The sequence below is a fragment of the Paenibacillus sp. 19GGS1-52 genome, assembly GCF_022369515.1.
Lineage (GTDB): Bacteria > Bacillota > Bacilli > Paenibacillales > Paenibacillaceae > Paenibacillus_AQ.
In genome coordinates, this window is record NZ_CP059724.1 from 4,151,997 (window position 1) to 4,613,369 (window position 461,373).

General features: G+C 45.9%; 424 protein-coding genes, 1 tRNA gene, 7 pseudogenes, 1 riboswitch and 1 other annotated feature (2 of these 434 running past the window's edge). Of the genes and pseudogenes, 106 read left to right on the plus strand and 326 right to left on the minus strand.

Annotation, left to right across the window (positions count from 1 at the left end; translation table 11 throughout):
• Together H1230_RS19410 and H1230_RS19415 are read right to left on the minus strand one after the other, a co-directional pair.
• Positions 1 to 1,118, minus strand: the 5' portion of a protein-coding gene (locus H1230_RS19410) for a carboxylesterase/lipase family protein (protein ID WP_239711561.1). Its footprint begins 433 nt before the window's first position; the window shows 1,118 of its 1,551 coding nt (coding positions 1-1,118); its start codon is at positions 1,116 to 1,118; its stop codon lies off the left edge, out of view.
• A 73-nt stretch (positions 1,119 to 1,191) separates the two neighbouring features.
• Positions 1,192 to 3,006 (minus strand): family 43 glycosylhydrolase, encoded by a 1,815-nt coding sequence (locus H1230_RS19415; protein ID WP_239711562.1) that lies wholly within the window; start codon positions 3,004 to 3,006, stop codon positions 1,192 to 1,194.
• A 183-nt stretch (positions 3,007 to 3,189) separates the two neighbouring features.
• Between H1230_RS19415 and H1230_RS19420 the strand changes: the two genes are divergently transcribed.
• Positions 3,190 to 3,981 carry a helix-turn-helix transcriptional regulator gene (locus H1230_RS19420; RefSeq protein ID WP_239711563.1) on the plus strand — a complete coding sequence of 264 codons (792 nt, stop codon included), beginning with the start codon at positions 3,190 to 3,192 and terminating at the stop codon, positions 3,979 to 3,981.
• A gap of 115 nt (positions 3,982 to 4,096) precedes the next feature.
• On the opposite strand, the gene H1230_RS19425 is transcribed toward H1230_RS19420, so the two are convergent.
• The 11 genes from H1230_RS19425 to H1230_RS19475 form a co-directional block, all read right to left on the minus strand.
• The gene (locus H1230_RS19425) at positions 4,097 to 5,611 is read right to left on the minus strand and encodes a glycoside hydrolase family 43 protein (RefSeq protein ID WP_239711564.1); all 1,515 of its coding nucleotides are present in this window, start codon (positions 5,609 to 5,611) and stop codon (positions 4,097 to 4,099) included.
• Positions 5,612 to 5,638: 27 nt separating this feature from the next.
• The gene (locus H1230_RS19430; protein WP_239711565.1) at positions 5,639 to 7,066 is read right to left on the minus strand and encodes a glycoside hydrolase family 43 protein; all 1,428 of its coding nucleotides are present in this window, start codon (positions 7,064 to 7,066) and stop codon (positions 5,639 to 5,641) included.
• Between the two features lie 45 nt (positions 7,067 to 7,111).
• On the minus strand, positions 7,112 to 8,128 hold the full coding sequence (locus H1230_RS19435; RefSeq protein WP_239717412.1) for an endo-1,4-beta-xylanase: 1,017 nt from the start codon (positions 8,126 to 8,128) through the stop codon (positions 7,112 to 7,114).
• A 98-nt stretch (positions 8,129 to 8,226) separates the two neighbouring features.
• Positions 8,227 to 9,744 (minus strand): response regulator transcription factor, encoded by a 1,518-nt coding sequence (locus H1230_RS19440; protein ID WP_239711566.1) that lies wholly within the window; start codon positions 9,742 to 9,744, stop codon positions 8,227 to 8,229.
• On the minus strand, positions 9,737 to 11,545 hold the full coding sequence (locus tag H1230_RS19445) for a cache domain-containing sensor histidine kinase (protein ID WP_239711567.1): 1,809 nt from the start codon (positions 11,543 to 11,545) through the stop codon (positions 9,737 to 9,739). The genes H1230_RS19440 and H1230_RS19445 overlap by 8 nt, the downstream gene beginning before the upstream one ends.
• Positions 11,546 to 11,566: 21 nt before the next feature.
• The gene (locus H1230_RS19450) at positions 11,567 to 13,093 is read right to left on the minus strand and encodes a response regulator transcription factor (RefSeq protein ID WP_239711568.1); all 1,527 of its coding nucleotides are present in this window, start codon (positions 13,091 to 13,093) and stop codon (positions 11,567 to 11,569) included.
• 129 nt (positions 13,094 to 13,222) lie between these two features.
• Positions 13,223 to 14,134, minus strand: a complete 912-nt coding sequence (locus H1230_RS19455) for a carbohydrate ABC transporter permease (protein ID WP_239711569.1) — start codon at positions 14,132 to 14,134, stop codon at positions 13,223 to 13,225.
• 14 nt (positions 14,135 to 14,148) lie between these two features.
• Positions 14,149 to 15,135: an ABC transporter permease gene (locus tag H1230_RS19460; protein ID WP_239711570.1), complete on the minus strand. Its 987-nt coding sequence runs from the start codon at positions 15,133 to 15,135 to the stop codon at positions 14,149 to 14,151.
• 99 nt (positions 15,136 to 15,234) lie between these two features.
• The gene (locus H1230_RS19465) at positions 15,235 to 16,902 is read right to left on the minus strand and encodes a type 2 periplasmic-binding domain-containing protein (RefSeq protein WP_239711571.1); all 1,668 of its coding nucleotides are present in this window, start codon (positions 16,900 to 16,902) and stop codon (positions 15,235 to 15,237) included.
• A 354-nt stretch (positions 16,903 to 17,256) separates the two neighbouring features.
• Positions 17,257 to 19,503 (minus strand): glycoside hydrolase family 95 protein, encoded by a 2,247-nt coding sequence (locus H1230_RS19470; RefSeq protein WP_239711572.1) that lies wholly within the window; start codon positions 19,501 to 19,503, stop codon positions 17,257 to 17,259.
• Positions 19,504 to 19,651: 148 nt separating this feature from the next.
• Positions 19,652 to 21,079 carry a family 43 glycosylhydrolase gene (locus H1230_RS19475; RefSeq protein ID WP_239711573.1) on the minus strand — a complete coding sequence of 476 codons (1,428 nt, stop codon included), beginning with the start codon at positions 21,077 to 21,079 and terminating at the stop codon, positions 19,652 to 19,654.
• A 290-nt stretch (positions 21,080 to 21,369) separates the two neighbouring features.
• Here H1230_RS19475 and H1230_RS19480 point away from each other — a divergent pair, with 290 nt between their 5' ends.
• From H1230_RS19480 to H1230_RS19495, 4 genes are all read left to right on the plus strand, one after another.
• Positions 21,370 to 22,476, plus strand: a complete 1,107-nt coding sequence (locus tag H1230_RS19480; RefSeq protein WP_239711574.1) for a family 8 glycosyl hydrolase — start codon at positions 21,370 to 21,372, stop codon at positions 22,474 to 22,476.
• A 645-nt stretch (positions 22,477 to 23,121) separates the two neighbouring features.
• Complete coding sequence (locus H1230_RS19485) at positions 23,122 to 24,261, plus strand: VanZ family protein (RefSeq protein ID WP_239711575.1); 1,140 nt, start codon at positions 23,122 to 23,124, stop codon at positions 24,259 to 24,261.
• A 13-nt stretch (positions 24,262 to 24,274) separates the two neighbouring features.
• The gene (locus tag H1230_RS19490; protein WP_239711576.1) at positions 24,275 to 25,747 is read left to right on the plus strand and encodes an amidase family protein; all 1,473 of its coding nucleotides are present in this window, start codon (positions 24,275 to 24,277) and stop codon (positions 25,745 to 25,747) included.
• Positions 25,748 to 25,825: 78 nt separating this feature from the next.
• Positions 25,826 to 27,271: a serine hydrolase domain-containing protein gene (locus H1230_RS19495; RefSeq protein WP_239711577.1), complete on the plus strand. Its 1,446-nt coding sequence runs from the start codon at positions 25,826 to 25,828 to the stop codon at positions 27,269 to 27,271.
• Between the two features lie 85 nt (positions 27,272 to 27,356).
• Here H1230_RS19495 and H1230_RS19500 read toward each other — a convergent pair whose 3' ends face one another.
• On the minus strand, positions 27,357 to 28,112 hold the full coding sequence (locus tag H1230_RS19500) for an exodeoxyribonuclease III (RefSeq protein WP_239711578.1): 756 nt from the start codon (positions 28,110 to 28,112) through the stop codon (positions 27,357 to 27,359).
• 136 nt (positions 28,113 to 28,248) lie between these two features.
• On the opposite strand from H1230_RS19500, the gene H1230_RS19505 reads away from it, so the two are divergent.
• On the plus strand, positions 28,249 to 29,412 hold the full coding sequence (locus tag H1230_RS19505; protein ID WP_239711579.1) for an MFS transporter: 1,164 nt from the start codon (positions 28,249 to 28,251) through the stop codon (positions 29,410 to 29,412).
• Positions 29,413 to 29,511: 99 nt separating this feature from the next.
• Positions 29,512 to 29,799 carry a hypothetical protein gene (locus H1230_RS19510; RefSeq protein ID WP_239711580.1) on the plus strand — a complete coding sequence of 96 codons (288 nt, stop codon included), beginning with the start codon at positions 29,512 to 29,514 and terminating at the stop codon, positions 29,797 to 29,799.
• Between the two features lie 220 nt (positions 29,800 to 30,019).
• Here the strand turns inward: H1230_RS19510 and H1230_RS19515 are convergent, their stop codons facing one another.
• Entirely contained in the window at positions 30,020 to 30,445 is a 426-nt protein-coding gene (locus H1230_RS19515; RefSeq protein WP_239711581.1) for a hypothetical protein, read from the minus strand.
• Between the two features lie 147 nt (positions 30,446 to 30,592).
• Between H1230_RS19515 and H1230_RS19520 the strand changes: the two genes are divergently transcribed.
• Positions 30,593 to 31,255, plus strand: a complete 663-nt coding sequence (locus H1230_RS19520) for a DNA alkylation repair protein (RefSeq protein ID WP_239711582.1) — start codon at positions 30,593 to 30,595, stop codon at positions 31,253 to 31,255.
• A gap of 11 nt (positions 31,256 to 31,266) precedes the next feature.
• Here the strand turns inward: H1230_RS19520 and H1230_RS19525 are convergent, their stop codons facing one another.
• Positions 31,267 to 32,118 carry a helix-turn-helix transcriptional regulator gene (locus tag H1230_RS19525; protein ID WP_239711583.1) on the minus strand — a complete coding sequence of 284 codons (852 nt, stop codon included), beginning with the start codon at positions 32,116 to 32,118 and terminating at the stop codon, positions 31,267 to 31,269.
• 544 nt (positions 32,119 to 32,662) lie between these two features.
• Here H1230_RS19525 and fabF point away from each other — a divergent pair.
• A complete protein-coding gene (gene fabF / locus H1230_RS19530; protein WP_239711584.1) occupies positions 32,663 to 33,898 on the plus strand; it encodes a beta-ketoacyl-ACP synthase II in 1,236 nt (411 codons plus the stop codon).
• Positions 33,899 to 33,954: 56 nt separating this feature from the next.
• Here fabF and H1230_RS19535 read toward each other — a convergent pair whose 3' ends face one another.
• The 4 genes from H1230_RS19535 to H1230_RS19550 all read right to left on the minus strand — a co-directional run bounded on the left by H1230_RS19535 (position 33,955) and on the right by H1230_RS19550 (position 38,191).
• Entirely contained in the window at positions 33,955 to 34,224 is a 270-nt protein-coding gene (locus tag H1230_RS19535) for a NifU N-terminal domain-containing protein (RefSeq protein ID WP_239711585.1), read from the minus strand.
• A gap of 43 nt (positions 34,225 to 34,267) precedes the next feature.
• Positions 34,268 to 35,725, minus strand: coding sequence for an arabinan endo-1,5-alpha-L-arabinosidase AbnB (abnB, locus tag H1230_RS19540; protein ID WP_275591259.1), 1,458 nt, complete (start codon positions 35,723 to 35,725; stop codon positions 34,268 to 34,270).
• A gap of 269 nt (positions 35,726 to 35,994) precedes the next feature.
• Complete coding sequence (locus H1230_RS19545; protein WP_239711586.1) at positions 35,995 to 37,062, minus strand: ABC transporter ATP-binding protein; 1,068 nt, start codon at positions 37,060 to 37,062, stop codon at positions 35,995 to 35,997.
• A gap of 160 nt (positions 37,063 to 37,222) precedes the next feature.
• A complete protein-coding gene (locus H1230_RS19550) occupies positions 37,223 to 38,191 on the minus strand; it encodes a phosphotransferase family protein (protein ID WP_239711587.1) in 969 nt (322 codons plus the stop codon).
• Positions 38,192 to 38,268: 77 nt separating this feature from the next.
• Here H1230_RS19550 and fabV point away from each other — a divergent pair, with 77 nt between their 5' ends.
• Positions 38,269 to 39,459 (plus strand): enoyl-ACP reductase FabV, encoded by a 1,191-nt coding sequence (gene fabV / locus H1230_RS19555; RefSeq protein ID WP_239717413.1) that lies wholly within the window; start codon positions 38,269 to 38,271, stop codon positions 39,457 to 39,459.
• A gap of 85 nt (positions 39,460 to 39,544) precedes the next feature.
• Here the strand turns inward: fabV and H1230_RS19560 are convergent, their stop codons facing one another.
• The 5 genes from H1230_RS19560 to H1230_RS19580 all read right to left on the minus strand — a co-directional run bounded on the left by H1230_RS19560 (position 39,545) and on the right by H1230_RS19580 (position 44,617).
• Positions 39,545 to 40,525 carry a phosphotransferase family protein gene (locus H1230_RS19560; protein ID WP_239711588.1) on the minus strand — a complete coding sequence of 327 codons (981 nt, stop codon included), beginning with the start codon at positions 40,523 to 40,525 and terminating at the stop codon, positions 39,545 to 39,547.
• Positions 40,526 to 40,627: 102 nt separating this feature from the next.
• Entirely contained in the window at positions 40,628 to 41,596 is a 969-nt protein-coding gene (locus H1230_RS19565; RefSeq protein ID WP_239711589.1) for a sugar phosphate isomerase/epimerase family protein, read from the minus strand.
• 42 nt (positions 41,597 to 41,638) lie between these two features.
• Positions 41,639 to 42,703, minus strand: coding sequence for a Gfo/Idh/MocA family protein (locus H1230_RS19570; RefSeq protein ID WP_239711590.1), 1,065 nt, complete (start codon positions 42,701 to 42,703; stop codon positions 41,639 to 41,641).
• Between the two features lie 47 nt (positions 42,704 to 42,750).
• Positions 42,751 to 43,857 (minus strand): Gfo/Idh/MocA family protein, encoded by a 1,107-nt coding sequence (locus H1230_RS19575; RefSeq protein WP_239711591.1) that lies wholly within the window; start codon positions 43,855 to 43,857, stop codon positions 42,751 to 42,753.
• The gene (locus H1230_RS19580; RefSeq protein ID WP_239711592.1) at positions 43,850 to 44,617 is read right to left on the minus strand and encodes a sugar phosphate isomerase/epimerase family protein; all 768 of its coding nucleotides are present in this window, start codon (positions 44,615 to 44,617) and stop codon (positions 43,850 to 43,852) included. The genes H1230_RS19575 and H1230_RS19580 overlap by 8 nt, the downstream gene beginning before the upstream one ends.
• 313 nt (positions 44,618 to 44,930) lie before the next feature.
• On the opposite strand from H1230_RS19580, the gene H1230_RS19585 reads away from it, so the two are divergent.
• Positions 44,931 to 45,749, plus strand: a complete 819-nt coding sequence (locus H1230_RS19585; protein ID WP_239711593.1) for a helix-turn-helix domain-containing protein — start codon at positions 44,931 to 44,933, stop codon at positions 45,747 to 45,749.
• Here H1230_RS19585 and H1230_RS19590 read toward each other — a convergent pair.
• The gene (locus H1230_RS19590) at positions 45,708 to 45,980 is read right to left on the minus strand and encodes a hypothetical protein (protein ID WP_239711594.1); all 273 of its coding nucleotides are present in this window, start codon (positions 45,978 to 45,980) and stop codon (positions 45,708 to 45,710) included. The two genes, H1230_RS19585 and H1230_RS19590, sit on opposite strands and share 42 nt — an antisense overlap.
• A gap of 202 nt (positions 45,981 to 46,182) precedes the next feature.
• On the opposite strand from H1230_RS19590, the gene H1230_RS19595 reads away from it, so the two are divergent.
• Positions 46,183 to 46,863 carry a TIGR00266 family protein gene (locus H1230_RS19595; protein ID WP_239711595.1) on the plus strand — a complete coding sequence of 227 codons (681 nt, stop codon included), beginning with the start codon at positions 46,183 to 46,185 and terminating at the stop codon, positions 46,861 to 46,863.
• Between the two features lie 343 nt (positions 46,864 to 47,206).
• Here the strand turns inward: H1230_RS19595 and fur are convergent, their stop codons facing one another.
• A complete protein-coding gene (fur, locus tag H1230_RS19600; protein WP_239711596.1) occupies positions 47,207 to 47,680 on the minus strand; it encodes a ferric iron uptake transcriptional regulator in 474 nt (157 codons plus the stop codon).
• 296 nt (positions 47,681 to 47,976) lie between these two features.
• Between fur and H1230_RS19605 the strand changes: the two genes are divergently transcribed.
• Positions 47,977 to 48,570 carry a hypothetical protein gene (locus tag H1230_RS19605; protein WP_239711597.1) on the plus strand — a complete coding sequence of 198 codons (594 nt, stop codon included), beginning with the start codon at positions 47,977 to 47,979 and terminating at the stop codon, positions 48,568 to 48,570.
• Between the two features lie 106 nt (positions 48,571 to 48,676).
• Complete coding sequence (locus H1230_RS19610; RefSeq protein ID WP_239711598.1) at positions 48,677 to 49,354, plus strand: S-layer homology domain-containing protein; 678 nt, start codon at positions 48,677 to 48,679, stop codon at positions 49,352 to 49,354.
• 85 nt (positions 49,355 to 49,439) lie between these two features.
• Here the strand turns inward: H1230_RS19610 and H1230_RS19615 are convergent, their stop codons facing one another.
• The 4 genes and pseudogenes from H1230_RS19615 to H1230_RS19630 all read right to left on the minus strand — a co-directional run bounded on the left by H1230_RS19615 (position 49,440) and on the right by H1230_RS19630 (position 53,500).
• Positions 49,440 to 50,192, minus strand: a complete 753-nt coding sequence (locus tag H1230_RS19615) for an amino acid ABC transporter ATP-binding protein (protein WP_239711599.1) — start codon at positions 50,190 to 50,192, stop codon at positions 49,440 to 49,442.
• Positions 50,193 to 50,207: 15 nt separating this feature from the next.
• The gene (locus H1230_RS19620) at positions 50,208 to 50,876 is read right to left on the minus strand and encodes an amino acid ABC transporter permease (protein ID WP_154117415.1); all 669 of its coding nucleotides are present in this window, start codon (positions 50,874 to 50,876) and stop codon (positions 50,208 to 50,210) included.
• A gap of 35 nt (positions 50,877 to 50,911) precedes the next feature.
• Positions 50,912 to 51,746: pseudogene (locus H1230_RS19625) on the minus strand (amino acid ABC transporter substrate-binding protein).
• A 233-nt stretch (positions 51,747 to 51,979) separates the two neighbouring features.
• The gene (locus tag H1230_RS19630) at positions 51,980 to 53,500 is read right to left on the minus strand and encodes a DHA2 family efflux MFS transporter permease subunit (protein ID WP_239711600.1); all 1,521 of its coding nucleotides are present in this window, start codon (positions 53,498 to 53,500) and stop codon (positions 51,980 to 51,982) included.
• A 192-nt stretch (positions 53,501 to 53,692) separates the two neighbouring features.
• Between H1230_RS19630 and H1230_RS19635 the strand changes: the two genes are divergently transcribed.
• The 9 genes from H1230_RS19635 (at position 53,693) to H1230_RS19675 (ending at position 62,105) form a co-directional block, all read left to right on the plus strand.
• Positions 53,693 to 54,340 carry a TetR/AcrR family transcriptional regulator gene (locus H1230_RS19635; protein ID WP_239711601.1) on the plus strand — a complete coding sequence of 216 codons (648 nt, stop codon included), beginning with the start codon at positions 53,693 to 53,695 and terminating at the stop codon, positions 54,338 to 54,340.
• A 121-nt stretch (positions 54,341 to 54,461) separates the two neighbouring features.
• A riboswitch (TPP riboswitch) is annotated at positions 54,462 to 54,566 on the plus strand.
• Between the two features lie 180 nt (positions 54,567 to 54,746).
• Positions 54,747 to 55,529, plus strand: coding sequence for an ABC transporter ATP-binding protein (locus H1230_RS19640; RefSeq protein ID WP_239711602.1), 783 nt, complete (start codon positions 54,747 to 54,749; stop codon positions 55,527 to 55,529).
• The gene (locus tag H1230_RS19645; RefSeq protein WP_239711603.1) at positions 55,510 to 56,286 is read left to right on the plus strand and encodes an ABC transporter permease; all 777 of its coding nucleotides are present in this window, start codon (positions 55,510 to 55,512) and stop codon (positions 56,284 to 56,286) included. The genes H1230_RS19640 and H1230_RS19645 overlap by 20 nt, the downstream gene beginning before the upstream one ends.
• Positions 56,283 to 57,320: an ABC transporter substrate-binding protein gene (locus H1230_RS19650; RefSeq protein WP_239711604.1), complete on the plus strand. Its 1,038-nt coding sequence runs from the start codon at positions 56,283 to 56,285 to the stop codon at positions 57,318 to 57,320. The genes H1230_RS19645 and H1230_RS19650 overlap by 4 nt, the downstream gene beginning before the upstream one ends.
• A gap of 35 nt (positions 57,321 to 57,355) precedes the next feature.
• On the plus strand, positions 57,356 to 58,147 hold the full coding sequence (thiM, locus tag H1230_RS19655; protein WP_239711605.1) for a hydroxyethylthiazole kinase: 792 nt from the start codon (positions 57,356 to 57,358) through the stop codon (positions 58,145 to 58,147).
• 16 nt (positions 58,148 to 58,163) lie between these two features.
• The gene (gene thiD / locus H1230_RS19660) at positions 58,164 to 58,988 is read left to right on the plus strand and encodes a bifunctional hydroxymethylpyrimidine kinase/phosphomethylpyrimidine kinase (protein WP_239711606.1); all 825 of its coding nucleotides are present in this window, start codon (positions 58,164 to 58,166) and stop codon (positions 58,986 to 58,988) included.
• Positions 58,975 to 59,631, plus strand: coding sequence for a thiamine phosphate synthase (gene thiE, locus H1230_RS19665; protein WP_239711607.1), 657 nt, complete (start codon positions 58,975 to 58,977; stop codon positions 59,629 to 59,631). Before thiD ends, thiE begins: the two co-directional genes overlap by 14 nt.
• 176 nt (positions 59,632 to 59,807) lie before the next feature.
• The gene (locus H1230_RS19670) at positions 59,808 to 60,239 is read left to right on the plus strand and encodes a MarR family winged helix-turn-helix transcriptional regulator (protein ID WP_239711608.1); all 432 of its coding nucleotides are present in this window, start codon (positions 59,808 to 59,810) and stop codon (positions 60,237 to 60,239) included.
• Positions 60,240 to 60,263: 24 nt separating this feature from the next.
• Complete coding sequence (locus H1230_RS19675) at positions 60,264 to 62,105, plus strand: ABC transporter ATP-binding protein (protein ID WP_239711609.1); 1,842 nt, start codon at positions 60,264 to 60,266, stop codon at positions 62,103 to 62,105.
• Positions 62,106 to 62,109: 4 nt separating this feature from the next.
• On the opposite strand, the gene H1230_RS19680 is transcribed toward H1230_RS19675, so the two are convergent.
• The 3 genes from H1230_RS19680 to H1230_RS19690 form a co-directional block, all read right to left on the minus strand.
• A complete protein-coding gene (locus H1230_RS19680; RefSeq protein WP_239711610.1) occupies positions 62,110 to 62,802 on the minus strand; it encodes a pseudouridine synthase in 693 nt (230 codons plus the stop codon).
• 91 nt (positions 62,803 to 62,893) lie between these two features.
• On the minus strand, positions 62,894 to 63,061 hold the full coding sequence (locus H1230_RS19685; protein WP_154117426.1) for a DUF3934 family protein: 168 nt from the start codon (positions 63,059 to 63,061) through the stop codon (positions 62,894 to 62,896).
• A 66-nt stretch (positions 63,062 to 63,127) separates the two neighbouring features.
• Positions 63,128 to 64,024 (minus strand): hypothetical protein, encoded by an 897-nt coding sequence (locus H1230_RS19690; RefSeq protein WP_239711611.1) that lies wholly within the window; start codon positions 64,022 to 64,024, stop codon positions 63,128 to 63,130.
• A 277-nt stretch (positions 64,025 to 64,301) separates the two neighbouring features.
• Here H1230_RS19690 and H1230_RS19695 point away from each other — a divergent pair, with 277 nt between their 5' ends.
• Entirely contained in the window at positions 64,302 to 64,613 is a 312-nt protein-coding gene (locus H1230_RS19695; RefSeq protein WP_239711612.1) for a hypothetical protein, read from the plus strand.
• A gap of 84 nt (positions 64,614 to 64,697) precedes the next feature.
• Here the strand turns inward: H1230_RS19695 and asd are convergent, their stop codons facing one another.
• The 6 genes from asd to H1230_RS19725 all read right to left on the minus strand — a co-directional run bounded on the left by asd (position 64,698) and on the right by H1230_RS19725 (position 74,003).
• Positions 64,698 to 65,783 carry an aspartate-semialdehyde dehydrogenase gene (gene asd, locus H1230_RS19700; RefSeq protein ID WP_239717415.1) on the minus strand — a complete coding sequence of 362 codons (1,086 nt, stop codon included), beginning with the start codon at positions 65,781 to 65,783 and terminating at the stop codon, positions 64,698 to 64,700.
• Between the two features lie 213 nt (positions 65,784 to 65,996).
• Complete coding sequence (locus H1230_RS19705) at positions 65,997 to 67,214, minus strand: VWA domain-containing protein (protein ID WP_239717416.1); 1,218 nt, start codon at positions 67,212 to 67,214, stop codon at positions 65,997 to 65,999.
• Positions 67,215 to 67,216: 2 nt separating this feature from the next.
• Positions 67,217 to 69,556: a DUF5682 family protein gene (locus tag H1230_RS19710; protein WP_239711613.1), complete on the minus strand. Its 2,340-nt coding sequence runs from the start codon at positions 69,554 to 69,556 to the stop codon at positions 67,217 to 67,219.
• Positions 69,553 to 70,656, minus strand: a complete 1,104-nt coding sequence (locus H1230_RS19715; RefSeq protein ID WP_239711614.1) for an AAA family ATPase — start codon at positions 70,654 to 70,656, stop codon at positions 69,553 to 69,555. The genes H1230_RS19710 and H1230_RS19715 overlap by 4 nt, the downstream gene beginning before the upstream one ends.
• Positions 70,657 to 72,534, minus strand: a complete 1,878-nt coding sequence (locus tag H1230_RS19720; RefSeq protein ID WP_239711615.1) for a HEAT repeat domain-containing protein — start codon at positions 72,532 to 72,534, stop codon at positions 70,657 to 70,659.
• Positions 72,535 to 72,563: 29 nt separating this feature from the next.
• Complete coding sequence (locus tag H1230_RS19725) at positions 72,564 to 74,003, minus strand: SWIM zinc finger family protein (protein ID WP_239711616.1); 1,440 nt, start codon at positions 74,001 to 74,003, stop codon at positions 72,564 to 72,566.
• Positions 74,004 to 74,231: 228 nt separating this feature from the next.
• Between H1230_RS19725 and H1230_RS19730 the strand changes: the two genes are divergently transcribed.
• The 3 genes from H1230_RS19730 to H1230_RS19740 all read left to right on the plus strand — a co-directional run bounded on the left by H1230_RS19730 (position 74,232) and on the right by H1230_RS19740 (position 76,965).
• Positions 74,232 to 74,654, plus strand: a complete 423-nt coding sequence (locus tag H1230_RS19730; RefSeq protein ID WP_239711617.1) for a GNAT family N-acetyltransferase — start codon at positions 74,232 to 74,234, stop codon at positions 74,652 to 74,654.
• Positions 74,655 to 74,899: 245 nt separating this feature from the next.
• A complete protein-coding gene (locus H1230_RS19735) occupies positions 74,900 to 75,799 on the plus strand; it encodes a helix-turn-helix domain-containing protein (RefSeq protein ID WP_239711618.1) in 900 nt (299 codons plus the stop codon).
• Positions 75,800 to 75,951: 152 nt separating this feature from the next.
• On the plus strand, positions 75,952 to 76,965 hold the full coding sequence (locus H1230_RS19740; RefSeq protein ID WP_239711619.1) for a phosphotransferase enzyme family protein: 1,014 nt from the start codon (positions 75,952 to 75,954) through the stop codon (positions 76,963 to 76,965).
• 303 nt (positions 76,966 to 77,268) lie between these two features.
• Here H1230_RS19740 and H1230_RS19745 read toward each other — a convergent pair whose 3' ends face one another.
• From H1230_RS19745 to psiE, 4 genes are all read right to left on the minus strand, one after another.
• Positions 77,269 to 77,871 carry a response regulator transcription factor gene (locus H1230_RS19745; protein WP_154117429.1) on the minus strand — a complete coding sequence of 201 codons (603 nt, stop codon included), beginning with the start codon at positions 77,869 to 77,871 and terminating at the stop codon, positions 77,269 to 77,271.
• Positions 77,868 to 79,007, minus strand: a complete 1,140-nt coding sequence (locus H1230_RS19750) for a sensor histidine kinase (protein ID WP_239711620.1) — start codon at positions 79,005 to 79,007, stop codon at positions 77,868 to 77,870. Before H1230_RS19750 ends, H1230_RS19745 begins: the two co-directional genes overlap by 4 nt.
• Positions 79,008 to 79,158: 151 nt before the next feature.
• Complete coding sequence (desA, locus tag H1230_RS19755; RefSeq protein WP_239711621.1) at positions 79,159 to 80,205, minus strand: Delta(5) desaturase DesA; 1,047 nt, start codon at positions 80,203 to 80,205, stop codon at positions 79,159 to 79,161.
• Between the two features lie 279 nt (positions 80,206 to 80,484).
• Complete coding sequence (gene psiE / locus H1230_RS19760) at positions 80,485 to 80,970, minus strand: phosphate-starvation-inducible protein PsiE (RefSeq protein WP_481857083.1); 486 nt, start codon at positions 80,968 to 80,970, stop codon at positions 80,485 to 80,487.
• 105 nt (positions 80,971 to 81,075) lie between these two features.
• On the opposite strand from psiE, the gene H1230_RS19765 reads away from it, so the two are divergent.
• Positions 81,076 to 81,288, plus strand: a complete 213-nt coding sequence (locus tag H1230_RS19765) for a hypothetical protein (protein WP_239711622.1) — start codon at positions 81,076 to 81,078, stop codon at positions 81,286 to 81,288.
• A 94-nt stretch (positions 81,289 to 81,382) separates the two neighbouring features.
• Positions 81,383 to 82,282, plus strand: a complete 900-nt coding sequence (locus tag H1230_RS19770) for a manganese catalase family protein (protein WP_239711623.1) — start codon at positions 81,383 to 81,385, stop codon at positions 82,280 to 82,282.
• An 86-nt stretch (positions 82,283 to 82,368) separates the two neighbouring features.
• On the opposite strand, the gene H1230_RS19775 is transcribed toward H1230_RS19770, so the two are convergent.
• The 3 genes from H1230_RS19775 to H1230_RS19785 form a co-directional block, all read right to left on the minus strand.
• Positions 82,369 to 82,527 (minus strand): hypothetical protein, encoded by a 159-nt coding sequence (locus tag H1230_RS19775; protein ID WP_239711624.1) that lies wholly within the window; start codon positions 82,525 to 82,527, stop codon positions 82,369 to 82,371.
• Positions 82,528 to 82,728: 201 nt separating this feature from the next.
• Positions 82,729 to 83,730, minus strand: a complete 1,002-nt coding sequence (locus H1230_RS19780) for an aldo/keto reductase (protein WP_239711625.1) — start codon at positions 83,728 to 83,730, stop codon at positions 82,729 to 82,731.
• 156 nt (positions 83,731 to 83,886) lie between these two features.
• Complete coding sequence (locus tag H1230_RS19785; RefSeq protein WP_239711626.1) at positions 83,887 to 84,462, minus strand: hypothetical protein; 576 nt, start codon at positions 84,460 to 84,462, stop codon at positions 83,887 to 83,889.
• Positions 84,463 to 84,596: 134 nt separating this feature from the next.
• Between H1230_RS19785 and H1230_RS19790 the strand changes: the two genes are divergently transcribed.
• Positions 84,597 to 85,271, plus strand: coding sequence for a tetratricopeptide repeat protein (locus H1230_RS19790; protein ID WP_239711627.1), 675 nt, complete (start codon positions 84,597 to 84,599; stop codon positions 85,269 to 85,271).
• A gap of 413 nt (positions 85,272 to 85,684) precedes the next feature.
• On the opposite strand, the gene H1230_RS19795 is transcribed toward H1230_RS19790, so the two are convergent.
• The 6 genes from H1230_RS19795 to rpiA form a co-directional block, all read right to left on the minus strand.
• Positions 85,685 to 88,846: an MMPL family transporter gene (locus H1230_RS19795; RefSeq protein ID WP_239711628.1), complete on the minus strand. Its 3,162-nt coding sequence runs from the start codon at positions 88,844 to 88,846 to the stop codon at positions 85,685 to 85,687.
• The gene (locus H1230_RS19800) at positions 88,843 to 89,295 is read right to left on the minus strand and encodes a MarR family winged helix-turn-helix transcriptional regulator (protein ID WP_239711629.1); all 453 of its coding nucleotides are present in this window, start codon (positions 89,293 to 89,295) and stop codon (positions 88,843 to 88,845) included. The genes H1230_RS19795 and H1230_RS19800 overlap by 4 nt, the downstream gene beginning before the upstream one ends.
• 281 nt (positions 89,296 to 89,576) lie before the next feature.
• Positions 89,577 to 90,545, minus strand: a complete 969-nt coding sequence (locus H1230_RS19805; RefSeq protein ID WP_239711630.1) for an aldo/keto reductase — start codon at positions 90,543 to 90,545, stop codon at positions 89,577 to 89,579.
• 50 nt (positions 90,546 to 90,595) lie between these two features.
• Positions 90,596 to 91,036: a GNAT family N-acetyltransferase gene (locus tag H1230_RS19810; RefSeq protein ID WP_239711631.1), complete on the minus strand. Its 441-nt coding sequence runs from the start codon at positions 91,034 to 91,036 to the stop codon at positions 90,596 to 90,598.
• Between the two features lie 33 nt (positions 91,037 to 91,069).
• A complete protein-coding gene (locus tag H1230_RS19815) occupies positions 91,070 to 91,525 on the minus strand; it encodes a VanZ family protein (protein WP_239711632.1) in 456 nt (151 codons plus the stop codon).
• 15 nt (positions 91,526 to 91,540) lie between these two features.
• Positions 91,541 to 92,227: a ribose-5-phosphate isomerase RpiA gene (gene rpiA / locus H1230_RS19820; protein ID WP_239711633.1), complete on the minus strand. Its 687-nt coding sequence runs from the start codon at positions 92,225 to 92,227 to the stop codon at positions 91,541 to 91,543.
• A 79-nt stretch (positions 92,228 to 92,306) separates the two neighbouring features.
• On the opposite strand from rpiA, the gene H1230_RS19825 reads away from it, so the two are divergent.
• The gene (locus H1230_RS19825; protein ID WP_239711634.1) at positions 92,307 to 92,504 is read left to right on the plus strand and encodes a hypothetical protein; all 198 of its coding nucleotides are present in this window, start codon (positions 92,307 to 92,309) and stop codon (positions 92,502 to 92,504) included.
• A gap of 11 nt (positions 92,505 to 92,515) precedes the next feature.
• Here H1230_RS19825 and H1230_RS19830 read toward each other — a convergent pair whose 3' ends face one another.
• Positions 92,516 to 92,998, minus strand: coding sequence for a GNAT family N-acetyltransferase (locus H1230_RS19830; RefSeq protein ID WP_239711635.1), 483 nt, complete (start codon positions 92,996 to 92,998; stop codon positions 92,516 to 92,518).
• Positions 92,985 to 93,434: a hypothetical protein gene (locus H1230_RS19835; RefSeq protein WP_239711636.1), complete on the minus strand. Its 450-nt coding sequence runs from the start codon at positions 93,432 to 93,434 to the stop codon at positions 92,985 to 92,987. The genes H1230_RS19830 and H1230_RS19835 overlap by 14 nt, the downstream gene beginning before the upstream one ends.
• A gap of 257 nt (positions 93,435 to 93,691) precedes the next feature.
• Here H1230_RS19835 and fsa point away from each other — a divergent pair, with 257 nt between their 5' ends.
• The 3 genes from fsa to H1230_RS19850 all read left to right on the plus strand — a co-directional run bounded on the left by fsa (position 93,692) and on the right by H1230_RS19850 (position 96,163).
• Entirely contained in the window at positions 93,692 to 94,339 is a 648-nt protein-coding gene (gene fsa, locus H1230_RS19840) for a fructose-6-phosphate aldolase (RefSeq protein ID WP_154117447.1), read from the plus strand.
• A 153-nt stretch (positions 94,340 to 94,492) separates the two neighbouring features.
• Positions 94,493 to 94,936 carry a MarR family winged helix-turn-helix transcriptional regulator gene (locus H1230_RS19845; RefSeq protein ID WP_239711637.1) on the plus strand — a complete coding sequence of 148 codons (444 nt, stop codon included), beginning with the start codon at positions 94,493 to 94,495 and terminating at the stop codon, positions 94,934 to 94,936.
• Positions 94,937 to 94,990: 54 nt separating this feature from the next.
• On the plus strand, positions 94,991 to 96,163 hold the full coding sequence (locus H1230_RS19850) for an MFS transporter (RefSeq protein ID WP_239717419.1): 1,173 nt from the start codon (positions 94,991 to 94,993) through the stop codon (positions 96,161 to 96,163).
• A gap of 36 nt (positions 96,164 to 96,199) precedes the next feature.
• Here the strand turns inward: H1230_RS19850 and helD are convergent, their stop codons facing one another.
• Complete coding sequence (gene helD / locus H1230_RS19855) at positions 96,200 to 98,557, minus strand: RNA polymerase recycling motor HelD (protein WP_239711638.1); 2,358 nt, start codon at positions 98,555 to 98,557, stop codon at positions 96,200 to 96,202.
• 503 nt (positions 98,558 to 99,060) lie between these two features.
• On the minus strand, positions 99,061 to 100,116 hold the full coding sequence (locus H1230_RS19860; RefSeq protein ID WP_239711639.1) for an FUSC family protein: 1,056 nt from the start codon (positions 100,114 to 100,116) through the stop codon (positions 99,061 to 99,063).
• 144 nt (positions 100,117 to 100,260) lie between these two features.
• Between H1230_RS19860 and H1230_RS19865 the strand changes: the two genes are divergently transcribed.
• Positions 100,261 to 100,761: a hypothetical protein gene (locus H1230_RS19865; protein WP_239711640.1), complete on the plus strand. Its 501-nt coding sequence runs from the start codon at positions 100,261 to 100,263 to the stop codon at positions 100,759 to 100,761.
• Positions 100,762 to 100,844: 83 nt separating this feature from the next.
• Here H1230_RS19865 and H1230_RS19870 read toward each other — a convergent pair whose 3' ends face one another.
• A complete protein-coding gene (locus H1230_RS19870; RefSeq protein WP_239711641.1) occupies positions 100,845 to 101,513 on the minus strand; it encodes a phosphatase PAP2 family protein in 669 nt (222 codons plus the stop codon).
• Between the two features lie 110 nt (positions 101,514 to 101,623).
• Here H1230_RS19870 and hfq point away from each other — a divergent pair, with 110 nt between their 5' ends.
• Entirely contained in the window at positions 101,624 to 101,845 is a 222-nt protein-coding gene (gene hfq / locus H1230_RS19875; RefSeq protein WP_239711642.1) for an RNA chaperone Hfq, read from the plus strand.
• A 110-nt stretch (positions 101,846 to 101,955) separates the two neighbouring features.
• On the opposite strand, the gene H1230_RS19880 is transcribed toward hfq, so the two are convergent.
• On the minus strand, positions 101,956 to 103,074 hold the full coding sequence (locus tag H1230_RS19880; RefSeq protein WP_239711643.1) for a lactonase family protein: 1,119 nt from the start codon (positions 103,072 to 103,074) through the stop codon (positions 101,956 to 101,958).
• A gap of 183 nt (positions 103,075 to 103,257) precedes the next feature.
• On the opposite strand from H1230_RS19880, the gene H1230_RS19885 reads away from it, so the two are divergent.
• Entirely contained in the window at positions 103,258 to 103,596 is a 339-nt protein-coding gene (locus tag H1230_RS19885) for a hypothetical protein (protein ID WP_239711644.1), read from the plus strand.
• Between the two features lie 303 nt (positions 103,597 to 103,899).
• Positions 103,900 to 105,069, plus strand: coding sequence for a peptidylprolyl isomerase (locus H1230_RS19890; RefSeq protein WP_239711645.1), 1,170 nt, complete (start codon positions 103,900 to 103,902; stop codon positions 105,067 to 105,069).
• Positions 105,070 to 105,134: 65 nt separating this feature from the next.
• Here the strand turns inward: H1230_RS19890 and H1230_RS19895 are convergent, their stop codons facing one another.
• Positions 105,135 to 105,734 (minus strand): nitroreductase family protein, encoded by a 600-nt coding sequence (locus H1230_RS19895; protein WP_239711646.1) that lies wholly within the window; start codon positions 105,732 to 105,734, stop codon positions 105,135 to 105,137.
• 223 nt (positions 105,735 to 105,957) lie between these two features.
• On the opposite strand from H1230_RS19895, the gene H1230_RS19900 reads away from it, so the two are divergent.
• Positions 105,958 to 107,343, plus strand: a complete 1,386-nt coding sequence (locus H1230_RS19900) for a metallophosphoesterase (RefSeq protein ID WP_239711647.1) — start codon at positions 105,958 to 105,960, stop codon at positions 107,341 to 107,343.
• 117 nt (positions 107,344 to 107,460) lie between these two features.
• Here the strand turns inward: H1230_RS19900 and H1230_RS19905 are convergent, their stop codons facing one another.
• The 7 genes from H1230_RS19905 to chvE all read right to left on the minus strand — a co-directional run bounded on the left by H1230_RS19905 (position 107,461) and on the right by chvE (position 115,016).
• Positions 107,461 to 108,978: a copper amine oxidase N-terminal domain-containing protein gene (locus H1230_RS19905; protein WP_239711648.1), complete on the minus strand. Its 1,518-nt coding sequence runs from the start codon at positions 108,976 to 108,978 to the stop codon at positions 107,461 to 107,463.
• Between the two features lie 93 nt (positions 108,979 to 109,071).
• Positions 109,072 to 109,740, minus strand: coding sequence for a TraX family protein (locus H1230_RS19910; protein ID WP_239711649.1), 669 nt, complete (start codon positions 109,738 to 109,740; stop codon positions 109,072 to 109,074).
• A 162-nt stretch (positions 109,741 to 109,902) separates the two neighbouring features.
• The gene (locus H1230_RS19915) at positions 109,903 to 110,493 is read right to left on the minus strand and encodes an NAD(P)H-dependent oxidoreductase (protein WP_239711650.1); all 591 of its coding nucleotides are present in this window, start codon (positions 110,491 to 110,493) and stop codon (positions 109,903 to 109,905) included.
• An 80-nt stretch (positions 110,494 to 110,573) separates the two neighbouring features.
• Entirely contained in the window at positions 110,574 to 110,996 is a 423-nt protein-coding gene (locus H1230_RS19920) for a MarR family winged helix-turn-helix transcriptional regulator (RefSeq protein WP_239711651.1), read from the minus strand.
• A gap of 128 nt (positions 110,997 to 111,124) precedes the next feature.
• Complete coding sequence (gene mmsB / locus H1230_RS19925; RefSeq protein WP_239711652.1) at positions 111,125 to 112,288, minus strand: multiple monosaccharide ABC transporter permease; 1,164 nt, start codon at positions 112,286 to 112,288, stop codon at positions 111,125 to 111,127.
• A gap of 6 nt (positions 112,289 to 112,294) precedes the next feature.
• Positions 112,295 to 113,824: a multiple monosaccharide ABC transporter ATP-binding protein gene (mmsA, locus tag H1230_RS19930; RefSeq protein WP_239711653.1), complete on the minus strand. Its 1,530-nt coding sequence runs from the start codon at positions 113,822 to 113,824 to the stop codon at positions 112,295 to 112,297.
• 103 nt (positions 113,825 to 113,927) lie between these two features.
• Positions 113,928 to 115,016, minus strand: coding sequence for a multiple monosaccharide ABC transporter substrate-binding protein (chvE, locus tag H1230_RS19935; RefSeq protein ID WP_239711654.1), 1,089 nt, complete (start codon positions 115,014 to 115,016; stop codon positions 113,928 to 113,930).
• Between the two features lie 1,013 nt (positions 115,017 to 116,029).
• Here chvE and H1230_RS19940 point away from each other — a divergent pair.
• On the plus strand, positions 116,030 to 117,388 hold the full coding sequence (locus H1230_RS19940; RefSeq protein ID WP_239711655.1) for an IS4 family transposase: 1,359 nt from the start codon (positions 116,030 to 116,032) through the stop codon (positions 117,386 to 117,388).
• A 401-nt stretch (positions 117,389 to 117,789) separates the two neighbouring features.
• Here H1230_RS19940 and ltrA read toward each other — a convergent pair whose 3' ends face one another.
• Positions 117,790 to 119,082 carry a group II intron reverse transcriptase/maturase gene (ltrA, locus tag H1230_RS19945; protein WP_239711656.1) on the minus strand — a complete coding sequence of 431 codons (1,293 nt, stop codon included), beginning with the start codon at positions 119,080 to 119,082 and terminating at the stop codon, positions 117,790 to 117,792.
• 368 nt (positions 119,083 to 119,450) lie between these two features.
• Here ltrA and H1230_RS19950 point away from each other — a divergent pair, with 368 nt between their 5' ends.
• Complete coding sequence (locus H1230_RS19950; protein ID WP_239711657.1) at positions 119,451 to 119,597, plus strand: hypothetical protein; 147 nt, start codon at positions 119,451 to 119,453, stop codon at positions 119,595 to 119,597.
• A 232-nt stretch (positions 119,598 to 119,829) separates the two neighbouring features.
• Complete coding sequence (locus H1230_RS19955; RefSeq protein ID WP_239711658.1) at positions 119,830 to 120,078, plus strand: DUF3951 domain-containing protein; 249 nt, start codon at positions 119,830 to 119,832, stop codon at positions 120,076 to 120,078.
• Positions 120,079 to 120,284: 206 nt separating this feature from the next.
• Here the strand turns inward: H1230_RS19955 and H1230_RS19960 are convergent, their stop codons facing one another.
• The 11 genes and pseudogenes from H1230_RS19960 to H1230_RS20010 form a co-directional block, all read right to left on the minus strand.
• The gene (locus tag H1230_RS19960) at positions 120,285 to 120,875 is read right to left on the minus strand and encodes a chloramphenicol phosphotransferase CPT family protein (protein ID WP_239711659.1); all 591 of its coding nucleotides are present in this window, start codon (positions 120,873 to 120,875) and stop codon (positions 120,285 to 120,287) included.
• A gap of 195 nt (positions 120,876 to 121,070) precedes the next feature.
• Positions 121,071 to 121,817, minus strand: coding sequence for a tetratricopeptide repeat protein (locus H1230_RS19965; RefSeq protein WP_239711660.1), 747 nt, complete (start codon positions 121,815 to 121,817; stop codon positions 121,071 to 121,073).
• A gap of 100 nt (positions 121,818 to 121,917) precedes the next feature.
• Complete coding sequence (locus tag H1230_RS19970; RefSeq protein ID WP_239711661.1) at positions 121,918 to 122,331, minus strand: hypothetical protein; 414 nt, start codon at positions 122,329 to 122,331, stop codon at positions 121,918 to 121,920.
• 142 nt (positions 122,332 to 122,473) lie between these two features.
• Positions 122,474 to 122,737, minus strand: coding sequence for a hypothetical protein (locus H1230_RS19975; RefSeq protein WP_239711662.1), 264 nt, complete (start codon positions 122,735 to 122,737; stop codon positions 122,474 to 122,476).
• A gap of 254 nt (positions 122,738 to 122,991) precedes the next feature.
• A complete protein-coding gene (locus H1230_RS19980) occupies positions 122,992 to 123,981 on the minus strand; it encodes a phosphotransferase enzyme family protein (RefSeq protein WP_239711663.1) in 990 nt (329 codons plus the stop codon).
• A gap of 199 nt (positions 123,982 to 124,180) precedes the next feature.
• A complete protein-coding gene (locus tag H1230_RS19985) occupies positions 124,181 to 124,531 on the minus strand; it encodes a hypothetical protein (RefSeq protein WP_094869142.1) in 351 nt (116 codons plus the stop codon).
• A 266-nt stretch (positions 124,532 to 124,797) separates the two neighbouring features.
• On the minus strand, positions 124,798 to 125,256 hold the full coding sequence (locus tag H1230_RS19990) for a hypothetical protein (protein ID WP_239711664.1): 459 nt from the start codon (positions 125,254 to 125,256) through the stop codon (positions 124,798 to 124,800).
• Positions 125,257 to 125,433: 177 nt separating this feature from the next.
• Positions 125,434 to 125,799, minus strand: a complete 366-nt coding sequence (locus H1230_RS19995) for a hypothetical protein (RefSeq protein ID WP_239711665.1) — start codon at positions 125,797 to 125,799, stop codon at positions 125,434 to 125,436.
• A 498-nt stretch (positions 125,800 to 126,297) separates the two neighbouring features.
• Positions 126,298 to 127,446, minus strand: a complete 1,149-nt coding sequence (locus tag H1230_RS20000; protein ID WP_239711666.1) for a YARHG domain-containing protein — start codon at positions 127,444 to 127,446, stop codon at positions 126,298 to 126,300.
• A 237-nt stretch (positions 127,447 to 127,683) separates the two neighbouring features.
• Positions 127,684 to 129,245, minus strand: a pseudogene (locus H1230_RS20005) (IS3 family transposase).
• 873 nt (positions 129,246 to 130,118) lie between these two features.
• Positions 130,119 to 132,308, minus strand: a complete 2,190-nt coding sequence (locus H1230_RS20010) for a serine hydrolase domain-containing protein (protein WP_239711667.1) — start codon at positions 132,306 to 132,308, stop codon at positions 130,119 to 130,121.
• A gap of 265 nt (positions 132,309 to 132,573) precedes the next feature.
• On the opposite strand from H1230_RS20010, the gene H1230_RS20015 reads away from it, so the two are divergent.
• Both H1230_RS20015 and map (H1230_RS20020) read left to right on the plus strand, forming a co-directional pair.
• Positions 132,574 to 133,158, plus strand: a complete 585-nt coding sequence (locus H1230_RS20015; RefSeq protein ID WP_239711668.1) for a TetR/AcrR family transcriptional regulator — start codon at positions 132,574 to 132,576, stop codon at positions 133,156 to 133,158.
• 7 nt (positions 133,159 to 133,165) lie between these two features.
• Positions 133,166 to 133,912: a type I methionyl aminopeptidase gene (gene map / locus H1230_RS20020; protein ID WP_239711669.1), complete on the plus strand. Its 747-nt coding sequence runs from the start codon at positions 133,166 to 133,168 to the stop codon at positions 133,910 to 133,912.
• 222 nt (positions 133,913 to 134,134) lie between these two features.
• Here map (H1230_RS20020) and H1230_RS20025 read toward each other — a convergent pair whose 3' ends face one another.
• From H1230_RS20025 to H1230_RS20130, 22 genes are all read right to left on the minus strand, one after another.
• A complete protein-coding gene (locus H1230_RS20025) occupies positions 134,135 to 134,689 on the minus strand; it encodes a hypothetical protein (RefSeq protein WP_239711670.1) in 555 nt (184 codons plus the stop codon).
• Positions 134,690 to 134,768: 79 nt separating this feature from the next.
• Positions 134,769 to 135,227 carry an NUDIX hydrolase gene (locus tag H1230_RS20030; protein ID WP_239711671.1) on the minus strand — a complete coding sequence of 153 codons (459 nt, stop codon included), beginning with the start codon at positions 135,225 to 135,227 and terminating at the stop codon, positions 134,769 to 134,771.
• Between the two features lie 20 nt (positions 135,228 to 135,247).
• On the minus strand, positions 135,248 to 136,012 hold the full coding sequence (locus H1230_RS20035; protein ID WP_239711672.1) for a WecB/TagA/CpsF family glycosyltransferase: 765 nt from the start codon (positions 136,010 to 136,012) through the stop codon (positions 135,248 to 135,250).
• Positions 136,013 to 136,176: 164 nt separating this feature from the next.
• Positions 136,177 to 136,500, minus strand: a complete 324-nt coding sequence (locus H1230_RS20040) for an SRPBCC domain-containing protein (protein WP_239711673.1) — start codon at positions 136,498 to 136,500, stop codon at positions 136,177 to 136,179.
• A 21-nt stretch (positions 136,501 to 136,521) separates the two neighbouring features.
• Positions 136,522 to 136,989 carry a putative immunity protein gene (locus H1230_RS20045; protein WP_239711674.1) on the minus strand — a complete coding sequence of 156 codons (468 nt, stop codon included), beginning with the start codon at positions 136,987 to 136,989 and terminating at the stop codon, positions 136,522 to 136,524.
• Between the two features lie 192 nt (positions 136,990 to 137,181).
• Positions 137,182 to 138,408 carry a response regulator gene (locus H1230_RS20050; protein ID WP_239711675.1) on the minus strand — a complete coding sequence of 409 codons (1,227 nt, stop codon included), beginning with the start codon at positions 138,406 to 138,408 and terminating at the stop codon, positions 137,182 to 137,184.
• 40 nt (positions 138,409 to 138,448) lie between these two features.
• The gene (locus H1230_RS20055; protein ID WP_239711676.1) at positions 138,449 to 140,329 is read right to left on the minus strand and encodes a cache domain-containing sensor histidine kinase; all 1,881 of its coding nucleotides are present in this window, start codon (positions 140,327 to 140,329) and stop codon (positions 138,449 to 138,451) included.
• A complete protein-coding gene (locus H1230_RS20060) occupies positions 140,319 to 141,335 on the minus strand; it encodes a substrate-binding domain-containing protein (RefSeq protein ID WP_239711677.1) in 1,017 nt (338 codons plus the stop codon). Before H1230_RS20060 ends, H1230_RS20055 begins: the two co-directional genes overlap by 11 nt.
• 51 nt (positions 141,336 to 141,386) lie before the next feature.
• Positions 141,387 to 143,192 carry an LTA synthase family protein gene (locus H1230_RS20065; RefSeq protein ID WP_239711678.1) on the minus strand — a complete coding sequence of 602 codons (1,806 nt, stop codon included), beginning with the start codon at positions 143,190 to 143,192 and terminating at the stop codon, positions 141,387 to 141,389.
• A gap of 132 nt (positions 143,193 to 143,324) precedes the next feature.
• Positions 143,325 to 144,314, minus strand: a complete 990-nt coding sequence (locus H1230_RS20070) for an aldose 1-epimerase (protein WP_239711679.1) — start codon at positions 144,312 to 144,314, stop codon at positions 143,325 to 143,327.
• Between the two features lie 85 nt (positions 144,315 to 144,399).
• Entirely contained in the window at positions 144,400 to 145,113 is a 714-nt protein-coding gene (locus H1230_RS20075; RefSeq protein ID WP_239711680.1) for an MgtC/SapB family protein, read from the minus strand.
• A 224-nt stretch (positions 145,114 to 145,337) separates the two neighbouring features.
• Positions 145,338 to 146,021, minus strand: a complete 684-nt coding sequence (locus H1230_RS20080) for an SDR family oxidoreductase (protein ID WP_481857182.1) — start codon at positions 146,019 to 146,021, stop codon at positions 145,338 to 145,340.
• A 171-nt stretch (positions 146,022 to 146,192) separates the two neighbouring features.
• Complete coding sequence (locus H1230_RS20085) at positions 146,193 to 147,227, minus strand: glycoside hydrolase family 88/105 protein (RefSeq protein ID WP_239711681.1); 1,035 nt, start codon at positions 147,225 to 147,227, stop codon at positions 146,193 to 146,195.
• 39 nt (positions 147,228 to 147,266) lie between these two features.
• On the minus strand, positions 147,267 to 148,379 hold the full coding sequence (locus tag H1230_RS20090; protein WP_239711682.1) for a rhamnogalacturonan acetylesterase: 1,113 nt from the start codon (positions 148,377 to 148,379) through the stop codon (positions 147,267 to 147,269).
• A gap of 25 nt (positions 148,380 to 148,404) precedes the next feature.
• The gene (locus tag H1230_RS20095) at positions 148,405 to 149,244 is read right to left on the minus strand and encodes a carbohydrate ABC transporter permease (RefSeq protein WP_239711683.1); all 840 of its coding nucleotides are present in this window, start codon (positions 149,242 to 149,244) and stop codon (positions 148,405 to 148,407) included.
• 3 nt (positions 149,245 to 149,247) lie between these two features.
• Positions 149,248 to 150,165, minus strand: coding sequence for a carbohydrate ABC transporter permease (locus H1230_RS20100; protein WP_239711684.1), 918 nt, complete (start codon positions 150,163 to 150,165; stop codon positions 149,248 to 149,250).
• A gap of 91 nt (positions 150,166 to 150,256) precedes the next feature.
• Positions 150,257 to 151,582 carry an ABC transporter substrate-binding protein gene (locus H1230_RS20105; protein ID WP_481857084.1) on the minus strand — a complete coding sequence of 442 codons (1,326 nt, stop codon included), beginning with the start codon at positions 151,580 to 151,582 and terminating at the stop codon, positions 150,257 to 150,259.
• Between the two features lie 129 nt (positions 151,583 to 151,711).
• Entirely contained in the window at positions 151,712 to 153,277 is a 1,566-nt protein-coding gene (locus tag H1230_RS20110) for a response regulator transcription factor (protein ID WP_239711685.1), read from the minus strand.
• A complete protein-coding gene (locus H1230_RS20115) occupies positions 153,270 to 155,045 on the minus strand; it encodes a sensor histidine kinase (RefSeq protein WP_239711686.1) in 1,776 nt (591 codons plus the stop codon). The genes H1230_RS20110 and H1230_RS20115 overlap by 8 nt, the downstream gene beginning before the upstream one ends.
• Before the next feature lie 179 nt (positions 155,046 to 155,224).
• Positions 155,225 to 156,019, minus strand: a complete 795-nt coding sequence (locus tag H1230_RS20120) for an ABC transporter ATP-binding protein (protein WP_239711687.1) — start codon at positions 156,017 to 156,019, stop codon at positions 155,225 to 155,227.
• Complete coding sequence (locus H1230_RS20125) at positions 156,003 to 156,932, minus strand: ABC transporter permease (RefSeq protein ID WP_239711688.1); 930 nt, start codon at positions 156,930 to 156,932, stop codon at positions 156,003 to 156,005. Before H1230_RS20125 ends, H1230_RS20120 begins: the two co-directional genes overlap by 17 nt.
• A gap of 64 nt (positions 156,933 to 156,996) precedes the next feature.
• Positions 156,997 to 158,067 carry an ABC transporter substrate-binding protein gene (locus tag H1230_RS20130; protein ID WP_239711689.1) on the minus strand — a complete coding sequence of 357 codons (1,071 nt, stop codon included), beginning with the start codon at positions 158,065 to 158,067 and terminating at the stop codon, positions 156,997 to 156,999.
• Between the two features lie 324 nt (positions 158,068 to 158,391).
• Here H1230_RS20130 and H1230_RS20135 point away from each other — a divergent pair, with 324 nt between their 5' ends.
• On the plus strand, positions 158,392 to 159,318 hold the full coding sequence (locus H1230_RS20135; RefSeq protein ID WP_239711690.1) for a C40 family peptidase: 927 nt from the start codon (positions 158,392 to 158,394) through the stop codon (positions 159,316 to 159,318).
• A 63-nt stretch (positions 159,319 to 159,381) separates the two neighbouring features.
• Here the strand turns inward: H1230_RS20135 and H1230_RS20140 are convergent, their stop codons facing one another.
• The 6 genes from H1230_RS20140 to H1230_RS20165 all read right to left on the minus strand — a co-directional run bounded on the left by H1230_RS20140 (position 159,382) and on the right by H1230_RS20165 (position 167,943).
• Positions 159,382 to 162,090, minus strand: a complete 2,709-nt coding sequence (locus H1230_RS20140; RefSeq protein ID WP_239711691.1) for a calcium-translocating P-type ATPase, SERCA-type — start codon at positions 162,088 to 162,090, stop codon at positions 159,382 to 159,384.
• A gap of 140 nt (positions 162,091 to 162,230) precedes the next feature.
• A complete protein-coding gene (locus tag H1230_RS20145; protein ID WP_239711692.1) occupies positions 162,231 to 162,599 on the minus strand; it encodes a DUF2500 domain-containing protein in 369 nt (122 codons plus the stop codon).
• Between the two features lie 193 nt (positions 162,600 to 162,792).
• On the minus strand, positions 162,793 to 163,083 hold the full coding sequence (locus H1230_RS20150) for a stage VI sporulation protein F (protein WP_154117483.1): 291 nt from the start codon (positions 163,081 to 163,083) through the stop codon (positions 162,793 to 162,795).
• A gap of 67 nt (positions 163,084 to 163,150) precedes the next feature.
• Positions 163,151 to 165,202: an ATP-dependent DNA helicase RecG gene (recG, locus tag H1230_RS20155; protein ID WP_239711693.1), complete on the minus strand. Its 2,052-nt coding sequence runs from the start codon at positions 165,200 to 165,202 to the stop codon at positions 163,151 to 163,153.
• A gap of 12 nt (positions 165,203 to 165,214) precedes the next feature.
• On the minus strand, positions 165,215 to 166,075 hold the full coding sequence (locus H1230_RS20160; protein ID WP_239711694.1) for a DegV family protein: 861 nt from the start codon (positions 166,073 to 166,075) through the stop codon (positions 165,215 to 165,217).
• Positions 166,076 to 166,158: 83 nt separating this feature from the next.
• Positions 166,159 to 167,943 carry a DAK2 domain-containing protein gene (locus tag H1230_RS20165; protein ID WP_239711695.1) on the minus strand — a complete coding sequence of 595 codons (1,785 nt, stop codon included), beginning with the start codon at positions 167,941 to 167,943 and terminating at the stop codon, positions 166,159 to 166,161.
• Positions 167,944 to 168,134: 191 nt separating this feature from the next.
• Here H1230_RS20165 and rpmB point away from each other — a divergent pair, with 191 nt between their 5' ends.
• Positions 168,135 to 168,323: a 50S ribosomal protein L28 gene (gene rpmB / locus H1230_RS20170; protein WP_154117487.1), complete on the plus strand. Its 189-nt coding sequence runs from the start codon at positions 168,135 to 168,137 to the stop codon at positions 168,321 to 168,323.
• An 84-nt stretch (positions 168,324 to 168,407) separates the two neighbouring features.
• On the opposite strand, the gene spoVM is transcribed toward rpmB, so the two are convergent.
• The 20 genes from spoVM to H1230_RS20270 all read right to left on the minus strand — a co-directional run bounded on the left by spoVM (position 168,408) and on the right by H1230_RS20270 (position 192,638).
• A complete protein-coding gene (gene spoVM, locus H1230_RS20175; protein WP_020431362.1) occupies positions 168,408 to 168,488 on the minus strand; it encodes a stage V sporulation protein SpoVM in 81 nt (26 codons plus the stop codon).
• 190 nt (positions 168,489 to 168,678) lie between these two features.
• On the minus strand, positions 168,679 to 169,344 hold the full coding sequence (rpe, locus tag H1230_RS20180) for a ribulose-phosphate 3-epimerase (protein ID WP_239711696.1): 666 nt from the start codon (positions 169,342 to 169,344) through the stop codon (positions 168,679 to 168,681).
• 4 nt (positions 169,345 to 169,348) lie between these two features.
• On the minus strand, positions 169,349 to 170,254 hold the full coding sequence (rsgA, locus tag H1230_RS20185; protein WP_239711697.1) for a ribosome small subunit-dependent GTPase A: 906 nt from the start codon (positions 170,252 to 170,254) through the stop codon (positions 169,349 to 169,351).
• A gap of 147 nt (positions 170,255 to 170,401) precedes the next feature.
• Complete coding sequence (pknB, locus tag H1230_RS20190; RefSeq protein ID WP_239711698.1) at positions 170,402 to 172,573, minus strand: Stk1 family PASTA domain-containing Ser/Thr kinase; 2,172 nt, start codon at positions 172,571 to 172,573, stop codon at positions 170,402 to 170,404.
• A complete protein-coding gene (locus H1230_RS20195) occupies positions 172,570 to 173,346 on the minus strand; it encodes a Stp1/IreP family PP2C-type Ser/Thr phosphatase (protein WP_239711699.1) in 777 nt (258 codons plus the stop codon). Before H1230_RS20195 ends, pknB begins: the two co-directional genes overlap by 4 nt.
• Positions 173,347 to 173,352: 6 nt before the next feature.
• Positions 173,353 to 174,393, minus strand: coding sequence for a dual-specificity RNA methyltransferase RlmN (rlmN, locus tag H1230_RS20200; protein WP_239711700.1), 1,041 nt, complete (start codon positions 174,391 to 174,393; stop codon positions 173,353 to 173,355).
• A 151-nt stretch (positions 174,394 to 174,544) separates the two neighbouring features.
• Positions 174,545 to 175,969 carry a 16S rRNA (cytosine(967)-C(5))-methyltransferase RsmB gene (rsmB, locus tag H1230_RS20205; protein ID WP_239711701.1) on the minus strand — a complete coding sequence of 475 codons (1,425 nt, stop codon included), beginning with the start codon at positions 175,967 to 175,969 and terminating at the stop codon, positions 174,545 to 174,547.
• Positions 175,966 to 176,904, minus strand: a complete 939-nt coding sequence (gene fmt / locus H1230_RS20210; RefSeq protein ID WP_239711702.1) for a methionyl-tRNA formyltransferase — start codon at positions 176,902 to 176,904, stop codon at positions 175,966 to 175,968. Before fmt ends, rsmB begins: the two co-directional genes overlap by 4 nt.
• Before the next feature lie 5 nt (positions 176,905 to 176,909).
• A complete protein-coding gene (def, locus tag H1230_RS20215; RefSeq protein WP_239711703.1) occupies positions 176,910 to 177,395 on the minus strand; it encodes a peptide deformylase in 486 nt (161 codons plus the stop codon).
• Between the two features lie 54 nt (positions 177,396 to 177,449).
• Positions 177,450 to 179,981, minus strand: coding sequence for a primosomal protein N' (gene priA / locus H1230_RS20220; protein ID WP_239711704.1), 2,532 nt, complete (start codon positions 179,979 to 179,981; stop codon positions 177,450 to 177,452).
• Positions 179,981 to 181,213 carry a bifunctional phosphopantothenoylcysteine decarboxylase/phosphopantothenate--cysteine ligase CoaBC gene (gene coaBC, locus H1230_RS20225; protein WP_239711705.1) on the minus strand — a complete coding sequence of 411 codons (1,233 nt, stop codon included), beginning with the start codon at positions 181,211 to 181,213 and terminating at the stop codon, positions 179,981 to 179,983. Before coaBC ends, priA begins: the two co-directional genes overlap by 1 nt.
• A 318-nt stretch (positions 181,214 to 181,531) precedes the next feature.
• Positions 181,532 to 181,750: a DNA-directed RNA polymerase subunit omega gene (rpoZ, locus tag H1230_RS20230; protein WP_239711706.1), complete on the minus strand. Its 219-nt coding sequence runs from the start codon at positions 181,748 to 181,750 to the stop codon at positions 181,532 to 181,534.
• A gap of 23 nt (positions 181,751 to 181,773) precedes the next feature.
• Positions 181,774 to 182,343: a guanylate kinase gene (gene gmk / locus H1230_RS20235; protein WP_239711707.1), complete on the minus strand. Its 570-nt coding sequence runs from the start codon at positions 182,341 to 182,343 to the stop codon at positions 181,774 to 181,776.
• A 19-nt stretch (positions 182,344 to 182,362) separates the two neighbouring features.
• Positions 182,363 to 182,623: an extracellular matrix/biofilm regulator RemA gene (remA, locus tag H1230_RS20240; protein ID WP_006209218.1), complete on the minus strand. Its 261-nt coding sequence runs from the start codon at positions 182,621 to 182,623 to the stop codon at positions 182,363 to 182,365.
• Positions 182,624 to 182,672: 49 nt separating this feature from the next.
• Complete coding sequence (locus H1230_RS20245; RefSeq protein ID WP_239717423.1) at positions 182,673 to 183,569, minus strand: YicC/YloC family endoribonuclease; 897 nt, start codon at positions 183,567 to 183,569, stop codon at positions 182,673 to 182,675.
• 38 nt (positions 183,570 to 183,607) lie between these two features.
• On the minus strand, positions 183,608 to 185,479 hold the full coding sequence (locus tag H1230_RS20250; RefSeq protein ID WP_239711708.1) for a bifunctional homocysteine S-methyltransferase/methylenetetrahydrofolate reductase: 1,872 nt from the start codon (positions 185,477 to 185,479) through the stop codon (positions 183,608 to 183,610).
• Between the two features lie 113 nt (positions 185,480 to 185,592).
• Complete coding sequence (locus H1230_RS20255; RefSeq protein ID WP_239711709.1) at positions 185,593 to 187,308, minus strand: methyl-accepting chemotaxis protein; 1,716 nt, start codon at positions 187,306 to 187,308, stop codon at positions 185,593 to 185,595.
• Positions 187,305 to 188,615: an ABC transporter substrate-binding protein gene (locus tag H1230_RS20260; protein ID WP_239711710.1), complete on the minus strand. Its 1,311-nt coding sequence runs from the start codon at positions 188,613 to 188,615 to the stop codon at positions 187,305 to 187,307. The genes H1230_RS20255 and H1230_RS20260 overlap by 4 nt, the downstream gene beginning before the upstream one ends.
• A 286-nt stretch (positions 188,616 to 188,901) precedes the next feature.
• Positions 188,902 to 189,738, minus strand: a complete 837-nt coding sequence (gene dapF, locus H1230_RS20265) for a diaminopimelate epimerase (RefSeq protein ID WP_239711711.1) — start codon at positions 189,736 to 189,738, stop codon at positions 188,902 to 188,904.
• 86 nt (positions 189,739 to 189,824) lie between these two features.
• Complete coding sequence (locus tag H1230_RS20270) at positions 189,825 to 192,638, minus strand: calcium-translocating P-type ATPase, SERCA-type (RefSeq protein WP_239711712.1); 2,814 nt, start codon at positions 192,636 to 192,638, stop codon at positions 189,825 to 189,827.
• A gap of 194 nt (positions 192,639 to 192,832) precedes the next feature.
• Between H1230_RS20270 and H1230_RS20275 the strand changes: the two genes are divergently transcribed.
• The gene (locus H1230_RS20275; protein WP_239711713.1) at positions 192,833 to 194,716 is read left to right on the plus strand and encodes an Rqc2 family fibronectin-binding protein; all 1,884 of its coding nucleotides are present in this window, start codon (positions 192,833 to 192,835) and stop codon (positions 194,714 to 194,716) included.
• Positions 194,717 to 194,790: 74 nt separating this feature from the next.
• On the opposite strand, the gene H1230_RS20280 is transcribed toward H1230_RS20275, so the two are convergent.
• The 16 genes from H1230_RS20280 to H1230_RS20355 form a co-directional block, all read right to left on the minus strand.
• The gene (locus H1230_RS20280; protein ID WP_239711714.1) at positions 194,791 to 195,642 is read right to left on the minus strand and encodes a PHP domain-containing protein; all 852 of its coding nucleotides are present in this window, start codon (positions 195,640 to 195,642) and stop codon (positions 194,791 to 194,793) included.
• A gap of 21 nt (positions 195,643 to 195,663) precedes the next feature.
• Positions 195,664 to 196,233, minus strand: a complete 570-nt coding sequence (locus H1230_RS20285; protein WP_239711715.1) for a GNAT family N-acetyltransferase — start codon at positions 196,231 to 196,233, stop codon at positions 195,664 to 195,666.
• Positions 196,230 to 197,132 carry a selenium metabolism-associated LysR family transcriptional regulator gene (locus H1230_RS20290; RefSeq protein ID WP_239711716.1) on the minus strand — a complete coding sequence of 301 codons (903 nt, stop codon included), beginning with the start codon at positions 197,130 to 197,132 and terminating at the stop codon, positions 196,230 to 196,232. Before H1230_RS20290 ends, H1230_RS20285 begins: the two co-directional genes overlap by 4 nt.
• A 94-nt stretch (positions 197,133 to 197,226) precedes the next feature.
• Positions 197,227 to 197,664 (minus strand): hypothetical protein, encoded by a 438-nt coding sequence (locus H1230_RS20295; protein ID WP_239711717.1) that lies wholly within the window; start codon positions 197,662 to 197,664, stop codon positions 197,227 to 197,229.
• A 149-nt stretch (positions 197,665 to 197,813) separates the two neighbouring features.
• A complete protein-coding gene (locus H1230_RS20300) occupies positions 197,814 to 199,379 on the minus strand; it encodes an amino acid permease (RefSeq protein WP_239711718.1) in 1,566 nt (521 codons plus the stop codon).
• Between the two features lie 186 nt (positions 199,380 to 199,565).
• The gene (eutC, locus tag H1230_RS20305) at positions 199,566 to 200,276 is read right to left on the minus strand and encodes an ethanolamine ammonia-lyase subunit EutC (protein ID WP_239711719.1); all 711 of its coding nucleotides are present in this window, start codon (positions 200,274 to 200,276) and stop codon (positions 199,566 to 199,568) included.
• Between the two features lie 16 nt (positions 200,277 to 200,292).
• Positions 200,293 to 201,648, minus strand: a complete 1,356-nt coding sequence (locus H1230_RS20310) for an ethanolamine ammonia-lyase subunit EutB (protein ID WP_239711720.1) — start codon at positions 201,646 to 201,648, stop codon at positions 200,293 to 200,295.
• Positions 201,648 to 203,153, minus strand: coding sequence for an ethanolamine ammonia-lyase reactivating factor EutA (locus H1230_RS20315; protein WP_345773442.1), 1,506 nt, complete (start codon positions 203,151 to 203,153; stop codon positions 201,648 to 201,650). The genes H1230_RS20310 and H1230_RS20315 overlap by 1 nt, the downstream gene beginning before the upstream one ends.
• 312 nt (positions 203,154 to 203,465) lie before the next feature.
• On the minus strand, positions 203,466 to 204,461 hold the full coding sequence (locus H1230_RS20320) for a GGDEF domain-containing protein (RefSeq protein WP_239711721.1): 996 nt from the start codon (positions 204,459 to 204,461) through the stop codon (positions 203,466 to 203,468).
• A gap of 39 nt (positions 204,462 to 204,500) precedes the next feature.
• Complete coding sequence (locus H1230_RS20325; RefSeq protein WP_239711722.1) at positions 204,501 to 205,364, minus strand: EAL domain-containing protein; 864 nt, start codon at positions 205,362 to 205,364, stop codon at positions 204,501 to 204,503.
• 276 nt (positions 205,365 to 205,640) lie between these two features.
• Positions 205,641 to 205,904, minus strand: a complete 264-nt coding sequence (locus H1230_RS20330) for a YlbG family protein (RefSeq protein ID WP_154117515.1) — start codon at positions 205,902 to 205,904, stop codon at positions 205,641 to 205,643.
• Positions 205,905 to 205,944: 40 nt separating this feature from the next.
• A complete protein-coding gene (locus tag H1230_RS20335; RefSeq protein WP_239711723.1) occupies positions 205,945 to 206,382 on the minus strand; it encodes a YlbF/YmcA family competence regulator in 438 nt (145 codons plus the stop codon).
• Between the two features lie 74 nt (positions 206,383 to 206,456).
• Positions 206,457 to 208,337 (minus strand): helicase-associated domain-containing protein, encoded by a 1,881-nt coding sequence (locus H1230_RS20340; protein WP_239711724.1) that lies wholly within the window; start codon positions 208,335 to 208,337, stop codon positions 206,457 to 206,459.
• Positions 208,334 to 210,064 (minus strand): DNA repair helicase XPB, encoded by a 1,731-nt coding sequence (locus tag H1230_RS20345; protein WP_239711725.1) that lies wholly within the window; start codon positions 210,062 to 210,064, stop codon positions 208,334 to 208,336. Before H1230_RS20345 ends, H1230_RS20340 begins: the two co-directional genes overlap by 4 nt.
• Before the next feature lie 125 nt (positions 210,065 to 210,189).
• On the minus strand, positions 210,190 to 210,621 hold the full coding sequence (locus tag H1230_RS20350) for a CBS domain-containing protein (RefSeq protein WP_239711726.1): 432 nt from the start codon (positions 210,619 to 210,621) through the stop codon (positions 210,190 to 210,192).
• Positions 210,622 to 210,690: 69 nt separating this feature from the next.
• Complete coding sequence (locus H1230_RS20355; protein WP_239711727.1) at positions 210,691 to 211,863, minus strand: M20 family metallopeptidase; 1,173 nt, start codon at positions 211,861 to 211,863, stop codon at positions 210,691 to 210,693.
• A 240-nt stretch (positions 211,864 to 212,103) separates the two neighbouring features.
• Between H1230_RS20355 and H1230_RS20360 the strand changes: the two genes are divergently transcribed.
• Both H1230_RS20360 and ftsW read left to right on the plus strand, forming a co-directional pair.
• Positions 212,104 to 212,451, plus strand: coding sequence for a YugN family protein (locus H1230_RS20360; protein ID WP_239711728.1), 348 nt, complete (start codon positions 212,104 to 212,106; stop codon positions 212,449 to 212,451).
• The gene (gene ftsW, locus H1230_RS20365) at positions 212,448 to 213,692 is read left to right on the plus strand and encodes a putative lipid II flippase FtsW (RefSeq protein ID WP_239711729.1); all 1,245 of its coding nucleotides are present in this window, start codon (positions 212,448 to 212,450) and stop codon (positions 213,690 to 213,692) included. The genes H1230_RS20360 and ftsW overlap by 4 nt, the downstream gene beginning before the upstream one ends.
• A 122-nt stretch (positions 213,693 to 213,814) precedes the next feature.
• Here the strand turns inward: ftsW and H1230_RS20370 are convergent, their stop codons facing one another.
• Positions 213,815 to 214,180, minus strand: coding sequence for an Asp23/Gls24 family envelope stress response protein (locus H1230_RS20370; protein ID WP_019911482.1), 366 nt, complete (start codon positions 214,178 to 214,180; stop codon positions 213,815 to 213,817).
• Between the two features lie 154 nt (positions 214,181 to 214,334).
• Here H1230_RS20370 and cax point away from each other — a divergent pair, with 154 nt between their 5' ends.
• Complete coding sequence (cax, locus tag H1230_RS20375) at positions 214,335 to 215,405, plus strand: calcium/proton exchanger (RefSeq protein WP_239711730.1); 1,071 nt, start codon at positions 214,335 to 214,337, stop codon at positions 215,403 to 215,405.
• Positions 215,406 to 215,494: 89 nt separating this feature from the next.
• Here cax and H1230_RS20380 read toward each other — a convergent pair whose 3' ends face one another.
• The 5 genes from H1230_RS20380 to H1230_RS20400 all read right to left on the minus strand — a co-directional run bounded on the left by H1230_RS20380 (position 215,495) and on the right by H1230_RS20400 (position 220,513).
• Positions 215,495 to 215,794, minus strand: a complete 300-nt coding sequence (locus H1230_RS20380; RefSeq protein ID WP_239711731.1) for an Fpa/YlaN family protein — start codon at positions 215,792 to 215,794, stop codon at positions 215,495 to 215,497.
• Positions 215,795 to 215,989: 195 nt separating this feature from the next.
• Positions 215,990 to 216,235 (minus strand): HPr family phosphocarrier protein, encoded by a 246-nt coding sequence (locus tag H1230_RS20385; protein ID WP_154117525.1) that lies wholly within the window; start codon positions 216,233 to 216,235, stop codon positions 215,990 to 215,992.
• Positions 216,236 to 216,340: 105 nt separating this feature from the next.
• On the minus strand, positions 216,341 to 217,456 hold the full coding sequence (locus H1230_RS20390) for an aminopeptidase (RefSeq protein WP_239711732.1): 1,116 nt from the start codon (positions 217,454 to 217,456) through the stop codon (positions 216,341 to 216,343).
• Between the two features lie 95 nt (positions 217,457 to 217,551).
• Positions 217,552 to 218,295, minus strand: a complete 744-nt coding sequence (locus tag H1230_RS20395) for a hypothetical protein (RefSeq protein WP_239711733.1) — start codon at positions 218,293 to 218,295, stop codon at positions 217,552 to 217,554.
• 235 nt (positions 218,296 to 218,530) lie between these two features.
• Complete coding sequence (locus H1230_RS20400; RefSeq protein ID WP_239711734.1) at positions 218,531 to 220,513, minus strand: sensor domain-containing diguanylate cyclase; 1,983 nt, start codon at positions 220,511 to 220,513, stop codon at positions 218,531 to 218,533.
• Positions 220,514 to 220,912: 399 nt separating this feature from the next.
• Here H1230_RS20400 and rpsD point away from each other — a divergent pair, with 399 nt between their 5' ends.
• Positions 220,913 to 221,512, plus strand: coding sequence for a 30S ribosomal protein S4 (gene rpsD, locus H1230_RS20405; protein WP_154117529.1), 600 nt, complete (start codon positions 220,913 to 220,915; stop codon positions 221,510 to 221,512).
• Positions 221,513 to 221,677: 165 nt separating this feature from the next.
• Here the strand turns inward: rpsD and tyrS are convergent, their stop codons facing one another.
• A complete protein-coding gene (gene tyrS / locus H1230_RS20410; protein ID WP_154117530.1) occupies positions 221,678 to 222,931 on the minus strand; it encodes a tyrosine--tRNA ligase in 1,254 nt (417 codons plus the stop codon).
• A 62-nt stretch (positions 222,932 to 222,993) separates the two neighbouring features.
• Positions 222,994 to 223,254 (minus strand) — a binding site (T-box leader).
• 140 nt (positions 223,255 to 223,394) lie between these two features.
• Here tyrS and H1230_RS20415 point away from each other — a divergent pair.
• Positions 223,395 to 226,349, plus strand: coding sequence for a transglycosylase domain-containing protein (locus tag H1230_RS20415; RefSeq protein WP_239711735.1), 2,955 nt, complete (start codon positions 223,395 to 223,397; stop codon positions 226,347 to 226,349).
• Positions 226,350 to 226,491: 142 nt separating this feature from the next.
• Here H1230_RS20415 and acsA read toward each other — a convergent pair.
• Positions 226,492 to 228,215: pseudogene (acsA, locus tag H1230_RS20420) on the minus strand (acetate--CoA ligase).
• 163 nt (positions 228,216 to 228,378) lie between these two features.
• Between acsA and H1230_RS20425 the strand changes: the two are divergent.
• A complete protein-coding gene (locus H1230_RS20425; RefSeq protein WP_239711736.1) occupies positions 228,379 to 229,011 on the plus strand; it encodes a GNAT family N-acetyltransferase in 633 nt (210 codons plus the stop codon).
• An 18-nt stretch (positions 229,012 to 229,029) separates the two neighbouring features.
• On the opposite strand, the gene H1230_RS20430 is transcribed toward H1230_RS20425, so the two are convergent.
• The 3 genes from H1230_RS20430 to H1230_RS20440 form a co-directional block, all read right to left on the minus strand.
• Positions 229,030 to 229,725, minus strand: a complete 696-nt coding sequence (locus H1230_RS20430) for a 5'-methylthioadenosine/adenosylhomocysteine nucleosidase (protein ID WP_239711737.1) — start codon at positions 229,723 to 229,725, stop codon at positions 229,030 to 229,032.
• 89 nt (positions 229,726 to 229,814) lie between these two features.
• Positions 229,815 to 230,825 (minus strand): catabolite control protein A, encoded by a 1,011-nt coding sequence (gene ccpA / locus H1230_RS20435; protein ID WP_239711738.1) that lies wholly within the window; start codon positions 230,823 to 230,825, stop codon positions 229,815 to 229,817.
• Positions 230,826 to 231,109: 284 nt separating this feature from the next.
• Positions 231,110 to 231,559, minus strand: a complete 450-nt coding sequence (locus tag H1230_RS20440) for a hypothetical protein (protein WP_239711739.1) — start codon at positions 231,557 to 231,559, stop codon at positions 231,110 to 231,112.
• A 208-nt stretch (positions 231,560 to 231,767) separates the two neighbouring features.
• Between H1230_RS20440 and H1230_RS20445 the strand changes: the two genes are divergently transcribed.
• Positions 231,768 to 232,292, plus strand: coding sequence for a type 1 glutamine amidotransferase domain-containing protein (locus tag H1230_RS20445; RefSeq protein WP_154117537.1), 525 nt, complete (start codon positions 231,768 to 231,770; stop codon positions 232,290 to 232,292).
• A gap of 380 nt (positions 232,293 to 232,672) precedes the next feature.
• Here H1230_RS20445 and H1230_RS20450 read toward each other — a convergent pair whose 3' ends face one another.
• From H1230_RS20450 to aroA, 8 genes are all read right to left on the minus strand, one after another.
• The gene (locus tag H1230_RS20450) at positions 232,673 to 233,563 is read right to left on the minus strand and encodes an alpha/beta hydrolase family protein (protein ID WP_239711740.1); all 891 of its coding nucleotides are present in this window, start codon (positions 233,561 to 233,563) and stop codon (positions 232,673 to 232,675) included.
• Positions 233,564 to 233,596: 33 nt separating this feature from the next.
• A complete protein-coding gene (locus H1230_RS20455) occupies positions 233,597 to 234,472 on the minus strand; it encodes a GyrI-like domain-containing protein (RefSeq protein ID WP_239711741.1) in 876 nt (291 codons plus the stop codon).
• A gap of 401 nt (positions 234,473 to 234,873) precedes the next feature.
• Positions 234,874 to 235,098: a sigma factor gene (locus H1230_RS20460; RefSeq protein ID WP_239711742.1), complete on the minus strand. Its 225-nt coding sequence runs from the start codon at positions 235,096 to 235,098 to the stop codon at positions 234,874 to 234,876.
• Positions 235,099 to 235,293: 195 nt separating this feature from the next.
• Entirely contained in the window at positions 235,294 to 237,060 is a 1,767-nt protein-coding gene (gene ptsP, locus H1230_RS20465; RefSeq protein ID WP_239711743.1) for a phosphoenolpyruvate--protein phosphotransferase, read from the minus strand.
• Entirely contained in the window at positions 237,057 to 238,943 is a 1,887-nt protein-coding gene (locus H1230_RS20470) for a glucose PTS transporter subunit IIA (RefSeq protein ID WP_239711744.1), read from the minus strand. The genes ptsP and H1230_RS20470 overlap by 4 nt, the downstream gene beginning before the upstream one ends.
• Positions 238,944 to 239,373: 430 nt before the next feature.
• Positions 239,374 to 240,048, minus strand: a complete 675-nt coding sequence (locus tag H1230_RS20475; protein WP_239711745.1) for an endonuclease domain-containing protein — start codon at positions 240,046 to 240,048, stop codon at positions 239,374 to 239,376.
• 209 nt (positions 240,049 to 240,257) lie between these two features.
• The gene (locus H1230_RS20480) at positions 240,258 to 240,692 is read right to left on the minus strand and encodes a CoA-binding protein (protein ID WP_239711746.1); all 435 of its coding nucleotides are present in this window, start codon (positions 240,690 to 240,692) and stop codon (positions 240,258 to 240,260) included.
• 36 nt (positions 240,693 to 240,728) lie between these two features.
• Positions 240,729 to 242,021 (minus strand): 3-phosphoshikimate 1-carboxyvinyltransferase, encoded by a 1,293-nt coding sequence (aroA, locus tag H1230_RS20485; protein WP_239711747.1) that lies wholly within the window; start codon positions 242,019 to 242,021, stop codon positions 240,729 to 240,731.
• Between the two features lie 151 nt (positions 242,022 to 242,172).
• Between aroA and H1230_RS20490 the strand changes: the two genes are divergently transcribed.
• Positions 242,173 to 242,484, plus strand: a complete 312-nt coding sequence (locus H1230_RS20490; protein ID WP_239711748.1) for a rhodanese-like domain-containing protein — start codon at positions 242,173 to 242,175, stop codon at positions 242,482 to 242,484.
• A gap of 26 nt (positions 242,485 to 242,510) precedes the next feature.
• Here H1230_RS20490 and H1230_RS20495 read toward each other — a convergent pair whose 3' ends face one another.
• The 4 genes from H1230_RS20495 to H1230_RS20510 all read right to left on the minus strand — a co-directional run bounded on the left by H1230_RS20495 (position 242,511) and on the right by H1230_RS20510 (position 247,262).
• Complete coding sequence (locus H1230_RS20495; RefSeq protein WP_239711749.1) at positions 242,511 to 243,059, minus strand: shikimate kinase; 549 nt, start codon at positions 243,057 to 243,059, stop codon at positions 242,511 to 242,513.
• A gap of 225 nt (positions 243,060 to 243,284) precedes the next feature.
• Entirely contained in the window at positions 243,285 to 244,697 is a 1,413-nt protein-coding gene (gene gndA, locus H1230_RS20500; protein ID WP_239711750.1) for an NADP-dependent phosphogluconate dehydrogenase, read from the minus strand.
• 364 nt (positions 244,698 to 245,061) lie between these two features.
• Positions 245,062 to 245,658: a hypothetical protein gene (locus H1230_RS20505; protein ID WP_239711751.1), complete on the minus strand. Its 597-nt coding sequence runs from the start codon at positions 245,656 to 245,658 to the stop codon at positions 245,062 to 245,064.
• Between the two features lie 317 nt (positions 245,659 to 245,975).
• Entirely contained in the window at positions 245,976 to 247,262 is a 1,287-nt protein-coding gene (locus H1230_RS20510) for an MFS transporter (RefSeq protein WP_239711752.1), read from the minus strand.
• 90 nt (positions 247,263 to 247,352) lie between these two features.
• Here H1230_RS20510 and H1230_RS20515 point away from each other — a divergent pair, with 90 nt between their 5' ends.
• Positions 247,353 to 248,828 (plus strand): aminotransferase class I/II-fold pyridoxal phosphate-dependent enzyme, encoded by a 1,476-nt coding sequence (locus H1230_RS20515; RefSeq protein WP_239711753.1) that lies wholly within the window; start codon positions 247,353 to 247,355, stop codon positions 248,826 to 248,828.
• Positions 248,829 to 249,042: 214 nt separating this feature from the next.
• On the opposite strand, the gene H1230_RS20520 is transcribed toward H1230_RS20515, so the two are convergent.
• Together H1230_RS20520 and H1230_RS20525 are read right to left on the minus strand one after the other, a co-directional pair.
• Positions 249,043 to 249,366 carry a DUF1292 domain-containing protein gene (locus tag H1230_RS20520; RefSeq protein ID WP_154117550.1) on the minus strand — a complete coding sequence of 108 codons (324 nt, stop codon included), beginning with the start codon at positions 249,364 to 249,366 and terminating at the stop codon, positions 249,043 to 249,045.
• Positions 249,367 to 249,456: 90 nt separating this feature from the next.
• Positions 249,457 to 250,008, minus strand: a complete 552-nt coding sequence (locus tag H1230_RS20525; RefSeq protein ID WP_239717426.1) for a copper amine oxidase N-terminal domain-containing protein — start codon at positions 250,006 to 250,008, stop codon at positions 249,457 to 249,459.
• 206 nt (positions 250,009 to 250,214) lie between these two features.
• Here H1230_RS20525 and H1230_RS20530 point away from each other — a divergent pair, with 206 nt between their 5' ends.
• Positions 250,215 to 251,426, plus strand: a complete 1,212-nt coding sequence (locus H1230_RS20530) for an MFS transporter (RefSeq protein WP_239717428.1) — start codon at positions 250,215 to 250,217, stop codon at positions 251,424 to 251,426.
• A gap of 76 nt (positions 251,427 to 251,502) precedes the next feature.
• Here H1230_RS20530 and H1230_RS20535 read toward each other — a convergent pair whose 3' ends face one another.
• The 5 genes from H1230_RS20535 to H1230_RS20555 form a co-directional block, all read right to left on the minus strand.
• The gene (locus H1230_RS20535) at positions 251,503 to 251,742 is read right to left on the minus strand and encodes a DUF3892 domain-containing protein (RefSeq protein ID WP_239711754.1); all 240 of its coding nucleotides are present in this window, start codon (positions 251,740 to 251,742) and stop codon (positions 251,503 to 251,505) included.
• A 90-nt stretch (positions 251,743 to 251,832) separates the two neighbouring features.
• Complete coding sequence (locus H1230_RS20540) at positions 251,833 to 252,276, minus strand: GNAT family N-acetyltransferase (RefSeq protein ID WP_239711755.1); 444 nt, start codon at positions 252,274 to 252,276, stop codon at positions 251,833 to 251,835.
• Between the two features lie 85 nt (positions 252,277 to 252,361).
• Complete coding sequence (locus tag H1230_RS20545; RefSeq protein ID WP_239711756.1) at positions 252,362 to 252,580, minus strand: hypothetical protein; 219 nt, start codon at positions 252,578 to 252,580, stop codon at positions 252,362 to 252,364.
• 73 nt (positions 252,581 to 252,653) lie between these two features.
• On the minus strand, positions 252,654 to 253,700 hold the full coding sequence (locus tag H1230_RS20550; RefSeq protein WP_239717430.1) for a site-2 protease family protein: 1,047 nt from the start codon (positions 253,698 to 253,700) through the stop codon (positions 252,654 to 252,656).
• 210 nt (positions 253,701 to 253,910) lie between these two features.
• The gene (locus H1230_RS20555; protein WP_239711757.1) at positions 253,911 to 254,876 is read right to left on the minus strand and encodes an aldo/keto reductase; all 966 of its coding nucleotides are present in this window, start codon (positions 254,874 to 254,876) and stop codon (positions 253,911 to 253,913) included.
• 165 nt (positions 254,877 to 255,041) lie between these two features.
• Here H1230_RS20555 and H1230_RS20560 point away from each other — a divergent pair, with 165 nt between their 5' ends.
• On the plus strand, positions 255,042 to 256,151 hold the full coding sequence (locus tag H1230_RS20560; protein WP_239711758.1) for an SDR family oxidoreductase: 1,110 nt from the start codon (positions 255,042 to 255,044) through the stop codon (positions 256,149 to 256,151).
• A 125-nt stretch (positions 256,152 to 256,276) separates the two neighbouring features.
• Here H1230_RS20560 and H1230_RS20565 read toward each other — a convergent pair whose 3' ends face one another.
• Entirely contained in the window at positions 256,277 to 256,657 is a 381-nt protein-coding gene (locus H1230_RS20565) for a winged helix-turn-helix transcriptional regulator (RefSeq protein ID WP_239711759.1), read from the minus strand.
• 148 nt (positions 256,658 to 256,805) lie between these two features.
• Here H1230_RS20565 and H1230_RS20570 point away from each other — a divergent pair, with 148 nt between their 5' ends.
• Genes H1230_RS20570 through H1230_RS20585 form a run of 4 tightly spaced genes read left to right on the plus strand, consistent with a single transcriptional unit; the run spans position 256,806 to position 259,359 of the window.
• Positions 256,806 to 257,546 carry a hypothetical protein gene (locus H1230_RS20570; RefSeq protein WP_239711760.1) on the plus strand — a complete coding sequence of 247 codons (741 nt, stop codon included), beginning with the start codon at positions 256,806 to 256,808 and terminating at the stop codon, positions 257,544 to 257,546.
• A gap of 2 nt (positions 257,547 to 257,548) precedes the next feature.
• Positions 257,549 to 257,926 (plus strand): GntR family transcriptional regulator, encoded by a 378-nt coding sequence (locus tag H1230_RS20575; RefSeq protein ID WP_239711761.1) that lies wholly within the window; start codon positions 257,549 to 257,551, stop codon positions 257,924 to 257,926.
• 1 nt (position 257,927) lies between these two features.
• Complete coding sequence (locus H1230_RS20580) at positions 257,928 to 258,617, plus strand: ATP-binding cassette domain-containing protein (RefSeq protein ID WP_239711762.1); 690 nt, start codon at positions 257,928 to 257,930, stop codon at positions 258,615 to 258,617.
• 31 nt (positions 258,618 to 258,648) lie between these two features.
• Complete coding sequence (locus tag H1230_RS20585; RefSeq protein WP_239711763.1) at positions 258,649 to 259,359, plus strand: DUF4386 domain-containing protein; 711 nt, start codon at positions 258,649 to 258,651, stop codon at positions 259,357 to 259,359.
• Between the two features lie 64 nt (positions 259,360 to 259,423).
• Here the strand turns inward: H1230_RS20585 and H1230_RS20590 are convergent, their stop codons facing one another.
• The gene (locus H1230_RS20590; protein ID WP_239717432.1) at positions 259,424 to 260,431 is read right to left on the minus strand and encodes an NADP-dependent oxidoreductase; all 1,008 of its coding nucleotides are present in this window, start codon (positions 260,429 to 260,431) and stop codon (positions 259,424 to 259,426) included.
• Between the two features lie 146 nt (positions 260,432 to 260,577).
• On the opposite strand from H1230_RS20590, the gene H1230_RS20595 reads away from it, so the two are divergent.
• On the plus strand, positions 260,578 to 261,450 hold the full coding sequence (locus H1230_RS20595; protein ID WP_239711764.1) for a GNAT family N-acetyltransferase: 873 nt from the start codon (positions 260,578 to 260,580) through the stop codon (positions 261,448 to 261,450).
• A 55-nt stretch (positions 261,451 to 261,505) separates the two neighbouring features.
• Here H1230_RS20595 and H1230_RS20600 read toward each other — a convergent pair whose 3' ends face one another.
• Positions 261,506 to 262,312: a class I SAM-dependent methyltransferase gene (locus H1230_RS20600; protein ID WP_239711765.1), complete on the minus strand. Its 807-nt coding sequence runs from the start codon at positions 262,310 to 262,312 to the stop codon at positions 261,506 to 261,508.
• A 158-nt stretch (positions 262,313 to 262,470) separates the two neighbouring features.
• Here H1230_RS20600 and H1230_RS20605 point away from each other — a divergent pair.
• Positions 262,471 to 262,542, plus strand: a tRNA-Val gene (locus H1230_RS20605).
• 119 nt (positions 262,543 to 262,661) lie between these two features.
• On the opposite strand, the gene H1230_RS20610 is transcribed toward H1230_RS20605, so the two are convergent.
• From H1230_RS20610 to H1230_RS20640, 7 genes and pseudogenes are all read right to left on the minus strand, one after another.
• A complete protein-coding gene (locus H1230_RS20610; protein ID WP_239711766.1) occupies positions 262,662 to 262,898 on the minus strand; it encodes a hypothetical protein in 237 nt (78 codons plus the stop codon).
• A pseudogene (locus tag H1230_RS20615) lies at positions 262,867 to 263,325 on the minus strand (ArpU family phage packaging/lysis transcriptional regulator); the annotation flags it as partial. The gene H1230_RS20610 and the pseudogene H1230_RS20615, both read right to left, overlap by 32 nt.
• 505 nt (positions 263,326 to 263,830) lie before the next feature.
• Positions 263,831 to 264,007, minus strand: coding sequence for a nucleoside triphosphate pyrophosphohydrolase family protein (locus tag H1230_RS20620; protein ID WP_239711767.1), 177 nt, complete (start codon positions 264,005 to 264,007; stop codon positions 263,831 to 263,833).
• Positions 264,008 to 264,055: 48 nt separating this feature from the next.
• Positions 264,056 to 264,196: a nucleoside triphosphate pyrophosphohydrolase family protein gene (locus tag H1230_RS20625; protein WP_239711768.1), complete on the minus strand. Its 141-nt coding sequence runs from the start codon at positions 264,194 to 264,196 to the stop codon at positions 264,056 to 264,058.
• Between the two features lie 149 nt (positions 264,197 to 264,345).
• The gene (locus H1230_RS20630; RefSeq protein WP_239711769.1) at positions 264,346 to 264,588 is read right to left on the minus strand and encodes a hypothetical protein; all 243 of its coding nucleotides are present in this window, start codon (positions 264,586 to 264,588) and stop codon (positions 264,346 to 264,348) included.
• 77 nt (positions 264,589 to 264,665) lie between these two features.
• Complete coding sequence (locus tag H1230_RS20635; RefSeq protein ID WP_239711770.1) at positions 264,666 to 264,998, minus strand: hypothetical protein; 333 nt, start codon at positions 264,996 to 264,998, stop codon at positions 264,666 to 264,668.
• 61 nt (positions 264,999 to 265,059) lie between these two features.
• The gene (locus H1230_RS20640; RefSeq protein WP_239711771.1) at positions 265,060 to 265,221 is read right to left on the minus strand and encodes a hypothetical protein; all 162 of its coding nucleotides are present in this window, start codon (positions 265,219 to 265,221) and stop codon (positions 265,060 to 265,062) included.
• 87 nt (positions 265,222 to 265,308) lie between these two features.
• Between H1230_RS20640 and H1230_RS20645 the strand changes: the two genes are divergently transcribed.
• Complete coding sequence (locus H1230_RS20645) at positions 265,309 to 265,515, plus strand: hypothetical protein (RefSeq protein ID WP_239711772.1); 207 nt, start codon at positions 265,309 to 265,311, stop codon at positions 265,513 to 265,515.
• Here H1230_RS20645 and H1230_RS20650 read toward each other — a convergent pair.
• Together H1230_RS20650 and H1230_RS20655 are read right to left on the minus strand one after the other, a co-directional pair.
• Positions 265,512 to 265,739, minus strand: a complete 228-nt coding sequence (locus H1230_RS20650; protein WP_239711773.1) for a hypothetical protein — start codon at positions 265,737 to 265,739, stop codon at positions 265,512 to 265,514. The two genes, H1230_RS20645 and H1230_RS20650, sit on opposite strands and share 4 nt — an antisense overlap.
• 73 nt (positions 265,740 to 265,812) lie before the next feature.
• Positions 265,813 to 266,130, minus strand: a complete 318-nt coding sequence (locus H1230_RS20655; protein ID WP_239711774.1) for a hypothetical protein — start codon at positions 266,128 to 266,130, stop codon at positions 265,813 to 265,815.
• Between the two features lie 357 nt (positions 266,131 to 266,487).
• On the opposite strand from H1230_RS20655, the gene H1230_RS20660 reads away from it, so the two are divergent.
• Entirely contained in the window at positions 266,488 to 266,724 is a 237-nt protein-coding gene (locus H1230_RS20660) for a DUF2642 domain-containing protein (protein WP_239717437.1), read from the plus strand.
• A 444-nt stretch (positions 266,725 to 267,168) separates the two neighbouring features.
• Here H1230_RS20660 and H1230_RS20665 read toward each other — a convergent pair whose 3' ends face one another.
• Complete coding sequence (locus H1230_RS20665; protein ID WP_239711775.1) at positions 267,169 to 267,462, minus strand: phage portal protein; 294 nt, start codon at positions 267,460 to 267,462, stop codon at positions 267,169 to 267,171.
• Between the two features lie 199 nt (positions 267,463 to 267,661).
• Here H1230_RS20665 and H1230_RS20670 point away from each other — a divergent pair, with 199 nt between their 5' ends.
• Together H1230_RS20670 and H1230_RS20675 are read left to right on the plus strand one after the other, a co-directional pair.
• Entirely contained in the window at positions 267,662 to 267,853 is a 192-nt protein-coding gene (locus H1230_RS20670) for a hypothetical protein (protein WP_239711776.1), read from the plus strand.
• Between the two features lie 177 nt (positions 267,854 to 268,030).
• Entirely contained in the window at positions 268,031 to 268,672 is a 642-nt protein-coding gene (locus H1230_RS20675; RefSeq protein WP_239711777.1) for a hypothetical protein, read from the plus strand.
• Positions 268,673 to 268,760: 88 nt separating this feature from the next.
• Here the strand turns inward: H1230_RS20675 and H1230_RS20680 are convergent, their stop codons facing one another.
• The 4 genes from H1230_RS20680 to H1230_RS20695 form a co-directional block, all read right to left on the minus strand.
• Positions 268,761 to 269,009 carry a hypothetical protein gene (locus H1230_RS20680; protein WP_239711778.1) on the minus strand — a complete coding sequence of 83 codons (249 nt, stop codon included), beginning with the start codon at positions 269,007 to 269,009 and terminating at the stop codon, positions 268,761 to 268,763.
• Between the two features lie 29 nt (positions 269,010 to 269,038).
• On the minus strand, positions 269,039 to 269,911 hold the full coding sequence (locus tag H1230_RS20685) for a P-loop NTPase family protein (protein ID WP_239711779.1): 873 nt from the start codon (positions 269,909 to 269,911) through the stop codon (positions 269,039 to 269,041).
• A gap of 121 nt (positions 269,912 to 270,032) precedes the next feature.
• Complete coding sequence (locus H1230_RS20690) at positions 270,033 to 270,221, minus strand: hypothetical protein (RefSeq protein WP_239711780.1); 189 nt, start codon at positions 270,219 to 270,221, stop codon at positions 270,033 to 270,035.
• A 132-nt stretch (positions 270,222 to 270,353) separates the two neighbouring features.
• The gene (locus tag H1230_RS20695) at positions 270,354 to 270,593 is read right to left on the minus strand and encodes a hypothetical protein (RefSeq protein ID WP_239711781.1); all 240 of its coding nucleotides are present in this window, start codon (positions 270,591 to 270,593) and stop codon (positions 270,354 to 270,356) included.
• Positions 270,594 to 271,095: 502 nt separating this feature from the next.
• On the opposite strand from H1230_RS20695, the gene H1230_RS20700 reads away from it, so the two are divergent.
• Positions 271,096 to 271,314 carry a hypothetical protein gene (locus H1230_RS20700; protein WP_239711782.1) on the plus strand — a complete coding sequence of 73 codons (219 nt, stop codon included), beginning with the start codon at positions 271,096 to 271,098 and terminating at the stop codon, positions 271,312 to 271,314.
• Positions 271,315 to 271,354: 40 nt separating this feature from the next.
• Here H1230_RS20700 and H1230_RS20705 read toward each other — a convergent pair whose 3' ends face one another.
• The 4 genes from H1230_RS20705 to H1230_RS20720 form a co-directional block, all read right to left on the minus strand.
• Positions 271,355 to 271,573, minus strand: a complete 219-nt coding sequence (locus H1230_RS20705; RefSeq protein WP_239711783.1) for a YolD-like family protein — start codon at positions 271,571 to 271,573, stop codon at positions 271,355 to 271,357.
• Positions 271,570 to 271,767 (minus strand): hypothetical protein, encoded by a 198-nt coding sequence (locus H1230_RS20710; RefSeq protein ID WP_239711784.1) that lies wholly within the window; start codon positions 271,765 to 271,767, stop codon positions 271,570 to 271,572. Before H1230_RS20710 ends, H1230_RS20705 begins: the two co-directional genes overlap by 4 nt.
• Positions 271,768 to 271,940: 173 nt before the next feature.
• Entirely contained in the window at positions 271,941 to 272,390 is a 450-nt protein-coding gene (locus H1230_RS20715; protein WP_239711785.1) for a hypothetical protein, read from the minus strand.
• Between the two features lie 206 nt (positions 272,391 to 272,596).
• The gene (locus tag H1230_RS20720; protein WP_239711786.1) at positions 272,597 to 272,698 is read right to left on the minus strand and encodes a YjcZ family sporulation protein; all 102 of its coding nucleotides are present in this window, start codon (positions 272,696 to 272,698) and stop codon (positions 272,597 to 272,599) included.
• A gap of 737 nt (positions 272,699 to 273,435) precedes the next feature.
• On the opposite strand from H1230_RS20720, the gene H1230_RS20725 reads away from it, so the two are divergent.
• Positions 273,436 to 273,729, plus strand: a complete 294-nt coding sequence (locus tag H1230_RS20725; protein ID WP_239711787.1) for a phosphatidylinositol kinase — start codon at positions 273,436 to 273,438, stop codon at positions 273,727 to 273,729.
• Positions 273,730 to 273,877: 148 nt separating this feature from the next.
• On the opposite strand, the gene H1230_RS20730 is transcribed toward H1230_RS20725, so the two are convergent.
• From H1230_RS20730 to H1230_RS20755, 6 genes and pseudogenes are all read right to left on the minus strand, one after another.
• On the minus strand, positions 273,878 to 274,090 hold the full coding sequence (locus H1230_RS20730) for a hypothetical protein (RefSeq protein WP_239711788.1): 213 nt from the start codon (positions 274,088 to 274,090) through the stop codon (positions 273,878 to 273,880).
• Positions 274,091 to 274,229: 139 nt separating this feature from the next.
• Positions 274,230 to 274,334: pseudogene (locus H1230_RS20735) on the minus strand (YjcZ family sporulation protein); the annotation flags it as partial.
• A 660-nt stretch (positions 274,335 to 274,994) separates the two neighbouring features.
• The gene (locus H1230_RS20740) at positions 274,995 to 275,837 is read right to left on the minus strand and encodes an oxidoreductase (protein WP_239711789.1); all 843 of its coding nucleotides are present in this window, start codon (positions 275,835 to 275,837) and stop codon (positions 274,995 to 274,997) included.
• 68 nt (positions 275,838 to 275,905) lie between these two features.
• Positions 275,906 to 276,277 carry a MerR family transcriptional regulator gene (locus tag H1230_RS20745; protein ID WP_239717439.1) on the minus strand — a complete coding sequence of 124 codons (372 nt, stop codon included), beginning with the start codon at positions 276,275 to 276,277 and terminating at the stop codon, positions 275,906 to 275,908.
• 304 nt (positions 276,278 to 276,581) lie between these two features.
• Entirely contained in the window at positions 276,582 to 276,848 is a 267-nt protein-coding gene (locus H1230_RS20750; protein ID WP_239711790.1) for a hypothetical protein, read from the minus strand.
• A 173-nt stretch (positions 276,849 to 277,021) separates the two neighbouring features.
• Complete coding sequence (locus H1230_RS20755; RefSeq protein WP_239711791.1) at positions 277,022 to 283,759, minus strand: choice-of-anchor I family protein; 6,738 nt, start codon at positions 283,757 to 283,759, stop codon at positions 277,022 to 277,024.
• Positions 283,760 to 283,972: 213 nt separating this feature from the next.
• On the opposite strand from H1230_RS20755, the gene H1230_RS20760 reads away from it, so the two are divergent.
• Positions 283,973 to 285,028, plus strand: a complete 1,056-nt coding sequence (locus H1230_RS20760; RefSeq protein WP_239711792.1) for a LacI family DNA-binding transcriptional regulator — start codon at positions 283,973 to 283,975, stop codon at positions 285,026 to 285,028.
• A gap of 109 nt (positions 285,029 to 285,137) precedes the next feature.
• Positions 285,138 to 287,573, plus strand: coding sequence for a glycoside hydrolase family 94 protein (locus tag H1230_RS20765; RefSeq protein ID WP_239711793.1), 2,436 nt, complete (start codon positions 285,138 to 285,140; stop codon positions 287,571 to 287,573).
• A gap of 112 nt (positions 287,574 to 287,685) precedes the next feature.
• On the opposite strand, the gene H1230_RS20770 is transcribed toward H1230_RS20765, so the two are convergent.
• Positions 287,686 to 289,614, minus strand: coding sequence for a glycoside hydrolase family 127 protein (locus H1230_RS20770; protein WP_239711794.1), 1,929 nt, complete (start codon positions 289,612 to 289,614; stop codon positions 287,686 to 287,688).
• A gap of 138 nt (positions 289,615 to 289,752) precedes the next feature.
• Here H1230_RS20770 and H1230_RS20775 point away from each other — a divergent pair, with 138 nt between their 5' ends.
• The 6 genes from H1230_RS20775 (at position 289,753) to H1230_RS20800 (ending at position 294,667) form a co-directional block, all read left to right on the plus strand.
• Entirely contained in the window at positions 289,753 to 290,625 is an 873-nt protein-coding gene (locus tag H1230_RS20775; RefSeq protein WP_239711795.1) for a helix-turn-helix transcriptional regulator, read from the plus strand.
• Positions 290,626 to 290,704: 79 nt separating this feature from the next.
• The gene (locus H1230_RS20780; RefSeq protein ID WP_239711796.1) at positions 290,705 to 291,223 is read left to right on the plus strand and encodes a DUF3231 family protein; all 519 of its coding nucleotides are present in this window, start codon (positions 290,705 to 290,707) and stop codon (positions 291,221 to 291,223) included.
• 123 nt (positions 291,224 to 291,346) lie between these two features.
• On the plus strand, positions 291,347 to 291,928 hold the full coding sequence (locus tag H1230_RS20785; RefSeq protein ID WP_239711797.1) for a YitT family protein: 582 nt from the start codon (positions 291,347 to 291,349) through the stop codon (positions 291,926 to 291,928).
• A gap of 85 nt (positions 291,929 to 292,013) precedes the next feature.
• Positions 292,014 to 293,276 carry a DNA polymerase IV gene (locus tag H1230_RS20790; protein ID WP_239711798.1) on the plus strand — a complete coding sequence of 421 codons (1,263 nt, stop codon included), beginning with the start codon at positions 292,014 to 292,016 and terminating at the stop codon, positions 293,274 to 293,276.
• 166 nt (positions 293,277 to 293,442) lie between these two features.
• Positions 293,443 to 294,135 (plus strand): threonine/serine exporter family protein, encoded by a 693-nt coding sequence (locus H1230_RS20795; RefSeq protein WP_239711799.1) that lies wholly within the window; start codon positions 293,443 to 293,445, stop codon positions 294,133 to 294,135.
• A 109-nt stretch (positions 294,136 to 294,244) separates the two neighbouring features.
• Positions 294,245 to 294,667, plus strand: coding sequence for a threonine/serine exporter family protein (locus tag H1230_RS20800; RefSeq protein ID WP_239711800.1), 423 nt, complete (start codon positions 294,245 to 294,247; stop codon positions 294,665 to 294,667).
• 206 nt (positions 294,668 to 294,873) lie between these two features.
• On the opposite strand, the gene H1230_RS20805 is transcribed toward H1230_RS20800, so the two are convergent.
• The 5 genes from H1230_RS20805 to H1230_RS20825 all read right to left on the minus strand — a co-directional run bounded on the left by H1230_RS20805 (position 294,874) and on the right by H1230_RS20825 (position 299,155).
• Positions 294,874 to 295,731 carry a DegV family protein gene (locus H1230_RS20805; RefSeq protein ID WP_239711801.1) on the minus strand — a complete coding sequence of 286 codons (858 nt, stop codon included), beginning with the start codon at positions 295,729 to 295,731 and terminating at the stop codon, positions 294,874 to 294,876.
• 213 nt (positions 295,732 to 295,944) lie between these two features.
• Positions 295,945 to 296,457: a GNAT family N-acetyltransferase gene (locus tag H1230_RS20810; protein ID WP_239711802.1), complete on the minus strand. Its 513-nt coding sequence runs from the start codon at positions 296,455 to 296,457 to the stop codon at positions 295,945 to 295,947.
• 8 nt (positions 296,458 to 296,465) lie between these two features.
• Positions 296,466 to 298,484, minus strand: coding sequence for a Na+/H+ antiporter (locus H1230_RS20815; RefSeq protein WP_239711803.1), 2,019 nt, complete (start codon positions 298,482 to 298,484; stop codon positions 296,466 to 296,468).
• 40 nt (positions 298,485 to 298,524) lie between these two features.
• Complete coding sequence (locus H1230_RS20820) at positions 298,525 to 298,953, minus strand: hypothetical protein (RefSeq protein WP_239711804.1); 429 nt, start codon at positions 298,951 to 298,953, stop codon at positions 298,525 to 298,527.
• Positions 298,954 to 298,957: 4 nt separating this feature from the next.
• On the minus strand, positions 298,958 to 299,155 hold the full coding sequence (locus H1230_RS20825; RefSeq protein ID WP_239711805.1) for a helix-turn-helix transcriptional regulator: 198 nt from the start codon (positions 299,153 to 299,155) through the stop codon (positions 298,958 to 298,960).
• 248 nt (positions 299,156 to 299,403) lie between these two features.
• Here H1230_RS20825 and H1230_RS20830 point away from each other — a divergent pair, with 248 nt between their 5' ends.
• On the plus strand, positions 299,404 to 300,159 hold the full coding sequence (locus tag H1230_RS20830; RefSeq protein WP_239711806.1) for an MBL fold metallo-hydrolase: 756 nt from the start codon (positions 299,404 to 299,406) through the stop codon (positions 300,157 to 300,159).
• A gap of 108 nt (positions 300,160 to 300,267) precedes the next feature.
• Here H1230_RS20830 and H1230_RS20835 read toward each other — a convergent pair whose 3' ends face one another.
• Complete coding sequence (locus H1230_RS20835) at positions 300,268 to 301,137, minus strand: VOC family protein (RefSeq protein WP_239711807.1); 870 nt, start codon at positions 301,135 to 301,137, stop codon at positions 300,268 to 300,270.
• 423 nt (positions 301,138 to 301,560) lie between these two features.
• On the opposite strand from H1230_RS20835, the gene H1230_RS20840 reads away from it, so the two are divergent.
• The 3 genes and pseudogenes from H1230_RS20840 to H1230_RS20850 form a co-directional block, all read left to right on the plus strand.
• On the plus strand, positions 301,561 to 302,793 hold the full coding sequence (locus H1230_RS20840; protein WP_239711808.1) for an MFS transporter: 1,233 nt from the start codon (positions 301,561 to 301,563) through the stop codon (positions 302,791 to 302,793).
• Positions 302,794 to 302,856: 63 nt separating this feature from the next.
• Positions 302,857 to 307,026: a bifunctional nitrate reductase/sulfite reductase flavoprotein subunit alpha gene (locus H1230_RS20845; RefSeq protein WP_239711809.1), complete on the plus strand. Its 4,170-nt coding sequence runs from the start codon at positions 302,857 to 302,859 to the stop codon at positions 307,024 to 307,026.
• Positions 307,027 to 307,208: 182 nt separating this feature from the next.
• Positions 307,209 to 307,520, plus strand: a pseudogene (locus H1230_RS20850) (MFS transporter); the annotation flags it as partial.
• Here H1230_RS20850 and H1230_RS20855 read toward each other — a convergent pair.
• The 13 genes from H1230_RS20855 to H1230_RS20915 all read right to left on the minus strand — a co-directional run bounded on the left by H1230_RS20855 (position 307,512) and on the right by H1230_RS20915 (position 315,144).
• Positions 307,512 to 307,838, minus strand: coding sequence for a low molecular weight protein tyrosine phosphatase family protein (locus H1230_RS20855; protein ID WP_239717441.1), 327 nt, complete (start codon positions 307,836 to 307,838; stop codon positions 307,512 to 307,514). The pseudogene H1230_RS20850 and the gene H1230_RS20855 overlap by 9 nt on opposite strands.
• Positions 307,839 to 307,950: 112 nt before the next feature.
• Positions 307,951 to 308,124: a hypothetical protein gene (locus tag H1230_RS20860; protein ID WP_239711810.1), complete on the minus strand. Its 174-nt coding sequence runs from the start codon at positions 308,122 to 308,124 to the stop codon at positions 307,951 to 307,953.
• Positions 308,125 to 308,256: 132 nt separating this feature from the next.
• Positions 308,257 to 309,057: a class I SAM-dependent methyltransferase gene (locus tag H1230_RS20865; protein ID WP_239711811.1), complete on the minus strand. Its 801-nt coding sequence runs from the start codon at positions 309,055 to 309,057 to the stop codon at positions 308,257 to 308,259.
• Between the two features lie 43 nt (positions 309,058 to 309,100).
• Complete coding sequence (locus tag H1230_RS20870) at positions 309,101 to 309,832, minus strand: metallophosphoesterase family protein (RefSeq protein ID WP_239711812.1); 732 nt, start codon at positions 309,830 to 309,832, stop codon at positions 309,101 to 309,103.
• Positions 309,833 to 309,888: 56 nt separating this feature from the next.
• The gene (locus H1230_RS20875; RefSeq protein WP_239711813.1) at positions 309,889 to 310,071 is read right to left on the minus strand and encodes a hypothetical protein; all 183 of its coding nucleotides are present in this window, start codon (positions 310,069 to 310,071) and stop codon (positions 309,889 to 309,891) included.
• Between the two features lie 160 nt (positions 310,072 to 310,231).
• Complete coding sequence (locus H1230_RS20880; protein ID WP_239711814.1) at positions 310,232 to 310,654, minus strand: Rrf2 family transcriptional regulator; 423 nt, start codon at positions 310,652 to 310,654, stop codon at positions 310,232 to 310,234.
• 167 nt (positions 310,655 to 310,821) lie between these two features.
• Positions 310,822 to 311,631 (minus strand): hypothetical protein, encoded by an 810-nt coding sequence (locus H1230_RS20885; RefSeq protein ID WP_239711815.1) that lies wholly within the window; start codon positions 311,629 to 311,631, stop codon positions 310,822 to 310,824.
• A 55-nt stretch (positions 311,632 to 311,686) separates the two neighbouring features.
• Positions 311,687 to 312,223 (minus strand): DJ-1/PfpI family protein, encoded by a 537-nt coding sequence (locus H1230_RS20890; RefSeq protein WP_239711816.1) that lies wholly within the window; start codon positions 312,221 to 312,223, stop codon positions 311,687 to 311,689.
• The gene (locus H1230_RS20895; protein ID WP_239711817.1) at positions 312,220 to 312,540 is read right to left on the minus strand and encodes a carboxymuconolactone decarboxylase family protein; all 321 of its coding nucleotides are present in this window, start codon (positions 312,538 to 312,540) and stop codon (positions 312,220 to 312,222) included. The genes H1230_RS20890 and H1230_RS20895 overlap by 4 nt, the downstream gene beginning before the upstream one ends.
• Before the next feature lie 13 nt (positions 312,541 to 312,553).
• The gene (gene map, locus H1230_RS20900; RefSeq protein ID WP_239711818.1) at positions 312,554 to 313,300 is read right to left on the minus strand and encodes a type I methionyl aminopeptidase; all 747 of its coding nucleotides are present in this window, start codon (positions 313,298 to 313,300) and stop codon (positions 312,554 to 312,556) included.
• Between the two features lie 92 nt (positions 313,301 to 313,392).
• Positions 313,393 to 313,974: a YhfM domain-containing protein gene (locus H1230_RS20905; RefSeq protein WP_239711819.1), complete on the minus strand. Its 582-nt coding sequence runs from the start codon at positions 313,972 to 313,974 to the stop codon at positions 313,393 to 313,395.
• 99 nt (positions 313,975 to 314,073) lie between these two features.
• The gene (locus tag H1230_RS20910) at positions 314,074 to 314,373 is read right to left on the minus strand and encodes a nucleotide pyrophosphohydrolase (protein WP_239711820.1); all 300 of its coding nucleotides are present in this window, start codon (positions 314,371 to 314,373) and stop codon (positions 314,074 to 314,076) included.
• A 141-nt stretch (positions 314,374 to 314,514) separates the two neighbouring features.
• Positions 314,515 to 315,144, minus strand: coding sequence for an SGNH/GDSL hydrolase family protein (locus tag H1230_RS20915; RefSeq protein ID WP_239711821.1), 630 nt, complete (start codon positions 315,142 to 315,144; stop codon positions 314,515 to 314,517).
• A gap of 260 nt (positions 315,145 to 315,404) precedes the next feature.
• Here H1230_RS20915 and H1230_RS20920 point away from each other — a divergent pair, with 260 nt between their 5' ends.
• Positions 315,405 to 316,022, plus strand: a complete 618-nt coding sequence (locus tag H1230_RS20920; protein WP_239711822.1) for a nitroreductase family protein — start codon at positions 315,405 to 315,407, stop codon at positions 316,020 to 316,022.
• A 75-nt stretch (positions 316,023 to 316,097) separates the two neighbouring features.
• Here H1230_RS20920 and H1230_RS20925 read toward each other — a convergent pair whose 3' ends face one another.
• The 4 genes from H1230_RS20925 to H1230_RS20940 all read right to left on the minus strand — a co-directional run bounded on the left by H1230_RS20925 (position 316,098) and on the right by H1230_RS20940 (position 321,318).
• Positions 316,098 to 318,308 (minus strand): alpha-galactosidase, encoded by a 2,211-nt coding sequence (locus H1230_RS20925; protein ID WP_239711823.1) that lies wholly within the window; start codon positions 318,306 to 318,308, stop codon positions 316,098 to 316,100.
• Positions 318,309 to 318,435: 127 nt separating this feature from the next.
• The gene (locus H1230_RS20930; protein ID WP_239711824.1) at positions 318,436 to 319,068 is read right to left on the minus strand and encodes a hypothetical protein; all 633 of its coding nucleotides are present in this window, start codon (positions 319,066 to 319,068) and stop codon (positions 318,436 to 318,438) included.
• Positions 319,069 to 319,697: 629 nt separating this feature from the next.
• Complete coding sequence (locus H1230_RS20935; RefSeq protein WP_239711825.1) at positions 319,698 to 320,399, minus strand: SAM-dependent methyltransferase; 702 nt, start codon at positions 320,397 to 320,399, stop codon at positions 319,698 to 319,700.
• 25 nt (positions 320,400 to 320,424) lie between these two features.
• Positions 320,425 to 321,318 carry a LysR family transcriptional regulator gene (locus H1230_RS20940; protein ID WP_239711826.1) on the minus strand — a complete coding sequence of 298 codons (894 nt, stop codon included), beginning with the start codon at positions 321,316 to 321,318 and terminating at the stop codon, positions 320,425 to 320,427.
• Between the two features lie 127 nt (positions 321,319 to 321,445).
• On the opposite strand from H1230_RS20940, the gene H1230_RS20945 reads away from it, so the two are divergent.
• Positions 321,446 to 322,186, plus strand: a complete 741-nt coding sequence (locus H1230_RS20945) for an SDR family NAD(P)-dependent oxidoreductase (RefSeq protein WP_239711827.1) — start codon at positions 321,446 to 321,448, stop codon at positions 322,184 to 322,186.
• Positions 322,187 to 322,249: 63 nt separating this feature from the next.
• Here the strand turns inward: H1230_RS20945 and H1230_RS20950 are convergent, their stop codons facing one another.
• Both H1230_RS20950 and H1230_RS20955 read right to left on the minus strand, forming a co-directional pair.
• On the minus strand, positions 322,250 to 325,594 hold the full coding sequence (locus H1230_RS20950; protein WP_481857183.1) for a X2-like carbohydrate binding domain-containing protein: 3,345 nt from the start codon (positions 325,592 to 325,594) through the stop codon (positions 322,250 to 322,252).
• A 231-nt stretch (positions 325,595 to 325,825) separates the two neighbouring features.
• Positions 325,826 to 327,070, minus strand: coding sequence for a purple acid phosphatase family protein (locus tag H1230_RS20955; RefSeq protein WP_239711828.1), 1,245 nt, complete (start codon positions 327,068 to 327,070; stop codon positions 325,826 to 325,828).
• 217 nt (positions 327,071 to 327,287) lie between these two features.
• Here H1230_RS20955 and H1230_RS20960 point away from each other — a divergent pair, with 217 nt between their 5' ends.
• Genes H1230_RS20960 through H1230_RS20970 form a run of 3 tightly spaced genes read left to right on the plus strand, consistent with a single transcriptional unit; the run spans position 327,288 to position 330,593 of the window.
• A complete protein-coding gene (locus H1230_RS20960; RefSeq protein WP_239711829.1) occupies positions 327,288 to 328,001 on the plus strand; it encodes a polyphosphate polymerase domain-containing protein in 714 nt (237 codons plus the stop codon).
• Between the two features lies 1 nt (position 328,002).
• A complete protein-coding gene (locus H1230_RS20965) occupies positions 328,003 to 328,752 on the plus strand; it encodes a DUF4956 domain-containing protein (protein WP_481857085.1) in 750 nt (249 codons plus the stop codon).
• A 53-nt stretch (positions 328,753 to 328,805) separates the two neighbouring features.
• The gene (locus H1230_RS20970) at positions 328,806 to 330,593 is read left to right on the plus strand and encodes a CotH kinase family protein (RefSeq protein ID WP_239711830.1); all 1,788 of its coding nucleotides are present in this window, start codon (positions 328,806 to 328,808) and stop codon (positions 330,591 to 330,593) included.
• 107 nt (positions 330,594 to 330,700) lie between these two features.
• Here H1230_RS20970 and H1230_RS20975 read toward each other — a convergent pair whose 3' ends face one another.
• From H1230_RS20975 to H1230_RS21045, 15 genes are all read right to left on the minus strand, one after another.
• On the minus strand, positions 330,701 to 332,113 hold the full coding sequence (locus H1230_RS20975; RefSeq protein ID WP_239711831.1) for a GGDEF domain-containing protein: 1,413 nt from the start codon (positions 332,111 to 332,113) through the stop codon (positions 330,701 to 330,703).
• Positions 332,114 to 332,357: 244 nt separating this feature from the next.
• Positions 332,358 to 332,990 (minus strand): YcnI family copper-binding membrane protein, encoded by a 633-nt coding sequence (locus H1230_RS20980; protein WP_239711832.1) that lies wholly within the window; start codon positions 332,988 to 332,990, stop codon positions 332,358 to 332,360.
• Positions 332,991 to 333,022: 32 nt separating this feature from the next.
• Positions 333,023 to 333,691, minus strand: a complete 669-nt coding sequence (locus H1230_RS20985; protein ID WP_239717447.1) for a response regulator — start codon at positions 333,689 to 333,691, stop codon at positions 333,023 to 333,025.
• The gene (locus H1230_RS20990) at positions 333,691 to 334,506 is read right to left on the minus strand and encodes a sensor histidine kinase (RefSeq protein WP_239711833.1); all 816 of its coding nucleotides are present in this window, start codon (positions 334,504 to 334,506) and stop codon (positions 333,691 to 333,693) included. Before H1230_RS20990 ends, H1230_RS20985 begins: the two co-directional genes overlap by 1 nt.
• Before the next feature lie 212 nt (positions 334,507 to 334,718).
• Positions 334,719 to 335,651 (minus strand): hypothetical protein, encoded by a 933-nt coding sequence (locus H1230_RS20995; RefSeq protein ID WP_239711834.1) that lies wholly within the window; start codon positions 335,649 to 335,651, stop codon positions 334,719 to 334,721.
• Positions 335,652 to 335,672: 21 nt separating this feature from the next.
• The gene (gene cysK / locus H1230_RS21000) at positions 335,673 to 336,593 is read right to left on the minus strand and encodes a cysteine synthase A (protein WP_239711835.1); all 921 of its coding nucleotides are present in this window, start codon (positions 336,591 to 336,593) and stop codon (positions 335,673 to 335,675) included.
• Positions 336,594 to 336,752: 159 nt separating this feature from the next.
• Positions 336,753 to 340,622 carry a galactose-binding domain-containing protein gene (locus H1230_RS21005; protein WP_239711836.1) on the minus strand — a complete coding sequence of 1,290 codons (3,870 nt, stop codon included), beginning with the start codon at positions 340,620 to 340,622 and terminating at the stop codon, positions 336,753 to 336,755.
• Positions 340,623 to 341,142: 520 nt separating this feature from the next.
• The gene (locus tag H1230_RS21010; protein WP_239711837.1) at positions 341,143 to 342,702 is read right to left on the minus strand and encodes an IS1182 family transposase; all 1,560 of its coding nucleotides are present in this window, start codon (positions 342,700 to 342,702) and stop codon (positions 341,143 to 341,145) included.
• A gap of 501 nt (positions 342,703 to 343,203) precedes the next feature.
• Complete coding sequence (locus H1230_RS21015) at positions 343,204 to 343,947, minus strand: HAD family hydrolase (protein ID WP_239711838.1); 744 nt, start codon at positions 343,945 to 343,947, stop codon at positions 343,204 to 343,206.
• Between the two features lie 92 nt (positions 343,948 to 344,039).
• On the minus strand, positions 344,040 to 345,731 hold the full coding sequence (locus tag H1230_RS21020) for a methyl-accepting chemotaxis protein (protein WP_239711839.1): 1,692 nt from the start codon (positions 345,729 to 345,731) through the stop codon (positions 344,040 to 344,042).
• Positions 345,732 to 345,949: 218 nt separating this feature from the next.
• Entirely contained in the window at positions 345,950 to 346,378 is a 429-nt protein-coding gene (locus H1230_RS21025) for a DMT family transporter (RefSeq protein ID WP_239711840.1), read from the minus strand.
• A gap of 13 nt (positions 346,379 to 346,391) precedes the next feature.
• On the minus strand, positions 346,392 to 347,090 hold the full coding sequence (locus tag H1230_RS21030) for a Crp/Fnr family transcriptional regulator (RefSeq protein WP_239711841.1): 699 nt from the start codon (positions 347,088 to 347,090) through the stop codon (positions 346,392 to 346,394).
• 182 nt (positions 347,091 to 347,272) lie between these two features.
• Positions 347,273 to 347,644 carry a hypothetical protein gene (locus tag H1230_RS21035; RefSeq protein ID WP_239711842.1) on the minus strand — a complete coding sequence of 124 codons (372 nt, stop codon included), beginning with the start codon at positions 347,642 to 347,644 and terminating at the stop codon, positions 347,273 to 347,275.
• A 35-nt stretch (positions 347,645 to 347,679) separates the two neighbouring features.
• Positions 347,680 to 348,594 carry a copper amine oxidase N-terminal domain-containing protein gene (locus tag H1230_RS21040; RefSeq protein WP_239711843.1) on the minus strand — a complete coding sequence of 305 codons (915 nt, stop codon included), beginning with the start codon at positions 348,592 to 348,594 and terminating at the stop codon, positions 347,680 to 347,682.
• A gap of 21 nt (positions 348,595 to 348,615) precedes the next feature.
• Positions 348,616 to 350,109, minus strand: a complete 1,494-nt coding sequence (locus tag H1230_RS21045) for a DUF4153 domain-containing protein (RefSeq protein ID WP_239711844.1) — start codon at positions 350,107 to 350,109, stop codon at positions 348,616 to 348,618.
• Positions 350,110 to 350,222: 113 nt separating this feature from the next.
• Here H1230_RS21045 and H1230_RS21050 point away from each other — a divergent pair, with 113 nt between their 5' ends.
• Positions 350,223 to 351,899 (plus strand): ABC transporter substrate-binding protein, encoded by a 1,677-nt coding sequence (locus H1230_RS21050; RefSeq protein WP_239711845.1) that lies wholly within the window; start codon positions 350,223 to 350,225, stop codon positions 351,897 to 351,899.
• Here H1230_RS21050 and H1230_RS21055 read toward each other — a convergent pair.
• The 10 genes from H1230_RS21055 to H1230_RS21100 form a co-directional block, all read right to left on the minus strand.
• A complete protein-coding gene (locus H1230_RS21055; RefSeq protein WP_239711846.1) occupies positions 351,894 to 352,385 on the minus strand; it encodes a DinB family protein in 492 nt (163 codons plus the stop codon). The two genes, H1230_RS21050 and H1230_RS21055, sit on opposite strands and share 6 nt — an antisense overlap.
• 90 nt (positions 352,386 to 352,475) lie before the next feature.
• Positions 352,476 to 355,559, minus strand: coding sequence for a beta-galactosidase, LacZ type (lacZ, locus tag H1230_RS21060; protein WP_239711847.1), 3,084 nt, complete (start codon positions 355,557 to 355,559; stop codon positions 352,476 to 352,478).
• 396 nt (positions 355,560 to 355,955) lie between these two features.
• The gene (locus H1230_RS21065; RefSeq protein WP_239711848.1) at positions 355,956 to 356,780 is read right to left on the minus strand and encodes a carbohydrate ABC transporter permease; all 825 of its coding nucleotides are present in this window, start codon (positions 356,778 to 356,780) and stop codon (positions 355,956 to 355,958) included.
• A complete protein-coding gene (locus H1230_RS21070; protein ID WP_239711849.1) occupies positions 356,773 to 357,669 on the minus strand; it encodes a carbohydrate ABC transporter permease in 897 nt (298 codons plus the stop codon). Before H1230_RS21070 ends, H1230_RS21065 begins: the two co-directional genes overlap by 8 nt.
• Before the next feature lie 95 nt (positions 357,670 to 357,764).
• The gene (locus tag H1230_RS21075; RefSeq protein ID WP_239711850.1) at positions 357,765 to 359,066 is read right to left on the minus strand and encodes an ABC transporter substrate-binding protein; all 1,302 of its coding nucleotides are present in this window, start codon (positions 359,064 to 359,066) and stop codon (positions 357,765 to 357,767) included.
• 183 nt (positions 359,067 to 359,249) lie between these two features.
• Positions 359,250 to 361,025, minus strand: a complete 1,776-nt coding sequence (locus tag H1230_RS21080) for a sensor histidine kinase (RefSeq protein ID WP_239711851.1) — start codon at positions 361,023 to 361,025, stop codon at positions 359,250 to 359,252.
• A 9-nt stretch (positions 361,026 to 361,034) separates the two neighbouring features.
• Positions 361,035 to 362,588 (minus strand): response regulator transcription factor, encoded by a 1,554-nt coding sequence (locus H1230_RS21085; RefSeq protein WP_239711852.1) that lies wholly within the window; start codon positions 362,586 to 362,588, stop codon positions 361,035 to 361,037.
• Positions 362,589 to 362,810: 222 nt separating this feature from the next.
• The gene (locus tag H1230_RS21090; RefSeq protein WP_239711853.1) at positions 362,811 to 363,290 is read right to left on the minus strand and encodes a PepSY-associated TM helix domain-containing protein; all 480 of its coding nucleotides are present in this window, start codon (positions 363,288 to 363,290) and stop codon (positions 362,811 to 362,813) included.
• A 109-nt stretch (positions 363,291 to 363,399) separates the two neighbouring features.
• Complete coding sequence (locus H1230_RS21095) at positions 363,400 to 363,765, minus strand: MMPL family transporter (protein ID WP_275591261.1); 366 nt, start codon at positions 363,763 to 363,765, stop codon at positions 363,400 to 363,402.
• A 15-nt stretch (positions 363,766 to 363,780) separates the two neighbouring features.
• Positions 363,781 to 364,224, minus strand: a complete 444-nt coding sequence (locus H1230_RS21100) for a GNAT family N-acetyltransferase (RefSeq protein WP_239711855.1) — start codon at positions 364,222 to 364,224, stop codon at positions 363,781 to 363,783.
• 710 nt (positions 364,225 to 364,934) lie between these two features.
• Here H1230_RS21100 and H1230_RS31430 point away from each other — a divergent pair.
• Together H1230_RS31430 and H1230_RS21110 are read left to right on the plus strand one after the other, a co-directional pair.
• Positions 364,935 to 366,854, plus strand: coding sequence for an AAA family ATPase (locus H1230_RS31430; RefSeq protein ID WP_275590919.1), 1,920 nt, complete (start codon positions 364,935 to 364,937; stop codon positions 366,852 to 366,854).
• A gap of 9 nt (positions 366,855 to 366,863) precedes the next feature.
• A complete protein-coding gene (locus tag H1230_RS21110) occupies positions 366,864 to 368,168 on the plus strand; it encodes an McrC family protein (RefSeq protein WP_239711856.1) in 1,305 nt (434 codons plus the stop codon).
• A gap of 49 nt (positions 368,169 to 368,217) precedes the next feature.
• On the opposite strand, the gene H1230_RS21115 is transcribed toward H1230_RS21110, so the two are convergent.
• From H1230_RS21115 to H1230_RS21125, 3 genes are all read right to left on the minus strand, one after another.
• Positions 368,218 to 369,636, minus strand: a complete 1,419-nt coding sequence (locus H1230_RS21115) for an NAD-dependent malic enzyme (RefSeq protein WP_239711857.1) — start codon at positions 369,634 to 369,636, stop codon at positions 368,218 to 368,220.
• Between the two features lie 75 nt (positions 369,637 to 369,711).
• Positions 369,712 to 370,422 (minus strand): hypothetical protein, encoded by a 711-nt coding sequence (locus H1230_RS21120; protein ID WP_239711858.1) that lies wholly within the window; start codon positions 370,420 to 370,422, stop codon positions 369,712 to 369,714.
• Position 370,423: 1 nt separating this feature from the next.
• Positions 370,424 to 371,020: a TetR/AcrR family transcriptional regulator gene (locus H1230_RS21125; RefSeq protein WP_239711859.1), complete on the minus strand. Its 597-nt coding sequence runs from the start codon at positions 371,018 to 371,020 to the stop codon at positions 370,424 to 370,426.
• Positions 371,021 to 371,143: 123 nt separating this feature from the next.
• Between H1230_RS21125 and H1230_RS21130 the strand changes: the two genes are divergently transcribed.
• Entirely contained in the window at positions 371,144 to 372,139 is a 996-nt protein-coding gene (locus H1230_RS21130; RefSeq protein ID WP_239711860.1) for an acrylyl-CoA reductase family protein, read from the plus strand.
• Positions 372,140 to 372,196: 57 nt separating this feature from the next.
• On the opposite strand, the gene H1230_RS21135 is transcribed toward H1230_RS21130, so the two are convergent.
• Both H1230_RS21135 and H1230_RS21140 read right to left on the minus strand, forming a co-directional pair.
• Positions 372,197 to 372,922 carry a cupin domain-containing protein gene (locus tag H1230_RS21135; RefSeq protein WP_239717449.1) on the minus strand — a complete coding sequence of 242 codons (726 nt, stop codon included), beginning with the start codon at positions 372,920 to 372,922 and terminating at the stop codon, positions 372,197 to 372,199.
• 122 nt (positions 372,923 to 373,044) lie between these two features.
• A complete protein-coding gene (locus tag H1230_RS21140) occupies positions 373,045 to 374,628 on the minus strand; it encodes a sensor domain-containing diguanylate cyclase (protein WP_239711861.1) in 1,584 nt (527 codons plus the stop codon).
• Between the two features lie 356 nt (positions 374,629 to 374,984).
• Here H1230_RS21140 and H1230_RS21145 point away from each other — a divergent pair, with 356 nt between their 5' ends.
• Both H1230_RS21145 and H1230_RS21150 read left to right on the plus strand, forming a co-directional pair.
• Positions 374,985 to 375,836 (plus strand): alpha/beta fold hydrolase, encoded by an 852-nt coding sequence (locus H1230_RS21145; RefSeq protein WP_239711862.1) that lies wholly within the window; start codon positions 374,985 to 374,987, stop codon positions 375,834 to 375,836.
• Positions 375,837 to 375,987: 151 nt separating this feature from the next.
• On the plus strand, positions 375,988 to 376,257 hold the full coding sequence (locus H1230_RS21150) for an excalibur calcium-binding domain-containing protein (RefSeq protein ID WP_239711863.1): 270 nt from the start codon (positions 375,988 to 375,990) through the stop codon (positions 376,255 to 376,257).
• 2 nt (positions 376,258 to 376,259) lie between these two features.
• Here the strand turns inward: H1230_RS21150 and H1230_RS21155 are convergent, their stop codons facing one another.
• From H1230_RS21155 to H1230_RS21165, 3 genes are read right to left on the minus strand one after another with little or no spacing between them, the layout of a single operon-like run.
• Entirely contained in the window at positions 376,260 to 376,796 is a 537-nt protein-coding gene (locus H1230_RS21155) for a YfiT family bacillithiol transferase (protein ID WP_239711864.1), read from the minus strand.
• Complete coding sequence (locus tag H1230_RS21160) at positions 376,796 to 377,590, minus strand: SDR family NAD(P)-dependent oxidoreductase (protein ID WP_239711865.1); 795 nt, start codon at positions 377,588 to 377,590, stop codon at positions 376,796 to 376,798. Before H1230_RS21160 ends, H1230_RS21155 begins: the two co-directional genes overlap by 1 nt.
• Positions 377,591 to 377,624: 34 nt before the next feature.
• The gene (locus tag H1230_RS21165) at positions 377,625 to 378,119 is read right to left on the minus strand and encodes an HAD family hydrolase (protein WP_239711866.1); all 495 of its coding nucleotides are present in this window, start codon (positions 378,117 to 378,119) and stop codon (positions 377,625 to 377,627) included.
• Between the two features lie 254 nt (positions 378,120 to 378,373).
• Between H1230_RS21165 and H1230_RS21170 the strand changes: the two genes are divergently transcribed.
• On the plus strand, positions 378,374 to 378,688 hold the full coding sequence (locus tag H1230_RS21170; RefSeq protein ID WP_239711867.1) for a hypothetical protein: 315 nt from the start codon (positions 378,374 to 378,376) through the stop codon (positions 378,686 to 378,688).
• Between the two features lie 273 nt (positions 378,689 to 378,961).
• Here the strand turns inward: H1230_RS21170 and H1230_RS21175 are convergent, their stop codons facing one another.
• From H1230_RS21175 to H1230_RS21195, 5 genes are all read right to left on the minus strand, one after another.
• Positions 378,962 to 382,597 carry an S-layer homology domain-containing protein gene (locus H1230_RS21175; protein WP_239711868.1) on the minus strand — a complete coding sequence of 1,212 codons (3,636 nt, stop codon included), beginning with the start codon at positions 382,595 to 382,597 and terminating at the stop codon, positions 378,962 to 378,964.
• A gap of 287 nt (positions 382,598 to 382,884) precedes the next feature.
• The gene (locus tag H1230_RS21180; protein ID WP_239711869.1) at positions 382,885 to 384,516 is read right to left on the minus strand and encodes a glycoside hydrolase family 9 protein; all 1,632 of its coding nucleotides are present in this window, start codon (positions 384,514 to 384,516) and stop codon (positions 382,885 to 382,887) included.
• Positions 384,517 to 384,552: 36 nt separating this feature from the next.
• Positions 384,553 to 385,296 carry a GTP pyrophosphokinase gene (locus H1230_RS21185; RefSeq protein WP_239711870.1) on the minus strand — a complete coding sequence of 248 codons (744 nt, stop codon included), beginning with the start codon at positions 385,294 to 385,296 and terminating at the stop codon, positions 384,553 to 384,555.
• A gap of 165 nt (positions 385,297 to 385,461) precedes the next feature.
• Positions 385,462 to 386,496, minus strand: coding sequence for an HD-GYP domain-containing protein (locus H1230_RS21190; RefSeq protein ID WP_239711871.1), 1,035 nt, complete (start codon positions 386,494 to 386,496; stop codon positions 385,462 to 385,464).
• Between the two features lie 155 nt (positions 386,497 to 386,651).
• Positions 386,652 to 387,125, minus strand: coding sequence for a hypothetical protein (locus H1230_RS21195; RefSeq protein ID WP_239711872.1), 474 nt, complete (start codon positions 387,123 to 387,125; stop codon positions 386,652 to 386,654).
• A 72-nt stretch (positions 387,126 to 387,197) separates the two neighbouring features.
• Between H1230_RS21195 and H1230_RS21200 the strand changes: the two genes are divergently transcribed.
• Positions 387,198 to 387,503 carry a Dabb family protein gene (locus H1230_RS21200; protein ID WP_239711873.1) on the plus strand — a complete coding sequence of 102 codons (306 nt, stop codon included), beginning with the start codon at positions 387,198 to 387,200 and terminating at the stop codon, positions 387,501 to 387,503.
• A 6-nt stretch (positions 387,504 to 387,509) separates the two neighbouring features.
• Here H1230_RS21200 and lepB read toward each other — a convergent pair whose 3' ends face one another.
• Genes lepB through H1230_RS21245 form a run of 9 tightly spaced genes read right to left on the minus strand, consistent with a single transcriptional unit; the run spans position 387,510 to position 395,924 of the window.
• Positions 387,510 to 388,007, minus strand: a complete 498-nt coding sequence (gene lepB, locus H1230_RS21205) for a signal peptidase I (RefSeq protein ID WP_239711874.1) — start codon at positions 388,005 to 388,007, stop codon at positions 387,510 to 387,512.
• Between the two features lie 47 nt (positions 388,008 to 388,054).
• On the minus strand, positions 388,055 to 388,456 hold the full coding sequence (locus tag H1230_RS21210) for a DUF4265 domain-containing protein (RefSeq protein ID WP_239711875.1): 402 nt from the start codon (positions 388,454 to 388,456) through the stop codon (positions 388,055 to 388,057).
• Positions 388,457 to 388,508: 52 nt separating this feature from the next.
• Entirely contained in the window at positions 388,509 to 389,366 is an 858-nt protein-coding gene (locus H1230_RS21215) for an SDR family oxidoreductase (protein WP_239711876.1), read from the minus strand.
• 39 nt (positions 389,367 to 389,405) lie between these two features.
• Complete coding sequence (locus H1230_RS21220; protein ID WP_239711877.1) at positions 389,406 to 390,557, minus strand: GNAT family N-acetyltransferase; 1,152 nt, start codon at positions 390,555 to 390,557, stop codon at positions 389,406 to 389,408.
• Positions 390,545 to 391,858, minus strand: coding sequence for a F390 synthetase-related protein (locus H1230_RS21225; RefSeq protein WP_239711878.1), 1,314 nt, complete (start codon positions 391,856 to 391,858; stop codon positions 390,545 to 390,547). Before H1230_RS21225 ends, H1230_RS21220 begins: the two co-directional genes overlap by 13 nt.
• The gene (locus H1230_RS21230; RefSeq protein ID WP_239711879.1) at positions 391,858 to 392,712 is read right to left on the minus strand and encodes an MBL fold metallo-hydrolase; all 855 of its coding nucleotides are present in this window, start codon (positions 392,710 to 392,712) and stop codon (positions 391,858 to 391,860) included. Before H1230_RS21230 ends, H1230_RS21225 begins: the two co-directional genes overlap by 1 nt.
• Positions 392,709 to 393,701: an NAD-dependent epimerase/dehydratase family protein gene (locus H1230_RS21235; protein WP_239711880.1), complete on the minus strand. Its 993-nt coding sequence runs from the start codon at positions 393,699 to 393,701 to the stop codon at positions 392,709 to 392,711. The genes H1230_RS21230 and H1230_RS21235 overlap by 4 nt, the downstream gene beginning before the upstream one ends.
• Positions 393,698 to 394,936 carry an ATP-grasp domain-containing protein gene (locus tag H1230_RS21240; RefSeq protein ID WP_239711881.1) on the minus strand — a complete coding sequence of 413 codons (1,239 nt, stop codon included), beginning with the start codon at positions 394,934 to 394,936 and terminating at the stop codon, positions 393,698 to 393,700. The genes H1230_RS21235 and H1230_RS21240 overlap by 4 nt, the downstream gene beginning before the upstream one ends.
• Entirely contained in the window at positions 394,926 to 395,924 is a 999-nt protein-coding gene (locus H1230_RS21245; protein ID WP_239717451.1) for a beta-ketoacyl-ACP synthase III, read from the minus strand. Before H1230_RS21245 ends, H1230_RS21240 begins: the two co-directional genes overlap by 11 nt.
• A gap of 289 nt (positions 395,925 to 396,213) precedes the next feature.
• Here H1230_RS21245 and H1230_RS21250 point away from each other — a divergent pair, with 289 nt between their 5' ends.
• Positions 396,214 to 397,026, plus strand: coding sequence for a hypothetical protein (locus tag H1230_RS21250; protein ID WP_239711882.1), 813 nt, complete (start codon positions 396,214 to 396,216; stop codon positions 397,024 to 397,026).
• Between the two features lie 27 nt (positions 397,027 to 397,053).
• Here H1230_RS21250 and H1230_RS21255 read toward each other — a convergent pair whose 3' ends face one another.
• From H1230_RS21255 to H1230_RS21350, 20 genes are all read right to left on the minus strand, one after another.
• Positions 397,054 to 397,845, minus strand: a complete 792-nt coding sequence (locus H1230_RS21255; RefSeq protein ID WP_239717453.1) for a lipid II flippase Amj family protein — start codon at positions 397,843 to 397,845, stop codon at positions 397,054 to 397,056.
• Between the two features lie 42 nt (positions 397,846 to 397,887).
• Positions 397,888 to 398,289, minus strand: coding sequence for a ribosomal maturation YjgA family protein (locus H1230_RS21260; protein ID WP_275590924.1), 402 nt, complete (start codon positions 398,287 to 398,289; stop codon positions 397,888 to 397,890).
• Positions 398,290 to 398,373: 84 nt separating this feature from the next.
• Positions 398,374 to 398,943, minus strand: coding sequence for a histidine phosphatase family protein (locus H1230_RS21265; protein ID WP_239711883.1), 570 nt, complete (start codon positions 398,941 to 398,943; stop codon positions 398,374 to 398,376).
• Positions 398,944 to 399,064: 121 nt separating this feature from the next.
• On the minus strand, positions 399,065 to 399,538 hold the full coding sequence (locus H1230_RS21270; RefSeq protein ID WP_239711884.1) for an NUDIX domain-containing protein: 474 nt from the start codon (positions 399,536 to 399,538) through the stop codon (positions 399,065 to 399,067).
• Positions 399,539 to 399,605: 67 nt separating this feature from the next.
• Positions 399,606 to 400,055, minus strand: coding sequence for a DUF4362 domain-containing protein (locus H1230_RS21275; protein ID WP_239711885.1), 450 nt, complete (start codon positions 400,053 to 400,055; stop codon positions 399,606 to 399,608).
• 691 nt (positions 400,056 to 400,746) lie between these two features.
• On the minus strand, positions 400,747 to 401,316 hold the full coding sequence (locus H1230_RS21280) for a putative ABC transporter permease (RefSeq protein ID WP_239711886.1): 570 nt from the start codon (positions 401,314 to 401,316) through the stop codon (positions 400,747 to 400,749).
• A 383-nt stretch (positions 401,317 to 401,699) separates the two neighbouring features.
• A complete protein-coding gene (locus H1230_RS21285) occupies positions 401,700 to 401,882 on the minus strand; it encodes a hypothetical protein (RefSeq protein WP_239711887.1) in 183 nt (60 codons plus the stop codon).
• Between the two features lie 162 nt (positions 401,883 to 402,044).
• Complete coding sequence (locus H1230_RS21290) at positions 402,045 to 402,224, minus strand: hypothetical protein (RefSeq protein ID WP_239711888.1); 180 nt, start codon at positions 402,222 to 402,224, stop codon at positions 402,045 to 402,047.
• 87 nt (positions 402,225 to 402,311) lie between these two features.
• Positions 402,312 to 402,845: a hypothetical protein gene (locus H1230_RS21295; protein ID WP_239711889.1), complete on the minus strand. Its 534-nt coding sequence runs from the start codon at positions 402,843 to 402,845 to the stop codon at positions 402,312 to 402,314.
• 87 nt (positions 402,846 to 402,932) lie between these two features.
• Positions 402,933 to 403,619 carry an LrgB family protein gene (locus H1230_RS21300; RefSeq protein ID WP_239711890.1) on the minus strand — a complete coding sequence of 229 codons (687 nt, stop codon included), beginning with the start codon at positions 403,617 to 403,619 and terminating at the stop codon, positions 402,933 to 402,935.
• Positions 403,619 to 404,017, minus strand: a complete 399-nt coding sequence (locus H1230_RS21305) for a CidA/LrgA family holin-like protein (protein WP_239711891.1) — start codon at positions 404,015 to 404,017, stop codon at positions 403,619 to 403,621. The genes H1230_RS21300 and H1230_RS21305 overlap by 1 nt, the downstream gene beginning before the upstream one ends.
• Before the next feature lie 139 nt (positions 404,018 to 404,156).
• The gene (locus H1230_RS21310; RefSeq protein ID WP_239711892.1) at positions 404,157 to 405,014 is read right to left on the minus strand and encodes a protein phosphatase 2C domain-containing protein; all 858 of its coding nucleotides are present in this window, start codon (positions 405,012 to 405,014) and stop codon (positions 404,157 to 404,159) included.
• Positions 405,015 to 405,109: 95 nt separating this feature from the next.
• Positions 405,110 to 405,784 (minus strand): NAD(P)H-dependent oxidoreductase, encoded by a 675-nt coding sequence (locus H1230_RS21315; RefSeq protein ID WP_239711893.1) that lies wholly within the window; start codon positions 405,782 to 405,784, stop codon positions 405,110 to 405,112.
• 355 nt (positions 405,785 to 406,139) lie between these two features.
• Positions 406,140 to 406,517: a YkvA family protein gene (locus H1230_RS21320; protein WP_239711894.1), complete on the minus strand. Its 378-nt coding sequence runs from the start codon at positions 406,515 to 406,517 to the stop codon at positions 406,140 to 406,142.
• A gap of 112 nt (positions 406,518 to 406,629) precedes the next feature.
• A complete protein-coding gene (gene rhaA, locus H1230_RS21325; RefSeq protein ID WP_239711895.1) occupies positions 406,630 to 407,886 on the minus strand; it encodes an L-rhamnose isomerase in 1,257 nt (418 codons plus the stop codon).
• A 79-nt stretch (positions 407,887 to 407,965) separates the two neighbouring features.
• Positions 407,966 to 408,691 (minus strand): LutC/YkgG family protein, encoded by a 726-nt coding sequence (locus H1230_RS21330; protein WP_239711896.1) that lies wholly within the window; start codon positions 408,689 to 408,691, stop codon positions 407,966 to 407,968.
• Positions 408,684 to 410,237, minus strand: a complete 1,554-nt coding sequence (locus H1230_RS21335) for a LutB/LldF family L-lactate oxidation iron-sulfur protein (protein ID WP_239711897.1) — start codon at positions 410,235 to 410,237, stop codon at positions 408,684 to 408,686. Before H1230_RS21335 ends, H1230_RS21330 begins: the two co-directional genes overlap by 8 nt.
• On the minus strand, positions 410,234 to 410,962 hold the full coding sequence (locus H1230_RS21340; protein WP_239711898.1) for a (Fe-S)-binding protein: 729 nt from the start codon (positions 410,960 to 410,962) through the stop codon (positions 410,234 to 410,236). Before H1230_RS21340 ends, H1230_RS21335 begins: the two co-directional genes overlap by 4 nt.
• 20 nt (positions 410,963 to 410,982) lie before the next feature.
• Positions 410,983 to 411,741 (minus strand): DeoR/GlpR family DNA-binding transcription regulator, encoded by a 759-nt coding sequence (locus H1230_RS21345; RefSeq protein WP_239711899.1) that lies wholly within the window; start codon positions 411,739 to 411,741, stop codon positions 410,983 to 410,985.
• Positions 411,742 to 411,780: 39 nt separating this feature from the next.
• Positions 411,781 to 413,850, minus strand: a complete 2,070-nt coding sequence (locus tag H1230_RS21350; RefSeq protein ID WP_239711900.1) for a bifunctional aldolase/short-chain dehydrogenase — start codon at positions 413,848 to 413,850, stop codon at positions 411,781 to 411,783.
• A 229-nt stretch (positions 413,851 to 414,079) separates the two neighbouring features.
• Here H1230_RS21350 and H1230_RS21355 point away from each other — a divergent pair, with 229 nt between their 5' ends.
• The gene (locus tag H1230_RS21355) at positions 414,080 to 415,294 is read left to right on the plus strand and encodes a chromate transporter (protein ID WP_239711901.1); all 1,215 of its coding nucleotides are present in this window, start codon (positions 414,080 to 414,082) and stop codon (positions 415,292 to 415,294) included.
• A gap of 55 nt (positions 415,295 to 415,349) precedes the next feature.
• On the opposite strand, the gene H1230_RS21360 is transcribed toward H1230_RS21355, so the two are convergent.
• The gene (locus H1230_RS21360; protein WP_239711902.1) at positions 415,350 to 415,637 is read right to left on the minus strand and encodes a CcdC protein domain-containing protein; all 288 of its coding nucleotides are present in this window, start codon (positions 415,635 to 415,637) and stop codon (positions 415,350 to 415,352) included.
• A gap of 239 nt (positions 415,638 to 415,876) precedes the next feature.
• Positions 415,877 to 416,047 carry a hypothetical protein gene (locus tag H1230_RS21365; protein ID WP_239711903.1) on the minus strand — a complete coding sequence of 57 codons (171 nt, stop codon included), beginning with the start codon at positions 416,045 to 416,047 and terminating at the stop codon, positions 415,877 to 415,879.
• Here H1230_RS21365 and H1230_RS21370 point away from each other — a divergent pair.
• From H1230_RS21370 to H1230_RS21385, 4 genes are all read left to right on the plus strand, one after another.
• A complete protein-coding gene (locus H1230_RS21370) occupies positions 416,046 to 416,306 on the plus strand; it encodes a hypothetical protein (protein ID WP_239711904.1) in 261 nt (86 codons plus the stop codon). The two genes, H1230_RS21365 and H1230_RS21370, sit on opposite strands and share 2 nt — an antisense overlap.
• A gap of 156 nt (positions 416,307 to 416,462) precedes the next feature.
• Positions 416,463 to 417,248 carry a sugar phosphate isomerase/epimerase family protein gene (locus H1230_RS21375; RefSeq protein ID WP_239711905.1) on the plus strand — a complete coding sequence of 262 codons (786 nt, stop codon included), beginning with the start codon at positions 416,463 to 416,465 and terminating at the stop codon, positions 417,246 to 417,248.
• Between the two features lie 310 nt (positions 417,249 to 417,558).
• Positions 417,559 to 418,326, plus strand: a complete 768-nt coding sequence (locus H1230_RS21380) for an SGNH/GDSL hydrolase family protein (RefSeq protein ID WP_239711906.1) — start codon at positions 417,559 to 417,561, stop codon at positions 418,324 to 418,326.
• Between the two features lie 140 nt (positions 418,327 to 418,466).
• Positions 418,467 to 419,918, plus strand: a complete 1,452-nt coding sequence (locus tag H1230_RS21385; protein WP_239717458.1) for an IS1182 family transposase — start codon at positions 418,467 to 418,469, stop codon at positions 419,916 to 419,918.
• Between the two features lie 157 nt (positions 419,919 to 420,075).
• Here the strand turns inward: H1230_RS21385 and H1230_RS21390 are convergent, their stop codons facing one another.
• Positions 420,076 to 420,870, minus strand: a complete 795-nt coding sequence (locus H1230_RS21390) for a helix-turn-helix transcriptional regulator (RefSeq protein ID WP_239711907.1) — start codon at positions 420,868 to 420,870, stop codon at positions 420,076 to 420,078.
• Between the two features lie 133 nt (positions 420,871 to 421,003).
• On the opposite strand from H1230_RS21390, the gene H1230_RS21395 reads away from it, so the two are divergent.
• Positions 421,004 to 422,350 (plus strand): glycoside hydrolase family 30 protein, encoded by a 1,347-nt coding sequence (locus tag H1230_RS21395; RefSeq protein WP_239711908.1) that lies wholly within the window; start codon positions 421,004 to 421,006, stop codon positions 422,348 to 422,350.
• Positions 422,351 to 422,441: 91 nt separating this feature from the next.
• Here H1230_RS21395 and H1230_RS21400 read toward each other — a convergent pair whose 3' ends face one another.
• Both H1230_RS21400 and H1230_RS21405 read right to left on the minus strand, forming a co-directional pair.
• The gene (locus tag H1230_RS21400; protein WP_239711909.1) at positions 422,442 to 423,557 is read right to left on the minus strand and encodes a citrate synthase/methylcitrate synthase; all 1,116 of its coding nucleotides are present in this window, start codon (positions 423,555 to 423,557) and stop codon (positions 422,442 to 422,444) included.
• A 205-nt stretch (positions 423,558 to 423,762) separates the two neighbouring features.
• A complete protein-coding gene (locus tag H1230_RS21405) occupies positions 423,763 to 426,513 on the minus strand; it encodes an alpha-L-rhamnosidase (RefSeq protein ID WP_239711910.1) in 2,751 nt (916 codons plus the stop codon).
• Positions 426,514 to 426,689: 176 nt separating this feature from the next.
• On the opposite strand from H1230_RS21405, the gene H1230_RS21410 reads away from it, so the two are divergent.
• A complete protein-coding gene (locus tag H1230_RS21410) occupies positions 426,690 to 427,520 on the plus strand; it encodes an AraC family transcriptional regulator (protein WP_239711911.1) in 831 nt (276 codons plus the stop codon).
• A 94-nt stretch (positions 427,521 to 427,614) separates the two neighbouring features.
• Here H1230_RS21410 and H1230_RS21415 read toward each other — a convergent pair whose 3' ends face one another.
• The 18 genes from H1230_RS21415 to nifH all read right to left on the minus strand — a co-directional run bounded on the left by H1230_RS21415 (position 427,615) and on the right by nifH (position 448,306).
• The gene (locus H1230_RS21415; RefSeq protein WP_239711912.1) at positions 427,615 to 430,119 is read right to left on the minus strand and encodes a beta-mannosidase; all 2,505 of its coding nucleotides are present in this window, start codon (positions 430,117 to 430,119) and stop codon (positions 427,615 to 427,617) included.
• 12 nt (positions 430,120 to 430,131) lie between these two features.
• Positions 430,132 to 431,697: a response regulator transcription factor gene (locus H1230_RS21420; RefSeq protein ID WP_239711913.1), complete on the minus strand. Its 1,566-nt coding sequence runs from the start codon at positions 431,695 to 431,697 to the stop codon at positions 430,132 to 430,134.
• A gap of 1 nt (position 431,698) precedes the next feature.
• Entirely contained in the window at positions 431,699 to 433,489 is a 1,791-nt protein-coding gene (locus H1230_RS21425; protein ID WP_345773368.1) for a sensor histidine kinase, read from the minus strand.
• Between the two features lie 38 nt (positions 433,490 to 433,527).
• A complete protein-coding gene (locus H1230_RS21430; protein ID WP_239711914.1) occupies positions 433,528 to 434,355 on the minus strand; it encodes a carbohydrate ABC transporter permease in 828 nt (275 codons plus the stop codon).
• A 20-nt stretch (positions 434,356 to 434,375) separates the two neighbouring features.
• The gene (locus H1230_RS21435; protein ID WP_239711915.1) at positions 434,376 to 435,251 is read right to left on the minus strand and encodes a carbohydrate ABC transporter permease; all 876 of its coding nucleotides are present in this window, start codon (positions 435,249 to 435,251) and stop codon (positions 434,376 to 434,378) included.
• A gap of 62 nt (positions 435,252 to 435,313) precedes the next feature.
• Positions 435,314 to 436,627: an extracellular solute-binding protein gene (locus tag H1230_RS21440; protein ID WP_239711916.1), complete on the minus strand. Its 1,314-nt coding sequence runs from the start codon at positions 436,625 to 436,627 to the stop codon at positions 435,314 to 435,316.
• Between the two features lie 450 nt (positions 436,628 to 437,077).
• Positions 437,078 to 438,073, minus strand: a complete 996-nt coding sequence (locus H1230_RS21445) for a leucine-rich repeat domain-containing protein (protein WP_239711917.1) — start codon at positions 438,071 to 438,073, stop codon at positions 437,078 to 437,080.
• A gap of 46 nt (positions 438,074 to 438,119) precedes the next feature.
• Positions 438,120 to 438,641, minus strand: coding sequence for a TlpA family protein disulfide reductase (locus tag H1230_RS21450; RefSeq protein WP_239711918.1), 522 nt, complete (start codon positions 438,639 to 438,641; stop codon positions 438,120 to 438,122).
• Positions 438,638 to 439,357, minus strand: coding sequence for an ABC transporter ATP-binding protein (locus H1230_RS21455; RefSeq protein ID WP_239711919.1), 720 nt, complete (start codon positions 439,355 to 439,357; stop codon positions 438,638 to 438,640). The genes H1230_RS21450 and H1230_RS21455 overlap by 4 nt, the downstream gene beginning before the upstream one ends.
• Complete coding sequence (locus tag H1230_RS21460) at positions 439,350 to 440,171, minus strand: ABC transporter permease (protein WP_239711920.1); 822 nt, start codon at positions 440,169 to 440,171, stop codon at positions 439,350 to 439,352. The genes H1230_RS21455 and H1230_RS21460 overlap by 8 nt, the downstream gene beginning before the upstream one ends.
• Positions 440,172 to 440,196: 25 nt before the next feature.
• Positions 440,197 to 440,760, minus strand: coding sequence for a nitrous oxide reductase accessory protein NosL (locus tag H1230_RS21465; protein WP_239711921.1), 564 nt, complete (start codon positions 440,758 to 440,760; stop codon positions 440,197 to 440,199).
• Positions 440,757 to 442,124: a right-handed parallel beta-helix repeat-containing protein gene (locus H1230_RS21470; protein ID WP_239711922.1), complete on the minus strand. Its 1,368-nt coding sequence runs from the start codon at positions 442,122 to 442,124 to the stop codon at positions 440,757 to 440,759. Before H1230_RS21470 ends, H1230_RS21465 begins: the two co-directional genes overlap by 4 nt.
• 276 nt (positions 442,125 to 442,400) lie before the next feature.
• Positions 442,401 to 443,447, minus strand: coding sequence for an aromatic ring-hydroxylating oxygenase subunit alpha (locus H1230_RS21475; protein ID WP_239711923.1), 1,047 nt, complete (start codon positions 443,445 to 443,447; stop codon positions 442,401 to 442,403).
• A 193-nt stretch (positions 443,448 to 443,640) separates the two neighbouring features.
• Positions 443,641 to 444,078: a hypothetical protein gene (locus H1230_RS21480; protein WP_239711924.1), complete on the minus strand. Its 438-nt coding sequence runs from the start codon at positions 444,076 to 444,078 to the stop codon at positions 443,641 to 443,643.
• The gene (gene anfK / locus H1230_RS21485) at positions 444,057 to 445,445 is read right to left on the minus strand and encodes a Fe-only nitrogenase subunit beta (protein WP_239711925.1); all 1,389 of its coding nucleotides are present in this window, start codon (positions 445,443 to 445,445) and stop codon (positions 444,057 to 444,059) included. Before anfK ends, H1230_RS21480 begins: the two co-directional genes overlap by 22 nt.
• Before the next feature lie 24 nt (positions 445,446 to 445,469).
• On the minus strand, positions 445,470 to 445,820 hold the full coding sequence (anfG, locus tag H1230_RS21490; protein ID WP_239711926.1) for a Fe-only nitrogenase subunit delta: 351 nt from the start codon (positions 445,818 to 445,820) through the stop codon (positions 445,470 to 445,472).
• A gap of 21 nt (positions 445,821 to 445,841) precedes the next feature.
• The gene (gene anfD, locus H1230_RS21495; RefSeq protein ID WP_239711927.1) at positions 445,842 to 447,401 is read right to left on the minus strand and encodes a nitrogenase iron-iron protein, alpha chain; all 1,560 of its coding nucleotides are present in this window, start codon (positions 447,399 to 447,401) and stop codon (positions 445,842 to 445,844) included.
• A gap of 77 nt (positions 447,402 to 447,478) precedes the next feature.
• Entirely contained in the window at positions 447,479 to 448,306 is an 828-nt protein-coding gene (gene nifH / locus H1230_RS21500; RefSeq protein WP_239711928.1) for a nitrogenase iron protein, read from the minus strand.
• 443 nt (positions 448,307 to 448,749) lie between these two features.
• On the opposite strand from nifH, the gene H1230_RS21505 reads away from it, so the two are divergent.
• Positions 448,750 to 448,983 (plus strand): ferredoxin, encoded by a 234-nt coding sequence (locus tag H1230_RS21505; protein ID WP_239711929.1) that lies wholly within the window; start codon positions 448,750 to 448,752, stop codon positions 448,981 to 448,983.
• Positions 448,984 to 449,105: 122 nt separating this feature from the next.
• Here the strand turns inward: H1230_RS21505 and H1230_RS21510 are convergent, their stop codons facing one another.
• The 3 genes and pseudogenes from H1230_RS21510 to H1230_RS21520 all read right to left on the minus strand — a co-directional run bounded on the left by H1230_RS21510 (position 449,106) and on the right by H1230_RS21520 (position 451,801).
• Positions 449,106 to 449,633: a hypothetical protein gene (locus H1230_RS21510; protein WP_239711930.1), complete on the minus strand. Its 528-nt coding sequence runs from the start codon at positions 449,631 to 449,633 to the stop codon at positions 449,106 to 449,108.
• Between the two features lie 112 nt (positions 449,634 to 449,745).
• Positions 449,746 to 450,454 (minus strand): annotated as a pseudogene (locus H1230_RS21515) (protein phosphatase 2C domain-containing protein).
• Between the two features lie 579 nt (positions 450,455 to 451,033).
• Positions 451,034 to 451,801 (minus strand): nucleotidyltransferase domain-containing protein, encoded by a 768-nt coding sequence (locus tag H1230_RS21520; protein WP_239711931.1) that lies wholly within the window; start codon positions 451,799 to 451,801, stop codon positions 451,034 to 451,036.
• 463 nt (positions 451,802 to 452,264) lie between these two features.
• Between H1230_RS21520 and H1230_RS21525 the strand changes: the two genes are divergently transcribed.
• Positions 452,265 to 453,785, plus strand: a complete 1,521-nt coding sequence (locus tag H1230_RS21525; protein ID WP_239711932.1) for a WG repeat-containing protein — start codon at positions 452,265 to 452,267, stop codon at positions 453,783 to 453,785.
• A 692-nt stretch (positions 453,786 to 454,477) separates the two neighbouring features.
• Here the strand turns inward: H1230_RS21525 and H1230_RS21530 are convergent.
• The 5 genes from H1230_RS21530 to H1230_RS21550 form a co-directional block, all read right to left on the minus strand.
• Positions 454,478 to 454,750: a hypothetical protein gene (locus H1230_RS21530; RefSeq protein WP_239711933.1), complete on the minus strand. Its 273-nt coding sequence runs from the start codon at positions 454,748 to 454,750 to the stop codon at positions 454,478 to 454,480.
• Between the two features lie 4 nt (positions 454,751 to 454,754).
• On the minus strand, positions 454,755 to 455,141 hold the full coding sequence (locus H1230_RS21535) for a NifB/NifX family molybdenum-iron cluster-binding protein (RefSeq protein ID WP_239717463.1): 387 nt from the start codon (positions 455,139 to 455,141) through the stop codon (positions 454,755 to 454,757).
• Positions 455,142 to 455,143: 2 nt separating this feature from the next.
• A complete protein-coding gene (nifN, locus tag H1230_RS21540; RefSeq protein ID WP_239711934.1) occupies positions 455,144 to 456,457 on the minus strand; it encodes a nitrogenase iron-molybdenum cofactor biosynthesis protein NifN in 1,314 nt (437 codons plus the stop codon).
• Positions 456,444 to 457,811: a nitrogenase component 1 gene (locus H1230_RS21545; protein ID WP_239711935.1), complete on the minus strand. Its 1,368-nt coding sequence runs from the start codon at positions 457,809 to 457,811 to the stop codon at positions 456,444 to 456,446. The genes nifN and H1230_RS21545 overlap by 14 nt, the downstream gene beginning before the upstream one ends.
• A gap of 398 nt (positions 457,812 to 458,209) precedes the next feature.
• The gene (locus H1230_RS21550; protein WP_239711936.1) at positions 458,210 to 458,608 is read right to left on the minus strand and encodes a response regulator; all 399 of its coding nucleotides are present in this window, start codon (positions 458,606 to 458,608) and stop codon (positions 458,210 to 458,212) included.
• A gap of 139 nt (positions 458,609 to 458,747) precedes the next feature.
• On the opposite strand from H1230_RS21550, the gene H1230_RS21555 reads away from it, so the two are divergent.
• Positions 458,748 to 459,662 (plus strand): helix-turn-helix domain-containing protein, encoded by a 915-nt coding sequence (locus tag H1230_RS21555; RefSeq protein WP_239711937.1) that lies wholly within the window; start codon positions 458,748 to 458,750, stop codon positions 459,660 to 459,662.
• Positions 459,663 to 459,726: 64 nt separating this feature from the next.
• Here H1230_RS21555 and H1230_RS21560 read toward each other — a convergent pair whose 3' ends face one another.
• On the minus strand, positions 459,727 to 461,034 hold the full coding sequence (locus H1230_RS21560) for an APC family permease (protein ID WP_239711938.1): 1,308 nt from the start codon (positions 461,032 to 461,034) through the stop codon (positions 459,727 to 459,729).
• 113 nt (positions 461,035 to 461,147) lie between these two features.
• Positions 461,148 to 461,373 carry the 3' end of a hypothetical protein gene (locus H1230_RS21565; RefSeq protein ID WP_239711939.1) on the minus strand. Its footprint extends 674 nt past the window's final position, so 226 of the gene's 900 nt are visible here — the last part of the coding sequence; the start codon falls outside the window, past its right edge; the stop codon is at positions 461,148 to 461,150.

The window sequence follows — 461,373 nt, forward strand, 5'->3', positions numbered from 1 at the left end:
ATATTGCTCACCGAGGCCGTCCGGATCATCTCCTCCAGATTTCCTGTATCAACCGCGCATAGTTCAAGGTACTCTTCTGCTTCTCCGCCGAACATTTCAAAGGCCATAGCCCGGAATTCCTCCACGCTGCCGGCACCTGGAACACCGAAAAATTCGGATGAGGTAGCTCCCAGCATGACCGGCACTTTGTGGTGGCGCCCCTTCAGAAAAAGGGCATAAGGATCGCCGGGACAATATAACTGGTCCATAACCGTGCCCCAGAAGCTGCCGTACTCCAGCATTTTATCGCGGATATAGACCGCATCCAGCTTACGAGCCTCTTCCAGAGTCGACACTTCCATAAATTCAAAGAAGGCTGTCCCCTGCTCTTCCGCCTCCTTCAAGGTCCGGTGCTGCGGAGGTACCGGGTTATCCGGGTACAGCGGAGTAAAGATCCCGCTCATAATCACGGCCCGCTGAAACAGCCCTTCATTCTGCGGCGAGGTAAGCTGGCTCAGCACACTTCCGCCGCCAGCCGATTGTCCCCCAATTGTAATCTGGTCAGGGTCTCCTCCAAAAGCAGCGATATTGCGTTTGACCCACTGTGTACCCGCCTGTTGATCCAGATGTCCGAAATTCGCAGGAGCACCGGGAGATTCCACAGTAATCTCGGGATGACTCAGGAAGCCAAACACGTTCAGGCGGTAATTCACGGTCACTACGACAATCCCCCGGCGGGCAATGCGTTCGCCGTCAAACTCCATTTCAGCGGTATGGCCGACCTGAAGTCCTCCACCAAAATACCATACGAAGACAGGAAGCTTCTCATCAGCGCAGACGGCCGGTGTCCAGACATTCAGGTAAAGACAGTCCTCATCCATCGGAAGATCCGGATCCACTGACCATTCACGTGTATAAATATTATTTACATCGATAACGGTTGGGGCCTGCATGGAAATTGGGGCAAAATCATACGCTTTCAATTCCCCTTTCCAGTTCTGCGCAGGCTGGGGTGCACGCCAGCGGTTCTCCCCCACAGGCGGAGCCGCAAACGGAATTCCCTTGAAGCTGGTAATTCGCGGATCAGCCGCCGGAAGTCCCTTAACGAAACCATTTTCAACACTTGCTACTCTCAACATACAGTTACTCCTCTCTGAATATCAGCGCTTAAGAACACAGGAATCTGCTTGCCCGGTTTAAGCAAACAGCGGTTTATCTCACGGTTACTTCTATAGATACCTTTCTTAGCTCCCGGCCCAGATCTTTATCTTCTGTAAGATCCAGAACCGGAACACCGTCAATATCAAAGTGCACGCGGCGCAGACCGGAACTTCTGGGTCCATCTATTCCAGGTCTTGCATGGTAAGCGTTCCAAATGACCCCATCCTCATCTGTGACATAGGAATTGTGGCCGGGTCCATATTCGCCAGGCACACTTCTGGAGGTCAGCAGCGGATAATTGCCTTTGGTCCAGCTGCGGGTGTCCAGCAAATCCGCATCCTTACCGGCAGTCAAGAGGCCTACAACATAAGTGGCATCCACTGCTGCGCTGGCAAAGGTTACAAATAACCGGTCATCGGTATAAAGGGCGAACGGCCCTTCATCTACAAACGTATGATTATTGGCCCAGCCATAATCGGGTTTGGTCAGAAGCACTGGATCACTGGTCAGCTTCCAAGGCTCCTTCGGGTCCATTGTGGCGATATAGATCCAGGCTCCGAGATCAGCAGGCACGAACTGGCGCTCCGACCACGCGGCATAATGTTTCCCGCCCCAGTGAATCACAGTCATATCCAAGGAAATAGTCTTGCCCGCTTCACACAGATATGTACCGTCCTTCTTCACTACACGCACAGGCATTGACCAGTCAGCAGCACACATCGGATTCCCGCCTGTCCGCAGCTTCATGGTATGGGATTCTTCGCAGAGAAATTCACCCGGTGTTGCCGCATGAAAGATATAAAGCTCCTCTTCAATGATATGAAGTTCCGGGGCCCACAGCAGTCCGCCGATCTGCTCATAGGTATTCGAATCCAGAATCAATACCTCCCCGGCATCGACCAGCCCTGGGATGGTATCTGCTTCCCGCATATACAGCGTGTGATTGTGGTCCGCATCATTGGTGGAAATGAAATAATACTTTCCTTTCCATTTCGCAATACAGGGATCCGCCCGGTCATACGCTATCGGGAACGGGTAATGATCCTGATGGACCTCACCGGATATTTTATAGGTCCCCGCCTTATCCCAATCAATTTCATCTGTATTCCACACCACCTTTTTCAGCGCTTTGGTGCCGTCACTATACAGAGCTGTAGCCCGGATCTCTTCCAAATCCTCTTCGGATGCAGCGCTCACGCGTTCGGGGACTTTTATTGCAATATTGTTCGGAACCGTAAGCTTACAATAGAGCTTGCGGGCTATTTCCCGGGATACGGAGATATAGTTACGCGGCAGGATCCCCTCAATGTCAGCAAACACTGTATCCAGGGTAAAAGGCTGTGCCGGTTCCGGTGCAGAGAGCTCCTTCAAACTCATGATATCGGGAATAACATTCTGATAACCATTCCCCAGCTCATCGATCCAGCGGATCACGTAGCTGTTCCGGTCAGTATCATACTCGCAGATGACATCGCTTACAAATGTTTCTGCCCCAAGCTCCAGCAGTCCAACTTCGCGGTATTGCAGCAGATCACTGGAGAAGAACAGCAGCACCTTCCCCTTACTCTCTGCATCGGCTTCACCCTCTGCCTCCGTTCGCACTGCGATCACCCCGAAATTGCCCTCGGCAGTGTGGAACAGATACGGATTCTTCAAGCTCTTAGCACGGAGTGTACCATCCTCGTTCTCAGTCGCCTTGGCGAATAGAACCCCTGAATTATGGTTTAATTCCTGAAAAAGAAGCCCGTCGCTACAATAAGCCAAATGCATGCTGTGCGCCAGTCTCGGAGCATATTCCATATCCTCCTGTGGTAACCGGGTATAGCAGAGGATATAATTCCGATCTTCGTTTTGATGCGGTGTCATTAACAAGCAGCCTCCTATCATTATTGATAATTTCTAATGATCAAAAAAATATTTTCTCAATAATTTATTTCAAAAATTTACCCAAATGTCCTTATTTTATAATATAATTATAGAAAAGTATTGAGTTCCAAACAATGATATATCCGATCCATTAATTGATGTATCCAAAGAAAGGAGAAGCCGATGCCCAAGATTCACTATGTTGAATTTGATGCTACTCATTCTGACGATTTTGTCTTCAATATACCCGAGGGCCATGATGCCTGGCTTCTGGTACTCACACAAACTGCGGCGTTGTTTGAAGTGAACGGAGAATTGAAAGAGTATCCGGCCCACTCCGCTGTCCTGTATCCGCCAAAGCACCACATCTATTACCGTGCCTGTTCCAAAAGATACATTAACGACTGGGTCCGTTTTGATGCGGACGAGTCTTATATTACAGAAAACGTCTTACCTATCGGGGTTCCCTTTTCGCTCCCGGATCCCAGCTATTGCCATCAGCTGTTTCAACTGCTGACCTTTGAGCATACATTTCAGAATGACTACCGGGAGCTTTCCATCGACTATCTGTTTAGAATAATCTTCAATAAGCTCTGCGAAGCCTCCGAGGATAAGCTGAGTCCCCAATATTATAATCTTCTGAACTTGCGCAAAGCTCTTTACAATAATCCCGGCCATCCCTGGACCGTTCCAGCCATGGCAGAGTATCTGCACATAAGCGCAGGCTATCTACAAACCATATATAAATCCACCTTCGGAATCTCCTGTATGGAGGATGTCATTCATTGCCGGATCCGGCTGGCCAAAGAAAAACTTGGCTACGGTCCGCATAAAATTTCCGAGATCGCCACGATTTGCGGTTATGCCAATGTGGAGCATTTCTGCAGACAGTTTCGTCAGCTTACCGGCTACTCCCCCCGAGCTTACCGGGAAACACTCTCCTCCAAAGAACAAAACGTCCAGACAGAATTATAAGGACCTGCAAGGCAGCAGAGTTTAATTACAATGCAAAGGGCGGTCCTTACAGGGCCGCCCTTTGCATTGTACTTTGTAGCATGATCAGCGGCGCTATACCTCTGTAAGCCTTGTGCTAACTCCGCCTATGATAATGGAAATAATCAAAATCGGCATAACCGCCGGACTGCTTGGTCGCGTAGTTGAACAATCCGATTCTATACCCCATAAAATGATCCAGCGTATATTTCATATGCAGCGTCCGGCCGATTGGCTTCCACACTGTCCCGTCTTCCGAATAGAAGAACTGTGCCTGGTCAAGACTATCCTCAAAATTGAAGTCAATTTTGAGATAAACCCGTTCACCGGTGAACATGATGCTCTCCACCGTCTCCTCGCTGCCGTCACCGCCGTTGATGCACATAGTAACGCTGAACTCTCCCTGCTCTCCCGCAGCAACACCTACAGTACCGAACCCATTCTGCAGCGCCACCAGGCCTGCCCGGTCACCGGGCTTCATACCTGAAACCTCCAGCACTGTCTCCGCGCTGCAGGCTGGGCCTTCCGTACGCTGCGTCAGCGTATTGCGTGCAAATAGGATGCTGTCTGTGAATTGACCGGTGCGGAGCCGCAGATGGCCCGGACGTTCTGTCACAGACCATAGCCCATGGTCAGGATTATGGTTCCACTGCCAGTTCAGGGCCAACCGGTTGGTCTCATAGTCGAACTCATCGCTGATTACCAGAGGCTTAGGTTCCGCAGCTGGAAGCTTTGTCTGCACAACTTGAGGTACTGAACCATTCATCCCGATGATCGGCCAATCGTTCTCCCAGCTCACAGGAAGTACGCAGGGGATCCGTCCGACAGCATCATGATCCTGGAACAGCACGGCATACCAATCCTGATCCAGGGTATCGACAATGCCGCCTTGCGCCACACCCTTATTATGATAGCCCAGATCATCGTCCAGCATAATTTTCCGTTCATAGGGACCCGGAAGCCCGCGTGAGCGATAGCCTATTTGACGCCTGCGCATATTTCCGGTTCTCGGCCATTCAATGAAGAATAAATAATAATAGCCATTCAGCTTGTACGCATGACAGCCTTCGATCCGCAGGCCGATGTCTTCTCGTTCGCCTTCGATCAGCAGCTGATCGGTTCCGCCCGGCTTCACCGCTGTCAGATCTTCCGTCAGCTCCTTAATATGGATATCACCGTTCCCGTAGATCACATAGTTGCGGTTATCGTCATCCAACAGCAGTCCCGGATCATGATAAAGGCCGGGGATTACCGAACGCTCCCATGTCCCATGCTCAATATCCTCTGTCCGGTAGACATAGAACCGGTCCATGTCATTGGATGAGAAGCAAACGTAGAAGATTCCTTCCTTATAGCGGAGGGATGCCGCCCAAGAGCCGCTTCCGTAAATACCTTTGCCGTCCTGCAGTCGGTGGGCCTCGTTATCCTCTAAGGTATCATATACATAATTCACTATTTCCCAATCCATTAAATTAACGGATTTCATAATCGGACAGCCCGGCATGAAGTGCATGCTGGTGCTGACCATATAGAACACAGGCCCAACCCGGATGACGTCCACATCCGGCACATCTGCCCACATGATAGGATTGGTTATGATCGCAGTACTCACAGTATTGCCCTCCCTGTATGAATGCCTCTACTCCATGAACTGCCATGATACAAACTTGAATAAGGGTATTCCTATTTGTCCTCTAAACACCAGATACAGGTCGTGGATTCCTCCAATTCCGTGAACCTCCGTCTTTAACTCCACCTTATTCTCCGGCCCGTTCGCAGCAGGAACAAGCAGTTCGCCAATGAGTGGACCTGCCGGTTCATCCAGATGCAGTTCAATCGTACCGCCGCCATCAAGGCTTATGACAGAGGCACAGAATGCTTCAGCACCTTGACTTCCGAAATCAACTCCAGCTACCCCGATCCAGTCCCCATTGTCAATATCCGTTACAAGCCTTTCTCCCGCGACCGTCTCTAATTCCGTCTTTACACCTGCGCTCCATCCTATCGTCGCCGCCTGTACACGCTGATACGGGGTTAAAGGTTTGATTTGCTGCACACCTGTATAGTCAGCTTCAACCTCCTGAATAGAACCGTCCTCGTTATGGAAGAGGCGGCCCAGATGCGTCGAACGATAGCCGTTCGCGATTCCCTGTGCCTTGGACAAGGTTTGTGCGTGATAAGCGATGTACCAATCCTCATGAAATTGGAAAATCGCATGATGGTTATTACCAGATACTCCGAAAAAATGTCCCGGATTTTTTAATATCGTCTTACGATATGTCCAGGGGCCTATTGGGTTGCCACTCGTCATATAGGCAATCTCACCTGCCGGAGGATTGCCTTCCGGACGTTCCCCATCATAGAAATTTGAACAATAGGTATAATAGTAGACGCCTTCCCGTTTATGTATGCCAGCATCCTCGAACATGAACGGGGCGGGCACAACCTCAGCCGTACCTACTACGCTGGTCATGTCTTCTCCGAGTTGCATCACCCGTGCTGTACCCGGCTCTGCGTATTCTCCTTCCGGTACCCCGCCTCCGAAATAGATGTAACTCTTGCCGTCATCATCCACCAGAACCGCCGGGTCAAAAAGCCAGGTTACCTCCTCAACTCCCGGAGTTGAACGCAAAATGAGTGCCTCGCCAATGGGGTCAACCCATGGACCCACCGGGCTGTCACTACTCAGAACGCCGATACCGCTGGCGTTATTGGCGAAGTACAGGAAGAATTTATCCTTGCCTCCGATCACCTTATGGACGGCTGCAGGCGCCCAGGACTGGGTAGCCCACTTGGCTGCCCCATCCGGCCCTGCTGCCGCAATTTCGCCATGGTCGGTCCAGTTGACTAAATCACTAGAGGAGATTACCGCAATCTTATTGATACTGCTGAAAGTGTTCTCTTTTACCACACCGCTTCCGTCATACTCCAGCGCATCATGGGTCATGTACAAATAGACCCGGTCTCCGAATACCAGGGCATACGGATCGGCCCCATATCGATTCGCAACCAACGGATTACCGTTAGGCTGAACCTTTCCTATGGCTAGATTCAATTGAAATGTCATGATATGTCCTCCAATTTTGAATTTATCGAACTACATCAAGGGTTATCATTTCGAGGCAGCCAGATCGACAAGCCGTCCGAACGAAGCTTTGGGCTGCTGTTGTACGTCAAACAGAAACGGCCAGTTTTTACGCCCGCGAACCGGGAAATCATCCAGCCAGGTATAGTCATCAGCTGCACCCCAGAATGTAACAGAATCAATAACCTTTCTGTATTCCAGCAGAACGGCAAAAATCTCCGCATAACGTTCTTCCTGAAGCTTCAGCATCTCAACTGTTGGCGCTTTCAAATCAGCTCGTTTGTCTTCGAACCGGAACATGGAAAGATCCAGCTCAGTAATGTGGATTCTAAGACCAAGAGAAGCATATAGCTCTATTGCACTGCGGATTTCGTCGATGGTTGGGCCATAGATGTTCCAATGGGCCTGCATGCCTATCCCGTGAATAGGTGTATTCTGGTCAAGTAAACCACGGACCAGCTTGAAGATTTTGTCGCGTTTGACAGGATCGGTCTCGTTATAGTCGTTGTAGAACAGCAAAGCGTCCGGGTCTGCCTGATGAGCCATTTCAAATGCCTCACGGAGATAGTCCTCTCCGAGAATTTCCAACCATTTCGTATTCCTCAAGTATTGGTCGGATTTATCCTCAATGGCTTCATTGACCACATCCCAGGCATAAGCCTGCCCGCGGTATCGCCCCACTACAGTATTAATATGGGTTTGCAGACGGCCGAGAAGTTGCTCCCTGGTGCACGGCTCACCCTCTGAATTGCGGAACATCCAATCCCCTGTCTGATTATGCCAGAGAAGTGTATGGCCCCGGACCGCGATGTGATTGGCCTGTGCGAACTCAAAGATACGGTCGGCTGCATCAAAGGTATAGATTCCTTCTTGCGGCTGGACCTCCTCCGGTTTCATCACATTTTCAGCTGTAATGCTGTTGAATTGCTTAGCAATGAAAGAAGCATGAGCAGATAAGGTGCCCATGCTGAGCGCAGCGCCAATCTTGAAGGCATCTCGGAATACTTCATGCAGTGCGGGCAACCCGCTGCTTGCCTGTGTCATCATCTATAACCTCCTATAGTGGATGTAGTCCGGGTAGTTAAGTCTATAATATCAATTTTGTATGCGTTTACCATTACCAAATTAAATAAGGATACCTCTCATTTTTCAGCTCTAGCCTGGTTGCGATAAGCGATCGGTTTCAATGTGGTCCGCTTCTCAAACTCTCTTAAAAAATGATGGTAATGCACATAACCCACATTCTCTGCAATCTTCCTGACGGTCTCTCCCGTTTCAATCAACCGCTTCTTGGCTTGATCGATGCGCAAATTATGAATATATTCAAGTATGCTGATCCCATTCTTTTTAATAAACGCCTGGCCCAGGTATACCGGATTGATATAAAAGTGCTCCGCAATCTCTTTTACGGTTAAAGGCTTGGAATAATTGTCCTTCAAAAAACATTCCACCTGTATATGTGGATGCTCGGATCCGCGTTCCTTATGCTGCTTGATGTATTCCATACATGAGTTCAACAAATCCTTAAGGATGCCCTCCAGCACTACAAGGGATTTTGGTTTGGTTTTAAAAAATTCAAAAGAATCACTCCACTGCTCAGCCTTCCCTCCGAACTCCTTCACTAGCTCCATACTTTTCAGCATGATATCGATGCCGGTCATCCTTACAACCTCAGGAGCAGTTCTATTCAATTCAAACATTCTGAACATTTCCTTCAATTGGTCCCAGGCCTTCTGCTCCTGTAATCTTTCAACTGCACCCATCAGTTCCTCAGTCAGATCTGCGGAAGGAAGATTATAGCTAAGCTGGCTCTCGGCATCCTTGGTTGTGTCAATAGGTCCACTTGCTTCCGAATAAAAAAGGTGGCGGGCGGCAGCCCCTGCAGCCACCATATAGGATACGGGCAGCTCCCGTAGAGACTTAACACCCGGCCCGATGCTCACAGAACCTTTCACGCTGTTACGTGACAACTCGTTGTATACCTCCCTAGCCAGCTCTGATGTTGATGCTGAGTTCTCCACGACAAGTCCCGCCTGATCACCGGGCAAATCAATGAACAAAGCACCCGCTGCCCCAGCGAGCTTCCGGCAGATTTCCGTGATACTGCTTTTGGCGCCATCCACATGTATATATGTCCATCCCAAAACTGCCTCGTCCAGATAATCCATTTGTTCGGCAATCTCCTCTTCCGGCTCCGCCCACTGCCCTTCAAGCATACGTGCGATCGCAACGGGAAGAAGCTGGTTCGCCAGCATGTTCTGCTGCATCTTGTGCTTGACACGTAATTCCAGCTCGTCCGTAATGTCAGCAAGCGCCTTTTCCCATTCCGCCTCAATGACAGGCTTCAGCAAGTAGTGCTTCACACCGTAACGGATTGCAGTCCGTGCGTATTCAAACTCGCCATAACCGCTGAGGACGATAAAGAGGGGCTGTTCTCGATCCAACTGGCGTACGCGCTTGATTAGTTCCAATCCATCGATGCCGGGCATGCGGATATCGGTAATGACAAGGTCTGGCGAGCATTCATCAATCATAGTGAACGCTTCTTCCCCGTTCTCACACGCTCCGCAGATTTCAAAACCCAGTTCCCCCCAATCAGTCAACGTTCTTAATCCCTCTAACGCAATCGTTTCATCGTCAGCTAAAACCACTTTAAACATGGGATTCCTCCAACTTTGGGTCCACCGCCAAGTCTATGGGAATTTGAATGGTGACAGCCGTCTGTTCATACTCGGTACTCTCAATGGTAAACCGGGCTCTGCTGTCATAATACATCATCAGTCGTCTATAGACGTTTCGAAGCCCGATATTACTATCGGATTCTTGTTCCGATTTCAGGTGAGATTCGATCCACTTCAGCTTCTCCTTATCGATTCCCTTACCGTTGTCAGTTACAACAATGATCAGAGATACGTCGTTCATGGAAGCAGACACGTGAATCCTTCTTGCACCTTTAACCCACTGCAGACCATGCTTGCAGGAATTCTCCACCAGTACCTGAACGCTCATTTTCGGAATCCGGCACTTCAGCACGGCGGGGTCGATATCAATGTCGTAAGTGAATCGGCTCTGAAAACGGAATTTTTCAATCTGCAGATACATTTCAATAAAAGATATTTCTTCCTCGACGGTGATCAGATCATCCTTCCAGCTTAGCAGTCTCCGCAGAATAAGAGCCAGATTTCGGATCACATCGGTGACCTCTTCATACTTGTATTTCTTGCAAATGACCAATATAGCGTTCAGTGTATTAAAGAGGAAATGCGGGTCTACCTGACTTTCCAGATAGTTCAATTCGGCTCTTACCCGCTCAAGCTCAAGATCCTTTTTCTGGATTTCCAGCTTATATACATCATTGATCAAATTGCGGATTTTCCCCGTCATCAGATTGAAGCTTCGGATCAAACCGCCGATCTCGTCCTTCCCCTCATACATATCAATGTTCTCAAACTGCTCGTATTTGACCAGCTTCATATGTTTGTAGAGCAGCCTTACCCTCAGATTATAAGATTGCAAAATAACAATCATTAGTAGGGTAGGAATAATTATCGTCAGCACAGCAAAAATCAGTGAAATCCGAAGCGCATGGCTCATCTCATGATTGACCACTCTGCCTTCCGGAGTTCCGATCAGCTTCCAGCCATTCGTATATCCTGCACTGCCCAAAGTACGAATAATCTGTTTGGACGACTGGCTGTCTTCCGTGTCTACATTCAACAAGGCGTTTGTATCGAGTGAGTAGTAGGAATGATCCGATTCCAGCACAACACGGTTCTGCTCATCCAGAAGCTTGAACTGTAAATAGTCGCGTTCTTTCTGGAACAGTTCCTGCACATTGTTCAACCGCAGATCAATTCGTAGATATTTATGGTAGGGCTGTCCCGTAGCGTTATCCAATTTGCGGATCAGGCTGACAAACACTTCCTGCTGAGGCGGATTGAGTGGGTTCGTACCCTGATACGCGGTTAACAGTACCTTGTCTGCGCCACCAGTAATTTTGCGATACCATTCACTCTCCTTGTCACTGTCGGACAAAACAAAGTAACTGTTGCCATTCTGGATAGTCGGATTCGTAGTATACACGCCCATCCAGTAAATATAGGAATGTAGATTGCTGTATTGCCGCAACTTATCCCTCAGAATATTATTGTAGGCTTCATAATAAGCCTCATTATCCGGATAAGTATAATCCATTATTTCATTGAAGGGACGGTCCGCGGCAACCGTATTGCTTATCGCCACACATTCATTCACGATTTGCATGAAATCATAGACCACCCGGTCTACAGAAATCTCAAGATTCTCTCTTTCACGGGCATCCACATTGCGGCTGATCTGAACATAAAAGAGGGCGTTAATGCTGAGTATCGGAACAAGAACACATAGCAAATAAATAAACAGAAATTTGTATTTGAGCGGGATATCATTGACGAAGGCTGATGGTTTCCTTTTGCCTTTCATGCTGCTCACCTCCCCCTTGAATTAGCCCTTCTTGTACACCGAAGGCGAGACGCCATTCAGCGCTTTAAACTTGGCCGCGAACAAATCTGCATCCGAGTATCCCACACGTTCCGAGATATCCGAAATGCACATATTCGTCTGGCGCAGCAGTTTCTTGGCTTTTTCAATTCGGAATTCATGAAGAAATTCGTTAAAAGAAATGCCGTAACGTTTCTTGATTCGTTGTCCCAGATAAGCAGAATTCACATGCAAATGCTTCGCGATGTCCTGCAGCTTCAGCTTCTCCTGATAATGCGCCCGGACATAATCAATCGCCGCCGTAACGAGCAGGTCCTCTTGATTGTTGTCCGCTGAGGCGAACCATTCAGCCACTTCGTTCAGATCCTCCGCCGTCTGCCGTTCAAACAGCGGCAAGCAGCAAGCAGTTACCCGAGGGGGAAACCATTTATCCGCCCATACTGCGGATTCTCCTCCTCTGGCGTCGATTTCGCGTAGCAATTCAACTTTGATGTTGCTCAGGAAAGCATCGATCCATGCACTTGAAGTACTATTCGCCGAGAAAATTTTAAATATATCGCTCAGTTGGGAGCTTGATGGGTCAAGCTGCCCTTCGGTAACCGATTGGAGCAGCGATCTCTTCAGCCCTGCAGCAAGCAGCGCCATTCCATCCTTGTCTTGCTGCTGGAAGAAACTAATCCCGCGGGTATTCAAATCCGACCGGCATAGTTCAGCGGCAAGCGCTTCGTGATAGGCAGCATTCAGAAATGAAGTTCCCTGATGCTCAAGGCTTGCCGAGAAAAGAACTAGACCGTTATATTGAGTCCGCATTTCATTTATCCAGCTTGCCAGCATCACCGGTTCAAGCTCTGGGCCTTCTGGCGGGGAAACCAGTAAATAGCCATGCTTATGGCTTCCGGCCATAAAAGGATACGCGGTTATATTGCGGAACGCTTCCTTGACGTTCATGGAATAGACTTGACTTCGCAAATGTAAGCTGTCGGGCGAATCGCCCTGAACCAATACACAGCATATCCGGGAGCCGGGGTGTATATCCAGCGCCTTAAGTGCCTCTTTCACTTCCTCTGAAGTATTCTCACGCATGAGAAGACGGGATACGGCTTCTGCCTGTATGAAGGCGGAAACCAATTCCTGCCGTGAAGCATGCTTGCGCTCAGCGCGTATTTGTTCGGCTACAGTTAGCAGAGCCTCTGTTAATTCTCTTTCATCCAAGGGTTTGGTCAAATAATTGGACACACCGTATCTAAGGGCTTCCTTGGCATACTCAAAGTCTGCATAACCACTAAAAATGATAAATTTTGGTTGGAAATCGCTTTCAGCAAATTTCTTAATGAGTTCAAGGCCATCGATCACTGGCATACGTACATCAGTTATAACCAAATCAGGCCTTGTGCTATGAATAAGCTGCAGCGCATCTTCACCATCCATTGCCTCGCCGCACACTTCAAAGTCCAGCTCCTCCCATTCCACCAGGATTCGAAGTCCTTCAAGCATCAGCGGCTCATCGTCGGCAAACAGTACCTTAAGCATCGGCATCACCATCTTTATTTCTAAATTTTGAATTCGGAAAGCTAAGCCTTGTTGAACAGGAGAAACCGCTTCGGTCGCTGCCGAAACGGTTTTCATTAACATACAATCATTTAGATATTATAAATTCAGTTATTCTTTAACACTACCCAAGTTTAATCCTACCACGAAGTACTTCTGCAAGAAAGGATATACGAACAAAATCGGCACTGCGGTAACGATAGTGATGGCTGCACGGATGGAAGCCGGTGTCACCAGGGCCTGAATCTGATTGTGCTGATTGCCTGCCAGCGAAGATGGATCGTTGTTCGTGCTCATGGTGGAACCGAGCAGCTTCATCATTTCATATTGCAGTGTGCTGAGCTTGATATCCGAGGAGGCATACAGGAATGTATCGAACCAAGAGTTCCATGCGCCTACGGCGATGAACAAAGCAACGGTTGCCAGCACGGGTGTACACAGCGGAAAGATGATTTTCCAGAAGATTCTGAATTCTCCTGCCCCGTCGATCTTTGCTGACTCCGTAAGACTGCCTGGAAGGGACCGGATATACGTCCGCATGATAATCAGGTTGAACGCGCTGACCATGCTTGGAAGTATATAGACCATAAAGCTATGAAGCAGACCTAACTCTTTAATAAGGAAGTAATTCGGAATCAGTCCGGCATTGAAATACATGGTCAGGATGAACAACATGCCAATTTTTTTACGGAAAATATATTGCTGCTGCGCCATTGTATATGCCAGCATGGTGGTCAGGAAAACGCCTAATACCGTCGAGATCACCGTGCGGGCCACAGAGATAAAAGCGGCATGGTAGATCGTCCCTGTAATAAAGACGGCTCTGTAGTTCTCCATAGTCCAGGCACGGGGCCAGAAATAAATTCCACCGGCAAGTGTGTCACTGCCATCATTTAAAGAAACAGCCAGCGTGTGGAGGAATGGATAGAGCGTGATGGCAACCACAAAGAGCATAAATATCGTGTTGATCGTATGAAATACAATCGGCTCAATGCGGCCTGAACTTTTCGTCACAGATTTCATATGGGTTTCCTCCTCTATACTAATCGCTCTTCGCCGAGGCGTTTTGCGATATAATTTGCGATGAATACGAGAATGACACTGACGATGGTTTTGAAGATCCCTGCCGCCGTAGCCAGAGAATAATTCCCCATAGAAATACCATACTTCACTACAAAGATATCAATGGTTTGCGACCAGTCCACAGTAAGCCCGTTACCAAGCAAATATTGAAGTTCAAAGCCGGCATCCAGAATATGTCCGATGTTCATAATCAACAAAATAACGAATGTGGCTTTAATCCCCGGAAGAGTGACATAGCGCATCTTCTGAAGACGCTTGGCGCCGTCAATGGACGCTGCCTCATACAGAGAAGGATCGATCGAGGTAATGGCTGCCAGATAAATGATGGTGCCCCAGCCCACCTCTTTCCACACGTTCGAAGCCCCGATAATGCCCCAGAAATATTTCCCTTCACTGAGCCACATAATCGGTTCTTTAATAAAGTGAAGCTTCATTAAGATGATATTGACAATTCCGTCATCAATCGACAGCGAAGTGGCAACGATGCCCGCTGCGATAACCCAGGACAAGAAGTGCGGCAAATACGAAATAGACTGAACGATACGCTTGAAAAACTTGATTTTGATCTCATTTAGCAGCAAAGCCAAGCCGATAGCCGTAGTAGTACCAAGTACAAGGTTTATGAAACTCATGGCAATCGTATTGCGCAGTACCATTAAAAAGGTATCATCCTCAAACAGAAATTTGAACTGCTGCAAGCCTACCCACTCTTGCTTGCCGAAGGGGAGCGCCGGGCGGTAGTTCTGAAAGGCCATTACCCAGCCCCAAATGGGAGCATAGTTAAAGATAATTAAATAAATGGCAATCGGTACGGACATGAAAATAAGCTGCTTCTGCATTTTCAGCGTCTTCCAGCTAAGACTCACACCGATTTCCGGATCGACTCTGCGTTTTCTGGTCTTCTGTATTTTGACCGGTTTGTCCAGTACGGTATCAGACATGTAGTGTTCCCCTCCTGTAAGATCATTCTCTCCATACTATCCGGATTAATGAAGAGCGGGAAATACGATTTCCCGCTCTATCCTTTGTCTTGAAATCGACTACTTCACACTCCAGTTTTTGATGCGCAACTGGATTCCTTCATTTATCCGGTCTTCATAAGCCTTGATGTCCAGCTTATGAATGTGGTCGACATAATCTTGCCAGACCCCATCAAATTCAGCCGGACTGGCCATAATGGCCTTCGGCAAATATTTGACTTCAAGGTCATTCAGCTTGGACTGCGCAAGCTTGGCTGCCGAACCGTCCTTAAGAACGATGGAGTAAGCAGGGAAGTAGATATTATTTTCTTTCGGTTCCTTGAAGAATTCGGACCATGTTTTCTTGTTATACGCTTTCAGGATTTTCTGATCAGAAGGTTTCAGACTGTCGAAGAATTCCTGCGGTTGAGTTCCGGCATCCGCTGCATTCCCGTCGCTGTAGGTACCTTGAATTTTCGGCATATAACCAAACATAGTCGTGATTTTGTTAGCCAACTGCCAGCTTGTTTGATCTGCGTTCGTCCGCTCTTCCGGCGTCCGGTAGAACGTGCCGTCTTCCTTCACTTCATAGTCTTCGCCTTTGGTTCCCCATTGGAGAGTTTTCTGCCAATCTTCTGTAATCATCTGATCCAAGAATTTGATAATCCGGACAGGGTCCTTGGCATTGATCGAAATACCTAATCCGCGGTTGGTGCCGACCGCTCCGCGGTCACGATACCATTCCTCCGCGCCCGGATAGAGCAGAGGGAAGCCGATATACGTATTTTCTCTTTTGCCTTGAGAGATCAAAGAGGTTTCTCCATCTTGGAAGTTCCAGTGCTGGTCAAACATACCGATGACCTTGCCGCTTGCGATTTTGGCCAGGTACTGGTCATAGTTCTGTACGAAAGCTTCTTTATCCATCAAACCTTGAGCGTTAATTACATTAAGCTTCTTATAATAGGTCTTGGAAATGTCCTTATCGGCAAAAATCTGCGCTTTGTTGTTGTCTACAACAACGCCCCCGTCATTCGGATGGCCCGCCAAGTGCTCAGGAGCGTTCTGAAGCGGGAATACACGCCAGTCGAAGTTGAGCGATTCAAATCCGATCATATCCGGGTGCTTCTCTTTATATTTGGCAATGATATCGAAATACTCATCAAGAGTCTTCGGTGTCGGATATCCCATTTCCTCAAGCACAGACTTTTGAAGCCAGAAGCCTGGTCCCTGGTAAGTCGGTTCGGTAATTTTACCTTGATATACACCATAGCTTGGCAAAACGTAGATATGTCCGTCGGTCTCATCCTTGATCTGATTCCAGACCCCGGCATAATGCTTCTTCAGGTTGGGAGCGTACTTCTCAATCAAATCTTCAAGCGGAATGTACGCCTTGGCATTGAGTAATTTGTCATCGCCCGACATAATGTCCGGGTAGTCTCCTCCGGCAATCATAACCCCCAGCTTCTGCTGCAGGTCGCCCACCAGAAGCTCCGTATTGAAGCTGACGCCGGTTTTTTCTTTAATCAGTTTGAGAATCTTGTTGTCCTCCGTAGGCGTCTGCCCGGGACTAGCCAAAAATACCGAGAATGTTGCCGGAGCATTGTCGTCTCCATTTGCGACTGGACTAGCCGTTGCCCCATTAGCTGAATTGCCGTTTGAATTGTTCGAGCTGCAGCCTGACAGAGCCAGTGCAACCGTGAATACACCGACCGCCAGCGCTCTGGCGGAACGTTTTACCTTTTTATGCATTTTGTTATGCCTCCCCTTTTTTGGCCTAATCACTTCGTATGTTCAATCACCTAGTGACAATTTAATTATATCTTTCAAGAATACGCTTACAATTCATAAATTATAGGTCTTCCCCCCTAAAAATACGATAATATGAAAACGCTTGCTATTGATATGACCCATGGACTTACTTACGTTCAAGGCTTATCCATACCAGATTCCAGAAAATGAGTTTCTGAGGGGGAGTCTAAACGCAATGCAGGACAATTTCAAGAAACATGGATTGTACAGCGGAATAGGGCTGGCGTCAATACGCCACCCCCTGCCAATACAAACTTATAGAACTGACAAATTGGACACCTTCCTGTTCATTCTTTAACGGGTGAACGTATAGGAGCTTCCGGCTTCTCCGTTGAACGAAACGGAATCAAGACCAGGACCTCCCAGCCGGCATGGACCGGAAACCGCGCAATTCACAACCGCTTCAGTAATTAGTCCCTCCGCCCACGCGAAATCGAGGGTATATCCTCCCCTCGCCCGCAGGCCCTTGACGCTGCCCGCGCTCCAGCTTTGCGGTAGCGCGGGCAGCAGCTTGATTCCCTCGGCATGGCTCTGGATCAGCATCTCGGCAATCCCCGCCGCTCCTCCAAAATTGCCGTCAATCTGGAACGGCGGGTGGTTGTCAAACAGGTTGGGCAGCGTGGAATGCTCCAGCAAAGCGCGGACATTCGCATAGGCCTTGCCCTCATCCTGTAATCTGGCCCAGAAATTGATGATCCAGGCCCGGCTCCAGCCGGTGTGGCCTCCGCCGCTGACCAGCCTGCGTTCCAGCGTCGTCCGGGCGGCTTCAGCCAGTTCCGGCGTATGCTCCACGGTGAAGGAGTCGCCGGGGTACAGCGCAAACAGATGGGAGATGTGACGATGCCCCGGCTCCACCTCTTCATAATCCTCCATCCATTCTTGAATCTGGCCGTATTTCCCGATTTTCGGCCTTGGAAGCCTTGCCAGAGCAGCTACGAGCTCTTCACGGAACGCCTCGTCCCTGCCGATAATCTCCGCACTGCGGATACATGCCCTGAAGAGCGCTTCAATAATCTGAAAATCCATTGAAGCCCCGGCGCAGAGCACACCCGATTCGCCGCCCGGCAGCTTATAGGTGTTCTCAGGGGAGACGGATGGGCAGGTAATCAGCCGGCCTTCTTCGTCTTCCACCAAATAATCTAATAGGAACTGAGCCGCCTCTTTCATCGTCTCATATGCCTGCGCCAGAAAATAGCGATCCTGGCTGAACCGATAATGTTCCCATAGATGCAGGCATAGCCAGGCGGCACCTAGCGGCCAGAAAGAAGCAGGCAAGTAGGTATCCTGCGGAGCCGTGTCTGCCCAGATATCCGTATTGTGGTGCGCTGTAAACCCTCCGCAGCCGTACATAACCCTGGCTGTGACCCGCCCCGGCTCCCGCATCCGCTCGATCAAATGAAACAGCGGCTCATGGCATTCGGCCAGATTGCAGATTTCGGCTGGCCAGTAGTTCATTTGCGCATTGATGTTAATCGTGAATTTGCTGTCCCATGCAGGAGTGAAGCTGTCATTCCAGATGCCCTGCAGATTCGCAGGCAAGGAGCCTGGGCGGCTGGAAGATATGAGCAAATAGCGGCCATACTGAAAATAGGTCGCTATCATACCATTGTCCTCCTCCCCCTTCTGAATCCGCTTCAGTCGCTCGTCGGTCGGCAATTCGCTCTGATGCAGGTTCTCCGGCAGTGTCAGCGCAACCCGCCCATACAGTCCGCGGTAATCCGTGATATGCCGGGCCAGCAGCTCTTCATAGGAAACACAGGATAGTTCTTCTAGCCGTCTTTTGGCGTGAAGCTCCGGATCGGGATTGCGGAACGTAGTTCCCGCAGCAAGCAGCAGCGTAACCGAGCTTGCTCTATCCACAAGCAAATACTCGCCGACGGTCTGACATTTGCCGTCTTCCGTGACCGCCCTCAAGACAGCAGCAAAGGAGCTACCCCCATGGCCGCCGCAATCGCCGCTCATCGCCAGCCCGTTGTTCTGCCACTTTTCAGTTTTCTCCAGATATCTCCAACTGTGACGGTTAAACCGCGCTTTCAGGGAAACCCCGTTCTTATGATCGGAGGAAATCCGGATGACAATCGCCTGATCCGGGAAACTTGCCAGCAGCTCACGGGTATATCGGACCTCACCGATCCGGTACTTGATCCGGGATACACCGCTCTCCAAATCAAGCTCTCTTCTGTAGTCTTCGGCAGGCTGGCCGTGACCTCCAAAGGACAACAGCAGTTCTCCCAGTGGCAAATAATGCCGCTGCGCTTCAGGAGTTCCCGCCATCGACATCGCTGCCAGCTCCTCCGCTTCCCGCAACTTCCCTTCCAGAATCAGACTGCGGAGCTTAGGCAAGTGAGGCAGGGCATCTTCGTTGTTGCGGTCGCGCGGGCCGCCGTACCATACTGAATCCTCATTGAGCTGCAGCTTCTCTTCGGCTGTACCGCCAAAAATCATGGCACCGAGCCGCCCATTCCCAATCGGCAACGCCTCATTCCATTCCCGCGCCGGTTGGCTGTACCACAACTGCTGCTTGTGTTCCACGCTTGTCATGACTGCTTCGCTCCTCGGCCATTAAATTTTCCAGGAATTCAAGTCCTCTTCTCTGACAGCTACTGGATCGTCCTGATAAGAAACGACGCACCTGAGTATATCCGAGCGCTGCTTTCTTTTATACAACGCTATCAAATTTTGCTCCCGGTCATTCCAAAGTAAAAGAGGCCAAACTGGCACCGCCAGTGCCGGTATACGTAAAATAAAGTGCTTGTACACCATCCGGAATAACCAGTGCAGTGGAGTATTCCTCCCAGACATTCGCGAAGTTTACCGGTATCCGTCCGAGAGCCGGTCCATCCCACGACGTTTTCACTTCAAAGATGCCCTGGCAATATCCGCGCACCTTGATCTTGACTTTCTTGACTCCCTCGCAAGTAAAATATTTAAACCCGGCGGTAGCCGAATCCGTCATATTGGCAATATAGCCAATTTCCTCTTCGCCATCCATGCCGTCCTGAGTAATCTTTGGAAACCGGCTGTCCATCCATGCTCCGATACGACCGAAGCCTCCGGTGTACATCTCCTGATCTTTGCAGAACAAATGACAGGCCAGGTATGCCGGATATTCTCCCCGGCCTTCAAGCGGCCCTCCGTTTGGACCGCAGGAAGTCATCTCCACCTGGGGGATCGTGCCATCCCCGCGGAATTCAATCCTCTCGATGCAGCCCTGCCGGGAGAATGCCATCCCATTGGTATGCCGGTGATAGAAAATGTACCATTCCCCGTTGATTTCAACAATGCTGCCATGGTTATTGCCGCCATAATACATCGGCTGTCCCGCCGGCTTGTACGAATCGATATGAAGATCACAATTGCTAACAATGACTCCCTGGTACTTGAAGTCTTTGGTCGGATGCTTACTGGTCGCATAGCACAGCTCATGCATGGAGATCGAGGAATAGATAAGGTAGTAGATATCTCCCCTTTTGCGGATGGAAGGTGCTTCAAAGAACTCGTAATCTTCGAATCCGCTCCCCTTGCTGTATGACTGGCTCGGCGCAACAAATACAGGCTCTTCGACAATCGTGAGCATATCCGGGCCAAGCACCATTGCCATTGCGCCGTGTCTGGATGGGTCTCCATATGCGCAGAATCCGGTGTAGAGGTAGGTATTCTCACCTTCGGTCAGCACGCCCGGATCAAACTGCGGCTCGTCGCCTTTCCGCTCTCCCAGGCGCGTTCCATCGGCATATCTCACATAGCCGTAGAATTCATATTTACCGCCTGGAGTATCGCAGACAGCCACCGAAACAACGGGAACCTTGTCCAGTACATAGTAGAGATAGTACCGCCCATCCGGTCCCACAGTGACATCAGGAGCATACAGGCACATGCTTCCTTCAAGATTAAGCGGATCATCTGTAGTCCGGTAGATTACACCCTCATACCGCCAGTCGGCCAGATTCTCCTCCGGCGCAGACCAGCAGACATAGTCATTTAAGCAAAAGGCGTGTCCGTTAAAACGGTCATGCGATCCATACACATACACTCTGCCTTCGAATACATATGGTTCACCGTCAGGTACATATTCCCAAGACGGGAGATACGGATTTAATCCTTGTTTTTTTGTCATTGCAATTTCATCCTTCTCATTTATAAATTTTGTCTTTTTTATGGTTCTTGCTGTAGGACTTTGGTTTCACGGTTTGCCCCTTACAGTATAGTGAAGCGGTTTGAACGAAGTCCATGACATATAAACACCTAACATTGATCTATTCTGATATTCCGGGAAATCTTGTGGGAATCATTTTTATGGGCGGAGTACATGTACTAATCACCAATGATTTTCAAGGAAAATGCTTTAATTTCTATACCTCCGCATATGTTATGCTTTGAAAAAAACATATCCAATGGAGGATTGTTATGAGAAACCTGTTCAGAGAGAACGGAGTGTCGGAAGAGGCGATCCGGGAGAAGCTTGACGACACATGGAACGAATTGTTCAACGGAGCACCTGATGTCCGGATCTACCATCCCATGGATGACGATAAGGGATATATCGTGGATACCGGCAATACAGATGTGCGTACAGAGGGAATGTCCTATGGAATGATGATGGCTGTTCAGATGGATAAGAAGGAAGAGTTCGACCGGCTGTGGAAGTTCGCCAAGGTATATATGCAGCATACAGAGGGCCGTTACAAGGATTATTTTGCCTGGCACTGTAAAATGGATGGAACTCCGCTGTCGCCCGGTCCGGCGCCGGACGGGGAAGAATTCTTTGCAATGGCCCTGTTTTTCGCCTCAACTCGCTGGGGTGACAGCGCCGAACCGTTCAACTATTCCGAGCAGGCCAGAATTATTCTCCGTGCTTGTGTTCATAAAGGGGAAGACGGGGAAGGCGATCCGATGTGGGACCCGACGACCAAGCTGATCAAATTTGTTCCTGAAACCCCTTTCAGCGATCCCTCCTATCATCTGCCGCATTTCTATGAATTATTTGCCCTGCAGGCAGATGAACAGGATAGAGCTTTCTGGAAAGAAGCCACATCTAGAAGCAGAGCCTATTTACAAAAAGCATGTCATCCGGCTACCGGTCTTTCCCCCGAATATGCGAATTATGACGGAACTCCAACTGAACCCCAGCCGCATGGGGACTTCCGCCACTTCTTCAGTGATGCTTACCGGGTGGCGGCCAACATCGGGCTTGATTATGAATGGTTCCGCAATGACCCTTGGCAGGTGGGACAGTCCAACAGGATTCAGGCCTTTTTCCGGGACATTGATATAGCCGATTACCGGCGCTACACCATTGACGGTCAGCCTTTTGAGGAGCCATCCCTGCATCCGATCGGCCTTCTGGCAACGCTGGCCATGGCCTCGCTCGCTGCCGATGGCCCGAATGCCGGGCACTTCGTCCAGCTGTTTTGGAGTACGCCGCTTCGCACCGGTGAGCGCCGGTATTACGACAACTGCCTATACTTTTTCAGCTTGCTGGCTCTTAGCGGGAACTACCGTATCTATATATAATAGAAACAATAAATCGCTCTAAACAGGATGAATGGTTTCATAGCCTTCCTTCCTCTAAGGAGCGATTTCTCTATTTGGCATGAACCAAAGTTCTCATAAACCATTCCGTGCCTTTCTTTGATTCCGTTCTCATGTGCACATTTCGCTTCGCTTAGCTGGCGCTATGGCCTGAGCAGCTTCAGGTCTTCCTTGAGTTTTTGATATAATTCAGAAAGCGTTTCGCATGCCCTGAACTCTCCGGATTGGCTTCAAAGGAAGCTCCTGTTCTATACGCCCCCTAAGAGCGGCAATCTCCTGCTTGTCGATCGATTTCAACAGATAGTCCACCACTCCCGCGCAAAAGTGCTTTCCGTACATATTTTCGTTAGCCCCAAATACGTATTCATTTCTGATGCAATTTGATGATAATCGGTTCACATTTTGTATCCATCGGTTGTCATAAAGAAAGTGGTTAATTGGGGTTGTATGCCAAGAACGTGTCGTAAAGGCCAGCTGATCTAATTTGTAACTAATGTTAACTATACCCAGCCTGCCAACCTACTGTATGATTATAGGGACATGGAAGTTGGGTATACAACTACGTAAGCTTTGTTTTTGTGAGTATCTATCTAATTTCTACAAAATAAATATTTCGGAGTGTGAAAAATGTTTCACTCGTATCTCTTTCCAATTTCTTATGCATTTTTAACTTTCCCGCTTGCGGCTCTGCTCTTCACATTGCCTTTTCTGATTGTGCAATACCGGAGGCACGGCTATATCAACAAGGTTAGAGCTCTGATGTTATATTTGCTGCTGCTCTATCTAATGAATGCTTTCTATCTGGTCATGCTGCCACTTCCCGCTAACCGGCATAATTCCCCGCCCTCTTTTGGCGAGATCCAGCATATTCCGTTCTATTTCATTCAGGATATACTGAAGCACTCCAATTTTTCAGTAGATCAACCGGCAACCTACCTCTCTATTTTAAGTGAGCCTACCTTTCTCCAGATTATATTTAATATGGTGTTGATGGTGCCTTTCGGGATGTTTCTTAGCTACTATTTCCGTACACGCTGGGTGGTGTGCATTCTCTTGTCTTTTGGAATCTCCTTGTTTTTCGAGATCACGCAAATTACTGGCATTTACGGTTACTTTGATTATCCCTACCGTGTATTTGATGTCGATGATCTGATCACCAATACCCTCGGCGGTATCATTGGGTTTCAAATTGCCAGCTGGATATCCGGCTTGCTTCCACGTATTGAGCACTTGGATTCAAAAGTAGATCTGTCTGCTAAAAGGATTACTTATACGCGAAGAGGCCTTGCTTTTCTACTCGATAGCTGCGTATGGATAGCTGGATTCTTCCTGCTCTCAACCCTGCCTATTAAGGGGGCCTTCTGGATCGCAACGGGGATTTATTTCATGCTGATTCCTTATCTGACCAACGGGCGGACGCTTGGCAAATGGATCGTGCGCATTCAACTTACTGGCAGAAGTCCACGCATCTCATTAGGGAGTCTTATCGTCAGGTACGGTTTGCTATATTGGGTGTTGCTCGGGCTGCATATACTTCTATTCGAGCCCTATGTAATTGACAATCTCTCTGCTGTATTGACTCTGATCCTGCAAATCCTCGTGCTGATTATCGATTCTTTATTCTTAATCCATCTGCTTTCACGAGTATTCACCAAAAATAATCAACTGCTTTACGAACGCTTAAGCCGGACCTCACATGCCATTTCGTGGCCGAAGCAGCAACAGAACACGGATTCCGGGACAGCAGCTAAACCAATTGACGGGTAAGGGAGAATTTCATATGGATAGCCAGGAATGGATTATAGAAGCGGATATTAACAGTATGCAAACGGCTATGCAGAATGGTTTATTAACCTCTGAACGTTTGGTTTCACTTTATTTAGCGCGTATTGAAAAGTACGACCAGACCATAAATTCCGTCTTGGAGCTAAATTCGGAGGCTATCGATATAGCCAGAGCGTTGGATAAAGAACGACAGGAACAGGGACCCCGCACCAAGCTGCATGGAATCCCTCTGCTGCTTAAGGACAATATAGATACCGGTGATCTTCTGCACACAAGTGCTGGCTCCATCACGTTAGCAGATTCTTGTGCCTCCGAGGATGCCTTTATTGCTGCCAAATTGCGAGCTGCTGGAGCTATTATCTTAGGAAAGGCAAATATGACCGAGTGGGCCAACTTTATGTCTCCTACGATGTGGGCCGGTTATAGCTCGCGCGGTGGACTTGTACTGAATCCTTATGGACCAGGCGAATTATTCGTAGGGGGTTCAAGCTCTGGAAGTGCCGCCTCTGTAGCCGCCAATCTGATTGCCGCTGCTATTGGCACTGAAACCTCGGGTTCAATCATCGGCCCAGCCAGCCAGAACGGTATCGTCAGCATCAAACCTACAGTTGGCCTGCTCAGTCGCTCTGGAATTATTCCGAGTACAATCTCTCAGGATACGGCAGGACCGATGGCCAGAACAGTTACAGATGCGGTGATTCTGCTGGGAGCTATGACTGGAATCGATGACAAGGATCAAGCTACGGCTACCAGCCAGGATCACGCTCATCAGGATTATACTGTTTTTCTGGATGCGGACTATTTAAGTGGTGCCAGGATAGGTATACCCAGAGCCTATTATACTGAACTCGACCCCGCAGGTCTCGAAATTATGGAAGCTGCTATAGCTGTGCTGAAGGAAAAAGGGGCTCTTATTATCGATCCTATCGAACTTCCCTGTGAGAAGCAGGAATGGTCATCCACTGTATTGCAATATGAATTTAAGAAAGTTCTCAATTCTTATTTATCGCAACTTGACACCACCGTTCCAGTTCATTCTTTACGAGAAGTGATACATTTCAATAACCAGCAGAGTGAACAAGCTCTGAAATACGGCCAGGGTACGCTTGAATGGCTGGAAGAATCCAGCGATTCTATTTCCGAACAAGAGTATTTGGCGCAACTACAGCTAAACCAGGAACAAGCCCGCAATCAAGGAATCGATTACGCACTGAAAAGCTACAGACTAGATGCGCTTATGTTCGCTGGCTTTCATGGAAGCGACATCGCGGCAAAAGCGGGCTACCCGCTTATCACCGTGCCAGCTGGGTATGCAACCACAGGTATAATTGCACCCGGTGGTTACATCACCAAAGGACCGGTTGGGGTTACTTTCTCTGGGACTGCTTTTAGTGAACCTACCCTTATCAAGATCGCCTATGGATTCGAACAGGCTACGAAACAACGCTTTCCACCTACATTAACTTAAATTATTTTTTACATAGTGTACAAGGCACAAGTTGTTATAAAATGGATATTGTGAGATTCTTCTTAAGGGGATGATATTATGACAACTGTAAGCGCTAATCTTCAGGTACCAAGAAGCCAACCGGAAGAACAAGGTATTTCATCATCAGCAATATCCAATTTTCTAAACACGGTACAGAGTAATCATTTGGGGCTGCACAGCTTCATGCTCCTGCGGCATAGTCACGTTGTGGCTGAAGGCTGGTGGGCACCGTATAAGGCCGAGCTTCCGCATATGCTATTTTCTCTTAGCAAAAGCTTCACCTCTACGGCGATCGGCCTCGCTGTTGCCGAACAACTTCTTTCTCTCGACGATTTAGTGGTTTCCTTCTTTCCTGATGAAGCTCCTGAAGAGCTTTCCACTAACTTAGCCCAAATGAAGGTCCGTCATTTATTAATGATGGGTACAGGACATGTCGTAGATACGACAGATTTCTTACGTAAAAGCGAGGATGGTAATTGGGTTAAAGCATTTTTTGGGGTTCCAGTGGAACAGGAACCAGGAACTCATTTTCTGTATAACACCGGGGCTACTTACATGCTGTCAGCCATACTCCAAAAGATCACTGGAGAGACGCTGCTGGACTATTTAGAACCACGACTCTTTACTCCACTGGGAATACGCAATGCAACTTGGGAATCCTGTCCGCGTGGAATTAACACTGGAGGATTCGGCCTGAGCCTCACCACCGAGGACATCGCCAAATTCGGCCAGCTATTCTTGCAAAAGGGCAGCTGGAACAACCAGCGAATCGTGTCTGAGGCTTGGATCGAAGAAGCCACATCCAAACAAATCTCCAACGGAGATGGCGGCGATAATGACTGGTCGCATGGCTATGGCTATCAGTTTTGGCAATGTCGTCACGGTGCATACCGTGGTGATGGAGCGTTCGGACAGTTCTGTATCGTTCTACCTGAGCAAGATGCGGTTATAGCTATCACAAGTGGTACAAGCGATATGGGGGCGATAATGAACGCTGTCTGGGAGCATCTGCTGCCTGCAATGCTGCCGGAGCCGATATCTATACCAGACTATACTCAGATCTCAGATCTAACTGCCCAATTAAGCGCTTTGTCAATTGATCCCCCACAACAACAGCCATCTTCACCGCTAGAGGATGTCTTGGAAGGCAAACAATATAAACTAGATGATAACGAAGAGGAATGGAGCTCATTCTCTATATCTTTTAGCGAGAATGAGGCCATTATTACTTTACACAATAAGCTAGGTAAGCATATCATTCATGCGGGTCGTGGTACTTGGGCTGAGAGCTTTGCCAGTGTACTTGACCATACGGTGAATCGCATCATGTCCAGCATTACCTGGATAACTGCCGATATACTCCAACTGACACTCCAATATATTGAAACCCCTTTCCATTTCATTATCGATATCAAGATCGAGGAGAATACGATTGTTCTTACGCAGCAGGTCAACGTTGCCTTCGGTCCGCCTGAAGCGGTAACAATCATTGGCAGAACTTAACTTCTTATCCTTGCCTTCACACCAAAAACAAGGCCGAAACCCTCTACCCGAGGATTTCGGCCTTTACTATACTAAATCTGTAGAATTAGATACTTACGGTTAATACAATCGGACAATGGTCACTCCCCATAATGTTGCAATCGATGGCAACGTCCGTCAAGGAGGTTGCAAGCCTTGTTGAGGCTAGAAAATAATCAATTCGCCAACCCACATTCCGTTCTCTGACCTTTAGCATATAGGACCACCAGGTGTAGGCACCCTCTAGCTCTGGGTTAAAGTGTCTGAAGGTATCGATGAATCCAGCACCCAACAATGTTGTCATTTTACCCCTTTCTTCATCTGTAAATCCAGAGTTCCCCCGATTAGGCTTCGGATGCTTTAAGTCGATTTCCGCATGCGCCACGTTCAGATCTCCGCATACGATCACTGGTTTGAGCTTATCCAGCTCCAGTAAATAACTCCGGAACCTATCCTCCCATTCCATTCTGTAGTCGAGTCTCGACAGATCACGTTTGGCATTAGGGGTATACACATTTACCAAATAGAAGTTATCGAATTCCAAAGTGATAATTCTGCCTTCAGCTTCTGTATCCTCTTCCATGCCATATCTTACGGAAAGCGGTTTGATTTTGGTAAAAATAGCGGTTCCCGAATAACCTTTTTTCAGCGCATAATTCCAATATTGATGATAATCGGCTGCCTGCTCCAGATTAATCTGGCCTGCCTGAAGCTTTGTCTCCTGCACACAAAATATATCGGCATCGCTTTCCTTAAAATAATCATTAAATCCTTTAACTACACATGCTCTTAGGCCATTTACATTCCATGATATCAGCTTCATGATTCTTTTCTCCTTGCTGTTTACTAAGATTTATCCCATTTTAGCATAATATCAACTGAATGGATGACCTATCCATGATACAATATCAGAATTGGCTCAAATCATCCTATGAAAATACGTGAGGTATAACCATCTTATGAAAGCACCTACTCTACTACGAGGCTTTAACTTTTTGTATTTTGCATTGCTGGCTATGTTTATTCCCTTTCTGCCCGTCTACTTGGATGACCAAGGTTTAAATCCGGCTCAGATTGGCTTTATCATGGGTACTGGCGGATTTGTAACGATTATTGCTCAGCCCTTATGGGGAATGATCAGCGACAGAACCAAAACCATCCGTAAAGTGCTCTTAGTCCTGCTGCTGTGCTCCGCTATAAGCGGCTATCTGCTATATGACTCCACCAGCTATGTACTGCTTATCTTATACGCGATGTTGCTCTACTTTTTCCTAATGCCCATTGATCCGCTCACAGAAAGCTTAAACTTTCGGATAGCCGAGGCATCAGGGATCAGCTATGGCTCGATTCGTACCTATGGTGCGCTTGGTTATGGTGTAATCGCACTGCTTACTGGATATGTCATGTCCTATTTTGGTGCGCACAGTCTAGCCCTGCTCTTCGCCGGAATTGGCGTACTAGGCTTTCTGATAAGCTGGTTTATGCCGGATGCTCCTGTTACAGGGAAGCCCGTTACACTGAGCAGTCTCAAACAATTTTTAAGTAATAAAGAGACACTACTCTTCCTGCTGCTTGTGTTCATCAGTTCCGTTCCTGCGCGGATGAACGATACTTTTCTCGGAGTATATATTCGTGAGCTTGGCGGGAGTCCTCAACTGGTCGGACAATCCTTTTTTCTGGCAGCAAGCAGTGAGATCGCTGTATTTGCCCTAAGCTTCTGGTGGCTGCGTAAAGGCAAAGAGCTAATGATAATCACACTCGCCGGCGCTTTTTATTTCATCCGCTTTTTCCTCTCAGCTTGGATAACTGATCCTCACCTGCTGGCTTATCTGCAAATCCTGCAATTGTTGACTTTCCCGATCTTCTACTCGGCAGCGATTCAATACCTGTACAGCATTGTGCCCGAGGAATGGCGCGCCACCGGCCAAACGGTATTAGCCCTGCTATTCTTCGGAGTATCCGGCATTATTGCCTCTTATGCAGGTGGCGCCCTTTATGAAGCCTTTGGGGGGCAGACCCTGTATTTGTCAATGTCCGTCATGTCTTTTCTGGGGATGGGTTTCGGCCTAATTCTTCACCGTCTTTATGGTAGGAAATCCTCCAAGATAGGTTCATCCGTATAGTAGTTCTATTAAAATGTGCTAACTTCCTATGTCATTTGTGATCGCAATAATAGAATTACAACATAGAATATCCTATCAAAAGAAAAGGAGGTCGTTACTATGGCTATCTTATTACCCCAACAATTCTTCGATTTAGCACCTAATGTCGGTAAATCCTACTACGAGAATTTGGCTGGCGGGATTAATGCTGCAGTTACAGTACAGAACTTCTCTGCTCTGAACCCAGTATCACTAGTTCTTACTCGCGTAAATGCTCCAGTCGTCACTTACGTCATCCCACCATTAAACAGTCTAACTATTGCTTCTAACAAACTTTTAGTTGCTGCTCTGTTATCCGGTGCTGGAGCTGTGACTGGTACCATTGAAGTTGCTACCTCTGATTTCTAATATAAACCCAGAGTATTCCTCCTCATACTCACTATTAGGAATCTCCCTCTGAAATAAGGCTGTCCCAAGGGCTATGTAGCGCCTGCCGGGACAGCTTTTTTTAGCTCTAATTGCAGAGTCAATTTTATAGTCTTATATGTAATTCACACACAAAAATACGAGTGCCAATTCGCTATGGCGACCCGTTTTTTTGTGTAAATATCTTCTTGTGCGGTATAGATTAGCCACCAATCGCAATAGCAGTGAAGGTAATTGGACCGATAACCCTTGCGGTAGAAGCTGCATTACGGTTTTCAACAATTAATTGATAGTTTTGTGTTCCAAGTGGAGCATGTTCTATCATTTGCAAGGAAACGAGCGAGTATTCATCAACGCCATCAAATGCGTCTCCCGCCAGTGCATAGTAGATTTCCGTACCTGCACGCCATAGACGAACAATTATTTCTGGTTCCCCACTAATAGAACGATAACCGAAAGTCGCATTCAATTCCACTTTGTTCGTCGAAGAAGCAGGATTGGCAGGATCAATATTAACCGAAGTAGTTGCAATGGAAACGCCTGCTGGACTCGTGGGTATCGGAATATTCACTCCGTTGGCAATGGGCGTTATTACAGATGCATTGTAATCAATAATAACTTTAGTCATTTCTTTCATCTCCTTCTCATCGGATACTCTATTCTATGAGACCAGAGAGAAGTTGCTTGGACAATCGAGAATGGTCAATACCCTATTTTAATGGGTAGAATAGAGAATAGGATTTGATGATGAATACTGGCAGGAGGAATATTTAATATGAATAGCAATATCAACGTTCTGATAGAGCGAATGCAGGCAAAAATGAACCCGCACGAGGCTACAGCCATGTCCGCTTATATGCGTGACCAATTTTCTTTTCTCGGAATCAGGTCACCACTGCGCAAAGAACTACTCAAGGAATTTCTGGCGCAGTATCCCCCGCAAAAAAAATGGGTTTCTGTACTTTGGAACCTGCCGGAAAGAGAATACCAGTATTCGGCTTTGGATATTTTGCTCAAAATAAAAAAACAACTGAACCCTGATGATCTCCCGCTCATTGAGAGCTTTATTACCACCCGTTCCTGGTGGGATACAGTAGATCTTTTGGCCGCTAATGCTGCCGGTTTCCTGCTGCTACAATCACCAGATTTGCAAGAGGAATTTGGAGAAAAGTGGCTCCATTCCGATAACATGTGGCTTAACCGGACTGCCATTCTGCATCAGTTGCATTATAAGCAGGATACAAACGAAGAATTGCTGTATCGCTATATCCTCACACACGCAGCTTCTTCCGAATTTTTTATTCAAAAAGCCATCGGTTGGGCACTCCGGGAGTATTCGAAGATCAACCCTACCTCTGTCAGAAACTTCATCGAAAATGAAAACCTGAAACCTCTTAGCAAACGGGAAGGTCTGAAATGGATCAGCAAAAACAACTAAGCCTTGCATGGTCAGCCTATCGCATATTGCTCCATCAACTGCTTCAGCTTAGCTTCTGTATTCGAGTCACCACTTGGAGTATATATACTACAGCGCAGATCCGTACTGCCATGCACCTGCAGCGAAGTCAGATGAAACAACATCTTCCCCGCCTTGGCATGCCTGAATTCGAGCACCACGTCAGGAGCCGAGCTTACCTGGCTTTGTTCCCACAGCTCATTGAAGTCAGGATGACTGTCCTTCATTTCCCGAATAAAATCATCGTACCAAACATCCTCCACATATTGCCCGTAATACGCTCTAAAAATAGATAAATACCCACTGACGAACTGTTTCCAATTCACCGCCAGCCGCTGAAATTCCTTACGTACGAACAAAAGGCGAATCATATTCCGTTGCTCTACCGGCAGCTTGGCAAAGTTCAGAAATACATGGGCTGCTGCCTCATTCCAGCCCACAATTCCACAGCGACGATCAGATATGATCGTTGGACAATATTTAAGTTCCTGCAATATCTTCTGCAGTGATGGACTGAGCACAGAGAATTCCTCCTGCTGAAAAGGCACAATACCTGGGCCAGTCTCCAGTGCAAGCGCGAACAAATACTTACGCTCATCCTTGCTTAGTTGAAGTGCTGCTGCAACACAATCCAGAACGGATGAGGACACTTTGATATCACGTCCTTGCTCAAGCCAGGTATACCAGGTGCTGCTAACTCCAGCCAGCTGTGCGACCTCTTCTCTTCTTAGGCCCGGAGTCCGTCTGCGGGTGCCTTCCGGCAGTCCTATGGAGCTTGGCTGTATGGCTGCTCGGCGTGCTTTTAAGAAATCCGATAATGCCTGAAGCCTCGTTTGATTAGACATAAGTATGTATCCTGCCTTTCTGATCCAATCTATGCTCCTTAGTATAGTACTGATTATACTAGTATAAACTACAACTTGTAATAGGATAATAAAAGTGAAAAGATACACTTACATAAAGGCACGATTTGAGCTTATGCTGACAAAATTTGAGCCAATGCTTTCGAAGTGTTTTATTGCGAACTACATTCAGGGAGTATAGCTCCATAAAACTAGGCTGATGCTTTCGAAGTTAGTTTTGCGAAGAGGAATCAAGAAGTAGATGCTATCAAAACTTGAGCTAATGCTTACGAAGTGTTTTATTGCGAACTACATTCAGGGAGTATAGCTCCATAAAACTAGGCTGATGCTTTCGAAGTTAGTTTTGTACGAAGTAACTCGATGAAGCTGATGCTAACAAAACTTGAGCCGATGCTTACGAAGTGTTTTATTGCGAAGTACATTCAGGGAGTATAGCTCCATAAAACTAGGCTGATGCTTTCGAAGTTAGTTTTGTACGAAGTAACTCGATGAAGCTGATGCTAACAAAACTTGTAGGAGGATCAATATGGAACGAGTAGTCATAACGGGTATGGGATTGATATCGCCGCTGGGAAATACTGTCGAACAATTCTGGGATCGGCTAGTTAAAGGAGAATCGGGTATTTCCCCCATCACTTCATTTGATACATCACATTTTAAGACTAGGATTGCCGGAGTCGTACATGACTTCGATCCCGAAGCCCGCTTCGGCCGCAAAGATGTCCGTCGAATGGACCGGTTCAGCCAATTCGCATTGGCGGCAGCTGAGGAAGCTTGGGCGCATGCTGGACTCCAGCACGATAAGATCGACCACGAACGACTGGGTGTATACGTTGGCTCCGGTGTAGGGGGCATTCAGACCTTAATGGATCAAGGCGATCTGCTGCGAGCCCGGGGACCGGAGAGAGTCAGCCCCACCTTGATTCCTATGCTGATCTCCAACATGGCCGCTGCAATGATCAGCATTAAACTCGGCGCCTTAGGCCCGTCCATGTCGCCGGTAACGGCATGTTCAATCGGCAATACGGCCATTGGTGAAGCCTTTCGGCTGATTCGGTATGGCGGAGCTGACATCGTCATAGCCGGGGGCTCCGAGGCAGCGATTACCGAAATCTCATTAGCCAGCTTCGGCAATGCTACTTCACTTTCTACCCGTAATGATGAGCCCACGCAGGCGAGTCGGCCTTTTGACGGCAAACGAGATGGCTTTGTGATCGGTGAAGGCGGCGGAATTGTCATCCTGGAGTCGCTCGCTCATGCTCAAGCTCGGAACGCTCGCATCCACGGTGAAGTGATTGGCTACGGAGCCACCTCCGATGCTTATCATATGGTGGCCACGCACCCTGAAGGAATTGGCGCTTATCAGGCTATGAAGCTGGCACTACGTGAAGCCGGACTGCAGCCTACGGATGTAGATGTCATCAGCGCCCATGCCACAAGTACCCTAGTCGGAGACCGCTCTGAAACGCAGGCGATTAAAAAGCTGTTTGGCGAAGACGCCAGCCGTATTCCCGTTACTGCCAATAAATCAATGACTGGACATGCACTTGGAGCAGCCGGAGGCTTGGAAGCTATTGCTTTGATTAAGAGTATACAAGAAGGCATCATCCCTCCTACCATTAATCAAGAAGAGCCAGATGCCATCTGCGATCTGGATTATGTACCGAACGTTGCGCGGAAAGCCAATCTCAACATAGGGATTTCCAATTCTTTTGGCTTTGGTGGACATAACGCGGTTATTGTCATTCGCAAATACGAATAGCTCGCAAAAACCCCCGAGATCAGCTGATCTCAGGGGTTTCTACCTTATTTCGTCATTCAGGCATATACTTCTTCAAAAGCCTTTTCTACCTGGGGCAGAATAGTATCCCACTCGGCATCGGCGGTTTTGCTTACAGTGACAAAATCTCTGATTCCAAAGATGTTATCAATCCCTTCAATAGCCAACAGAGCATTGGCCAAGGGGTGTTCTGTGGCATCCCCACTTTTTAGAGATGTGCTTGAGGGACCTTCAAAAATAGTTTGATCGGTGTTGATTTTGATCGAATTCGGATTCGGTGTATTCTGAATATTAATACTTATAGCCATGTGATCACTCCTTCATTTGCTATTGTACCATCTTTGACAGCTATTACTCCACTGAGACGTGACTTCCCCAGATTGACACACCCTCCTTGGAGGTTGCCGTGAACGTCATCACTTGGCTACCGGTTCCCTCGTTCCACTCTCGTAGGAACACACCGTAATATATAGTCCCGTCAATGGTCAACTCGGCAGTATGTTCTCCGCTAAGCTTCCATGTTCCTGTGACCGCTCCTGAGATCTTACCGTCATCAGTGAGTGCGATTGGTTCAGACTCTACAACATCAGCCGTTATATCCTTGTTGTGATTAATATATTTGTAGTCACCCGTTACTTCCTTCTGCTTATATTTGCCGATTGTTTCGCCACTATAGCGATGAGGAGCGACAACGGGCCAATCTTCACTATTCATAAACATCTGATGTACCCGCACCTCATGTTCCTCACCTCGACCAGGGAAGCGTGTATGGAAAATTAAATAATACTTGCCTGTATCCTTATCATAATAGGCCGAATTATGGCCAGGTGAGATGTAACCGTCGCCAACCGATGCCGATTCAACCTCCGTGTTCTGGAATTCAAAATTGCCCATCAGTTTGACCCCATAAGGTGAGTAAGCCGGATCGTCGAACAGAACTCCAGCAGTTCCCTGTGCATTAATCATTTCCTGGCCTGCGGAGTCCTCAAATGGTCCATCAGGATTCTTGGAACGAGCTACGCGGATGTTATAGCCTCCACTAGCATCCAGTCCCCCGTACGAAAGAAACAGATAATAATAATCGGTTTCGGGACTGTATAACATATAGGGACCTTCAATCCGGGCATGATTGGCACCTAGCAGCTTCTTCCCATATCCCTGATCCGGCAACGGGAAGCCTGTCTTCGCATCCAATTGCAGTACAAAGATACCACCAGAATATGATCCATAAACCATCCATAGCTTACCATCCTTATCAAAAAAAACATCCGGGTCCACTACATTTGGCTTTACAGTAGCATCATAAATTTCACCATCATCACCTACACCAGTCATCCCGGATTTCAGAATAATGCCCGCATTCTTATACGGCCCTTCAATACTGTCTGCTACGGCTATGCCCATCGCAGATAGCGGAGAATCTCCTCTACAAGCGTCATAATACATATAGAACTTTCCATCGGCCAGTTGAATGACATCAGGCGCCCATAACGTATCTGATTGGGCCCAAGCTAAGGTCTCACTTAATTCTTCTTTCACATTTGGAATAAGTACATTTCCGTCGGCTACTCCTGACGATATTTGCGTCCAAGATAGCAAATCCTTTGATTTGGCCGATGCCAAATGGGAACCAAACACATAATACGTATCCTCTACTTTAATCACGGAAGGATCATGTACGGACACATTTTGAAAGACGGGTGCTGCAACGATCTTCGTATTGCTATTCGTATTCCCAGAATCGGATCCACTGCTGCAGGCTGTAAGCAAAGAAACAGAAAGCAAAGCGGTTAATGTTCTTTTTCTCATCATTCGACCTCCTATGTATACCCTTTCATTTTGGAACGAAAGCGGAAAATAGTCAATCCTTTTATTTATATATGTTAGTTTTGTTTCATATTTATATAAACTATAAGTAGAAGTAGACAAAAAAAGAAACGACTTTACCATCCGTAAAGGGACGATATTCGTTTCGCGTACTGACCTAGTGAGGCTTGCTTCGTTTCATCCATAAAAAAACGCCAAGCCCTAAAAAGCAGGCCTGACGCGTTAAAGTTTATTTCAAGTTGTACTACAGCCTAAAATTCATTATTCTCAACTAATATCGGCTGAGGATAAGCATTCGGCAAGACACGTTGTCTCTTCTTCACGACTGCGGGTGGCTCTACCACTGGGGCTAACGGATGCATTAACCATGACTTCACTAGATGCGTATCCGATACTCTGTAAGTTGGCGGTTCCTTCTCCATATCAATCTGCATAGCATAAGTGCTGCGCAGTGCAAATGCATCACCTTTTGGTGGTTTGATTAGATCGGGAGGCGTACCAGGAATAGCTGTGAGCAACGATCCTTTGCTTTCCAGACTTGGCATTGATGCGAGCAATCCCCAAGTATACGGATGACGTGGATCGTAGAAGATTTCAGCTGCAGTACCCATTTCTACAATTTGTCCAGCATACATAACGGCCACACGGTCTGCCATTCTGGCTACAACACCGAGATCATGGGTAATAAAAATAATTGCGGTGTCAATTTTCTTCTGCAATTCCTTCATCAAATCGAGAATTTGCGCCTGGATGGTTACATCGAGTGCAGTTGTTGGCTCATCCGCAATCAGCAGCTTAGGGTTAGCAGCAAGTGCCATAGCTATGACAACCCGCTGGCGCATCCCGCCACTGAATTCATGGGGATACTGTTGAAAGCGCCGCTCAGGAGAAGGAATCCCCACAAGATTAAGCAGCTCAATACCCCGTTTGTGTGCAGCATCCTTAGACAACTTCTCATGTTTGAAAAGAACCTCAGTAATCTGTCTGCCAACCTTCATCATTGGATTAAGGGAGGTCATCGGATCTTGAAAAATCATGCCGATCTCTTTGCCGCGAATCTTCTGCATTTGCTTCTCGGATTTGCTAATCAGATCTTCACCATTGAACAGAATCTGACCGCGCTTGTATTCACCTGCTGGTTCCGGAACGAGCTTCATGACTGCTTGTGAAGTTACACTTTTACCAGAACCGGATTCCCCTACGATCGCTAGGGTTTCTCCTTTATCCACATGAAAACTCACGCCACGAATGGCTTGTACTTCTCCTCCGCGTGTTCTGAAAGATATTGCTAGGTCTTTTACCTCTAAAAGGCGCTCCATCTTGTCACCCTCTCTAATTTCCATATATTATGATAATGATTCTCAATAATTATATAAGCAATAAGATATATTCTATCTATTTTTATAGGGTTAAGTCAAGATTTTTCTGAAAATTGACCACTTGTTGAATACACATCATTATGATTTCATAAACTGTCCTTTAGAGTTTCTCCTGAAACCGTTCCCACCCCTCCAAGAGATTGTCATGCGCCCATTGTAAATGGCCAACACTGTCGTACTTGCGGGAATAACATTCAATGAAGTAGATTAGATCAATATATAAATCATATAAGTTCTTGCGAGCGGATTCATTAGGACTGTCAAAATTGCGTCCATACCCTCTGCAGAAATGTTCGGAGTTCTCGATATAGCGGAAGTAATATTCCATTAGTGGGTCTCCCCAAAGTGCCCGCTCCCAATCAATCAGCGCTACGATTCTGCCGTCACGCACGAACACGTTGCCATCCCACAAATCCCAATGTATCAGTCGTGGCTCCGTCACTTCATCCAGGACGTGTGAAATTGTCGCAACACTGGCCTCAATAGTCTCCACAGTAATCGGCATCTCTGCTCCCAGACGTCGTGCATCCTCCAATAAACTGGTAAACATATACATGAAGGTATCACGCCACGAACTGGCTGCTGCCTGTGGTGCCACACTAAATAATCCAAAGCGTTCTCCACGGATCTCGTTAATGATACGATTATAGCGTCCCAGCTCAGACTCAATAGCAGCTCGTTCTTCAACTGTTAGCTCATCCTTGATTTCATTGTAGGGTTGGCCTATTATTTTCTCCATGAAGAAGTAATCACATGGTATGATCGTGCGGCTGGTATCATAGCCAATCACTTGCGGAACTGGCACAATCCCTTTAGCCTTTATCAATTTCAGCGCTTCAACTTCAGCCAGCATAATATTGTGTTCATAGCTCAATATTTCGATCTCAGCAGCTGGTGCAATCTTAAGAATGACTCCTCTGCCGTTAGATAATTGCAGATCATAAGCTGCGTTAAAATATCCACCTGTAAGCTCCATCCGCTGGACAATGGTCACTTGGCTTCCAAAAGCAGTACTCACCATGTGGTCCTGCTGCTCTACTGTTATTTTTGATTTTGTCAGGCTTTCCAAGGCATCAGCACCACCATTTCATCTTCTATAAATTCTTTCTGATCTATATTATAACTGAAAGCGAGGAACTAAAGATGATGATCATCAAACCCAGAACACGCGGGTTTATCTGCACCACTGCACATCCGGCAGGCTGTGCACATCAAGTACAGCAGCAGATAGAGTATGTACAGTCACAACCGCAGATCAAAGGTCCCCGCAAAGTGCTTGTTATTGGCGCCTCAGCTGGTTATGGTCTAGCTTCGCGGATTGTAGCGGCTTTCGGAGCTGGCGCCAGTACAATAGGTGTCTATCGTCAAAGCATTAGCAGTGAAACCAGAACAGCTTCTGCCGGCTGGTATAATTCAGCGGCTTTTGAGAAGCTCGCCCAAGATGCCGGACTGCAATCCTATAGCGTTACCGGCGATGCTTTTTCCCAAGAGACTAAGGATCGAACTATCGAGCTCATCCAGAGCGAAATGGGACAAGTCGATCTTGTCATATACAGTGTTGCATCCGCACGTCGAACTGATCCAGAGACGGGAGAGAACTTTAATTCCGTACTTAAACCCATCGGCAGCACCTATACCAATAAGACGGTAAACTTTCATACTGGTGAAGTAAGCCTTGTGTCCATAGAACCGGCTACAGATAAGGAAGTACTGGACACGGTTAAAGTAATGGGCGGAGAGGATTGGCAGCTATGGATTAATGCGCTGCTGCAAGCCGGAGTACTTACCAATGATGCCGTAACTATAGCCTACTCTTATATGGGATCTGAGATTACCAAAGCTGTCTACCGTGGAGGAAGCATTGGACGAGCGAAAGATCATCTCGAAGCTACAGCTTCACAGCTTAACGAACAATTAGCGGTGCATGGAGGCCGTGCTTATGTAGCTGTAAGTAAAGGACTGGTCACACAATCCAGCTCAGCGATACCGGTTGTACCTCTGTATATTTCTGCCTTGTATAAAGTCATGAAAGAACAAGGGCTGCATGAAGGCTGTATTGAACAAGCCTACCGCTTGTTTGCGGATCGGTTGTACGCTGCTGAAGGGACGGCGGTTGACGAGGAAGGACGGATCAGAATCGATGATTTAGAGATGGCTCCATCTGTACAGGATGAGGTTACTCGGCTTTGGGCCAAACTGTCGACAGAGAATATCTACAAACTATCTGACCTGCTTAACTACCGACGTGAGTTCTTCCAGCTATTTGGTTTTGAGATCGAAGGTATAGATTATGAAGCTGAGATTGAGCAAGCGGTGACGATTCCCAACTTGCGTTAAGTAACAAACTCATAATTTATGGAGATTGCCAGCAAGAAGGCCGGAAACCTCGCTAGAGGGGTCCGGTTTATTTTTGTGAATAACTTTACCCTTCAACCCCATCAGCGCCTCTGAATCGGTTCCAGCCCTGAATCAGGTTATCATGAGCCCACTGCAGATGGTCTTCATTCTTATATTGACGTGAAAAACATTCAATATAAAGGATAAGGTCAAGGTACAGATCATACATTTTCATGCGCAATTGCTCGTTTGGACTGTTAAACTCAACGCCATAACCCTTGATGAAGGCCGGAGAATTCTCTAAATGGCGAAAATAGTACTCTAACAGCACATCGCCCCACAACGCCCGCTCCCAATCTATGATGGATGTAATTCTCCCATTCTTGACAAACACATTGCCGTTCCACAAATCCCAATGAACTAGCCGAGCTTCGGTCACTTCATTCAATATAGGTAGATACTTTATGATCTCAGTCTCAATTTCTTCAATTGAAGCAGGCAATTGTACGCCAAGGCGACATCCGTCAGCAAGCAATTCATGCATCATCGAAGTAAATATAACTCCCCAGGTAACCCCCGCTTTGTCTGAAGATTGTGAGAAATAACCGAAGTGTTCTCCTTTCACCTCATTAATGATACGGTTGTAACGTCCCAACTCCGTTTCTATGTACTCTTGCTCTGCTTGAGACAGGCTTTCTTTGATCTCATTGTAAGGCTGACCCTCAACTTTCTCCATAAAAAAATACGGACAGGGTATCTGCTTCAAACTATCGTCATAGCTATATACTTCAGGCACGGGCACTGACCCTATACCCCCAATCAAGCGCAGTGCTTCTACCTCAGTAAGCATAATATTCTTCTCGTAGCTCAGTGTTTCAATCTCCTCGGAAGGAGCCACCTTTAGGATCACTGATCGACCATCGCTTAATTCAAGTTCATAGGCTGTATTAAACATACCACCAGTCAGCTCTGATTTATTATTGATGCTTGTCTCAAGGCCAAAAGCGGTCTGCACCAATAGATCCAGTTGATTGTCCGTTAATTTTGTTTTTGTAAAGCTCTCCATATTCTTGCCTCCCATTATGGATATTCAGAACAGAAAGCCGCCAAATATCTCTGGCGGCTTCATTATGCTGTCATTTCATATGAAATTTCTGGATCTAAATGATTAAACCCACCACATATCGGCAAGCGGTTCCTCAATTAACACTTGGCGAAGATTATCCACGGCCTTGGAGAAGCCTTCTTCGACTGACATCAGCCCATCTTCATGTTCAATGCTGACGACGTAATCATAACCTACCAAACGCAGAGCACTGATGATATCAGCCCAGGTCTTGAGATCATGACCATAACCAACCGAACGGAACTGCCAGGCACGGTCGAGCATATTTCCATAAGATTGCATATCTGTTACCCCATGCATATTGACATTGATCGGATCAATGACCGTATCTTTGGCGTGAAAATGATGAATGGCTCCTTGACGTCCCAGAATATGAATGGCTTGTACCGGATCGATACCCTGCCACCACATATGACTTGGATCCAGGTTGGCTCCGATAACCTCACCCACCGCTTCTCTTAACCGCAGCAATGTGCCTGGTGTATGCACGGAGAAACCTCCATGCAGCTCCAAACCGATCTTCACATCATGCTGTTCAGCAAACGCTCCCCATTCCTTCCAATAAGGAATGACTTTGTTCTCCCATTGCCAGGACAGAATTTCCTGGAAATCATTAGGCCATGGTGCGACCGGCCAGTTCGGATATTTCGCATCCTCATGGTCTCCCGGACAGCCTGAGAACGTATTGACGACAGGAATGTTCAGCTTCTGTGCTAATTTGACCGAGTTTACAAAATCCTCATGATCCTTGCGGGCAAGTGCCTTTTGTGGATGCAGCGGATTGCCGTGGCAGCTCAGCGCACTGATTATAAGGCCACGAGAATCTACAGCATGCTTAAATTCTTTAAGCGCCGTCTCATTCTCCAGCAGCAGCAACGGATCACAATGACTATTGCCGGGATTGCCACCTGTACCGATCTCAACAGCCTTCAGTCCTTTGGAGACTACATAATCAAGCGCATCCTCCAGCTTACGACCTCCGAATAACACCATAAATACTCCAAGTTTCATAATATGCCACCTCTCAATAGAGAACAATTTATTTCAATCGACTTAATAGATGTCAAAATCCTGTACCACTTGATGTGTTTCAGCTGCTTCAAAGATGACTTCGATCAGGTTCAATACACGCAGAACCTCCGTATTAGTAACAATAGGCTCTGCTTTCCCCTCAATCACGGCTGCAAAATTATCATAGAAGCTAGAAGGAAGCTGTGAGGCTGGCGGCAAGGCTTCCGTAACAGTAGCCCCTTCAGAAGGAGGCGCCATTGTTTTGGTGAGTCCAACACCAGCACGGATAGGTTTAGGCTCAATAATAACCGAATCATGATTTCGCGTCACAATTTTACCAGTCAAGGACCAATCCTCAATTATAGCGGTTCCTTCAAGTCCTTTGACATACCATCTCGGCAAGGTAATGAAATTGGTTGTCCCAACCTCAATCAATGCTTTGACACCATTCTCAAATTGCAGAGTTGCTTCAAAGCCGTCATCTACTTCATTACCTAAAATATAGCTTAAATGGCTGGTTACACTTGTGATCTTACTATCTATTAAGAATAATAGTTGATCCAATAAATGCACGCCCCAGTCCAGAAGCATGCCCCCACCCTGTGCTTTTATATGACGCCAGTCACCGGGAATGCCATTCGCTCCATGTACGCGCGATTCGATTTGGAACAATGTTCCAATGGTTTCCCGTTCATACATTTCTCTAATAACCAGGAAATCTTCGTCCCAGCGTCTATTCTGATGAACCATCAATATCCGTTCAGCTTCTGCAGCTACGGCAAGCATTTCTTCAAATTCAGCCTTGGATGAAGCAACAGGCTTCTCACAGATGACATGCTTTCCGGCTCTCAGGGCATCTATGGCGATATCTTTATGCACATCGTTTGGTGTTGCTATCAGAACAGTCTCCACCTGTGGATCTGCCAACACATCTTCGAAACTTTTGTATACAGAATAACCTGCTTCAACGGAGGCCGCCTGGCGGTAATCTAACAAATCGTAGGTACCTACAACTTCTAAGGAAGCATTCTCCTTTATCAGCTGTGCGTGATAGCTGCCCATTCCCCCAAAGCCAATGATGACTACAGAATGTTTTTTTGAGCTCATGGATTCCACTCCTATTTCTTTAAATATACTCTATTTAATTAGTTAATTTAATTGTCAGATGTTCCGTCAAAATAAACAGCGCGGCCGGTACGAGCCGATTCGTAAATAGCTTCCAAAATTTGCGTCACAACGAAAGCTTGCTCTGGCTTCACTACAGGTTCTGTATCTTCTCTGACTGCCTTAAGCCACAGACGGGCTTCTCGTGCAGCTGCATCCTCTTCGCCGCCACTATAGAAGGCAACTCCGCCCGCAGACAGGTCTACTTTGGTCTCGAATAAACGTCCGCCCTTATCGCCATTGAAGCGCAGGCCGTCCGCCATATCCGCACCACCTTCAGTACCTGCAAGCAGCGTCTTAGCTTCTCCGATCTCGGAAACATTCAGCGCCCAGCTGGATTCCACTACGATGGTTGCTCCATTCTCCATAGTGATGAAACCAAAAGCCGAATCTTCAACCTTGAACTGTTCAGGGTCCCATGTACCAAAAGCATTGCCGGCACTGCCAACATTTTCCCGTTGTCCAAGCTTATGGAAGGTAGAGCCAACCACCATGCGCGGTTTGTAATTATCCATCATCCACAACGTCAGATCAAGTGCATGCGTACCGATATCGATCAGAGGGCCGCCGCCTTGTTTCTCTTCATCCAGGAATACGCCCCATGTAGGAACAGCACGTCGGCGCACTGCGATCGCTTTGGCATAATAAATATCACCGAGCTCCCCATTTTCACAAGCAGCCTTCAGGTACTCGCTATCAGCACGGAAACGATTCTGGTAAGCAATAGACAGCTTCTTGCCGGTGCGGCGCGCGGCGTCCAACATTTCCTGTGCTTGAGCTGTTGTCTTGGCCATAGGTTTCTCACACATTACATGGTTACCAGCTTCCAGTGCGGCAACTGTAATCTCAGAGTGACTGTCATTCGGTGTACACACATGAACGATATCAAATCCTCCAACTTCCAACAGCTTGCGGAAATCAGTATAGACAACTGCGCCTTCAGCTCCAAAAGCCGCAGCGGCTTCCTGTGCACGTTCCTCTACGATATCGCAAAAAGCCACCATTTCTGCGTCAGCTTGACGCGACAAACTAGGCATATGTTTCCCGTTTGCGATACCCCCGCAACCGATAATAGCAATTTTCAACTTATTAGACATGAACTTTTCCTCCCTGATCTGCGTATGCTTTAACCCATTTCAAACTATCTGCAACACTTTCAAGTGGTGAGCGGCTGCAATAATCCTGCTCCACTACAGCCCATTCTGTGCCTGCTTGTTCAGCAGCTGCCAAAATGGCGCCAAGATCCACTATGCCTTCACCCAGTACAACGGTTTCTGCTGTTCCATCTTCACGTTTCTTCATATCCTTCAGATGAATGATCGGCAGACGACCTGCGTATTTGTTAATATATTCTACCGGATCATAACCACCATAATAGACCCAACAAGTATCCATCTCAACCTTTAGCAGCTCGGACGGCACGGTTTCAAACAAAAAGTCAAAGGCAGTGCGGTCACTAAAGCGCTCCGTAAATTCAAAATCATGATTATGATACGAAAGTACAGCTCCACCTGCTTGGCACTTCTCACCGATAATCCGCAGATTTGCAGCCACTTCTTCCCAGTTGCGCTGTTCCTCAGTCAAATAGGGAACGATCAGATTAGAATTGCCAATCTCAAGGTTAAAGGCAATTTCTTGTTCTGTATCCTTCAGCAAAGTATCATACGGACGGTGTGCTCCAAGAGCGACTAGTCCGGTATCCTTAAGCAGTTGCTTCACTTCTGCTGCGGTACGGTCGAAAAAGTGGTAAAATTCCACTCCGCTATAACCGAGCTCTGCCACCTTGCGCAGTGTTCCTTCGAAATCCTGCTCCAGCTCTTCTCTCAGCGTGTACAATTGCAAGCCTAACTTCAACATCTTCTAATCACTCCAATGGTTTGGGTTTAAGTTCTAAGATATTACCGCTAACTCGACCCATATCAGGAACGCCTACAGCGATCACCTGAACAAAAATGCTGTTTCTCGAATTCATCAACGAAGTACTCTCTGATATTCGGACAGCCTATCAGGCCTGCTAATATAGCTTTAATGCCCCAATATAGCCTCCTCTAGTCAATATGTATCATTCCGGCTTAGATACATGGTAATATGAAAGCGTGTGAAATAAAATGAATAATATGATCGAAACATGAACAATTTGCTTATCATTTAAAATCACTCAGGAGGTCTCATGACATATACTGCTGCTTGTCACGTTCTTTCCGCAGGTTTTTCCTATCACCGCAAGCCATTTCACATGTCGCAAAGTGAAGGAATCAAGAATTATCTGATTCGTCTGCAAACCGAGGGGCGTAGCCGTGCCCTTATCGATGGAGTGATGTCTCCTGTGGAAAGTGGTGACCTTATGCTGTTCGCCCCCAATGATCCCTATTATCTAAGCATAGACAAAGAGAACTATCCTGTAGGCAAACCGCGCATTGTCAGCGGCGATTATCATATCTTTTGCGGTGGAGCCTGGATTGAGGAATGGTGGAATCGAGTTCAGCGTCCCGCTCGTCAAAGCTTGCCGCTAAGCGACAATTTTCTGGGTTTATTCCGCCAGCTTGTACTTGAACAACGGCGTTTATCTGACTTCTCCCCGGAAATTTCCGCCTGTTATCTACAAATTGTATGTATGGAAATTGATAGGCTGATGACAGATCAGCCTGCGATTACTCCAAAAGGCTATCTGGCCTATCGCATGAAGCAATATGTTGAGGAGCATGCAGCATTCCCCTTTCACTTAGAGGATGTCGCAGGCCACGTTGATATTTCCGTCTCTCGGGCTGTTCATCTTTTTAAGGAAGCTTTCGGCAAGAGCATTATTAAATACGTCAATGATGTGCGACTTGAGATGGCGCGGGAACGAATCACCTTCAGCCCAATGCCACTCGAGCATGTAGCCGAAACCTGCGGCTTTGCCAGCTATACCTATTTTCACCGCGTGTTCCGCAACCGGTTCGGCATGTCACCCAAGGAGTTTCGTGTGCATAGCAGAGAGCTGGTATGAAGTATATACACTAGGTCGAAAGTTGAATTCACCGCATACAAAAGGAGCGCCATCAGGGAAGATCCGCTCCTTGTGTTTAATCTTATTCAGTTGCTCTCGCTTGCTTGGTGTCACCCGGACATGCTGGGAAATAGCGCCATAATCTTGATTGATTCTCCGTTTGTTGACTTCGCTCCACATTCCGGAACGCTCAGCCTTAAGCAAGGCTTTTTGGGTTTTGGTTCGTGCCATGTAGCACCACTCTCCTGTTCGTTGGGGGATAGTTTTTAATATTAAATTATAACTTTAATTTTAGCATAAATGCGTAAATTCTGCAGCACAACAACGGCAAAATCCCTAACATTTACAGTAGACTATGAGCGTAGCCGTGATTTCAGTATAATGAGAACAAAGCTGTCTATCCTTTTCATAATAGATTCGGAGGAGTATAGGAATGAAATACGATATTTTGTATGAAGGTGCGTTTGCAATGCTTAAGGTACATTTAGATTCGGGTGAAAGCGTCAAAGCAGAAATGGGAGCAATGGTCGCCATGTCACCTAACGTTGAGTTGCGCGGAACGGTGGATGGCGGGTTGATGCGTGGACTAGGCAGAATGCTGAGTGGAGAGAAGTTCTTCTTTCAGGAGCTTACTGCCACCAGAGGCCAAAGTGAAGTGCTGCTATCCCCAGGCTCCCTCGGTGATATTCAGGCGATTGAGCTGGACGGCTCCTATAAGCTTTTTGTACAGAAAGACGGATTTCTGGCTGGCACACACGGGATTCAGGTAAACACGAAGATGCAGAATCTGACCCGGGGCCTCTTTTCCGGTGAAGGGTTCTTTATCATTGAGATCAGTGGCAGTGGAACCGTATTCCTATCTTCCTTCGGTGCGATTCATGCCATCAACCTGGAGCCTGGGGAAGAAATGATCATTGATAACGGGCATCTTGTGGCCTGGCCTGATTATATGGATTACAAGGTGGAAAAAGCAGCCTCCGGCTGGCTGAACAGCTTGACCAGCGGCGAGGCGCTAGTATGCCGGTTCCGCGGCGAGGGCGTAGTGCTGGTGCAGAGTCGGAATCCCGGCAGCTTCGGGACATGGATTAAATCTTTTGTGCCGAACAGACCTTAATTATGGAAGCAACCTGCATCAATTGATCGTTTAACGGCAATTTTTAACAGCATTTACTGATGTTAAATCATTGGGTTTATCTACATTCCAGAAATTAACAGCATATAATGCCGTTAATTTCCCTACAGTTTAAGAAATCAGCATCCAATCGACGAATTAACGTCAGAAATTCATGTTAATTGGTCTTCAAGACAGAAATTACTCAAATTAGCAGCAGAAATTCATGTTAAAAAATTCTACTTTGCTACTTAGGAGCGAATCTCTAATACTCCCACCAAAAAATCCAGTCTCCATTTCATCAACGGAGGCTGGATTTTTTTATTTGGAGCTTATCATAATATTATTAAGAAACTGCCTTGCATTCCTTTTCTCTTTTGCAGCCCGTTCTATTGCAGGTCTCGTAAGTCCCCTTGAAATCAAGACGGTGATCCGTAACTTTAAAGCCGTATTCCCGTTCCACTCTGCTCTCCAGCTCCAAGAGCCAGTCATCCTTGATTTCTTCCAGTCTTCCGCAAACACTGCATATCAAATGGTGATGCATGTGGTCATGATCATTATCACGCAGATCGTAGCGAGCTACTCCATCGCCGAAATTCATCTTCTCCACGATATGAAGTTCACATAACAGTTCCAGCGTCCGATAAACCGTTGCCAGCCCAAGATGCGGATAAGTGCTCTTGACCATCATGTATACTTCCTCAACGCTTAAGTGATCCTTCTCATTATCTAACAACACCTTGACTATAGCTTCGCGTTGGGGTGTTAATTTATACTGTTGCGCTGCAAACTGCTGACTGATATTCATAATTGGATTCATAGGGTCTCCTACCTTTCCGGAACGATGCAATATTCGCACCTTCTGAGACGTACCTCATCTAAGTAACTTAACATTTAGCCTAATTAGTAATGGTTACGATATAAGCATAACAAAATTGCCCACAAATGAAAAGAGCCTGACATTAGTATAACATCTCTTACCCTACATCCAAAGCTACTTTATAACAAAATTGTTTATAAAATATTTCTTATGTCCAAGCAGTTGTACAATCAGAACTCAAGCCGCTCCCCATACCTTATATAAACTGTTTATTTGATAAAGGAGAATCGGGCTGGATGAAGCAATCATCAACAAAAGAACTCCAATCAACAAAAGAACTCCAAATACGCCGGAACGCTCAAGCACTGCAAAAGGTAGCTAAATCCATGCTACCCTTCTATAGAAAGATCGCCACGAATCGCACCTTCGCTGGGCAATGGTCAACAGCTGTTACCTCTGCCGATCTCACGCTAATGGGCAAACTGCTGGCCAGTATCCCTGCACTTTCTAAGACTACGGATTACGGGACGAACGGTATCGGCTATTTTGTTTCTTTCCCTTTCCCGTATCCCATTGCCTTCTACACTAATGGCACAACGATTCCACCAGGGACTGTACAGTTCACCTTCAGCACAAGAGCACATCGCAGCATCGCTCGTGCGCTCCTCCCACTGTACCGGAAGTTAGCTACCTGCTGGAGCTTCGCTGAAGCCTTTGCCCGAGCTATCGAGAACAAGGACAACAATACTATTACCTATATGGTTCATAAATGGGTAACATCAAGCGATCTGAGAACTGTGAGCATTGAGGATTCGGGTGTTGCTCTGCTGTTTAGGCCCAAATTCAGTAATTATCCATACCGTAATCTGCTGTTTCGCGAAACTCATTAAAATTTATGGTTTTCAAATAGATTGCCTGCAACCTTTCCCGAATTTGCTTCGTCAAAGGAGTTGTAAATGGCCAAGCGGCCTAACTCTACTACGAGGTGGAATAACTATGAACATTAAGAAAACAACTATCGCAGCCATTACAACTGTATCGCTGCTTACCTTCTCTCTTGGAGGACAGATTTTTGCAGCAGGTGGTAGCTTTAAGGATGTAGATACTGTAAATGGCAAAGAAAAGATAATCTCCTTAAAGGATCAGGGTTTGATTAAGGGTGTTTCGGATACCCAGTTCGTTCCCGGTTCCAAAGTAACTGTAGCCCAAGGTATTCAGTTCATTTCCGGTGGACTTCAACTGAGTCTTGCTGCTATCGACTTCAACAAAGCTCCGGTAGCCAGCGGCTTATTCACACATGTTAAAGATAACGCTTGGTATGCTGAAGCCTTTATCAATGCACACTACAATGGTGTTGAGATTCCTGCGGATATTGATCCTTCCAAGCCAATGACCAAAGAGCTGTTTACTGTCTTACTGATGCAGGCTACTGAAAAAGTCGGCAATCTGCCAATGATCAACATTATCCCGACTGATATTGCTGACTCTGACCAATTCGATCCTGCTTCCCAAGGCGGCATTCAGCGTTCGCTCAAATACAATATCAACACCTTGGATGCAAAAGGCAACTTTAATCCAAAAAGTGAAATCACCCGTGCTGAAGCTGCTGTGATGCTCTATAATGCTGTTGAGTTCTTGAAATCTCGGGCTGACGTAACTCCACCACAAAGCTAAGACTCTATCTATATGCAGCAGACTTTGAATTAAACCAAAGGCAGTCCAAGGGTTATCCTTGGACTGCCTTTTGGTCGTATTCTACTTATATTTCTTCTCCGTTAAGTCGGTTGAGGAATTGTAGGGCACGTGGATTCCTTGGATGCTCCAGCACCTCCTGCGGGCTGCCTTGCTCTAATATGAGGCCGTCATCCATCAGTATAATCCGGTCTGCCACATCAGCGGCGAATTTCATCTCATGGGTTACAATAACCATGGTCATACCTTCTCTAGCCAATTGCTTGATAACCTTCAGCACTTCCCCCACTAGCTCAGGATCAAGCGCCGAGGTGGGCTCATCGAACAGTAGAACCTCCGGCTCCACAGCCATGGCTCGGGCAATGGCCACTCGTTGCTGCTGTCCACCGGACAGCTGATGTGGATAAGAATCTGCTTTATCAGCCAGCCCCACCTTGTCCAGCAACGCAAGTGCGCGCTTGCGCGCTTCCTCTTTGGAGCGCTTTTGAACGGTTATCTGTCCTTCCATCACATTCCCTAGCGCTGTCATATGCGGAAACAGATTATAAGATTGGAAGACCATCCCTGTTTTTCGACGTAAGGCTAGCACTGATTTATGCTCTATTCTCTTCGCATCCGTAAAGTTGATCTTCACATCGGCCAAAGATATGCTTCCTTGGTCGGGTAATTCTAACAAGTTGAAGCAACGAAGCAGTGTCGTTTTGCCGGAACCGGATGGGCCGATGATTACCAGCACCTTACCATGTTCCAGACTAAGATCCACACCCTTCAGTACTTGCAATGAGCCGAAGGATTTATGCAAATCGAGTATTTCTATCAAGCATATCTCTCCTTTCTAGCTCGCCGAGTAACGATCCAGCCGTTTTTCCAAGTAATTTTGCAGCGCCGACAGAACCGAACAGAACAACAAGTAACACACTCCAGCTTCGCTATAGACCAGCAACGGTTCATAGGTTGTTGCAGCCACTTGCTGCGCAGTTTTAAACATTTCCATATAAGTGATAGTGGCAGCCAATGAAGTGTCCTTAACCAAGCTAATAAAAGAGTTGGATAACGGAGGCACCGATACACGTGCTGCTTGTGGCAGAATAACGCGACGCAACGCCTGACCACGGGTCATGCCGACCGAAAATGCAGCTTCCCACTGGCCTTTATGTATGGACAGTATGGCGGCACGGACAATTTCTGAAGAATAAGCACCTACACTAAGCGTGAACCCGATTGTAGCAGCAATAAACGGGTCCAGCACAATTCCAACCGCAGGCAATCCATAAAAGATAATAAAGAGCTGTACCAATAACGGGGTTCCACGAATGACCCACACATAGAAACGGGCAATCAACTTTGGAATCATCCAAGGGGATAGACGAACTAGTGCAGTTAATACCGCCAATAGTAACCCCAGCGCAAATGAAACCAAAGAAAGTGGAATGGTAAAAGCCACCCCGGCTTTAAGCAGGGGTAGCAATGAATCTAACAAAATCTGTATTTTACGGTCATCCATTGTTCAGACATCCTTCTTGGACCTTAGTCCATCTGTTATTTGGAAACATCGGCCCCAAAATACTTTTCGGAAATTTTCAGATAAGTTCCGTCGCTCTTAATTTCTGCCAGTGCATCGCTGACAGCTTTGACTAACTCGTCATTTCCTTTAAGGAAAGTTGCAGCACTATGCGAACCTTCAGCAATTTCGTCTACCACTTTAATCTTTACATCCGGCTTTTGCTTCTTAAGATCCAGATAGGACAAACCATCGTTTACTGTTGCATCAATGCGCCCTGAAGTCAGCAGATCAATAGCCTGATTGAAGCCATCCGTCGCTACGATTTCAGCACCATTATCGCGGGCAATGTCGGATAAGTTGCTCGTCAGGGATTGACCGGCTTTTTTACCCTTGAGATCAGCGAAGGTCTTTATGTCTGTGTTATCGGCACCAACGATCAGCACAGCCTTGGACACAATGTAATCATCGGAGAAGTCATATTTCACTTTACGTTCATCTGTAATAGAGACTTCATTAAAGATAACATCGAAGCGTTTAGCATCCAGGCCCGCAAAAATACCATCCCACTGCGTTTCGAAGAATTCGGCCTCAACGCCAAGTCGTTTGGATACTTCTTCTGCGATCTCCACATCAAATCCGGTTAGCTTGATAAGTGAAAGGTGCGTATGTTCCTTCTGTAGCAATTCGTAGTTTGCCGCTGGCTTTAATAACCTCAAGACTATTCTGTTCCGCCGGTGCAACTGTTGCAGCGGCTCCCTCGGTTGCTGCTGCGGTAGGTTCGGCCGCTGTATTGTTGTTTGAATTATTGCCGCAAGCCGCCACAAGTACCACAGTCAGCGCCAATAGAATAATCAAGCTAAGTTTTTTCATTTCGTAAATCCCCTCTCATAACATTCTCTGTATTTTCCGGATTATTACCGGGCAAGTTGAATAGTACACTGTCATGTCATATTCGTCAATGATTTTTTCCGATTAATAACATCGGATTAATAATGTTAGCTAATATTTCTAATTCAGACACAAAAATATCCCCGCAGCCTTGTTAAAGGCGCGGGGATATTTGCACAATGCTATTCGGTTAATAATGCGACTTACAATATGCATTAGCCGTGCATAACTTCAGGAATAGCCTGATTCTCTGGGTCGCTTTCCTCTCCCTTGTGGCCTCTGCGCAGCAGAAGACCTAGTACAGCACCGCCGATTGCCACGAACATCATAATGTGGAAAGTATCGTCGAAACCTTTGGCCAGCACAACCTGTGCCGCTTGCTTCACTGCCTCAGGGGATGTGCTGCCTGTGGAAGCACCTGAAGCAGCCGCTGCCTCCTTCATTTCAATCCCGCGCGCGGTAGCTCTGGAGGTAAGAATGGTCACCAATGTGGAGACCGCCAAGGAATTGATGACTTGCTGCATCGAATTGGTTAGTGAGGTCACCCGATTAACGAGATGACGAGGCGCCTTATTCAACAGATGCGTATTCATGGGCATCATCATCATACCCATCCCTGCTCCACACATAATCAGGGGCAGTATAATATCACGACTCTGCGTAGTTAAATCTACATGTGAGTACTGGTAAAGTGCCCCTGAGACCAGACTCAGCCCGCAGACGACCAGCCAACGTACCCCGATCTTATCAAACAAAATGCCGGCAATCGGCATCATAATCCCAGAAGCAATCGCTTGTGGCAGCAATGTCAATCCTGTATCAAAAGCACCAAACCCGCGCGCCTGCTGCAGAAATTGCGGAAGCAGGAACAAGGCGCCATATAATCCAAACTGGGCAATCCATTGCACCAGAATACCTGTGCTGAAATCTATCGAGCGAAGTACACGCAGCTCCAGAAGCGGTGTCCGTGTCCGCAGTTCCACTATAACAAAAGCGATTAATGCAATAATACCTACAGTTAAGCCAATAAGCGTCTTGTCAGAGGTCCAGCCCTGTGCGCCCTGGCTCACAGCATAAGACAATGAGGCAAAGGCTAATGGCCCCAGAACCATTCCATACTTATCGACACCGGGTACCTGTCCTCTTTCAACCTTTGGCAGTTTTCTATATCCTATTAGCAGACAGATGATGCCGATTGGAATATTGATCAGAAAAATCCAGCGCCATGAATGGTACTCCACCAGCCATCCTGATAGCACTGGGCCGATTGCCGGAGCAAATAACACCGGAATGCCCATAATTCCCATTACAACGCCAACTTTACTCCGAGGTGCCAGTTTGTAAACGTAAGCCATACCAACTGGCAGCACGCAGCCTCCACCCAGACCTTGAATAACCCGAAACACAATCAGCCACTCCGCACTGCTCGGTGTAGAACAGAGAATCGAGCCTAATGTAAATAGAACAACTGCGCTCAAAAATACGGTTTTGGCACCAAAACGGTCTGATAGCCATCCGGAAAGCGGAATTACTGAGGCCTGCGCCAGCATATAGCCAGTCACGATCCATTGCAGGGTATGCAGATCCGTATTAAAGTCCTTGACCAGTGTAGATAAAGCCACATTCATCGCTGTACTATCTAGTACAACCATAAATACACCAGCAATAATGGCCAGCAACGGAACTAAAATACTTGATAACCGAAAATCTGCGTCCGACTTCAGCGTTTGCTCCATTCTCTTTCTCCTCCTGTTGTCCCAGCAGTGAGTATGTTGACCTCTTCGCGGGTTTGTCTATATAATGAGTTGAACGGACAACTGTCCGCTGTCTTTTTTATTAGTTTACGGACAATTGTCCGCTGTGTCAATTAAATTCTCCTTCTTTTCTGCAACTATTGCAACTATATGATGTGTTTCTGAAAGGAGTCTATGATGACAAAGATAAACGGGGATGCAAATTCACCTCCCAAACAAGCAAACAGTTCACAAGAGGCTGCCAAGGATCCTTACGTAGAGCGAATTTTGGATGCCGCTCGCCAGCTATTTCTAGAGAATGGTCTGGAAGCCGTCAGCATGCATAGAATCGCCAAAAAAGCCGGGATTGGACAAGCCTCCTTATACCGTCGTTTCACAGATATAGGCGAGATTTGCTCGGTACTACTGCGAGACAACTCCGAACGCTTTTTGAATGGCATGGAGCAAGAGATACAGTTGACCTCAGAAGATCTTCCCGCTTTCGAACGTTTACAGAGCAGCATCGAGCGGGTGGTGGATTTCCTAGAGCAGCATGCGGAGCTGTTGAATCTTATTAAGACAGAATTCACCGGCAAAAAACAGCTTACTCAGTTCGAGCATCCTTTTTTCCAAAGACTAAATGTTATTCTCTTTCAACTGCTGCAGCAGGTTGCCGCACGAGCCGAGAGCATCCCGATTGATCCCCAGTTTGTTGCAACGGCGCTGGTTTCCGTGCTCAGTCCAGATCTCTATTTGTTCCAGAAAAAGGTTCATGGCCGGTCTAAAGAACAAATCACAAAGGGGATCATCACACTGTTCGTCACGGGGCTTCGGAACCCCTGATTTACTGCCTCCGTTCTTTACTTCTCGCGAAGATATGATATATTAGTAAACAAATCAAGAAGAACGGCTTCGCCGTCCTTTATGGACGGTACCCGTTTCTTCGAGAAATATATTGACCTATTAATTTCACTAGGGGAGTCTTTCGACTGAGACGGAGCAATTATGCTCTAGACCCTTGGAACCTGATCTGGATCATACCAGCGGAGGGAAGTGGAACGAAACCTTCATGTGATGCATTCTTGAGTCTATGCAGACAGAACTTTCGGCCCATTCATTTCCTCTATGGAAATGGATGGGCCTTTATTTGTTTAAGCCTAGGCTCCATAAAACTAAGCCCATGCTTTCGAAGTAGTTTTATTGCGAAGGTTCTCAGAGGGGGTAATGCTCCATAAAACTTTTAGGAGGTTTGCTCATTACGGAAACACTTACGATTCGAGATTTGGCCTATGCTTATGCTCATTCTTCACAGTCCTCAGTATTCGCGGAAGTATCTATGCATATCCATCAGGGAGAGTTCATCTCTGTGGTAGGCGCCAGCGGATGCGGAAAAAGCACATTATTCAAGATCATTGCTGGTTTATTGGAACCTACTAGCGGAGAAATTAACTTTCACAGTGAAGTTTCCTACTCTACCCGCTTGGGCCAAATCGCTTACATGCCTCAGCAGGATCTGTTATTGCCCTGGCGGACGGTATTGGACAACTGTCTCTTGCCCTGGGAGCTAAAGCTGAAGCGGGACCAGAGCAAAAAAGAGAGTATCGCTCAGATTCGCGGGATGTTGCAGCGTTTGGGTCTAGCAGAGCTTGAAGATGCTTATCCGCAGGAGCTGTCAGGCGGTATGAAGCAACGGGTTGCTTTTCTCAGAACACTTGTTGCCGGAGGAAATCTGATGCTGCTGGACGAGCCCTTTGGTGCCCTTGACGCTATGACTAAACGAGAAATGCACAAATGGCTGCTGGAGTTGTGGAGCGAGCTAGATAAGACGGTGTTATTCATTACACATGATCTTGAAGAAGCCCTGCTGCTCAGTGACCGCATCTATCTGATGACTGGTGGCTTAGCGGGTGGAATTCAGGAATTCATTGTCGATTTACCAAGACCGAGACATTACAAGCAGAACTATGAGCCGCGGTTTATTGCCCTGCGTGAGGATTTGGAGCGGAGACTGTATGAGACCCACACTTATTAAAAAGCTGCTGTCGGACTACGGTCCCTTCATCTTGCTTGTCCTTCTAATACTGATCCTCTGGGAGTTGGTGGTACAGCTGGGCTTCATTCCGTCTTTCATCCTTCCTGCACCGACGTCGATCTGGATGGCCCTGTTCACGCACCGTAAACTATTGTTCGGGCAGCATCTGCTGGCAACACTTCAAGAGGTATTGCTAGGCTTCATGATGTCGGTTACCTGCGGCACACTGCTGGGCATTGGAATGCACATGTTCCGCCCGCTTCAAAAGGCTCTGTATCCCTTTCTGATCATCAGTCAGACGATTCCGTTAATTGCCCTCTCACCTATCTTCATTATGTGGTTCGGTTATACGCTGTGGAGCAAGGTTGCTGTCGTGTTCCTGACCGCCTTTTTCCCGATTGTCGTCGCTACCTATGACGGCCTGCATAAAAGTGATCGAGCTTACGAAGAACTGCTGTTAACGATGGGCGCCTCTCGCTGGCAAGTACTCAGGACCCTTGGGCTCCCGCTGGCGCTGCCCTCCTTCTTCTCCGGCCTAAAGCTGTCCATCGTCTATTGCGTTATCGGCGCTACGATTGGAGAATGGCTTGGCGGCAGCCAAGGACTTGGTTATTACAGCCGCCGGATGGCGGGGAGTATGCAGAGTGACGAGATGTTTGCCGCTGTATTCCTACTCTCAGCACTTGGGATTGCATTGTTTCTGGGCATAGCCCTGCTCGAAAAGATTACTTTTAAGAAAAGAGGCTCTTATCGATGATTTCTTCCCGCAAATCACACAAATTGTTGCTGCCCGTAATTTCCCTCTGTCTCGTTCTGCTCTTGAGTGGCTGTGGAAATAATGAACAATCAGAACCGGCAACTGCTAATTCTCCCCCAAGTGAATCTACTCAACCTCATAAGCTGACGTTAATGCTCGACTGGTATCCCAATGCGGTGCATTCGTTTCTGTACGCTGCAGAGCAGAATGGATATTTTACCGAGGAAGGATTGGACGTTGAAATCAAAATGCCCGCCGACAGCAATGATGCTCTGAAGCTCGTTGCCGCGAATCAAATTGATCTGGCCCTCAGCTACCAGCCCCAAGTGCTTATGGCCCGTGCTGAGAAGATCCCTGTTAAATCTATTGCGGCCATCGTTAGGCATCCTCTGAATCATCTCATGGTTCCAGCCGACAGCGGAATTAGCAGTCCCAAAGATTTAGCTGGAAAAAATATTGGCTATTCCTCCATCCCGCTATACGAAGCAATGGTTCGCACCATGATCAAAAGTGATGGTGGTGATCCTCAGGCAAGCAACTTGATCGATGTAGGCTTTGACTTGATTCCCGCTATTACCACAGGACAGGTAGATGGAATTATGGGTGGATTTATCAATCACGAACAGCTGATTCTGGAAAAAGAAGGCCATCCTGTCACCTCGATAAACCCAACGGATTACGGTGTTCCTGACTATTACGAACTTGTGCTTGTAGCCAGTGAGCAAGGCTTGCAGAATTCTGAAGCCTATTTCACCAAATTCATGAAGGCGATCACGAAGGGTCAACAGTTCGTTCAGGAGCATCCGGATCAGGCACTCGCTCAACTGCTGAAGCATGAAGATGCAACTTCACCCCTCGACCAAACCATCGAGCAGGCAAGCTTGCAGATTCTATTGCCACTTATGGATGCTGGAGAAGAACCCTTTGGATATCAGGACCCCGCATCTTGGGAAAAGGTACATCAGTGGCTGAGTGAGAATGGATTGCTGTCCTCTGAGATCAAGACTGAGGATGCATTCATTAATCTCAAGTAAAATTAAAATTATAAAATTATATTGGAGGAATTAGAATGAGTTATCTAACTAAAGTCCGCGAGCAAAACCCATTGATTCACAACATCACCAATATCGTCGTAACCAATTTTACAGCAAACGGCTTGTTGGCTCTGGGAGCTTCCCCATTTATGGCCGATGCCCATGAAGAAGTCGCCGATGTGGCCAAAATGTCAGCTGCCGTTGTTCTTAATATCGGGACCTTAAACGAGCATGCGATTCAATCTATGATTCTAGCGGGTAAATCAGCTAATACGCATGGCGTACCTGTGGTCCTTGACCCTGTAGGTGCTGGAGCAACAGCCTATCGGACAGAGATTACGCACAAACTGATTAGCGAAATGCAGATTACGGCGCTTCGGGGCAATGTAGCCGAAGTTGCCCATGTAGCCGGTGAACAATGGTCGATTAAAGGTGTGGATGCCGGGGAAGGTGAAGGTGATGTAGTAGCCTTGGCGCAAAAAGCCGCTCGCAAGCTCGGCTGTATCGTGATCATTACCGGTAAGGAGGATGTCATTACGGACGGAGAAGTTACCTTCATCGCCAGTAACGGACATCCTATTCTGACAAAAGTAACCGGCACTGGCTGCCTGCTCAGCTCAGTCGTAGGTGCGTTTCTGGCTGTGGGTGGACAATCCGCGCTGGAAGCGGCGGCTGAAGCTATTTCCTTCTACGGCGTGGCCGCGGAGATTGCTGCTGAAGCCACTTCAGGGCAGGGACCAGGAAGCTTCCAGATCGAGTTCCTGAATCAATTGGCGCTCGTTACACCTGAAGTATTCCTAGAGAAATCTCGTCTGCAGAAGCAATAAATGAAGGAGACCAAATATGAAGGTATACAAAGCCTTAACCATCGCCGGCTCGGATAGTGGTGGTGGTGCGGGGATTCAAGCCGATCTCAAAACCTTTCAGGAGCAGGGTGTATACGGCATGTCGGCAATAACAGCTGTAACTGCCCAGAACACGCTTGGTGTGCAGGGAGTTTATCCACTGGGACCAGAGGCTGTCGCTCAGCAATTGGACTCCATTGGAGTAGATCTGGAGCCGGATGCTGTGAAGACCGGTATGTTGTTCAGCAGCGAAATTATCCGCATTGTGGCTGTTAAGGTTCAGCAATATGGCTGGCGCAAGCTCGTCATTGATCCTGTGATGGTTGCCAAGGGCGGCTCTGCGTTATTGCAGCAGGAGGCTGTACAATCGCTAATCACCCTTCTGATCCCTCTTGCGTTAGTAACGACGCCCAATATTCCGGAAGCTGAAATTCTGACAGGCCAGAAGATTGTAAGCCTGCAAGACCGTGAAGCAGCGGCTCAAATCATCCTTGATATGGGCTCACGATATGTAGTTCTAAAGGGCGGACATGACGCTGGAACCGAAGGCGCAGTAGACCTTCTGTACGATGGGCAGGAGTTCATCTATATGGAGAGCAAGAGGATCGAGACCAGACATACGCATGGTACCGGCTGTACCTACTCGGCGGTAGTAACCGCTGAGCTCGCTAAAGGAGCAGCCGTGCCAGCGGCGATTCATACGGCCAAAGCCTTCATTCAGGCGGCCATTGAAGAGGGTCTGGGCATAGGCGGTGGACATGGACCGACGAACCATTTTGCCTACCAAAACAGATTGCGGGGTGCTCGTTATGGAGCGCATTAACAGTGATGTCCTGCGCAGGCTGCTGAAGGTGTACTTCATTATGGGCAGCATCAATTGCCGTAAATCCCCGGAAGAGGTTCTGAGCGAAGCTATCTCCGGCGGTATTACAATGTTCCAATTTCGTGAAAAAGGACCCGGAGCGCTCACAGGCGATGCCCGATTGGAGTTAGCTCGAAAGCTCCAGCAGCTTTGCCGAACTCACGGTGTACCATTTATCGTTAACGACGATATTGAACTGGCAATTGCCCTGGATGCGGACGGCATTCATGTAGGACAGGACGATGAACCCGCCAAGGCGATCCGACAGCGGATTGGAATAGAGAAGATCATTGGTGTTTCCGCCCACTCTCTATATGAGGCACGTCAGGCGATCACAGACGGTGCAGATTACCTGGGGATTGGCCCGATCTATCCCACCTCCTCCAAGGACGATGCGGAGGCCGTTCAAGGCACTTTTGTAATTGAAAGAGTGCGGAATAGCCGCATTGCCATTCCTCTGGTTGGTATTGGCGGGATTACTGTACATAATGCCCTACCCGTAATTAACGCAGGAGCTGATGGAGTTTCAATCATATCCGCCGTTGCCGGTGCCGAAGATGTGCGCGCCGCTGCACAGAGCTTTGTGAAAGTCATACAAGGGTAATAACCACACTGCAAAAGGGTAGAAACCGGTAAACGGCTTCTACCCTTTTTGTGTGTACTCATTCTAAATCAGCTGAAAGTTTAAGAAACAATATTTACAAATCGAAGCTGCAGAGTTATATTTGGTTTACAACGTAAACAGTTTACAACTATAACTATCAAAGGATGGAATAAACAATGGTGGATAAGCAACAGACCATAGAGGTCTATAATTCTTTTTTTGCCGTAGCTCGTCAGCTCAAGAAGCTGGCCCATCAAAGCGCTGCTAACCTTGGGCTGACCGTACATCAGATTGGAATCTTAAATTCCATTCGCACCGACCCTGGTTTAACGCAAAAGGAAGTAACCGAACGTCTCGTATTTGCCAAAAGCAGGGTAAGCCTCCATATTGATGCTCTGGTCGAAAAAGGGCTCGCTACCCGTGAGGCTTCCGAACTGGACCGCAGAGAAACCAAGTTATATGTAACTACTGACGGTGACCAATTATGTCTGCGGTATAACGAGGAAGCCTATTCGCACAAGGTGCTGGAAATAGCTCTGCAGCGTTATTCTAAGGAAGAACTGGATTCCCTTGTGGCAATGCACAAACAAATACTGGCTCAATTATAAATAAATACTAGGGGGTGAACATGTATGGCAAAAGGTGCTGGAGGACCGGGCAGCAGCATGGGAATAGGCTTTGGGCGCATGAAATTCGATGACGATGAATTAAAAGGGCACAAGCCGAATATTTCCAAAGCTATGCTGATCCGCATATCCTCTTATTTTAAACCGTATTGGAAGCAGACGCTGCTCGTAATGGTTATCTTATCTATTTCCTCTTTCCTGGGTATTTTACCGCCCCTATTGATTCAGCGAATCATCGACCGGGCTCTTCCAAATAAAGATTTCCATTTGCTGCTTCTGCTTGTGCTTGCCTCCCTCGGCACTACAGTGGTTTCAGGGTTAATTGGCGTACTGCAGAATTATCTGAATTCGTATATTTCGCAAAATATTGTCTTTGATATGAAAAATCAAATGTACCAGCATCTGCAACAAATGCCGCTGCAATTTTACTCGTCCGTCAAGCAGGGTGAAGTCATTACGAGAATGACTAGTGACATTTCGGGAATTCAGGGTGTTTTTAGCAGTACGGTAGTTAATTTCGCTAGTAATCTATTTATACTCGTCACTACTGGGGTAACGCTTTTTGTAATGAACTGGAAGCTGGCCCTGCTGGGGATCATTGTAGTTCCCTTGTTCATTTTCCCCACTCGCAAAATGGGCAACGTACGCTGGAAACTGGCTAAACAGACGCAGGAGAAGGTCTCCGAGCAAAACCAGATCATCCAAGAAACGTTGAGCATCAGCGGTTATATGTTAATGAAGCTGTTTACTAAGGAGGCGCAGGAATTCAAAGGTTTCCGTACGATCAATGCGGAATCAACGCGTCTACAAATCAGGGAATCCACAGCTGGCCGCTGGTTTATGATGACGTTAACTACCTTTACCAGCATTGGGCCAATGCTTATTTATTTATATGGAGGTTATCTATTTATTCAAGGGGATCTTACAGTAGGGTCGATTATCGCTTTTGTAGCGCTGCTGGGCAGACTTTATGGCCCTGTTGGGCAAATGACCAATCTGTATGTAGATATTCGCAGATCGATTGCTCTCTTTGAACGTATTTTTGACTATTTTGATATGGAGCCCCTAATCGTGGATCAACCGCAGGCCGTCGCTATGAACACAATGGGTAAAGACATCACCTTTGAGCACGTTAGCTTTGCCTACCAGAAGGATAAGCCTGCCCTAAGTAACATCACTTTCACCGCTGTTTCGGGAACGATGACTGCACTGGTCGGACCTAGCGGAGCCGGCAAAACTACGATCACCCACTTGATTCCGCGCATGTATGAACTAGATGCCGGGCATATCCGCATTGGCGGCATTGATATTCGCAAACTCACCCTGGAATCTCTGCGCTCACAGATTGGATTGGTCACACAGGACACTTATCTGTTTAATGGAACCATTAAAGAAAATCTATTGTATGCGAGCAGCGATGCAACCGATCAAGACATTATTGAAGCTTGCAAAGCTGCATATATCCATGATTTTATTGTGGAATTACCAGAGGGGTACGACACGGTAGTTGGGAATCGAGGCATCAAGCTGTCCGGTGGTGAGAAGCAAAGAATCTCCATCGCCCGAGTACTGTTGAAGAATCCAGCGATTATCATTATGGATGAAGCCACATCATCTCTTGATACAATCTCCGAATTCTATATTCAACAAGCGATGTATAAGTTATTGCAGAACAAAACAAGCATTGTCATCGCTCACCGGCTCTCCACCATTATGGCTGCAGACAAGATTCTTGTTGTCCAGCAGGGAGCCATCGCTGAAGAAGGCAGCCATGAACAGCTGCTCGAGAAGCGTGGTGTATATAAAGATCTGTATGATAAACAGTTTGAGCGTAAAATATTCGCCTAGGGGGCTAATCCAGCTGTGAGAGCAGGAGGTTAAGCTCTTCCTCGCACAGCTTTCTCCAGCTCCCTCTTTCCAGCCCGTTCAAGGTAATATTCATAATTCTGATCCGTTCCAGCTGCAGCACTCGGTAACCCAACGCCTTGCACATTCTGCGTATTTGCAGGTTAAGGCCTTGGGTCAGGATAATACCAAATACACATTCACTAATCTCGTACAGCTCACAAGGCTTGGTTCTAACTTCAAGGATGTCTACACCACCAGACATCGCCTGTAGAAATTGCACCGTAACCGGCTTGTCTACCGTCACCACATATTCCTTCTCATGGCCGTTTTCTGAACGCATCATTTTATTGACGATTGCTCCATCATTCGTTAATAAAATGAGACCCTCAGACGTTTTGTCCAATCTGCCAATGGCAAAGATTCGTGAAGGATAATTCACGAAGTCAATAATATTGCCCGCCACATGGCTGGCTGCTGTACAAGTAATGCCCACTGGCTTATTCAGAGCAAGATAAACATTCTCACCTTTTTGATCGGGAATAGCTTCTCCATCAATCCTAACGTCATCCCCCGGCGCCACTTCAGCACCAGCTTCACAAACTATGCCACCAATAGTAATCCGTCCAGCAGCAATTAACCGGTCGGTTTCTCTTCTAGAGCAAAAGCCCGTTTCACTTATGTATTTATTGATCCGCATTCCTTACCTCCCTACCTTATTAAAAAACACCTGATTTCAGCTTACAAATCAGATGTTTACCCTCAGGAATATCTATGAAATTAAGGCTAGCTTATTTGCTGCCTCCATCTGTATTCCCGCTTTTACCTTTTGCGGTGTCTTTTTTAATGGGATAGCCCGCGGCGGTAAGACCTTTTACTGGCTTTGCTGTTTTGTTCCAGCGTGTCCAGCCCTTACTGCCAGTTCCTCTACCCGTGCCGCCACCCTTGCTTTTTGCCATATTATCACTCCGTTACGTATTCAATATTCGTATGTGCATATACACTTATCCTATATTACCATACAATCACGCTTTCTGTTTACGCAAGGGTTGAGCTTTTTTCATCCAGCCCTCAGTATGATCATAGGCTTTATCGTTAATCAGCTGTTTATATTCCGAGACATATCCATCTTGATCTACTGTCTGATTGGCCCATTCATAGTAGATTGGAAAGCGATTTATACATTCAGTCATTCGGTCCAAGAGTAAATAAGCAGAGATTAAGGAATCTAACGAATATTCACTGGGTGTATCTTTAAAGCGCTGTTCTCGCAAGATGAGTTCATTCTCCCAGTATTGTTGAGTCTGCTGGATATTAGGCACATATTGCTCGTTCTTCCACTCGTACACTGAAACTTCTGCTGGCCCCAAAGGCATTTGTCCTGAATAGGTATAGCTTAGTAGTTCCAGATTGCCGTCGTGATCAAAATCCTCGAATTCCACTGCTACATTATCGTTGACGGTAACTCGCATTTTGTTATCGATCTCCTCAAGAACTAGGGTTGCCAATTCAGGACGATTATCCGCCAACTCAAATTTAAACGTAGGTTTGGAATTTTGCACTAGGGCCTGCACCCATTGCTCCTTATCTTTTGTGCTATTGAAACCACCTTGAATCTTTAGCCCAGCCTTCTTACTATCAAAGACTACATGCTGATTCTTCGTAATCACGAATTGAGTATAATAAAATTCACCGGTGTTCCAATAATAAACTTCATATGCATTCGTAAACAATGTAACTAGATCCTTATGTACAAAACCAGGGTACTCGGCTTCCACCTCTGAAGCTATTACATCTGGGCTGGCAACAACACTATCTTGTATACTCGCATGGACTGGAGAATGGCTGACGATTACATTATCTGTCAAGAATGAATAGCCAGAAATTAAAAAAAGGGTGAGGAATAGGTTCGCTATTTTCATTGTGCTTACAACCTCAGTCATTGTTTATTTGTTGAAAGCTCATCCGAGTTGAGTTCCACATAAATCCTATTATATCATATTATTACATATACAAAGGTAGCCTATTGCGTTTAATTTTATATAATATAGTTGAATTTGCAACAAAATCAAGAGTGAACTCGTTAAATATACGAATAACTGGAGGAGTTGTTATGAATGAGAATGAAATTAGGAGTGTTATCATTTGTAATTCTTCTTTTTCTAAGTTAAAAAGGCATTGGAAGCAGAGGGTATTGAGATGTTCTTACAAGAAGATCAGTCGGATTGGATTCTTAATAATGTTAAGGCCACTAGATTCTCCATAAGCCGACCAACTGAAAAAGCTGCTTATTCAGAGTTCATTTCTATATACATTTACAATTCAGAACAAGAGCGTAAAGAAGGTCTAACAGATTTTAACTTGCAGAAGGAAAAATATAATATGGTGATACCGAATATTTACGAACTCAAAAATGTTCTTATACTCTATTGGCATCATGAGAACTTAAATAATGCCAACAATACTAAGTTTGGTAAACAAATTGAAAGGGCGCTTCAAAGAATCAAATAAGTAAAACAAACCCGGCAAAGATCATTTCGATCTTTGCCGGGTTTGTTATTAGCGCCAGCCCAATCAGCCTACGCAGCATGCTATTTATTTAGGTTGGATATACCCTTCAGCCTTCAGCAGCTCGGCAATCAATACCGCGCCACCTGCAGCACCGCGCAGTGTATTGTGGGAGAGGCTCACGAATTTGTAGTCGTAAAGAGTGTCTTCACGCAGTCTACCTGCGGAGATACCCATACCCTTCTCAATATCCCGATCCAGTCTTGTCTGAGGACGATTCTCCTCTTCGAAATAGGTGATGAACTGTTTAGGTGCACTTGGCAGTTCCAGCTCCTGCGGGCGTCCTTTGAAGGTCTTCCAGAGATTCAAAATTTCTTCTTTAGATGGTTTCTTCTCAAAGGAGACAAATACCGCAGCCAGATGGCCATCAGCCACAGGCACACGAATACATTGCGAAGTAATGATCGGCAGCTCACTCTTTACGATGGCCCCATCCTCAATACTGCCCCAAATACGCAAAGGCTCTTGCTCACTCTTCTCCTCTTCCCCACCGATGTAGGGAATCACGTTATCAAGCATCTCTGGCCAATCCGCAAAGGTCTTGCCGGCACCGGAAATCGCTTGATAGGTTGTGACAACAACCTTAGTGGGTTTGAAGTCATTAAGAGCATGTAGCGTAGGCATATAGCTCTGAATCGAGCAATTGGGTTTCACAGCGATAAAGCCTGTTGTAGTGCCCAAACGTTTTCTTTGCTGTGCAATAACCTCCAGATGCTCTGGATTGATCTCTGGAATAACCATAGGTACGTCCGGAGTCCAACGATGTGCCGAGTTATTCGAAATTACTGGAGTCCCCGTGCGAGCATAAGCTTCCTCGAGCGCTTTAATCTCATCTTTCTTCATATCGACAGCGCAAAAAATAAAATCGACTTCTGCAGCTACTTCATCAACCTTGGAGGCATCCTTTACCATGATTTTCTTGACACTTTCGGGCAATGCTGAAGCCAGCTTCCATCTACCTGATACCGCTTCTTCATAAGTTCTGCCTGCTGAATTAGGGCTGGCAGCAATCGCAACTACCTCAAACCAGGGATGATTCTCAAGAAGTTCGATAAATCGCTGCCCCACCATTCCTGTGCCGCCTACTATACCTACTTTAAGCTTGCTTGACATCAACAATTACACTTCCTTTTGAGTAACAGTCCTATTCATACAATAGGCCGATAATTAATGATATACGACACTCCAGCCATTTGCGTGTGCCGTCCTGCAAAATATTATTATGAATATAACACAATCAAGTAGAAACGGCTACGCTGTCCTTAAATGGACGGTATCCGTTTCAGCAAGAAAGATAAGTAAATTTAGTGTGCGCAGCATATAGAGTCACCCTTGAAGCGCTCCCAACCGTTTGGATAACTCCGCCAAATCCTGCCCTTTAAGTGCACCTTCCACCAACGCAGGCAATAAAGCAGGTGTACAGGCAAAACAAGGAGTCCCATCTCGGGAGAGCTGCTTGGCAAGCTGTTCATCATAGAAGGGCTTTCCCCCGTCTGACAAAGCCAACAGACACATCGTTCGAACACCAGATTCTCGCAGTTCACGCATCCGGCGGATAAGCCCAGACTGATTGCCTCCTTCGTACAGATCCGAGACAATGATAAACAGCGTCTTCTTTGGCTCTTCAATAAACTGCTCGCAATACTTGACCGACTTATGGATATCCGTCCCTCCGCCCAGTTGTATACCAAACAGCATATCTACAGGATCATTGCCACATTGCTCGGTCAAATCTACAACCTCCGTGTCAAATACCACTACCCGTGTATTCAGGGACGGAATGCTGGCAAAGATTGAACCGATAATGGAAGCCCAGATAATCGAGTCAGCCATTGAGCCGCTTTGGTCAATATCGACAATAACAGTCCATTCCTTACTGCGGCGCGCCCGGTCAAAATAATAAAAACGCTCCGGAATGATCAGCTTCCGTTCCGTATCATAGTGCTTCAGATTTCGCTGGATTGTCCGCTTCCAATCCAAACCGCTTAATGACGGCAGCGGAGAATGCTGACGTTTGTTGAGCGCCCCAGTCACAGCACGGCGAATATCCGTTTCCAGTAACTTGACCAGATCATCCACGACAGCTTGGACAAGCTGGCGCGCCGTATCCTTGGTTTTCTCCGGAATCTTCCCTTTCAGTGACAGCAGCGTTCCCACCAGTTGGATATCCGGCTTGACCGTAGCCAGCAATTCCGGTTCAAACAGCAACTGCTTCCAGCCTTTACGTTCCATGGCATCATTCTGAATGATCGAGACTACATCCTCCGGAAAAAAAGTGCGTACATCGCCCAGCCATTTGGACAGATGGATGGCAGCATGTCCTGATCCGGCTCCTTTGCCCTTGCCGGAGCCAGAGGAAGTGCCACCACTGCTGACCACACTGGTATCATCATAAATGGCCGCCAGTGCTGCATCCATAATCTGTTCCTCGTCGCTCAGTGCCAGATTACCGCCTTCACAATAGCTGGATAATTGTCCTTCCGCTTCCTGGCCCAGAATGAGCCGCCAACGGGATACAGTACTTGCTTCTCGGCCTGGGTTCATCATCAAAGGTCCCCGAAATCAAAATCATTCAGCTCATCCAGCATTTTGTTCTCTTCCTCCTTAAGTTCACCCGTCAGAATCTCCGCCGCCTGCTCCACATTCACTCCCCATAGCTCTCCTAACAGTTCAGCAATCATAGTCTTTTCCCTTGCTGAAAAGGAACTAAAAGCTCTTCTCAAAAAAACAAGCGCGCGTTTAAATTCTTCGTCCTGCAAGGAGTTGATATAATCATTAAGCTGCTCCCACAGACTCATCCTTGACAAAAGACCATAACGGTTACGCATGGAAAGCCCTTCGAACCAGCCCGCTCCTAGATCAGCTGGAATGCCTGGTGATAGACGGCGCGAGACCTCAACGGCACACTGCTCGGGGGTAATCGCTCCACGCTCCATTAGGATGGCACAAGCAAAGCCGGATAGACGCGGATTTCGGTCATCCCGCTCCGACAAGTGTAGAAGTTCCTGCAGCCATAAGGCTTCATCCACTGTTTCACTATGATTCAGCGCGATGGTGTTCAATTCATTTATAGCAATAATTAAACCGCCTGCTGCTTCATCGTTGCAATTACAAGCATCCAGCAGGTAGAGGCTACCACGCAGGAACAGTTGCTCCAGTAACGGAACAAGCGGTGCTGTATCAATCTTGCGGATATCACCGAAGCTGATAATCGTGGATAGCTCACGGGCTGCCGCAGCAATTTGCACCACATCGCGACTATCAGCAGCAAGCGCCTGTAACGTCTGTCTGCCTACCTCCATTTGCGAGGTCATCCCGCATTGGCAAGCCATGCGGATGAGTGCTGAGGCTTCGGCAATAGTGCGGCATTCCTGCAGCTTCTCTCCCAGCACATATGCACAGGCTACCTCAATTGTCTCACCTAGCAAGGTGGATTCAACGACCTGGATCTCCACCTCCGGTGACCACTGAATGATCCAATTCTCCGCCCAGGTTGCTCCCTGCTGTCCACTTGCCTGAATTCTTACGAAGCTTATCCCGAGAAAACTTAAGCGATGGAATAGAAAGGAACGGTTCAAGTCCAGAAAAGCAGCTTCCACCGAGCTTACTCTCCGGTTCTCCCGCAGATCCAGCGCTAGATCGCTGGCAATAGTTGTCTTGTACTTCTCCAGCTTCAAACGTTTCAGCCAGCGATTCAGGTCATCCTGAATCGGTGTCTGACTTACTCCCTCAGCAAGGCTCCCGATCTCTGTACCTACGTCAATTTTAGCCAAGGCCTCGGCGATTACAGATAGATCGCCATGTCCAAGTAGTGTCTGAGCAGCATCACGCAGATCACGTAGGGTAGGAGCACTTCCACCATGCAGCGCTGCAAGTGACTCAGCCATCCGGACCGCTTCGATCACTTCAGCAGTAGAACGATGGGTTCCACCACTACGGACGTGCCGGGCTACGGAGGATAAATACAGATGTGGCAAATCCTCCGGCGTTCCCGCCTCTATGGCTTCCCACATCATCTGATAATAATGAGGAGCACCGTTTCCCGCGCCATAGCCAGACATAGTGGACAGCTTATAGTACGAATAAGGCATTAGTGTGAGCTTGGTGCTGCATGACGGCATTCCCGCAAGCTCTGCGTCACTCATGCTTTCTGTCAGATCAGCGAGAGCCGCAGCATGATATGCACCACAGATCACGACGATCCGCTGCGGATCATGTCCTTCAGCCATCGTCTCCTTGATCTTCCGCCGCATATAAGATTCACGCACATAATTATACGCATGCTCCGCAGGTTGCTCTAGCTGTTCTTTCTCCTCCGAGAGCACTCTCATCTCTGCCGAGAAGGAAAGTATCGCTTCGCGGTAAGCTCCGGCATTCAAGTTGTGCTCGTAATTACGCTCCCAGTACATGTCGTAGTCATACTCCCCAGCCAGCTCTGCAATACGGCTGTAGACGGAGCGTTCTTCTTCGACCACCTGGGGTGATAACTCCACGGGCTCAGCAACCACTGGCTTGGAATCGTCCTTGCCGTTGCGGCTTAAAGCACCTTGCAAGGCAAGATTTACCGAAGAGGGTAAATCGATGAATGCCGCTAAAGCTCCATGCTCCTTGGCCCACTTCATGCCCTGATACTCTGGAGAATAAATGGCAAAAGGCCATAAAACCGTACGCACCGGCAATTCCTCGGTAAAAGCCAATATCGCCACAGGAGGTTTCGTCACCTGATTCGTCAAATGGCGGATTTCTGCCGTAGCATCGGCGGGGCCTTCAATGAGTACTGCCGTCGGCTGAAGTTCGTCCAAGTAATCCAGTACATGCTTGGCACCACCTGGTGACAGATGCCGCACCCCAAAAATATGCACCGCAGCTTCAGCAGTCGCTTTCACTCGTTCATCTCCTTACAGGCCTGGTACAGTCCCCGCCATTCTGCGCCTCTTTTCTTCATTACATTATCTAGATATTCCTTCCAGACCAGCTTATCCTTATCATCATCCTTGACGATTGCCCCCTGCAGCCCGGCGGCTAAATCCTCATCAGTCAGTTCTCCGCTGCCGAAGCTGGCAGCCAGGGCCATACTATTCGTAAGAAGTGAAATGGCCTCTGCCGTAGAAATAACACCTGCAGGAGATTTTATTTTCTCCTTCTTATCCAATGTCATCCCGCTGCGCAGCTCACGGAAGATGGTCACTACTTTAAGCAGTGCTTTATCGGCAGGCAGAGAAGCCTGCAGCTCATAGGAAGAGGCGATCTCCCGGACCCGCTTTTTGACAATTTCCAGTTCTGTTTCTAGATCCGCAGGAGCAGGCAGCACGATAATGTTAAATCGTCTTTTCAGAGCGGCAGACATTTCGTTAACTCCGCGGTCTCTAGTATTCGCTGTAGCGATGATAGAGAAGCCTTTACGTGCACTTGTCTCTTTGCCAAGCTCAGGCACAGAAATCGTCTTCTCGGACAAAATGGAGATCAAGGCGTCCTGAACCTCCGAAGCACAGCGGGATATTTCTTCGAACCGGGCAATTCCGCCATCCTCCATCGCCCGCATAATCGGACTCCGCACAAGCGCTTCGGGTGTGGGGCCGTTCGCCAACAGCATGGCGTAGTTCCAGGAATAACGCACATGCTCCTCACTTGTACCTGCGGTTCCTTGAACAACCAGCCCCGAGTTGCCATAAATCGCTGCTGCCAAATTCTCGGACAGCCACGATTTAGCCGTACCGGGTTCTCCAATCAAGAGCAGCGCCCGATCAGTTACGAGCGTTGCAATGGCCATCTCTATCAAGCGAGTATTTCCTATATATTTGGGCGTAATCACTGTTGAACCTGCTTTGCCTCCGGCGATGAAGGTCAATACGGAGCGGGGAGACATTTGCCACCCGGACGGAATCTTTCCTTTATCCTCACGGCGCAGTGCTTCCAGCTCCTCTTGATATAACACCTCAGCCGGCAATCGCATATAATCTTGAAGCTGCTCTTGATCAGTTGTCATTTATACATCTCCCTTTTTGCTTATTAAGTCTATTGCATACTTAAGCTGCTGTTCGCCTTCGTACTTATAAGTAGGCAATACAGCTACCAATCGCTGTATATATGAAGCAGGCAGCTTACACAGTTGCTCAAAAACATACATATCAAAGATGTAGCAATTATTATTACGTTTATCTTCAAGTGCTCTCACCAAGGCCTCCTGCCGCAACTCTGGTTTAGCCTCGGCACGCTCTAGCCCCCTCAATACTAAACTGGCCGTATTATTGCGGAATTGGGGCTGTTTCTCCAAACTGTGCAGCAAATACTGCACAACCGCTGGTTCACCAGGCGTTGCGAATACAGTGACCAGTTCGGCTTTATCCTTATCCACAAACCATTTTAGCCAACGGGGGTCCCAGTCTGCCGCAATTTGCTCGCGGGAAGGCATTTCAGCTACAGAAGAGGAGATTTCCCGCGAAGAGGAGATTTCCCGCGAAGAGGAGCTCCATACGGCTTCACTAGTCTGATATGTCCAGGTTAGTACCATCTCTTCGATCGTATCTAGCACCCTTTGGTCTCTCACTTTAGTTCCCTTCTCTTTGCCGATTAAGGATTTGAGCTTATTCATTAGAGTTAGCCCATATTGATCATACAATTGCTGGGCGGATAAGCTGCGATAAGCCAAACGGAAGGCATTCGGCGTATAGGAACTATCCAGCTTCTCCACCTCCTGCAACAGGTGTAAGGCTACCTCTGAACTCAACTTCTCCATATAGGAAACCGCATGATCCAGCAGATTACCTATTCGTAGTGAGGAATATAAAGAATAATTATTTAGTACATCCGTGTAAATAGCAGTTAAGGATTGCGATTGTTTCCCTCTTAGAGCGACCATGAAGTTCTGAAGTCTTAACCACTGTTCTTTAGCTTGCTTATCATCCTTACTTACTTCGACTGCCTTACTCAGCTCCACAGCAAAATCTCCCACAATCCGTTCATCGAGTTCCGTTATGGGTAGGCCACTTAAGGCGTGAGCGACAAGCTCCATGTCTTTACCGGAGAAAGCTTCATATAGACGCTCCAATACCCCTTTGGTAGAAGTACTGGTTGCCAGTGTATGGGTTGCCAAAGCGTTATAGGCCGCTTCCCGAATGACCTTTTTCTTTTCTTTCGTCCATTTCAGCATGGCTTCTTCATAGCGCTCGTCACCAGCGAGCAAGGCTATCGCGGCAATTCGCACCTCATCCGATCCGTTCTCTGCGGAATTATAGACTAACTCCAGTGTCTCTTCTCCGCCAACTTTGTGGATAACCCGCAGCTTGCGTGTCTCACTCCTGCCGCCAGCAGGGTTAAAGAGCTCAATTAAATGGGGAGCAACCGTTGGCCCGTAAGAGGGCAAGATTTTATTCATAGCAAATTCAGCAATCTCTACATAAGGATCATCCAGTGCCTTGATCGCGAACGGAAACAACCTCAAGTCATGGAACATCCCCTCGGCAAAAGCCGCAACTACAATCTCATAGCGGCCGCTCCCGGTTGTGGACAACGCTTTTTGTACCTCGGCCAGTTTACGGTAAGTGAAGCTTGTAGACAAATAGATCTTATGGCTATCCATTTCCATAATTTCTCCATCAGGAGCTGTAGAGCCTTGTGTATATAACACTGAGCCTAGCAATAATGCTAGGTCCTGCAGCTGTATTGCGGATGCCTGCCCTTCTGCCGGCTCCAATAGTGCCGATATGCCTTCTCCCAATCTTTTGAAAATAGCTGCCCGTTCGCCAAGCTGTTGAAACTGCGGCAGAAGACGTTTTAAACGAAAATCTCCTGGAGCCAAATCACTTCCGGCAATATATAGCCTTCTCACCTCTTGATGTAGCTCCTGCAACAACGCTGTACTCATGGGTTGTCCCCCTATTGTTATTATAAGATTTAGTATAAAAGACGAGTAATGGCTGCATCCTTAACAATTGTGAGCGGCTGGGCAACAAGTCGGCCCTGATCCATTCGATGCTCGAACATGACCAGTATAGAGCTATTATCCACTTGAGCAGCATCGAGGTAAGGAAGCAAACCTACCGTACCCTCTGGCAAGGCCGAGATATCTTCGAGCACTAGCTGGTAACCAGACTCATCCGTAATGGCAAACTGTCCACTTGCTGTTCTGCCTAACTTGGCAGCATGCAGCAGCAGAACTGGCGTTTTATCACTGAGTGGGTTTTTTAACTGATTTTTCACCTTTTTAATGACCTCCGCGTAGGAACGGTGCGCCTTATCCCCAATTTCGGCCACATCTCCAGCAGTTACAGGGCGAGGTGTCATTTGTTCATACCGTACTCTGGCATTCATCTCACCCGGATACTTATATAGCATTGAAATCTGAGCAATCTCGAAGAAGCTATCATCCTCACGTAAATGCTTCGCCGCCTTATGAGGGCGATACTGTACTGTCCGGTGAATTTCGCCATTTAGTAACTCCAGCCAATAACCGTGGTCAACAAATTCTTGACGTGCGGCATCATCATAGCTGAAAAAGGCTAGCTGGAGCAGCTCGACTCCTTCTCTCACCTTTCCGAATGCCTTCAGTTCTGTTAACTGCCACGCATGACCCAGCCATTCCTCCATCGTAGACTCATGATCAAGCGTGAGCTCTGGGTCCTCTTGCTTGTTAATCAGATACGCTCGGCCCTTCTTAATAAAAGCATGCAGCTCAGTCAACTGTTCCGCAGCATATGTATAACTCTCTTCACGGTCACGATCATCAGCTAGCAGCAGGGCGAACCGACGCAACTCAGTCTGCGCTCCAGACAAATAGTAGTTGCCCATTTGCTTCACATGCTCGTGAATATTTTTCAGCATTTTATTATCAATTGTACCTAGCCCGCTGCGAATGAGCGAAAGAATCAACTTTTCCAACACATCCAGACCTTCCAGCTGGGCGGTAATTTTTTTCTTCAGGGCGGATTTATTTACCTTCTTGGGCTTCAGTTCTGCAGTTCCGCTCTCTTGTTCGGCTTTGGTCTCTTCCCGCTTCTCCGCCTTCTCCCGCTTCACGGAAATATCCTCAGGTATAGCCGCTACAGTAAACTTCATCCCATCGCTGTAGGCATACATCAATCCTAACACGTGTTTACATGGAAACTGGCGACTGGGACATGTGCAACGGTACACGGGTTTATCCTGAATGATGAAATCTACTGAGCATACATAATTCGACTTTCCACTGCCAGAGCACTCCCCAAAGAGCAGTTCTCCAGTTTCGGAGCAGTTCAATTGCACAAGACTCTTTTTCTTTACTAAGCCCTGGCCGTTCTTAATAGCAGCGGCATTGGGTGCGAGCGAATCAATATAGGATGCGGTGAGTTGAAGCAAAGTGAGTTCCCTCCCTGTCTAGTATAAATATGACTCTATGATATCTGCTTTCTATTACCCACTCCAGTAGATAAGATCACATGTTTGCGTATAATTTTAACAATAATTAGGTAACTGGAACATATGCGCATAAACACAAAAATTTCTTCAAACACTCCATTTTCCATATACCTATTTAACGGTAAACTAACTTAGAGGAAGAAATTTGTATCCTAGAGACAAACTCCGATGAAGGCAGGTATTGAGATGAGTATCCGTTACGCTTCGAATATTGAGATTATCACTAAGGAGGCACTTCAAGAATTATTTCTTTCGGTAGAGTGGGAATCAGGCAAACATCCAAATGACCTTTTGCAAGCGATTAAAGGATCTCATTCGATTGTTGCGGCTTGGGATGGAGATAAGCTTGTCGGTCTAGTAAATGCTCTGTCCGATGATGTTTTAACAGTATATTTCCATTACATGCTTATCCATCCTAGTCATCAGGGTGAAGGAATAGGTAAGAAAATGATGGAAATTATGCTTGATAGATATAAAGGATGTAAAACGAAAGTACTAATTTCTTATCAGAGTGCAGTGGATTTTTATCAAAAATGTGGATTTTCCAAAGAGGATGGAGCCACGCCTATGTTTATTTCAGAGTTGGTTTGATTCAACTAACGGAGAACGCTAGCTCAAGGAGGTTTTAGTATGAAGTTACGTAGTATGGGGGGGTTAATGACGCAATTTTATTTCATTCGCCATACTAAAACTTGCTGTTACAGCAGGAAATTCGATAATTTATAAGGAATTCTAGCCCTTTAATTGAGCGACAATATTTTCCACCTTGTGGTATGATTTCACTAGTAGCAAATATGTTCGTTTTAGAATTTCAGGAACAAAAACATACCAGGAGAGTGACATCTGCTATACAACCATACAAACTCCTTTCAGACCTCCTATCCCGAATAGAAGAAAATGTTTCTGGTACGAGCGAGACCGAATATCTGAACGATCTCCCGATCTCCACTATTCATTTGCGTCGACTTTTCAAGTTCGCTTTTGGCGTGCCGCTACAAAGCTATATCCGCTCTCGAAAGCTAGCCGTCAGCTTAGAGGATTTGATGAAAACTGAGAAGCGGGTCCTCGACATTGCCATTGATTGCGGTTATGAACATGAGCAAACCTACATACGTGCGTTTAAGCGCGAATATGGGCTTACGCCTGGTGAATGTAGAGTTTCCGGCAGAAACATTCACGTAACACCTCCTCTTCATCTGTTTCCAAAGAATAGTGTTTGCGGGAATATGGTATACGGGCCGGAAATGGTCATGATACCATCCTTTCATTTAATTGGGCGAATGTATCAAATTGAGATTGCTGAAGCGCCGACAAAAGCACCCGAAGTAGCCAAACAGTTTTGGTGGGACAATCGGCATAATATTCCTAATCTAGTAGAATCCAATATCTTTTACGGTCTAACGAGGAAACCTGATCCATCGCTTAGTTGGACGCACTATCTACCGTCTATGCGTGTAAGGGATCTGAACGATATTCCTGACGGCTTTACAGGTGACACAGTCCCTGCTTCTATGTGTGTCGGCTTTCGCTACATTGGAAACCATCATTACGAGGAAATTAGCGAATTACGCGCAGAGGCGCTGTATACTGCCATCGATAGGCTTGTCAAGGAGCACAACGGGAGATACGAACTTCTGGATAGCGAATTCTTCTTCGAAAAAATTGACACGGATGCATATGATGGACAATATTGTCAAATGGAATGGTTTGCGCCCATCAGAGTGAACAATGCTTAATATGATCAAAAAAGTCCATTGAGCTTGCCGCTATTAAGGTATGCTCTTTTTGTATTCATAAATTGATGGTTGTACGAAAAGGAGAGATAGTTATAAATTACAACGAAGTTGTTTCAATCGGAGATACCTATTTACTTACAGTAGTATCAGAGTTGTTCGGATTAGAAGGCTATGTCATCCGGCAGATTCCGCCACATGAGGGCGGGAGGAATATCGTATACACCTGTGAGAAAGAAGGCGCCAACGCAAAGATACTAAGAATCGCTTTTTTGCCTGACAGAAACCGGGAAGATTTTCTGGGAGAAGTTGAGTATATCAGGTATTTATTCGAGCATGGCGGAACTGTCGCGGATGTAGTCAGCTCCAAGAAGGGAAACCTGCTGGAAGAAATTACTCACAATAACCACACTTTTTTCGTCTGCCTATTTGAAAAGGCCAAGGGCAAAATGCTTGTGGAAAATCATTATCGGTACCGGGATGGAGCTCCGATTACTGAATATTATTATAATTGCGGTAAAGTTCTGGGGAAACTGCACCAAATATCAAAAGGGTATACGCCTGTTCATCGCCGTTATAGTTTTTTTGATAAATTTAATGCTGAATATATCGATAAACTGATTCCAGACTCATTATCCCTTATTAAGGAAAAAATAGTACATATTCTCAATACTTTAAAAGGATTGGACACGAATCAGGAGACTTTCGGTATGATCCATTTTGATTATAACGATGGGAATTATTCGATAGATTTTAATACCGGGCAAATAACCGTATATGATTTCGATAATTCATGTTTCGGTTGGTATATGTATGACCTGGCAAGTCTCTGGACTCACGGTGTGGGCTGGACTCAATCTGAACCAGACGCCGGTAAACGCAGAAAGTTTATGAATGATTATTTTGAAACCGTCCTCGCGGGATATAGATCCGAGACCAAACTCGAAGATTCAATGTTGGATAGGCTGCCATTATTTATTCAAGTATGTATTATGGAAAGTATTGTGGATGCTTTCGAGGTAATGCAGAACATCGGTGAGGAACCGGAGTGTGACGAGGAATTGTCGTATCTCATAAAATGTTTGGAGGACGATATCCCGTATAAGGGATTTTTCCATGACATTTACTCTTGTGAAGAACCTTTTGAGTATGAGGAACGAAATAGTTAGCCCAGACCTGAAACCCATTATGATGCACACCTACAAAGAATTTGGATTGATTCTTTGTAGGTGTATTTATTTGAACTGTTATGTTTTTGTAATTCGGTTCGCCGTTAGAGTGATAAGGAGAACCGTAACATAAATTAGAACATGTCATTCTAACGGGACACGTTAGTTCAATAAACCAGCGGCAGTCTAGGATTTTATTTTTCAGTCCAAAACTGCTGCTAGTTTGATATTGGGGTCAGAATTAATAAATCAAAACTAATACTTTAATTTCCTCGAACAGTATGTCAATATTTGTTAATATATTTATTTAAACCAGCCTTTTTCCTTAAACCGGGTAATGGCCTCAATGCGGTTGCCTACACCAAGCTTATCGAGAATGACAGATATGTAGTTGCGGACAGTACCTGTAGTGATATACAGCTGACTGGCGATTTCTTTCGTGTTTTTGCCGTCAGCGATCAGTCCCAGTACTTCCTTCTCCCGCTGGGTCAGTGGGTTCACTTCGCCACTATAGGCTTCATCCATTAGCTCTGGCGCATACATGCGTTTGCCTGCCATCACACTGCGAATCGATTGCGCCAGCTCTTCACTAGGGCTGTCTTTAAGCAGATAGGCATGAACACCAGCCTTAACCGCACGTTCAAAATAGCCAGCACGGGCAAAGGTAGTCAGAATCATTGTCCTGCAGCCGGAGTTCTTCAGCGCTTCAGCCGCTTCCAGTCCACTCATGGCCGGCATCTCAATATCCATAATGCAAATATCTGGTTTATGGAGCTGAACCAGCAGAACAGCTTCCTCCCCATTGCTTGCTTTGCCTACTACCTTCATATCCTCTTCCAAATCCAACAGCGAGGCAAGCGCCCCAAGCAGCATTCGCTGATCCTCAGCAATTACAATCTTAATCATGAACCCTTCGCCTCCCGTTCCGGTTGCTGAAAGGCGTTCGGCACCTTAATGACAATTGTTGTCCCCTCAGCTCTTACAATATCCATGCAACCATTCACAAATTCAAGTCGTTCTCTCATCCCTTGCAGTCCATGCCCTTTAAAATAGAGGTTTGTCCCAGGTATTCCATTCCCGTTATCCTTTACCTTAATAATTAGGTCTGTACGAGTGGGCTCAATAATGACCCAGCAGGCAGCAGCACCACTATGCTTCACTACATTCGTAACGGCTTCCTTGATGCACATGCTAAGCACATTTTCCGTAATCAACGAAGTATTCGTCAGCTTGGGGTTGCCTTCCAGCTGGAAATCAATCTCGGCTGCCTTCAGGAGTTGCTGTACACGCATCAGCTCATCCTCCAGCCGAATGCCCCGCATCTGCGTAACCATCTCACGCACTTCCTTTAAGGCACTTCTCGCTGTCTGACGGACATCGTTAATCTCGTTGATCGCTTGCGCCGGATTTTTAGTGATCAGTTTGCCGGCCAAGTCACTTTTGAGCCCAATCAGCGACAGTTTCTGACCAAGTGTATCATGCAGATCACGGGCGATTCGCTGGCGTTCCTCCAGCTTGACCAGCTCGGAAATACGTTTATTGGCATCCTCCAATTGGACCTGCAGCTTATCATGATTGTTGCGGTTGTAGGTAGTGATCGGAAGCAGAATGACCGCGATCATACTGACCAGAACAAAGGGAAGCTGGCTTATAAATACCTGATTTCGGGATAACAATTCATAATTAATTGTAATAATAGTAGTCAATAGGTGGATCGAATACAATGTGAAGAACCCGACTCTTTTCTGGATATTCCCGATAAAAAAAGCTAAAAAAAGTGCGAAATATACATAGCCGAACAGCAGCGTCATCGTGATAGAAACCACAATTTGAACGCTTGTCCAGAAATAGACCAGCCAGCCTTTGGAGACGAATGAAAGTACATAACATACAAAAAACACAACAATCATTATGATCCCGTAAACCACCTGATAGGGTGATGAAGAGCGAAAGATAAAGTAAAAAGGCAGAATGTAAAAAACTACCCATACATAGGGGCTTAGACCTGTGCTTTTATGAAAAATATGATGCCACTTCTGCATGTCCGCCATCCTTTTGCCAATGATATTTACTTTTATTTTAGCACAAATTGGAGGTATTCCGGCAATTCACAATAAAGAGAGGAAGAATAGAGCACGAAAATGATCTTCGGCTTTATCCTTCCCCTCATTTGATCCTATATTATTCTTCGGTTTATGAACTCTTTAGGGTTTTATGCGGCAGTTTCGGATTACGAAGTCTGGACTTAGTCTCTCTGAAGCTGATGAACTCTTTGTTTTCCTCATCCCAGAGACGGAAGTTGATCGCTTTCAGGCTGCTTGCAATGGTGATGGTTGTCGCTTGGTGCAGCGGCGGTGTGGCATTATGTGCTAATTCCAGATTGTAATTGGGTACCTTCGGGCTTAAATGATGGACATGGTGAAAGCCGATATTTCCAGTAATCCATTGCAGAATTTTAGGCAGCTTGTAATATGAGCTTCCTTCCACTGCAGCCGAGACATAACTCCACTCTTCTTCTTTCTCAAAGAAGGTATCCTCGAACTGATGCTGAACATAGAACAACCAGATTCCGAGACAACCGGAAACAAATATGATAGGCACCTGCACGAGCAGGAAGGCCTGCCAGCCAATAGCCAAGATCAGCGAACCATATATTACCACAAGCGAAACATTGATCAAATAAGTATTCATCCGTTCTTTACGTCTTGCACCCTTGATATTAAAGCGGTATTGGATCAGGAAGATGACGATCGGACCCAGTCCAAAGATCACCAACGGATTGCGATAAATTCGGTAATACAGACGTTTCCAGTTGGAAGCCGCTGCATATTCATCCACGGTCATGATCCAGATATCGCCGATTCCTCTTTTATCGAGATTGCCGCTGCTGGCATGATGAATGGAATGACTGAGCTTCCACTGCCGGTAAGGAACCAAAGCCACAATACCTGTTATAGTACCAATGATATCATTGGCTTTCCGACTTTTGAAGAATGATCCGTGTGTACAATCGTGACATATAATAAAGGTCCGAATGACAAATCCTGATGTTGCAATAGCAAAGACAAGTGTCAGCCAATATGAAACGGAGAGGCTGAGGTAAGAAGCATACCAGAGTAGCACGAGTGGACCTAATGTGTTAATGAGCTGAAATATGCTCTTTTTGCGATCATATTTTTCGTAAGGGGCAACGCTTTTTTTTAGGCTGGAAAGTTGTGATGTCTGTTTATCGGTCAGCATTATCGTTTCCTCCTTGATGCGTCCTGCTTAGGGATACATTTAAAATATAAGAATTTATATGTTTCACAGGATAATTTATCCTTATATTTCTCGAAGAAGCGGGTACCCTCCATAAAAGGACAGCAAAGCCGTTTCTTCTTGTCTATCTATATTATAGAGAATGATGTGTCACCTTATACAGTCATAAACATCAAGTAGAGGGTATGACATATGTCATACCCTCTTGATCCGTTCTTCGTGTCCAGAAAGAAAATCGCTCTATACCTAGGCTGTAAATAGTTACTCCCTTTTGAGTTGCTGAGTGTTAGCAATATAAAGTGTAATCACCAGCACAAGTATTGCACCTGCATAAAGTAGTGTGTCCATTGGACTTTCGTGATCGATAATGATTAGCCGGATAATCGCTGTAATTCCGATATAGATAAAATAACGGAGCGGGAAATGATATTTTGCCTCGAAATACTTAATAATTAATGCTATAAATTCGAAATACAAGAAATAAACCAGCAAGCCCTCAAGTAATTCCAGCTTCGATAAATCTCCTCCGACATTAATGAAGTGAAAAATATAAAGCGTCTCTTTACCCAGTAAGACTACTAGAATAAGGGCTAGTACAATCAAGGCCAGATTAAGTACCCATTGCAGCACGAGCGGAACGTACCTAAACTTATTGTTTATTTTCACCATATCATCTCCCGCGCTCAAGGTAATCCACAGTATAAAGGTGGTTACGTTTACAGTGCAAGCCGCTCTGCAACATTCCATTCTCCACTCTCCAAAAGCTGGCTTTACATTGGATTTATTCACTGTCCGCAGTTATACTATTTTTATTTCCATTGTTTAATCATAGCCCTAAAGGAGAATAAGACTATGTCCGTTACACGTCCGTTACAAACAGACAGCGATTTCCAGGAAGCCCAGGATCGTAAACTGCCTGTCCGAGTTTTTCAGGATGACCATTTGGTTAATTCAGGAGCCACTATTGTCCGCTTTACCGAAACAGATGTTATCATTCAATCCCGAGTTAGTGATTTAACTTATTATTCACGCCGGGAATGTCAATTCTACGAGCTTAGACGTTAAATTTATTATTTCGTGTATAGATTGCGTTTCGTGGAGACACTAAAAGCTGAAGATAGGCAGTGACTCCAAAATCAATCTATAGCGAGGTGTTTGCATGTTCAAACGATTTGACGAGATTGCAATTGAAATTCCTGAGGTTGAACGGCCAGACCCCAATGCGGCGGCAGCCGTTCAAGAGCTGATGGGTGGCAAATTCGGAGAAATGTCGACTCTGAACAACTACTTATTCCAATCCTTTAATTTCCGCAGCAAAAAAAAGCTAAAACCATTCTACGATCTTGTTACTAGCATAACCGCTGAGGAATTAGGTCATGTGGAGCTGGTTGCCCACGCGATTAACAAATGTCTACACGGCTCCACCTCGTATAAAGCACCTGATGAAACTCCGCTTGGACCATTAAAGGATGTACGCAATACTTATCACGCGTTAGCAGGTGCACAGGCCGCATTGCCGATCGATTCAATGGGGCGCCCTTGGAGCGGCGAATATGTATTTAACAGTGGCAATCTAATATTGGATCTGCTGCACAATTTTTTCTTGGAATGTGGTGCGCGTACGCACAAGATGAAAGTATATGAAATGACAGATCATCCGGCTGCCCGTGAAGTGGTAGGTTATTTGCTCGTTCGGGGCGGGGTACATGTTGTTGCCTATGCCAAGGCTCTGGAGGTAGCTACAGGAGTGGATGTCGGCAAGCTGATCCCCATTCCATCTCTAAGCAACAAAGCCTTTAGTGAGACACGTAAATATGAATCCAGAAGCCTCCATACTAAGCTCTATACGAATAGCGACGGAGACTTTACAGCGATTAAGCAAATTTGGAAAGGACTGCATCCAGAAGATGGCCAGCCCCTCGAAGTCATCGAAGGATCTCCCAAAGGCTTCCCGATTGCGGAAGCGCCTGAGGTTCCTGAAGAGTTCGCACCTGGTTTCTCCGAGGAGGACTTTCTGGCGATTGCCGCAAGACTACAGCAGGCAGCTAATATTCACTAGATCTCGGAAATGGAGAAGCCGGCCCAATCGACCTCAAAGGTCTTTCGGTCCGGCTCTTTTCATGCTATGCACATTTGGATTCGTGCTTATTTTGTCTTTCCATTATTTGCTCTCATTTTATCATTTAGGACATCCTGAAAGCTCTGTATCTTCTCATCATTTTTCTCTTGCTTGGAATTAACTACGGGTTGAGGTCTAAAATATTGATGATTGTAAGCCATAAGATTATGTATTGTCATATTCATTTGGTTCAACCTCCTTCAATGAATATCCCCAATAATTCAAGCACTTATTGCGTATAAGTGGCATGATCCAAAAATTTCTTACATCATATATACCCTTCTTATTACCGTCTTAAACCTTTTTGCAAAATAAAAAATACCCCCAGGCCACTCATAGGCTCGAAGGTTATTTGGGATCTATTAAATTTGATTGAATATTGTCTGCTATTTCAGTGCTGCCAGTGAGGCTTCATTCAGGTGTTCCAGTTCTTCCTTGTTAAGCTGAAAAGTCATTGCCCCAATATTCTCCTCTGCATGCCGGACCTTCGATGCACCTGGAATGGCGACTACAGTGTTTCCATGGTAATGAATTAGCCAATTCAGAGCAACTTGGCCTGCGGTTGCATCATATTTGTTGCCTAGCGTCACTAACGAATCAATTAGTGGTCTGCTCCGGGCCATACTCTTCTCATTCAAACCCGATTGCATCCGCCGCATCCGGGAAATACTGCTAATCTGCGCAGGATCTTTATGAAACCGTCCTGTTAGTATCCCTTGCTGTAGCGGAGAATACGCGATTATAGAAATGCCCCGTTCCTTGGCTGCATCCATAACTCCATTCCGATCAATCGAACGGTCCAGCAGATTATATTTCACTTGATTAGAGACCAACGTCAAGTCATATTCTTTTAACAACTTATGCGCTTGTACCATTTGCTTGGCTGAATAATTACTAACTCCTACATAACGGATCTTACCTGCCTTGACTAAACCTGCCATGGCCTTCATTTCACTTGCTATTGAAGATAAGGAAAAGGGCTGATGAATTTGGTACAAATCTATGGTCCGACCACCAAGACAACGAAGCCGTTCCTCAATCGTAGATGTGATAGACTTAGCTGTACGCATTAGCGGCCACCATTTAGTAGCGATAAAGGGCGTAGAGTGGGCACTTCCCTCTTGCTTTAATTGATCGAGAACATGAGCCAGCGCTTCTTCTGATTTGCCACCTCCATAGATCTCAGCCGTATCTACCCAGTTCATCCCGCCTTCCAGACTAACCCGCACGATATTCAGGATATCTCCTTCTTCAAGATTGCTCCAATACCGCCCGACCAAACCACTACCTCTGCTGAATTGCCAGCAGCCTAGCCCTAGTGGAGAAACAGACAATGAAGATTGTCCTAACGGACGCAAACTTACAGCTGTTGAACTCGGCTCCATCATTCATCCTTCTTTCTAAAATATGTAACATACGAGGAAATCTCGCCAGTTTTAGCGCTAACGAAGGCTTCTTATGTATGGCTAATTATACCATCAATCTTAATCCAAACCCACTTAGCTATGGAGCGCTGAAGTTAAATTAAATAATACTTATCAAGACTACCCTCTTATGTATTTTCGCTCAAGTCGATCATCTCTTATTCGAGAGTTTCTGTCTATTTGTGCCATCTTCTCTTCAATTGCTTCGTGGATAATATTGTTTAAATAAAAACTTCTCCTTGATGCAAATATGAAATATATAAAAAAAATAATTAAAATAACAATAGGGATCATTGCAATTTTCATGAATGTATCATTTTTTTCCCAAAGCTTTAATTTTGATTTTTCTGTTGATTCAGTGATCATTTGTTTAAGTGTTTGTTTAGTAGTATCATCTACCTCTTTGATTTGATCGATATTCGCTATTTTCATAGTTTGAAGGCTATCTATTGTAGAAGATTTAATTGCACTTTCATTTTGTTTTATATTTGTAGTAATCCCTACTAATAAAGTAGAAACAATACAAATCACTGCCAAGAAAACTGTTAATATTTTATTCCATTCGCTTAATGTTTTGGCATTAGCCTTTAATACTCTGAGTTCAGATATGCTCCGTTTATTTAATTTTCTTTTTAGTTCTTCTGATTCTGTAATCGTTTTCGCTTTTAGCCCTACAGCAAATTCTTTTCCGAACATTTAATTATCCCCTTTTTTTCCATTTTCCTCTTTTTATTATAGCAGTTCTGTAAATAAGTTCATCATATAATTCCCTTCTTTGTGATATTATTGTAATCAAAATACTGGAAACACAATGATAATGGAGGGACATCATGTTCAAATTTTTTATTGGCTTTATTCTATTAAGCAGGTTAGTAGGCAATCCGTTTCTGGCCTTAATCATCCTACTCGTTATCTTGTATATTCTCGACCGCCGATATGTAGGCATCTTTCCCAGCGTTATGAAGCCCTTTCGCAGAGCACGACAAATTTCCAAGCTCCGATCAACAATTTCGCTTAATCCTAATGATGTATCTTCCAAATTCGAACTCGCCAGGCATTTGACAGAGCGCAAGAAATACAAGGAAGCGAAGGAATTACTTCTGCAGATCGAAGACCGATATGAACAATCCGCTGAATTCTGGGTAGAAATAGGCTATGTGAATCTGAAACTAAATCACTTGGATGAAGGAGAATCACAGATCATACGGGGGCTAGCGATTAACCGAAAGGCTCAATACGGGCAACCATATCTGCGACTGGCCGAGACCTTCCGCCATACGGACCATGACAAAGCATTGAACTATGTAACACAATTTCAGGAGATTCAGACCTCGTCAAGTGAAGCCTATTATCTAGCTGGTTCTATGTACAAAGCATTAGGCAGAATTGAGGATGCAAAGCGCGCTTTTGCGGAATCCACTGCTATCTATCGCTCGCTCCCTAAATATAAGAAACGGCAGGAACGCGGTTGGGCGTTGCGCAGTTTTTTCGCTAAGCTGCGTTAAGCTTTAGAAGATTACATATCACGTGGAAAAACCTCTGACGATCACGTAGCAAATGTGATCGTCAGAGGTTTTTTGAATTCCGGTTCGGCAGAGGTTCGTTGTAGCCAACTTCCTCTTAGAGAGATGGGTCGGCCCGTCGAGCCGTTAACAAAGCTTGGGGCTTCTATGGGTTCATCCCTCAATACCATCCAGTATTCCAACATCCAGTTAAGGGTTCAAGCATTGGATCATTACCCTTTGGATTTAAGCACGACTTCTCAGACTTCGATGATGCGTTCGTGAGCGAGCACCGCTCACATGAACGGGACGACATCAGAGAATGACGAAATACCCCCGCAAAATAAGACCGCTCATCCGAGACCAGTCTATATTTAGCGGGGGTAGATGGGTGGCTTTACTACCACCCCATAGTCTTACATATGAATATCATGCTTCGGAGCTTCGGAGCTTTCTTTGACCCGGAAAGGCCACCAGTTGGCCCGACCGAACATCCGTACCATAACTGGAACGAAGAACGGCAGGAATACCAGTGCATATAAGGCCAAGCCGACAAGGACTACTGTAGCAATCTGCATCATCGACAGCACCCCTGAAGGATACATTGAGGCAAATGTGCCACCTAGTATAACTACGGCTGACAGAATAACTGTGCCCATATTGCGCATGGCATGCAGAATGGCTTCACGAACATCCCAGGTCTTATTCTCATTAAACCGGGCCATCAGGAAGATACTGTAATCCACACCGAGTGCTACCAGCATTACGAAGCTGAAGAACGGTGTCGTCCAGGTAATTCCATCATAACCAAGCAGCTTAACGAATATCGCTTCTGTCACTCCTAACGAAGTAAAATATGTGATCACTAGCGATAGAATAAGATAGAGCGGCATGACGATGGATCGTAGCAGCAGCACCAGAATAATGAATATGCCGCTCAGCATCAAGATAACAGTCCGCGAATAGTCTTCATTAGAGATTTTCTGCAAATCGCTATAGGTACTGGTAACCCCACTTATTGCAGTCTCAGCATTCTCCAGCTTCGTACCTTTAACCGCACGATCAACAGCAGCTTGAATATCACCCATACTGTCAATGGCTTCTGTGCTGTACGGATTATTGGAGAATACAACATCCAAAGTCATAACCTTGCGGTCTGTGGACAGGTAATTATCGAATACCTGTTGAATATCTGACGATTCAAGAGCCTCAGCAGGCACGAAGAATCCGCTCAACTCATCATCCTTAGCTGCCTTAATCTGATTAAGGTAATCTTGTGCAGAGCTCAAACCGCCTGTGATTTGCTTCAAGCCATCCGAACTATCACTTAGCCCTTTAGTCAACTCTCCAAGTTGACCAGTCAATTGCCCAAATCCATCCACTAGCTGCTGTTGTCCCCCTTGCAGCTGCGTTAGCCCGCTACTGATAGAAGGAATCTTGTCTACAATCTGGCCTTGACCTGCGGCTGCCTGATTCAGACCTGTTTGCAGCTGTCCAATTCCTGCTACCAGCTTCTGCAGCCCTTGCGCAAGTGCAGTTTGCCCAGCAGAAGCCTTGACATAACCAGCGTTAGCTTCATTCAAGCCTGCAGCTGCACCCTTCAGCTGTTCAGAGATTTGACCCAGCCCTGTGGCAAGCTGTGTAACCCCCTTACCACTCTGTGTCACTGTACCTTTAATCGTCTGATAATCTGCATCCTGCAGCAGATCTGGATGGCTGCTCTCCAGACCTGTAAAGGAAGTATTAAGGCCGCTCAAGGCTGCTGCCACACCCTGCAGTTGCCCTTGCAGCTGACCTAATCCACCATCCAGCGCAGTTAAGCCACCGCCGATTTTTTTATAACCTGCCAACAGTGCTGTGTTAGCTTCTGCAAGCTGTTTTGCACTTGACGCCGCTTGCTGAAGACCTGCTTTGAGCTCTCCTGCTCCGGCGGAACCACTCTTAATGCCACTCTCTATACGGGATAATCCGTTACCCAAGGCGACGATACCTGCTTTGAGATCTGCAGTGCCTTCCGTCAGCTTAGCGCTGCCAGATACAGCATCATTAAGCTTTGGCGCATTATCACTAAGCTGCTTGCTTGCATCTGACAATCCCGTTTGAATCTTGGTTAGACCTTCATTAGTCTGATCGAGGCCGTCAGAAAGAGTTCCCACCTGAGTAGGTATGAGGAAGTCATTGATTTGTACTCCTGTCGGACGCGACATGCTGCGCACCGATTTAACACCCTCCACCTTTTCCAGCTCACGGCTGATCTTCTCGGACAACCCTATATATTCCGAGGTATCCATGCGATCATCATTCTTAATTACAATTTTACCAGGCATCGATTCACCGGGGCTGAAGCTATCGGATATGATATTAAAGCCTTTAACTGAAGCATAATCGGAGCCAATCTCATCCATGCTGTTAAAGGAAAGCTTCCCATCATATGCGACGAGGAACGGTACAACTATCACTGCTACGATCAGCAATGCCACCCACGGTCTTTTTAAAGAGAACGAGCCTGCCGCGCCCCAAATACGGCTTTCACTATGCTCCAACTTGCCTCTTGATGGCCAGAACATTTTTTTACCCAGCACAGCCATGAAGAAAGGAACAAGTGTAACGAGGGCCAGCAGCATAACTGCAATCCCTACGGCGACGGCCACCGCTGAACGATACAAGACGAATTTCGAGAGCCCAATGGCCAAAAAGCCCACGAATACGGCCAAACCGGAATAAAACACAGTTCCACCGGCTTTCCGGTAAGTTGCCACAATCGCACTGTGGGTATCTTCCGATGTTGCAAGCTCTTCTTTAAATCGGCTAATCAGCAGGATACAATAATCTGTCCCGATTCCGAACATTACGGCGACCATAAATATTTGTGTGAACGTCGATAATGGGAAATCAAAACGATCCACCAGAAAGCCTACTATGGATTGCGCAACTATGTAACTCAGACCCACAGTCAGCAATGGAACAAATGGAGCCACCATCGATCGAAACACTACAAACAGAATTAGTAAAATAAAGACAACTGTAATATATTCCGATTTCTTAAGACCTGCTTCTGAACTGGCAATAGTATCTTCAGTAATCAGCCCTTCACTAGTTAAGTAATGAGCTGCATCCACATCAGCGAGCAATTCATCAACCTTAGCGGGAAGTTCTTGAACAGCCTCGTTTCCGCCTTTTATTGAAAGTGCCACCATAATTGTCTTGCCATCTTTGGCAATCAGCGTATCCTTAAGCTCACTTTGGGAAAAAGGATCTGTAATGGCATCAATATTTAGAGCTTCTTTATTCTTGCTCAGCTTCTCAACGCCCTGCTTAATACTTGCAGTTTCTTCTGCCCCAATTCCCTGCGGCTTGTTAAATACAAGGGCAACTTGATGCAGCTTTTCTCCATTCTTGGAGTCAGAAACCTCCTGCAAAATCTCGTTAGCTCTAGCAGAACTATATCCGTCTGGAACTGAGATATCACCTTTCTCACGAACAAGATCTGACATTGATGGAGCTGTCATAAATAATACAACCGCCATTGCAAGCCAGACTACGATCACTGCCCATCTTGCTTTTAATATCGTTTTCAATTGCTTTTCCCTCCCGATTCCTGCATTAAACGACCCAGCTTCTCAAACATCATGATAAAGTTCTCAATATCTTTTTCCTCAAAATCAATCAAGTACGGAGATATGACCTCCTGTATTTGCTTCTCTGCTTCTTCATACACGCTTCTTCCATCTTCTGTCATCGACAGATAGACCTGGCGCCGATCATTCTCGTCACGAGTTCGCTCGACCATTCCCGCCTCAACCAGCCGGTTAATGATAGCCGTAATTGAACTCTTACCCACCGCAAAAGATTCTGCCAAATATGTGGAGGTACATAGCTGTTGACCGTTAATTAAGCGAAGAATGAGGAATTGATCATTAGTGATGCCGGCAGCAATACTATCTCTTATCTGCGCATTAATGCGCCTTGTTACCACTAGGTAAACATCCATATAGCGGTTAATCCAGTGACTCGCATCTTCATTCAAAACTTCAACCTCCTGCTAATAGTTCATGTATAGAACAGTTTCATTGTAAAACTATATTATTTCCACATTAAAAAGTCAAATAAAATCTCAGTTTATTCTTCTGAGACTATAATTACTCCTTAACAACAAAAAAATGACTCCATGTTCAGAGTCATTTCGCATTCACCTCTATATACACTCATTCACAAGCTCGTTTTCACTTCCGTCGAAATTTCTGCAACTCTGCAATGAAGAAAAGAGGGGTTCGTCACCCCTCTTACAATTACCAAAGCCAAGACGTCTTATTTATAAAAATTACGAATCCAACGGTGCGCCTTCAGTTTGGCAAGCTGGTCTTGGGAAAGACCGAGACCATCTCCGACCTTCATGTTGCGTTCCACATTGGTAATGGAGCGCATACCTGGAATGACTGTTGAAACTGCGGGATGGCTAAGCACATAGCGCAGTGCGGTTTCCGCCATATCATCAACAGAAATATGTAAATCAGCAGCAATTTTCTCCACCCGGTTATAAACTTCCTGCTTCCGCTCATTCTTAAAATAACTGTTGCGGAAATCCTCTTTTGCAAAGACGGTCTCTGGCGTAATTCGTCCCGTTAATCCACCTTCATCAAGTGCAACCCGGACGATAACGCCGACATTATGTTTTTCACAAGCTGGCAGCAAATCGTCTTCCGGACTTTGATCAAAAATATTATAGATCACCTGCACCGTGTCCACGATACCGGTTTCAATCAGTTTGACCGCATTTGCAGGCTGATGGTCATTGATTGAGACGCCGAAAAAACGGATTTTCCCTTGTTCTTTTAGTTTACGTACACCTTCCAGCCAATCGCCTTTACCTACCCATTCATCTGACCAGACATGGAATTGCTGAACATCAATGGTATCTAGACCCAGATTGCGCAAGCTTTGTTCCGTGCTGGAAATTACGTGCTCAGCTGTAAATGTCTCATCCGCTGGTACACCGGCACGAGCGGGCCATTGTCCGTTTTTCGGTGGAATTTTGGAAGCGACATAGATGTTCCCCGCATGTTCCCGAGCAACTTGCCCAACAAGCTTCTCGCTATGTCCATCCCCGTAACCAATCGCTGTATCAATAAAATTCAATCCCAACTCAATGGAACGATTAAGCGCGTTAAGCGATTCCTGATCATCTGCTCCGATCCATGCAGTTTTGCCGATTCCCCAGGCTCCATAACCAATTTCGGATATTTTCATTCCTGTTTTGCCTAGTGTTCTGTAGTTCATATACTTCCCTCGCCTTCTTAATTTCAATTTCCGCATTCCATTCTCAAGTATTATTCTTCGTCCTCAGATTCTTCTACTTCGTAGACGCAGCGGAACATTTCAATTCCGGCGGCGTTCTCACCAAGACTGTATACCATAAAGCCATGACTGCGGAAGAAATCTGCAGAAACCTCATCTTCTGTTTCCGCTAGCAAGTATCGCGGCTGGCGCACAGTCAGCAGCTCCAGAATCATCCCACGTGCATAACCCTTGCCACGATTCTCCGGCAGCACGGCAATATGCCGAATTACTAAGGAACCATCCTCAGTCTCTTCGAATCCTACGAGTCCAAGCAGCAGCTTCTCCTCTTCCCAGCCGCATAATTGCAGCGCCGTTTGTTCGCTATATTCAGCCGAGGTATGCAGGAGTGATTCGGGTTCATCAATAAGTGCATAAGTCATCAGTTCGTTTACCTCAGGGGTGCCTAAAAGGTGCTTCAGATCAATCAGCATCGATTGTTACTCCTCTACTTCATATTGTGTGTATCAAAGGCAGCGTCTGAACAGGCTGTAACCTATCCTGACACCTATTAAGTTCAATAATAAATCATCGATATCAAAGCTCCCGACATGCAGCAGCATTTGCAAGCATTCCAGAACTAATATAAGTGAAGCAGATGAGAATGTGAGCTGGATCCAGGAAGTCCAACCTTTAGCCAAACGTGGAAGCAACCAACCAAAGGGAATGAACACAACCACATTTCCGAGCAGATTCACCAGCCGAATGGCAAGCGACAACCCGTTTCCTGGGTCCAAATATAGCAGTACTGTCCGCAGCGGTATGAGATTGAATTGAAGCGGGCCACCCGTATGAGGCTCCCGTCCGAAACCAATGAACATCCAATAGATAACAATAGCACTATACAGAGCCAGCACAAACCCTGTCAACCGTCGCTTGTGCTTAATTCTGTTTTCCTCTTGTTCCAATTTGGAAGCCTTCACGTTATCTCTCCATAATCAAATTTCCCGTTTAGCCTCAATGATTTCTATACTTCCATCGTTCTTCCCAATGATAGCGATGTCCGCAATTCCGATAAAAAGGCCATGTTCCACTATTCCTGGAATGCTCTGCAGTTCCAGCGCCAGCTTCATAGCAGATTCTATAGCTTCAAAGCGGCAATCCGCTATGTAATTACCATTATCTGTCTTGTACAGTTCTTCCCCATTTCGCCGCAGCTCCGGCTTGCAACCCAGCTTGGCAATCTCGGCAAGCGTCCATTCCCAGGCAAAAGGAACAATTTCCACCGGAAGCGGGAATTTTCCCAGCGTGCCTACCGCTTTGCTCTCATCAGCAACTACAATCATACGAGTGCTATTGCTGGCTACAATCTTTTCGCGCAGCAATGCGCCGCCGCCGCCTTTGATTAGCTGCAGCTCCTTATCCAGCTCATCCGCTCCATCAATAGTCAAATCCAGATGATCAATGTCTCCAAAGGCCACTAGAGGGATCCCCAATTCACGAGCTTGCTCCTCTGAAGCGCGCGAGGTAGCTACTGCCGTAATCTTAAGACCTTCACGAACGCGTTCCCCAAGCTTGCGTATAGCCCAGTATGCGGTTGATCCGGTTCCCAGTCCAACCTTCATCCCATCCAATACATACTCTACTGCTTTTTCAGCGGCTAACTGCTTCACATTGACGTTCATTTTATTACCTCCACATTTTCCGTTATAATGATCTATATTAATTCTATAATACAACTTAAGCCAACAGGAGGATTCAATCATGAGGACCGAAAACCAGATTCAATCTAAAATCAACGAATTAACGCTCCAGCGCAGATCACTGGAATCACGACTCGCCCCTTTAGCCGAAGAGAGTCCGCAGCTTGACCACCTGAAAGACCAACTTGAACGTCTTGAGGATATGATTACAATGCTGGAATGGGTACTTAACGCACCTGTAGGCAAATATCACGCTTGAGTTTGTTCTATTTAACCTTGTTTCAGAATTTTACCATAACAGAGGCTGTCAGGATCTCCTACATAAGGACCAAACAGCTCAATCGGCCGGTAGCCATGCTTAACATAAAGCCCAATGGCTTCTGGCTGCTTAATCCCAGTCTCCAGTCGGATCTCTCCGTAGCCAGCTGCTATAGCCTTCTCTTCTAGAAATAGCAGCATGCGCGTGGCAATCCCCAATTTGCGACAGCCCGAATCCACATAAAAGCGCTTCAGCTCCATGGAAGGACTGTTCAAGCTCATATAGTCAAGTGGCCGTAAACCACCACAAGCTACAGCTGTTCCATGCAGATAGGCAACCACAAAGGTCATTTCCTTGACCTTAGGGTCGTCAAAATCAACCACATAGATGGTCTCATGCGGATAACGCGCAAGCAATTCCTCATCCAAACGGGCAATAAGCTCCCGCAAGTTTCGATTATCCGGCTCAACAACTACAAATTCAACTTCCGTCACTGATAACACTCTCCAATTTCATTAACATTTCCTGCTCTAACGGGTCAGCAGCTTTGTCCAAAAAAGCCTCATGCGTAACGAGAACACTTTGCTGGGCGAATTGCTGAAGACTGTTCAACATCCAGCTCTGCGCGTCAGCCAATACCATTTCACCTTTACCCGCTTCAACCCTGCATAGGGTGAGCGTTAAACCCGTACTCGAATCTCTCAGAGATCCCTCCACACGCTCTGCAATGCTTAACCGGAACAATGGAACGATGTTGAATGTATCGGCAATATCAGACAGAGGATGAGGGTATACAGAATACTTCATTGATGCACTATAAGACTGAGGTTGAGCTGGATTCCGCTTGGAAATTAGTTTGCTATTCTCATAAGCCAGCTTACCGGCAACAATCAACAACAGGAGTACAACCGCCATTACTGCATAGTTCATCCGGTCCCTCTCCATCCATTTGAAGTATTCATACCGAGTTTATTTTATCACGGGAGCGATACGGGCGGGAATGACAGATTTCAAAAGCAGCTATCGATCTTTAAACAAAACTCATTTACTGTGTAAGCGCGACTAATTCTATAAAGTTATTTTGAAATATTCAAAATAACAGTTGAAACTTCGTTGGGCATGTCTCATAATGTACATATGAACGCTGCTTGTCAATCCATAAGGAAATCAAGGGAGGATAAACTTAAATGAAATTTTTCTTGGATACCGGAAACATTGAAGAAATCAAACGTATAACCCGCCTAGGACTAGTGGATGGCGTAACGACAAATCCGTCGCTGATCGCTAAAGAAGGCAGACTCTTCAAGGATGTAATTAAAGAAATTGTGGCCATCGTACCTGGTCCGGTCAGCGCTGAGGTTATTGGACTCAAAGCAGAAGACATGCTTAAGGAAGCATACGAAATAGCTACATGGGCATCGAATGTTGTAATTAAACTGCCGATGACAGAAGACGGTTTGGAAGCTTGTTATGAACTCACTAAAAAAGGCATCAAGACTAACGTCACTCTTGTATTCTCCGCTGCGCAAGGCCTTATGGCTGCTAAAGCAGGCGCAACCTATATCAGCCCATTCGTCGGCCGCCTGGATGATATTGGCGTAGACGGCATGAAGTTAATTAAAGATCTTAAGACTATTCTAACCAACTACGATCTAAAATCGGAAATCATCGCTGCCAGTATCCGCAACATTGCTCATGTTGAGCAAGCAGCGCTTGCCGGTGCACATATTGCTACCATTCCGGGCTCGCTCTTACCTTCACTGTGGAAGCACCCGCTAACAGATAGCGGTATTGAACGCTTCTTGAAGGATTGGGAGAAAGTTCCGCAAGTATAAACAACGATAATTTAATTCACAACTCTATAAAATGGCCGTTCAGGGATAATCCTTGAATGGCCTTTTTTATTTTCTCATATCGACTAGCATTGACAAATTTACTTGTCATAAATATAATTGTTATAACATCTATATTTGAAAGGATGCTTGTCCATGCCCGATTCCTCTCCTCAACATTTCCTTGGTTTCATAATAGGTTCCGCCTACAGGGGGATCTCCAATCAATTCGCTAGGGCGCTTAGACCCTATGATATTACTCCAGAGCAATGGTCTGTCCTTTTTATGATATCAAGAAATATTGGTATTAACCAAAAAGAGGTTGCCGCTGCAGTAGTTAAAGACCAGCCCACGACTGCCCGAATCGTTGAGTTGCTGCAAAAGAAAGGTTTAATTACAAAATCCACTAGTCAAAGCGACCGTCGGGCTTTCCTCTTGTATGCCACGGAGGAGGGAAAGGCCTTAATTGAGCTGACACTCCCCCTGGAGCAAGCGAATATTTCAGCCGCAGTTGCCGGATTGCAACCTAAACAGTTGATCGAATTGCGTGAAATGCTGGACCTTATTTATCAGAATACCGGAAATATGCATCAAGAATAGGAGAACGACAACTTGAATATACCTACAGAACGTTTATGGACAAAATCATTTGTGATGCTGACCTTATGCAATCTTCTGCTCTTCATCGGACTACAGATGACGCTGTCTACCCTGCCAGCCTATGCTGAGGGATCATTACATGCTACATCGCTACAGATCAGCCTCGTAACCAGCTTGTTCGCACTAAGCGCCATTGCCTCACGCTTGTTCTCGGCTAAAGCCATGGAGAAAGGTGGGCGCAACCTGCTGATCTACCTCGGACTCGCTATTTCGTTCACTGCCGTAGTAGGTTATCACTGGGCGGACAGTATCCTCGCTTTGCTGCTGCTGCGCATGCTTTTTGGGATCGGTTTTGGCATGGCCAGTACCGCCTTCCCCACTATGGCCTCGGATGTCATACCCATTCGCAGAATGGGTGAAGGGATGGGCTACTTTGGACTATCGACCAGCCTTGCTATGTCAGCTGGACCGCTAATTGGACTCAGCCTGCTGCAAGGTCCCGGATTTGGTTCATTGATTCTCGGTACTGCGGCTGTAATCGCGCTTATTGTACCGCTTGGGTACCGCCTAACCTCAAGCTTGCCCACCCACCATAAGGAACCTCCAATGATTCCTGCTGAAGCTGGACCTAAGACTGGAGCTTTCCGCAAGCTGTGGGTCCCTTGTCTATTGAACTTTCTACTATCCGTTTCTTATGGCGGACTTCTGGGCTTTCTCGCCTTATACGGATCTGAAGCACATTTAGCTCATGTCGCCTACTTCTTTCTGTTCAATGCTGTGGCCGTTGTGATCGTGCGCCCGTTGTCGGGCAAAATATATGACCGCTACGGCCCCGCAGCCCTGCTCATTCCCGGCAGTCTCTTCATTATCGCTGGTTTAGTACTACTATCCTACGCTTCTTCAACAACTGCTCTATTCCCGGCTGCTATCTGTTATGGCATCGGCTTCGGTTCCATGCAGCCCTCCCTGCAAACCTGGATGATTCAAGCCGTAGATCCTCGTCAACGAGGAATGGCCAATGGTATGTTCCTGAACTCGCTCGACCTCGGTGTAGCTACAGGCTCCATGCTGCTCGGCTCCATCGCCATGTATACCAGCTACGCTGTCATGTACCGTTTTTCTGCGTTAGCCCCTGCACTCCTGCTAATTGTCTACATCACTATTCTGGCCTTGCAGCGCCGAAGCAGACAAAAGACCGCCTTCGCAAAGATACGAAAGACGGTCTGATCTTCAACTAATATGGCAACAACAATGGCAACAACATCAGCTCTGCGCTGATTCGGCAATCAAGGATTGCGTACTAGCGGAAGTTAAAAAACGGTTCGGCTCACCCAGGCAATAAATATGCAGCAAATGCATAGCCCGTGTGCAGGCGGTATAGAACAGCTTCCGTTCGCTCTCCCGATTGTATCGTTCTGCTGATCCATCATAGATAATAACTGCATCGAACTCTACACCTTTGGCCAAATATGCGGGAAGCACAAGTGTTCCCTTCTGGAAGTTAGGGGTTTCCTTGGTAACCAGCCTAACAGGTATTCGACTTAGCAGCTCCTCATGTACTTCTGCGCTTTCTTGCGCGGTTTTGCAGATGACGGCTACATAATGATAGCCTTGGGAGTGCAGCTCCTGAATATCTTTTTCAACAGAAGCAAGCAGCTCCGATTTACTGGCCACCACGCTCAGAAGCGGTTCTTCTCCACGGCGGTTAAAAGGTACGATCTTCTCCCCTCCGGGGATCATGGAGCGCGTAAACTCCACAATTTCATAGGTTGAACGATAGCTGCGGGACAGCGAGATGACCTCAGTATTCTCTTCACCATACACACTAACCAAGCTAGCTAAATCTCCTAATACCTCCCCTTGGGCATAAATGGCCTGATTAAGATCACCTAGTACGGTCATTTTTGCACGTGGGAACAGTCGACGCATGAATTCCAGCTGAAAAGGAGAATAATCCTGCACTTCATCGACAATGACATGTCTGATCAATGTATTGGTACGAAAGCCCTGGCTTAGTTCCTTCATATATAGGAAGGGCGTCGCATCTTCATAACAGAGTTCTCCTACTGCAATAGCTTCCAACGTTTGACTACAAATATCGTCCCAGACTGCTGGTAGAGAATGCCCAACGTTCAGGGACTCCATAAGCTCACGATCAGTAAAAAGAGTGCTGTAAAGTCCTTTAACATCGACGAAACGTCCTCGTTTAATCCATACTCGCAACGGTTTCAGGCGTTGGCTAACCAGGTGGCGGGCCAGTAAGTCTTTCTCAGTCTCATAATCATCGAAGCCTTCTTCTTTGCCCCGCTGCTTACGGCGCATCAAGTTATATGCACGTTGGTACTCGCTGGAATCCAGCAGCTCAATCTGATTCTCTACCCACTCTGAATTACGCTCCTCCACACTGAAGTCCGCAATTTTCTTGAGCAGCCAGCCTGTCATCAGCTCAATCCGGTTCGCCAGCTTGATCGTGGGGTCGTAGGAGTAAAATTTCCGTGCCATCTCCTCTTTGCCAACAATTGCTCTTCCCAGAAACATAAGCGACTTGAATAACATGCCCTCATGCTCCAACAGATTCACATAACGGCGGATAACGTCCAGAAAGGCTACAGATGACTTGTAAGCAATACCCTGGCGTCGTATTGCAGCCTCAGGACCATCTGGTGCATTCAGCAGGCTTTCGGTCTGGTTAAAGACATCCTCCAGTTGAAATTCCTGTCCAAGACGAACCTCCAGATACATTTGGAACGTTGTCTGCTGCATATTCTCTTCACCTAGCTCTGGCAGAACCGTGGAGACATAGCTGTTAAACAAGGGATTGGGTGAGAAGAGCAGCATCTGGTCGGCCTGCAGCACTTCACGGTATTTGTACAGCAGGTAGGCAACACGCTGTAACGCTGCGGATGTCTTGCCGCTGCCTGCAGCCCCCTGAACTACCAGCATCCGGCTTTTATCATTGCGGATAATCGCATTTTGTTCCTTCTGAATAGTAGCGACAATACTTTTCATCCGGTCATCTGCACTATGGCTTAATACCTGCTGCAGCAATTCATCGCCAATCGTAACCCCTGTATCGAACATAACTTCAATCTTGCCGTCGTCAATAACAAATTGCCGTTTAAGATTCATCGTGCCAGATACAGGACCACTCGGAGTATCATAAGCCGTTGGCCCAGGTGCTCCGTCATAGTATAGGCTTGATATGGGTGCCCGCCAGTCATAGATTAGAAAGGTGCCGTTATCCTTCATCAATGAGCCAATCCCAAGATAAATTTGCTCTTGCTCTCCAGCAGAGCCTTCCGAAAAATCAATTCGCCCAAAGTAGGGAGATACGACCAGCTTCTTATATTTTTTCAGAGCTTTACTGGACTGCAGATGATGACGCTCTCGTTCATTCAGGATTTGCGACTGCTGCCGCAGACTTGTCGATGTCTCTCCTAGATCATCCGGGCTGCTGAAGTTTACCGTTACCTCTTCCCAGAAATCTTTTCGCATATCTACTACATCGGTGCGATGAAGGCCAAGTTCCTCTGATAAACCCCGAATATGGGAGGTCAATAGCTTCGTTATGCCAGTTACCCGCTCCTGCTCAGCTTTCCATTCGCTATCATTATTCTCCACTACAATTCATCCCCTTTGGAAGGTTGACATTCCAATTATTTCGTGATATAATTAAATTGAGTATTTATGTTTAATATTTATTACTCATTTGATATCTTTTTATTTTAGCAATTTCTCGGCATGATTTCAAGCTTTCTAACTATATTATATTTTATTAAGCATATATTCTATAGATTATGGATCCGGTCCTTCAGGGAGCGGATCTTTTTAATTTGAAATTACCTGTAGTGAATTGAATTATCCTAAGTTTATTATAAAGGGAAAAGTTCCCTCTAATTCACTAAATATTGCTTGAAATTAAGAATTAAAGGGATTTACTCCCTCTAAATTCTAAGAATAAGCTAATCAAGCAGCCTTTCAGGAATATTAAAGGGAGGAAATCCTTCTATTCCGCTCTAAAGAGCCTACATTTCAGTATTAGAGGGGTAATTTCCCGCTATATCTTAGAACGGATTTCAATATAAGAGCGCTAACTCAAATTTTTAAATTAGTCTCCCCTATCCTTATATTTTCTCCGGAACGTTATGTGTATCTTTATCCTCAGTCAATAATCGATTCATTTGCTCTGCCACCTTATCCAGACGTTCCAGCTGATATCCATAGTCATAAACCGCAGCAGCTACAACAGACAGCCGCAATTGACCCGATTTCTCAGCATTATAACCGCGAATCGCTGCTTCTAAGAAACTATCATTATCATCTCCCAATAGCACCGTATCAGCTGAATTAGGCTTCAACTTGTCTTCGAATTTGAGCAGGATATGCTCATGGTATTTAATTAATTGCTCCAAATGACGGTCAAACAGCTGATCTGTAGCCTCCGAACGCTCGGCCTGAAAATAATGGCGATCAACAGCCTCAAGCACATCAAAACCTTTCTGCAATGAGAACAACAAATTCTTATATACCACCATTTGTCTGGTATGACTGTACTTGGCCCGCCTAAGTTGCTTCTGTTCCTCTTCGAACAAACTATACTTGTCCGCCAACGATTTAATGGCGCTCTCAAGTCCGTTCTTCTCATCGCGGAAGACACTTTCCTTCATCTCATGCGAAACTGCCGTACGCAGCAGCAGGGAAAGACTGGCAAAGACATTTTCAATTTGCTGGATATATTGTTTACGGGGTTTCGGAGGCAGCACAATAATATTAATTAGAAAAGCAGAAACGATACCGGTAAGTGTAAGTAAAAATCTAGTCATAGCAAACTGCCATTGACCCGATGCTTCCATCACAGAGATTACAGTAACCAGTGTTAGGCCGATGGTATCGGCCCGGTTCATCTTCATACTAATCATTATAACCAAGATACAGATCAAACCGATTGCAATCGGTTCATTCGACAAGAGCATTCCTCCCAGTAACGCGAGAATCGCTCCCATCGTACTGGTCTCAATTTGTTCCAGAAAATATTTCCAAGATCGATATATGGAGGGCTGCATGGCAAAAATAGCAGCGATTGCCGCGCCTACAGGTGAAGAGAATTGCAGCAACGCGGATAAGTATAGGGCAAGGGTTACTGCCATTCCCGTTTTGAATATACGAGCTCCAAAAGCCAACTCCATCACTCCTTTACAGACATTATTACCCAAGCAGCAAACTGGCGAATTTTTAAGTTAACTTAAGCTAGGGTTCAGGATTATTTCAGCTTTCTGGGAATACTGAATACAGTATTCCCACTACAACACAGACGAGGTGAACAAATGAATAACAGTATCAAAAGAATTACAGTAATTGCAGTAGCTGCTCTGTTCAGCATAACGCCTGCTATGGCTTTTGCAAATCCTGTAGTAACTGAGCGTACACCTTCCACCGTTCCAGATTCCCATCTATCCGAGAAAGCTCATGGAGCAAATCACGGCAAAGAGGGTAGCTTCCGGGCCGGAGGTCATTTCATAATTATTGAAACCGCGAAGCTGCTGGAAATGGATCGCACCGAGCTTGTAAACAAGCTGAAAGCAGGGAAAACGCTATCTGGGCTTGCATTAGAGAAAAAAGGCTGGTCTGAAGAGCAATATATTCAGAAACTTAGTGAAGCTGCCAGCCTTAAGCTGGATAAAGCCATTACTGAAGGGCGTTTAACTGCAGATGAAGCCACGAAGCTTAAAGCCGCTCTTCCTGCGATTCTGAAGCTACGAATAAATAAGGTTGAGCATTTCCATGAAGGCAAACCTGCCGAGCAGCAGACCAAAAGCCTTAAATAAACCTTATACGGTAACAAGCGCGGATACCTTCAGCATTCCAAGGAGGTATCCGCTTTTTCTTTTTACATCTCACATATAACACTTTATGCAGAAGGTACAGGCTTATTTCCTCTATGCCCCTGCGAGACCCGGTAAGCTTCGAATATTGTAATGCACAGCATCAGCCAGGCTCCACTTGCCGCATATCCACCGATTACATCACTTGGATAGTGTACCCCTAAATAAATACGGCTCCAGCCAATTCCCCCAGTAATGAGCACAGTAAACAGTACCAGCAAGATCCGGGCAAATTCCCGATGTAAATGGCGCCATACTAAATAAGCAATTGCACCATAAAGGGAAAAAGCAGCCATCGAATGTCCGCTAGGGAAACTATATCCGACCTCTTCGATGATCCGGTGCAGATTCGGTCGTTCTCTATGAAACCATAGCTTCATCATTGTGTTTAGCAGCTGTGAACCTAAACCCACGCACAGAAATAAAGCTAACTCCAGCCGATGCTTCAGCAGAAAGAAGAGCAGTAGCATAGCCAGCAGCGATATCCCGATCGCCTGTCTGGATGAACCGACCAAGGACAAGCTCTTGGCTAGTGAAGTAAGGGCAGGAGACTCTGCGGATTGAACTACATTAATTATGTATTCATCAAAAAAGGCCACCTTGTTCAGCGCGACTAGCGCTGCAATCACGGCGAATCCGGCCGTAAAGCCTAAAAAAAGCACAAAACCTCTGGACCAGTAACGAAAATAAAGCATAACTTCCTCCTTGTCTAATCTATGGCTGCTGATCTCATTTCCTGAGAGAGACTTTCCCGTGTTATAATTACACAGTGATATCAATTTATAAAAGATGGAGTGCTGCCAAAGTGGAAAGTCTAAAATTGCAGGAACGTTTGTTGAACCAGTTCATCTCAACAAAGGTACCCGTGACGATTTTTACAACTAACGGGGTCAAAATGCAGGGTCTGGTTACCTCTTATGACGCTTTTACCATCACGTTAATTGGTCAAGGTGACGGCAGACAAAATGTGCTCTTCAAATCGGCGGTATCCACTATTGTACCGTTAAAGCCAGTCTCGCTCAAATAAGCTTTCCCTAATGCTATCTCTCTCAACCAAGATTACCTTCACAAGCCCATCAACCCAAAGGGAACACCGGAATTAGAACCCGGTGTTCCCTTTGTCAGCTCTTAAGGCTGTTAATGCGTAGCTGGAAATACACCGATCTTTACACATACCGGCTTAGATACTTCTGCTATATTTTCCGTATATAAAAGTCTGCCACTCACTGGATCTACGGAGAACACCACCAGATTGTTTGCATCACGATTAGCAACGATCAGGTAACCACCATTCGGTGTTAATGTGAAATGACGCGGGTGGCCTCCACGCGTGGATATATGTTCGACAAAGGTAAGCCCTGCGGAGTCAGGATCCACTGCAAAGACAACAATGCTGTCATGCCCACGGTTGGAGCCATACAAAAAACGTCCGTCCACTGACAATGCTATTTCTGCACAAGTATTTTCTTCTTTACAATCATAATCGGCCGGCAGGGTAGACACAGTTACAGCCGTGTGCAGAGTACCTTCTGCACTGTCATAGGTGAACGATGTAATTGTAGAATCCACCTCATTAATCACATAGGCTGATTTCCCATCGGGATGAAAGACAAAATGGCGTGGACCTGCTCCGGGATGAAGTATTGTATCTTGATGAGCTTCCAAGGTCTGTTGCTCTCTATTGATCGTGTAGGACCGAATCAGATCAAGGCCAAGATCAGAGACAAACAAATAACGACCGTCCGGACTGAATACAGCGGAATGCGGATGTGGACGATCCTGACGTTCCGGATCAGAGCCATGACCAGTATGTATCGCTACATCAGTTAAAGAGAGAGGATTCCCCTGCTCATCTAAGGACACCAGACCAATTTTCCCACCATGATAACTGCTTACTACTACATATTGGTTCTCTAAATCCCGTGAAATATGGCAAGTTGTCGTTTGGAGTTTACCTTCAGCAAGCATGGTCGGGATACGCTTCAGTTCACTTAATTCTCCGGTCTGAGGATCTATGGCAAAAGAAACAACCTCTCCTTGCTTGCCCCCTTCTCCATTTGTTGTCTCTCCTATTGCATATAATCGCATATTAACAGAATCTACATTAATAAAGGTGGGATTTGTAATACCTTGAACGGAATTCAATAGCGTTAGCGTGCCTCCGGCTTTCCCATCGAATTCAAATACTTGTACCCCACTCTCCGTAGCACTTGCATAGGAGCCTGTAAATAACAATAATTTAGAACGTTCTTTCATTTCTAACTTCCTCCTCTATGGTCAGCTACCTTCTATATAATCTACATTTTTTCACCGTCTATGACAAATACTACGTTAAAAATGTCATAAAACATTTAAAAACTAAGGCTTCTCAAACTCAAATCCTTATGATATAATGAAAGCGCTAACATAATATTTTATTTCGAAAAAGGGGGAACAAGAATGAGTAGCATCCTGCTGGAAGCCAAAAATGTGTATGAGGACTTCGAGGTGGAAACGGACATTCTGTTCTTTAAGGTCGGGGACCATGATTTGGTCATTTTTCACGGCAGAAATTATAACATTAAAAAGAGAATGACTGCCGAGCAACTAAACCGTTTATTGTTAAGTTCAAGTTATTATCATGTTTATGGTGGCTGCTATGTCAATTTAAACAAGATCAGCTCTATCGAAGAAGATTGTGTTTATTTTGGAGAGAAGGGCCTTTACGCCAAAAATGTCCGTGTACCTAGACGGAAACAGGAAAGTATTCGTCTTCTACTTAGAAATCTCCATTCTTAAGAGTTACCTATACCGCTGCCTTAAGCAGAAACGGCTAAGCCGCCCTATTACAGGGACGACTTAGCCGTTTCTGCGAGAAATATAAGGATAAGCTATTGCGTGAAGCATATAAATTCTTTTATTTCCAGTAAAAGGCCGGAAACGCATGGTTTATCATGCTATTTCCAGCTTTTTTTCATTTCTTAATGAATACTTAAAAACTATATGTGCTTTTTTATACTTTCTTAAGGTTTGAGATCTTGATTTCTGGTAAAGTTGTAGAAAGACAGGCAACACCTATATTGAAGGGAGTCATTAATTATAATGGACAAAAAAGATCTGAATGAAAATGAACACTTGGAGAACAACGGTACGACGGAAGAACTCAACGCTTCCGAGAATGCAAATCTTGAAGCTATTGAGCTGCAAAACACTCCAGAACCCGTGGTTACAGGCATCGAGGAGAGTGTTCCCGTGATGAGCAAAGTTGGCGAAACAACGCCTCCTGCACCCCCTTCCGCTTCCTCCAGAAGCAACAAGGGCTGGATGATCGCTTCGATCGTTCTGGCAGCCGCACTCATCATCGTTCTGATCAAACCACCTTTCCAAACAGATGACAGCAAAGCAGCTGTTGCATCGGTTAACGGAACTGATATTACAAAACAACAACTTTACGATAAACTGGTAGAAGCTGGTGGAGAAACTACACTGCAATCACTGATTACGACTACTCTCGTAGATCAAGAAGCTAAAAAAGCCAATATTACGGTGTCTGACGCAGATGTTACTGCTGAAATTGAAGATCTTAAAACGCAGTTCGGTGGCGAAGCTGCTCTGAACTCCGCTTTGGAACAAAGCTCAATGACTCTTGACGATCTGAAGAAACAAATGCCTTTGCAAGTAGAAATTCGTAAGATTCTTGAACCGCAGGTTAAAATAACAGATGCGGATATCAAAACTTATTATGATACAAATAAAGCTACTTATAACACAGAAGAAGAAGTGCGTGCTTCCCACATCCTTGTAGCAACCAAAGAAGAAGCAGACGCAATTATTAAACAACTGAAGGATGGTGCGGACTTTGCCGCACTTGCTAAAGAGAAATCTTCGGACACAGGTTCTAAGGATAACGGTGGTGACCTGGACTTCTTTAAACGTTCAGATATGGATGCCGATTTCGCCAACGCTGCCTTTAAGCTTAAAGTAGGCGAAACAAGCGGCGCAGTGAAAAGTCAATATGGCTATCACATTATTAAAGTGACTGACCATAAAGATGCCCACAATTACACTATGGAAGAAAAGAAAGCGGATATCACCAAAGCTCTTATCTCGCAAAAAGTTTCCGAGCTATCCGCAACATGGTTGAAGGATTTAACAGCTAAATCCAAAATCACTAATACTCTCACCGACGCAAAAGCAGCTGACGCATCTGCTGCTCCAGCTGCAAGCGCAGACCCTGCAGCAGCCGAAGCTACAACAGCACCAGCTAAATAATGAAATAATTAATCAAAAAAGCAGGACAAGCGTTAATTCGCCTGTCCTGCTTTTTTTGTGTCTGCTTATTTAAACACTTTTACGCGTGCTTCGATGGGCTGGAATTCTTTTTCACCTGGTGCAGTAACGGGTTTACCGAATGGCAATTCAGCAATCAGTTTCCATTCTGCCGGAATGCCCCACTCTTTCTTCACATCTTCATCAATCAGTGGGTTATAATGCTGCAGTGAAGCACCAATTCCTTCTTCAGCAAGTGCTGTCCATACTACAAATTGTAGAATACCGGAAGATTGGTTAGACCAGATGGGGAAATTATCAGCATAGAGAGCAAAATTCTCTTGCAGCTGCTTTACGCCTACTTGATCTTCAAAGAACAGTACAGAGCCGTAACCTGCTTTGAAAGAAGCCAATTTCTGAGCGGTGCCTTCAAATTGTTCTGTTGGAACGATTTTGCGAAGGGCTTCTGCAGTAATATCCCAAAGTTTATCGTGTTGCTCACCCAAAAGAACAACCGCTCTTGAGGTTTGGGAGTTAAATGAAGTTGGGCTATGTAGTACTGCCTCTTCAACAATTTCCTGAATCTTAGCATCGGATATTGTAGATTCTTTGCTGATCGCATATACGGAACGTCTACCTTTTACTGCTTCAAAAAAATTCTTAGACATAAAATAACTACCTCCGTTTAATTTAGTAACTAACTTTTATATATCTTAACACTTTTTTTCGGAATTGCAATCCCTATACACAACTTTTTTGGTCGGGTATCAGACTGCCAACTTTTATTATTACTGAAAAGCGATTAATTATTCGCTCGACACCAGCCCATATACAAACAGCCTATAAATAAGCTACAATGATTCAGCGAAAATGCTGAAAGAAGGTTTGAAATTGAAGAATAAAACAACTATTTTTGCGGTATTACTCTTACTTTCCTTGAGCCTGGTTATTAGTGGCTGTAAAGTCACAAATTCTTCTCTTTTAAATTCAGTGAAATCTGAAGGGAACGACAAAGATCCCGTATCCTTCTGGGTGGCTTCCGATGTTCATTATCTGGATAAAGGACTCCAGGATGGTGGACAGGCTTTTCAGACCTATGTCACAGGTGGTGATGGTAAGATGCTGCCCTACAGTGATGAAATCGCCGAATCCTTGGTGAGGGACGTCGAGCAGCAGAAACCCAAGTTCATTATCCTTAGTGGAGATCTAACGAACAATGGTGAAAAAAGCAGCCACGAGAAATTAACAGCTAAGCTGAAGCGAATTGAGCAGCTAGGAACCTCTGTCTATGTAATTCCAGGAAATCATGACGTGTTTAACCCTTGGGCAAGATCTTTTAAGGGGGACAAGCAGATCATTGCCGATTCCATAACCGATAAGGACTTTACTGATCTCTATAGCGATTTCGGCTATAATGAAGCCCTTTCCCGTGACAAGGAAACGCTCAGCTATGTCGTTAAAGCCGCCCCTGGGTTAATGCTGCTCATGATTGACAGCAGTCAATATAATAACAACCAGAAGTACGGATTTCCACAAACGGATGGGCGGGTGGCCGCCTCCACGCTCTCGTGGATTGATGAATGTGTGAAACTTGCAGCCAAGGAACATGCCTCTGTGATTACGGTCTTCCACCACAATCTGCTGGATCACACTTCTTTGTCCATCGCCGGCTTTAAGCTCAATAACAGTCAAGAAACCCTGAAGGTTCTGCGCAAGCATGGACTGAATTTAGTCCTGTCAGGACATGTTCATTTGCAAGATATCCGCCGAGATCCGGCTGTGGGTAAGGAAGACTCTTCTTCTCCTCCGCTAACTCCGGTATATGATATCGCGACCAGTGCGTTGGCTGTGAATCCACATCAATATGGAGCCATGACGTTTGACCCGCTCACCAGAACTGTGAATTACCACACGGCTACAATCAATGTCGAGGACTGGGCTAAGGTTAACGGGAGCACTGATCCTAACCTTTTAAACTTTAAAACTTATGCCGAACAAACCTTTGCAACCAGCTCCTACAACAAGGCTATGACAAGTCTCAAGGACAGTAAGTTCACTGCGGCGGAGAAGCAGTCGATGGCAACGGTGATGTCCAAGCTGAATGTGCAGTATTTTGCCGGGACAGCCGGAAGTGCTTCCGCTGACATTAAAGCACTGCCAGGCTTCAAGCTATGGGAGAGTGCAACGGATAATTTCCTGTCCGGCTATGTGAGTAGTATGGCTGCTGATAAGGAACTTAGCAATGTGTCATTGCAGGTTGTTTTGACCACACAGTAAATTAGAAAAAACAAAAAAAACCGTGCTTCCCCCGCAGTTCTGCGGTTTGGGAGCACGGTTTTCTCGAAGAAACGGCTTCGCCGTTCATAAAAGGACGGCGAAGCCGTTTCTTATTAACTAATCACGTTCAATATAAATCCAGCCATCTGTATCCTTCTCCACAGTCGCATGAAGTGCTTCTGCCAACAGGCGAAGTGGAACGTAGGCATCTCCGTATTCGTCAACGAATACCGGTTGTTTAAGCTTCACTGGAGTTCCGTTAATGGTAGCCACGGAGGAACCAACTTTGAATACCAGCTTGTCACCATACACATCCTCGGTAACATTAATCGCATGGTTCACTGCATCCCACTCTACAGTTGCATCCAAATCTTCTGCTAAATACCGCAGTGGCACATAAGTCGTGTTGCCCTCGACAAGCGGATAATAATAATCGTCGTCAGGAGCAATCTCGATTGATTTCTTCGTAATACCGAACTCTTCTTTCATTAAGCGATGTGCATCCGAGCCTGCTTCAAAGTTTCTTAAAGTCTCACCCGGTGTAAGCTGTAATGCAGAAATGTTAAGTGCACCGTCGGTGCTGATAACATCAGCTGTTACCGGCCCACCAATATTCCAGACCTGACTCTCTGCTTTAAACGAGATACTTTGCAAGGGCAGATCCTCACTCGCTGGAAGCGCCACTAACAGATCAATATTCTGTTTACGTACATGAAGTCCACTATCCACGAATACATCTACTTGCAGTTTTGTATCTTTGCTAAGTACTGTCTTAAGCTCAGGTGTAGATTCGTACAGATTATCCAGCTGTTTGTCGTACACTAGAAGCAAGGTATCAACAGCCATCTTGGCAGCATCATGCAGAACAGTTACAACCGCCTCTTTATTGTCTAGAGGGATTTGGCCCGCACCCAACCCAAGCAATTCACCCAGATCAACATCTTCTGCCTGAATCACAGGATAGAGGTAGTCATAAAGACCACTGATTAGTTGAGTAAAGCCTTCGGAATCCTTCGAGATGGATTTGAGGAATCCCTTTAACAATGCCGGAAGCTCATCACCAGTCACCTCAGTATGTAGCTTTGTAAGGTTCATAGTCTGACCATAAACAGCCTCATTCACGGAGGAAACGCTAATCACACTTGGATTAAGCAGATTCTTGACCACGAACTGGGTAACTTGCTTGGAAAATGCTTCTGTTTGGGCAGGATCAAGTCCTTTTATACCCACCATATCTTCAGCATTCTGGATCGGGTAGTAAAAGGGCTGTTTGGCTCCTTCAACCGTAAACACTAGAGCTTCCTTATCCATAAAAAAAGTAAAGGGAAGCTTCAATTGTTTGTAGCCGACAGTACCTTTGGCAGAAATATTGCCGTTATCCTGCAGCTTCATATTGCTTACATCTAAGGAGAAAGAATTAATAAGGTCTACTATTTCCTTGTCTTCCGCACTTATCCCTACAGCAGGGACAGCATTTAAGGAAAGGTTCATGCTGGACTCAGAAGACTTCACGTCTAAATCTCCGAGCAATACTTTGTTGACGTCTAATCCTCCAACGGATTGACAGCCAGCCAGAATCAGCAGGATTGCGATGAAGGGAACGAACCACTTTGTTCTTGCTTTAATCTTCCTCATAGCATTTCTCCTCTAACTTGTATTTTGTTAAACCCAACCATTATCTCAGTAGTGGCAGGATTTGTAAATCATACTATAGTACCATGTAAGGGATTACAGGTTTATTAAGCTCCGCCAATCTATATGTACCCATTCCTTAAATACCAGAAACTTAACAGCTGCCAAACAGGCTAAATGTGCCGGATAAAAGGACCACCATACCCACCGCGGGAGCCTCCGTCGTTCTAAATATGTCCAGAACACAGGTATGATGACAATCAGCAGAGTTGGAACAATACTGACCATCTGGACTAACCAGCCGTTATAGAACAGATAGAATTCATTCAGCAGGAAATGGGCCAGCACCAGCCAGTACGATCGGGCATAGCGGAATATCAGCACCAGCAGCAGACCATAAGCATTATAATCCATAGGTAAATATTCCATGAATACACAGACTGCAATCACTATCGGCGCGCCCAGCCACGGATTAGGCAACTTATCCAACACTACCAGCACAATTGCCGATAATAGAAGCGTGAACACGACATTTAATCCGCCAGGGTCCAACGCCAGATTATAGGGAACTTGGGCAATCACAGCAATGAGCAGCAGTCTCCATAAATATCTGGGCTTGGAGGAAGTATGTATATGCCCTTGCACCAACGCATAGCAGTAGATTGGAAAAGCAATTCTCCCAATATATCGCCAGCCAAGCTCTCCCGGAAAGAAAATGTAGCCTATGTGGTCGATAAGCATAGTCAGCATAGCCATAATCTGCATCTTTGGCCTCCTGTAAAATAGTATGTGTGACTGTTATTATCCAATGGTTTGCCATTATTCGCAAGCCATACGAACTGTTCCAAATATAGCTCAACAGAAATGAAAATAGCGGTAGATAAGGACTTTGTAATTAGTCCTTGTCTACCGCTGTTAATTTATTATTTATTGCTGTGGGAATAGTTCAACAATTGTGTCTTCAACTTCCTTCAACATGCCTTTATAGGCTACTTCATCGAGATATCCGATGCTGCCTAAGAACAAATGTCCTACCGATTCAATACCGACAAAATCGAAAATACCAACGTCAGATGTCATTTTCATTCCTGCGGTCATTCCAATGTTATCGTAAACAGCGTTAGGCGTACCATGTGTATTGATGATTAATCCTTTTTTGCCGTTCAGAAGCTTTATAATTCCCTCTTCGCCAGCACTATAAGCAAAACCGTAAGAGAAGACACGATCGATATAACCCTTCACAATAGCAGGAAGTCCTGTCCACCAGATGGGATAAATGAAGGTGATAGCCTCCGCTTGAGTAATAAATTCTTGCTCAGTCTTAATGTCCTGCGGAGTTTGACCCGCTCTCATATTTGCCGTATCCTCCGGCTTCAGTACAGGCTGGAAATCAAGAGCATACAAATCGCGCACAACAACCTCATGACCGTTATTCTTCAAAGCTTGCACCGTAGTTTCCAAAATCGAATGGTTTAAACTCTCTGGGTTTGGGTGAGCATAGATAATTAGATGTTTCATTTTTCGTTATACCTCCATTTTTTGTGTATAAATGTATTATTCGTAATAACATAGATATCTATGCTTTACTACAAAAAAATTTATAGCCTTGTAAGAACCTTTTCTAGCAGCAATTCCAGCTGTTCTTTCTCTGTGTCATTTAGTCCGCCATATAAGGCATTATTTAATTGATCTGATATCTCACGAAATACCGGCTCCAGTTGGAGACCTTTATCGGTCAGATTGATCAGTGTAACTCTGCTATCCTCCTTGCTCTTTACTCTTTTTACATAACTTAATTTCTCGAGCTTATCCACCAGAACAGTTACAGTCGGCTGTGTACGGTTGATTTTCTCAGCGAGTCCCTTTACGGACAATCCGTTTTGTTGATACAAGAACATCAAAATACCGCCATGAGAAGGGACAATGCCCTCCAGACCATGCTTTTCAAGCTCTGAAATAATCAATTTATTGGCGGCGTCACTAATTTTCCCAACCATCGAGGCAGCATGAAATTTTATCATGCCCTCATTATACATAGATATCTATATACTTTCAAGTCAATTCAGTACTACGTGAAAAGCCCCTCCCCAGAATTCTCTGAAGGAGCGGCTCTAGACTCACTTTATTCTGATCTTCTCCGATCCTTCTCTTAAGCTGTCTTCGACTTGTTATAAATATCAAACCCAACGGCCAGCAGCAGCACAAGTCCCTTGATCCCTTGCTGCCAATCTACGCCAAGGCCAACAAGCGACATGCCGTTGTTCATTACGCCCATAACCAGACCACCGATAATGGCCCCGACAACCGTTCCGATTCCACCAGATGCGGATGCTCCACCGATAAAGCAGGCGGCGATAGCATCGAGTTCAAAGTTAGTACCCGCTTTAGGCGTTGCGGAATTCAGACGTGCAGCAAAGACGAGGCCACATAATGCAGCCATGACACCCATGTTAACGAATACCCAGAAGGTGACTCGTTTGGTTTTGACACCGGATAGACTAGCTGCCTTCTCATTGCCACCCAGTGCGTAAATATGCCGGCCCATGGTCATCCGGTTCATGACGAAGGAGTACATTGCTATCAGAACGAGCAGAATAATTAGGATGTTAGGTATCCCGTTATATTGGGCAAGCACAAAGGTAAAGAGATTAATGATGATCACCAGCGCAGCGGCTTTGGCCACAGAGAGCCAGACGGAACCCTGCTCAAAACCGTATTTTACAGTTGTTCTACGAGTTCTGAACTCTTGATAGATCACAACTAAAGACAAAAGAATGCCAAGTATCAGTGTTAGGAGATGCTGTGAGCTTCCACCGAATATATCCGGGATAAAACCTGAACTGATTTTTTGAAATGATTTAGGAAAAGGAGCGATGGATTGGCCGTTCAGTACGATCATTGTCAACCCGCGAAACAGTAGCATTCCAGCTAGCGTAACGATGAACGCAGGTATTTTGATATAGGCTACCCAGAACCCCTGCCATGCGCCTACAATTGCGCCCATGAGCAAAGACAGAATGACCGCCAGCACCGGGTTCATATCCATCTTCACCATCATTATCGCTGAAAGTGCGCCGATAAAGGCGGCTACGGAGCCGACCGAAAGGTCGATATGTCCGGTAATAATGACCAGTACCATACCAATTGCCAGCACAAGAATATAGCTATTCTGCAGAATAAGATTCGTAACGTTAAGTGGCTTCAGCAGAATACCGTCTGTAAGAATCTGAAAGAAAATGGAGATAAAGATCAAGGCAATGATCATGCCGTATTGGCGGATATTCCTTTTGAATAATTCGTTAATGGCTCCCATGTGGTGCTACCCCCTGCTTCGTGTCATATATTTCATCAATGTCTCCTGCGTTGCATCCTGCCGTTCCACCTCACCGGTAATCCGTCCTTCGCACATCATGTAGATCCGGTCGCACATGCCGATGATCTCGGGCAGCTCAGAGGAAATGACAAGTACGCCCTTGCCTTCAGCCGCCAGCTTATTAATGATCGAATAGATCTCGTACTTGGCACCCACGTCAATTCCCCGTGTCGGTTCATCCAGGATGAGAATATCCGGCTGCGCATAGATCCATTTGCTGAGCACAACCTTTTGCTGATTTCCGCCGCTGAGATTCACCGTTTTTTGCAATATGCTTGGTGTCTTGATGTTCAGCTTCTTCCGATATTCCTCCGCGACCAGCACTTCCTCATTCTCATTAATGATGCCGTGACGCGAAAGCTTCTTCAGATTACTCAGGGAAATATTTCGTTTGATATCCTCGATTAGAATCAGCCCATATTGCTTTCGATCTTCGGTCACATAGGCCAGCCCATTCTCTATTGCTTTATTGATATCCGTCAAAAAAACTTCTTTGCCATGCATGAACACTTGGCCACTGATCCGCTTGCCGTAAGCTCTCCCGAACACGCTCATCGCCAGTTCCGTTCGTCCCGCACCCATGAGTCCAGCAATGCCGACTACTTCCCCGCGGCGGATATGCATATTTATCTTATCCAGCATCTTGCGGTCCTGCTGTGTCGGATGATAAACCTCCCAGTCCCGGATCTCGAAAATGGTCTCTCCGATATCCGGAGTACGGTCTGGATAACGATTGGTCAGATCGCGACCGACCATGCCTTTAATAATGACATCCTCCGTGACTTGATCTTGCTTCATATCCAGGGTCTGTATGGTTTGTCCGTCACGCAGTATCGTTACAGAATCCGCTACCTTCTCGATTTCGTTCAATTTATGTGAAATGATAATGGAGGAAATCCCCCGCTTCTTCAGCGCCAGAATCAGCTCCAGCAGGTTCTCACTATCATCCTCATTCAGGGCCGCAGTCGGTTCATCGAGAATGAGCAGCTTAACCTCCTTGGAGAGCGCCTTGGCGATCTCAACCAATTGCTGCTTGCCAACACCTATCGTCGATACCTTTGTAGACGGCGATTCCTTGAGGCCGACGGTTTGCAGCAACTCTGTGGTCTTCACCGTCGTTTCATTCCAGTTGATCACCCCGTGCTTAGCCTGTTCATTGCCCAGGAAGATGTTCTCCGAAATCGACAAATACGGAATCAGTGCCAGCTCCTGATGAATAATGACAATCCCGAGACTTTCACTATCCTTAATATCCTTAAACTGACAAACCTGATCTTTAAATAAAATATCCCCCTCATAAGTTCCAACCGGGTAGACACCGCTAAGCACCTTCATCAAAGTGGATTTGCCCGCCCCATTCTCTCCACATAAGGCATGAATTTCGCCTTCCTTCACCTTCAGATTCACGTTACTGAGCGCTTTCACACCGGGAAACGTCTTCGTAATGCCTTTCATCTCCAAAATATAGTCTGCCATTGCTTCTCACCCAGCTTTCAAAAGTGACTGTACTCATGAATGCGGCTGGCAGTCTTCCATAAAGACTGCCGCCGCATATACAGGTTATATGAATTTCAACTGATTATTCACCAAGCTCGGCTTTAGTGTAATAACCACTATCTACAAGGACCTTATCTACATTAGTTGCATCTACAGAAACAGGTTGCAGCAAATACGAAGGTACAATTTTTACGCCGTTGTCATAGGTTGTCGTATCATTCACTTCAGCTTTTGTTCCTTTGAGTACACTCTCTGTCATTTCAACCGCTTTTTTAGCCAGCTCACGCGTATCCTTAAACACAGTTTGTGTCTGTTCTCCGGCGAGGATCGACTTTACAGAAGCAAGCTCGGCATCTTGACCCGTTACAACCGGCAGCTTCTTGTCGCCAGAACCGTAACCTATCCCTTTAAGAGAGGATAGTACCCCGATGCTGATGCCATCATAAGGAGAAAGCACAGCATCCAGATTATCACTGGCATAGTTGGCACTCAGCAGGTTATCCATACGCGATTGAGCTGCTGCGCCGTCCCAACGAAGAGTGGCGACTTGATCCATAGTGAGCTGTTTACTGCGAACTACTAGTTTGCCAGAATCAATGTAAGGCTTCAGGATGGACATCGCGCCATCGAAGAAGAAGTACGCATTATTGTCATCCGGCGAACCACCGAACAGCTCGATGTTGAAAGGTCCTTTGCCATCTTTCAGGCCAAGCTTGTCTTCAATATAAGAGCCTTGCAGCACGCCAACCTTGAAGTTATCAAATGTCGCATAATAATCGACATATTCACTTTTTTTGATCAAACGGTCATAGGCGATAATCTTAACGTTGGCATCATGCGCTTTTTGCAGGACATCCGTCAGTGCTTCACCGTCAATTGAAGCGATTACAATCGCTTTCACACCTTTGGTAATCATGTTCTCGATTTGGGAAACTTGATTCTCCACGACATCCTCAGCGTATTGCAGGTCTGTACTATATCCCAGCTTCTCAAATTCCTTCACCATATTGTTGCCGTCATTCACCCAACGTTCCGATGATTTCGTCGGCATAGCGATACCCACCTTACCACTGGCTCCATCTGAGCCTCCACTTGAACTGTTTCCATTACCGCAAGCAGATAAAATGAGTACGAGTGCCAACGTCAACATCATTAATGAATATTTTTTCATTCCTTCACAACCTCCTGAACTATTCTTTTGCCCCTACAGGGAACGTTCTCCCTGTTTGACAAGTTGAGTATAGCAAGGGGAGGCATGTATAGTATTTACAATGAAACTACTGTTTTTATAAAAAACAAACCTTTTTGGTAGCGTTTACAAAAATGGTGTGGAATGGAGTGGAATACACTACAACGACAAACAGCAAGTCTCCATAGATAGGAGACTTGCTGTTTTTTGGAATATATACCGTTTTATTAATGAGTATGTTTCGAAATCGCACTAATTGTGGAAAGAAAATAAAGTTTCAGAACATATATATACTGCTGACAAGTGGCTCCCAAAAATAATACCGGCAGTTTCCATGAAATATGTATTAGACTGACCCAACAATAAAAACAACGGTAAGCCTTGGACGAGAAAATGAATTTCTAGTCTGCCATTGTTTTATTGAGCTAATGTTTCTTGTTAGCGTAATGAACAGTCTGGCTTAATTACTTCATGCCTATGAATGGACAAATAAAATAGCAAAGTTTTTACCTTTATACTCTTTAAAAAAGCTATCTATATATTCTATCCACTTTTTTCTGGGCTCAATGTTGTCTGGGTGTTGCTTAAAACCGTTATTAAAATCTAAAATTGGTTTGTATCCATAGTCCCTCTCAGAATGCCAAATACCATCTGGAGTAACTACAGAATATGGTAATACTTCATTTATTAAATCATATCCTTTTTTAACGCCATCAATCCGAAAGCCGTCCCAACGCCATTGTTCATTAAACGTGGTAATCCAGTAGTATAATCCATTCTCTATTCCATCATCATTATTATGATTTTTTAGGTGTTCTTCAAAATCAAATAAATTACTAACTCAACTTTCGCAGAGTCAAAATTGAGTTGACCCCAAGCTGGGGTTAAGGTGGAGTCGGTTTAAGTAAGGATCTTGCCAACATAGAAAAACACCACTTCGTTTGGTAAAGTGAGATTGTCGAGATCCACTAAACCACAGAAGAGGTGTCCCTTCTATGATAAATCAAAAGTCGTCCCTAGATCAACTCCCACCTGAAATGAGACCTGCTTTTCAAGAGCTCGGTGTGCTGAAGCATCTGAGGAATGCCGGGTTCAAAAAGACGTTTGGCTATACCTGTTCCCATCTGTTCATGCTCGTTTTTGTCTTGCTCTTTCATCAGAAGAATTGGTTTCGTCTGCTCGAAAGTGCCAAGGGTGAAGCCTTTCCTGGCAAAGATGCCGTCTATCGCTTTCTCAATCACAGCGGATTCGCTTGGCGGCGTTTCTTGTCTTCTCTAAGTAGTGACACTGTGCAGCGAGTCGAAACCTTGACCTCCGTCACGCGGACCTCCGTATTCATTGTGGATGATTCCATGTTTGAGCGGAATCGGAGCAAAGCTGTGGAATTGTTGGCTCGCTTTAAGGATCACGCGACGGGGGCTTACTATAAAGGCTTTCGCATGCTCACCTTGGGCTGGTCAGACGGTCATACGTTTCTCCCTTTGGACTTCGCCTTGCTGAGTTCCGTGAAGGCTGGACTCACCGGCATACATCCGGGAATCGACAAGCGATCCTCTGGATACAAACGCCGGAAAGAAGCTCTGCTTTCTGCTCCGCATCTGGTTTCTGAACTGCTGGATCGAGCCATTACTTCCGGGGTTTCTGCGGCTTACGTACTTATGGATAGCTGGTTCACGCATGCCCCCCTGATTCAGCGGATTATAGATCGCAAACTGCATGTGATTGGCATGGTGAAAAACGACAACAAGCGATATCTCGTTCACGGTCAACGGGTGGATCTTAAAGGTCTTTACCGAGCTGCTTTGCGCGTCGAAGGAAAGCACCGGAACCTCTTGCGTCAGATTCACACCGAACTTGTTCCTGGCATTCCAGTAGTCGTGGTCTTTGTTCGCCATCGCTCCAAGAAAAACGAGTGGCTCGCGATTCTATCGACGGATCTAACGCTGACGGCACCGGAAGTCATTCAAATCTACGCTCTTCGCTGGGACATCGAAGTCTTTTTCAAATGCGCTAAATCCTTGCTGCGCCTGCAAAAAGAGTTTCAAGGCCGCTCCTATGATTTGCTCATTAGCCATACAACGATTGTCTTTTCCCGCTATATTCTGCTGGCTTGGCAGCATCGACAAAGCACGGATCAGCGGACGCTCGGTGGACTCTTTTATTTGCTTTGCGATGAAGTCGGTACCTTGGACTGGGCCGTAGCATTACAACAATTGGTGGAATTGATGAACGAAATCGCCAATCAAGTCGGTAAGAAACTATCCGCTATGATTAAAAGTCAACTCCAGCACTGGATCTCTGCTTTGCCCAGCTACATCAAGGCTTATCTGCCGATTTCATGCTGCGAAAGTTGAGTTACTAAATCCTTTTCGTTTTGCAATTTCTAAAGATTCTTTTTCAGAAAAGAATCTTTTGTACGGCTCAACTTCTAACTCGGAATAGTAATTAATAATATGATTTTTTACAAATATATAAACCGTAGTATCATCTAAAAACAAATTATCAGGCAAAACAACATAGCATATGCTTTTCACACCTATCACCACCACCAATGAGTCCACTTATAAGAGATAGTTTAGCTAATTTCAAGTTTAAACGCCTCCCCTAAGCTTTATCCATATGTCACCATATATTGTAACTAAACTGCCCGTTACTAGAGTAAAGGGCTGAACAAATTCAGCCCCTCCTCATCAAACCGTACGTGAGGTTTTCCCTCATACGGCTTTCCGATGTTCGTCATTCATGGGCATGCAGTTTACAATAGCGTTTTAAGTCCATACTGGATGGCAATGTACTTAACCTCTTTCAGTGACCCCATCCATCTTCTACGTTGTCTTTTCTTGGCGTACCAACGGGTTAATCGCTGCAAAATATACCAATCCAACTTGGCTAATCTCTTTTGGCTGTAGTTCGTGTAGTAATAATTTCTCCACCCTTGAATCTTTGGATTGAGCCATTCTACCTGTTCCACGAACGATTTCGAGCGCATGCTTGGGGAGGCCAATCTTTCTTTGACCACGCCTCGAATACGTTCCTCTGCCTTCTTCGTTAGCCACTGCTGTGTGGTATAGTACACCTTCCCTTGAGAAGTTTCTGCTTTGGTTTTCCGGTGATGCATCCCTAAGAAGTCGAATCCTTCGTCCCCTGTCCATAAGCCTACAATGCGAGTTTTGGTTGGGTGTAGGGTTAACTCCAAACGCTCCATAATTTTGCGTATGAGCTCATACGCATGTTCCGCGTCCTTCTTGGTTTTGCATACCACTACAAAGTCGTCTGCATACCTTGTGAGCTCCCCTACTCCTTTCCCGTGTTTCTCCCACAGTTGGTCGAAGTAATTTAGATAGATATTCGCAAGGAGCGGTGAAATCACGCCTCCTTGCGGAGTCCCTAAATCCGAGCGTCTTACCGTTCCTTCTTCCATAACTCCCGCTTGTAGCCACTTCCTCATTAATTTCAGTATCCTCCTGTCATTGATACGCATCTGCACCAATTTCATAAGCTTCTCTTGATTAATGTTGTCGAAGTAACCTTGGATATCGACGTCGACTACCCAATTTCCTTTACGGTTGCAGGCTTTACGAATACGTTCCAACGCCCCTTTAGCACTTCGTTTCGGGCGAAACCCGAAGGATACTTCCTCAAAGTCAGCTTCAAAGATAGGCTCAATCACTAGTTTGGTTGCCATCTGTAGGACTCGATCCCGCACAGTGGGTATACCTAATGGCCTTTGCTTGCCATCCTTCTTCGGGATATAGTGTCTACGTACAGGTTGCGGATGGTAGTTGCCTTCTTTAAGCTCTCGCTCACATACCTTGAGAAACCATATTTCTCCTTGTTCCTCAATGTCTGCTAGCGTCACGGCATCTACTCCCGCAGCTCCCTTGTTGGCTTTCACTCGCTTCCACGCTTCGCACAGTACATCCCACCGATAGATCTTGTCATACAATGCATGGAATTTACGCTTTTTGTTCGCCTTGGCCGCATGACCTAGCTTTTCTTGGAGTTGTTGAACTTTTTCCTTGGGTGTCGTTAGCCGGTTGGCATTCACTCACTCGTACCTCCTCCAAAAGCATAAACAAAGCAGGGCTCCTTCCCTCCCTAAGGTTATGTTGTCCTTAGGTTCTTCGGTACTATGAGCCCCTCGGACTCCCTTCCCACAGACGTTTCACTTCGTCTTTTGGACTTATAGAGCGTCTCTTTACGGATTCCTAAAAAAAAAAAAAATCGTGTGGGGGAGGGTCTCCCCAGTTCACTGCATTATCTTTCAAACCCATGCCGTTCCCTATACGCCGGAGGATTCTTCACTGCTGCTCCAAGTTCTGCACAGTTTCCATGGCCTTCGTCTATATTCTCGAGACTCGGCACCCTCTTTTCCCCTTTGCAGGGCCTTTTTGACGACGCGGCAGGATTCACTTCATGTTGCGGCCTGGATTGTCGCTCGCCCTGTCTCTGACAGGTACTTTTGTCGATGCGCTTTTACACACAGATTTCTCCATGCGCAAGCATCCTAGCTACAAGAGTGGCTTGGCCCCTCTCTTGGTTGGATTTGCACCAACTAGATAATGCGTGCCTCTGGGCACGCCTTCAATGAAAACAGCAGGCTACCCTAGCGCCTGCTCATTAATGTGTATCGTTCAACTAAAGTTTTCCGTTAGTTGAACAAGCACGCTTTCTTTTATTACACAATATCTTCGTACTGTGCAACAAATCTCGATCGAATGAATAGCACTCAGCAACCTTGCAACTTGAAAATATTAACATTTAATTATAAAATCAAACAAAGGCGGTGTTAAAAATGAACTTAGTACAATTCATGTTGATTGGAGTAGTCGCGATTTTCTATTTTTCATTAGGAATCATCATTATCAAGGTATTACTTACAAGAAAATTACCAAGTAATAATTACACTCCATTTGACTACATCACGGCCCATTCTCTTGTTGAGTTTCACGATGAGAAAAAAGAGATAGAAGAAGATGCGGACCATGGTGATGATAAGAACAAAAACATCATTTCGTTATCAAAACGACCTTCTCTTCCCTAATGCGCAATATGCGTCAAATGCGACATAAAACCTCCATCTATCTTGTTCAACTATCCTGCCCGTTACTTCAACAAACAAAAAAGGAGTTGCTGCGTAGTAAACTCCACAACTTTCGTTCTTCGTTAAGTTAATGCCGAAATTCGTCGGCAGACAGAGGGGCAACAGCTCCAATGCTTGAATTTAGCGTTATCTGATAGATTCGCCTTCTATGAAACACTAATCTCTCTTTTAGTTAACTTCTTAAATGCAGAGTAATCCTGATCGGATTTAATAAGACTTAACATTTTTTCGGCACATTCTGTTGGACTCAACTCTTCAGTATTTACTTCAAGGTCATATTCATTAAAGGAATATATTTTGTCGTACTGGGAATTTGCTAGTCCAATCTCCCGATCTCCTCTGATTTGTTCTCTTCTAGTGAGTTCTTCTTTCGAGCATAATACGCCTACAAACAATGTAGGATGATCGAAAAATAGATCAAGGCAATCATTAAACCGCTTGTCATTATCGATTACGGTATCAACGATTACATTCAAACCCATTTCTGAAAACAATTTAATTGTTGCATAGTACACTGAGATTATCGGATCAAAAAGTATTTGTCCGACATTATCCACTTCTCTTGCAGGTTTAATATTTGGAAATTTATTATCAATAAAATCATTGTAATTACCAAAAAAATCATCTATGGATAAATGATGAAAAGGAATCTCTTTCTGATTTTTCAGTTCCATAGAAATACTAGTCTTTCCTGAACTTGAAGTTCCGTTCAAGAACACAATAAGTCCTTGCTTCAAACGAATCACCCTCACATATAAGATTTACGTATCATTCAGACAATGTTATATTCACAAAGTTCTTTAAATTATCCAACTGATAAAATATTCGAGAAGCGATTAAACTATTCTGCCCGTTACTTCAATGAAAAAAGCAGACTGCCGTTTCAATCTGCTCACTCAGCTATCGTTTCCGTTAGCGGAATGCTCTCATAATTATTTTGAATAATGTCCTTCAGCAAGTAATTTTCGATACATTTTAAAACTCACTTCTGCTCCCTGGATATTCCCTATTTTTGTTAGCACAACACCTTTGTTGTAATGGTAGTCCAAATCACTTGGGTTTATCTCGATAGCCTTATCAAAATGCTCTAACGCTTCCTTAAGCAACTTTTGAGCATACAGAAGGATCCCCAAATTGTAATGAGCTTCATCATGGGCAGGGTTAATTTCAATACATTTTTTATAGCTTTCAATTGCGGCATTATCTAATTTTAGTTCCTTCAATGCAATAGCTTTATTGAAATATGCAGATGAATGGTTTGGCTCTGCTTCTATCGCTTTATCGTAAGCTACTAATGATTCTTTGTACCGTCCTAGCCTTTTTAGCTCATTTGCCATGTTGTAGTATGCGGAACTAAAAAAAGGGTCAATCTTTATGACCTCATTATATAAGGCGATGGCTTCGAGCGACTTCCTCAGACATGAAAAAGAATTAGCCTTATTGTAAATACAATCAGGATTGTTCGGTTCCAATACTAACGCATTGTCGAAATAAATAACGGCTTCATCATGACGGTCTAATTCAGCCAGCGCATTCGCTATGTTGTAATGTATTGGTGCAATGTTCGGGTACAGGTGTAGCGCTTGTTGAAAGCAGGAAATTGCCTCTTCAAATTTGGATTGCTCTGCGAGTTTTATACCTTCACGGTTTAGTTGCGTTGCTTGTTTTTGAAAGTCCATTCCTCAACTCACTCCGTCTCCGTTTTACTACGCGTTAACGAAATAACGGCTGCTTTGTGGCAGCCGTTCAAGTATCGTTCTCGTTAGCATAAATAACGATTTACTTTTTCGATAATATGTATCTCGGTGGAGAGCCAAATTCTTGCTCTGCTTCGAAATAAATTAGTTTGTTTGGAATGCACGAAATAAGGGTCGGCATTCCAAGACCAACTGCCTTTTCTAAAGCTGTTGTTAGTGGCAACTCTTGAGTATCAATACTATCACTCCAAGAAATCACATAACAATAGTCTCCTGCACCGTAGTTCTTTAATAAATTCGCAATATGCAAATAATTAGAATTGGGCTTTGGTATTTCTATCATGTAGTTTTCATTCAAAGTCTGCTTATATTGATGATTGAGGCGACCTATTGCATCCTTACGTTTTTTAGGAGAGGACAACTCGAACAGAACTCGTTCTTGGATTCTCTTCTCGAAAAATGTCTTTACTACGATGATTTCTAATTCACTGTTCATTTTTCACACCTGCTCATTCATCTTCTAGTTCAATTATAAACGGTTGTAAGCATAACTGCCCGTTAGCTGAATAGGCAGCCACCCAGCCACCACGTTGATAGGGTGCCTTCTTGTTTTTATGGAGCTATCGGTTAACGATAGTTCAATCATTTGCAACGTTGTTTATAGTAGGATTGGTTTGTAAATCGTTTTTAGCTAAATCGAAGGCTACTGCGATTTTAATCTGAAACGTTTTACTAAGTCCCTTTATCCAATTCTCAATTGAATACACATCGACTATCGGAGCAACTGTTTTATCATAACGGTCCAGTTCAATCTTAATAACTGAGTGAGTATCAATAAGAAAGCTAATAATATCCTCACCTTGGTCGGGTGTCCAAGAAAAAACGTAGGCTGTCTTCATCACGGGAAATGTCTATCTAATTATGTTTAAAAACCTACGCATGGATATATCATTGAATAAATGAGATTTTGATGCTATTAATTCTTCTCGATATGACTCTTCTGTCATAGTTCCTTTGAGTTTCATGTGGTGCCTGCTTTCCTTAAAGATGCGACCCATTCGCGATTACGGCAAATAATTAACTTTGCCCTTATATATTCAAGGTAGCACCATACTATCCTGCCCGTTAACGTAATAAGTAAATCAGTTTAGGAGTTCTAGAACTCATCGATCAACGAAATCCCTTTAGTAATACGTATTCTACTTTCTTGCAAGAAATCGCGGGTCCAATCATCGGGTTGAGTTAAATCCCAACTCCGGTACATACCGACGACTACGATAATTTCACGTAATTTAAGAAAAAGCTTTATCTGATTTTTCCATCCATCAGGCATTTGTCGGTCATCCTCAGTGTAGCCTAGCTCGAAATGTTTAATAAAAAGTTCGTATTGTGCCTTACGTTCAGACTGCGAATCTTCCCCGAATACATATAGCAAGTAATAGAGTTGGATAGCAATGTCCTCGACATACCAACTGTACTGACACTCATCGAAGTCAAAGAGCGTTATTTGCCCTGATTCATTGACCGTGAAATTACCTACGTTGATATCTCCGTGAATTAAACCAAAATTATCAGATGTTACAGGCAGACCAGCCAGATTTGCTTTAAGTTCATCAAGGGCATGAATAATTGGTTGAAGCTCTGCCGGTAAATAATCTTTCGCTCGTAAGAGGTATTCATTACATTCCCAAGTGTGTCTTGTGGATATAGGTTTATACAGTTTGGTCAGTTCATGAAGACGGCCTGTTATGCGACCACATTGTTCATAAAGTATTGAATTGCCTAGGCATTCTGGATATCCGATTTTTCTGCCAGGTGCATAGTTGAAAGAGGTTGCGTAAAAATCCATTGTATTCCCTTCGATATGTTCAAAATCCTTTCCATTAACCGATAGAACCGAGTCTGAGACCGACAAACGATTGTCCGAAAGGTAACGAATCCATTCTATTTCAGCTGCAAGTCCTTCCGACGTACGAAGTGTGCTCGGAGTAAAACGGAGAATATATTTTGATTCGTCACGAATATAGGAATAAATAAAGTTTTGAAAGCCTCCAATGAAAGTCAGATCTTTTGGACTGATCCCAAAGCGCTCAGCACCTTCAGCAGCATGTTCGTCTAGGAACATAAGTTTTATTTTTGGGTCCATGATTTCTCCTTGGTAATTGAATTTAGATCGAATACTATAATTCCTAACGACATGCAAAAAACCACTTTCAAACTATTTCTATTACTAAGCAATCATACTTATCCATATTTTTACAGTCAATAAAAATACCTGAGTCATTGCGTTAAACTGCCCGTTAGTTGAGAAAAGCCAGTGCGGTAGACCTTTCGGTATTGAACTATCACGTCAATCTTTCGGAGATAGTTTTACTTATTTCTTCAGGGTTTTTAACATCAATGATTAACTTTGATATTTTAAATTTACCAACAAGAAAATTATTCAAGTCAAAATGAAGGGTATCAACCTCATTATTAAAAAAGTAGAGATGATAACCTCCATTAAATCTAAATAATCCATTTCTTTTTCCTCCAAAAGAAGCACCATAAAGCTTGAAAGCATTTGGTATGGGTCTACCTGTTGTTATCCCCTTAATCGAAGAGTATGGAATTTGCAACCCTTTATCTAATTTTAAAAAGGGCGAATTTCCAAGATCGATATTTAAATGGGTTTCCATTAATTGAATTGTATTCATTCGTTTAGTCCACCATTTCATAACGCTTTAGTATTTTTAAAATATTTTTACATATTATACCATATATAATCTTATGTATAGTATTTATTGAGCTAATTTACCCAAGAACTGAACATGCAACCGAATATTTCGCCGGTTGCATGATGGAATATTACATTATACTGCCTATTGTCATGGTGCTATCGATCCTCGTTAGCTTAACGAACAAACCTGTCATCCTGGTTAAGCTTATCCTCTGAATTAGATAATAACCGTACCAAATTAACTTATATCCTCGTTTGAAACGATTTATTGACCATCTTTACATTGTTCATTTTTGCCCAACTCTTTAAATCCGAAATACCTCTATCTTCATACATTGAATACCTAAATGCCATACCCAATGGGACAATCTTCCTCCTGTAAGGTAATATGCCAATAACAGGTTTAAAGTACCCCTTAATCATTATCACTTTAATATCCCTTGAATTAATTATATTCCCATTTAATATAATTCGCTCATTGGATAGGCATAACTCAGTTTGTTTCTTAAATAATGTTCTGTACAATGCGAGTAACAGTCCAACTAAACCCATAAGAGCCACTGTTAACGAAGTGTAGAATACCCCCCTCTGATCCCCTAATCTCAATACAAGAATAGATTGAGTCGATATAATTGCAATCATGCCTAAAATGGCTCCAATCCTTGATGGACTCTTAACGGAATGCTTTATTTCCCCCAACATTGTCCCCTCCTGTTCAAATCCCTTCCTTAAAATACCATGTATTGGAACTAAACTACTCGTTTGTTGAACAAAGGCAGCCGATCTCAAGGTAATCGGCTGCCTTCTTGCTTTTATTCAGCTATCGTTTCCCGATAGCTGAATAAATGACAGTTATGGACTAAGAAGACGGGATTAAAATTAGTGAATTACATTTCCCGTCCAATCCACGAAAATGAGACTTTCTTTATCCATCAGACCCCATTTAATTATGTTTTTCACAAGACCTGGCGTTATAACGTCGTCATCCCACAAAGGCGTCTGTACTCTAACCCAACTGCTACGAACGCCATTTTCTAACCCGCCAAACTCCAAGCCCATGACTACGATGTAGGGGATTCGTTCTTTTTGGGATTGTCCAACTTCGTAGGAAACGATAAATTTTTTATCATCCGAAACAATAAAAAGTTTAATTCTTCCGTAGTCTTCATCATCTTCTTTGACATACCAAAAATAACTCTTTTCGCCATGAACGAACTTTCTTTTCCCCTTTGTATTAACACCCAATATTGTCGTCCCCACTTTTCGTCTTTAATCCCATATGGGCTTGTGCATGATAATTCACCATCGTTCAGGTTGGACATCTGATATCCCAAACTTGTAGCCTTCGCCAATATCGTATGGTTCCAGTACTTTCAACCCTTCTCCTTCTGCATCGAATATGCAGAGTTACCAGTATCATTATTATAATCCACTTTTTGAGTTAGCCGCCACGCTAAACTGCCCGTTCGCTTAACGAAACAAGGGGCAACTGCCGTGGCAAACGTTTTCTTGTTTGATTCAATTAGTGCTTCCCGTTAGTTGAACAAAGGTAGCCGATTAACTGACCAGCTGCCTTGTGTCTTTATTGAGCTATCATTGTTTTGTTGAACTAACATTTCCCGTTTGCTTAACGTTTGCTTAACGTTTGCTTAACGGTTAATTACTCGTCAATCCGCTCACCATTGAGATTAAATAAATGTCATAGCCACTTTTAGCAACGGGTTCCATACCATTATCCTCCGTCTAATCATATAAAATCAGCCCATCAAAATAATTACTATAGTCCACATCCTCATCGCCCATGGTGTACCAGACTTCCTTGCCCGTGCTGGTCTGAAGCTTGATATGGCCGAGCTTGTCGTCACCCAGGAATTTTACGTTGTCACCAGGTTCCAACGAAAAGGATTCGTCCTTGCCATCTTTATGAATCTGCACGGTAATTTCCTTTATGATCGTTAAAGACGTCGGTGGTTCCATAGGATAAAAATCCTGTTGCTCTTCATGGAGGGAATGTTTGGCATCCAGACGGAACACCAAATCACGGAACCAGGTTTGAAAGTCCTTGCTTTCTTGTGAACTGACCACACGCCCATGGCCGTCAAACATCGAGCTGTGTGCCGAGAAATCGGGAAGCGCACCTATCTGCTTGAGGGTTTCACCGTCATAGGCATAGAAAGATGTTGATCGTAGAAAGTCCATCTGCGAATCCATTTGAAGTGCAATCTCGAAATATGGATCGTCAATATCCAAATCGACAATATCAAGATAAGGAAGCAGCTCACTGCCCACCTCCATCGTGATGTTGTTCACCTTCAGCTTGAAGGCCCCAAATTCCGTTTCCGGCGGGCTTAACTGGATCTCTTCTTTACGACCATCCCCGTTCAGATCCACTTTCATCAGCTTCTGTTTAAAGCCCGAATCGCCTGTGTAATCCCGTAAATGGACATCATCTAGATGGGCAGGTTCGAGCTTATAGTCAGCGTATTTGGCTTCGTAGTCACGAAGTAGCGCAACGTTCTGTTTCTCCGTTGGGCTAAGATGATCCTTGTAGGCAGAGTCTGGATGATACCAAGGCTTGGCGGCAAAGTAGTCCTGCAAATCCTTCCGCTTAAATACATATCCATGCCTTGCAAATATCTCGTTACGCGCAAGCTCCAGAATGCGGTTGTCTAGACTACCAATCTGATCCGGGGACAGCAACGTGTTCGAGCTGTCTTTCAGAATATACTCCCGTATTCCAACAGTGGAAAGAGCAACAGTTGTCTCACTTGCTGCTACTGGCTTACCGACCACTCCTTCATTGGCTTTCTCTTTTTTCGCATAAGTACAGCTAGAAACGATTAATGAAAGAGCAATTACTCCATACATAAACCGAAATTTCAGAAAATACATTATGTTGACACCCACTTCGTCATATGAATTCAAGTTGATAAACGCGTATAAATATATCACAAAGTGAAATCTGGCGTATAGCACAGAACGAGCCTTCCACTTCTGAAGGACCCTCGACTGTTTGTATCGCCTTCTGATTTGAAAGTTCGCTATCCTGCCAGTTAGTTGAACAAAAGCAGCCATCACGTTGACGGTAATTGTCAAGACAGTTGTCGTGATTTCATAGAATGTATGTAGTCATTTTAATTGTTCTTCATCGGTGTCCATAACTCCGTCTTTTTCAGGATTGAGCCATACTTTTTCATTCAGTTTCCAGTTGCGTGTCTCTCCAGACCAACGGCTAGGATTTTTCGCTTTTGCTGCCTCATAGACGTGCTTTCTCTTCTCAAAAATTTCTTCAGAAAGACCTGAATGTCTTTGATTGGGGGTTAAGAAATTTAACCCACTGTGGCGATGCTCGGTGTTGTACCAACGGACAAATCGTAGGGTCCATTCCCGTGCCTCATCCCTTGATCCGAAGCCTTTGAGAGGGTAGTTTGGGCGGTATTTACAGGTTCTGAAAATAGATTCCGCATAGGGATTGTCATTGCTGACTCGCGGTCTGCTGCGGGATGGAATAATGCCCAAACTGTATAACGTTTCAAGCAGAGTCGCGCCTTTCATAGGACTACCGTTGTCCGAATGCAGAATGAGCGGGCTTTTTCGAACGGCACATTGCTCACTCAACACGGTTCTCCGCATGAGCTGACTGGCATATTCGGAGGATTCTTCTTCCCAAATCTCCCAGCCTACGATTTTACGACTGTATAAATCGAGCACGAGATAGAGATAGTAAAACACGCCTTTGATCGGACCCTGCAACCAGCTAATATCCCACATCCAGACTTGATTGGGTGCGGTGGCGCAGTGGCTAGTCAGAGGTTTAGAGGTAGGCTTTAGGCTACGCCCACGGTGATGCTGTTGCTGATACTTGTGCATGACCCGATAAAAGGTAGACTCGGAACCGAGATAGATCCCTTGATCTGCGAGTCTAGGGACAATCTGACTGGGTGGTAAACTCTTAAATTCCACTTGATTGATTACGGAAACAATCTGCTGTACTTCGGGTTCGCTGAGTTGATGAGAAGGCGCTCGCTTAATGGCATGGGGTCGTTGATCTTCGAGCGGCGTTCGCTCACTACGCCAGCGCTGTAACGTTCGTTGGGTCAAAGAGAGCTCTAGACAAGCCTTTCTTTCTCTTGCTCCTGCCTGTACGGCTTCCCCGATAAGGGTGATGGCGATTTGACGATCTGAGGCAGGAATCATTCGTCCTCGGGGTCCCCCCAAATCGCTCGGGCCTTTTTTCGAAGCACCAGTAAGGCAGCGGTTTCGGCTAAGGCGGCCTCTTTTCGTTTTAACTCGCGGGCAAGGTTCTTGTTCTCTCGTTCTTTGTTACGTAGTTCTTTTTGCAGCCGGGTGGCTTGTTCAGCAACGCCTCCGTTGGCTTGCATACAGGCGTCACGCCAGGCTTCGATTTGTTCAACAAACAGACCTTTTGCTCGACAGTACTCAGACAATTCGATCTCACTTAGTGTGGCTGTCTCGACAACAATGGCGAACTTGTCTCGGGTGCTCCACTTCTCTGTTTCCTTTTCACCACCAGGGAAAACGCCACCGGTCGCCCGGGCTTCCTTCTGCCACTTATACAAGGTGCCTTCCCCGAGGCCGCTGTCCCTTGCGATCTGACTCACCGATTCATTGTTTGGGGGCATCATCCGCTGCATAATCCTATGTTTGAGTTCGTCACTGTATCTAGCCATTGTCGCTCCACCTCAGTCTCTCTTTTAATCTACTTTACATACTATTGAGAGGTACGACAACTAGCATGACACAGGGGGTTGATTATGGAGCTATCGTTCCTCGTTAGTTTAAAAAGGGATCTTCTACTACCTTAAGTGGAACGAGATTTGAATGACCCAAAGTGTAAATGTTGCACACTTCTTGAGATACATACAAATGTGCTTAAATGATTTTGATAATAATGTAGTTCATTTCTTCTTAGCTTTAAAAGAGTAGTAAGTGTTTGTTTTCTTTCATCTTCTTCCGAATAAACTTAAATAAACCTCTTAAAATAATTACTGATAAAATAATAATAATAATTGGACCCATTTCTAAAAAAAATACTGGTACTAATGTAGATAATGAAACAAATAATTCATAAATAAAAAAATAATCAGCAATTCCAACTACGACGACTGATAAAACAATGAATTGTAATTTCTGATAATAAAAAGCGATTGTATAAAGAACCCTTCTAAGGAAATAAAGTAACCTCATCACACACCTCATTGTAATATATTTACATATAATTACGACATGATCTTTAAATGGTTTCGTGTATTTGTACAATTGCGTATGATTTTATTTGCGAACTCTGTCAAAACTTCTATCTTGAGTATTCGGGAAGTTATTAAACTATCCTTCCCATTAGCGGGGAAAAGGCAGCAGATAATATTGGCTGCCTTTTCCTAATGGTTATTGCACTAGCGTTTCCTTTTAGCTAAATATTCACCTATTGGAATGAATCAAGGCACTTTTTTATGGATGTTCTTATCTGGAATTCATCTAACTTTTCTCAAGGAATCTTCTTCTTTCTTTTACTCAGGGCTGCTTCTTGGCCAGTTATGAAATGCTTATTGCGAAGTTACGGCGGAAATCTCGAACTTCGACCCGACATCTCCGGCGAAAACTATGGATCCTCCCAAGGGCAGTACGACCTGATCCTTGTTTCCGATGACACTGAAGAAGAGGCATGTTCCCTTTGCATCATAAATAGCGAAGGAAGCGTTCGAGGACATATTTACCTTAATGGCCTTGCCCCCGTCCTTTTCGCTTATCGTATACCACCTGGCGTATCCGCTGGGCGGAATTGTAACGGTTGACTTCTTAGCAAAGTTAAAAGGCTGCACGGCATCCTCGTTCACTAAGATGAATCCACCAAGACTCAAGTACTCAACGCCGTCTTGTGTAAAGAACGTAAGACTTGAGAGATCCCGCCCGTTCGCTCCCGGAATTTGCAATTCGGAGACGGCTGAATTAGGGCCGGTTATTCGTTTATCCAACACGTACCCCGGCAATTGTTTCGACAGATTCAAGTTGGTGGTTACCGATGTTGTCAAATAAGCAATCGAAGTATACTTCTCAGTTAATAGATAATACTTCTTCCCGTCACGCTGCATCCATGCTTTCTGGGTCTCCGCCGGAAGATCTTGGGGCTGGAGCTTCTCGGCGTTGTACATTGATATAGCTATCTGCCCAAGACCCGATACAAAAACGTATTGACGAAGCCATTCGTAAGTGCGGCCATTCTCCTCCGTCACGAAGCTGACCATCGTATTCCCGTCCGCACTACGGAATGTACCGTCTGCCGAATACTCGTAGATCTCGGCTGGATTAGCGGATTTCTGCTCCGAAGTGACGGACATGATACCGCCTTCGGATATTTTGATGTTCATCGTTGTACCGGTCGCGCCGTAGATTCCCGAATACTGCAGCATGGACTCCGGCATATCAGATTTTACCGGCGCACCGTATGACTTTTCAGGCTTGAATTCAGTAATTGTCCCTTTCTCTTTCAGCGCCTGAAGCAAGATTTCGTTCGCCAGAAGCTGATCGTACGTGCTGGTCCCGCCGGAAGTGACAACCGCTGCCGCCATGTCCTGTTCGGGAAGCACAACGAGCGACGTGTGATAGAGAACCGTGTCCCCGCCTTTGGTCAGCGCCTTCATTCCGTATTCGCTGAAGGGATACAGATCGACGCTGTCCCAGCCGAGACCGTATCCGATGGAGTTATCCGCATCGTCAGGCCACAAAGGCGTCTTGTACTCATCTTGCGCCGTGGCCGTAGCCGATTTATCAGACAAGACTTCTTCCTCTTCCCCCGTGAAAACTTGTGAGAATCGAACCAAATCTTCCGCTGTGGAATAAATGCCTCCCGTTCCGATCAAGTTGACCGTCTCGTTAGGAAGTTGTCCTGTATAGGTAGGATAATAGAGTCCCGCCATCTTCGCTTCGTCCGGAGAATCGAGCGGCGTTTTCGTATTGACCATACCCAGAGGTTCCGTAATATATCGATGGATATAAGAGGTAAATTCCATGCCGCTGACCTGCTCGACCAGAATCTGGGCCAGTGTAAATCCGTCATTGCAGTAAACCGAATAAGCACCCGGATTCGCCTTTAAGGTCTGTCCGGCCAGTTGCTTCAGCAGTGTGTCGTGGGCGTATGTATCGTTATCTTCGAATAAAAAGACGTTAGTAAATGAGGATCCCATTAACCCAGAGGAATGATTCAGCAGCATACGCGGTGTAATCTGCTTGTAGCGTTCATCCTTCATCGTAAACTCAGGGATATACTGGACAACCGGCGTATCGAGATCAATTTTCCCTTGTTCGACCAACTGCATAACGGCAACCGTGGTAAACATTTTACTGGTTGAACCGATCCCATACATCGTGTCTTTCGTGAGCGGCCTCTGTCCCTGCTCATCATTCTTGCCGAATTGGCCGGATACGACGATGTGGCCATGATCGATAAGGGCGTATTGCACGCTGTTTGTATCGTAAGCTTCCGAGAGGAGATCGGCTTTTCCCTTTGCAGCTTTCATGGTTAATTCGTAGGTGAGCCCAGCTTCGTTAGAAGATGAATCCACTTCCGCCGTTGACACGGTTACCGGAGCAGCACTTGCCTCAATCACCTCAGATGTATTTAGTGCCTCTGCTGTGTTCTGCATCTTAGCCACTGGTGTGTTGTCGTTGCAGGCGCTTAGCAGCAGAAGCAGACACAAAAATAGTACGGCTACAGTTATCCATCGACTTTTCATCATTAGAACTCTCCTTCTGAAATTTTGGTAGATATGACTCTAAATTGGTATATTTATATATTAATGAAAAATTAGTATTTATGCAAAACTGCCCGCTAGCTTAATGAGAGCGTGCAGTCTAAGCTTTATTTTCACGGTCTATTAATTTATTTTTCAATCTATACTTTGTTTCGCTGAACACCAATCGGGAATTGTATTTCTCCGCCCCATACGTTACACTCTTTATATTGACATATTTGCAGGTCTATAAAAGGAGGTTCACGCACCCATGTGCCCCCGTACCAAAGAACAAAATGAGCTTATACGCATGCAGCGTAGAGAACAGATCCTGGACTACGCCGCGCTCGCCTACTTTCGCACGGGCGGCAGCTTTGATGTTCGCGACGTCGCCCGCGAAGCCAAGCTCGGTTACGGCACGGTATACCATTATTACCCCAACCGGCATTTACTAATAGAAGATGTGCTGGGCAGCGGCTTCGAGCGATGCGAGCAAGCCCTTGCAGAATGGGAGAACATCAGCCATAGCACCTCGGATAACCGGCAACTATTGATGTATTGCAAGGTGCTGCTCCGGCTGTGGCAGTCGGACGCCCGCGCATATCTCGTCTACAAAATGGCGGCGGAACATTATGCAGGCTTGCCTGAGAAGGATCGGAACCCCGCCAAGAGACGATTCATGGAACATCTGTACGTTCCGCTCAAATCGATCGCCCAGCGCGAAGACGACAGCGTCGACTATATGCTTGCCGTGCTGGTCGGCTGTTGCGGGCTGCACTACTATGCGAGCACTTCCGAGCTGGACATCGATCGAATCGCCCAGCTCGCGATTCAAGCTATTACGAAGGAGTCCTGAAACAAACATGATTATCTTAAAAAGCAAGCATGAAATCGAGGCCATCCGCAAGGCATGCCAAGTGGTGGCGGAATGCCATCGCACGATCGCACCGCTCATCAAACCGGGCATCACGACGAACGAGATTGAGCGCATATTCGAGGACATTATTGTGAAGCACGGTGCCAAGCCATATACGAAGGGCTACAATGGCTATAAATATGCAACCTGTGCCTCCGTCAACGATGTGATCGCACATGGCTTCCCTACAAATAAGCCACTTGAAGAAGGCGATATCGTAACGATCGACACGGTTGCGGAGCTCGACGGCTGGCTCGGCGATTCAGCCTGGAACTATGCGGTCGGAAAGATCTCGCCGACGGCCGAGAAGCTGATGCGCGTCACGAAGGAATGCCTTGATCTCGGCATCGCGCAGGCGCAGCCCGGCAATCGGCTCGGCGACGTGACGAGTGCGATCCAGCGACATGCTGAATCGCACGGCTTCGGCGTCGTGCGCGACCTTCTCGCTCATGGCATCGGTCGGGACCTGCACGAGATGCCGAACTACATGCATGTCGGGAAGCCCGGCAAAGGCATCCGCATCAAGGAAGGCATGGTATTCACGATCGAGCCCATGATTACCGAAGGCACCTACTACATGAACATCGATCCGGACGGCTGGACCGCCCGGACGCTGGACCGCAAGCTCGCCGCCCAATACGAGCATACCATTGCCATCACCGCGGAAGGTCCACAAATCCTGACCGCGCAATAGAATAATTAGAGGCCGACCAACGAGATGGTCGACCTCTTTTTTACGTATTCGGCATAGCATCTTATCGATTTAAAAAAGTCAGGTATGTCCCTTCATATGCAGCATTTAACATAATCTCCGCTATTCTCGGGATCACCTAGATCCGTCAATGACATTTTGTTTCGGAGAGCGTAGGCATTTAAGGTTCTCGGACTAGCGTTTCCCCTTAGATTAATGAGAAATCTACTTCAAATCACTAAAGTAATCTATGTAATATCCTTCAGAATCCCAGTAATCTTCATATTCTTTATAAATATCGATAATCTTCTCTTTAGGTGTTCCACAACGTTCAAGAAGCCATTTCATTATATAATCGACATCTTTATTTTCATCCTCCCAAATAAAATCTAAAATACCTGATTCTTTGGAGCCACTGTCCGGCACATAAATAGCAAAGGTTGATTTAAAATAACTCGCTAAATCGAATGTAACCTTCTTTAAATAAAGCTGAAGCTTCTCATCTAAAAGAAAACTTCTCCATCTTATATAATGATGAAAATAACATACTTTTTCTGAGAAAGTAAATTGCACTCCGCAAGGTCCATTGATTTCCACAGTGCCACCAATTCCTTCATGAACCGTCCAAGGCTTTCCTTTATCCTTAGGGTTATGAGGGAGCAGGAGGGTAATGAATTCATCGACGTGATTTAATGATCTAGAATTTAGTGCGTGACATAATATTTGAATTTCATCTCTATTTAGCTCATGGCCTAAGAAAGCCGTAAAATCTATCCCCATTATCTTCCCCTCTCAGCTCCTGACAGCTCAATTTAAACTCATATTGGAACTACCCTGCCCATACATTTCCCAATCTGCCTTATGAAATCAAATGCTCATGCTGTAGTTTAATAAAAATAGGAATGGATGGCGGAGTAATGTTCTCGGGTAGGTTGGCAATTTCAAACCATTGATATAACCTGCTCTCGCTATTTATGGTGATCTCTCCCACATATATGCTAGTTCTATAAACTGTATCAACGATATATACCTCGTCTCCATGAGGATATACATAGTGTAATTCTTTTCCGGAAAATACACCGAACAGCTCTAATTCTTTCACTTGTAAGCCCGTTTCCTCATACACCTCTCTTCGTGCTGTTTCCTCCAACAGCTCTCCTAGATCCATCGCCCCTCCAGGTAAACACCAACAATCGTTATCACTCCTAAGAAGCATAAGAACTTGTCCTAGTTTGTTAGTGATAATTACACTAGCTCCGCACAATAATAATGGCTTTGTTCCAATCATCTGTCTCATTTCTTTAACATATTGGATCATAGAATTTCTCCTTCGTTTATTTAGAACTGATTCTGGCATTTCTTTATGATCGCCCGATATACAAATTTGGGTAAAGCAGACTGTCTACGCCAGCGAGATTTTTGTCCTTTTGCAACAGGGACAGTAAGTAAGCGATGAAGCCATTCTAAATTCAGTCTCTTCCAAATAACTGGTGTAGACTTTACTTTCCCTGCTATTACGTCCAGGCTTCCTCCAACCCCAAAAACAACCTTCACACCCTCAAGTTTGCGCTTATGTTTATAGATCCATTTATCAGAATAAGGTGCTCCCATGGCTAGAATTAATAGATCAGGCTTGGATTCCTGAATTTCCTGGAGTATGTAATGTTCTTCTTCTGCGGAAAAGAAACCGTTATGTCGACCTGCAATTCTTAAATTGGGATAGCGAAGGTTAACCTCCTCCACTGCTTTGAGGCTTGTCTTCTCATCCGTCCCCAGAAAAAAGAAGCTCCAACCCTGTCCATTCCCTTTGACCAATAATCTAAGTAGCAAATCATATCCAGTAACTCTTTCTGGAATGGGTTCACCCTTTCTTTTAGAGGCCATCACAATGCCTATTCCATCAGGAGTAATCAAATCCGCTTCTTTAACAATGGTTTGAAGTAACTTGTCCGTTTGATAGGCTATCGTAATTTCAGGGTTCGCTGTGATTAGATGAAACAACTTGGGTTCTACTTTTTGGATATGTTCGGCCAATCGCTGTGTCGTTTCATTAAGGGTTAGCTTGGAAAAGGGTACGCCCAATATATTTACTGATTCTCTCATATAATCACCTTTCGCATTTTCTTAATCTTTATATTCGATCATCATCCTAAATTTCCCTTTTTTAGATGATGAGAGAAAAAGACCCTATCCACTCGAATTACGCGAGTAGATTAGGGTCTTCTGTCTGCATGCATATTTGGGGATTCTTGATTATGCTCTGTCGGTCATACCTTTGCTAAATATTCGTCGAGTTGATCGAAGGTTGCTCCGAATCCTTGCTTCATAGAATCGAACATGCCTTTGAAAAAATTCAGCTCTTCGTCTGAAACATTGATCGGACCACCGCGCAAGGTTATTGTTGTTTTGCCTTCTGTTTCGGTTAAGGTCAAGTGATTGTATATTTCCAATGGGAACGTAGCGCTGAATGAGGCCCGAACGATGTTGCCTTCTTGATCAGAATTACCTACCAGTAAAGGGCCCGCACTTAAAAGTTCGATAATGGCTAACCTGTGAGGTTCGGCAAGAGCACTAAAAATCATAGCATTCATTAACCAAATTCACTCCAAACTCTAATGAAATCCTCCCAAATCGAGCAATTGTTGAAATTGCCAGTTTCGTTCCTTGGCATTGTTGGCGTTGGCATCAGCGGGGTCAGAGGCATAGGTAGCAGCTTTGGCAGCGTAAGTAGCGGCATGCACCGCATGACTTGCAACATGGGCGGTTGCTGCGGCGTGACCGGCGGCACGGGCTGCAGCACATGCGGCAGCTTCAAGGATTTCTCGCGCAGCGGCGTGGGCAGCAAATGCAGCAGTACGCGCTTCACTCATCGCGATCTCACCACATGCCCAAGCACGTCCTGCTTCGATTGCTTGGCGAGGTCGGTTATCTGTCAGGTTCTCCTTCTCAAAATAGATGAGTACATGCTCGGAGCAGTCCGTTGCCCAAAGCACCAATGTTCGGTGATCACACTTGCTCACAAGCTCTGTAATCGCCGTACTTATGCTTGTGTCTATGAATTTCACTTTTCCAACGGCCAATGTAATCCCCCCTATATTAGTTCCTGTGATTAATCACTATTCTCGTCATAATATACTCTGCGGGGAATATTCTCATCAAGGAATATTCACAAATGAAAACCGGATTAGTTCAGCTAACGTATAAGAGTAAGGGTCTTTTAAGTCCTGTATACTTCTTTTAAGTACTATATACTTCGCCCGTTCTCCTCCAGATTACGAACCTTGTGTAGGTCCACTCTCCTCCGACATCACACCCTTACGAAATTGCAAGGGAGAGACGCCAGTCTGTTTTTTAAAGGCTGTACTAAAATAATGCTGGGTTTCATATCCGGTTCGTTCTGCGACTTCATATACACTTATGTCCGTAGAATGAAGCAGTTGGGCTGCCTTGCGGATACGAATTTGCGTCAGATAGGTGCCAAACGATTCTCCAAGCTCCTGCTTAAACAATCGGCTTAGATATACTGGGGACGCCTGAAGGGTGCCCGCAATCGAATCCAGCGTTAACCCGCATTCACTATAATGCTCCAGCATATATTGCTTCACTCTACGAACCATCGGAGATAAGGGCACCTCTTTGGAGAGAGTCACTCTACATCTGCGATAGGCGGCGGCCAGCTCTGTAATGTCCTCTTGTACTTGCTCTATACCCACCTCAATCGCGATTTTGAGATTGGAGCGAACTTCCTGCTCGATTCTTGCCAGCGAGCCTTCGGCCGCTCCATCCCAGAGAAGAATGATAATCAGACCGGATTGATCACGAAAAATCGCCAATGGGTACTCCTCAAGCAGCTCGGCTGTAATATTCTCAATCGCAAAGAGAAAGAGCTGGCGTTCCTTCTCCTTCATACCTGACTGGTGCGCTTCCCATCTCCAGCGGAGAATACCAAGCAACTCAGGGCTTCGCTTAGGCAATTGCAAGAAATTCAACTGCTCCAGAATCTCCTGCCGGCTGAGGTTGCCATCTAGCCATTCCTGACAGAAGCGTTCCCGCAGCAGCGGGAAGTTCTTGATAATCTGCCGGGAAGCCTGCTGTAAATGCTGGCTCTTCTGCTGCTCCTGCACCAATTGATCCCGAACCCCACGCAGAACCTGTTCCAGTTGCAACGGATCAGCCGGCTTTAAGATATAATCGTTTACCTGCAAGCGAATCGATTCCTGCGCATATGTAAACTCATCATGCCCGGTGATGACAACGATTTTGCACAACGGCAGTTGTTCTCTAAGTCTCTTCATCAACTCAATTCCATGCATGATCGGCATATTGAGATCAACAAGCGCAATATGCACCTGATGCTGAACCGCCAGCTCCAGCGCTTCTTCGCCATCCTCGGCTTCAGCCACTACCTGTAAAGATAACGATGCCCAGTCTACACACCGTTTGATGCCTTCGCGAATAATATCTTCATCATCGGCAATCATAACCTTCCAGAATTCCATAGCTTTATTACCTCCATATCCCCAAATCTAGGCTTCTATGCTATTCAAAATCCTTAGAACTCTTTTGTGTATTGCTGCTATCACGGATCATTGGATGCTGAACGGTCACCACCGTTCCGACACCTAGCTCACTTTCAATATGGAGACCATAAGGCGCACCGTAGGTCAATCTTATTCGGGCCTGTACGTTTAGAATTCCGTAGCCGCTACCTGCACTGTCCGGGATAGGCTGTTCGACTTCTGCGGATTCGCTCTCGCCTCCAACACTTTCGAGCTTCTGTTTCAGCATAGCAAGACGTTCCGGTGGCATCCCCTTCCCGTTATCACGAACGGTCAAGAATAGATCTCCCTCTCGTTCAGCTACCTCTATGGAGATATGTCCGGGTCCTCGCCGCTCTTTGATTCCATGATAAATGGCATTTTCTACCACTGGCTGAAGCAGCAGCTTCAGTACATAAAGCTCCTGGAGCTGTGGGTCTGCCTCAATACTGTAAGCCAGCTTGCTGCTATAACGGACATGCTGGATTTTTAAGTAACTCACGATATGCTCCAGTTCGTCGGAGAGTGGAATAATATCGCTGCCTTTGCTTAATCCAAGGCGGAACAGTTTCGATAGAGACTGAACTACCTCTGCTATATCCTCTGCTCCTCTGCTGCGGGCCATCCAATGAATCGTATCCAGCGTATTGTATAGAAAATGCGGCTTAATATGCGCCTGCAGACTGCGCAGCTCTGCCTCCCGTTTCTGCCGCTCCTGCAGCTCTGAAAGCGACAGCAGACGGCTTATCTGAGCTAACATTGTATTGAAGCTGCGACCTAGCCGACCAATCTCATCGGAACGATCTCCCCAATATCGAATCGTTAAATCACCGGATTGCGCCTTGCTCATAAAGGAAGCCAGCTGTCCGATCGGTCGAGAAATGGAGTAGGCCAGATAAAAGGAAGCGGTCATTCCAAGCATACAAACCACAAACACAAAGGTGACCACATTAAAAGTAATCTCCCGTACGCCATAAGCTGATTCGTCCATCGGAAAGACACCCAGAGTCGTCCACCCTGTAAATGGTGAAGTTCTGTAAATAAGCTGCAAATGCCGCCCATCCACCTTTTCCGAAGTAATTCCTGAAGTCTCGGTAAACAGCTCTACCGGTATATTAGTCATAAAAGGATGCTGAGGAGCGTAGATCATATCGCCGTTGTTGTCGACAACGGTAAGATATCCTGTTTTGCCTAACGTAACATCTCTGGCTTTCTCAGCAATGACCCTCAGCTTCAGATCCACCAGTACCACACCCTGAACGACCTGTGTCTCCGGGTCCACAATGGCTCTTACCGCAGAGACAACCTCGCTTTCCTGATAATCCACGTGGGACATCACAGCCCGACCATAAGGATGCCCGATAATCTTGAAGATTCCTTTATTATCTACGGCTTCTTTATACCATTCCTCATTGGTGACGCTAGTTCCCGGCCGGGAGTACATTTCATTGCTAATGAAATCGCCTTTGCTATTCACGAGCATAATGCCGGCGATCTCAGAGCTTAAAGTGGTAAAGCCTTGCAGGAACTTCCGAATATTATAATCTGCCGATTCCCCATTAGCGGTCCCGTTCCCCGTCTGCTCCTTCTCCTTCATTTGACCGCTTAAAAAGGATTGCACGCCTGGATCAAACGAGATCAGATAGGTGATCTTCTGCAGATTCTCCACATCATTCTCCAAGGCAGAATTAACCTTGCTGATCAGCTGCACTGTGTTCTGGTTGCTCTGATCCTCAACAATCCGGTCTACTGTCCAACCGATTAATAGCCCCAAACCAATAGACGGCAGAATGCTAATGAGCAAAAAATGTATGATCAGCTTATACCGAATAGGTAAATTATTGAACGCCAGACGCTCCATCTTGTTCATTCTACTTGGCATAGTAACTATCCACATTAGCCCGTGTAACTACATCTATCCCGGTGTCGACCAGATCAGGAACAGGCAATGGCTTATGATTAGCATAGGCAGAGGGGTCGGCAGCCAGATCACGGTGAAGATGGAATAGCTCCATGAGTGACCAATATCCCATATTCCAGGTGCCTTGAGCCATCGTCGCTGCAATTTTCCCTTCCTTCACCAGATCCAGAGTCCCTTTATCCGTATCAAAACTAATAATTTTGGGTGAATTGCTGTTCCCCTTGTAGGCTTCTACCGCCTCTGCCACGCCTATTCCCCCATTCGACTCTGTCGCGAATATACCCGCAAGCTGCGGATACTGGGATAATATCTGCTCAGTAGCTGCTCTGGAAGCCACTTGATCGCCACGGCCATCCTTGACCGCTATGAGCTGCATTGCAGGGTAGTCTGTCCTGATCGTGTCCCTGAACCCATCTGTTCGCTGCTGATGATTATGCTGATCTGGGGTGGTTATGATTGCAACTGCGCCCTTTGCTCCTGTCAACTCGGCCATTTTGTGAGCAGCCTCTATCCCAGCATCATAATTGTCCGTCCCCAGAAAAGAATAGGCTTTGCTATCAGGTGCCCCCGAGTCAAATAAAACTACAGGTATGCCACTTTCCACCGCTTTATTGATGGTAGCTGTCAGCAGCTTGGAGTTCACAGCGGAGATGGCGATGCCCGCGGGTTTTTTGGCGATAACCTGTTCTAGTACTGTCATTTGTTCGTTGGCGTTATGCTGGGTAGACCCGTGATATTCTACGGATATATTTAGTTCCTCAGCGGCATCCTCGAAGCCCTTGAGCACGCTTTTCCAATAATCGATTCCACTTTGAAAAGTGACCATAACATAAGCATCCTCTATATTCCCGCGTAATCCTGCCGTCTCCCATGGATCTGTTGTATTGGCCTGCTGCAGCTTATAATTCAGTACATATACCAGAAACATTCCGATCAACAGAGCATAAACAAGCCACAGCTTCTTCAATATGTAACCCCTTTCATAAAGCGTTAATTAAAAATTTACTGCAAAACCCACTTAAAATAGCAGGCTTTGCGAGTAATTATCTCCTTCTAACAGGTCATACTCTACTAATCTGTAATCATCCAGCAAAGCCTGCTGTGCAGCAGTCAAATCAGATATAATACCGGAAGTACCGATTAGCACACTTTTACTTAATCCGGGAATCTCCGCCTTCACTTTCTCCAGGAGCTTGTAGTATGCAGGCAATTTAAGTCCTGTCATTTGAAACACTGTAGGTCCAATATAGGCAGGACTCATCGTACCGAGGGATTGCTTGCCAATATCATAATTAGCCATATAGAGCAGTTTCGTTTCATGCTTCTGTCTTGGGTTGCTGTCCCAGCCTGCTTGTGTGTATATTCCTGCTGACAATGCTGGCAGATGATCGCCCCAGAAGACAACAAGAGTTGGCCGCTGAATCGTCTTGAGCTGCTCGCTTAGATAGGACAATGCCCCATCCGTAAGCTTCGTATCCTGCACATAGGTTTCAAGCTCGTCTTTCTGCGCAGCCTGTACACCCTCGACTGAGATCGTATTTGGCCCATTCGGCCCTTTGACAAAGGGAAAATGATTCTGCATCGTAATCAAATGGAGAAACGTTGGCTGCTCTGAAGCCTTCAGCTCTTTTACTGCCTCCTGTACGGCAGACATATCGGAAATATATCCATTCGGTGTGATCCGTCCAGCATTCTGAAGGTCTTTCTGACTCGTAAAGCGATCAAATCCAAGGATTGGATAGACCCGATTGCGGTTATAAAACGTCTCATCAAAAGGATGAAGCGCCAGCGTCTGATAGCCCCGCTCTTTGAGGATGCTCACTATTGATGGCAGCGAAGACATTTTCACAATTCGTTGCTGATAGGGAATCGAACCGTCCTTCAAAAAATACATCGACAATCCCGTTATCGCCTCAAACTCAACGTTAGCCGTGTTTCCGCCAAATTCAGGGGATAGCAGAAATCCTGAGGGAGTTTCCTTCTCCTCCTGATGGATAAACGTTAGCGGGTCAGCACTCAATGTATAGGTCGGCAGACGTGTAGGATCAAAGAAGGCTTCATCCATCATATACATTATGTTCGGCTGCTCCGTTGTTTGGTAGCTAGCGGCGATATCTGGCAGCGCACTATATTTCTCGGCAATTTTCGTTATAGCTTCCCGACTGTAACCCTCTGGTTTCTCCATCAGATTCTGCTTCAGGTTACCTGTAAAAGCAAACACAAATCCGTTCTGAGTATAGTTTACCTTTTGATTCCAAAAGATATTCTGATACTGAATAGAAGAGGCAAGTGTATATTGGCCTCCGACCATCAAGATAAAACCGGTAACCATGGCCAAGGACAGCGTTGTAAAAAAGATCCGCAGCGGCAGCCGGATTTTGATCTTTGGAAGGATAGTTAGGAGGTGAGTCAGTCCGGCAATCACAATAAGGGACAGTATAACCGCCACCGGTGATACCATTCCTTGGGTGATTCGAAGCATCTCTCCGGTATTCTTGACCAACATTAAATCCCAGGGAAATAGAGGTTCACCTGTCGTGATCAGCTTCTTATAATCGGTAATGCCCAGCAGAACACAAGCCAGAACTGTAACCAGTGGACCCGTATATATATTAGGCAGAAGCGCAGCAAATCCCAGTAGAACGAAGAAGAAGAATAGACTGCCAAACAAATATAACCAGTAGAACTCTGAAATCCAGTTAAAAACACTCCATACATTCATATCGAATGAGGCGGCCTGCAAGAAGAAGTTTAACAGAAATCCGCTAAACAGCAGGGTAAGCAGTAATAACCCCAAACGCTTGTTACGAAATAAATGACCCACCTATAATCCTCTCCAATCTTTTCTAAACGACTAGTATACGCCTTATTCCTTAAAAGAACATTAAAAAAGGGATGCAGAAATAAGCTCTGCCCCCCAACTTTGTCATGTAATTATCTTATTCAGCCTTCAAAACTATTTCACGTATATCCGTGCGCGTTCTTCCCAATATTCTCCAGGCTGCAGACTGAACAATCCGATATCCTCTGCCGGAAGATCTACGTTTGGCGCGTTCACCAGGTTAATCTGCGGTTCAGGACAGAAGAAGCCCTCTGTTGCACCGTTGTTCCAGATCATCCACTGTTTGTAGGAGGTTCCCACATCATAGACAAGGGTTACACCCGCCTTGCTGTCGGTCAGTTCCATCCGGTTACGACCATTCTGAGGTACTGCAGTATAATGGTTGTCCATAGCTCCATAAAAAGGATTAACGCCTTCACCCTGCAACTGTAATTCTTCCGGCTGCAGCTCTTGGAAAGCTCCGGTAGGCAACATCCGATCATTCAGTTCCCAGCGTTCACCAATTGTACATTTCACGCGATAGTCCTGAGCAGTGCTCCCCGGTGCGAAAGGGGCGTTCACTGCCGTATGGAAAGCTAGCAAGCAAGGCATCACGTCGTCTCCATCATTGTGCACCAGCAATTGTTGGGACAATCCACCTGCTCCAAGGCTATAACGCAGCTTAACTGTATATTTGTGTGGCAGAAAAGCGTAGGACGGATGATGCTCATCCACTTTAATGGATACGGTTACGAAGCTTTCGGTAAGGCCGCTGCCAAACTCTTCAACCTCCCAAGCCGCTGTATGTAAGAAACCGTGCAGATGGTTGCCCGTTGCCACTTCATTTACCGGGAACTGATAGGTTTGTCCATTCCAAGGAAATTTGCCATCCTCATAACGGTTTGGAGGGAATAATACAGGAATACCATGAATGCCCGGACTTGCTTTGAAGGCTTCCATCCCCTCTGCCTCAGGCTCGTGCAGGAAACGGTAACCGTTTTCGGTATCGCGGAAGCAAATCAGATTGCCGCCGATGCCTGGCAGTATCGCTGCCTCGTAGCGTCCGGCTTTTAGCCAGATCGCGGCTTCCCCTTCATATTGTCCTTTAAATGCTGTAATCGTCATAATATAGTCATTCTCCCTTCAACAACTCAAAATAACTCTCCACTTGATAGATTACCACATCTTCCCCAGTGGCAACATGGCATTTTTACAACTGTTCCACTTCTACGCTCATTACATGCTCGATCTGCTTCACATCATAATAGATTTCCGTAGCATAATCCCGGTCAGGTGCAGACAGAACCATATCAATCATTTGTCTTCCATCATCCAGATCTTTAATCTTCATCCGACGGATCGAACGGGCTGGGCCTCTAGATTTTCTGTTCTCAGTCGTTTTACGTTTCTCAATTTTCTGAATGACCTCAGTCAGCACAAAATTAGCCTCCATAATAATTTTGACCGAAACCTCATGCTTATTCAACACCTGAGGACCAATCGAGCGGATCAGATGTGGCACCACATTCACCGCGAACATCAGCAGAATTACCGCATAAGCCGCTTCTACATAAAAGCCGGCGCCAATCGCTATCCCGATACCCGATGCTGTCCAGATCAGTGCGGCCGAGGTAAGACCGGAAATGGCATCTCCTCCTCTGCGCAGAATCACACCGGCACCCAGAAATCCGATTCCACTCACAATTTGTGCTGCCAGGCGCATAGGGTCCATATTAGGATGCTGCGAACCAAATTTATCATATGCATTTATCGAGACTATCGTCACGAGACAGCTTGCGATACTAATGACCATACTGGTCCGAATACCCAGCGGTTTTTGTTTAATCTGCCGATCTATACCGATGAACAGTCCGAACAGCATGGCCAAAAGTAATTTCATTAAAGATTCTACATGTAAATCCATTTTTTGGCCTCCTTTCCTCACAGATAATCAATTATAACGGAAAACTGTGGGAATGATTAGCTTATTTTTTCAAAGTCAGAGCGCAAACATTGAAATAAAACGGATTACTTCCTCATCGAATGCTTTCGCAGCCTGTTCGGCTGCGCCTAGCGATGTGGAAATAACCCGCTTCTTGTATAAAGATTATTATATGCAAACTCTCCGTGGATTAGAAATAGACGAAGTCACCCATGCAGCAGCGACTCTGCACCGTCACAATAAATTTCGGTTCCAGTAATATGATCCGAATCCTCGGAAGCCAGGAACAAAGCCAGCTTCGCCACCTGATCGGGACGTCCCGGTCCTTCCTCCAGTGGTTGTCCCCCCTTTGGAAATTCAACAGGGATCTGGACTTCCTTGAGATCCTCGGAAGGGTACGTATTATCATCGATGTTCGTTGTAATCGCGCCCGGACAGATCGCATTTACGCGAATTTTGTATTGAGCCAACTCCAAAGCCGCCATCTTCATAAAAGCAACCTGCCCCGCCTTGCTGGTACTGTAGGCAGAGAAGCCAATGTTTGAAAATACCCGATTCCCGTTAATGGAGCTGTTAATCAGAATACTGCCACCACTCGTTTTAAGATGCGGGATGGCATACTTCACGGTCGCAAAGGTCCCGCGCAGGTTGATGTGTATCGTCTGATCCCAGGCCTCGATATCCATGGTTTCAATCGGAGTCATGGCACCGTTAATACCTGCATTGGCAAAAACGATATCAAGTCTCCCCCATTGGGCAGCAGCCTGCTTTACGGCTGCTTCTACCTGCTGCGGTTCAGCAATGTCACACGCAATGACGACGGCTTGCCCACCTTCCTGTTCCACCTGCTGCCTTACCTTCTCCGCATGCTCCACAGTACGATCAAGCATAATTACCTTGGCACCATTTCTCGCGAATTCAAGTACCGTAGCCGACGATGGCAACCTTGTCCTTCAGCTTCTGATCCGCCATTTTGTAATATCCTCCTTCACGATATGCATGCTTTCCAGTTAAGTTCTTTCCTTAACCTTACCCTCGCATACGGAAAGATGAATCGCCTATTAACCGTAGAGATTACTCTTCGTCTGCAGCACCTGAGCCAGATAAGCCAGCGTCAGCCCTTGGCCCCAGCCTTGAATTCGTTTCTTTGGCACCTGCCGGTAGCCGTCAATATCATTCATAACCGCGGTTCCTGCAGAGACATCGGTAACGGTGCCGTCTTCCTTGATCTTTGACAAGATCCCTTGAAGCGCAAGGTTAGAATATTTGTTATACAAACGTCCCTGCATCAACACTGCGGTGGCAATACCTGCGGAAGCAGACGTTTCCAGATAAGAGGATTCATCATCCAGCACGGTATGCCACAAGCCTTCAGGTGATTGCAGACGAACGATCGCAGCCAGTTGATCGCGAAGCGAGCCTTCAATAATCATGAAGGAAGGATGGGTAACTTCGACCAAACGCAGAGCTTTCGCCATGGTTAGCGCAGCCCAGGAATTCCCGCGTGCCCAGTACATCCCGGACATATTGTTCTGATTCACATGATCCCAGCCGTGATAATACAGGTTTGTGTCCGGATTCTGCAGAAATTGCTCATGACCGTGGTATTGGGCCAGCCCATCCTCGATATATTCGCGATTATTCAGCACATAGCCGATACGCAGCAAATAATAACCAGCCATAAACATCGTATCCACCCACGCTTGCTGAGGAAATACATAACTAAGTGAGTTCACCGTATGCTGAAAAATCCCATGGGCAAACCGCTCAGCTTTACCGCGCAAGAATTCCGCCATTTCAATCGCTATATCCAAGTATTTCTGATCTCCAGTAGCTTCGTATAGAGTCAACAGACAATGTCCGATGGATACCCCGTTGACGGAAAGCTTCGGGAGTCCTTCGGCCAGATTCTCATCTACCCAAGTCTTCAGTGCGATGAGATACTCTTCCTTGCCTGTCGCTTCATAAGCTTCACATACGCCGTAAAAAGCTACACCGCCCGGCCAATCCCAGGAAAAATCCATACGCAGAGTACGGTCTACCACACGATCAATCGTTTTTTGAATTTGTTCTTCATCAAAGGTAAAAGCTGGCATGCTTCTTACACCTCTCTCTTAAAAATGAATACTACCGTGCTATTCTCCTTGCCGCAGATGGATCAACAGATCATGAAGTCTGGCTTCACGGATTCCTTCCACCACAAGCTCTGCCAGCAGACGTGCTCCTTTAATCTGAAAATGAGTATTATCCTGCACTCCAGCCGGGTGATTCATATATTCACCGGGATAGCTCCACATGAACAATTCCTTCGACTCTTCCGGACCATATTCTTCAAAAAGCTTGCGGCTCTTCTGCTCCAGATCAATCAGCGGCACCTGCTCCGTTTCGGCCAATTCCTTCATAGCACTCAGATAATCCCTATGACTGTCCACAATTTGGCCTGCCGAATTGAACCGTCTCCGGTGTACCGGTGTTACAAGCACCGGATACGCCCCTGCACTTCTGGCCGCTGACAGCAGCAGCCGCAGGTGCTCTTGATAGGTAGAAAAGGGCTGGGTATGCCGAGCTTCATCGCCCTTGGAATCGTTATGTCCAAACTGGATAAACAGGTAATCCCGCGGCCTGATATCTGCCGCAATCGCCTTTAAATGTCCTTCCTCGATAAAGCTCTTCGAGCTGCATCCTGATAACGCCCGATTATCTACCGCCACGCCAGCTTTGAAGCTTAGCGGCAGCAGTTGCCCCCAGCCTGCATAAGGGTAACCGGACTCTCCTTGATCTGTCACCGTGGAATCACCTGCCAAATACAGAACTAGAGCTTCAGTATCAGGTTGAATCTCCAATGCATTTATCCGCGGCGCAGAGCCGGAGAAAGACAGCCGCAGCTGCCCATCCCTAATCCTCAGCGAGAAGGATTCCCGCAACCATTGTCCGGCCGGAATATTTAATGGGTCCAGCACGAACTTCCCGTTTCCGGCGCGGATAACCGTGCTGGTATCTGCAAGAACGTCACCCAGAAACAATGTTATCCGGTAAATTCCATCTGGCAAATCCACAAGAAATACGGCATGGTGCGGAATGCAGAAATCATTCCGTAAAGAATCATCTCCTCCTCTAAAGCGTCCGAATACGGACGAATCCGTTGTGAAGCCATACCCCTGCTCCAAGGTATAACGCGTGTCCGGCTGTACTTTGGTATAGCCAGGCGTTGCAACCTCCAGACCAAAATCAAAAGAATAGGATTCCAAATTCAGCCGCACCTTTCTAAAGAAATTAGCCTTTCAAGCCACTGGTGCTGATTCCATCAACAATTTGCTTTTGGAAGATAAAGAAAATAATCATAACAGGCATTAAGCTGAGCACGGACATAGCGAACATCGGGCCCCAATTAGATACAGATTCACTGTCCAGGAACATTTTCAGTCCCATAGAAACCGTGTATTTGGAAGGGGAGTTCAGATAGAGTACCGGTCCGAGCAGATCCTCCCAACGCCAGTAGAAGGAGAAGATTGCTGCTGTCGCCATAGATGGACGGATCAGCGGAAGAATGATTTTGAAATATAGCCGGAATTTGCCACAACCGTCGATCGTAGCTGCTTCATCCAGTTCCAATGGAATAGTCCGAATGAACTGCAGCATCAGAAAGGTAAAGAAAGGTACGCCGAAGAATTGGGGAATAACGATCGGTCGAATACTATCCAACCAGTTCAGCTTTGTATAAATAATGTATTGCGGTACTAGTACAACATCCGAAGGAAGCATTAACGTCATCATCATCAGGCCGAACCATAATCCATGCCCTACGAACTTGTTACGGGCAAAACCGAAGGCCACCAGTGAAGAGGAAAAGACGGCTCCAAAAGAAGCTATTATCACAATCACAAATGAATTCTTTATGAAGACTCCGAATGAGTATCCTGCGACACCTTCCCAGCCTTTGGCGTAATTTCCCCAATCCCATGGATGAGGGAACAGCTGCTGAGCAGTAACCATTACTAGGCGGCTTTCTTTAAAGGAACTCATGATCATCCACAGAATCGGGTACAACATAACTATGGCGAGTCCTCCGATAAGAACATGGTACAGCGGCCATTTCATTTTTAATTTCGTCATGGATTATTTTCCACCTCCCGATTCGTAGAAGACCCATGATTTCGATGTCTTGAATAAGATACCTGTCATAATACCGATCAACAACAGCATGACCCAGGCCATTGCCGAAGCATATCCCATGTTATTGAACATGAAAGCCTGACGGAATAAATAGAGAGAATAGAGCATTGTCCCATCCATTGGACCGCCCTCACCCTTGGATATGATGTAGGCCGGCACAAAGGTCATAAAAGCGCTGATCGTCTGCATCACTAGGTTAAACAGGATTACTGAACTAAGCAAAGGCAGAGTGATCTTGAAGAACTTCCGGAAAAAGCTGGCCCCATCAACACTGGCCGCCTCATACATTTCGCCGGGAATATTCTTTAAGCCTGCCAGAAATATCAGCATGGAGGAGCCGAACTGCCATACGGACAACGTGATCAGCATAAACAGCGAAGCGCTTGGGTCACCGAACCAGCTTACCGGTCCAAGACCGAAGAAACTGAACAATCCGTTAATAATCCCGGTATCACTAAAAATATTACGCCACATGATCGAAACTGCGACACTGCCGCCAATAATGGAAGGCAGGTAATATACCGTGCGGTACGCACCAACCATCCGCGATTTCGTATTCAGAATCATCGCCACGAACAAGGCAAAGCCCAGTCTCAGTGGCACACCGATAAATACATAAAGAAAAGTTACCTTTAAGGAATGCAGATATTTGGGGTCATTCGTAAACATCTTGGTATAATTGTCCATCCCCACCCAGTGGGGCGGGGAGAACAGATTATACTTGGTGAAAGACAGATACAGCGATACAATCATTGGCACTAGTGTAAAGCAGAGAAAACCGATTACGAACGGACTAATAAAGGCATAGCCAGTCAGATTTTTTTTCAGCTTACTGGTTAGTGTGTTTTTCTTTTTATACATTATCGGACTCGTAGAAATAGGATTGCTAACAGCCAAGGTCCTCCATCTCCTTCTCTAATTTGCTTGAATCACAGTATGGCCAGCTGTTCTATTACCGACTCTCGAGAATGGCATTTGCTTCTTTGCGGAACTGAACGGCAGCGGCATCCGGCTTAATCTGTCCGAAATTCATCTGCTCAGCAAGGTCAGTCAGCAGCGCCACTACTTCAGGGGATCCCACTGGTGGACTCATCGGTGATGTTTTGGGTTCCATATCAGCTACGAACTGAAATACCTGCTTGCCGGAATCTGATAATTCAGTAGCCAATGATTCTTTGATTTTGCTGGAAATCGGTACGCCACGTTCGCCTTTGATCAACTTATTGGCTTCGACGTTGTTCGTCCAGAAGTCAACGAATTTGGCTGCTTCTTCTTTAGCCTTGGAGTTAGAAGTAATGGACCAGTACATACTAGGCTGCATATATAGACCTTTTTCCATATCCGGGCCAGGCATTTGCGCCAGCGCCATTGGACGGTTAACAGCAATTTGCAAGGCTACGTACTGATTCGACCATTGCCACATGCCTACGCCGGTTGATTTCACGACATCTGTTTCTTCAATAACTCCCTTGTTCTGGCTCAGTTTATCCTGACTTGGAACGGCTCCCGCTTCAATCAAACCAGATAACATTCCAAAAAAATCACTAAACAACGCATCATCTTCATACCCGAGTGCAGTTCCATCAGTGTTATACAATGACATCCCTTTAGTCCGCAGATAGTAATTGAAGAACACATCTGCAGCCATCGAAGTATCCATATACAAGCCTGCTGCTTTTGCTTTCAAGGCAATTTCCTTGTATTGATCCCAAGTCCAGTTCTCCGGTATGGAATCTACCCCTGCCTTCTTCAACAGTTCTGGATCATATTGAAAACCAAGCACGTTTACGCCAAGCGGAACGCCATACTGCTTGTCACCGATTTTACCAGTAGCCAGCACGTTCTCATTGACATCAGCAACCTGGATTTGTTTATTTAGATAAGGTGTCATATCTTCCAGTTGTCCATTAGATCCATATTGATTGATATAGGAAACATCCATTTGGACGATATCGGGAAGACGATTCGCAGCGGCCTGTGGAGCCAGCTTCTTCCAGTAATCATCAAACGATGCATACTCAGGTTCAATAGTTACATTCGGGTTGGCCGCTTCATACATGTCAATAACTTGCTGTGTATAAGAATGTCTTGTGTCCCCGCCCCACCAAGCGATGCGTAATGTCACTGGTTCAGCCGCACTTGTGGCCGCCGGTGCATTACTTGCAGCAGCATTGGTTGCAGCGTCAGTTGGAGCAGCGTTGTTGTTATTCCCACCACCACAACCGGACAGCATGGATAAAAGTATTGGGATTGCCAATAAAGCAGATCTTTTTTTCAATTTCAAATCTCCCCTTTTGGTGCAATTTTTAGAAAGGCTATTCTTTCACTGTTAGCGCTTCCATGTATAGAATCTTCTCAAATTATCAGTCATTGGTGAATACAAAAAACCGTTTTGTTTGTGCAATAATCAGTTCGATTGCGGTTTCATAAAGTCTGTTGGTGTCTGACCTGTCACTTTTTTGAAGACTTGACTGAAATACTGGGCATTGCCACCAAAGCCGAAAATTTCGGCCAACTCGAAGACTTTCACATCCCCACTGCGGATAATATGCTCTGATGCCTTAGTGATCCGATAATGCATAACGTAGTTAGAGAATTTCTCACCTGTCACCTTTTTGAATATTTTCCCCAGATAATCAGAGTTCATATACAGCATCTCAGCTGCAACGGAACCTAGTGACAGCTCCGAATTCTGGTAATCCTCGGCAATGATTCGCAGCATTTTATCCACGATCGACGATTGACGGGATATGAAATGGCGATCATAAATCGCCGTCAATTTGGCGGCCACTTGTTTGACATATACTTTAAGACCACACAATGTCCCAAGCTCTGCTAGTTCCACCATCCCTGCTGTGAAGGCACTTCTTTCCTCCGGAAGACACAATCTGATCATTGCGGAATACAGCTGCAGAACGTAGGAACGGGTCACATTCATATCGAATCGCTGTGCAGAAAGCACACCGAATAGTCGTTCCAGCTCGTGGTCTACCGCCTCTATGTCCCCAGCTTTGATTAGTTGGCAGATTTGCTCTTCCTCTAAATCGATCTCCTGCCCTCCATCCAGTTCATCAACAGGAATATCACTACCTGTAATCAGACTGCCTGCATCAAGATAGAAGCGATGATTCATACACTGCAAGGTCTGCCGATACAGCTTGCGTGAGTGGATCATCCGATCAGCGTCACTGACCGCAATGGTCACGTCTATTTTATAAAATTTGCAAAAGACCTCTCTTACTTCGCCAATACGTGTGAGCAGAGTGTCACTCTTGACTGTGTCTTCCTCATGCTCTAATAAAATCAGCAAATGGCTGCCGATCGTAGCACTCAGCAATACCTCCTGGAGCATATCCTGAGCAATATTTTGCAAGGCGAACAAATGCTCATATTCGTAGGAATCTTCAAGTCTGAACAGAATCAACCGGACAAACTTGCCGTTCAACTCAATGCCGAACAACTCCTGATAATACTCCAAATCATGGCTTCCATAGGTTTTATTAGAAATCCATTCCTTCAGGAATTGTTCCTTAACATGGGGAAGGACTTTGGTCAGACGCTGCTTCATACTGGCGACAAATAACTCTCGGCTATCCAGTTCCTCAAGCTCTTGTACCAGCTCTACCAGTGCTTCATGGATCTGATTCTCGTTACAGGGCTTTAGCAAGTAATGCTTGACTCCATGCTGCATGGCTGTTCTCGCATAATCAAAATCCTTATATCCGGTAAGCATAATGAATTTCACATCTGGAAAGCGCTCACTGCAGCGTTGCACCAAGCCCAAACCATCCAACCCGGGCATAGCAATATCTGTGATGACAATCTGCGGACGCAAGGATTCAATCTTCTCCAGTGCTTCAATGCCGTTTCGAGCGGTACCCACCAGCTCCACACCAGCTTTCCCCCAATCCACAACCTGAGACATACCCTCTAGTATTAGACGTTCATCATCAACGAGCAGCAATCTATACATCCTTAACCTCTCCTCTCAAATAGGGAATCCGTACATGAATTGTTGTTCCTCTACCGGATATACTTTCAATTCCCGTACCCCATTCCTGGCCGAAGACCAGCTGAATACGCTCCGTGATATTAGCCAGTCCAATCCCCTCGCCACGAGTCTCGATTCTGCCTTGTTGCAAGGCGCTGATAAACTCAGCCGTCATACCTGGCCCGTTATCACTTACCCGCAGATCCAATCCATGTTCTAGGAGCTCGACTGTAATTGAAATCGTACATGGCTCAATATTCGGTTCGAGCGCATAACGAATTGCATTCTCTATCAGCGGCTGTAGTGTCAGCTTCGGAATCATGGCATCCTGGAAACACTTAGGGATATCCATGTGAAAATCAAGCCTTTCCTCAAACCGTGTCTTCTGAATGGTGACATAGCTATGAACGATACTCAGTTCCTTTTCCAGCGTGATCAACGGATCTTTGAGACCAATGGAGCTGCGCAGCAAGTAGCCAAGTGCTTCCACCATCTCGGAAATTTTGGACTGTTTGTTCATTTTAGCCAGCCAGTTAATAGATTCAAGCGTATTGTACAGAAAATGCGGATTTATCTGTGCTTGCAGTGCTTTAAGCTCAGTCTCCCGAATAATAAGCTGCTTCGAATAATTCTCATCAATGAGCTCCCTAATCCGGCGGATCATCATTTTGAAGGTCCGGTTCAGCTGACTAACCTCATCCTGTGCCGTTTGTGAGACCATGCCGAGCGCCTGTTCCTCCAGATTATCCAGATCGCCCATTTCGATCTTCCTCATTCGGTCTGTCAGCTTTGAGATTGGACGCACGATACTACGGGCGAACCGATAACCCAGTAGCAATCCCAGCAGTAAAAGACAAGCAAATATTATAACTACCAGCCTTTTGACTAAAGAAATTTGCTGAAACATTCCGTTAAAAGGAGTGGCGTTAATGTAAGTCCAATCCATATAAGATGATTTAGTCTTAGCTAAGAAATAAGTCCCGCTGTCATAGCTTGCTGTACGATAAGCCTCAGGGCGTTCTATCTCCCTTGCCAGCTCCTGCGGCAGAAGTATCGATTTTTCAGGATAAATGGCTAACCCAGTTAGTGTGTCGGCAACAATTAGCTGCCCTTTGCTCGTTGTTGATTCGGTATTGTCTGCGATAATTCGATCAATGCGGATGCGTATGACAAGTGTCCCGAGATTATCCAGGGTAAAGGTTGAACCCGTATAAGACTTGATCTGCCGGACAGCCAACAAGGAGTTTTTGGTGCCTTGGTTGTACCATACATTACTGCCGCCGGCTTCCATTGCCAGTGGCTTCAGCTGGTCCTGAAGGGATTGCGACACTCCCTCGCGATTGCCAGCCGTCATTACCCCATCACCGGCATCCATGAGCATCATAGAATAGACATATTTCTCCGCACCGGCAAAAGCCACCAATCGGTTGATGATCTTATTATTTAGTACCTGTCTTTCATAAGGTTGAGGATTGTTACGCAACTGGCGCAGGCATTGCTGAATCTGTTCATCAGACACTACCGTAAAGGATAGCTGCTCCAATTCCCGCAGTTCACTTTCAATGCTGATTGATGACATCCCTAGTACCTCTGATGCCTTCTCGTAAATCTGCTGATCGTATATTCGGTATACATACTGAAGGACAGTTAGGGAGATAAAAAAGGAAAGTAACAATAAGAAACAGATCAGCATTATCATTTTATTAAATATTCCCGAATTATTGTAAGCGCTCTTATTTCTGCGTATCATCAGCATTACCACTCTTCTTTCTAGGAGGATTGAATACTGCTTTAATTATTAATTATTTCACTTTAACATAATTCAGTATAGAGTTTTGTGAAATTAAGCACCAAAAAGGCTTGAACATGTTCTCTGAGATCAGACAACATGTCCAAGCCTTTATAATACCTGCCCCTAAAGTCTATGCACTAACCGAGCATCATTCGATCATCAGCCAACTTATGTCCGCTGATCGTTTCGAATTCGCCTAGCAGACGCTCTACGGTCAGATCTTTCTTGCGGGTTTCATCAATATCAAGCACAACAGTTCCTTTGTCCATCATAATTAAGCGGTTGCCCAGACGAATCGCCTGTTCCATATTATGCGTTACCATCAGCGTAGTCAGCTTCAATTCACGAACAATGGATTCAGTCAGCTTCGTGATCAGTTCTGCACGCGAAGGATCAAGGGCTGCGGTATGCTCATCCAGCAGGAGAATCTGCGGCTCTGTGAAGGTAGCCATCAGCAGGCTGAGCGCCTGTCTCTCCCCGCCGGACAACAATCCCACTTTAGCGCGCAGACGATTCTCAAGCCCGATACCCAAGCGGTTTAGTTGCTCACGGAACATCGTGCGTTTCGCTGCGGATACGCCAAAGGCAAACCCTCTATTCATGCCGCGCTTATAAGCCATCGCCAGGTTCTCTTCAATCGTCATATGTGGTGCTGTTCCTGCCATAGGGTCCTGAAAGACACGGCCAATCCAGCGGCTGCGTTGATATTCCGCCAAATGACTGATCGACTTGCCTTCAACGCGGACATCCCCGAGATCCGGCTTCATGACACCAGAAATAATATTCATTAGTGTCGATTTGCCAGCGCCATTGCTACCAATAATAGTGACGAAGTCACCGGAAAGAAGCTCCAGATCAATGCCGAGCAGTGCTATTTTCTCATCGGGTGTACCTGGATTAAATAGCTTGGAGACGTTATCGAGCTTTAACATCGACCGCACCTCCATTCTTCTTGATTAAAGCCAGTTCAGCCAATTCAGCTGTCCGCTTACGTCCCGAACTTCTCTGCTTGAAATAGCGCTGAATGGATGGGAATACAAGTGCGATTATAACGATAATAGCTGTTATAAGCTTTAGGTCTGAAGCCTGTAGCCACTCCACGCGTAAGGCCAGCGCTACCACGATCCGGTAAACGATAGAACCTAACACTACCGCCAAAGTAGCACGGAATACACTACCAGATCCGAACACGGCTTCGCCAATAATTACGGAGGCTAAACCGATTACAATCATCCCTACACCCATTGAGGCATCCGCAAATGTAGAATACTGAGCAATAAGTGCTCCCGAGAGCGCAACTAATCCATTGGACAAGCTGATACCCAAAATAGTCGTATTGTCCGTATTCACCCCAAAGCTGCGAATCATCCGCGCATTGTCACCTGTCGCCCGCAATGACAACCCGAGATCGGTACGCAGGAAAAGATCCATTAGCACCTTTACCGCTATCACTATAAATGGCATGACCAACAGTGGATTAACGGATGTGAAAAGCTGATTTTCACCCATTAGCGACACATTCGGTTTGTCCAAAATTCGCAAGTTAATAGAATAAAGTGCAATCATCATCAGAATCCCGGACAGCAATCCATTGATCTTGCCTTTAGTATGTAGCAGACCTGTACACATGCCAGCCGCCATTCCACCAGCGAGCGCGGCCAAAGTGGCCAACCATGGTGAATAACCGTGTGTAATCATTACCGCTGCAATTGCACCACCCGTTGTGAAGCTACCATCCACAGTCAAATCTGGAAAATCTAAAATCCGAAAAGTAATGTATACACCTAAAGCCATAAATGAATATAACAAGCCCATTTCAACTGCTCCAAGCAATGAATCTATCATAGGTGACTTCCTCCTTCAAGCGGCAAGGGGCGTCCTCTTAGGAATCGCCCCCTTATTTCCTGTCTTATTGAATAATATTGTTAGTTGGATCGGCAACTTCTGCCTTCATGGCGTCAGTCACTTCAATACCTTGCTCCGTTGCTGCTTTCAGGTTAAGAATAAGATCCAGCTTCTCTTGCATAGTTACTTTCAGATCTCCTGGGCTCTTGCCGTTCTTTAATACCTCAACCGCCATTTGTCCGACTTGGTAACCATGATCATAGTATTTGAAGCCGACGGTTGCAAAAGCGCCTTTCTCTACCGTATCACGGTCACTGGAGAAGAATGGGAGCTTGTTGGCATTTGCAGTTTGGATAATGGTATCCACACCACTTACCACCGTGTTATCCAGCGTGATATATAAAGCATCTACGCGTCCTACAAGAGATTCAGCTGCTTGTTTCACTTCTGAGGTATTCGTAATAGGAGCCTTCACAAGCTCAATACCATGCTTGTCGAGTGCAGCCTTGGCTAAATCCGCCATAACAACCGCATTGGCTTCACCTTCATTAATGACCAGGCCTAGCTTCTTTACATTAGGGAACTGGGTAGCAATGAAATCCATCAGTCGCGTAATCGCTGCTGGGTTCGTATCAGAAGCACCGGAGACGTTGCCGCCCGGATGTTCCAGATCAGTCACAATCTTAGCATCTAGCGGGTCCGTGACAGCAGCGAACAGAATTGGTGTCTTTTTATCCTCATTCTGCACAACAGCCTGGGCTGATGGAGTAGCGATAGCCAGAACCAAATCATTATCGTCAGCGGCAATCTTCTGGGCAATGGAAAGGTTGTTGGCTTGATCCGCCTGTGCATTCTCAAGATCTACTGTGAGGTTCTCTCCCTCAACAATACCTGCATCCTTCAAAGCGGCTAGGAAACCCTCACGAGTGGCATCCAGTGACGGATGTTCTACATATTGGGAAATCGCAATTTTGTAGGATTTGGTTTCTGTATTCGCAGCTGCAGTAGCTTCTGCCTTGTTGCCAGAGTTTGCAGTATTACCTGTGTTAACTGCTGTATTATTGTTATTGCCACAACCCGCTGCTACCAGCATCAAGCACATGCTTAAACCAACCCAAATATTTTTTCTTTTCATAAAAAAACCCCTTTTCGTTTACAGTATTAGCGCTTGTCTAGATGTGAGCAATGCAGCATTGGCGCTTTCATTTGGGAAAGCGTTAAAGCATAAGCTCACACGATGCTCACATAAACTTTAACAAATCTATTAAACTTATATTATATAAAGGTTGTTTATCCGTCAATCCTTTATAACCCCTCAACATATTACAATATCCGCACATTAACGATCCCAGCTATGAGAAACTCCTGTATTTTTTACATTTATTCCCTATTCCTGCTTTACATAAAAAAAGCCCCCCTGCACAAACTTTACTTAAAGTTTGAATTGGGAGCGTGTCCGATGCCAAAATATGAAATGAAGCTGTTAAGTATGGCTGCCTTGATACTAACTGTTGCACTGTCAAGTGCAGGCTGCAGCTATTCCAAACCCGCTCAGACCCCTAAAGTTAACTCAATAACTCCTACAGGAGCCCATGCATCAAGCTACTATGAGAAATCCCCAATCACCGACAGCCAAGGCAAGTATTGGATTCCGCTGAAACCAGCCGTAGCTTCTATAGGATACCGGATGAAAGATGATACCGCTAACGGGGGAAATGTTAAAGTAGGCTATAGCGATGTTATGTTCATGCTGCGCCCAGGCTCTAAACAAGTCACCTCTCTCGGCCAGAAGCTTACTCTGCCTGATTCTCCTGAACGCCGTAAGGGTGAAATCTATATTACACCGAGGGCACTATCCAAATTATTGCAAACCGAGGTCGGCTGGAACAAGAGCTCTGGCGAAATCAGTATTGTCACACCTTCGGACAAGGATACCGCATTGAAGATACAACAGACCGATGAGGCAAAACCATTTCACATTCAGAGCTTATCTTCCACAGATAGTCAGGAATTAGTTAGCTATGCGAAGAAATACCTTGGTGTACCCTACGATTTTGGCGCAGGACCTTACGAGGAGACTAAAAAGTTCGACTGTTCTTCCTTTACACAGCATGTGTATAAAAAGTTCGGTGTAGATTTGCCTCGCCTCGCCAAGGATCAGGACAATCTGGGCAGACGCGTTACCCGTAACGAACTTATAACGGGTGATCTAATATTTTTCACGGTGCCCGGCCGTTTCAAGAGTGACGCCATCCCGGGACATGTCGGCATTTACATTGGAAATGGACAGTTTATCCATACGTGGGGGGGCCCCGGAGTTCAGATCAGTGATCTGGACAGTGGCTATTGGAGCAACGTAATTCTGCATATGCAGCGTATTCTTTAGTGCTTAACCGCCTATTTTCCAAAAAGACTGATATTAATAGCCCCCTCCTACGGGGGCTTTATACTAATCCCACGCTTTTCCCTTGTCACTAGAGCGAATGTACAGCTTCACCAGTTCTACAATGACAACAATCCCCAGTGCCGCAGCGCAAACAATTCCCCATTGGACAAGGTTCAGATGCGATACACCAAACCAATTATTCAAGCCGGGAATTAGAATGACCAGAACCAGCATTAATCCGGAGATCAGCGAAGCCCACAGCATGTAACGGTTGCTGAACCAGCCGATCTGAAATAACGATTTGGTATTGGATCTAACGTTGAAGGCATGTGTGATTTGCAGTAGACCTAATGTGGCAAAAGCCATAGTTACCGCAACACCCTCACTGTAATGGGTATGTGCCCAGTTATACACGAATAGCGTAAGCGCCGCCTCGACAACTCCTTGGTAGATAATACCCGTTCCCACACCCCCAGCAAAAATACTGCTGCTGGACATACGCGGCTTCTTGGACATTAAGTCATCGCTCGCTTTTTCCAGTCCCAGCGCAAGAGCAGGCAGTGTATCGGTTACCAGATTAATCCAAAGGATATGTATCGGCTCCAGAATCCGCCAACCTATCATAGTAGCAATAAACAATGTCAGCACCTCTCCCAGATTGGCGGAGAGCAGAAACTGAATCGCTTTGCGGATATTGCTGTATACCTTGCGTCCTTCTTCAACGGCAACAACGATCGTAGTGAAGTTATCATCCGCCAGCACCATGTCTGATACTCCTTTGGCAACGTCAGTACCCGTGATCCCCATACCCACACCGATATCGGATGCCTTAAGGGCTGGCGCATCGTTCACACCGTCACCGGTCATAGCTACGATTTTGCCTTTTTGTTTCCACGCTTTGACAATACGCACTTTGTGCTGTGGTGACACGCGGGCATAAACCGAATAATGACTGACCTTCTCCGCAAAATCCTCTTCGCTGATTTGATCCAGCTCACGCCCTGTTAATACACTGCTATCATCCTCAATGATCCCTAGCCTTTTGGCTATAGCAGCCGCAGTATCACGATGATCACCAGTAATCATTACTGGTCTTATGCCTGCTTTGCGGCAGATAGCAACAGCAGCGCGAACCTCATCGCGCGGCGGGTCAATCATACCGATCAGACCGATGAATACCAACCCTGTCTCTGTTGTGTCCGGTGATGGATTCTCCACAAGCTGCTCATGTTCGCTATAGGCAAAGGCCAACACACGCAGGGCTTCGTCTGCAAGACCCTTGTTACTGCTGATAATACGCGCCGAATGCTCCTCTGTAAGGGGTATTACCTCTCCGTCCATATTGATATGAGTACATTTGGACAAGAGTACATCCGGTGCACCTTTGGTCAGCACTCGATAACGTCCGATTTTCACTTCATGAATCGTCGTCATCAGCTTGCGGTCTGAATCAAAGGGCACTTCTCTGCGACGCGGATACTTCTGCTCCTGCTCCCGCTTATCAAAGCCAATACTAAGTGCGTAATCCACAAGCGCTGTCTCCGTAGGATCGCCAATAATGGATTTACCACTTCGACTCTTCCCGCTTTCTTCAGCACCCTTTCCCTCTCCCACCTCAATACTGGAATCATTGCATAGCGTCATCGCTTGCAGCAATAATTCCCCTCCTGGCATGGTGGAGAGCGCATCAGTTGCCTCTACTGTTGCGCCGTTAATATGCAATTTCTCAACAGTCATCTTGTTTAGCGTCAAAGTACCTGTCTTATCCGAACATATAATTTCAGTGCTTCCTAATGTCTCCACTGCTGGAAGCTTGCGGATAATCGCTTTACGTTTAGCCATCCGCTGTACCCCGAGCGCCAGAATGATCGTCACAATAGCTGGCAGCCCTTCAGGAATTGCCGCCACGGCCAGTGAGATCGAAGTAAGCAGCATATCCAGCAGCTCTCGGCCCTCCAAAATGCCTACGGTAAAGATAATTACACATACGCCTAGTATGATATAGGTAAAATATTTACCGAGTTCATCCAGCTTCTTCTGCAGCGGTGTAACTTCGGATTCTTCCTCAGAAATGTAGCCAGCTATTTTACCAACTTCCGTTTCCATCCCTGTAGCTGTAACCACACCTACACCTCTGCCATAGGTCACACTGCTGCTCATATAAGCCATATTAGTCCGATCACCAAGGACAGTGTCACTTCCCTTAAGCACTCCGGCGTTCTTATCCGAGGGTAAGGATTCCCCCGTCAAAGCAGCCTCTTCCGTCTGCAGCGACGCTGTTTCGATAAGTCTTAGGTCAGCAGGAACAACATTTCCAGCTTCCAACAATACAATGTCACCTGGCACAAGCTCCTCACTTTTGATATCAGCAACCTGTCCTCCACGCCGAACTCTCGCTTGTGGAGAGGACATGCTTTTTAAAGCTTCAAGTGCTTGCTCTGCCTTATTCTCCTGCACAACTCCGAGCACTGCATTCAGAATGACTACCAACAGAATGATGATGGTATCCGTCCATTCACCAAGTACCCCTGACAATACTGCAGCAGCCAAAAGAATAAAGATCATAACGTTCTTGAATTGCTCAATAAACTTGGCCAGCAGAGATTTGGTTGTGGCTTCCTGCAGTATATTTCTCCCGTAGCGCTGCCGATGTTGCTCCACCTCGCCAGAGGATAAACCTCCTTCTGTAGTCTCCAACCGCTTTAGAACTTCTTCCTTACTCAGCGTATGGAAAACAATATCCTCTTGCCCCTTAGATGAATTTGCGTTCAAGCCTTCAGTCTCCTTCCGGTCGTCCTATTTGGTAAAACCTCTCATATGAGTCTTACCCAAAAAGGCCTCGGAGATTCGGATAAAATATGTGGATTTACCAAATATAGAATTTGGCAGTCATCTCCTGTGGCTAACATTTACTAGTAGGCAGTTTCCTCAACACGTCGAAAACCCTTAAATCTGCTGCCCTGATAAGAGAGCTCCCCTAAATCTCCCTCGACGATCAGACCAAAAACACGACTCTGAACCTGCAACTCCACACGCGAACCATTTTCCAGCTCAAACGTTACGTAATAACTGGTGCTAGCACCGGTATCTCCTGAACCTCCCCATACCTCCGTCCGCTTTGTGACTGCAGTACACCTAGCTATTACTAATGGACTTGCATTGTTGGACATCCACAAATTGACCATTCTAACAATGATGAAAATAAAGAAACCTACAATAATCAAGAAAAACAGCTTAAAAAATAGTGGCGTGCTACTCATAAAACTATCTGATCCGTTCAAGTTCATCACTCCCATCCAGAAAAAATTCATAAAAGTAACCTTCGCTACTAAAATACGCCTTCCTGCTGCTCTGGTTTCATTGTTCCAATTACTGCAAAGTCATAAAAAAAGGAATCGCTCCAATCGGAATGTCGTGTTGCTTCCATTCTGAGAGCGATTCCTTATAGGTGAAACAGTACTTTGGCAGCTAGCTTTAACGGAACATCCCCCACAACCGGATTAGATGGAAGGTATTGCTGGGATCAATCTTCTGGGCAATTATAAATTTCACAATTTGCTCTTCCTGAGCTGAGGTCAGCTTCTCGTTCAGCACTGACGACGAATTACGCACCAGTTTGCGTACAACCGCCGTGTCCTGCAGCTCTTGCTTCGAGACTCCATTAATCATCTTCTTGATGCGTTCCTTGGCAGGTGGATTCTTCATCTTTAATTTAATACGATCCACCAGTTGGGGGCTAATTCCGAATTGTTGATAACCACTCAAGCGCAGCACCTCCCGTCATATCCCAATCTTTCATAGTATATGTGCGTTGGACGCTGCATGTGCCTATTTAATCCATTAAATCCCCCTGAAAAATCTGCTCATTCTGCAAATAATTCCGCAGCGGAGCAAATTCAGGTGAAGTCCAGAAAGCAACGTCCCGAAGCAATTCGGCTACATCATCACGCGCCTGCTCCAATACTTCAAAGTCAGCGGTCATATCCGCTAGCCGGAACTCTGGCAGACCGCTCTGCTTCGTTCCGAAGAAATCACCGGGGCCGCGCAGCGCCAAATCCCGCCGTGAAATCTCAAAGCCATCATCCGTTTCCGTCATCGCGGTCATCCGCTCCCGCCCAATCTCTGATTTCGGATCCGCTACCAGCACACAATAAGAGGCATTCTGGCCTCTGCCTACTCGTCCTCGCAACTGGTGCAGCTGCGATAACCCGAAACGGTCCGCATCCATTATGATCATCAGCGTAGCGTTAGGAACATCGACACCTACCTCAACGACGGTAGTAGATATGAGCAGCTGCAGCTCATTACTATAGAATGCGCGCATTACTGCATCCTTCTCACTAGGTGTCATCCGACCGTGCAGCAGTCCTACCTTGTAGTTCGGAAAAGCCTGCCCCATCTGAATATGCAGATCAATCGCATTCTGTACATCCAGTTTCTCCGACTCCTCAATGAGCGGGCAGATGAGATAGGCCTGCCGCCCCTGATCGATCTCGCGGCTGATTAGTTTCAATACCCGTTCCATGAGATCATGTTTGACCCAATAGGTAGTGATCGGAATACGTCCTTTGGGTCGTTCCGATAACGTGGATACATCCATATCTCCAAAGACTGTAATCGCCAGTGTACGCGGAATTGGTGTCGCAGTCATTGTCAGCACATCCGGATTATAACCCTTGCGGCGCAGGACGCTGCGCTGGTTAACACCAAATCGATGCTGCTCATCTGTAACCACAACGCCAAGTCCACGGAAGAAGACATCCTCCTGAATCAGAGCATGTGTACCAATAACAACATCAAGCATCCCCATTTGCAGCGCTGCTAACAAGTCCTTGCGTTTGCGGCCATTCACACTGCCTGTCAACAATCCTACAGTGACGCCAAAGGGTTCAAACATCTTCGTTAACGAGCGTAGATGCTGCTCAGCCAATATCTCAGTGGGCACCATAAATGCTCCCTGATTTCCCGATTTAACGGTCGCAAAGAGAGCGATGGCAGCCAGCACTGTTTTGCCTGAACCTACATCTCCTTGCAGCAGACGGTTCATGCAATAAGGAGAACGCATATCATGCAGAATTTCCAGTTCCACATGCTTTTGGGCATCTGTAAGCTCAAACGGCAAGCTTCGTACGAACTGGCGAACGGTTGTATTATCTACTGTATGCACCACACCGTCCATTCTACCGCGATTAAGCACCCGAAATGACTGTACCTTGAGCTGGAACAGGAACAGCTCCTCATAGACCATCCTGCGCCTTCCCTGTTGACCCTCCCGAGTATCCTCCGGCTGATGAATGGTAGCAATGGCCCGTTTGCGGGGCATAAAGTCATATTTTCGCATAATCGAATGCGGCAAGATCTCCGGAATCATATCTCCGAACTGCTGAAGTCCCTGATTAATGATCTTTCTGATCCACGACTGGGTAATTTTTCCCCCAATTGAATAGACCGGCTGCAGCGTGCCTGTCTTCCCTTCTCCACGGTCCGGAAACTCATAATCTGTCACGGTGATTTGCGTGCGCTTCTGATCCCATTTGCCTGTGAGCACAATTTCCCGACCTACGGTCAGTTGCTCGCGCACATAATGACGATTAAACCAGGTTGCAGTGAACATCCAGGGCTCTGCTATCATTTTGCAACTTAGCCGTGACTTGCCACCAAAACGCTGCAGCACAGGAATACCGATAACTTTAGCTTCCAGCGTCACTTTGTCTCCATGCTTAATCTCACTAAGTGAGCGAGGGCGGTAATCTTCATATCGAAAAGGATAATACTCCAGCAAATCCTTTACTGTAAAGACGCCAAAGGCGTGAAGCTCGCCTAGCTTTTGAGCACTCACGCCAGTTATTGTTTTTACTTCAATTGTATCTATTGTCGATGTCATGTTTATCCCTCATTATGCGGGCCAAATGAATACGGCTAATGTACCGTTACCTACATGGCTACCTACAACAGGGCCAACGTTGGTCAGCACTTTCTCTTCCAATGTGAAGTGTCCGGCAAGCTCATTCAGGAACTCCTCACCGGAAGCCGGTTCAGCCGTATGACCCACGGCCACGTTGATTTTGTCCACGCCCTGCAATTCGCTCTTGAACAGCTCGATCATGCGTGCGACTGCCTTCTTACGGCCTCTAACCTTTTCAACGGCATAGATAATGCCTTCTGCATCAATCGAAAGAATCGGCTTAATATTAAGCAAAGTGCCCAAGAACGCAGACGCTTTGCCAATTCTCCCGCCTTTTTGCAAATATTCAAGTGTATCCACCAGAAAATAAAGCTTGCGTGACTGGCGCAGACGTTCTACAGACTCCAGTATTTCCTGCGGTCCCTTACCTTCAGCTGACAATCGGGCGGCTTGCACCACCATGAAGCCAAAGCCATAGGAAGCGGATAAGGAATCAACAACCGTTATTCCTTCCCCTGCCTCCTCCAGCATCGATTTAGCCAGTACGGCCGATTGATAGGTTCCGCTAAGTCCAGAAGAAATATGAAAAGACAGAATGGAACACTCTGGATTCTGCTCCAGGATGTTTCGGTACACATCCATATATTCAATCGGTGACGGTTGGGATGTGGTTGGCAGCTGCGGTGAGCGGGGAAGACGCTCATAGAATTGCTCCGGTGTCATATCCAGATTATCCCGGAAAGCCTCTTCGCCGAACATTAATGTCAGCGGTACGACCTTTATTCCGTACGCTTCCACCATGGCTAGCGGGATATCTGAAGTGCTATCGGTGACGATAATGGTACGATTCATGGAATTCCTCCCCAAATTAGAATTAAGCCAACCTCAGAATGAGAAGATTATGTGTTTATGCTAACTAATTCTTCGATGCCACACTAAGGCTCCACTGAGAAGAGATAATAATACAGCGGTTGGCCACCTTCATGCACCTCTACCTCTACCTCAGGATAAGTCTCCTGAAGCCACTCGCTCAATGAATCAGTGATCTTTGCATCTGCTTCAGCTCCAAGTAGAATCGTGACAATCTCATCACCATTCTCCAGCATGTTGGACAGCAGTGCCTGACTGGCTGCCAGCAGATCATCAGCAGCAGCAACAATCTTGGAATTGGAAATTCCAATAAACTGTCCGGCTTTGATCTTCAATTCTTCAATGCTAGTGTCTCGAACAGCATGGGTCACCTGACCAGACTTCACTTGTGCGATGGCCTCCAGCATGTTACCTGAATTAGTGTCTACAGAATCTTCCTCCTGGAAGGCAAAAGCGGCGGCAATTCCTTGTGGAATGCTCTTACTTGGGATTACGGTGATATCCCGTTCGCCTTCCAGCAGTTCTTTAGCTTGCTGTGCTGCCAGTACAATATTAGAGTTATTGGGCAAAATGTAAACATGCGTAGCAGAAATCGAAGAGATCGCATTCACGAAATCCTCAGTGCTAGGATTCATGGTCTGACCCCCTGCAAGTACTACATCTACACCCAGACTTTTGAAAATGTCGGCAATCCCTGATCCAGAGGACACCGCGATGAAGCCATAGGGCGCCAAATCATCTGCAGGTGGCTCAGCTGGAGACTGTATGCTGCTAATCTCTTTAGGAATATCTGCAAATACATCCGGCATGGGAGCAATATCCATCCCTGCTGACAGCAGGTCCCGATGCTGCTCACGCATATTAAGAATGTGAATCTGTGTAATCTCCCCATATTGCAAGGCCAAATTAAGTACCTCACCTGGAGCCGTAGAATGCACATGCACTTTAATCGTGTCGTCATCCGAAATGACAATAATTGAATCGCCATTTACTGATAACGCTTTCCTAAAAAGTTCATCATTAAAATTGGCTTTAGCGTTTCCACCAAGCTGACGGTTAATAAAAAATTCCATATCATATAAAAATTCGATGTCTTCCGTAGACAGTTGTGATTGGGCGGAAGACTGGACGGAGGATAATACGTGATCAGGTTTAGTTAGCACAGTTGTTGGGGCAATAATAGGTACCGGAGCTTGTCCGGGTGCAGATGCAGGCACAGACGCACCGAAACTTCCGCTCAGCAAATGCTGGTGAAAACCTTCATAGATATAGACCAAGCCTTGACCGCCGGAGTCCACAACGCCGACTTGCTTCAATATAGGCAAAAGCTCTGGTGTATTGGCTAATGCTTCCTTGGCTTTGGCTAATACCTCTGTCATCAGCTCCGTAACATCACTAGTACGCCGTGCGTAATATACAGCATGTCTCGCAGCTTCCTTAGCTACTGTAAGAATAGTACCTTCCACCGGTTTAACAACTGCCTTGTAAGCAGTCTCCACTCCGGTTTGCAGGGCTGCGGCAAACTGTTGCGTGTTCAGTTCATCATATTGTGCAGAATAGCGACTGAGGCCTCTGAACAGCTGTGACAAAATAACTCCAGAGTTTCCCCGCGCACCCATTAACAGGCCCTTTGAGAGCACGCCTGCACATTGGCCAATAGAGGCAGTATTATTCTTCTTCAATTCGTTCGCGCCTGCAGTCATCGTCAAATTCATATTTGTTCCCGTATCTCCATCTGGAACCGGAAAAACGTTCAGGGAATTGACGTGCTCTGCATGCTGCTGCAGGATCTCCGCTCCAGCCAAAACCATTGCGGTGAAATCTGCTCCGTTTATTGAACGCTTACTCAATGAGAATTCCCCTTCCTAACTTCATGCCTAATCAATTCTATGATTAACTGGACATAATACACTAATTTATATTGTACTATAAGACTCTAAAGAAATAAATGTTTTTGAAGCAGTTGACTTAGCAATTTTTGCTGTGATATTATATTAAAGTATTGTTTTATGCGAGTGTAAGTAACAAGGAGGTGTAATCTATGTCCCGCACATGTACTATTACTGGCAAGAAACCGGGTAGCGGCAACAACGTGTCACACGCAAACAACCGTAACCGTCGCACTTGGGGAGTTAACGTTCAAAAAGTCCGTATCCTCGTGAACGGTAAACCGAAACGCGTATACGTCAGCACCCGTGCTTTGAAATCCGGTAAAGTTGAACGCGTTTAGACCGAGCGATATCTCATATTAAGCAAAAAGCACCCTTTACATTTGTAAGGTGCTTTTTTTCATGTCTTTTTTTCTTTTACAATCTCAGCTTTTCTGAAATGTGTTCAAAATCGCTTTAACAAAACCTCCCAAAAATCTTGGCAGCTTAAACGTGTAAAATTTCATGTTTTACCCTCCCATCAATTCATGCCGTACGGTAGGAGACTTTCTTCTATTTCACTGTCCAAACGTACTGCAGACCTCTCTTATAATACTTTCTTATATTTCAAAAAAAGGCTACATGAGATTTCTGCTCATGTAACCATGTTTATGCGTTAAGGACTTGGCCTATACCTTTAGTCTGCGAAGCAGCCTGTTAATGAACCGCTGCATTTGCTGCCGTACGTATAGCTAAAATAGCTGCGGCACGATCGCTCCGCCCAAAAACAGCATTCCCGGCTACAAGTACATCTGCACCAGCCTCAGCAACTAAAGGTGCGGTTGCTTCAGTTACTCCGCCATCCACTTCAATTCGCAAGCCAGGATTCACTTCGTTCGCCCACTGGCGAATTTGACGGATTTTGCGCAGCATGTTCGGAATAAATGCCTGTCCGCCGAATCCAGGATTCACAGTCATTACCAGCACCATATCTACATCCTCCAGCACCTCACGCACAGCAGAAGCCGGAGTTCCGGGATTAATGGCTACACCGACCATAATTCCAAGCTCCTTGATCTGATGGACTACACGGTGCAAATGAACACAAGCTTCGGCATGAACTGTAATCACTCCTGCTCCAGCCGCTGCAAAATCGGCAACATAACGCTCCGGTGCTTCAATCATCAGATGAACGTCTAGTGGTAAAGAAGTATGAGCCGATACAGCTTTGACAATAGCTGGACCCAGCGTGATATTCGGGACAAACTGTCCATCCATAACATCAACATGTATCCAGTCTGCGCCACTAGCTTCCGCTTCTGCCACTTCTGCGCCTAAAGCTGCAAAATCCGCCGACAATAAGGATGGAGCAATTAAAATCATGGATTTAGTACCTCCGCTTCTTATCTTTCATTTCAGTATAGAAAAGCTGGTAATGATCATAACGGCTTTGGGCGATCTTACCTTGTTCCAAAGCTTCAATCACACGGCAATCCGGTTCATGCAGATGGCTGCAGCCACGGAATTTACAATTCTCTGCAAGGGGGACAAACTCACGAAAACAAGTGGAAAGCTCTTCTACCCCAAGCTCCAGAAAATCAAGCTGGCTAAAACCGGGGGTATCTGCTACAAATCCACCCTCTCCAATGTCCATCAGCTCGACATGGCGGGTAGTATGACGGCCACGGCCAAGACGCAAGCTTATCTCCCCCGTCTCCAGCTTTAGTCCCGGTACAATCCGGTTCAGCAAGGTTGACTTGCCCACACCGGATTGCCCGGCAAAAACACTGATACCTTGGGTTAGACGCTTGCGAAGCTCCTCGCTGCCCGCACCCGTTAGTGAGCTAGTTACCATGACTTCATAGCCAATACGCTCATACAGTTCTTTGACATACAAGGTTGCTTCCCCATTATCTTGGGCTAAATCCTGTTTCGTTAGAACTATCAGTGTATTTAATCCTGAGTGCTCAATATGAACAAGGAACTTATCCAATAAATTCAGATTCATATCCGGTTCACGAACAGAGAACAACAGTACGGCCAGCTTGACATTAGCTACAGGTGGCCGGACCAGTTCGGATTCTCTCGGGTGAAGCTCATCGACCATGCCTTCTCCATTCTCAGTCAGACAATAGACAACATGATCGCCAACAAGTGGGGTTGAACCATTTTTCCTGAATATCCCCCTTGCCCTGCATGTAATAGCCTCTTCCTGTGTCGCTATCAATCCCTCACGGAGCGGTTTAACGTAATAATATCCGCTTAAAGCCTTAACTATTATTCCTTCAGGCATACATAATGAGCCGTCCTTTCCTGATTTTACGAAAATAACCCAAGTATAATCACCCGGGTTACCTCGCTGTGGCAGCAACTACTATTACTTCTGGTCATTCAATCTCCAGATTTGCTGCCACTTTACTCTTTAGCTTTATCCTTAATCTTACTTAGCTTTTTTATGCTTTGAATTACCTGTTAAAAATCCCGTCTGATCCGCAGCTCCATTAACAGGAGCATCTCCATTAGTAGCACCTGGGTCAGGCAATATTTCCGGTTCAATTGTCGGATCTGCAGAAGCTGGTGCTTCAGAAGGCGTCACCGTTGGTTCGGGAGTCGCTTCCACTGGAGGCTCTGGCAGCTGTACCGTGCCATTCTTAGCATCCACATAAGAAACAGGATAAGTCTCAAAGAACACACCATCACGATAGATTGATACTACTCCATCTTTATTGGGTGCCAGAACAAGATCAACAGACAACACTTGGCTCTTTCCAATCGTGCGTGTTCCCCACTCCTGATTCTCGCCATCATTACGTGCGTCAGCAAATACAATCCTGATTTTGGTCTTCTTTCCTTTCTCGGAAGGCGCTACAGGCACATTAAAAGTATAATTCAAAGCTTCCGGAGGGTATCCTGTACTTAAATAAATGGTGATCGCCGTTTCTGGAGGAACCGCCGCACCCTTCTCATATGCCCATTGTTTTGTTACCTTGCCTTTTTCAATCGAGAAGCTTGGTTCTTCTTTGACATCTCCAAGTACAAGATTGTTGTCTTCCAGCTTCGCCTTGGCCTCTGCTTCGGTCAGTCCGGTGAGATCCGGCATAGTAATGCTTTCTTCACCTTTGCTGATATACAGCACGATTGATGCCGTGTCAGGATCGAATTCATTGGTTGCCATTGGATCTGAGCTAATAACCTGTCCGGACGGCGTTGCCTTGTCATAGCGTTCATCGGATGTAATCCGGCTCTGGGCTACGCCTTGATCCATCAGTACTTTAACTGCATCATCAAAAGTTTTTCCTGACAAATCTTGCATTTTCAACAAAGGTTTCGCCGTACTTACTGTGAGCACGAGGTCAGTTCCCTCTTTGACCATCGTATCTTTACTTTTACTTTGTTTTGAGACCATATTCTCCGCAAAATTTGGGTTATACTCATAGATTACCGGATCCGCCACAGCTAAACCTACTTCGGTAAGCTTAGCTGTCGCGTCCTCCAATGACAGGTTAACTACATAGGGCACGGCTACTTCTTTTACTACAAGCTTGGAATTAACATACCAAACGACGCTAGCCATGGCCAGCAGAAGCAACAAGGTAAGGCCAATCCACAATGCAGGGCGTCCCCATTTTTTCTTACCTGTCGGAACCGGATTCCGCTCTTCCTCTTGCCTCATCCGATCCTCGCCCCCATTGCGGTTACCATTGCTTTTTCTAATGGGCTTGATGGCCGGAATAGCCCGCGTCCGATCCTCGTCATCTTCATCGTGGAAGATCAACTTAGCTTCACTTCTCCGCTCAGGGAGCAGACAGGTTTCGAGATCCTGCAACATTGCCTTAGCAGAGGAGTAGCGCTCCTCTGGATTCTTGCGCATCGATCTCATAATAATATTCTCGACACTTTGTGGGATCAATGGATTGATCAGTCTCGGCTCCTCAAAATCCTCTTGTAGATGCTTTAAAGCCACGCTGATCGGACTTTCGCCTATAAAAGGCAGGCTTGCAGTAAGCATCTGATAGAGCACTATTCCCAATGAATACAAGTCGGACTTTTCTCCTGTTGTGACTCCCTTGGCATGCTCTGGCGAGAAATAATGTACTGAACCGATAACTGATCCCGTCTGCGTTATTGTTGTTGAAGTGACTGCCCGGGCAATCCCGAAATCTGTAACCTTAACCCGGCCATTTCGACCAATCATTATGTTATGAGGCTTAATATCACGGTGAATAATCTGATTCTGATGGGCATGATCAAGTGCATCGCAGATTTGCGAAGCAATCCGTACAGACTCGTCTACTTGCAGCGGAGCACGTTCTTTAATAATTTCGTTCAGATTCTTACCTTCTACATACTCCATAACGATATAATGGATTTCATCTTCCTGTCCTACATCATAAATGCTAACCACATTTGGATGGGACAAGGATGCGGCAGATTGCGCCTCCCGCCGAAATCGACGGATAAATTCCTCATCATGCACAAACTGGCTGCGCAATACTTTTATGGCGACGTTTCGGTTTAACAGGATGTCATGGGCTCTATAGACTAGCGCCATGCCACCTCCGCCGATCCGTTCGATGACTTGGTAACGGCCTCCCAACTCGTGACCGATCATCTATCCAACTCCTTTGCTTCGGGCGCAGCGGCCTCTCCATGATGTTCTAACATAGCGACGGTTATATTATCTCCGCCGCCGGCAAGTAATGCCAGCTGTAGTAAGCGATCCGCTCTTTCCTCAAGCGATATTTCATATATTCCGGCAACCTTGCCTAGATGTTCAGTGCTGACTAAATTGCTTAACCCGTCACTGCACATAAGCAGAACTTCTCCTGCTTCCAAGCTTACAGGCAACAGATCGGCAGAGACTTTAGCATCCGTACCCAATGCTCTTGTCAGAACATTGCGCCGTGGATGACTATCAAGCTCCTCCAAGCTGATCTGGCCGTTCTTGAACAGCTCATTGACCAGCGTATGATCCTCGGTTAACTGAATGGCCACACTGTCCTTTATCTTGTAAGCTCTGCTGTCTCCGATATGGCCTATGTATCCATGGGAACCCTTTATCAGAGCAACTACGACGGTCGTACCCATATTATGATACTTTTCGTCGCTGGAAGCTTTCTTATAAACAGTGTCATTTGCTTCCAGTATGGCGGCGGATAATGCAGTACTCAGTTCCTCGTCCGGCAGATCAGGTTGTAACCCGTCGAGGCTATTCCTTATCGTATCCAAAGCGAGCGAGCTTGCGGTTTCACCCGCCAAATGTCCGCCCATTCCATCGGCAATAATGCCGAGTGTGTAACCGTGACGCGTAGCACCGATCCAGACCGAATCCTCATTGACGGAACGGACCCGACCAATATCGCTGGCATGAACTGTTCTGATCAAATATCCTCACCCCAACTCCATATGTTTGGCGCGCAGCTGTCCACATGCGGCCGCTATGTCATGGCCTTGCTCACGACGTATAGTAACATTTATGCCATGATCGGACAGAATACGTTGAAACTCAAAGATATCATTGCGTGAAGTACGTACATATTTGCGTTCCGGCACATGATTTACCGGAATCAGGTTGACGTGGCATAACATTGTTTTTAGCACGCCAGCCAGCTCTTCCGCATGCTCTGGCTGGTCATTGATACCACCGATCAGAGCGTACTCAAAGCTGACGCGTCGACCTGTCTTGGCCTGATAATAGCGTAATGACTCAATCACATCATCAAACGGGAAGCGTCGGTTAACCGGCATCAGTTTCGAACGAAGCGCATCGTTAGGAGCATGAATCGAAATCGCCAGATTAATCTGTGTATCCTCATCAGCGAATTTATAGATATTGGGTACGATTCCGCTTGTTGAGACAGTAATGTGACGTTGTCCAATATTAAGACCTTTTTCGTGGATCATGAGACGCAGAAATCTCATTGTGGCGTCATAATTCTCGAATGGCTCGCCAGTACCCATAATGACTATGCTGCTGACACGTTCGCCGCGTGTATCCAAAATTTGCTGAGAACGAACAACCTGAGCAACAATCTCACCCGCCGTTAAATCCCGCTTCAACCCACCAAGAGTAGATGCGCAGAAGGTACAGCCGACTCGGCAGCCGACCTGTGTCGTTACACAAACGCTGTTGCCATAATTATGTTTCATAATAACTGTCTCAATCGCATGATCATCATGCAGACCGAACAGGAATTTCACTGTACCATCCTTTGATTCCAGCTTCGTAATCTCTGTCAATGCCAGAATCGAAAACTGTTCACTCAGCTTCTCACGCAGCGATTTGGACAAATTACTCATAGACTCGAATTCCGTTACACGCTTCACATACAGCCAGTCAAAGATTTGTCCGCCGCGAAAAGCAGGTTCTCCATTGTCCTTCGCCCACTGCTGTAACTCTTCCAAAGAGAAATCATATATTAAAGGTTTCATTATTATTAGCACCTATTCTTTCATAAGGATATGCATATTATTTCTCATTCTTCCTATTTTAACACAAATTTCAGAGACGGTAAAAGAAAAAGCCCGCCGCACCGGAGTCCAGTGGACGGGGAAGACCAGAAAAGGTTGTGAATTTGCTAGATTAGGTGTTCCGCTGAAGCCGAGCAATATAAAACCCATCACTACCGTAATGCTGTGGCAAAAGCTGAAGACCTTCTCCTGCAGCAAGAGCAGTTCCCTCCAGCCTCTCCCATAAAGGTGAAGCAAAGGTTACTGAAGCGAAGTTAGGATTCTGCTTCAGGAAGGCTGCAACAATTTCCTTGTTCTCTGCTTGTTCTGTTGTACAGGTACTATAGACCAGCACACCTCCCGGCTTCAACAGCTTGGAGACCGATTGCAATAGTTCTCCCTGCAGCTTGGCTACGCTAGCCACATCCTCCGGCTGCTTACGCCATTTGAGATCGGGCTTGCGGCGGATTACACCAAGACCAGAACAAGGCGCATCAAGCAAGACTCTGTCAAAAGATTCAGGTTCGAGGGTTTGTTCCAGCTCCAACGCATCAACGCTCCCAGTTACAATACATGCTAATCCAAGACGCTGAGCTTGGTCAGAGACCAGCTTGGCCTTATGAAGATGCAAATCATTAGCATAGATGTAACCCTCATCTTTCATCAGCTCACCCATGTGTGCACTCTTGCCACCCGGAGCGGCGCAGCAGTCAAGCACTCTCATGCCCGGCTCCGGAGCTACAGCCTCCGCCACAAGCATGGAGCTCTCATCCTGAATGGATAGATAGCCGTCACGATACCAGGAGGAAAGTGCCAGATTGCCGCCACCTTTGACGACAATACCAAACGGGGTAACCTTAGATGGTGCAGCTTGCAGACCTTGTTCAACCATTTGATGGAGCAGAGAATCGCGACTGATCATCGTAGTGTTCACACGTACACTGACTGCAGGCGGCTCATTGTTGGCAGCGCAGATAGCTTCGGCAGTATCAGCACCATACTCGGCAATCCAGCGCTGCACCATCCAGAGCGGATGGGAATGCAGAATGGCAATACGCTCATCGACGCGAAGATGTTCAGACAGCTTAGGTAATTCTCCAGCACGGAGAACACTGCGAAGAACGCCGTTGACCATACCGGATATACCTTGATGTCCGCGTTTCTTGGATATATTCACAGCCTCGTTAACGGCAGCATGAGAAGGGATACGATCCAGATACATAATTTGGTATAAACTGAGACGCAGCAGGTTGCGTACCCATGGCTGCAGCTTAGCGATTCCTTTACTAACGAAATCTCCAAGCACATAATCAAGCGTATACGTCCGAGAGATTGTACCATAGACGAGTTCGGTTACCAATCCGATATCCTCTCGGCTTAAACTTGATTTTTGCAGACTGCTGTTCAGCAGCAAATTGCTGTATGCTCCCTGCTGCTCCACTCTGACGAGAATATCAAGTGCAACTTCCCGAGCTGAGCCGGCCGAGGATTTCTTAGGGTTTCCGGTCTGATTCCCACGCACACCGCTGCCTCCGGTGACGTTATTACCCGCGGTCATATTAACACCGTGCCAGGCTTCATTGCGGCACCACGGCTGAAATCAGCAGCGCTCATGACTTTTTTGCCTGCTGGCTGTACCGATGTCAGCAGTATGCTACCGTCTCCGGTCTTCACCTCTACGCCCTGCTCGTTTATAGACAATACCGTTCCAGGTTCTTTATGGTTCCCATTCTTTCCTTGCACAGCAACTTTAGCGGCCCAAACCTTGAATGTCTCTCCGTTCCAGAGCGTGAACGCACCCGAGAAGGGGACCAAGCCACGAACGCGATTATACGTATCCAGCGATCTTGCGTTCCAATCTATCCGTTCATCCTCACGGCTCAGGTTCGGCGCGTAGGTCGCTTCGCTGTCGTCCTGTGGAGTTGCTGAGCGTCGTCCAGCCGCCAATCGTGGCATTTCAGCCTTCAGCAGATCCCGTCCAGCCAGACTCAGCTTACCGAAAAGGATGCCGGAAGTATCCTCATCCTCAACCGGTACAACTACACGAGAGATCATGTCTCCGGTGTCCAGTCCTTCAGCCATATACATTAGGGTTACACCCGTTTCCTTCTCACCATTTATAATGCAGCGTTGAATCGGCGCACCGCCCCGGTATTTGGGCAAGAGCGAACCGTGAACATTCACACAGCCGTTGCGAGGTAAATCCAGTACCGCTTTGGGCAAAATCTGTCCGTAAGCTGCTGTAACAATTAAATCCGGCGCATAGGTGGCTAGCTCAGCTACTGCCTCAGGACGGCGCATCCGCTCTGGCTGAATCACAGGCAATCCCAGTGACATTGCTGCTTCTTTGACCGGTGAAGGAACCAGGTTCTTCTTTCTGCCCTGCGGACGATCGGGCTGGGTAACTACGGCCACAACTTCATAACCCTCATCAATCAGCATCTGCAAGCAGGGTACTGCAAAGGCAGGTGTGCCCATGAATACAATCTTCATTTCCTTCACTCCTCAGATTCATCACGCTCAGCCGTATACTCGTATACTTTCTCGGCAATATCGGTAAACAAAACTCCGTTAAGATGGTCGATCTCATGTTGAAAAGCCCGTGCCAGCAGACCGCTGCCGGTAATCGTTATTTCCTCGCCTTCCCGGTTCAATCCACGTACAGTTACTGTCTCTGCACGGCGCACATCACCGTTAAGGCCTGGAATGCTTAAGCAACCTTCCGCACCTAACTGCTCGCCTTCCATACTGATGATTTCTGGATTGATCATTTGAATCAGTCCATGCTCATCATCCGCATCAATTACGATAAGTCTTTTCAAAATGCCGACCTGTGGCGCAGCAAGACCAACGCCTTCAGCATCGTACATAGTATCTCTCATATCGTTGAGTAATTTTTTTACATTTGGTGTAAGTACCTGTACTTCTTTCGCTCTCTTGTGCAACACTTCATCCGGTTCTTTAACGATCATCCTAATCGCCATCTCTGTTAACACCTTCCCTATCTAAACATTTCTTAATAGTAACACATCTATTTCTTACATTAACATCTGTGGATCAACATCAATGCTTATCTGTAAATCTTTATCACGCACCGAATCCTCAAGTGCCTCAGCGACTTCACGAGCAAGTCCTATAGCATTTATAGCACCGCGCCACTTGATTATACACTGGAATCTGTATCGACCCTTCAGACGTGGCATAGGCGAAGCAACGGGGCCCAACAAATCTAAGGCATCTGTAGACAGCTTGTCCAGACTGCCATACCAGCGCAATTGTCTGGCTTTACCCTGAATATTCAGAGCATAGTTCTCAGCCATGCGCAGCAGAACCGGAAGCTGTTCGTGCGATAAAGTGACAAGGATCAGTCTGCAGTAAGGTGGATAATGCAACCCTTTGCGGTGCTGCAGCTCTTCCCTTACAAAGGAGCTATAATCATGAGTACTGGCATGAATGATTGAATAATGCTCTGGGGTGTAAGACTGAACTACCACTTCTCCGGGAAGCTGATGTCGGCCCGCTCTTCCCGCTACTTGAGTCAGCAGTTGGAACGTCTTCTCTGCAGCGCGAAAATCAGGTAAATTCAACGCTGAATCCGCTGTAATCACGCCGACAAGCGTAACATCAGGAAAATCCAAACCCTTCGCAACCATCTGTGTACCTAGCAATACATCTGCTTTCTTATCTCTAAACAAGTTTAACAGTTTCTCATGGGAACCTTTTTCTGTAGTGGTATCCACATCCATACGAATAACTCGCATGCCAGGAAACAGCTTCCCAAGCTCTTCTTCTACCCGCTGCGTCCCCGTTCCAAAAAAACGGATATGCTCGCTGGCGCATTCTGGACAGACCTTCGGTGCAGGTTCGGCGTGACCACAATAATGGCAGCGCAGGTTGTCACTACGGCTGTGATACGTAAGCGAAATGTCGCATTCCGGACAACCCGCCACATAACCACAGCTCCGGCACATCACAAAGGTGGAGAATCCTCTGCGGTTAAGGAGCAGAACCGTCTGTTCCTTACGTTCCAGTCTTTCAAGCAATGCGGCATGCAGCCTACGGCTGAACATCGAACGATTACCTTCTTTGAGCTCATCACGCATATCTACAACATGCACCTTTGGCAGTTCATTGCCAAGCGCTCGACTAGGCATTTCCAGGAGTACTGGGGAGAAATGAATATCACTTTGCGCTCTGGCTGCGTGATAACTCTCCAGCGAAGGAGTGGCAGAACCTAGAATTACCGCCGCCCCACCTTGCTCCGCTCTGCGAACAGCGACATCGCGGGCATGATATTTGGGATTCTCCTCCTGTTTATAGGAGCTTTCATGCTCTTCATCTACAATAATCAGGCCAAGATTGGCAAAAGGGGCAAATACCGCCGAGCGGGCGCCAACAGCAACCATAGCTTTGCCTTCACGTATTTTGCGCCACTCATCATATCGCTCCCCGACAGACAATCGGCTGTGCATGACTGCCACACCGCTGCCAAAACGACCTTTAAATCGTTCCACCATCTGCGGTGTAAGCGCAATTTCAGGGACAAGTACAACCGCCTGCCTGCCTTGATTCACACAGCGCTGAATACACTGCAAATAGATTTCTGTCTTCCCGCTTCCCGTCACACCATGCAGCAAGAACACTTCATGACTCTGCTCATCTACCGTGCGCGCAATGCGCGCATATACTGCTTCCTGTTCTACAGTCAAAGGCAATGGCAAACTTGGCTTGAAATTACGGCCGCGGTAAGGATCACGGTACACTTCAACCTCATTGATCTCTACGCAGCCCTTTTCCTCCAGTGCTTTAACGGTACCGGCTGATATTTGCAACACAGCCAGAACTTCTTTAAGGGGCAACGGAAGCATGGCTTCCATTTCTATCAAGAATGTTAATAATTCCTTTTGCCGTGCGGATCTACCCGGGAAACTCCCCAACATTTCACGTGCCGAAGCAACGTCAATAGCCAATTCAACTGTCTTCAGCTTCTTCTTGCCCATTTTGTCCTTGATCGATTGGCTTTCCACAAGGACTCCACGCCGCAGCATAAACTTCACAGTCTCGGCAGCCTCCGGGAAATTACGGGTAAGCTGCTTCATCGAAACCTCACCGTTTCGTCTAACGAAATCAGTAATCCCTTGTTCCTCAGGGTCCGTGTCGGAAAACATCGGGAATAATTCATCCTCAGGAGCACTTGCTTCTTCACCAACATCTCCTAGTGAGATTAGACGCTCAGCCTTGCCCTTAAGAGCCGTAGGCAGCATGGCCTGCAATGCTGAAATACGTCGGCAAGCATATCGCTGACTCATCCAATCAGCCAGTTCTATAAGCTCCGGGGATAGCGGTGGAAGCAAATCCAACACCTCTTGAATGGCTTTCAAACCAGGAATAGTACCATGATCTCCTGATTCCAGAGAAACAACAAACCCCTGCACCGTGCGGTGTCCAAATGGAACCGCCACTCGACTGCCTACTTCAATCCACAGTTTCAGAGATTCTGGAATAAGATAATCATAAGGCCGGTCAGTGCTTCGCACAGGAACATCAACAATGACCTTGGCAATATCCATTATAAAGTTACTCCAGAAATACATTCAGCTGCCAGCGTAAGCAACCGCCGTGCCACCTCATCCTTCGATTGTAAAGGAAGATCAAGTACTAAACCGTTCACATCATATATAGATACGATATTGGTATCCGTTCCGAATCCGGCCCCCGCAATTGCTACATCATTAGCTACGATCAGATCACAGTTCTTACGAACCAGCTTGTCTCTGGCATAAACTTCTGCGTTGCCTGTCTCCGCAGCAAAACCAATCAAAAATTGCTTTTGCTTAGTCTTACCCAGTGTTTCCAATATATCTGTAGTTTTTATAAGCTCCAGGGTCATGGTTTCTCCGCTTTTTTTGATCTTTAATGCAGAGCTTTGTTTAGGGCGATAATCCGATACAGCAGCTGCACTAATCAGAATATCGCAGTCATCCCATACGGCAGTGACAGCCTCATACATATCTTGAGCAGATTGAACGCGTACTACTTGAAGATCAGGCTCTTGCGGAGGTGCTTCGTCCGTTCGGGCGGCGATTAAGACTACCTCAGCCCCCATTGCCCGTGCGGCGCGCGCCAATGCAAAACCCATTTTACCAGAGGAATCATTGGAAATATAGCGGACAGGATCAATTCGTTCGACTGTTCCGCCAGCTGTGATGACGACTTTTTTGCCCGCTAGGGGTCCGGAAGCTGCACTCTTCTGAAGTGCAAAAAAAGTCTCAATGCAACTTACGATGGTTTCCGGCTCCTCCAGCCGTCCTTTGCCTACATAACCACAGGCTAGCAAACCTTCGCCAGGCTCTATGAAATGTACCCCGCGACTGGAAAGAATGTTCATATTATTCAGCACCGCAGGATGCTGGTACATATGAACATTCATCGCTGGAGCAACCATCACTGGCGATGTAGCAGCAAGAAGCATAGTAGACAGCATATCATCAGCAATACCATGGGCCATTTTGGCAATGATGTTTGCGGTAGCCGGTGCTATTAGTACAAGATCTGCTGAATCGGCTAAATCAATATGTGAAATGGAGGACGGGTCTCGTTCCTGAAAAGTATCACTATATACACGCTGCTTAGACAAGGACTGCAATGTGAGTTCTGTAATAAACTGTTTTGCCGATGCAGTCATAATGACATGAACCTCGGCTCCCTTTTGCACAAGCTTGCTAGTCAAAGAAGCCGCCTTATAGGCAGCTATCCCACCAGTAATACCTAGTACAATGGTTTTACCTTTCAAGCTCTTCAATCTGATCTCCCCCCGTTTCCTAACCTAACCATAAATGATGTGGTAAGAATATTTTGTATATTTCAAGCAGGAAGAAACGGCTTCGCCGTCCTTTTATGGACGGTGTCCGTTTCTTCGAGAAATATAAGGATAATTTATTTTGTGAAACATATAAATTCTTATATTTAAAAAAATAACAACCTTCCGGTTGTCAGGAACAGCCCGGTCCGGGCTATCATCACTAAGTTAGTTGCCTATAACCTAAGAAGAAACGACCTCGTCGCCCTAAATGGACGACAGACGTTTCTCGTAGACAAATATTCTTGCAACATCCTAATTCTACTTTTCTTTCTCGTCTTCTTCTTCACCACGGGTTACAATAATCCGATCTTCATAAATCTCTTCAAGAGCAACACCAACATACTTATAAGCTTTGGGGTTCTTAATATCAGTGTGTCCCCCTTCACGCAATTGTCTTGCCCGACGAGCAGAAGCGACAACGAGCGAATACTTACTGTCAACCTTGGTCATCATTTCATCAATAGATGGATATAACATAGGGGCACCTCTTCATAGTTTACTTATCTCACCTTACAATGTTCGGCGATAATGATACTTTCTATTCTCTTGCAGGCCAGATCAATCTCGTCATTGACTACAGCATAATCATAATGTCGCATAAGGCCAATTTCGTCCTCTGCCACAGACATACGGTGATCAATCACATCAGGATGTTCTGTACCACGACCTCGAATACGGTCCTTCAACTCATCCATCGAAGGAGGAAGAAGGAACACAAAGATGCCTTCAGGAAATTTTTCTTTGACCTTGAGAGCTCCCTGAACTTCGATCTCCAGAATAATATCTCTTCCGCTATCGAGAGTTCTCTCTACAAAATCACGTGGAGTACCGTAACAATTGCCTACGTACTCCGCATATTCGAGCAATTGATCGGCTTCAATCATTGCTGCGAACTGTTCTTTGGTTTTGAAAAAATAATTGACGCCGTCTTCTTCGCCCGCACGTGGACTGCGGGTAGTAGCAGAAACCGAATAAATAAGTTTCGGCATTCTAGGCCGCAGCGCAGTACATACAGTTCCTTTACCAACACCGGAAGGACCGGATAATATGATCAGCAATCCTTTTGACATAATACACTCCATTTAGTTGTTATTCGTCGTTATCGTCGTCTTTACTGGATAAGCGATGCGCGACAGTCTCCGGTTGAACTGCTGACAGGATGACGTGATCACTATCAGTAATTATAACGGCACGGGTCCGACGGCCATAGGTGGCATCGATCAGCATATGCCGGTCTCTAGCCTCCTGAATAATACGTTTAATCGGTGCTGATTCCGGGCTGACGATGGAAATAATTCGGTTCGCCGACACGATATTCCCAAAGCCGATGTTGATAAGTTTAATTGCCATGTTCCGGTTGTTCCCCCCATGAGTTACATCTTAGCTTTTCCAGGTTCTCTTATTCTATATTCGCTGCTTGCTCACGAATCTTCTCTAGCTCCGCCTTCATGTCAAGCACAAGGTTGACCAGCATCAGATTGTTGCATTTCGACCCTATTGTATTAGTTTCCCTGTTCATTTCCTGAATGAGAAAGTCCAGTTTGCGTCCCACTGGCTCATTTCCGTTCAAAAGCATTCTGCATTGTTCAAAATGACTGTATAGCCGGGTCAGTTCTTCATCAATATTGCAGCGATCTGCAAAGATAGCAACTTCCAATCCGAATTTATGCTCATCAAAAGGGAACGTCCCGTCATTCAACTCGCTCAGCCGCTGCCGCAGCTTATCACGATATTCACTTACAACAACAGGAGCAAGCTCCGCCATTCCAGAATGCAGCTTCTTCAGATGGTTCAAACGCTGCTCTACATCAGCTACAAGAAAGCTGCCTTCGCGGGCACGCATTTCCATTAATGAATCCAAGCTCTGCGTTAATCCAAACTCCAGTACTTCTGAGAAGTCTTCAAGGGCAGCAGGCAAAGAGCTCACAGCTTCCTCTTGAATCTCCATTACACCGGGCATAGAAAGTATATCACGCAGTGTCAATTCTCCACCCAGCCCAAACTCATCTTTCAGCTCGTCTGCAGCTAGCAGATAAGACTTAACAGCAGACCTATTTAACATAGGTCCAGAGCCAGCCTCTTCATCGCGCTCTCTATTGATGATAACATCTACCCGTCCCCGTTTGATATGCTGTTGAATCTTCCTTCTCAGCATATCCTCATAACCCGTCCAATCCCGGGGCATCCGCAGCACAACTTCGCAGTAACGGTGATTCACCGATTTGACTTCGAACATAATCTTGTAGCCGCTGAATTGCAGGGACGATTGACCGTATCCGGTCATGCTAAATGACAACGGAATCACATCCATTACACTATTGTAATTGATTATTACTAGCGAAACAAGGGGGACAATTTGCGCCCCTGTTTCTTCCACACATACTCCAGCAGCTCCGCACTCATATCATAGAACATGAATGGGGTCATTAAATAAATGCCATTGAAATGTTCTGTCGCTGCGTCAAGCAGCTCTTTGGCGATAGCAACGCCTTCTGCACGTCCCGCCGCCCCTTCAAGGCCATCCATCCGTCTGCGCACTTCATCCGAGAGCTGAATGCCAGGCACCTCATTGTGCAGGTACTCAGCATTGCGGCCGCTTGCCAGCGGCATAATACCGATAAACACGGGAATATCCAGATGCTTTGTGGCTTCGGCAATATTCGCAATCAGCTCCGTGTCATACACAGGTTGGGTCATAATATAATCTGCACCCGAAGCAATCTTCTTCTCCAGACGCTGCACAGCCTTGTCCAAATGTTTAACATTTGGATTAAAAGCTGCACCAATCACGAATTTCGCTTTTTGCTTAAGCGGCTTGCCCGAAAAGGCAATCCCATCATTCAGCTGTTTAATCATACGTATAATTTCAAAAGAGGTTAAATCGTAAACCGAGCTTGAGCCTGGAAGATCTCCAAATCGCGCTGGATCACCAGTCACTGCCAGAACATGATCAATTCCAAGAGCGTCAAAGCCCATTAGATGTGACTGTGTTCCAATCAGATTGCGGTCACGACAAGCAATATGCACCAAAGGCCGCAGCCCAGTTCGAGCTTGCACCAGATGACCTAGAGCCATGTTGCTCATACGTGTGACGGCTAAAGAATTATCGGCTAGTGTCAAAGCGTCCGCACCTGCTCGGCGAAGTACCTCTGCACCCTTCATGAACTTGGCGATATCCAGATCCCGTGGTGGATCGAGCTCAACAATAACCGTATGGCGTTCCTTGACAAGATCAACCAACGTTGGCTCTCCACCACCGGGTCCTTCCTCTTCACCAAAATGCTCATGCACAGTAATACGTTTCAAACTTTGCGGTACTGGTACTGGAAGCGACTGTGGCACATAGCCCTGCAGTGCGGCGGATATCTCAGCAATATGCTGTGGTGTTGTACCACAGCAACCGCCAATAATCCGACTGCCCATTTCAGCAAAGGTTAAAGCCATTTGACCAAAGTATTCCGGAGAGGCGCCATAACGGTATTCTCCATCCACATAGTCTGCTACTCCAGCATTAGGATATACGGAAACCGGAAGAACAAGGCTGCCCTGTAAAGATTTCAGCGCTCTCTTGATTCCATTCGGCCCGGTACGGCAGTTGAAGCCGATGATGTCGGCCCCGTCGTCTTCCAGAATGCGGAAGGCCTCAGGCAATGTCAATCCATCCAGCGTACGTGCAGATTCATCCACGGCTAACTGGCAGATGACAGGTAGTGGGCTAAGCTTACGAACTGCTCTCAGCGCCAGATGAAGCTCCTCCACATCATAGAAGGTTTCCAGCATAATACCATCTGGTTCTTCTTCCAGCAGTGCTGTAATCTGCTGCGAGAAATATTTCTTCAACTCTGAGGATGAGAGATTCGCACGTTTACCGGCACGAATGGAACCAACAGCTCCGACAACATATCCGTCATCTCCGGCAGCACGGCGAGCAATCCTTACGCCGGCGCGATTAATCTCTTCAACTTTGGTCTCCAGTCCATATTTCGACAACTTGTCATAGTTCGCTGAGAAGGTATTACTCTCAAGCAGCACTGCCCCAGCCTCTATATAACTGCGATGCACATCTTCAATGACCCCGGGTGAGGTTAAATTTAATTCTTCGTAGGAAATGCCAACTGGGAAGCCTTTCTGATATAAAAAGGTACCCATCGCTCCATCTCCGACCAGCACTTTTTTTGCCCATGCGGAACGTAAATCCGGCTTCACTGCAGACCCTCCCCTGACATTAGTTTCATACTAATGTAACATAAAACGGGATGATTGATAAGCTTTTGCAAGGAAAAGCATTCTTGACGCCCGCTTATTAGTAACAACTCTAGTTAGTTAATTTTAAATGTGCTGGCTATCTGTAATAGCTCCTCAGACATCTTGGCTAGAGCAGAAGATGCACTGTGTACTTCTTCTACAGTAGCTAATTGTTCCTCAGCTGAAGCAGAAACACTTTGTGTGCCGTCTGATGTTTCACTGATAATCACCGAAATGGCTTCGAAGCTTGCGACCAAGTTTTTGGTATCAGAGGACATATCTTCAGCAGCAGCCGATACTTCATGAATCTCTGCAGCTACACCACTCATTGCCAATTCAATCTTATCAAAAGCTTGGCCAGCCAGTGAAACTGCATGGATCCCAATACGCACTTCTGCTTCGCCTTGAAGAACCTTGTTCACACTATTCTCAGTCTCAAACTGTATGTTCTTAATGACCTCGGCAACCTGCTTACCTGATAGGGCCGTTTGATCAGCAAGTTTTTTAACTTCTGCGGCGACAACCGCAAAACCTCTTCCCGCGTCGCCAGCTCGTGCAGCTTCAATAGAAGCATTCAAGGATAATAGATTGGTCTGACTTGCTATCTCGGAAATAAAGCTGATGATTGTTCCAATCTCCTTCGATTTCTCTCCAAGAGACTTAACAGATGTAGCGACCTCAGTAGAATTCGCCTGAATCGATGACATTTGATCAATCGCAGTTTGGACAGCATTGGACCCCTCTACAACTACCAGAGAAGCATTTACTGCTGATTGACTAACACTTTGAGCACTTTCGGCGATTAGTATCGCTTGTTCATCCATTCCATGCACCAGCTTAACGCTTCTGCTTATGCTCTCCACTTGCTTCTCGGTCCCTTGTGCAAGATCCTCTGTTACGTGGGCGATATGTTCAGTCGCAAGGCTTGTCTGTTCCGCTCCAGCAGTCAGTTCCTCCGCTGAGGCAGCCACCTGCTCTGCATGAAAGCCAATCTCCTGAATGAGTTTACGTAAATTATTCGACATAAGATTGAAAGCATTAGCCAGATCGCCAAGTTCATCTTTATTCTTAATATGGATCTCATTAATCGTTAAATCATTAGAGGCAATCTTAATAGCGGCCGCCTGCAATTGCTTAATGGGTTTGGAAATCTGCATACTAATCAGAATTGCTGATAATGCTGCTGTAAGTAAAGATAATACACCTATTATTGCAATCGTTAATTGTATCGACTTGGCTTGGTCATGCGCCACTGCTATCTCTGCATTCGCTTCGGCCTGTTTCGTTATAACCAGCTTACGGGCTACCTCGACAAATTTATCTAGAACCTCACTCTGATTTACCGCTATATCAACAATGTCAGCTTGCTTCCCTTTATTTTTGGCATCGATCATCTTATCAGATATGACGATAAACTGTTGCTGCAACAAGTCTAATCCAGCTAAAATTTGGCGCTTATCTCGATCTGTAATCAATTTATCCAATTGTGCATATATAGCTATGAAATCAACGCGATGATCCGCATAAGCCTCAAATTTCTTCGCGTCACCGGAAATAATGAAATCGGAAACATTGGCATGTTCAGCTTCGATCGTGGTGTTCATATCCTTAACCAGACCAATAGTTTTGACCTCTTTATTTAATAGATCAGTGTAGGTAGTATTGATTTGCGCTATATAGGTATAGCCAATAGTACCTAGCAATACTAACAAGATCAGAACAATACCAAAACCCATGTAGAGACGTTGCTTAATACTTTTCGCTCTGAATAGCTGGATGAATTTCATCATTTACTCCCACCCACCTGTCCCAGAATATGTTCCGCTTCTGTTCTAAATGAACTCGCTGCTTTTTCAGGAGTGGTTTTGCCTTCTACCACATCATTCAACATGATTTGGTAAGCATTCTGCACCACCCCGTCAGATTGAGGAGCAGGAGGGTCGATAGGACTGGAGTGTTTGGCAATGTAACTCATATATGTGAACTGCTCTTTGCCTTGTTCGTTGGCTTGACTTGATAGTTGTGCAGCAACTTGGGTCGCAATAGGAACCCCACGGTCACCCCGAAGAATATCGTTAGCTTCTTTATTGTTGGTGATAAAGTCAATAAACTTCGCCGCCGCTTCCGTATGTTCTGAATAAGAAGATACGGCAATAAACATGGATGGTTTAATGTAGCTACCTTCTTTTTCCCCATCGTAGGTAGGAAGGCTTAATAATTTAAGAGTCCTGCCGGCAGCATCGCCAAGAGAAACTATCAGATTACTTGAGATCTGTAAAAATGCCGTTTTCCCCGTCACAAGTGCATTCGTTTCATCAGTAGTAGGTGATGTAACCGCATTACTTGGCTTCAGAAGCCCAGTATCCATCCATTTCTTCATTAATGTTAAATATTCAATGATAGATTTATCTGTGTATCCTAGGCCCGTTCCCTCCTTATTATAGAAGGATTCGCCTTTGGTTCTAAGCCAATACGACACATCAAACATAATGTCTAGTGGATAAAAATCCGGAGTGTTAACCTTCTCTTTAAATAGCTGCATCGTATGTTGTAAATCATCCACACTATAGCCGTTTTGCAAGGGTTCTATTCCATATTCCTTAAACATGGCTGGATCGTAAGCAATAGCTAATGCATTCGATCCCATTGGAATCCCATACTGCAATCCTTTATATTGTCCAGAGACCAGAAAGGATTTATCGATGTCAGATAGATCCAGAACTTTAGACTTGCTAAAGGAATCCATGGGTTCAAGTAAATCGTGCTTAATGTAATTAAAAATAAAACTGTAATCTGCCTGAATAAGATCAGGCATTGTTTGATCAGCTGTATACATCGCCAACTTTGTGGCTACGTTAGCATTGCTGGAGTAATCCTCTGTCTTGAATTTAATATTAGGATTCGCCTTCTCAAACATCGCGATAACCTTTAAAGTAATTTCCTTGCGGCTGGGTTTACCCCACCAAATAAAATTCAGGGTAATCTGCTTGTCGGTACTTTTCACTACTTCAGTGTCATTTCCCCCGCAACCAGCAATCGTAAATACTAATGCAGAGGTTACTAGAATGGAGATAACATTTTTAAATGTTATTTTCATAAATATCCGCCTTTCTCAATGAGCTACAGGATGAGTTGCTTATGTATGTTAAATGAGTTAGCACCTACTCACTTTCTCTATATCGGATATTTAACACGAAAATGTATATTTTTTTTGACATTCTTCGACAAATTAAAACATTTTTCTTTAAAATGTCATTTTAAAATAAATTTATTAATCGACGTGACACAGTGACACCAAAAAGAGCTATCCCGCAAAGTAGAATAATCCACTTTGCGAAATAGCTCCTTTCATACTCTTGTATGCAATTTAATTAGCTGTTACCTTATAAATTCACTGAACCCGTATATACAGCCTGTGCAGGGCCGGTCATATACACATGATTGTCTTCCTCGTTCCATTCAATATAAAGATCGCCGCCCTTCAAGCTAATCCAGGCCGAACGATCGGTCAGACCGTTAAGCACGGATGAAACTAGGGTTGCACATGCACCGGTCCCGCAAGCAAGCGTTGGTCCGGCTCCACGTTCCCAGACACGCATATCGACATGACCACGGTCCAGCACAGTGGCAAATTCAACGTTAACCTTTCGCGGAAATAAAGGATGCACTTCAAGTTTGGGTCCCCAAGTCGTGAGATCAAAGGATACAGCATCATCAACATAAATTACACAGTGTGGATTGCCCATGGATACCGCAGTGAACTTAAATTCTGTACCCTCTGCTTCAATGGGTTGATCCACAACATTCTCCGCATCTATCGCTACCGGAATCTGCAGACCCGACAATACAGGTTCGCCCATATCAACCGTAACGGTTTCCACTACACCGTCTTTCACATTTAGAGTAACCTTCTGCTCCCCAGCGCCAATCGTTTCAATCACAATCTGCTCCGAACTGACAAGTCCTTGCTCATACACATATTTGGATACACAGCGGATCGCATTCCCACACTGCTCCGCCTCCGAACCGTCAGAGTTCATTATGCGCATCATATAATGTCCACGCTCTGAAGGCAGGATGTAGACCAGACCATCCGCTCCGATGCCGAAATATCGGTTGCATAAGTTGACTGCAAGCTCTGCAGCATTGCTTGGAAGCTCCTGCTCGCCGTAGACGACGATAAAATCATTGCCTAGGCCATGCATTTTTGTGAATTCCATTGAGATGTCCACTCCTAAAATTTCTTAGTATACGAGCTATTAACTGCATCAAGCATACCTTAAGGAGTGGGGCAATGCTATTGACTTTATGCCGAAATTTTTGTACTTTTTATCATCGGCCGGTGGCGGCTCTGCTTCCGATTGCCACCCCAGACACTTCCTGCTCCCATCAAGAAAGTTGGAATACCAGATGATACCAATACCAGACACCACTCGCGGAAATTCAACGGAACGGTTTTGAAGACCGGCTGGAGCAGCGGCAGATACATCACCGCCAACATTAGCAGCACAGATGACAATACAGCGAGCACTAGATACCTATTCTGAAATGGGTTGCGGTGGAACACAGAGCGGGAGCTTCGGCAATCAAACACATGAATCAACTGGGCCATAACTAGTGTGGCAAAAGCGACTGATTGAGCGCGGACCAGCTGTGCCGGATTCTCAGGTGCAATCCGCAGCGTGAGCCAGAAGGCAGCCAGCGTGCAGAGGCCGATCAGCAGCCCACGACTGACAATCTTCCATCCCAACCGGCGGGCAAAAATATTCTCTTTGGCTCCACGTGGCTTGTGCTCCATTAGATCCTTCTCAGGCTGATCTACCCCAAGCGCCATTGCCGGAAGTCCGTCAGTAACGAGGTTAACCCACAGAATCTGAATAGGCACGAGCGGCAGCGGCAGACCTAGCATCATGGCAAAGAACATGGTCAATATTTCCCCGACATTGGAGGCCAGCAGATAACGGATAAATTTACGGATATTCTCGTAGATATTTCTGCCTTCTTCGATGGCTGCCACGATAGTGGAGAAATTATCATCTCCTAGGATGAGTGAGGATGCTTCCTTGGTGACATCCGTACCGGTGATCCCCATCGAGATTCCGATATCCGCCGCTTTAATCGCCGGAGCATCATTCACGCCATCTCCGGTCATTGCCACTACATGACCATGACGCTGTAATGACTTGACAATCCGCAGTTTATGTTCAGGAGAAACACGGGCGTATACGTACACATTATCAGAAATCTTATCAAGCTCATCATCATCCATTCGGGTCAGTTGGCTGCCTGTGAGCACAGTCCCTCCCCGCTGCAAAATACCCAGCTGATGGGCAATGGCTTCAGCAGTCGCACCGTGATCTCCAGTGATCATCACCGTCTTGATGCCTGCCCGACGCGTAATGCTGATCGCATCACGTACTTCACGCCGCGGCGGATCAATCATGCCCGCCAGACCGATAAAGATCAGTTGGCTTTCCGCTTCCTTCTCGCTGTTCACTGATTCGTTCGGACGCATATCACGATAGGCCATGCCAAGCACGCGCAATGCGCCCGAAGCTAATTCCTCATTGGCATCCAGCACCCTTTGCCGCAAGGTAGGTGTACAAGGTACAACCCCGCCATCCCAGAGCATATAAGTGCAGCGGCTTAGCAGCACATCAGGTGCTCCTTTGGTGCAGAGCATCCGGCCACCTGGATGACCAACAACAACCGACATCAGCTTCCGCTCCGAATCGAAGGGGAATTCCTTCTCCCTAGAATAGGTAACGGCTAGCGATTGCGAGGTCAAGCCCATTTTGGCGGACAGTGCCACCAATGCTCCTTCGGTTGGATCACCTTTTAGCTCCCATATGGAAGAAGAGGCCACCCCTTTATCCAGCTCATTAACCTTATCCTTCGTTTTGCGTTTTCCGCGCATTTCGGAAGGAAAGGTCTCGATGATTTCTGCATTGCTGCACAGTGCGCCCACTTGCAACATCCGGCGCAGACCTTGGTCGTGCTTGAGGTCTACCGCCCTACCCTTATCCAGAATTTGTCCTGTCGGAGCATATCCTTCACCCGTCACCGCGAGCGCGCGCCCACCTGTCCACAAGCGGGTTACCGTCATTTTATTCTGCGTAAGGGTGCCAGTCTTGTCGGAGCAGATCACGGAGGCGCAGCCGAGGGTTTCAACAGAAGGCAGTTTACGAACGATCGCCTTGCGTTTGATCATCCGTTGCACACCCAAGGCTAACGCAATTGTTACTATGGCTGGGAGCCCCTCAGGTATCGCAGCCACCGCAAGACTCACCCCAGCTAGAAACATGGCTGTAGCAGGCTGTCCGTGCAAGATACCTGCGGCTACAACCACAATAGTCAAGCCGAGCGACACATAGATCAGGATCTTGCCAAGCTGTTCCAGCCTATGCTGCAGCGGCGTCTCCTGCGACTCGGTATTCTGGATCAGATCGGCAATTTTGCCCATCTCTGTATCCATCCCGGTACGGACAACGATAGCCCGCCCGGTACCCCTAGTCACCATAGTCCCCATAAAGCCGATATTTTTCTGATCACCCAGCGGAATTTCTTCTGCATGGATAGGCTCGGAATGCTTGGAGACGGGCAGAGATTCACCGGTCAGTGCAGACTCCTCCGCATACAGCGCACTGCATTCCAGCCAGCGGACATCTGCCGGAATCCGGTCGCCGCTCTCCAGCAGAACAATATCGCCAGGCACCAGCATTTTAGCTGGCAGGATCTCACTTTTTCCATCACGAATGACTTTAGCAGTAGGTGCCGATAGCTGCTTCAATGCCCTGAGCGAACGTTCAGCGCGAAATTCCTGGACAAATCCCAGCGCTCCATTCAGCAGGATAATGGCGATAATTGTGATGGCATCCAAATATTCGCCAAGCAGGCCAGAGACCAGGGTTGCTCCCATGAGCACTAGCACCATAAAATCTTTGAACTGGTTCAGCAGCAAAGTAAGCGGAGATACCGTCTTTCCTTCTGAAAGCTCATTCTGCCCACTCTGCTTACGTCTCTCCGCAGCATCCTCTCCGCTAAGGCCCTTCTGCAGATGAACACCGAACATTTTCTGCAGTTCCTCTGCACCGAGCCGGTGCCAACTATTCTGTTCCATAACTATTATTTCCCCTCCCGGTCGTTTCTTGACTTCAGGGCGGCACACAGCTTTTCCACCTGTTCTTGACCAATGTATTCAGGGTCGTCCAGAAATATCACCGCAACAAAGCGGCTCCTTTTGCACGAATGTCCTAAAGTGTGGCATCATAGAGAGGAAAGAAATCAATTTTATGGCGACAGGAGAGCTTTATCATGGCATTAGACGGCATTGTTACCCGAGCTATCGTGCACGAGCTGCAACCCTTCATAGGTGCGCGCATAGGCAAAATTTATCAACCGAACACCCACGATCTTATTTTCACACTACGCGGCTCCGGTGGTGGTGGTAAGCTTCTACTCTCAGCTAACCCTACTTATCCGCGTCTGCACCTTACGGATAGAAGCAGCATTAACCCTTCTGACGCGCCAATGTTCTGCATGCTGATGCGTAAACACTGCGAAGGTGGGGCTATTGAGAGCATCACCCAAGTAGGGATGGAACGCATTATTCATATAAACGTCAAGAGCAGAGATGAGCTTGGAGACTTCTCCGCCAAAAAGATCATTATCGAGCTCATGGGCCGGCACAGCAATATCATCCTGACCGATCTGGCTACCGGCACTATCGTGGACGGGATACACCATGTAACCCCTTCAATCAGCAGCTATCGGGTTGTCATGCCTGGGGTTGCTTATACAGAACCACCACAGCAGCACAAACTGAACCCGCTGGAGCTTGGCAAAAAGGATTTTCTACAGCTCATTACGGCTGCCGAAGAGAACGCCCTGCTTGTTCCGGAGGAGATTGAAGTCGAGGAGCCTATTGAGGGTGAACTCGCGGGTCTGCTCAAGGTTCTAGAGGAACAGAAGGCCGATGGCTCTGGTGGTCCTGCACCTTCGGCTGATCCTATGGGCTGGATGGTGCATGCTTTTAGCGGAATGAGTCCACTCGTGGCTGGAGAAATCATCTTGCGTTACAGAAACTCTGGTGATCAAGATCACGCAGTAGTAAGCGGAGAAGCAGATTCAGTACGATTGTGGAAAGCCTTTGATTCCGTAATGGGACCTGTTCGTGAATTCCAGTTCGCACCTGCAGCAGGCGCTAATCACAAAGGGAAAATGATTTTCTCAGCGATTCCATTAACACTACTCGAAGAGAATGTGAAGAAGTATAGTACAATCAGCCTGTGCATGGAAGATTACTACGGAGACAAAGCTGAACGGGATACGGTGAAACAACGGGTAAGTGACCTGATTCGTTTCCTCGGCAACGAACGGAGCAAAAATATCAAGAAACTCGCCAATCTGCAAAAGGATCTGGATGAGGCTCAAGATGCTGACCGTTTCCGGATTTGGGGTGAGCTGCTATTTGCCTCCCTGCACAAGGTATCCAAAGGTGACAAGCAAGCAAGCCTGATCAATTACTATGATGAGAACCAGGCCGAAATGATTATCCCGCTTGACCCGCTGCTCAGCCCCTCAGACAATGCTCAACGTTATTTCAAAAAATACAATAAATATAAAAACAGTCTACTTGTCATTGATGAGCAGTTGATCAAAACGCATGAGGAAATCACGTATATGGAAAGTCTGCAGCAGCAGCTTGCCCACGCCTCTCTGAACGATATTGAGGAAATCCGCGATGAGCTTGTAGGACAAGGATATTTGCGCGACCGCAGCAAAAAAGGTAAAAAGAAGAAAAAAGCTGCAGCCCGCCCAACGCTGCAGGTGTTTACTTCATCTGAAGGTGTCGACATCTATGTCGGCAAAAACAATCTGCAGAACGAATACGTCACCAATCGACTCGCTTCTCCAAATGATACCTGGCTGCATACCAAGGACATTCCCGGCTCACATGTTGTCATTCGCAGCGAGGAGTTCGGCGATGCTACGCTGGAAGAGGCCGCACAGCTTGCCGCTTACTACAGTCAAGCCAAACAATCGAGCAGCGTACCGGTAGACTGCACCCTGATTCGCCATGTACGCAAGCCGAGTGGTTCCAAGCCGGGTTTTGTCATCTACGATCATCAGAAGACCTTGTTCGTCACCCCCGATGAGGATCGGATTAAGAGTCTGCCGAATATTTTAAAGAACTAAATCCGTAAAAAACATTAAAACCTCCAACCCTCTGATGAAAGCACGTCAAAGGTTTGGAGGTTTTTGAGTTAGGATTACTTTAATTTCTCCAGCACATCGGCTGAGACTGTTACACTACCAATGTCCCCGTGGAAAATCACACCTTGACGCGCACCGTGAAAGTCCGAGCCTCCAGTGATGATAAGGCCAAATTCCGCAGCCAGAAGAAGATATCTTTCTTCCTCGGCAGGCCCATGATCCGAATGATAAACCTCAATTCCCCGCAGTGCACTCCGTTCAAGGATGCCCCGCATCAGTTCATCATCTCCGTATAAGCCAGGATGTGCCAATACCGGAGAACCTCCGGCTTCAACAATCCATTGACAGGCTTCCTCTGGCGTTATACGCGGTGGCAATACGAAAGCTGCAGCACCTTCAGCCAGATACTTGTTAAAAGCATCCCGCATGTCTGTCGCTGCTCCCAGCCGCACCAGTTCATCGGCAATATGTGGCCGCCCAACACTTTCATCCGGCTTCAGTTCACGCCCCATGCCTGCTATAACTTTTTCCAGGGTAATTTCAATACCCAGATTCCGTAATTTGTGGACAATTTCTTCATTCCGCTGTGAACGGGTATCTCTCAGCCCTTCCAGTCGGGACAGAAATAAAGTATTGGTAGTATCCATATAATAACCAAGTACATGGATATCCTTGCCGCCTGCACGTGTACTGATTTCAACACCGGGGACTACCGTAATCCCATATTTTCTTCCGGCTTCTTGGGCTTCGGCAATGCCTGCAACGGTATCATGATCCGTAATTGCCACAGCCGCAAGACCTTTTTCAGCAGCAATTCGGACATTATCTGCTGGTGGCAACATTCCGTCCGAAGCTTGTGTATGTGTATGTAGGTCACAACGTGCAGATTGATCGATTTCGTTCTCCATTCATACCACCCATTTCCTAATTTATAAGTTCTGGGCTAACTCCCACTCCTCGCGGAGAATGCCCATCTTGATCGCATCATAATACTGGCCGCGAACAATTCGCGCTTTACGAACACGCGCCTCTTCTACCATACCGCATTTTGCCGCCAGCTTCATCATTCTTACATTACCGGACCATGTACCCATTCCGAGCCGAACAGTATCCATAGCTTCAAATAAATATTTCATCCACATCCGAAAAGCTTCCGTGCCATACCCCCCTGACCAATAACGCGAGTCACAAATGACAATTCCGATCTCGAACCAGTTGGTTTCTTTAGCGACCCAATATCGGCCTACCTTACCCTTTAGTTCACCGTCTATCTCGACCATCAGACAACGGCGTGGTGCATCTGAATATGCAAGTTCGACATCTTCCCGATATTCTGTGGCGAACTCTTCATAGCTCACAGGACTCAAGGGCTTATAGGGTCCATTCCAGTTCAAATGCTCCCGATCATCAGCTTCATGATAGTAGTAATACAATTTGCGGATGTCAGCTTCCGTAATGTCGCGCAGCACAACTTTTTCTCCACTCAGCAATATCTTCATAAGCTATCCAGAGAATGCTGGCGTAAAAACGTAAGAAATGTTACGGCCGAGATCGGCAGCAGTGTGGACTTCAGATGAATGGCGTAGAATTGTCTTTTTAAGGACGCATCTGAGATATTTACAATTTTCAAAAGACCCAGTGTGACCTCGTGCTTGACAGAAGAAGTGGAGATCATTGTAATCCCGAGACCAGCCTCCACCGCTGATTTCACAGCTCCCGTACTGCCCAGCTCCATCACAATTCGCATAGACGCCAGGTCAAGTCCTTTGGCCAGTATTTGTTCCTCCATAACACTGCGCGTACCCGAGCCCTGCTCACGCAGAATAAACGGATGCTGCAGCGCCTCCTCCAAAGTCACTTCATGTTTAGCCGCCAGCGGGTGGTCCCGGGGCACAATCAACTTCAGCTCATCCCCCATCACAGGTTCAATGACCATATCAGGGTGCGATACCGGAGCCTCAATCAAACCAAAGTTCAGTTGATGCTTATGTATCTCCTCCATGATCTGCGAGGTATTCATCACCTTCATCATAATCGAAATATTAGGATACTCCTTGCCAAAAGGACCGAGCAGACGCGGCAGCACATACTCACCGATTGTCAGGCTAGCCCCAAGCTGCAGACGTCCTTCCAGCATATGGGTAAAAGCAGACATAGCCTGATCCGTCTCACGCATCAGCTCAATACTGCGCTGCGCATAAGGCATAAGCATTTGGCCTGCTTCGGATAGCAGAATCTTTTTGGTGGTGCGGTTGAACAGCTTGGTTCCAAAATAGTCCTCCAGCGCCTGCACCTGCATCGTAACTGCCGGCTGCGTCATATGCAGCGTTTGTGCGGCCGCCGAGAAGCTTCCCCGCTCTGAAACGGTATAAAAAATATGCAACTGATGAAAGTTCATGCTTATGCCACTCCTTATTTGAGGCCATGCTTGATTACCTAGAAATAAACAAAAGGACATGCAGCTTCCTGCCGCATGCCTAGTGCTAATGATACTATTTGCGTCTGCGTCTGCGCTTAATCAGCTTCAAGCGCCGCGAGTGCCGCAGCAGCGAATAATAAGATTTCAAATCCCGCAGTTGGGGAGTCACCGAAACTTTGCCAAGAAACGAAACAACGGTCAACGTGTAAAGTGGATAGCCTGAGAGATTAGTCTCGCCTGGCAGCTCTGTGAACTCCGCGATTATTACCAAATCCTCGTCAATCAAGTAAGCATTCTGCTCACTATTCGAATAGGATTGGATCCGTTTCTGCTTCAAGCATTGCCATATCCAGGCGACAACATCTCCGTCAACACGGACTTCAACGCTGATCCGCTCCACGTAACGGCTTCTCGCAAAATCCGTTATAACGATATTTGCAACCCTATAGTCATTCAACATGATATGGAAGGGTTCATACGTACCCAGCCATTCCATTCCATGGTCACGCATCCTCATCACACTCCACCGTATGCATGCACTTATTGTTGTCAATCTTACCTCATTGCCGAAAGTTGTACAAGCTTGTGCCCCTCCACAAAAAATACCCCTGCCCATAAATCAGGCAAGGGAAAATTCATATTTATTCAGTATGTATGCAATTACATGGATGTGGTCGAGCCTGTTCCTAGACCGGAGCTTAATTCAAGCTCTCGTTCTCGCTTATGCAAATCCGCCTTAGAAGTTCGAAGAGCAGCTTGCGGCCCTTCAAAATGATTACGGTAATAGGAAAAATCCATTATGACCAAAATAACCATCATGCCGATCATGGCGTAAGCTGCATTCTCATTGGGTGGAATCATCATCACAACACTGATAAACACGATCCATATTAACGAAAGTACCGAGATAATAGTGCTGTACTTGCCCAGATTCCACGGTCCCAGATGCTTGGGCAGGAATGTCCCTTTTCGCTGAGCCAGCAGCTTCAGAAATATTGGAATTCCGTAGGCAACATACAAGCCAACCACACTGACTGCGGTAAGAAATATGAGCGTACCGTAAGTGGCATCTGGATTGATCATTTTAATTATATAATCGATAAAGGCCAGCAAAAAGGATAGGGTTACGGACAGCCAGATTGCTTTTGCCGGTGTGCGGTATTTCTTGGAGATTTCAGCCCAATGCCTGCTAAACGGCATGCCTTTATCTCTGGAGAAGGCATACATCATTCTGGAGAAGGACGTAATCGAGGAAAGACCACAGAACCACATCGCCAGCGTAATCAACCACAGAATCACCTTGCCAAAGGTGCCGCCGAGCGCCTCGCTGATCACGTAAATAAAGGCATTATCCGCTGCTGTTGCAGCACCCGCATCCTTAATGGACAAGGTCACAAACGCCAGCATAATAAATCCGAAGACAAAAGAATACGCTACCGAGGTGAAAATACCCCAAGGAGCTCGAATCCGCGGATTAACCGTCTCTTCAATCGTATGGGCAGATGCATCATAACCCGTAAAGGTCCACTGGGCCTGCAGGAGTCCAATCAGAAAGGCTAGTGCATATGGCTTGTCGGAAAAGGTTTCCCCTACCTTGAACAAGTAGCTTACCGGCTGAAGATCGGATTTGGTGAAGAAGGCCAACGTTACTACCAGACCAGCGGCGATAATAATATGATACCAGGCCGAGAAATCGTTCAGCTTCGCAACCATACGGATGCCAACATGATTGCAGATCCCATGGCTGAGCAGGATTACAACAAAAGTAATAAGAATGGTTGTATCGGTTGAGGTATAACCAAATACATCTGACAGTAGAGGATCGGCAAACAAGGCTGCGGAATAATCAATGCCTGCGACGATACCGATTTGCCCGATCAGATTAATCCAGGCCGTATACCAGCCCCAACGTTTGTTGGCAAGGACGGACGCCCAGTGGTACAGCGCTCCTGCGGTAGGAATGGCCGAAGCAAGCTCCGCTAGAGCCGCCGCGATCAGTAGTACGAACAAAGCCACCAGTGGCCACCCATATCCCATCATCCCTGGCCCACCATAGGTTAGACCATGCCCATATAGGGAAATCGCCCCTGTCAGAATTGAAATAATGGAGAAGGATATCGCAAAGTTGGAGAACCCGCCCATGCTTCGCAGCAACTCCTGGGCATAGCCGAATTTATTCAATTCCTTTTTGTCGAGCAGTAGTTGATCATTCTTAGTCTGATTCATAATGGTCATCTCCCCTCCAAAATTGTTATCATCCCCCAGCTACCTAACCTAAAAAGCTCTCATGGCTGGATTCATCAAATTCTCGTATATTCTTGTTAACTGTTACGGTTATGCCCAGAATAACGGCACAAGGCACTAATATAAATACAAATCCCAGAATCATCTTCTTCACCTCCATCCGTAGTTTCAGAGCAGAAGTTCAACACCGCTAATCTTTTGCTCCAGCATTCTGGCAATCAAGGTACCCAAATGAGCACCTGCCTCAACAGGAGGAGTCCCGCCTTGATGGATATTTGAAACAACAATACGGTTGGAATCGGTCATTCCCGAACGAGGCTTGTAACAGAGATAGGCGCTCATAGAATGGGAAGTTATCAGTCCCGGGCGCTCTCCGATAAACAATACAATGACCTCCGGTTGAAGAATATCGCCAATAGCATTCATACAGCCTACCCTGCCATTCTGGACAAAAAACGGAGTTCCACACGTTAAACTGTGTACCTGCAACGAGTCTAATAACGCTGGATAAACATCCCGGAGATTGTGCTCAATGGCACTGGCGCTTAATCCATCCGAGATGACAACCTGCACCTCAGGCTCATGGATACATTGCAGGCGAATACTCTGAATACTGCCCTCCGGCAGCACCCTCCCCAAATCCGGACGCCTCAGGTACACCTCCTTGTCATCCGCACTCGACTCTACTGAAAATAACCCCAGCTCATCCAGCAATGTCTGACTGACCCTGCCGTAAACCGTATCGACAGCCGCCGCATGATCGCAGCGAAGCTTAAGCAGCTCGCTCGTTGTAGGACGGCTTCCGGCTCTACCGGTCCCGATTCTAGCTGGTGTTGAACGCTTGAGTTGTTCCAATTCCTCCGTATGCTGCAAAGTCATTTTCCAAGAGCCTCCTTCACATAAATAGGGTAGGATCACCCGCAAGGGCCGTCAGTCGCCCATTTTGTAATATTCCCAGCTTTTCTGCCCAATCGTTAAACTCATTCCCGGGTTTCAAGCGCAGTAATTCTCGCAAGGTAGCAATGTCGTGATAGCTGAGCGATTGATAATTCAGCATGCAATCGTCAGCCATAGGGACGCCTATTAAGAAATTCACTCCTGCCGTAGCCAGCAGCACAGCTAAATTATCCATATCATTCTGGTCGGCTTTCATGTGGTTTGTATAACAGACGTCCACTCCCATCGGCAGCCCCTGGATCTTCCCCATGAAATGATCCTCCAGCCCGGCACGAATCACCTGCTTGCTGTCATACAGGTATTCAGGCCCTATAAATCCTACTACCGTATTCACCAGAAACGGCTTGAAGCGTTTGGCAAGTCCATAGCAACGGGATTCCAGGGTGAGCTGATCAATCCCATGATGTGCATTTGAGGATAACTCAGAGCCTTGCCCTGTTTCAAAATACCAACGGTTGCTCCCTTTTGCAGTCCCTTCTTCCCGAATCAGCTGATCTGCTTCCTCCAGCAGACGCAAGTTTACTCCAAAGGACTCATTTCCACGCTCTGTTCCAGCTAGGCTCTGAAAGATCAGATCCGCTGGAGCCCCTTTGCGAATAGCTCTCATCTGAGTCGTTACATGAGCCAAGACGCTGTTCTGTGTCGGAATATTCCACTTGTGGATGACATCCATCGTTTCATGAAACAGACGCACGATATTGTCAGTAGTGTCGATAACCGGATTTATGCCGATGACCGCATCCCCCATCCCGTAGCTGAGTGCTTCGTAGATGGAAGCTCTGACACCTTGGGGATCATCTGTAGGATGATTAGGCTGCGCTCTGCTGCCTAACCTTCCCCGCTGTCCGAGAGTTGTATTGCAATGGCTGAGCACAACACATTGCGCTGCAGCCTGGATCAAATCCAGATTGGACATGATCTTCGTTACCGCCGCAGCCATCTCACTGCTGAGTCCCCTGCCGATCGACCGCACCTCCTCCTCTCCAAGGGAGAGGAGCTGCTCCCTGAGCTCTCCTACGCTCCAATTGCGGATTTTTTCATATACTTCTTCATCCATGCCTTCCTCAATCACGCGGGTTACCTCGTCCTCTTCCGGGGGCAGCAGCGGGTGGTTGCGAATCTCAGCCAAAGTAAGCTCCGCAAGCACAAGTTTAGCTGCCATCCGCTCTCGGGCATTCTCCGCTGCAATTTCAGCGAGCTGATCTCCAGACTTCTCTTCATTCGCCTTCGCGAACAGCTCTTTTAGATTATGGAAGCGATAACTCTCTCCAAGATAGGTGACCGTAAGTTTCATCAGCATTGTTCCCTTTCATTATCGCGAAGTTCTCTCAAGGCAGAGAAGGCCAACGTCTTGATAGCAACTGGAATACATTCCTCTGCTACGGGCTTCCCTATGTCGATATAATCACCATGCTCCACACTAATCTGATCCAGGCAAATACAGCGCAGCTTTCCAGTGCTCAATACATGAATACAATTCCCGAGCGCCTTAGCTGCATCATTCTCACAGATAATCACCAGGAGCATTTCAGGATTCTCCCGCTGAATAGAGGCAGTGCTCACGGCTACAATCGCTGCTGCAATTTCGCGGATGACAGGATAAGAATAATAAGGAAGAGCCGGAAGCACGATAGCAAAAGGTGGTACACCGAGCTTGCCAAATTTCCTTATCCCCTCAGCAAAAGCTTCTTCAACCGCTGGCTGAATTTCAGCCAGTCCCGATATGGCTCCCTCTGGCCATTTCAGTTTCACAACTGGAATATTTCGCAGCGGCAGCAAATAAGGGTCCACAAACACGGTTGATCCGCTTAACACCGTAGAGTGCACGCCCGCTCCGATAACAGTTGCCCTTTGAGCACCGGGAGGGACCTGCAACCGAAATGGATAGGTGCTTCCCGTTTTCTTTAAGGCCTCAGCTAGCAGCGGGCCAATATCTCCATATACTGCAGCTTCCTCCATTGTGCGAGGCGAAGCCTGTTCCATCAATCGCCCCACACCTCCCGAGATCCACACCTCTGCAATTTTTTCGGAGTAAGTTAAAGCTCCTTCACGCTCACCATAAATCAAAGGACAGTTCCCAGCATCAAGCGGACTCATCAGCGTTCTAAACAACATTTCACTCCAGCATTGGGTGATTTCCCGCAGTTCATCCATCGATGTAACTCCCCCCATATTCAAGTGGAAGCCTTCGTTGACCAGCCAATCCTGCACAGCGGGATATATTTTAGTTATAGTCCCGGCACTGTCCAGCATGATAAGTCGACCGCCAATATGAAAATTGAGTGTTCGCTTGCAGCTGCCTTGCTCGAAAAAGGCCGCATTCGCTGTACCTCCCCCGATATCTATATTGACTACCATTCCCTGTGTCACGATGGACCTAGCTTCTGCTCCCGAACCTTTCCCGGCCAGAATAGCCTCCAAATCCCCGCCTGCCTCAGCGACTACAAAGGCTCCTGCTTGTTTGGCCAATCCATGGACTATGGAGTCCGCATTTTGCTTCACCGCCGTCTCACCGGTAATAATGACAGCTCCCGTATCTACATCAGAAGTGCGAAGCTCAGCATTTCGATACTCACCAGAAATAATGATTTCAAGAGTGGAAATATCAATCTCCGTTTCATTCCTAAAAGGGGTCGGGTGCATTGGACTTTCATAACTCAGTATCCTGTCGGTAATATGAAACTGCGGAAGCATGGACGGACCATTCCGCCGCTCGATCTTAAGCCTGCTGAATACACATTTAGTCGTGCTGGTGCCCAGATCAATACCTACACTGGTAATCCACTTGGCAGAATCTATGCCTTCACCTCCCTTGTACTACCTATAGATTCTTCTATTTCATAAAAAGACACCTTACCCGCCTGCACGTAATTCTGTATGCATGGCTCATAAAGTGTCTTCGCTTTAAGCTATATTCATTTGTCACTTACTATTATGATGTTGCTCTTTTGAAGCAATCGTAAGATAATGACAGCTAATTGTCAATATAGTTTCCACGCTTTTCTCTTTTTACTTATAAAATCATTATTCAGAGTCATATTATATAACATAATCTAAGCTTTTAAAGTACAGTACAATGTTTTACATTCCGTCATGTCATATACTATCCTTTTAGCAGCCTCTCATTACCATTCTTATTCCTTCACTTTCCTTTCCCTGTTTTACATCATCTATGTAACAGTTTCCTTTGACCATTTTGCATCTTTTCTTGATTCGTGCCGCTTCTTCGGATATATCCTCTATCGAATCGAATTTCCGGAACCGGTTGGTCACGACGGCAATGGACAGGGAAACCAGCGGAATTTCTTCAATAACTCCAGAACGGCTCTCTGTAAGAACATATTGTTGTTGTAAATGTTGCTCGTGATAAAATCCCTTTACTGCAGTATCGAACTCCCTAAGCATGGTCTCACAGCTTTCCAAATAGTTATAATCATTCAGAAAAACAATGAAATCATCTCCGCCAATGTGTCCCAGAAATCCACCCAACCGCAGCGTGCAATGCTTCAATATCTCCGCTGTGGACTGAATCATCCGGTCACCTTCCTTAAATCCATAGGTGTCGTTGTACGCTTTGAAATGGTCCAGATCAATATATAGCACACTAAACTGATCCTGAAGCAGCGATTTCACCAGATACTCATTAATGCTCAGATTTCCTGGAAGGCCCGTTAACGGATTCAAAAAGCTCGCAGCCAGCGCTTGTATTTCGGCGAAATTCAGCAGTAGATCGCGCACACTTACGATGCCAAAGAACCGATCCTCATGCGTAACAATCACGTAGTCATACAGGTTCTCCTCCTTCCGGTTCATTGCAAGCTTGCTAACTTCAGTAATTGGTGTTTTGTACGGAACCACAAGCGGGTCCTTATCCATTAACAACTCTACAGATCTCCCCATAAACAAGGTAAAACCATACAAGGTCCCTATCTGCTGATAGAACCTTATTCGCATAATAAGCGCGACCGGATAGCCGTTGTCTGAGACGACCACTCCCTGAAGCTGCGGATTGCTTTTAAAAATTTGATCTACGAATTCGCATTTGCTGTTGGGGGGGATTTGCGGAATTTGTTCCGCAATCTCTCCAATTTGGAGAAGCATACTCATAACCCCTTCCTGCGTGACTTGTATCTCTACACCATTTACTTAAACCAGATCTATTCCAATAGATCCATCCTGCGGTCGAAAGATAGGCCTGCCTAAAGCATAACCCTGACCATAATCAATACCTGCGTTCTGTAAAAAAGACAGCTCTTCCATTGTCTCGATACCCTCGGCAATCACCTTCGTTGCAGCACGTGCAGCGTACTCTTTAATCAATTCAAGCAATTCCTGCTGCTCGGAATTGCCGCCAATCCCACGAATCAGAGACTTGTCCAGCTTAATAAATTCCGGCTTCAAGTACACTAAGGTCTTCAGGCTGTTATAACCAGAGCCTGCATCGTCAACCGCTATGCGGAAGCCCTGCTCACGATAATGGGACAATACTCGCTCAAAGCTAACGTAGTCATGCACCGCCTGCCGCTCCGTCAGCTCGAAGACCACACGGGAGGGTGATACTCCGAGCTCTCTTAGGAGCTCCAGTGTCTCTCCGCTTTTATGGTGAGAATCATTCAACACCCCAGGATTCACATTAATGAAAATAAGCTTGTCTTCACTTGTCGCAGATTTGGGCAGTCTCTCCACATAACGCGTGAGCGACATCCGGCGGCAGTATTTCTCAAATCTGAACATCTGTTCGGTTCGTCCAGCGAATTCATAAAATTGCTCTGTAGTTGGAAACTGTGGGGAAGCTTGCGGTCTGTTCAACGCCTCATGTCCGATCGTCAGCCCGCTCTGCAGGTGAAGGATCGGCTGGAAGTAAGTATCTAGCAATCCCTTATTCATAATGTTCAATAGCTCGTCCAGTCTCTTCAGCTCTTTGAATTCGCTCCGCATTCTTCCATTCAGATGCTGAAGGTAGTGAGGGAGCACGAATATTTTCTTATACATCTGCAATTGTTTGTCCATTCTCTCTCCCAGTAGGCCTATAATCTTGAGATTCTACCACTCTCTCCCCCAGCATACACAAGAAATATTAACGCGCGATAAAATGCCTCTTGCTTATTCCACAAAAAAAAGGCTGCCCCATAACTTGCTAAAGCAAGCCGCTAATGGATCAAAAACAAAAACGAGTCAGTCTCCAGTTACCTAGAGACTGACTCGTTTTTTAGCTTTTACAGCTTCGAAGTGCAAGAAACTGTCTTATTCGCAAAAAAGACAGCCCCTTAATTATACTCCTGCAATTTATAAACCATAATATTGTGTTTTGTCCGGTCCGTTGCTGGTGTACTCTGTCTTTATTTCGTTGCGGTAAGATCTTTCAATCTTGCGCACATAAGAGAGTCTGCGGACATTCTTCATTACTTCCTCGGCACGTTCTGCATTCACGTACATAACCGCGTAATGCATCTTTCGGGAAACATAATGCAATGTTCCGTATTTCTCCAGATTGCGCGCCGCCTTGACGTCACTAACCCAAATGATATATCCTGTGCGTTCCGCAAACATAAACTAATCCGCCTTTCTTTCTCTAACTACTAGGAGCAGCTTATCCGCAAGAGCATGAGCCACCGCTGCCGCATCCGCCTTTAGGAGAAGGATTATTACTTGGAACCTTAATGTTCTCCGATACTGAAAAAGCAATGGTTTCTGACATAGAGAACAGTATATCGTCCAGAATCTTCTCCGCCTGCTTGAAGCGGATAACCTCTTCGAACTGCTCCATCTCTGCTTCTACAGCTGAAACCTCGTCTTTGGCCGAGTGATAGTTCGGGTGAAAGTGTCCGAACCGCTGCGTCTCCTCGAACAGCTCCTTCTTGCTTTGAAGCTGTTTAATCATCGTCTGAATTTCGGGGTTCGCATCAACCCGCCCTTTCCAGTATAGGTAATCCGACACTTCTGCGGATTGATTAATCATGTCGCCTAATTCATAGGCGTATGTCAGCACTTCGGCCATATCGACCGTATTCATTTCCGCTACGCTCATGAACTTCAACTCTCTTCTTTAGTTAGTATTCTGCCCTTGGCATTAGACTTCCTTATCATAACATAATCAGTTGCTCAAGCAGAAGAGGAATTTCTCTGGGCACTGGGTATAACGAGTCTCATCTCTTTCCAATCTCCTGCAGTTAGCTCTATTTCTTCGACTTCCTCTGTTCTGGATGACAACTTTAATCCACTTACTCTCCACGGATTACCACTGACCTGCACAGGGATGAAATCGCAACTCTCTCCCTGAAGGGAGAGACGAACCTTAATGCCCCAGCTTAGTGCCTGCTCCATAATTTTCTGCGCGGTTGTACTGTGATAATGACGCCATTCTCTGCTCCACATCGTGGGTACACTCTCTATTCCCGGCAAGCTATCTTCCTGTGAATTTAGCGGCGCAGGTTGCAGGTAACGATCAGGGTTTCCAGTGCGGAATAGTCCTCGCTCGGAATGCAACGGTGGTAGGGTATATCCGATTGAAGACTCTGGACTAGGCAGATGCAAAAATACTTTATCCGCCACTGTCGCCTCCAGACGTCCAGCAATAGAGCGGGGCGGGGCCATTCCGGCTGCGGACAGCTCCCGGCGCACCTGCTCTAAACCCTCCTCACGCACACTAAAGTGATGGGGGCCGAGCCGAGTGAGGTTCTCCTGCAGCCGAGGATGAGCCGCTATGGCATCCCCCTCTTCCTCACTGCGGCAAGAGAGCAGAATAACCTCCGCCAACGCCGTTCGGCCGATTCCCCTGCCCCATTGCTTCAGAGCGAATTCCACCTCATTAGGGAGTTGGCCCAAAGCATGAGCATTTAACCAGAAAATGGCTTCCTCCGGCGATATTCCTTGTTCGGCAGCAGATTCCAGTCGCTCGCGGGTCAGACGAAAGCTCCATAAGGTATCGCTTTGCAGCAGTTCGGCACAACCAGCCAAGGTCCAACGGATAGCATACGACACCTCTGGTGGAACCAGCACCTCAAAGTCCGGCTGCACAATAAACATTGGGGTTGAGGAGGTTACTTGAATACCTAGGTCAAGAAAATCACTGGTTTCATCTATCAATTGAGGCTGTGGTCCGCTCCAACGGAAACAGTGATCTCCATCCGGTTTCGCCCCGAGCTCACACCAGCCAAAGCCAGCCAGAATTCGCAGCCAGCTCAGACTCGATATTTCCAGCTCTGTACGCATTTCCGGTGCAACCAAATGAGTGTTTACCATCCAGTCCATTATTCCTGAGAGTGTTGTCCACTTTTGCGACTGGAATGAAGAGCTGGATATCAGATATCGGAAATGCTGGTCGGCAGGCTTCAGACTTCCATAGCGATTAATTACGACAGTGTACAGAATTGCTGCCATCCCTGACTCCGAAAGATGAAACCACTGCTGCAAAGCTTCCATCTCCAGTTCATACGCTGCACCACGCTCACTTATAAGTCCTAGATACAGCATTAGATCCACTACTACTGCTGCGGGTACTGGATATGTCTCCAGATAAGGAGAGGAGATAAACAGTCCCTCAAGATGCCTTTCCTGACAGGACAGCTGTGCGTTCAGACGACCGATATTCTTTTTGTGAATGCTACCTTTGATTGTTAAAGGCAGCCCCTCACGCGCAATATACAGGAGCGCCCTGAATAAATCCCCAGTCAACCCCGCACCTGCTTCCATAGTCAGCTTTATTTCATAGCCTTCTACAAACTGCGGCTGATACGAAAAAAAGCCACTTTGAAGCAAGGGCAGCCGTTCCACTGGGATTTGATAGAGCTTCTCCCCCCACATTTTCTGCCGCACTTCCAGCAGACCGTCAGTCAGCAATTCATTCATGGCAAGCCTCTGCTCAGCGCGACAAAGATTGGGCGGCCGCAACCGTTCTTCCTTCCCTGCTTCAAAAGGCATCGCTGCATAAGCCATACAGATCCGTCGTAATACCTCCCGCGCTTCTTGTGTAAGCTGTTTCAAAGGATACCCTCCTCCTCAGCACTTGGCTCCACAATTCTCACCGCGTACTGGTAGCCCTGTTCCGTCAGAAACATCCGGCGGCGCCAAGCAAAATCCTGTTCACGGCTGTCTCCAGTCACCAGCGTATAGAAATACGCCTTATTCTCACCCGGCTTCGGGCGTAGAATGCGTCCCAACCGCTGGGCTTCCTCCTGCCGCGAGCCAAAAGCACCTGAAACCTCGATGGCAACCGAAGCATCCGGCAGGTCCAGCGCAAAATTGGCCACTTTCGATACAATCAGAACTTGCAATCTCCCAGCATTAAAAGCCGCATACAGCTCACCTCTCACCTGCTCTGAGGTTTTACCTGTGATCAGAGGGGCCTTGATAGCTTCAGCTAATTGGCTGAGCTGGTCCAGATACTGACCAATCACTAGAACAGAGGAACCGCGATGCGCTTCCAGTAGCTCTAACACAACATCGATTTTGCCCGGGTTCCCAGCAGCTAGACGGAACTTTTCTTTATTTTCCGCATACATATATTCCCGTGTTAACACCACATTCATAGGTACAGTCATCTCTATACACTCAACGGTGGCGATCCAACCCTGCTTCTCCAGCACCTTCCAGGGCAGATCGTAGCATTTGGGTCCGATTAAAGAGAACACATCGTCTTCCCGGCCATCCTCTCTGACAAGAGTAGCCGTTAGCCCTAGACGGCGTGTGGCTTGAATGTCCGCAGTAGCCCGGAACACCGGAGCCGGCAGCAAATGAACTTCATCATAGATGATCAGACCCCAGTTTCGTTCGTTGAACAAATTTATATGAATGAAGGGACCTTCCTTCCTACGGCGATGTGTCAAAATCTGATAGGTGGCTACAGTCACTGGCCGCACCTGTCTTTTCTCGCCAGAGTACTCACCGATCGCCTCACCATCCAGATTTGTTCGCTGCAGTAACTCATTCATCCATTGCCTAACAGAGGTTGTGCTCGAGGTGAGAATCAGTGTTTCGCACTGCAGGCTTTCCAGAACAGCTATGCCCACTACCGTCTTACCTGCTCCGCAAGGCAGAACGACAACTCCACTCCCTCCGGTACCACCAGTCCCCTGAAAGTGCTGAACGGCTTCCCGTTGGTATTCTCTAAGGCTTATTGAGGTGCCAGCTTCACCGTCTGCTTCCGTTCTGTCATGAAAGTTGTATTCAGGCTCTCTCCATGCGACATTAAGAGCTTGCCCCTCATGATAGCCTGCATAGTCCATAATGGGATACCCGAGTCTTGTCAGCTCTTGCTTCAATTGACCGCGGAAGGTCTTCCTGCACACGCACTCTACAGGTCCGCTTCTTCGTAATCCAGCTTCATAGAAACCAGGGTGCTTCTCCAATTCATCCAGCAGCTCCGAAGTATCGGCACGGATTGTAATTAGCTGTGACTCCCTCTCATGGGTATGCAGTGTTAGTCTGCCATACCGGGACATGAGAAGTGATATCTCCTCCATAACACCCGTAGGTATATTCCAGCGGGCAATAGATCTGAGACTAGTTGTAATATGCTCTGCCTTATAACCAAGCGCTGCGGCGTTCCAAAGCGACAATGGAGTGATCCGGTAAGTGTGGAAGGCCGTGGGACTTTTTATAAGCTCAGCAAAAGTAGCTAGAAGTTGTCTGGCCGCCTCAAAGCCTGGGTGAGCACATTCCAGCAAAACAGTCCGGTCTCTTCGTATAATACAAGCTCCTGTTTTCTCCATAGATTCCCCTCCTTGCTTAGTGAGTCAGGCCTCCGCTATGTAACTCTATTTCAAACTGCTGCTGAATAGCAGGAAAAAGCCCACACCCGGATAACCACGGACATGAGCTTTACCCATTCTTATTGTTAATGCAAATGCTGCTGGGAGATTCCGCTCAGCGCTTCTCCAGCCTCATCGGCAAAAATATTACGCACCGCGAGATCACCAATCGAGACGATCCCGATCAATTTCTTGCCATTTGTCACCGGTAGCCGGCGAATCTGCCCCGCAGCCATAAGTTCTGCTGCCTCATCCACAGAGGTATTCTCTGAGACGGCACGAATATCTGTACTCATGACTGTCTGCACCGATGTGGAACCTGCATGCTTGTCTGCGTACCCTCTAATAACAAGATCACGGTCTGTAATCACACCGAGCAATTGCTTGCTGTCGTTAGAATCAATTACTGGAATAAACCCAGTATCATTATCCCTCATTTTGATAGCAGCCTCAAAAATATTATCCTGCAATGTGACTGTTACAGTATCGGTGGTCATAACCTCTTTAACCGTCTTCAAGTTGAACCCTCCTGTCATGATCTCCATGTTTCGGAAATAGGTTCTCCTTAACCAAACAAATTATACGCTTTACTTCTCCTTAAGACAGGAATCTGCCATCGCTATCAGCAACTTCACTCCATGCAGCATAGCATCCTCGTCGAAATCAAATCGACTGTGATGATGTGGGTAGTCAGCCCCTTTATCCGGGTTACCCGCTCCTACGAACATAAAGCAGCCTGGGATGCTCTTTACATAATAGGCAAAATCCTCTGCCGGCATAAGCCTCTCCATCAACATAACCTGAACGGATTCCCCTAGTGCTTTCGGAGCTTCATGGAAAAAACGTTGATATTCACCTTCATCATTTACAAGGGGGGGATATCCCATTAAGTAGTCTATCTTCACCTCGGTGCCATATGCAGCAGCTATTGAAGTCGCGATCTCTTCGATTCTGCGCCGGATCAGATAACGAGTCTCCTCGTCGAATGCCCGTACGGTGCCAGTTATCCGGCATTGCTCAGCAACGACGTTCTGGGCGAACCCGCCTTGTATGGTCCCCACACTTAATACCGCAGGCCGCAGCGGGTCAACAGAACGGCTCACAACGCTCTGAAGTTGTGTCACGAGGGCCGCCCCGGCCACAATGCTGTCAATCGTACGGTGCGGCATGCCGGCATGTCCACCTTTGCCAATAATGTCAATGAAAAACTCATCGGCCGATGCCATTAGTGGACCTGGTGCACTGCCTACTGTACCTATAGGAAGTGGAGTCCAGAGATGGAGGCCATAGACGGCATCGGCATTCTCTAGCACTCCTTCAGCAATCATACCCAGCGCCCCTCCAGGACACACCTCTTCGGCTGGCTGAAAGAGAAAGCGAATCTCTCCTTCTAGTTCATCCCGGCGGCTACTGTAGTAAGCCGCTGCGCCCAGCAGCATCGACGTATGACCATCGTGACCGCAGGCATGCATGGCCCCGTCATTTTGCGAAACATAGTCGCTTTGCGTTTCTTCCAGGATGGGCAGAGCATCCATATCTGCCCGCAGAACAACCGTTTTCCCCGGCTTCTCGCCCCGCAATATCCCTGTAACACCATATCCGGCAGTGCTTCTCTTGACTTCAATCCCGAAATCCGCCAACTTATCTGCTACATAGGCTGAAGTCTCCTTCTCCTGATAAGACAACTCCGGATGCCGATGCAGATGACGGCGCCATTTCACCATATCCGGCAGCAGTAATTCAACCGGTAACCTCTCCATACCTCTTCCATCCCTTTCTCTTACGTAACCCGCTTCGTCAGCGTTTAACGACTGCCCTAAAACCATTCTCTCAGCCTAGTACAACTATATTTCTTTTATTGTAGCAGAAACGCAAAAAACTGTGTATCACAGGGTGTCCTCCGCCTTGCGCTCCCTTTGGAAACATACTATCATGAGATAGAACATCTTAATTCGGATAATGAATGAATCATTATACTTCATGAGGGGGATATGTGCGCTATGATTTTTGAGAACACGGGCCTCGTAGGATTAACAAGCGATCTTTTCTATTTGGATGAAAGTGCCGCCAAAGCTGGTTTCGTTCGCTGGCAATGGGAGTACTATCGCGCCACTTACGATTGCAAGATTGAAGATCAGCAGAATGGCGGCGACTATTTTCTGCGCTTTAATACACGCGCTGTCGAAGGTAAATTGGAGAAGTCGGATGCCGTGCTTGCGATTGAAGCCGTTTACTTAGGGAAAGCAACCTATCCACACGGTCTAGAGTATGAGTCTCCTGTGCCTCAACCTATTATGGACATCGCAGCTCAGCGGATTCTTCAGCTGAAGCAGCTGTTGGAGGTTTGAGTAACGGGAAGGGAACGACGAAAAAAAATGTCAGCCTGCCCAAAAGAGGAACGCCCGATTTCCAATTGCTTATTCTGACCTTGCTGCTTGTTGGCTTCGGTCTGGTTATGGTCTTCAGTGCCAGCTCCAGTCTGACCTTGGCCAGCAAGAAATTCAGCTATGACCCTTTTTATTTTATGAAGCGCCAGATTATCTGGGTCGTGCTGGGAAGCATCGTTATGTTTACAGTAATGAATATTCATTACAGCAAATTCAAGAAATGGTATGCACCTATCTTTATTATTACTCTAGTCCTTCTATTGTTCGTAGCTTCTACCGATCGAATTAACGGTGCCAAGAGTTGGTTAAGTATTGGGGGCATGGGAATACAGCCGACTGAACTGGCCAAAATATCAATTATCTTATATCTGGCCGCACTCATCACCAAAAAGGGTGAACGGCTGAGAGATTTCCGCACAGGTTATATACCCGTAATGGTTATAGTCGGTATTGTAGCCGGACTGATCATGATGCAGCCGGATTTAGGCTCATGTCTGATTCTCGTAGCCACCAGTGGGCTGGTGATTTATGCTGGCGGCGCCAGTATGAAGCACATTCTGGCTTCTGTTGCTCTGCTAGTACTGGGTGCGGCACTCGTATTGGGAGCCAAAGGAGCTATCGACTCCCTTTCGCCTGTCTCGGAGAAAGTTATTGCTAACCAGGACTACAAACAAGAACGTTTCGATGCCTTCTTGAATCCTTATCAGGATGCTTCAGGCAGTGGGTTTAATATTATCCAATCCTTGACCGCTCTGGGAGAGGGAGGAATTAAGGGTTCCGGCTTTGGACAGAGTGTGCAGAAGCTCTACTATCTGCCTTACCCTTACACCGACTTTATCTTCGCCGTAATCGGTGAAGAACTTGGTTTTGTAGGGACCACGATCTTCTTGCTGCTGTATCTGTACTTTATCTGGAGAGGTATTCTCATCGCGCTAAGATGCACCGACCCCTTCGGTACGCTTGTTGGGATTGGTGTAATGGGACTTATCGCTATTCAAGCCTTCGTTAACATCGGTGGTGTGACCAAAACCATTCCTCTAACCGGTGTGACCCTGCCATTCATCAGCTATGGAGGCTCTTCGCTGCTAGTCAGCATGTTGTCTATGGGCATTATGTTAAGCATTTCAAGAGAGACCAACCGCCCGGCCAAACAGGAAGTAACTAAATCCGTAACAACAGTCAGACAAGTACGGGCACGGTGAGTTCGGCAATACGATCCATAGTTGCATATTAAGAAGCAAAAAGTGTCCTCAATCCATGTATGGATTTGAGGACACTCTTTTTTTGTTGTTATTCTTATAATGTGAACAAATTATATTACTAATTAAGAAATTTCATCATTCTTGAAGGCAACGCCTTCAACCTTAACATTCACTTCAACAATGTGAAGTCCTGTCATGCTTTCCACAGCTTCGCGTACGTTTTGTTGAAGCATCCGGCACACCTCGTGAATCGGTGTTTCATAAAGAACTATAATACGCAAATCCACGGCTGCTTCCAGCTGCCCTACTTCAACGGTAACACCCTTCTGCACATTCTTACCACTCAGGCGCTTCGCCCAGCCTTCCGATAAGCCGCCAGACATGGCTGCAATTCCTGGAGTCTCCAAGGCAGCCAATCCGGCAATTTTAGAGACGACGTCATTTGAAATTCGTATATTTCCCATTTCTAGTTGAAGTTGTTCTGCCATGCCATATCCCCCTCACACTCATTATTAATTATTGTAATTCCAAAACAGGCTAAAAAGCAAATGACTTTCTCTCAATTCCGTTTACACTTAGGAACAATTTGGGTATATTGATTATGAAATCAACTTACATAAATAGACTGGAGTGTGCAACACATTGAAAAAATGGATTTCTCCGGCCCTGCTGGTCATTACCTTTGTCCTTAGCGCCATTGGACATTTTGCGAATTGGGACCATACGCTTCAATTCGTATTGTCTGCGGTCTCTGTCGTCTTCGTAGCTGGCTTTCTAGGCCGGGCAACAGAAAGCGTAGCCCATTATGCTGGGCAGAGATTAGGCGGCTTTCTTAATGCCACCTTCGGCAACGCTGCGGAGCTGATCATTGCCTTCTTCCTGGTAAAGGAAGGACTATTCGATATGGTCAAGGCTAGTCTCACCGGCTCCATCATCGGTAATCTGCTGCTTGTTCTGGGCCTTAGTATATTCGCTGGCGGCATGAAGTACAAGGTGCAGAATTTCAACGTTACACTCGCCGGACTCAACGGCTCACTGATGATCGTCGCTGTAATTGCCCTGTTCGTGCCTGCCATGTTCTTCAATACCCATTCGATTACTGAGAAAGATACAGATGTGTTAAGTCTCATCGTAGCCGGACTGCTTATTGCTTCCTATATTGCCTGGCTCGTTTTCTCTATGATTACACACAAGAAATACTTGGGGGACGTCACGGAGGACAATGAAGAAGAATTGCCGAACGAACATGCTCCTGCCTGGTCCATGAAAAGATCCATCCTCTATCTGGTGATAGCAACCGTTATGGTAGCCTTTGTTAGTGAATGGCTTGTTGGCACATTGGAGACATTGACTGAACGCTTTGGCTTCAGCGAGCTGTTCGTAGGTGCATTCCTTGTAGCCATCATCGGCAACGCAGCTGAACATAGCGCGGCGATTATGCTGGCTATGAAGAACAAGATTGGGGCCGCAGTGGAAATCGCCGTTGGCAGCAGCCTGCAAATTGCCTTATTCGTAGCGCCTGTGCTAATCTTCGTCAGTTATTTTATGGGAACTACAATGGATATCGTATTTACGACGATTGAGATTGTCGCTATTGCAGTCTCCGTATTCATTGCCAAGTCGATTATACAAGATGGGGCAACCAACTGGTACGAGGGGCTGCTACTACTGACTGTCTATCTGATTCTCGGGGTCTCCTTTTATCTTGTATAGTACTTAAACACAGCAAAAAGCGCACATGAGCGACCCACCTGTCCTCATGTGCGCTTTTTTATAACATAAATTAAACCGTGCAAATAATACTATGAATTCGCATTCGCCTTGTTATTCAGTGCTTCATAAAGTACCGACAAATTGCGCTCCAGTTTACTCAGCACCATTTTCCCAGTCAGCTCTTGTACTAATCCAACTCTAACTGCAAAATCGACTTGTCTGGAGAAACCATACATTTGGGTATCCAGTACTTCCTCATAGAGAGGGCAGTACCGTGTTGCCAAATTCTCCATCTGCACTTCGATAAGCTTCTCAATTTTATCGGCATCTTCTTGTAGAAGAGTGATCGCTCGTAGATTGATTTGTTCCTGCAAATCTGATGAATTCATAGATTTTCCCCCCCATGTCCAAAAGTTTCAGCTGCTATTGCTAGTTTATTTAATATTAGTCGAAATTGCATATCAATACAACAATTCAGTTTGCAAAAGCTTTTACTTTCATATATATTATGAACCCTTATAATTTATTATATTTTAAAAAACGCCCCGCCGCAAACCGGCAGGACGCTTTTTAGAAACAAATAATTACTCTGCTACTACTGTAAAGTTTAAGCCATGTTTCGCAAATACTTCACTCATTGCCTTCTTAGCTTCTTCAGCATCTGCTCCATGAACATGAAGCTCGTAGCTCTGGCTTGATACCAATGTAGTGAACAAACCGAGAATACTCTTAACATCAATGTACTTGTTTTCCGCTTGAAGAACGATAGATGAATTGAACTGGCTTGCCGTTTGAGCAATATCCACGATTGCCGCATTGTTACTGGACATATGAATCCCTCCGCAACTTGATTATGAAACTTAAGTCATTTGTAATCAATTCCATGATACATTGAATCCGCTTACTCACGCAAGGAGTTTTCTTATCTTTACATTTTATTTCAGGTTTTCGGGGTTCAGACCTGCTAATTCAGGAACTACAAATAAGCCATCCTTACGGATCAGGATATCATCAAAATAGATTTCTCCGCCACCATATTCCGGACGTTGAATCAGCACCAGATCCCAGTGAATCGAAGAACGGTTGCCATTATCAGTCTCTTCATAAGCCTGACCTGGCGTAAAATGCAAGCTGCCAGCGATTTTCTCATCGAATAGTATATCCTTCATCGGGTGCAGGATGTAAGGATTAAAGCCAATCGCAAACTCGCCGATATGACGGGCACCGTCATCCGAATCTAGGATATCATTCAGCCGCACAGTGTCGTTGCTGGAAGCATCAACTATTGTACCGTTCTCAAAGGTGAATTTTACATTTTCAAAGGTTATACCATTGTACAGGGTTGCGGCATTATAGCTAATGGTTCCGTTCACAGAATCGCGGATAGGCGCACTGTAGACCTCTCCATCCGGAATGTTCTTCTGCCCGGAGCATTTCTCGGCGCCAATTCCCTTAATGGAGAAAGTAATATCTGTACCTGGCCCGGAAATGTGTACCTTATCTGTACGTCTCATGAGATCTGCCAACGCGTCCTGGGCTCTGTCCATCTTGGCATAATCCAGATTGCATACCTGGAAGTAAAAGTCCTCAAAGGCTTCCGTACTAACATTGGCAAGTTGTGCCATACTTGCGTTGGGATAACGCAACACAACCCATTTGGTATGCTTGACGCGCTGCTCACTATGTACAGGGTGCGAGTAAAGGGAATTATACAACTTCATGTTCTCTTCCGGGATATCGGAGAGATCATTTACATTCTCCCCTGCACGAATACCAATATAACCATCCATTTGCTTCATACGGTTTAAGTCTATTTCCGCCCATGTCTGAAGACTTTCGCGTGTTGCATATTTCAGCATGCTGCGCAGGACTGTCCGGTCTGTCAATTGTACAAAAGCATGACCGCCAGCTTTGCCGATCTCCTCCACCACCGCTTTAATTAAATCTCTTTCACTGCCAATCATTTCGACGAGCACATTCTCGCCAGGTTGAACGTTTACAGAGTAGCTTACAAGGTTCTTCGCAAGCTTCTGAATTCGGGGATCCATCATTCTTCTTTCTCTTCCTTCCTCATTTGCGTAAATAAAATGCCTTTCTATTGTAACACGCTAGCGCACAAAATATTGTGCAAACTTAACAAGAAACATCAACGGTAACCATAGAAATCAACCTGCATCACATAGGTCTCGGTGTCAGTTTTTCCTCCGCTATAATTCACCGTTCTTTTCCAACTGAGCCGTTTGGGCAGATTACGTTTCGTGTCAACAGTCACATGGTACACTGCTGATATTTCGGCTTGCTCAAGCTTCTTTTGAAGCTCACTGTTCTTCTTCTCCCACAAGGTCAATAAAGCCTCATTGACTTTCAGTTCCTTCTCAGTCGTCTTCTGGTTCTGATCCTTGAGAACAGGACGCAGGTCCATCATCGCTCGTTCCAGATCGGTAGACAGCTGATCTCGCGCCTGTGCAGGGGTCAGTTCAATTCGCAGCACCCTCGTACCTCTTGCAGCACCCATTTCTTCAGTCACCACCTTATCCATTACCTCCAGCTCTTCAAGCTGGTGCAGCGGGTTGAGGGCAGGCAGAGGGTTATCCTCTCCAGACGAGGGGGCGGCCGACAAAAGCTTCCATTTGCCTTCTTGTTTCTCCAACTGGCTATAATAGGACAATGCCACTGTCGGACTCTTCGCAAGTTCTTTAATATCGCCAGTGGCTGCAGGTAGGGATGGACTCTTATCCGGCAGAAGCGTATATAAACTTACCTTATTGTGATTTTCGACTTTACCTCCATAATAAAGCGTTGCTTCCGGAACGGACTTCCCTCCGCGCAGCAGCGTGGCTGCTCCTTCAAAGGTAAGCGCATCGCTTCCTGCAACACCAGATAGCGCCAAGGCCAAATCTTCCTTAGCTGGCTTGTCTTTAATTGCGCTGCAACCACTGCAAACCACGCAATTAAACATTATGATTACAAATATACACCTTTTATAGAATAACATCTCGCTCATTAACCTCATGCCTTTCCCGGACTGATTAAATAACCTACTATAGGTTATCCCTTGAGCCGGGACTTATACTGATTATAGTTTCAAAAAAAAAAAGAACCCTCAGGATCACCCAGGGGATTCCTCAAAATGATTTAATTGTCTTATTGTCAACTATAACCAGGTTGCGCCCATTGTTCTTTGCTTCATACAGCGCCATATCTGCTCGGTAGAACAGCGACTCTACACTTACGCGCTCATCCGTCCAGCTCCATTCAGCAATTCCGCAGGATACTGTGACCTGTGGTTCTGTCTCCCTCATCACCCGTTCGCGAATCCGTTCAGCGACTAGTACAGACTGTTGTACGCCAAGCTGTGGCAAATATACAGCCAATTCCTCACCGCCCCACCTGGCGGCAATATCCCCTTGACGAATGGATGATTTCACAATCTCACTGACCTGTTTTAAGATCTTATCGCCCTTTTGATGGCCGTAGGTATCATTTACAGCTTTGAACTGGTCGATATCAACTACTATCAAGGAACCACAGAAATCTGTACTTTGTCTCTCCTTAATCATTTCGTCCAGATAATGACGGGCATATAGACCGGTCAGTGTGTCTCGGTTCGCGAGACGCCGTACTTCCGCATGTAACCGCGCATTTCCAACGGCAAGTCCAATATGTCCTGCCATGGCTTGTAGGAGTCTGTAATTGTCATAAGAAAAGTAATGAGCGTCTCGGTGGGCAAGCATAATCGCTCCTCGCACTTCTCCACCCACGCTTAATGGTGTAGCAATTAGCGACTGCGACTCTGTAGAATCCATTAACCGTGAAACCGTCGCATTATTATTTATATAGTCTGATAATATTAGGGGTTCCCCTGTGGCATACACCTTTCCACCCAGTCCTTGTCCATTCTTTAATATCTCGTGGAGTAAGGGGGGATGGTTACAAGCAATCACCTCAAGGCCGCCTTTTTCTTCATTCATATGTACAATGCAGCAATAGTCGGCCTCAAACATTTCCAGCAGCTCTTCAAAAGCGAACTGAAAAACCTCCCCCAAGCGCAAGCTCTTGTTCAGTCGTTGCGTTAGTTCATTGCTCATGCGCAACTCGCGGATTAGCTGGTTGGAGCGCTCATACAGCTTTGCATTCTCAAAGGCTGTACCAGCCGTATCAGCTACCATGGAGAGAAACTGCAAATCCGTGTCTGAGAAGACCGGATTATCCATGACCATATGGAATACACCATAAACTCCCTGTTTTCCACTAAGTGGAAGGCCAATCTCAACGACGTGACTGTCCTCCATGCTTGTTTCTATTGCAACCCTGCCATCCTTAAAAGCCCTAGCGCGCACATCGTTTTTTGTCCAAAGTAACGGAAGTGGTTTAACCTGCGGATTAGGACTGCGATGATCCTGCGACATAAACAGTTCCAAGCGAGCACCAGGATACATCGCAGAAATACTATCTATAACCTCTGTTAACACGGCATTCACATCTATATTGTCATGCATCCTCTGGACGATCTGGAATAATAGTGAACGGCGGTTGCTCTCCCGCTCTGCATGTAAATGAACATTTGCAAGATCAGATACAAACACATGCTCAAACCTACGGTAAAAGCACGTTTGGAAATGCAGTGCCATGGCTTCAGCGGTATGCTTTCCGCCCTGCTCATATTGTTCTGTAGGCATCGCACACCCAAGCAAAGTAAATATCTCCCCGTGGTTGCGCGTAAGCATAGGTATTGTAAAGAAATTCACATCTCGCCCCTCGACTGAGAACTGAATTGTATGCATTCTGCCAGAGATCACACTTACAGCTGCTACCTCTTCCCATTGCGGTCGCCACTGCTCTTGCCTCTCTTTTATGTTGTCTATCCATCTACCTTCAGCGTCGAGAACACACCACTCCCAAGTCTTCGCAAACGGAAGAGCAGTAAGTTCTCCCAGCCATTCGATGAAGCTATCTGCAATCAGATTGGCTGCATAAGGGAAATCATAGGATACAATGTCCGTTTCCCTGAGCCACGCGGCGGGATCATCAAAGTCTCCGTCTGATTGCATCGTGGTCTTTAACAGCATACGACTGTCCTTAGGACCGTATGCTTCCTGTTCTGACATAAAGAGGATCCCCTTTGCATCTAAAATTAAAATCTCATTTTCCGATAACATCTAATTAGCTATATTTTACTCTCTTTCCTCCCGTAATGCATTATATTTTCCTCATTTCCGGGATTTTTTTTAGGTCCTAAGAACTAACGACAAAGTTTTACAAAAACTCTTATAAGATACGCTTGACATTGACTGTTGTTTTCATATAATATTTATTGTTGAACAAGACTGTAACCAGTCTTACATGGCGTAACGTTGTGTCACCCTCACGCAATTCGTTACTATCAGGACAGCGGCTGAACTTTCCTGACAGTGTGAGAGCATTTAATTGCTATTCACGGATACGAAAAGCGGCACAATAGAGCCTAATTCAATTGAAATTACAATTAAAAAGGAGTCTATTATAATATGGCACGTTACACAGGACCGAAATTCAAACTCAGCCGCCGTCTAGGTATTTCCCTTAGCGGTACAGGAAAAGATCTTAAACGCCCTTTTCCACCAGGACAACACGGAGCTAACCAACGCAGAAAAGTAAGTAACTACGGAATGCAGCTTATGGAAAAACAAAAATTGCGTCACATGTACGGTTTGGGCGAAAAGCAGTTTAAGACTCTTTTCACTAAAGCACAAAAGATCCAAGGTATTGCCGGCGAAAACTTTATGTTCTTGCTTGAAAGCCGCTTGGATAACCTCGTTTACCGTCTTGGTTTTGCTAACTCCCGTGCTGGTTCACGTCAGTTAGTATCCCACGGTCACGTAACTGTTAACGGCAAAAAAGTCGACATCGCTTCTTACCGTGTAAGCTTGGGCGACGTTATCGGACTTCGCGAAAGAAGCCGCGCTATGGGTTCAATCAAAGAAGCTCTTGAAAACCGTTCACACCTTCCAGCTTACTTGGAATATGCTGATGGATCATTCGAAGGCAAATATATCCGTTTGCCAGAACGTTCCGAGCTGTCCCAAGACATCGATGAAAAACAAATCGTCGAATTCTACAACCGTTAATATCTCGCTTATAGCGAGTATGATCAAAGCCCCCGGATTTTCCGGGGGCTTTTTTTGTTGATATTAATAGCCTTTAGGCAAACAACAGGCTGAAAATGCTAAACAGCAAGTCCCACTGTACCGGAGACTTGCTGTTTTATAATTCCTAATTATAAGATTAACGCCTTATGACAACGTTAGCTTAGCGAATTTCCGTTTACCTACTTGCAAGATATCGCCCTCCTGTGGCGTCAAGTCCGCATTAGGGTCCTCCAGTTTCACCTCGTTCAGCTTAACTGAACCCTGCTGAATACTGCGTTTGGCCTCCCCATTGGAGCCCGCAAATCCAAGCAGAGTGAGCAGTTTAACAAGTTTGATCGTGCCATCTTCCAACTCTGCGGCAGGAACTGCAAAGATCTCGATATCATCCGGCAGCGCACGCTGCTGGAACACAGTGACGAAATGCTGCTGTGCAGCATCTGCCGCAGGAACACCATGATACATGCGTACAAATGTGTGAGCCAATTGCATTTTAGCATCTCTCGGATGCGTTACGCCCTCTTGCAACGCCTCTTTCAGAACCACAAGCTCACGATTGCTGATATCAGTGGCCAACTCATAGTACTTAAGCATCAGTTCATCAGGTACCGACATCGCTTTGCCGTAGATTTCGTTCGGCTCTTCATCGATACCAATATAGTTACCCAGGCTCTTGCTCATCTTCTGTACGCCGTCAAGACCTTCAAGCAAAGGTGTCATAATCGTAGCTTGAGTATCCACACCATATTCCTTCTGCAGCGTACGCCCCATCAGCAGATTAAATTTTTGATCCGTTCCTCCAAGCTCCACGTCACTCTTCAAGGCAACAGAATCCATTCCTTGCATCAGCGGATAGAAAAACTCATGGATACTGATCGGCAGACCACCTTGAAAACGTTTAGTGAAATCATCACGCTCCATCATACGTGCCACTGTTACTTTAGCGGACAACGTCACAACTTCAGCAAAGGTCATCGGGCTAAGCCATTCCGAGTTGTAAAACACTTTTGTTTTATTCGGGTCTAATATCTTGTAGATCTGCTTCTTGTAGGTTTCGGCATTACGCTGTACATCTTCTTCCGTCAATTGCTTGCGCGTTTCCGACTTGCCTGTAGGATCTCCGATTCGTCCGGTGAAATCTCCAATAATAAGCTGCACTTGATGTCCCAGCTCTTGAAACTGGCGTAATTTATGCATAACAACTGTATGACCGACATGGATATCCGGCGCTGATGGATCAAGCCCCAGCTTTACATTAAGGGGTACACCCGTAACCACAGATTTGATGACTTTGCGTTTCAGTTCTTCTTCCGGAACAATCTCCACGACACCACGAGATATGACTTCCAGCTGATGCTCTACTTCCTGCTGTTGAACGTCCGATAATTCTTCCCATTTCATACTTATGTTCCTCCTCTAAGTTCTAACTGTGCCACCACGACAAAAAGAGTCTATTTCTCATCCCAAGGGACGAGAAATAGACTCGCGGTACCACCCTAATTAAAATCCCTGCTATGTAGGTTAACACTGCAAAGGACTTTCACTTCATTACATATAACGGGATTGCACCCGGTCCCAGACTACTTAACAGGCAAAATATGCTTGTTGTTCCTCCAGACAGCTCCAGACTGTAATTCAAAGGGGCTTGTTATCGGTTCACACCACCCACCGACTCTCTGAAAATACAAAGCTTGCCTTCTACTGATGTCTTTCTGCGCTTTTTTTGATATCCAATTGAATCTATTTATATCACAAGCACATTTCAAAAGTCAAATCCTTGCGGAAAAATTGCTCTCAAGTATAAGCGCATTCAAAATCGCCAAATTGTGCTATAATAATTCCGTTAAAAGGAGGATTATCGTCGATGGTTGAGGAGATCAAAAAGAAAACTGTAAAAAAGCATCCACCCCGTAGATCCTGGTTCCGCAGGTTCGGCTCCGTAGTCAAGTGGATGTTTATTCTTGGCATACTGGGCATTCTGTTTGCCAGTGGCGCTGTGGCAGGTTACGTCACTTCTATAGTGAAAGAAGACCCTGTCCGCTCCGAGCAATTCATTCAACAACAAATTAGCCAGAACTCTATCACTGGATTCGCTTATTTCCGTGATGGAAGCCCTATCGGCCAGCTCCGTACCGAAGAAGACCGCAGGCTCATTGAATACAACAATATCCCCCAGCTTATCATTGATGCAGTTCTTGCAATAGAGGACAATAATTTCTATGAGCACAATGGCGTAGATTTCAAGGGTACCTTACGTGCCGTCAAGCAAAAGCTGCTGAACGAGTCCGTTCAGACTGGGGGCAGTACGCTTACCCAACAACTCGCAAGACGTGTATTCCTTAGTCTGGACCGGACAGAAGACCGCAAAGTGAAGGAGATTTTATTATCACTGAGACTTGAACGCTTCTTATCCAAGCAAGAAATTCTAACAGCATATCTGAACAAGGTTCCCTTTGGTAATGGCTCTAACGGCTACAACTTATTTGGGATTAAAGCAGCATCCAAAGGAATATTCGGTCAGGATAATCTGGACAAACTGAATATAGCCCAAGCTGCGTATTTAGCAGGTCTACCTCAGCTGCCATCCGCTTATTCCGCCTTCAACGGACTGGGCGAGTTCAATGAAACGGCATTCAACAGGGCCTTGGAACGGCAGCATCTTGTACTTCGCCGGATGCTGGAGGAGAATAAAATCACTACCTCCCAATATGACGAGGCTCTCGCTTTCGATATCAAGAGCTCTCTGGCACCGTATACGAAGAAGGCTTATGCTACCTATCCTTACCTGATGCTGGAAACAGAACGCAAAGCAGCCGAAATTCTTCTGACCCTGAACAACGGGAAGGCAGATGTGACAGGCACTGCTAGTGCCGTCAGTACAGATAGTACTGCCGCTGTTACGGTTGGTACTGATGATAGTGCAGCTCGTCTAGAGGAGGCACGGCAGCAGTTAATGACTGGTGGTTACCGGGTCTACACCACAATTGACAAGAAAGTTTACAGTGCCATGCATAGCATCTCGGAAGACAGTAATAACTTTACAAAAGACAGCAAAGCCAGAGGCAAGGAACAGACAGCTGGCATTATGATCGACAACAAAACCGGGGCAATCCTCGGGATGATCGAAGGCCGCGACTTTAAAATTGAGCAGATGAACTACGCAACGCAAATGGTCCGTCAGCCCGGCTCTACCATGAAGCCAATTGCTGCCTATTTACCTGCCCTTGACGCGGGCCTAATCCAGCCTGCTGGCATTCTGGATGATGCACCTATTATTCTGAAGGATGGTACCAAAGGCTTCCACATCCCGAAAAATGCCAACAATCGCTATCAGGGTCTGGTCACCGCACGTTATGCGCTTAACAAATCATTAAATTTGCCAGCACTTAAGCTGTTTAATGACAAGGTTGGGATAGATAATTCTTGGGCCTTTGCCAAAAAGCTGGGGATTACAACGATTACGGATGATGATTACAACGCGCAGACAGGAGTTATCGGTGGACTACGTTACGGCGTATCTGTCGAAGAATTAACTAATGCCTACTCTGCAATTGGCAATCAGGGCGCATTTAATGATGCCTATATGATTGAGAAGATCGTGGATTCGGAAGGAAAGATCGTGTACCAACATAAGGTGAACCCTGAACAGGTATTCTCCAAGCAGACCGCTTTTCTGATGACTGACATGCTGCGAACCGTAATTACGGAAGGTACCGCCAGTGTAGTCAAAAGCAAATATAAACATTTCAACGATGTTCCAATCGTCGGCAAAACTGGCTCAACCCAGAACTATGGAGACGTCTGGTTTATGGGCTATACTCCGGACGTTACACTTGGAATGTGGGTAGGTTATAAGGAACAGATCAATACCCTTCAGGGAGATACTCAGAAACATCAGGCTCAGACTTTATGGACCAAGGTTATGAATGCAGTTATTAATAAACAACCACAGATCTTTGTGACGAAGAAATTTCCACAGCCTGAAGGCATCGTCAAAAAGACAGTTTCCGCCTACAGCGGCAAGCTTCCTACTGCACTGACCGACAAATTTACCACAGACCTTTTTAATGTGAAATATGTACCCACAGAAAGTGATGACGGCATCTCCAAAGCTAAATATATTACTTATAATGGCGTCAATTATATCCCGCTGGATGGAACGCCCGAGGATTTCCTGAAGGAACAGATTGTGGTCAAGCGCGAAAAGCCGATTCAGGATCTGGTCAAAGAACTGATGGCCGCCTTCCCTGCTATGAAAGAGCATGAACCGATAGCATATTATATGCCAGCTGATGCGAAGACAGATTATCCTACTGAGGTTGATCCACGTGTGGATGATGGCACAGCCCCAACAGCACCGCGTAATGTCAGAGTCTCCTATAGCACTGGTAAAGCTGTAATCAGCTTCACGCCAAGCGGCTCATCGGATGTTGTGGGTTACAGATTATACCGTTCCTTAAACGGTGGAGCTTTCCAGAAACAGGCTGTTCTTATGGCAGGTGAGACTTTGGTATTCCAACCTGGAACTCCTTCTAGTGTCAATGCTACATTTTATGTAACTGCCGTGGATGTGGCCGGTCATGAGACGGCTTCGGGCAGTGTAGCTGGCGGGGCTACGCCGACACCGGAGGTTACACCAAGCCCAGAAGTGCTGCCTGAGACAACACCAACACCTGGAACTGAGATCCTTCCCGGAGGAATTCCAGATGATCCTGGAATGATCATAGTGCCGCCTGCTGGAACTACGGATACGACTACGAATGGTGGAAATGCACAGGCCACAACAAATTCTGCAGGTAATACTGCAGAAAAACATTAATAAGCAAAATAGATTTTTCAATTAGTCTAAGATCTCTATACTCGTTTCAATACTAGCAAGATCAAAACCCAGCAAGTCTCCCGTTTGGAGACTTGCTGGGTTTTGTTTTCGTTCTATTACGTCTTATTGATATTTCGTCGCGCTAATCCTCTATAGTCGATAAATCTCCAGCTGGAAGATGCAGCTCCCATGCCTTCAGCACCCGGCGCATAATTTTGCCTGAACGGGTCTTGGGCAACTTATCCTTGAATTCGATCTCTCGGGGGCTGCATGCGCTGATAGTCCCGCTTTGACAAAAGCAGCGATTTCTTCTTTTAATGCTACCGTTGGAAGATACCCCTCCCGCAAAGATATGAAGGCCTTGATAATCTCCCCCCGAATAGCATCGGGTTTACCAATTACACCAGCCTCAGCTACAGCTGGGTGCTCCACCAGCTTGCTCTCTACCTCAAAGGGACCGATACGCTCACCAGAAGAATTGATGACATCATCGATTCTTCCTTGGAACCAGAAATACCCCTCTTCATCCATATAGGCTGAATCACCAGAAATATACCAGCCGGGAATACGAAAGTATTCCTCATACTTTGCCGGGTTGTTCCAAATGGTACTCATCATAGAAGGCCATGGCGTTTGGATTGCCAGATTGCCCATCGAATAGGGTGGCAGAACATTGCCGCGATCATCCAGAATTGCAGCTTGGATACCAGGCAACGGACGACCCATAGAGCCCGGTTTGATGTCCATCCCTGGATAATTGCAGATCAGCTGTGCGCCAGTCTCCGTCATCCACCACGTATCATGGATACGCTGGTGATATACTTTTTCTCCCCAACGTACTACTTCAGGGTTAAGCGGTTCACCCACAGACAGCACGTGGCGCAGACTGCTCAAATCAGTTCCCTGCAGGCTGCTCTCCCCTGCCCCCATTAACATGCGGAATGCAGTCGGAGCACTATACCATACAGTCACTGCATTGCGCTTAATCGTCTTATACCAGTCCTGCGGACTAAAGCGCCCGCCTCTAACTACATTGGTCACACCATTCAGCCAAGGGGCGAAAATCCCGTAAGAAGTTCCCGTGACCCAGCCCGGATCTGCTGTGCACCAGTAAATATCATCTGGCCGTAGATCCAGTACTATTTTGCCGGTATAATAATGTTGAATCATTGCTCTTTGCACATGGTAGACACCTTTGGGTTTTCCTGTCGAACCACTTGTATAATGCATAATTAGACCATCGTCCAAACCTAACCATTCCAAATCCAGCTCTGTTGAGGCTGCGGTCATTTCTTCTTCATATCCAAAGATTCCCTGTGCGGGCTCCGAAACACCACCTACCAGAAAAATATGGCGCAGTGCAGGCAATTCGTCACGCTTTACCCGATGTAATAATTCAGGTGTCGTCACGAGCGCTACAGCCCCGCTATCCTCCAATCGATCCTTGACGGCTGACTCCATGAATGCCTCAAACAAAGGTCCGGCTACAGCCCCAACTTTAAGTATGCCAAGCAGGCTAAAATAGAGCTCAGGCTGGCGTGGCATAAATATAAATACCCGCTCTCCCTTGCCGATGCCATATTTACGCAAGACATTTCCGAACTGATTTGATCTTTCCCGCAGATCGGCAAATGTATAGGATTCTTCCCGCACAGCATCACTGTATAGCAGGGCGGTTGACTCACCCCGTCCTTCGAGGACGTGACGATCGACTGCCTCGTAGGCCATATTCACCTTACCGGTTTCATACCAAGAGAAACTTCGCTCTACGTCCTCCCACTCAAAATGGGTTACAGCCTGCGTGTAATCAGGCATATTAGAGCTCATGCCACGGCTTGGCAAAATTTCACTATGGACTTGACCCATCACTCTTGCCTCCCTCACTTTTTTGATTTAAGCTCTAAGGGTGAGAATCTTCTCTTAATTAATGATGTCAATATGCTTATTGTGAATTTTTTATGTCCAAATCAGTATATCACAGGAAGCGTTTACATTCCATAATTTATGCAGACTGAAGGGAGCTTTGGCCATGGAACATTACAAAATCCCCATTTCTCATACGCTTGGATACGCCGATAGAACAATTACGGTGAGCGGACCGCGTTCTCCTGAGACTCTGGAGGGCCTCAGCATGCATAAAGACCTTGATGCCTTTCGTAGTCCACGTGAACAGTTAGAAGCCCTTATAGAGATCGCCAGACTGCCTGAAGGCCGTGTAATCGCGGCTACTGAGAATCAAACCATTATAGGCTATGTCACTTTTCATTATCCGGATGAGCTTGAACTTTGGTCGCAAGGGGGTATGAAGGATCTTATTGAGCTGGGCGCAATAGAAGTAGCAAATGATTATAGGGGGATGGGACTTGGAAGGCTGCTCATTTCTACCTCTTTTGAACAGAAGCAGTTGGAGAATTGTATCGTGTTCACTACTGAATATTATTGGCACTGGGATCTGCGTGGAAGCGGACTAGATGTGTGGGCTTACCGCCAAATGATGGAGAAGCTAATGAAGACGGTAGATATGGTCTGGTACGCTACTGACGATCCGGAAATCTGTTCACACCCTGCCAACTGCCTAATGGTTCGTATTGGCCATGAGGTTCCCCTGTCTTCGCAGGAGACCTTTGACAGAGTGCGTTTCAGACAACGTTTTATGTATTGAATGTTCACAAAGAATTGATTACATCGCCTTCAGCATGTACTCCAATATGGCATGAGAGCGCTCAGATGCTTCTACAGTAAATTCCCGGAAATTCACATGCGCAGATCCATCTGCCTTGTCCGACATGGAACGAATCACTACAAAAGGAGTGTCGTACATATAACATACCTGCGCCACTGCTGCCCCTTCCATCTCGGCACATGCTCCGTCCAACTCTTTTCGCAGTTCGGCAACAACATCAGCACTAGCGATAAACTGATCCCCGGAGAGCACCTTGCCAATCAGATACTTTTGCTTAAGTTCTACGCAAGCCTGCTCAGCGAGCAGTACCAACGCCGGATCTGCGGAAAAAGCAGACACTTCCTGATACGGAATAATGCCTTTTGGGTAGCCAAGTGCTGTAACATCCATATCATGCTGCATACAGCTTGACGATATAACAATGTCTCCTATGTTCAATTCAGGGTGCACTGCTCCTGCTACACCAGTAAACAGGACCTGGGAGGCCCCGAACGTATCGAGCAGAATTTGTGTGGTTACCGCTGCATTCACTTTACCAACCCCGCATTTGCAAAGCACAACAGACTTACCGAATAGGGTTCCGGTATAATAACTGATTCCAGCCTTAACCACTGTCATCCTTTCCTCCATACCCTCTAGTAGCAGCTTAATCTCTTCATCCATCGCACCTATCAAACCAATAATCCTAGGCATATGTACACCGCTCCCCATTTATTTACTATGTAAAAAGCATAAAAAGCTCCAAAAGGAGCTTTCCGCCGAACATTTATTAAATTCTCTATTTACTTATTCAAGTGATTTACGGACAAACGCAGAATCGTCTCATGCGGCAAAATAACCCGCGGATTCTCGACTGTTTCTTTCTTCATCAGCTTCGTCAGAAGTCTCATAGCTACCGCACCTAAATCGTACATAGGCTGTGCTACAGTAGTGAGCAAAGGACGAACCATGGAAGCCATACGAATATTATCCACACTTATGATTGAGAAATCATCTGGAACCTTCAGACCTTCATCCTGAATACTATGGATAGCGCCAATCGCCATCTCATCTGTTGCAGCAAAAATGGCTGTCGGCTTATGCTTCAGACCGAGGAAATACTTCATAGCTTCAACACCGGATTCGTAACGATAGTTACCAATACGAACCAGATCCTCTTGGTACTCGATTCCAGCCGCTTCAAGCGCTTTCTTATACCCTTGGAACCGTGCATAGCCATTCGCAGGATCCTGCAGCGTACCGCTAATCATCGCGATCTCACGGTGGCCGTGACGGATCAATGTATTCACAGCATCAAACGCAGCAGTTTCGTGATCGATATCAACAGAAGGATAATTCCCTTGTTCATCGCTGGTAGCACACAATACAATCGGAACTGAGGAAGTCTGAAAAGCCTGGATATGTTCTTGCGTTACTGTTCCGCCCATGAAGAGCAGCCCGTCCACTTGTTTCTCTAAAAGAGTATTAATAACACGAATTTCCTTCTCTTTACGCTTATCGGCATTACACAATATAATATTGTAGTGGTACATATTGGCGATATCTTCAATCCCACGTGCAATTTCTGCAAAAATCGAGTTTGAAATATCTGGAATGACAACCCCAACGGTTGTCGTTTTCTTACTGGCGAGTCCTCTCGCCACGGCATTTGGACGATAGCCCAAACGTTCAATCGCTTCAAAAACTTTCTTCCTAGTCTGCGGTTTCACGTTCGGGTTATTATTCACAACCCGTGATACCGTAGCCATAGATACGCCTGCTTCTCGAGCTACATCGTAAATGGTTACCGTCAAATTACTCTCTCCATTGCGATAAATTTTATCGTTCGACTAATTAAAATTATGATACGACACTTTGTACAATTGTGCAATGATAACGCTTCATTTTCCTTTCAAAATTTCTTTCAAGGCTGAAGTCACCATCCGAAAACGAGGTTTTGCCCATTTTTAGTTTCCAATTCTAGCAATGGTTTCCATCCCCTTTGCAACAATAATGTATCTTCTTTCTATCGTAACAAAAAGTGCGTGAAAAATCCAACATTCGTGAAAGATTTTCATTGTTTTTGCAGAAAATTCTTTCATTTGGCACTTTCTGCCGATTGATAGGTCAATTGAGATAGTCTAAGCCCTGTGTCTTCCATCCATTTCTGATCTGCACAATCACCTGCGAACCTAAACACATCAAGTAATAAATCAATACGGCCTTGTATGGACTTCCGGATGGCTTCGTCGAGTTCTGGAATACCACCTGTAATGAAGCCGGAGAAAGTTTCCTTCAGAACACTGGCCCATTCATTTCTTTCCGTAAAAGAAACAGACCTTCTTGTCCAAGACTCTTCCAGCTCTTCAATTAACTTTCCCAAATCTCGTTTGATGCAAGGCAAAGGTTCATAACGAGCACACTCCTGGCAAGTATATACCGGAACATGATTAATTTTCACTTTTGAGCTATAGATCAGCGTATGCATATGTATGGTCATGACACCACCGCAATTACACGACTTCTTCATTAGATTTTCTCTATTCATTTCTCACACCTCAAGCATGAAATTTATAAGAATTCGTAAGTTAGCCTTTTCAAGGGCTATATTCGACCTCCTCTCTTTAAAACCCTTCTCATTTGCATAAAATGATTTATTTACCAAAAATTCAAAGTGTTATCTCCCTAAAGATGACTTCATATTTTAAATTTGATAGAATGAAAAAGTTGAAGTTAATCGAAGGGAGTTGCACAGAATGAGACTAGCCGGCAAAAAGGTCATCGCACTCGTAGACGATGAATTTGAGGATTTGGAGCTCTGGTACCCCGTGTACCGGGTCAGAGAAGAAGGTGCCGAGGTTCATCTGGCAGGACTCGAAAAAGATAAAACTTATGTAGGTAAATACGGTGTGCCTGCCAAGGCAGAGTATTCCTGGGACGAGCTTAATGCCGCCGATTATGATGGCATCTTAGTTCCTGGTGGATGGGCGCCTGATAAAATTCGCCGCTATAGCGCAGTGCTAAAGCTAGTGCAGGATTTCAATACTGCCAAGAAACCAATTGGCCAAATCTGCCACGCCGGATGGGTGCTGATTTCCGCCAAAATATTGGAGGGTGTTACTGTTACCTCCACTCCGGGTATCCGCGATGATATGGAAAATGCTGGAGCGATCTGGAAAGATGAAGCGGTCGTCACAGATGGACACATCATCTCTGCCCGCCGCCCGCCGGACCTCCCGCCTTATGGCAAAGCCTTCTGTGATGCGCTTGCGGGGGAATAACTACCGATCCAATATTTACTAATGTGGAAAAGCCTCTCTTGAGATCACGTTTACCGTGAGCAAGAGAGGCTTTTTACACTATTTGATTATCGTTGCCCGTGTCCAGTGAAAATAAAGTATTAGACTCGACTGTGTTGATTCGCGCAGGTTCAGCGTCTTAGAAAGCGCCAGGTCAGCTTAAATAAGTATTTGACTTACTCAATTATAAAACCAGCGACAGCTGGACCGAAAAAATAAAGTCCTAGACTGCCGCTGGTTTATTTAACTATCGTTCACCGTTAGAATTCCTGTAAACTGAATCATTTCGAGGGAGCGTAACGATTAGTTAATCGAACTCTCAATTAACATCTGATTTCGACGGAAAGTGATTGTTCCTAATGTTAAGTCAACAGAAACTCTACTACTTCAGCCTTCAGCGTTTCGTGAAATTGCACGCGATCAAAGCCGGGCGGGTCTTGCGAGGGAGGAAAGGCTGGTGAAATCATCTCAGTTGGGAAAGGAGTCAGGAAGGAATAATGTCCGGCATTCTCCACCGTCCGATAGCGAATCATTTGCGGTTCAGCAACACTATTCATGATGATCTGCGCGTGAAAAGGAGGTGTGTAAGGGTCTTGCTCGGCATCCAACATGAGAATAGGGAGCCGAACATTGCTTAATGCTCCCTCATTACGGAACCAAACGGACGCCGGTGCTAGCAAAATCAGGGACCGGATGCGTGAATCATATGGAACATCGATCTGCTGCGGCTTCCCATCCGGGCTCTCAGTAGGGAAGGAGGTCGGGATGCCGCCAGCTGCTGCAAGCGCGGTGTAGCCCCCCATGGAATGCCCGATGACCGAATGGCCTCCCGGCTGGAGAAGCCCCTTAAACCTCTCATCTTCAAAAAACCAGTCGGCTGCCATGCGAAGGTGCCGGGGGCGATAGGTGAGGTTTTGGACAGTACCTTCCAAACTATTATCGTTGCGGTTATTGAATGGATGTTCGAGCAGGCCAACGATAAAGCCGCTGCGCGCTAAATGCCGAGCGAGCGACCGGTACACAAGCGGTGAACCGCCTGTACCGTGTGAAATGAGGACTAGCCTAAATTTTCCATCCAGCGGCGCTGCGTCTCTGGCCACCTCCAACGAGTACGGCCCTATCCTATCAGTCTGTTCCGGTGCATCTGTCGGATACATCACGATCATGGGAACGGTCACCCTCAATGCGTTGTCGGTAATTTGTACCTCGCAGCAACCTGCATATACTTCAACAATGTCTTCTATTTTGTTCATCTTGATTTCTTCCTCTCCTTGAGCTACATGCTCCTAATATGGCGAGCCAACGGGAATATATATGTCTAATACCGAATCCTCGTTCATCGGACCTAGATATCGATGGTCGTAACGCACAAACTCCGGGCAATTCGTACGAACGCTGCCTGACTGGGGTAACCACGTTTCATAAATGTACTGGAACGTATCGTTGAGTCTCGATAATGTCCCCTTATGAGTAAAAACCGCATAAGTTACCACTGGGAGCAGCTTAGCGACCATTCCCAAGGGAACTACCCTCTCCTCGCTAGCCACCTCGACACAAGCGATATACGTGATTTCCCATTGCCTACCTGTAAGTTCAATGACCGCATAAAATATGTCTTCCGTATCCGGCTTTCGCTCAATTTCAAACAAACGCTGCCTAAAGCTCCGCCATAGCTTTCCGACCTCGTCCGAATTGACACCCGGTATTGACATGCCGACCAGATGCAGCTTATTCAGGCAGACAAAAGCTGGCACGAGGGAGACGCTCTTATTCAAATGCTGTAGCCCCACTTCATCCAAAGGAAGCTTCTCCATTGCCCGGAACAGCGTGTCCTTCATGTCCCTTTGCTTTCGAAATTGTCCAGGCGAGATGGAGAACATTTTCCAAAAGGCTCGGGCGAAGGATTCCTGAGACTCGAACCGGTACAGGATGGCAATATCTATGATCCTTTGGTTGGTATAAAATAAATCGTATGCTGCTTGTGTCAATCTCCGCTTGCGTATGTACTCCGAGACGGAGTTTCTCGTAACCGATAGGAAGATCCGGTGAAAATGGTACGGCGAATAGCCCGCAGCCTCCTTAACCTTGGTGCTTAAGCTCTCATCGGTCAGATGATCCTCAATATAGGTAATGGCCTTGATTACCAAATCCTTATAATTCACTTTAATGCCTCCATATCGATATACTCATTTTACGACAGATGGAACGCTCTGTTTTGATATTTTTTGCGGAATTTTACTTTACTCAACAGCTAACACTACTTTCCAAACGCAGATAGTTTCCTGATCAGCCACACTCTTCGGTTCGCCAAAAGAGCGACCTCTGGCAATTGCTCAGTCTCGCTGGTTTTAAACAAATCTGCCCGTCCCTCGGTTAATGATACATCGTTAGTCTAAGACTTTATTTTCTTTCTTCAGCCCGATTGTCTATATGATCTGTAAGGAGGCTTTTCCCATATCCAGCCTGAGGTCACTTCTCATGTCCATCATTTCGTTGTCATACCGAGCAGGCTCTGTTGCTCCACTCCGCTTTCTGCATTTCAATTCATCATTGCAGCAATTGATCACAATTCGAATGATCCAAGGTGTAAACCGCTCGGGTCTTTCAGGCTTTTGCGTTTAATCCATGCTCTGCAGGTAGCCTCCTGCAGAACTTCCAGTGCGTCAGACTCACTCCGCAGATAGCTGTAGGCAATCCCATATAGTTTCCTTTTTTGTAAAGATACCCGTTCGAAGAAGAGCTCTTCTTGACTAGCAAGCAGCTCCTTGCCCATTATTATATTGTCCATTGCCTATTGGCCCTCCCTGCTTTCCTTCCCCAAACGAAACAGCTTTTCTTATTCTCTATTAATTGACTGTGCTGACAGGCAAACGGTTTTATTTTTTTGTAATGATTTGTAATAATAGTGACAAATGCAAAAGGCCCGGCATATGTGCCGAGCCTTCTTTTGTAATTGCTGTAAGAATTCTTTGCAGTTTTAGGTCTAAGAAGTTTTCTCCTTGGACTCCCCGTTGGCACCGAGCGTAGCCCCACTTCTCTCGGAAAAGGCCCCAAGCTGTTCTTCCGTCTCAGAGCTTGTACGATTGCGGAAACAAGCAACGGCAACTCTTCTGGCATCGGAAGCCACAGTGTTCAGCGCGCGATGCTTCACTCGCAGCAGTGCCTGTGGCGACATGCTTAGCTCGCTGATTCCCAGTTCCAGCCAGAGCGGCAAAGAGCGCTCATCCGCGGCCATTTCACCGCAGACACTAACATCGATTCCTGCATTCCGCGCTGCTTCTACGGTCATACGGATCATTCGTAAAACTGCCGGATGATATGGATGGTACATGTGAGCGATTTGTTCATTCATCCGGTCTACAGCCAGTACATATTGCACTAAATCATTCGTACCAATACTGAAAAAATCCACTTCTTCAGCCAGCAGATCAGCAATCATAACCGCTGCCGGAACTTCGATCATGATCCCTACAGGCATATTCCGATTAAATGGAATACCTCGCTGTTCCAGCTCTTCCTTTACCTCATCCAGCATCGCTTTAGCTGCCTGAACTTCATCTACCGAAGATATCATCGGGAACATCATCTTCACATTGCCGTATGCACTGGCCCGCATAATCGCGGTCAGTTGGGTCTTGAACATGTCCTTACGATCCAAGCTGATCCGGATAGCACGATAACCCAGGAAGGGGTTCTGCTCCTCCGGAAGCTGGAAATAATCCAGATGCTTGTCTCCCCCAATGTCTAGCGTCCGGATGACTACGGTGCTGCTGCCAACCTTTTCAGCTACGAGCTTGTACACCTCAAACTGCTCCTCTTCCGTAGGAAAAGTATTACGATCCATATATAGAAACTCCGTACGAAATAGTCCAACACCTTCCGCTCCGTACTTCTGTGCCAAGTTCAGTTCCTTGACCGAGCTGATATTGCCTACCAGTCGTAAGGTAACCCCATCTTTGGTGATGGCCTCCACTGTAGCGAGCTGCTCCAGCTGTTCTCTCTTTTTATGCTGCTTATCACGCATGGATGCAAATTTAATGACCGTTGTCTCATCAGGATGCAGTTGTACTGCCCCCGTCTCGCCGTCAAGAACGAGCATGTCCCCGGTCTGAATCGGATTCACCAGCTTATTCTCAAGGCCTGCTACAAGCGGGATACCTAGAGCTCGAGCCATTATGGACGAATGAGAGGTCTTACCACCCATCATAGTCACGATTCCAAGAACATAAGTAGGGTTCAAATGAGCTAACTGGGAAGGCGAAAGCTCTTTCGCTACTAGAATATACGGCTGAGTATCGGATGGTAAAATAACCTCCGGCGCACCCAGCAGATGCTTTAACAGACGGTTGCCGACATCCTTGATATCCACCGCCCGTTCCTTCATATATTCATCGTCTAGTAGATCGAACATCGCTACAAAGTGATCAATGGCTTCCTTGACAGCCACCTCTGCAGCCTTGTACTGGCGCTCAATAATACCCCGAATTTCACTCATAAACACCGGATCATCCAGAATAGCCAGATGAGCGTCAAAGATGCTTGATTCCTCCGGACCCACGATCTCCCTGAATTCTCGCTTAATAAATTCAATTTCGTCTTTGGAGGTGCGGATACCTTCGTACAAACGCTCAAACTCATTAGCCAGATCAACAGCATTCACTTGTGTATCCGGCAGACTCCATTCCCAATTCGGCAAGACAAAGGCCTTTCCGATGGCAACACCTGCTGAGGCGCCTATGCCTTGAATCATGCTTCTATCCCTCCAACGTTACTTTCATGTAATACAACAGACATTACAGATGACTGCCCCTTTTTAACATTTTTGAATGGAGCATAGCTCCAGGATTTTACTCGGTCAGGATTCGTAATCACCATCGGTGTCGCCAGTGAAGCAGCATGTTCACGCAAGAAATCCACATCGAATCTAACGAGCAGCTGTCCTGGCTCTACACTGTCCCCTTCCTTCACAACCGCCTCAAACGGCCCCTTAAGCTGCGAAGTATCGATACCTATATGCATAAGCACTTCCAGCCCTTCAGGCGTTGAGATGCCCACGGCGTGCATTGTAGGGTACACATGCATGACCTTACCGAATACCGGTGAGACAAGCTCTCCTTTATCTGGTAGAAAAGCCACACCATCACCCACCAGCTTCGCAGCAAAAATATGATCCGGCACTTCCTCAATCCGCAGCATTCTGCCTTGCACCGGAGAACTGAACAGTACCTGCGGCAAGTCCCGAAGCAAGAGCTTATTAATCTCCTCACGGATAAGCTCCGAATACGTTCCGAACACCACCTGTACATTACCTCCGCCAAGCTTAATAATTCCCGCAGAGCCCAGTCCTTTTAGCGCACCTGTATCGATTAAACGGTCATTATGCACGGTAAGCCTCAGACGGGTAATACAAGCCTGCACCTGAACGATATTTTCCTTCCCGCCAAGCGCTTCCAACACAAGAGGTGCCTGATAAGGAATATTACCCGCCCAATCTCCAAGCTCAGATCCTTCTTCACGCCCAGGTGTTGGGATCTGAAAGCGGCGGATCGCCCAACGAAACAAATTATAATAAATAATACCGTATCCAATGCCAATCGGAATCAGTAGCCAAGCCCGCTGTGACAAGTGCAGATTGAGGAAGAAATCAATCGCCCCAGCCGAATAGGAGAATCCATGATGAATCCCTAGCGAGTAAGTCAGAACCATGGCAAGACCGGACATTACAGTATGCAGAATAAATAAAGGTGGTGAAGCGAACAAGAAAGCAAACTCAATCTGTTCAGAGACACCAGTCAGGAAGCAGACTAATGCGGCACGCAAAAAAGTCTTTTTAATCTTTGGCTTCAAATCCTCGCGCGCTTCCTGAATAATAGCAAAAGCAATTGCGGGCAGAGCAAACATCATAATTGGATACAGTCCGGCCATAAAAATACCCGCCGTAGGGTCTCCAGCAAAAAAACGTGGCAAATCCCCCTGCACAACAGCACTGCCATCAGGAGTAGTATAGGTACCCAATTGAAACCAGAATACATTATTGAGAATATGATGCAGACCAAAAGCTGTCAACACCCTGTACAATACCCCATACACAAAAACACCAAACCCACCCGTACGTAAAATGTCCTGAAATAGGACATCCAAAACGTTCTGCAGCAGCGGTGCAACACCCAGCATTACCCAGGCAAACAGCGCTGAAAACAAACCCATAAACAGCAAAACAAAACGAGACCCTCCAAAAAACTGGATCGCCTCCGGAAGCTTAATATGTTTAAATCGGTTATGAGCCACACCCGCCACTATTCCGAGCATAATTCCTATTAAAGTTGCAGGCTGGATATGTCCGTCTCCCATATTGGTAACGATCCGGTCATAAGTAAACATCCCTGCCAGCGCTGCCAGTCCAGCCGGTCCGGCCTGATTGGACAATCCCCACGCTACCCCGACCGCGAACAAATAAGGCATAAAGTAAAAAATCCCTTGCCCCGCGTAAGTTGCCACTTCGGATACCGAAGAAAGTCCCCATGCAGACCACGGTAAGCTGCCCAGACTTAGCAGAATGGCTGCTGCTGGCAATACCATGGTAGGAAGCATAATGGCTCTGCCCAACTGCTGCAATGATCCGAGCCAATTCAAGGTGACCCTCTCCTTTCATACTATATTGAATGGTAAGCGCTGCAGGAGTTTTTGTCAAAAGAATATGAAAGCAATTTAATCCATCAGACTCGCAAATTCTATACGGGATATATCAAAACCGAAATTTGATGTAAATTTACTTTTTTGTCCATTTGGAGCTCCTTCATTAACGTCAAAGAAGACTTCTAATGTATTTTGTGCAATAGAATCGCAATATAATTACTAGAAACCGTGTTCTATTGTATTTTGTACAGTAGAATTTTATTGACTCACCTAAAATAGGGAAATCTACTCATTTCTACTGCATAAAATGCAATCAAAACATTATTATTGTGATTTTCGCTAAATTCTATTGTACATAATGCAATCACATTTTGCAGGAGTTGAAATTATTAATGAATAACCCCTATCATTCGTATCAACAGTGGCGTTACCAAGTTTGGTCTGGATTTATCGCTTTTAACTCATAATATCTAATGCCTTTCCCTCCTACTATAGGTTGAAGCAAACCCTTATCACTTAATCCGCCTAGCAGTTTGCGAGCTGTCCGAAAGTTAATGCTGAAATGATCTGCTACATCCTTTGGTCGAATCGCTCTTCCTAGACGCCAAGCCAATCGCAATACTTCTTTTTCACCTGACAATGACAATATATCAACACCTGTTGATTTACGAGCTAAATAAGGAGCTAATACCAGTTGCAACAGCATCCGGCATACCTCGGGGCGTTGTTGAATATCGTCAAAAGAAAAATGCAGCATTCGCCAACCCATGCCTGTAAGAAAGGTATCCCGATTTAGCGCATAGCTAAATTTCTCCCGATCCATATCTTTCACATGGCTCTGATAACCATCACATTCAATTCCGAAACGGCCCCCATTCTGCGGCAGATAGGCAAAATCCAGAAATTGCGATTTACGATTCCAGTCGTATATCTCATATTCCGGATGCAAGTGCTCCAGCGACTCAAATAACGGCCACCAAACGTTCTGCAAGAAGAGCTTCTCCGCAAAATTATGGCCCCTAAGTAGTCTACCCTTCCGCTCGCCCGTTCTTGCCTGCGAATGCTGCTCAATAAATAGGTTGTGTGCTTCATCAAATTCCATAGCTTATTCCCTCCCCTAAAATAAAAAAACGCCCTCAACCGCAATGTAGACATGCGGTAAAGGACGTTCTTCGTCTGGCTAAAGTATAGCATTCGAACATCTTGCTGGAAATGAAATTCACGATCAGCTACAAATGTTACGAACAACTGATATTGCTGTTACGTAGTTTAGGTTCTGATTAGTTTCAAAACTGCCACAGCTTTCGAACTTCAAGCCCGGCTGCGCCCGTGCATGGTGATGGCTTCTTCGACCTTGATGCAGCGGTCCATAATTGCAATCATGCCGTGTTCGGCAGCGATATCAGCGGCTTCCTGGCTGATAACACCCTGCTGCAGCCACAATACACGTGCACCAATATCAGCGGCTTCCTGGGCAACCTCTGCACAGAATTCGCTGCGGCGGAACACGTTGACGATATCAACAGGCTCCGGGATTTCTGCTAAAGTGTGATAGCATTTCTCGCCCAGAATATCTCCATCTACTGATGGATTAACCGGAATAATACGGTAGCCGCGACTTTGCATAGCACCTGCAACCATATAAGAGGTGCGATCTGTTTTATCGGACAGACCGACAACTGCGATGTTACCGGCTGAAGCGAGAATATCGCCGATCTGCTCCCGAGTAGGGTTCTCAAAGCTCATATTAACAACACCTTCCCTTAATGAGTATTTGTACTATTATTCTACCCATTCCACATTCGCGCCAAGCGCACGCAGATGGTCAAAAAATTGCGGGTAAGACTTCGCAACATGGTGTGCGTCCTTAATAACCAGTGGCAGGCGGGCACGCAAGCCCACAACGGTCAACGCCATAATGACCCGATGATCATAATGCGCATTAATCGTGACGCCGCCTTCGACGCCCTCCGGCATGCCATGGACGATAATCTCGTCACGCCGCTCTTCTACATTGGCTCCTGCACGGGTCAGCTCCGCCAAGTAATCGGTAATGCGGTCGCATTCCTTATAGCGCAGATTCTCCACATTATAAAAGCGTGACGTTCCTTCTGCAAATACAGCAGCAGCCACCATCGCCAATACGGCATCAGTTGCCGCATCTCCGTCAAACTCAATCGCCTTTAATTTGCCGTTCCCCTGCACATGAACTGTGCCTTCTTGATGGGTGAGCGGTACTTCCATCATACGCAACACATCGACAATCGCTTTTTCCCCCTGCTTGCTATGCTCGGCCAGCCGGTGAATCTTCACATCCGACTTCGTAACCGCTGCTGCCGCAAGCACTGCCGCAGAACCTGGATAGTCACCCTGTACCGTATAGGACTTGGCAGCATAGGCTTGGCGTCCAGGAACCTTGAAGGACATATAATCTTCAGCCGCGTGAACCACGATTCCAGCCTGCTCCAGTACTTCGAGCGTCTGCCCTACAACTACCTTCGACTTCAGATCATCAAGAACGATGATCTCACTATCCTCCTGCAGCAAGGGCGTCAGAAAGAGTAAAGCACTGAGATACTGAGAGCTAACCGCGCCTGAAACGGTGATTCGTCCTCCAGTTGGATGGCCGCCCCGAATGGTAATCGGCAGCCGTCCAGCATTATGCTCCACTTCCACTCCAAGCTGACCGAGGGCTGTAATCAGGTCATCATGCGGCCGTTTACCCAAAGAGTCCGGGTATGTATTCACGAAAGTAACCTCAGGACTAAGGGCTGCTACAGCCATCAAAAACCGCAGAACCGCACCTGCATTGCCTACATTCAGCTCTTTAACATCACGAGGATGGCGTCCAAAACCTTGAATGACTATTTTCTCATCATCTTCAGTAAGTACCGCTCCCAGATCCGCAATACAGCGGCGGATGGCATCACTGTCCTCGCTATGAGCAGGGTGGTAGATCGTGCTGACTCCTTCAGACAGGGCTGCAACAAGCAGGTAGCGTGTTGTATAATTTTTGGAAGAGAGGGCTCCAAATTCTCCTTGTAATGCTGGCGTTGGCCTAACAATAACGTCCATAATCTAAACTCTCCTTAGTAATTATAGTCTGCAGCTGTAAATCTGATCTGAATGATCATATTCGGTCAGCATATGTAGTGCTTCGTTTGACAGGGTATTCTGCACATGTGTTATCATTAGAGCATTCTGCTGAGGAAAAGAGGTCACAACCATGAATGATATCCCGCAAATCACGGCGCAGGAACTGCGTCTACGTCTCAAGACAGGTGAGAACCTTATTCTGATCGACGTTCGTGAAGATGAAGAAGTCGCCCTGGGGATGATCCCCGGTGCACAGCATATTCCTATGGGTGAAATCCCGCAGCGTACTGAGGATATTCCGGCAGATGCCGAGGTCATCTTCATTTGCCGCTCCGGCGCCCGAAGCCAGCGCGTCTGTGAATATCTGCAGCAGTTTGGTTATAACACAGCCACTAACTTAAGTGGCGGAATGATTGAATGGAATGAAACTCTGGAAGATTAGCATAACATGCGAATGTGCTTAAAAGCTCAACCGCGGTAATGCAGTAAAATATGTTGCGACACTTGTGCCGCACTCAGTCCCGTTGTATCGACCGTGCAATGCGCGAAACGGTAAGCCTCACGCCTAGACTCCATGATGCGTCTGACCCGTTCTTCCGCATTGCCGGCGAGCAGCGGTCGGTTATGATCTCCGCTAACACGGGCAATAATCTCTTCTACTGCTGCTGTTAAAGCAACAACAAGGCCTTTATCCAGCATTAATGAAGTATTCCCCGGTGCCAATACCGCACCCCCACCTGTCGAAATCACTCTTCGCTCAGCCTGCAGGACACGTTTCAGTACAATTGTTTCTACATTCCTGAAGTATTCTTCACCCTGATCTGCGAAGATCTCGGCAATAGTCCTGCCTTCCGTCTCGACAATAACCTGATCCACATCGACCAGCTCATAAGCCAATTCTTCAGCCAAAAGAGCACCAACTGTCGTCTTGCCTGTAGCCATCATACCAACCAAGATGATGTTCTTATTGCCTTTTATATTGCTTAAGCTTTCTAATTCTTCTGGATCTCCAGCCATGACTACCCTCCAACCGCGACATTTGTCATATCATAACACAGGGTCAAAAAAACAAAAAGACCCGAAAAGCCCGCTATTTCTCACGAAGCCTTTCGGGCCGCTGATTGCGGCTATCTCAACATATAAGAATTTATATGTTTCACACGACAACTTATCCTTATATTTCTCGAAGAAACGGATGCCGCCTCTTTCAAAGGACGGCGAAGCCGTTTCTTCTTGATACTGTTACTCTGCCAACCAGTTGTGGTGGAAGACGCCTTCTTTGTCCACACGTTTAAAGGTGTGCGCTCCGAAATAATCACGTTGTGCCTGAAGCAGGTTCGCTGGCAGGCGTGCTGTACGGTAGCTGTCATAGTAAGCCAAAGCACTTGCAAAACCTGGTACTGGAACACCAAGTGTTACAGCTGAGGCAATTACTTTACGCCATGCAGTTTGGTATGAACCCATGATGTCATTAAAGAATGGATCGAGCAGCAGGTTCTTCAGCTCTGCGTTGTTCGCATAAGCATCCGTGATGTTCTGCAGGAAACGGGAACGGATAATACAACCACCGCGCCAGATTTTAGCGAGCTCACCATATTTAAGATTCCAGCCATATTCGTCGGAAGCTACACGAAGCTGTGCGAAGCCTTGCGCGTAAGATACGATCTTGCTCGCGAACAATGCTTTACGCACGTTCTCGATAAATTCAGCTTTGTCGCCCTGGAATGGCTCGTTAGTAGGACCGTTCAGAACTTTACTTGCTTCTACACGTTCGTCCTTCATAGCTGAGAGGAAACGTGAGAATACAGATTCAGTAATCATGGACAAAGGCACGCCAAGATCAAGTGAGCTTTGGCTTGTCCATTTGCCGGTACCTTTTTGACCTGCGGAATCCAGAATTACGTCAACCATAGGTTTGCCGGTTTCTTTATCATATTGCGCAAAAATATCTGTAGTAATCTCGATCAAATAGCTGTCGAGTTCGCCTTTATTCCACTCTTCAAAGATATCATGAAGCTCTTTCGCATCCAGACCAAGTACATCCTTGAGCAATTGATAAGCTTCGCAGATCAGCTGCATGTCGCCATACTCGATGCCGTTGTGCACCATTTTAACGTAGTGGCCCGCACCGTCAGGTCCGATATATGTACAGCAAGGCTCTCCGTCCACTTTGGCCGAGATCGCCGTAAGAATTGGTTCTACAAGCTTATACGCACTTTCTTGACCACCTGGCATAATGGAAGGTCCTTTAAGGGCTCCTTCTTCACCACCGGAAACACCGGTACCGATGAAACGGAAGCCTTGATCTTCCAGATCTTTGCTGCGACGAACTGTATCAGGGAAGTAGGCGTTACCTCCATCGATAATAATATCACCTTGATCCAGAAACGGCAGAAGCTGTTCGATCGTTGAGTCGGTTGCTTTACCCGCCTGAACCATGATCAGGATTTTGCGCGGTGTTTCGAGTGATTCAACAAATTCCTCGATGGTAAAAGCACCCGTGAGGTTCTTACCTTCCGCTTCGCCAAGAAGATCATGTGTCTTCTCCGGGGAACGGTTAAATACTGAAACGCTAAAGCCTTTGCTCTCGATATTCAGAGCCAAATTCTTGCCCATTACCGCTAAGCCAATGACGCCGATTTGTTGTTTTGCCATCTGGTCCTCCACCCTTTGCACCCTATATTTTTGTGAAATCCATTTCTCGCAGCACTAGAAGAAACGGCTTCACCGTCCTTTACCGGGGACGATACCCGTTTCTCGTCAAAATATAAGCTAAGTATGACTCAGGCTTATACTTGCTTATATTAAAGAATACCACCCTTTGTCAGAGACAGCAAAGTCAGACTGCAAAATGAGATCAATTTCATTGACAAAGACCTAAAAGTCAAGGAGATTGTATCACAATGACTATTTTAACGTATTTAGCAGCAGAAGTGAACCCCCGTGTGTAAATTATGTCACAAAACAAAGACACCCCAATCTTACAGGGTGTCTCTGATAGCGACTGTTGCCCATTAACTCACCATTCCAACATGCCTAATTCTTTGGTCAAAAAGGTAAGCTTCCTCGTACATTCATCCACTAGATCCTGATCCTTCACCTTCAGTGCCTCATTCAGCCGATCCAGTTGCTCGTCAACATCTACTCTACACTGGAGAATTCGTTCTTCTCCCTCAACAGAGTAATAGAGCTTTGTTAGTTCCTGATCCGAAAGCAACGGACCTTTCTGATACAACACACGCTGTTGATACCCTGATATCTCTACCAGACGGATTACTTCACCGAATAAAATGTTCTCAATAATAATCTGGCGGTCACGGAAACGCTTGACGATGGCGTGTCCGCGCATGTCACCAATCAGTTTCTCCATCCATTCGGAGAGACGTGCATCGCGGATCATATAGTCTCCTACCAGCTTATAACCATCCTTGATCCGTTGAAAGCGCAGCTTCACCAACTTGCGTCCAGTACGTACCGAAATAACAAAGATACTTTCGTTCTCGCTCCAATAAAGGGAATAGCCTTCTTGGATCAGATCTTTTATAAGGTCCTGAATATGCTGTCTATCGAAGCGCAACTCCAGATTACAATACTCCACCTCATCGTTTTTGTTCAAGGCAATCCCCCCTCACAGCTATACGCCAGCATGAGCCAGCTTCGCTTAAACTTAGAGTGATACTGTCCGCAGGACCTCCACTAGAAATGAATTGATTTTGCGTTCGTCTTACACTTATTTTATACTTCAGTTTATGTAGCGGTAACTTGGTTTATTGACTATTTTTACCCGCAACACACCTTTTCCAAACCCTTTAGCAGAACTTTTGTTGCGTTTGGGTACTTGGATGGGTTATTAAATAAAGAGGTTTCTATAAAGAAAGCCGCTGATGTGTACCGGATACAATCCGGACACCAGCGGCTTTTGCCGTTGTTAGTTCAATTAGCGCTCAATTTCAGCTTTGTTCGGTGGACAATGAGCAGATGCAGCACGAACAGCAGCAGCATGACAAAAGCGCTGGCAAGAAAAGGTACACCATGTCCAACGGTATCCCATAGTTTACCCGACAACACGGGTCCCACGACCATACCTGAGCCTTGCAGGGTTAGAAATAAGCCCCATACGGTTCCCCGTTCTCCTTTAGGTACCTGCTTCGCCAAAAAGGCGTTCCAGGCCGGCAGGATAAGCGCATAGCTCACACCAACTAGTGCCACTGCGCAAAATGCCAGCGGCAGCCAACGAACTTGAGAGAACAAAGCTAGCGAAAATGCAGCAAGCAGGAAACCGATATTCAAGAACACAGTTGTTCCTATTCGGTCCACTAAACGTCCAGCTGGAATTAGCGTAAGAACCGTAATCCCTCCACCGGCGATCAGGAGCAGGCTGAATTGGTTCGGAGTAACATGAAGTTCAGTACGTGCGAATAAAGTAACTACAGGAGTCATGAGACCAATGGCAAAGGCCTGCAGAAATAACGCAGGGTATAGCAAACGACTAACCTTCAGTGACGTTCTAACCTGCTGCAGAGTTCTTTTGAGACTTCCCAGCGGACCTAGTGGCTTACGTTCTACTGCATCCCCCTCTGAACTACTATCCCGCACAACATGTGGTGTGTTATGTCCGATTCTTTTAGGCAGCAGCAAAGCAACCGCTACTACAGCTGCAGCGCAGAACAGCAGGAACAAAAAGACCATTCGGTAGCTCTGCCCACCATGATCCATCATGAAGTTCACAGTAATGGGGCCGATTCCTGTTCCAGCAAGCGAGGCCATTTCTACGGCACCCATCGCTGCACCGCTGCTGCCACTTTTGGTAGATCCAGCCAGCTCGGTTACACCCGTCATTACACAAGGCCACAGCGGAGAGGTGCCTATCCCTAAGATCAGGCACGCAGCTGAAAGCGACACTGCATCTTTAGCATAGATAATCATCCCCAAGGCCACCAGAATCAGCAGCAGAGCTCCTGTCATCGTCCAGCGGTAACCGATACGCTCCATAATCCAACCGGACGGACTGCGGAAGAGGTTGTCGCCCAAATATTGCAGTGCAAAGGCGAAGCCGACTACCGTAACCGACAAACCTAACATATTTTCCATATAGACCGGCAGCAACGCTACCAGAAGCGAACCTTTGACGAACTCAACCAAAAAAATGATGACCCACATCTCGACAATAAAAGGTGATGTCAAATTAATATGCATACGCTGTTGTACTTTGCCAGGCATTCCATCACATCCTAGTAATATGTTGATTGTTTTGTTATACTGATGCTTGCTTGAAAATTTGCGATTTACGAAAGGTTGTGACAGCATTAAATGAATCAACACCGTACTCCCCTCTTCACTGCTCTTAAACAGCATGCCGCCGGTAACCCAGTTCAATTCCATATTCCGGGGCATAAGAAGGGGCTAGGAACCGATGCCGAATTCCGTGAGTTTATCGGCGATAACGCTCTATCCATAGATCTGATCAATATCGCACCGCTTGACGATCTTCATCAGCCCACAGGCGTGATACTAGAAGCTCAGAAGCTGGCTGCGAAGGCTTTCGGCGCCGACTATACGTATTTCAGCGTACAGGGCACGAGCAATGCCATCATGACGATGATCCTCTCTGTTTGCTCACCGGGTGACAAAATTATTGTGCCGCGCAACATTCATAAATCAGTGATGTCGGCCATTATTTTCTCCGGAGCCAAGCCTGTGTTCGTCTCACCCGTACAGGATGAGAATCTCGGGATAGACCACGGCATAACCACCAGCTCGCTGGAACGGGCATTAAAGCGCCACCCGGATGCCAAGGGAGTTCTAGTCATTAATCCTACGTACTTTGGCGTTTGTGCCGACCTTCGTTCAATTGTGGAACTGGCTCACAACTACGACGTTCCCGTTCTGGTAGACGAGGCACATGGAGTACTGATTCATTTTCATGAGGATCTACCGACATCGGCCATGCAAGCCGGTGCGGATATGGCAGCAACCAGTGTACACAAGCTGGGCGGCTCCATGACGCAAAGCTCGGTACTGAATCTGAATGCTAAGACCGGTCTGATCAACCCACAGCGGGTGCAGACCATTATGAGCATGCTGACAACAACATCTACATCTTACATTTTACTGGCGTCTCTGGATACCTCCAGACGCAATCTTGCACTAAACGGACATGAGATGGCAGCGAGAACCATCGCTTTATCCAATTATGCTCGGGATACTATTAATAATATTGAAGGCCTGTACAGCTTTGGAAAAGAAATACTTGGCACTGAGGCAACCTTCGACATTGATCCTACAAAACTTAACATTCACGTGCGCCACTTGGGCATCACCGGTTATGAGACCGAAAACTGGCTGCGCGCGAAATACAATATCGAAGTAGAACTTAGTGATATGTATAACATTCTTTGCCTGATTACCCCAGGAGATACCCAGGATTCAGTAGATAAATTACTGGCTGCCTTGCGGGTCTTATCTGCTATTCATTACAGCAAAGGGGAAATCTACGAGATGAAGGTGCAGGTTCCGGAAATTCCACAACTGGCCCTTATTCCGAGAGACGCCTTCTATGCCGATACGCAGCTGATACCCTTCCGAGAATCAGCAGGTTACATCATCGCCGAATTCATCTACGTGTATCCACCAGGAATCCCGATTCTTCTGCCTGGTGAGATTATTACCCAAGATAATATTGACTATATCATAGACCATGTAGAGATTGGACTTCCAGTCAAAGGGCCTGAGGATCGCAGTATAACGAACATTAAAGTCATTGTGGAAGCAGACCCCATATCTTAATCTTCTTCCTTACTAAAATGTTATACAACCAAGAAGAAACGGCTTCGCCGTCCTTTTATGGACGGCACCCGCTTCTTCGAGAAATATATGGATAAGTTATTGTGTGTAACATATAAATCCCTATATTACAAGCAAAAACCCGATACTCTTATAGTATCGGGTTTTTGCTTGTAATATCAGCTATCCTAAGGATAACTTTATTCGTCACCGAAATCTATTCTTGCGTGGCAAGCAGCTCGTTGTACGCCTCTTCAACAGCTTTCCATTCAGCTTCGTCTTCGATATTGTACAATACCATTTCCTCATCTTCTTCTTCCATGCGCAGAATGATGCCATCAGCTTCAGGATTTTCGCGTTCCAGCAGCAGTGCGTATAATTTCTCGCCTACGTCGAACGTTTCCACCAGCACCATCTCTACATCTTCACCCTGCTCGTTCGTCAAGGTCAGCACAAACTCCTCGTGCTCATGGTCATGATCATGTCCGCAACCGCATGCTTCACCATGTTCATGGTCATGCTCATGTTTGTGATCGCTCATTGTAAAACCTCACTTTAATTGAATTATCCTACAAAGGGTATCGTATCATGCTTGATAAGTTCAGGTCAATTTGACAGTGCCACAAAATTCCTAATTAAGCGCAGTGATTACTTTCTCTGACACAAGTACGTAATCTCCGTTCTTTGACACCTTGATATAGAAGCCTACCCGATATTTACCGGAATCTTTGAAATCATACGTAATCTCCGAGCTTGAGAACCAGAAATCTTCCTTCTTCGTTCCTTCCATATCACGGGAATCGATATCCTTGATGTTCCCTGATGGATCGGTAATCGCAACTTTGACGGAAGAAATATCATCAGTCAGGCTGTCTACTTGGGACAACACCTTGAATTTGAGTTTGCCTACATTTACATTCCCAAAAACAGTATCACCCTTGAACAAAACAATTTGCACATTTGGCTTAAGAATGGTCACTTTTCCAGAACCATCCCAGCTCACAATCCCCCCTGCTTCTCTGGCAGGGATATAAGTCTTACCATCAATTAAATAACCGCCGTCCGAAATTTCTTTTCCGTTGCTCCATACTCTGATTTTCTGATTTACTGCATCCGCGAATAATAATGAGCTGCCCATGAGGGAAAACACGAGTACACACAGAGCAATTTTTTTCCATCTCATCATTTGAGACCCTCCAAGTAATTCATGCTGTTAATATATACTACCTTTCCTCCGCCAAGTTGCGCTGCATACAGGTAATAATTTCATTACACCGCTGCTGGGTTTAATAAAGTGCGCTTCATGCTACATAAACCTATTCATTATTGGACAGAAATGTTATGATCACACCTAAAAACACTGAAGTAGGGTGAATCCACTTGTCAAATGTGCTGCGTGATCGACGCTTGATTATATTACTTATAGCCAATATTTCCTCTTCCATAGGAACGGGTATTACAATGATCGCAGTACCATGGCTGCTTGTGAATCGAGAGAACGGAGAAGAACTCTATGGTTATGCTGCTTTGAGCGTGACGATCTTTCTATTCTTTCTGTCCCCTTATATCGGGGTATTGATAGACCGTTATTCCAGAAAGGCTATCCTTCTCCTGAATGAATGGGCTGGGATGCTAATTGTTGCTTGCTTTGCCATAGCTGGTTTTTCCACCGGAGAATTCCACACCTGGCATCTGATCGGGATATATATGGGAGGCACCTTGTATTACACGATCCATTATCCTGCACAGTTCGCTTTCAATCAGGAGATTTTTGAACGATCCCAATACCGCACTTTGAACAGTGTGATGGAAATACAGAGTCAGGTTGCTTCCATGGTTGCCGGTGGACTGGCCAGTCTTGTCATTGAGAGAACAGATTTGAGCATTCTGCTGCTTATTGATGCCACGACACATATCATAGGCCTTGTACTACTCTCAATCATTCCGTATGCCGCCTCAAATTCCAGAAGAACTGTAGTCAGAATATCGATGTTATCGGATATGATAGAAGGTTTTGCATATTTAAAGGTACGTCCTTTACTGGTCTTGTTCTATATCAGCTCTTTAATGCCGTTCATTGGTGTCATGGTAGGAAACTATCTTTGGCCGATCTATATCGCAAAAAGTTTACAGGCAGATGCAACTGTGCTGGGTTTAGCAGATATGATCTATGCTATTGGGGCGGTACTTGCCGGATTTACCATTCCACTTATGCTGAAAAAATGGGGGGCCTATGTTACGGTTTTCCTATCAGTTACTATTTTTACTATCGGTTTACTGATAGCGGCATGGACAACTGTTATTGTCATCTTCCTTGGTCTAAAAATATTGCTTGGATGGGGAAATTCCGGAGCACGGGTAGCCCGAAATACTATTATGATGGATCTGGTTCCAAATGCGCTAATCGGCCGAGTAAACAGTTTCTTTAGCGCTGTCGGAATGGGGATGAGGGTTGTACTGGTCAGCTTATTCACACAAAGCATTCACTATACAGGGGCTTCCATTTCGCTTACTATTGTGGGAATTCTTCTATTAGTTTCTATTCTCGGGGTGATAATGAGCCGCTCTATTATGCAACATGACTACTCTAGTCAGGGGTAATGCCTACAATTAAAAACCGGCCGGACATTCGCGTCTATAGACGCCTGTCCGGCCGGTTATATTCATTCCACCTATTCTAAAATAACGGCAGTTGGTCAAGGTTGTTCGTTGGATCTCCATCCGCGTCACCGCGAATATACAGTTCCCCGTCCCTGCCTTTAAAAACATTCACTCCGGCAATATGCCCTGCCTGTACCTCCTGAAGTGCCTGCTGGTAGTCAAGCACACGTCCTGAAGAGGTCTGGAAGCTTCTTAAATCTCCATCACCATTCTTCTGTGCCGCTATAAATCGTTCACGTTCGTTACTGGATTCCATATCGTTCGCCCCTTGCACTTGGATTTGCCCTCATGAGGCACATCATAGCTTGTGCAAAGGAAAGGTGGATTATGTGTATAGTTCTAATAATTAGAGAATTTTCTGCATCCGCACATGCAAAATTCCAGCATCATAGAAAGGCTCCGTAGAAATCACTTCATAACCCAATTTGGTGTAGAAGGTCTCCGCCTGACATTGACCGTCAAGAATGGACGCTTCCAAACCCAGCTCGCGGGCTAGTTCCTCCATCGCCAACAATAGGACACGTCCGTAACCCTTGACGCGATAATCTTTCAGCACGGCAATTCGCTGCATTTTGGCAGTGCCTGCTTTATAATAAATTAATCTGCCCGTAGCTACAGGGATTCCTTCATCCATGATTAGGAGATGATGCGCATTCGGGCCAATTACATCGTATTCGTCGATTTCCTCCTCAGCCGGTACCTTCTGTTCCTCAACAAACACCTTTTTCCGAATATCCAGACCCATTTGAAGCTGTTCATCTGTGATAACACGTACGATTTCCGCCGCCATGATTGCAAATCCCCTCTCTATGTATGAAACGATAGTTGACCTATTATACAGAATAATGGGTTAACTGTATAGGAAGGCAAGTAATCTACTCTGCAGAGTAGACCTCGTCTGGAATCGAGCGGCTATATACATCCTGCATAACTGGAGACTGGGGGCCGTATGGGCTCTGCAGGCCTCCATCCAAACTTGAGATTTGTCGCATCTCTATAACACCAGGTGTCTGCTTCACCATAGCGCAACCCGTTAACCACAGCAGCAGAAATAGTAGCGTAGAGACTGCTCCCCATTTCACTCTTGCACGCATGCTTAACACCCCTTCATCGTTGTCTGCCGTTGTTCTCACTACAGCTTTGACGATTCAGGAGTTTTTTAAAACCTTAGAGATTTACATTCCCCACCAAATGAACCAAATACATCATGCCCGCCAGGAAACCAGCCAACAGAAAATAGGCAGCGCCGTATTTCCAGCGTATGCTTGCCGGCACATCATAATACTTGTCGTTGTCAAAGGGAGTATACAGGATCTCGAGATGCATTCTGAGGTGAAGTCCATTCTCGAGCGTCACCTGTTCTAGACGGGTAATCCGCACCTTACTTATGATAGCTTGCTGCGTCAATACAGCTGTACCATTATAATCGAGTGTATCCCAGTTCACCTTAACATATTGCTGCCTGTGCAGATCACTATAGGTCGTAAAGGGCAAATCTCTTCTATGCTCCGGACCCGGAATCATGTATCCCACATCCTTCAGGTGCTCCACAGGAATCAAAAAGCCTTTGGACACAGAGGACAAGGTATTGCCCTGGCCCTTCTTACGCTGCATAATGTATTTTTTGTACAAATCGTAAGCAAACAACGCCCAGATGATAAAGAATAAAATGGAACGCAGATAGAGAATGACTGCTAAACCACCCACCAAACCCACTAGCCACAGCCAGCGGGTTACCGCTACAGCAATGCGTCCGCCGTCCAGCGGATGGATCGGCAGCAGGTTGAGCAAATTTAGCAGCAACCCGATATAAGCTAGAGAGTATAGCAGCGGGCTGTTAGTATAATAGGCCGCTGCAAAAACAGCTACAGCACCAATCGAACCCAGTATAGGGCCGCCAAAAGCAATATAGGCTTCACTTTCAGCATCAAGCGGCTGTCTTTTCATCGCGATCAGAGCACCGACAAAGGGAATAAACAAAGGGGCACTGACCGGAAGTCCCTTCTGTTTAGCTGCAATGACATGACCCAATTCATGAACAAGCAATAGCAGCACAATACCTACTGCGAACCCCCAAGGATAAATCAGGGCATAAGCCCATATGGAGATCATCATTGAAATTAGCGGGCCGGCGATTTTGCCGATTTTCAAGAGAGACAGGATTGCCTTTCCTTTAAGCAGGAGCATGGCAGCTCCGCCTCCCAACCATTTCATTGGTGTGGATGTATTTTTTTGCGGTTCTTTTTGCGGCAAGATCTTGAGCCCCTTTGACTAATGAATTTTTCTTTGAAGATAGCTCCTTCTATTTTACCATAACGGTCTGGGAAGTTCCTCTGGGCACCGATTCATGATCCATGAGAGAACAACAACAAGTCCGCTCTGGCAAGCAGAGCAGACAGGTTAAGAGACTATTATCAGGTGAAATCAGCCATGCTCCAAATAGTCAATTTGTCCAGGAGTTAATCTTACATCAAGCACTTCCATGGCTTCTTCAACCTGCTCCACCGAACTGCTTCCGATAATCGGCACAACTGGGAAGGGCTGACTGATTAAATAGCCAAGCACAACAGATGAAATCGAAATTTTCATTTGTCGTGATACTTCCATTACGCGTTCCATCCGTCCTCTGTTAACTTCATTATAGTAACTGTTTTTTAACGTATCCTTAAGGGATTCACTACCTCCGGCATGCAGTTTCTGAAAGAACCCCTTCGCTTGAGAAGTAAAGGCGAACATGCTGAGCCCCGTTTCTCTATAAAATTTCAATCCATCCTTATCCATGTTGACTGTTGTTGGATCAGAACCCGAATCTTCGTTCAGCTCGGCCAAGCTCCACTGGATCTGACTTGCAACAAAGCTGCGCAGCTCATGAGTGCTGGCATATTCTGCAGCAGCCCGAATCCGGTTAGGTCGCCAGTTGGAACAGCCAAAATAGCGGATTTTACCAGTATTAACTAAGGTATTCAGCGTGTTGAGAATTCCATCAACCGGAATGCTCTCATCATCACGATGAAGCCAATACAAATCAATAGTATCTATACCCAGACAATTCAAGCTCTCTTCGACATCAGACATAATATCCAGTTCCCCCAGGCGAGACACCTGCATCGCTGACATTTCCGGATGGGCTCCTTTAGTAGAAATCAAAACATCGTTCCGAAGACCTCTATGTCCCAGCCATTTCCCTACTGTGATTTCACTTTTCCCATGACCGTCAGGCAACCAATCGGCATAAACCCGTGCTGTGTCAATCCAGGTGCCTCCACCTTCAACAAACCGGTCCATGATCTGAAAAGAACGTTCTACACTGATGGCGCTTCCGAATTCGGCTGTACCCAGCGCCAACGGTGCAAATCGTAGATTAGACCCTGGCATTTCAGTAAGCTTCATATGAGTTCTCCACCTCTTCTGTTGAGAGTTATAAACTTCTTATAGCCATAATATAGCCTTACATGTGAAATATCCATGCGTCATTCGGGTCTTCATTACCTTCAGGTACCTATATAACCTCAAAGTGCGTACTTCTCAACCTGCACGACGTAGTGCACAATTACGATGAACCCAAGCACGAAGAGAGAAAGGGAGGTTGTTCCTGTGGGAGTTAATCAAGTTTCATCTAGGAAAACTGCACTTGTCGTCGGTGCCAATGGCGTTATCGGACGAAATCTGATTAACCATCTGGCAGAACTGCCCGATTGGACTATCATTGGCGTTTCTAGACGTGGCGGAACACCTTTCGGACGAGTACGATATATAGCGGTTGATCTGCTCGATGAAGTCAACACTCGTGAGAAACTAAGCAAACTAACGGAAGTTACTCATATTTTCTATGCCGCCTATCAAGACCGTCCCACCTGGGCTGAACTAGTCCCGCCTAACTTGGGCATGCTCGTAAACGTTGTTAACGCCATCGAACCCATTGCTGCCCACCTTCAGCACATCAGTCTAATGCAGGGTTACAAAGTATATGGTGCACACCTCGGGCCTTTCAAGACTCCAGCCCGGGAGACAGACGCCAACCACATGCCGCCCGAGTTCAACATTGACCAACAGCAATTTCTTGAACAGCGGCAGCGGGAAAGTAGTTGGACGTGGTCGGCACTCCGCCCTTCTGTGGTCTGCGGGTTTGCTTTAGGCAATCCTATGAACCTGGCGATGGTTATCGCAATTTACGCTTCGATCTCAAAAGAATTGGGCCTGCCGCTCCGCTTCCCCGGCAAACCAGGCGCATACAGCAGCCTACTGGAGATGACCGATGCTGGGTTATTAGCCAAAGCGACTGTTTGGGCAGCGACCGATACCCGCTGCGCGAATCAAGCATTCAACATCAACAACGGCGATCTTTTTCGTTGGAACGAGCTTTGGCCCAAGATAGCCTCTAACTTCGGTCTGGAGACCGCACCTCCGCTATCTATGTCTCTGGAAACAGTCATGGCAGACAAAGAACCTTTCTGGAAATCCATGGTAGAGAAGTATGAACTAGTGGACAACAGCTACAAGGATGTTTCCTCCTGGGGTTTCGGGGACTTCGTCTTTTCTTGGGATTACGACTTTTTCGCCGATGGTACGAAGGCTCGCCGCTTCGGCTTTCATGACTTCATTGATACGGAAACCATGTTCTTGAGCATCTTTGATGATCTGCGGCAACGTAAAGTGATCCCTTAAGGCAAAACCGAGCCAATCTCCAATAACCCGGAGATTGGCTCGGTTTTTAGCTTTTACGGCTATGAAATGTTGCCAGACTGTCTCATATGTGAGAAGCAACTTCTTTTGGGACAGCCACGCACTAATTAGGCCTCTCCAGTTTGTGGAGGTGCAGCCAACACCCTGGCCTGATTTCCATATACCCGTGTGATATGCGTTTCACCCCATCTGCACATGAGATGGAGAATTTCTTTCAGACTCATTCCATACTCCGTTAGTTCATACTCTACTTTCGGGGGCACCTGGTTGTAGGAGATTCGCATGATGACACCTTCCTCTTCAAGCTCACGCAGTTGCTGAGTCAGAACCTTCTGTGTAATTACCGGCATCAAGCTCAACAGTTCACCATTGCGCTTCTTGCCAACCGTTAAATGAAACAAAATGACCGGCTTCCACTTCCCGCCCATCACTTCAAGAGTTGCTTCCACAGCGGTGTTGTATGTTTTGCCCGGTTCCTGCTCCTGCATAGTGTTTATCAGGCCTCCTTTCCTTAAAGATACCTCCTCATACCCATGGGTGCAAGCTGGAGAATTACATGAAAAATTTCCTCTTTACATGACCCAATGACTTAGTGTACTATTGCATTAATACATTAGATCAAAGGGGATGAATGGGATGAGCACATGGGTAGCTTTATTAAAAAAAGATTTCAAATTAACAAGAACCATTTTTTTCGTTGGACTTGTCATTAATTTATTGTTTGTCATGTTGACGATGTATGTGGGGAAGATAGTAGATAATACATTGCTTATGTTCATTCCCTTAGGAGTTGCTATTGTTTTTCATATTTTCTATGTTCCGATTATGGTATTTATCAGTTTGAAAACAGAGGCCACTCAACTGCACTTATGGCTGCACAATCCCCAACCAGCTTCTAGATTGCTGCTTAGTAAAATAGTCAACGGGCTGATTATGGTAGTAATTTCATTATTAATGTTGTATGTGATGTCTGGATTGCTGATCGAACCCAAATCCAGCTTCATTGAACCGTATTGGACTGATATTTGGACCACGGGATTAATCATATTCCCCCATTTAATTATACTTTCTACAATGATCGGCGTTTGGGTGTTATTTCTTTGGACGCTATTTCAATTCTGCAAATTTAGAATCGGACGTTGGAGTTGGTTAGTAGTGATCGGGGCTATTATCATACCCAATTGGATAACATCCCTATTCGAATCCACTAACCTATATCGATTAGGTACAAACTGGGGCGGCTTCACGTATAATTTCCCTTCTTTTTCAATAGCCCCGATACAACTATATACAGGAGAATATCTCTATAACTTCATTATTATCATTGGATTATTTATTCTGACCGCATGGATTATTGACAACAAAGTTGAGGTGTAACGATGGATGAATTTAATGCTTCAAAGCCCATTTATCTGCAATTAGCAGATCGAATCAGTCGACAGATTGTAAGCAAAGAATTGAAAGCAGGTGAGAAGCTACCTTCTGTCCGGGATATGGGGATCAAATATAGCGTTAATCCAAACACAATTCAACGTACTTACAGTGAGCTGGAGCGTGAGGGTATTCTGGAAACGAAAAGAGGTCAAGGAACATTTGTTACGGAGCATGAAGAACGTTTGGTTCAACAACGTAATCAATTGCAACATGAGCAGATTCAGTTGTTCGTCCAGGTCATGCAGGAAATGGGATACAGCTCACAAGAAATCATTGCAGGGCTGAATGACTACTTAAACAAATTTGATGCAGGAGATGAGTAACGTGATTCAAATGACTAATGTTACGAAAAAGTATATGCACCAGTCCGCTCTTCACGAGATTTCATTAACGTTACCCATAGGTAAAATCATTGGCATTGTGGGTGAGAACGGTAGTGGGAAGTCCACCCTATTAAAGCTAATTTCCGGACTGGCGTATCCCACGACTGGGACTGTAACCGTAAATGGAGTGACTGCCAATCGAAGAATAAGCAAAGTCGTCTCTTATTTATCAGAGCTGGATACCTTTTATTATATGTTCACAGTAAGCCAAGCTATAGATTTCCAAGCTTCACAATTCCCTGACTTCAACCTTGCTAAAGCTGAAGAGATCATGAAGTTTATGCAGCTAGAACCTCAGATGAAAATCAAAAATCTCTCCAAAGGAAATCGCGCTCGATTAAAAATCATGCTTACTTTAGCGAGAGAAGTTCCCTATATTCTGATGGATGAACCCTTGTCCGGACTTGACCCGATGGTGCGAGAATCTATCGTGAAAGGGATGATTTCTTATATTGACTTGGAATCTCAGACACTAATCATGACGAGCCATGAGATTGCGGAAATTGAACCCTTACTAGACTGCTTCATTGCGATCAAAGGCGGAGCATTGCTTAAAATGGCTGATGTAGAGGAATTACATGAATCTGAGGGGCTAGGTATCGCAAGTTGGATGAAGAAAAATTATGTCTGATTCATATTTTTTCAAAAAAGGAGACAAACCCATGAACTTCTCACTTAAAATGAGCTCGAAAATTGTAGGCGTACTATTTATAGTTGCCGCGGTGGCGTCAGTAATAGGTCTTCTTTTATACGATCCAATCCTAAATGGTGCCGATTACCTGATTAGAGGTTCTGAACATGCCAATAAGGTGAAACTGGGAGCGATTTTCGAGTTGATTACTGTCGTTACAGTGATTGGTACAGCAACAACCATGTTTCCAATTCTCAGAAAATATAATGAAACTATTGCGCTATGGCATCTTTGCTTCAGGTTTCTTGAAGCGATTGCCATTACGGTGGGTATAATCAGCGTACTATCCCTATTGACCTTAAGCCAGGAATTCGGATCTGCAGGAGCCCTGGATCCCGCCTCTTTTCAAGCTTCAGGTACATTATTAAAAGCAGTGCATGATTGGACCGCTTGGCTTGGGCCTAGTTTCTTGCTAGGCATCAACACGATGATGTACAGTTATATATTTTATAAGTCTAAGCTCGTACACAGATTTATCCCCATCTTGGGTATGACAGGCGCGACACTTATTTTCCTACAAGCCTTGTTGGTCATGTTCGGTGTAATTGAACAATTTTCTGGTTGGGGTGCCCTTACAGCGCTACCGGTAGCAGCTAATGAAATAACTCTCGCAGTGTATCTCTTAGTCAAAGGATTCAATAAATCTGCCCTCGCATCCTTGTCTGCTATGGGTAGCCTATAGCAACGTTGAAAATGAATCATCCGTCCGTTTATTAGAGCGAGTTGGCATGAGAAGAGAAGGTTATTTATTGCAAAATTATTTTGACGATAACCTTGCCTTTTGCTCTTCCTGTTTCTACATATTCCATCGCCTGTTGTGTTTCTTCAAAACTAAAAACTCGATCTATTACTGGCTTTATTTTCCCATGTTCTATTAATTCCTTGATATATTCTAATTGAAGACCACTCGGCTTCATAAAAAGATAAGTATATTTTACGTTATATTGCTTCTCGAGAGCAGTCAGCTTTCGGCTTACAATCGATAATAATATTGTTTTCACAAAACCGGCCTGGGTGCTTCTGGCGAATTCGGCATTTGGCATTCCGGATACGGATACTATTTTTCCATAGGGCTTTAAGATTGAAAAAGACTTCTCGAGAGCGTCACCGCCCAATGTATCATAAACAGCATCATAGTCTGCCAATATTTCTTCAAACTTATCTTCTTTGTAATTTATGATTAGATCCGCCCCTAATGATTTGACTAAATCATAACCTTGTTCACTGACCGTAGTGGCCACAAAAGCTCCCATTTCCTTGGCAAGTTGGATAGCGAATGTTCCGACTCCCCCTGACCCGGCGTGTATGAGTATCTTCTGACCTTTCTTTAGTTCCAGAACCTCCGTTAAAGCTTGATAAGTAGTAAGGCCCACCAGTGGAATGGATGCCGCTTCTACAAAATCTAGATTACTTGGCTTTAGAGAAATATCTTCCTCGTGGATGGCAATATATTCGGCAAAGGTGCCGATTCGGTTTTTTCGCGGTCTGCCGTATATTTCATCTCCAATCTTAAATTTGGTAACTTGCGAACCCACCTTAACAATAGTTCCGGAGAAATCATTCCCTAAAATTAATGGCATAGCGAATTTCAAGAGTAACTTTACCTTGCCTTCTTTGATCTTAAAATCTATCGGATTAATGCTGGCCGCATGAATCTCTGCCAGAACATCCCGCTCACCAACCTCAGGTATCGGCATTTCTGCCAGTCTTAACGGCTTATTCTTGCCATATTTGTCTATAACCATTGCTCTCATCATTCAGGCCTCCCTTAACTGCAGCTATTTTCTAAAGAAATCACAAAGTGCTTAAGTCTTTCTAGGGTCTGTTTTAGTGTAAGATAATAAATATTTTCCGTTGCTGATCCTACTGCAAAGCATTGACTTCATGAGGAGGGCACCCGATGCAAAAATATCAAATTTCTAAAATGCAAGACTTTTCAAATCATCAGATCGAGCAAATCCGTTGGTTAGAACATCTATGCAAGACATCCGACAACTCAAGTTTAAGAGTGGGCATAGAAAGCCTTAAGGCGATAGATGGAGATGAGGCCTTCCTGTGCCAAATCGATAATCAGTTAATCGGTTTTCTCAGTTGGTATACTTCAGATGGTATAGAAGCTAATATCAATGGAATGGTCCACCCGGACTTTCGTCGCAAAGGGATATTTCACGGCCTACTGAATCATGCAGCATCAGATATGCAAATCCATGACATCCAAACTTGCCGCTTTAGGATACCCTCAAATTCCGAACCAGGCATTGATTGTATAAGGCATTTAGGGTCTACCCTAACAACGTCTGAATTCTCAATGATTCTGAATCGGTTACAAACTGTTGATCCACTTCGCTCCAGCTTAGTATTACGTTTAGAAGAAGATCAGGATTTAGAGTTCATGGTTACGTGTTCATCACAAGCCTTTGGTGATTCAGAAGCTTGGACCAGGAATTATTTTGCGCGTACAAGAGAAGCCGAACGGGTTAATTACATTGCTATGAATAGTACAGCCCCGATTGGCCTGATTAGAGTTAATTATGTTCAGACGGATACGGCTGTTATTCATGATTTTTGTGTACTTCCGTCATACCAAGGTAGAGGATACGGCCGTGAAATTCTTTCTGGGGTAGTTAAAATCTTGCTAGAACAGAAGTGCTCTCATGTTCGCCTAGGCGTAGTCACTCAAAATAGACGCGCGTTAAACCTGTATGAGTCGTTAGGGTTTGAGGTGTCTGCAGAGTCTCATTATTATGTAAGCTCATTTGCTGACCTCTGTTAAATAATTCAAAGCCCTTCCCGTTATGGGAAAGGCTCTTATATTTGGCCGCTCTCCCTCATCCCAAACCATGCGTCAAACCAAATAATGGGGTCAGTTGCACATCTAATTTATCAGCAATAAGAGTATAGAACTCAGGAAAACTTGGGTCTTGAGCATTCCTTATCTCTTCAAATGTGCGGATACATAACCCTTCGGCGGCCACTGAAGTTATAATATCACCGACTGTCCAACTCCGCGTCAAAACCTTACCTAATTCGGATCGTTCTTCTTCGGGAAGTAGCTTGGCGAACGCAATTTCGCCTTCTTTGATGTTATTATCAAAATAAATTCCTGTGGGATCCTGTAAATTTATAGTTGTCATCCACGTCCTGGCAAAAGGATGAAAGTCCGTTAACATCAACCGCCCCTTTGAATCTAACCTTCTGCTGACCACAGAAAAAATGGACCTTAAATCCGTAAAGTAATGCAAAATCCCAAACTCCATCAATACTATATCAAATTTTCCAAGAATCTCTTCATTGGGAATATTTAATACATCTGAACAGATATAGTTTAGTTTAACACCAGCCGCCGTCGCAACTTCGTTAGCGTACAAGCGATTTTCTTCTGAAATATCTACCACCGTAACCTCAGCACCCAATAGTGCTAAACAAATCGCTTTCCTACCGTGCGAACCAAGCAGGTTAAGTACTTTCTTGCCTGATGGATCACCCATGTACTTCAACCAATAACGCAAAGGCTGTCTAGGGTCCATCTGCAATTTTTGAGCAAGTTCATTAGGTGTTCCGTGATGTCGTACCCAAGCCTGATACGCTTTCGTTTCCCATGCAGCCTTATTCGTACGTGCTAATTGTTCTTGCATATAGTCCCCCTAGAAAAATATGGTAGTTTCCACTTGTCTAAGTTTACAAATAGTGGACTGGATTTTCAATGGTTTTTAACTGTTTAAGAGAAATGTACTAGTTCCCGAAAAAAATATTGCTAATCCCTCACATCCTATGGTATTATAAATTTCGTTGCAGGACGGTAGCTCAGCGGGAGAGCACTATCTTGACAGGGTAGGGGTCATGGGTTCGAATCCCATCCGTCCTATATGATTTAACGAAAAAAAGCCTTGTATATCAAGGCTTTTTTTTATTTTCTTCAAATGAGCTATTCTATTAAAAATACCACTGATACGAATTTGATACGAATCGCTTTATATTCTCGTATCAGTTTAATTGATCCTCTGGGAAGATATCATCTTTTCTACCCTCCAGCCAATTCCTGAATACTGCTTTACTGATATATAATTCCCTTCCTGCTTTTGCAACATGAAATGGTGCATCCCCTAAGAACTCATACAATTTAGCTTGACTCAATTTCATTATTTCCTTTACATGCTTCGGGCGGAGTGTCATCGGGAAGCTTTGCCAGTTAAGTTCTTGATTCTCCGTTGTCTCTTGCAATATTTTCGCCCTCCTCCTTACTTGCTATTTCCACTACCAAATTCAGTTCTAGCGCTAATTTATAAAAAGCTCTCCATCTAATTTTGATGTATGTGGGTGCGCTTATCTGTGGCTTAAAAGAAAAGTTATAGACTTTCTGATCTGTGATGTAATCATGTTCGGTTGTCATATAACGCTCTTTGATCAGGAATCCTTCCATCTTCGGCATGCGACCAACCACCCGTTCGATCCGATAACAGAAGCTAATGCGTTGAGCTTGGGTATCCACATTAAAGATAGATATGTTTGCTGTCTGGTCACTACTGGTTCCGGTGAAGCCCTTCGGAGAGTCCGACCAGGCTGCAGTTGTTGTTGCCTCCCGTTCCTCGAAGGAAAGGAACTTGTATATCCTATATTTTTCTAGAGCCGCCTCAACAGCCGCGTGCGTTCCCTTTCTATCTCTGGCAGAAAGCTTTGTTGCACTTTATAATTGCTCCCCTCGAATTTGGGTTTATATTCTGCCATGCTTATAAAATAGGATTAGTGCAGCAAGTAGTGCTATCTGGCCCTGTAGCTACTCCGGCAGCGAAACTCAATAAGTTGATCATTGCTTTCCCCTATAGCCGTTATATTTTCGTACTGCGAAGTAATGATAAGATTATTAAAGTAACTATCCAAAATTTAAGAAAAATGCTAACCTATTGATATCTTGTAGTTAATACGGAGGAGTTAATTTGCACAGAAAGAAGTATCTTACGCTCTTACCACCATTCTCCATTCTGGCTATCATCTTATCCATCACACTTCCGTACGAAAAAAGATATTATTCCTTTCTCGCTCTATTTGCTTTTTGCGTTACATATCACATTTGGATTTATATTGAGAAGAAAAAGAAACACCACCAGTAGGATTTGCTACGCTAAATGAGTCCACTGCGTCTTAAATACTTTCACTCATATGACCTTTCCTCCGTGCCATTGTGGCCGTCTGGCGTTGTAAGCCATCTTCTCGGTAACGGCTTGTTCCAAATCAATGCCATACCGCCCGCAGGCATCCATTACCCGAATCACGATGTCAGCCAGCTCTGATGGAATGCCGCATGGTTTCCGATCTGGATTTTTTTCAGTCAAGCTGACGCGCTTTGTCTCGTACCAGACCTCTGTCGGATCGTGCCCATTTCAATAATCTTCCAGCGCTTCAGACGCTTCACTATGAATAAGAGCGATAATCTCACCAAAGCTTGGTTCTTTATCCCACCAGCCCTTACTGACTGCGTTTGCGTGAGCCTTGGAGACCAGTTCATTTATATTATTGTTCATACCTTCGCCGCCTTTCCTAGTATTTCCGGGTTCTCGTAGATATTGCCGATGAATTCTATGTTATCGCCGAGTATGATCCAACTCGTTTCCCCACAATCGTGATAGTATGATGCTATTCTGGTATTCCATTTGATTAAGCCGATCTCAGACTATGGGTCATTCCATTCAGATCTTTCAGGTTCGATATGCCTTGCTATATCACCATCGAACGTTTCTTTCTCATGGCTGTCTGGAAGCCCGATATAGTGCCCTACTGTCTCCGGTCTGACCGCATAAGCAAACGGAGCTCCCGCAGCATTTGAGATATAATGTCCTGCTTTGTTGCCAGTTGATTTAAGGTCTTTGGCAAGAATCGCTAAGTTACCGTAAAACCAGCGCCCTTGTAAATTCATGCCCCGGAATTTGTACTCTCTGCTCGTACTGGTTATGCCTCCCCAACTATAGGTTTGAAATCTCCAATGTCCTCGCCTTAAGAACCTTTATTTACTTCACAATCATGTTCCCAACAGCCCCGGCACATCCGTTTAACGAGAGCCATGTCAAACATATGAGGGTGACTCAATTCCGTGGCCTTATCTCCGCACCAGTCACAGGTCAGTAGTTCTGGCAGGCTGGAGAGCCACGCTGTAATTTCCATAGCCAACTGCTGGTTGCCTGTAGCCTTTGCATAGGCCATCAGTGCCGCTCGCGCCGCAGGGTTCAGCAGTAGGCTTGAGCACGAAATAATTCCCTTCGGATTCCTGGCGGTCTCGCGGTTAATGATCTGGTATTTGTTATATAGTCCCTTATCTTGGTCGCTCAATGCTTATCGTCTCCTTTATGGGGAGAGGGTGTGGTTAACCTTCAACCTCGTCATCGTCAAACTACGGTCTATCATCCTCTTCAATATCCAACGGTTCGTATTCCTCGTCCTCGCACATCATACGAGCTTCTGCCCACTCTGCTCCGCATCTGCTGCATACCAGATCACCGCCGCAAGTTGTGGGAGGCATAGGGTTATTGTAATACTTGCATTCAGGGTGCATCGTTTATCTCTCCTTATGGGCTATGCCCGATTGATTAGTAATAATTGGGTAATAACTCATATATCAAATAGTGAGAGGTGTTTCCATATGTGGTTTCTGTTAGTTGGTGTAGCTGGTGTATTAATTGGCACCTTTGGAGTTTTTAAACCTGAGCTGCACATGAGGATTCGTCAGCACACTGCGACCTATCCTGTTACTGATGATCCTCAACATTTCAAAAAACTTGGGTACTGGAATCTCGCTGTAGGAGTCATTTGTTTAGGGATTTTTGCTTATAAAAATTGGTTCAATTAATCCTCCTCAATTATGTCAAAGGGTGTCTCCCGACTTCGATCCCGGATGTAGGTCCTCCAGCGTTCGCCACAACCGCAGCTCATAAAGGCCATAATAGTCCAGGGACATTGCCGCTTTAGATCCACCCGGCGATTCTCTTTGCCTGCTTTGCCGCATATGGGGCAGTCCGTCTTAATGAATTCTCTCTTCACTCGCAGCATATGCAGAACTGCAGGCTGGAACATCGTCAAACTCCAGCGCCTTGATCAGATCGTATTGTTTGCCCCCCGGACTGTCTTTGACCACTCGACCCAGCCATCAATTCCGGTTGGCATATTGTGAGCAGTAGAGAAAAAGATTGCCTGTCGGATATAAAATTCTCAGAGCCCTCTCCACGACTGCAGCAGCCTCGCTATCTGTCATTCCCTTTTGTGCTGGTAGCCAGGTCCAATCCTCTTGGACCCATTCCTTTGTTGTATCTTCTGGTTCCCAATCTGGACTTGCAGAAAATTCTTCCCATTCCCCGGTATATGTTCCATACCAATGTCCACGAACATCTGCAGTCAGCTTGTGCGGCCAGTGTTCCTGAACGTAAAGGCGCTTTCGAGCGATACAGGCGGTAAAGTCTGCCTTCACTCGCTGTATCGGCCCGAGTGTCTTTTCAAGGTATTCCAGATATTCTTAGGTCATTGGGTGTTCATGGACGGTGTCAGCAAACACTCTCGTCAATTCGACACCATGCTCCAACTGTCCTTATATCCACATTGCCGTGCTATCTTTACCACCTGAAATGGAGGCTACATTTGCGATTAAGTTCATGTCTTGTTATCACTCTCTGGGGCTATGCCCTCTTATTTATTTGCCATAACTCCGAATAATTGCTTATCCTTTATTTCGCAATTGGGCATCTGCCTAGGCAATGAACTAGGCATCAGCATAGGATGGCGTATAAATTATTTAGGAGGTAATGATTTGAACTATCCTATAAACCAAATGAATTCAATGCACCAAATGCACCAGATGCCCCAATCTATTGTGGTATACCCTGTTGATCCTTATGTTGTAGAAACCTTAAGATCCGTTATTGGAAAACATGTTCTTTTGGAAACTACTCGTGGCGGAATCAGTGGATGCGTTGTTGATGTCAAACCAGATCATGTTGTTTTAGAAACAAGAGGAAGAAATTTCTATGTCCGTATTAGCGAGATTGTTTGGATCATGCCTGAGTAATTTGTACCCCCCGGAGAGCTCACAGCTCTCTTTTTTTACTTTTTCTCGCTTGACGCAAATGTCTTGTTATCCATTTCTAGGGCTATGCTCTAAAATAGTGACATCTGCCTAACCTGACCAGCTGCTTACGGATTGATTCACATAACTTCTTCCCGACTGCCCCCGTCAGCGCCTGCAAAGTTATCTATGATGATCTCTCTCATGAGTTGCCGCCTTTCTGCTCAAAATAAGAGCGTATGTTCCGTCTCAGGCATGTGACTGCCCGCCGCCGCAGGCTTCCCTCGGCGTTTGCTCGGTTTTTTCTTCTTTTCGTCATATTCCTTGTACGCCACTGGATCAATGATCGACCAGATAACCTGGTGCTAGTAAAGGCTTTATCCTTAAGCAGAACCTTTGACCCTACTTCTCCGGCCCAGCTGTGGACGTCTACATATTTTTTTACTGCTAGTGGCGCGTGATCCCAGCTGTAGCCAGTTGGCCGACCTGTGCCACTCGCCAGCTTTGAGAGGTCATCTCGCTGTTTGGGCGATCATGAAGTAGTTCAAATACCGGATGACTGTCTGCCTTATCCTTTCCGCCACCAGGTCGCTTTTTGTACACGAATAAAAGCAACGTTCCAACACCTTCAGAGAGTACTCTCACGCAGCTGAAAACGGTTATGAACTTCATCGCCTGCGCCTCGGATATTTTGTCTCCTGGGGAGGATTGTCTGCCATACAAAAATACCCTATCGACCATTTATTAATCACATCTTTTAGCCCGGGAACCCAAAGCAAGGTATCTTGCATGATACAGTTTAAAACTATACTGTAACCTGTTCAAACTTCTCAATATCAGGACTAATTTCGCTTAAATTCCTATTTTCACGCTCAAAAGAGTTTTAAAAAGAACGAGAGAGGTAATAGGAAGGAGTGACATCGGAGGAGACTAGTTACTTATGATGCAAAGTGAAATCGAATCGATTTTAGCGAGTAAAACTTCTTTGAGCATTCATCTTATTAGCGGTGAAACATATATAGGTTTTTTTGATTTTAATCTTGAAACTAAATATTTGAACGTAATCGGTATGAATATTACTTTCCCCGTTTGGGCCATCAAACGAATTAAAAATACCCCGTTGACCAAATAAGGTTGACGGGATATTTTTTTGTGTACTTCTGGATCCGTCCACCATAATCAATAAACCATGCTCTGTGAACTGGACACTCCCAGCAAATCCGCGATGAGATAACTCATACACGTTCGTTACGGATTCAAACGTTAATTAGGAGTTTATAATAAACTGTAGTCAGAAAGAGGGTCCGTAATGTATTTAAGCGAGTTTGCCAACGAATATAGTGAGAATTTTGAAGTATTACGAAATGGTAAAATAATATCGGTTACAAAGGGCGTAATTAGCCACAGTAAAGGAAAGAAGATTATTCAGTTCTCTCTTGATACGGATGTTTTCTGTGGAGATTGGATCGTGTCTCGTCTATCGAATAAAAGGTTTTATATCGATGATGTAATTTCACGTAAAAATTTTAATAATCGTCCTCGGTCAAAGGTCGTGTATTATTCTACTGAAATAGAACATGAAGCGAAGACTACCCTGCTCACTTCAGCTCCTCTAATGCTCACCGATCAAGATTCTCACATTCGAGCACAACCTGACTCCACACTATTCACTAATGTTTCCGATGAGCAAATCGAAGATTATATAGAGAATAACTGTGGCGAAGATAAGGAATTAATGCGGGGCTTGTTACGAAGTATTAATGCGGTGATAGAAAATAATATACCTGTTCAGAAGGGATCGTTTAGCGTCTTCTCTGAGATTTCACCCAAATATGCCTGGCTTCTAGGTATATTAACAACAAAACTACTTGTTCACTTTTTTAGTAATACCATTACTCCGGATATAAAGCCGATTATGCCCTCAAGTGAGGCATCACCTATAACTAATTAATGACCTAATTGTCATCACTATTCATATAAATTCCATCCTCATCATCGAGTAAAAGCCTTCCTGATTAAGGAAAGGCTTTTTTATTTAATTACTTTGGTTGCTCGACAAATTGTCCAGTCAATGGATCATAATGAGGTCGCTCTCCAGCAATCTTTAGTTCAATTCGATGCATCGATTGCAGAAGTTCTCCAAAACCAATAAAAAACACTCCAACTATAATTGCCCATACGACAACCTTGAAACTGGCAAGTATGCTACCTGAGCCTATCGGGACAGCAAGCAGTATTCCAAGGACTATAATGCCACTTCCAAAATACTTAAGATGTTCACCTTTCATCAGTTTCCTCCTTCATTAGTTCATTTTCTTCAAAATATTAATCTATTTATTTGTAGATCCTGCTCCCTATCCGATAGGATCCCAAATAAAAGTTGCTTGTAATCGTTTAAGTCAAACGAAGAATTATTCACTTTTTGCTGAGCTATTGTGATGCCGTTTAAAATTTCTTCTTCCAATGCCCTCCTTGCCTGAAGAACGTGCAGAGTTCCTTCTACACCCTTGTAACCATGCTCTTGTCCATACCCTTGGTTTGTATAATATTCAATAAATCCCTCTGACCATTCCTTAGGTCTTTCCTTAACGATCTTTCTAAATGAATGCTCTAGATCGTTCTGTTCTACGTAAATCAACAATGGATTCAATCGCTCCACAATCGCTGCAAGTTCTTTAACATAACTTAGTATTTCTTCTTTGTTCGCGTCATATTTAATCATTCCTATCGTTACAGGATTCTGTATAAAACAACAATCAAAAATAAAGATGTCTGAACCTATCAAAGCACTCTCTACAAACTCCCTCCATCTTTTTGTGATTAGTTCCCTGTTTTGTTCTAGCGACAATTCATAAATATCTTTTTTGACAACGGTATGCATGAATTCATCTGGAAAAATCAGCTTATCTTCACTTATTATTTTCCGATATTCCAATAAGTAGTTGTTATCTTTTTTAATCATACGAGTTCTCAACAATTCACTAAATTTTTCATAGGTGCTCAATAATTCATCGAATTCTTTTTTATTAAAGCAGGCAACTCCCTCATAATCAGCGGGATGTTCCAAATCTCCTTCTAAAAACAATTGAGATTTAATATTCATTTCCGTAAGAATCTCATGAACTAGTTGAGCCGTAGTTGTTTTTCCGAATCCTGGTAATCCCTCAATTAATATTAACTTTGTTCTCATATAAACGTTCTCCTCCATTTGATATTCTGCTATTGATAAGGACTCATGATGTCAAAGTGATCCTTGCGCAGCGACGGCTTCCTTATCGCTTCCCAATCCGGCGGCGCAGCGAAGAAGGTCTTCAGTCGATCAAAGATTTGTTCTCGTTCCGCGAACCGAAGGGTCCATGTTGTTCTATTAGCTTCTTCGCCTCGCGCATATGAGTCTCGAATCGAATCAGATCAAATAATAAGGAGAAATAGCCCATCAACTCTTCGAACATCCCGCGCTCCGTGTCGCCTATCGGGATATTGGTGAAACCATGTCTCAAGCCCTTTTTAGACTCCTCCATATAGGAGTAGTTTAAGCGCGCTAAGTTCGCTGCGTACACAGTTCTGCCGATACGATAGTGGTAGAATGCGCTACACAGCAGCCAGACAAGAGGAGGATAAATCCACCAAAACTATTCCGAATGGTCCCAATATAAACTGCGATTGGCCGTTCCCAGCAGCTCGAAATAATCTGCAAGCGTACCGACGTCACCTTGCTCGTATAATGGCTCCATTAATCCACGAAACTCATAAAGTCCGAAAGCGAAATGGTTCTCGATCGTATATCCTTCGGCTAGGTAATCACGATGGTCCTCCTCCGTACGTTCGACCTTCTCCTTTAACCCTGCGTAGAATAATAATCGATCATTCATATTCCGCATGCATGCTCCCTAATATCCATATACACCCTTTTATAGTAATTCTGTATTGCTACCTTACTGTCCTGCCTAACGAATCGTCTTGCTAGGGAGGAGGGTATAAGCAAGGGGAATGAAATGGTTTTAGATATGATTACTAACAAGTATGAGTAAAGAGCATTTTCAAATACCTAAATAATTCGAGCTGGTTTAGGAATGCCTAGTAGCTGTAGCCAGTGGGTAAAAATATAACCCCGCCATGTTCAGCAGGGTTAATGCAAATTATCTTCCACCAGTTGTCATATGAACCCTCATTTCAAATCATTTCCTTTTCCCGAAGAGGGGAGAGATCCAATTAATCAACGATGTAGTTCTAGCTTTATACCTTAGATACTTTTCGTCAATCGATTTGTCATATATAATCTCATATGTAGAATACAATAGGTGAAGTATTTTGTCCGAAGAATGGACTGAACCTTTTTAACACGATGAAAGCTGAAGATGAGGAGGATATAAATTGGAGGAAGTACGAATTCAAAACAAAGATCGTACCGTTAGTTTTAGGGTCGCGGAAGCAGCAGGTGAATTTATCGTCTTTGATATGTCACTATCTAGCCCCACGCGGAATAGAACAACTTACAGTGGCACTAATTTCAAAGACGCTTGGAAAGCAGTAGAATCTATAATTGGGGAAACCGCTATACCTAATGAATTCCAAAAGCATGCAACTTCCTGAACAACAGAAACGGCCCCAAGCAATTAATGGGACCGTTTCTTTATGAAGTCACATCAATAACATCTTCTATTCGCATCCAATCCCAATCATCATCTGGCCACCGAAGTTTAATACCCAGCTGCCGGTCTACCTTCATTACTATACCTTTGGCAAATCGGTTCTCAAATGAATCGTACAAGGTGAGTGTGACGGCGCTATGCTCCTCCATAGACTTGTATAACGCCTGTTCGATCATTTCTCTTTTTGTTAATTCACTCATGCTATCTTCCCCTTCTTCACCGGCTGCCAAGCAAGGATGCTATGGGTCAGAAATACACGCGGTGATCCGGTAGTCAGACAAGTTGCTCTTATTCGACCGTCTCGGATACCTTCAATCTCAATTTTCCGTTGCGTGATCTTCCCTGCTTTGTCCTGGTACATTATTTCAATGGTTTGGCCGATACTCATTTTCATTTTGACCGCCTCCAGGTATAAGAACGTTTGTTTGTATTATATGCGAACATTCGTTCTTTATGCAATGTAAAATAAAGGAGCCTCTATTATTTCCAAGGCTCCTTCTTCCTTTTTAATCGGTTGGTTAATGCTATAACGTACTCCAAGATGAAACGGATAAATTCTAATCTTTTTTAAAATGCACCCGCTTGTGCAACACCACTAAAAGCGACAGGCCCAGTAATTGTGATATCTGGTCCCTCGCCAGTGTCAGCAGCGTACATAGAGTATCGTAATTCACCTGTGCCAGGAACAACTGGATGAAAATCTACGGCATGAAATGAAAGCAGGTTATTTCCTGTGAACAAATCTACGACTGCAGTATAGATTAAGACACCAGTACCACTTACTCCTGTACCTCCTCTTTCAACGGTAATCGTAACCTCGTTTGCCGCAACTCCAGCAACACCGATTGTTCCCCACAATTCAATACGGACATCCGCAGCATTTGGAGTTGCTAATACATCCGCGACTTGTAAACCGATATCACCCAAAAGCAGGGTTGGAGTTGTTGGAAGCACAGTTGTACCGGTACTAAGATTACTAAACTCAGAGACTCTAGAATCTAGAAATTGTATAGCCATGTGGATCACTCCTTATTAAATTATTACCTTCCGGAAGGCATAATATAATATATGTGATCTTTTAAAAACTGATTGGACAAACTAACTATATAACAAGAAGAATCGGCTACTGGAAAATAAAAGTGCCCCCTAGAAATTCCATCGGATTTACCAGGGGGTTTATCCGATGTCTATTCTAAGAGGCAGCTATAGTGGAAGGTTTGAATTTAAATCATGAAAGTCTTAGTGATGATTACCAACAAAATAAACAGAACCAAAATTGCAGTGGGAGATGTAAATCCACCATATCCTCCAGCAAATTCACCCATTATATTTCCTCCTTTCTAATTGAAAAAGGCTTAGAATATACAAGCTTTTAAAATAATAACTAATAAGATATAGAGTACCAAGATTGCTCCTGTCGAAGTAAAAGGACTGATGACTCTATGCTCATGTCCACACTCACTCATTTGTTACCCCCCTTTGCAATTGAGTACAATTTAAGGTATGAGCAAATGCTTACTAAGGATTGGGCAAAGTGGCAAAATTTCACCCAAGTGAATTCCGTCATTAGTAATTGGTTATATTAATAACAAAGGAGTTGTTTTTTATGTCATGGATCATTATTGTGATCGTCTTGGTTGTAGTTTTTGGATTGTTTAACAGAGGCAAACGTCGCAGATAATGCGGCGTATTTTTTTGTCCGGAGCTATTACTTACGCATATTAGCTTAATTTGGTGGACTTCTATCTTTCATCGTCATATCCGTCCGCGGCCTTGCCCTGTATAATTGCTATTAACAACTTGCAAGGGGTGTTTAGTTTGCGAATCGCCTTCTGGATTATTTTCGCTTTTGTGTCAGTTTTAGTTGTGTTTGTGGTCGGTGGATTGATCGGACGTAAGCGACGCAAGTAAGTTATTGGGGGCTGTGCCCCTTTTTTTGTGTTTCCAACTGCTCCTGTCAGCTTCACCGCCCAAATATTATTACTTATAGGCATTCGCCGTGAACGATATAGGTTATAGTCCATAGACTGTTGTCGAGATATATTATCTGAGGAGGTTATTCATGGATACAAATTATCAACAAGTCAGTTGGAGTTGCATGAATAAATACGTTGGAATAATGACGACTGATGGTCAAGCACACGATGGATTTATCGCTCACGTAGATCAGGATTATGTCACCCTCGCTATCCCTACAAATGAAATGATGGGTCATATGAATGGAATGCCTGCGCAAAATTCTTCTTATCGACAATTTGGGTTTCATCCAGGCTTTTTCCCAAGACGTCGCTTTATCCAAAGACGTATACCTTTTGGCGGCATTGCCGCTTTGTTTTTGCTTCCATTTTTCATTTGATGATTGCTCGGGGATATGTTTGTGCATATCCTCTTTCTTTTTCAAGGGTATCGCTTTCCCTATATACCCCACTGCATTGATGGGCATACAAAAGGGCCACTCTCTATTAGCAGTGACCTACGTAATTAAGACTTATGTATTAGGTTGTCTATGCTTCTTGTTTCATCAAATCATCCCACGCTTCAAGGATATACTCCTCACCATCTCTGACGCTGAAACATACCTTTATGGACACCTGGAACGGGCCTTCTTCTCCACAACACTGAATGATTGCATAATACGTCTTGGTGTCACTCGAAATGACTCCACCCACATACTGCAGCCCGTTAATCTCCTCGCTTTTGATCATTTTTCTGATCAACTTCATCCCCTCCTCATACCATAATTCGGCATTTGGAATAAAAACCCTTTAATCGCAAATACGCAAATTTCAACCGCCATAATCGTTCGCAAACTAACAAAAAATATCCGCCAGATTTCGCTGACGGATGATTACAAGATTATATCAAGAATGCTTTAGAAATAATTACTAACAGGATGAACAGAACCAATATCGCTGTAGTAGACGTAAATCCACCACCAACACCGCATCCTACTCCACCAACAACACTGTCATTCCCTCCACATGCACCACCGTACAGAGCCATCAGGTAATTCCTCCTTTAAAATTGAATACAACTTAAAATATGCGAATTACCTTTAAACGCTTGGGTGTACTGGAAACAAGAAGCAGTAGCTTCACCGTCCTTTATATGAAGACAGCATCCGTTTCTTCGAGAAATATAAGGATAAGTTAGCGTGTGAAATATATAAATTCTTATCTGTTGATAAAAGCTCTCACACTTTCTTACGGTACCTTCTTATAGAAATATATACAACACTCAGTAAAGGAAATATTCCTGCCACCGGCTTTGTATAATATACGGACTGAGCCAGTAGAAACACAGTAGCAGCATAAGCCAAAATCATAAATATTTGTTCCAAGGATAGCTTCTTTTTAAAAATATTTTGCGACACCCACTTCGTTAAGAAGAATGCAATTAGAGAATAAAAGAGTAGGATAAATAACATCATTCCTATGGCAAAAAAAAGTATCACTATATTCACTCCCCTAATCCAGCTCTGATATCTTGGCACATTGACCCTGACATTTTGTGCTGAATGAGTCAGTAATCTCACTATACTGGATATGGAACATTATGTAAAATAAAGAGATACCCACATCATTAACTGATGTGGGTATCTCTTTATAACATTATTTAGAATTATTTTTGGAAATCAGCATTTATTGTAGTCTCTTTCCATTGTTCAATATTTTGCAGTAGATTCGTAAATTTGTGTGTGGCTGCTTGGTAGGCTTGATTTCCTAAAAGAAGACGCATTGGTGGATTTCCAGCTTCCACTACGGTTAGCACTGCTTCTGCTGCTTTTTTTGGGTCACCCGCTTCCTTACCGCCACCCAGTGCCATGTATTGAAATGTAGGAGAAAGCGTTTCTATATAATCAGGAGTACTTGGCTGTGTCTTAGCAGATGAACGTCCGCTCCAGTCTGTCCGGAATCCACTCGGTTTAATTAAAGTTACGTGGATATTAAAGGGTTTTACTTCTTGAGCAAGGCTTTCCGATATACCTTCAACCGCATATTTAGTAGCATGATAATACCCCAGAGTCGGAAATGAAGCTAGTCCACCTATGGAAGAGAAATTAATAATATGTCCGGATTTTTGACTTCTCATCTGTGGTAACACCGCATTCGTTACATGCATAAGTCCCCAAAAGTTAATTTCAAACATTTTTCGTGTTTCTTCTTCAACGCTTTCCTCCACAGAGCTAAAGTAACCAATTCCCGCATTATTTACAAGTACATCAATTGTGCCAAATTTCTCAATGGCTTCATTAACTGCGTTTAGGATTTGTTCTGAATTGGTTACATCCAATTCCAATGCAAGAACATTGGACTCATTACCCTTGACCAGATCATGTAAGGCATCCTTATTTCTAGCTGTTGCCACAACCTTGTATCCTGCTGCAATAGCCTTATCTGCAATTTCACGTCCGAAGCCTGTAGAGCTTCCTGTAATAAACATTACTTTTTTATTTTGAGACAATTCGCTCACTCCTTTAAGTTGATAGCTATAGCGTACAACTTAAAGTTAACTTCATGTCAAATCAGCATTCAATAGATGCTTTTACCCATTACGACCAAATCATAGAAAGCTATTTTTTGAATGATTTTTTCCATGTTATTCTGCGTTTGTGCCATTTGATCTTCTACTTTTTCCTTATGTAAGACTAGAAAGTCTCTTCTCTCTTGAATTGTATCCTCACCTTTTAAAGCTAGCTCCAAATATGTCTTAATCTCTTCGATGGTCATTCCTGTATCCTTCATCGCCATAACAAACCTTAACCAATCCATCTGTTCTTCTGTATATGATCTTCTCCCACCACCATCCCGACTGATTTCAGGTAGTATTCCCTCTTTCTCATAATATCGAAGTGTAGATGCCGGCAATCCGCTGATCAACTGAACTTGTTTTATTGAATACATCATGTTTCCTCCCGATATAGCTCAAGTTAACTTTAACTATAAGTATATATTTTAGGAGACAGCAGTTCAATCAAACAAAAAAAACACCGGTTAAGGTGCTTTTTTTACGGACTCTACTGCAACTCGAACAACAATTAAGTATTTTCTCCAAGAACCCCACCCTTTTCTTCACACTTGTATGTAAGTGATATGCTCAATAAACCAGTTGGCCAACAACATCCTAAAGTAGCTCATAAAGCATCAGGTACAAGTGCAACACCGTTCAGTGATCGGGTTCCTCGTTCCACACAGGCTTATTTTCTACCTAGAAGCTTCTGCTTTCCTGCATATGGATATAGTTGATACCTTGCGCAGTCAATACAGAACCATTCGTATGTGCGACTAGTACTGTCTTTTTCCCTTTTCCCGAATGCGAAAAGCTAACATTATGGGCAAGCTTATTTTCAATAATCTGTTCAAGAGCACTGTGAAAGCTACCGATTGTGGCTCCTTCAAAATCTTCCAATGCTGGTTCTTTTCCAGCCTCTATGCTCTTGAGGATTTGATACAGTAGTGTCTTTGTTCCGCTCATCTGTTGTCACCTCCATACCTATCACTATTCGACAGCTATGGGCCAGTTCCTCTTCTTCCCAAAAGATCCGAACACTGGATTTAATTACGATGGAATAAATTCGAGGAAAAAAACAAAAAACACCGGGAAATCCCGATGTTTTAAGTCTAGAGACAATCGATTGAAATCCCTCTTTATTCTGTAAAGCTGCTTTCAATATATTTTTTCAGTACAGTGGAAACTTCAGCTCTTGTTGCCGTTCCTTTGGGATCATAGAGATTGCCTGGCTTACCACTGATCAATCCAAATGCTTGGATATTCGCCACGGCTTCGCTGGCCCAAGATGAAATTTGCTCATTATCCGCGAATTTGGCGATTGGCGTCGTACCTTCAAGCTTCTGATTCAAATATTTCAGATAATTGTTCAGTAGTACAGCCAATTCTTCTCTGGTAACAGCTTTATCCGGTGCAAAGCTATTATTGCCTATGCCTTGGAGAATGCCATTTGCAGCTGCCCAGGCAATATAAGGCGAATAGTATTTATTTGCGGACACATCTGTAAAGGTCGGAACACCCGAAACATCCGCATTTGACATTTTTCCCAGCACGGTTGCGAGCATTCCGCGTGTCATGGTCTGATCCGGCCCAAATGTATGATTGCCCAATCCGGTAAACCATCCTCTTGCAGCCGTAAAATAAACACTGTCTTTACTCCAATGGCTATCAATATCGGTAAACTCTGTATACTGATATCCTACTGCAAATTTCGAGAAATGTTTGGTTATAAAGTCAATCGTTTGAGCCGTTTCATTGTATTTGCTTGTCACAGGTACGGCATTACCGCTGTTGTCAATATAATACGCTACAATTGCATTTATATTTTCTCCAGCCCCTCTTACATAAGGGATTTGTACCTTCACCGATTCACTGCCAAAACTTGTTATCTTCGAATCTCCATCGGTAATTGTAAAATCATAAACCGGTCTGCCGGCTACCAAAGCCTGTACGCTGCTCGTTAAAGCAGTGCCTGACGCTCTTTCAACGCTTATTTTGAGCTCTTGCCCTTTGGCGGCCTTACTAATAGCATCTACTGCCAAATTCCCAAAGGTAATCACTGCAAAACCGGTATTGATTTTCAAATCAGTCTTTGTTTCAGACGACAGTTTCTTCAAGAACTCGTTTGACAGCTCTACCGTAACTTTTTTAGTCTCTGTCGTAGCTTGTCCGCTTATTTCCACCACAGTCTTCATTCCAGCCTCTTCGTTCGCTTTGGCGTTGTCCAGCAGCTTCTGAGTAACCTCATCCGCCAGCTTAACCGTTGCTTCGCCTGTCACTGAATTTAAGGACAATTTCACCACAGCCACCGTATCAGTTACGGTTACTGTTTGTGGACTTCCTGTTGGTTGTGCAGACGCAACTGGTTGCCCTGGTGTCGGTGTTGGTGTTGGTGTCGTTGGAGTTGGAGTTTCTGGAGTGTAATATCCTTTGGGTATTTCAATGACGGATACCGTTCCTGAAACCTCGTTAGCTACAAGTAACAGCGGATAACGTGTAGGACTTTGATCTGCTGCAACAAAATTCTGCCCTTCGGGAGAGACATCTCCAGCAATTTGATACGCTGGCTTTGTACCTGTATTATCCACCGAATTCTGGAAATCCCTTGTATTCAGATAGTCGTAAAAAACAGGGGCGTTTATATGTGAAATGTCGTACATCATATTGCCGCTGACCCGCTCCAGCCCAATAAACACATAGGGTTTTCCGTCAACAACCCCAACTTTTACATCTTCAGGCTCAGGGCCCTTTTTAGCGCTTCTTTTCTCGAATACAAAATCGTCATTGGACCAGTTGAAATATTTGGGAACTAGCTTTGCAGTCTGCTTTTCTAGGCCAGCACCGCTGTCGTACACAAGGGACATGTCCTCTGCATCCCATATGGAGAAGGAACGTGCACCAAACAGATAAGTTTTCCCGCTTATAAAGCCAGCTCCATTTACACCTACTTCATAGTCTGAAGTATCAAACGTTGTTACTTTCATATCCTTGGTGGCATCTCCATCCTGCCCTTTACCAAGTTTAATATCCTTCTCGTTGATATAACCGTTCCAGTCTCTTGAATCCCCTTCGTTTGCTGTAACGATATATGTTTTCCCGCCAGTTGTATATGTGGTGATTCCATCTGGGTTATAGATGCCAAACACATTTGCTTCGGTTTTAATTTCTATTTTTCCATCCCTGCGCATATCAAGTTCATTTCCGGCAGCACTGTGATCTTTAAAACCCAGACCTTTTATACTTGTAAAAGTCCCCTTAGCAATATCCAGAGTGGCAATGGCATTGGCCTCCTGAAGGGAGATGAAGGCTAACTTGCTGTCGGCAGATACCGCCGCATATTCAGGCTCCAGATCTACGGAAGGTTTTGTTTGTTTTTTTAGGATGACATTATTGGCCAAAAGTGCATTTCTCGCCTCACCGCTGTCAAAGCTAGTGAAATCAATCACCTTGGCTGTTTCGGCCTGCAAATTGATAAGAGTGACAGAACCTTTTGGATCTACTGCAGGTGCAGTATAACCTTGGCGAGGCTCACCCTCATCCGCCGTTAACAGATATTTGTTATCGGGAGTAAAGCTCACCATATCGGGCTGAACTCCTGTTGTGTAATGTTTTTTGTAATTCCCGTCATAGTCCAGCAGTAGGACTGCACCAGGCTTACTATAATCCGCCTCTTGAATGGCAATCGCAATCGTATTCAGCTCTGTATTAATATCCACACTGGTGATATCACCAAAGGTGAATCCGTCGATCATCGAACTGACATCAATCCGTTTTTCCAGAGCCAGGGTAGTCTCCTGTCCGGATACCAAAGATTTAAGGCTGACAATATCAACCTTCTTTTCCTTGCCGTTAATCAGATAGAACTTTTGATTATCGCTATTATATTTGACAATCTCGGCAACTCCGCCTCCCAGATTAGAATAGCCTGTAGAATAGCTGCCTATCTTAGTCATGATACTTGTTGTGATCAATTGAATTTCATTTCTGTCGCGCACACGAATTCTCTTGCCAACAGGATCGATGGACGATAGCCCAATAGCTGAAATGTGATCTCCTGCTTCAAGGAATTCAAGATTTACTGTCGGATTAATATATCCATCAATAAATACTCTTACATCCCCGGAGCCGTCATTTATCACAATTGCTCCAACTTTCCCGCTATCCAGACTTACTGATTTCACAGTACCCTCAACCTTCACCAGGCTTCCCCGGGTGGTATCGGCAGTAGCTGCAGCTGTTGTGACCAGAGCTGGAGCTATTTCATTTACACTGCTGTCCAATATCTCAATCTTCTTCACCGTCAGCTGTTTCTCACCCAGATAGCCGCCTACTGTTCCGGTGACCTCCACTTTCTGCCCAACCCTGAAGTTTCCGGAGACTGGGAAAAGATTAATGCCCGCTGTGCTGTCCTGTACATATATAGAGTCGAAAAATGCAGTGCTTTGATCATACCCGCTGGCATTGGAGGTAACGGTGCCTTGAATCGTAAACTGTGCACCTTCCTCTGCCGCCTGCACTTCAGCAATGGGTGTTACCGTTCTTGGAGCTATATCCTTCAAGATATTCTGCGTGATGTTGTAGTTGCTGTAGCCAAGCTCTGTAGCATTATCTAACGTTGCCTGCACTTCAAAGTTGGACATAAAAACCGACCCGGCTACAAACAGCTTGGCCCCATGCTCCAAGGTTTCCACCGTTAGGACCGGAATATTTCCTTTTGTAACTGGATTGCCTTCCCCGCCTTTGCTGTCCTTATCTGAATCCAGACTTTCAGAGGTAGCATGGGAAGTCACGATATTGGTTACTGCTGCCCTGTCGGCCTCGGGTACCCAAAGTGATGCACCACTGTAAAAGCTATACTCCTGCGCCGGATTCACGCCAAGGTTATAGGGACTGCTCATATTGTAGTTCTTAAAGCGGAGCCTGAAATTCTGGTTAGGTACGAATGTGGTGTTATCGATAAGTTCATCGTCTACTATGCGGGTTTTTGCGTTAACAGCCGCAAGTATTGCATTTTGTTGATATGAGGCATGATAGCTTGCGGCATTCGTTCCATCCCCATAATCCGCAAGCCCGCAGACAATCAGCGTTTTACCGCTTGCCGTAAAGGCTTGGATAGCCGCAATTTCTGCTGCTGAATACTCTCCAAGTGCACCAACAGTCGCTTTGCGGTTAGGCGGTGTTAAGATCAACCCTTTTAGCCCGGCCAGCTTCTCCGCTGTAATCCCGCCTTTGATCTCTACAAGTCGGACATCATATTCCTCGGCCAGCTTGGCAAAATTAGTCATGCTATTGGCATAGTTGCCGGCAACATATTCATTCAGATGCGAGGCATCCACACCTATACTTATGAGCTTGGCAGCCTCTCTTACCTTTAATTGCAGCGATTGTGTGAGAACCCTGCTGATACCGTTCACCTCAGCATTTACCGTCACATCTACGGTAATCGTTCCTGCGTCAGTAGGTGTATAAGATATACTGTCTTTCAGCGTTGCCAGAGAGGGAATTTGTCCGTTTATGGATTTATCCGCAACAGTTACCCCTCCGATTTTATAATGAATGGATTGAATGGTAATGGGAGTGGCTTCATTATTAAAAAGTTCGGTTGAGATCTGAAGCGCTTCTCCGGTCACTGGCATGCTGACCGATGAGGTTATTGCATTAATGCCAACCTTTTCAACTTCTCCCACCCAGACAGGTGCAGTTACAGCGATGTTGCCATCTGCTTCAACTACCCGGATATAATAATATCCGTTAGCCGGGTTGTTTATTTTCACAGCATAATTCGCACTGTTTGTGGTGAAATTCTGAAGATTAGTCTCCTTGCCGCCACTGGTGATAAGCGATACTTGTCCGATTTGATCCGAAGAATCTGGGTCTAAGAGATCAACGTTGATATTTAATTCACCGATGCCTGAAGCTAGACTTGTGCCCATCGGCTCATCATTTGCCGTATATTTAATCTCCAGATTCTCATCTTCGGTTGCATATACATGCATTTCACGGAGCGCTGCGTACACGCCTTCCTTAGTAAAGTTATCCGTTACAATTGCCGTTCTCGCTGTATTTGCATTGCCCCACAGTCCTTTATGATTGTCCTGATTGTTGGTAGGTGCCAGATGCCAGCCTTTGTCGAGCGCATTGTTATAGTACTCATAGGACCGGAAATATCCGCCTGAGCTTACAGCTCCTTCGCCGTTGCCCACCTCTATCAGTGTCATATGCTGGTTGATTTCAGGATCATAATTTGAGAAATTATTGAAATCGCCAAAGGTGGGTCCCGGATGATTAAATTGGCCGATAGACCCCGGAACATTCTTCAAAAGATTATAGTAATTGGTCATGCCCGAAATACCTGAGGCATACGTTTTATTATTTCTGCTGACAAAACCTTCTGTAGCAAAGGTGTTAATATGCCCGGGCCCGCCTGCCCAAGTCATTTCATAGCCGTAAAACGGTACGAAATCAGCTGTCGCCGCCGCTGCTGCCGTGGTTTGCCCCAACTGCCACTTGGCATTTGTTGAGCTTGCCGCATATTCTACAGGAGCACTGGACGTATCAAAATAATTAGAATGATCCGTTAAAGCGAAAAAATCCAGCTTGGCAACATCTCTGGCATAGGCATAAGCCTCCGCCAGTGTTCCAGAACCATCAGACTGAACGGTATGTCCGTGCAATTGCCCGAAATAAACTTGTTCTTCTGCACTTCCATCCTTAAGTGTGTAATTGAAGGTTGATTTCACACTGTCCTTATAACCTGCCATTATAGCAGTTGCTTCTATTTTGACGGGAAACATGTCTGACGTTAATGTAATCGGACTACTGTAAACAGCTTCTGAAACCACAGTTTCGCCTGTTAGGCCAGCTTTTTTGGTAAGGACATAATTTATTGCCGCTCCAGCGGTTGGTGTAGACAGTGAGATTTGCGTACCAGCCGCAACTGCACCTGTTTTGCTTGCTGATACCGGTCTTACCTGTGCCTGGGTGTAAATAAACGTTCTAGCTGCACTTTCATTCGTGCCTTTTACGGCCTTAGCCGTGATGACTGCTGTATTTCCAGACTGATTAAATTCATCGATCACAACAGTACCTGACGTTGAGTTAATCGTCTGTGCAGCCCCGCCGTTCAGCATGTACTCAATGGTTGCATCTGAGGTGATTGTAGATAAAGTCACCGTGCTGCCTTGGGGAACTTCCGCACCATGATCCGGAATTGCTGTAACAGCTGCCACCGTGGTGGAATCTGCTTTTTGTTCACCCGTTATTTTGATGTCTGACATTCGTGAGGTTCCTGTTGCAGCTACTGTTCCTGCTACAATAGATACATTGCTTGTCTGCAAAAATCGTAAATAGACAGTGGCATTATCATTTACATCTGCAGGCAAAGTAAATTCCGATTTTGTCAGAGTTCCTGTGTTTGCATATGTTCCGTCCTGGATATCTGTAAAAGTAACCTTGTCTGTACTGTATTGCAGTTTGAAATCTTTGGGGCCTGTAGTGGATCCATATGAACTAAAATCCAGTTTCAAATTCTCATAACCGGCTGATGACAACGCTATTTGCCAATATTTCGTATTGGCGCCATTATCCCAACCGTTTATAGAAATAGACCTATTACTATTAGTATAAGTAGATATCGTTCCCCCTGTCGCATTAACACCCATATAAGTTGTGAGTGTTACTGTATTGGCAGCAGCAACTCCACCGGTTGCCGGAAAACTAGTTAAGGTCTTTGTCACATCGGGATTATCAATAAAGTCCCATTCAGCAACAGTTACAGCAGCAGAAGCATTTACATAAGTGGATATTGGCAACATGATTACTAACATGATTACAACCATGAATGCGCTTAATATCCTTCTTGGATTTTGGATTCTCATATATACCTCCCTAGTAGTATTCACTTAACTATAAAAGGGATATGTAAAATCCTTAGTAAGGTTATGTTAATCTTTTAGTTAAATGTTAATTATTCCTACGCCTTGGTCTTTTTAATTTCTTTTCGATTCCGATTGATTTCTGTGCGGATTTATTCTACAATAAGCTCATAAACGCGCGTTTACAAGATGGAACAATGGTAAAAGGGGGCCAATATGCGCAGCGAAGATATAGCCAAGTTGGCTGGGGTTTCCCGAAGCACGGTATCCCGCGTGATCAACAACTATTCCAATGTCCCTGAAGAGACTCGTGCTAAAGTACTGAAGGTAATTGAACAGCATCAGTACGAGCCGAACAGCTTTGCACGGGCTCTAGCCGGTAAGAAGACGGATACTATTGGGCTGTTCGCCATTAGCATGAACGAGAAAGAGAATACGACCCGGATCTATCAGAATAACTACTTCGCTCCATTCGTCGATGCCGTAGTGGATACAGCGAATGCTCGCGGATGTTATGTGCTGATTCACACCGTATACTCTCCCGACGATTTCCTGAAGGTGAAGCAGGCCTTTCTGCAGAAACGGATTGACGGCGGCATCATCGTCGGCACTCAGAAGGATATTGATATTGTCCGGGAAATGGTGGGTCTTGACTCCCCGCTCGTGCTGATTGATTATGACATTTCAGAGATTATGTCAGAACATCTCGATCGTAATCATTTAGCTGTTGTGAACTCTAAAGACTATGAGGGCACAACGGAAGCCATCGAATACTTGATTGGCCTTGGACATGCAGAGATTGGCATCATCTGCGGACGAATGAATACGTATTCAGGACGAGAACGCTATATGGCCTATGAGGATACGCTGAAGCGGCATGGCCTTCCGCTGAATGAGAACTTCATTCTGCAGGGGGATTTTCTGAAAGAGACGGCTTATGAAGTGGTGAAGAAGCTACTGGCTTCCGGTGGGCCTTTACCAACTGCTTTCTTCTCTTCGAACGACGACATGGCTATTTCAGCGATGGAAGCGTTCTCTGAGCAGGATATAGCTGTTCCTGAGGAGATGTCGATTGCCGGCTTCGATGATATCCAGATGGCCTCGCGCATTCAGCCCAAGTTAACCACCGTCCGCTTGCCGATCTACGAAATGTCCAAAGCTGCCGTAGAGAAGGTGATCGAGCTGTGCGATTCACAGCAGCCGACCTTTAGCACGATCAGTTTTCCGGCACGGCTGATTGAGAGAGATTCCTGCCAGCCGCCCAAGCAGTAAGCTATTTTACGCCTGACCCCGGTTTTTCGAAAAAAAACCCTTTACCCCGAGGGACTTTTTTTTCAGATCTATAAACGCGCGTTCACAATCGAAGGGAGACTATTCTCACATGAAATTCGGAACTTTTGATGACACTCGTAAAGAGTATGTAATTAACACACCTAAAACGCCTTACCCATGGATTAACTACCTCGGCAACGAGCAATTTTTCGGCCTAATCTCTAATACTGCCGGTGGCTATTCCTTCTATAGAGATGCTCGTCTCAGAAGATTAACCCGTTACCGCTATAACAATATCCCGATGGATTCGGGTGGACGTTACTACTACCTGTATGACGATGGTGATTTCTGGACCCCGGGCTGGATGCCGGTTAAACGCGATCTTGATTTCTACGAATGCCGTCATGGTCTGGGCTACACTTCGATCACTGGCGAACGTAACGGAATTTCTGTTAACCAGCTTGCTTTTGTACCCCTCGGCCACAATGCTGAAGTACATCGTCTGGTCGTGAAGAACACGGGCACTGCGCAGAAATCAGTTAAGTTGTTCTCTTTTGCAGAATTCTGTCTGTGGAATGCTCAGGACGATATGACCAACTTCCAACGCAATCTCAGCACAGGTGAGGTTGAAGTGCAGGATTCCGTGATCTATCACAAAACAGAATACCGCGAACGCAGAAATCACTATGCTTACTACTCTGTGAACAAAGAAATCGCTGGTTTTGATACTGACCGTGAATCCTTTGTAGGTATGTACAATGGCCTGGAAAGCCCACAAGTCGTAGCTGCCGGAGAAGCAAGCAATTCCGTAGCCAGCGGCTGGTCCCCTATCGGCTCCCACGCGCTGAACATTACGCTTGAACCAGGCGAAGAGCAAAGCTTCATCTTTGTACTCGGCTACATTGAGAATGAAGAAGATGACAAATGGGAATCACTGAACGTCATTAACAAAAAACCGGCACTGGCTGTTGTAGAGCAATTTGCTACAGATGCTCAAGTGGATGCTGCTCTTGCTGACTTAGCTGCCCACTGGGATAACCTGCTGTCCAAATATCAGATCAAGAGTGGCGACGACAAGCTGGACCGCATGGTTAATATCTGGAACCCGTATCAATGTATGGTTACCTTCAACATGTCCCGTTCTGCTTCTTACTTTGAATCCGGTATCGGCCGTGGAATGGGCTTCCGCGATTCGAATCAGGACTTGCTCGGATTTGTACACCAAATTCCTGAGCGTGCACGCGAACGTATTCTCGATATCGCCGCTACGCAGTTTGAAGATGGCAGCGCGTATCACCAATACCAACCGCTCACCAAAAAAGGCAATAACGAAGTCGGCACCGGCTTTAATGATGATCCACTATGGTTGATTTCCGGAACGGCTGCCTACATCAAAGAAACTGGCGATACTTCCATTCTTGATGAGCAAGTTCCATTTGACAGCGACCTGAACAACACCGCTACCCTGTTCGAGCACTTGAGACTTTCCTTCGAGCATGTCACCAATAATCTCGGACCTCACGGCTTGCCGCTGATCGGCCGGGCGGACTGGAATGACTGTCTGAACCTGAATTGCTTCTCTACAGAACCCGGTGAATCCTTCCAGACGACAGCCAACATCGAAGGCCGCGTAGCTGAATCCGTCTTTATCGCAGGTCTGTTCGTCTTCGTTGGACCGGATTATGCTGAAATCTGCCGGACGCGCGGTTTGAGCGACGTTGCTGCTGACGCCGAAGACAAAATCGAGAATATGCGTGAAATTACTCTTACGCATGGCTATGACGGCGATTGGTTCCTGCGTGCTTATGACCACTACGGCGACAAGGTCGGCAGTAAGGATAATGAAGAAGGCCAAATCTTTATCGAGCCACAAGGCATGTGTGTTATGGCTGGTATCGGCGTAGAGAACGGACAAGCGGAGAAAGCTCTTACCTCCGTTAAAGAACGTCTGGACACTAAATATGGTATCGTCTTGCAACAGCCTCCTTACTCCAAATATTATTTGAACCTGGGCGAAATTTCGACGTACCCACCGGGCTACAAAGAAAATGCCGGCATTTTCTGCCACAACAACCCATGGATCATGATGGCTGAAACCATGCTGGGCCATGGCGACAGAGCTTTTGAACTGTATGCCAAGATCGCTCCTTCTTACCTGGAGGATATCAGCGAAATTCACCGTACGGAGCCTTACGTCTACTCCCAGATGATCGCTGGTAAAGATGCGGTTCGTCACGGAGAAGCGAAGAATTCCTGGTTGACGGGTACTGCTGCTTGGAACTATGTAGCGATCACCCAATCCATTCTCGGTATTCAAGCGGATTTCAATGGTCTGAAGATCGATCCTTGTATTCCTACCGAGTGGGACAGCTTCGAAATCACCCGTGTCTTCCGTGGAGATACTTACGTGATCCAGATCAAGAACCCGAACCATGTATCCAAAGGTGTAGCTAGTATTACACTGGATGGCGCAGCTGTAGAAGGCAACATCATCGCTCCTGTGGGCGACGGCGCTGTGCATACAGTAGTTGTTGAGCTTGGTTAAGAAGGCGACTGCCTTGACTTAGCCAATTATATTTCAAAAAAAGCAACCCGTTCCGTCCGCTAGAAATAGCGGTACGAGCCGGGTTGCTTTTTTGTATCACGCGATCAACAGCTTACGCTTTGCCTTCCGGAATCCACACCTTCATCTCCCCGCTGCCACGGTTCCCCCATAGATAATAAGGAATCGCCTTGAGCGTAACGGGTTGAACCGCAGCCTTTTCTCTGCCGTAGAGACCGCCGTTCCAGCTCTCCTGCTCCACGCAGAAGCCACTCCCTTCAACCACTACCGCTCCTCCGAGCAGCGTCTTGTCAAAAACTTCTGTGAACGCCACATCTCCGCTTAGAGAAATTGAGCTTAAAGACTGGCCGTTATCGGTGCCTTCGAGGCAATATACCAAGGGTCCACGTTGAATGGCGGTCTTATGGGCATCAGCCTGCAGCAACGGATGAGCATATACACGATGCGCCTCCATCGGCACTTGGACTTCAATAACATCCCCTGCTGCCCATACTCTGCGGATGATCCGGTAGCCCTGCTCTACATCCATAGCCATATTCAGCAGTTCGCCATTCACTCTAATCTCCATCCCCTGGCTCCAAGAAGGGATACGCAGCGCAATTCCGAATTCCGCTGCTGCTGCCGGATTAACCTGCATAGTCACTGTGCCTTCCCATGGATAATTGCTTTGCTGGTGAATCGTAACCTGTGTATCGCCGAGTTTCGTGTTCAGCTCGCTGCCAATATATAAATTGGTGTAGAGCGTGTCGCCATGGGTGGTGTAAATGTATTGATTGAGCGAGGTCAGCAGCCGGGCCACATTGGGTGGACAGCAAGCGCAGCCGAACCAGCCTTGACGCTCAGACTTCACATGCCGTTTATCCGGGTTACAGTTGCAGGCCTGTGGCCATACTTCGAGCGGATTGACATAGAAATAATGCTTGCCGTCCTGCGCCATAGAGCCCAGTACATTGTTATATAGCGCCCGTTCCATCACATCAGCGTACTGTGCATCCGGCGAGAGCTGCAGCATGCGCTGTGCGAAAAAAATCAGACCAATCGAGGCGCAAGTCTCTGCGTACACCGTGTCATTCGGCAGATCATAATCGAATGTGAATGCTTCACCCGCATGTGTGGACCCAATTCCACCCGTAATGTACATCTGCTTATCTGCCAGATTGTTCCACAGTCTAATGCAAGCCTTGCGCAGTGCTTCGTCACCTGTAAGTGCCGCCAAATCAGCCATGGCTGTGTACATATATACAGCGCGGACGGAATGACCTACAGCCACACTCTGCTCCCTTACTGGAAGATGGGCCTGGTTGTATTTCACATCCAGAGTGTCCGTCTTTCCGACCCAATAACTAGTACGCCCGCGTTTCTCCCATTCCTGCTCCAGAAAGTGTGGCTGCTGCCCTCTTTGGTCAATAAAAAAACTGCTGAGCAACAGGTATTTCTCTTCTCCGGTTAGACGATACAATTTAACAAGGGCCAGTTCAATCTCCTGATGCCCATCATACCCACGGATCTTGCCTTCTTCTGGTCCGAAGACCGAATCAATGTAGTCGACCATCCGGCACATAATGTCGAGCAGTTTTCTTTTGCCGGTGGCTTCATAATAAGATACAGCGGCTTCAATGAAATGCCCGGCGCAATAAAGCTCATGGCAATCGTTCAGATTGGTCCAGCGTTTGCCGGGCTCTTTTATCGTAAAATAAGTATTCAAATAACCGTCCGCCTGCTGCGCTTCACCAATGAGATCAATGACCTCGTCCGCCTGCCGCTCAAGCTCGGCATCACGCTTAATGGTCAATGAGTAGCCCACGGCCTCCAGCCACTTGGCCACATCACTATCCTGAAATACAAAGCCGTGGAATTCACCTTTCTTCCGGCCAGCAGCAATCTCGAAGTTAGCTATCGCATGGCTTGGCTCCGCTTCTGGCACCCTATCATGCAATGCCTCATATTGATACGGAATAACTACATCCTGCACTAGCTGAATATAGCGTCCCCAGAATTCGTCTTTAATCGTCACTTTGCTCATTTCATTCTTCCTCTCCGTCTATTTCATCCTCGCTAATTGCAATTATAGACTGTAAAATAAATAAAAAATACAAACATAAGCAACCGTATTTTTGTACTATTTCACACTAAATAAAGTAAGCTTGGAGTGGGAAAAACAATGACATTCAGTCCTTCTTATATTCACCTTGCTGCACCGCCCTTTCCCTATTTCCTAGAATGTGATCGCACGGTATATCAGCCTGGAGATCAGCATCCAAACCGGAACTGTATGGGCAAATTTGACCTACTGCTTGTCGAGCAGGGGTGTTTATTCATCGGTGAAGAGGATAAACAATGGGAAGTGACGGCTGGATCTACCCTGCTGCTGCTGCCTGACCGCTATCATTATTCCGTCAAGCCCTGCTTGGAGACTACCTCGTTCGTATGGATTCATTTTCACACGGTTGGAGAATGGACTGTGGCCGAGGGTGAGCCTGTCTTTGTCAATCGTGAAATGCACTTTCAGCAATTTCTCACACATCCATATACGATTCGCGTGCCACAGTTCGGACCGCTTCCAGGTTCCTTTGAGCATAGTGGTCAAGCAGAGCTGTTATTGCAGTTAGCCAGCGGGCGACGTTCAAGTGCGGTCTGGCAGCAGCAGCGGATCTTTGAAGAGATGCTGCGGATGATGGACCTGGCCCAGCATGATGCCTCAGGGAGTCAGGCTGTGGAAATCGCCGAGCAAACTGAGGCTTATATCCGCAACCATTATGCGGAACCTGTCACCAATGCGTCTCTGTCGGAAGCTCTGCATTTTCACTACAATTATCTGGGTCGCTGTATGAAGCGCGTGTACGGGCTGACGCCGCTGGAATATCTGGCAGATTACCGTCTGGAGCAGGCCAAGCTGCTGTTGCTGAAGACAGAGATCTCTGTAGCGGGGATAGCGGAGCGTACCGGCTTCGAGAGCACCCCCTACTTCTCGCGACGCTTCGAAGAGCAAATTGGCATCTCTCCGCTGCGCTTCCGCAAGCGTTACTCCCGGTAGCCTTTTTCTCGCATAAAACATGTCCTGGCGGACAAGCTAATTTAACATTCATACTTATCTATAAAGGAGCTATGCAAATATGGGAATTCTAAACGGCAATCCTAAAGATGAACCGATGCACTATGGTGAAATTTTCAGTGTGTGGCAGTTCTCCGCCAAAGCCAAAATGACCTTATCTACGCTGCAGGCCTTTCATTATCATGCCGGGGATCAGGACTTAAAGAAAATGATTGATGATTTAATGGATCAGGCCCAGCTGGAAATCAAGAATTGCGACAAGCTCCTTAAAGCCAATGGAATTACTCCCTTTCCGCTACTTCCGGACCGTCCTTCCGTTAAACTTGAGGATATTCCTGTCGGTGCCCGGTTCTCCGATCCGGAAATCGCTGCAGCGATCTCTGCGGGTGCCTCGATGAGCCTGAACGAATGCAGCCAAATTATGGGAATGGCCATACGGGAAGATATCGGAGCCTTATTCTTAAAAACACATGCCCAAATGGCGGTATTGGGTCTCGCCCTTTTGAAAATGAATAAACAAAAGGGTTGGCTGATTCCGCCACCCCTTCAGGTGAAAAAACAAGAGCCTGTGCATGCCTGAGCTCTGGTCTTAAGTTTTCGATCCAGTTCTAATCCTGCTCATGCAGGATTTTTTGCTGTTCAGCAATTTTTTGGAAGTGAGAAGCATATTCATAAGACATGCCTTACTTTGGAGTTGTTGAATATGCGGTCATGGCCTAGATACGTCATCATTTTGGTAGGAAGCTTATTTATTGCCGTAGGAACTAACTTTTTCCTTGTCCCTTACAAAATTCTGGATGGCGGGATCATCGGGATAGCCCTTATTATCAATTATTTGTCCGGTGCCAAAATTGGACCAGCAATTATACTCTGCAGCATCCCGGTATTCCTGCTGGCTTGGCTGAAGGATCGGGATGTCTTTTACACTAGTGTATTGGGTCTGTTATCTTCGTCGTTCCTCATCGAGTTGCTTGGCCCGTTTCAGTATTACTTCTTGTATTATATTGAGCTTGGCTCTATCTCCAGTGCTATAATCGGCGGTTTTCTGATGGGCAGTGGTCTCGGGCTAATGCTTCGCTTCAAAGCAAGTACGGGCGGCACGGATCTGCTTGCCCGCTACATTACGAGGTATATTCCGATGAATGTTGGACTCATCATTTTCTTGACAGATGCCTTGATTATTAGCGCGGGCGGGGTATTGATTTCCAAGGAAACTTTTCTGCATTCGATCTTGACCATTGCCTCCGGCGGAGTGGCTACTGGCCTGTTAACCCTTGATTCCTAAACCTGATGGAAATAAGTATGCATATACACGATCATATGTTCGTATTATACTTAGTAACAAGCCTCACCCTGGAGTGTGTTAACCCATGAAGAAAGATCGAATCATTATGCTGTCCGATTGCCAGAGCTTCTATGCTTCCGTGGAGAAGGCCTCAAGTCCCCATTACAGCAACAAGCCACTCGTCGTGGCCGGAGATCCGGCAAGACGAAGCGGAATTGTATTAGCAGCCTGTCCTCTGGCCAAAACCTATGGTATTACCACCGCCGAAACTTTACGCGAAGCCCTGGCCAAATGCCCTGAGCTGATCGTGGTCAGACCACGAATGCAGCATTATATAGATGTCTCCGCCCAAATTACTGATATTCTCCGCAAATTCAGCGACCTCGTGGAGCCTTATTCTATCGATGAGCAGTTTATTGATGTTACCGGCAGCCTTTCCCTATTTGGCAGTCCACGGCAGATCGCGGCTGCCATTCAGGATCAAATCCGCCGAGATACAGGAGTATATGTGCGCGTCGGCATCAGCTATTCCAAGGTTACCGCCAAGATGGCTTGCGATCTGTGGGCCAAGAAGAATGAGGAAGGACTATTCACCCTCACGCGGGAACAGCTACCGACCTTGCTCTGGCAGCTGCCGATCAGCCAGCTGTTCATGGTAGGACGCCGCATGTCCGCCCATTTCCAAAGCATGGGTCTGGTAACCATCGGTCACTTGGCGCAGTTGCCCCTCGCCGAGCTAAAGTGGCGCATGCGGGAGAAATTCCATAAGAATTGCGACGTTGATGCAGAGCTTTATTGGCGAATTGCCAATGGTGTTGACGACAGCCCCGTAAATTCAGCAACCTACGAGGTGGCTCCTAAGAGTGTTGGCCACCAGATGACACTCCCTCGCGACTACTATACACTCAAGGACATTAAGACTGTGCTTCTGGAGCTCGCAGAGCTGGTCTGCAGGCGCTGTCGCAAACTGAAGGTAAATGGTGCAGTCGTGTCTGTTGGCTGCCAGGGTGCCAGCTTCGATGCCCCTACAGGATTTTCAAGGCAGAGCACGATGAGCGACCCCGCGAATGCTACCAATCTGGTATATGAGTCAGCCGTAGCTCTGTTCGTATTACATTGGGATGGTCAGCCCGTACGTAGAGTCCACCTAAGCCTCTCTAGCCTCTCCGACGAAAGTCAGTATCAGCTGACACTATTCGAATCACGGCCCCGCTACCGCGCACTCGAACAGGCCACCGATGATTTAAAGAATAAATATGGGGATACAATTATTGGACGGGCCGTTTCCTTTACCGATGCCGGGCAGATCAAGGATCGGGCTGGCAAGATTGGCGGACATTACAAATAATAATTTTTAAATAAAAAGATTAAGGGTTGATCTTTTCTACTAATGAGGCGACAATCGGATATATAACATTCCAGGGGAGGATCAAGAAGAGTTGGATAGTACCAGCAATAATAGCAACACTTCTATACATGAAATTATTGACTTATGCCTCCTAGCAGGGAAAATCATGCTCCAAAGCGGTGCCGAAACTTATCGCGTGGAGGATACAATGACGCGGATGGCTGCGTCCCTCGGCTTTCCAGGAGCGCATAGCTACGTAACGCCAACCGTCATCATGTTCACTACCAGTAGAATGGAACCAGTCAAGCTCTTCCGAATCGCGGAACGAACGACAGATTTGCAAAAGGTGTCCGAGGTCAATGATATCTCACGCCGCCTCAGTGAACGTCAAATCACAGCGGCTGAAGCCCGCGAACGGCTGGGTGTGGTGGATGACTCTGCGCATGCCTATCCCATTTGGCTGCAGATTGCCGCTGCTGCCCTGACAGGCGCCTGTTTTACGATCATGTTTAAAGGCAGCTTATGGGATGCTCTTCCGGCACTGTTGATCTCTGGGCTTGGCTATACGGCTGTCATCTACTTGCACCGAATAGTCGAAATCAGGTTCTTCGCGGAATTTACCGCCTCCTTTCTGATCGGCTTGCTTGCCTTCTTTTCCGTTAAATTTGGTATAGGGCATGAGATGGATAAAATCATTATCGGCTCTGTGATGCCGCTTGTACCAGGGCTGCTCATTACCAATGCGGTCCGTGATCTGATGGCTGGCCACTTGGTCTCCGGCCTATCCAAGGGAGCGGATGCTTTTCTGACTGCGTTTGCGATTGGAACAGGCATCGGGCTTGTGCTGTCACTTTTTTAAAAAAGCCACACGATAACTTATCCTTATATTTCTCGAAGAAACGGGTATCGTCTATAAACGGATGGCGAAGTCGTTTCTTCTTGACCTAGGTGAAAGAGGTTAACTGTTTATGATTTTGCAACTAGTAACCAGTTTTATCGCGACTGCCACGTTCTGCATTCTGTTCAATGCGCCGCGGCGCGCGCTGCTGCAATGCGGAATTGCCGGCATGGTGAGCTGGATGGTCTATTTACTGCTGGACCAGCAGTGGGAAGCGGTCATTGCGACTTTCGGGGCTACCGTTGTGGTCGGGTTCATCAGCCAAATTTTTGCCCGTTCGTTCAAGATGCCTGTGATTATTTTCAGTGTCGGTGGCGTGATCCCGCTTGTCCCGGGTGGACTTGCTTATGACGCGATGCGGAAGTTCGTGGAGAATGATTATATCGAGGCGGTAAAGTTTGCTACCCAGGCTTTATTGCTCTCCGGGGCTATTGCCGCCGGGCTTGTGCTTAGCGAGGTGCTTGGACAAATGTTTCTGCGGAGAAGCAAATGATCCAGCCTACCTTAAGTTACAACCCCAACGCTGCAGTCGGGTCACAACAAACAAGAAGAAACGGCTTGACCATCCTTTTTATGGACGGTATCTGTTTCTTCGAGAAATATAAGGATAAATTATTGCGTGAAACCTATAAATTCTTATATTTAGTAAAAGGGTGCCATTAGCCAATTCCGGCTTAGTGGCACCCTTTTGCTACAAAATCAGGCGTTTATGCTATTGATACTATTGCTCTTGATCCAGGCCATTGCGAGCGTACCTTCACCCGCATGAATGCCGGCAACAGGAATAAAGGTCATGATCTCTGTCCGTAAGGCTGGAGCCATATTCTTAATTTCTTCTTCCAGCTTCAGCGCTTCCTCCATATTATTGGCATGCATAATACAAACGTCTGTGATCATCTCAACATCCTTTTTTAAGTTATCGAGCAGTTTCTGCTTGGTCTTCTTAAAGGTACGAATCTTCTCTTCTACAATAATTTTCCCATCATCAAAACGCAACAGCAGATGTATCCGCAGCAGTTGGCTGAGCACAAGCTGAGAGCCCGTTACCCGCCCGCCGCGGTGAAGCTGGGTCAGATTGGATGGAATTAAGTAAAAGGACATATTCTGAATGATATTCTCGATTTTTTCTTTGATCTCTTGCACCGAAAGGCCAATGTTCTGCCAATGAATTCCCCGCATAATCATTTCACGGATCGGATAGGCGCCTACCTTGGAGTCAATTCCCACGACATTTGCTTGAGCGATCTCAGCAGCCTGCATAGAGGTACTGAACGTACCGCTAAGATCTGATGAACAATGAATGGCGATAATTTCCGCGTATTCTTGCTTCAATTGTTCGTACAGTTCAATAAACTCACCAATCGGCGGTTGTGAACTGCTCACCCGTTCATGCTGGCGCATTTTATCATAAAATTGTTCAGAGGTAATATCTATATTTTCTTTGTAGCACTCGTCATTAACCAGGAGGCGTAGTGGAACAATATATACATGATTGTTCTTGGCGAATTCAGGATCGAGCGTACTGGTGCTGTCAGTTACCCAAGCGATTGGTTTCACATAAATCACTTCTCTCTTTCATGTCTGAATGTCTGAATACTTTAGCGACGGCAAGGCGTCACTACATTCATAAACTATACATGATAGGAAGCAACGATACAGATTTACCAAGCCTTTCATCCAATCTTTTTTCGACATTTTTCGATATATATACACATTACACATGATAAATATACCTATGAATACAGCGGTCCTTTATGTTATGTGATCGTCTCAGCCGATGATTTTCTGGTAGCTGGCAATATCCAGCCTTCTGCCGAATTTGGTGCCAATTTCCTTGAAATAGGCGCTCTGCTCATATCCATTTTTTCGAAAAAGCTTCAGGCTGCTCTCGTTCTCCGCGCATACGGTAGCCACCAATACATGAAACTCCAATTCAACTGCCCGTTCTTCAATAAACCGCAGCGCACTTCCACCTATTCCTTGTCCACTGCAGCCCGGCTTCAAATAGATGCTAATCTCCCCAGAGGCATCATAGGCCTGCTTGTTCTTATGTCTGGTGATCAGCACATAACCTTGCAGCTCACCCTCGCGGAGAATAGCGTAAGACTTAAAGCGGACATCACCATTTAGTACAGAATTCCGCATGTCAGCTAAGCATAAAGGCTCTGTATGAAAAGAAACCGTGGTGTTCAGCACATAATAATTATAAATATCCAGCACTTCTGGCAGATGCTCTTCCTTAATTTCGGGAAATGACAGCCCACTTGCAGTTATATCACTCATAGTTTAAGTTAATCCTCCCATATTGACGTTTCCAAATGATCCACATACCGGCGCAGCTTGCCGGCGATTTTACGGTTAATCGTCCCTTGCTCATACAACTGCTGAACCTTATCCCGCTGCTCCTGAATGGCTTTCAGCTTCAGTTCAAGCTTCTGGTCATCTACCAGTCCATCCTTCGTCCAGTCGCTTCCCTGTCTCAGTCTGGCAATTATCTGCTCATATTTGCCCATAACCTGCTGAGAGGCTTCCTGATTATCCGCGTTCAACTGGCTTTTAACAGCTTCAATAGCCGCTCTGCACATCGCTATCTTGGCAATTTTGGCACTTTCAGCGTATTGAACGGCCTGCTGTACATCGTCTCCCTCACGCTGGCCTGAGAATAGGCCGGCGAATAGCCGCCGAACCTCTGTTACAGAGATTTTAATTTGCGAGTTCAGGGTGCTGGCCAGAAAACCTTCAGTATGATCGAGCAACTCTTCCATCTTCAGCGCTACCGGAGCCGGGATCTCGGTATGCTCTAGTAGACGATTCAACTCTTTGCGCTCAGCATGCAGCCCAATGATTCGGGTCTTAATCACCAATTGGCGGAAATGCTCCGACAAGGGAGTATTATTCTGCTCCGTGCTGCCTAGTCTCTTGATTTGGTCCGTGAACTCTGTCAGCGCAGGCAATGCCGAATCCTGCTTGTCTTCCGTCATCATGCTTCGCAGCAGTGTCATCCCGGCATTCATTACAGCCGACCTGGCAGCTTGCTCCGAACCCACGAGAGTGGCATCAGCCACAGCCTCTTCCTTGCCTGCGAGCAGCGGTAAGAAGACACTGGCAATCAGCAGCGACATCAGAATAACACCTGCGGCAATGAAGATGATTAGATCGCGTTCTGGAAAAGAAGAACCGTCACCCAGCACCAGAGGAATTGAGAACGCACCCGCTAAGGTAACCGCTCCCCGCACACCCGAGATCGAGGTGATCAGATGTGATTTCATGGGCACCTTCTCCATTTTTCGCAAACGGCTTCCCCACAAGGAGAAAAGATACACCCAAAGGAATCGCAGCACAATCAGCAGCGCAGTAATCGCCAAGACATAACCGACCACCAACAGGTTATCCACCGCATCATCGCGATAGATCACTTCAATCACGTCAGGAATGGATACACCAAGGATGAGAAAAACCATCCCATTCAGTATAAACAGCAGGACCGACCAGGTACTGGCCGAGACTAATTGCAGCTTGTACTGCGGAGATATGGTGCGGTCTTTCTCGATCGCATGGATCACACCACCAGCAACAACTGCCAATATGCCGGATACTCCAATTTCCTCACTGACCAAATAAATAATGAACGGAGTCAGGATTTGCAGCAGCATATGGATCGTGACATCCTCCATCCCCAGTCTGCGGATAAATACACTGAGGCGAATGAGTAGGAAAGCCAGTAGTGCTCCGGCTAGCAATCCCCCTACAGCTATGAGAATAAAGCTGAAAGTCGCCTGTCGTAAAGAGAATACCCCGGTTACTGTTGCCGCAATGGCGAACTTAAATGCCACAAGTCCTGAAGCGTCATTTATCAGTGACTCGCCCTCCAGAATACGGTGAATACTCTTGGGCAGATGCAGCCTTCCAGCTAGTGCGCTTACTGCAACTGCATCAGTAGGCGAGAGAATTGCCGCCAGCGCAAACGCAGCGGGCAAGGGGATGGTAGGGATCATCCAATGAATAGCATATCCGGCTATAAAGACGGTAGCGAACACCAGCCCAAGAGCCAACATTAGGATCGGAGCACGCAGGCTCCATAGCTCGTTTCGGGGTGTCCGCTTTCCGTCATTGAACAGCAGCGGGGCGATAAATAAGACCAGAAACAGTTCTGGCTCCAGTGACATATGAATGCCTGAGGGTAAGAGTACGACAATTACGCCAAGGCCAATCTGGATCAGTGGAATCGGTACGAACGGAATAAAACGGTTCACAATATTCGATACTGCAATCAGTCCCAGCAGCACAAGTACAGCGAGAAATGTCTCCAATCTTCATCAACTCCCAGAGGTTAGTTGCAATTATACTTCTCTACATTCTCTTGGAATAGTAATTGGATAATGTAATGGCCAGTACAAGCTCCAAAAGCAACACAGAAGATATCATGATAATGATGATCACATTCGTGCCCATAAATCCAAGTGCCAAAACAATAACAGTAAGCGCATATACGACAATTCGATTAATTTGCGCTCCAACCTTTTCTCTAATTCGAGTATTTCGCTCATCGTTCATTTCAATATTTTTCTTGCGCACAAGCTCTTCATTCTCAACCTTTGAAATGATCCCTGCGCCGATTAAATTACCGATTCCCAGACAAAATAGCGCTGCTCCCAAACCAATGCATAATCCAGAGAGACTTTTGAGTGCATCTCCAGTGAAAACAAAACCGCCCATATAGACAGAAGCTGCACCCAGAACGGCTATAAATGCGTACAACCCTATTCTACTCTTATGCATTCCCCTACTCCTCCTCATATATAAAAATTTCTTCAATATTCAGTTTAAAATATCTGGAAATTTTGAAAGCAAGCAGGATCGACGGATTATACCGTCCATTCTCAAGTGAACCTATGGTTTGTCTAGAAACCTCCAAAGCTTCGGCAAGTTCTTCTTGCTTGATGCCTCGTTGCTTTCTTATTTCTTCGAGCCTATTCTTCACGCGGAACCCCCCTGCGGCCTTAATGGAAAGCTAACTTTCCATTAAATAATAGCACAGGCACCGTAAAATGGAAAGATTACTTTCCATAATTCCGAAAAATTCATAGAATATCCCCTTAGTCTATATTGACAAAAATATTTATATGTGTTATAATATATAACTATTTTATTGATTGATAATAAATTTTTAATTAAAATATGCATTAGCCTTACCCAATCACTCTTATACACGAATAACGGAGGGATATCATGCATATTGCCAAAGGAATAGAAATGTTAGAAATTTCAGTGCAAGTTATGGGAGGAAGCAACACCATTTACCCTACATTGCTCTGGGATGAGGAAACTGCTGTATTGGTAGATACCGGATATCCAGGCCTGCTGTCCAAATTCAAGGAGGTTATTGAACAATCCAGTATCCCTTGGAAACGACTGCACACAATTGTAATAACCCATCAGGATGTGGATCATATTGGCAGCTTGCCTGCCATGCTGGCAGAAGAGGATACCGTGCTGAATGTGCTAGCCCATGAAATGGAGAAGCCCTATATCGAGGGAGAGAAAATGCTGCTCAAACATACACTGGAGGCCTTAGCTGCAGCTGCAGCGATGATCCCACCTCATGTCCCGGAGGAATGGCGGCGGGCGTTCCTATTCACCTTGTCCCATCCTCCCAAAGGAAGAGTAGATCATACCATTGGAGAAGGTGACATTCTGCCTGTTGCCGGCGGGATTACAGTCATCCATACGCCTGGACACAGTCCTGGACATCTCAGCCTCTATCATCAGGAGAGCCGCACCCTTATTGCTGCTGATGCATTGACCGTCCTAAATGGCGAACTGCACGGACCAGATGTTACAGCTACACCAGATATGGCGACTGCACTTCACTCCCTAGCCAATCTTGCCGCTTATGACATCGATACTGTAATTTGCTATCACGGGGGATTGTATCGCGGAGACGCAAACCGCCGTATTGCTGAATTGGCTCAAGGGCTGACATAGGTTTGATCTCTAGGCAGACTCTGATAAGCAACTATAACAAAGAAGGCACAGCCGGATTGAACGGGCTCTGCCTTCTTTTTCTAATCATATAATCACTTTCAGCCTGACTTATAGTTTCTTTACAATCAATCTAATCCCAATGTTCCAAGGATCTCTAAACGCGGGTACGCCGTCAATATCTTCAACAGCATATCCTGCCTGACGCACACGATCTACTACAGCTATACGTTCTTCTTCATTAGGCAGGAAAAGAGTGAAATAATCAATGCCCGCAGCATCTACAGGGGCCGCTGGCGCACCCTGACCCGCCCAAATATTAAGACCGATATGGTGATGATAACCTCCGGCCGAGATGAACATAGCTGCATCCCCATAATGGGCGGTAAGCTCAAACCCTAACAGATCAACGTAGAACGCTTTAGCCTGGCCCAGATCACCAACGTGAAAATGAACATGCCCCATAACGGTCCCCGCTGGCAGTCCATTCCAAGGCAAGCCTGCCGAAGCAGCCATCAGTCCATCTACATCGACGGGGTCCGTAGCCATCTGCACATGGCCTTCTGTATCGTGTTCCCATGAATCCCGGGGACGGTCCCGGTAAATTTCAATGCCGTTATTATCAGGGTCCTGAATATATAGTGCTTCACTAACCAAATGATCTCCCTGCCCCACATGAATACCTGTAGAAATCAGGTTGCGCATGACCAACCCAAGACTCGGACGATCCGGAACTAGTATCGCAAAATGATATAACCCTGCCACCGAATTACGACGCAGCACCTTAGCATTCTCAATCTCACGCAGAATCAATAACACACTCTGACCGTCAGCGGTCATCTCCACCTCGCGTCCAGCCTGCCGCAGAACACTTAAACCTACAACGTTCCGATAAAAAGCTAATGAGCGCTCCAAATTACTTACTCTAATCTGCACAAGACCTATCGAAAAGTCGGGATGTAAAGTTGTAGCTGCTGTCATATAACTTCCTCCTCATATACTTATCAAGTTATTATATTGTAACTATACCAGTTACATAGTTGCTATACTTATTATAGTTACATTCTATATGTTTGTCAATTACCTCCACTCACAATCTTTTAATTCCGTCATATGTTATGTTTCATTACGTAATTTAATGAATAACGCTACAAAAAGCCTAAATATTATTTATTTTAAATTTTTACGTTATATTTATTGACACGAACCTAAAAGCTATTTATAGTAGCATTATAAGATTTCAACAACCAAATGGCACAATGTTGTGTCAGCTACTTCAGACAATTAAAAAGTCAGTCACGATGACGTGACTGCACCGGCAATGAGGCCGATTAACAAATTCGCAAGTATGCGGGTTCTGTTAGTCGGTCTCTTTTCGTCTACACATTTAAGGGGGAATTTGCGATGGAAGCAAAAAGTTTTCGGAAATCAGGCCATTTTCCAAGTTTGGTGTCAGCTTTTCTGTATTTTGATGTAAGCTTTATGATTTGGGTAATGTGTGGAGCTTTGTCACTCTATATCACCAAGGATTTCGGTTTGTCGGATACTCAGAAAGCGACAATGGTCGCCATCCCCATATTGGGTGGTTCCTTCTTCCGAATACCGATGGGAATATTAGCGGACCGTATTGGCTGTAAAAAAGCAGGCCTTATCGGAATGGCGCTCTCCATTGTCCCTCTGCTCTGGGGCTGGTTAGGCGGCACTAGCTTGCTTCAAGTTCAATCCATCGGATTCTTGCTCGGATTCGCAGGTGCGAGCTTTGCCGTAGCGCTTTCCTTGGCTAGTCGCTGGTATCCACCACAATATCAAGGGCTGGCTATGGGCATTGCCGGAGCGGGAAACAGTGGTACTGCGCTAGCTACCTTTTTCGGACCGCAGATCGCCCAGGCTTACGGATGGCATAATGTTTTTGGCATCGCAATCATTCCTTTGGTCCTTGTCATTATTGTGTTTGCAGTTTTAGTCAAGGATGCACCAAACGCCCCTGCACCTAAAACCTTGAAGGATTACCTCAGTGTATTAAAATTTGCGGATACCTGGTGGTTCTCCATTTTCTACGCGATTACATTTGGCGGGTTTGTCGGATTTGCCAGCTACGCTAGTATTTTCTTCTACGATGTGTACGGTGATAATGTTCACGCCGGTGGTATAACCAAAATACAGGTCGGTTACCTCGTTACCATTACAGTTATAGCAGGCAGCTTCTTTCGGCCGATAGGTGGTTGGATTGCCGACAAAATTGGTGGTATGCGCTTCTTGACGATGTTGTTCGGTATCATTTCAGTATGTGCATTTGCCATTGCTACAATGCCTGATTCCTTCCTATTAATGCTTCTTTATACAAGTGTTATGATGGCTTGCCTCGGTATGGGAAACGGCTCGGTATTCCAGATAGTTCCGCAACGTTTCTCCAAGGAGATTGGAGTCATTACCGGCTTCGTCGGAGCTGCAGGTGGTTTAGGCGGATATTTATTGCCCAAGTACATACTGGGTCCACTAAAAGAATCTACTGGCTCTCACGTGACTGGATTTCTGGTTATAGGTTCCATCGTTTTAGTAACAACAATGGTATTCTACGCTGTAACCCGCTCTTGGAAAAAGTCTTGGGCTACCAAGGAATCTGGAGTTAACTTCTAAGACTGTATAAATGAAACAAAATCCGTGCTAAGAGCACTTCCCTGGGGGTGAACCAACATCAACATGACCACTACAAAAGTGAAAAGCGTCTGCCCCTATTGCGGTGTTGGCTGTGGAATTGTGCTCGAAGTATCTGATAACCGTGTGGTCAAAGTCACAGGCGATAAAGAGCACCCTGCCAATTTCGGTAGATTGTGTACCAAAGGAAAAACTTGCGCCGAAGCCCTCACAGAATCTGGGCGAATGGAATCTGCGTATACACGTCTGTCACGAAAGAACGAACTGCTCAGTACCGGAATGGATGCTGCCATCACTGAAACTGCAAATCGCCTGCGTAATATCCTTGATCAACATGGCCCAGATGCCCTGTCCTTTTATGTGTCCGGCCAAATGTCCCTAGAGGCACAGTACTTGATCAACAAGCTAGCCAAGGGTTTCGTCGGTACGAACAACATTGAGTCCAATTCGCGCTTATGCATGGCGAGTGCCGGCAGCGGCTACAAGCTTTCACTTGGGTCGGATGGTCCACCAGGTTCTTATCAGGATATGGATCAAACGAACTTGTTCTTCGTCATTGGAGCCAACATGGCCGACTGTCATCCCATTCTGTTCCTGCGGGTCATGGATCGGGTCAAAGCAGGAGCCAAGCTGATCGTCGTAGACCCGCGCCGCAATACCACTGCGGATAAAGCAACTCTATATATGCAAATCAAACCTGGAACTGATCTCGCCCTGCTTAATGGTATTTTGCACTTGCTTGTCAACAATGGGCATACCGATCCGGACTTCATCGCTGAGTTTACCTCCGGTTGGGAGGATATGCTCGACTTTTTAGAAGACTATACGCCGGACCGTGTTGCCGAAATAACAGGGATTCCCGAAGCGGATATCCGCCAAGCCGCCTTATGGATCGGCGAGTCACCCGAGTGGATGACCTGCTGGACCATGGGGCTCAATCAAAGTACACATGGAACGTGGCATACGAATGCCATCTGCAACCTGCATTTGGCAACTGGGACGCTATGTCGTCCAGGCAGCGGCCCCTTCTCGCTCACCGGTCAACCGAATGCGATGGGCGGCCGGGAGATGGGGTACATGGGACCGGGCTTACCAGGGCAACGTTCGGTGTTAGTCGAAGCTGATCGTAGGTTTATCGAGAATTTGTGGAACATCCCTCAAGGCACGTTGAGGACCGAAGTAGGCACTGGCACCGTATCGATGTTTCAGAGTATGCAGGCTGGAGACATCAAAGCCTGTTGGATTATCTGTACGAATCCCGTGGCCACCGTTCCCAATCGGAAGACGGTCATCGCCGGCTTGCAACAGGCGGAACTGGTGATTACACAGGATGCATTTTTGGATACCGAGACTAACCGATATGCAGATATTATGCTGCCTGGCGCATTATGGTCGGAAGGCGAAGGCGTAATGATCAATTCCGAACGCAACTTAACCTTGCTGCAAAAGGCCGTTGATCCACCCGGAGCAGCATTGCCCGATTGGCAGATCATCGCTCGGGTAGCTTGTGAAATGGGCTACGCTGCCGCTTTTTCCTACACCTCTACGGCTGATGTCTATCAGGAAATCCAACAAGCCTGGAATCCCAAAACCGGGTATGACATCCGCGGGGCTACTTATGAACGGTTACACGAAACATCTATGCAATGGCCCTGCGCCCCGGACAGCCCAAGTGATCGAAATCCGATCCGCTATTTGAACAATGGGGTCAGTCAGACGCTCATAGCATATGCAGACGGCAGTAACCCACGCCTCGTATTTCCGACGGAAAGTGGAAAAGGGATTTTTCTGGCGCGTCCCTATTTACCACCCGCAGAGATGCCGGACAGCGAATATTCTTTTGTACTCAATACTGGGCGCCTGCAGCATCAATGGCACACCATGACCAAGACGGGTAAGATTCCTACCTTAAATAAGCTAAATCCGGGACCCTTTATCGAGATTCACGCCGAAGATGCCGCAACGCTTGGCATAACCGAGCGAGATCTTGTAGAAGTCCGCTCACGACGAGGTTTCGCTAGGCTGCCAGCGGTTATAACCGATAGGGTTCGTCCGGGCAACAGCTTTGCTCCCTTCCACTGGAATGATGTATTTGGCGACAATCTGGCCATAAACGACGTCACTAACGATGCGATCGATCCCCTATCCTTTCAGCCTGAATTTAAATTTTGTGCCGTTTCTCTTGTGCGAGCCCCCATGCCATCCGTCGAAGCTGAAGTGAAGGAGGAATCATATATGGCGCAAGTGGATTTGCTAAGCAGCATGCTAGGCATTGAACCTACTTCAACCCTGACGCTGAACGATCATGAGAAAATATACATTTCCGGATTCTTAGCCAGTTTGCGTACGAAGGATTCGATATTGACTCCGGGTATTCCCGTACTTCCTCCCACTGCACCTTTTGAACCGGCCACACGGTATTGGATGGATGGTTTGCTTGCGGGTATGTTCTCCCGCACCTATCTTCCTGATGCAGATCTCATTCCGGCACCTACACTACCAGCCTCACCAGAGTCCAGCACATTCTCGCCTGCAGTAGAGAGTGAGAGCAAGCTGCCTGTCACTATTCTTTGGGCCTCACAAACCGGAACGGTGGAAAATGCTGCAATCAGCTACGCCAAGAAGCTGCAGGATTCCGGTCATAACATACGGCTTGTAAATATGAATGCTTATTCCATAGCAGATCTCCCTAAGGAACATCTTGTCTTGTTCATGGCCAGCACCTTCGGTGCTGGTGATCCGCCAGACAACGGTGAATACTTCTGGCAGGCCCTAAACGCAAATAACGCGCCTCAATTATCCGGTCTTCGCTACACCGTTCTTGCGTTCGGCGATTCTAGTTATGATCAGTTCTGCGGATTCGGACGCAATCTTGATGTCCGATTGGAGCAGCTTGGCGCGCAGCGGCTCCTGAATCGCACCGATTGTGATACGGATTATGAAGAGCAAAGTGAATCGTGGCTCAGTGCGGTCGAGCTGTCATTACTCGAATCAGCTACTAATCCCGCTTCAACTGGGAATCACACTCTTAGCGATATCATATCGGAACCCGCTGCGGAATCTACTGCTACTGTCGAGCTTATGATGGAAAATAAATATGACCGCAATCATCCCCTTCAGACGTTTATCCTAGCCAATCGACGGCTGAACAAAGAGACCTCCGAGAAAGAAATACGCCAATATGTGTTCAACCTCAAAAACACCGGTCTGCAATTTGAAGCCGGTGATGCACTGGGCATATGGCCGACCAACTGTCCAGAGCTCGTCGATGATATTTTAACTGCCATCAAGCTTGATCCTTCCGTTCCAGTGAGAGTTAAAGACCATGGAGAGATGCCCCTCACCGAAGCGATGCTTCGGCACTTCGAGATTACTCATATCACACTCGGTATGCTTCAATTTGTTCAGGAACACTCGCACAGCAGCATATTGGGTGAGCTTCTTAAGAGTGAAAATAAAGCACAACTGAAGAAATGGCTAGGGGGGCATCAGCTGGTTGATCTACTACAGGAGTTTCCGGTAACTACCACTGCAGCGGAATTCATTCAATATCTCAAAGCTATGCAGCCGCGCTTGTACTCCATTTCATCAAGCCCGAAGGCTAAACCAGATGAGGTACATATAACCGTGTCAACCGTACGTTATGAAGTAAATGGAAAATCGCGCAAGGGTGTATGCTCCACGTTCCTCGCGGACCACGCCGAACAGCATACTGAAATTCCGATTTTCATTCAAAAGGCGGCCCATTTCCGCCCACCCTCCAATCCGGATGTACCGATGATCATGGTCGGACCGGGTACAGGAGTCGGCCCATTTCGCGGCTTCCTACAGGAGCGTCAAACCATCGGGGCCAAGGGCAAGAACTGGTTAATCTTTGGAGAACAGCGGGCGGATAGTGATTTCCTCTTCAAGGATGAGCTTGAGACGATGCAGCAAGAAGGCTTCTTACATCGTCTGGATACCGCCTTTTCACGTGACCAAACTCAAAAAATTTATGTTCAGCACCGCATGATTGAGCATGGAGCGGAGTTATGGGCATGGCTAGCAGACGGTGCACACTTTTATGTATGCGGAGATGCCAATAAGATGGCCAAAGAGGTCGATGCTACGCTTAAAAAAATCATTCTGCAGCATAGTGGGCTGAATACGGATGAGGTTGACGATTACGTGAAAGAGATGTCATTAAGCAAACGGTATTCGCGGGATGTATATTAGCTCCCCCTTGTGAAGGTTAACCCAATTCCTCATACTTTAATTACTCATTAAACATTTTTTTAACATTTGGCTATTATACTTGTTGTGGAGGATGATATAAAGCTCAATCAAATTGTTTGCACCTATCTAAGCAATAACGGATACGACGCAAAAGGATGTTTGAACCCACGCGAGGCCTATGTACAGCCATTTCCAATACCGTTAAACAAGTGGACGGTGCAGTAGGTACTTCTCTGCTTGTTACCGTCATGGCCAGCAGTACCAAGACTCATATGCAGGATATGATGGCCGCAGGCGGAACACAGAAACATATGATTATGGAAGCTTCGATTCAGGGCATCAATGATGCCTACCTCGTAATCGTAGGGATCAGTATAGTTGGATTGCTGCTCTCCTTGTTCATCAAACAAGTTGGGCAGAAACCCGAGAATCAATTTTCTTTGCGTAATTTCCCGAGCAATATTAGCAAGTATGCTATGCTAAATTTAGGGTAATTCGATATATTCTGAAACGCTGGATTCAAGGAGTCCCACTAAATCTTCATCCATATATTGATAATCATCCGGTATGTTTAGGCAAATCATCCTCTTATTCAATAAACTGCTTCTGAATTTATCCTGGATTCTTCTGGCATGCTTCTTCTCCATCACAAAAATAATGTCCGCCCAACCTACATGTCCTTCGGTTATCTTAATTCTCGCATGATCCTCTGTTCCAGCTGATCTGACCTCATAGCCGTTAACACCTTGAAAAATCTTCTCCGCCGTCAAACTCCGCCATCTATTCTGGCTGCACACAAACAGGATTTTGATCTTGTTCACCACCCTAACAAAATACACTCAAGTAAAAGTAAACGCTCAACGATCGGCGGCCTGGATGAAGTTTGGCAAGCGCTGATCAATTTTATAGGCAAGTTTCCAATTTTTAATACTGGCCATTGATATATTTCCTTTTGTTTATAGACGCATCTTTGATCCAATTCATTAATTCATCTCTACTGATGAAATACTCATTGTCGATTTTTATATAAGGGAACATAGTACCTTGAAAAGATCCAGCCACACTTAATACTTCATACTCAGCTTTTATAATATTCATTACTTGATCTTCCTTCATATTCCATATTATTATTAATTAGTGAGCATCCAATAATAAATGAAATACCTAGAATAAGACTTGCAATAAGAATAGAAATTTGAGTTGATTTCATAAGCTCCTCCACTTTATCTTTTATTCCTTATAGGCACGTATAACATCCACAGATAGCACTTCTTTTAGTAGTCCATTAGTTGAGAAATCATACAAAGTCTGACGCAAATCAGTTTCAAACCGATCCACATTATTGCCAAACAGACGCCTGGAGGCGAAAGAAGTGGAGTATAGGTTACCGATTATTGAATCGATAGTCCAGATGTGAGTGTAGCAGGGCAATTGGTGACTTTCCACTCTTTTGAATGGGGATCTTGAAAGGATGTCCTCATATTTTTCTGCTGGAGGAGTGTATGTACTGTTTCCTGCTTTTCTTTCCTCCCCTAACCAACGCCTTACAACCTCGTTTACTTTTTGTTGCCAAATCTGCGGCTCCTCTTTTTTTAGACTATTGTCTATTATTGCAATCCCGCCATTACTGGCAACGTTATTGTACAATAGCTCAAGCACTCTACCTCTATCCATCCAATGAAAGGCTTTCGCTATAGTAACAAGCCGAAATTCTCCAAACTCTGCAGTTATATCCTCCGCCTTGCCATTTAACCATTGGATGTTATCCACCCGAGATTCAGTGGCTAAGCGCTTTGCTTCATCCAGCATCTCAGGTTCAGTATCCATGCCCATAATTTGTTGAAACCAATCTGTGAATCTCAAGGCTAACTGACCACTCCCACAGCCTAAATCGAGCATCCGCCCTGTACCATCCAGTGCAAATTGATCCACTAAGTACCGAACAAGTGATGAAGGATATAAGGGTCGATATCGTGAATAATAGGCGGCTGTTCCTTTAAATAATTCCAGACCATAATCTTTGGCTGCCATCTCCTCACCTTACCTTTGCAAAATATCGAGTCAAACTTAACAATTAGTCTTTAAGCCCTCTGTACTTGGCGGTTCTAAGTTCTATTATATACGGCTCCAACATAGGCATATCTACATCAACGGCCTGCTGAATGGCTAACTCAATATCATATGGAACCCTTATAAATTGTATATTCAGAGGTGCCAGAGACAACCCTCCATACTCCCCCTCCATAATTACATACGATGCTTGCGTTAAATCCAGTGGATTCCCCACACTCCCCACATTAAATAACGTCTTACCTTCCAGATTCTGAAGATACGCATTATGAATATCTCCATACCCAACAACGTCTGCCTGTTTCGGTTCTTCACACAACTCGGAGGATTCGAATAATGAGATTCGTGTGTCGTAATCATCCCAAGGCTGAACTCGTTCATACAGACTGCGAGGTGAAGCGTGAAACAATCGTATATATTTACCGCTCATCATAAACTCAATTGAAAATGGTAGCGTACCTAAGTAGTCCAGACGCGATTTACCCATAACTTGCTGATGCCACTTTATTGCAGCATATGAACTTCCCTGGGTCATTAGATCATCCCAATTCCCCATAACAATCCGTTCGCAATGCTCCTTCACTGAATCAAGAGCAACATCAGAGCTTGGCCCTTTCCCGACGATATCCCCCAGACAAAATATTCTAGTAATCCCACGTTGCTGAATGTCAGCTAATACGGCTTCCAGAGCCGTTATATTTCCGTGAATATCAGAGATTATTGCAATGCTGTCCACATAAATCCTCCATTTGTTCCTAGCAGCTTGTATAAAGCTGTTTAGTTTATTTGGGTTTATACTTTCTTATCTATGATATGTTTATTATTCTTGATATCTTTCCGCAGCAGTCTGATTTCCTGAATTAACACATCCATTTTTGCCGCAGACTTTGATCCGTCTATAGCGTTTCGGATAATGAGTACCAGTACCACAAGACTCAATGCCCAAAATCCTACGAAGAAGAAAATCCCATCCATCCTTCCCAACTCCTTTTCATTCTCTATAAATTCAATATTCCCCCTATAATCCCTTCTTTCCCCATTATTCGCTAGGTAAAGTTACTTCATTCCACGCAAAAAAAAGACCAGAAACACGTTGTCACGTTCTGATCTTTAGCAGCACTGCATTATAAAAGAGTTAAGAAACAGGAATTTCATTCACTATTTGCTCAAGGGTAACCTCTTGGAGAACACTCTCCATCGCTTTCTGAGCGAGCGAGAACACGGGGACAATCGCCCCGGCAATGTTCTTGCCCACGGGACACTCAGGATTGGGATGTTCATGTACAGCGAACAAGGAATCCTCTTCCACCGCATTTACCGCTTTGTAAATCTGCAGCAAGGAAATCTCGCTCACGCTACGCGTAAGCTGAGCTCCTGCAACACCCGGGCGGACGTCCACGAGACCTGCTTTGTGAAGCATGCTAGTGATTCGGCGGATAACTACTGGATTAGTATTAACGCTACCTGCGATCCATTCAGAGGTGCTTTTGCCGTCTTTATTGCTGTCGATCAATGTTAAAATATGAATAGCAACCGCAAATCGGGTGCTGATGTTCATAGGAATCGCTCCTTTTGTCCAAATATAAGAATTTATATGTTGCACAAGATATCTTATCCTTATATTTCTCGAAGAAACGGATGCTATCCCTAAAAGGACGGCAAAGCCGTTTCTTCTTGTCCGTTGACAAGTAGATGCAACAATAATAGTTACATTTCAGGCCTTTGTCAACCCATGAGGAGGAAAAGGTCAGCAACCTGCGAGACATATTTTTTACTCAGCCTTGCTTTATCTAGATTACTTTTCACTATTTTACTGATCCGGGCATCGCCGCTCTCTGCGAAATGCCGCAGCATAGCGAATCCAGCCTCCGGTTCACTCGCTACGAATACGCTGAGACTATACTCTAGCCCTTTGGATAATACGCGAAAATGCTCTCGGTCGCTTGGAGCTCCAGCACTCGAAAGTAACTCCTCCATAATTCCGGATGCAAGATTAAGGCAATACCGAGTGTTCTCTTGTACCTTAAGCAAGGGCGGATGGGCTAATGCTGCTACAAAAGCCCGCTGCTCCAGCATATTCGCACCTACTCTCCATGTATCCAGTAGCTGCCGCAGGAGTGCAAAGTCAAACTCCCCGATGTTTTGCATCGCCATCGCTGCCGCTTCGCGCACCCTCCACCTCGAATCATTCATGGCGGATTGAATCATAGCCCGAATTACACAGCGCCGCTCTTCCTTCGCATCCTCATAATGTGCACCGGCTGCACAGACGGCACAGAACGGCAAAAACTCGCGGGGGTCATTTGTTCCTGCATCTGCTTCGGCAATATTAGCCCAAGCCAAAAGCAGCTCCCAGGCTGTTTCTGTTACTGCCGAATGGCCATATAGCTGTGCAAAACTCTCTGCCAGGCCTAGATTACTCCGTGGTCCGGGCAGATTACTCTCCTGCCGCATATATCCGGCAAGCTGTTCCCACTGTGCTTTATCGTTGATCCATTGCTGAAATGGCGCTTGCGTATTCTTTTGCCCACTCATCCTTGGTTCCTCCGATTATCCCCTTCGTCTTTACCGCCGGGTTATACCTTGCATATCATAGGGGTAGTCCATTTGCTTCTTCACCAGCGAATTGTGTGATTAAATACAGCCCAAGATCGATTGAAGTCGAGACTCCACCACCTGTGATCATATTGCCATCATGTACAATACGTGAGTGCACAACTTCTGCACAATAAGGCTTAAGCAGATCGTAAGCTGCGGGATGCGTGGTGGCGATTCTTCCTTCTAGGAACCCGGCTGCTCCAAGCAGCAAAGATCCGGTACAGACAGATACTTTATAAGGGACATCCTGTGCTCCTCTTAACCACGCTACAAATGCCTCATCATAACGAAGCTGTCTGGTACCCATTCCTCCAGGAACAAATACCAAATCATACGGCGAGAGCTCAGGCAGCACCTTCCCAACTTGTATAGTCAGCCCCAGCTCATCGGTCACTGTCGGCGTAATAGCACAAATATCCCAAGCCAGTTCTTTACCAACAGCAAATTGCCCCAAACGGTGAATGACATCATAGAACCCGGCAAAGTCCAGAAATGTGATACCGTCAAAAAGAATAAAGGCAATTCTCACTCCGCATCATACGCTTGCAGCGCGATAGGCAAAGCCTGAATCACAACGTTCCCTACTGCCGGAAGACCAATCAGGACTGCGCTTATAATTTCCTCCCGGGTTGCGCCTAGTGATTTCGCATGTTTCACATGAAAGGGCAGCCCACTCTCCAGTCTAGCTGCGGCAAGAACCGCAATATAGGCGATCTCTTCTGTTTTGGGGTCAAGCTTGCTTGCCGCCTCAAGTTTCTGAACGGTCTCCATCCATGCCTGCTGCTGTTCGGGCGCTTCCTTCATAAAGGTCAAAAAGGCATTGCTTACTTGCGGTAAATCCCCCATTGATAACCCTCCCTTACGCGCTTGTTAGGATAATCGACTCACCCTTGGTCACGATAATGGTATGCTCATACTGCGCTACTCTACTGTTGTCCGCCACACTCAGTGTCCATCCGTCTGCCTGCTGTTCTACATAATCTACCCCAGTTGAGAGGAAGGGCTCGATCGTAATCACCTGTCCCTCCTTCAGAACTGCAGTTCCCCGCGGATTATAAAACGGCAGAATTTCAAAGGGTTTCTCATGCAGTGACTTGCCGATCCCATGACTGCACAGATTTCGAACTACTCTATAGCCGTGTTTACGGGCTTCCTGCTCCATCACTCGGCCAATCTCATTCACCTTCATGCCAGCTCTGAGATGATTGATCACGCTCATCATCGTTTCTTCCGTACTACGGCAAAGGTGCAGAATCTTATCATCATATGGAGGAAGTTGAAAAGAAACACCAGCGTCTCCGAAATACCCATTCAGTTCCGCCGAGACATCAATATTGATCAGATCACCAGCCTCAATAACTCTAGAGCCTGGAATGCCATGTGCTACCTCTTCATTGACACTGATACAAGTGCTGCCTGGGAAATTGTATGTAACCTTAGGAGCTGATTTCGCGCCAAATTGCTCTAGTATTTCTGCCCCCAGCTGATCAAGTTCTGCCGTCGTCATGCCGGGTACCACTTTTTTCTTCATTTCGGCAATAGTGTAGCCTACCACTTTACCTGCTGCTCTTAATCCGATCAAATCCTTCTCTGTATCACTCGTCATCTGACTCACTTTCCTCTCGCATCTTTACTTGCCCAGCATTACTGAATACCTCTCAGGGCTGCTGATAATAAGCCCAGTCACAGGCTCAATCCCTAGCTCCTCAATTGCATTATCTTTACCAAGCGTAAACAGCTTATAGAAGGAACTATTGCTTGAACCATACTGCCCGATGGTAAAGTCAGGGTTATCGGACCTGTGACCGAGACCTTAGCATCTACAGATGAGGCGCCGTCCACACCAGTGGCATTAGAAACTCCGAAGATGAGATCTCTGAGTTTATCTGAGTTTTTAACCGGAATGGAGTAGCCTTGGCCGCTGTTCTCAGCGGAAACAAGCAGACCTTTATATCCCTTTTTCTCCCCCAGAGCCAGATAGTACTGTTCCGTATAACCATCTCCATAAGTCAGCAACATATCAAATTCAGGTTCGTAATCTAGCTCGCCGGAAAGTTTCTTGCTATTATTCATCGCTTCCGCCATTGTCTTAATGAACGCAGCTTCTGTATATACTTTGGCCTTGATCGGGTCCTGCTGTTCCTGTTCAACCCGATGCTGACTGAGGGAAATCTCGGTGATCCACCTCGCATTAATGAATCCAAATGCATTCTGACATCCGCTTAATACTAAACCTAAAAGTAAAGGTACAATTAGAAATAAACGCCTAATGGTAACCACCTCCAAGACATATGTATAACGCAATTATAACAGTGTCAAGAAGTGAAGAGAAATGTCTGTACAGAGATGGAGATGCTCCCTGCCAACCTATATTCAGAATTAACTCGGATCAAGCGGATACTTCTGCCCATTCTTAATCATTTTATTGCGAATAATGGTCTCGATATCAAAATCCATGCTATTCGCCATCGTAATGCAGTAAATGAGCACATCCGCCAGCTCGTCCCCAATTTCTTCGCGTTTATTCTGTGCTGGTTCATGCCAGTCCCCCCACTGAAAATGCTCCAGAAGCTCCGAGGCTTCGAGGCTGATGGAGATCGCGATATCTTTAGGTTTGTTGCGCTTTGTCCAGCCGCGCACATCGCGGAACCGGATGACGTCGGCAATTAGTTCTTTCATTGTATATTCTCCTTTCAAGCTCCATGGCTGGGCTATTCTTGGTTCACACGATTTGAAAAAAAGACCGAATCCGCATGTTGGATAACGGTTCCAGCCTTTCACATCAAGAGAAATCGTAAAGATTCGAATCAAGTATCCCGATTAGCTTAACGCCCCTACTGCTCTCAACCAGGCCTCAGCAATAAGCGCATGGCCCGCAGGGGAAGGATGCACACCATCCGGTGCCCAATACGCAGACTCAGCCTTTACGGACGCCGCCGCAAACAGACCATCAAGCGGTACAAGCAGTGCACCATATTCACGTGCCAGCTCACGGACAATGTGGATTTTGGGATCCAAATCCTGACGCCAGCCTTTGCGGTCTTCTGGAACAGGCAATACGAAGGGCTCAATAAGCACCAGCTTAGCATCCAGAGCTATCTTAGTACGCTCTATCAGATCACGATAGGCTGCTTCAAACTGTGCCGGCGTAGTTTCCTCACCCGAGTCAAAGTAGCGCCAAGTGTCATTAATACCGATGTAAATAGATACCCAAGTCGGTTTCAACTCCAGGCAATCCTTATCCCAGCGTCCCTGCAAATCCACTGCACGGTTGCCGCTGATCCCGCGGTTAATAAACGTAAGATTCAACTCGGGATACAGATGACCTAGTCGTCCGGCAAGCATAAGTGCATAACCTACGCCAAGCGACGAGGCATCCTCGTAATTCCGTCCCCAATCTGTGATGCTGTCGCCTTGAAACAAGACGACGTCGTTTTGTTTAAATCCCATATGAAGAATCCTCCTCAAGAACTGAATATGTATTTATTTTTCCTCATCCATTATATCAAACTCAACTGAAAAGCGGACAGGCAGATATTGAATTTCTTCATTTCGTTGCAGATTCATACCAAAAAATAAAATAAAATGTGTTTGATCATTGACGACCCACATCAGCTGTGTTATGTTGAGTAAGTAACAAATAGTAAGCTAATTTACTAATATCAGTCATTGATTATTATCAACCAAAATAGATTATGGAGGCTTACCTTATGAGTACTTTTTCAGAGTTGGTTCAATCCCGCAGATCGGCTAATAATTTTGTGGAGGGTGTCAAAATTCCTCAAGGTGAATTGGAAGAGATGTTCTCTTACGCTCGGCTTGCACCATCAGCATTTAATCTGCAGCATGCCCATTACAAAGTGATCTCCGATGATACCTTGAAAGAAGAAATCCGCGCAGGTGCATATGGGCAATATAAAATCCATACAGCCTCAGCAGTCATTGTAGTCCTTGGTGATAAACATGCCTATCTGCAAGCTCCGGAAATTTACAATGGACTTAAACTGCTAGGGGCGATGACCCCGGAGCAATACGACGGAGTTATCGAATCTATTAATGGTGCCTACATTGGAAATGACGCTTTCCAACGCGATGAAGCTATCCGAAATGCTTCCCTGTCGGCCATGCAGTTCATGCTGATTGCCAAAGATAAAGGCTGGGATACTTGTCCGATGATCGGCTTCAATGCGGAAGCTATCAGCACTAGTTTGAAGCTGCCGGAGAATATGGTTCCTGTTATGCTGATCACGATCGGCAAAGACAACCAGCAAAAAGTCAGACCCCGTGGTTACCGCAAGCCGGTTAATGAATTTGTTGAATTTTTCTGAGTTGAATAAAATACAGCAAACGGTCCTTCCGGAATGATTCCGGAAAGGACCGTTTTTAGGTTCTGGCTGATCCAATTATAATTTTGCTGCTCCATCTGTGACTTTTTTGAAGCGCCATAGAATACTTTGGAAGTCTCCATGCAGGTCAGGCAGAGGTAATCCAGCATACATCAGATGATCTCCACCATATATGCCTCCCCCTTCAATCCACTCATAATCCGCTTCCGGATCAAGACCCTTCAAACGCAGGTGATACAGGGAATCATTCGGTTCAGCTAGGACCCGTGCATAGACTACAACGGCCTCCGATTTATCTTCTGCAACTATTAACCAGGCTGTCTCATTGCCTTCAAAAGGACTGAGTAGTCTGTATTGTTCTCCAAACTGCACAAGTGAACGGAGCTCTTTGTATAGAGCTACCTGATCCTTCACGGTTTCCTTCTCTGCCTCCGAGAACTTGGTCAAATCCAGCTCGTAGCCGAAATTGCCAGACATAGCAACATGCCCGCGCAGCTCTAATGAAGTATTGCGGTGCACTTGATGATTCGGCACAGCCGAGACATGACTACCCATTGAACTGAGTGGATACACGATGCTGGTTCCGTATTGGATTTTGAGTCTGCTGATCGCATCTGTATTATCACTTGTCCAAGTCTGGGGCATGTAATAAAGCATACCTGGATCAAAGCGACCGCCGCCTCCGGAGCAGCTCTCGAAGAGTACATTCGGGAATTCCGAGGTTATCCGTTCAAGCACACCGTAAAGACCAAGTATATAGCGGTGGGCCGTTTCCCGTTGTCTCTCGGCAGGTAGCAACGCGGAACCAATTTCGGTCATATTGCGGTTCATATCCCATTTCACATAAGAAATCGGCGCACTGCGCAAGACATCAGCAATCCTGTCACCAATCGCCTGGCACACATCTGCGCGTGAGAAATCAAGCACTAGCTGCATCCGTGCTTCTGTTCTGCGGCGGCCTGGTACATGTAGGCACCAATCTGGATGCTCACGGTACAGCTCGCTATCCGGCGAGATCATCTCCGGTTCGAACCAGAGCCCAAATTGCATATCTAGCTCATTGACCCGACGGGCCAGATCCTCAAGCCCTGCTGGCAATTTCTTAGCGTCTACGAACCAATCTCCTAGTGAACTGCGGTCATCGTCGCGATGTCCAAACCAACCATCATCCAATACAAACAATTCCATGCCAAGTTCACTGCCAGCACGGGCAATATCCTCAATCTTTTCAGCATTGAAGTCGAAATAGGTAGCTTCCCAGTTATTGACCAATACCGGCCGCGTCTGATCGCGGAAACTGCCACGGCACAAGCGAGTACGGTATAATTTATGATAGGTTCTGGACATCGCACCGATTCCCGCAGCTGAGTAGACCATTACGGCTTCCGGAGTCTGGAAAGACTGGCCCGCTTCCAGCAGCCAGTTGAAATCAAAGGGATTAATACCGATGGACAAGCGTGCTGTCTTATACGGCTCAACCTCAACTTGAGCAGAGAATCCACCACTATATACCAAGCTGACGCCATACACATCTCCATGATCCTCATCAGCACCCTTGGAGAGCAAAGCAATAAATGGATTGTGCGCATGGCTGCTTGAGCCTCTGCGGCTTTCCACACCCTGCATTCCAGAAGCCAGCGCTCTGCGCTCTACATATCTTTCCCGCGCCCATGAGCCAGACAAGTGGAGCAGATCATAATTGGAGTCACGGAAATCCACACTCATACTAAGCCCGCGCAACAGCTTCAGAGCGTTCATTCCTTCATTTACAAAACGAACCGAGCGGGTAATAGCGTTCAATTCCCCAAACACGGTATAGCTTAAAATAATCCGCAGCCCAGCAACAGTATCTAACAACTCTAGCTCCAGTGTCTCAGCTTCGTCTTCATGCTCGGCATAAGTAGCCGGCAGTCCTTCCAACGAAGGCTTGCCTTTATAAATCCGGTGCTTGTCGTAAATAGCCTCTGAGGCCGTCGTGCCGTTCTCCGCCTGAATCTGATACGCGGGATGCCGAAAATCCCCCACCCCATATGCCGGATATTCCTGTGATAACGTATCATAGGAGAGTGTCATATCTTCCGGAAATGGACTTGGCGAGAATGAGCATCTTTCTGCCCGCTGCAGGATGGTAGACAAGCCGCTAGAGCGAATTTTTCTCCCCCAATATACATGAGCTGGAATGCCGGTATGGAGCAGTTGAATAACGTAGCTAGTTTCTTTACTTTGCAGATGAAAGATCCGTTCCTTCGAATCATAGAAAATACTCATGATTGCCTCCATGTGAATTCAATTATTTGATAAGGTACCAACATGTTATTTAATCATACTCATTATATATGGTAAACGCTTTATTTTCACGTCTCACGACGAAGTTTCAGTTCGAATAATGCCCGCTTCATTTTGCATAGTTTAGAAGTGCTATCGCTGCTCGTTCCCGCCGCTCCACGTCCTCACTGCGCAGTGCCTGTTTCAAGATATTTAGCGCTTCGGCGAGCGTCCCTTCATCTACCTGAACAGGGCCTTTTTCCGTTAATTGGGTGGCCTCAGGAGCTGCTCCAGCCGTAACCCACAGATCCAGTCGAGCACTCGGCAGTGGTCCTTTGTACTGTGAAATCGGCTCACTTACGGCGAACCATTTCTGGACTCCGGCATTTAGCGTGGCACGGGGAAGACTTTTTAACCAGGTTACCCCCCGTCGATGACATTTACCTTCCTCTGGAGTATCAAATACTTCATAGTAAAAATAATCGCCAAGATCACCTAGATGTACCCAATCACCATCAGCAACCAGCACATAGTCCCCGTCTTGCATGGTGTGTACAAAACAATGAATAGCTGCAAGCGATGCACTCAGCTCTGCTTCGCTATATGGATAAATCTGCTCCAGCTTATTCTGGAGTTCATCGGCACTAATATTCGTTAAATCACCAATCCCCGGCCAACCTATACATACAAAATTATCATTCAGAAACTCACGCTTACGTTCAATTCCATGAGCGTTAGTTGTCATCTGAAACAGGTTCATCATTTATTCCTCCATATCGTTGCCGCGCTTCAAAAGGTATTTCTAGCTATATAAATGCCAACTATAGTCATAGTTCTGCCAAAGTGCAATATGCTCATCCTTTCCATCAGCTGAGATACAAAGGAAAAGACCGAATTAAAGCGCTTTCATTAGCAATCCATTGAAAATATACCCTAGTTTAGACTATTTGCGTTTTTACTAATCCGCAGAATGGAGGTATAGTTTAACTATCAACTCAAGGAAAAACAATCTACTAGAAGGAAAACTTAGCGGAAAGGTAAAATCTATTCGAAAAGCAACCTTTAGTGGAACGAATCCATGAGATTGATACTATATCTTTTATCCTAACGGTAAAGATTTCAAATTCGTCTCTAGTACGAAATGGTATGAGCTGCTTACAGCTTAAATGATGAATAATCAATCCTATTCGGTACAAGAGTATGGAATTGAGAAGATTTATCGAACAGGATAGGCCGAAAAGTTGCTGCCTCGGACGATTTCTATCGAATGAGAACAAAGGATAGGATAAGGAGTCTGAGAAGAACATGGGTATAGTAATTACAACGTAAACCCCTACTATTGATGAACTATCAATAATAGGGGTTTTGCGTATGTCCTGATGTCTTCTAGACTTAAACTCCACGTGTTATCCGCAACAATTGATTCGCACCTTTTTGAAACTCATAGGGAACCTGTATTTCTTCCGCGCTCCAACCCTGACTTACAATATAATCCATTAGGCGATCCAAGTGTTCATATCTCTTGCTCGATAGATCAACCAGAGGAAAGATCCGAATCTCTTCCTGCGTCACACGCATCAGCTCCTGCAGTGTCCGCACATGAAAATCATAGTCCAGCCGATCGCCGTACATAAACAGGAAATGAGCTGATAGCGTCAGATCAAAGGCTTGATCCGAGAACGGCAACACAGGCAGTGTAACAGGAACGTACCGCTCCGGAACTTGTTGTCTATCGTGTGTGCTAGCCATCAGTGCTTTCGTTCTAGCCTCTCCTAAATCAGCAATAGATTTGAAATAGTCCCAGCGGAAATTATTCTGGACCTTTACCAGTTCGAGCATGACATGCTCAATATCCTGCAGCCCTTTCTGTTCAAGCTCTTCAGCGGAGTAGGAATAAGCGATATCTGCTGCGGTTGCCGCAGCTCCAAATTGATGTGCTACAGCAGTAAACGAACAGGCGCCTGAAGGACAATCGAGGATTCGGCGCCCGGCTAACTCCTCTCGCTCCAGCTTGAACATCTGCATATATTCCTCAAATGTCCTGCCAATATACACAATCCGCTCTAAATCCAGCTTAGTCTCAGCTCCACTCATCTCAGCTCACCTTTCCTTTTCTCAGCTATACTCGGATTTGTTTCATTAACTCCTGCCGTAAAAATTGCTGCAGCCTTAAGTTCGCCTGCTTCAATGGATAATCGGCGACTCGGCAAAGAATGCCGCAGCTCATATTAATGGCCTGCCCCGCAAGCTTCTTGACCACGGTTCCGACAGGAGTCGGATTCAGCATAATTTCGGGCACAAGGGCAAGCCCTAAACCACTCTCCACATAATATTTCAGAGCGGTCATGCTCCCGATCTCCATGGTATTCAATGGGGGTCCGCCGGATTCCTGCAGCACACTTTCCAGTTTTTTGCGATAAGGACAATTGACAGCAGTAATTAGTAAACGGTGACCCCGGAGCTCCTCCGATGTCACAACCTGCTGATTGGCTAGTGGGTGCTGTTCCGGCATTAACAAGACGAATTCCTCCGTGAACAGCGGCTCAAAGTATAGCTCCTTACTCAGCTCCGGTGCCGAGCATAGCGCGAAATCCAGCTCTCCACGGAGAAGCCGCTCACTGAGAGCCGGTGTGCCTGCTATATCTACAGACACCTCGATCTTGGGGAAAAGAGTCATGAACTGTTGCAACAGCAGCGGAAAGCGATAACTGGCAGTAGGGTCCGTAACTCCCACACGAATACTGCCGGCTTCTCCTATTTTCATATCCGCCAAGCTGCTCTGTAACCGTTCCATATCTTTAACAATATGTAGACTTTGTTCATGAAACAGCCGACCGGCTTCCGTTAAAGTAATCTGCTTCCCACGTTCGATGAGTTGGACACCCAAATCAGCTTCCAGCTTCTGTATTTGCATCGTGACGGTAGACTGGGCATAATTCAGTTCTTCTGCCGCACGATTGAAGCTCCCTGAATGTACGATGGTTTGGAAGGTTTTTAATATTTTGAGATCCATGGCTTATTCCCTCCACTAGACAATTCAATAATATTGAACTAAAACTTCAATTAATTCAATTATACAAAGTTAAATAAATGAAATACTCTTAATATATAGCATACATCATCATAAGGAGGAGATAAGGATGGAATTAAAAAGTAAAGTGGCACTGGTAACAGGTGGGGGTACGGGAATCGGCAGGGCTGTTTGCCTGGAGCTGTCCCGGCGCGGAGCAATCATCGCAGTGAACTATTCCCGTTCTGAAGCAGAGGCACAGGAAACTGTACAGCTGATAGTTCATCAAGGCGGGCAAGCTATCGCTGTACAAGCTGATGTTTCGAAGGATCAGGAAGTTCGTCGTATGGTAGATACAATCGCATTGCAATATGGCACGGTTGATCTGCTGGTGAATAACGCCAGTATCACGAGTCATATTCCCCTCGAAGATTTAGAAGCCGCTACAGAGGAGATTTGGGATACGTTATACGATGTGAATGTCAAAGGCATGTTCTTCTGCGCCAGAGCTGTTGCTCCTTATATGAAGAAGAATAAACAAGGAGCGATCGTCAATCTCGGCAGCATCGCGGGCCAGACCGGATCAGGCTCTTCTCTTCCCTATGCTGTATCCAAAGCTGCTGTCCATGGGCTTACAAAATCATTAGCACGCGCCTTGGCTCCAGAGATTAGAGTCAACTGTGTTGCTCCAGGTGCCGTCGCGACCAGATGGTGGGCTGGCAGAGAAGAACAGATGCACAGATTGGCGCCTAATCTGCTGCTACAGCGCATTGCAACTGCTGAAGACATTGCTAATTTCATCTGCTCCGCATTGGCACAAGAAGCAATGACTGGACAGATTATTACAGTGGACAGCGGTCAGACGTTGTGATGCATAACAAAAAGGACCGAGCAAGGGTTAGCTTGTGCGGTCCTTTTGCATCCGTATTTAGCTTTAGGAGGGTTCGTTCCCCCATACAAGGTTGCCTGTAATATAGGCCGGCACCTTAATCCAATCCACTGCGTTCGTACTCACCGCATTAAAGGAATAATCTCCCGTCTGGGTGTAATTGCTCCAATCTGACTTGGCCACCCGAACCTGAATATCCAGGCTTGCACCAGCCGCCAAGGTCCCAGCCCCACTAGTAAAACCTATCTCCACATAATAATCCGCTCCAGTCTTAGCTGTGGGCAGCTTCACAAAGACTCCAGTCACATTCGCGCTTCCAGCCTGCGACCAGTCACAGAAGAAATTCTGCGTCTGCTCACCGTCAATCGTATAATAATATCTCAATTTTACATTTGAAAGTGTGATGGCGCTTGTAGTCGTGTTAACCAGTTTAAACTTTGGACTCAGCGTATTGGCAGAAGATGACAAGGTGCCGTTATACATCTGTACTTTAAGCCCAGTAGTAGGTGTAGCAGTCGGCGTTGCCGTTGGTGTTGCGGTAGCAGTCGGCGTTGCCGTTGGTGTTGCGGTAGCAGTCGGCGTTGCCGTTGGTGTTGCGGTAGCAGTCGGCGTTGCCGTTGGTGTTGCGGTAGCAGTCGGCGTTGCCGTTGGTGTTGCGGTAGCAGTCGGCGTTGCCGTTGGTGTTGCGGTAGCAGTCGGCGTTGCCGTTGGTGTTGCCGTTGGTATTGCGGTTGCAGTCGGTGTTGGTGTTGCGGTAGCGGTTGGTGTTGCCGTTGGAGCTACCGTTGTATCGACTATAGTCACGGCCAATGTTCGTGCTACTCCTGCGCTAAAATTAAAGGTTAGCGTTGTTGTTCCTGCGACTTGGGTAGCCAAATATGCTTTCTTGATCGTTACGACTGAGCCGCTAACGGTATAATCCGTCCCTGCTACCAGACTGACCGTTCCGTTCTTGATTGTGCTCAGAGTGTTGCCATTTAGGGTTAAGGTCACCGCTATATCCGTCTGATTCGCGGTCTTCTTATCAAAGTTCGCTGTTGTTGGTGTAATAGTAGAACTGCTGGCTGGCGGATTTACCGGATCGGCATACAGAGTACCCCGTCCATTCGTTCCGAGATACACCCGGCCGTATATTCTTGGATCGCCGGTGATCGCCATATTGATTTTGGCATACTGGTGGGCATCATCATTAATCCGCACCCAGCTGGCGCCAATATCATCCGAACGGAACACACCCCGAACGCCATCAATCTTCGCTACGGTATACAGTGCCATATAACTTTGACCTGGCGCTGCCATTCCATAGCCAATCAGATCGGCTTCCTGCACATTCGTCAGCTTGGTGAAGCTCGCTCCTGAATTCGTAGAGTGCCACAAACCATAGATGTTCTCAACGGTATTGCCGCCCGCAAACCAGATATCCCCTTCTATTCCCGGTACAGCTTTTATGCTGATCTGGGCTTGGTTCGGCTGTAATCCGCTTACATTATTTGTGGGGAAGCCTGCTGCCGCACTGGCACTAAAGGTTGCCCCGCCATCCAAGCTGATGTAGAAGGTTCCCGCATAGAATGCATAGAACTTGTTCGTGTTTACTCTGTCGGAAGCTACTTTTGCTCCTGCTGGCAGTCCAGTACTAGCAGTCCATGTGTTCCCTGAGCTTTTGGAATAATATACTCCAATGTCCGAAGTGCTCCACACAATGGAAGTGCCACTAGCAGATACGGCAACCTGCCCTTGACCCGCCGTAGTTATAGTTCCATTAGAGGGCTCAGCGTTGGGCATGTACCAATTCGTCCCCCCATCATTGGAGAGGCCGATCGATTTCATGCTCGGAGATTTCTCCTTGTCCGCACCGCCCACCCGTACGACGAAGGACGGATTTAACTCCGCAAAATCGATACTATTTGTTGTTGCCCATGAAGGGCTTGTTTGCGCTTTGGCCGGCACTTGTGTCAAATCCGTCTCATAGCGGAAGCCAGACACGTCGCCAAGTGCAGTGATCAGATGGGAAGTTCCTGAAGGAGGGCTAATTAGACCCAGCACAGCTGTTTCCTCCACACCCTTAGCCATTACCGAGATATTCACTGTTCCTCCAGAATCCCAAGAGGTCAGATTATTCGTACCATAGATCGTAGCTCCGGTACCATACATCATCCGATTGGAGTTGAACGGGTCAATCTCCAGATCACCCATCATCCAGCCCATCTTTGGTGAAGGGTCAAGAGAAGTCGAGTTGCTAGCATTGCCAAGCCAAGGTGCAGCGGTGATATCCATACTAAATTTATAAGTCCGTTCCGGATAATTGCCCCAATCCCAAATTCGGCTCCAGGTCGCACCACCATTCGTACTGCGGAAAATAACCTCATCCGGCCACCAGGCATTCAACGAGGTCACCATAACCGTATTCGGATTCTGGGCATCCACCGCTAGTCCGCCAAACCCGTACCAATTATCCGTGCCGGTGGTTGGGCTGATGTTAGTCCACACACCACTTGTCGTATTGAACTTCCAAACCTGACCTTTAGCTCCATCATATGGACCTACGCCATCACTGTAAGTGATATAGAGATCGCCTGTCGATGAAAGAACACCATGATGCGGCAAATAGCCTGCAGGTTGACCAGCCAGTGCCGACCAGGTGGCTCCGCCATCTGTACTCCGGTAAACACTGCTTGCCGTGTCAGCTACACCTACATAAATAGTTTGTGTAGCATTGCCAAGCGTGCCCGTACTCTTATCAAAAGTAATCCAGGACAGCCCAACGAGATCATTGCCGTATTCCAGTGTTGGGTTCTGAATATAGGTTCCGACATTTGGGAAAGAAGTTACCTTTGCCCAAGTGACGCCGGAATCTGTGCTTTTCCACAGTCCATTGCCGCTCCGCGCCCCGAAATACAAAACACTGTTCTTGTTGGGATCAATGACGAGACGCTCCCCCGCCGACCGACCAGGCATATTGCCGCCGACTTTGAAGGGCAGCGTAGTCACTTGCCAGGTATTGCCGCGATCACTCGAACGCATAATCTGACCATTGTTGTCCCAACTATTCGTATAAGTTCCAGTTGCCATGTAAACCTTGTCCGGATTTATAGGATCGGTAGCCAGAGCGTCAACACCATTCTTGTTCCAGTCCACCCAGCCTACAGTATCACTGATCGAAGTCCAACTTGCAGTTGCCTGATTCCAACGGTAAGCCCCTCCGATATCTGTTCTTGCATAAATTAGATTAGGCTCGCTCTGGTTAAAAATAATCCCGGGTACGAAGCCCCCACCAGCTCCCGTAGCTACGCTTTTCCAGTTGTAGGCTTCGCTTGCCGCAGCACGGGTAGTAGCTGGAAACGCTGAGAATAAAGAACCTACCATTGCGGAAAGCAAGACGATTAATCCCATTCTTCGGATACGGTTACGAATCACGTTTTACGCCTCCTATAATTTTATTGTTAACGCTTTCATTATAAGATGTATAGTTTCTCAATAGTTAGTGAAAATGGTTATTTTTAGCGGAAAACAGTAGCCTATTATCGTACCATTTTCTCATTAAATAATACATTTTCTGTTTTTTGTATAAATGCTCAAAAAAAGACCTTTGAAGATAACTCTCAAAGGTCAACTAATAAACTATTAATGCTTCAGCACGAACTCATCCAGCATCGCGCCATCCACATCATACGCCTGGTAAGTCAATGTATCTCCGGTGACTGTAATTCCCGCGAACATTTGCTTATTGTTCTGGAAATGAACCAAGTGATAGAACTGATCTTCTTTCTTCTCATTAAACTTCGCACCCGCGGCATTGGTCACTACATAGACGGTTCCTCGCTTGGCTCCCACAGGGTTCTCGCCTTCTGGCACAATGGCCCCATCCAATAGTGGATAGGATCTGGAATACTCATGATTATGCCCCTGCAAGACCAGATCGACCTCATAATCGTCAAAAATCTTCGTCCAGTCCTCCACCTTCTTGTAGGTGTTCCCTCCATAAGCCGGACGGTGCATGGCGACGATCTTCCATTGCTTATCCGTACCTGCAAGATCCTCCTCCAGCCACTCACTCTGCTTCTTCAGGTTGCTCTCGGTATTCAACACCGTTACATGAACGGGACCGTAATCGAAGGAGTATGAGGTTCCGGCAATCGAATCCTTAGCTCCATTCTCCGGTAGATTAAAATGTGAAGTGAAGTTATCTGCAACACCATCTACCTCATCGTGGTTTCCCGTAACTGGCATTAAAGGAATACTCGAAATCTGGCTCTGCACGTTGCCAAAGAACTCATCCCAGCCTACTGTATCCTCCGGGTCCTCCGTCAAATCACCGTTATGCACAATAAAGCGCGCTTGCGGGAAGGTCTTGAAAGCTTTATCCAAGGTGTTCCCCCACAGCTTGAAGTCAGCTGCCGCAGCCCCTTGGGAATCCGCCACATTGATAAAAGTAACACTGTCGTTTCCGCTCTCCTCTGTAGTAAATACAGCGGTGGTGCTCCATTCTCCCTCTACTCCGCTGCCCACTCTATAGGTATAGGCTGTCCCAGGCTCAAGCCCTGTCGCTTCGACTTTGTGTACACCTCGCTTGCCTGTATCCGTCTTTAAGGATGTACTGTCCGCTTTTACTTTTAGGACGTCACCAGAAGCAAAAGAGGCCTTCACTCCTTTAACAATCTCAAGCCAACCTGCTGCATCCGGGTCCCCGGTATACCAGGTAAATGCTCGGCTCGTTCCGGCATCCCCCTTAAAGGTAGTCACTAAATCATACGGTGCTGCGGAAGCGGTAGGGCTGTCCGAGCGTTTGATCCATTCCATTCCAACAACTACTAAGATCAATATAATAATAACTGCTCCTATGATAATGATAGATTTGTAGTCCTTCACTTGCCTTTCCTCCTTAACCTTCTCTTACTAACGATAGCCTCCAGCCAAGCTAGAAGTCAAATCAAATACTATATAAACCTAATTTGTTCGTGATGTTTGTTAACGCAATGTAAAACTTTCAGCTAACCTTCAGGGCCTTTTAATAGAATAATCAGGTACACCCATTACTATAGGTTCTGGAGATTAGATTACTTGAGAGAGAAAAGAGGTGTGAGAGATGAATAAGAAGCTTCAATTCCGGCATGAGCTGAAATTTTTCATTAACTATCATCAATACCTTATATTGCGCCAGCGACTGCAGAGCCTGATTGATACAGACCAGCATGCCAATGAGCGCGGGGAATATCACATTCGCAGTTTGTATTTTGACGACATGAATAATACGGCACTATCCGATAAGCTCGGAGGACTGCGGGAACGCGCCAAATACCGGATTCGTATTTACAACATTCAGGATAATATCATTCACTTTGAGAAAAAAATTAAAATGGACGATTATATCGCCAAGATCAAAGAGCCGCTGACCAGACCTATGTACGATGAGATCATGGCTGGCAATTTTGAGGTGTTGAATGTTCCGGACAGTCCGCTATTTATGGAGCTATACAATCAGATGCGCCATAACCTGCTGCGGCCGAAAGTCATTGTCGACTATGTCCGTGAACCTTATGTTTGCCATAACGGCAATGTACGGATCACGTTTGATAAGGATTTACGTACCGGGCTGCACAGAACGGATATCTTCAATAAGGATTTGCATCCAATCCGGGCGATTGATGAGAACTTTATTATTTTTGAAGTGAAATACGATGAGTACATTCCGGAATACATCAAGCTAGCGCTGCAACTGGAGGGACTGAACAGACAGTCCGCTTCGAAATACGTTATTTGCCGCAAATTTCTAAAAACCAACACTTGGGAGGATTATTGATATGAACGCAACACTAACTACTCTAGCAGCTACAGCAGCAACCACTCCGGCGGCGCAAGCCACGGACACGACCACAACCACTTTTACAGATATGATTAAAAACTCGGTGGTTGATAACTTTGTTTCCGATATTAGCATTTCTAAAATACTGATCACACTGGGAGTCGCTTTTATCATCGGCTTCTTTATTTACCTGCTCTACAAGCGTGTATTCAGCGGCGTGTTATATTCCAAAAGCTTCAACGTTTCACTAATGGGCATGACCATGATTACAGCAACAGTTATTATCGCCATCAATTCCAACCTCGTGCTGTCACTTGGTATGGTCGGTGCGTTGTCCATCGTCCGCTTTAGAACTCCGATCAAAGATCCAACCGATCTGATCTTCCTGTTCTGGGCTGCAGTAGCAGGGATCGTCACAGGTGCAGGTTTCTTTACATTAGCCATCATCGGCTCCATAATTATCGGTCTTATTCTCTTCCTGTTCATTAAGCATTCTTCTGTAGAAACACCCTACTTGCTGGTTATTAACTGCGACGGCGACGATAGTGAGCGTGAGATACATAACCATTTGGTCAAATCCGTAAAACGCTACAACATTAAACAAAAGACCGTAATGGCCGGAAATATCGAGTTGACTTTGGAGCTTCGGCTGGATGATAAGGAAGGTGGATTTGTGAACACTGTGTCCGATATTAATGGTGTCAAAAATGCACTTCTGATCAGCTATAGCGGCGACTATGTATCTTAACCCAGCCTCAATGCACCTAATCTCTTATCTTAAAATGAAAGGCTGTGTCTTAGATGAAGGCAAGAGTTAAGCCGATCCTGCTGAGTCTTTGTAGCCTGCTGCTGGTTATCGCTATAGCCGGGTGTCAGATTGCTAATCCGTCTACTACGACTACCTCTGCAACAGATGTGCAGAAATCCAGCGATGAGCAAGCTCTGGACGAGCAAGTATTTCCTAAGGATAAGGTAGTTGACGTCAAAATCACTCTGGACCCTGCTGACTTCCAGGACATGTTGGATAATGCAAGCAATGAGGAGTATAAGACTGCTACCGTCGAGTATAACGGGGTCACCATGGACAATGTAGCCATTCGGACGAAAGGCAACCTTAGTCTCAGAAGTGTAGTCCAAATGACGGACTCTGACCGCTACAGCTTCAAGCTTTCTTTTGATGAGTATGTAAACCAGAATCTCTTCGGCCTTACCAAAATCAACCTCAACAACAATTATAGTGATGCTTCATATCTGCGCGAGTTCCTGACTTATGAACTGGCAGAGAGCGTCGGACTGCCGACACCAAAATACTCATTTGTTAACGTTTACGTCAATGACAAGCTATGGGGATTTTATCTCGCTGTAGAGCAGATCGGTGACGCTTATCTGGAACGAAACTTTGGCAACTCCTACGGAGCTCTCTATAAAGGCATAATGACCGGACAAGGCAGCGATCTGACCTGGTTGGGTAATGACGCCTCGCTTTATACGGGGCTCGAGATGAAATCTGAAAAGTCTAACGATGACATCGTTCTCGATATGCTAAATGAGCTGAATAACGGCACCGATTACGAGAAATATATCGATGTCGAAGAATCTTTGAAATATATCGCGCTGAATGCGGTAACTGGCAATACAGACAGTTATTTGGGCAGCAATAAGCAGAACTATTACTTATATGAAGACGATGGGATCTTCTCCATCCTGCCATGGGATTATAATATGGCCTTCGGCGGGCTCGGAAGCTCGGATACGCTGATTGATGAACCGACTCAGGGCGCTTTGGCTGAACGGCCACTTATCGCGAAGCTGCTGGCCAATGACGAATATAAAGCAAAATATCATGAGATTATCAGCGCGATGACTACTGGTTATTTGCAGGATGAAACGTTCCAAGCCAGAATCAAAGAGCTGACAACCCTGATATCCAGCTATGTTAAAAATGATCCTTCTTCCTTCTATACCTATGCAGAATATGAAAGTGGAGTTACATCTGTAGAGACCTTCATGAGCAAATCGAATGAAAATATCGCTCAGCAGCTCGATGGTACCATCCCTTCCTCCGGTGACGGAACAGGCAGTGGTGGGGGTATGGGCGGCGGTATGGGCGGCGGCATGGGCGGTGCGGCACCAGGGACGGCTGCTGATACAACTACCGGGAAAGCGGCGGCTAGTGCTGCCCAGGGTGCAACGGTAGTGCCGGTTGTCGCTAGCGGGCAGGCGGCCACTAGTTCACAGCCGGCGGCTGGTGGACAGGTGGCTGCCAATTCGCAGCCAGCAACTGGAGGGCAGACGGCCACAGACGGGCAAGCACCACCGGCGATAGACCAAGGTGGATTTAACGGAGCGGCTGGTGGAGTTCCGGGTGCCCAAGGCGGACCGGCCATTCCTGATGGCGGCGGCATGGGTAACGGCGACTTTGGTGGTGGTGGCGGCTTTGGCGGTGGTATGGGCGGTGGCGATTTTGGTGGCACCGGAGCAACGCAGCCGAAAGGCAGTGTAAGTGAAGCTGTCACAACCGGAATAGCCATCGTTGTTCTGCTTCTCAGTGCAGCCTTCATCACCTTCTATAAACGCAAACGGTTATAGTTACTACACGAGCTGCACAGTTCAAACCAAATACCAGTTCAAACACACAACCGTGTTTTGACTGGTATTTGGTTCGATTATATAGTCAGACAAGCATTACACAACCATCAAATTGAGATTAGCTCATTTAGAGTAACTCTGTTCTTCCCCGTCTCTTTTGACTCATAAAGGGCTTTATCAGCACGTTGGTATAACTCTTCGATTTCAACTCTATCGCTCGTAGTAAATACCATACCAATGCTGGTCGTAACCCTGACTTGACTACCTATGTCCAACCGTATGGTTGCACTTTCGATTGATTTCCGCAGATGTTCGGCCATTTCGCTGCATTGCTGTTTATCCATCCCCGTTAAGAACACCGCAAATTCCTCACCACCGAATCTTCCCACTAATGTACAGTTGCCAGCAGCTTTCTGCAGGATAAGCGAAAAATCGGTTAATACCTGATCACCGGAAATATGGCCGTATCTATCATTAACGCACTTGAAATCATCAATATCAAACAACATTAATGACACATTCACATGTTCCTCCCTCAATCTCTTCCTAGCTATGTCCAGAAAATGCCTACGGTTTAACAACCCGGTTAGTCCGTCCGTTGTCGCGTGAAATTGCAGTTCTTCTTGTTGCGCTTCCAATTCTTCCTTTTGCGCTTCTAATTCTTCATTTTGATCCTGAAGTTGCTCCAAATACATTTTGGTGTTAGCTATAATACGACTCGCTTGATCAGCGATTTCTTTGATTTCCACATAAGGTTTATCCATTTGTAGACCCTGTTCGAACACCTCCGACACCTCACCATCCGCCAACTTCTGAAATTGGTCCCTTAATTGTGCAAGCGGACGTATCATCGGTGCAATCAACCATCTGCTCAATAGGTAATTAACAACCAAACAAAGCATGCCTAACAAAATTACCACAATTGAAATAGTGGAAAAAGCCATCACCAAAAGCGGCGGATAAATACGTGTCGTTACCCTCCCGATTTCATTATGAAGCGAATCTAACACAGGGGCGGAATAAGGTCTGTTGAAGTAGCGCATCAATACATTCTCTTCAACCATCACCTCTTTGCCCTGTTCTACTGCTGATAGCAGATTCCTGCTAATAAATATATTTTCACCCTTAATTTCAACAATAATGTCGACCGCATGAATATGCAGGAGACCTTCTTTTTTCCTTCCTTCATTAAGGGTCTCATCCCCATTCTCCATTGGGAGTGGATATATTATTTCCTCCTGCTGCTTGATTGTATGCTTCAACCCGTCCATTGTGTGCTGTCCATCCTGCATATACTCCAAGCCCCTAATGTTCTGATCTTTGAGAAAACCGGGAGAGAACATTTCTCTTAGAATAGATTGTGCTACAGACTGCGCTCCAAAATGAGCCAAGGGGATAATGACTACAGCTATGAGCAGGGTGATAAATAATGCAAAAATAGAAACGGTAATTAATGTGGAAGAATTCATGAGATATAGAATAAATTTCCCGAACCTGCGTGTTTGCTCTTTCCTAAACATAAGAATGCCTCCTATCCGTCTGAGATGCGAAAATAATGAATGCGTATACATTGCCTGTGATAGGTATGCTAATTAATTATATTATTGGCATTTAGGTCTCTAAAAGTTTATCGGCAGGAACCGAAGACATCTTAAGTAGAAGTTATTTCTATTTCTATTTCTATAAGTCCTAATCATCAAAAAGCCCCGATAACCCTTAGGGTCATCAGGACTTGTTGAGAAACAAAACCTTTCAATATTAAACTCACACACTCCGTCGTCTGAATACAGCAACTATAGCTAGCACCAGCGCCAATAACGCGGCTACTAAAGCAATATAAACGAGCGGTGAAGCAGGTGATGTTGACTCGTGTTCATCCATCACCATCGATTCAACCCCGTCCATATCCATGGAATCATGGGAATGACTGTCTCCAGCTACAGCTTGAACAATCGCGGTAATCGCATGCGGCGTTTCTGTTGCTTCGTCCCCGGACCATTCTACTAGGCTTCCGTCCGCATAATGCTGGTAAGCGTCCCATGCGAGTTCACCCGCAGCAGCAGGATTCTGGACAGTGAAGTAGAAACGTTGAAATTGTCCTGCTTGAATCCCTGCTCCGGTTGTTTTCCAGCTAACCTTATTACCTTCGATGCTAACATCCCAGCCTGGCGTGGGCTCATATTGCTTGAATGTTGCGCCTTCGGGTATACGCAGATCCACTTGAACTGTAGCCACAGCTTTTTCTGAAGGAACTTTTAAGGTATAAGTCTCCCATGCTCCAGTACTCGATTGTGCCGGAACGACCGACACATGGGCACTGGCGACTGCCGCGAACAACAGCAGGACTGCTGCTGAAGGGGCGATTAGAGTCATTATTTTACGATATAAGCTTTTCAAGGTAGCCCTCATTTCGTTATTTAGGATGCTATCTATTTCTTTTTATGGGGGAAATCCCGCTCTCGCGAGGCTAGGCCCTGCTCCATAGCGTAACGCGTCAGTTGCGTCCGGTTTTGAAGCTGGAGCTTTTGCAGAATGTTTTTGAGATGGTTTTTTACCGTATGCTCCGATATTCCGAGGTTTGTTGCAATCTCCTTATTCGGCGAACCGGAGGACACACAGCTCAGTATTTCCTTCTCGCGCGCGGTCAATGCCTCTCTTTCCTCTTTCTGAGAGGTAACCGCGAACTCCTTCAATATTTGAAAAGCCAGCTCCCGGCTAAGCGGAACCTCTTCACTAACGATGGCTTGCAGATATTGAATCCAGGTGGAGGGGGATAGATTTTTGAGCAAATAGCCCTGTGCCCCCTGCTTCAACGCTTCGAATAAATAGGCGATATCATCGGACACTGTAACGATAACGATCTTGACATAGGGATACTCCTGTTTAATGCGCCGCGTGGTCTCCAGCCCATCCATCTCCGGCATCCCAATATCGATCAGGATGAGATCAGGCATCCACTGGCCTGTAAATGCAATAGCTTCAGCACCGCTCTCCACTACCCCAATCACCTCAAAGCTATCATCCATGGACAAAATCTCGCACATCGCTTCACGCGCATGCGCATGATCATCAACGACAAGAACACGGCAGCGATTCATCATGAAGATCCCCCTTTTGTAATCTCTACAAGTGTCCCTGCACTCCCCGATTCCAGCTGCAGCTTCCAACCCATCTGCTCGGTACGATCCTGCATGATCTGCAGCCCGTAGCTGCCACTCACGGAATAGGGATCTTGCACAAAACCTCCGCCATTGTCCACAACCGCAACTCTCCACTGCTTCTTGTCACCATTTCCGAAGATGGAAACCTTGGCTGCCCGAGTGTGTTTGCGCACGTTAATAATCGCCTCACGGATGCAGGACAGCAGCTCGACCTTTTCCAAAGGGGTGAAGATATCATCGGGCAGGCTCCAATCCAGAGAAACTTCAATCATTACCTCGTTGGCGATTCCAGCAAGCTGGGCTTGTACCGACTGTTCCAGTGAGAGCGTTTGCGGGTCAGAGAAAGGAACCTTCAGGTCAGCGATCGCTTGCCGCACATAATGATTCACTTCATGCACGGTCTTCTGAATCTGATGCACACTTTCCTCGCTGACTTCACCGTTTCTACGGTTCTGCTCCAGACGGTCGATTTTGACAGATAACAGAAATAAGGATTGGGCAATCCCGTCATGAAGCGACCTGGCCAGTCCTTCCCGAGCCTCCATGGCATGCTTCGCCGCACGTTCCCGCTCCAGCTCCTGCTGGTTGCGCTCCATGATCGAGAACAAGGGAACGAGCAAAACAATAGTGAATACAAACACGAGAATTGGCGTTAAATAATTGCCCATATTCATGGAGAGATAAGGCATTAGAAGCTGATGGCGCAATATCTCCCAGATCCCGACCATCAGCGTAGGAATCAGCAGGATCATTAACTTGATTCGTTTATACGTTGCTGTCCCCTCCCATTAACGTTACGGATAACAATATCATCGCTCCCGCATGATTCACATGACTCTTTCGGGCTATTCAGGCTATCTAAGTATTAATAATGTTACAAATATAAGTATTTAAAATTACGAATAGGCTTTGTTTGGGCAATTCCATCAAAAACAGATGCATCTTACGATGCACCCGTTCAACCTTATATCGGTGAAGTGTAGCGGCTATACTGGATGTCCATCTCTTTGAATGAGTTCCCATCTTTATGCAGAAAAAGGGAGTTCACCCCTTCCGCTCCCCACCACTCCAGCCCAAGCACCAGACCGTTTGCAGTTTGGGCTGCGAATAATATTGAGAACATCTCCGGTGTGACTTCACCCCCATCATCCACCCGCCACACCGAATTCCCATCATCCTGGAAGACAGCGGGATAATCGGCAAAGACTAACCCGTTACTATCTTTGAGCACGAAGCTGAATAGCATATTAGCGTCTTGTTTTACAAATTGAACGAGATACAGCTCCTGCTCTACAGATACATCGGCAAGCTTCCATAGATGCAAGACTTCACGACCTTTTGCTTCCGCAATACTGCCTCGCACACTGTCTTCTGCCGTTGCTGATTCCTGATTCACACCCGCTGGCTTTACCGGTAAAAGCGACTGCAGATTGAAGTCCGCAGCATCTACCATATAATAGGTTTCATCATCCGGGACTGCACTTCCTTCTTGCAGAGTAAAAAGATATCCAGGCAGATTAGTGAAATTAAGCGCCACCTCTCTGCCGTTATTCTGCTCGTTCCCTGCCTGCCATTTCTCAAATTTCACATCGAGCACTTGGCCATTATTACCAATGGCTTTATTCAACAATGCCATTTCCTGCTGTTTCCCTTCATCCTGCCCCGTAACAAGAAGGTGCTTGCCTTCCCCGTCGGCAAAACCGAAAGTCGCCCCTAGATGCCCCGTTTCTAGATAAGCAGACGAAAGCTCCACTGTTGGAGAAGGTGTTGAAGCAGGTGTTTGTGTAGGCGTTTGTGTAGGTATCGGGGTCGGATCTACTGCAGCTGTATTCGTATTTGGACCTGTACAGCCTACCAGCATAAGAAGAACAAAGAAACTCCCTAAATGTCTATTCATACGCATCCTCCAGGCGAAAGATCAGAATATATCCATGCTGAGATAACGTTCTCCGGTATCGGGAGCTATACAAAGCACCCGCTTACCTGGACCAAGATGCCTTGCTTCCTGCATTGCTGTCCATACTGCTGCTCCACCAGAAGGGCCGATCAAGATTCCTTCCTGTGCAGCCATAGCTCTCACAGTATCCAGCGCAGCTTCATCGGAGACCTGTACAATCTCATCGTAAACCTTTGTATTGAGAATGGCCGGAATAAACCCCGGACTGGTGCCAACCAGCTTATGAGGTCCAGGCTTGCCGCCGGAAAGAACCGGCGATCCTTGTGGCTCCACGACTACAATCCGGATATCCGGGAGATGCTGGCGCAGTACTTCACCAGTTCCGGTTATAGTGCCGCCAGTACCGGAAGTAGCGACGAATACATCCAGTCTTCCCTTCATCTGTTCCAATATTTCCAGCGCTGTTGTAGTACGGTGAATATCTGCATTGGCTTTGTTCTCGAACTGCTGCGGAATAAAGCTGTCGGCAACCTGCTGTCCCAGTTCAAGCGCTTTGGCAATGGCACCGGGCATTCGCTCTGCAGCAGGAGTCAGTACAACTTCTGCACCATAGGCTTTTAGAATATTAATGCGTTCCTTCGTCATATTATCAGGCATCACCATGATGGCCTTGTAGCCCTTTGCCGCTGCATTCATCGCCAGCCCGATTCCTGTGTTACCACTCGTGGGTTCAATTATAGTACCCCCTGGCTTCAACAATCCTGCTATTTCTGCTTGCCGAATCAGGTTGTATGCCGCCCGATCCTTTACACTGCCGCTGGGATTGAAGAGCTCCAGCTTCACATAAATTTCTGCGTCGAGAGGTCCGGTCAACCGATTAAGCCTTACTACCGGTGTATTCCCGATTAGTTCGGTGATATTGTTAACTACCAGTTGTGACATGGGAGAGCCTCCTTCATTCCTGCTATTTAACCTCCATTGTAGCGCGACCACGACTTCATGTCGATTTGCGGGACAAGCGGGCGTAGGAAATCAAACCTAAAAACCGCCTCCCTATTTAAGCAGAAGGCGGTTCTTTCATGCAAACTGTAATCAAAATAGTTACGGATTAACGTTAATTGTAAAGGTTGAAGTCGTATTTTTAATATTGGTTACTGTGTTGGTGATCTTCAGATTGTTAAAGGTAACCGAGCCAACTGCCGGACCTTGGCCGGCTTCAGCCGCTTCATTCGCCCAAATGCCGACACCCGATTTCGCATCGAAAGCGTCCCCGCTCTTTTGCGCACCGGAAATGGTGATATTCGTGAATATCGTGTCTGCTACAGGGAATTGGGCTGTTGAACCGACATAGTTGGTCTGGAACATGATGCCGTGGTAGGTTGGGTCGATAATATCCACATCACTGACCCGAATACCTTGGAACACCTTGGAGGCTGAGAAGACCCAGATCGCCGGAAAGGTCTGTGATCCCCAGAAGTGACCGCCTGCCCGCACAACCGAAATGTTTTGGAAGTTCGTAGTTGGCGAGGCGCCAAATCCATTCATCGGATAACCAAAATCGAGCGAGCTGATGGTGATGCCGGAATAACAAAGCGTATCCGCGATATAAATGTTGCGGAAGGTATTAGCATAACCACCATAAACCGCCACACCCGCTGCACGCCAGGTCAGGATTGAGGTCAGATTCTCGTAGATGTTGTCTTTCATATCCGCTCCGCCGGAATCAATCGCTGAGAATAACGCAAAGCTGTCATCCCCTGTTGCCCGGGCTTCATTGTTGGACACCAGGTTGTTCGTGCTGCCGTTAGTCATATTGATTCCATCGGCGAAGGTGTCGCGGATACGAGAATTCTTGATCACCATGTTATCTGTATTTGCACCCCAATACATACAAACCTGATGCTCAGTCCAGATATTATCAATCGTAATGTTGGCGACGTTCGCGAAGTCAAATACTTTACCAGGACCATCGATACGGGAGGTATAGTTGCCAAAGTATGAAAAATTCGCAAAGGTTGATCCGTTGGCCGTATCGCTTGCTCTAAATCCAATGTCGGTATTGGATTGTGAAGTTGGAGCGACAAACCGCGTATACCAAGGACCCGCACCAATCACTTTCATAGCTTTGCCATAGACCTGAAATTTGCTAGAGGTTTCATACGTACCAGCAGGCAAGTATACCCCTACAAGGTTGCCGGTTGTATCCATGCGTACTTTATCCAGCGCATTTTGCACATCCTGCTGCGTGAAGCCAGCAGGTACCGCATATTTGGCCGGATCTGGATTAGCAATCGGTGTTACCTGCTCCAGACTGACAAAGTCGATCGCATACTGCGAGGTATTGGCTGTATCCTTTTGCAGTCTGATCGTACTTCCGGCAGGTACAGTGCTGTCGAACATGATATTTGCTTCATCATAAATATGGCGTGGAGAGCCAGCTGTTGGCAAATTTCCAGGCGCTGTCTCCGAGCCGTACAGCCATGCAAACTTGGATGTTAGACTAATCGCCTTGGTGAAGACGCCATTCACATAAATATTAAGTGTAGCATTTGTGCCATCCCCACCTGCTGCATCCGGAATAGAGAAGCGGGTTACGAGGGTGTTGGTACTGGCTTTAGTCGTGAATTCAACATAACTGCCTGTTGTATTCAGCGTGACTGCTCTTCTGCCCGAGGCTTCACCGGCAAGATCACCGATCGTGCGGTTGGCCGCAAGCTTAACTGCTCCTCCGCCAACAACTCCATCTTCCGCTTCGTACATATCGTAAGGCATGTTGGCTCCACGGCCAATGAAAAGTGATTGGGTCTGAATATTGTTAGCCCGCTTTACTGCCAACTCATTAGCATCCACTGCAATTTCACTCTTCACAGTGTATTTACCATTGACTGCTGTCCAGCTACCCAAGCTGATCGGTGCAGTCGTAATTCCACTGGCAATTACCCCACTGTAAGAAGCAGTCATTGTTTTGACCACTGCATTGGTAGTGGCGTCAGTAACGGTTAGCGTAATGTTATGCGTACCGCTGGCTGAAGCTGCTGTTCCTTGATTCATAATAGCTACCGAGAAGCTGACTGCATTGCCACCGGCAGGATTGCCTGGTGTCCAGCTAACCGAGGAAGCGATAAGATCGGAGCTGGATACGGGAGCTACTGTTAGTGAAGTTGGATTAGTGAAGCTATTGTTAGCATCATTCAATTCAATAACCGTATTGCTCTCATCAACCTTTGCGCTTAATGCATAGGTTGCCGCATCCTTGGCACCCAGATTAAGCGATACATTGGTCGAAGCACCGGCTGCCAGAGCAACCACCGGAGCCGTTCCTGCCAGTGTAGTTCCCAAGTAGAAGTTAACATTCGTCGCACCCGAAGCTGCGGTGCCGCTATTTTTGACAGCAGCAGTTAACGTAATGGCATCTGTCTCCACTGGAGCAGCAGGACTCCAGGACATTGCTGTTACGGTTAAATCCGGATTGGCAGCGGGTGTGCCGATAACCTGGAATTCTGCAACCTGACCCGCGCTAGAGCCGGAATTGGCAGTGAATTTCAGTTGTACTTCGCTGGCTGTTGCTGTAACCGGTATAGTCACGCTATTGCCAGTTGTTGGATTGAAGGTATAGACGGTCGCCGGAACAAGACTTGAGAACGCGCCCGTTGTCTGATTGTGTCCAAGCACCTCCACCGTCTGAGTGCGGGTGGCCCAAGCAGTGGCGGGATTTAGCTTCAATACAACAGAGGTAATGTTGGCATTTGCACCAAGACTTACGGTCAGGGTATTCGGATAGCTTCCGCCTGCACCCTCCCAATAAGTCGTAACATCGCCATCATTCGCATTGGCTGGCACGAAGGTAAATATGGAGGATGAAGCATTGATAGACTTGCTCAGCGCCAGGTTTGCGCCCGGTCCTGTTGTAGGCGTTGCGGTCGGTGAGGCAGAAGGTGTCACTGTTGGTGTTGCGGTCGGTGTAGGAGTAGCTGTAGGAGTAGCTGTTGGAGCTATGGTTGGAGTTGGAGTAGGTGTTGCTGTCGGCGTTGGTGAAGCTGTTGGCGTTGCCGCCGGGCTCAGACTCAGATTATCCAGATTCACATTGCCCGTATCTGTCGAATCATACTTATAGGTGATTGTATTAACACCAGCAGTTAAGGCCAGCGTTTCAACTTTGGTTGACCAAGTATCCCAATTCGCCAGATTGGCAAGGGTAGTTTGTTTAATCTTCGTTCCGTTTACATAGATGCTGAGCGTCTTGGCACCGCCGGACGCATTTGCATATTTAAGCAGCGCATCATAGTTGCCGGCGGAGGAGACAGTAACGCTAAAGCTGGTAGTTGCTCCCTGAGTCAGGTAGCCATCCACAAACCCGCTTCCCGTATAGCCAGTATGATCTGTATTGACTTTGGCACCACCGGATAATGCAGCAGCTTCCGCTTCATAGGTTCCTGTAGGAGCGGATGTTGTGCCATAAACTTCAAATTCTGAGACCTGCGCTGCGGGCCAAGTTGTATTTGCAGTAAAGTTCAATTTGACATAGCGAACGTTTGCTGCCGTAAAATTGATGGTCACCGTATTGGAGCTGCTGGACGGATTAAAGGTATAACTGGCTGCGGCGACCAAATCGCTGTAAGCAGAGTCATTCGTGCTGCCTTGCACGGAAAGCGTCTCCGTTCTTGCTTCCCAAGCCGCAGGCAGTTTGAGCACAACCTGATTCACACTGCTGTTACTACCTAAGTCAACTTTTAACCATTGTGGAAAAGCATTGCTTGCGCTCTCCCAGTATGTCCCTTGATTACTGTCATTGGCATTACCCGCTACATATACATCTCCAACCGAGCTTGAGGTTATGACCTTCCCTTGAGCTAAATTGCCTGCTGCTGAGCTAACGGATGGAAACAACGCCAATTGTCCTATAAACAAAACAACAATTAAAGAATACATCAGAACTAACTTTCTAATAGAAGCTTTATGTGCTGCCATCATTAACAATCACCTCCCAGGATTTTTTGGAGCTGTGCTCCCTTAAGAGCATTCTGCTAATCTCTCATTTCGTATGCGCTTTCATAAATGTTCTCCTTATAGTTTTCTCCTTATAATACTCGCCTCCTGAATCTGAAGTATGAGACTCAATACTGGGTATCACAATACTCCCTATTACTAGTTGTGAGTTTATAATAGCCGCAAGGTAATCTTAACTTTCGCAGCAAAAAGAACGCTCAACCTCTTGCGTAAACAGGCAAAACTACCAACCTTAATCGCAAGTTACTGTGACCGAACCTCGAGTGCTGACTATAAACTAACTAATAATGGTAATAATATAAGATATCGCTAAGTGTTCGTCGATGGCGATTTCTATCCAATTTAGGTGATATCTTACGATCCATGAAAGGAATGCTTCTCACATAAAAAGAAGGGGCTGTCTCAAAAGTAGATTTTCTACGAGCAGAGACAGGCCACCTTCAATTTCAAAAGCATAAAAGTCAACAGAGCAGCACACCTCCTGTTATTGGAGGTGTGCTGCTCTATGTTTTTGGTCTATGGCTGCTCGCTTCAGTAAATTGTGGGCAAGCGAAAGCCACCCGACCTCAAGCGTCACTTTTTCCATGCCGCGAAGCAGAAAGCGCCGGAAGCCCCGGTTATTTTTCAGTTGTCCAAATACACTTTCCGGTTCCGTCATTCGGCGTACGGCCAGGGCGTAACCTTCCTCACTTCGCAAGATCTCCCGAGCCTGCTTTTGGTAACGCAGTCGTTCCATACTAACAACCACTTCCCGATCTCCAGCTGCCTTCGTGCAGCGTTCCTTCAACGGACAGCCCTCGCAGCTCTGACTTCGGTAATGACGTTTGTGAATTTCATATCCACTCTGTGAGATTTCCTTACTTTCTCTGCGGAAATGCAGCATTTCCCCGGCGGGGCACGTCCAGTTATCCTCGGCTGCATCGTATGTCCAGTTCTCGATTTTACCAACATTCGCTTTCCAGGCTTTGCTCTTTTCCTTGTGGTAGCTGCCGTACTTCACCACCGCCTGAATCTCTTTCTTTTCCAGATAGGCGTAGTTTTCTTCGCTGCCGTAGCCTGCATCCGCAATGACTGTCTTGGGCAGTTTTCCGAGGATCTGCTGCGCTTTTTCCATATGCGGCTCTAAACAGCGGGTGTCGGTCGGTCTTTGGTGTAAACTGTAGGCTAAAATAAATTGGTTTTCGGTCCCGATTTGCACATTGTATCCCGGTTTCAGCTGGCCATTTCGCATGTGGTCTTCTTTCATCCGCATAAACGTTGCATCTGGATCTGTCTTACTGAAACTGTTCCGGTCACCAAGGAGCTTTTGGTATTGTTCGTACTTCAGCAGTCGGGGAAGCCAATCCTTGCGCAGCGTCCGAACAGCTTTTTTTAAGGGCTTGTCTTTCGGTTTTTGGGCCAGCTGAGCTTCGAGCTTTTGCACCACCTGTTCAAGTTTCACGCTGCTCACTTCGGAATCTGTGCCGAGTTCAGCCAGGTCTTTGCCTGAATTCTCTTGTTCTTCCTGTTCTTCTTCCGTTTCAATGTCAGCGAACAGGGCCTGCACCTTATCTTGCAGTTTGACTTTGTGTTTACTGACGGCTTTCCCCCAAACAAACGTGTAGCGATTGGCGTTCGCCTCGATTTTGGTTCCGTCCACAAAGTAATGCTCTAGGGAAACGTATTTTTCGTCAGCCAGAAACTGAAGCACGGCGGTAAATACGGTTTCGAGAACGTTCTTCATCCGCTGGGAACGAAATCGATTCAACGTCCGAAAGTCTGGCCGCTGCCGACCGGCGAGCCACATGAAGGGGATGTTCTCCCGAATGGATTTGGCGATTTGGCGAGAGGAATAGATGCGCTGCGTGTAGGCGTAAATAATGACTTTGGTCAGCATTTTAGGATGGTAGCTGTCACGGCCACCACCTGGGTAGGCCGCGTCAAAAATGCCGTCGTCCAGCCGGTTAACGGCGGCATTGACGATACGAACGAGGTGATGTTCTGGAATGTCGTCCTCTAAATCCATTGGCAAGCAAAGTTGGTCCATGGTATATTGAATGTACAAAAGAAACCTCTCCTTGATTTAAAATGGTTGGTCGCACTTCCATTTTAACAAAGAAAGGTTTCTTTTTTTATGATTTTTAGAAGGATTGTAGATACGAGTCCCGCTTAAACAGCGGAGAGGACGGAACGATTGTGGAAAAGCGATAGCGTTCGCCTTGGTCTCCGGATTTTCACCGCTAAGGGGAATGAAAAAAATCTGGAGACCACAGCGATTGAAACAACGGTCCGTTCGCGGAGCGTCCTCACAAGCGCAATGTCTATCTGACTCCAAAAAAGAGCTGTCCCAAGCAGCCATTTCATGGCTTATGGGACAGCCCCTTCTCGTAGAAATAGAAGGAACTCTGGAACTCTGTCAAGAAAGTGGACACAACTTAAGCTAAGATAGGCTCCTTTTTTGGCTCACAGCCACATCAGCAGTTGACCTGTTGTGAGTAGAGCCGCTACGCACGTTTAGTCAACCACTGATTTTTACTAGAGCCCTATTTAATTGATCTTTAAGTTATCACATCAATAGCTTCGCTAGTTCCGCATAACTGCTTACAACTGCATAAGGCTCGTAATTAGAGTCAGAGGTAGCCGACAAAGGGTTGAACCAGAGCGCACTCCACCCTGCTGCGTTTGCACCAGCAATGTCTTTCTGCCAAGAGTCTCCTATATAGATACAATTGCGCGGAGCCGTTTCGGTTTGCTCATTGGCTAGCTGGAATATTCGGGGGTCTGGCTTCGTATATCCCACAGCCCCGGAAATAAAGATCCGCTCAATGGGTATGTAACGTTCCAGACCGAGAGTCCGGATCTTCTTCCACTGGTGCTCTTCATTACCATTCGTAATAATGCCAACTACATAATCCTTCGCAAGCAACTTTCCCAGTAGCTCCTCCGCACCCTCAAACAGCATCATCTGTTCCTGAAGCCGGGTATAGTGCTGCTGAATTTCTGCGCCCCGTGCCTGGCTTATGCTTATGCCAAACTCTGCTAGCGCGTCTATAAAGCGCTGTTCTCTCATCAATCTGGACTGTTCATTATGGGGTGAGACCTGTAAAAGATTACCCTCTAAAGATAACCGCTCACTATGCTGACCGATTCGAAAATAAGCTTGCTCGTAAGGAAATGTATCCGGCAGCTTTAGTACGGCATGTAGCGCAGCCTTAGTTAAAGCAAACTGGCTGTATAATGTATCATCCACATCGAAAAATACAGCTCTCTTACTACTCTCTAGCTCTTTCAAATGTATCACTACTTTCATTGGACATTAGAGCCGAAGGGTACAGGAAGTGCTTCAGCTCCTTCTTCCTCTTACTTATTCTCGCTCTGTAATCTCAGCTCCTGCGTTCAAGGCTACACATTAAATCTAGCTACTAGTCCCTGCAGCCCTTGAGCCATTGTACTCAGTTCACTCGCTGAGGAAGCAATTTGCTCTACCGAGGCCATTTGCTCTTGCGAAGCTGCCGATACATTCTGAGTGCTGGCAGCCGTGGTTTCAGAGATTAGCGTAACGGTACGGATCGATTCCACAATCTCATCCGTGGCAGCAGTGATCTCTTCTACTGCTCCTGATACCTCCTGAACTTGTCCGGCCAATGAATCTATGGATAGACGAATCTCTCCAAAGGAACGTCCAGCTTCCTGGATAATTTCCGTGCCTCCCTCTACTTCGATGATGCTGCTCTTCATAACCTTCATTGCCACATCAGCATCTGTCTGAATCCCTTTTGCCATATCAGCAATAAGATTGGCCGATTCAGCGGATTGCTCCGCCAGCTTGCGGACCTGATCTGCAACTACAGCAAACCCTCTGCCATGCTCGCCTGCCCGCGCCGCCTCAATCGTTGCGTTCAGGGCCAACATGTTTGTCTCAGAAGCAATTCCCTTAATTACACCTACAAGGCTGCTGATTTCCTGGGAACGTTTCACGAACCCTAACACTTGTCCAGACAATGTTTGTATAGAGCGGTTGATCGAGGCCATCTGCTGGCCAGCAGCTTGAAGTGATTCATCACCAGCAATTGCAAATTCTGCAGAGCGCAGCGAAGCCTCAGAAATATCCTGTACGCTAGAAGCAATCTGACCGATCCCTATCGACATTTCATAAATTGTCGTCATATTGGTCTGTAAATCATTCATCTGTTGGCCAGTTCCAGAAGCGACCTCACCCATAATATCTGCTATCCGTTCCGTAGCCTCAGCTGTCGAGCCACTATCTGCCGTAAGCTTGGCAGAGGACACGGCTAACCCTTTAGCCGATTGATTAACCTGCTCGATCATTTCTCCCAGATTATCTGTCATTTTATTGAAATTAGTCGCCAGTTCACCGATTTCGTCCTTCGAACGGACGATTAGCTTGCGCGTAAGATCAGCATCTCCATCGGCGATTTCTTTTAATTGATAGTTCACATCACGAAGCGGTTTAAGAATCCGCGCCGATAGCAGCAGCGCAATAATCGCTGCCAGTACAACCGATAATCCGGTCACCCCAAAGCTGACAATCATTGCATTGTTACGGTGCTCATTCGCTTGGGTCTGCTCTTTTTGGATTTCCTCTGTCAGCATTTTTTGGAAGACTACTTGAGATTCAATCATCGAATTCAGAGATAAGTTGGTGAATGATTTCTGCGCTTCCGGAAAATTCCCAGCCTTCGCCAAGGCGAAGGATTCCTTGAGTACAGTCAGGTAATCATTCCATTTCCCTTCCAGATCCGTGACTCCTTTGAGCTCAGCCTCACTTAACCCATCGCTCTTAAGTGCAGTTATCGATTCGCTAATGGTCGGCAGAATGGCTTCGTACTGAGCGAGATACGTGCTTCCAGCATCCGTATTGCCCATGATATAACGGGCACCCAGTTCATCCGCGTTACGGATCTTATCCGTCAACCCTTGAACCAGCGATAGCTTATTCCAGTTGCGATTAGCCTGATCTGTCAACATCGAAACTTTTCCCTGAAACAAGGTATTGCCCGCAATAGCAACCAAGAAGACAATGATAACAGCAGTGAACCCTAATAATATTCTCGCCCGAATTCCTCTAAACATAGTTATTCCTCCATATCTATATGTAGCTTGCTCCGTGAAACTTGTAAATCAGTATGTATATTCTGGAGCCCTCTCTGATACTTTCATCCTACAACCCTAGGCTTAAATGAACCTGAATTCGAACTGAGCGTAATCTGAAAGTACTATTCTGATCTCAAAAAAGAGATTGCCACAAGTCATAAAAATGACCTAAGGCAATCTCTTGTTATTCAAAGCTCTCATTTTCCTTTGAAAATCAGAATTCCGCCAATCATCACGCCAATACCGGCGAGCTTGTTCCATTGTAAAGGTGTCTTCGTCACACCAAAGAGCCCCATACTATCGATGATCAAAGCAAAGATCAATTGGGCTACCAGTATAAAAGCAACCGAATACGCCGTTCCGAGTCGTCCCATCCCCTGCATAACCGAGAATACTATGAGCACGCCCAAAGCACCGCCGAGCATATAACCTTTGTTGGCTGATTGAAATTGGCCCAGATGGCCATCACGAATAAAGAGATAAATAATAAAGGATACAATAAATCCCGAGCCGTGAACAAAGGAATTGGTTAGCCAAAAACCTACTCTTTCACCTAAGCGCGTATTCATTGCCCCTTGAATTGCAATTACGATCCCTGCGAGCAGAGAATAAAAGATGCCTGCCATGATGTCCTCCTGTCTATTCGTACAAATTACCATTTGCCAGCTCCGACAGCTTCGCTTCATCCAGCACACTCAAGCGTCCTCGCTTACGGGCAATCATCCCCTCATCAATGAAACGGCGCACAATTCGATTCAGATGCCGATAACTCGTTCCAAGCAATTCTGCTGTCTCGATCAGGCTTGAGGTACGGATCTCCTCCACACGCTGGACGCCACTGTTATCAGCAAATAATGACAGCAAATAGCTGGCAAAACGGTTCTCCACCGGATATAGCAGGTTAAGGGCTGAGGTCTGCCCTAGTGTGTATAGCTTATGGCTCAGCTCCCCAACCAGGAAACGCAGCAAAGCTGCATTTTCCTCCAACTCTCGCAGCAGCAGCTTTCTTCCCGCCACCAACAGCAGGCTGTGTCCCACGGAGTTGACCTGATTTTTGACCGGATACTGGTGTAATAATTCTACATCTCCAATAAGCGCCATCGGTTTAGCAAACCTCACCAGCATTGATTTTCCATTAGGCAACAACGTCTGGATCTTGAGCTTCCCTTCGACCAGCACAAACAGCCCATCAATATGATCGCCAACGGAGCAGATGGCTTCCCCATCCTCATAACACCGCAGCTCCATCTTCTGGGTAACCCTCGGGCTAAATATACCGTCCAGACCATGCTCCACCGCCAGGACGCGGATTGCTTCATGGTCATAAATCGTCTGCATTCTCTGCATCCTCCTTGTGTTTACTTGCTCCAGTGTAAATTAGAATGCCCTCCAGAAAAAGGACATATGTCCTTAAATAATAATTCCGTGCTTATGCGGACTACATAATAAAAACCAAATGTTCTCAGTCCACTACAAAGGGACTGGTAAACATTTGGCCTGAGTTAGAATTACTGTTACTATTATCGAACTTGGTTAGCTAATTCAATTAGGCTGGATTCATCTTCTTCATAATAAGCTGGTTTTCCATTTACAAGTTCTAACGTTGGAATCCCAACCTCAGATAACTCCTCTGGTTTGTCCATAACTTTACTCAATATATACCTTATTTCATGAGTCGTTTGTTTGTTCTTATAATGAAATACAAACTGTTGGAGAACATCAATATTATCAACGGATACCTCCGTATGAACTTCATTAACTTCAAACGGGAATTTCGATGGTTCTTTAAAGTTATATAACATTGTTGTAATTCCCTTTTCCGTTTGATGGCTACCGCTGCATCCACTCATTAATATAAGAAATATCAAAAATACAGAATAATGTTTCCTCATCGTTCCCCCCTATAAAAGTCCTCCCACTTTTGTACCTAGAGTTTGGTCTCTCCCGGGATAGCAACAATGAAATAGTAACGTGTGTCGGGCCAGTCATTCAGTTGACCTGATTCTGCTGAGGTGGTGCCATCTGTATAAACCATTCCATAAAGAACCTGACTTCCCCATATACTATTATAGAAATAAGCATACCCATCAGATAGAGCGGGTTCTACTCCATATTCTTTTTGAACAGGGTGTCCGAACAGTGACGTAATATCTTTGTTGACCGCTTCCTTCGAGCTGTCCAGATCTGCTGCCCACATCACTTTTTTAATATTATGGTTGATTTCGTAGTACGTTACTAAATCCCCATAAACAACGAAATAGCGATCCGACTTTCCTTTAGGAAAATAATACGATACAGACAACGCCTCATCATCAGCGGTCAGTTGATAGGGTTCGCTTTCATCGATCGGCATCTGCAAGGCAGCTTTTCTCGAAATAACCAGGTCACTGCTGTTAAAGTTTTTTACAATAGCTGCACTAGCGCTTTCCTGAATCCAGACTGTTTTTGTTGCAGCATCTACTTTCACTCTGGCACCCAGTGCCTCAGCAATGAATCTTAGCGGTACAGTGACTCTGCCTTCCACTATCTTTACGGGAGCGTCCAGCGGTACAAGCTTGGAGTTAACTGACGCCGTCCGTTCACCGGCAATAAGTTCAATAACCGTAGCATCTCTTGTTATTGTCGCTTTCTTTGCTACAGCGTCCCACTGAATAACCGTATTATTAAAACTTTGAAAAGCCTTAATCGGCACCATCGTTCTGCCAGAAACAAGCAATACTCCATAATCGACACTGGAATTATTTACCATAATATTAAGATTTGAAGCTGCAACAGCCGAACCGATTCCGCATAAGGACAAAAGCATGAATATCAAGAACTGCAGCCCTGTCTTCCGGATCATTGTGTCATCTCCTTAATATCTTCACTCTTCAAAATATTTCTCCAGCGCCCGTTCCGCCCGATACTCTGACACATTAAAGGACTGCCAGCTCCGTTCCTTCTTCCTGAAATCCACCAGTTCATCCCGCAGATTGTTATCCAATAGCCCATTCTCTTTACGACTAAAGCTGATTAAGGTAGGAATTGCCTCAGGTGACAGTCTGGACAAATACGCGGCATCTATATTGCTACTTACTTCATAACGGTCGATATTATTATTCGCGATGATAACGTCCATTCCTATATAGTTCATAACAACATAGGAAAGCAAACCGAGCACAATATAGCATTTAGCCAGTGGAAACTCCTTCTTGCTTATCCGTATTGCGGCGAGACACAGCAGCAACGCCAGAAAGATCATAAAGGAATGAACCAGAAAACGAATATACGTATATCCATAGGCTTGTTCATAAAGCGTCAGTCTAGTGTAAGCAGAATATAACATTACTGTGGAGCAGCCAACCAGCACATACAGCAGGACATTGATGATCCTATGCAGCAGCAGGTTGCCTTTTTCACCCGACAGCAGTGCCAGCATCAGAATCACGAAATTAATCGCCGTCACCATAATTAACTCGAAGAAACCGCTTCGGGCATAATCCGCATAGGAACTGTCGGCAGGCAGGATCCCCTCCCAGGCACCGAACAAATAAGAAAATTGTACAAATACGAACAGTACATAAACCGTATTAATAGCGATGAGTATAGTCGTTATGATCACCGGATCGACTTTAAAGGTTGTCGGCTCCAATTCAAGCTCGCTCTCGTTAGGCTGTGGCAAGGTCCAGTTATAGATCTTGGAATCGACAAAACCCCATACTAAGCCGAAGAAGCCCAGTCCCAGCACAACAACCCAGAGGACCCGCACAAATCCTTCCCCAAACGAAATTCGCTCCAGTAAGGTAGGAAATTCATTCAGTATATGCTTGAACACCCCATCTGCCGATGAGAGCAGTGAAATCACAATCAGCAGCAGCGGAAAGGATATAGCCAATCCGATCAGCACTTTTACCAGTACCTGTTTGCGTTCATCCTGCAGTTTGCGGCCATTGGTTCTTTTGACGATCGTTAATACGGTGTTCCAATGCCTTAGCGTCTGCGGAAAAAAATGCTCCAGAGCATTGCCAATAATTCCGATCCGACTCCAAGACGGCCGCTTGTCACTAAGCATGTAAGTCATATGTAGTACGATCAGCACCGGGATCACCAACAAATTCAGCTCGAAGAAAAACCAGTTATGAAATAAGGCATTCGTCAAGGAAAGTAGAGCGATTACTCCCAGTAAAGTATAGCTGAATCCTGTAGGCTTGCGTATCTTGTCCTTGGCATAATACAGCATAAAGATGTAGAACAGACTCACAAAGATGGGATAGGATACGCCCGCCAGCTTTCCATAGAACAGATACTGATGAATAATAGCCAGCAGGAATGCAGCAATTAAGGCGGATACCGGCCTAGAGATAGCTTCATCGGTCATGGTAAATACCTCCATTTTATTACTTTCTATTCCTTATTTTAAATGATAAAATAAGAAAATAAAGAGAAAGAAATTCTGAGATATTTCCTATTTTAGAAGAGGGGCTATACACAATGAAGCTGCACAGCCAATTTTTGAAGCTTCACTCCCACTATGGACAAGCAACAGAAATCTCTGTCACTCTGGATGAGCTGGCTTTGGTCTTGGACTGCACACATCGTAATGTACTGCATATTATCAATAAAATGGTCAAGCAGGCTTGGATCACCTGGACTCCCAGACGCGGACGTGGACACCGTTCTATAATGGAGTTCCTTGTTCCCTCCGAGGAAATTGCCCTGCAATCCATGATGCAAGCCATTAGCCGCCAAGATATTCAACATGCCATCGAAGGCATTAAGACACATGCCCGTTCTTCTGCGTTGCAAGATACGCTGCAGGGCTGGCTGCTAACCTATTTCGGCCACCATTCCGAGATACGCAGCGATAAGCAGATTGATACACTCCGATTGCCGATTACTCAGCAGTTGCACAGCTTTGATCCTCTGTATATGAATCTGCTGGCGGAATCCTTTGTGGCCAGTCACGTATTTGATGGGCTAGTGGCGCGGAGTGGCGAAGGAGACAAGATTATACCAGGTCTTGCGCATGCCTGGGAGGTGGATGAGAGCCGCACGGTCTGGACTTTTTTTCTGCGCAAGGAGGTCCTGTTCCATCATGGGAAGGTGCTGGTGGCTGAGGATGTTGTTTATTCGTTTCAGCGGCTGATGCTAACGTCACAACGGACTTTGTATAGTTTTATTTACAAGGAAATTCAAGAGGTATCGGCGCTGGGTCATTCTGCGGTCCGCATACAGCTTAAACAGCCGAATGAGCTTTTTCTTCCCTTCTTATGCACTAGCCGAGCCGCTATTGTGCCGCGTAAGCTGGAAGGAATGAGTGAACTCAGCTTTGGCCGCAGGCCGCTGGGTACAGGACCGTTCAAGGTTGTCGAGATGAATGAGGACACTTGCGTGCTGGAGGTTTTTCCGTATTATTTTCAGGGACGGGCTCACTTGGATCGCGTAGAAGTCATCTATGTTCCATGGGATATTGAGGCAGCTTCAGCAGAGAACGGCGCTGCCTTTCATGTCATCCAGAATCCTTCCTCCGCTGACCCTTCCTCCTGGAGCCGGATTCATTCCGCGTCCTCCACCCGTAAATTTGTGACCTGCAACACCAAAAAGAAGGGGCCACTGAGTGATCCCTCCCTGCGGGCAATGATTGTATCCTGTTTACAAGAAGAATCCATATGCAAGGAATCTGAACAAGTCGCTGTACAGCCATGCTCTCTACAGATTGCGACTATCCCACAGTACGCCGGTGATGCAGAATACATTGTTGCAGCTCTGGCAAGGCATGGCTATGCCTGCAAGATTGTCACGGTCTCCCCGGAGGAATTCAAAGGCCCGATCCGGCTGGAATCCGATTTTATCGTCTTCTCCCTATTCCGCGATCAGGATGAGCAGCTCCGGCTGTTTGACCTTTACCTAACCTTAGCCCAGCATATCGAGCCACATACCCGGATGGATATTGAAAGCAGGCTAAAGCGGATCGCGCGCGAGCCTGACTCACAGGCTAGAGCCGCAGCCTTCAAACAGATTGAACACCGTCTGACGAGTGAGCATCACCTGCATATTTTGTATGAAAATCCTACCCAGACTGCCTACCTGCCCTCCGTCCGCGGCGTAACCTTCAACAGTCAGGGCTGGGTTGACCTGCGCCATGTGTGGTTTCCGCCGCTTTTATAATCCACCAGGCAGACTGTTCATTAACCCCTTGCCAATTAGATTTGCCGAGACCGGCGTCTTTCCAACTTCTCTGGCCCAAATGGACAATTGCCCCACATGATGTATTTCATGGGCAATTACATGGCGCATTACTTCACCCCAAGCATCGGTAACCACGGACCCATCCGGACGGTGGTCCTCATATATCTTCCGCTCCAGCCCCTCATTCCAGGCCATTACAAATTGCTCCACCTCGGGCCGGAAGGCTGCGTCCAGCTCGCGTACCTTTTGCAGATTGCGATACTGCTCAAAGTCCTCCTGAAAATCCGGTTTTCCCTGAATAGACGTAATCCAGCTCCACTCCACATCGGCAATATGGAACAGCGTCTTCAGAATCCCGCCTACTCCACCTGTACGAGGTTTCAATAGCTCTGCTTCAGGCAAGTTCTCACACCACTTATACCATTCCTCGCGGACCATCCAGTTGTAACGAAACAGGGTTTGCATGCCATTCCTCCATTAAAGTGAATTAAACTAATTAATCTGCTTCCATTGTACACAAAAACAGGCACCCGTTGGGGATGCCTGCGCGCTACTTCATATATTTGTTTCTTTTCCCGCCTGCGATATCACAAACTCATATTCGATAATTCCGTCAGAAGGCACGCGGTACTCAGGATGCACTGGAGCGCCCCAGCTATCGTCACCGCCGACGCCCATCTGTTCTCCAGCTATGGTAACTACTGTATAATGAATCGGCGGCAATTCGTAGTGATGATAGGCATTTTCCAGTTCAAAAGCTGTATAAGGAGAGATGCGGCATTGCAGCGGCTTCGCAGCTAGAGCACTGATGACAATCCCCGCTCCATCCTCATTGGTAATGCTGACCCGACGGACACCTGTGCGATTGCCGGATTCCTGTGGTACGACATAGCCAGACAAGCTGTCGGCAGCGGTGTTACTGAATTCTCCGAGTCTTGCTCCGTGAGAGCGGTCGTTATAATTCTCTTCGGGCCCCAAGGCAAGCCAATTCAGCTGGCTGTAATCCGCCGGGATTTTGAAGGATAAGGCAAAGATCGGAAGCTCAGGCAGTCCCGCTGTTCCCTCATACCGGGATTTAACAACCATGCTGCCATCCGAAAGAACGGTATAGGCCACAGTCACCTTCACATCGGGGCTGATATTCAAGCGGTAATCGAACGTTACCGTTGCTTGACCCGCCTCTTCCAGTACCTCAATATTTACACATCTTGGCAGCAGACTGGCTGCATACCAAGCCCCGGCATGAAAGCCCAGTGCGGTTCCTTTATCATTATCTGTAGTTGCTCTCCAGAATAACGGTGCTGGCGGATAAGCGATCAACTCTTTGCCGGAGTAGCTCAGCGAAACAAGACTGCCTGCCCCTTTGGAGAACAGGATACTGAAATCGCGACCTTTTACGCCGATATTCACATCTCCATGCACAACCCGCAACGCTTGGGTTCCCAAGTTGTGCACTGCAGTCGTTGCTCGATCAATTCCGTCAGTAGTGCCAGCTTCAACCGTAAATATCTTTTGACCAAAAGCGATCTCATGTCCAGCCTCTGCCCACAGTGTGCGCTCTTTAAGCCGCAAAGACGTATTGATCCAATACTCGCCAGCAGCAGTCAAACCTCCAAGATTGAACGCTACGAACTGCTTACTTTGCGCTGCCACCTGTACTTCTAATAGGCCACATTCCAGTTCACCGTACTCATTGTGCAGGCTATAATGCAGAGCATACTGATCTGTTCCCAGAAATAAGCCTTCATTTCGCAAGGTCACACCGGCTTGATCCGGCAGAAGCTTAATATCCTGATACAGGAACTTCACCTCCTGCATCTTGGGCGACAGTTTGCGGTCCGCGTATACGATCCCATCGGTACAGAAGCTATAGTCCGTGGGCCGATCGCCGAAATCGCCACCAAAGGCCAGATACTCCTGGCCGTAACGGTCTTTTGCCATCATTGCCTGATCGATGTAATCCCAGATAAAACCACCCTGATACAGCGGGTACTTCCCTTCCAACTCACTGTATTTATGCATTCCACCCAGCGAGTTGCCCATAGCATGCATATACTCACAGCTGACAAAAGGTTTCTGTGGATCATTCTGCAAATATTCCTCAATACTGTCTACCTTGGCATACATACGGCTCTCCATATCACTAGTATCATTATATCTGCGGTCATTAAAGACTCCTTCATAATGGACAAGTCGGCCTGGGTCGATCTGCTTAAAGTATTGCGAGACCTTATAAATTACCTCTCCACCAAAAGATTCGTTGCCGCAGGACCAGATGATAATTGAAGGATGATTCTTGTCCCGCTCCACCATCGACACCGCTCGGTCCATCACAATATCCAGCCACTCCGGCCGATCACCGGGGATCACCCAGGACGGTTCTATCGCGCCAAGCTTTTGCCAAGAGCCATGGGTTTCCAGATTCATCTCATCGATGACATAGATCCCGTACTCATCACACAGTCCATACCATTCCGACTGGTTCGGATAATGTGAGGTTCTCACGGCATTGATGTTGTTCTGCTTCAAGGTCTTGATGTCCCAGAGCATATCCTCCAGGGTCACCGCCCGCCCTCTTCGGCAGTTGAACTCGTGCCGGTTCACCCCTTTAAATACGATCCGCTTGCCATTAATACTCATGATCTTATCCAGCATTTCAAAGGTACGGAAGCCCACCCGTTGTGGAATAGCTTCGATTAACTCCCCCGCCTCATTAAATACATGAATATAAAGGGTGTATAAATTAGGAATTTCCGCGCTCCATAGCTCAGCAGCCTTTACTTCCATAGATAAAGATAAGGGTACTCCTAACCAATTGGCTTCCACCATACCAGCGGATTGATCCGCCGGGTTAAATAGACTCAACTTAACGCTTCCGGCAGCGACGTCCCCTGCCAGATCCAAACTGATCTTAAGCACTCCATCCCTGTAGGATGAGTCAAGTTCTGTGCGGAGAAATAAATCTCTCACATGGATCTGCGGAACCGTATACAGGTAGACCTCGCGAAAAATCCCCGAGAAACGCCAGAAATCCTGATCCTCCAGCCACCCGCCCGTACTGCGTTGATACACCTCTACCGCAAGCTTATTCTCTCCCTCCTGCCGTACATAAGGAGACAAATCGAATTCCGCCGGAGTGAAGCTGTCTTCGCTATAGCCTACAAATTCTCCATTCAGCCATAGGTAAAAAGCCGACTCCACACCTTGAAAAGAAATATATAAAGGTTTGTCCTTCAGTTGAGCAGGCACCACAAATGACTTCACATAGCTGCCTACCGGATTATGCTCTTTCGAAATATGCGGCGGCCGGAGCAACTCATGACCATCCCACGGATACATCGTATTGGCATATTGCAACTGGCCGAAGCCCTGCAGTTGAATATGACCGGGTACAGCGATATGTCCCCAGCCCTCCGTGGAGAAATCCTCCTGATAGAACTCGGCCGCTCGGCTAGCCGGATTCACCGCATAGCTGAACTTCCAGCTCCCATTCAAGCTATGGCGCAGCGCCATGGGCCCGCCCTTTTCCGCCTCTTGTACTGTTTCATAATATTTATGGTCCGAATGTGCTTTCAGTCGGTTCACCGCAAATACTTTCACATCCTCCAGCCAGTCCAGGCTGGGCATGATCTCTGTCACTTGAAATCCCCTCCTTTTGCTCTACTAATGCTAATAAGGAAATAAGCCTTATCGTCTTTAGGTTGCTGTACATTGGGGTGGCGAAAGCTTGTTAGAAATCTAAGAGAAATATATGTAACCTCAAAAGTATTATAGCTTGGCATAAAGTCAAAAAGGAACGGAGAGGAAATTTGGAACTGGAGAAGCGTAGCGTTCGCCTTTATCTTCGGATTTCACCGTTAATAACGGTATAATCAAGAAATCCGAAGATAACAGCGATCGTAAGTCCAAACTTTCCTAGTAATGACGATGAGTTGACCAACCATCTTTAATAATAATTCAAGAAGCATTATTTATTCAGCACTAATCATCGTATGTTCCGAAGCAGCCCTTACAGCAATCTAACAACGACCCCGCTTATTTCACCGAGCCGATCATACCCGCCACAAACTGCTTCTGCATCAAAAAGAATACCAACGCCGTCGGAATCGTGCCGATAACAATCGCAATCATGATCATCCCGTAATCCGGTGCATATCCCGAACCCAGCGTGGAGATCAATAGCGGCATTGTTTTGGTCTGCGGAGTTTGCAGTACAATCAACGGCCACAAATAACTGTTCCAGCTGGACATGAACGTAATAATCGCACCTGCCGCATAGGTCGTCTTCATCGTAGGAAGATAAATCCGCAGGAAGATCCCCAGCTCGCTGAGGCCATCCATCCGCCCGGCTTCGAGCAGCTCCTTAGGGAACATTTTCGTACTCTGCCGAAAGAAAAAGATGAGAAAAGCCGTAGTTACCGTAGGTAGGATAACCGAAGTCATCGTATCAATCCCCATCCACGGAGCAACATTGGAGATATGTCCAAAGAACCGATACAGTGGAACCATCAGTGCAGCAAAAGGAATCATCATCGATAACAGTAAGATATTGAATACAATATCCTTCGCTCGGCTGCGGAACACTTCAAATCCATAACCCGCCAAGGAGGCAATGAGCAGAGCCAACACCGTAGTCGTAATGGAAATTTTCGCCGAATTGATTAGCGACAGCTGTAAGTCAGTGGTGTCCAGCAGTTTGCGGAAATTCTCCAATAGATAACCACCAGGTAATAAACGTCCACGCGTTACATCTACGGACATATTGGTAGAGCTGATCACCATCCACAGAAACGGGAAGATGGAGACAATGGCAACAATACTTAATAATAGATAGGTGAAGAAACGTTTGCCCTTAGCCATTTTTATCACCTGCCACTTTGAACTGGAGGAACGAAAGCACACCGATCATAATTACAATAGAGTAGGACACCGTAGCCGCATAACCGAAGTCTGCCGAATATTTGAAGGACAGATTGTAGATATATTGCGAAATCGTGAGCGTAGCGTTACCAGGCCCACCTTTCGTAATATTCATAACTTCGTCAAATAGCTGTAGTGTACCAATCGTGGAAGTGATAGAGGTAAACAGGATGATTGGCTTCAGCAGCGGTACAGTAATTCCAAAAAACTGCCGGGGTGCCGAAGCCCCATCAATTCTGGCTGCCTCGTAGATCGAATTGTCGATATTTTGCAGCGCGGACAGATAGAAGATCATGTTGTATCCAGTCCAACGCCAAGTGATTGCAATAATAATAGTAATCTTGGCCCAAAAAGGATCGGTCAGCCACCCTAATGGAGCATCAATCCAATGTAAATTCATGAGGAAGGTGTTCACCAAGCCATTACCAGCGAATAAATATTTGAATACGATGGAATAGGCAACCAGTGAGGTCACACAGGGCAGAAAGATGGCTGTCCGAAAAAATCCCTTCATCTTCAGCTTACTGTCATTGAGCAGTACGGAAATGAATAGGGCCAAAATGATCATAATTGGCACTTGCACCAACAGATAAATAAATGTGTTCTTAACGGCAGTAATAAAGGTTGTATCTTGAAATAACCGCTTATAGTTGTCAAATCCAGTAAATTCAAGATTGCTGCCGGTACCTGTCTGGAACGACATAATAAGGGCCTGAATCATCGGATAAAAATAAAAGACAAAAATTAGAATAACCGCCAACAGGACGAAGGACCATCCGGTTAATACACTTTTACGGCGGAAGTTTAGGTTTGATTTTGCATTATTCACACCGGTCCACCCCCTTCTATATAGGTATTAATAAACCTTGGACGCAACCGCCAAGAGTAGCAGGTCACGCCCAAGGTTAGCTGTAATACGTTTAGTTATTTAATTTGTGATTCTGCCTGTGCCTGTGCATCACTAAGTACCTTGTCAATGTCTTTGCCATTCAGGTAGTTCTGCATTTCTACAATCAGTATGTCCTCAATTGCATAAGTGTTGATACCATAATTGACACTAGGAATCTGTTCCGTCCATTTTGCAAAGTCGGAGACTACCTTTTGTCCGCCGAAGAACTCACTAGCCTTGCCATAAGCTTCGCCACTAGCCGCTGCTTTGAATGTACCGATAACTCCGATATCGGTTAGCAGTGTTTGATACATATCTGCATCGGAGCCGAAGGTTGTAGCCATAAAGTCAGCGGCTGTCTCTTTGCCGTCCACATTCATGACATACCATGAACTGCCGCCGAGGTTGGTAGCATGAACCGATTTATCATTGCCAGGCAGCGTCGGAATTGGAGCGATTGCCCATTTACCGGATTGCGTAGCTTCAGCGGTGATCGAAGGGGAGATCCAGTTGCCAGTTGGTACCGATGCAACATCTCCGCTATTTAACGCCGCTACGAACTGGCTCCAGTCGGCATGTACGTTAGCTACGTTGGCCTCCGTCATTTCTTTATAGATCTCGAAAGCTTCTTTCAGGGCTACATTGCCTGCAATATCAGGTGTCTTACCGTCTGCTGCCAGATACCATGAGCCTGCAGATTGAATCATCATGCGGATCAGGCCGAGGTCATTAGGGTCTAGTGTAATCAAAGCTTTACCCGTTTTCTCTTTTATCTTTTTGCCGATTTCGATGTATTGCTTCCAGTCAATATCCTGCAGATCAGACAGCTTGTAGCCAGCTTGCTCCAGATAGTCCGTTCTGACATACAAACCGGTTACTCCGGAATCAAAAGGAACACCGTATTGCTTGCCATCAAGGCTTGTTGGTCCGCTCTTATAATCTGCAAAATCCGTACCCTTAATGGAACCGCTGAGATCGTAGAATGAATCTTTATAGGACTGCAAGAAACCCTGCGCCCGATAATCCTCAATCAGCACGATGTTCGGCAATCCTTTTGTCGTGCCTGAGTTGAGGCCGGTATTCAGCTTTTGAATAATATCACTCTGGGCATACTCGACAATATTGACCTTCACATCAGGATTTGTTTTTGCATATTCTTTTTTGGCCACTTCAAGTGCAGCAATATTAAAGGCCGGGTCCCATGCCCAAATCGTAATTTCCTTAGCTTTCTTGGTTCCGGCGTTTCCCGCTTCTGCATTGTTTTTGGTGCCTGAATTTGAACCACAGGCTGTTAGCATGATCATGCAGATCAGCAATAACACAAAGCTCTTTTTCATTTGCTTGCTCCCCTTTTAACCGTTTTGTGTTTGTTGAAAGCGCTTGCTGTTTACATGAATATCTTATCATCGTCTCTAAAGGGATCGTTAGAAATTACTTTATACGGATTAGTCATTTTATTGCCACATTGTAAGCGCTACCTTCCAGACAATTTGTTCTTTATTTAGAAATTGGTATTAATTTTATTTGTTAATCAGCGGCAACCGTATTTTTATAGCCGTTCCTTCGTTTAATTTGCTCACAACTGTAATTCCATATTCCTCTCCGTACAAAAGAATTATCCTATCATGTACATTTTTCATTCCAATACCTGTGAACAGCTGGCGTTTGCTCTCTACTCCTGGTAGCGACAATTCCGAGTCTCCACTATCCATGCCATCCCCGTTATCTACAACCTCACAGATCAGTGAACTGGCATCCTGGGAAATCAGCACATGGATATAACCCTCACTTTTTCGATTAAAGCCATGGAAAAAAGCATTCTCAATAAACGGCTGAATAATCAGCTTAGGCACATGAAACTCTGTACAATCCGGCGAGATAAAGAAATTCACCCTGACCCTCTCTCCATAGCGTACATGATTAATAAACACATACGACTTCAGATTCTCTAGTTCCTGAGTCACCGTAATCGTTTCACTGACATTGCTCAGTGCATTCTGCAGCATGGAGATCAGCGCATGAATGGTATGCACTGCCTTCTCCTTACTGCCTTGCTGCACCAGAAAGTTAACTGAAGCCAGCGTATTGTACAGAAAATGCGGATTAATCTGATGCTGCAATGCAGCCAGTTCGGCATTGCGCTGTTCCTTTTGTGTCATTACGAGCTTCTCCACATAATCATTTAACTCATCAAGCATATAGTTATAGGCATGACCAAGCTCCTGAAATTCAAAGCTCCCAGTAACGGTAATATAATTATGGAAATTCCGTTCCGTAATCTTCGACATTTGCCGCGTGAGCAAGGTTAATGATCGAGTCAGCCTTCTAGAAATTAAAAATACAACAGTCAGAGCTACCAGTACGATTGCCGAGCAGATCAAAGCAACCATTTTGCTATCCACCATCTGGCCTAAAGCTGTCTTTTTGTCGATCAGGTTCACGATATAGAAATCATAAGAAGGCAGATAATCCGCCAGCACGATCATGTCTTTACCTTGGAAATCCACGTTCACATAATCCAATCCCTTATCTTCAATTTCCTGCGCATAACCCAGCAAATCGTCCGCTTGTTGTCCAAGTAGCTCTGTGCGATTGCTGGAAACAATCTGCCCCTCTTTATTGAGAATGGCTACATCATTACCCTTACTTACAAAGCTTGCGTAAAAAGGCTGGAAATTCTTTTCTTGAATCGTTATGTACAACGTTCCATAGATATCTCCTGTCGTCCGCTCCATTAAGGCCTTGCTTGCTACAATCTCCGCCTCTTTCTTCACGGAGGACGTACTGCTTTCTTGATAGAACTGGTACATCAGTCTTTTGGGTTCGGCCAGAGTATTTAATGTCAGCTTATGTTTTCTTAGCTCCTTGTCAGTCATCACTAGGTTGTTTATATTTGTGGAAAAACTGCGGCCATTTTTACCCATAATTTTGATTCCAACCTGATAGGCGTCCACATTGGATTGAATCTTTTTCATCTGCGTAGTCATATTGTAGTAGGTTCTCAGCACCCGCAGCGAATTGGAATCCTCCTCGGTCAGGAAGCTTTTAATCGTACCGCTTAGCGCGGTGTTATTGGTTGCCGTCACAATTGAATAATGAAAGGATTCAAAGTTCGCTTTAATTTGGTTAATGACCTTAGAGTTAGTGATGCTGAAGGTTTCCATGAACAGCCGCTCCGACATCCGGACCGTGGTCCACGAGGCTGCAATGGCCACAGTAATAATGCTGAACACCATAACGATAAATATTTTGATAAACAGACTATGAAACTTGTAGCGTTCCCAAAATCCTCTCATGGTCATCTCCTACTCCTGACTGTAATATTGCCTTCTATAGCCGCTCGGCGAACAGCCCGTATATTTTTTGAACACCTTGCAAAAATAACTATGATCCCCGTAACCGACCATGCTGCTAATCTCCGAGATCGGCGCCTCGCCCGCACGCAGCAGCTCTGCTGCCTTGTCCGTTCGAATCTTATTCAGATGCTCCTTAAAGCCCTCTTTGTTGTACGCAGTGAATAGGCTAGACAGATAAGAAGGATTAAAGTGGAAATGACGGGCTAGGTCAGTTAGACTAAGTGGCTCTGTATAATGCTCCTCAATGAAATCCAACAGCTTCTTCATATTGGCATTACTACTCGAAGAATGGCTTTGGAAAGCGGTCTGTTCCAGCACGAGATCCAAAAAAGATTCCAGAATCCCCAGCGCCTCAACCGCAAACTGTGCTTCATCAATCGCCCGAAATAACGCATATTTCTGCTCTTCCAGATCCTTGATCTGACTGAACTGATTGGTAACATTGAAGATAATATTGCCTAAGAAGGATTTAAACTGAAAGATATCGCTTTCATAATGCAGTGATATAGCAGTCACATACTGTCTCAAGTCTGTGAACGCCTCCTCCAGTTGCAGACGCTTGAGCTGCTCTGTGAACGGGGTCAGATTGAACTTTTCGGGCTCGGCCCCCAGCGCCGGAAGCTCATTGTGGATCAGTAAGACCTGATCAGGGAAAAAGAAACGATATTGCTGCAGCTTCAAGTGGCTCTCCTGATACACGCCTGCCAACTCGCCAAACTGCCGAAAATCCTGGCTAAGTGTAAAGCGCAGCTCTGGCTCACTCTCTGCGATGGACTGTGAGAATGCTTTTATTGCCAGAACGGTTTCCGGCCACCTTTTCTCCTCCACATTAAGCAGCAAGAGGATTCCCTCTTGCTCTCCAGAGATCTTATATAGCACTAGACCCGGAACCTGCTCTTTAAGCATCTCTTCAATACTTTCTCTAAGCTGATTCATATAATGCTTATCCTTAAGTACGGAACGATTGACTTCACAGCCCAGAAAAGTGAACAGCCCGTGCGGAAAGTGAACCTTAACCAAATCTGCATCAAGCTCCATTTTGTAACCGGATACAAGCCTGCTGAGTAAAGAATCTACCGAAAGGCTATGATCCTGCGGCGCCCGCTCTGATTCGAGACCGTTAATTCTTCCTCTTGTCTTTTTTAATACCTGAAGCAGCGCCTCCGCTTCCAGCTTCGGCTTCAATATATAGTCGGCTACCCCATTCTGAAAGGTAGAGCGTACGTAATCAAATTCACTGAAGCTGCTTAGTACAATGACCTCCATATCGGGATGGTCCCGCTTTACAAGCCGCGTCAATTCCTCACCGTTCATCACCGGCATCACGATATCGGTGATAACAATATGTGGCTTCTCAATCTTTAGGAAATCGAGTGCCTCCTGCCCGTTCGAAGCTTCCCCCACAATTTGAAAGCCTTCCCGCTCCCAGTCCAACACGTATTTGATCCCCTGTCGAACCAATATTTCATCATCCACAATAAGCACTTTGCACAGTTGGTTCACAGTTAACCCCCGCCTTCTTTAGTTAAGACTTACGTTCGTTCCATCTATTAAGGGATTATAGAGCGCTTTCGTCTGCATGGTCAAACACTAGTTTCTGGCTGCTGCAAGAAACTCTTCCTGTTAGTGCATCCATATCATACAAAAGGCAGGCCAGAGAATTAAGCTCTGGCCTGCCTTTTGTATGATTGATTCCGGACACAAACTACCAAGTCTTCCTATGCATCAAGCGGCAGCCCGCAGCTTTTTGCGGCGGATCTGTTGTGACTTTAGTACCTTCACGGATAATATAATACCGGTAACGGTAAGAATAATCATCCCGATGGCGGCAAGATCCAAGATCCAGCTGATATCCGTATTCCCAATTCTTCCTTCGTGCAGGTTTTTGATAAAGCTAACCGCCCCGCCTCCGCCATCCATCCCACCGCGATCACCGAACGCGCCTCTACCGGAAACTGCAACGTCTGGAGCATTCGCAGTGGTTGTACTGCCTGCGGCAGCCACTGCAGTACTTGCATTAGCTCCAGCAGCTCCTGCTGTTCCGTCTGTTGACGCTGTTGGAGCGGCGGACATTTCGCCACGTCCACCTTCGCCACCTCCGATAATCCAAGGCTCCAGCAGCAGCAAGCCGGTTACAGATTGTAGCAGGATAAAGACCGAACAGATCAGTCCGACCCATAAGTGAATTTGACGATTTCTTTTCATAAAGACCCTCCGTAATGTTGTATTTGATTAGAATAAGGTTATTCTAAATTCCAAAGCTGAATACAACATGAGTCTCTGCTGAATGTTCACTGAAAGTTCACTTAAATGACTAACTGCGGGTTCTCCCTTTTCTGTCACCAAGCGTGATGAGTGCCGGAATGAACAGCGGCAGCATGACCAGTACCAATAGGATTAGAACAACAATAACAGCTGTAGCCAGTTGCATTAAGGTTAATAGCCCGGTAGGGTAAATCGCCGCAAAGGTTCCGCAGAGAATAATGACAGCTGAAACGATCACGCTGCCGGTATGTTTCATCACTTGCTCAATCGCTAGTTGAGGACCTAACTCACTGTACTCCCGATATCTCATCATCAGGAAGATGCTGTAATCTACGCCGAGCGCCACAATCATAATGAAGTCACAAACCGGGGTAGTCCAACTCCAATCAGAATGACTGGTAAAGGTGCTGAAGATCGTCTCCGTGAAAAGTTAATGTGAAGTCAGATGCTTCCGATAGCCTTCAACCGGCTCGTCTCTATAGCCTAACGACTCATAGAACACATGCGCTTCCTTCCGCTGCGCCCCAGACACCAAGATAATATAGTAGCAGTCACGTTCCTGCGCGATTTCTTCAATAGCCAGCATGAGTTTTTTACCAAGCCCTAAACGCCGGGCAGTCGAAGAAACCACTACATTCTCTATGACCATAAACGGCTTACAATCTCCTACAAGATCCTGGCAGACAATCCCCATCAACGACCCTAGTAGTTCTCCATCCACAAAAGCACCCAACACTATGTAGCGGCTATCCGCCTTAACTACCTTAAAGACCTGCTCCAGCTTGTTAAAGTCAGTGGGTCTGTTAATCAGCTCCTGATATAACCCGCTTAATGCAAGAAGCGATTCCGCTTCAATTTCTTTAATGATGACCATTTATGTTATTCCTGCTTTCTGGTTTATGGTGAGTTACTTTCACATTAGCTACATTATTTACGGATCTTCAGCTCAAACTGCTCTTTCATCGATCCCATTCCACCTCGACTTTAATTACAGAATCATCCCATTCATATGCACCATTTCCAGAGCTCACTGACTTTAAAGTCTCCGCACTAATAGCGCCCTCCATTGTTCCTCCGCCTCCTTCTGCAATCCCTTTATAGCTTCTCCCCAGCCACAGACCGCACCGGACAATATACTCGGCTCCATGCTATGCATATCCTCAATTGTATATTTTTACATAAAAAAAGATACAGCTAAACACTAAATCAGGTGAATTTAATATGTTCAACTTAGCACTCGGTCGTAGCTATTAGGAATGCTTAGACTTCACACTAAGCGGACTGAGAAGACCCTATTTACTCGAAATCAGGCTATTTAGTATTTTCGCGGACTTCAGGGACGCTATTGACCCTATTTTTGCCCACATGAACCTGTTTTTGCTTCAATAACGTCTCCTGTGTCCGCTTCCTGCTCCCAACGCCCCCTCCAAAGTGAAATAGGGGCCATACAGTCCGCCAAGGTTGATCTACAACTGTTCAGGCTTTATATGTTCTTTGAGCCTCATTAATTTTCCAACTCTTGGTAGCTTTCTGGGTATCCCCCATATATACTTTATTCAAATCTATTAAAGATGGGGATATCAAATGGCAGATAATGCAAAAGATCAAGCGAAACGATTTAAAGATTGGTTAAGTTTGCAAAAAAAAGCGAACGGAGAAAATTATACCGCAAATACAATAGTAAGCTATGCATCCTCATTATCAACTGCTCCTAGAAGACTTACTGGTATTTTATTGAAAACTACTAATATCTATGAGATAACATCAAGTGAGATTTTCAAAAGAGAACGAATCATAATGGAAAATGCAGAAAATTTTAATGAAGTCAATGACAAAGCTGGTAACAGAGCCTTCCAGTATGCCCTCAAAAACTATGAGGATTTTCTGATCCACCAAGAACAGCAAGCTATCCTTGATCCTGATGGTCATTCTAAACTTACTTCACCCATAAATTCGCTAAATGATATGGAGGTTATACCCATGGACAAAAATATTATATTATATGGGCCTCCCGGAACAGGGAAAACATATAACACAGTTGTTTATGCAGTTGCCATTATTGAGAATAAAGCGCTCAGTACCATTTATCAGGAAATGGAGACGGCCGGTTATGAGGAAGGCTATAAAGCTATTTTGACTCGATATCATACCTACAAGAATAATGAACAAATTGTATTTACCACCTTCCATCAGTCTTACGGTTACGAAGAGTTTATTGAAGGGATTAAGCCCCAGCTTGAAACAATAGGTGATACAGAGAATAACGGGGACAATTTGTCATATCAAATCAAGCCAGGAATATTCAAGAAATTCTGTGAAACGGCACAAAATCCAATCATACAGGATCGAAATGAATATGGAATCGGCGTAGATCCGACAATTTGGAAAGTATCTCTAGGTGGATCACGTGAAAATTATGTACGGAGAGATTGTCTTATCAATAATAGAATAAGAATCGGTTGGGACATCTATGGAGAAATGATTACGGACGAAACAGATTTCAGTACAGATAAAGGAAAAAATATTTTGTCGCGCTTTATTAATGAAATGTGTATTGGAGATATTGTACTATCCCTATACGATGAAAAAAATATAGACGCAATCGGTGTAATAACTGGTGATTATGAATGGCTCAAGGATGTGAATGACTATAAACGGTCACGAAAAGTAACTTGGCTCGTCAAGGATATTCGAGAAAACATATATGAATTAAATGGAAATACGGTAATGACCTTAGGCTCAGTCTATAGATTAAACCGGATAACACTTGCTGATACTTTGAAAATAGTACAAAAACACAGTTCCGCGCTAGGTACCAGTGTCACTGAAAACACAAATAATTATGTATTTATCATTGACGAAATTAACCGTGGAAATATTTCCAAGATATTTGGTGAATTGATTACGTTAATAGAACCCTCAAAACGTATTGGACAAATGGAAGAGATTAAGGTGAAACTACCTTACTCACAGATAGAGTTTGGCGTTCCCAATAATGTATATATACTTGCTACTATGAATACCGCTGATAGATCCATTGCTCTGATTGACACTGCACTGCGTCGCCGCTTCCAATTTTCTGAAATCTTGCCTAATCCGCAGATCTTTAAGGGTATTGAGGTTGAAGGCATCCATATCAACGATATGCTGTCCTGCATGAATAGCCGCATAGAAGTCCTGTACGACAGAGAACATACTATTGGCCATGCCTACTTCATGTCACTAATAAGCACGCCCACTTTAGCGAACCTTTCCCGAATATTTAAGAATACAATCATTCCACTATTGCAGGAGTATTTCTGTGAGGATTATCTTAAAATCCAACTTGTGCTGGGAGATCACAATAAAGAAATAACAGATCAATTTATTAGCGCAAAGCAAATTGATTCAAAGAAGCTGTTTGGGAATACAAGCTTGATAGATTTGGATGATGAAGTCGTATACTTCGTGAACGAACAAGCCTTTGGAAATATTGATTCCTACTTCAAAATATATAACTTGTAGGTGGATGAGATGAAAAAAACATATGTGATCGTAGAATACGATTCCTTTACCTATAATGAAGCTGCGCAATCAGAGCATCTACATTTCCTACCCCAGCCAACCTTTGACCAGTTGGAACAATTTATATTGGCAAATAAACAAGATTCTGATACATCACCATTAGAATTAATGAGCATTTCCAGTAAACGTGGAGTAGGGAAAATTATCAGTGCCAAAAATTATGTCGGCTTGATCACCATGAAGAATGGTACTGTAATTGAAATTCTGCCTAAACTATATAACAAAGATAATGTTGGTTCTGAAATCGAGATTAAACGAGTATTTCTAGAAATGCTAAAGTCACTCAAGGAGATTCCATTCAAGCATTTTAATGTTGCCAGTCTACATATTGAAAAAAACAGTGTTTTCGAAATATTCATTCGTATGTTTATTGAAGAAACGTATACATTGGTCAAACGCGGGCTGAAATCTGCATATATGGCTCAGCAAGATAACGAGTATTTCTATAAGGGGAAACTCTTAGTCTCACAGCACATCATCGCAAACATTGCTCATAAAGAACGCTTTTTTATTGAGTATGATGTCTTTAATGTCAATCGTGCGGAGAACAAATTGGTTAAGGCAACCTTGTTATTCCTAAGGAAATTAACTTCCAGTACGACTAGTCAGAGAGAACTTCGGACTTTGTTAACCGCATTTGAAGCTGTCGATCCGTCCATTAATTACGAGGTGGATTTCGGGAAAATTATATCGAATCGCAATATGAAAGAGTATGAAAATATTCTAAAATGGTGCAGAGTCTTCCTGCTTAATAAAAGCTTCACCACCTTCTCCGGAAGCCAAGTGGCTTATGCTCTTCTATTCCCAATGGAAAAGATCTTTGAAAGCTATGTCGCTGTAAAGCTGAATCAAGCATTGGACAAATCTTATTATCAAATGAAAACTCAGGATAGAATGTATCACCTGTTTGATGAACCCGAACGACGCTTCCTATTAAAACCTGACATTGTTGTCCAGCATGATAATTCCACTATTGTACTGGATACAAAATGGAAGCTGTTATCAATGACGAATAGCAATTATGGGATTTCGCAAGCTGATATGTATCAGATGTATGCTTATAGCAAGAAGTATAACTCCCAACTGGTTATTCTACTCTATCCTTGGAACCAGCGCGTAAAAGATTTAACTAAACCTATTACCTATCATAGTAAAGACAAGGTAACTGTGCTTATTCACTTCGTGAATTTGTTGGAGATGAAAGAGAGTATTCAGCAGATTATTATGCAAATAAAAGAATGTATGAGGATATAGATAGCAGACAGACCGCTTCTCATAAAGCAGCAGTCTGTCTGCTAACCTGTTATTTCTCTCTATCCGCAATATCTGGAGGAATCCGGCGGGCCATATCCGTAGCTATTGCTGCTTCGATGACTGCCAGTCGGACATGCTCAACTACTTTTTCATTAAAAATACTAGGGATAATATACTGTTCGTTTAATTCATCCTCAAGGACAACCGAAGCAATAGCCCGCGCCGCCGCCAGCTTCATTTCGAGATTCACTGTTCTGGCTCGGCAATCCAAAGCTCCGCGGAAAATACCAGGAAAACACAACACATTGTTGATTTGATTCGGATAATCACTTCTTCCAGTCGCCAGTACCCGTACATGTGGCTCCGCCAAATCCGGTTCAATTTCGGGAGAGGGATTAGCCATGGCGAAGACGATATTGTCCGGGGCCATACTTTTTAAATGATCAACGCTCAGAATGCCCCCACCAGACACCCCGATGAACACATCCGCACCCAACATTGCTTCCTGAAGTCCACCCACCATTCCTGCGGGATTCGTCAAAGCGGCCAGCTTCTGCCATTCCGCATTATCATAGTGTATTTCTCGGCTGAGAATGCCCGCGCGGTCAACTGCACTTATATTCTGGACTCCCGCAGCCAGCAATAGATTGCAGATGGAGACTCCTGCCGCACCGATGCCGACAACAACAATTCTGACGTTTTTGATGGTTTTTCCTACTACCTTCAGCGCATTCAACAGACCGGCCAACGCTACAACTGCCGTTCCGTGCTGATCATCATGAAACACCGGAATATCCAATTCGGCCACAAGCCGCCGTTCAATATCAAAGCAGCGTGGAGAGCTGATATCCTCCAGATTGATCCCGCCAAATCCTGGTGAAACCGCTTTCACAATATTTACGATTTCATCCGCATTTTTTGTATTTAGGCACAGGGGGAAGGCATCAATACCAGCCAATTGTTTAAAAAGCATGGCCTTGCCCTCCATCACCGGCATCGCCGCTTCCGGTCCTATGTCCCCTAACCCAAGCACCGCTGTCCCATCGGTAACGACGGCTACCGTATTCCTTTTCATCGTCAACGAATAAGCTTTGCCAGGGTCTTGAGCGATTGCCATGCTTACACGAGCCACACCAGGTGTGTATACCTGTGACAGATCCTCCCGGTTCTTGATGCGCATCTTTGGCGTAATTTCTATTTTGCCACCGATATGGGCCAAAAAAGTCGAGTCCGACACATTAATCACTTTAATCCCCGACATCTTAGATAATACGCTTACAACCTCTTCATTCCCGGCATCCTGCACATTTACAGTGATATCCCGGGTAGTCACATCCTTACCCGCACGTATAACATCAATAGCAACAATATCCCCGCCCGCAGCGGCAATTCCGGAAGCCACATCTCCAAAAGACGCCTCCGATTTTCGAATCTCCAGCCGTATTATCATTGTTGTAGCTATCGACATTGGTTGAGCCTCCTCTTTAGGAATAGTTCAATTTTAATATACTACATTCTCCATATTATACAAAGCTTCTCTAACTTACTCTATATAGCTGCGCAGTATCTGATACCCAAGTAACCCTAACATAATGACAGGAACCAGCGGTAGCAACGCATAACCATGTGCTCTGTTACTCCGTTCCAGCACCTTATCCTGATCAAGCGTAAATCCCATGCTTAACTCCCGGCCAGCATAATCAGAGTTATAGCGGCCAAATGAAATACGGATGCTGATTTCTCTATCTACCTCTGGCAAAAGATTCAAGAGCCTATCCACGTCAGTTTCAGTTATCGGCTCCTCATTGGATTTTACGAAATTCAACCTTATGCTGTTATCATAGTACGGAGTATCAAAGTTACTGCTCTTGGAATCTAATTCCATAGGTGAATCGTCTTTCTGAAGAATACTGTTCAGTTGAACTATGTAATCGTCCTGATGTTTGGAGGCATAACTTTTCTTATGTTTATCTTTCAAGTCATCTAGAGTCTGGATAATAGGTAAAGTAAAAATTACAGTGGCTATCATGAGTGCCAACGCTAATGGAACCAACCTTTTATCAAGCTTAACTCCCAGAGCCAAATAACCTCCCACGCCTAACAACATTGCTATCAATACCATACAGACACCTGCCGGATCTTTCTGCGTGAAAAGACCATCTCCAACACTGAATGCTATAAACAGCAAACCATAGAAACAGCCGACTCCGATTACTACCGACAACAAAACGTAGAATACTTTAACGATTCTCATCTCACACACCCAACACCTTCATAATCGTCACATAACAAGACTCCTTGAACCCGGCATGTAGTTCGTCCTTGTCCGTCATAAGCCACTGGACCAGGCAGCCATCGATGATAGCGCGGATGATAGGGGCTGTTTGTTCTGCGGCCAAATTCAACGAGAAGATTCCTTCCTGCTGTCCCAGCAGTAGCACCTCCGTACTAATGCTTGTGCAGTTATCATAGAAGCGCTGGTTAATCTCACGATAGACGGAATTGCGGCTGGCCTTCGCCAAGAAGTCAAGGTAGACGCGGTAAAACGCACGGTTCTTCTCCGGTGAGACAAAAGCGGAATTAATATACGCTTGCAGCTTCCCTGTGGCCGTGGTCTGCTCTTGTACTGCTGCGAATTCCTTCTCGAATATTTTGGCAGTCAGCCATTCCAGCAGTTCAACCAGGACTGCTTCCTTGCTCTCAAAATAATAATGCACAACTCCCTTGCTCACTTTAGCATGATCCGCGATCACCTGCAGAGTCACAGAATCATACCCCAACTCAGACAAAGCTTGAAAGGCAGCGAAGAGAATTTGCTTGCGCTTTTCCTCGGATTTCTTATAACGGACCATAGTAGCCTCCACTGTATATCATAATTACTGCAAATTATATCACAGACATAAAAAAGTTGACCAGTCAGAATAAATAATATATAAAGGAGTTACAATCTAATTCGTTAAAGGGAGATTACACTCATGCCAGAAGCATTTCAAGCACTAGTTGTTGATAAGACGGAGTCTTCATTTTCCGTTACTGTTAAGCAGGTTACTTTAGAAGATCTGCCCGCAGGTGAAGTTGTCATTAAAGTTGCCTATTCCAGTGTGAATTATAAAGACGGTTTGGCCAGTATTCCGGACGGCAAAATCTTAAGAAATTACCCCTTTATTCCGGGTGTGGATTTATCGGGCACCGTGGTCTCTTCAACAGACGACCGCTTTCACGAAGGACAAGCCGTTATTGCCGCCGGAAATGGCATTGGGGTGTCCCACTTTGGAGGCTTCAGCGAATACGCACGTATTCCTGCTGACTGGGTAACTCCTCTTCCAGACGGACTTACTCTAAGAGAAGCCATGATCTACGGTACTGCTGGCTTTACGGCCGCATTGTCCATTCAAGAACTCGAAGCTAATGGATTGAGCCCAGATAAAGGTAAAGTCTTGGTAACTGGGGCTACCGGCGGTGTCGGTGGGACGGCAATCGCCATACTCAGCAAAAAAGGCTATCACGTAGTGGCCAGCACAGGCAAGACCGATGCAACCGACTATTTAACAGCCTTGGGAGCAGAAGACATCATCTCCCGCGAAGATGTTATTGGTCCTTCAAGCAGACCTTTAGACAAGCAGCTATGGCAAGCAGCTGTCGATTCTGTCGGCGGTAGCCCGCTGGCGGCAATATTGAGCAAGATTGCCTATAAAGGCTCGGTTGCCGCAAGCGGTTTAACTGCCGGAACTTCGGTGCCAACCACTGTTCTTCCGTTTATTCTGCGTGGTGTAAACCTGCTGGGTATCGACTCTGTGCTATGCCCAATGGATATACGACTCCAGGTGTGGGAGCGGATGGCTGCCGACCTGAAGCCGGAGCAGCTTGAGAACCTCGTAGACCGGGAAATAACCTTGAATGAATTGCCCGAGGCGCTGGCAGATATTCTGAAATCCAACACTAGAGGCCGTGTGCTTGTCCGCTTGTCCTAATACGTAAAACCTCTCTGGATCGCTGATCCAGAGAGGTTTTTTGGTAAATATAAGAATTTATTCCTGAGTGCTTGGGTACTGATATTGCGGGTACTGCTGCACATACGGTTGCTGCTGATAATACTGGACATATCTTTGATTATAATATCCTTGAACCGGAAGCGGTTGTTGATAGCCGTAAGCTTGTTGTGTCATAGGATATGCATTTGGATATGCATTGGGCTGCATATTTGCAGTATGTTCTGCCTGAACTTTACTTGGTTCACAGCAGCCAACAGGTGGGCCGATGAAAGTTCCCGGTTTAATTGGGGCTAAAGCATCCTTCACTTTTGCCTCATTCAGACAATAGGTATGAGCGAGTACGTTCGCCGGAGTTAAGCTTAAGATATCCGAAGCAAGAATGACCTCAGGGATAGGCGCATCGAAGATGGCCAGCAAATGCGTATTATCCATAGTTGCCACCTCATAATGCCACCAGCCTTGCGGCACGTTCGCCACTTGACCTGGACAGATCGGGAAGTGCAGCAACTCATTCGTGAACGGGTTGATTAAGGAAACCACTGCAGCACCGCAGATACAATAGACGAGTTCAGCAGCATTCTGATGATAATGAGGTTCGACCACGTTGCTTCTGCTAAGAAAAATATCAAGCAGCGATGTATTCTCCAGGGTGTTCAATTCCTTAATAGACAACGTATTAATGTAATTGCAATCATCTTTTTTAAAAGTCGTGTTGCAGTTCACATCGTAAGTAAATTGCGTATTAGGAGAAGTATAATCCATGTATGAAGTCAAGTTACATTCCTACCCTTCTGTAGTAACGATTTTTGTTGTTCCTAAGGATAAGATATGCATTCGCCCATGCCCAGGTGCAGATATTTCCCGGGTACTTAAACTGTAAATCGTTAATCGGCAATAATGGTCTTGTTTCGCCCCTGATGCTTAGCTGAATATAAAGCTCTATCTGCTCTGTGCAACAGCTCTTCCCGGGATTTCGCATGTGAGGGATAATGGGCGATCCCTTGCGAGACTGTAACTCGCATAGCTGTAGGCACATCGCTTTTTTCCAAGGTTTTGCGAATTCTTTCGGCAACGATATATGCATCTACAGCTCTGGTGCGCGATAGAAGAATAATAAATTCCTCACCACCATAGCGGCTGCAAATATCACCTGGACGAACGGAAGCTGTAATAATACCGGCCACTTGCTTCAATACCTCATCACCGGCAAGATGACCATAGGTATCATTTACGAACTTGAATTTGTCTACATCCATGGTGATGAGGGAAAAGGGTATTTCCTCCTCAATCCATTCCTTCATCATTTGTTCCAGTTTTCTACGGTTCATCAATCCGGTTAGAAGGTCCGTCATGGCTTCATTGGTCAGTTGTTCTTTTTGCCGCTGGACATCACGCAAGGCAAGAAGGACTGCTCTGTTCAGCAGATCGGCTTCCCTGTTCCAATGAGGTTTTATTACCGACAGCTCGACTTTTTCCTTCCCGAGCTTATTTACCAGATCTGCAAGATGTACAAATGGCCTGGCTAATCTTCGCGCTAGAATGATAACACCAAAGAGAAGACAGATGAAGGGGATTGCCGTATACCAAAGCACCTTTTTAAGGTAGCTTATTAGCTGTCCCTGGATAATGCGGGTGGGCGAGACTACGACGACTCCCCAGCCATTTGCCGGAACACTGGCATAACCTGCAAGCATTGGCACTCCTTTTATGTTAATCACCTGCTGCTGTCCACTGTAGCCTCTCAGCAACTTCTGCACCACTGGGTTAGAGCTAATATCCTCACCGATCCGTGCTTTATCAGGATGAAATAGCAAATGCCCGTCAGATCCCACAATATAATAATAAGAACCTGAATTATCAATGGCACTGTTGCCTATAATCATATTCAGAACATTATTCTCATGCAGATACAGGGTGCCACCAACGACTCCCAGATAAAGTCCCTCATGATTAAATACTGGTTCGCTCATGAATAAAATAAGTCTTCCAGTTCCACGAACGGTACCGGGTTCAGATAAATAAGGAAGTTGCTTTTGCAGTGCATCCAAACCCGCTTTGGAGGAGATATGCTGGCCGGCCATTCCTACGGTCTCTGGTACAGCATTGAGAATTAACCCATCTGCATCGATAAAAGCGATCGAATTAAAATAGTTGCTGCTATTGCGCATTAACTCAAGATAATCATCAACTTCTTTTGTCTGCATAGTTTCAACACTTGAGAGTACATTCGCACTGTACTCTAGACTAATTCGCATCGAACGAAATAGGGAATCGACTGTCTGGCTCATTCTATTGGCATTTGAGTAATTTAAATGTAATGTCGTTTCTATTAATGATTCCTTTTTGGATTGGTAAGATGCCACAAGAAGAATGGTTGATGTCAGCACTACCACCAGTGTCACCAATCCTGTTAGCAGCGCAGTTAAACCTAATTTTCTCTTTCGTCCAGAGCGCATCTCTTTCAGCATAGGTATTTCGTGGCCCCCTTATGTCCCTGAAGCAACAGCTACATAAAATTATAGTATATGTGAGAAAATTCGACAAAAAATATAGCAAACCCTTTTTTATTATAAACTATAACGAGGTAGAAAGGAGCAGTCCCATGGGGCAAATTTCAGATGAAAAAATTAATGATATTGTGTCCCGTTTCCCTTGTCTGTCCAAGGGCACTAATGAGGACTGGAATACAGACGAATTACAGAGAGCCAACGTCTGACTATTCTGCAATGTGACAAAGCCATGAAAAATCAACATGATTACTCCTGCTTTTGGGCATCATTGTTAAGACAAACTTTGCCCACATTAAATCAGGAGGCTCACCATCATGAAATGGATTAATAAAAGTATAGTAATGACCTTGACCCTCGCCGTATGTTTATTGCTTATACTCCTGCCCTGGAATCAAACCCAAGCTGCTGCTGTAAAGAGCAACGGAGTAAGCGAGAAGCCTTTAACTTTCGTTCTGGTTCACGGCGCTTGGGCGGATGCCAGCTTTTGGGATGAAACAGCCGCTGAGTTGCGTAAATTAGGGCACACTGTCTACACTCCGGAATATGCAGGTCATGGTGAGGATACGCAGACGAATGTCACCCATGAGCAAATCACCAAATCAGTCGTTGATTTCATTAACAAAAAAGACTTGCATGACATTGTGCTGTTAGGACATAGCTTTGGCGGTTCAGTGATCCAAAAGGTGTCCGAACAAGTACCAAACCGAATTAAACGCCTGGTATTCCTTGATGCTTTCGCACCTTTGGATGGTCAGAGCGTTGCGGATCAGTTCCCCGCTCCAATACTCCAAGCATTTGAACAGCTAAGAGCAGCTTCAGGCAACAATTCGATTATGCTTCCCTTCTCCCTCTTCCGTGATAATTTTGTTAACACAGCCAGTCTTGCAGAAGCTCAGGCCTTATACAAAAAGGTCAAGCCCGAACCAGCAGGTCCCTTATTTCAAAAACTGGACCTCAAGAAGTTCTATAGTCTGGATATCCCGAAAAGTTATCTTTATTTAACTGAGGATACGGCTCTTCCCCAAGGACCTTACGGCTTCCATCCGACCCAGTCCAGTCATTTGGGACAATTCCGTTATATTGAAGGCACCGGAGATCATATGACGAATTTCCATACCCAGCCTAAAATGATCGCCGAAAAAATAGTGATGGCCGGCAGAGACTAAGCGAAGTTTTCAGCTTATGTAATCACAGAACGAGCAAGCGATGAGTTACCTTCGTCGCTTGCTCGTTCTGTGATTTGGAATCCTTTGGGATTCTCATTCCTTTTTTATCCATTAGTGTTACTATGGTAAAGAAAAGAAGGAGATGAATGAAATGAGAAAATATATGAATATAGGTCTGACAACCGCCCTGCTACTCTCACTAACCCTAGGTACAATTGGTACGGAAACGGCTGCCGCTAAGGCAACAACCTACAAGAACTGCACAGAAATGCATAAAGACTACAAGGGTGGGGTTGCCCTTTCCAGCTCTACCAAGAACAAAGGCGGTAAAACCAAATATAAACCTTACGCCTCTAAAGAGCTCTATGAAGCCAACCAAAAAAGCGACCGCGATAAAGACGGGATCGCTTGCGAGCAATAAGTTCACCAGCCCTTTCTACTTATAAGTGAAGCGATGTGGGCCATATGATGCCGGTTATGCCACACATATCTCTCAAGCGCGGTGTCCAGACTGAGCGTACCCAGACCCATGCTAACAAAGATTCTCATATAGTCCTCTTCTCCAAGCGAACGCAGCAATGATACAAAGCGCCGTTGCAGGCTCTCTAGCAGCATAAGCGAAGTCTCCACCGGCTCCTCACTATAATCACTTAGCTCAGCCCATAGCTCCTCTCGGTACGAGGGAATAATGGGCTCTTCCTCAGTTAGTCCTCTTTTGAAACGAAGATATGCGTTCATATTATTATCAGCCAGATGATGGATAACCTGTCGAACAGTCCATCCCTCTTCCCGATAAGGGGTATCCAGCTGTTCTGGAGTTAGGTTACCCACGCTTTCTCTTAAAAGATCTGCCATGGAGGATATTCCCTCTATACATTGCTCCCGCTGCTTGGGCGTCAGCTGTCCCGAGGCTGCAAAATGACCGATGGGGTAACGCAGTTGTTCCATATATTTATCCATTAGAATACACTGCGCACTAATCCACCGTCTGCCCGTAAAGCTGCACCATTAATGGCTGCGGATAACGGACTGCTGATGAACGTTACAAATTCCGCGATTTCCTCTGGGCGGATAAGCCTTTCGATAATCGAGGTTGGCCGGTTTTCCTTCATGAAGCGTTTCTCTGCTTCTTCGATGGTCAGGTTACCCTCCGGATACAACGTCTGCAGCATCGTTTCCACTCCCTCCGTTAATGTGGACCCTGGCAGCACCGTATTTACCGTCACCCGAGTTCCACCCGTCAGCTCAGCCAGACTCCGCGATACGGATAGCAGCATGGTCTTTGTAGCACTATAATGGGCCATTTCCTGGGAAGGCATTATGGCCGCCTCGCTGCCAATAAAGACAACTCGACCTTCATTCCGGGCAATCATGCTCTGCAAATAATGACGTGTCAGACGAATACCACTCATCACATTCACCTCAAAAAATCTAAACCATTCCGCATCATGGATCTCAAACAACTCCGCTGGCTGAAAAATCCCCATATTATTAATCAGTATATCCACTTCGGGATATTGCTTGATCATGTCAGCACAGCCCTGTTCATTTCCCAGATCAGCAGCAGCTGGCAGAACTTTAGCCCCCGTATAACGGCTATTCAGTTCATCTACAACTGCATTTACTTTCTCCTCATTACGTCCATTAATCAGCACAGTCACACCTTCACGTAACAAAGACTCCGCTATCGCTTTGCCTATTCCGTTGGTTGATCCTGTCACCAGTGCGGTTTTGCCCGCTAAATGAAGTTCCATTTCATTGACACCATCCTTATCAACTGATTCGTACCTATAACAATTCATAGAATTCGTCTAGAGTTGTAACTATATAATCAGGCCTAACTTCACTACTCCAGGTCTCTTGATTCCTATTTAACCAGCATGCCGTAATTCCTGCTTTTTTAGCCCCAAAGCACATCCGCAACGGAGTCTCCGATATGAATAATCTGCCCAGGAAATGCTCCGTCTCCGCATAAAGCTCCGCCTGCCTGTGCTCTGCAAACAGAATATCTACAGCGTCCAGACTATCAAAGTCCAAAGAGTGAAGTAAGAATACTGTGTTGAAACTTTCTTGGTAAATCTCTCTAGTCGTGTAAAATTCGCCTAATTCCCGAGCCCTATCGTAAACCAAATAATACTGACCCAGTAGCAATGCACCCAGCTCGGCTGCAAGCGCATCTGAATAACCCTGCTGCAAAATCGGCTTCCAAACATAACTTGTTCTGCTCTGCACATTCACTAGAGTCTGAAACATATCCAGACTGATTACTTTGAACCGCTTCATGATTTGGACTCCTTGGTACGAGTTTGTAATTATGGAGGATAAGTACTGAACGAGGCAGCTATTACTAATATAACATTAAGGGAATCTTTGGTAAAATGAGAGCAATGAATCGTTTAGCACTACTGTATACATTCTGATGAATGAGGTGTTGCTTTGAAAAAAATTATTTTAGGCTTAATTTGCGGCTTTGTTATGGCTTGCTCTACGGTTGCTTTTGCCTCGGATTCGATTCAGGCGTAGGTAGTACCCACAACATGGTCGAAGCTCGATTATCTTTTTATAATGATAACAGCAAGCAGATTGGTGAAGTTATCCTAAAAGGAAATAAATTCGGAGTATTTGCCCAAAACTTTGTCGGAGAAGGTGTCGGGGACTTTAGAGCCTACTCAGCAGTCAATCTCCAGATTACCAAGGTGAATAATCAAAGTATTCCTGAAGCAGCGAGCATACTTTACATAAATACGAAATATCATTTCACGCTAGCGCTCCCCAAGTCATGGGAAGGTAAATATGAAGTAGTCGAAGCCGTAAATGAAGTTTCGGGGACCGAAAGAAGATTGGAAGATTAACGGCCCGTCTATGATCGAGGTTGGGCAAATCTAAAAAATAGGTGAAGATGGTGACAAAGTATTTACTCTAAACCCTCCGGGAGATGTGAATTACAATCCCAATGATACAGAGTTAACAGCCACGTATAGTTCTATGAGCAAGAAAATTAACAATATCAGAACCACATTTAAACTGATTAACTAAACCCTCACCTGCAAATGATAAACAGAAAAAAAGACCGGAGCAACTTCTCCGGTCTCTCCAAATTTTGTTTAGTAAACAGCTGCTTCACATTACTTAATTACCTGATCAACCGATGCTGCCATAATATCGTCGTATGCCCAAAAGGAAGTAGGGACATCGCTCCACACAGCTGTCTGAGCAGTGGCCGTTGGTCGTTTCAGCAGCTTGTTGACCAGTGTCACCGTTTCAGCACGACTAATCGGCTGATTGGGATGGAATGTGCCATCTGTGTAACCCGTAAACAGCTCTTGCGCTACGGCTGCAGCAATCGCTGCCTGAGCCCAGTGACCCTGTACATCGCTAAAAGTAAGGACTGTTGCTGAGTTGCTGCTAGGAGTCCATGCGTACACATTAAACAGTATTTGTGCCATTTCAGCACGGGTAACTGCTTGTTCAGGCTGGAACATGTGATTTCCGGTGCCTTGCATCCATCCCTGCTCTGCAGCGTTCTTTATGCCCGTTGCTGCCCAGTAACCGGATGAAATATCCTTAAATGCTGTGTTGCCCGCAGATTTCTGGCTGGTAGTCATCGTCCGGCTCAGAATCGCAGCAATTTCAGCACGCGTTACACCTTTCTCCGGCTGGAAGCTGCCATCTGGATAACCTTTCATATAGGCTTTATATTCGCCTGTAGGTGTTATTTTGAAATTATATTCCACAATCGTCTGACCCACATGAATGTTACCCTCGCGGATATAACTGTCTGTACCAAATTGCGCTGTGGCCGTATCTTTTCGACTATCAAAAGCTACATACCCAGATTTTTCACCCAAAATGTAATAATCACCTTCGGGATAGACCATCCAACCGAAACGACCGCCATCCGTGCTGGTTTGTGGATCATGGTTCTTGTTGGGTGCAAAATCAGGCAATTCTGGCAATACAATCAGTTGATCAGGTGTACGTCCTTTGGAACGGTTCAATGCTGTATCTGACCAGTGTAAGGTAACATTCACACCGTCTACCGGTTTGCCCGTGACCGAGTCCGTGATGATCCCGTAGGGATCGATCAATTCTGCGTTGATTGTAGCATTACCGCTGGCATCTACCTTTAAGGTCGCCAATTGTCCAGCTAACCGCTCTCCATTAGGGGCAATAACATTCAAGGCCAAGATATACGTACCCGCTGGTACATTCTGCAATAAGAAGCTTCCATCTGGATGAATCGTGAATTCGCCTACATTAATCGCTTGTCCACTTGTTGTATATAACTTGCCAACTGTGCTCAACGTTGAGCCGATGAGTTGGGTAACTGGAGTGTTAGCGATTACCCCATCGCTAGTATTTGTCACAATCACTTTAACTGTTTTGGCCGAAGTAGGCGGATTTGTAACTACCACATCTGGAATGACAACGACGGATGTGGTGAAGTGCATCAATTCTCCGTATACAATCCCAATAGGCGTTACTGCGTAGGCACGTACATAATAGGTTGTTCCTGGCTGCAATCCAGTCAGATTCACCGTAAAGGGTTCACTGCCTTCTGCAGTTGCTTCCATCTGGAAGGTTTCTCCTGACAGATCAGCCTGTGTACCATATTCGATACCACGTGTAGTTACAGTACCTAGGGCAGTTCCCCCCACTGTAGCTGATGTCGTTGTTACATTCGTTGCATTTGCAGTCTGTACAGAAACAGGATCAAATGAACGGAAATTCAGCACAGTCAATTTCCCATTTTGAGCATTATCGACAATGGCAACGTGTGGAACCGAGTTGATGACCTGAATCCTTAGTTCAGAAGCACTCCCTGCTGTAAACGCAGCAGCACCAACCGTCAGCCAAATGTTGTCCTTCAGCTTCTTAACGGTTACTTTTCCGGCATTTGTGGTGTCTGTATAAGCAATATAAGGTATGTCATTTCCGTCAAATGTTAATGCCAGTAATTGTACCGGACTTTCACTGATTCCACCCGGACCATAATCATTCCAGCCCTCATAATAATCAATTGCTTTGAGATGAACTCCACTGGAATCCTGATAGGCTACATAAGCTTGACAATTATGATCCGTTACTTGTGATAATAACTCAATGGCTGTCCCGGACTGAGTCTGGATGACCCATTGATCTGGATAAGTCAGGTAAGCCGTGTTTAACTCGCCTGCTTGAATATAGCTGACTGTGTAATAACTTCTATAACTCTCTGATAGTGTAATGGACTGAACGGCTCCGCCGGAGAATCCAGCTAGACCTGCATATTCCCAAGCTCCGTCCGTGTAACGAATAACCGAAGCAGAACCAGCCTGCGCAGCATCAGGGAAAGCAACAATAGGTACACCATAAGCAAAACCAAGTGAAAGAGTACTGGATGCAGTCACTGCAGCCTGGGTCGGATTCAGGTTCTTCCATCCTTTGCCGTCCAATGTCGAGACAACAATATTGTTACTGTCCTTTTCGGTATAAGCAACATACAATGCCCCATCCTCATCGGAATGGAAAGCCATTGAAGCCGTAGTAACCGGATTATCTGAGAATCCCGGACTGCCTGCATATACCCATGAAGTCCCATCAAATTTCATCACTGATAATCGATCACCGTTGTTACCATCTGCAAAAGCCACAAAAGGCATGCCTGTTGCATCATAAGCAAAGGAAAGTCCATGCGCTGCAGCGGTGAATCCAGCTGGGCCGACAAGCTGCCAAGCATAATCACTAATCTTCACCTGGACCTGGGCTGTCAGAGCATTCGGATTATAGTAACCGCAATCTCCTCCTCCACCCATAGTTGAAAAATCATCTGTCGTTTTGCGAGCAAAATCTTGTTGGAAGCAGCCTGGTGTACCTATAAATGTATACGTGCCTGCTTCACCTGTAAAAGTTGGGGTGCCCTCATCCCATGTAACCGGAGGCGAGGCTTCTTGACCATTGCTGAATGTCATCGTTAGTTCATTGGGCAGCAGCCCTTTTACTTCTGCCAGACTTGTCCCAAGAGGTGCCGTTATAGTCTGTACAGCCGGAATGCTAGTTAGATTTGGATAGTCCACTAATATCGTCACCCGTGGTGTTAGATAGGTGTTGGGAGCGTATTCAACTGAACCGTCACTCGGCAATGTTAATATGCCCTCAATGGTTCTGTAGCCTCCGGATTCTTTGAATGTCCATCCATTGCTGCCTCCCTGATCATAATAGCTCAGATCCCATTCTACCGGAAAATTCCCTTTCGTATTATCATCAAAGGTCACTTCCATCGTTGCGGGCAGCACCAGATCTGCCTGATCTGTAAGATTGGGCACATTGATCTGATCCGGTATTGTTAAATCTATGATGTGTTGAATATCCTGATCTGGCAGCGTGGTAAAACTCCTGATATTGCCGCAATTTATAACTGTTTCATATATGACGCAAGCTTGATAATCATACTGGGTATTGGGTTGAAGAATCGAAGGCCCTGCACTGATGTTAGGGTAAGCATATTGAGCTCCTATACCATTTGCATTGACTGGGTGTTCAGTAACTCCATCGATATGAGTCCAATAAAAAAAGCCTGGATTACCGGTCTGATAAGTAACATTTGTCACCGTGCCATTTAGCTTGACTGACGTTTTCGTAATCTCCGTCGCCGGATTTGTCGTTACTCCCGGTCCTGCCTGAATTGCATGCACCGGCTGAACTCCAATATTCAAACCCGCCGAAAACAATAATACAGCGATGAGCAAAAAACTCAAACCCTTTTGAATAGTCTTTCTCATGTATGAATCATCCTCCAATTTTCTAATGACTAGATCCAACGTGTTGCTCACTCAATCTGAGTGGGAGGTAATATTAAAAAAGATAAGTTTCCCCTTTCCGCCGATACATCAACGAGGCTATATAAATCTCTTATTAACGATTAGCAGTACGTCCATATACTAACGGCTAGCCAAATGGATATTATTAGCATTATTTCTAAAAGTAAAAATATTGGACTAACAAAAAGAAACGGCTGGCTACCCTTTTATGGATAGCGCAGCCGTTTCTAAGAGATATATAAACTACTCTACGACATTTGATTAAAGCGAGCGACAACGAACACTGCTGGTGAATTCCAGTAGATTGTGACCTCATTTGTAGAATAGCTCAGCTCGTGATCGGCGAAGCACTGTGCGGCAGGCTTCCCCTGCAGATGCTCAACCACATATTCGTCATGAAGTCCACGGTCAGGACCCCCTGACACTAAACCGGGTACCGGTTCAGCCACAGTGTCGCCTACCGATGGTCGATGATGCGGGTGCATAACCGGACGATCACCAAAACCTGTGACATAACTGATATCCAGCACATTACGTCCCAATAAATAGTGCAGGTGATCCTGTGCACAGTCTGCAAATCTGGAATCTCCACTACAATGTTCAGCAGCCAGCAGCAGCATGGCATTATTCATCACCAGCATATTGCTGCCCCAGATATAGTCCTCCTCCTTCAAGGAGATATGGTAACCGTCCTCAAGGCTCACTTGGTATAAACGTTCAGCTTCCGTAAGAAGACCTTCCTTCAGGGAATCGTATAGAACACTGTCAGTAGGTTTTTCGCCATTTAGCAGATAGGCAAGCGTACCATATCCACCCATATCCGCCCATCCTAGACTGTATTTTGGAAAAGAGAGCTGGGCCAGCTTCTGAAACACCTGATGATACGTTTCTTCACCTGTAGTCCGATATAACTCGGCAGCGGCCCAGTAACGTTCATCGTCATCCACTTCATCGCCGTATTCGCCAGTAGTGATTTCTGGCGGATTTGTAAAGCCTATCTCTGCTGGATGCTGCACGAGCCATTCCCAGGCTGCAAGTGCAGCTTTCAGACATTTTGCCGCGTAAGCTGCGTCCAATGGTGCATAAATCCGCGCCGATAGGGCCATCACTCCGGCAAAGTCCCCTGTAGCCGCAGCAGACACTGGTGAGAAATACAAGTCCGAAGTATCATCCTCAGGCATAACATCCAGCCCTGGGAAATTCAACGTTGTCAGCTTATGATATATCCCTCCAGTATCCGAATCCTGCATTTTGAATAGCCAATCCAGCTCGACCTTGCATTCCAGCAGTACATCCGGTACTATTCCATCACTTCCAGGGAGCGTAAAAGCGTTTGCAAAAGCGGACGGATATAGCTCATACGCTAGTAATAGATCAGCGAGAGCCTTGGCTCCAGGACCCGCATATTTTCCATAATCACCCGCATCATGCCAGCCCCCACTGCTATCTAGTCTCAGCTCGGAATGTCCGTGTACAATGCCTTCGGCAGTGTGGCATGCCTTGTGCTTCCACGGTCCAGCGTAGTCTTCAGTCAATTCCACACCGCAGCGGTAATAATAAAAGGCTTTTAACAAACCTTGCTGCAGCTCATGATACGGCTTATCTGTAATAGGAAAGGAAGCCGAAACAGCGCCATCATTTTGCTCAATCCGGTAGTGTCCGGCTGCTCTAACCTCAGAGAAATCTCCGGTATGTACGGAGACCCCACTGGCTTTATCCCATTTAGCTACACCCGTCTTGCCTGTAAAAACCACAGTGCCACTATTCTCCTCAAGCACCTGAAAATCATGTCCAGTTCCCGTAAATACAGCAATCTTCTTTCCACTCAGCGGGTAGCCCATTTGATTCACAGTAATCTTACGGAATTCATGCTCGTCCATCTGCAATCTCCTTATGGATCAATTTAATTTAAATATCTACTCAGATAATAGCTTAATAAAGTTAGCCGGGAGTGTAAACTGCTGATTGTTAATCATAATCCGCCGGAGCTCATCGTCCGTATCATCCTCATCCTGAGCGTCCTTAATTTCTTTGATCTCACGATGTAGACGCTCCATTTGCAGATCAAGTGCATAAGCCGAATCCGCCGCATGCTTCAATTCACGTGTCATACTTTCGGGTACCGACTGCTGATATTTATAAAAGATCTTATGCTCCAGACTTGCCCAGAAATCCATGGCAATCGTTCGGATCTGCACTTCCACACACACCAACTCCTGACAATCCGACATAAAGACCGGCACTTCCACCAGCAAGTGCAGACTCTGATAGCCGTTAGGTTTCGGGTTCTTAATATAATCCTTCACTGCGAGAATCTTCAGATCGTCCTGCTTCTGGAGCATTTCACTAACCTGGTAAATATCCGAGATAAAAGAGCATGTGATCCGCAGACCCGCAATATCTTTTATACTATCTTTGACAGCAGTCAAGGAGAACTCATGATTTTTACGTATCATTTTATTCATAATGCTCTCTAGGGACTTAATCCGTGATTTTGTATGCTCAATGGGGCTGTAGTCATGCAGTGACTGAAATTCCTGCTTCAATATTTCAATTTTAGTCTCCATCTCATCCAAAGCAAATTTATATATCAGCATGAAACGGGTAATATCATATTTCATTTTTTTGAATTTTTCGATTTGACTGCTTTCATTACTCATGGTAAATTCTCCTCTTCAGCTTTCCTTAGCTCTGTTAAGCATAGACAATCTACTGATAGAATTCAAATTCTTACACGAACTGGAAACGTTAAAAGGCTATCACTTATGATCTACATAGACCTTAAGTGATAGCCTTACCATTGATTAATGGAACATTATTTCACCTTAAATAAATACCTCTTCAACAGATAAATTGCGTTCCTTAGACAAATCCCTGAACTTCTCATCCACCTTAACCAGTGGTTTGAACATATCTAACGGATTATTCATAATAATTGTCCCCAACTCGCCATTGCTAAGCTGCACATTCTTGCCCACAAAGTTAGGCAGTAAGTGTGCGGTAAGTGCTTGGACCGCATTTCCGTTCAGCTTACCAAAACCAAGCTCATGTACTTTGCGGAGTACGGCAACAAGACCTTGCTTAGGTTGATTGGCTCTTGCAGTTGTCATGCCCATATATACATTAGCGACCGCTACAATCTGGGTGTAGGGATGGATCTCACTTTTGTGAAGCATCTTAGGATAACCAGTGCCATCTTCGAACTCATGATGCTGCAGTGCAACCAATGCTGATGTTTCATCACTCATCGATTTACGGATGATATCATAGCCGTATTCAGTGTGACGTTTCATTTCTTCCGCTTCATCTGCAGTTAAAGCACCCAACTTATTCAATATTGATGGAGAGATTTGGCTTTTGCCAATATCGTGTAAGTAACCTGCTCTGCTAATCTCGAACCGTTCTGCCTTGGAGTGGCCCAGCCAGGTTGCGATGTAATACGATAAGAGCCCGACCTGAAGGGAGTGGTTATAGGTATCAATATCATCCCGCTCAAACAAGAGCAAGAGAGAAACAACATCTTTGTGCTCATCCAGACTTACAAGCATCGATTGTAATGAATCATCAACAATAGCTTGAGTGAAGCTGCCTTTAGTCAGTGCTTCCAAAAAAATGGACTCATAGTTCTCAATTGCATAGTCAAAAGTATCTTTTAAATCCTGGCTTAGCTTTGTATTCTCATCCAGTTGCGGCATGCTTCGCGGTTCGATATCGACATAATCAATTTTATGGCGAATTAGAATAGTAATTTCTTCAGCTTGGACAACAGTCTTCTGGGGGAGCACATGCAGGCCAACACTATTGAAAGTGTCTGTTGTAAGGCAATCGCCGTGTTTGAGATCTGTGACATGAACTTTCAAGAATTAGCACCCCTTTATATGTATAGGAATATTTTCCTTATGCGTTTATTAATCATAGTGAATACCAGTCAAAGTAACAATATGGTTAAAGTCACGTTAACACACCCGACTAGTTCAAATGAATCGCTACTTAAGCCCCCCTAGTAGATAAGACGCTACAGCCATTTCATGAATTTTTTATAAATGATTCTGATCCCGTTTGCTTCGGCCCAGGTATTTAATTGCTTCATCGCCTTATCCTTATCTTCAATAAATCGAAAACATAGATAATCTGGAACAATTCTTTTGCCCTTGGGCTTGATCCCGATCATTGGAAATAAATAACCATATATCATGATCGAATCTATATCTTTAGCGACAATCCACTTTTTATGGATGAATAGATTATCTGTACCCCACTTTATTTCGGTAGCTTCTTGGAGTACTCTATATATAATAAACAGCAATACCACAGAGCAACCACTTAGCCAAAAGATAAGAAAGAAATACGCGATTTCATGATTGTGATTGTGATCATTATTCAACATAATTAATTGTTGTATTCCTAATGAAAGAATTACAATCATCGAAATGATCTGTTGTATGGACAATGGATTTTTGATTGTGGAGGAGTTAGATTCGTTCAGCATAGTTATTATCCTTTCATGATATGTGCTAGCAGGAATCATTTATTGATGAGAATAACAGAGGGGGATTATCAAATGTACGAACATATTGTTGCTTTTCAGTTTAATGCGAATTATCAACCACAGGAGGAACGTCGGCTGGTAGAGACTCTCTTGGCTCTTAAGGACCAAGTGCCAGGCATTGTCGAGTTGACCGCCGGTGTGAACACAACGGAAGAAACGGATAATATACATGGCTATACGCTGGGGCTCCGGGTGACCTTTGAAGATCAAGAAGCCCTGCGTTTATATGGACCACACCCGGCGCACCAGGCTTTTGTAAAGCTGCTCGAGGGAATTATTGAGAATGTGATTGTTATTGACTATCCTATTCAGAAGTAATTGCCACTAAAAGGGATTGCTGAATTCCAGGACCACTTTTCCAATCAGCTTATCCTTATCTACAAAAGGTGTATCCCATAGATGAGCATCGTAGCTTATATTCCGGTTATCACCGAGAAAAAAGTAGTGATCTGCCGGAACAGTGATAGGCCCGAAGGTATAGTTCATTTTTTCCTGAAGATACGGCTCGTCGATGACTTCGTCATTTCTGTATAGGTTTCCGTCTTTAATCTCTATGGTATCGCCGGGGAGTCCAATCAGTCTCTTCACATATCTCTTATTCTCATCACCGGCTACCGGCGGATTAAATACGACTATATCTCCATGTTCAAGTGTAGTCATCCACAGCATCTTTTCTACAATTAGCCGGTCGTTAATCTGGATTGTTGGAATCATGGAGCCTGTAGGTACTTTCATGGCTTCGGCGACATAGGTTCTAACAAACAGGGAGATGACTAACGCAATCACAATACTGGGGACCCACTGCTTTGCATATTTTAACATTTGGGCTTACCTCACTTTTCTATAAAATGGCTTCTAACATCATGACTTCAGTTCTCAAAGCGCTCAATAATCCGGTTCATTTCCCCATCCACATCCATTGTTGTATCCTTCGGAATATGTATGACGAGAAACCCGCCAAAAATCTGCTCCCACTTGCCTTCTATTTCCGCTATACGTTGCTTAAAAACCGCTATCTCTGTTGAGTTGACCGTCTCTTTGCTAAGCAGCCAGGCGTATCTATCTAGATTTGATTTCTCTACCGTCTCAACATAGTAATAGATACCCTGATCTTCTTTAACTCGGATAATATCACCTAAGGTCACACCTGGATTAAATATGGGAGTTTCCTCCACTCTATAGGTGTCCTTTTCCAAGAATGTAACATCTAGAACCTCAATCTCACGACCGAGTTCGTTGAAGCATATATGCAATCCTATAGGTTCAGGCATAGGCACACCTCAATTCATCACATGAAATTTAGCAAACCAGCAACTCCAAGCTTTAGGTTAGTCCTTTGGCGATCAAACGCTCCAACCATTTCCAGGGCAATAATGTTTTGCCTAGAATCAAGAGGCGAGAGCCCTTACCAATGGGATAACGCAGCCGTGGCGCTCTCATACTAGTAATTCGACCAATCAGATCAGCTACCTGCTGGGGATCTGGCGCAGTTTCGGCAGCATGGCGAGAATATTTCAGCACTGCAGCCAAATGCTCTGCATAAGGAGATTCCTCGCTAGTACTAATATGGTCGATTCCCTTGCCCCAAATGGGTGTGCGGTATGAACCAGGCTCAATTAATACTACCTTTATCCCAAAAGGCGACAGCTCGTGACGCAGGCTTTCGCTAAAGCCTTCAACTGCAAATTTGGAAGCCGCATAAGGTGCAAAACCGGGGAATCCGGATAAGCCACTCACACTGCCCACATTAATAATAATGCCACTTCCCTGCTTTCGCATCGCAGGCAGAACCGCCTTAGTCACTGCCACCAACCCAAAAAAGTTAGTATCCAACTGCTGGCGCCAATCCTCCATGGATACCTCTTCCACAAAACCACCAACGGCAAAGCCCGCATTATTAACCAAAACGTCGATTCTTCCAAAAGTGTCGTGGATCGCAGCTACCGCTGCCTCAATCGAAGCACCTACGGTCACGTCTAGAGTCATCACATGAATTCGATCGAGAACTCCGGCCTCTGCGGCTTGCCGCTCCAGTTCAGCTTTGCGGCTTAAATCACGCATAGTAGCGACAACAATAAAACCTTTTCCTGCCAGCGTGACCGCAGTCAGCAGACCAAACCCGCTGGATGTTCCTGTAATCAGGGCAATCGAGTCCTGTTCAATAGCTTGGTGAGAATCCATATTTATCACTTCCTCTACCAATATTTGTAGTAACGATAGTTACAATTTCAGCTTTTGAATGATAGGAATTCCAATCCGATTCAGCACTTTCTCCAGTACGGACCAAGAAAAGCGTGTGCGCAAGGGCAAATATCTGTCATAGACAGCAGAAACCTCAATGGCTGCCACTGCCCCTCTGTTCCGTTTGAATTGTCCAACACCAGAGCTCTCGTGCAGGATATGTCCGTTCTGCTCAGCAAGACCTATTAATACTGCCGATAACATTCGGTATAGTCCCGTCGACTGCGGTAGTGTTGTATCGTAGCCAAACAGTGGTGCTGTCATCAAGCCTGCACGGCAAAAGAAGCCCATGGCAGCATCCAGCCTGCCGTCTTTGCGCAACCCATACAAGGTTAAGGTCCCAGTATCCAGCGCGAGCTTGATAAACGCCTCCGTAAACATAGGGTTATGTTTAGAATACTTATGTATGTATAACAGCTCATACAAATCCACAATACGAGAAATATCTTCTGCACCGATTTCTCCTGGTCCAACAATCTGGTACCCCTGCTTGTCCAGTAAGGCCCGGTCACGTTTGAGTAGCCACTTGGCTTTGGAAGGAGACGGTTGCTGTAATAAGTATATTTGACGGCTCGGCACAAGCTTGCAGCCATACGAACTTAAGGCTGTCACGGCCGCACCGCTCGTCTCCCTATTAAGCGAGCGAAAGAGAAGGGCGTAGCCTGGAAATCGCTGGCGCAGGAAATCCAGGATGGCTATCAGTTGTTCTGCACTCACGTCAGGATAGAGGTTGGTGGACAACAACCAATTGTTGACCTGTACGACACGGTTAAAGTGGGCGCCGCGCAATAGAAAACCAATACCGCTTAGCAGGGCAGTCAGCCCTTTCTCCAACAATCGGTTGTTAAGCAAGCTCAATTCTTCCCGGGCATAGCTAACATAATGGGTATACGGGGAGCACACATACGTATTCTCATATTCCTGCTCATTTATGGTAATGGGGATGGGAATCCCATCCACCGTCACTACTTCTATTCTTGTACGCACATTGCGGATGAAATGTTCTGCTCGATGCTCCAGTAGCGGCAGAATATATTTACAAGCATATTGACCGTACTCCGTATCCGGCCATTCCAGTGTTCCAATATTACTCTGATCATATAGAATGACTTTTGCGCTCACAGCTTCCATCTCCTCTCCACCCGCCGCAGCTTCTGCCGACCGGGAACAAATTCATAAGGTGTGAACACGAACTGTGGAACAATGCAGCCTAAACGGGAACAGAGCCGGGTCAGCTCAGTGCTGACTAAGGCTTCAGTGTCTTCACGGCAACCCGCAAGCTTAGCCAGCGATATTTCCATTTCCAGCGGGCTATGCTGAATCACCCGATAATGCGCAATACTCGGCGAAGCCGCGAGCACCGCCCGGGTCACGAAATCGGGAAACAGCGTAATCTGCTCGCCACTTTCGGCATGGGGCAAATAAAGAATATCATCACAGCGGCCTTCAATCCGCTCAATAGCTGTAAAATGAGAGCCGCAACTGCAAGGTGTCGCTGCTTCCGTCAAGATATCATTCAGGCGATAGCGGATAATCGGCTGTGCCATTCTGGAAAAGTCGGTCACAATAGGTACAAAACGGCGTGTCTTTGTGTCCAAATATTCTTTTTCGATATGTACAATATCCTCGTTCAAATGCAGGGTACCCAGCTTACAGGTAGCTCCCAGAAAGCCCTCCGTACATTGATAGGCCTGATGCACCCGTTGTCCAAAAACCTGTTCAATAACCATCTGATCCAGTGGGTCGAGAACTTCAGCTACGGAGATGATTCGGTGCGGCTGCACGGTCAGTCTTCCTGCCTGGTGCTCATCCGCCAACATCCGAAGCATAGAGGCAGGGGCAATCCAGATCTGCGGATCGTATTCTTGCAGACGTTGTACAAGCTGCGGAATCGGCTCCATTAGATCAAAATATTGAAACTGCAGACGGCCGCGTCTCACTGATTCATATAAATTACTGTTCGCACGCAGAAAAAAAGCGATCTTAGCCCGTTTCCACAGTCCACCAGGCAGCAGCTTGCCCAGCACCGTTCCCGTCCAAGCGGACTGCTCCGCTTCACTGACCAGAAAGAGGCCACGGTTGCCCGATGTCCCTGAAGATAGGCCAACCGTAATTCCATGAATAGTGGGCTTGAATATACGACTGTTTTCGGCTTCATAGGCGGCTGCAAAAGCTTGGCTTTTCGTGATTCCAACCGTATTCAGAGTATCAAAATGATCCATCATCATCGCTTTGTCAATAATGGGGAACTGACGCCACTCCGCAGTGGAAATACCTGACCATAGCTCACGGTAGAACGTTGAGTGCTTGCGAATTCTATCTATGTGGCGCATGATGCGCCGCTCCTGCCATTGCTGAAGCGCAGCTCGATTCTTCCAGCTTCGCGCTCCTCGGGCAAGCAAATAATAATAGAGTGTCATTGGGCCACCCATTACTGCCCCCCTCCGGTTCCCCATGTTGCCAATGCATCACGGCAATGACTCGGAACGATTCTGATCTGCGGAAATTGCTCATGGAGCTGGCGCAAAAGTTCAAAATTACGAGCATAGTCCGCGCGGTTGTCCATAATCAACCCCGCTGCTGGATGCGGCTTGCGGTTCTCACGGAACGCCCTGCTCGACCAGACCGTATCCGCACAGAGCAAATAATCATGCTCCGCTGTAGAGACGAACACTCCGATCATGCCAGCAGCATGACCCGATAATTCCACGGCGAGCATACTGCCATCCCCCAATAAATCATAGGCTTCTGTCAAGAGAAACCCCGGCTCAAAACCTCGCTTCATAGACGCCGCACCAACCGGCAAGGAACGCTTCAAGAAATCATCCGGCAGCAGTCCCGGCAGAAATCCTGCACGCAATGCTTTGATCTTCCCCAGACTGCTGACCGCATCGTAAGATTTCTGCAAGTATATGAACTGTGCATTGGGAAAATCGCGCACTCCTCCGATATGATCGGCATGAAAATGCGATAATACGACATATCGGACTTCCTCCGCCGCAATCCCTGCTTCCCGCAGGCGGTTAGCCGCACTGTCTTCCTCTTGATAAACTACAGGCGTAATATGCCGATACAAGGCATCAGGAAACTTGGCGGTTTCTTGGAAAAAGCGCGCGCTATAGCCCGTATCGAACAGAATCGGACCGAATAAGGGATGCTTGATCAAGGCATAACCTGCCGGAAAAGCAACCGGACGAAACGAGCCTCCCCGCATGGTAAGCCGTTCGGGATGCAAGCAATACCCAGCAGCTAGTATGGACAACGAAATAGGCATTGTTGTAATCATGACTGTTCTCTCCACCAATCTGCGAAAAGCTGAAGACCCTCCGCAATAGTTACACGAGGTTCATATCCAAGCATCTCCCGTGCCAATGAAATATCCAGCGTATGGGCAAGCGCAAGTGTACCTACCGAATAGCGGGTCAATGCTGGTTCGCCCAACAGAGGCAACAAGCGATGCAAGACTTCCAAAACATTGGCAGCCCTATAAGCTAATCGGTAAGGCAATACACGGGTGTGCAGCGGAATGTTTAGCAACGCAAATAACTTGGACACTAGTTCTCTAAATATGACCGATTCTCCGTTGGAGATGTTATAAGTTCTACCTACAGCAGAGGCTGAGGCGCTGCAGCTGAGCAGCATTGCATCAACCACATTATCTACATAGGTCAGATCAATCAGAGTCTCTCCGCCATCCAATAGCGGAACCCCCTTACCTATGTTAGCCTGCAGAATCCGTGGGAATAGTGCATTATCCATGGGGCCAAATATAGCTCTTGGACGCAAAATAATTGCCTCTAGTCCTTCTGTGCCAGCCTGCTCTACGGCCAGCTCTGCCAAGCGCTTGGTTGCCACATACGCATTGGCAGGTTTTACAGGCACAAGATCATTTTCCTGAATCCCATAACGGTTCTTAAAGTTAAAATAAATACTGGGTGTCGAGATATGAATGAGTCGCCTGACACCATGATGTTGGCAACCTTCAATAATATTATGGGTAGCGGTGACGTTGCAACTGTAGAAATCATTATATTTCCCCCATGGAGAGGATAGCGCTCCACAATGAAAGACATAATCCTGACCTGCACAGGCACGTACTACTGCATCAAGGTTCCGCAGATCTTCACAGATGAAAGCTGCACCTTCCTTAGCGAATTGGCTACCGATTTCCCGGTTGCGTCCCAGCCCACTGACCTCCCAGCCCAGCTCTGTCAACCTCCGCAGCGTATGCCGTCCGAGAAAACCCGTAGCTCCAGTTACCAATGCTTTTGTCATCGTTCACCATTCCATTCGATATCTTCAGTCAAGGATTCCATTACAGACATTCCCATCTGCCTCGCCATCTTGCAAGCTTTGAATACTATTCTGAACTGCTCATAAAATGGATGCGGATCATCTTGTTGGTACACCACATCACCTGCCTCGCGCAGTGCTCTCCACCAAGCATGCCAGTCCTTGAAGTTCCAACCCAACTTGAAGCCACAGGCCAGCATGGGCAATGTAAGCATTGCTTTCCTGCCCGAGTTCGGGGTAATCACCTCTCCAGTGCGGACTAATATCTCCGGAAACAACAGTGCTTGTTCAAGCCTATCTTCTTGTGCAAATAAATGGATACCGCTTGTTGCTCGTGGATTACACTCGATAGGGTATACGATTCCATCCTCAGCTTCAATGAAATCAAAGCCAATTTGCCCTGTAAAGCTAATAGCCTTAACAAATTGGCTTACCCATTCATAGATGGGTATATGCTTCAGATGCTCAAAATGAACACTTGCCCCCACTTTTCCAGTTCGATAATGACTTTTGTAGGTGGCATGTGCTACTACTGTTCCTTCGTGCACGATTGAATAAGTACATAGAGCTGTGCCGCTAATATACTGTTGAGCTATCCATGGCGCAGCAACGGACCCTTCAGACCATGGATCACGTTGATTCATTCGGCGTTGCTTCCGTTTCGCCTTTAATAGCTCGCTTGGCATAATTACCTTGGAAGCAAAACGGGAGTAGGCTGGCTTCAGCACCATTCTTCCGGCCCTAAATTCATCTTCCATGACACGCTGCCATTCCCTACTGTTCACAATGAGCAGTGTATCCGGCACGTTGAATCCGAATTGTTGGGCCTGCCTGATAAAATCACCTTTATGATGCAGGCTATGCAGAAGATCCAGCCCTACAGAAAGTACCCTGCAACGACTGCTCAGACGCTCTAAACCAAGTGCAATATAAAAAATTTCCTCACAGGTCGGTACGAGCAGATCAATCTGCAGGGAGATAATCAACTGCTCCAGTGCCTCAATATAGGCCTGCGGATGATGACGAGGTGAGGGTACCTCGAAGCTCTCCTCTACTGCATCGGACACACGACATAAATGATAGGGAGTGCTCTCAGCCACGAATACCTGGTGATCTGCATGATGGAGCAAACGCGCCAGATCGAGAGCAACAGGTGCACGTCCTCCTGTCAGAAGAATATTCTGCTTCTTAGGGATGCCCAGGTGGTCAGTAGTCAATAACCATGCCTCCCAGTGACAGCCCTGCTGCGGTACCGATCAGCAGAATCCGGTCTCCACGCTGAATTCGTCCCTGGTGAATCGCCTCATGCAGTCCCATTGGAATCGAAGCGGCAATCGTATTCCCATGATTGGGTGTAATATTTAGAAATTGGCTCTCGGCAATCCCTAACTTCTTCTGCAGCAGCCGCATCGCCATAGCACTTCCCTGATGAGGAATGACCAGCCGGAAATCATCCATTTGCGTACCAGACTGCTTCAGCAGCTCCTGAATGAAATCAGGTAACAGCTTTGAAGCCATCCGAAAGATCCCCTTGCCGTCCATATGGAATAGATAGGACGATTCATTATGTTTACTGTATTTTTGGGCGGTGAGCTTACTTCCTCCGCCAGCGATCTCTGAATAACTTGCACCTTTGCTATAGGTTTTGAGTGATGTGTGAATGATACGGGCAGAATCCTGAGCTCCCGATGGGCCGATTACAACTGCAGCGGCACCATCACCAAAGAGTGCAGCACTCTCTTTTTCCTGCCAATTTAACCCAACTGAGGCGATTTCCGTAGCTACAAGCAGCACATTTCGGTATCGACCGGCTTCAACCATATATGACATTACATCGAGTCCAACCATAAAGCTTAGACAGGTGGCATCCATATCAAAAGCTGGGACCCCTGATTCTCCTTGGCCCATAGCTTGTTGAATAAATACAGCAGTGCTGGGCAGCGGTTGTTCCTTGGTTCCACTTGTACAGACTAGGCAATCGACATCAGAGAAGCTTAACCCTGCATCCGCCAGGGCTCTCTCCGCTGCTCTCGCGCCCATTTGCGATGAGGTTTCACCCTCTGCATAGTGACGCACACCTACGCCAGTTGCTTTGTTAACCCAACCAGCTGGCACCCCTAGACGCTCGTCCAGCTCTTCATCCGTTACTAGCCTGTCCGGTAAATATTTGCCGGTACCCAATATCTTCACTTTTCTAAGCTGCATCATGTTTCATCTCCCTATTGGACTGGCAGTGTTAGTCTCGCAAATGTGATGTTTAATGTAAACTATACTATACTAGCATTCTACTAGACTTCTGCTCAGAAGAACATTCCATCCGCTAAAAAGCAAACTAATGTTCTATTCAGGATTGACTATCCATTAATTTCAAGTTATAGTAAATGAAAATTACATGTGCATTTGCGGGCGAAGCACCTCGCAAGACAGGCATTTATGCCTATCTTGGAGGTGCTTTTTTTCGTATACTGCTTATTTCAGATGGGAGCTGTGGCTAATGATTAACGATTTACGTAAGAACAGAAGTACCCGAATGATTCACAAGGCACGCTATTGGAGAGGGTTTGTAGAAATTGTCATTTTGCTAACACTCCTCACCGCTAATGTCACTCAAGCTAGTGCAGCCTCTGATTGGGATAATGCACTCGATGACATTAATGCTATTCATGGAGAGTATACGGCTCTGCAGGGGGTTATCAAGGCAGACAGACTGAAGATCCAGAAACTTCGCAAAGAGAACAATGATGACCTAAAGACTGTAAATGCACAGCTGCTAGCTGTTGACCAAGCTCTGTTAAGCCGTTTGAAGACCGAAACGGAGGCAATCCGCAAGAAGTACGCTCCGCTACTGGAGCAATATTCAACACTTAGCAAGCAGTCTACTGCTGCCAAGAAAGCAGGTGACACTAAGACAGCGACACTGCTCGATCTGAAACGCAATAAGCTGAAGGCTGCTGTTACCGCCGCCCGGGCTGAGGTGAAGAACAAGGTAGATGCGCTGGCCGCTGCTCGTAAAGCAACCGCTGCTAAGACAAAGCCAGCCAAAGATGCTATTGCACCCGTTGCCGCCATTAGGAAGCAGATTGTTGCCGGGAATAAGAGTCTCGCTGCTGAACAGAAATTACGCTTGGAAGCAGATACACGCTATAAATCTGCTGTTAAGCAAGGAAATGCGATCACAGCAGCTGTAGAGCTGAAGCTCTCATATGCGCATATGAGCAAGATACATACCATGCAGCAGATGCTTTATAGCTCGGAGCAGAGTATTGCCCTTGCAGTCCGTACAGCAGAATCCAAGCTGCCCAAGTAAGGTCTGCATATTTCGTTCGGGCTGACTTCAGATCAGCTTCACCAGCACAATAATTAAATGGGCGGCCGGAACAAACACAACCTGACCCAGCAATGTGCCCAGAAATCTGGAGCCCATTAATAACATGTAGATTTTACCAAGCTGATCCCGGTACTCCACATTCTCGGTAGCTTTATGCGTGATGATGCCCAACTGTGGATCAATGAATATCGTTAGCAATATCGTCGCTATTCCGTTAATCATTCCTGATGCTTGAGATGCAGTCGTGCTTAAATGAGGTACTAAATGGGCGGCGTACAGTGAAGATAATACACCGACCGTATAGAATGCCGTAACAAATATATTCATGATAAGAAACCGTTTGGGTATGCCCAGGTATCTGATATTATAAAGTCTCATTTTCGGTTTGCGTATGTATTTCCTGCTGTTTTTCAGTTGCCCTATAGTAACGCTAGTAAGTAGTTTAGGTATAGAGCCTTCTACCTCCAGCTTAGAGATGACTCTTTCGAATAAACCCACAAAGGTAGGAAAAAGAGCAATAGCTATTAAGGTACCTAAAGAGGACGCTAGCAAAATAATCCTCAAATAATTAAGCAGCGGAAATCCCTGATCAACCTTGGCATAATCGACGAATTTTGCTGTTAGTGGAGCTTGAATCATATTTGCGGTTCTGGATACCAGTACAATAATACCAGTCAGGGACAAAGCGATCGCAATCTTATTCAGCTTCACTCCGGCAAAACGCACGGAATAAGACAAGGTTTCAGCAGTATGAATAATCATCGTAAGCAGGAACACTATTATTAAACTGTTCGTCATCAATTCTATCATCTCCACTGAATTTGTATGCAGGTCCAGTTTCTACTTTTTAGAAACGTTATACCAACGCCATGCACAAATATCCAAGCCATAGGAAAGACCAATACCCACCGTATACCTGAGAAGATCTATCCACAAGAAGCCTTTTCCCAGAATCAATCCTCCCACCAGAGTGGAGCGTAAGCTATTTATCCAATCCTCTTGATACAGCTGACTAAATTCGATACCAAAACTAAATATCAAGCTTAGGACGAGAGAGTGCAGTTTCTTTTGCTCAGTGAACAGGACCCGAAACCCGAAATAAACCATGCTTCCCCATAACGCATCTCCAAAGTGTCTGGACACAAACAAAGGTAGCTGGTCAGCGAAAGCTCTCGAGCTAATGCCTAACACAATCACTGTGAGAAAGATGCAGATATAGACTATAGATTTCAAATGTTTCATTCTTATTTCTACCTCTATCCAGCGTTTGACTTGCCCTCAGTAAATCCGAACATATTGATAAGGTTCCGCATTTTCAGTTCCTCCTTAACTCCACAGCCGCTCAACATTAACCAGTTCCATTTCATGAAATTCCAGCTTATAAATATCCGGTTTCGAGGTTTGCTCAAAGAATTCGTAACCATAGGTCTCATCAAAATAATTCAGAATAAGCGTCATGATATTTCCGTGGGTGCCCATAGCAATTCTGCCGCCTTTGTGCTGCTCAAGTAGCTGCTTCACAAGGGGGATGGATCGCTCCTGCGCTTCCCAACTACTCTCCCCGTCCAGCATTTTATAATGCTTGTCCGTGAACGAAGTCCGAATTCCTTGTAGAATTTCTCGGGGTTTGATCTCAATCTCCGTACTCCCGATAGCTCTTTCCCTGAGTTCCTCATAGATCGCAATTTCCTGATGAGACGCTTCAGCCAAATATTTAAGCGTAGCGATTGCTCTTCTATAGGGGCTGGAGACAAAATGGGTAATTCCGGCATTCGCCAAAATCTCCTTGATCCGGAGGGCATCCACTATCCCTTGCTCGGAGAGTCCCCGATTCCGCTCATCCCCCACTACAAAAGGTGAAACTGCATGTCTGACCATATAAATATACGTATTCATAATTCCCCCTGAGTTCATTAAGACAGGTTTATCCTTTTAAATGCTGATCCAAATCCATGGCGTTTTTAAAATATTGCTTGAGTGAGTGTAAGATCGCATTTATCCTCTCCCTTCACCTCCATCACTCAAATATACTTCTTAACATCCCTGTATCTTTAATGAAAAGTTCCGGCGGATAAGGAATGGCAAGCTCAGGGCGTTCATTCTCCTTAAAAAACTTAAGCTCCTCCACCTCCTCATCCCCTCCTCTAGGCGTTCCTTTGACAATGGAGCATTCAAAAACAACTGTCAAATACTCCACCTGATGCCCATTACTATATTCATATTTATATTTCTCACCACCAAAAACACCTAATATCCCCACAGGATTAACCAATAATCCCGTTTCTTCATATACCTCTCGCCGCACAGCTCTTGATGGGGTCTCTCCTGGTTCAATCGCTCCTGCGGGCAAACCCCAGAGCGTTTCACCAGGCTTACGGAGAAACAAAATTTCTTCCTCGGCATTTCTTATGATCGCAGCTACCGCTGGAATCATTAACAGCCCGGAGCCGACTGTCTCCCGCAAATCCCGATAATAAGCAGACATTGGCATGATCATCATCCTTCATTTGTTTTTGTTGATTATTATGCTGCTCATTCAACTTGAATTCCATGGAACGCTATAAGTTTTCCTTCCAAAATACCACTATGCCTATCTTCTCATCATTAGGACGATTAGCACAGCTGGTCAATTCAACACGATAACGATCCACAAGTTCATCTAGTTGAATGCCTTTGCACACGTATTCGGTCTTTCCCGTATTAGTGCTCATACCATCTCTCGTATTATCAACAATCCAATGCAGCTCTTTGCCGTCTGAATATATGTCATGGATTTCTGCCCCGCTGTCTATCGTCGGACTAATCATCATAAGATTATCTCCTATGCCTTCGCTAAAGCGATGGATCATTTCTTGCGTTCTGTTTAAGTCGAGTTGATCAAAATGCGTGAGTATGTAAGAACGGTCGTTCATACGTGGTGTTGGTTTGTTCACGGCTATAATCAAAAAGCCGGTTAAAACAACGATAACCAACAGTTGAAGAACAATAATCCATTTTGTATATTTCATAATTCTCCCTCTTTTAATTTCAAAAAAAATCTATCCTTTACAATATACAACAAAAAAATGCCTCCGAACTCAAAAATTTCTGAGCTCGAAGGCAAATTCAGCAACGCCTCTTAGGATTTCCCCTTGGGGTTAGCTAACTGTATAATCATAATGACAAGAACGAGCAATGCTATGAGCTGATCAGTACTCATCTGCGTCCGCCTCCATTCCCAATTGAAGGATGGCTCTTCCGGACGGCATTTCCTCTCCCAAGGATACTGCTTCGTTCCCCCAATTTCAGAATATGAGGCATGGAAGCTGTTTATTACCGAATCATTAGGAGGGGGTAGCTATTTCTCTTTTCAGAAGGGTAGCTTGTTGGTTGTCTGTAATTAGCATATTGATTTGCTTAGGTGACTACTTGGGAAGTGGGTTGGCGAATATAATCCTTGTGCGATTTAATCCGGTTCTCGATGCAATCAAATTTACTGAACCCTTTAGAAACTGGATGATTGATACTGAAGATACAAAATGGGCGGCCGATAGCGCCTTGATTAGTCTGCGGTTTCCAGCTTACCTGATACACTTCGGAACTTTTCTAGTCACGGGATTTGTAATTGATTTCTTTATCTACCTTTTCAGACGAAAACCTTTCATCAGCTAGATCGCTTATTTTACAAAAAAATCCATGCTGCACCAACTTCATCCTTCGTTATCCTTCACTAAGCTCCAGTTCTTTCTCGCCCCGGCGCCGGGTCCAGCAAGTCCATAACAGATCGGCCGTCGCATAGAGAGCAACCGCTGGCAACAGTAACTCCCACATTGGTTCAACAAGGCGATACAATAGCTCCAAAAGCGGTTGAATCACATACAGGCAGGCCGTGGCGAGCAACCACCAATACATAGAAAAGCGCAGACAGATATGACCCTGCAGCTGATGAGGCATGCTGGAGTAATCCCACCATTGCTTATGAAATAGCGTCTTCAGCAGCCAACCACTGACATATTCAACCATAGAAGGAATCACTAACGTTAGCAATAGAAATAACGGAAGCGGTACTTGCAGATTCATTGCGATGAGCAGCAGAAGTGGTGCAAAACCGTACATCGGTTTAAATGGCCCTTTTAGAAATCCTTCCTTACGAAAAGCTCCAGTACTGTACAAGTTATAGGTTCCCTCCAGTACCCAGCCCAAGAAAGAATAGATCATAAAATAAAAGAAGTATTGGCTGGCAACAGCAAACGGCATGAAACCATCTAGCGAAATTTCTGGTGTAATCAAAATATATCCCGCCTCCCAGTTGTCAGTATTGGCATCAGGTATTATCGGGACATATTATGCCTTAGTTTGACAGGAGATATGCGGGTATACTTTGAACCTAACGGGAAATTATCCCTCTAATTAGCCAGTTAGTGCTTAGAAATAACAATTAGAGGGATTTTCTCCCTATAGATTCTGAATATATGCCTATATATCACCAAATGGAGTTTTTAGAGGGAGAAATTCCCTTTATTCTACTCTGAAGTCCCAATAAATGGAATTTAGAGGGAGGATTTCCCTCTATCTCTAAGCTCGAGTCCCTTGTTTAGATAAGAACGACAAAAAAGACATAACCCAAGGGTTATGTCTCTAGCGGGACAAGAAAATTATACTCACCCGTGTTTCTATTCTTTAAGCTGTTCCTTTAGATTCAGCGGCAGCAAGTGATCGTCTTGTTGCCTCTTCAGCGTCTCGAGCTTCATTTCACTGCGCACGCCAAAGTCGGAGCCGTATTTCTTTTCGAGATTTTCCATGAGGGCACTCCCCCGTTTTTGCCGATACCGGCCGTTCTCGTTTCGACTTCGCATTCCATTTCCTCCTCGCAATAAATTGCTGTCAGTCCTGAGAGTTCTGCGATGATCTTGGAGAATAAGATGTGTTGAGGTTGTACCTATTTCCAGTATACATTATTTAACATAAAAAAAAGACTGCCCGCTAAGGACAGCCTAATATTTTATTCACTTATTCATTTATTGCTGATTCTTGGGTAGCGGGTCTGGATGAGCAGTGTCTGCAGGCTTGGCTACCCACGCGTCTGCTTCCGGCTCAATATCCACACCATTTTCCATTTTCTTTTGCTCCGCCAGTGAATCACCGTCTTTATTTTCTTTGTTACGGAGTTGAGCTTCGTCTTGAATATGATCTGCCATGTGGAGTCCTCCTTCATACGCTTTGCATTTCTTGTTCCTTAGTTATAGTTACCCGTTAGGGTATATTACAAACATGGATTCAAGATACTATCTATGCTTACGTTGTAGATTATCCGACCAGTCCTTTTGCAGTCGTTGGTATAATTTCACAGCAGATTCCCTGTCGGTTGCCGGAATACTAATAATGATGGTGTCGTGAGTAGTACTCCCTTGATTGAGACTGTTATAGAGATCATTTGTGGTGTCGTTGGCTTCATACGTCTGTTGTGGAACCTCAAGACTCCATTGACTGAAGTCCTTATTCGCATAGACACGCCCTGAAAATGGAAGCCAGACAGCTTCAAGCGCACAATTCATAAATCCCACTTCTGGAGACAAACTGCAGTAGCTGTACTCAATGTCATTAATTCCCAACTTACCTACATACGACTCTGACTTTTCGTCAAAAGCACCCTTCAAGGCAAGAGTCACGGGCTTCGCAAAACTGGTATCCTGTAATTTATAAGCAGTGACTTCGATATGGCGATCCAGACGAATCACCTTTGGGGCACTTGTAAAACCATAGATAATCAACCCGGTTAGTATCAGGATAGCTATACTCCAATAAAGCAGCTTTTTCATAACCATACACTTCCTCATGTCAAAAGATGAGTACCATATTTTAACAATACATGAAATGTTATGGTTGTGACAATATATTTTGCTGCACTACTGATACATAATCCAGGCCACCAATGGACCAATTATGGAACCCACGATGGCACATACGGTCATCGCTACCGAGCTCATGGAAACGGAGCGTTCGCCATATTCCAGCGCTTTCGCTGTCCCAAGTGCATGGGAGGCTGTACCCATACCAATACCGATGCCCACTTCACTTTTAATTCTGAACAGCTTAATGAGATAAGGTCCTGCAATAGCGCCTGTAAACCCGGCCACCATTACAAAAACAGAGGTTAAGGAAGAATCCCCGCCAAGACTGCTGGAGATCTGTATGGCTACAGGGGTTGTGATCGATTTAGGCAATACGGAGAGCACGTACAATTTCGAGAATCCAAATCCGGCCGCTAGCAGCAGACCGCTAAACATTCCAACAAGCAAGCCAGTGATAGCCCCTCCCAAGATGGCAGGAAAGTTCTCCATCAACACATTGCGCTGCTTATATAAAGGATAGGCTAACGATACAACTGCAGGCCCGAGCAAGTGATTAATCCATTGGCCGCCAATCATATAGGTATCATACGAGATATGAAAATAGAGGAGCAGCCCAACCACTACAACAGTTGCGGTAAGTGCGGGTATAAGTACAGGAATACGAAAACGCCTGTAGATCCCAGACATGATCAAATAAATAGTTACATTAAGTAGAACGATTCCGACTGCGATAAAAAACATTATAATTCCTTCCCCTTCTCTTTTATACTGCTGCGGCCGCTTCTACTGCTCCATCCTTCCAGCCACTGACTGGAATGCGCCGCTGTTACCATCGTCAATACCGTGCTAACAATGAGGATAAGAATCAATAATAAACCTCTGCCATCAAAAATATCTAAATGGTTCACAATCCCGGCAGTCGCCGGAATAAAAAATAGCGGAAGATATGATAATACTGCAATTGACCCATTCTCGATCCATTTCACAGGCACAATTCGAAAGAGTAGTAAAATAAATAATAATATTAGTCCAACAATACTCCCCGACACTGGGAGATGCAGTAGCCTTTGCAGATAGTCGCCCACCATATAAAACAGATATAATAGCGCGACTTGGACAATGATGACCAAGATTTTCATGTGACAGAATCCCTTCAGTATGAAATTAATATAACCTACTTAAAAGCTGTACTCTACTAGCGTAACAGAATTTTCATGAAAATTTCAATTTTTTCCAAAAATTAATATCCGTTTTCAATTTCAATTTCATATTCTTCTTTTATGTTAGGCGAATATAAATGCCTGTCTTGTCATCTGATATTTTGAATCGGGGGTACTGAATACATTCAGTATCCGCTCTCTCCAATTGCAGCAGCCATTCTGCATATTGTTCAAGACTCTTTTCAGTAACATAACGAACAAGCGAGTTCACCAGATCTTCCTCCGTATTCCCCACTTCTCCTGGATAGAAGAGCCCGTCTGTCACTAGCAGCAGGCTGTGCAGCTTAATCAGATTTATTCTGCCATATTCAAAAAAGGGCTCCGCCTCTGCCATTCCATTAATAATGGAATACCCTTCTGGTGTGTTCATCTTTTGCTTATTGGCTGCGATTACCGGCTTGACCATTTCCCATAATAATTCTTTGGTAAGCACTCCTGTCGCAATGCCTTCCTCCCAGATTCGTTTGGACTGCAGGTCGATTGCTGCCACATGATCACGGGTTAGACTACGGATGGAGCCATCTTCATACATGGCATAAATCATGCAATCGCCAACCTGAATGAATTCAATATAGGTATCCGTTATCCGAATAAGGGCTGCGCCTGCTGTCCATAGTTCATCTTTCGAATGCAGATTAATACCGCAGCGTTCCATCTCCTGCCCAAGCCTGCTGTTCGCTTCCTTCAATAGTGTGTCCAACCCATTAAACTCGGTAGAAGTCAGTTGCTCAGCATATTGTTTAATCAGTTGAGACGCCAGTCTTCCACCCGTCTCCTTGCTCGTCCCACGGTAAGGAACTAGTGAAGTAGCACCGTCCACTACACCATATATTTTTAAGTCATGATTAAGAATAACCGCGTCCTCGTTCCACTCGCCTGTACCCTGAACCGAAATCCAATCTATATCTGCACCCATATCCATCATGCTCCTATCTCTCTATTCATTTTTCGATTCTCCAACATAAAAGGCAAGACGGAGTCCATTCCCGCCCTGCCTTCTATGTGTTGTGTTTACACCCACTGAACCACTTGATCCGCTGTTTGCCGTGTTTTATTAAGAGGCTCATGCAGACGATACCCGAAAGCCACCATACAAGCGATCCCAAAATGCTCAGCATCCATGATTCTTTCTTCTACCAGAACTCGCTCAATCTCCGCCTTGTCAAAGCCCTCCATCGGGCAAGAATCAATGCCGATCTGCGCGGCGGCGGTCATCATATTACCGAGAGCTAGATAGGTCTGCCGACAGCCCCATTCGAACATGGCCCGTTCGTTCTCCTGCAGCCGGAAACCCGTCTTCAAGAACGCATCATAAACTTTTCCTTTTCCCTCTACACCCTCTGGAGGCAATTGCTGAACATTCTCCATCATCCCTTGGATATAGTCAGAGTCAGCAAGCATGTCTTTAGGTAATCTTGCGAGAATGAGCACAAAATGACTAGCGGTCGGAAGCTGTTTGTTGGCTCCTCTCGCATACGGACGCAGTTTCTCACGAATCTCCGGGCTTTGCACAACCACAAATCGCCAGGGCTCAAAGCCGAAGGAGCTTGGTGACAGGCGTCCGGTCTCCAGAATAAATTGGAAGTCGATATCACTGATTTTTTTGTTGCTGTCAAATTCTTTAGTAGCATGTCTGAATTGGAAAGCAGACAGAATTTCATGCTGGATTGAGGATAAACTTCCCATGATTCGTACTCCCTTTCTTGGCGCATATCAGATTTGACTGTTTGCCGATCACATGCTTAATATTAGAGCAAATTTGCTGAATTTAAAAGTATGTACTAGTACGCTGATTCCAATTATTAAGCTTATGGAGGACTGGCGTGAAGTGTACAAAATAAAGGGGCTATCCCAGAAGCCATGAAATGGCTGCTTGGGACACCCCTTGTTTTTGAAGTCGGATAAACGATTGTGCTTGTGAGGACGCTTTTGCGAAGTGACCGTTGCTCCAAAGACTGACTCATAAGTGAAAAATATCTTCTTTTAGGACAGCCCCTTAGAAGGAGTAACTGACAGCATGTTGTAAGCTAACGCTGGACCGTTATTTTTGTCCGTTGAAGAATACTTCTGACTTCTCTTTATGCTCATCTGTTACCTGACCCGATAACGCTCTAATGCCCGCGGCAATAACAGCAGCATCATCTGTAAAGCCCAAGCCAATCAGCACATCAGGTATGGCATCCACAGGGGAAATAAAATAGGCTAGTGCACCGAAGGCAATGCCTTTGGCCCATAAGGGTGTTTTGGCATCAACTGCACAATAATACATAGCGATAGCATCTTTGGTGAAGGGGATTTTACCGACAACTCTCTTTGTTTTGGACCAAAAGTTTGTTGTGACGAGTTCTTCATTAGCTTTGTTGTATTCGAAATTCCCCACTGCAAGTTCCATAGTGTTCTTGTCCTCGTTATGCTTCATTAGGGAAGGCCTCCAGATAATTTCATATGAAATGGATGAGAACCATTATACCCTATATTACACGCCCTACATGATTTGACGCTAGCGATGGATTCCAATAATTTCATATCCTCTATCTCTTGAACAAAACCTCCTGTTCATAGTGCTTCACTTCCGTTAACCAGCCTTCCCTGAGGGGAACGCCTTGCTTGGCGCAATAATAATCCCATACAGCTCCAAACGGGTAGGATTTGAATTCCTCTACCAATGCCAGCCGTGAAGTATAATCTCCATCCAATTCGATTTGCTTCAGCTTGGCAAGTGGCTCCAACATGGCTCTGAGCAGTGCTTTTAGCGTATTACGCGTACCGATAACCCAAGCGGCGACATGATTAATACTGCCGTCAAAAAAATCCAAACCGATATGGGTCCGATCCAGGAAATCACCACGCACCAGCTCGCGGGCAATCTCCAGCAGCTCATCATCGAGAGTCACTACATGATCGCTGTCCCAACGAACCGGTCGGCTAACATGCAGCAGAAGCTGATCTCCGAAGATCAACCACGAGGACAGCTTATTGGAGATAGACTCTGTGGGGTGAAAATGCCCAGCGTCGAAGCAGACGGCTTTGCCCCTGCTTAGGGCATAACCCATATAGAATTCATGGGAGCCGACCACGTAGCTCTCCGAACCGATTCCGAACAGTTTACTCTCCACTGCATCAATATTGTAGCTTTCGCTGATATCCTCACTAAAGATCTCATCTAGTGACTCCTTAAGCCGCACTCTTGGCGACAAGCGGTCAATCGGTGCATCCTTATAGCCGTCAGGCACCCAAAAGTTAGTCACGCACGGCTGGCCTAAGGCCTGACCAAAGGACTCGGATATTCTGCGCGCTGCCTTGCAGTGGGCAATCCAGAAAGCGCGAATGTCGTCATCAGGATGACTCAGCGTAAAGCCGTCTTTGGCTTTGTCATGCGAGAAGCAGGTGGGATTAAAGTCGAGTCCTAACCCCTGCGCTTTGGCCCAATCTACCCATTTGGTGAAATGTCTTGGCGCAAGCTCGTCTAGCTCCACCTTCTCCTCGGTATCGGCATATATGGCATGCAGATTAACCTTATGCTGACCAGGAATAAGGGCCAAAGCCATTTCTAAATCGCGGCGCAGCTCCTCGGGATTTCCAGCCCGCCCAAGATAGCTCCCAGTAACAGCAATGCCGCCACTGAGCTCTTTTTCCTTATTCAGAAATCCTCTGACATCATCGCCTTGCCAGCAGTGCAGCGAAATCTTGATAGCTGCAAGCTGCTCCAGTACTTGTTCTACATCAATACCATGTTGTTCATAAAGCTTTTTCGCTTCGGTATAACTGCTCTGTATGCTTTGCTCCATTATGTTCTCCCCGCCTTAAGATTTAAATTGAATATCATTGAGTACCATACGCGTAAGCGCGTTAATCTCTCATAAACAACTATCCGACCAGCAGAGCGAACACTATTCCCGGGCCATGCACCCCGATGGTAAGATCATTCTCGATATCCGCGGATCGGCTGGGACCAGAGATAAAGTGAATACCCGCCGGCAAATGGGTAGGTCCAGCTTCGTCAAAATCAGCCAGCACCTCGCCAAGGCGGGTCTTAAGCCGCTCCACCGGAATCACGGCAATCAATACTGTAGGCAGTAGGCTGACTGAACGGCCTTTATCCGCTGAAGACAATACGGTGATCGATCCGGTATAAGCCACTGCATAATCTGCGACCACAATCCCGATATCTGCCTCTGCCGCCCGATCCTTCCAGGCTTCTCCAATGTCGGTATTCCATACGGATACAAGGGTATCGCTCAAGTCTTCTTCGAGTCGCAGTTTAGCGAGCTCCTCCACATTTTGCCGGAGAATATAGCGTGCACTCAGCTCAACAGACTTCGCAGTAATGAAGGCTTTGACTTCATCCATGTGTTCCATATGGAATACAGCTCCACCTACGCTTTCAAAGTTTGTAGTGAATTGGCTCACACGCTCCTCCGCACTCCAGCGGAACTCCTGCCAATATTCAGGTGCGCCGCGGAAAGGATGCGCTGGGGCTGCTATCGTTCTCGGCCGCTTCAGGCGGCGCGCAATATCGTTCATGAACACCTCCTGCTGCTCGCAGGAAGCCTGTTGCATCCGCTCCAGCCATTCACCATATGAATCAGCCATGCTCTGCCCCTCCTTCATCTTTCGTCATTCGCTGATAGAGTGCAGCTTCCATCCGGGCCTGTATCTCAGGAAGCAGCTCCTTAGGGTCCTTATCCAGCTCCTTCTGCAACCCTTTCCAGCTCTCCCGAAACGATTGATCCGCCAGCTTCGGTGCGATCCGGTAGCTATTCCAGCCCTTAAGCGGACCTAGCTTCGACGGAATCCCGCCATCACGAACGAGCAGCTTCTGGCCCACTCTTCCAAGCTTTAGCGTACGGCTGAACCGCTTCGAATTGGACATAATCGCCCCGAATCCTTTCATTCCGACTCCTTCCACCTTATCTCCGAATCCGCGCTCTACCTTGCGGCGGCGCAGATAGATCAGCATATCATGCAGGGGGATTTTGACAGGACAGGCTTCATAACAAGCTCCGCAGAGGCTAGAAGCAGAGGCGATATCATCCCACTGGTCCACATTCTTGTTCAGTGCAGGTGTAAGAACGGCCCCGATTGGACCGCTGTAAGTGCCACCGTAGGCGTGCCCGCCGATATGGCGATACACGGGACAGGCATTCAGACATGCGCCGCAGCGGATACAGTTCAGCAGTTCCTGAAACTCAGGATCACCTAGCTGCTCGGAGCGGCCGTTATCCAGAATAATAATATGCTGTTCTTCCGGACCATCACCATCGTCCTTCCTGCGCGGACCTGTAATTCCTGACATGTATACAGTCAGCTTCTGGCCCGTTGCCGAACGTGGCAGCAAGGTTGCCATCACCTCAAGATCGCTCCAGGAAGGAATAATCCGCTCCATGCCCATTAGGGTGATTTGTGTCTTCGGCAGGGTAGTAACCATGCGGGCATTCCCCTCGTTCTCGAACAGCACCATCGAACCTGTCTCGGCAATCGCAAAATTACAGCCTGTCATACCGATGTCTGCATCGAGAAACTTCTCCCGCAGCTTGCGCCGCACGAATCCGGCCAATATTGTTGTCTCAGGTTGTAGCTCCTCACCCGCCTCCTTGGACAAAAGCTCGGCGATCTGGTAACGATTCTTATGAATCGCCGGAATAATGATATGTGAAGGGGTCTCCCCGGCAAGCTGGATAATATATTCGCCTAAATCTGTCTCTACCGTCTCCACACCGATGGATTCCAGCGCCTTATTTAGATGCAGTTCCTCGGTAACCATCGACTTCGATTTGACCACTGAAGCTGCCTTTTTACGCTCTGCAATCTCCAAAGTAATCCGAACCGCTTCTTCACCCGTTGCTGCAAAATGAATATGTGTCCCGTTTGCTCGTGCATTATCCGCAAACAGATTCAAATAATAGTCCAGATGGGCGATCGTATGCAGACGGATCTGCCGGCCCCGTTCCCGCCATTCCTCCCACTGTCCATGATCATCTGCCGCTTTCTGCTTCCCTTCCCGCAGTCGCTCTGTCGTAAATCGTACTGCCTTGCGCAGAAATTCATTATTCAGGGCCAGATCGGCGCGTTTCTTAACCGTTGCAGGCTTGGCTGCTTCAGCTTTTGCTGATGATGTTGCAGAGACCTTCTGACTCATCTTCCACTCACTCCTTCATACAGCAGCTCCGCCAAATGCATCACTCTGACTGGCTGGCGGCGGTAGCGCAAATTCCCAGCAATATTCATGAGACAGCCCATATCAAGCCCAGTCAGAATTTCAGCTTCCGTCTCCAAGATGTGGTCAGATTTCTCGGTGACCATTGCCCCGGAAATATCGGCCATCTTGATCGCAAAAGTGCCGCCGAACCCACAGCAATCCTCCGCAAAAGGCAAGGGAATCAGCTCCATCGCCCTCACATTCTGCATCAGCAGCAGCGGTTCCTCGCGTATCCCCAGAATCCGGGTGCCATGACAGGAAGGATGATAGGTTACCCGATGCGGAAATACAGCCCCTAGGTCGGTCAGACCGAGCACCTGCACCATAAACTGGCTGAACTCATAGGCCTTGCGTTGCAGGTCCAATGCTTTCGCTAAATTCACCGGATCATCCTCAAAAAGCTTAGGGAAATGATGCAGCATTCCGGTGCAGGAACCAGATGGAGCAATCACAAAATCACTGCTCTCAAACGCACGCAGAATCGTTAGCGCTGCCTGCCTTGCCTCGTCCCAATAACCGCTGTTAAACGCGGGCTGCCCACAGCAGGTCTGCACCTCGGGAAAATCCAGCCTCACACCATATCTGGCCAACAATCGCAACATCGCTTCCCCGACTTGTGGATAGACGGCATCACTGACACAGGTAATAAACATGGATACCTTCATTCGCTTCACCTCCTCTTCCTTCAGACCGTTGTAAGAGCTATGTTCAGCTCTCGCAGTTGCTCCATTTGCTCTGCCACAGGTCTGTAATCCGTAATCACTGCGTTCAGTTCCCTCGTTCCTGCTACATGTGTGAAGGACTGAATTCCGATCTTGCTGGAATCGCAGAGCAGAATGATCTGATCCGCAATATCAAGCATTCTCCGCTTCACCATGGCCTGCAGCTCATTGGACTCACTAACACCGTGTTCGAAATGAAAGCCTTTGCAGGAAAAAAATAGCTTATCCACGTGATACAGGTCCAGCGAGCGTTCGGCAAGATGACCCACAAAGGACATGGATCTCCGGCTAAGCTGGCCCCCGGTAGAGATGACTTCAATCCGCTCCTTGCCGCTTAGCTCTGTCGCGACTTTAATAGAATTAGTCAACACCGTCAGCGGCATATCTGGCAGCAGGGTAGCCATATACCCAGCGGATGTGCTGGCATCCAGCAGAATCCGTTCACCGGGCTTAATGAGCAGTACGGCTTCGCGTGCAATCCGCTGCTTCTCGGCAGCGTTCATAATTTCACGTTCGGCATAGGGCATTTCCGGCTGACGATCACGCAGGCTGACCGCTCCGCCATGAGAGCGGAGCAGGCGCCCTGCTTTCTCCAGCCGGTCCAAATCACGGCGTATTGTTTCTTCCGTAACCTGGCACAACACGCTTAGCTCCGTCACCCGGATGCTGCCTCGATCATTCACCAGTTCTACAATCATTTCATATCTGTCCGCAATCAGCATGGCTTCCCTCCGTTATCTATTTCTGTAATAAACTTATATTTAGCGGGTAAAAGCCGCCGGCACACCGCCGTCAATGGTCAGCATGCATCCGGTCGTCTTCTCCGATTTAGAAGAAGCAAGAAACGCAACGCCTTCAGCAATGTCACGCGGGTAGATGTTCACCAGCAGCGTCGTGCGCTTGCGGTAGTATTCCTCCAATTGATCCGGCGCAATGCCATAAGCCGCCGCCCGCTCATTCCGCCAGTTCGAATTCCAGATGGCCGAGCCCTGAAGAATAGCATCCGGCAGAATGGTATTGGCACGAATGCCGAACTCACCGCCTTCGGCTGCAATACAACGGGCTAAGTGCGCTTCTAGCGCCTTGGCAGAGCTGTAGGCTGAAGCGCTTTTGCCTGCATAGACAGAATTCTTAGATCCGATGAACACCATACTGCCACCGATATTCTGTTCCTTCATCAGCCGGAAGGCTTCGCGTGCGACAAGGAAATAACCTGTGCCCAGCACGGAGATATTCAAATTCCATTCCTTAAGCGTTGTCTCGGCAAAAGGGCTGGAGGTCGCTAGTCCTGCATTGTTGACGATAATATCCACACCACCATAGAAAAGTGCTGTCTCGGCATAAGCTGCTGCTACCTGTTCTTCCTGGGTTACATCCATTTTCACAGCAAACGCCCGATTCTCACCGAATTTGTCGTTTATCTCTATGGCTACTTTCTGGGCTCCTTCTAAATTAAGATCCGCAAGCACAACATGGGCACCTTCCGACACCAGTCGCCGGGCGGTTTCGCTGCCGATTCCACCCGCACCACCGGTAATGAAAGCGACCTTGCGCGAGAACTCAGCTTCCGCAGGAGCCAGCGATAATTTATAAAGCTCCAGTGGCCAATACTCCACGTTATATGATTCATTCTCGCTGAGCGAGACGAAATCCCCCAGTGCTGTTGCTCCGCGCATAACAGCAATTGCCCGATGATACAGCGCTCCGCTCAGCTTAGAATTACTCCAGCTTTTGCCAGTATTAATCATTCCTATTCCTGGAATGAGGATCACGCGGGGCGCGGCCTCAAACATGATATCCCCCTCATGCTTATTGCTCTCGAAATAGGCTGTATACTGCTCCTTATACGCGATGATGCCCTCAGTCAGTTTAACCTTCAGCCCTTCTACATCGTTGGCATCCGCTGCCCAGTCGATAAAGAGCGGAGCGGCCTTGGTATGCACAAGGTGATCGGGACAGGCCGCACCAACTCTGGACAGTTCAGCCGAATTAGCACCACCGACAAAACGCAGCACATCCGCTTCGTCGTCAAAAGACAGCAACATTTTGCGGACATCACTCACAGCTCCTCTAATGAGCGGCATCACTGCTGCCGCAATAGACCGCCGCTGTTCTTGAGGAAGCGCTTTCGTTCTAAGACCTCCGAACAGTCGCTCTTCTTCCACTCTAGTCTCAATATAGTGTTCAGCTTCATTAATGATGGAAATCGTCTTGGCATAACAGGCCTCAGGTGTGTCTCCCCAGGTCACAAGGCCGTGTTTCTCCATCAGCACCAGTTCAGCCTGTGGATTAGCCAGCACGCCTGCGGCGATCATTTTAGATAAGGTAAAGCCGGGACGGATATAGGGTACCCATACAAAACGTTCTCCGTAAATCTCACGGGCAATTTCCTTACCGTTGTGGGCGCAGCATAAGCTGATAATCGCATCTGGGTGAGTATGATCGACATGTTTGAAGGGTAAAAAAGCATGCAGCAGCGTCTCTATGGAAGCCCGCGGATGCTTGGCATCCAGCATACAGTTTGCGAGGTAAGCCACCATTTCTGCATCAGGCATCTCGTCTCGTTCGAACAACGGGCCGATATCCTGCAGTCGTAAGCCCGTAAAATTCCCGGCTTTCATCGTCGCTAAGTCGGAGCCGCTGCCCTTCACCCACATTACCTCAACATCACGTCCACGGAAATCTTGCTCAATCGTCTTGCTTGAGGTATTGCCTCCTCCCCAATTACAGACTCTGCGATCTTCACCGAGAAGATTGGAGCGGTACACCAGTGCTTCCAGCCCCGTGTTGAATTCCGTTGCCCGAGATGAGTCCCATAAGCTTTGTACCATTTGTGAATACCTCCGTTTTTGATTGTTTACTTTTTTGTTTATTTTTGTTTGTTTTAATTTTAAACTATTTGTTTGTGTTTGAATAGAGCGCTTTCAATAAAATTTTAATTTGTTAACTTAAACATGCTTTATGTAAAACTTTTGTAAAAGGGTTGTATTACGCGCAATCAACAGCTTAAGATATAAGCGAACTTAGGTGTTTTTCCGGGAAAAGGAGCAGTCAATGGAGATGAAGGCGAAGCGACAAGAAGAATTGCAGAACAAGCAGAACAAGAGAAGAAGCAACATCTCCGCCATTCTGGAAGTCTTGAGTGTATCTACAAAGCTCGGTTTAAGCTCATTTGGAGGGCCGATAGCGCATCTCGGTTATTTTCATAATGAATATATTCGGCGGCGAAAATGGATGGATGAACGAAGTTACGCTGACCTGGTGGCACTTTGTCAATTCCTGCCTGGACCGGCAAGCAGTCAAGTCGGAATTGGTATCGGGTTGATCAGAGCGGGGATATGGGGCGGAATTGTCGCCTGGATAGGCTTCACACTTCCCTCCGTCATAGCTTTAGTGGCTTTCGCCTTCTTGCTTAGAGGCTTCGATATCGGCAACGCTGGCTGGATTCACGGACTCAAAATAGTTGCTGTAGCCATAGTATCCCAGGCCATCCTGGGCATGGGCCAGAAGCTGACACCGGATCGGAATCGGATCACCATCGCGGTAATCGTTGCTGGTCTTTCTTTACTTTGGCAGACTGCATATAGCCAGCTGTTGCTTATACTTGTGGCTGGAGTGGTCGGAGTATGGTTTTACCGCAGCACAAAGGTGGAGCAAGCTCCTCAGCTACCTATTGCCGTTAGCAGGAGCTTTGCTATCAGCTGTCTCTTGGTATATGTGGCCCTTCTACTGGCACTTCCACTTCTCAGACAATGGGGACAAAGTGAAGGCCTAGCTTGGTTTGATAGCTTTTATAGATCTGGCTCTCTAGTATTCGGGGGAGGTCATGTCGTACTGCCGCTTCTTGAACGAGAGGTCGTTCCTACGGGTTGGGTAAGTAAGGCAGAGTTCCTGGCAGGATACGGCGCGGCTCAAGCGGTCCCGGGACCGCTGTTTACATTTGCCGGCTATCTTGGAGCCATGGCTGGGGGAATATCAGGGGCAGCGATTGCCGTTATTGCGATCTTCCTGCCTGCCTTTCTCCTTGTAGCTGGTGCTCTACCCTTCTGGAACAGCCTGAGAAATAACCCCAAAATTCAAGGTGCACTCACCGGAGTTAACGCCGCTGTCGTAGGACTGCTACTAGCTGCTCTATATGATCCCCTTTGGATTACAGCCATTGTGCAACCTGCGGATTTCGCATTGGCGGCCCTGCTCTTTATCCTGCTTGTATTCTGGAAGCTTCCTCCTTGGATGGTCGTTCTCGCAGGAGCCGCAGGCGGAATGCTGCTGTAATTTGGAAAATAGTCCTCTATTATCGGATTGCTGGGCTTGAGCCGTTGACCATATTTTACATTCCGCTGACTTTGTCCACTGTGTAAATCTCATAAAATCGATACATTATACGCCCCAAGAGAATGACGCCAACAAGGATTCCCATTGCGTCTGAGATCAGACTAATCATATGAAAAGCCCCCTCGAATAGGAATATCAGTCCAATAATGGAGAAAATAACGGTAAATATCCTCATTCTTCTTAGATTCAACGTCTGCCAGCCTATACTTCGGCGCACACGCAAAACGATTCTGTACACAATGAAGGCACCTATGATCACGTAAATAAAACTTTGCAGTTGCATGCATTTTTTCCCCTTATGATTATACTTGATAGTTATAAGGGTACTTCTTTCCTCTCTACAGAACGACTAGCTTAGGATACAAAATAGCTAGTTAAACGAAGTGGAATATTAGGAGGAAATACGGTGACATACCGCTCGTTTGGAAGACCATTTGCCAGCACCGCAGTCCTCTTTTTCCTTATTAAATCTGGGCATCTTTTTCCATTATCCTGTTTGTTCCGAAATCATGGTGGACAAGATCACGTGTAATATCTGCTGGCTGCGTCCTTTACTTCAATATTCGCAACCGGATGCAGAGAAATGAAATGTACGAATTGAACAAAAGACAATTGACAGAACTGCAGGAAGCTTACGATCAACTGCATCATTCGCCATTCCCAGGCTACATTAATGGAGGTTAGCCTGAACATGGCGGCAGAACACATTGTAATGCATATCCGGGATAATAGCATTTTGGAATCAAGCAAAAAGATCAATGAAGGATTTGGCTTAAAGGTTATGAAGACTAGAATGGAAGAGAGAGGTGGACGACTGAGATACCTGATTCCAGAACCAGAGGTGATAATCAAAGTTTTGCTCGCGGACGATCAGAAGATGATTCGGCAAGGACTTGGGTATGTGATAGGATTGCAAAAGGAGATTCCGGCAGTTTCCCTGTACGGCCCATAAACCCCTATTATTGGAGCCATTAACAGACCGAGAGCAGGAAACGGCATAGCGTTATTACTATTAATATATTAGCAAAACTTACAAATCAAATTCAAAAGGAGATGGAATCCCATCAGATACGGAACTTTAGCACATACGTTTGGCTGCTTGCCCCTCATGCAATTAACAACGGCACTTCAGAGCTATGATATCAGCTTTGTGCAGCTGGCGCTGTCCAAGGCGATACAAGATATTGACACTTCTCCTGGCAAGCTTAGTCCTGGCCTAGCCAGCTACGTTGGAGAGCAATTCGATAAAGCAGGCATTCGGATTGGTGTGCTCGGCTGCTATATCAACCCTATTCATCCCGATCCGGTTATCCGGAGAATAGAAATCGACCGATTTAAGGAGCATCTTCGTTACGCCCGCCAATTCGGCGCACCCATGGTGGCCACTGAGACGGGGGCACTAACCACTTTTAAAGAATATGATCCCTATCGTTACGAGGAGATAGGCTGGGAAGCACTAAAAGAAACCGTGAAGGAATTAGCCGAGGAGGCGGAGAAATGTGGCGTCTTTCTGGGCCTTGAAGGTGTCTTTAACCATACGCTTTCCACACCTGAGAAAATGCGGCGCATTCTGGATGAGGTCCCTTCAAGCTCGATTGGTGTGGTATTTGATCCAGTTAATTATATTGGAGATAATATCCATTTACAGGATGAAATCGTCGACAGCTCCTTCAAGCTGTTTGGCGATCGAATCATTGTCGCACACCTGAAGGATATTTATAGGGAAGAGAACCGGATACGCCATGGCAAGGCAGGCCGGGGACTCTTCCATACTCAAGCTTTCCTGAGCAAGCTACAGGAGCATAAACCGATGATTGACGTGTCTTTGGAAGACATTGCTGGATACGAGATCAATGAGACGATTCATATGCTGCAGAAACTCAGTTCTATATAGAAATCCCGACCCTGGTTAATGGATATATCATCCATAGCTAGGGTCTTTTTTATGCTGGAGGGAATTTGGAATATGCCCGGCATGACTGCTCTTAGAAATAAATTGGCCGAGCAAGGAGAACGTGATGCTGAAGGTTGGCCCTGGAATAATAGTGTTAAGCTCCTGGAGCAGAGAGTAATCAGCATTTTTACAACAAGCTGATTTCTGTATCTCTCCTTTTTTCACAAACTTCCGTGCATTCTGCACTGCATTTCGTGAATGAATAGTTTAAACTGTTACTATCAATACTAAATATACCGGAGGTGAGGTAATGAATATGAACGAAACGGACCAGGAATCTGTAAACTTGGAGTTCAAATATATGGTAAGCGGAGATTCTATTTCCAAAGGTGTTGTGTATGATGAGGCCAGAAGCAAGTATGTGATCTTGGAAGACAACTATGTCTCTCTCCTCCAAGGTAAACTGAAGGGTGCGCTGCGCAATACAGCCCGATTCGGCAACACGTTGATGAAAGGCCTAAGCAATCTGAAAAGAGATGTTCTAAAAGAGAAGCCCGATGTGGTTCTCATTGAGTACGGCGGAAATGATTGTGATTTCATTTGGGCAGACATTGTAGACAACCCTGATGCAGAACATAACCCCAAGACAGATTTCTCAACATTCGAGAAGATGCTGCTGGATATGATTGATTTTCTAAAAAAACAGCAAATCATACCGATCCTTATGAGTCTCCCTCCTCTGGATGCCGATAGCTATTTCAAATGGGTTAGCCAGAATAATCCGGCTTCTGAAGTGAATATCTTGAAGTTTCTGGGGAGTGTGACCAAAATTTATTGGTGGCAGGAAAGATACAACTCCACCATTATCAAGGTCGCAGAGAGTACCAAAACAAAAATTATTGATGTTAGGGGAGCCTTCCTCCAACATCCGGATTACACCAAGTTCATCTGTTTGGACGGAATCCATCCCAATAAAGAAGGACACCGCATTATCTTCGATAAAGTGCTTGATTTCATTAGAAGCAGCGAACCCCATCTACTGCTGGATAGCACTGGACAAGCTGCACCAAGCCATTAATGTAAAAAAGTCTGCAGACATGTGCGAGGCCACTGAAAAAGTCCATCAGGATCTCAAATAGACATTCTCCTCATTTTTTGAGGAGAATGTCTATTTTTTTCGGTATACTTAAAGTATCAAATCAAAGGCTGGTGGTCTCCATGCTCCCTGAGCAGCAGAATTTTATCTTGAGCCCGTATATCGAACTTTACAATATACTGATTCCTAAGGATAACTTGCTACGGCGAATGGACGAGCTGGTGGACTTTAGCTTTGTTTATGAGAAACTGAACGAAACCTATTGCCACGATAACGGTCGAACCGCGGTGGACCCGGTCCGAATGTTTAAATATCTACTGCTCAAATCTATCTTTGACTTGTCCGACGTCGATCTGGTGGAACGCTCTAAAACCGACCTGTCGTTCAAGTTTTTCCTACATATGGCTCCGGAGGAAGGGGTCATTGACCCCAGTCTGTTGACCAAATTTCGCAAGCTGCGACTGAAAGATATGAAGTTACTCGATCTGCTCATTGGCAAAACGGTGAAAATCGCCATTGAAAAAGGCGTCATTCGCAGCAAAACCATTATTGTGGATGCGACTCATACCAAAGCGCGCTATACCCAAAAGACCCCGCAAGAAGTGCTGCGAGAACGCTCCAAAAAGGTACGTAAAGTGATCTACAGTATAGAGGAGTCAATGAAAAATGTTTTTCCGTTCAAGCCGACTACGGATGTCCTTGAGGATGAAATCGAATATTGCCAGCGGTTGGTTGCGGTGATTGAGCAGGATGGACGGTTTACGGGACTTCCCAAGGTAAGCGAGCCTTTAAATCTGCTGAAAGAAACGGTCGCCGATGATGTGGAGCATCTGCAAACCTCTACCGATCCGGACGCCAAAGTGGGACACAAAAGTGCAGACTCTTCTTTTTTCGGATACAAAACCCATATCGCCATGAGTGAAGAACGAATAATTACAGCAGCGACGGTTACGACGGGCGAACAAAATGACGGGAAACAGCTCCAAACGCTGATTGAAAAAAGTAAGGCTGCAGGGATGCAGGTTGAAATCGTAATTGGAGATACGGCCTATTCAGAAAAAGACAATCTGTCCTACAGTGCTCAAAACGAAATCGAGCTCGTCTCCAAATTAAACCCTTTGATTACGCAGGGAAACCGAAAGAAAGGGGACGAATTTGAATTTAATAAAGATGCGGGAAGGTATGTATGCAAGGCTGGCCATCTGGCCATTCGTCGAGCGCGGCAGGGAAAGAAAGGACGGGGGAAAAACCAGACTGACACCTATTATTTTGACGTAGAGAAATGCAAACGATGCCCACTGCGCGAAGGCTGCTACAAAGAAGGGTCAAAGAGCAAAACCTATTCGGTAAGTATAAAGAGCCACGAGCATCTAGAGCAGGCAAGGTTTCAAGAAAGCGAAGCCTTTAAAGCCAAAGCCAAGGAGCGTTACAAGATTGAAGCTAAGAATAGTGAACTCAAGCACAGACATGGGTATGATGTTGCGTCTACCTCGGGTCTGATTGGCATGGAAATTCAAGGAGCAATGGCGATATTTGCAGTGAATCTGAAACGGATTTTGAAGCTCATGAGCTAAAAAGGGCTCAGTCCAGCAACAATACATCTTAAAAAGACGACATTCATTCGCCAAGATCCGAATGAATGTCGTCTTTTGGATATAGTTGTTTCCAATCTTCCGAGAAGGCCATGTTTTTCAGTGGCCTCGACATGTGCTGCGGGCTTTTTTTTGTAACTTATCTACTCTTGCGGTATATCCCAGGTGCCATTCCATACCTTTCTCTGAATACGCGATGAAAATAAGTATAGCTGCCGAAGCCTGTTTCCTCCGCGATCCGCTCCAGGGTGTAGTTGCTGTTATCCATTAACCGCAGCGCCATTGCCAGCCGAATCTGTCCTGCATACTGCATAATGGAGTATCCAAACTGCGCTTTGAATAAATGGACTGCCCTTGTAACGCTGATGCCGGTATGCTTGGCAACTTCTTCAAGCCTGATTATCGCTATGGCATGCTCCTCGATATAACTCTTCATCTTGAGTGCCAGCAGCAGCGATGTGGAGGAAGTTGCTGGTGCTTCTTCAATAGCCCGATCCAGCAGCAAACATAATGCTTTGAAAAGAAGTTCTAGAATGTCGGTGCTGCCGCCGTCGAGCCTTCTTTTCTCCAGAATGAGCTGCTGCCAAATACTCTGAAGCTTACCGTCATCCGCAATTCTCACTTTCTTGGGTCTTTCGCGCTCGTTCCACCAGTGGTCAACCCAGTCACCTGTGCACATAACATAATAGTCTGCACTAAATCCCAACGGACTTTCCTTCTCGCCTATCCGCAGATCATAGATTTCGCCAGGACGGAATAATAGTAGATCTCCAGGCAGAATAGTAACCATGCGGTCTTCAATCAGGGCTTCAGATTCGCCTTCCGCTTGAAGTCGGATAATATAGGTATCCAGTCCATTTCGAAAGGGTTGTCGAAAAGGCTGAATATGGCGGGAAAAGGCACTGAGATGAATATGAACATTGTTTCTTTCCATTACAGCTCCTCTATTCTTTTTAGGGTGATGACCAGATTGTTGAGGTTATTAGCCATATTGTTTCTTCAAAGAACAACGGAATTCCTTCTATAATAGAAAATAGAAGAATATGCTTAGGAGGCTATCAAACGCTATGACTAAAGGAAACATTCGCGTAATTCAAACAGCCAAAGATAACGGAGACCGCTTAACAGAGTTAGAATCTTTAACTTTCACTCCCGATTCCGCAGAGAAGGAAATGGAACTCATCAATATTTATGATGATTTGGAATATCAGGAGATTGAAGGCTTCGGCGGTGCGCTTACAGAGGCCTCTGCCGTAACCCTAGCCAAGCTTAGTGAAGCGAAACAGAAAGAAATTATCGATGCTTATTTCCATCCAGAACACGGAATCGGTTATACTCTGTGCCGCTCACATATCCAGAGCTGCGATTTCTCATTAGGCAATTATTCTTATGTTGAAGATGAAGACCCACAGCTGCGCTCGTTTAATATCTCACGGGATCAAGAATCGATTATCCCACTGATCAAGCAGGCAGCGGCCACCGTGGGTGAGAACTTCCGTTTGTTCTCTTCCCCATGGAGTCCACCGGCTTGGATGAAGACAAATGGTGAAATGAACAACGGCGGTAAGCTTAAACCGGAATATCGGGAAGCTTGGGCGAAATTGTTCGTTAAATATATTCAATCCTATGCGGAAGCAGGCATTGATATCTGGGCAGTGAGTGTGCAGAATGAGGCCAAAGCCGCTCAAATATGGGATTCTTGCATTTATACCGCTGAAGAAGAGAAGGATTTTGTCCGTGATTACCTCGGCCCTGCTCTGGAAGAAGCGAACTTAGCCCACGTGAAGATCATGATCTGGGATCATAATAAAGAGCGGGTCTACGCCCATGCGAAGACAGCATTCGAGGATGCAGCAGCCTCCAAATATATTTGGGGTATTTGCTTTCACTGGTATTCCGGTGATCACTTTGAAGCGCTGTCCGCCGTACATGAACGCTTCCCCGACAAACACCTATTCTTCAGTGAAGGCTGTCAAGAAGGGGGCGTGCAGCTCGGGTCCTGGAATACAGGTGAACGTTATGGACATGATATTATCGGCAACCTGAACAACTGGATGTCTAGCTGGACGGACTGGAATATCGTGTTGGATGAACAAGGCGGCCCTAACCATGTAGGCAATTATTGTGATGCTCCAATCATCGGTGATACCAAGAATGATAAGGTCATCTTTGAGAGCTCATTCTATTATATCGGACATTTCAGTAAATACATTCGTCCAGGAGCCAAACGGATCGGCAGCTCCAAATATACCGACAAGCTGGAAACAACTGCTTTCCGCAACACTGACGGAACGATTGCCGTCATCGTTATGAACCGGACCGACAACCTGTTGCCATTCACACTCAACTGTCAGGGACAGGTAGCCGAGACTACTATTCCGGCTCACGCTATTCAGACCTTGCTGTTCAGCTAATTGTAGTTTGCAGCAAATATCCATATCATAAAAAAGACAGTCCAGAATGTTGTATTCAACACTGGACTGTCTTTTTTTAAATTAAGAAGAATTACTTGATTACACTTAAATCAGCTTCAGGCATAGGTCCAGTGTACAATGATTCAGGCCGAAAAATACGATTAATACTTGCTTGCTCCAGAATATGGGCAGTCCAGCCTACGATTCTTCCTAAAGTAAACGTAGGTGTAAACAAGTCAGGGGATATCTGAACAGCGCGCAGTATTGCAGCCGCATAAAATTCTACATTCGTAAACAGACGACGTCCAGGCTTGTATTCTTCCAGTAAACGAATGGCAGTGTTCTCAACATGAATCGCCAGTTCGAACGAGGGGTCTTCCCCTGTCATTTGCAAAGTGACAATCCGGAGCGCCTCCGCACGTGGATCATTAGTTTTGTAAATACGGTGGCCAAATCCCATCAACCGGGCTCCATGTTCCAGCGCGTTACGCATCCAGGGCTCTGCTCGATCCTTCGAGCCTATTTCCTCTAGCATAGATATCACTTCGTAGGGAGCTCCGCCGTGCAGTGGGCCCTTCATTGCACCAATAGCTCCGCATACCGCTGCGTTCATATCAGATTGGGTAGACAGAATAACTCGACCAGCAAATGTCGAAGCATTCATCCCATGTTCCATACCCAGAATCAAATAAGCATTAAGTGCTTTACTATGCGATTCTTCAGGAAGCTGGCCTGTTAGCATATACAAATAATTGGCAGCATGACCTAGCCGGGCATCTGGTTCTACTGTAGGTAATCCGTTTAATTTACGATATCTGTAAGCAACAATACTCGGGAGGATTGCGGTCAATCGCTCGGCTTGTTGCAAGGTTGGTGGCCAAGCAACCTCTGCTGCATCCCCAAGCGCTGCAACAGCAGTCTGCAATACTCCCATCATGGAGATCGACAGGGGAAGCAGGTCAATGATCTTGCATATATATTCCGGTATGTTCCTCAGGTTAGCCAGTCGCATGTGCAACTGCTCCAATTCATCTTGTTCCGGCAGCTGCCCGTTCCAGAGCAAATAAGCTACTTCCTCATAACTCTGAGTAATTGCAAGATCCTTAGCTAAAAACCCTCGATAGACCAAACGGCCTCTTTCTCCATCTACTAAGCTAATATCCGTTTCTGCGGCCACAATGCCTTCCAATCCAGTAACCTTTGCCATCGTCCCTTTTCCCCTTTGATCATTTATATATATAACGAATGAACCACTGTTTAAAAGTATATACTTGATTTTCTATATTGTATGTTTATTGTTTTTTATGAACCGATAGAAATATTTGATAGGATTACACCCCTATAGATTGGATCGCAAAATAGGGCAGAAGCCCGTGAACTATGGCTGCTGCCCTATTTTTATTAGAATGTATTTAACCTATCCGCTTCATTGAAGCTAGTCTGACCAGCAGGCTACACTTCTGGACTCTCCAGCGGATAAGAGAGCGGTATGTCCCAGATCCTGCCGTAAGCTGAACGCCCTCAACACTTTCCTCCATCGCTCCGATCCCCTCCACGTCGGTTAGCGGATTCCCACTTTCCGTCAGTCTGCCCAGCTTCGCACCGGAGAGTGTAATTCGGGCAGTTGTATTCACTGGAATTTGGACTTCGAGGGTGCGCCGTCCCTCTTCCTCAGTCCAAGACGATTCGATTGCTCCATAAGGAGATTCCAGTCTGGCGGAAGCAGAAGTTAAACGTCCTCCGGCAAAACGGGGATAGATACGAATCATTTTATATGCCGTTTCCGTTTCATCCATATCCAGCCCCGCTAGGTAACGGTACATCCAATCACCAATCGCGCCGTAAGCATAATGATTGTACGAATTCATGTCATCGCTCCAGAATGTGCCATCCGGCTTGATGCCATCCCAGTGCTCCCAGATCGTTGTAGCTCCCTGAGAGACTGAATATAGCCATGAAGGATAGTTGTCCTGCAGCAGCAGCTGGACGGCTGTATCATGGTAGCCATGATCCGAGAGCACCAAACACAGATATGGAGTGCCGACAAAGCCGGTGGTCAAATGATACTTATTGTTCACAACCAAATCATTCAGTTCGCGCGCCGTACGTTCCCGGTCCTGCCCCTCTACTAGACCGAACATCAGGGTCAGGACATGTGCAGTTTGCGTTGGTGCTGCCAATCTACCCGCCGGAGTAACAAATTCGCGGCGGAAGGCTTCAACAATACGGTTCAGCATGTCGCTGTAATGCCGCACTTCGGGCGATTTGCCGAGAACAACCGCCGCATCTCTGAGGATTCGCACAGAGTTAGCATAAAATGAAGTAGCAATCAACTCGAGTGGAGTCGCCCCAATGTAGCTATTCTCTTTGGCATCCAAGGCAAGCCAATCCCCAAAATGAAAGCCTGTATTCCACAAATATTCATTATCACCTTGTCGCCGAATGTACTCAACCCATGCCTTCATGCTGTCATATTGCTCACCCAGCAAGCGCTCATCTCCGTAGCACAAATACTGTGTCCAAGGACAGATAACTGCGGCATCTCCCCAGGCTGCCGATGTGTTCGTCTGCCCTTCATTGGCATTTGCGGCATTGTTATCAAGAATATTCGGGATCACAAAAGGCACACTGCCATCAAGCCGCTGGTCCGCCTCCAAATCTCGCAACCATTTCCCGAAGAAAGGGGCAACCTGATAATTAAATGCTGCTGTGCGGATAAATACCTGCGCGTCACCTGTCCAGCCCAGACGTTCATCACGCTGCGGGCAGTCGGTTGGCACATCGATAAAGTTGCCCCGTTGGCCCCATACGATATTGCGCTGCAGCTGATTAATCCGTTCATCAGAGCATTGGAATTGCCCAGTCGGCTCCATAGCGGAATGCATAACTTCACCCGTAAAACCCTGAAGAAGTTGAGTGTCATTCAGCTCCGACAGCCCCTCAATCTTCACATAACGAAAACCCTGAAAGGAAAAAAAAGATGCAAAGTTAGCCACTCCCGCTCCCTTGGCGATATATTCCACTCTTTGTTTGGCCGAACGGAGATTACCTGTATAGAAATTGCCCTCGCGGTCCAGCACTTCAGCATGCTGGAGAATAAGGTGGGTGCCTGCCGAAAGATGTAGATTTAGCCTGACACGCCCCACCATATTTTGTCCCATATCAAGCAGTGTATCGCCAGATGGGGTATGAATCACCTGTTGCGGAGTGAGGATCTCCGTCACTCGGACAGGCCAGTTCTCCTGCGCAACCAGCTGAGAATAGGGCAGCTTCGCAACTATTGTCTCCTGCCAGTCCAAGTCATCAAAGCCATCTTCACTCCAGCCGGGCTGTTCCTTACGTGCGTCATACAGCTCACCGTCATAAATTCCAGAGAATAGAATTGGCCCCTCCGCTGCTTTCCAAGAGGCATCCGTGCAGACCGTCTCCTCACTCCCGTCCTCATACCGGACATGAAGCTCCAGCAGAACCGCCCGCTGTTTACCGTAATGACCACTCTGTTTGTCCCAGCCCAACCGCCCTGTATACCATCCATCGGCCAGTTGAATACCAAGTGCATTACTGCCTTCGCAAAGATATTCTGTTACATCATAAGTCTGATACTGATGGCGGTGTTGGTAGCTGGTCCAGCCTGGTGTCAGCCATTCTTCTCCCACTCTGCTTCCATTAAGGTATATTTCATATAAACCAGCCGCTGTAGCATAAATACGTGCAGAGGTGACTGCTGTCTTCAGCCTAAAAGTCCTGCGCAACATGGACACAGGCAGTGAAACCGTACCTGTTGTATCATCTGAAGGCGTAATCCAGCTTGCCTGCCACTCCCTAGAATCAAGAAATGCCGTTTCCCACCATTCTGCTGCGCTCCATTGTGATTGACGTCCAAACTGGTCCCAGACTTGGACTCGGTAGTAATAACGGGTTCTTGAGAGAAGTGCAGGACCCTCATATTCAACTTGTATCGAATAATCTGACTCCGTTCTGCCCGTGTCCCATATGGGCCGGCTAAAGTCCGCTGCATCCGCAACCTGAATGCGGTACGCCTGCTGCCTCGTATTTCTTTTCTCTGAACGAATCTTCCATCCAAATCTGGGTATTACACAGTCCGTTCCCAAAAGTTCTGTTCGATACTCGCAAACAAGCTGTTCCAACTCTAGTTCACTCATCCCTAATTCCTTCTCCCCATATATTTGACAGCCGCTTACGGCCTTGCTTTTTTCTCCTCTTCATCTTACGATGAATGAAAACGTTTGAAATGATGAAATTCAGACATTTGCATAGGGTATATCAGACATTTTCGAAGGAGTTGGGGACAATAGTAATACAGCGAAGAATTGATCTGATGAAGGGAGAGTTATTCTTCTCGCCGGGACTGCCCCTGTATGTAAATCGATGTGTCGAAGCTTTTGATCTGCATGAACACCGCCATGATTTTCTGGAAATCAGTTATGTCAGTGAAGGCAGCGGCACACACATGATGGGCGATTCTGCCGTACCCGTCACTCAAGGGGATATTTTCCGATTGCCCGTGGGCATCTCTCATGTCTTTCGCCCAGCTTCAACGAACGGGAAGCAGCCTTTAATTGTCTATAACTGCCTTTTAGATGTGAACTCCTTTTCCGCGATCAGCCAGTCCTTCCCCGGAGGCAATGAACTCCTTCCGTTGCTGATGGATGACCATTACCAACACTATAAGGACCACTATGGGGAATTCCAGCGCCTCTTCCAGCAGCTCCACCACGAATACAGATCGGATCGTTGCGGCCGGGAAATTGCCCTTTACAGCACTGTTTTTCAACTTCTACTCTTCCTGCACCGGCTTGAGACTGAACCGGAAGGTGGGGAAGCGTCACTGTTCATTCGCCTGGAATCCGTACTAAACGATCTACATACACGTTTTTCTTCACGGATTACTGTGGTAGGGATGGCTCAAAAAATGGGCCTTAGCGAACGACAGTTCCACCGTATCTTTCAGAAGCAAACCGGGATGAATATGACTGTATATTTACAAAACGTCAGAATTCATGCCGCCTGCAATCTGTTGCAAACCACCGAGCGTAAGATCAGCGATATTGCAGCGGCAGTTGGCTATCAGGACCTATCCTATTTCCATACTATCTTCCGCAAAAAAGTTGGCCTCTCTCCACAAACCTACCGTCGGTCCCTAGTTTAATTTAATACAGTTGTAACATGAAACATCAAATAAGCAGGCCCCTGTTACATTCAGGAACCTGCTTGTTTACTGGATACTCTACCAATCTATGAACCTAATTCAATGCACTCACACTCAAACCGGCAAAAGAAACAGGAATCCCTTCAGGATGACTGATCTGGATTATGCGTATTTCGTTAGGCAGCAGATCAAAGTAATTATCACTAAAGCGAACTCGACCTTGCGGCAGATCGATTTTGACCATCCGCGCCAAGGTACCCATTGCGGTTATCGTCACGGTCTGAGATGCCTCATCCGATACGATCTCCAGTTCTGCAGCTTTCATTAGCAGATCCTTCTGATCCCGCAAATAACAAAGGTTATCTGGAGCAGCAAATCCTTCAGCAGATACCTTGACCACTACTCCTTCAGCTAAATTACCATTAAGCGCTTCTGCCTCGTCTACTTGGCCTAGATATACTGCCGTATTACAAGGGACATTAGCCTCCCAAGCCTTAACGAACACTTCCTTACCTTCATAAGTAATGACTTGTAAGGTTACTTTTCCAGCATACGATTCTAACGTATCGTTTACTACCCATACCTGAAGCGGCTCACCCGGCTCATGCTCAACAGATAACAATAAAGGATGATAGAATTTTTTGGCGTAATAGTAAGAAGCTTTAGGCAACAGCTCATAGTCAATCATCGACCAGCTTGTCCCCGGCCAGCTATCATTTAACTGCCAGATCAATGTACCGCTTGTCCGCTGCTTATTCCGCCGGTAATGTTCCACACCGTATTTTAAGCCTTCAGCTTGAGTCAGCATAGAGAAATTCATATACTCCTCAATGTTCTGGGGAATCCCGGTGTACCCTTCCATCAACAAAATACCCTTCTGATGATTGGTATCCTTGTTCCGGTAGGCCATCTCCACACTACCCCAATAGAACTGGCCTGCGGGTATATTTTTCTCTAAGGTATAACGATTGGCTGAAGCATGCATACCAAATTCACTATTAAATAAGGTGCGGTCTTTCTTGAAATTCTTGAAAGTTACCCCTGCAATGCTATAATCCAGCACAGGACGATCTCCGAATTGCCGCGGATACACAGACCCATGCCATACCTGCCAATTATGCCGGTCTCCTACGTCCGGATCATTATCATCATTACCTCCGTAAGGAGAAGACGGCCAGTAGGCACGGCTATCATCCAGCTCGGCAAGCACCTCAGGAATCAATTCATGATAGATGCTTCTGCCATAGAATGGCGAGGTAATATCCCCGCTGGAGGATTTCATATCATACAACCAATCAATCTCATTATTCCCGCACCAGAGCGCCAGAGAAGCGTGATTACGTAATCTTTTGACATTATAAATGACTTCATTTCGCACATTGTCCATGAAATCGCGGTTGTAGTCTGGAAATAAGGCATTGGCAAAAGCAAAATCCTGCCAGACCAACACTCCCCGTCGATCACATTCGTTATAAAAAACATCCTTCTCATAGATCCCGCCTGCCCACACGCGCAGCATATTCATATGACCTTCGACCGCCAGATCAATCAACTCACAATACCTGGCATCCGGTGCTGAACCGATGAAATGATCTACAGGTATCCAGTTCGCCCCCTTGGCGAATACCTTGACTCCATTTAGCAGAAAAGCAAAGCTGGGATTGTCGCGCTCGTCCTGCAGCTCTAATTCAAGGGTACGGATACCAAGGGTTTGCCGGCTGCTATCCACCATCTGTCCATCTGCGAACAGATTGACTTGCAGCTCATACAAATAAGGCTGCCCCAGATCATGTGTCCACCATAGCTGCGGGGAATTCAACACTAAATCTACACTTGCGTTTGTACCTTCCACAGCGACCCTATCTTCTGCTACCCGCTGTCCCGCTTGATCCAGAAGGATAATCTCGCAGTCTATATGGAGATGTTTAGAATAGGCTTTCACCTCTACATCAATTAATACAGTCGCTTCATCTTTACTGGCATCTGCTGTTCTAGCGAATACGGAATTTAGCTTGGCAACAGACTTCCGCTCTATACACACCGCTCCCCAAATCCCGACAGTAACCATACGCGGACCCCAATCCCAGCCGAAATTCATCGCAGCTTTACGAATCCACGGACGTTCCTTTGTATAGGAGGACCACTGGAACAGCTCTTTCTGTTCATGATGCTTACGGAGTGGATCGAATTTCACGGCGATACAGTTCCAACCATTCCGTACAATGCGGGTAACATCAAAGGCATGAGCCATCATCATATTGTGGGTTGACCCTACTTCAAGTCCATTCACGAATACGGTTGCAAAAGTATCCAGACCTTCAAAGATCAACTCATGCCGCTCATCCGATTCTGCTGTAACCTCATAATTAAATTGGCCCCGGTACCACCATTCCTCATCTTCAATCCAGCGGCTCTTGATATCGTTATGACCGAAATAAGGGTGATCTATAATATTACGCTCGATAAGAGTGCTATGAACATCCCCCGGAACCTTGGCAGTAATCCAGAAACGATCATCGAATCCGGGAGTAGCCAATTCATAGGGTTTCATTTGTCCTGCTGGAAAGTGTTGAAGCTTCCACGCCGCGGATATTTGCATGCTCATCATCTCCTAAAGGGATTCACACGGTGCAGACCCGCGAAATTCGCTGGGTGTTTTGCCCGTATGCTTTTTGAATATTTTACTGAAATATTTGACATCACTATAACCCACCTGAGCGGCAACTTCACTAATTTTGGCAGGGGAGCCCGCTAGGACTTCCATCGCTCGCTGCATTTTGATCCGGGTGACGAAATCCCCAAAGGTAATACCGGTCTCCTTCTTAAATACATCACTCAAATGATTGGGATGGACATGAATATGCTTTGCGACACGTTGCAGACTGACATCCTGCTCCAGATGCACCTCAATAAAAGCTCTAGCTTTGTTGATATGTGCGGCTTGACCTTCAGCAATATCCGTATGATACATCCTCATGATATTATACAGCTGTTGAAACAGCTCATCTTTAGAAACATTGTTCATACTGGCTTGCAGTTGCACGGAATAGTCCTTCAGAATATTCTCACGTCCCGTGATTTTCAGCAATCGATCCAACCAACGTTGTGATACGATCGTAACCGATTGTATCGCAGCTGCTAGCGATTGAAGCGTCAATTGCGGGTCATCCATCAATTCTTGAATATACTGCTGCACCCAATTTTTCAGCGCAACCACGTCATTATCCAGAAGGATCACAGCTAGTCTTTGTTCTTCTTCTCGTGTGCATATAGTCTTGCCACCTGTACGTTGCTTAATCTCCTCATAGTTCCAGCTCTTCTTTGGCAGGAAAGATTGATATCCTGTTGCATAATCAGCAGAGCTATAGGATTCATGTAGCTCTTGTACGTCTGTGACAGATACTCCTGCAGCTGCATAAAGAGTACATTTGAGCAACCGTTCTATTTTGTGGCAGATGAATTGATCCGGCTGAAAATCACCGCTCCATTGCTGTGAAGGTGTGACAACAACAATGCGGTTCTTCTGAATTAAGGTGGCACAAGTTAATAACTCATGCAACATATTCTGAACAGCATAAACCAGCAATGAGTTAGCGTCTCTGGCATGATCCCAGCCTTCCGCCACGATGATTACAACCTGCATGCAAGTGTTTCCATACTCTTGCTGTTTCTGTAAATGACTCAGAAACAGCAGCTGTTTCGGTTTATCCAGTGGAATCGATTCACCGTCAATGACATAACGCTGGAACATGTGGTCCTTCTCATCCGACTTGGAGATGACATTCTGGCTATGATTAGCCCAGCGTTCCTCAGCACGATGCTTCGCCTTTAGAACGGTATTCATAATCTCTTCCGGTCGACTGGTCTTGAGAATGTAATCGCTGATATTCTGCCGGATCGCTTGCTGAGTATAGACGAAATCATCATACCCCGATAAAATAATGATCTCTAGCTCAGGCAGGATCAGACTTGCTTCCTCTGCCAGCTGCAGACCACTTTTACCTGTCATTTGAATATCCGTTAACAGAATATGGGGTTTCTCTTGCGGGATTCTCTCCAGTGCTTCTTCCGCAGATGCGGCAGGCTCGAGCAACTCTAATCCTAAGTCATTCCAATTAATGACTTTAGCCAACCCTGTTCTAATAATGACTTCGTCATCAACAATCATGATTCTCATATTATCCCTCCCGGATGGGAATCGAGAAAGAGATGCGAGTTCCCTGGTTTACACGACTCTGGATATTCAGCTGTGACTCCGACCCATAATGGAGAATAAGGCGTTCATTCACATTCCGCAAGCCATACCCACCCAGCCCCTCAAGGGGTATATCCTCTGTACTCAGGAGGTTGTTTTTCACTTGATCCAGCTGCTCTACGGTCATGCCAATTCCATCATCAAGGATAAGAAAGCACATAAGCCCCTCTTTTTTCTCCAGATATATCGTGATCGTTCCCTTCTCCTTCTTCTTCTGAATTCCGTGCAGCATCGCATTCTCCACCAATGGCTGTAATAGAAGCTTCAGCATAACTTTATCATTCAATTCAGCATCAATGATGAAATCGACTTCAAATTGATCTGGAAAGCGAATCGATTGGATCTGGGCATAATTTTGGATATGGGCCAATTCCTGATGGACGGGATAGTAGTCTTTTCCTTTATTCAGACTTATACGCAGAAAATCACTTAGCGCTTGAACCATATCGGCAATACGCTTCTCATCATCCATCAGCGCAATCCAGTGAATAGAGGATAACGTATTATACAGAAAATGCGGATTAATCTGCGATTGCAAAGCCCGAATATCGGCCTCTTTCTTCCGAACTCCATCACGGATCAATTCTTCTTTCAAGAGAGCGATTTGTTTGCCCAGCATATTGTAGCTTTTACCCAGCATGCCAATCTCATCTGTTGAAGCACTCGGAAAAATAGGCAGCGGACGTTCAGGATCAATTCGAGTCAGCAGCCTCGTAAGCACACGCAGCGGGTTGGTCACCCGCTGAACGACAAACAAAATCAAACCTGCACTGAGCCCTACAGAGAGCGCTACGGCAATAAGGGTGAGCTGCCAGATGTAACGATTCTGTGAGCTATAGATGTCATACGGTATGGTACCGATCAACATCCAGTCTAAATTGGGGTGACGATAGTGTAGAATGGTTTGTTTGGCATCACCATCTCCAAAGGTGTTACTTCCCGTCTTGGCTTGACTAAATCCCTGTATCACTCCTGGATACAAGGAATCGAATGGCTTGGACAGCCAGCTTTTATTCGTAGCGGAGAGAATTTCACCTTTATCATTGACTAAGGCAACTTGACCTTGCCCCTCCCCAAGCTGCGGCTGAGACCAATATTCGGAGATCACCGCTTCGTCTAAACTGATGGCCAGCCAGCCTAATGTATTGTAATCATGAATACTCCGCAGCGGTCTTATAAAGGTGATGATATTCTTCGCTCCTGCATAATCACGGACCGAATAGACACCTGTCCATTCCTTCTCTTTCACTGCGCTCATATCCAGTTGACTGGTTAAATCAGAATTATATAAGGTAGTCGTTGATAATGCTGTTGAGCCTTTGGAGGGGTAGAGCGTAATGTCAGAAATGTAGGGCTTAGAGCTGGCCAAATTAGTGATCATACCTACGATATCCCCACTGCTGCTGCTGCTATTGCTACTACTGCTGCTAACCTCGTCTAACGAACCCAGCCACTGCTGGATTTCACGGTCCCCGATGAGGAAGAGCGAAATATTCTCAACATCCTGGATGATAAATCGTAAATTCCCATCCATTTGCCTTAAGGTGTCCATCCCGGCAAGCTTTGTTTTGTCTTCCGTAATTCGCAAAGAAATGACATAAGCAAAGCTACCTAGAAATAACAGCGGGATCAGGATCGAAACCAGCATTAAGATAAACAGCTTGCGTCGCAAGGAGCTTTGTATCCATTGTCTCATCAGTGCTTGTTCCTCCATCTTCTCCGCCTCTAGGTAGCTGCTTTTATAACAGTTGTCTAGCCTTTAACCGCTCCTGCTGTCATCCCCTTCATCACTTGATCCTGGAAGATCAGATAGATCAGAATGGTAGGAATGACGGAGATCGTCATTGCAGCCAGCGTGAGACCATAATCCGTCTGATAGCCATCGGCGAAATTGGCGATTCCCAGCGGGAGTGTTTTTAGTTTTGTTTTATTAATAAGAACTAACGCAAAAGAGAAGTCATTCCACGAATGTAGAAAGCTTAAGATCGTAACCGTTGACAAGGCAGGAGTGGATATCGGCAGAATAATCCTTCTGAATAGCCCCCATAAGCCTGTGCCATCGATAAAAGCTGCTTCTTCAATCTCTTTAGGGATCGTGCTCAGGTAAGCGGTGAGTACAAAGATCGCCGTAGGCAGAGCAAAAGCCGTATATGGAAATATTAAAGCCCAATACGTATTCAGCATGGACATCTGTTTCATCAGAATAAAGAGCGGAACCAAGGTGCTGTGAATGGGAATCAGCATTCCGACGACGAAGAACGTCATGATCCAACCCTTTAAGCGGAATTGAAACCGGGCCAGAATAAAGGAGGCCAAGGCTGCGACAAATAAGGTGATAATCAATGAGCCTACAGAGACAATCATCGAGTTCATAAAAGCGGTTCCAAGCTTCGAGCTTTCCCAAGCGCGAATGAAATTATCAAAGTGCCAAATCTTCGGCAGCCCGAAGGGATGGCTATAGAAATCTTCATTGGTCTTAAACGCACTGATAATAAGCCAAAAGAAAGGGTACAGAGTAAAAATACCATATCCCGTCAATAACGTCCAAAATAGTCCTTTTTTCATTCTCATTATATACATGATCGTCCCTCCTCTCTGATTTACTGTTTGGGCTTTCTACTGGTAATCCATTGGCTGGTCCCGATTAGAATAAGACTGATTAGCACAATGGTTGTGGAGATTGCACTACCAAACCCATAACGGTAAGAGGTAAACGTTGAATTATACATATAGGTGGCTAAGAGTTCTGTAGCATGTGCCGGTCCACCTTTGGTCATGATGTAAACAAGGTCAAAGGATTTCAGACTGCCTGAAATACAGAGAACCAACGCTACTTGTACCGTTCCCCAAATCATAGGAAGTGAAATCGAGGCTAATTTCCTTAATCCAGTGGCCCCATCGAGCTGGGCAGCATCATGAATTTCTCCAGGAATATTCTGTAGTGCAGACATAAAGATAATCAGATACAAACCTACGAAGCTCCAGATCAACGGAGGAATAAGCGCGAAAATAGCGATTTTATCATCAGATAACCATTGCAGCTTCCAGCTTTCCAAACCTAATGCATCCAAGAAGAAATTGAGAATACCAATCTGCGGGTGGTAAATATACTGCCAAATCATCCCGATAACGACGGTAGACAGCACCATTGGCAAGAAGATTGCCGAGCGCAAGAAACGTTGCAGGAAATTATTTTTACTCAAAAGAATAGCTAATATAAGTGCGAGTGGCACCTGACCCAGCACGGCTGCTCCGACAAAAATAAAATTGTTCTTCAGCGCACGCCAGAATATCGGGTCATGTACAATTTCCACATAATTGTCTAATCCAATAAACGATGAAGCTCCGATCCCTGACCAATCGAAGAACCCATAATACGCAGACCAAATCACGGGTACAAAAACAAATAGTGCATAGATCAGCATAGCCGGAAGTAAACCCATTATTATAAAACGACGACTTCGCAAAGTATTCATCAAGTTTCACTTCCCTTATGAAAGGTGAACCCTCCCTTACGGGAGGGCCTGTATGGTGTATCTTATTTACCAAGCGCCTTAGCTTGAGCATCCTGTATTTTCTTAGCGATATCTTCTGGATTTCCACCCATCAGCAATTCCTGCAGACCATTATTAGTGACTTCAACAGCAGCAGAGCTTAATTTGGCGTCATATACCGGGCTGATCTTTACATTCTTCATCAATTCATGTAACTCAACGAATAGCGGATTTGCTTTACTTGGGTCCAATTCAAGGTTATAGCTTATCAAAGTACTGCTATCCAGCGTGGCCTGTTGTCCATCTGGACCGGACAGGGCATATAACAATTCCATCGCCGCGTCCTTCTTCGCACCTGTTAATTTTTTGCTAATTCCCAGTCCTGTTCCCACAACACCTGCGGTAGAACCTGCATCGCCCTTACCTCCAGCAATGGAAGGAATAATGGTAATATGCGTGTTATCCAACACTTCTTTAGGTGCATTGCTTACCAGGTTAGCCAGCGCCCAGCCTCCATCAATAACCATCGCCGACTTCCCTTGGAAGTAGAGCTGCATCATTTGAGTTTCATCAATACCATTGAATCCATCCTGAAAAGCTTTTGCTTTACCTAAGTCCTGAAGAACTGTTAGGGCTTTGACAAACTCCGGATCCGTAAACTTTGCGCCATCCTGATTCACGGCCTTCAAGAACCAATCCGAACCTGTTACACGATCTGCGAGAGTACTAAAAATAGTGGACTGAGCCACCCAATTCGTCTTATTCCCTAAAGCAATGGGAATGATATCATTCTTATTAAAGGTATCAATCGCGGTCATCAGCTCATCCCAAGTCTTAGGAATAGCCACTTTATATTGATCGAATAGCAGTTTATTGTAGAAGATAAACGAAGTTGGCGCTAAATTCATCGGAACAGAATAGATGTTATCATCGATCGTATAACCATCGAGCGCATTCGGAATGAAATTATCTCTCCACTCTGGCTTGCTGTCCAGAAATTCGTTAATCGGCTGGAGAAGATCCCCTTTTTGGAATTCCTTAGTCATGGCATCAGGCCACATCACGAAGAGATCAGGCATTTCATCAGCGGCAGCTACAGTTCTAAGCCGTGTCTTCAACCCATCAGTCGGAAGTCCTTCATCTTCCAGCGTGACCTCAGGATGCGCAGTTTGGAAGTCCGCCAATAATTTTCGCATGGTCACCGACTTCGCGTCCTGACCTGTCCAGTTATGCCACACCGTCAAGGTCACTTTTTCCCCTGTGCTGCCTCCATTATTGGCTGCTTCCTGATTGCTGCAGCCCGCTAGCATGATTACCGATAGAGCAGCGGCCAAGGCTGCTTTTGTAAATTTTCTCATTTGTGACCCTCCTATAAGTTTTATGAGTCTACGCTGCTTCAGTTCTATGATCTAATATCATTCTAATGTTAACGCTTACAATATGTCAGGGGTCAAATTACAGTGACAGGGTAGACAAATATAGGACATCCTACAGTTTTGTTTGCTATAAAAACTCCCCTATATAACTTGAACTTACAATTTTTCTGAATCGGCATTAACTATAACTGCGGTGAATGTTTGGACTTTCGGCCGCTGTTGTCTCCAAATTTCTTGATTTATTCCGCTAGGAGCGGATGAAATTCGGAGACAAAGGCGGTCGCTATCGCTCCTACAGTTCCAAAATTCCCCTCCGTTACTTCTGCCTTATTTCATATTTTCCAGTTCATCTTATATAGCGCACACAAAAAAAGCACACCATCGCTCATGACAGTGTACTTCATTATTCCAGCATTCCCTAACATAATCTGGTCATTCCAATCCATCGACATACTTCAGATTAGGCATACGGGATAAAAATCTAGGGTTAGTCTTTATCAGATTGTTGCTGATACTCAAGTAACGAAGCCCTGTTAACTGTTCCAGCTCAGGAGGCAACTCTTGAATTCCCGTATAGCTGATGTTTAACGTTTCTAACTGCTTCAATTGCCCTAATTCTGGAGGAAGACGATCCAATAACAAATCAGACTTGGCTTTTGGACTCCACCCTGGCATTGTACGGTCTGAACTGCCACAATAAATCGTTAAATGCTTTAGCTGCTGAAGCTTGGCGATCTCGGGTGGAATACATTCCAGATCGGCAGTCATCAACGTCAACGTTTCTAACGTAGCCAGCTCAAATAAGGCCAGCGGAAGTCTAGTGATGTCCTGTTCGAAGACTTCGAGGAATTTCAACTGCTTCAACTCACGGATACGGTCCGGGATCTCTGTAAGCCTATACGAAGTTAGTGTCAGTGAATCTGTTTGATGCTTAATCGCATCATTGATGAAGCAATCCACATCCCAATGGGCTTCAAACTCCATGAACAAGCCAGGAATACGTTCCGCCAATTGTCGGGCCTCTTCCTCACTCATCTTAAGGCTACAAATTTTCTCATGGGAAACGCTGTACAGATAATCAGCACCCTCTGCATCCCAAAAGCACAAATCCTCAGGCATATGTGGCTGCTGCCAGTCATATAAACCATGCACCGCTTCTTTCAACACAGCTCCTGCTTCAGCACAGCATTGATAGATATAATATGTACCTGGAGAATAATTAGCTCCGCTCTTGGCCTGCATTTGCTCCATGGTGTTTTGCTCTACTAAAAAAGGCTTTAGCTTATCCATGACTTCCGTATACAGTTTAACCATTCCATAATGCTCATCCCATTCCGATAGGACAAATTTGTCTGTACGCTCAATTAGAAAGCCGATCAGTCGCTTGTAGGCTTCCCCCTTGGGGCCCGTATAAAACCTTATCATCATGCGTAACCTCCCGAATTAGCATATAACCATTCAGACTCCTAGAATCTTATAACGGTATCTTCGCATCCTCCACCCATGATTCCAGTTGGGAATATTCTGTTATCTCGCCAAGCACAGCTTTTCTAATGACTCCACTCGCATCAATGATAAACGTCGCTGGCAGTCCTGTAATTCCATATAATCCTGATGCTCTTCCCGTAATATCTATACTAACAGGAAAAGAGAAGTGTTGACTCTCCAAATAGTCCACAACCGTCCCTTTGGATTCACCCACATTGATAAACAATGTTGTTACCTCAGGCGCCTGAGTTTGATGGATACGATCAATTAACGGCATCTCCCGAACACAAGGACCGCACCAAGATGCCCAGAAGTTGATCACTACAACCTGACCCTTATAGTCTGCCAGTCGAACCTTCTGCCCCTGAATCGTGGTTAACTCAAATATAGGGGCTACAGCTCCAGCAGCTTCCTTCCCATCCGGGCCTCTAGATTGGATAATCGTCCAGACTCCTGCGGCAATTAGTACAGCAATAATCAGCAGCGCAACCCAGCGTTGTCTCTTCATTTCAGACCCAGACTGTGATTAAACGCAGCATAGAGTGAACCAAACTGTTCACGTATTTGCCCAGTAGAACCCTCCCCCACATTTCGCCCGTTGCTTAGAAATACGATATGATCCGCTGCTTTATCCGCAATTTCCAACTGGTGTGTAGAAAAGATTACAGTATGCCCCTCCTGCTTGATGTTGTGTAATCGTTCGACGAATTCATTCATCCAGAACGGATCAAGACCGTTGGTTGGCTCATCCATAATCAGCAGCGGCGGTTTGGCTAATAGTGCTTGGGCATATAAAATACGCTGACGCATCCCTTTGGAGAAGGTATTCACCAGACTTTTTCTTTTCTCCGCTAATCCGACCAACTCAAGGACTTCTTCCACCCTTGTCTTCCGTTTGGGAACCTTCCGCAAAGCCGCCCAGAACATCAGAGTTTCTTCAGCCGACAGTCCCTGATTGAATTGATAATCATCTGGCATGTAGCCGATTTGCTGCGAGAATAGCTTTCGTTCCTTGCTCCAGCGAAGATTGTTGACTGTAACCGTACCGGAGGTAGGCTGCAGTATGCCCGCAATCATTCGTAATACAGTGCTTTTACCTGCTCCATTACCGCCGCATAGGGCAAGAACACTTCCCTTGGGAATTTGAAAACTTATATCTTCAACCAAAGTTTGCTTGCGAATGACCTTGGATACGCCGGCCACATTCACTACAATCTCACCCACGGGAACGCCCCCTCTCCCAGATCCAGTACACAGCAAAGATAGAGGCAATAATCCAGCTCAGACATATGCCAATAAACAGCAAGCTGCCTTCGGGACGTCCAATCCACTCCACCCACTGATAATATTCAGGTCCAAGTACTGAACCTCCTCCAAGCTTAATCACAACAAACAACCTTACCAGCTCAGCAGGATTCATAATCGTTAAGACCACTAACAGAGGCTTGATCCATAAATACGGTAAAATACCTAATACGGCAATCAGAAAGGTTGGCCATCCAATGACTAAGAAAAACCAAACAGAGACAGAGATCGTCAACGCCTGCCAGCGATTTCGGGACAACGAACCTATGAATAGAGCGATGGTCAAGAATAGCAGGACTAGTCCAGCTGAAAAAACAAGAAAAAGAAAATAGGTTGTGGCATCAAAATTGACTCCAATCAACCCACTGATAAACCCCATTAGACCATAACCAAACGCTACAATAAGGAGCAGAACTGCAGATAGACCTACATATTTGCCAAGAATAAATGACATTGTCCCCATAGGGTAAGTAGATAACAGCTGCCAGCTGCCCTCCTCCTTCTCTGAAGTTAAAGAGAAAGACCCTAGAAACAAGGTCATCAGCGGCAGAAGATACAATACAAGACTTAGCATCGAGCCCGTAATGGCCGAATAGCCTTGTACGATATTCTGTGAATTGATGACCAGTAAGCTTAGACTAAACGTGCAGAACAGAGCCAGAAAAGAATAGGCCCAGGGATTGCGGAACCCCATCTTGATCTCTCTTCGGGCCACTTGCATCATATCTGTCATAAATCACATCTCCAGCTTCTTAAGGTCACTTATCCATATCCATCCCTTTATCTGCATCCTTGCTCTCCATATCATCAGACATTTCCCCGTCCTTGTGTTCTTCGTCGTTCATCATGTCCATGTTCATCATATTCTGATTTTGTGTCCATTCATGAGAGGCCAGTTCTCCAGCGGTCAAGACAGTACCTAGACCCTGTTCTTTTACAAAAGCTTCCGCAGATCCTGCATCCTTGAAGCTGATCACGCCATAGGCCATGGGTGTCCGGAGGGATTCATCGTAGACATAACTTGCTTTACTAAATTCAATCCACTCTTTGTCGTTATAATCACGGACATAATCCATCCCAATTTCTTTTGACCCATTTTGTTCTTTCCATTTATTCATACAGCCGATATCATCAAACTTATAATTTTTCCCATCTTTTGTGGTAAGCTGTGTAGCAAATGCATCATCCTTAACCTGCATATTGCAGATTACACAGATATCTACTTCTTCATTGATAGGAAGAGCTGCATATTTCTTCTCCCCGCAGGCGGACAACAACAACATTCCAAGCACTATTAACCCAAGCATATACCACTTCTTCATAAACGTAATACCCCCAAATAGATTATAGTTACTACAGACAGAAACAACAGAAGCCAGCCCACAACCATTACAATCCCATAACTTGAGGCAGTCTCCGCAGGAGCCCCGGTTGTCAGCTTCATAAGCGGTGTGTGATCGGTAGACCATTCTTCCTTGCCATTTGTAAACATATCGCTCAAAAAGGTCATTCCCGGTGATTGAAAAAATAACTGATAAGCGGAGTTGTTACTAATTAACTGCTGATAGAAGGGGTTGATAGCATAGGGTATATCGCTTGTCCCCTCATTCGTTACATCCAGCCCCTGAAAAGAATCCCAGAAATTCCTGTTCATCTTATTGTCCTTGCTGTCTGTTGCCTCCGCTTCAATAACATTGGCGATGAACCCGTTATTCTGAAACTGATTGCCTTCCGCACCCAGAAACTGAACACCAATGAAATTCCTAAGGATAATATTGTCTCTTAGATCATTATCGGAAGATTGTTCCATATATATGCCTACACGATTTCCTTCCACCGTGTTGTTCACAATAGCCGACGTATGTACGTCATACAAGAGAATTCCCTGGGAATGAACATTCTGGTTTTGTTTACGGAAGGAGTTGCCGGATACCACTACATTCGTCACTCCCATGACCATAGCACCGGTGATATTATACTCTCCAATATTGTTGGTCACGTAAGAACCATCGATATACATGCAGTGGATTCCATAGCGCAAATAATAGAGCTTATTCTGGTCTACTACTGTATTTCGACTGTTTTCCAGATAGATTCCATCCCGCAAATAAGTGATCTCATTCTCCATAATCTTTGTACCATGAGAATTATAGAGATCAATCCCATTGCCACTAGTACCTGGGGCCTGCCCTTTGGGGATGAACCAGCGAATTTTGTTGTTCCGGATCACACCTCCGTTTGCATCTCGAAGTATAATCCCGTACCCTCCGGTATGAATAACCAGATTTGCTAAGGTTACTTGATCGGCTCTCACCACAATTGCAGCCGAATCTCCGTCTGCATCTTGCTGAATGTTCATCTCCTGCAACTTCACTCCACTCGAGTTAATCTGAATGGCTGAATCTTCTGAATGATTCAATAACGTAACGGCTCCCTCACCACTGATAGAGAGCCGTTTATCAATTACCACAGGCCCGAGATAAGTACCTGGAGCCAATACCAGTACATCTCCAGTTTGGGCTTGATCAATAATAGGCTGCAGAGCGATCGCCTCAGTCTGTGATATCGAACTTGCAGTGGCTATACCGGCATTCAGCGGAACGATCCAAACCACATTCATCAGGATCAACAGGAACCAAACACGAACCTTATGTATATGGTGTGATCCATTACCTTTTCTGGACATCTTTCACCCCTTACGCACAATCATTTTATATTTTGATTTTTAAAAGTTTTAATTTAAGCATACTATTGGATGGATATCCATACATGACTCAAAGGGGCTATCTATACCCACAAAACCAAGCTTAATTGTGGACAATATATGAAAAATACCTGACTAATCTGCAAAATAATTCCTAATATGATTTCTATCATTCCCCACAAAAACACCAACAAACCCGATGAAAATCTCTTCATCAGGTTTGTTGGTGTGGATTCATGCAATTGTGAATTTGTATCCTTAAGAAGTATAAGATTGGCCCAGCCCCAGTTCAGTAAGGAGCTGCCGGTAAGCAATGGACGTGCGGTCTGCCGGAATATGAGCTTCGGCCTGCAAATCCAAAGGCAGATCTTCCGGTGTCTGTGCCTCAACCATCTCCCGATCTTCCTCAAATACCTGCAAGTTAAACTTGATCGTATCTTCAACTGGAGCAGTCTTGTCAAAATTTCTGGAGATAGGGCAGAACAATCGGGTGTAGCGGGCAGAAACGGGTGACGCACAGTTCAGAATTCTCAGTCTTCCTTCATCCGGAAAGTATACCGTCAGAGATGCCGCAAATGGAGGGAACACACGGAATTCACGAAGCCACTGAAAACCCTCCGGGGCAGGATTATCCTGGCCCTTCCCGTAATTGCTGACCGTACTCCAATATTCAGCCACCAGCTCATCGCCTTCACGTCTCACCTTATATTGGGGCACTTCAGTGTTATTACGATCGCCGAAGGTTTTGGTGTGTACATAGGCAAAATGCGATACATCCAGAAATCCCTCCATCTGGCGTCCGGATGAACCCGCGATATCGAAACTTGGCGGAAGTATATTGATATAATCCGGATCATCCCATCCCGGAAAGGCGGGAATCTGCTCCGGTGTTGACGCCAGGCTGGTCCAAATCAAGCCATAACGTTCAACCGCGGGATAGACTATCAGTTTCAGCTTAGGTGAGATTTTGGCGCTTGGATGTGCCGGAACAGCCGTACACTTGCCTTCACAGTTATAGCGAAAGCCGTGATAGGGGCAGACAATCTCCCCATTCTCCACCCAACCCTTACTTAATGGCGCTCCCCGGTGAAAGCAAAGGTCGCGGGCAATAACAACCTTGCCCTCACTGCGGTAACATACGAGCTTCATATCTAAAAGCTTCACAGCAAGCGGTTTATCCTGCACTTCTTCCGCAATAGCAACCGGGTACCAATATTGAGCTAATACCAGCCAATCTTCTCGCGAGAAAGTGCAATCACGGGGAAGTTCGAGTTCAACCGGTTGTATTTTCTTTTCCTCTATCATGATCGTTCCACCTCTCTGAACATGTTACGTTATATAACTTATTATGTTTATTTTAATATCATATCGCTTTAATAATCAATTAGTCACTAATTATTTTCGTTTTCATGCCTAAATAACACATACTAATGTTATGCATAATGACATTTGTCACAAAAAAAGCCTTCTGAATGTTCAGAAGACTTGTTGTTAAGATTTATGAAACGAATGAAGTTCTGACAGACGGAATGATTGAAGGATCAAATAACTCCCGCACTGCATTACACATAGCGAGAACACGGGTGGAGTCGGCCGGCTGGGGCGTTCCATGAAAATAGTCATCCAGAGAACAGATCCCGAAGATGAAGTCCAGTGATCTGATCTCTTTATTCAGTTTCGGCGGGAAATCAACAACGACGCTTTCTACAGCATTCATAAGACAGATATAATTGTGATTAAGGGGCATGATCCCGTATAGATGACACAAGGCTACTAGGTAACGCTCCAGCGCAACTGATCCTACATTAAAAACAAGGCTAAATCGCTGTCCTTCACGTAAAAATTGTTCTGCTCTTCGATGGAAGCCTATCGCATCCCGATAATTTTCTTCAAATTCCTCTACATCACTTTCGCCTACCATACACTCAGAACCCATTCTTTATTTTTCTTATACTCCATATCAGTGAATAGTGTATTCGCGATCTCTTCAGCTAACCAAATCGCGCCTGCATAACCGACGATCGGATGACGATATAGTCCGGCACGATCATAGGTTGGGAAACCCACACGTACCATGGGAATATTATTGTCGATAGAAGTAAATCGCCCCTTGGAATGGCCCAGAATCAGATCAAGCTCAACCTCCTTGTTCTTGATCCGGTTCTCCAGCTCCATCAGATCCGCATTCAATACGATCTCCATATCGAATTCCACATTTTCCTGCAGAGCCTTGATGCGAGGGTCGTTCTTATAGGTCGTATTGTCGTCACCAAGGAGTACAAGTACGGGCTTCATCTCCAAGTCAATGCAGAATTCAGCCAGACCGATCACCAGATCGGGGTGTCCATAGATAGCGACTTTCTTATCGGCCAGGAACATGTGCACGAGATCAGCCAAGGCATCGATGGCAATCCCCCGTTCGCGAACGAGCGATTCAGAAATGGATTTGCCAGTTAATAGCTTCACATTTTGCAGAAAAGTGTCCGTGTTGCGAATGCCGATTGGGGTAGGACCGATAATAGTTGGAATCGCGAAGTTTTTCTCCAGATATTTGGCCGCTTTTCCCCCTTCGTATTTATTGAGCGCGATCGTACCCAGTGCATTTGCCGTTCCGGTCATATCCTCTATTGTCGTGCTCCCGTGGGATTCGCCGCTTTTGTCCGGCATAATCGGTGAATCGAAGGATTCGATTTCAAACAGGACGGTCGCATCCACATCCATTTCTGCCAGAAGGTGCTTAAGCGCTTTTACGTCTCCCGGATTGACCCAGCCTGTAATCAAGTTCAGCTTGCCGTTAGGTTGATCTTTCCGAGCAAAATGAGCGACAATAGCTTCCACGGCAACATCGTATCCACTAACCTGGCTTCCCACAAAGCTTGGGGTATGAATCGCTATCAGATGAACTTCGCGGCCCGCATATTTTTCCTTCAGCAGTCCGTTATTGAGCTTCATGATCACACCGTCAACGTCATCGCCAATGACCTCCGTCGAGCAGGTGGTGATGATTGGGACCACTTTTACATCCGGGTACCGCATCAAAAGCACATCAACCGCTTGTTCCACACGATCCAAAGCGCCGAATACGGCTCCATCCTCATGTACAGAAGAAGAGGCGATTAAGAAATTATCCTTAAAATGCTGCGAGAACAGCAGGCGGACGAACATTACACACCCCTGTCCACCATGGACGATTCCAATACAATCCTTGATTCCGATGCTGGCATATTGCGCACCTGCTGGCTGGCAGGTAAATATCGGATTAATCACACCACTGCGGCCTTTTTGTACAATTTCACAAGTCATAGTCTTACTCCCCCCGCTCCAGAATTAATATAGTTTGACAGTAAGCTCTTTATTCAGAGAACCCGTAATGGTTACATAATCGATACGATCCTTTAGCCCTTGCATTAGCAGCTTAATTTCCGTTTTATCCATTGCAGATAACCACGGAAAGCGAGTTTTGTAGGCTTCGGCTAGAACCACGGCATCCACCCAATAACATTTATCAGCGGGTGTGCTCTTCTCCACAGGCTCTTCACATAGGATCTGCATCGTTTTGGTAAGTACGCCCTCATTTTGTTTTTCTCTGTCCCAGGCCCGGGAGTTGAATTGCCATAGACATTTCTTCATAATATAATTCTCCAGCTGCGCAATTCTGTCTTTCATCAGATTTTCCATTCGGGTGCTCCTCCCCTATGCTCACACACTGGCAAGCTGATTTTGTGTAATTGGGTATGTCTTATTTCTCAATTTGGAAACAGAGTCATATTCTCCGGTATACTGTCTCATTTCAGTTGAAGTTCTGATCTCTTCACTCAAATTCACATCGGAGGTCATTCTTTGGGTAGAGAATCCTTTATCCGTTGGAATCTTATCCTTGCTGATATCGAGGGCCGAGAGCTGATGAATCGGTGAATAAATGGCGTTATAGATATCGCGCGCGAATCTGACCCAGCCTTCATATCCCTTATAAGGGCCATTATGGTACGCATGCGCATTGAGATATGGAACCCGCACCTTCTTGGCTACTTCACCTGGACGTTTGCCGGTCAAGATGATATCCGGTTTCAGCATCTCCATGGCTTCAAGACCCTCAAGCTCATTCGGATCATCAATAGCGAGCGCACCTTGTTCACAGCGGGCAATCCCTTTTTCCATATCACCCTGGTGACCGAATTTCGTATACATGGAGACGACCTCAAGCCCCATCTCCTCATGAATTACATTTGCCCAGTGCCACAGCTTAGAACCGCCGGGCCACAGACATACTCTTTTCCCTTGCAGGCGTTCCTTGTACCAGTCCAGCTCCGGCTTCCATCTGGCGGTTTGCTCATCAATGATCGCTTGCGCCCGATCCTCGATCCCAAAGAATAAACCGACCTTGCGAAGAGATGCCGAGAGCGGTTCGAAACCAAAACCATCAATATCCAGACGTGGAATTCCATATTTCACTCGAAGTTCGTTACAGATGTATTCAGCCGATCTCGCACATTCCAGTACGTTAAGATGTGCTCCGTGCATCGCTCGGAGGTCGTCGTAGGAGCCATTTCCAGTAAAAGTGGACAGCACCTGAATACCCATAGTCTTAAAATAATCCACCATTACTTCCTGATCACCTTGAATGTTGTATTCACCGACATAATTGATCACATAATCGCTGGTGATTACCGGTTCTACCGTTCCAACCTTTTGTTTGATCCAGGCAATATTAATGATATGATGTCCGCCTGACTGGCTCGGACCCGCGAATCCAGGAGCATTGCAGACGAAGATATCTACATCAGGCATTTCTTCCATGACCTCCCCCGCAACTGCACTTATATCGTCCCCAATCAGTGCTGTAGCACAGGTGGAGTAGATGGTCATTCGTTTGATCTGGGGAAAAGCCTTAAACGCTTCGATAATGTTCTGCTTCAGCAGTTTTTCGGCTCCAAATACGATATTCTTCTCCTTTACATCCGTCGCAAAGGTATTCTTGATCTGGAAGTTGTCATTGTCGCTAATATAACGTTTGGTTTGCCAGGTATCATAGGTGCATCCAACTGGTCCATGACTTAAATGGATCACATCCTTCATCGGTGTCCCGATAACATGTTTGGCTCCGCAGTACACACAGCCACGTTCCGAGATGGTCCCTGGAATAGTGTTCAGATAACCTTCGGGAAGGGCCGATGTCAAATCCTCTCCAGGACCTTTCATAACTGCATGCTGTGTCCGTTCAGGAATACACTCGCTGCATTTAAATGTGTGATGTGGCATGAATCATTCCTCCTAAATTTTAATGCCCTGACGGGTCTAAACTTACTTCGAAAGCATATGATTTTTTAGAAGAAATTCTAATCACCAATCCCGTATTTAACGACCATTGCTTCTAATTCATCCATGGATAGAGGTTTAGGAATCACAAAATTTTCATTTTCAAGTATTTTGCGTCCCAGCTCTCCATATTCATGGGCCTGATTGCACTCAGCGTCATATTCAACAACTGTCTTTTTGTTAAATTCAGCTTTCTGCACAATGTTATCGCGGGGTACAAAATGAATCATCTGCGTGCCGATCGCTGCCGTGAATTCTTCCAGAAACTCTCTTTCCCTATCCACATTACGGCTGTTGCAGATGACACCACCCAGACGAACACCGCTTTGTTTGGCATATTTCACAAGGCCTTTACAAATATTATTTGCCGCATAAATGGCCATCATCTCACCTGAAGCAACAATGTAAACCTCTTGGGCTTTGCCATCGCGGATTGGCATTGCGAACCCGCCGCATACAACGTCACCCAGTACATCAAAGAACACAAAATCTAAATCTTCTGTATAGGCACCATTATTTTCCATTAAATCAATGGCTGTAATTACACCGCGGCCCGCACATCCTACTCCCGGTTCAGGACCGCCCGATTCTACGCATTGAATACCTAAATATCCGGATTTCACAACCTTCTCTGTGGTAATGTTCTCTGAACCTTCATCACGGAGCATATCCATTAATGTCTTTTGATTCATCCCACCAAGGATCATCCGGGTAGAGTCTGCCTTTGGGTCACAACCATGAATAAAGATCTTCTTATCATGAAAATAGGCCAGTGCTGCGGCGGTGTTTTGCTGTGTAGTCGATTTTCCGATTCCGCCCTTACCGTAAATTGCAATCTTTCTTGTCATCTCTGTACACTCCTTTTTAATTTACAAGATTTCAGAACTCAGCATGATGGCGATGAACTTCACAACTTATTTCCAGCCCCTTATACGACCGCTCTTCAAAAGCACGTTTAAGTTGTTTAGATCATAGCAAAACTGAAAAAACTGTCAACGGATAAGGCAGACGTTCAAAATCCGCAGCAGCTTTTCATTCGTAAAACGAGCATTGTAACCGTTATATTTTTAATTTCATTGCATTATTAAGCATCAATATCCGAACTTTATCTTTCGCGAATCTTATGATAGCGCAACCAATACCGGGTTGTTAACGGTTACACAAGACTGGTGTGATATTATATAACATATTATTTGAATCTATTGTTAAACCATCCGTTTTCCATTGATTAGAACATAAGGTGAGAGGTAAAATGACGTGAGACGATATGAATAAAAGGAGAGAATAAGTTATGAGCACTTATGTCAGTGTTAACAAGGAAGCTTGTATTGCATGTGGTTCCTGTAATTCCGCCGCCCCGGATATTTTCGATCTGGATTATGACGGGATCGCTGAGGTGATTTATGCGGGGGATAAGAATCAGGGGATCACTCTCATCTCGGAGGACTTACAAGAGGAACTCCAGGAAGCCATAGATGGCTGCCCAACTCAATGTATACTGCTGGCCGAGGTCCCTTTTGCTTAAAGATTAATAAGTTTTAGACTGATCCATTAAAAAAACAGCGGCAGATCAAGACTTGATAAATACAGTCTTGGTCTGCCGCTGTTGTCGTTGAACTAACGTTCCCCGATAGTTGAATGATTTCTTCAACAGTCAAATGTGATTATAATTCTAAAATCAGATTTCTCCTTTCTTCCAACTAAGTTTCTGACGACATCCAAAAGTTTGCTTCCGCATTCCATATAATTTACTGAGTCAATAAATACTTCGCCGTCCATGGTTTCGTCTTCATACTCAAATACTTGATCCCAATTAAATTCAAGCAGTTCTTTGGCAGTAAACCACGTAGTACTATGAAATTCACCGTACTCTATTTGAAGTCGTATTTCTTCACTAACATCTTCCGGTAATCCACGTGGTTCACTGATATAAGGCATGTTCTCAGGATTTCGTATATTGGCTAAGATTGCAAAGAGGTCGTAATTCCGATCCTTGAAAACCATATCGTTGGACTCAACAATCCACGTCGGAGATTCGTCACGTTCAGGATAAAGAATCGCCCAGCTACTCTTTGTCCATTTATCAATCGATATCCATTTCCCTGACCTATCTGGGTCGTTGTATCGATGTCGATACATTTTTTGTTCCACAAAATAGTGAATATCCGTCCCCATAATGTTCCTCCACTTTTCTAGACATCTTTGAAGATATTCTATGTTTCTCCAAACTATCCTGCCCGTTACTTCAATATAAAAAACAGATTGCATTAGCAGTCTGCTCTTTACGCTATCGTTTACCGTTAGAATCAGAAGGGTAACAAGCTGGTGAATTATTTTCAATGGTCCAAGAAATAATCGTCGCACTATCTCGACCTTTACCAACGTGGACGGCTGTTAGCAATTCTTGAACACATGTGTCTAAAGAAAATTCAAATTGAGATTTTAAGCAATCATATATATTTCTCGGATTGTTGTAATGACATTCTCCGAACTCTAAAAGACCATCAGTCGTCATAAGAATCATGTTTTTCCCAGGACGAAGTTCACGTAATCCAGTGGTATAACAAGGTATTCCATAATTAAATGCACTCTGATTTCCAAGCCATTCGTAAAAGTTCCTTTGGTTCATGGCAAACTGACCCATTTTTTGCAGTTCTTCATGAAGGAGGTAAAGGACACAGTCGCCTATATTAAGCCACCATAAATATGGTCCTTTTCTAACGCAGATTAGACAAGAAGTTTCTCCGACAATGTCTTTGCAAGCTACGTATTACTAATTCGGCACTTTGTGCGGTATTATGGGCATCTAAAATCACTAAAAATTCACAGCTATTATCCTCACTACGCCAAATAAGAGCCCCGTCCTCATTTTTGTTGGCACCAGAAGAAGTATTTCCTCCGTATAAGCCAATAGTGATGTCTTTATAATTTGTTACAAAGGGGGCATCTAAGTGCTTATCTACATCACCTAACCAAATAAATTGACTTAGTTTCACAATTCCCACCTACCAACTGAAGTATTTATTGTTACTAAAGCAACAAAAAACCTATTGTCTACAAAGAGGCAATAGGTTTTTCCATCGCGGTACCACTCTTCTTGATTCGCTATTTAGTCGATAACGAATCATCTTAGAACCTAGTTACGGAGGTTAACCGTTAAGACCTTTCAACCTACCGCTCATGGGTGAGTTGGAGGGACTATCGGCTGTCTCGCACCTACCGAAAGTTCTCTGAGCAATAGATAACCTTTAATACTTCCAATCAATGCATTTAGCCGTAAATTATTTGAATTGAGTATATAATCCCCAAATGTTCCCTGTCAACAAGCATTATTGAGTTAAACTGCCCAATAGCTTAAAAGACTACCGATCTACTGGCAGCCTTCTGTCTTTACGCTATAGATCTGGTTGTTGAGCTATCGTTTCCCGTGAGCTCAATAGTCTTATGTTTTAATTAGAGTCGCTGCTTATAGTTGTGAGGCTTGCCGAACACCTAATGCAGTGACGTCCCGACGGGCTTAGGGGGCTGGATGTGGTCACTCGCTTCTCAGAGTGACCCGGAGCATCAATATGGTGTTAGCCGAGGGAAGTTCTGGAAGCAGCCATTGCATTTAAGGCGTTCTCAAAATAGCTATATACTTCATCTGCAATTCCCAGAAACTCTTCAACAAGTACATTACTATCCAAGTAACAAGCATACAGATAATCAACTAAAGCGGAGTCAATCTCACAATAGTTTAATATGGCATTCTTCATCTTAATAATGTCATCTTGCCATACACCTGTATCTTCTAAAACCAAAGAGTATAATGCACGAATTAATCTCTTAGAGTAACCTTTGATATATCTAGTTTCCATTGTGTTATCACTAGCATTAGAAAGTAAACTATGTATACGATCCACTTCCTCCTTGGTCTCTGTATTTAAGTCTAAAATGAACTCTGGAGAAATAATTATCGGTGGTACTTTTTCACCAACGTCATGACCATATATGCAAACACAAATTATCTTTACCCAAAAACCCCACTCATTTGGTTTACTTAATACATCGTCAATCGAGCAAATTATCGTATCAATCTTAGTTATTACTGGATATTCTTCCAAAAGCCTGTCTTTAATATTTGACAATCTTTCGTAATCAATATCTTTGGGACTTACACATACAATAGTAAAGTCTGCATCTGAATTAAAAGGTTTAGCAGTTCCTTTTGGAATCGAGCCACACATATAAATGCTATGAATCTTACCTTTAAATTCGGTAAGTATATTATCTATATACTTATCAACAAAATCCTTATATTCACTTTGTATTACAATTCTATTTATAACTTTTTCTAATATCATATAGACTCCTCCTAAACTAAGAACTTCTTTCGGCTAACGTCTTTTTTGCGAACTTCGTAAATTCGTCATGACTTAAGTTATTCGCGAAATCATTCAACTATCCTGCCCGTTCGCTTAAAGGGCTACCGATCTACCGGCAACCTTCTGTCTTTACGCTATAGATCTGGTTGTTGAGCTAACGTTCACCGTTAACGTAATGACAAACAAAAGAAGATTGCTCTTATTTTATCATTACGCACCTTGTTTCACCGAACATATAGATATCGAGAACAATGCAACTCCAAAATGAAAAACTATTTTACAGTAGAAAGCATACATATCTGGACAAGAAAATAAAGGTGTAGACTGTCATTTGTATTGCTCTGTCGTTTATCGTCTTATTACTTCTTAAGGATTTCACGTTAAAATGAAACTTTTCCAATTAATGTGAGTCAAAACATTCAGAATATGAGGAGGGGAAACTATGATTCCGTTGTCGTCCATTCACGTTATTCCGTCGCTTCGCAAGATGATGCTTATCTTTACGGCGCTGGTGGCCTTGTCGCTTTGGCTGTTGGGACCGAACTCGTACGCTCACGCGCAAAATTGGGAGATCTACTTCAAGGGCAAGCCATTGGTCGTGCCCGAAGGCCCGATCGACCGGAACGGAACGATCCTGGTGCCGCTTCGCGCGTCCATGGAACCGTTCGGATACAAGGTCGATTCTTTAGGCAACGGCGCTTACCGGCTGATTGGCGGAGCTATCGGTAGTGTGGACCTAAAAATTGGTGAGAAAAAGGCAATCTACAACACTTCTGTAACGGAGGAGCTAAGAACGGCTCCGGTGATTATTAACGGAACCTTGTTCATCGACCTCGATTTCACCGGAGTGCTGACTGATATCGGCACGGAAAAGATTGCAGGCAAGCCGATCATCGAATTGCGTGCAAGCGCGGACATCATCGATTACGACAGTCAATATTGGTATGCCGTTCAAACAGCGGGGACCAAGGGTATTCATTTCGTCAACAAGACAGGCAAGACGATGCTGACAACGTCTTATGACGGCGCTTCCGACTTTGGCTATGGGGGGCTGAGCGCCGTCTATCAACAAGGCGTGACCGTCGGCTATATCGATCGAAAGGGCAAGCTGACCATTCAAGCTTCCCATTACCGACTATCCGGCTTCTCGGAAGGACTCGCTCCGTTCAAGGACTTGATAAAGAATCAAAACGAGGGCCTCCAAGTCAAATACGGCTATTTGAACCGCGCCGGCAAAGTCGTCATTCCTGCCGGCTACGATGCAGGATTCGATTTCTCGGATGGTCTTGCGAAGGTCGTCAAAGACGGCAAAACCTACTACATCGACCACGACGGACGCATCGCGGTCGGCACTATCGCGAACAGCACGCACACGGGTACGTTCTCAGAAGGCTTGGCCGCAGTAAGCGTGCTTACGAAGGTAGACGGGAAGTCCGTCGAGAAGACCGGCTTTATCGATACGCAAGGGAAATTCGTCATCCCCCCCAAGTTCGACACCGTAGGCATGTTCTCCGAAGGGCTCGCGACTGCGGTAGTCGGCAAGAAGACCGGGTATATCGACCGAACTGGCAAGTGGGTCATCGAGCAGAAGTACGAGAACGGCTTCGCGCATGACTTCCACGAAGGGTTAGCGAACGTCATGGTGCGGACGGGGGAGGGCTCGTACCGAACCGATTTGGTCGACAAGATCGGCAAGACACTTGCGCTTCCCATCACGAGGGATAAGAGTGACGTCTCGGAAGGAATCTTCGCTTACAGAGACGGGGATCAGACGGACTGGCGCCTCGGCCTCATGAACATAAAGGGCGAGATCGTGGCCATGCCGCAATTCTCGTCGGTCGAGCCGTTTCATGCAGGCGTGGCCCGGGCAAGAATCGATCATGGACAGGGGCGGTACGAAACGGTGCTCGTAAACAAGAAGGGCGAGATCGTCTGGCGAAGCGAGCCGGAGACCGCTTCCTAAGCATCGCCTTCACCGCTTTATAAATTCCACCTTCGCCGCGTGCTTCTGAGTTCTGTTGGAGCTTAGTTTGGTTCTCGATACTCGCGGCGTAGGTGTTACCCATTTGTCGAACAACTTCCCGACAACGGAACAGATGTAAGATGTATAAAAAGAGATAGACGGCTCTGAAAGCCAAAAATCAGCCATGAGAAATATGTAGGCTTTAAGAACATCATTAACCATTTCTGCCCGATAGTTGAACAAAAGCAGCCGTTCACCCGGAGACTGGCTCGTTTTTTCTCCGTAGTGGCCTGCTTTAGCAGGGAGAAGGTAAAACAGATACTGGGGAGAGTGCTGACGCCCGGATCGATGCGGCAAAAATAGCATCGTCTAGCCGGTTGACGGCGGTATTGACGACACGAACGAGATGATGACTCGGGATATCTTCTTCTAAATCCATTGGCAGTCAAAATGGGTCCATGGTACATTGAATGTACAAAAGAAACCTCTCCTTTGAAAGGGTTGGTCACTCTTCCATTATAGAAAGGTTCCCGCTGAGAATAGCGGAGAGGACGGACTGATTGTGGAAAAGCGGTAGCGGTCGCCTTGCTCTGCGGATGTACACCCCTGAAAATAATTCAGTACATCTGGAGAGCACAGCGATTGGAGCAACGGTCCGTTCGCGGAGCGTTGCTCCAAGTTCCTATTGCCCTCTACCTTGATGATTTATATTGATTCCATTTTTCCGCAAACTCCATATCATTCCATGCGCTTTCCAGACAGACCTTGATTAGAGAATGTGTCGGATTGGAAAGATCAGGCTCCACATCAAACCTCTCAAGTATTTGCTCATCCAGGCAATTATTTTTCTGTAAATACTTTCTTAGCAGCAGTGCAAAAGCCACCCTCTGTTTAGTCAATAAATGGGGATCATAGGCGACACCATAGGCCTGCAATAACGCTTCTGTATCAGCAGCACTAGACATATCCTCACCTCCTTGATTTCTCCTCATGACGCTTCAATGCGTTAACCAACCACAAAGGTGGACGCTCTTTCAGCATTTGCTGAAGCTGGTCAAGCTGCGGGATAATCTCGCTTCCTTGTTCAGATTGGAGAATAATGATCCCGGCTTTCAAAGTCCTTTTCGTGGCATCGCCGCCGATTTTAGTCACAAACAATACCGTACAATCCTTAATTAAATCGACCCTTAGTTGAAATTTGTCACACTCCTCTGTCTCCTCCTGCAGATTAGATACCGATCTGTTCTCTAGCCAGTGATATCCCTTTTTACCGAAATCAAAGATCGCGAATGACTTACATTGTCCGAAGTGACAGTCAAGTAATCTACCCTCATTTGACGCAAAAGCCACTTTCATCACTAGATCCTCTCCTTACTATTTAAAATATTAGCGAAATCATTGAGTAGATCGGCTGTTCCACGGTATCCTACAGTGATGTTGGCCGGTGATCCGAACCGATTAAAGACAGGAAAACCCAAAGGAATGTAGGGTATATTGTTCTTATGTGCGATCTGCTCTCCATAGGAATTGCTCACCCATAGGTCAGCCCCACCAGAAGCCATCCGCTCTAGGTCGTCTAAGTCACCGATCTGCACAGATCCCGGAATCAAAGCCAATGCTGGGGAAGCCGTAGAGATTACCGAGCTAAAAGATTTCATTCCTATCTCCGAAAGACACTGGTACAGCGAAACCAGATGATCCGGCTCAAGCGCCGCTACGACGCGTTTCCCCCTAAATACAGAACGGGTATCCAGCATCCCATCCAACAGAAACTCCCGCTGCCACCGATATTTATTTTGACCTTCATTTTGACTGAAGTTTCGGAGAAACAGAAAGAATTCATCCGTTTCCCGCAGCCCGGTCACTCCGTTGAAGACTTGATAAGGGATTTGCAGCTCTTCATACAACAGTTTGGCACATGACTCCATGGAACTGCCAAGGGCTAGAGTATGCGCGGATGTTAACATCTCTTTTAAATAATCAAGGGGAACGCCTCCTCTGGAGAGAGGTGTATATCCTGTCATCAGGTGCCCGGTGAGCGAAGAGGATAGATCCGGCAACACGATGACCTCAATTCCAAAGGAAGAGATAATCTCTTTAAGTTCCATAACATCTCCAGGTGTTAGATGCACTCCTGGCAACAGGTTAATCCGGTTGCGCTTTTTCTTTCGTGTCAACCTCCCGCTACTCTGAATGACTTTTTTAATTACGGAATACACAGTCCGGGCATACCCCGACTCCATGGAGCCTTCATAATCAGGGAGGTATAGCCCAAACAGCAGCTTATCTCTAAACCATTCTTTGTTTTGTTTGACATAGGTCTCAGCAGCTCCCAGCAAATCCTCTCCTACAACCTCCGTAAGTGATGTGCCGATCAAGGCTATGACATCGGGACTGTGCTTATCCATAACCAGACGGATGACCTTCCGAATGCCTTCACCTCCGCCAAAAATCAAATTGTGATCGTGGATGGCAATATTCTGAATCGAAATAGGCTCGCGAAAATGACGGGAAAGCACCGTTTTCACCGATTCTGCGCAGCCTTGCGCTCCGTGCAGAATCGGGATGGAACGATAGATGCCCTGCAAGGCCAGTACACCCCCGATCGATTGGCTGGTTTGAAAGGGATTAATGGACAGGGGCTTGGAGGATAACTGATTAGTCCTGTCCATAGCTGTTCACCTCCCATGGTGAGCGTCGGTAAATCATTTTCCAGATCGGCTGTTCCAGCGTATCTATTAGATCCTGAGCAAATCGCCTAACCCCGTTATATCCGGCATAACCTCCATGCTGTTCCTCGTCTATATTTATAAAAGGGATTCTCTCTTTAAGTGGCACATATGCATTGCGTCCACTTACAATCATCAATTCCGCTTTTCGTTCCCGATAAAGCTCAAGAATCTTAGTCTCATCACTTCGCTGGATGAGTATCGCATCTTCTTTCATTCTTTCTTTAATCCGCGACAAATCCTCCTGCGCATTTTGATTCGTACCAATCGCGACGATCTTCATACCTAGCTCGTAGAGCACCGAGAGATAGATCCAGCTTTCTATACCATCCGTAAAAAGCACAACTTTTTTCCCTTTGAGCGACTTATAGGATCGCAATATATCCTTGTGCAGACGCTCTTCTTCCCTGCGCATATAGCGGTGAAGCTGTTTGTCCAGCTGGGCACTTTGAAAATGAAATGAAAGCTGCCGCAGAGAGAAGCGGATTTCCCTGGAACCACAAAAGGAGCCTTCGAAATAAGGGATGCCAAAGGAATCACGCATTTTCCGGGCCAAGGTAACCATCGATCTGCTGCACACTAACATGTTTACCTTGGCCTGATGGGCCGAACGCAAGTCATTGAAAGAGCATGCACCGGCGATTCGCGAAATGACACGGATGCCTATTTTGGCTAACATGGCTTCAATTTCTTGTCCTTCGTTTGAAAAATGGTAGTCGCCAATAAGGTTAATATCAAATGGAGTTAGCTTCTTAGGGTCTGAATCTGAGGTGCCGATCACCTTTTCGAACAGGGCTTCGCCTGCCTGCCGATTACCCATATTCCCACTTCCACTGAACCCTGAATTGTGAAGCGGGATAATGGGGATATTCCACTGTTGCTCGGCCGCATCGCAGACGCTGTCCAAATCTTCAGCAGTCAAGAAGGTGATGCAAGTAGCGTATACAAATACACAAGGAGGGTGAAAATGCTCAACAATATAACTGATTGCCTCCAGCAATTTTTTCTGACCGCCAAGAATGATATCCATTTCGGTTAGCCCCATAGAAAAGCCAAATGTAGACAAGGGACCTCCAGGCAATCCTGCTTCCAGCATAGCCCAGCTATTCTGGAGACAGCCAGGCGTTCCATGCACCAAATGCGCAGCATCAGAGATAGGCAATAAAACGGCTTGAGAGCCTTGAAAGGCACAACCCTTTGTAAGTTCGCCCGGATGGGGAGTGGTACAGCTTTTTGTCACCTGACCATTGTGTTCACAAGCTGGCTCAATGAACAAGTTAGGGATACCTTTGGGCATTGCACAACCCTCCTTCTCTTATCATCTGAAGCTTATTTATATCTACATATAATGAATACAAGCTAAAATACCATAATTAATATTCTACTTATATCTAATTATATTAGTTTCATTCTATTTATAATTCAATGCTAAATACAATATCCTGTCATTTTGTCATCGCATGTGTCAGAAGTTATAACTCATACCTACCATAAAGCGTTTTCAGGTTGATTTTCATCATGCTTTCCGAGCCTTTCAGTAACTCAATACACAATACTTCCAGACATAATTAGACGTTAAATGTATTCAACCGCATGATTTCGCCCGCTATAACTTGTACGCTTTGTGAACAAAAAAAAACTCCTTACCCGAATCTTGTGGTTAGACAAGTACGGTTAAGAAGTTTTATCCAGAAATTATTGAATTTCTTGGAGATCGCCATACACATTTTCTTGATGGCTACCAAAAGAAGTATTCAGCAAAGCGCTCTTTAATTCATCCATATCAATAGGCTTACGCAAAGTATCGATTCCACCCTTGCCGAAAGCATGTAGAACAAATTCATGACTGCTGGTCACAATAATCTTGCTGGGCAGAAATTGGTCTTCAAGACGGTCAAGCATTGCCCCTTTGAATAATAGAAGCAAACTGGCATCTGTAACAATAATATCTGGCTGCTGTGTCTCAATCAGTTGAATAGCTGCTTGATCACAACTTGCTTCCAGAATGGCTTCATAATTAAAAGGTTGCTGCTCCAATACTTGTTTTAGGGTATCCCGGACATGAGGTTTGTCGTCGACGAGTAATATCTTCATAGTGATTCCCTCCTGTTGTACCAAGATAATGTGCTTGCAATATTATCTTGCATTTGGTTATAGTATAGTTAATTACTTATAATTAATGAATCTTTTATCTGATTGGAAATCTCTATTATTTGGCTGGACGGTGATTACTGTGGATTTGCGGCTGCATGCCTGCGCTTATGCTTTTCATACTTTGCCTTTCAAGACCTCCTATACGCCACCGCCATTTTTCCTCTTTCGTCTGCAAGTAATGGGCAGTTGCAGGGCGTTGGTAAACGGGAAGATGAGTCTTATTGAGACTGGGGATTTGTTAATCTATCGTCCAGGGGATCCGTATCATTTAGTGGTTGAGGAACAAGAAGGAAAGATCGAAAGCGGAGATTATTATCTGCTGTGCGAAGGAGCTTGGGTCGAAGAATGGTGGAACGCAGAACGCCGATCTACGCAGCAGCGGATTCATTTGGATACTGGATTGCTCGCGTTGTGGCAGCAATTATGCATCGAGCAGCACCGGATTGAACAGGCGAACTCTGATTTGATCCAGCATCTGCTCTGCGCCCTCTGTTTGTCTATTGATCGGTTGTTGGTTGAAGGAGTTTCCCTCCAAAGTCCCAAGCGTTCTAATGAACTAGTAATGAGGATGCAATATTATATTAACGAAAATGCGCTGAGTCGATTAACCGTCGAAGATGTAGCTAACTTTGCCGGACTTAGCGTATCCAGGGCCGTACATCTTTTTAAGGAAATTACGGGCTATACCATCATTCACTTTACGCAGGAGATTCGCTTGTCCAATGCCCTGGAGCGGATACGCTATACGGATTTAAGTCTGGAGAATATCGCCAGCACCTGCGGTTTCGGCACGTATTCCTATTTTCACAAAATTTTCAAAGCTAAATATGGCGTATCTCCTAAAGAAATTAGAAAGCACCCAATCGATCTAGACCAGAAGAACAACCTGAGCGTTAATGGTACTGGCGAGAAGTTAAGCGGCCTATCCCTTTCTGCCCAGCGATTTCTGAGTTCAGGAAGACTTAATGCTGCACAGGACGCCAAGATCGAGTAGATCGCAAAAAAAAAGTCGAAATGATCACCCCGCTAATTAAAGCGCGAATCATTTCGACCTGGGATCAAGCTGGTTTCTTGCGCTCCATATAATAATAAATCGGGAGCCCAATCAATGTGATCCCGATGCCAACTAGCGAACGAATTGGATCACTGATAATAGTGCTGACTATAATATATCCTCCGCCAACAACGCCTATGATTGGGGTTATCGGGTAGAAGGGAACCTTATATCTTCCTTTTTGGGAAGGTATTTTTTTGCGTAAAATAAATACACCGAACACACCCATTGTGAAGAAAATCCATAACACAAAGACCAATAAATCAGTCAACGTATTAAAGGTACCCGAGAAAATATAGATAACCGCCAGCAGGCCTTGAAATATTAGCGCATTAGCAGGAGTCTGGAACTTGGGATGGATACTTTTCAACGTACGTGAAAAAGGAATCTGCCCTCTTTCCCCCATCGCCTGAGGCACTCTAGCTGCTGTCATTAAATAGCCGTTAAGCGCACCCAACACAGACACGATAATACCCGCTGTTATAAATGCTGCTCCTCCACTGCCGAACAACGCTTCCGCCGCATCTGCACCTGGAGTTTTGGAGGTTATGATCGCCTCGTACGGCAGCACCTGAAAGATGGCTATATTAAATAATACATAGACAACAATGACGAAGATAACACCGATGGAGATTACTTTGGGCAGCGTCTTAGACGGGTCCTTCATTTCCCCCGCCATATTCGTCACCCCAATCCAGCCGTCGTAGGCCCACAGCGTACCAAGGATCGCTACACCAAAACCTGCTCCAGATACCGATGCCTGAATGCCGCTAAAGCCCGGTGCCAAATCCGAGATTAGGCCGAAGGCTACAATACCCACCACCGGGATGAGCTTGCCCACGGTTGCTACCGTCTGGATAATCCCACCGAATTTAGTGGCGATCACATTCATGATCAGGATAAAAGCCAGTATGAATACAGCAAGCAGCTTCTGCTGCAGCCCATTCATGGGAATGAAGAAATTGGAATACGTAGCAAACGCGATAGCTAGCGCCGCAACCGAAGCTGGATAAGCGATCACAGCCTGTACCCAACCTAGCAGAAACCCGAAGACACTTCCGTACAATTCCCCAAGATAGGTGTATAACCCTCCAGATTTCGGGATGGCAGCTGCAATTTCCGCTACGGATAACGCCGAAGCCAATGTGATCACCCCACCAACAACCCAAGCAAGAATGCCCATTACTGGAGTGCCGGCATTGCTTAACACAATTCCCGGCTTTAGAAAAATCCCCGATCCGATAATCATCCCCACGACGATTGCCAAAGCTTCAATAAAGGTTATAGATTTTTTGAGTATACTCTTTTCCATAGATTCTCAATGACCCTTTCTCTGTATAAAACTATTAGCAAAACAATACATAAATTATAGCTTACACCATTATGTAATTTATGATTGTGAAATAGTTTACAAAGATGAACGAACTATCGAGCATGTGCCTCTTGTATAACTTGTTCGATAAACTCCATCATTGACTTAGCTTTCTGCTCATCAACCGTTAGGACGCTTGCAATCATGGTCGAAGGATCAAGTGGCAGTCCGGAGGCGAACTTCGTATCTGTAATATCTAATCCTACAACTTCTTGAAGATTACTCTCTAGATTCTTAGCCTTCTTTAGCCGTACATCCTCACTAGGAATTCCTCTGGCG

Coding starts and splice junctions, on each gene's coding strand:
- H1230_RS20015 (WP_239711668.1), top strand. CDS start 132,574: ATGTGCCCCCGTACCAAAGAACAAAATGAGCTTATACGCATGCAGCGT.
- H1230_RS21305 (WP_239711891.1), bottom strand. CDS start 404,017: ATGAAAATCTTGGTCATCATTGTCCAAGTCGCGCTATTATATCTGTTT.
- H1230_RS19950 (WP_239711657.1), top strand. CDS start 119,451: ATGTTGCGGCCTGGATTGTCGCTCGCCCTGTCTCTGACAGGTACTTTT.
- H1230_RS21480 (WP_239711924.1), bottom strand. CDS start 444,078: ATGGGTTCTGAGTGTATGGTAGGCGAAAGTGATGTAGAGGAATTTGAA.
- H1230_RS20475 (WP_239711745.1), bottom strand. CDS start 240,048: ATGGAATTTGATGAAGCACACAACCTATTTATTGAGCAGCATTCGCAG.
- thiE (WP_239711607.1), top strand. CDS start 58,975: ATGGAGCGCATTAACAGTGATGTCCTGCGCAGGCTGCTGAAGGTGTAC.
- H1230_RS21315 (WP_239711893.1), bottom strand. CDS start 405,784: ATGGGAAGTTTATCCTCAATCCAGCATGAAATTCTGTCTGCTTTCCAA.
- H1230_RS20965 (WP_481857085.1), top strand. CDS start 328,003: ATGAACGCAACACTAACTACTCTAGCAGCTACAGCAGCAACCACTCCG.
- H1230_RS21165 (WP_239711866.1), bottom strand. CDS start 378,119: ATGAAGCGGTTCAAAGTAATCAGTCTGGATATGTTTCAGACTCTAGTG.
- H1230_RS20515 (WP_239711753.1), top strand. CDS start 247,353: ATGAATCAACACCGTACTCCCCTCTTCACTGCTCTTAAACAGCATGCC.
- H1230_RS19695 (WP_239711612.1), top strand. CDS start 64,302: ATGTTCTTACAAGAAGATCAGTCGGATTGGATTCTTAATAATGTTAAG.
- H1230_RS20990 (WP_239711833.1), bottom strand. CDS start 334,506: ATGATCCTGCTGATTCCTACGCTGATGGTCGGGATCTGGGAGATATTG.
- H1230_RS21170 (WP_239711867.1), top strand. CDS start 378,374: ATGGTCGAAGCTCGATTATCTTTTTATAATGATAACAGCAAGCAGATT.
- H1230_RS21230 (WP_239711879.1), bottom strand. CDS start 392,712: ATGATTACAACAATGCCTATTTCGTTGTCCATACTAGCTGCTGGGTAT.
- H1230_RS20830 (WP_239711806.1), top strand. CDS start 299,404: ATGCATATTGCCAAAGGAATAGAAATGTTAGAAATTTCAGTGCAAGTT.
- H1230_RS21180 (WP_239711869.1), bottom strand. CDS start 384,516: ATGGACGAGCATGAATTCCGTAAGATTACTGTGAATCAAATGGGCTAC.
- H1230_RS20290 (WP_239711716.1), bottom strand. CDS start 197,132: ATGAACTTTCATCAGTTGCATATTTTTTATACCGTTTCAGAGCGGGGA.
- H1230_RS20070 (WP_239711679.1), bottom strand. CDS start 144,314: ATGACGATTACAGCATTTAAAGGACAATATGAAGGGGAAGCCGCGATC.
- H1230_RS21475 (WP_239711923.1), bottom strand. CDS start 443,447: ATGATAGAGGAAAAGAAAATACAACCGGTTGAACTCGAACTTCCCCGT.
- H1230_RS20370 (WP_019911482.1), bottom strand. CDS start 214,180: ATGGCAGAACAACTTCAACTAGAAATGGGAAATATACGAATTTCAAAT.
- H1230_RS21355 (WP_239711901.1), top strand. CDS start 414,080: ATGAAGGCGAAGCGACAAGAAGAATTGCAGAACAAGCAGAACAAGAGA.
- H1230_RS20415 (WP_239711735.1), top strand. CDS start 223,395: ATGGTTGAGGAGATCAAAAAGAAAACTGTAAAAAAGCATCCACCCCGT.
- H1230_RS21435 (WP_239711915.1), bottom strand. CDS start 435,251: ATGAATACTTTGCGAAGTCGTCGTTTTATAATAATGGGTTTACTTCCG.
- H1230_RS19430 (WP_239711565.1), bottom strand. CDS start 7,066: ATGACATTTCAATTGAATCTAGCCATAGGAAAGGTTCAGCCTAACGGT.
- H1230_RS20545 (WP_239711756.1), bottom strand. CDS start 252,580: ATGCGTGCAAGAGTGAAATGGGGAGCAGTCTCTACGCTACTATTTCTG.
- H1230_RS19990 (WP_239711664.1), bottom strand. CDS start 125,256: ATGTTGGGGGAAATAAAGCATTCCGTTAAGAGTCCATCAAGGATTGGA.
- H1230_RS20670 (WP_239711776.1), top strand. CDS start 267,662: ATGATGCAAAGTGAAATCGAATCGATTTTAGCGAGTAAAACTTCTTTG.
- H1230_RS19525 (WP_239711583.1), bottom strand. CDS start 32,118: ATGTCTAATCAAACGAGGCTTCAGGCATTATCGGATTTCTTAAAAGCA.
- H1230_RS20750 (WP_239711790.1), bottom strand. CDS start 276,848: ATGAGCGGAACAAAGACACTACTGTATCAAATCCTCAAGAGCATAGAG.
- H1230_RS20665 (WP_239711775.1), bottom strand. CDS start 267,462: ATGGTCGATAGGGTATTTTTGTATGGCAGACAATCCTCCCCAGGAGAC.
- H1230_RS20385 (WP_154117525.1), bottom strand. CDS start 216,235: ATGTCCAGTAACAATGCGGCAATCGTGGATATTGCTCAAACGGCAAGC.
- H1230_RS20040 (WP_239711673.1), bottom strand. CDS start 136,500: ATGAATGCTATGATTTTTAGTGCTCTTGCCGAACCTCACAGGTTAGCC.
- spoVM (WP_020431362.1), bottom strand. CDS start 168,488: ATGAAATTTTACACGTTTAAGCTGCCAAGATTTTTGGGAGGTTTTGTT.
- H1230_RS20035 (WP_239711672.1), bottom strand. CDS start 136,012: ATGAGAGAATCAGTAAATATATTGGGCGTACCCTTTTCCAAGCTAACC.
- H1230_RS19485 (WP_239711575.1), top strand. CDS start 23,122: ATGTTTCACTCGTATCTCTTTCCAATTTCTTATGCATTTTTAACTTTC.
- gmk (WP_239711707.1), bottom strand. CDS start 182,343: ATGTCAAAAGGATTGCTGATCATATTATCCGGTCCTTCCGGTGTTGGT.
- H1230_RS19560 (WP_239711588.1), bottom strand. CDS start 40,525: ATGGAGAGCTTTACAAAAACAAAATTAACGGACAATCAACTGGATCTA.
- H1230_RS20640 (WP_239711771.1), bottom strand. CDS start 265,221: ATGCACCCTGAATGCAAGTATTACAATAACCCTATGCCTCCCACAACT.
- H1230_RS19685 (WP_154117426.1), bottom strand. CDS start 63,061: ATGGCAAAAAGCAAGGGTGGCGGCACGGGTAGAGGAACTGGCAGTAAG.
- H1230_RS21015 (WP_239711838.1), bottom strand. CDS start 343,947: ATGAAAGTAGTGATACATTTGAAAGAGCTAGAGAGTAGTAAGAGAGCT.
- H1230_RS19940 (WP_239711655.1), top strand. CDS start 116,030: ATGATAAATCAAAAGTCGTCCCTAGATCAACTCCCACCTGAAATGAGA.
- H1230_RS21335 (WP_239711897.1), bottom strand. CDS start 410,237: ATGAGTCAGAAGGTCTCTGCAACATCATCAGCAAAAGCTGAAGCAGCC.
- H1230_RS21415 (WP_239711912.1), bottom strand. CDS start 430,119: ATGCAAATATCCGCGGCGTGGAAGCTTCAACACTTTCCAGCAGGACAA.
- H1230_RS20085 (WP_239711681.1), bottom strand. CDS start 147,227: ATGCCAGCTTTTACCTTTGATGAAGAACAAATTCAAAAAACGATTGAT.
- fabV (WP_239717413.1), top strand. CDS start 38,269: ATGATCATCAAACCCAGAACACGCGGGTTTATCTGCACCACTGCACAT.
- map (WP_239711818.1), bottom strand. CDS start 313,300: ATGACGAGTGATACAGAGAAGGATTTGATCGGATTAAGAGCAGCAGGT.
- anfD (WP_239711927.1), bottom strand. CDS start 447,401: ATGCCACATCACACATTTAAATGCAGCGAGTGTATTCCTGAACGGACA.
- desA (WP_239711621.1), bottom strand. CDS start 80,205: ATGCTGACCGATAAACAGACATCACAACTTTCCAGCCTAAAAAAAAGC.
- H1230_RS19415 (WP_239711562.1), bottom strand. CDS start 3,006: ATGACACCGCATCAAAACGAAGATCGGAATTATATCCTCTGCTATACC.
- H1230_RS21045 (WP_239711844.1), bottom strand. CDS start 350,109: ATGACCGATGAAGCTATCTCTAGGCCGGTATCCGCCTTAATTGCTGCA.
- mmsB (WP_239711652.1), bottom strand. CDS start 112,288: ATGGGAGCCATTAACGAATTATTCAAAAGGAATATCCGCCAATACGGC.
- nifH (WP_239711928.1), bottom strand. CDS start 448,306: ATGACAAGAAAGATTGCAATTTACGGTAAGGGCGGAATCGGAAAATCG.
- H1230_RS21430 (WP_239711914.1), bottom strand. CDS start 434,355: ATGTATATAATGAGAATGAAAAAAGGACTATTTTGGACGTTATTGACG.
- H1230_RS21270 (WP_239711884.1), bottom strand. CDS start 399,538: ATGCCAATGTCTGCTTATTATCGGGATTTGCGGGAGACAGTCGGCTCC.
- H1230_RS20100 (WP_239711684.1), bottom strand. CDS start 150,165: ATGTATAAAAAGAAAAACACACTAACCAGTAAGCTGAAAAAAAATCTG.
- remA (WP_006209218.1), bottom strand. CDS start 182,623: ATGGCAATTAAACTTATCAACATCGGCTTTGGGAATATCGTGTCGGCG.
- H1230_RS21525 (WP_239711932.1), top strand. CDS start 452,265: ATGATTCCGTTGTCGTCCATTCACGTTATTCCGTCGCTTCGCAAGATG.
- H1230_RS21425 (WP_345773368.1), bottom strand. CDS start 433,489: ATGGAGGAACAAGCACTGATGAGACAATGGATACAAAGCTCCTTGCGA.
- H1230_RS20725 (WP_239711787.1), top strand. CDS start 273,436: ATGGATACAAATTATCAACAAGTCAGTTGGAGTTGCATGAATAAATAC.
- H1230_RS19920 (WP_239711651.1), bottom strand. CDS start 110,996: ATGATAAAATTTCATGCTGCCTCGATGGTTGGGAAAATTAGTGACGCC.
- cysK (WP_239711835.1), bottom strand. CDS start 336,593: ATGTCACAACTGGTAGTTAACAATATCACCGAACTAATCGGGAATACA.
- H1230_RS21340 (WP_239711898.1), bottom strand. CDS start 410,962: ATGAAGGTATCCATGTTTATTACCTGTGTCAGTGATGCCGTCTATCCA.
- rpsD (WP_154117529.1), top strand. CDS start 220,913: ATGGCACGTTACACAGGACCGAAATTCAAACTCAGCCGCCGTCTAGGT.
- H1230_RS19865 (WP_239711640.1), top strand. CDS start 100,261: ATGAATAACAGTATCAAAAGAATTACAGTAATTGCAGTAGCTGCTCTG.
- recG (WP_239711693.1), bottom strand. CDS start 165,202: ATGACATCGACAATAGATACAATTGAAGTAAAAACAATAACTGGCGTG.
- H1230_RS19810 (WP_239711631.1), bottom strand. CDS start 91,036: ATGCTGATTGATCTGAAGCACCTTTTAGGCACCCCTGAGGTAAACGAA.
- H1230_RS21545 (WP_239711935.1), bottom strand. CDS start 457,811: ATGCCCAAAGGTATCCCTAACTTGTTCATTGAGCCAGCTTGTGAACAC.
- H1230_RS21220 (WP_239711877.1), bottom strand. CDS start 390,557: ATGGAAGCTGTGAGCGCAAAAGTCATTCTATATGATCAGAGTAATATT.
- mmsA (WP_239711653.1), bottom strand. CDS start 113,824: ATGGCAGACTATATTTTGGAGATGAAAGGCATTACGAAGACGTTTCCC.
- psiE (WP_481857083.1), bottom strand. CDS start 80,970: ATGGAATGTTGCAGAGCGGCTTGCACTGTAAACGTAACCACCTTTATA.
- rsgA (WP_239711697.1), bottom strand. CDS start 170,254: ATGCCTGAAGGAATAATAGTTAAGGCTTTAAGCGGATATTATTACGTT.
- H1230_RS20380 (WP_239711731.1), bottom strand. CDS start 215,794: ATGAATTCATCAGATTTGCAGGAACAAATCAATCTACGAGCGATCACT.
- H1230_RS20270 (WP_239711712.1), bottom strand. CDS start 192,638: ATGGAACAGAATAGTTGGCACCGGCTCGGTGCAGAGGAACTGCAGAAA.
- rpe (WP_239711696.1), bottom strand. CDS start 169,344: ATGATTTTAATTGCTCCATCCTTATTGTCGGCGGATTTTGCAGCTTTA.
- H1230_RS19785 (WP_239711626.1), bottom strand. CDS start 84,462: ATGTTCGGAAAAGAATTTGCTGTAGGGCTAAAAGCGAAAACGATTACA.
- H1230_RS20360 (WP_239711728.1), top strand. CDS start 212,104: ATGATTTTTGAGAACACGGGCCTCGTAGGATTAACAAGCGATCTTTTC.
- H1230_RS21050 (WP_239711845.1), top strand. CDS start 350,223: ATGAAGCTGCACAGCCAATTTTTGAAGCTTCACTCCCACTATGGACAA.
- H1230_RS21405 (WP_239711910.1), bottom strand. CDS start 426,513: ATGAGTGAACTAGAGTTGGAACAGCTTGTTTGCGAGTATCGAACAGAA.
- H1230_RS21375 (WP_239711905.1), top strand. CDS start 416,463: ATGCAATTAACAACGGCACTTCAGAGCTATGATATCAGCTTTGTGCAG.
- H1230_RS19645 (WP_239711603.1), top strand. CDS start 55,510: ATGAGACCCACACTTATTAAAAAGCTGCTGTCGGACTACGGTCCCTTC.
- nifN (WP_239711934.1), bottom strand. CDS start 456,457: ATGGACAGGACTAATCAGTTATCCTCCAAGCCCCTGTCCATTAATCCC.
- H1230_RS21300 (WP_239711890.1), bottom strand. CDS start 403,619: ATGTTTTTTATCGCAGTCGGAATCGTTCTACTTAATGTAACTATTTAT.
- H1230_RS19495 (WP_239711577.1), top strand. CDS start 25,826: ATGACAACTGTAAGCGCTAATCTTCAGGTACCAAGAAGCCAACCGGAA.
- H1230_RS20975 (WP_239711831.1), bottom strand. CDS start 332,113: ATGTTTAGGAAAGAGCAAACACGCAGGTTCGGGAAATTTATTCTATAT.
- H1230_RS19505 (WP_239711579.1), top strand. CDS start 28,249: ATGAAAGCACCTACTCTACTACGAGGCTTTAACTTTTTGTATTTTGCA.
- H1230_RS20560 (WP_239711758.1), top strand. CDS start 255,042: ATGAACCCAAGCACGAAGAGAGAAAGGGAGGTTGTTCCTGTGGGAGTT.
- H1230_RS19455 (WP_239711569.1), bottom strand. CDS start 14,134: ATGAAATCTGTGACGAAAAGTTCAGGCCGCATTGAGCCGATTGTATTT.
- H1230_RS20445 (WP_154117537.1), top strand. CDS start 231,768: ATGAGACTAGCCGGCAAAAAGGTCATCGCACTCGTAGACGATGAATTT.
- H1230_RS21100 (WP_239711855.1), bottom strand. CDS start 364,224: ATGGTCATCATTAAAGAAATTGAAGCGGAATCGCTTCTTGCATTAAGC.
- H1230_RS20715 (WP_239711785.1), bottom strand. CDS start 272,390: ATGGCTATACAATTTCTAGATTCTAGAGTCTCTGAGTTTAGTAATCTT.
- H1230_RS19510 (WP_239711580.1), top strand. CDS start 29,512: ATGGCTATCTTATTACCCCAACAATTCTTCGATTTAGCACCTAATGTC.
- H1230_RS20710 (WP_239711784.1), bottom strand. CDS start 271,767: ATGAAAATGAGTATCGGCCAAACCATTGAAATAATGTACCAGGACAAA.
- H1230_RS19895 (WP_239711646.1), bottom strand. CDS start 105,734: ATGTCTAAGAATTTTTTTGAAGCAGTAAAAGGTAGACGTTCCGTATAT.
- def (WP_239711703.1), bottom strand. CDS start 177,395: ATGGCGATTAGGATGATCGTTAAAGAACCGGATGAAGTGTTGCACAAG.
- H1230_RS19590 (WP_239711594.1), bottom strand. CDS start 45,980: ATGGCACGAACCAAAACCCAAAAAGCCTTGCTTAAGGCTGAGCGTTCC.
- H1230_RS19515 (WP_239711581.1), bottom strand. CDS start 30,445: ATGACTAAAGTTATTATTGATTACAATGCATCTGTAATAACGCCCATT.
- H1230_RS19880 (WP_239711643.1), bottom strand. CDS start 103,074: ATGAAAGAACGTTCTAAATTATTGTTATTTACAGGCTCCTATGCAAGT.
- H1230_RS21255 (WP_239717453.1), bottom strand. CDS start 397,845: ATGACGAACAGTTTAATAATAGTGTTCCTGCTTACGATGATTATTCAT.
- H1230_RS19585 (WP_239711593.1), top strand. CDS start 44,931: ATGACATATACTGCTGCTTGTCACGTTCTTTCCGCAGGTTTTTCCTAT.
- H1230_RS20920 (WP_239711822.1), top strand. CDS start 315,405: ATGAGTACTTTTTCAGAGTTGGTTCAATCCCGCAGATCGGCTAATAAT.
- H1230_RS20295 (WP_239711717.1), bottom strand. CDS start 197,664: ATGCGTGACCATGGAATGGAATGGCTGGGTACGTATGAACCCTTCCAT.
- H1230_RS20510 (WP_239711752.1), bottom strand. CDS start 247,262: ATGCCTGGCAAAGTACAACAGCGTATGCATATTAATTTGACATCACCT.
- H1230_RS20785 (WP_239711797.1), top strand. CDS start 291,347: ATGCGGTCATGGCCTAGATACGTCATCATTTTGGTAGGAAGCTTATTT.
- H1230_RS20075 (WP_239711680.1), bottom strand. CDS start 145,113: ATGGATTTACATGTAGAATCTTTAATGAAATTACTTTTGGCCATGCTG.
- H1230_RS21290 (WP_239711888.1), bottom strand. CDS start 402,224: ATGGCAGATCATATTCAAGACGAAGCTCAACTCCGTAACAAAGAAAAT.
- H1230_RS19520 (WP_239711582.1), top strand. CDS start 30,593: ATGAATAGCAATATCAACGTTCTGATAGAGCGAATGCAGGCAAAAATG.
- H1230_RS19720 (WP_239711615.1), bottom strand. CDS start 72,534: ATGAGTACAGCGTTGTTGCAGGAGCTACATCAAGAGGTGAGAAGGCTA.
- H1230_RS21510 (WP_239711930.1), bottom strand. CDS start 449,633: ATGGGGACGGATATTCACTATTTTGTGGAACAAAAAATGTATCGACAT.
- anfG (WP_239711926.1), bottom strand. CDS start 445,820: ATGGAAAATCTGATGAAAGACAGAATTGCGCAGCTGGAGAATTATATT.
- H1230_RS20280 (WP_239711714.1), bottom strand. CDS start 195,642: ATGGAGAACGAAATCGATCAATCTGCACGTTGTGACCTACATACACAT.
- H1230_RS19750 (WP_239711620.1), bottom strand. CDS start 79,007: ATGCAGAAGTGGCATCATATTTTTCATAAAAGCACAGGTCTAAGCCCC.
- H1230_RS20585 (WP_239711763.1), top strand. CDS start 258,649: ATGAACTTCTCACTTAAAATGAGCTCGAAAATTGTAGGCGTACTATTT.
- H1230_RS20255 (WP_239711709.1), bottom strand. CDS start 187,308: ATGATGAAATTCATCCAGCTATTCAGAGCGAAAAGTATTAAGCAACGT.
- rpmB (WP_154117487.1), top strand. CDS start 168,135: ATGTCCCGCACATGTACTATTACTGGCAAGAAACCGGGTAGCGGCAAC.
- H1230_RS19470 (WP_239711572.1), bottom strand. CDS start 19,503: ATGACAAGCGTGGAACACAAGCAGCAGTTGTGGTACAGCCAACCGGCG.
- H1230_RS20525 (WP_239717426.1), bottom strand. CDS start 250,008: ATGAGATGGAAAAAAATTGCTCTGTGTGTACTCGTGTTTTCCCTCATG.
- H1230_RS21090 (WP_239711853.1), bottom strand. CDS start 363,290: ATGAAAAGAAATCGTCAAATTCACTTATGGGTCGGACTGATCTGTTCG.
- H1230_RS20895 (WP_239711817.1), bottom strand. CDS start 312,540: ATGGGGGATTTACCGCAAGTAAGCAATGCCTTTTTGACCTTTATGAAG.
- H1230_RS20030 (WP_239711671.1), bottom strand. CDS start 135,227: ATGATCCAATATGTTAAAGAAATGAGACAGATGATTGGAACAAAGCCA.
- H1230_RS20675 (WP_239711777.1), top strand. CDS start 268,031: ATGTATTTAAGCGAGTTTGCCAACGAATATAGTGAGAATTTTGAAGTA.
- H1230_RS21245 (WP_239717451.1), bottom strand. CDS start 395,924: ATGCAGCTTAGAAAAGTGAAGATATTGGGTACCGGCAAATATTTACCG.
- H1230_RS20970 (WP_239711830.1), top strand. CDS start 328,806: ATGAAGGCAAGAGTTAAGCCGATCCTGCTGAGTCTTTGTAGCCTGCTG.
- thiM (WP_239711605.1), top strand. CDS start 57,356: ATGAGTTATCTAACTAAAGTCCGCGAGCAAAACCCATTGATTCACAAC.
- H1230_RS20330 (WP_154117515.1), bottom strand. CDS start 205,904: ATGTTTGCGGAACGCACAGGATATATCATTTGGGTTAGTGACGTCAAG.
- H1230_RS21350 (WP_239711900.1), bottom strand. CDS start 413,850: ATGGTACAAAGCTTATGGGACTCATCTCGGGCAACGGAATTCAACACG.
- H1230_RS21450 (WP_239711918.1), bottom strand. CDS start 438,641: ATGAAGAGACAACGCTGGGTTGCGCTGCTGATTATTGCTGTACTAATT.
- H1230_RS20775 (WP_239711795.1), top strand. CDS start 289,753: ATGACATTCAGTCCTTCTTATATTCACCTTGCTGCACCGCCCTTTCCC.
- aroA (WP_239711747.1), bottom strand. CDS start 242,021: ATGGACGTTATTGTTAGGCCAACGCCAGCATTACAAGGAGAATTTGGA.
- H1230_RS20300 (WP_239711718.1), bottom strand. CDS start 199,379: ATGAATCAGACTAAGAATGATCAACTACTGCTCGACAAAAAGGAATTG.
- H1230_RS21365 (WP_239711903.1), bottom strand. CDS start 416,047: ATGTTCAGGCTAACCTCCATTAATGTAGCCTGGGAATGGCGAATGATG.
- H1230_RS20780 (WP_239711796.1), top strand. CDS start 290,705: ATGGGAATTCTAAACGGCAATCCTAAAGATGAACCGATGCACTATGGT.
- H1230_RS19955 (WP_239711658.1), top strand. CDS start 119,830: ATGAACTTAGTACAATTCATGTTGATTGGAGTAGTCGCGATTTTCTAT.
- rlmN (WP_239711700.1), bottom strand. CDS start 174,393: ATGAAACCTTTAATATATGATTTCTCTTTGGAAGAGTTACAGCAGTGG.
- H1230_RS20600 (WP_239711765.1), bottom strand. CDS start 262,312: ATGCAAGAACAATTAGCACGTACGAATAAGGCTGCATGGGAAACGAAA.
- rsmB (WP_239711701.1), bottom strand. CDS start 175,969: ATGACCGCGGGTAATAACGTCACCGGAGGCAGCGGTGTGCGTGGGAAT.
- H1230_RS21080 (WP_239711851.1), bottom strand. CDS start 361,025: ATGAGAGGATTTTGGGAACGCTACAAGTTTCATAGTCTGTTTATCAAA.
- H1230_RS20925 (WP_239711823.1), bottom strand. CDS start 318,308: ATGAGTATTTTCTATGATTCGAAGGAACGGATCTTTCATCTGCAAAGT.
- H1230_RS21055 (WP_239711846.1), bottom strand. CDS start 352,385: ATGCAAACCCTGTTTCGTTACAACTGGATGGTCCGCGAGGAATGGTAT.
- H1230_RS21330 (WP_239711896.1), bottom strand. CDS start 408,691: ATGGCTGATTCATATGGTGAATGGCTGGAGCGGATGCAACAGGCTTCC.
- H1230_RS21275 (WP_239711885.1), bottom strand. CDS start 400,055: ATGAAATATACAAAATGGATTATTGTTCTTCAACTGTTGGTTATCGTT.
- H1230_RS21125 (WP_239711859.1), bottom strand. CDS start 371,020: ATGGTCCGTTATAAGAAATCCGAGGAAAAGCGCAAGCAAATTCTCTTC.
- rpoZ (WP_239711706.1), bottom strand. CDS start 181,750: ATGTTATATCCATCTATTGATGAAATGATGACCAAGGTTGACAGTAAG.
- lepB (WP_239711874.1), bottom strand. CDS start 388,007: ATGTTAAAATATGCAAAGCAGTGGGTCCCCAGTATTGTGATTGCGTTA.
- H1230_RS21265 (WP_239711883.1), bottom strand. CDS start 398,943: ATGAATACGTATATTTATATGGTCAGACATGCAGTTTCACCTTTTGTA.
- H1230_RS21005 (WP_239711836.1), bottom strand. CDS start 340,622: ATGATGGCAGCACATAAAGCTTCTATTAGAAAGTTAGTTCTGATGTAT.
- H1230_RS20565 (WP_239711759.1), bottom strand. CDS start 256,657: ATGCAGGAGCAGGAACCGGGCAAAACATACAACACCGCTGTGGAAGCA.
- H1230_RS19620 (WP_154117415.1), bottom strand. CDS start 50,876: ATGGATGACCGTAAAATACAGATTTTGTTAGATTCATTGCTACCCCTG.
- chvE (WP_239711654.1), bottom strand. CDS start 115,016: ATGAAAAAATATTCATTAATGATGTTGACGTTGGCACTCGTACTCATT.
- H1230_RS20985 (WP_239717447.1), bottom strand. CDS start 333,691: ATGAATCGCTGCCGTGTTCTTGTCGTTGATGATCATGCGCATGCGCGT.
- H1230_RS20450 (WP_239711740.1), bottom strand. CDS start 233,563: ATGAACAAAATAGAAGACATTGTTGAAGTATATGCAGGTTGCTGCGAG.
- H1230_RS20650 (WP_239711773.1), bottom strand. CDS start 265,739: ATGTTCCAGCCTGCAGTTCTGCATATGCTGCGAGTGAAGAGAGAATTC.
- H1230_RS19570 (WP_239711590.1), bottom strand. CDS start 42,703: ATGAGCTCAAAAAAACATTCTGTAGTCATCATTGGCTTTGGGGGAATG.
- H1230_RS19730 (WP_239711617.1), top strand. CDS start 74,232: ATGAAGGCAGGTATTGAGATGAGTATCCGTTACGCTTCGAATATTGAG.
- H1230_RS20125 (WP_239711688.1), bottom strand. CDS start 156,932: ATGATAGATTCATTGCTTGGAGCAGTTGAAATGGGCTTGTTATATTCA.
- H1230_RS20490 (WP_239711748.1), top strand. CDS start 242,173: ATGAATGATATCCCGCAAATCACGGCGCAGGAACTGCGTCTACGTCTC.
- H1230_RS21320 (WP_239711894.1), bottom strand. CDS start 406,517: ATGAAGCATAACGAGGACAAGAACACTATGGAACTTGCAGTGGGGAAT.
- H1230_RS20345 (WP_239711725.1), bottom strand. CDS start 210,064: ATGGAGAAAACAGGAGCTTGTATTATACGAAGAGACCGGACTGTTTTG.
- fur (WP_239711596.1), bottom strand. CDS start 47,680: ATGAATCCAATTATGAATATCAGTCAGCAGTTTGCAGCGCAACAGTAT.
- H1230_RS20930 (WP_239711824.1), bottom strand. CDS start 319,068: ATGATGAACCTGTTTCAGATGACAACTAACGCTCATGGAATTGAACGT.
- H1230_RS20260 (WP_239711710.1), bottom strand. CDS start 188,615: ATGAAAATAACATTTAAAAATGTTATCTCCATTCTAGTAACCTCTGCA.
- H1230_RS20425 (WP_239711736.1), top strand. CDS start 228,379: ATGGAACATTACAAAATCCCCATTTCTCATACGCTTGGATACGCCGAT.
- H1230_RS20430 (WP_239711737.1), bottom strand. CDS start 229,725: ATGCCTAGGATTATTGGTTTGATAGGTGCGATGGATGAAGAGATTAAG.
- H1230_RS21260 (WP_275590924.1), bottom strand. CDS start 398,289: ATGAAACATTTGAAATCTATAGTCTATATCTGCATCTTTCTCACAGTG.
- rhaA (WP_239711895.1), bottom strand. CDS start 407,886: ATGGAGCAAAGCATACAGAGCAGTTATACCGAAGCGAAAAAGCTTTAT.
- asd (WP_239717415.1), bottom strand. CDS start 65,783: ATGTCAAGCAAGCTTAAAGTAGGTATAGTAGGCGGCACAGGAATGGTG.
- H1230_RS21550 (WP_239711936.1), bottom strand. CDS start 458,608: ATGAAGATATTACTCGTCGACGACAAACCTCATGTCCGGGATACCCTA.
- priA (WP_239711704.1), bottom strand. CDS start 179,981: ATGGATATTGCCAAGGTCATTGTTGATGTTCCTGTGCGAAGCACTGAC.
- H1230_RS20080 (WP_481857182.1), bottom strand. CDS start 146,021: ATGCTTGATCGTACTGTGGAGCATGCGGAGAAGGTAAGGCAGCAGGTG.
- H1230_RS20745 (WP_239717439.1), bottom strand. CDS start 276,277: ATGTATTCAATAAAACAAGTTCAGTTGATCAGCGGATTGCCGGCATCT.
- H1230_RS20130 (WP_239711689.1), bottom strand. CDS start 158,067: ATGAAAAGAAAAAATATTTGGGTTGGTTTAAGCATGTGCTTGATGCTG.
- H1230_RS20575 (WP_239711761.1), top strand. CDS start 257,549: ATGGATGAATTTAATGCTTCAAAGCCCATTTATCTGCAATTAGCAGAT.
- H1230_RS21110 (WP_239711856.1), top strand. CDS start 366,864: ATGAAAAAAACATATGTGATCGTAGAATACGATTCCTTTACCTATAAT.
- H1230_RS21140 (WP_239711861.1), bottom strand. CDS start 374,628: ATGCTGAAAGAGATGCGCTCTGGACGAAAGAGAAAATTAGGTTTAACT.
- H1230_RS21235 (WP_239711880.1), bottom strand. CDS start 393,701: ATGACAAAAGCATTGGTAACTGGAGCTACGGGTTTTCTCGGACGGCAT.
- H1230_RS19790 (WP_239711627.1), top strand. CDS start 84,597: ATGTTCAAATTTTTTATTGGCTTTATTCTATTAAGCAGGTTAGTAGGC.
- H1230_RS19835 (WP_239711636.1), bottom strand. CDS start 93,434: ATGAACTATGCAGTAATGGCGGTTGTACTCCTGTTGTTGATTGTTGCC.
- rpiA (WP_239711633.1), bottom strand. CDS start 92,227: ATGAACGTCAATGTGAAGCAGTTAGCCGCTGAAAAAGCAGTAGAGTAT.
- H1230_RS21460 (WP_239711920.1), bottom strand. CDS start 440,171: ATGACAGATATGATGCAAGTGGCCCGAAGAGAGATCAAGATGGGGTTC.
- H1230_RS20645 (WP_239711772.1), top strand. CDS start 265,309: ATGTGGTTTCTGTTAGTTGGTGTAGCTGGTGTATTAATTGGCACCTTT.
- H1230_RS19715 (WP_239711614.1), bottom strand. CDS start 70,656: ATGACAACTGATCAAGAGCAGCTTCAAGATTATATGCGATTGCCGGCT.
- H1230_RS19535 (WP_239711585.1), bottom strand. CDS start 34,224: ATGGCTATAAGTATTAATATTCAGAATACACCGAATCCGAATTCGATC.
- H1230_RS20120 (WP_239711687.1), bottom strand. CDS start 156,019: ATGTTAAAGCTCGATAACGTCTCCAAGCTATTTAATCCAGGTACACCC.
- fmt (WP_239711702.1), bottom strand. CDS start 176,904: ATGAAGATTGTATTCATGGGCACACCTGCCTTTGCAGTACCCTGCTTG.
- H1230_RS20000 (WP_239711666.1), bottom strand. CDS start 127,446: ATGTATTTTCTGAAATTTCGGTTTATGTATGGAGTAATTGCTCTTTCA.
- H1230_RS19705 (WP_239717416.1), bottom strand. CDS start 67,214: ATGAACCCAGGCCGAGAAGCAAGTACTGTATCCCGTTGGCGGCTCATT.
- H1230_RS19420 (WP_239711563.1), top strand. CDS start 3,190: ATGCCCAAGATTCACTATGTTGAATTTGATGCTACTCATTCTGACGAT.
- H1230_RS21395 (WP_239711908.1), top strand. CDS start 421,004: ATGACTAAAGGAAACATTCGCGTAATTCAAACAGCCAAAGATAACGGA.
- H1230_RS21145 (WP_239711862.1), top strand. CDS start 374,985: ATGAAATGGATTAATAAAAGTATAGTAATGACCTTGACCCTCGCCGTA.
- H1230_RS19965 (WP_239711660.1), bottom strand. CDS start 121,817: ATGGACTTTCAAAAACAAGCAACGCAACTAAACCGTGAAGGTATAAAA.
- H1230_RS19460 (WP_239711570.1), bottom strand. CDS start 15,135: ATGTCTGATACCGTACTGGACAAACCGGTCAAAATACAGAAGACCAGA.
- H1230_RS20705 (WP_239711783.1), bottom strand. CDS start 271,573: ATGAGTGAATTAACAAAAAGAGAAATGATCGAACAGGCGTTATACAAG.
- H1230_RS21225 (WP_239711878.1), bottom strand. CDS start 391,858: ATGGGTGGCCCAATGACACTCTATTATTATTTGCTTGCCCGAGGAGCG.
- dapF (WP_239711711.1), bottom strand. CDS start 189,738: ATGGAATTCACAAAAATGCATGGCCTAGGCAATGATTTTATCGTCGTC.
- H1230_RS19870 (WP_239711641.1), bottom strand. CDS start 101,513: ATGCTTTATTTTCGTTACTGGTCCAGAGGTTTTGTGCTTTTTTTAGGC.
- H1230_RS21445 (WP_239711917.1), bottom strand. CDS start 438,073: ATGATGATAAGGTTTTATACGGGCCCCAAGGGGGAAGCCTACAAGCGA.
- H1230_RS20660 (WP_239717437.1), top strand. CDS start 266,488: ATGAATTCAATGCACCAAATGCACCAGATGCCCCAATCTATTGTGGTA.
- H1230_RS19850 (WP_239717419.1), top strand. CDS start 94,991: ATGCTGACCTTATGCAATCTTCTGCTCTTCATCGGACTACAGATGACG.
- H1230_RS19445 (WP_239711567.1), bottom strand. CDS start 11,545: ATGAAAGGCAAAAGGAAACCATCAGCCTTCGTCAATGATATCCCGCTC.
- eutC (WP_239711719.1), bottom strand. CDS start 200,276: ATGACTTTGCAGCATACGGAGGAATTGGAACAACTCAAGCGTTCAACA.
- H1230_RS19890 (WP_239711645.1), top strand. CDS start 103,900: ATGGACAAAAAAGATCTGAATGAAAATGAACACTTGGAGAACAACGGT.
- H1230_RS20770 (WP_239711794.1), bottom strand. CDS start 289,614: ATGAGCAAAGTGACGATTAAAGACGAATTCTGGGGACGCTATATTCAG.
- tyrS (WP_154117530.1), bottom strand. CDS start 222,931: ATGAAATGGGAAGAATTATCGGACGTTCAACAGCAGGAAGTAGAGCAT.
- H1230_RS20275 (WP_239711713.1), top strand. CDS start 192,833: ATGGCATTAGACGGCATTGTTACCCGAGCTATCGTGCACGAGCTGCAA.
- H1230_RS20880 (WP_239711814.1), bottom strand. CDS start 310,654: ATGAACATCAGCACCCGATTTGCGGTTGCTATTCATATTTTAACATTG.
- H1230_RS21185 (WP_239711870.1), bottom strand. CDS start 385,296: ATGAGTAATGAAAGCAGTCAAATCGAAAAATTCAAAAAAATGAAATAT.
- H1230_RS21200 (WP_239711873.1), top strand. CDS start 387,198: ATGTACGAACATATTGTTGCTTTTCAGTTTAATGCGAATTATCAACCA.
- H1230_RS20835 (WP_239711807.1), bottom strand. CDS start 301,137: ATGACAGCAGCTACAACTTTACATCCCGACTTTTCGATAGGTCTTGTG.
- H1230_RS21560 (WP_239711938.1), bottom strand. CDS start 461,034: ATGGAAAAGAGTATACTCAAAAAATCTATAACCTTTATTGAAGCTTTG.
- H1230_RS19770 (WP_239711623.1), top strand. CDS start 81,383: ATGTTCAAACGATTTGACGAGATTGCAATTGAAATTCCTGAGGTTGAA.
- H1230_RS19635 (WP_239711601.1), top strand. CDS start 53,693: ATGATGACAAAGATAAACGGGGATGCAAATTCACCTCCCAAACAAGCA.
- H1230_RS21410 (WP_239711911.1), top strand. CDS start 426,690: ATGAAGGGAGAGTTATTCTTCTCGCCGGGACTGCCCCTGTATGTAAAT.
- H1230_RS20590 (WP_239717432.1), bottom strand. CDS start 260,431: ATGAGAGCAATGGTTATAGACAAATATGGCAAGAATAAGCCGTTAAGA.
- H1230_RS20945 (WP_239711827.1), top strand. CDS start 321,446: ATGGAATTAAAAAGTAAAGTGGCACTGGTAACAGGTGGGGGTACGGGA.
- H1230_RS21120 (WP_239711858.1), bottom strand. CDS start 370,422: ATGAGAATCGTTAAAGTATTCTACGTTTTGTTGTCGGTAGTAATCGGA.
- H1230_RS20570 (WP_239711760.1), top strand. CDS start 256,806: ATGAGCACATGGGTAGCTTTATTAAAAAAAGATTTCAAATTAACAAGA.
- H1230_RS20320 (WP_239711721.1), bottom strand. CDS start 204,461: ATGAGTATGCTTCTCCAAATTGGAGAGATTGCGGAACAAATTCCGCAA.
- H1230_RS19885 (WP_239711644.1), top strand. CDS start 103,258: ATGAGTAGCATCCTGCTGGAAGCCAAAAATGTGTATGAGGACTTCGAG.
- H1230_RS20885 (WP_239711815.1), bottom strand. CDS start 311,631: ATGAGTGGGCAAAAGAATACGCAAGCGCCATTTCAGCAATGGATCAAC.
- H1230_RS21505 (WP_239711929.1), top strand. CDS start 448,750: ATGAGCACTTATGTCAGTGTTAACAAGGAAGCTTGTATTGCATGTGGT.
- H1230_RS19980 (WP_239711663.1), bottom strand. CDS start 123,981: ATGGACCCAAAAATAAAACTTATGTTCCTAGACGAACATGCTGCTGAA.
- H1230_RS20540 (WP_239711755.1), bottom strand. CDS start 252,276: ATGGCGGCGGAAATCGTACGTGTTATCACAGATGAACAGCTTCAAATG.
- H1230_RS20535 (WP_239711754.1), bottom strand. CDS start 251,742: ATGGAATCCAGTAACGAACGTGAACGATTTATAGCGGCACAGAAGAAT.
- H1230_RS20800 (WP_239711800.1), top strand. CDS start 294,245: ATGATTTTGCAACTAGTAACCAGTTTTATCGCGACTGCCACGTTCTGC.
- H1230_RS19475 (WP_239711573.1), bottom strand. CDS start 21,079: ATGACAAAAAAACAAGGATTAAATCCGTATCTCCCGTCTTGGGAATAT.
- H1230_RS21115 (WP_239711857.1), bottom strand. CDS start 369,636: ATGTCGATAGCTACAACAATGATAATACGGCTGGAGATTCGAAAATCG.
- H1230_RS20625 (WP_239711768.1), bottom strand. CDS start 264,196: ATGAACAATAATATAAATGAACTGGTCTCCAAGGCTCACGCAAACGCA.
- H1230_RS21295 (WP_239711889.1), bottom strand. CDS start 402,845: ATGAAAAAGCTGCTTTATTGGAGTATAGCTATCCTGATACTAACCGGG.
- H1230_RS20875 (WP_239711813.1), bottom strand. CDS start 310,071: ATGGATGGGATTTTCTTCTTCGTAGGATTTTGGGCATTGAGTCTTGTG.
- H1230_RS19500 (WP_239711578.1), bottom strand. CDS start 28,112: ATGAAGCTGATATCATGGAATGTAAATGGCCTAAGAGCATGTGTAGTT.
- H1230_RS20910 (WP_239711820.1), bottom strand. CDS start 314,373: ATGAAAGAACTAATTGCCGACGTCATCCGGTTCCGCGATGTGCGCGGC.
- H1230_RS21215 (WP_239711876.1), bottom strand. CDS start 389,366: ATGGATTCTCACCAAGCTATTGAACAGGACTCGATTGCCCTGATTACA.
- H1230_RS31430 (WP_275590919.1), top strand. CDS start 364,935: ATGGCAGATAATGCAAAAGATCAAGCGAAACGATTTAAAGATTGGTTA.
- map (WP_239711669.1), top strand. CDS start 133,166: ATGATTATCTTAAAAAGCAAGCATGAAATCGAGGCCATCCGCAAGGCA.
- H1230_RS21065 (WP_239711848.1), bottom strand. CDS start 356,780: ATGGCTAAGGGCAAACGTTTCTTCACCTATCTATTATTAAGTATTGTT.
- H1230_RS21470 (WP_239711922.1), bottom strand. CDS start 442,124: ATGTCCAGAAAAGGTAATGGATCACACCATATACATAAGGTTCGTGTT.
- H1230_RS21175 (WP_239711868.1), bottom strand. CDS start 382,597: ATGAGAAAGACTATTCAAAAGGGTTTGAGTTTTTTGCTCATCGCTGTA.
- H1230_RS21020 (WP_239711839.1), bottom strand. CDS start 345,731: ATGTTTAGAGGAATTCGGGCGAGAATATTATTAGGGTTCACTGCTGTT.
- H1230_RS20865 (WP_239711811.1), bottom strand. CDS start 309,057: ATGGCAGCCAAAGATTATGGTCTGGAATTATTTAAAGGAACAGCCGCC.
- abnB (WP_275591259.1), bottom strand. CDS start 35,725: ATGAGAAAAAGAACATTAACCGCTTTGCTTTCTGTTTCTTTGCTTACA.
- H1230_RS21030 (WP_239711841.1), bottom strand. CDS start 347,090: ATGCAGACGATTTATGACCATGAAGCAATCCGCGTCCTGGCGGTGGAG.
- H1230_RS20915 (WP_239711821.1), bottom strand. CDS start 315,144: ATGGGATTTAAACAAAACGACGTCGTCTTGTTTCAAGGCGACAGCATC.
- H1230_RS19905 (WP_239711648.1), bottom strand. CDS start 108,978: ATGAGGAAGATTAAAGCAAGAACAAAGTGGTTCGTTCCCTTCATCGCA.
- ptsP (WP_239711743.1), bottom strand. CDS start 237,060: ATGATTCAAGGCATAGGCGCCTCAGCAGGTGTTGCCATCGGAAAGGCC.
- H1230_RS19650 (WP_239711604.1), top strand. CDS start 56,283: ATGATTTCTTCCCGCAAATCACACAAATTGTTGCTGCCCGTAATTTCC.
- thiD (WP_239711606.1), top strand. CDS start 58,164: ATGAAGGTATACAAAGCCTTAACCATCGCCGGCTCGGATAGTGGTGGT.
- H1230_RS21385 (WP_239717458.1), top strand. CDS start 418,467: ATGCTCCCTGAGCAGCAGAATTTTATCTTGAGCCCGTATATCGAACTT.
- H1230_RS20630 (WP_239711769.1), bottom strand. CDS start 264,588: ATGAATTTACAAGGGCGCTGGTTTTACGGTAACTTAGCGATTCTTGCC.
- H1230_RS20790 (WP_239711798.1), top strand. CDS start 292,014: ATGAAGAAAGATCGAATCATTATGCTGTCCGATTGCCAGAGCTTCTAT.
- H1230_RS21310 (WP_239711892.1), bottom strand. CDS start 405,014: ATGGGTGCAGATATAGATTGGATTTCGGTTCAGGGTACAGGCGAGTGG.
- H1230_RS19580 (WP_239711592.1), bottom strand. CDS start 44,617: ATGTTGAAGTTAGGCTTGCAATTGTACACGCTGAGAGAAGAGCTGGAG.
- H1230_RS20025 (WP_239711670.1), bottom strand. CDS start 134,689: ATGGGGATAGATTTTACGGCTTTCTTAGGCCATGAGCTAAATAGAGAT.
- H1230_RS19480 (WP_239711574.1), top strand. CDS start 21,370: ATGAGAAACCTGTTCAGAGAGAACGGAGTGTCGGAAGAGGCGATCCGG.
- H1230_RS21160 (WP_239711865.1), bottom strand. CDS start 377,590: ATGGAACTTCATTTAGCGGGCAAAACCGCACTGGTGACAGGATCAACC.
- H1230_RS20095 (WP_239711683.1), bottom strand. CDS start 149,244: ATGACGAAATTAAAAATGAAATGGCCGCTGTACCATGTTCTTATCGGA.
- H1230_RS20285 (WP_239711715.1), bottom strand. CDS start 196,233: ATGAAGATATTGCTGAGTGGAGAAAAAGTTGTGCTGCGCGACATTACG.
- H1230_RS20765 (WP_239711793.1), top strand. CDS start 285,138: ATGAAATTCGGAACTTTTGATGACACTCGTAAAGAGTATGTAATTAAC.
- H1230_RS21025 (WP_239711840.1), bottom strand. CDS start 346,378: ATGGCAGGCATCTTTTATTCTCTGCTCGCAGGGATCGTAATTGCAATT.
- H1230_RS19605 (WP_239711597.1), top strand. CDS start 47,977: ATGAAGCAATCATCAACAAAAGAACTCCAATCAACAAAAGAACTCCAA.
- H1230_RS21530 (WP_239711933.1), bottom strand. CDS start 454,750: ATGTCTAGTGCTGCTGATACAGAAGCGTTATTGCAGGCCTATGGTGTC.
- fsa (WP_154117447.1), top strand. CDS start 93,692: ATGAAATTTTTCTTGGATACCGGAAACATTGAAGAAATCAAACGTATA.
- H1230_RS21035 (WP_239711842.1), bottom strand. CDS start 347,644: ATGAGGAAACATTATTCTGTATTTTTGATATTTCTTATATTAATGAGT.
- H1230_RS21440 (WP_239711916.1), bottom strand. CDS start 436,627: ATGAGAAAATTTACAAAAGCAGCCTTGGCCGCTGCTCTATCGGTAATC.
- H1230_RS20460 (WP_239711742.1), bottom strand. CDS start 235,098: ATGGACAATATAATAATGGGCAAGGAGCTGCTTGCTAGTCAAGAAGAG.
- H1230_RS20480 (WP_239711746.1), bottom strand. CDS start 240,692: ATGAGCTTTGAGAACCCTACTCGGGAGCAGATCGGCGATATTCTCGCT.
- H1230_RS21130 (WP_239711860.1), top strand. CDS start 371,144: ATGCCAGAAGCATTTCAAGCACTAGTTGTTGATAAGACGGAGTCTTCA.
- H1230_RS20860 (WP_239711810.1), bottom strand. CDS start 308,124: ATGAATATTATAAAAGCTGAGTATGAAGTATTAAGTGTGGCTGGATCT.
- H1230_RS20810 (WP_239711802.1), bottom strand. CDS start 296,457: ATGAGTGATATAACTGCAAGTGGGCTGTCATTTCCCGAAATTAAGGAA.
- H1230_RS19610 (WP_239711598.1), top strand. CDS start 48,677: ATGAACATTAAGAAAACAACTATCGCAGCCATTACAACTGTATCGCTG.
- H1230_RS19575 (WP_239711591.1), bottom strand. CDS start 43,857: ATGTCTAATAAGTTGAAAATTGCTATTATCGGTTGCGGGGGTATCGCA.
- H1230_RS19680 (WP_239711610.1), bottom strand. CDS start 62,802: ATGCGGATCAATAAATACATAAGTGAAACGGGCTTTTGCTCTAGAAGA.
- H1230_RS20050 (WP_239711675.1), bottom strand. CDS start 138,408: ATGGAATTCTGGAAGGTTATGATTGCCGATGATGAAGATATTATTCGC.
- H1230_RS19970 (WP_239711661.1), bottom strand. CDS start 122,331: ATGAACAGTGAATTAGAAATCATCGTAGTAAAGACATTTTTCGAGAAG.
- H1230_RS20355 (WP_239711727.1), bottom strand. CDS start 211,863: ATGGAGAGGTTACCGGTTGAATTACTGCTGCCGGATATGGTGAAATGG.
- H1230_RS20110 (WP_239711685.1), bottom strand. CDS start 153,277: ATGTATAGATTGCTGCTCGTTGATGATGAACGTCTAATACTAGAGGGT.
- H1230_RS19675 (WP_239711609.1), top strand. CDS start 60,264: ATGGCAAAAGGTGCTGGAGGACCGGGCAGCAGCATGGGAATAGGCTTT.
- H1230_RS20720 (WP_239711786.1), bottom strand. CDS start 272,698: ATGGGTGAATTTGCTGGAGGATATGGTGGATTTACATCTCCCACTGCA.
- H1230_RS20845 (WP_239711809.1), top strand. CDS start 302,857: ATGACCACTACAAAAGTGAAAAGCGTCTGCCCCTATTGCGGTGTTGGC.
- H1230_RS20680 (WP_239711778.1), bottom strand. CDS start 269,009: ATGAAAGGTGAACATCTTAAGTATTTTGGAAGTGGCATTATAGTCCTT.
- H1230_RS19765 (WP_239711622.1), top strand. CDS start 81,076: ATGTCCGTTACACGTCCGTTACAAACAGACAGCGATTTCCAGGAAGCC.
- H1230_RS21420 (WP_239711913.1), bottom strand. CDS start 431,697: ATGAGAATCATGATTGTTGATGACGAAGTCATTATTAGAACAGGGTTG.
- H1230_RS20685 (WP_239711779.1), bottom strand. CDS start 269,911: ATGAGAACAAAGTTAATATTAATTGAGGGATTACCAGGATTCGGAAAA.
- H1230_RS20995 (WP_239711834.1), bottom strand. CDS start 335,651: ATGAATAGACATTTAGGGAGTTTCTTTGTTCTTCTTATGCTGGTAGGC.
- gndA (WP_239711750.1), bottom strand. CDS start 244,697: ATGGCAAAACAACAAATCGGCGTCATTGGCTTAGCGGTAATGGGCAAG.
- H1230_RS20495 (WP_239711749.1), bottom strand. CDS start 243,059: ATGGCTGGAGATCCAGAAGAATTAGAAAGCTTAAGCAATATAAAAGGC.
- H1230_RS20400 (WP_239711734.1), bottom strand. CDS start 220,513: ATGTCAGAACAGGAAGCATACGGTCCTAAGGACAGTCGTATGCTGTTA.
- H1230_RS21465 (WP_239711921.1), bottom strand. CDS start 440,760: ATGAAGAAGTGGTATATGCTTGGGTTAATAGTGCTTGGAATGTTGTTG.
- H1230_RS21535 (WP_239717463.1), bottom strand. CDS start 455,141: ATGAAAGTGGCTTTTGCGTCAAATGAGGGTAGATTACTTGACTGTCAC.
- H1230_RS21155 (WP_239711864.1), bottom strand. CDS start 376,796: ATGGATAAATATATGGAACAACTGCGTTACCCCATCGGTCATTTTGCA.
- H1230_RS19910 (WP_239711649.1), bottom strand. CDS start 109,740: ATGCAGATTATGGCTATGCTGACTATGCTTATCGACCACATAGGCTAC.
- fabF (WP_239711584.1), top strand. CDS start 32,663: ATGGAACGAGTAGTCATAACGGGTATGGGATTGATATCGCCGCTGGGA.
- H1230_RS20940 (WP_239711826.1), bottom strand. CDS start 321,318: ATGGATCTCAAAATATTAAAAACCTTCCAAACCATCGTACATTCAGGG.
- H1230_RS21400 (WP_239711909.1), bottom strand. CDS start 423,557: ATGGCAAAGGTTACTGGATTGGAAGGCATTGTGGCCGCAGAAACGGAT.
- H1230_RS20010 (WP_239711667.1), bottom strand. CDS start 132,308: ATGATGAAAAGTCGATGGATAACTGTAGCCGTACTATTTTTGTGTCTG.
- H1230_RS19440 (WP_239711566.1), bottom strand. CDS start 9,744: ATGTTTAAAGTGGTTTTAGCTGACGATGAAACGATTGCGTTAGAGGGA.
- H1230_RS19805 (WP_239711630.1), bottom strand. CDS start 90,545: ATGAACTACAGAACACTAGGCAAAACAGGAATGAAAATATCCGAAATT.
- H1230_RS21075 (WP_239711850.1), bottom strand. CDS start 359,066: ATGAAAAAGAGCTTTGTGTTATTGCTGATCTGCATGATCATGCTAACA.
- H1230_RS19630 (WP_239711600.1), bottom strand. CDS start 53,500: ATGGAGCAAACGCTGAAGTCGGACGCAGATTTTCGGTTATCAAGTATT.
- H1230_RS19915 (WP_239711650.1), bottom strand. CDS start 110,493: ATGAAACATCTAATTATCTATGCTCACCCAAACCCAGAGAGTTTAAAC.
- H1230_RS21150 (WP_239711863.1), top strand. CDS start 375,988: ATGAGAAAATATATGAATATAGGTCTGACAACCGCCCTGCTACTCTCA.
- H1230_RS21210 (WP_239711875.1), bottom strand. CDS start 388,456: ATGCCTGAACCTATAGGATTGCATATATGCTTCAACGAACTCGGTCGT.
- H1230_RS20135 (WP_239711690.1), top strand. CDS start 158,392: ATGCCAAAATATGAAATGAAGCTGTTAAGTATGGCTGCCTTGATACTA.
- H1230_RS19745 (WP_154117429.1), bottom strand. CDS start 77,871: ATGATTAAGATTGTAATTGCTGAGGATCAGCGAATGCTGCTTGGGGCG.
- H1230_RS19690 (WP_239711611.1), bottom strand. CDS start 64,024: ATGAAAATAGCGAACCTATTCCTCACCCTTTTTTTAATTTCTGGCTAT.
- H1230_RS19465 (WP_239711571.1), bottom strand. CDS start 16,902: ATGCATAAAAAGGTAAAACGTTCCGCCAGAGCGCTGGCGGTCGGTGTA.
- H1230_RS19985 (WP_094869142.1), bottom strand. CDS start 124,531: ATGAATACAATTCAATTAATGGAAACCCATTTAAATATCGATCTTGGA.
- H1230_RS21390 (WP_239711907.1), bottom strand. CDS start 420,870: ATGGAAAGAAACAATGTTCATATTCATCTCAGTGCCTTTTCCCGCCAT.
- H1230_RS20440 (WP_239711739.1), bottom strand. CDS start 231,559: ATGAATAGAGAAAATCTAATGAAGAAGTCGTGTAATTGCGGTGGTGTC.
- H1230_RS19435 (WP_239717412.1), bottom strand. CDS start 8,128: ATGACACAGGCAAGCAGCGGGTTGCCCGCACTGCATGAAGTATTCCGA.
- H1230_RS19595 (WP_239711595.1), top strand. CDS start 46,183: ATGAAATACGATATTTTGTATGAAGGTGCGTTTGCAATGCTTAAGGTA.
- H1230_RS21360 (WP_239711902.1), bottom strand. CDS start 415,637: ATGCAACTGCAAAGTTTTATTTACGTGATCATAGGTGCCTTCATTGTG.
- H1230_RS20115 (WP_239711686.1), bottom strand. CDS start 155,045: ATGATACGCAGAAATAAGAGCGCTTACAATAATTCGGGAATATTTAAT.
- H1230_RS20760 (WP_239711792.1), top strand. CDS start 283,973: ATGCGCAGCGAAGATATAGCCAAGTTGGCTGGGGTTTCCCGAAGCACG.
- H1230_RS19780 (WP_239711625.1), bottom strand. CDS start 83,730: ATGATGGAGCCGAGTTCAACAGCTGTAAGTTTGCGTCCGTTAGGACAA.
- H1230_RS21040 (WP_239711843.1), bottom strand. CDS start 348,594: ATGATCCGGAAGACAGGGCTGCAGTTCTTGATATTCATGCTTTTGTCC.
- H1230_RS21345 (WP_239711899.1), bottom strand. CDS start 411,741: ATGCTGATTGCGGACAGATATGAAATGATTGTAGAACTGGTGAATGAT.
- H1230_RS21520 (WP_239711931.1), bottom strand. CDS start 451,801: ATGATATTAGAAAAAGTTATAAATAGAATTGTAATACAAAGTGAATAT.
- H1230_RS20160 (WP_239711694.1), bottom strand. CDS start 166,075: ATGAATCGTACCATTATCGTCACCGATAGCACTTCAGATATCCCGCTA.
- H1230_RS19450 (WP_239711568.1), bottom strand. CDS start 13,093: ATGCTTAAGGTACTGTTTGCCGACGATGAGCCGCTGATGCTTGAAGGA.
- H1230_RS20755 (WP_239711791.1), bottom strand. CDS start 283,759: ATGAGAATCCAAAATCCAAGAAGGATATTAAGCGCATTCATGGTTGTA.
- H1230_RS19545 (WP_239711586.1), bottom strand. CDS start 37,062: ATGGAGCGCCTTTTAGAGGTAAAAGACCTAGCAATATCTTTCAGAACA.
- H1230_RS20520 (WP_154117550.1), bottom strand. CDS start 249,366: ATGAGCGATCACAAACATGAGCATGACCATGAACATGGTGAAGCATGC.
- H1230_RS20055 (WP_239711676.1), bottom strand. CDS start 140,329: ATGCCAAGTAGAATGAACAAGATGGAGCGTCTGGCGTTCAATAATTTA.
- H1230_RS21195 (WP_239711872.1), bottom strand. CDS start 387,125: ATGCTGAACGAATCTAACTCCTCCACAATCAAAAATCCATTGTCCATA.
- anfK (WP_239711925.1), bottom strand. CDS start 445,445: ATGACTTGTGAAATTGTACAAAAAGGCCGCAGTGGTGTGATTAATCCG.
- H1230_RS20325 (WP_239711722.1), bottom strand. CDS start 205,364: ATGGACAAACAATTGCAGATGTATAAGAAAATATTCGTGCTCCCTCAC.
- H1230_RS20335 (WP_239711723.1), bottom strand. CDS start 206,382: ATGAGCGTAGCGGAAATGAATACGGTCGATATGGCCGAAGTGCTGACA.
- H1230_RS20555 (WP_239711757.1), bottom strand. CDS start 254,876: ATGAAGCTTACTGAAATGCCAGGGTCTAATCTACGATTTGCACCGTTG.
- H1230_RS19670 (WP_239711608.1), top strand. CDS start 59,808: ATGGTGGATAAGCAACAGACCATAGAGGTCTATAATTCTTTTTTTGCC.
- H1230_RS19825 (WP_239711634.1), top strand. CDS start 92,307: ATGAGGACCGAAAACCAGATTCAATCTAAAATCAACGAATTAACGCTC.
- H1230_RS20840 (WP_239711808.1), top strand. CDS start 301,561: ATGGAAGCAAAAAGTTTTCGGAAATCAGGCCATTTTCCAAGTTTGGTG.
- H1230_RS21250 (WP_239711882.1), top strand. CDS start 396,214: ATGATTAACGATTTACGTAAGAACAGAAGTACCCGAATGATTCACAAG.
- H1230_RS19490 (WP_239711576.1), top strand. CDS start 24,275: ATGGATAGCCAGGAATGGATTATAGAAGCGGATATTAACAGTATGCAA.
- H1230_RS19775 (WP_239711624.1), bottom strand. CDS start 82,527: ATGAATATGACAATACATAATCTTATGGCTTACAATCATCAATATTTT.
- H1230_RS21135 (WP_239717449.1), bottom strand. CDS start 372,922: ATGGATTATACTTCTCCTAATACGCAATTTACTTACGATGTGAACTGC.
- H1230_RS20695 (WP_239711781.1), bottom strand. CDS start 270,593: ATGAATGATCGATTATTATTCTACGCAGGGTTAAAGGAGAAGGTCGAA.
- H1230_RS20960 (WP_239711829.1), top strand. CDS start 327,288: ATGAATAAGAAGCTTCAATTCCGGCATGAGCTGAAATTTTTCATTAAC.
- H1230_RS19565 (WP_239711589.1), bottom strand. CDS start 41,596: ATGAAACTTGGAGTATTTATGGTGTTATTCGGAGGTCGTAAGCTGGAG.
- H1230_RS20390 (WP_239711732.1), bottom strand. CDS start 217,456: ATGATGGATCCCCGAATTCAGAAGCTTGCGAAGAACCTTGTAAGCTAC.
- H1230_RS20795 (WP_239711799.1), top strand. CDS start 293,443: ATGCTCCAAAGCGGTGCCGAAACTTATCGCGTGGAGGATACAATGACG.
- H1230_RS20935 (WP_239711825.1), bottom strand. CDS start 320,399: ATGAGTGGAGCTGAGACTAAGCTGGATTTAGAGCGGATTGTGTATATT.
- H1230_RS20310 (WP_239711720.1), bottom strand. CDS start 201,648: ATGAAACTTACGGTCACCTATCTTGGAGAGAGTTATCGCTTCCATAAT.
- H1230_RS20820 (WP_239711804.1), bottom strand. CDS start 298,953: ATGCATAAGAGTAGAATAGGGTTGTACGCATTTATAGCCGTTCTGGGT.
- H1230_RS21285 (WP_239711887.1), bottom strand. CDS start 401,882: ATGCGAAGTCGAAACGAGAACGGCCGGTATCGGCAAAAACGGGGGAGT.
- H1230_RS19845 (WP_239711637.1), top strand. CDS start 94,493: ATGCCCGATTCCTCTCCTCAACATTTCCTTGGTTTCATAATAGGTTCC.
- pknB (WP_239711698.1), bottom strand. CDS start 172,573: ATGATCGGTCACGAGTTGGGAGGCCGTTACCAAGTCATCGAACGGATC.
- H1230_RS20595 (WP_239711764.1), top strand. CDS start 260,578: ATGCAAAAATATCAAATTTCTAAAATGCAAGACTTTTCAAATCATCAG.
- H1230_RS21370 (WP_239711904.1), top strand. CDS start 416,046: ATGGCGGCAGAACACATTGTAATGCATATCCGGGATAATAGCATTTTG.
- H1230_RS21380 (WP_239711906.1), top strand. CDS start 417,559: ATGAATATGAACGAAACGGACCAGGAATCTGTAAACTTGGAGTTCAAA.
- H1230_RS20950 (WP_481857183.1), bottom strand. CDS start 325,594: ATGGGATTAATCGTCTTGCTTTCCGCAATGGTAGGTTCTTTATTCTCA.
- H1230_RS20550 (WP_239717430.1), bottom strand. CDS start 253,700: ATGAAATGGTTGGGAGGCGGAGCTGCCATGCTCCTGCTTAAAGGAAAG.